This window comes from Rothia sp. CCM 9417, from assembly GCF_048513575.1.
GTDB lineage: Bacteria > Actinomycetota > Actinomycetes > Actinomycetales > Micrococcaceae > Rothia.
Genome location: NZ_JBLXXT010000002.1, coordinates 1 through 409,210 on the forward strand (window position 1 = coordinate 1; position 409,210 = coordinate 409,210).

At 55.6% G+C, this 409,210-nt stretch carries 361 protein-coding genes, 13 tRNA genes, 1 other RNA gene, 2 pseudogenes and 2 riboswitches; of the genes and pseudogenes, 241 read left to right on the forward strand and 136 right to left on the reverse strand.

The window, feature by feature from the left end; all coding sequences use genetic code 11:
• The 3 genes from ACN082_RS03425 to ACN082_RS03435 all read right to left on the reverse strand — a co-directional run.
• A partial coding sequence (locus ACN082_RS03425) for an alpha/beta hydrolase (protein ID WP_419099455.1) occupies nucleotides 1-1,580 on the reverse strand: 1,580 nt, incomplete at its 3' end.
• Nucleotides 1,581-1,587: 7 nt separating this feature from the next.
• Nucleotides 1,588-1,941, reverse strand: a complete 354-nt coding sequence (locus tag ACN082_RS03430) for a hypothetical protein (protein ID WP_419099456.1) — start codon at nucleotides 1,939-1,941, stop codon at nucleotides 1,588-1,590.
• A gap of 407 nt (nucleotides 1,942-2,348) precedes the next feature.
• Entirely contained in the window at nucleotides 2,349-2,504 is a 156-nt protein-coding gene (locus ACN082_RS03435) for a hypothetical protein (protein WP_419099457.1), read from the reverse strand.
• 291 nt (nucleotides 2,505-2,795) lie between these two features.
• Between ACN082_RS03435 and metG the strand changes: the two genes are divergently transcribed.
• Nucleotides 2,796-4,337, forward strand: a complete 1,542-nt coding sequence (metG, locus tag ACN082_RS03440) for a methionine--tRNA ligase (protein WP_419099798.1) — start codon at nucleotides 2,796-2,798, stop codon at nucleotides 4,335-4,337.
• A 90-nt stretch (nucleotides 4,338-4,427) separates the two neighbouring features.
• Here the strand turns inward: metG and ACN082_RS03445 are convergent, their stop codons facing one another.
• Entirely contained in the window at nucleotides 4,428-5,498 is a 1,071-nt protein-coding gene (locus tag ACN082_RS03445) for a hypothetical protein (RefSeq protein WP_419099458.1), read from the reverse strand.
• A gap of 115 nt (nucleotides 5,499-5,613) precedes the next feature.
• On the opposite strand from ACN082_RS03445, the gene ACN082_RS03450 reads away from it, so the two are divergent.
• A complete protein-coding gene (locus tag ACN082_RS03450; RefSeq protein ID WP_419099459.1) occupies nucleotides 5,614-6,558 on the forward strand; it encodes a hypothetical protein in 945 nt (314 codons plus the stop codon).
• A 146-nt stretch (nucleotides 6,559-6,704) separates the two neighbouring features.
• Here ACN082_RS03450 and ACN082_RS03455 read toward each other — a convergent pair whose 3' ends face one another.
• The 4 genes from ACN082_RS03455 to ACN082_RS03470 all read right to left on the reverse strand — a co-directional run bounded on the left by ACN082_RS03455 (nucleotide 6,705) and on the right by ACN082_RS03470 (nucleotide 12,253).
• A complete protein-coding gene (locus ACN082_RS03455; protein WP_419099460.1) occupies nucleotides 6,705-9,284 on the reverse strand; it encodes an FtsX-like permease family protein in 2,580 nt (859 codons plus the stop codon).
• A gap of 1 nt (nucleotide 9,285) precedes the next feature.
• Entirely contained in the window at nucleotides 9,286-10,038 is a 753-nt protein-coding gene (locus tag ACN082_RS03460) for an ABC transporter ATP-binding protein (RefSeq protein WP_419099461.1), read from the reverse strand.
• Between the two features lie 118 nt (nucleotides 10,039-10,156).
• Entirely contained in the window at nucleotides 10,157-10,918 is a 762-nt protein-coding gene (locus ACN082_RS03465) for a response regulator (RefSeq protein ID WP_419099462.1), read from the reverse strand.
• An 81-nt stretch (nucleotides 10,919-10,999) separates the two neighbouring features.
• Nucleotides 11,000-12,253, reverse strand: a complete 1,254-nt coding sequence (locus tag ACN082_RS03470; protein ID WP_419099463.1) for a sensor histidine kinase — start codon at nucleotides 12,251-12,253, stop codon at nucleotides 11,000-11,002.
• Nucleotides 12,254-12,376: 123 nt separating this feature from the next.
• On the opposite strand from ACN082_RS03470, the gene thrC reads away from it, so the two are divergent.
• The 5 genes from thrC to ACN082_RS03495 all read left to right on the forward strand — a co-directional run bounded on the left by thrC (nucleotide 12,377) and on the right by ACN082_RS03495 (nucleotide 17,497).
• Nucleotides 12,377-13,804, forward strand: coding sequence for a threonine synthase (gene thrC, locus ACN082_RS03475; RefSeq protein ID WP_419099464.1), 1,428 nt, complete (start codon nucleotides 12,377-12,379; stop codon nucleotides 13,802-13,804).
• Between the two features lie 332 nt (nucleotides 13,805-14,136).
• Entirely contained in the window at nucleotides 14,137-14,397 is a 261-nt protein-coding gene (locus tag ACN082_RS03480) for a type II toxin-antitoxin system RelB/DinJ family antitoxin (RefSeq protein WP_419099465.1), read from the forward strand.
• A gap of 179 nt (nucleotides 14,398-14,576) precedes the next feature.
• A complete protein-coding gene (locus ACN082_RS03485; protein ID WP_419099466.1) occupies nucleotides 14,577-15,020 on the forward strand; it encodes a hypothetical protein in 444 nt (147 codons plus the stop codon).
• A 54-nt stretch (nucleotides 15,021-15,074) separates the two neighbouring features.
• A complete protein-coding gene (locus tag ACN082_RS03490) occupies nucleotides 15,075-16,136 on the forward strand; it encodes a 3-isopropylmalate dehydrogenase (protein ID WP_419099467.1) in 1,062 nt (353 codons plus the stop codon).
• Nucleotides 16,137-16,399: 263 nt separating this feature from the next.
• Nucleotides 16,400-17,497: a branched-chain amino acid aminotransferase gene (locus ACN082_RS03495; RefSeq protein WP_419099468.1), complete on the forward strand. Its 1,098-nt coding sequence runs from the start codon at nucleotides 16,400-16,402 to the stop codon at nucleotides 17,495-17,497.
• 125 nt (nucleotides 17,498-17,622) lie between these two features.
• Here the strand turns inward: ACN082_RS03495 and ACN082_RS03500 are convergent, their stop codons facing one another.
• Nucleotides 17,623-19,290, reverse strand: a complete 1,668-nt coding sequence (locus ACN082_RS03500; RefSeq protein ID WP_419099469.1) for an ATP-binding cassette domain-containing protein — start codon at nucleotides 19,288-19,290, stop codon at nucleotides 17,623-17,625.
• Nucleotides 19,291-19,570: 280 nt separating this feature from the next.
• On the opposite strand from ACN082_RS03500, the gene ACN082_RS03505 reads away from it, so the two are divergent.
• The 8 genes from ACN082_RS03505 to ACN082_RS03540 all read left to right on the forward strand — a co-directional run bounded on the left by ACN082_RS03505 (nucleotide 19,571) and on the right by ACN082_RS03540 (nucleotide 27,991).
• Nucleotides 19,571-20,986, forward strand: a complete 1,416-nt coding sequence (locus ACN082_RS03505; protein ID WP_419099470.1) for a pentapeptide repeat-containing protein — start codon at nucleotides 19,571-19,573, stop codon at nucleotides 20,984-20,986.
• A 288-nt stretch (nucleotides 20,987-21,274) separates the two neighbouring features.
• Nucleotides 21,275-22,051, forward strand: coding sequence for a fumarylacetoacetate hydrolase family protein (locus ACN082_RS03510; RefSeq protein ID WP_419099471.1), 777 nt, complete (start codon nucleotides 21,275-21,277; stop codon nucleotides 22,049-22,051).
• A 44-nt stretch (nucleotides 22,052-22,095) separates the two neighbouring features.
• Nucleotides 22,096-23,613 carry a glutamate--tRNA ligase gene (gene gltX, locus ACN082_RS03515; protein ID WP_419099472.1) on the forward strand — a complete coding sequence of 506 codons (1,518 nt, stop codon included), beginning with the start codon at nucleotides 22,096-22,098 and terminating at the stop codon, nucleotides 23,611-23,613.
• Nucleotides 23,614-23,890: 277 nt separating this feature from the next.
• Nucleotides 23,891-23,962, forward strand: a tRNA-Gln gene (locus tag ACN082_RS03520).
• Nucleotides 23,963-23,987: 25 nt separating this feature from the next.
• A tRNA-Glu gene (locus ACN082_RS03525) sits at nucleotides 23,988-24,060 on the forward strand.
• A gap of 180 nt (nucleotides 24,061-24,240) precedes the next feature.
• Nucleotides 24,241-24,313: transfer RNA gene (locus ACN082_RS03530), tRNA-Glu, on the forward strand.
• A 146-nt stretch (nucleotides 24,314-24,459) separates the two neighbouring features.
• Nucleotides 24,460-26,259 (forward strand): GTPase, encoded by a 1,800-nt coding sequence (locus ACN082_RS03535; RefSeq protein ID WP_419099473.1) that lies wholly within the window; start codon nucleotides 24,460-24,462, stop codon nucleotides 26,257-26,259.
• A 4-nt stretch (nucleotides 26,260-26,263) separates the two neighbouring features.
• Nucleotides 26,264-27,991, forward strand: coding sequence for a dynamin family protein (locus ACN082_RS03540; RefSeq protein ID WP_419099474.1), 1,728 nt, complete (start codon nucleotides 26,264-26,266; stop codon nucleotides 27,989-27,991).
• A gap of 74 nt (nucleotides 27,992-28,065) precedes the next feature.
• Here the strand turns inward: ACN082_RS03540 and ACN082_RS03545 are convergent, their stop codons facing one another.
• On the reverse strand, nucleotides 28,066-28,782 hold the full coding sequence (locus tag ACN082_RS03545; RefSeq protein WP_419099475.1) for an IclR family transcriptional regulator: 717 nt from the start codon (nucleotides 28,780-28,782) through the stop codon (nucleotides 28,066-28,068).
• Nucleotides 28,783-28,993: 211 nt separating this feature from the next.
• Here ACN082_RS03545 and leuC point away from each other — a divergent pair, with 211 nt between their 5' ends.
• The 6 genes from leuC to ACN082_RS03575 all read left to right on the forward strand — a co-directional run bounded on the left by leuC (nucleotide 28,994) and on the right by ACN082_RS03575 (nucleotide 35,767).
• Complete coding sequence (leuC, locus tag ACN082_RS03550; RefSeq protein ID WP_419099476.1) at nucleotides 28,994-30,415, forward strand: 3-isopropylmalate dehydratase large subunit; 1,422 nt, start codon at nucleotides 28,994-28,996, stop codon at nucleotides 30,413-30,415.
• A 57-nt stretch (nucleotides 30,416-30,472) separates the two neighbouring features.
• Nucleotides 30,473-31,060, forward strand: a complete 588-nt coding sequence (gene leuD / locus ACN082_RS03555; RefSeq protein ID WP_419099477.1) for a 3-isopropylmalate dehydratase small subunit — start codon at nucleotides 30,473-30,475, stop codon at nucleotides 31,058-31,060.
• 317 nt (nucleotides 31,061-31,377) lie between these two features.
• Complete coding sequence (murA, locus tag ACN082_RS03560) at nucleotides 31,378-32,700, forward strand: UDP-N-acetylglucosamine 1-carboxyvinyltransferase (RefSeq protein WP_419099478.1); 1,323 nt, start codon at nucleotides 31,378-31,380, stop codon at nucleotides 32,698-32,700.
• Nucleotides 32,701-32,702: 2 nt separating this feature from the next.
• Complete coding sequence (locus ACN082_RS03565) at nucleotides 32,703-33,476, forward strand: lysophospholipid acyltransferase family protein (RefSeq protein ID WP_419099479.1); 774 nt, start codon at nucleotides 32,703-32,705, stop codon at nucleotides 33,474-33,476.
• A 32-nt stretch (nucleotides 33,477-33,508) separates the two neighbouring features.
• A complete protein-coding gene (locus ACN082_RS03570) occupies nucleotides 33,509-34,597 on the forward strand; it encodes an NAD(P)H-dependent glycerol-3-phosphate dehydrogenase (protein ID WP_419099480.1) in 1,089 nt (362 codons plus the stop codon).
• Nucleotides 34,598-34,639: 42 nt separating this feature from the next.
• Nucleotides 34,640-35,767: a D-alanine--D-alanine ligase family protein gene (locus ACN082_RS03575; RefSeq protein WP_419099481.1), complete on the forward strand. Its 1,128-nt coding sequence runs from the start codon at nucleotides 34,640-34,642 to the stop codon at nucleotides 35,765-35,767.
• 100 nt (nucleotides 35,768-35,867) lie between these two features.
• On the opposite strand, the gene ACN082_RS03580 is transcribed toward ACN082_RS03575, so the two are convergent.
• Nucleotides 35,868-36,395 (reverse strand): DUF3515 domain-containing protein, encoded by a 528-nt coding sequence (locus tag ACN082_RS03580; protein WP_419099482.1) that lies wholly within the window; start codon nucleotides 36,393-36,395, stop codon nucleotides 35,868-35,870.
• Nucleotides 36,396-36,554: 159 nt separating this feature from the next.
• Between ACN082_RS03580 and ACN082_RS03585 the strand changes: the two genes are divergently transcribed.
• The 7 genes from ACN082_RS03585 to ACN082_RS03615 all read left to right on the forward strand — a co-directional run bounded on the left by ACN082_RS03585 (nucleotide 36,555) and on the right by ACN082_RS03615 (nucleotide 44,594).
• On the forward strand, nucleotides 36,555-37,658 hold the full coding sequence (locus tag ACN082_RS03585; protein ID WP_419099483.1) for a hypothetical protein: 1,104 nt from the start codon (nucleotides 36,555-36,557) through the stop codon (nucleotides 37,656-37,658).
• A gap of 8 nt (nucleotides 37,659-37,666) precedes the next feature.
• The gene (gene thiL / locus ACN082_RS03590) at nucleotides 37,667-38,707 is read left to right on the forward strand and encodes a thiamine-phosphate kinase (RefSeq protein ID WP_419099484.1); all 1,041 of its coding nucleotides are present in this window, start codon (nucleotides 37,667-37,669) and stop codon (nucleotides 38,705-38,707) included.
• On the forward strand, nucleotides 38,688-39,674 hold the full coding sequence (locus tag ACN082_RS03595; protein ID WP_419099485.1) for a DAK2 domain-containing protein: 987 nt from the start codon (nucleotides 38,688-38,690) through the stop codon (nucleotides 39,672-39,674). The genes thiL and ACN082_RS03595 overlap by 20 nt, the downstream gene beginning before the upstream one ends.
• Entirely contained in the window at nucleotides 39,667-42,402 is a 2,736-nt protein-coding gene (locus ACN082_RS03600) for an ATP-dependent DNA helicase RecG (protein ID WP_419099486.1), read from the forward strand. Before ACN082_RS03595 ends, ACN082_RS03600 begins: the two co-directional genes overlap by 8 nt.
• A gap of 138 nt (nucleotides 42,403-42,540) precedes the next feature.
• Complete coding sequence (locus ACN082_RS03605) at nucleotides 42,541-43,227, forward strand: hypothetical protein (RefSeq protein ID WP_419099487.1); 687 nt, start codon at nucleotides 42,541-42,543, stop codon at nucleotides 43,225-43,227.
• 113 nt (nucleotides 43,228-43,340) lie between these two features.
• Entirely contained in the window at nucleotides 43,341-43,934 is a 594-nt protein-coding gene (rsmD, locus tag ACN082_RS03610) for a 16S rRNA (guanine(966)-N(2))-methyltransferase RsmD (protein ID WP_419099488.1), read from the forward strand.
• Nucleotides 43,935-43,982: 48 nt separating this feature from the next.
• A complete protein-coding gene (locus ACN082_RS03615) occupies nucleotides 43,983-44,594 on the forward strand; it encodes an LURP-one-related/scramblase family protein (RefSeq protein WP_419099489.1) in 612 nt (203 codons plus the stop codon).
• Here ACN082_RS03615 and ACN082_RS03620 read toward each other — a convergent pair whose 3' ends face one another.
• Nucleotides 44,595-45,800 carry an aminotransferase class I/II-fold pyridoxal phosphate-dependent enzyme gene (locus tag ACN082_RS03620; RefSeq protein ID WP_419099490.1) on the reverse strand — a complete coding sequence of 402 codons (1,206 nt, stop codon included), beginning with the start codon at nucleotides 45,798-45,800 and terminating at the stop codon, nucleotides 44,595-44,597.
• 154 nt (nucleotides 45,801-45,954) lie between these two features.
• Here ACN082_RS03620 and coaD point away from each other — a divergent pair, with 154 nt between their 5' ends.
• The 5 genes from coaD to mutM all read left to right on the forward strand — a co-directional run bounded on the left by coaD (nucleotide 45,955) and on the right by mutM (nucleotide 49,542).
• Nucleotides 45,955-46,434, forward strand: coding sequence for a pantetheine-phosphate adenylyltransferase (gene coaD / locus ACN082_RS03625; protein ID WP_419099491.1), 480 nt, complete (start codon nucleotides 45,955-45,957; stop codon nucleotides 46,432-46,434).
• 187 nt (nucleotides 46,435-46,621) lie between these two features.
• Nucleotides 46,622-47,104, forward strand: coding sequence for a YceD family protein (locus ACN082_RS03630; protein ID WP_419099492.1), 483 nt, complete (start codon nucleotides 46,622-46,624; stop codon nucleotides 47,102-47,104).
• Nucleotides 47,105-47,136: 32 nt separating this feature from the next.
• Nucleotides 47,137-47,340, forward strand: coding sequence for a 50S ribosomal protein L32 (rpmF, locus tag ACN082_RS03635; RefSeq protein ID WP_135011069.1), 204 nt, complete (start codon nucleotides 47,137-47,139; stop codon nucleotides 47,338-47,340).
• A gap of 12 nt (nucleotides 47,341-47,352) precedes the next feature.
• Entirely contained in the window at nucleotides 47,353-48,045 is a 693-nt protein-coding gene (gene rnc / locus ACN082_RS03640; RefSeq protein WP_419099493.1) for a ribonuclease III, read from the forward strand.
• A 468-nt stretch (nucleotides 48,046-48,513) separates the two neighbouring features.
• Nucleotides 48,514-49,542 carry a bifunctional DNA-formamidopyrimidine glycosylase/DNA-(apurinic or apyrimidinic site) lyase gene (mutM, locus tag ACN082_RS03645; RefSeq protein WP_419099494.1) on the forward strand — a complete coding sequence of 343 codons (1,029 nt, stop codon included), beginning with the start codon at nucleotides 48,514-48,516 and terminating at the stop codon, nucleotides 49,540-49,542.
• A 119-nt stretch (nucleotides 49,543-49,661) separates the two neighbouring features.
• On the opposite strand, the gene ACN082_RS03650 is transcribed toward mutM, so the two are convergent.
• From ACN082_RS03650 to ACN082_RS03660, 3 genes are all read right to left on the reverse strand, one after another.
• Nucleotides 49,662-50,723 carry an NAD-dependent epimerase/dehydratase family protein gene (locus ACN082_RS03650; protein WP_419099495.1) on the reverse strand — a complete coding sequence of 354 codons (1,062 nt, stop codon included), beginning with the start codon at nucleotides 50,721-50,723 and terminating at the stop codon, nucleotides 49,662-49,664.
• A complete protein-coding gene (locus ACN082_RS03655) occupies nucleotides 50,717-53,434 on the reverse strand; it encodes an alpha/beta fold hydrolase (protein ID WP_419099496.1) in 2,718 nt (905 codons plus the stop codon). Before ACN082_RS03655 ends, ACN082_RS03650 begins: the two co-directional genes overlap by 7 nt.
• Nucleotides 53,435-53,539: 105 nt before the next feature.
• Nucleotides 53,540-54,571, reverse strand: coding sequence for a 3-oxoacyl-ACP synthase III (locus ACN082_RS03660; protein WP_419099497.1), 1,032 nt, complete (start codon nucleotides 54,569-54,571; stop codon nucleotides 53,540-53,542).
• A 203-nt stretch (nucleotides 54,572-54,774) separates the two neighbouring features.
• Here ACN082_RS03660 and smc point away from each other — a divergent pair, with 203 nt between their 5' ends.
• On the forward strand, nucleotides 54,775-58,272 hold the full coding sequence (smc, locus tag ACN082_RS03665; RefSeq protein ID WP_419099498.1) for a chromosome segregation protein SMC: 3,498 nt from the start codon (nucleotides 54,775-54,777) through the stop codon (nucleotides 58,270-58,272).
• 66 nt (nucleotides 58,273-58,338) lie between these two features.
• On the opposite strand, the gene ACN082_RS03670 is transcribed toward smc, so the two are convergent.
• Complete coding sequence (locus ACN082_RS03670; RefSeq protein ID WP_419099499.1) at nucleotides 58,339-59,703, reverse strand: MFS transporter; 1,365 nt, start codon at nucleotides 59,701-59,703, stop codon at nucleotides 58,339-58,341.
• 114 nt (nucleotides 59,704-59,817) lie between these two features.
• Between ACN082_RS03670 and ftsY the strand changes: the two genes are divergently transcribed.
• From ftsY to ACN082_RS03685, 3 genes are all read left to right on the forward strand, one after another.
• Nucleotides 59,818-60,939: a signal recognition particle-docking protein FtsY gene (ftsY, locus tag ACN082_RS03675; RefSeq protein ID WP_419099500.1), complete on the forward strand. Its 1,122-nt coding sequence runs from the start codon at nucleotides 59,818-59,820 to the stop codon at nucleotides 60,937-60,939.
• A gap of 217 nt (nucleotides 60,940-61,156) precedes the next feature.
• Nucleotides 61,157-62,539: an aldehyde dehydrogenase family protein gene (locus ACN082_RS03680; protein ID WP_419099501.1), complete on the forward strand. Its 1,383-nt coding sequence runs from the start codon at nucleotides 61,157-61,159 to the stop codon at nucleotides 62,537-62,539.
• Between the two features lie 82 nt (nucleotides 62,540-62,621).
• Nucleotides 62,622-63,449 (forward strand): exodeoxyribonuclease III, encoded by an 828-nt coding sequence (locus tag ACN082_RS03685; protein ID WP_419099502.1) that lies wholly within the window; start codon nucleotides 62,622-62,624, stop codon nucleotides 63,447-63,449.
• 80 nt (nucleotides 63,450-63,529) lie between these two features.
• Here ACN082_RS03685 and ACN082_RS03690 read toward each other — a convergent pair whose 3' ends face one another.
• Nucleotides 63,530-63,937 carry a hypothetical protein gene (locus ACN082_RS03690; RefSeq protein WP_419099503.1) on the reverse strand — a complete coding sequence of 136 codons (408 nt, stop codon included), beginning with the start codon at nucleotides 63,935-63,937 and terminating at the stop codon, nucleotides 63,530-63,532.
• A 264-nt stretch (nucleotides 63,938-64,201) separates the two neighbouring features.
• Between ACN082_RS03690 and ffh the strand changes: the two genes are divergently transcribed.
• From ffh to ACN082_RS03805, 23 genes are all read left to right on the forward strand, one after another.
• The gene (gene ffh, locus ACN082_RS03695) at nucleotides 64,202-65,770 is read left to right on the forward strand and encodes a signal recognition particle protein (protein WP_419099504.1); all 1,569 of its coding nucleotides are present in this window, start codon (nucleotides 64,202-64,204) and stop codon (nucleotides 65,768-65,770) included.
• A gap of 226 nt (nucleotides 65,771-65,996) precedes the next feature.
• On the forward strand, nucleotides 65,997-66,485 hold the full coding sequence (locus ACN082_RS03700; RefSeq protein WP_419099505.1) for an NUDIX domain-containing protein: 489 nt from the start codon (nucleotides 65,997-65,999) through the stop codon (nucleotides 66,483-66,485).
• 60 nt (nucleotides 66,486-66,545) lie between these two features.
• Complete coding sequence (locus tag ACN082_RS03705; protein ID WP_419099506.1) at nucleotides 66,546-68,519, forward strand: hypothetical protein; 1,974 nt, start codon at nucleotides 66,546-66,548, stop codon at nucleotides 68,517-68,519.
• A gap of 145 nt (nucleotides 68,520-68,664) precedes the next feature.
• Complete coding sequence (locus ACN082_RS03710) at nucleotides 68,665-69,993, forward strand: sensor histidine kinase (RefSeq protein WP_419099507.1); 1,329 nt, start codon at nucleotides 68,665-68,667, stop codon at nucleotides 69,991-69,993.
• A 2-nt stretch (nucleotides 69,994-69,995) separates the two neighbouring features.
• Entirely contained in the window at nucleotides 69,996-70,682 is a 687-nt protein-coding gene (locus ACN082_RS03715) for a response regulator (protein WP_419099508.1), read from the forward strand.
• A 145-nt stretch (nucleotides 70,683-70,827) separates the two neighbouring features.
• The gene (locus ACN082_RS03720) at nucleotides 70,828-71,733 is read left to right on the forward strand and encodes an ABC transporter ATP-binding protein (protein WP_419099799.1); all 906 of its coding nucleotides are present in this window, start codon (nucleotides 70,828-70,830) and stop codon (nucleotides 71,731-71,733) included.
• Nucleotides 71,730-72,899 carry an ABC transporter permease gene (locus tag ACN082_RS03725; RefSeq protein WP_419099509.1) on the forward strand — a complete coding sequence of 390 codons (1,170 nt, stop codon included), beginning with the start codon at nucleotides 71,730-71,732 and terminating at the stop codon, nucleotides 72,897-72,899. Before ACN082_RS03720 ends, ACN082_RS03725 begins: the two co-directional genes overlap by 4 nt.
• Before the next feature lie 374 nt (nucleotides 72,900-73,273).
• Nucleotides 73,274-73,702, forward strand: coding sequence for a 30S ribosomal protein S16 (gene rpsP / locus ACN082_RS03730; protein WP_419099510.1), 429 nt, complete (start codon nucleotides 73,274-73,276; stop codon nucleotides 73,700-73,702).
• 2 nt (nucleotides 73,703-73,704) lie between these two features.
• Entirely contained in the window at nucleotides 73,705-73,947 is a 243-nt protein-coding gene (locus ACN082_RS03735; RefSeq protein WP_419099511.1) for an RNA-binding protein, read from the forward strand.
• 71 nt (nucleotides 73,948-74,018) lie between these two features.
• Nucleotides 74,019-75,650 carry an McrB family protein gene (locus tag ACN082_RS03740; protein ID WP_419099512.1) on the forward strand — a complete coding sequence of 544 codons (1,632 nt, stop codon included), beginning with the start codon at nucleotides 74,019-74,021 and terminating at the stop codon, nucleotides 75,648-75,650.
• Between the two features lie 79 nt (nucleotides 75,651-75,729).
• Nucleotides 75,730-77,274, forward strand: a complete 1,545-nt coding sequence (locus ACN082_RS03745) for a 5-methylcytosine restriction system specificity protein McrC (RefSeq protein ID WP_419099513.1) — start codon at nucleotides 75,730-75,732, stop codon at nucleotides 77,272-77,274.
• A gap of 149 nt (nucleotides 77,275-77,423) precedes the next feature.
• Nucleotides 77,424-78,032, forward strand: a complete 609-nt coding sequence (gene rimM, locus ACN082_RS03750; RefSeq protein WP_419099514.1) for a ribosome maturation factor RimM — start codon at nucleotides 77,424-77,426, stop codon at nucleotides 78,030-78,032.
• A 3-nt stretch (nucleotides 78,033-78,035) separates the two neighbouring features.
• Nucleotides 78,036-78,830 carry a tRNA (guanosine(37)-N1)-methyltransferase TrmD gene (gene trmD / locus ACN082_RS03755; protein ID WP_419099515.1) on the forward strand — a complete coding sequence of 265 codons (795 nt, stop codon included), beginning with the start codon at nucleotides 78,036-78,038 and terminating at the stop codon, nucleotides 78,828-78,830.
• A gap of 300 nt (nucleotides 78,831-79,130) precedes the next feature.
• A complete protein-coding gene (rplS, locus tag ACN082_RS03760; RefSeq protein ID WP_419099516.1) occupies nucleotides 79,131-79,478 on the forward strand; it encodes a 50S ribosomal protein L19 in 348 nt (115 codons plus the stop codon).
• A gap of 24 nt (nucleotides 79,479-79,502) precedes the next feature.
• Nucleotides 79,503-80,168: a signal peptidase I gene (gene lepB, locus ACN082_RS03765; RefSeq protein ID WP_419099517.1), complete on the forward strand. Its 666-nt coding sequence runs from the start codon at nucleotides 79,503-79,505 to the stop codon at nucleotides 80,166-80,168.
• Between the two features lie 113 nt (nucleotides 80,169-80,281).
• The gene (gene lepB / locus ACN082_RS03770; RefSeq protein ID WP_419099518.1) at nucleotides 80,282-81,013 is read left to right on the forward strand and encodes a signal peptidase I; all 732 of its coding nucleotides are present in this window, start codon (nucleotides 80,282-80,284) and stop codon (nucleotides 81,011-81,013) included.
• 4 nt (nucleotides 81,014-81,017) lie between these two features.
• Nucleotides 81,018-81,800, forward strand: a complete 783-nt coding sequence (locus ACN082_RS03775; RefSeq protein ID WP_419099519.1) for a ribonuclease HII — start codon at nucleotides 81,018-81,020, stop codon at nucleotides 81,798-81,800.
• A complete protein-coding gene (locus ACN082_RS03780; RefSeq protein WP_419099520.1) occupies nucleotides 81,797-82,135 on the forward strand; it encodes a DUF2469 family protein in 339 nt (112 codons plus the stop codon). Before ACN082_RS03775 ends, ACN082_RS03780 begins: the two co-directional genes overlap by 4 nt.
• 282 nt (nucleotides 82,136-82,417) lie before the next feature.
• Nucleotides 82,418-82,822, forward strand: coding sequence for a YraN family protein (locus ACN082_RS03785; protein ID WP_419099521.1), 405 nt, complete (start codon nucleotides 82,418-82,420; stop codon nucleotides 82,820-82,822).
• Nucleotides 82,823-82,824: 2 nt separating this feature from the next.
• On the forward strand, nucleotides 82,825-84,372 hold the full coding sequence (locus ACN082_RS03790) for a YifB family Mg chelatase-like AAA ATPase (RefSeq protein ID WP_419099522.1): 1,548 nt from the start codon (nucleotides 82,825-82,827) through the stop codon (nucleotides 84,370-84,372).
• A complete protein-coding gene (dprA, locus tag ACN082_RS03795) occupies nucleotides 84,369-85,628 on the forward strand; it encodes a DNA-processing protein DprA (RefSeq protein WP_419099523.1) in 1,260 nt (419 codons plus the stop codon). The genes ACN082_RS03790 and dprA overlap by 4 nt, the downstream gene beginning before the upstream one ends.
• A gap of 42 nt (nucleotides 85,629-85,670) precedes the next feature.
• Nucleotides 85,671-86,684, forward strand: coding sequence for a tyrosine recombinase XerC (locus tag ACN082_RS03800; protein WP_419099524.1), 1,014 nt, complete (start codon nucleotides 85,671-85,673; stop codon nucleotides 86,682-86,684).
• Nucleotides 86,685-86,768: 84 nt separating this feature from the next.
• The gene (locus ACN082_RS03805) at nucleotides 86,769-87,305 is read left to right on the forward strand and encodes a DUF3145 family protein (protein WP_419099525.1); all 537 of its coding nucleotides are present in this window, start codon (nucleotides 86,769-86,771) and stop codon (nucleotides 87,303-87,305) included.
• A 123-nt stretch (nucleotides 87,306-87,428) separates the two neighbouring features.
• Here ACN082_RS03805 and fabF read toward each other — a convergent pair whose 3' ends face one another.
• The 5 genes from fabF to aceE form a co-directional block, all read right to left on the reverse strand.
• Complete coding sequence (gene fabF / locus ACN082_RS03810) at nucleotides 87,429-88,700, reverse strand: beta-ketoacyl-ACP synthase II (RefSeq protein ID WP_419099526.1); 1,272 nt, start codon at nucleotides 88,698-88,700, stop codon at nucleotides 87,429-87,431.
• Nucleotides 88,701-88,790: 90 nt separating this feature from the next.
• On the reverse strand, nucleotides 88,791-89,030 hold the full coding sequence (locus ACN082_RS03815) for an acyl carrier protein (RefSeq protein ID WP_419099527.1): 240 nt from the start codon (nucleotides 89,028-89,030) through the stop codon (nucleotides 88,791-88,793).
• A 238-nt stretch (nucleotides 89,031-89,268) separates the two neighbouring features.
• Entirely contained in the window at nucleotides 89,269-90,294 is a 1,026-nt protein-coding gene (locus ACN082_RS03820; protein WP_419099528.1) for a beta-ketoacyl-ACP synthase III, read from the reverse strand.
• Nucleotides 90,295-90,314: 20 nt separating this feature from the next.
• The gene (locus ACN082_RS03825; RefSeq protein WP_419099529.1) at nucleotides 90,315-91,226 is read right to left on the reverse strand and encodes an ACP S-malonyltransferase; all 912 of its coding nucleotides are present in this window, start codon (nucleotides 91,224-91,226) and stop codon (nucleotides 90,315-90,317) included.
• A 235-nt stretch (nucleotides 91,227-91,461) separates the two neighbouring features.
• Complete coding sequence (gene aceE, locus ACN082_RS03830) at nucleotides 91,462-94,203, reverse strand: pyruvate dehydrogenase (acetyl-transferring), homodimeric type (RefSeq protein WP_419099530.1); 2,742 nt, start codon at nucleotides 94,201-94,203, stop codon at nucleotides 91,462-91,464.
• Nucleotides 94,204-94,571: 368 nt separating this feature from the next.
• Between aceE and ACN082_RS03835 the strand changes: the two genes are divergently transcribed.
• The 4 genes from ACN082_RS03835 to gndA all read left to right on the forward strand — a co-directional run bounded on the left by ACN082_RS03835 (nucleotide 94,572) and on the right by gndA (nucleotide 97,193).
• Entirely contained in the window at nucleotides 94,572-94,988 is a 417-nt protein-coding gene (locus ACN082_RS03835) for a DUF3052 domain-containing protein (protein ID WP_419099531.1), read from the forward strand.
• A gap of 237 nt (nucleotides 94,989-95,225) precedes the next feature.
• Nucleotides 95,226-95,301: transfer RNA gene (locus ACN082_RS03840), tRNA-Val, on the forward strand.
• A 117-nt stretch (nucleotides 95,302-95,418) separates the two neighbouring features.
• Complete coding sequence (locus ACN082_RS03845; protein ID WP_419099532.1) at nucleotides 95,419-95,604, forward strand: hypothetical protein; 186 nt, start codon at nucleotides 95,419-95,421, stop codon at nucleotides 95,602-95,604.
• A 110-nt stretch (nucleotides 95,605-95,714) separates the two neighbouring features.
• Nucleotides 95,715-97,193, forward strand: coding sequence for an NADP-dependent phosphogluconate dehydrogenase (gndA, locus tag ACN082_RS03850; RefSeq protein ID WP_419099533.1), 1,479 nt, complete (start codon nucleotides 95,715-95,717; stop codon nucleotides 97,191-97,193).
• Nucleotides 97,194-97,352: 159 nt separating this feature from the next.
• Here the strand turns inward: gndA and epsC are convergent, their stop codons facing one another.
• The 3 genes from epsC to msrA form a co-directional block, all read right to left on the reverse strand.
• A complete protein-coding gene (gene epsC, locus ACN082_RS03855) occupies nucleotides 97,353-97,937 on the reverse strand; it encodes a serine O-acetyltransferase EpsC (RefSeq protein ID WP_419099534.1) in 585 nt (194 codons plus the stop codon).
• 201 nt (nucleotides 97,938-98,138) lie between these two features.
• On the reverse strand, nucleotides 98,139-99,074 hold the full coding sequence (gene cysK / locus ACN082_RS03860) for a cysteine synthase A (protein WP_419099535.1): 936 nt from the start codon (nucleotides 99,072-99,074) through the stop codon (nucleotides 98,139-98,141).
• Nucleotides 99,075-99,139: 65 nt separating this feature from the next.
• The gene (msrA, locus tag ACN082_RS03865; RefSeq protein WP_419099536.1) at nucleotides 99,140-99,664 is read right to left on the reverse strand and encodes a peptide-methionine (S)-S-oxide reductase MsrA; all 525 of its coding nucleotides are present in this window, start codon (nucleotides 99,662-99,664) and stop codon (nucleotides 99,140-99,142) included.
• 67 nt (nucleotides 99,665-99,731) lie between these two features.
• Between msrA and ACN082_RS03870 the strand changes: the two genes are divergently transcribed.
• Entirely contained in the window at nucleotides 99,732-100,631 is a 900-nt protein-coding gene (locus ACN082_RS03870) for a Nif3-like dinuclear metal center hexameric protein (protein WP_419099537.1), read from the forward strand.
• 102 nt (nucleotides 100,632-100,733) lie between these two features.
• On the opposite strand, the gene ACN082_RS03875 is transcribed toward ACN082_RS03870, so the two are convergent.
• Nucleotides 100,734-101,510 carry a YaaA family protein gene (locus tag ACN082_RS03875; protein ID WP_419099538.1) on the reverse strand — a complete coding sequence of 259 codons (777 nt, stop codon included), beginning with the start codon at nucleotides 101,508-101,510 and terminating at the stop codon, nucleotides 100,734-100,736.
• Between the two features lie 23 nt (nucleotides 101,511-101,533).
• Here ACN082_RS03875 and rnpB point away from each other — a divergent pair.
• An RNA gene (gene rnpB, locus ACN082_RS03880) (RNase P RNA component class A) lies at nucleotides 101,534-101,882 on the forward strand.
• 205 nt (nucleotides 101,883-102,087) lie between these two features.
• Here rnpB and def read toward each other — a convergent pair.
• The 3 genes from def to orn form a co-directional block, all read right to left on the reverse strand.
• Nucleotides 102,088-102,660 (reverse strand): peptide deformylase, encoded by a 573-nt coding sequence (gene def, locus ACN082_RS03885; protein WP_419099539.1) that lies wholly within the window; start codon nucleotides 102,658-102,660, stop codon nucleotides 102,088-102,090.
• A gap of 74 nt (nucleotides 102,661-102,734) precedes the next feature.
• Nucleotides 102,735-102,807: transfer RNA gene (locus ACN082_RS03890), tRNA-His, on the reverse strand.
• A gap of 170 nt (nucleotides 102,808-102,977) precedes the next feature.
• Nucleotides 102,978-103,604, reverse strand: a complete 627-nt coding sequence (orn, locus tag ACN082_RS03895) for an oligoribonuclease (RefSeq protein ID WP_419099540.1) — start codon at nucleotides 103,602-103,604, stop codon at nucleotides 102,978-102,980.
• Between the two features lie 133 nt (nucleotides 103,605-103,737).
• On the opposite strand from orn, the gene mptB reads away from it, so the two are divergent.
• Entirely contained in the window at nucleotides 103,738-105,312 is a 1,575-nt protein-coding gene (gene mptB / locus ACN082_RS03900; protein ID WP_419099541.1) for a polyprenol phosphomannose-dependent alpha 1,6 mannosyltransferase MptB, read from the forward strand.
• A gap of 89 nt (nucleotides 105,313-105,401) precedes the next feature.
• Here the strand turns inward: mptB and ACN082_RS03905 are convergent.
• Nucleotides 105,402-105,474, reverse strand: a tRNA-Arg gene (locus tag ACN082_RS03905).
• 489 nt (nucleotides 105,475-105,963) lie between these two features.
• On the opposite strand from ACN082_RS03905, the gene ACN082_RS03910 reads away from it, so the two are divergent.
• The gene (locus tag ACN082_RS03910; RefSeq protein WP_419099542.1) at nucleotides 105,964-106,446 is read left to right on the forward strand and encodes a single-stranded DNA-binding protein; all 483 of its coding nucleotides are present in this window, start codon (nucleotides 105,964-105,966) and stop codon (nucleotides 106,444-106,446) included.
• Between the two features lie 146 nt (nucleotides 106,447-106,592).
• Nucleotides 106,593-108,272, forward strand: coding sequence for an energy-dependent translational throttle protein EttA (ettA, locus tag ACN082_RS03915; RefSeq protein WP_419099543.1), 1,680 nt, complete (start codon nucleotides 106,593-106,595; stop codon nucleotides 108,270-108,272).
• Nucleotides 108,273-108,404: 132 nt separating this feature from the next.
• Here ettA and ACN082_RS03920 read toward each other — a convergent pair whose 3' ends face one another.
• The gene (locus ACN082_RS03920; protein WP_419099544.1) at nucleotides 108,405-109,304 is read right to left on the reverse strand and encodes an acyl-CoA thioesterase; all 900 of its coding nucleotides are present in this window, start codon (nucleotides 109,302-109,304) and stop codon (nucleotides 108,405-108,407) included.
• Between the two features lie 79 nt (nucleotides 109,305-109,383).
• Between ACN082_RS03920 and ACN082_RS03925 the strand changes: the two genes are divergently transcribed.
• A complete protein-coding gene (locus ACN082_RS03925; RefSeq protein WP_419099545.1) occupies nucleotides 109,384-110,073 on the forward strand; it encodes a hypothetical protein in 690 nt (229 codons plus the stop codon).
• A gap of 26 nt (nucleotides 110,074-110,099) precedes the next feature.
• On the opposite strand, the gene ACN082_RS03930 is transcribed toward ACN082_RS03925, so the two are convergent.
• The gene (locus tag ACN082_RS03930; RefSeq protein ID WP_419099546.1) at nucleotides 110,100-110,564 is read right to left on the reverse strand and encodes a globin; all 465 of its coding nucleotides are present in this window, start codon (nucleotides 110,562-110,564) and stop codon (nucleotides 110,100-110,102) included.
• Nucleotides 110,565-110,686: 122 nt separating this feature from the next.
• Complete coding sequence (gene pepN, locus ACN082_RS03935; protein ID WP_419099547.1) at nucleotides 110,687-113,227, reverse strand: aminopeptidase N; 2,541 nt, start codon at nucleotides 113,225-113,227, stop codon at nucleotides 110,687-110,689.
• 214 nt (nucleotides 113,228-113,441) lie between these two features.
• Here pepN (ACN082_RS03935) and ACN082_RS03940 point away from each other — a divergent pair, with 214 nt between their 5' ends.
• The 3 genes from ACN082_RS03940 to ACN082_RS03950 all read left to right on the forward strand — a co-directional run bounded on the left by ACN082_RS03940 (nucleotide 113,442) and on the right by ACN082_RS03950 (nucleotide 115,834).
• Nucleotides 113,442-113,933: a ribose-5-phosphate isomerase gene (locus ACN082_RS03940; protein ID WP_419099548.1), complete on the forward strand. Its 492-nt coding sequence runs from the start codon at nucleotides 113,442-113,444 to the stop codon at nucleotides 113,931-113,933.
• 39 nt (nucleotides 113,934-113,972) lie between these two features.
• Nucleotides 113,973-114,851 (forward strand): Fpg/Nei family DNA glycosylase, encoded by an 879-nt coding sequence (locus ACN082_RS03945; RefSeq protein WP_419099549.1) that lies wholly within the window; start codon nucleotides 113,973-113,975, stop codon nucleotides 114,849-114,851.
• Between the two features lie 257 nt (nucleotides 114,852-115,108).
• The gene (locus ACN082_RS03950) at nucleotides 115,109-115,834 is read left to right on the forward strand and encodes an HAD family hydrolase (RefSeq protein ID WP_419099550.1); all 726 of its coding nucleotides are present in this window, start codon (nucleotides 115,109-115,111) and stop codon (nucleotides 115,832-115,834) included.
• A 76-nt stretch (nucleotides 115,835-115,910) separates the two neighbouring features.
• Here ACN082_RS03950 and ACN082_RS03955 read toward each other — a convergent pair.
• Together ACN082_RS03955 and ACN082_RS03960 are read right to left on the reverse strand one after the other, a co-directional pair.
• Nucleotides 115,911-115,984: transfer RNA gene (locus ACN082_RS03955), tRNA-Gly, on the reverse strand.
• 5 nt (nucleotides 115,985-115,989) lie between these two features.
• Nucleotides 115,990-116,060: transfer RNA gene (locus tag ACN082_RS03960), tRNA-Gly, on the reverse strand.
• 167 nt (nucleotides 116,061-116,227) lie between these two features.
• Between ACN082_RS03960 and ACN082_RS03965 the strand changes: the two genes are divergently transcribed.
• The 6 genes from ACN082_RS03965 to ACN082_RS03990 all read left to right on the forward strand — a co-directional run bounded on the left by ACN082_RS03965 (nucleotide 116,228) and on the right by ACN082_RS03990 (nucleotide 121,533).
• Nucleotides 116,228-116,302 (forward strand) — tRNA-Pro (locus tag ACN082_RS03965).
• Between the two features lie 116 nt (nucleotides 116,303-116,418).
• Nucleotides 116,419-117,717: a trigger factor gene (tig, locus tag ACN082_RS03970; protein ID WP_419099551.1), complete on the forward strand. Its 1,299-nt coding sequence runs from the start codon at nucleotides 116,419-116,421 to the stop codon at nucleotides 117,715-117,717.
• A 246-nt stretch (nucleotides 117,718-117,963) separates the two neighbouring features.
• Nucleotides 117,964-118,587: an ATP-dependent Clp protease proteolytic subunit gene (locus ACN082_RS03975; RefSeq protein ID WP_419099552.1), complete on the forward strand. Its 624-nt coding sequence runs from the start codon at nucleotides 117,964-117,966 to the stop codon at nucleotides 118,585-118,587.
• 33 nt (nucleotides 118,588-118,620) lie between these two features.
• Nucleotides 118,621-119,298: an ATP-dependent Clp protease proteolytic subunit gene (locus ACN082_RS03980; protein WP_419099553.1), complete on the forward strand. Its 678-nt coding sequence runs from the start codon at nucleotides 118,621-118,623 to the stop codon at nucleotides 119,296-119,298.
• 218 nt (nucleotides 119,299-119,516) lie between these two features.
• On the forward strand, nucleotides 119,517-120,803 hold the full coding sequence (gene clpX, locus ACN082_RS03985) for an ATP-dependent Clp protease ATP-binding subunit ClpX (protein WP_419099554.1): 1,287 nt from the start codon (nucleotides 119,517-119,519) through the stop codon (nucleotides 120,801-120,803).
• Nucleotides 120,804-120,900: 97 nt separating this feature from the next.
• Nucleotides 120,901-121,533, forward strand: a complete 633-nt coding sequence (locus ACN082_RS03990) for a DsbA family oxidoreductase (RefSeq protein WP_419099555.1) — start codon at nucleotides 120,901-120,903, stop codon at nucleotides 121,531-121,533.
• A 64-nt stretch (nucleotides 121,534-121,597) separates the two neighbouring features.
• Here ACN082_RS03990 and ACN082_RS03995 read toward each other — a convergent pair whose 3' ends face one another.
• Complete coding sequence (locus ACN082_RS03995; RefSeq protein WP_419099556.1) at nucleotides 121,598-123,004, reverse strand: LssY C-terminal domain-containing protein; 1,407 nt, start codon at nucleotides 123,002-123,004, stop codon at nucleotides 121,598-121,600.
• A 108-nt stretch (nucleotides 123,005-123,112) separates the two neighbouring features.
• The gene (gene valS, locus ACN082_RS04000; protein WP_419099557.1) at nucleotides 123,113-125,761 is read right to left on the reverse strand and encodes a valine--tRNA ligase; all 2,649 of its coding nucleotides are present in this window, start codon (nucleotides 125,759-125,761) and stop codon (nucleotides 123,113-123,115) included.
• Between the two features lie 131 nt (nucleotides 125,762-125,892).
• Here valS and ACN082_RS04005 point away from each other — a divergent pair, with 131 nt between their 5' ends.
• From ACN082_RS04005 to ACN082_RS04065, 13 genes and pseudogenes are all read left to right on the forward strand, one after another.
• Nucleotides 125,893-126,798, forward strand: coding sequence for a hypothetical protein (locus ACN082_RS04005; RefSeq protein ID WP_419099558.1), 906 nt, complete (start codon nucleotides 125,893-125,895; stop codon nucleotides 126,796-126,798).
• An 89-nt stretch (nucleotides 126,799-126,887) separates the two neighbouring features.
• The gene (locus ACN082_RS04010) at nucleotides 126,888-127,679 is read left to right on the forward strand and encodes an SDR family oxidoreductase (protein WP_419099559.1); all 792 of its coding nucleotides are present in this window, start codon (nucleotides 126,888-126,890) and stop codon (nucleotides 127,677-127,679) included.
• 102 nt (nucleotides 127,680-127,781) lie between these two features.
• Nucleotides 127,782-128,162 carry an RHS repeat domain-containing protein gene (locus ACN082_RS04015; RefSeq protein ID WP_419099560.1) on the forward strand — a complete coding sequence of 127 codons (381 nt, stop codon included), beginning with the start codon at nucleotides 127,782-127,784 and terminating at the stop codon, nucleotides 128,160-128,162.
• A 181-nt stretch (nucleotides 128,163-128,343) separates the two neighbouring features.
• A pseudogene (locus ACN082_RS04020) lies at nucleotides 128,344-129,129 on the forward strand (hypothetical protein); the annotation flags it as partial.
• Between the two features lie 224 nt (nucleotides 129,130-129,353).
• A complete protein-coding gene (locus ACN082_RS04025) occupies nucleotides 129,354-129,683 on the forward strand; it encodes a hypothetical protein (RefSeq protein ID WP_419099561.1) in 330 nt (109 codons plus the stop codon).
• 5 nt (nucleotides 129,684-129,688) lie between these two features.
• On the forward strand, nucleotides 129,689-130,081 hold the full coding sequence (locus ACN082_RS04030; protein WP_419099562.1) for a hypothetical protein: 393 nt from the start codon (nucleotides 129,689-129,691) through the stop codon (nucleotides 130,079-130,081).
• A gap of 711 nt (nucleotides 130,082-130,792) precedes the next feature.
• The gene (locus ACN082_RS04035) at nucleotides 130,793-131,173 is read left to right on the forward strand and encodes a hypothetical protein (protein WP_419099563.1); all 381 of its coding nucleotides are present in this window, start codon (nucleotides 130,793-130,795) and stop codon (nucleotides 131,171-131,173) included.
• A 16-nt stretch (nucleotides 131,174-131,189) separates the two neighbouring features.
• A complete protein-coding gene (locus ACN082_RS04040; RefSeq protein WP_419099564.1) occupies nucleotides 131,190-131,651 on the forward strand; it encodes a hypothetical protein in 462 nt (153 codons plus the stop codon).
• Nucleotides 131,652-132,355: 704 nt separating this feature from the next.
• Nucleotides 132,356-132,439: pseudogene (locus ACN082_RS04045) on the forward strand (hypothetical protein); the annotation flags it as partial.
• A 114-nt stretch (nucleotides 132,440-132,553) separates the two neighbouring features.
• On the forward strand, nucleotides 132,554-133,360 hold the full coding sequence (locus ACN082_RS04050) for a ribonuclease domain-containing protein (protein ID WP_419099800.1): 807 nt from the start codon (nucleotides 132,554-132,556) through the stop codon (nucleotides 133,358-133,360).
• Nucleotides 133,350-133,811, forward strand: a complete 462-nt coding sequence (locus tag ACN082_RS04055; protein WP_419099565.1) for a barstar family protein — start codon at nucleotides 133,350-133,352, stop codon at nucleotides 133,809-133,811. The genes ACN082_RS04050 and ACN082_RS04055 overlap by 11 nt, the downstream gene beginning before the upstream one ends.
• 16 nt (nucleotides 133,812-133,827) lie before the next feature.
• Nucleotides 133,828-134,022 (forward strand): hypothetical protein, encoded by a 195-nt coding sequence (locus tag ACN082_RS04060; RefSeq protein WP_419099566.1) that lies wholly within the window; start codon nucleotides 133,828-133,830, stop codon nucleotides 134,020-134,022.
• A 14-nt stretch (nucleotides 134,023-134,036) separates the two neighbouring features.
• Complete coding sequence (locus ACN082_RS04065; RefSeq protein WP_419099567.1) at nucleotides 134,037-134,669, forward strand: hypothetical protein; 633 nt, start codon at nucleotides 134,037-134,039, stop codon at nucleotides 134,667-134,669.
• A gap of 197 nt (nucleotides 134,670-134,866) precedes the next feature.
• Here the strand turns inward: ACN082_RS04065 and pdxY are convergent, their stop codons facing one another.
• The 3 genes from pdxY to ACN082_RS04080 form a co-directional block, all read right to left on the reverse strand.
• Nucleotides 134,867-135,718 carry a pyridoxal kinase PdxY gene (gene pdxY / locus ACN082_RS04070; RefSeq protein ID WP_419099568.1) on the reverse strand — a complete coding sequence of 284 codons (852 nt, stop codon included), beginning with the start codon at nucleotides 135,716-135,718 and terminating at the stop codon, nucleotides 134,867-134,869.
• A 431-nt stretch (nucleotides 135,719-136,149) separates the two neighbouring features.
• Nucleotides 136,150-136,590, reverse strand: a complete 441-nt coding sequence (locus tag ACN082_RS04075; RefSeq protein WP_419099801.1) for a DUF805 domain-containing protein — start codon at nucleotides 136,588-136,590, stop codon at nucleotides 136,150-136,152.
• A gap of 244 nt (nucleotides 136,591-136,834) precedes the next feature.
• Nucleotides 136,835-137,776 carry a restriction endonuclease gene (locus ACN082_RS04080; protein WP_419099569.1) on the reverse strand — a complete coding sequence of 314 codons (942 nt, stop codon included), beginning with the start codon at nucleotides 137,774-137,776 and terminating at the stop codon, nucleotides 136,835-136,837.
• Between the two features lie 617 nt (nucleotides 137,777-138,393).
• Between ACN082_RS04080 and ileS the strand changes: the two genes are divergently transcribed.
• The 4 genes from ileS to ndk all read left to right on the forward strand — a co-directional run bounded on the left by ileS (nucleotide 138,394) and on the right by ndk (nucleotide 144,169).
• The gene (gene ileS, locus ACN082_RS04085) at nucleotides 138,394-141,708 is read left to right on the forward strand and encodes an isoleucine--tRNA ligase (protein WP_419099570.1); all 3,315 of its coding nucleotides are present in this window, start codon (nucleotides 138,394-138,396) and stop codon (nucleotides 141,706-141,708) included.
• Nucleotides 141,709-143,133 (forward strand): bifunctional folylpolyglutamate synthase/dihydrofolate synthase, encoded by a 1,425-nt coding sequence (locus tag ACN082_RS04090; protein ID WP_419099571.1) that lies wholly within the window; start codon nucleotides 141,709-141,711, stop codon nucleotides 143,131-143,133.
• 14 nt (nucleotides 143,134-143,147) lie between these two features.
• Nucleotides 143,148-143,588 (forward strand): DUF4233 domain-containing protein, encoded by a 441-nt coding sequence (locus ACN082_RS04095; protein WP_419099572.1) that lies wholly within the window; start codon nucleotides 143,148-143,150, stop codon nucleotides 143,586-143,588.
• 164 nt (nucleotides 143,589-143,752) lie between these two features.
• The gene (ndk, locus tag ACN082_RS04100) at nucleotides 143,753-144,169 is read left to right on the forward strand and encodes a nucleoside-diphosphate kinase (RefSeq protein ID WP_419099573.1); all 417 of its coding nucleotides are present in this window, start codon (nucleotides 143,753-143,755) and stop codon (nucleotides 144,167-144,169) included.
• A gap of 80 nt (nucleotides 144,170-144,249) precedes the next feature.
• On the opposite strand, the gene ACN082_RS04105 is transcribed toward ndk, so the two are convergent.
• Nucleotides 144,250-144,876, reverse strand: a complete 627-nt coding sequence (locus ACN082_RS04105; protein WP_419099574.1) for a vitamin K epoxide reductase family protein — start codon at nucleotides 144,874-144,876, stop codon at nucleotides 144,250-144,252.
• A gap of 553 nt (nucleotides 144,877-145,429) precedes the next feature.
• Here ACN082_RS04105 and ACN082_RS04110 point away from each other — a divergent pair.
• The 13 genes from ACN082_RS04110 to ACN082_RS04170 all read left to right on the forward strand — a co-directional run bounded on the left by ACN082_RS04110 (nucleotide 145,430) and on the right by ACN082_RS04170 (nucleotide 157,919).
• A complete protein-coding gene (locus ACN082_RS04110) occupies nucleotides 145,430-148,708 on the forward strand; it encodes an Rne/Rng family ribonuclease (protein WP_419099575.1) in 3,279 nt (1,092 codons plus the stop codon).
• 364 nt (nucleotides 148,709-149,072) lie between these two features.
• Complete coding sequence (rplU, locus tag ACN082_RS04115; RefSeq protein WP_419099576.1) at nucleotides 149,073-149,384, forward strand: 50S ribosomal protein L21; 312 nt, start codon at nucleotides 149,073-149,075, stop codon at nucleotides 149,382-149,384.
• A 56-nt stretch (nucleotides 149,385-149,440) separates the two neighbouring features.
• Nucleotides 149,441-149,698 (forward strand): 50S ribosomal protein L27, encoded by a 258-nt coding sequence (gene rpmA / locus ACN082_RS04120; protein WP_135013898.1) that lies wholly within the window; start codon nucleotides 149,441-149,443, stop codon nucleotides 149,696-149,698.
• 161 nt (nucleotides 149,699-149,859) lie between these two features.
• On the forward strand, nucleotides 149,860-151,434 hold the full coding sequence (gene obgE / locus ACN082_RS04125) for a GTPase ObgE (RefSeq protein ID WP_419099577.1): 1,575 nt from the start codon (nucleotides 149,860-149,862) through the stop codon (nucleotides 151,432-151,434).
• 126 nt (nucleotides 151,435-151,560) lie between these two features.
• Complete coding sequence (proB, locus tag ACN082_RS04130; RefSeq protein ID WP_419099578.1) at nucleotides 151,561-152,754, forward strand: glutamate 5-kinase; 1,194 nt, start codon at nucleotides 151,561-151,563, stop codon at nucleotides 152,752-152,754.
• Between the two features lie 78 nt (nucleotides 152,755-152,832).
• Complete coding sequence (locus ACN082_RS04135) at nucleotides 152,833-154,116, forward strand: glutamate-5-semialdehyde dehydrogenase (RefSeq protein WP_419099579.1); 1,284 nt, start codon at nucleotides 152,833-152,835, stop codon at nucleotides 154,114-154,116.
• A gap of 131 nt (nucleotides 154,117-154,247) precedes the next feature.
• Nucleotides 154,248-154,496, forward strand: coding sequence for a hypothetical protein (locus ACN082_RS04140; RefSeq protein WP_419099580.1), 249 nt, complete (start codon nucleotides 154,248-154,250; stop codon nucleotides 154,494-154,496).
• A gap of 98 nt (nucleotides 154,497-154,594) precedes the next feature.
• The gene (gene nadD, locus ACN082_RS04145) at nucleotides 154,595-155,290 is read left to right on the forward strand and encodes a nicotinate-nucleotide adenylyltransferase (protein WP_419099581.1); all 696 of its coding nucleotides are present in this window, start codon (nucleotides 154,595-154,597) and stop codon (nucleotides 155,288-155,290) included.
• Nucleotides 155,291-155,378: 88 nt separating this feature from the next.
• Nucleotides 155,379-156,485 carry a hypothetical protein gene (locus ACN082_RS04150; protein WP_419099582.1) on the forward strand — a complete coding sequence of 369 codons (1,107 nt, stop codon included), beginning with the start codon at nucleotides 155,379-155,381 and terminating at the stop codon, nucleotides 156,483-156,485.
• A 61-nt stretch (nucleotides 156,486-156,546) separates the two neighbouring features.
• Entirely contained in the window at nucleotides 156,547-156,999 is a 453-nt protein-coding gene (rsfS, locus tag ACN082_RS04155; RefSeq protein WP_419099583.1) for a ribosome silencing factor, read from the forward strand.
• A 201-nt stretch (nucleotides 157,000-157,200) separates the two neighbouring features.
• Nucleotides 157,201-157,273, forward strand: a tRNA-Ala gene (locus ACN082_RS04160).
• A gap of 1 nt (nucleotide 157,274) precedes the next feature.
• Nucleotides 157,275-157,350 (forward strand) — tRNA-Ala (locus ACN082_RS04165).
• Nucleotides 157,351-157,628: 278 nt separating this feature from the next.
• Nucleotides 157,629-157,919: a tetratricopeptide repeat protein gene (locus tag ACN082_RS04170; protein ID WP_419099584.1), complete on the forward strand. Its 291-nt coding sequence runs from the start codon at nucleotides 157,629-157,631 to the stop codon at nucleotides 157,917-157,919.
• A gap of 76 nt (nucleotides 157,920-157,995) precedes the next feature.
• Here the strand turns inward: ACN082_RS04170 and ACN082_RS04175 are convergent, their stop codons facing one another.
• Together ACN082_RS04175 and ACN082_RS04180 are read right to left on the reverse strand one after the other, a co-directional pair.
• Complete coding sequence (locus ACN082_RS04175) at nucleotides 157,996-158,808, reverse strand: TatD family hydrolase (protein ID WP_419099585.1); 813 nt, start codon at nucleotides 158,806-158,808, stop codon at nucleotides 157,996-157,998.
• A 25-nt stretch (nucleotides 158,809-158,833) separates the two neighbouring features.
• The gene (locus ACN082_RS04180) at nucleotides 158,834-159,598 is read right to left on the reverse strand and encodes a ThiF family adenylyltransferase (RefSeq protein WP_419099586.1); all 765 of its coding nucleotides are present in this window, start codon (nucleotides 159,596-159,598) and stop codon (nucleotides 158,834-158,836) included.
• Between the two features lie 175 nt (nucleotides 159,599-159,773).
• Here ACN082_RS04180 and ACN082_RS04185 point away from each other — a divergent pair, with 175 nt between their 5' ends.
• Nucleotides 159,774-160,322 carry a GNAT family N-acetyltransferase gene (locus ACN082_RS04185; RefSeq protein WP_419099587.1) on the forward strand — a complete coding sequence of 183 codons (549 nt, stop codon included), beginning with the start codon at nucleotides 159,774-159,776 and terminating at the stop codon, nucleotides 160,320-160,322.
• 5 nt (nucleotides 160,323-160,327) lie between these two features.
• Here the strand turns inward: ACN082_RS04185 and ACN082_RS04190 are convergent, their stop codons facing one another.
• Complete coding sequence (locus ACN082_RS04190; protein ID WP_419099588.1) at nucleotides 160,328-161,173, reverse strand: aminoglycoside phosphotransferase family protein; 846 nt, start codon at nucleotides 161,171-161,173, stop codon at nucleotides 160,328-160,330.
• 163 nt (nucleotides 161,174-161,336) lie between these two features.
• Between ACN082_RS04190 and ACN082_RS04195 the strand changes: the two genes are divergently transcribed.
• Nucleotides 161,337-161,759 (forward strand): ASCH domain-containing protein, encoded by a 423-nt coding sequence (locus tag ACN082_RS04195; protein WP_419099589.1) that lies wholly within the window; start codon nucleotides 161,337-161,339, stop codon nucleotides 161,757-161,759.
• 21 nt (nucleotides 161,760-161,780) lie between these two features.
• Here the strand turns inward: ACN082_RS04195 and ACN082_RS04200 are convergent, their stop codons facing one another.
• On the reverse strand, nucleotides 161,781-162,071 hold the full coding sequence (locus ACN082_RS04200) for a LysE family transporter (RefSeq protein WP_419099590.1): 291 nt from the start codon (nucleotides 162,069-162,071) through the stop codon (nucleotides 161,781-161,783).
• A gap of 114 nt (nucleotides 162,072-162,185) precedes the next feature.
• Here ACN082_RS04200 and ACN082_RS04205 point away from each other — a divergent pair, with 114 nt between their 5' ends.
• Complete coding sequence (locus ACN082_RS04205; protein WP_419099591.1) at nucleotides 162,186-163,406, forward strand: MFS transporter; 1,221 nt, start codon at nucleotides 162,186-162,188, stop codon at nucleotides 163,404-163,406.
• A 28-nt stretch (nucleotides 163,407-163,434) separates the two neighbouring features.
• Here the strand turns inward: ACN082_RS04205 and ACN082_RS04210 are convergent, their stop codons facing one another.
• Nucleotides 163,435-164,430, reverse strand: a complete 996-nt coding sequence (locus tag ACN082_RS04210; RefSeq protein WP_419099592.1) for an SRPBCC family protein — start codon at nucleotides 164,428-164,430, stop codon at nucleotides 163,435-163,437.
• A complete protein-coding gene (locus tag ACN082_RS04215) occupies nucleotides 164,427-164,672 on the reverse strand; it encodes a hypothetical protein (protein ID WP_419099593.1) in 246 nt (81 codons plus the stop codon). Before ACN082_RS04215 ends, ACN082_RS04210 begins: the two co-directional genes overlap by 4 nt.
• Before the next feature lie 105 nt (nucleotides 164,673-164,777).
• Between ACN082_RS04215 and ACN082_RS04220 the strand changes: the two genes are divergently transcribed.
• The 11 genes from ACN082_RS04220 to ACN082_RS04270 all read left to right on the forward strand — a co-directional run bounded on the left by ACN082_RS04220 (nucleotide 164,778) and on the right by ACN082_RS04270 (nucleotide 175,355).
• Nucleotides 164,778-165,965 (forward strand): class I SAM-dependent methyltransferase, encoded by a 1,188-nt coding sequence (locus ACN082_RS04220; RefSeq protein ID WP_419099594.1) that lies wholly within the window; start codon nucleotides 164,778-164,780, stop codon nucleotides 165,963-165,965.
• A 13-nt stretch (nucleotides 165,966-165,978) separates the two neighbouring features.
• Nucleotides 165,979-166,434 carry a 23S rRNA (pseudouridine(1915)-N(3))-methyltransferase RlmH gene (locus ACN082_RS04225; protein ID WP_419099595.1) on the forward strand — a complete coding sequence of 152 codons (456 nt, stop codon included), beginning with the start codon at nucleotides 165,979-165,981 and terminating at the stop codon, nucleotides 166,432-166,434.
• Nucleotides 166,435-166,560: 126 nt separating this feature from the next.
• Nucleotides 166,561-167,001: a hypothetical protein gene (locus tag ACN082_RS04230; RefSeq protein WP_419099596.1), complete on the forward strand. Its 441-nt coding sequence runs from the start codon at nucleotides 166,561-166,563 to the stop codon at nucleotides 166,999-167,001.
• 111 nt (nucleotides 167,002-167,112) lie between these two features.
• Nucleotides 167,113-168,198: an App1 family protein gene (locus ACN082_RS04235; protein ID WP_419099597.1), complete on the forward strand. Its 1,086-nt coding sequence runs from the start codon at nucleotides 167,113-167,115 to the stop codon at nucleotides 168,196-168,198.
• A 497-nt stretch (nucleotides 168,199-168,695) separates the two neighbouring features.
• Nucleotides 168,696-168,929, forward strand: a complete 234-nt coding sequence (gene nrdH, locus ACN082_RS04240; protein WP_419099598.1) for a glutaredoxin-like protein NrdH — start codon at nucleotides 168,696-168,698, stop codon at nucleotides 168,927-168,929.
• Between the two features lie 114 nt (nucleotides 168,930-169,043).
• On the forward strand, nucleotides 169,044-169,505 hold the full coding sequence (gene nrdI / locus ACN082_RS04245; protein ID WP_419099599.1) for a class Ib ribonucleoside-diphosphate reductase assembly flavoprotein NrdI: 462 nt from the start codon (nucleotides 169,044-169,046) through the stop codon (nucleotides 169,503-169,505).
• Entirely contained in the window at nucleotides 169,469-171,649 is a 2,181-nt protein-coding gene (nrdE, locus tag ACN082_RS04250) for a class 1b ribonucleoside-diphosphate reductase subunit alpha (protein WP_419099600.1), read from the forward strand. The genes nrdI and nrdE overlap by 37 nt, the downstream gene beginning before the upstream one ends.
• A gap of 181 nt (nucleotides 171,650-171,830) precedes the next feature.
• The gene (nrdF, locus tag ACN082_RS04255) at nucleotides 171,831-172,805 is read left to right on the forward strand and encodes a class 1b ribonucleoside-diphosphate reductase subunit beta (RefSeq protein WP_419099601.1); all 975 of its coding nucleotides are present in this window, start codon (nucleotides 171,831-171,833) and stop codon (nucleotides 172,803-172,805) included.
• 134 nt (nucleotides 172,806-172,939) lie between these two features.
• Nucleotides 172,940-173,764 carry a GNAT family N-acetyltransferase gene (locus ACN082_RS04260; protein ID WP_419099602.1) on the forward strand — a complete coding sequence of 275 codons (825 nt, stop codon included), beginning with the start codon at nucleotides 172,940-172,942 and terminating at the stop codon, nucleotides 173,762-173,764.
• Between the two features lie 38 nt (nucleotides 173,765-173,802).
• Entirely contained in the window at nucleotides 173,803-174,471 is a 669-nt protein-coding gene (locus tag ACN082_RS04265; protein WP_419099603.1) for a lipoate--protein ligase family protein, read from the forward strand.
• Complete coding sequence (locus ACN082_RS04270; protein WP_419099604.1) at nucleotides 174,450-175,355, forward strand: SOS response-associated peptidase; 906 nt, start codon at nucleotides 174,450-174,452, stop codon at nucleotides 175,353-175,355. Before ACN082_RS04265 ends, ACN082_RS04270 begins: the two co-directional genes overlap by 22 nt.
• Before the next feature lie 18 nt (nucleotides 175,356-175,373).
• Here ACN082_RS04270 and ACN082_RS04275 read toward each other — a convergent pair whose 3' ends face one another.
• Nucleotides 175,374-175,880 (reverse strand): GNAT family N-acetyltransferase, encoded by a 507-nt coding sequence (locus ACN082_RS04275; protein WP_419099605.1) that lies wholly within the window; start codon nucleotides 175,878-175,880, stop codon nucleotides 175,374-175,376.
• A 196-nt stretch (nucleotides 175,881-176,076) separates the two neighbouring features.
• On the opposite strand from ACN082_RS04275, the gene ACN082_RS04280 reads away from it, so the two are divergent.
• Complete coding sequence (locus ACN082_RS04280) at nucleotides 176,077-176,214, forward strand: hypothetical protein (RefSeq protein WP_419099606.1); 138 nt, start codon at nucleotides 176,077-176,079, stop codon at nucleotides 176,212-176,214.
• A gap of 12 nt (nucleotides 176,215-176,226) precedes the next feature.
• On the forward strand, nucleotides 176,227-176,364 hold the full coding sequence (locus ACN082_RS04285) for a hypothetical protein (protein WP_419099607.1): 138 nt from the start codon (nucleotides 176,227-176,229) through the stop codon (nucleotides 176,362-176,364).
• A gap of 20 nt (nucleotides 176,365-176,384) precedes the next feature.
• Here the strand turns inward: ACN082_RS04285 and ACN082_RS04290 are convergent, their stop codons facing one another.
• Nucleotides 176,385-176,690, reverse strand: a complete 306-nt coding sequence (locus ACN082_RS04290; RefSeq protein ID WP_419099608.1) for an ArsR/SmtB family transcription factor — start codon at nucleotides 176,688-176,690, stop codon at nucleotides 176,385-176,387.
• Nucleotides 176,691-176,857: 167 nt separating this feature from the next.
• Here ACN082_RS04290 and ACN082_RS04295 point away from each other — a divergent pair, with 167 nt between their 5' ends.
• The 9 genes from ACN082_RS04295 (at nucleotide 176,858) to ACN082_RS04335 (ending at nucleotide 187,308) form a co-directional block, all read left to right on the forward strand.
• Complete coding sequence (locus tag ACN082_RS04295) at nucleotides 176,858-177,727, forward strand: DNA-methyltransferase (protein WP_419099802.1); 870 nt, start codon at nucleotides 176,858-176,860, stop codon at nucleotides 177,725-177,727.
• 51 nt (nucleotides 177,728-177,778) lie between these two features.
• Entirely contained in the window at nucleotides 177,779-178,453 is a 675-nt protein-coding gene (locus ACN082_RS04300; RefSeq protein ID WP_419099609.1) for a TenA family protein, read from the forward strand.
• Between the two features lie 90 nt (nucleotides 178,454-178,543).
• The gene (locus tag ACN082_RS04305; protein ID WP_419099610.1) at nucleotides 178,544-178,945 is read left to right on the forward strand and encodes a GntR family transcriptional regulator; all 402 of its coding nucleotides are present in this window, start codon (nucleotides 178,544-178,546) and stop codon (nucleotides 178,943-178,945) included.
• On the forward strand, nucleotides 178,938-180,158 hold the full coding sequence (locus tag ACN082_RS04310; RefSeq protein ID WP_419099611.1) for a DUF1648 domain-containing protein: 1,221 nt from the start codon (nucleotides 178,938-178,940) through the stop codon (nucleotides 180,156-180,158). The genes ACN082_RS04305 and ACN082_RS04310 overlap by 8 nt, the downstream gene beginning before the upstream one ends.
• 89 nt (nucleotides 180,159-180,247) lie before the next feature.
• Nucleotides 180,248-182,260 carry a threonine--tRNA ligase gene (gene thrS, locus ACN082_RS04315; protein WP_419099612.1) on the forward strand — a complete coding sequence of 671 codons (2,013 nt, stop codon included), beginning with the start codon at nucleotides 180,248-180,250 and terminating at the stop codon, nucleotides 182,258-182,260.
• Between the two features lie 134 nt (nucleotides 182,261-182,394).
• The gene (locus tag ACN082_RS04320; RefSeq protein WP_419099613.1) at nucleotides 182,395-184,194 is read left to right on the forward strand and encodes an RNA-directed DNA polymerase; all 1,800 of its coding nucleotides are present in this window, start codon (nucleotides 182,395-182,397) and stop codon (nucleotides 184,192-184,194) included.
• Between the two features lie 691 nt (nucleotides 184,195-184,885).
• Complete coding sequence (locus ACN082_RS04325; protein ID WP_419099614.1) at nucleotides 184,886-185,290, forward strand: hypothetical protein; 405 nt, start codon at nucleotides 184,886-184,888, stop codon at nucleotides 185,288-185,290.
• A gap of 379 nt (nucleotides 185,291-185,669) precedes the next feature.
• Nucleotides 185,670-186,359 carry a DUF6318 family protein gene (locus tag ACN082_RS04330; protein ID WP_419099615.1) on the forward strand — a complete coding sequence of 230 codons (690 nt, stop codon included), beginning with the start codon at nucleotides 185,670-185,672 and terminating at the stop codon, nucleotides 186,357-186,359.
• A gap of 211 nt (nucleotides 186,360-186,570) precedes the next feature.
• Complete coding sequence (locus tag ACN082_RS04335; RefSeq protein ID WP_419099616.1) at nucleotides 186,571-187,308, forward strand: hypothetical protein; 738 nt, start codon at nucleotides 186,571-186,573, stop codon at nucleotides 187,306-187,308.
• A 99-nt stretch (nucleotides 187,309-187,407) separates the two neighbouring features.
• Here the strand turns inward: ACN082_RS04335 and ACN082_RS04340 are convergent, their stop codons facing one another.
• On the reverse strand, nucleotides 187,408-188,385 hold the full coding sequence (locus ACN082_RS04340) for an intradiol ring-cleavage dioxygenase (protein WP_419099617.1): 978 nt from the start codon (nucleotides 188,383-188,385) through the stop codon (nucleotides 187,408-187,410).
• 333 nt (nucleotides 188,386-188,718) lie between these two features.
• On the opposite strand from ACN082_RS04340, the gene ACN082_RS04345 reads away from it, so the two are divergent.
• The 3 genes from ACN082_RS04345 (at nucleotide 188,719) to ACN082_RS04355 (ending at nucleotide 191,861) form a co-directional block, all read left to right on the forward strand.
• Nucleotides 188,719-189,996, forward strand: coding sequence for a carboxylesterase family protein (locus ACN082_RS04345; RefSeq protein ID WP_419099618.1), 1,278 nt, complete (start codon nucleotides 188,719-188,721; stop codon nucleotides 189,994-189,996).
• A gap of 134 nt (nucleotides 189,997-190,130) precedes the next feature.
• A complete protein-coding gene (locus tag ACN082_RS04350; protein ID WP_419099619.1) occupies nucleotides 190,131-191,222 on the forward strand; it encodes an NADH:flavin oxidoreductase/NADH oxidase in 1,092 nt (363 codons plus the stop codon).
• Nucleotides 191,223-191,303: 81 nt separating this feature from the next.
• Nucleotides 191,304-191,861 carry an HIT family protein gene (locus ACN082_RS04355; protein ID WP_419099620.1) on the forward strand — a complete coding sequence of 186 codons (558 nt, stop codon included), beginning with the start codon at nucleotides 191,304-191,306 and terminating at the stop codon, nucleotides 191,859-191,861.
• Between the two features lie 37 nt (nucleotides 191,862-191,898).
• Here ACN082_RS04355 and ACN082_RS04360 read toward each other — a convergent pair whose 3' ends face one another.
• On the reverse strand, nucleotides 191,899-192,888 hold the full coding sequence (locus ACN082_RS04360) for a hypothetical protein (RefSeq protein WP_419099621.1): 990 nt from the start codon (nucleotides 192,886-192,888) through the stop codon (nucleotides 191,899-191,901).
• A 47-nt stretch (nucleotides 192,889-192,935) separates the two neighbouring features.
• Complete coding sequence (gene thiE / locus ACN082_RS04365) at nucleotides 192,936-193,634, reverse strand: thiamine phosphate synthase (RefSeq protein ID WP_419099622.1); 699 nt, start codon at nucleotides 193,632-193,634, stop codon at nucleotides 192,936-192,938.
• Nucleotides 193,635-193,692: 58 nt separating this feature from the next.
• Nucleotides 193,693-193,807, forward strand: a riboswitch (TPP riboswitch).
• Between thiE and thiO the strand changes: the two genes are divergently transcribed.
• From thiO to ACN082_RS04435, 14 genes are all read left to right on the forward strand, one after another.
• The gene (thiO, locus tag ACN082_RS04370) at nucleotides 193,800-195,044 is read left to right on the forward strand and encodes a glycine oxidase ThiO (RefSeq protein ID WP_419099623.1); all 1,245 of its coding nucleotides are present in this window, start codon (nucleotides 193,800-193,802) and stop codon (nucleotides 195,042-195,044) included. Its footprint overlaps the riboswitch before it by 8 nt.
• Before the next feature lie 51 nt (nucleotides 195,045-195,095).
• Nucleotides 195,096-195,317: a sulfur carrier protein ThiS gene (gene thiS, locus ACN082_RS04375; RefSeq protein ID WP_419099624.1), complete on the forward strand. Its 222-nt coding sequence runs from the start codon at nucleotides 195,096-195,098 to the stop codon at nucleotides 195,315-195,317.
• Nucleotides 195,318-195,321: 4 nt separating this feature from the next.
• Entirely contained in the window at nucleotides 195,322-196,137 is an 816-nt protein-coding gene (locus ACN082_RS04380) for a thiazole synthase (RefSeq protein WP_419099625.1), read from the forward strand.
• A 9-nt stretch (nucleotides 196,138-196,146) separates the two neighbouring features.
• A complete protein-coding gene (locus ACN082_RS04385) occupies nucleotides 196,147-197,328 on the forward strand; it encodes a ThiF family adenylyltransferase (RefSeq protein WP_419099626.1) in 1,182 nt (393 codons plus the stop codon).
• A 60-nt stretch (nucleotides 197,329-197,388) separates the two neighbouring features.
• A complete protein-coding gene (locus ACN082_RS04390; protein ID WP_419099803.1) occupies nucleotides 197,389-198,690 on the forward strand; it encodes a MurT ligase domain-containing protein in 1,302 nt (433 codons plus the stop codon).
• Nucleotides 198,687-199,457, forward strand: a complete 771-nt coding sequence (locus ACN082_RS04395; protein ID WP_419099627.1) for a type 1 glutamine amidotransferase — start codon at nucleotides 198,687-198,689, stop codon at nucleotides 199,455-199,457. Before ACN082_RS04390 ends, ACN082_RS04395 begins: the two co-directional genes overlap by 4 nt.
• Nucleotides 199,458-199,592: 135 nt before the next feature.
• Nucleotides 199,593-200,351, forward strand: coding sequence for a YebC/PmpR family DNA-binding transcriptional regulator (locus tag ACN082_RS04400; protein WP_419099628.1), 759 nt, complete (start codon nucleotides 199,593-199,595; stop codon nucleotides 200,349-200,351).
• 78 nt (nucleotides 200,352-200,429) lie between these two features.
• Complete coding sequence (gene ruvC, locus ACN082_RS04405; protein ID WP_419099629.1) at nucleotides 200,430-201,062, forward strand: crossover junction endodeoxyribonuclease RuvC; 633 nt, start codon at nucleotides 200,430-200,432, stop codon at nucleotides 201,060-201,062.
• A 42-nt stretch (nucleotides 201,063-201,104) separates the two neighbouring features.
• On the forward strand, nucleotides 201,105-201,722 hold the full coding sequence (gene ruvA / locus ACN082_RS04410; RefSeq protein WP_419099630.1) for a Holliday junction branch migration protein RuvA: 618 nt from the start codon (nucleotides 201,105-201,107) through the stop codon (nucleotides 201,720-201,722).
• A 45-nt stretch (nucleotides 201,723-201,767) separates the two neighbouring features.
• Nucleotides 201,768-202,805, forward strand: coding sequence for a Holliday junction branch migration DNA helicase RuvB (gene ruvB / locus ACN082_RS04415; protein WP_419099631.1), 1,038 nt, complete (start codon nucleotides 201,768-201,770; stop codon nucleotides 202,803-202,805).
• Between the two features lie 107 nt (nucleotides 202,806-202,912).
• Nucleotides 202,913-203,263, forward strand: a complete 351-nt coding sequence (locus ACN082_RS04420) for a preprotein translocase subunit YajC (protein ID WP_419099632.1) — start codon at nucleotides 202,913-202,915, stop codon at nucleotides 203,261-203,263.
• A gap of 89 nt (nucleotides 203,264-203,352) precedes the next feature.
• A complete protein-coding gene (gene secD / locus ACN082_RS04425) occupies nucleotides 203,353-205,074 on the forward strand; it encodes a protein translocase subunit SecD (protein ID WP_419099633.1) in 1,722 nt (573 codons plus the stop codon).
• Nucleotides 205,067-206,134: a protein translocase subunit SecF gene (gene secF / locus ACN082_RS04430; protein WP_419099634.1), complete on the forward strand. Its 1,068-nt coding sequence runs from the start codon at nucleotides 205,067-205,069 to the stop codon at nucleotides 206,132-206,134. Before secD ends, secF begins: the two co-directional genes overlap by 8 nt.
• A gap of 196 nt (nucleotides 206,135-206,330) precedes the next feature.
• Nucleotides 206,331-208,718, forward strand: coding sequence for a RelA/SpoT family protein (locus ACN082_RS04435; RefSeq protein ID WP_419099635.1), 2,388 nt, complete (start codon nucleotides 206,331-206,333; stop codon nucleotides 208,716-208,718).
• A gap of 25 nt (nucleotides 208,719-208,743) precedes the next feature.
• On the opposite strand, the gene ACN082_RS04440 is transcribed toward ACN082_RS04435, so the two are convergent.
• Together ACN082_RS04440 and ACN082_RS04445 are read right to left on the reverse strand one after the other, a co-directional pair.
• Nucleotides 208,744-209,550, reverse strand: coding sequence for a type IV toxin-antitoxin system AbiEi family antitoxin (locus ACN082_RS04440; RefSeq protein ID WP_419099636.1), 807 nt, complete (start codon nucleotides 209,548-209,550; stop codon nucleotides 208,744-208,746).
• A gap of 153 nt (nucleotides 209,551-209,703) precedes the next feature.
• Nucleotides 209,704-210,993 (reverse strand): DUF349 domain-containing protein, encoded by a 1,290-nt coding sequence (locus tag ACN082_RS04445; RefSeq protein WP_419099637.1) that lies wholly within the window; start codon nucleotides 210,991-210,993, stop codon nucleotides 209,704-209,706.
• 339 nt (nucleotides 210,994-211,332) lie between these two features.
• Between ACN082_RS04445 and hisS the strand changes: the two genes are divergently transcribed.
• From hisS to ACN082_RS04590, 29 genes are all read left to right on the forward strand, one after another.
• Nucleotides 211,333-212,691, forward strand: coding sequence for a histidine--tRNA ligase (gene hisS, locus ACN082_RS04450; RefSeq protein WP_419099638.1), 1,359 nt, complete (start codon nucleotides 211,333-211,335; stop codon nucleotides 212,689-212,691).
• 145 nt (nucleotides 212,692-212,836) lie between these two features.
• A complete protein-coding gene (gene aspS, locus ACN082_RS04455; protein WP_419099639.1) occupies nucleotides 212,837-214,609 on the forward strand; it encodes an aspartate--tRNA ligase in 1,773 nt (590 codons plus the stop codon).
• 631 nt (nucleotides 214,610-215,240) lie between these two features.
• A complete protein-coding gene (gene dtd / locus ACN082_RS04460) occupies nucleotides 215,241-215,675 on the forward strand; it encodes a D-aminoacyl-tRNA deacylase (protein WP_419099640.1) in 435 nt (144 codons plus the stop codon).
• Between the two features lie 9 nt (nucleotides 215,676-215,684).
• Entirely contained in the window at nucleotides 215,685-217,103 is a 1,419-nt protein-coding gene (locus ACN082_RS04465) for a replication-associated recombination protein A (RefSeq protein ID WP_419099641.1), read from the forward strand.
• 327 nt (nucleotides 217,104-217,430) lie between these two features.
• The gene (gene rpsD, locus ACN082_RS04470; protein ID WP_419099642.1) at nucleotides 217,431-218,063 is read left to right on the forward strand and encodes a 30S ribosomal protein S4; all 633 of its coding nucleotides are present in this window, start codon (nucleotides 217,431-217,433) and stop codon (nucleotides 218,061-218,063) included.
• Between the two features lie 246 nt (nucleotides 218,064-218,309).
• On the forward strand, nucleotides 218,310-218,717 hold the full coding sequence (locus tag ACN082_RS04475; RefSeq protein ID WP_419099643.1) for a DUF948 domain-containing protein: 408 nt from the start codon (nucleotides 218,310-218,312) through the stop codon (nucleotides 218,715-218,717).
• Nucleotides 218,714-219,163, forward strand: coding sequence for a peptide chain release factor 4 (locus ACN082_RS04480; protein ID WP_419099644.1), 450 nt, complete (start codon nucleotides 218,714-218,716; stop codon nucleotides 219,161-219,163). The genes ACN082_RS04475 and ACN082_RS04480 overlap by 4 nt, the downstream gene beginning before the upstream one ends.
• A 36-nt stretch (nucleotides 219,164-219,199) precedes the next feature.
• A complete protein-coding gene (gene alaS, locus ACN082_RS04485) occupies nucleotides 219,200-221,887 on the forward strand; it encodes an alanine--tRNA ligase (RefSeq protein WP_419099645.1) in 2,688 nt (895 codons plus the stop codon).
• Nucleotides 221,888-221,915: 28 nt separating this feature from the next.
• A complete protein-coding gene (ruvX, locus tag ACN082_RS04490) occupies nucleotides 221,916-222,434 on the forward strand; it encodes a Holliday junction resolvase RuvX (RefSeq protein ID WP_419099804.1) in 519 nt (172 codons plus the stop codon).
• Nucleotides 222,427-223,626, forward strand: a complete 1,200-nt coding sequence (gene mltG, locus ACN082_RS04495; protein ID WP_419099646.1) for an endolytic transglycosylase MltG — start codon at nucleotides 222,427-222,429, stop codon at nucleotides 223,624-223,626. The genes ruvX and mltG overlap by 8 nt, the downstream gene beginning before the upstream one ends.
• Nucleotides 223,627-224,553, forward strand: a complete 927-nt coding sequence (locus tag ACN082_RS04500) for a shikimate dehydrogenase (protein WP_419099647.1) — start codon at nucleotides 223,627-223,629, stop codon at nucleotides 224,551-224,553.
• Between the two features lie 94 nt (nucleotides 224,554-224,647).
• Entirely contained in the window at nucleotides 224,648-225,862 is a 1,215-nt protein-coding gene (aroC, locus tag ACN082_RS04505; RefSeq protein ID WP_419099648.1) for a chorismate synthase, read from the forward strand.
• On the forward strand, nucleotides 225,850-226,485 hold the full coding sequence (locus ACN082_RS04510) for a shikimate kinase (RefSeq protein WP_419099649.1): 636 nt from the start codon (nucleotides 225,850-225,852) through the stop codon (nucleotides 226,483-226,485). The genes aroC and ACN082_RS04510 overlap by 13 nt, the downstream gene beginning before the upstream one ends.
• Nucleotides 226,482-227,576, forward strand: a complete 1,095-nt coding sequence (gene aroB, locus ACN082_RS04515) for a 3-dehydroquinate synthase (RefSeq protein ID WP_419099650.1) — start codon at nucleotides 226,482-226,484, stop codon at nucleotides 227,574-227,576. The genes ACN082_RS04510 and aroB overlap by 4 nt, the downstream gene beginning before the upstream one ends.
• A gap of 131 nt (nucleotides 227,577-227,707) precedes the next feature.
• Nucleotides 227,708-228,271, forward strand: a complete 564-nt coding sequence (gene efp / locus ACN082_RS04520) for an elongation factor P (protein WP_419099651.1) — start codon at nucleotides 227,708-227,710, stop codon at nucleotides 228,269-228,271.
• Between the two features lie 5 nt (nucleotides 228,272-228,276).
• The gene (gene nusB, locus ACN082_RS04525; protein WP_419099652.1) at nucleotides 228,277-228,687 is read left to right on the forward strand and encodes a transcription antitermination factor NusB; all 411 of its coding nucleotides are present in this window, start codon (nucleotides 228,277-228,279) and stop codon (nucleotides 228,685-228,687) included.
• A 197-nt stretch (nucleotides 228,688-228,884) separates the two neighbouring features.
• Nucleotides 228,885-229,490 carry a bifunctional pyr operon transcriptional regulator/uracil phosphoribosyltransferase PyrR gene (gene pyrR / locus ACN082_RS04530; RefSeq protein ID WP_419099653.1) on the forward strand — a complete coding sequence of 202 codons (606 nt, stop codon included), beginning with the start codon at nucleotides 228,885-228,887 and terminating at the stop codon, nucleotides 229,488-229,490.
• Nucleotides 229,487-230,470 (forward strand): aspartate carbamoyltransferase catalytic subunit, encoded by a 984-nt coding sequence (locus ACN082_RS04535; protein ID WP_419099654.1) that lies wholly within the window; start codon nucleotides 229,487-229,489, stop codon nucleotides 230,468-230,470. Before pyrR ends, ACN082_RS04535 begins: the two co-directional genes overlap by 4 nt.
• Nucleotides 230,471-230,493: 23 nt before the next feature.
• Nucleotides 230,494-231,804 carry a dihydroorotase gene (locus tag ACN082_RS04540; RefSeq protein WP_419099655.1) on the forward strand — a complete coding sequence of 437 codons (1,311 nt, stop codon included), beginning with the start codon at nucleotides 230,494-230,496 and terminating at the stop codon, nucleotides 231,802-231,804.
• A 31-nt stretch (nucleotides 231,805-231,835) separates the two neighbouring features.
• The gene (locus tag ACN082_RS04545; RefSeq protein WP_419099656.1) at nucleotides 231,836-232,378 is read left to right on the forward strand and encodes a hypothetical protein; all 543 of its coding nucleotides are present in this window, start codon (nucleotides 231,836-231,838) and stop codon (nucleotides 232,376-232,378) included.
• 33 nt (nucleotides 232,379-232,411) lie between these two features.
• On the forward strand, nucleotides 232,412-233,581 hold the full coding sequence (gene carA, locus ACN082_RS04550) for a glutamine-hydrolyzing carbamoyl-phosphate synthase small subunit (RefSeq protein ID WP_419099657.1): 1,170 nt from the start codon (nucleotides 232,412-232,414) through the stop codon (nucleotides 233,579-233,581).
• 11 nt (nucleotides 233,582-233,592) lie between these two features.
• On the forward strand, nucleotides 233,593-236,898 hold the full coding sequence (carB, locus tag ACN082_RS04555) for a carbamoyl-phosphate synthase large subunit (RefSeq protein ID WP_419099658.1): 3,306 nt from the start codon (nucleotides 233,593-233,595) through the stop codon (nucleotides 236,896-236,898).
• A complete protein-coding gene (pyrF, locus tag ACN082_RS04560; RefSeq protein WP_419099659.1) occupies nucleotides 236,895-237,755 on the forward strand; it encodes an orotidine-5'-phosphate decarboxylase in 861 nt (286 codons plus the stop codon). Before carB ends, pyrF begins: the two co-directional genes overlap by 4 nt.
• A gap of 231 nt (nucleotides 237,756-237,986) precedes the next feature.
• Nucleotides 237,987-238,301 carry an integration host factor, actinobacterial type gene (gene mihF, locus ACN082_RS04565; RefSeq protein ID WP_419099660.1) on the forward strand — a complete coding sequence of 105 codons (315 nt, stop codon included), beginning with the start codon at nucleotides 237,987-237,989 and terminating at the stop codon, nucleotides 238,299-238,301.
• Nucleotides 238,302-238,311: 10 nt separating this feature from the next.
• Nucleotides 238,312-238,884 carry a guanylate kinase gene (gmk, locus tag ACN082_RS04570; protein ID WP_419099661.1) on the forward strand — a complete coding sequence of 191 codons (573 nt, stop codon included), beginning with the start codon at nucleotides 238,312-238,314 and terminating at the stop codon, nucleotides 238,882-238,884.
• Nucleotides 238,885-239,036: 152 nt separating this feature from the next.
• Entirely contained in the window at nucleotides 239,037-239,423 is a 387-nt protein-coding gene (gene rpoZ, locus ACN082_RS04575) for a DNA-directed RNA polymerase subunit omega (RefSeq protein WP_419099662.1), read from the forward strand.
• A 13-nt stretch (nucleotides 239,424-239,436) separates the two neighbouring features.
• Nucleotides 239,437-240,687, forward strand: a complete 1,251-nt coding sequence (gene coaBC, locus ACN082_RS04580) for a bifunctional phosphopantothenoylcysteine decarboxylase/phosphopantothenate--cysteine ligase CoaBC (RefSeq protein WP_419099663.1) — start codon at nucleotides 239,437-239,439, stop codon at nucleotides 240,685-240,687.
• Nucleotides 240,688-240,731: 44 nt separating this feature from the next.
• Complete coding sequence (gene metK, locus ACN082_RS04585) at nucleotides 240,732-241,937, forward strand: methionine adenosyltransferase (protein ID WP_419099664.1); 1,206 nt, start codon at nucleotides 240,732-240,734, stop codon at nucleotides 241,935-241,937.
• 12 nt (nucleotides 241,938-241,949) lie between these two features.
• Nucleotides 241,950-244,073: a primosomal protein N' gene (locus tag ACN082_RS04590; protein ID WP_419099665.1), complete on the forward strand. Its 2,124-nt coding sequence runs from the start codon at nucleotides 241,950-241,952 to the stop codon at nucleotides 244,071-244,073.
• On the opposite strand, the gene ACN082_RS04595 is transcribed toward ACN082_RS04590, so the two are convergent.
• Both ACN082_RS04595 and ACN082_RS04600 read right to left on the reverse strand, forming a co-directional pair.
• Entirely contained in the window at nucleotides 244,070-245,194 is a 1,125-nt protein-coding gene (locus ACN082_RS04595; protein ID WP_419099666.1) for a glycosyltransferase family 4 protein, read from the reverse strand. The two genes, ACN082_RS04590 and ACN082_RS04595, sit on opposite strands and share 4 nt — an antisense overlap.
• Complete coding sequence (locus ACN082_RS04600; protein ID WP_419099667.1) at nucleotides 245,191-246,108, reverse strand: alpha/beta fold hydrolase; 918 nt, start codon at nucleotides 246,106-246,108, stop codon at nucleotides 245,191-245,193. The genes ACN082_RS04595 and ACN082_RS04600 overlap by 4 nt, the downstream gene beginning before the upstream one ends.
• A 237-nt stretch (nucleotides 246,109-246,345) precedes the next feature.
• Here ACN082_RS04600 and leuS point away from each other — a divergent pair, with 237 nt between their 5' ends.
• From leuS to holA, 6 genes are all read left to right on the forward strand, one after another.
• Nucleotides 246,346-248,784, forward strand: a complete 2,439-nt coding sequence (gene leuS, locus ACN082_RS04605) for a leucine--tRNA ligase (RefSeq protein WP_419099805.1) — start codon at nucleotides 246,346-246,348, stop codon at nucleotides 248,782-248,784.
• Between the two features lie 100 nt (nucleotides 248,785-248,884).
• Nucleotides 248,885-249,793, forward strand: a complete 909-nt coding sequence (locus ACN082_RS04610) for a DegV family protein (protein WP_419099668.1) — start codon at nucleotides 248,885-248,887, stop codon at nucleotides 249,791-249,793.
• A gap of 165 nt (nucleotides 249,794-249,958) precedes the next feature.
• Entirely contained in the window at nucleotides 249,959-250,885 is a 927-nt protein-coding gene (locus tag ACN082_RS04615) for a helix-hairpin-helix domain-containing protein (protein ID WP_419099669.1), read from the forward strand.
• A gap of 311 nt (nucleotides 250,886-251,196) precedes the next feature.
• Nucleotides 251,197-252,465: a ComEC/Rec2 family competence protein gene (locus ACN082_RS04620; RefSeq protein WP_419099670.1), complete on the forward strand. Its 1,269-nt coding sequence runs from the start codon at nucleotides 251,197-251,199 to the stop codon at nucleotides 252,463-252,465.
• Nucleotides 252,462-253,439, forward strand: coding sequence for a ComEC/Rec2 family competence protein (locus ACN082_RS04625; protein WP_419099671.1), 978 nt, complete (start codon nucleotides 252,462-252,464; stop codon nucleotides 253,437-253,439). The genes ACN082_RS04620 and ACN082_RS04625 overlap by 4 nt, the downstream gene beginning before the upstream one ends.
• Before the next feature lie 51 nt (nucleotides 253,440-253,490).
• Nucleotides 253,491-254,498, forward strand: coding sequence for a DNA polymerase III subunit delta (holA, locus tag ACN082_RS04630; protein ID WP_419099672.1), 1,008 nt, complete (start codon nucleotides 253,491-253,493; stop codon nucleotides 254,496-254,498).
• 114 nt (nucleotides 254,499-254,612) lie between these two features.
• Here holA and rpsT read toward each other — a convergent pair whose 3' ends face one another.
• Nucleotides 254,613-254,876, reverse strand: a complete 264-nt coding sequence (gene rpsT, locus ACN082_RS04635; RefSeq protein ID WP_419099673.1) for a 30S ribosomal protein S20 — start codon at nucleotides 254,874-254,876, stop codon at nucleotides 254,613-254,615.
• A gap of 201 nt (nucleotides 254,877-255,077) precedes the next feature.
• A complete protein-coding gene (locus ACN082_RS04640; RefSeq protein WP_419099674.1) occupies nucleotides 255,078-255,773 on the reverse strand; it encodes a type II toxin-antitoxin system PemK/MazF family toxin in 696 nt (231 codons plus the stop codon).
• A 145-nt stretch (nucleotides 255,774-255,918) separates the two neighbouring features.
• Between ACN082_RS04640 and lepA the strand changes: the two genes are divergently transcribed.
• Both lepA and hemW read left to right on the forward strand, forming a co-directional pair.
• On the forward strand, nucleotides 255,919-257,775 hold the full coding sequence (gene lepA / locus ACN082_RS04645; RefSeq protein ID WP_419099675.1) for a translation elongation factor 4: 1,857 nt from the start codon (nucleotides 255,919-255,921) through the stop codon (nucleotides 257,773-257,775).
• Nucleotides 257,775-259,022, forward strand: a complete 1,248-nt coding sequence (gene hemW, locus ACN082_RS04650; RefSeq protein ID WP_419099676.1) for a radical SAM family heme chaperone HemW — start codon at nucleotides 257,775-257,777, stop codon at nucleotides 259,020-259,022. Before lepA ends, hemW begins: the two co-directional genes overlap by 1 nt.
• A 60-nt stretch (nucleotides 259,023-259,082) precedes the next feature.
• Here the strand turns inward: hemW and ACN082_RS04655 are convergent, their stop codons facing one another.
• Both ACN082_RS04655 and ACN082_RS04660 read right to left on the reverse strand, forming a co-directional pair.
• On the reverse strand, nucleotides 259,083-259,499 hold the full coding sequence (locus ACN082_RS04655) for a DUF4870 domain-containing protein (protein ID WP_419099677.1): 417 nt from the start codon (nucleotides 259,497-259,499) through the stop codon (nucleotides 259,083-259,085).
• A 159-nt stretch (nucleotides 259,500-259,658) separates the two neighbouring features.
• The gene (locus ACN082_RS04660; RefSeq protein WP_419099678.1) at nucleotides 259,659-260,510 is read right to left on the reverse strand and encodes a DUF3097 family protein; all 852 of its coding nucleotides are present in this window, start codon (nucleotides 260,508-260,510) and stop codon (nucleotides 259,659-259,661) included.
• Between the two features lie 149 nt (nucleotides 260,511-260,659).
• On the opposite strand from ACN082_RS04660, the gene hrcA reads away from it, so the two are divergent.
• From hrcA to ACN082_RS04720, 12 genes are all read left to right on the forward strand, one after another.
• Nucleotides 260,660-261,652, forward strand: coding sequence for a heat-inducible transcriptional repressor HrcA (gene hrcA, locus ACN082_RS04665; RefSeq protein ID WP_419099679.1), 993 nt, complete (start codon nucleotides 260,660-260,662; stop codon nucleotides 261,650-261,652).
• 57 nt (nucleotides 261,653-261,709) lie between these two features.
• On the forward strand, nucleotides 261,710-262,825 hold the full coding sequence (gene dnaJ, locus ACN082_RS04670) for a molecular chaperone DnaJ (protein ID WP_419099680.1): 1,116 nt from the start codon (nucleotides 261,710-261,712) through the stop codon (nucleotides 262,823-262,825).
• Nucleotides 262,826-262,834: 9 nt separating this feature from the next.
• Complete coding sequence (locus tag ACN082_RS04675) at nucleotides 262,835-263,596, forward strand: 16S rRNA (uracil(1498)-N(3))-methyltransferase (protein ID WP_419099681.1); 762 nt, start codon at nucleotides 262,835-262,837, stop codon at nucleotides 263,594-263,596.
• A gap of 185 nt (nucleotides 263,597-263,781) precedes the next feature.
• Nucleotides 263,782-264,891 carry a PhoH family protein gene (locus ACN082_RS04680; protein ID WP_419099682.1) on the forward strand — a complete coding sequence of 370 codons (1,110 nt, stop codon included), beginning with the start codon at nucleotides 263,782-263,784 and terminating at the stop codon, nucleotides 264,889-264,891.
• Nucleotides 264,888-265,394 (forward strand): rRNA maturation RNase YbeY, encoded by a 507-nt coding sequence (ybeY, locus tag ACN082_RS04685; RefSeq protein ID WP_419099683.1) that lies wholly within the window; start codon nucleotides 264,888-264,890, stop codon nucleotides 265,392-265,394. The genes ACN082_RS04680 and ybeY overlap by 4 nt, the downstream gene beginning before the upstream one ends.
• A gap of 3 nt (nucleotides 265,395-265,397) precedes the next feature.
• On the forward strand, nucleotides 265,398-266,690 hold the full coding sequence (locus ACN082_RS04690; RefSeq protein WP_419099684.1) for a hemolysin family protein: 1,293 nt from the start codon (nucleotides 265,398-265,400) through the stop codon (nucleotides 266,688-266,690).
• Nucleotides 266,691-266,868: 178 nt separating this feature from the next.
• A complete protein-coding gene (locus ACN082_RS04695) occupies nucleotides 266,869-267,951 on the forward strand; it encodes a GTPase Era (protein ID WP_419099685.1) in 1,083 nt (360 codons plus the stop codon).
• A 159-nt stretch (nucleotides 267,952-268,110) separates the two neighbouring features.
• Nucleotides 268,111-269,523, forward strand: a complete 1,413-nt coding sequence (locus ACN082_RS04700) for an LCP family protein (RefSeq protein WP_419099686.1) — start codon at nucleotides 268,111-268,113, stop codon at nucleotides 269,521-269,523.
• A gap of 290 nt (nucleotides 269,524-269,813) precedes the next feature.
• On the forward strand, nucleotides 269,814-271,553 hold the full coding sequence (gene leuA / locus ACN082_RS04705; protein WP_419099687.1) for a 2-isopropylmalate synthase: 1,740 nt from the start codon (nucleotides 269,814-269,816) through the stop codon (nucleotides 271,551-271,553).
• A gap of 124 nt (nucleotides 271,554-271,677) precedes the next feature.
• Nucleotides 271,678-272,445 (forward strand): DNA repair protein RecO, encoded by a 768-nt coding sequence (gene recO / locus ACN082_RS04710; RefSeq protein ID WP_419099688.1) that lies wholly within the window; start codon nucleotides 271,678-271,680, stop codon nucleotides 272,443-272,445.
• A 4-nt stretch (nucleotides 272,446-272,449) separates the two neighbouring features.
• Nucleotides 272,450-273,229, forward strand: a complete 780-nt coding sequence (locus tag ACN082_RS04715; RefSeq protein ID WP_419099689.1) for an isoprenyl transferase — start codon at nucleotides 272,450-272,452, stop codon at nucleotides 273,227-273,229.
• A gap of 51 nt (nucleotides 273,230-273,280) precedes the next feature.
• Nucleotides 273,281-274,366, forward strand: coding sequence for a quinone-dependent dihydroorotate dehydrogenase (locus tag ACN082_RS04720; protein ID WP_419099690.1), 1,086 nt, complete (start codon nucleotides 273,281-273,283; stop codon nucleotides 274,364-274,366).
• Nucleotides 274,367-274,436: 70 nt separating this feature from the next.
• Here ACN082_RS04720 and ACN082_RS04725 read toward each other — a convergent pair whose 3' ends face one another.
• Complete coding sequence (locus tag ACN082_RS04725; protein WP_419099691.1) at nucleotides 274,437-275,048, reverse strand: DUF3043 domain-containing protein; 612 nt, start codon at nucleotides 275,046-275,048, stop codon at nucleotides 274,437-274,439.
• Between the two features lie 56 nt (nucleotides 275,049-275,104).
• Between ACN082_RS04725 and ACN082_RS04730 the strand changes: the two genes are divergently transcribed.
• The 5 genes from ACN082_RS04730 to ACN082_RS04750 all read left to right on the forward strand — a co-directional run bounded on the left by ACN082_RS04730 (nucleotide 275,105) and on the right by ACN082_RS04750 (nucleotide 280,151).
• Nucleotides 275,105-276,499, forward strand: coding sequence for a M20/M25/M40 family metallo-hydrolase (locus ACN082_RS04730; protein ID WP_419099692.1), 1,395 nt, complete (start codon nucleotides 275,105-275,107; stop codon nucleotides 276,497-276,499).
• Nucleotides 276,500-276,585: 86 nt separating this feature from the next.
• Entirely contained in the window at nucleotides 276,586-276,942 is a 357-nt protein-coding gene (locus tag ACN082_RS04735) for a HesB/IscA family protein (RefSeq protein ID WP_419099693.1), read from the forward strand.
• A 217-nt stretch (nucleotides 276,943-277,159) separates the two neighbouring features.
• Nucleotides 277,160-278,029, forward strand: a complete 870-nt coding sequence (gene coxB, locus ACN082_RS04740) for a cytochrome c oxidase subunit II (RefSeq protein WP_419099694.1) — start codon at nucleotides 277,160-277,162, stop codon at nucleotides 278,027-278,029.
• 10 nt (nucleotides 278,030-278,039) lie between these two features.
• Nucleotides 278,040-279,740: a cytochrome c oxidase subunit I gene (ctaD, locus tag ACN082_RS04745; protein ID WP_419099695.1), complete on the forward strand. Its 1,701-nt coding sequence runs from the start codon at nucleotides 278,040-278,042 to the stop codon at nucleotides 279,738-279,740.
• Between the two features lie 9 nt (nucleotides 279,741-279,749).
• Nucleotides 279,750-280,151 (forward strand): cytochrome c oxidase subunit 4, encoded by a 402-nt coding sequence (locus ACN082_RS04750; RefSeq protein WP_419099696.1) that lies wholly within the window; start codon nucleotides 279,750-279,752, stop codon nucleotides 280,149-280,151.
• 856 nt (nucleotides 280,152-281,007) lie between these two features.
• On the opposite strand, the gene ACN082_RS04755 is transcribed toward ACN082_RS04750, so the two are convergent.
• Genes ACN082_RS04755 through ACN082_RS04770 form a run of 4 tightly spaced genes read right to left on the reverse strand, consistent with a single transcriptional unit; the run spans nucleotide 281,008 to nucleotide 285,296 of the window.
• On the reverse strand, nucleotides 281,008-282,672 hold the full coding sequence (locus tag ACN082_RS04755) for a cytochrome b (RefSeq protein ID WP_419099697.1): 1,665 nt from the start codon (nucleotides 282,670-282,672) through the stop codon (nucleotides 281,008-281,010).
• Nucleotides 282,672-283,760, reverse strand: coding sequence for a Rieske 2Fe-2S domain-containing protein (locus ACN082_RS04760; protein WP_419099698.1), 1,089 nt, complete (start codon nucleotides 283,758-283,760; stop codon nucleotides 282,672-282,674). Before ACN082_RS04760 ends, ACN082_RS04755 begins: the two co-directional genes overlap by 1 nt.
• Nucleotides 283,761-283,809: 49 nt before the next feature.
• Entirely contained in the window at nucleotides 283,810-284,604 is a 795-nt protein-coding gene (locus ACN082_RS04765) for a c-type cytochrome (protein WP_419099699.1), read from the reverse strand.
• Between the two features lie 53 nt (nucleotides 284,605-284,657).
• Nucleotides 284,658-285,296 carry a cytochrome c oxidase subunit 3 gene (locus ACN082_RS04770; RefSeq protein ID WP_419099700.1) on the reverse strand — a complete coding sequence of 213 codons (639 nt, stop codon included), beginning with the start codon at nucleotides 285,294-285,296 and terminating at the stop codon, nucleotides 284,658-284,660.
• 243 nt (nucleotides 285,297-285,539) lie between these two features.
• Here ACN082_RS04770 and trpD point away from each other — a divergent pair, with 243 nt between their 5' ends.
• Nucleotides 285,540-286,580: an anthranilate phosphoribosyltransferase gene (gene trpD / locus ACN082_RS04775; protein ID WP_419099701.1), complete on the forward strand. Its 1,041-nt coding sequence runs from the start codon at nucleotides 285,540-285,542 to the stop codon at nucleotides 286,578-286,580.
• 54 nt (nucleotides 286,581-286,634) lie between these two features.
• Here the strand turns inward: trpD and ACN082_RS04780 are convergent, their stop codons facing one another.
• Complete coding sequence (locus tag ACN082_RS04780) at nucleotides 286,635-287,018, reverse strand: DUF3054 domain-containing protein (RefSeq protein ID WP_419099702.1); 384 nt, start codon at nucleotides 287,016-287,018, stop codon at nucleotides 286,635-286,637.
• 242 nt (nucleotides 287,019-287,260) lie between these two features.
• Between ACN082_RS04780 and ACN082_RS04785 the strand changes: the two genes are divergently transcribed.
• The 3 genes from ACN082_RS04785 (at nucleotide 287,261) to ACN082_RS04795 (ending at nucleotide 289,329) form a co-directional block, all read left to right on the forward strand.
• Nucleotides 287,261-287,704 (forward strand): NfeD family protein, encoded by a 444-nt coding sequence (locus tag ACN082_RS04785; protein ID WP_419099703.1) that lies wholly within the window; start codon nucleotides 287,261-287,263, stop codon nucleotides 287,702-287,704.
• Nucleotides 287,705-287,758: 54 nt separating this feature from the next.
• Nucleotides 287,759-288,889 carry an SPFH domain-containing protein gene (locus tag ACN082_RS04790; protein WP_419099704.1) on the forward strand — a complete coding sequence of 377 codons (1,131 nt, stop codon included), beginning with the start codon at nucleotides 287,759-287,761 and terminating at the stop codon, nucleotides 288,887-288,889.
• A 101-nt stretch (nucleotides 288,890-288,990) separates the two neighbouring features.
• A complete protein-coding gene (locus ACN082_RS04795) occupies nucleotides 288,991-289,329 on the forward strand; it encodes an RNA polymerase-binding protein RbpA (protein WP_419099705.1) in 339 nt (112 codons plus the stop codon).
• 86 nt (nucleotides 289,330-289,415) lie between these two features.
• Here the strand turns inward: ACN082_RS04795 and ACN082_RS04800 are convergent, their stop codons facing one another.
• From ACN082_RS04800 to ACN082_RS04870, 15 genes are all read right to left on the reverse strand, one after another.
• Nucleotides 289,416-290,150: a polyprenol monophosphomannose synthase gene (locus tag ACN082_RS04800; RefSeq protein WP_419099706.1), complete on the reverse strand. Its 735-nt coding sequence runs from the start codon at nucleotides 290,148-290,150 to the stop codon at nucleotides 289,416-289,418.
• Nucleotides 290,151-290,263: 113 nt separating this feature from the next.
• Nucleotides 290,264-291,307: a hypothetical protein gene (locus tag ACN082_RS04805; protein ID WP_419099707.1), complete on the reverse strand. Its 1,044-nt coding sequence runs from the start codon at nucleotides 291,305-291,307 to the stop codon at nucleotides 290,264-290,266.
• 27 nt (nucleotides 291,308-291,334) lie between these two features.
• A complete protein-coding gene (locus tag ACN082_RS04810) occupies nucleotides 291,335-294,148 on the reverse strand; it encodes a DEAD/DEAH box helicase (RefSeq protein WP_419099708.1) in 2,814 nt (937 codons plus the stop codon).
• A gap of 111 nt (nucleotides 294,149-294,259) precedes the next feature.
• Complete coding sequence (gene tatC / locus ACN082_RS04815) at nucleotides 294,260-295,117, reverse strand: twin-arginine translocase subunit TatC (protein ID WP_419099709.1); 858 nt, start codon at nucleotides 295,115-295,117, stop codon at nucleotides 294,260-294,262.
• Nucleotides 295,118-295,224: 107 nt separating this feature from the next.
• On the reverse strand, nucleotides 295,225-295,485 hold the full coding sequence (gene tatA / locus ACN082_RS04820; RefSeq protein ID WP_419099710.1) for a Sec-independent protein translocase subunit TatA: 261 nt from the start codon (nucleotides 295,483-295,485) through the stop codon (nucleotides 295,225-295,227).
• Between the two features lie 5 nt (nucleotides 295,486-295,490).
• A complete protein-coding gene (locus ACN082_RS04825; protein WP_419099711.1) occupies nucleotides 295,491-295,742 on the reverse strand; it encodes a hypothetical protein in 252 nt (83 codons plus the stop codon).
• 189 nt (nucleotides 295,743-295,931) lie between these two features.
• Entirely contained in the window at nucleotides 295,932-297,878 is a 1,947-nt protein-coding gene (locus tag ACN082_RS04830; RefSeq protein ID WP_419099712.1) for a helix-turn-helix transcriptional regulator, read from the reverse strand.
• An 86-nt stretch (nucleotides 297,879-297,964) separates the two neighbouring features.
• A complete protein-coding gene (locus tag ACN082_RS04835; protein WP_419099713.1) occupies nucleotides 297,965-298,366 on the reverse strand; it encodes an FKBP-type peptidyl-prolyl cis-trans isomerase in 402 nt (133 codons plus the stop codon).
• A gap of 23 nt (nucleotides 298,367-298,389) precedes the next feature.
• Entirely contained in the window at nucleotides 298,390-299,421 is a 1,032-nt protein-coding gene (locus ACN082_RS04840) for an FKBP-type peptidyl-prolyl cis-trans isomerase (RefSeq protein ID WP_419099714.1), read from the reverse strand.
• 101 nt (nucleotides 299,422-299,522) lie between these two features.
• Complete coding sequence (pafA, locus tag ACN082_RS04845) at nucleotides 299,523-300,956, reverse strand: Pup--protein ligase (protein WP_419099715.1); 1,434 nt, start codon at nucleotides 300,954-300,956, stop codon at nucleotides 299,523-299,525.
• Nucleotides 300,957-301,003: 47 nt separating this feature from the next.
• Nucleotides 301,004-301,207 (reverse strand): ubiquitin-like protein Pup, encoded by a 204-nt coding sequence (locus ACN082_RS04850; RefSeq protein WP_419099716.1) that lies wholly within the window; start codon nucleotides 301,205-301,207, stop codon nucleotides 301,004-301,006.
• Nucleotides 301,208-301,231: 24 nt separating this feature from the next.
• Nucleotides 301,232-302,812 (reverse strand): depupylase/deamidase Dop, encoded by a 1,581-nt coding sequence (dop, locus tag ACN082_RS04855; protein WP_419099806.1) that lies wholly within the window; start codon nucleotides 302,810-302,812, stop codon nucleotides 301,232-301,234.
• Nucleotides 302,813-302,842: 30 nt separating this feature from the next.
• The gene (arc, locus tag ACN082_RS04860; protein WP_419099717.1) at nucleotides 302,843-304,522 is read right to left on the reverse strand and encodes a proteasome ATPase; all 1,680 of its coding nucleotides are present in this window, start codon (nucleotides 304,520-304,522) and stop codon (nucleotides 302,843-302,845) included.
• A 79-nt stretch (nucleotides 304,523-304,601) separates the two neighbouring features.
• Entirely contained in the window at nucleotides 304,602-305,615 is a 1,014-nt protein-coding gene (locus tag ACN082_RS04865; protein ID WP_419099718.1) for a tRNA (adenine-N1)-methyltransferase, read from the reverse strand.
• A 75-nt stretch (nucleotides 305,616-305,690) separates the two neighbouring features.
• Nucleotides 305,691-306,824 carry a site-2 protease family protein gene (locus ACN082_RS04870; RefSeq protein ID WP_419099719.1) on the reverse strand — a complete coding sequence of 378 codons (1,134 nt, stop codon included), beginning with the start codon at nucleotides 306,822-306,824 and terminating at the stop codon, nucleotides 305,691-305,693.
• 101 nt (nucleotides 306,825-306,925) lie between these two features.
• On the opposite strand from ACN082_RS04870, the gene ACN082_RS04875 reads away from it, so the two are divergent.
• A complete protein-coding gene (locus ACN082_RS04875) occupies nucleotides 306,926-307,831 on the forward strand; it encodes a PAC2 family protein (protein WP_419099720.1) in 906 nt (301 codons plus the stop codon).
• 111 nt (nucleotides 307,832-307,942) lie between these two features.
• Here the strand turns inward: ACN082_RS04875 and mshC are convergent, their stop codons facing one another.
• The 4 genes from mshC to ACN082_RS04895 all read right to left on the reverse strand — a co-directional run bounded on the left by mshC (nucleotide 307,943) and on the right by ACN082_RS04895 (nucleotide 311,738).
• Entirely contained in the window at nucleotides 307,943-309,241 is a 1,299-nt protein-coding gene (gene mshC / locus ACN082_RS04880; RefSeq protein WP_419099721.1) for a cysteine--1-D-myo-inosityl 2-amino-2-deoxy-alpha-D-glucopyranoside ligase, read from the reverse strand.
• A gap of 135 nt (nucleotides 309,242-309,376) precedes the next feature.
• Nucleotides 309,377-310,207 carry an undecaprenyl-diphosphate phosphatase gene (locus ACN082_RS04885; RefSeq protein WP_419099722.1) on the reverse strand — a complete coding sequence of 277 codons (831 nt, stop codon included), beginning with the start codon at nucleotides 310,205-310,207 and terminating at the stop codon, nucleotides 309,377-309,379.
• 96 nt (nucleotides 310,208-310,303) lie between these two features.
• Nucleotides 310,304-310,579: a hypothetical protein gene (locus ACN082_RS04890; protein ID WP_419099723.1), complete on the reverse strand. Its 276-nt coding sequence runs from the start codon at nucleotides 310,577-310,579 to the stop codon at nucleotides 310,304-310,306.
• 196 nt (nucleotides 310,580-310,775) lie between these two features.
• Nucleotides 310,776-311,738 (reverse strand): L-lactate dehydrogenase, encoded by a 963-nt coding sequence (locus ACN082_RS04895; protein WP_419099724.1) that lies wholly within the window; start codon nucleotides 311,736-311,738, stop codon nucleotides 310,776-310,778.
• Nucleotides 311,739-312,084: 346 nt separating this feature from the next.
• On the opposite strand from ACN082_RS04895, the gene ACN082_RS04900 reads away from it, so the two are divergent.
• Nucleotides 312,085-314,115: a DHA2 family efflux MFS transporter permease subunit gene (locus ACN082_RS04900; RefSeq protein WP_419099807.1), complete on the forward strand. Its 2,031-nt coding sequence runs from the start codon at nucleotides 312,085-312,087 to the stop codon at nucleotides 314,113-314,115.
• A gap of 114 nt (nucleotides 314,116-314,229) precedes the next feature.
• Here the strand turns inward: ACN082_RS04900 and ACN082_RS04905 are convergent, their stop codons facing one another.
• The 9 genes from ACN082_RS04905 to ACN082_RS04945 all read right to left on the reverse strand — a co-directional run bounded on the left by ACN082_RS04905 (nucleotide 314,230) and on the right by ACN082_RS04945 (nucleotide 321,785).
• Nucleotides 314,230-315,750 (reverse strand): protein adenylyltransferase SelO family protein, encoded by a 1,521-nt coding sequence (locus ACN082_RS04905; protein WP_419099725.1) that lies wholly within the window; start codon nucleotides 315,748-315,750, stop codon nucleotides 314,230-314,232.
• A 115-nt stretch (nucleotides 315,751-315,865) separates the two neighbouring features.
• A tRNA-Leu gene (locus ACN082_RS04910) sits at nucleotides 315,866-315,951 on the reverse strand.
• A 131-nt stretch (nucleotides 315,952-316,082) separates the two neighbouring features.
• A complete protein-coding gene (locus tag ACN082_RS04915) occupies nucleotides 316,083-316,763 on the reverse strand; it encodes a hypothetical protein (protein WP_419099726.1) in 681 nt (226 codons plus the stop codon).
• 5 nt (nucleotides 316,764-316,768) lie between these two features.
• The gene (locus ACN082_RS04920) at nucleotides 316,769-317,218 is read right to left on the reverse strand and encodes a hypothetical protein (protein ID WP_419099727.1); all 450 of its coding nucleotides are present in this window, start codon (nucleotides 317,216-317,218) and stop codon (nucleotides 316,769-316,771) included.
• 69 nt (nucleotides 317,219-317,287) lie between these two features.
• Complete coding sequence (locus tag ACN082_RS04925) at nucleotides 317,288-318,343, reverse strand: hypothetical protein (RefSeq protein ID WP_419099728.1); 1,056 nt, start codon at nucleotides 318,341-318,343, stop codon at nucleotides 317,288-317,290.
• Nucleotides 318,344-318,395: 52 nt separating this feature from the next.
• On the reverse strand, nucleotides 318,396-319,931 hold the full coding sequence (locus ACN082_RS04930; protein WP_419099729.1) for a hypothetical protein: 1,536 nt from the start codon (nucleotides 319,929-319,931) through the stop codon (nucleotides 318,396-318,398).
• On the reverse strand, nucleotides 319,928-320,185 hold the full coding sequence (locus ACN082_RS04935; RefSeq protein WP_419099730.1) for a hypothetical protein: 258 nt from the start codon (nucleotides 320,183-320,185) through the stop codon (nucleotides 319,928-319,930). Before ACN082_RS04935 ends, ACN082_RS04930 begins: the two co-directional genes overlap by 4 nt.
• A 152-nt stretch (nucleotides 320,186-320,337) precedes the next feature.
• Complete coding sequence (locus tag ACN082_RS04940; RefSeq protein ID WP_419099731.1) at nucleotides 320,338-321,441, reverse strand: hypothetical protein; 1,104 nt, start codon at nucleotides 321,439-321,441, stop codon at nucleotides 320,338-320,340.
• A gap of 258 nt (nucleotides 321,442-321,699) precedes the next feature.
• Nucleotides 321,700-321,785: transfer RNA gene (locus ACN082_RS04945), tRNA-Leu, on the reverse strand.
• Nucleotides 321,786-321,966: 181 nt separating this feature from the next.
• On the opposite strand from ACN082_RS04945, the gene pepN (ACN082_RS04950) reads away from it, so the two are divergent.
• Complete coding sequence (gene pepN, locus ACN082_RS04950) at nucleotides 321,967-324,612, forward strand: aminopeptidase N (RefSeq protein ID WP_419099732.1); 2,646 nt, start codon at nucleotides 321,967-321,969, stop codon at nucleotides 324,610-324,612.
• Nucleotides 324,613-324,763: 151 nt separating this feature from the next.
• Nucleotides 324,764-325,942, forward strand: coding sequence for a hypothetical protein (locus ACN082_RS04955; protein ID WP_419099733.1), 1,179 nt, complete (start codon nucleotides 324,764-324,766; stop codon nucleotides 325,940-325,942).
• 81 nt (nucleotides 325,943-326,023) lie between these two features.
• On the opposite strand, the gene ACN082_RS04960 is transcribed toward ACN082_RS04955, so the two are convergent.
• The 4 genes from ACN082_RS04960 to ACN082_RS04975 form a co-directional block, all read right to left on the reverse strand.
• The gene (locus ACN082_RS04960; protein WP_419099734.1) at nucleotides 326,024-327,184 is read right to left on the reverse strand and encodes an LCP family protein; all 1,161 of its coding nucleotides are present in this window, start codon (nucleotides 327,182-327,184) and stop codon (nucleotides 326,024-326,026) included.
• A 160-nt stretch (nucleotides 327,185-327,344) separates the two neighbouring features.
• On the reverse strand, nucleotides 327,345-327,602 hold the full coding sequence (locus tag ACN082_RS04965) for a type B 50S ribosomal protein L31 (protein WP_083091002.1): 258 nt from the start codon (nucleotides 327,600-327,602) through the stop codon (nucleotides 327,345-327,347).
• Between the two features lie 155 nt (nucleotides 327,603-327,757).
• Nucleotides 327,758-328,642 carry a TrmH family RNA methyltransferase gene (locus tag ACN082_RS04970; protein ID WP_419099735.1) on the reverse strand — a complete coding sequence of 295 codons (885 nt, stop codon included), beginning with the start codon at nucleotides 328,640-328,642 and terminating at the stop codon, nucleotides 327,758-327,760.
• Nucleotides 328,643-328,645: 3 nt separating this feature from the next.
• On the reverse strand, nucleotides 328,646-329,431 hold the full coding sequence (locus ACN082_RS04975; RefSeq protein ID WP_419099736.1) for an ABC transporter ATP-binding protein: 786 nt from the start codon (nucleotides 329,429-329,431) through the stop codon (nucleotides 328,646-328,648).
• A gap of 133 nt (nucleotides 329,432-329,564) precedes the next feature.
• Here ACN082_RS04975 and serB point away from each other — a divergent pair, with 133 nt between their 5' ends.
• Together serB and ACN082_RS04985 are read left to right on the forward strand one after the other, a co-directional pair.
• Entirely contained in the window at nucleotides 329,565-330,503 is a 939-nt protein-coding gene (gene serB / locus ACN082_RS04980; RefSeq protein ID WP_419099737.1) for a phosphoserine phosphatase SerB, read from the forward strand.
• Between the two features lie 4 nt (nucleotides 330,504-330,507).
• Complete coding sequence (locus ACN082_RS04985) at nucleotides 330,508-331,230, forward strand: lysostaphin resistance A-like protein (RefSeq protein ID WP_419099738.1); 723 nt, start codon at nucleotides 330,508-330,510, stop codon at nucleotides 331,228-331,230.
• Nucleotides 331,231-331,321: 91 nt separating this feature from the next.
• On the opposite strand, the gene ACN082_RS04990 is transcribed toward ACN082_RS04985, so the two are convergent.
• Together ACN082_RS04990 and fabG are read right to left on the reverse strand one after the other, a co-directional pair.
• Nucleotides 331,322-332,062: an SDR family oxidoreductase gene (locus tag ACN082_RS04990; protein WP_419099739.1), complete on the reverse strand. Its 741-nt coding sequence runs from the start codon at nucleotides 332,060-332,062 to the stop codon at nucleotides 331,322-331,324.
• 287 nt (nucleotides 332,063-332,349) lie between these two features.
• Nucleotides 332,350-333,057 carry a 3-oxoacyl-[acyl-carrier-protein] reductase gene (fabG, locus tag ACN082_RS04995; protein WP_419099740.1) on the reverse strand — a complete coding sequence of 236 codons (708 nt, stop codon included), beginning with the start codon at nucleotides 333,055-333,057 and terminating at the stop codon, nucleotides 332,350-332,352.
• Between the two features lie 169 nt (nucleotides 333,058-333,226).
• On the opposite strand from fabG, the gene ACN082_RS05000 reads away from it, so the two are divergent.
• The 3 genes from ACN082_RS05000 to ACN082_RS05010 all read left to right on the forward strand — a co-directional run bounded on the left by ACN082_RS05000 (nucleotide 333,227) and on the right by ACN082_RS05010 (nucleotide 335,001).
• Nucleotides 333,227-333,715 carry a DUF3099 domain-containing protein gene (locus tag ACN082_RS05000; RefSeq protein WP_419099741.1) on the forward strand — a complete coding sequence of 163 codons (489 nt, stop codon included), beginning with the start codon at nucleotides 333,227-333,229 and terminating at the stop codon, nucleotides 333,713-333,715.
• A 2-nt stretch (nucleotides 333,716-333,717) separates the two neighbouring features.
• Nucleotides 333,718-333,966: an acetone carboxylase gene (locus tag ACN082_RS05005; RefSeq protein WP_419099742.1), complete on the forward strand. Its 249-nt coding sequence runs from the start codon at nucleotides 333,718-333,720 to the stop codon at nucleotides 333,964-333,966.
• A 72-nt stretch (nucleotides 333,967-334,038) separates the two neighbouring features.
• Nucleotides 334,039-335,001, forward strand: a complete 963-nt coding sequence (locus ACN082_RS05010) for an SURF1 family protein (protein ID WP_419099743.1) — start codon at nucleotides 334,039-334,041, stop codon at nucleotides 334,999-335,001.
• A gap of 48 nt (nucleotides 335,002-335,049) precedes the next feature.
• Here the strand turns inward: ACN082_RS05010 and ACN082_RS05015 are convergent, their stop codons facing one another.
• Nucleotides 335,050-335,640 (reverse strand): xanthine phosphoribosyltransferase, encoded by a 591-nt coding sequence (locus ACN082_RS05015; RefSeq protein ID WP_419099744.1) that lies wholly within the window; start codon nucleotides 335,638-335,640, stop codon nucleotides 335,050-335,052.
• Nucleotides 335,637-336,983, reverse strand: coding sequence for a uracil-xanthine permease family protein (locus tag ACN082_RS05020; RefSeq protein ID WP_419099745.1), 1,347 nt, complete (start codon nucleotides 336,981-336,983; stop codon nucleotides 335,637-335,639). Before ACN082_RS05020 ends, ACN082_RS05015 begins: the two co-directional genes overlap by 4 nt.
• Before the next feature lie 276 nt (nucleotides 336,984-337,259).
• Between ACN082_RS05020 and ACN082_RS05025 the strand changes: the two genes are divergently transcribed.
• Entirely contained in the window at nucleotides 337,260-337,991 is a 732-nt protein-coding gene (locus ACN082_RS05025) for a metal-dependent hydrolase (protein WP_419099746.1), read from the forward strand.
• Nucleotides 337,992-338,570: 579 nt separating this feature from the next.
• Here ACN082_RS05025 and abc-f read toward each other — a convergent pair.
• Nucleotides 338,571-340,121, reverse strand: coding sequence for a ribosomal protection-like ABC-F family protein (gene abc-f, locus ACN082_RS05030; RefSeq protein WP_419099808.1), 1,551 nt, complete (start codon nucleotides 340,119-340,121; stop codon nucleotides 338,571-338,573).
• A 336-nt stretch (nucleotides 340,122-340,457) separates the two neighbouring features.
• On the opposite strand from abc-f, the gene ACN082_RS05035 reads away from it, so the two are divergent.
• The 6 genes from ACN082_RS05035 (at nucleotide 340,458) to ACN082_RS05060 (ending at nucleotide 347,368) form a co-directional block, all read left to right on the forward strand.
• Nucleotides 340,458-341,051, forward strand: coding sequence for a biotin transporter BioY (locus ACN082_RS05035; RefSeq protein WP_419099747.1), 594 nt, complete (start codon nucleotides 340,458-340,460; stop codon nucleotides 341,049-341,051).
• 72 nt (nucleotides 341,052-341,123) lie between these two features.
• Complete coding sequence (locus ACN082_RS05040; protein WP_419099748.1) at nucleotides 341,124-341,888, forward strand: energy-coupling factor ABC transporter ATP-binding protein; 765 nt, start codon at nucleotides 341,124-341,126, stop codon at nucleotides 341,886-341,888.
• Nucleotides 341,885-342,502, forward strand: coding sequence for a CbiQ family ECF transporter T component (locus ACN082_RS05045; RefSeq protein WP_419099749.1), 618 nt, complete (start codon nucleotides 341,885-341,887; stop codon nucleotides 342,500-342,502). The genes ACN082_RS05040 and ACN082_RS05045 overlap by 4 nt, the downstream gene beginning before the upstream one ends.
• Before the next feature lie 107 nt (nucleotides 342,503-342,609).
• Complete coding sequence (locus tag ACN082_RS05050) at nucleotides 342,610-343,545, forward strand: neutral zinc metallopeptidase (protein WP_419099750.1); 936 nt, start codon at nucleotides 342,610-342,612, stop codon at nucleotides 343,543-343,545.
• A 137-nt stretch (nucleotides 343,546-343,682) separates the two neighbouring features.
• The gene (locus ACN082_RS05055; RefSeq protein WP_419099751.1) at nucleotides 343,683-345,437 is read left to right on the forward strand and encodes an ABC transporter ATP-binding protein; all 1,755 of its coding nucleotides are present in this window, start codon (nucleotides 343,683-343,685) and stop codon (nucleotides 345,435-345,437) included.
• The gene (locus ACN082_RS05060) at nucleotides 345,434-347,368 is read left to right on the forward strand and encodes an ABC transporter ATP-binding protein (protein ID WP_419099752.1); all 1,935 of its coding nucleotides are present in this window, start codon (nucleotides 345,434-345,436) and stop codon (nucleotides 347,366-347,368) included. Before ACN082_RS05055 ends, ACN082_RS05060 begins: the two co-directional genes overlap by 4 nt.
• Before the next feature lie 118 nt (nucleotides 347,369-347,486).
• On the opposite strand, the gene ACN082_RS05065 is transcribed toward ACN082_RS05060, so the two are convergent.
• The 3 genes from ACN082_RS05065 to ACN082_RS05075 all read right to left on the reverse strand — a co-directional run bounded on the left by ACN082_RS05065 (nucleotide 347,487) and on the right by ACN082_RS05075 (nucleotide 350,704).
• Complete coding sequence (locus ACN082_RS05065) at nucleotides 347,487-348,254, reverse strand: penicillin-binding transpeptidase domain-containing protein (protein ID WP_419099753.1); 768 nt, start codon at nucleotides 348,252-348,254, stop codon at nucleotides 347,487-347,489.
• A gap of 153 nt (nucleotides 348,255-348,407) precedes the next feature.
• Complete coding sequence (locus ACN082_RS05070) at nucleotides 348,408-349,610, reverse strand: GmrSD restriction endonuclease domain-containing protein (protein ID WP_419099754.1); 1,203 nt, start codon at nucleotides 349,608-349,610, stop codon at nucleotides 348,408-348,410.
• 137 nt (nucleotides 349,611-349,747) lie between these two features.
• On the reverse strand, nucleotides 349,748-350,704 hold the full coding sequence (locus ACN082_RS05075) for a ketopantoate reductase family protein (protein WP_419099755.1): 957 nt from the start codon (nucleotides 350,702-350,704) through the stop codon (nucleotides 349,748-349,750).
• 26 nt (nucleotides 350,705-350,730) lie between these two features.
• On the opposite strand from ACN082_RS05075, the gene ACN082_RS05080 reads away from it, so the two are divergent.
• A complete protein-coding gene (locus ACN082_RS05080; RefSeq protein WP_419099756.1) occupies nucleotides 350,731-351,255 on the forward strand; it encodes a DUF664 domain-containing protein in 525 nt (174 codons plus the stop codon).
• 153 nt (nucleotides 351,256-351,408) lie between these two features.
• Here the strand turns inward: ACN082_RS05080 and ACN082_RS05085 are convergent, their stop codons facing one another.
• Nucleotides 351,409-352,668, reverse strand: coding sequence for an FAD-dependent oxidoreductase (locus tag ACN082_RS05085; protein ID WP_419099757.1), 1,260 nt, complete (start codon nucleotides 352,666-352,668; stop codon nucleotides 351,409-351,411).
• A 352-nt stretch (nucleotides 352,669-353,020) separates the two neighbouring features.
• On the opposite strand from ACN082_RS05085, the gene ACN082_RS05090 reads away from it, so the two are divergent.
• Together ACN082_RS05090 and ACN082_RS05095 are read left to right on the forward strand one after the other, a co-directional pair.
• Nucleotides 353,021-353,950 (forward strand): carbon-nitrogen hydrolase family protein, encoded by a 930-nt coding sequence (locus tag ACN082_RS05090; RefSeq protein ID WP_419099758.1) that lies wholly within the window; start codon nucleotides 353,021-353,023, stop codon nucleotides 353,948-353,950.
• Entirely contained in the window at nucleotides 353,947-355,281 is a 1,335-nt protein-coding gene (locus tag ACN082_RS05095) for an APC family permease (protein ID WP_419099759.1), read from the forward strand. Before ACN082_RS05090 ends, ACN082_RS05095 begins: the two co-directional genes overlap by 4 nt.
• Nucleotides 355,282-355,393: 112 nt before the next feature.
• Here ACN082_RS05095 and ACN082_RS05100 read toward each other — a convergent pair whose 3' ends face one another.
• The 5 genes from ACN082_RS05100 to ACN082_RS05120 all read right to left on the reverse strand — a co-directional run bounded on the left by ACN082_RS05100 (nucleotide 355,394) and on the right by ACN082_RS05120 (nucleotide 360,119).
• Nucleotides 355,394-355,723 carry a metal-sulfur cluster assembly factor gene (locus ACN082_RS05100; protein WP_419099760.1) on the reverse strand — a complete coding sequence of 110 codons (330 nt, stop codon included), beginning with the start codon at nucleotides 355,721-355,723 and terminating at the stop codon, nucleotides 355,394-355,396.
• Between the two features lie 32 nt (nucleotides 355,724-355,755).
• Entirely contained in the window at nucleotides 355,756-356,514 is a 759-nt protein-coding gene (sufC, locus tag ACN082_RS05105) for a Fe-S cluster assembly ATPase SufC (RefSeq protein WP_419099761.1), read from the reverse strand.
• Between the two features lie 28 nt (nucleotides 356,515-356,542).
• Complete coding sequence (gene sufD / locus ACN082_RS05110) at nucleotides 356,543-357,790, reverse strand: Fe-S cluster assembly protein SufD (protein WP_419099762.1); 1,248 nt, start codon at nucleotides 357,788-357,790, stop codon at nucleotides 356,543-356,545.
• Between the two features lie 3 nt (nucleotides 357,791-357,793).
• A complete protein-coding gene (gene sufB, locus ACN082_RS05115; RefSeq protein ID WP_419099763.1) occupies nucleotides 357,794-359,251 on the reverse strand; it encodes a Fe-S cluster assembly protein SufB in 1,458 nt (485 codons plus the stop codon).
• Between the two features lie 100 nt (nucleotides 359,252-359,351).
• Nucleotides 359,352-360,119, reverse strand: a complete 768-nt coding sequence (locus tag ACN082_RS05120; protein WP_419099764.1) for a helix-turn-helix transcriptional regulator — start codon at nucleotides 360,117-360,119, stop codon at nucleotides 359,352-359,354.
• 320 nt (nucleotides 360,120-360,439) lie between these two features.
• Between ACN082_RS05120 and ACN082_RS05125 the strand changes: the two genes are divergently transcribed.
• From ACN082_RS05125 to ACN082_RS05135, 3 genes are read left to right on the forward strand one after another with little or no spacing between them, the layout of a single operon-like run.
• Nucleotides 360,440-361,402, forward strand: a complete 963-nt coding sequence (locus ACN082_RS05125; RefSeq protein ID WP_419099809.1) for an ABC transporter ATP-binding protein — start codon at nucleotides 360,440-360,442, stop codon at nucleotides 361,400-361,402.
• Nucleotides 361,399-362,184, forward strand: a complete 786-nt coding sequence (locus ACN082_RS05130) for an ABC transporter permease (protein WP_419099765.1) — start codon at nucleotides 361,399-361,401, stop codon at nucleotides 362,182-362,184. The genes ACN082_RS05125 and ACN082_RS05130 overlap by 4 nt, the downstream gene beginning before the upstream one ends.
• Before the next feature lie 30 nt (nucleotides 362,185-362,214).
• The gene (locus tag ACN082_RS05135; RefSeq protein ID WP_419099766.1) at nucleotides 362,215-363,297 is read left to right on the forward strand and encodes a COX15/CtaA family protein; all 1,083 of its coding nucleotides are present in this window, start codon (nucleotides 362,215-362,217) and stop codon (nucleotides 363,295-363,297) included.
• Nucleotides 363,298-363,373: 76 nt separating this feature from the next.
• On the opposite strand, the gene ACN082_RS05140 is transcribed toward ACN082_RS05135, so the two are convergent.
• The gene (locus ACN082_RS05140; RefSeq protein ID WP_419099810.1) at nucleotides 363,374-364,315 is read right to left on the reverse strand and encodes a heme o synthase; all 942 of its coding nucleotides are present in this window, start codon (nucleotides 364,313-364,315) and stop codon (nucleotides 363,374-363,376) included.
• Between the two features lie 485 nt (nucleotides 364,316-364,800).
• On the opposite strand from ACN082_RS05140, the gene tkt reads away from it, so the two are divergent.
• The 5 genes from tkt (at nucleotide 364,801) to pgl (ending at nucleotide 371,593) form a co-directional block, all read left to right on the forward strand.
• Nucleotides 364,801-366,912: a transketolase gene (gene tkt / locus ACN082_RS05145; RefSeq protein ID WP_419099767.1), complete on the forward strand. Its 2,112-nt coding sequence runs from the start codon at nucleotides 364,801-364,803 to the stop codon at nucleotides 366,910-366,912.
• A 130-nt stretch (nucleotides 366,913-367,042) separates the two neighbouring features.
• A complete protein-coding gene (tal, locus tag ACN082_RS05150) occupies nucleotides 367,043-368,149 on the forward strand; it encodes a transaldolase (RefSeq protein WP_419099768.1) in 1,107 nt (368 codons plus the stop codon).
• A 153-nt stretch (nucleotides 368,150-368,302) separates the two neighbouring features.
• A complete protein-coding gene (gene zwf, locus ACN082_RS05155; RefSeq protein WP_419099769.1) occupies nucleotides 368,303-369,844 on the forward strand; it encodes a glucose-6-phosphate dehydrogenase in 1,542 nt (513 codons plus the stop codon).
• Nucleotides 369,841-370,824, forward strand: coding sequence for a glucose-6-phosphate dehydrogenase assembly protein OpcA (locus tag ACN082_RS05160; protein ID WP_419099811.1), 984 nt, complete (start codon nucleotides 369,841-369,843; stop codon nucleotides 370,822-370,824). The genes zwf and ACN082_RS05160 overlap by 4 nt, the downstream gene beginning before the upstream one ends.
• Complete coding sequence (gene pgl, locus ACN082_RS05165; protein ID WP_419099770.1) at nucleotides 370,817-371,593, forward strand: 6-phosphogluconolactonase; 777 nt, start codon at nucleotides 370,817-370,819, stop codon at nucleotides 371,591-371,593. The genes ACN082_RS05160 and pgl overlap by 8 nt, the downstream gene beginning before the upstream one ends.
• 119 nt (nucleotides 371,594-371,712) lie before the next feature.
• Here pgl and secG read toward each other — a convergent pair whose 3' ends face one another.
• From secG to ACN082_RS05220, 11 genes are all read right to left on the reverse strand, one after another.
• The gene (gene secG, locus ACN082_RS05170; RefSeq protein ID WP_419099771.1) at nucleotides 371,713-371,970 is read right to left on the reverse strand and encodes a preprotein translocase subunit SecG; all 258 of its coding nucleotides are present in this window, start codon (nucleotides 371,968-371,970) and stop codon (nucleotides 371,713-371,715) included.
• A 173-nt stretch (nucleotides 371,971-372,143) separates the two neighbouring features.
• Nucleotides 372,144-372,920 (reverse strand): triose-phosphate isomerase, encoded by a 777-nt coding sequence (tpiA, locus tag ACN082_RS05175; RefSeq protein ID WP_419099772.1) that lies wholly within the window; start codon nucleotides 372,918-372,920, stop codon nucleotides 372,144-372,146.
• A 62-nt stretch (nucleotides 372,921-372,982) separates the two neighbouring features.
• On the reverse strand, nucleotides 372,983-374,206 hold the full coding sequence (locus tag ACN082_RS05180) for a phosphoglycerate kinase (RefSeq protein ID WP_419099773.1): 1,224 nt from the start codon (nucleotides 374,204-374,206) through the stop codon (nucleotides 372,983-372,985).
• A 159-nt stretch (nucleotides 374,207-374,365) separates the two neighbouring features.
• A complete protein-coding gene (gene gap / locus ACN082_RS05185; protein WP_419099774.1) occupies nucleotides 374,366-375,370 on the reverse strand; it encodes a type I glyceraldehyde-3-phosphate dehydrogenase in 1,005 nt (334 codons plus the stop codon).
• 455 nt (nucleotides 375,371-375,825) lie between these two features.
• Entirely contained in the window at nucleotides 375,826-376,806 is a 981-nt protein-coding gene (gene whiA / locus ACN082_RS05190) for a DNA-binding protein WhiA (protein WP_419099775.1), read from the reverse strand.
• A 62-nt stretch (nucleotides 376,807-376,868) separates the two neighbouring features.
• A complete protein-coding gene (locus ACN082_RS05195; RefSeq protein WP_419099776.1) occupies nucleotides 376,869-377,891 on the reverse strand; it encodes a gluconeogenesis factor YvcK family protein in 1,023 nt (340 codons plus the stop codon).
• The gene (rapZ, locus tag ACN082_RS05200; RefSeq protein WP_419099777.1) at nucleotides 377,891-378,781 is read right to left on the reverse strand and encodes an RNase adapter RapZ; all 891 of its coding nucleotides are present in this window, start codon (nucleotides 378,779-378,781) and stop codon (nucleotides 377,891-377,893) included. Before rapZ ends, ACN082_RS05195 begins: the two co-directional genes overlap by 1 nt.
• 120 nt (nucleotides 378,782-378,901) lie before the next feature.
• Nucleotides 378,902-380,863: an excinuclease ABC subunit UvrC gene (uvrC, locus tag ACN082_RS05205; protein ID WP_419099778.1), complete on the reverse strand. Its 1,962-nt coding sequence runs from the start codon at nucleotides 380,861-380,863 to the stop codon at nucleotides 378,902-378,904.
• A gap of 20 nt (nucleotides 380,864-380,883) precedes the next feature.
• Nucleotides 380,884-381,573 carry a lysophospholipid acyltransferase family protein gene (locus ACN082_RS05210; RefSeq protein ID WP_419099779.1) on the reverse strand — a complete coding sequence of 230 codons (690 nt, stop codon included), beginning with the start codon at nucleotides 381,571-381,573 and terminating at the stop codon, nucleotides 380,884-380,886.
• Between the two features lie 89 nt (nucleotides 381,574-381,662).
• The gene (gene uvrA, locus ACN082_RS05215; protein WP_419099780.1) at nucleotides 381,663-384,542 is read right to left on the reverse strand and encodes an excinuclease ABC subunit UvrA; all 2,880 of its coding nucleotides are present in this window, start codon (nucleotides 384,540-384,542) and stop codon (nucleotides 381,663-381,665) included.
• Between the two features lie 131 nt (nucleotides 384,543-384,673).
• Nucleotides 384,674-384,823 (reverse strand): hypothetical protein, encoded by a 150-nt coding sequence (locus ACN082_RS05220; protein WP_419099781.1) that lies wholly within the window; start codon nucleotides 384,821-384,823, stop codon nucleotides 384,674-384,676.
• Between the two features lie 42 nt (nucleotides 384,824-384,865).
• Here ACN082_RS05220 and ACN082_RS05225 point away from each other — a divergent pair, with 42 nt between their 5' ends.
• Both ACN082_RS05225 and ACN082_RS05230 read left to right on the forward strand, forming a co-directional pair.
• On the forward strand, nucleotides 384,866-385,558 hold the full coding sequence (locus ACN082_RS05225; RefSeq protein ID WP_419099782.1) for an MBL fold metallo-hydrolase: 693 nt from the start codon (nucleotides 384,866-384,868) through the stop codon (nucleotides 385,556-385,558).
• 91 nt (nucleotides 385,559-385,649) lie between these two features.
• Nucleotides 385,650-385,750: riboswitch (TPP riboswitch) on the forward strand.
• Complete coding sequence (locus ACN082_RS05230; RefSeq protein WP_419099783.1) at nucleotides 385,739-387,304, forward strand: bifunctional hydroxymethylpyrimidine kinase/phosphomethylpyrimidine kinase; 1,566 nt, start codon at nucleotides 385,739-385,741, stop codon at nucleotides 387,302-387,304. It overlaps the preceding riboswitch by 12 nt.
• An 87-nt stretch (nucleotides 387,305-387,391) precedes the next feature.
• Here the strand turns inward: ACN082_RS05230 and ACN082_RS05235 are convergent, their stop codons facing one another.
• From ACN082_RS05235 to ACN082_RS05245, 3 genes are all read right to left on the reverse strand, one after another.
• Complete coding sequence (locus ACN082_RS05235; RefSeq protein WP_419099784.1) at nucleotides 387,392-389,101, reverse strand: formate--tetrahydrofolate ligase; 1,710 nt, start codon at nucleotides 389,099-389,101, stop codon at nucleotides 387,392-387,394.
• 175 nt (nucleotides 389,102-389,276) lie between these two features.
• Nucleotides 389,277-391,037 (reverse strand): ABC transporter ATP-binding protein, encoded by a 1,761-nt coding sequence (locus ACN082_RS05240; RefSeq protein ID WP_419099785.1) that lies wholly within the window; start codon nucleotides 391,035-391,037, stop codon nucleotides 389,277-389,279.
• A complete protein-coding gene (locus ACN082_RS05245) occupies nucleotides 391,030-392,640 on the reverse strand; it encodes an ABC transporter transmembrane domain-containing protein (protein WP_419099786.1) in 1,611 nt (536 codons plus the stop codon). Before ACN082_RS05245 ends, ACN082_RS05240 begins: the two co-directional genes overlap by 8 nt.
• A gap of 374 nt (nucleotides 392,641-393,014) precedes the next feature.
• Here ACN082_RS05245 and ACN082_RS05250 point away from each other — a divergent pair, with 374 nt between their 5' ends.
• Nucleotides 393,015-395,618 carry a DEAD/DEAH box helicase gene (locus tag ACN082_RS05250; RefSeq protein ID WP_419099787.1) on the forward strand — a complete coding sequence of 868 codons (2,604 nt, stop codon included), beginning with the start codon at nucleotides 393,015-393,017 and terminating at the stop codon, nucleotides 395,616-395,618.
• 8 nt (nucleotides 395,619-395,626) lie between these two features.
• Here ACN082_RS05250 and ACN082_RS05255 read toward each other — a convergent pair whose 3' ends face one another.
• Together ACN082_RS05255 and ACN082_RS05260 are read right to left on the reverse strand one after the other, a co-directional pair.
• The gene (locus tag ACN082_RS05255; protein ID WP_419099788.1) at nucleotides 395,627-396,202 is read right to left on the reverse strand and encodes a hypothetical protein; all 576 of its coding nucleotides are present in this window, start codon (nucleotides 396,200-396,202) and stop codon (nucleotides 395,627-395,629) included.
• Nucleotides 396,199-396,780, reverse strand: coding sequence for a hypothetical protein (locus ACN082_RS05260; protein WP_419099789.1), 582 nt, complete (start codon nucleotides 396,778-396,780; stop codon nucleotides 396,199-396,201). The genes ACN082_RS05255 and ACN082_RS05260 overlap by 4 nt, the downstream gene beginning before the upstream one ends.
• Before the next feature lie 105 nt (nucleotides 396,781-396,885).
• Between ACN082_RS05260 and ACN082_RS05265 the strand changes: the two genes are divergently transcribed.
• The gene (locus ACN082_RS05265; protein ID WP_419099790.1) at nucleotides 396,886-398,280 is read left to right on the forward strand and encodes an alpha/beta fold hydrolase; all 1,395 of its coding nucleotides are present in this window, start codon (nucleotides 396,886-396,888) and stop codon (nucleotides 398,278-398,280) included.
• A 93-nt stretch (nucleotides 398,281-398,373) separates the two neighbouring features.
• On the opposite strand, the gene ACN082_RS05270 is transcribed toward ACN082_RS05265, so the two are convergent.
• The 6 genes from ACN082_RS05270 to coaE form a co-directional block, all read right to left on the reverse strand.
• On the reverse strand, nucleotides 398,374-398,823 hold the full coding sequence (locus tag ACN082_RS05270; protein WP_419099812.1) for an SdpI family protein: 450 nt from the start codon (nucleotides 398,821-398,823) through the stop codon (nucleotides 398,374-398,376).
• Nucleotides 398,824-398,949: 126 nt separating this feature from the next.
• Nucleotides 398,950-400,146, reverse strand: coding sequence for a TerC family protein (locus tag ACN082_RS05275; RefSeq protein WP_419099791.1), 1,197 nt, complete (start codon nucleotides 400,144-400,146; stop codon nucleotides 398,950-398,952).
• A gap of 188 nt (nucleotides 400,147-400,334) precedes the next feature.
• The gene (locus tag ACN082_RS05280) at nucleotides 400,335-401,516 is read right to left on the reverse strand and encodes an MFS transporter (RefSeq protein ID WP_419099792.1); all 1,182 of its coding nucleotides are present in this window, start codon (nucleotides 401,514-401,516) and stop codon (nucleotides 400,335-400,337) included.
• 57 nt (nucleotides 401,517-401,573) lie between these two features.
• On the reverse strand, nucleotides 401,574-403,712 hold the full coding sequence (uvrB, locus tag ACN082_RS05285; RefSeq protein WP_419099793.1) for an excinuclease ABC subunit UvrB: 2,139 nt from the start codon (nucleotides 403,710-403,712) through the stop codon (nucleotides 401,574-401,576).
• Nucleotides 403,713-403,925: 213 nt separating this feature from the next.
• A complete protein-coding gene (locus tag ACN082_RS05290) occupies nucleotides 403,926-405,689 on the reverse strand; it encodes a BCCT family transporter (RefSeq protein WP_419099794.1) in 1,764 nt (587 codons plus the stop codon).
• Between the two features lie 237 nt (nucleotides 405,690-405,926).
• Nucleotides 405,927-406,541 (reverse strand): dephospho-CoA kinase, encoded by a 615-nt coding sequence (coaE, locus tag ACN082_RS05295; RefSeq protein ID WP_419099795.1) that lies wholly within the window; start codon nucleotides 406,539-406,541, stop codon nucleotides 405,927-405,929.
• 84 nt (nucleotides 406,542-406,625) lie between these two features.
• Here coaE and ACN082_RS05300 point away from each other — a divergent pair, with 84 nt between their 5' ends.
• Nucleotides 406,626-407,315 carry an IMPACT family protein gene (locus ACN082_RS05300; RefSeq protein ID WP_419099796.1) on the forward strand — a complete coding sequence of 230 codons (690 nt, stop codon included), beginning with the start codon at nucleotides 406,626-406,628 and terminating at the stop codon, nucleotides 407,313-407,315.
• Between the two features lie 88 nt (nucleotides 407,316-407,403).
• Here the strand turns inward: ACN082_RS05300 and ACN082_RS05305 are convergent, their stop codons facing one another.
• Nucleotides 407,404-409,020: an inorganic phosphate transporter gene (locus ACN082_RS05305; protein ID WP_419099797.1), complete on the reverse strand. Its 1,617-nt coding sequence runs from the start codon at nucleotides 409,018-409,020 to the stop codon at nucleotides 407,404-407,406.
• Nucleotides 409,021-409,210: the final 190 nt, after the last annotated feature.

Consider the following 409,210-nt stretch of genomic DNA (forward strand, 5'->3'; position numbering starts at 1 on the left):
TTGATTCCACGAGCTCGAGCATATTCTCGAAGCTCCTCTTGGCTTACAGGCGTCTTTCGGTCATTAGCAGGTACATAGGTGTAATTATTTGGTCCGACAGATTTGACCTCAGTGAAGTCTGAAGGATCCACGTATTCAAGTAGCCTACCAATTTTGTCTCTGTGACCGGTGGTCCATAGGGCTGTCTGGTCAAGAGCTGATGTACCAGGTTTGAGATAGCCCTCTAGGCCGTCCTCATCATAAAGGGCATGGCCATCCGTATCTTGAAGATAGTTACCATCCTGGGTATAACCGCCATCTGAAGTAAGCTCAGTGGGTTTGGCTCCATCTTGGGTCAATATATCCGAGGGCTTTGTTTTATTCCAGAATTTGAGGTAACCCATAGGAGCTACAATGTCCTCTGAGGCATGTGTATAGGCAATATTATTGATGTCCACAGCTAAATGATCCGGGTGAGCCTGCACATCATCCACCTGCTTCTGATCAAGCCCCGCAGATCCTAGGAAGACGGCGCTATCAACTTGTGTTTTCATTTCAGTCATACCGGAAAAGGTTGTATCTGTTCCATAGGAATGAGCAACAGTATTGAGGCGGATATTGTCCTCTCCCCGTAAAGTATTCAGCGTATCCAGATCCTGAGCGTAGCGGTGCCCGCCCTCATGTGCTTTATCATTATCAAGAACGGAAAGGTCTTCTGCGGGCCCCTTGGGCGCTTCATAATTCATCCAGGCCACAGTTGCATGTTGAGGCGCAGAACCATTACCAGTGATTATATTCCCGTGGTGTATTATGGCTGATTCTTCAGCATTGTAGAGGGAACCGGCTGATCTAATGTGGTTGTTAACGTCACTGTCGCGCAGAGCACTATTATCAATGCCATGCGTAAGATAACTAATTGACTCCGCTTCGTCTAGATTACCAAGTACAAAAGCTGCTTTTACATCATCCCAATGATCATCATCTGATGGATCGGTTGATACTTCAAAGGTCGCAATCTGCACGTCAGGATAGTTATCTTTATTTTCCTCATACTGCCTCAGCATATTTGCGGCCGTACCTCGAATGTTATCTGGCAGATGTAGTGGTCCAAGATTAAAGGGAGAATCAGGTAGCTTGAGTCCATCAACTCTCTCAAGATTTCTGGCTTCTTCAGAATCCTGAGAAATAATCCTCACCAAATTTACATTGGTCTCTGACCTATAGATGTACTGAATACCCTGCATATTTCCAACAAGACCGGGAGCATATTGGATCAGAGCTTTCCGCTGCGCTTCGTTCAAAGTTCCTGGTGGTACCTGATCATCAGCGTTGATTGAACGCCAGTTCCCCTTATCATCAGTGAATTGGTTCTGGGTGTTCCACCACTTCTGAGTATCCTTGGCGCGTTGGACATTGTCTCCACCAATAGGATTCGTAGCAAACAGCGCGTATTTTGGATTGGCAGTGAAAAAAGTTTGAATCTGTTCCGGTGTCATCTGTGAGAGCAGATCCAGTAACCGTGGCATATTTTCTTCCGATGTTCTAGCATCTTCAAACGCACGTATCAGGGTCAACGAATCAAAGAGCTCAAAACTAGTCAAGACATCACTAGGGCACTAAAAGGATTACCTTGATGAGATGTGCACCACGGTTGTTATAGAGCGCGTCGACCGAATCGGCAATCGAATACTGCTCGATAATCTCAGAAGCCTTCGTAAAATATTCATCCCGGATATCATCAACAATTCTTTGCGTATTAGCTATAGTCGCATCAGCGTCAGCAATATCCCCGCGTAGACCACCATGCCCCGTCCACCCATGAATTGTCAGGGCAATAATCGGATTAGGGCTTTCATCTTTCGCAGCCTCTTCTTCCAGCCTCGCAATCTTATCCTGCGCATCATTTTTCGCTGTTTGAGCATCTTGAGCTAATTTCAATGCAGCATCAGCACGCTCCTGCATACTTCTTAATTGTCTCTCCCATTTAATGACGGCATGATATGCCATTTGGTAGGAATAGGCTATACGAGATACTAGGCCCGCACCGTCTGAAGCTACAGCCTCAAGCCTGCGGATTCGGTTACCCTCGCCATCGATACTCGTGTATTCCAAAAGAGACTCACGATAAGGATCGATAAGATAGTTGCGCTGTTCCCACCAAAAGTTTGAGATCGAAATCCAGGCATCGGGATCTCCGGGGCAGGGATCCCCGCCAGCAAGAGGAGACCAAGTCACTAGGACGTGTAGACATGGCCACCTACTTCCCTCCTGCATCAGCTGCTTTAAAAGACCTATAAGCTTCATGTGCTCCATCGCGGGCATTAGTAAATGCTTCCATTGCGCTAGCCAGAAGCTTTCCGTCCTGCCCTCTAAACTACACCGGCATGGTGTTCAGCTACCGGGTCCTGGCTTGCAGAGTGATGGCAGGCGGAACTAGCAAGAATTTCAAAGTTGGCTCGGGTTTTTTCAAAGATATCTATGACCGACTGGAGGTCTTCATATCTGAATTTAAGAGTATCGGTCATCCTTGTCAGCTCTTTCTTTCTGCATCTTCCCGTGTTTACCCTTCTAAAGGTGTCAGGTAAGTATTCTGGTTCATGATTCTACTTGAGTAGATGCATAGCTGAAACCTTTAGATGCAACGGCTAGGGGCATGTTATAGCTTGATCCATCAATCCCACTAGTCCTAGCCCTAGCGAGTTCCATTCATTGAGGTAGGCCAGCCCCTACACTGTTAGCCCCTGCGGGAGTAGTTCTTACCCTCATGCGGGATCAGCAGGTCGCCGGTTTGTTCCCCACCCTGTAAAATCATGACTATGACTGCTACCCCCTACTACATCACCACCGCAATTTCTTACCCCAACGGCGCCCCTCACATCGGCCATGCCTATGAGGTCATTGCCGCTGATGCCATGGCCCGTTTCAAGAAACTAGACGGTTTTGATGTGCGCTTCATGACCGGTACCGACGAACACGGCCAAAAGATGCAAACCACTGCACAGAAGCAGGGGAAGAGCCCCCAGGAACTAGCCGACGAAAACTCAGCCCGATTCCGCGCAATGGCCGAGCTCGTGGGAGCCGACTTTGACCGCTTTATCCGCACCACCGACCCCGACCACTACGCCGCATCTCAAGCCATCTGGAAGAAGATGGAAGAGAAGGGCGATATTTACCTGGATAAGTACGCAGGCTGGTACTCGGTCCGCGATGAGGCCTACTACACCGAAGAAGAAACCGAACTGCGTGACGGTGTGCGCTATGCGATTGCTACCGATACAGAGGTGGAATGGACCGAAGAAGAATCCTACTTCTTCCGCCTCTCAAAGTACGCCGACCGCCTGCTTGACCTGTATGAAACCGAGGGCTACGTCTACCCCGAAACCCGCCGTAACGAGCTGGCCTCTTTTATTAAGGGTGGCCTCAACGACCTCTCCATCTCCCGCACAACCTTTGACTGGGGCGTACCTGTACCCGGCAACGACAAGCACGTCATGTACGTGTGGGTCGATGCGCTGACCAACTACCTGACAGGTGTGGGCTACCCCGATACCGACAGCGAACTCTTCACCACATACTGGCCTGCTGATATGCACCTGATCGGAAAGGACATCACCCGTTTCCATGCTATCTACTGGCCTGCCTTCCTCTGGTCCGCTGGGCTGGAACTACCCCAGAAGGTCTTTGGCCACGGCTTCTTGCTGGTGGACGGCGAAAAGATGTCAAAGTCCATCGGCAATACCGTGGACCCCGCAGACCTGGTAGCAGGCTTTGGCCTGGATCAGCTCCGCTTCTTCCTGCTCCGCGATGTTTCTTTCGGTCAGGACGGTTCCTACTCAGCCGAGGCTATCAAGAACCGTATTAACTCCGACCTGGCCAATGACCTGGGCAACCTGGCCCAGCGCTCACTGTCTATGGTTGCTAAGAACTGTGAGGGCACTGTTCCCCAGCCCGGGCAGTTTACTGCGGAGGATACGGCTATGCTTGAGGCCGCAGGTGCTCTGCTGGAGCAGGTCCGGGCTGACTTCGATGCTCAGGCCTTCCACCGTGCCCTAGAACGTATCTGGCAGGTTGTCGGTCAAGCTAACCGCTACTTCACGGCCCAGGAACCCTGGAAGCTCCGCAAGACCGACCCGGAACGTATGAACACCGTTCTGTACGTGACCGCTGAGGTTCTACGCATTGTGGCAACCCTCACCCAGCCGGTCATGCCTACCTCTATGGGTAAGCTCCTAGACCTACTGGCTGTGGCACCGGAAAACCGTAGCTTTAGGGACCTTGACCGGGCCCTGGTCGCTGGTACTGTTCTGCCCGCGCCTGCGCCGATTTTCCCGCGTTATGAGGAACCCAAGGACGCCTAACCCGTAGCCACCGGTAAGAATAGCAAATAGAGCTCAGGCCCGCCCCCAAGATAAGGGGAGCGGGCCTGAAGCTATCCGAGGTAAGAATCTTTAGAACCAGCCCAGTTGGGTGACCCGGTAATAAATCTGTTGTGCGATAGCGACATAGCCCCAGCCATTGAGGTGGAAGCCGTCGGTGGCATAGAAGCTGGGGGGAATCTTCCCCTCCTTGTAGGCGGCGCGGTCCTTATCGGATGACCAGACCCCGGACCCTGCCAGCGCACCGTAGCGGAGCCAGCTTTCCTGGGTGGTTTCACGGAGAAAGGTCTCGGGGTTCATGAATCTATCCCCGAAGGTTTTAGCTGCCCAGGTGTTGTAGGTTTCGACCTGCTTAGCTTGATCTGATGTGTTTGAATCCTTTTGGGCGCGGAAGTGCCCCAGAACAATCGAGCGGGTGGGAGCCATATCAAAAGCCCGTTGGGTATCTTCCTGTATACGGGAGGTTTCAGCCAGATTGTTGCGACCGATTTGAAGCACATGGTAGCAAGCGCGGCTAATCATCTCCTGGTAGGAGTAAAGCCAGGCTGCAGCTGTATCGGAGGGCGCATAAATTTCTTCGCCGGGTACGGTTCGGGTGAAAATCAGGCTACCGTCTGTGGCACCAGCAGTCAGTACACCGGGCGCACCGCCGATATAACCCGGTACCTGTGTTGAAGTGCCCCACTTGACATCTGCCTCAGGTGCAAGTGTCACATTGACGCTACCCGATGCTGGAACCCTATTATCTGGCAAGGCCAGCTTGTAGCGGCTGTGGCCTACACCGCGACGGGCCGCAATCATTGAGGAAGTATCGCCGCTACGCCCAAAACCGAGAACCGGCACAGAGAGATAGCTTGAAAGAAGCTCAGGTAGGGTTGCTTTGACTCCGGCAGGAACACCTTGATCGGCGTAAGCTCCTTCTACGGATGAACTGCCCCAGATGGCTAAGGAAGGGCCAGAAACAGTGGGGTAAATGTATTCTGCGGGGAAGACAGTAGAGCTGGCATCGGCTGCCTGAGCCGCCTGCTGACCGGCCAAGCCCCCTGCAGCTGCTGTGGCCACAGTTGCAACGCCCGTGAGGGTTGCAAAACGGACGAGGTCGCGGCGGCTGGTGCGAACTCCTGGCTGTGTTTCAGGTGTCATGGTGGTGCGGTTGCTACTTTCTGTGACGAGTCCGTCGTGTCATCAAGGGAGGTTGTGGTGATGCCCGACTATTTATAGTAGTTAGAATGGATGATGATTAGCTAGGGAGGCTTGCGTGTCATTACTTACTGCCCACGGTGTGAAGGCCGGTACGAGCCTGGCCCTTTTGCTTGCTGTGGCCCTGACTGGGTGTAAGCCCCAGCCCCAAAATTTCCAGGAGCTTGAGCCTGAACAAGCAAACCCGGAGCACATTACTGCTCTTGAGAGTTTGATGTATCCCCCTGAGGGCGCAGAAAAGGCTCGCCGTGCTTTTGTTGAACGCTGCGTAGCTCAAGCCGGGGGTAAATACCTGGAGCCGGTTGCGGTGCATAGCCTGGACCACGCTGTCTATACCGGGCGCACTACTGATGAGTTGAAAGCTAACGGGTACGGGCCTTTGCCCGCCCAGAGCGACCGAGCAACTGCCAGCTTTGACCAGGCTGGTCTTGATGCCTACCTGGGCAAGGGCGATAGTACCTTGAGCGTGAGCTTCATGGATTATTCCAGTGGGGAACTGAAAGCTGACGGCTGTATGGCTCAGAGCTATGAGTACCTCTATGGGTCGGTTGAAAACGGTATTAAGGCCGCCCTCTTGGCTCCCCAGTTTGGCTCGGCTATCGCCGATAGCCTGCGCTCGGACGAGAAGTACGTTGAGTTGCAGAGGCAGTGGGCTAGCTGTATGTCCGATGCTGGCTTTGGCCAGGTAAAGAGTACCGACCTGGCCTCTTACCAGGCTAGCCTGGTAGGCCAGGCGGATGCTAAGAAGATGCTGGAGGCCGATATTTCCTGTCGTGAAAGACATTCTTTTGATTCCTCCGTTTCTGAGCTCAAAAATTCTTACTACGAGTCCGTTTACAAACGGCTCAAGCAGTTCAAGGATGAGCTTGAAGCTATCCACGCTACCTCCCAGGAGCGGGTGGAAGCGGATAAGGCCGACCCCAAGAACACCTCACCGGTCACCCTACCTACACCCTCTGAGAGTGCTAGCGCCTCAGCTGAGCCAACAGCCACAGCATCCTAGGGGCGCGGCCAGCCTTTCCCACCCTCCTGCTAGCCTCCTGGTGCTCATCGGTGCCGTGCCCAGCTCATACTGGCCCAAAGCTCGTAGAGGTGGGCACAGCACCGAATTTCTTGGCCCTATATGAACTAGTAGTGTGCCTACCAGCTTTAGGGGGTCTCTTGCAGGCTGACGACCGGTGAGAGACGCGAAGCCCGCAGGGCTGGTATCAGGCTAGTGAGCCAGGTCAGAGCGACCCCGCCGATCAGAATCAGGAGCAGGTCCCAGCCATGAACAGAGTAGTTCATGCTAAAACCATTGGTGGCATACACCTGCAAGAGCAAGATCGCACAAGCATAACCAGCCCCAATACCCAACAGTATGGACAGCAAAGCCACCAGGGTCGTCTCGAAGGAAATCATGGCCCTCAACTGTTTCTTGCTCATACCCGCAACCCTCAACAGGGCGTAGGGGCGGCGCCGCTGGTAGGCGCTCAGAATCTGGGTATTGGCTATACCAATCAGAGTAATAGCCAGGGTTGCCCCCAGTAGCCCCAGGGCAACGTAGAGGCCTATGTTTAGACCCAACTCAATATCTCTACCCATGGTCAGGCTCCCGTAGAGGCTACCCTGGGCAAGCCCCACCTGGCTCTCAAGGCCCTTCAAAGCCGCCAACTGCTGATCGCTACTGAGCGAGGGGTCAAAGCCAAGAATCAGGGCGGGTGAGTCGGGGGAAGGCGAGGTAGCCAGAAGCTCGGAACCGCTTATTCTTTGACCTGTTACCCGGGTCATGACAGGTCCAAATAAATCAGTATCCGTATAAACAACAGTCAGTTCCTGGCTCTTGTGGGTTCCAGCAACCCTAATTTTGCTACCCTCTACCAGACCGAGTGATTCAGCGCTTGAGGCATTGATGAGGAGCTGGTCATCGGCCAAGGGGTGCGGGAAATCATAGGGAGCTAAGCGATCTAGCTGAGAAGCATCGAGAGAATATACGCTCACTCTGTTGGCATCCTGGTAGAGCTTATTCTCCAAGGAGCCCTGGGGGATTGCCACAGTCGCCGCATCTACCCCGCCAAAAGCCTGAACTTCTTGCTCCAAGCGGGTGCTAGCCTCCCAGCTCTGAGCACTCACAAAGCCCGAAGCAGGGAAAGGGTAGGACCGCTCAATATCCTCAAGGACGGAAACCTTCAGGCTAGTGAAACCGGTCATGAGAGCAGCTAGAAAGGCTGCGCAGATAAAGAGCATCCGGCCGCTAGCTACGGTCTGGCCCTTAGCCTGCCGGATATTACTATGGGCCATACCGGCGGTAGTAAATGGCTGGCAGAACCTGCTCGTCACAGCGAGCAGGGGGGATAGGAAGAAAGGGAAAACCAGGACAAGGAGGGTTGCCAGGGCAACCGTGGCCAGCACATACCCTGGCTCTAAGGGAGAACTCTGAGCCCAGAAGATACCCACAGCTACCAGGGCTACAAGGAGGAGCACCAGCAGCCAGAACCAGACCTTCTTAAGGACGCTCCTTGTCCGGGGCTCAGGTACGCTCTGGATGGCTGTGATGGGCGAAATCTTGCGCATTGACCAGGCTGGTGCCAAAGCGCTAAGGACGGCAACAGTCCCACAGATAAAGAGGGAGATCAGGGCTGGGACGGGGGAGAAATCGATCATGTAGCCCCCGGTCATAAAAGTGGATATAAGGAACGCCAGGCCATAGGCGGTGACGATACCCGCTAGAGCAGAAAGCACACCCAGCATGAAGGCCTCCAGTAGGAGCATCCGCACCAGAGCAAAACGGGTGGCACCCAGAGTACGGAGCAGAGCCAGTTCGCGGGTACGCGAGGCCGCGTAGACCCGGTAGGTATTAGCTATCACAAAACTGGACATGAGGAGGGATAGCAGGCCGAAGCCCAGAACAACGGCGGTGACCTGTGAGATCCCCCCGGTGAAGTCATCTACATCCTTTTGGATTTGTTCCTCTACAGTAGAGACCGCCACCTCAAGCCCTGCTGATGTGAGCTGCTGCTTGAAATCATGGACTGAAACCCCCGGTGCTAACTTGACCATCATCATGCTGTAGCCGCTACTGGGGTCAGCTTCACGTGACTTGGTGTAGTCTGCGGTCAAGCTACCGCCGGTGAAGACCATATTATTCATAGGTCCCGTAGCAGCTTTTTGTGCGTAGATACCGCTGATTTTAAAGTCACTGGTTGGGGGTAATCCCTGAAAGTCAACGGGTAGGGTGTAGTCAGTCATCCGTACCGTCTGCCCAACCCTCAGGTCGGAGTTTTGAGCAAGGGAGGAGGGTATGAGGACCTGACTGCTGGTGCTGGGGAGATCACCCTCTTGAAGGGTGAGAGAGAGAACAGAATCATCGGCCGCTAAATCAGTGCGTTTGACCAAAAAACTTGGTTCTTGGGCCCCCGAGCCAGCTAAATACATGACATCATCAGCTGTTGCTACACCCCAACTGGATTTGACCAGGGAACTAGCCTGAACCTGCTGGGCAGCCTTCTGACTCAAGTAGGGGGGACTTTCTATAACAAACTGGCTGTGATCAGGGTCCTCCAAGACCAGATCCGAGTTCCCATAGAACTGGGCCGCTGACTCACGCAAGCTAGTCATGAGCGACAGGTTGCTGATAAGAACCGCTGAGAGGAAGAAAGCCGAGATAGCAATACCGATGGAGGTCAGCGCAAAGCGCAGCCTGTGCTTACCCAAGTTAGAGCGGGCAACGGTGCCCAATGTGGTTGCCATGCTATTCACCCAACCCAGAAAGCGCCGCAAGCACTGACTCGCGGGTGGGGGATTCAAGCACACCGGCCAATTTGCCGTCGCGCAGCAGTACTACCCGGTCAGCATAAGAGGCCGCTACCGGGTCGTGGGTGACCATGAGAATGGTCTGCCCCTGAGCGCGGGCAGCCTGCTGTAGCAGATCTAAAACCTCGGCACTAGAAACTGAGTCCAAAGACCCGGTTGGCTCATCGGCAAAAATGACGGCGGGGCGGGGTAGAAGCGCTCTGGCAATGGCTACTCGCTGCTGCTGGCCACCCGATAGCTCAGCCGGGGCATGCTTGAGCCGGTCCGTCAGGCCCAGAACCCGTACCAGCTCATCACGCCAAATATTATCAACCTTCATCTTGGCAAGACCCAGGGGCAGATCAATGTTCTGGCCTGCGGTCAGTGTGGGGACCAGATTGTAGGCCTGGAAGATAAAGCCGATATTCTTGGCCCGGAACTCTGCTAGCACGGAATCTTTGAGGCCCAGCAGTTCGACACCCCGTACCTGCAAAGAAGAATCAGTCCCGGGGTCTGGGGTATCGAGGGTGGCAAGGACGTGGAGCAGAGTGGACTTGCCAGAACCTGAGGGGCCCATAATGGCCGTGAACTTGCCGCGTTCAAAGTCGATGCTGACCTGATCGAGGGCGCGCACGGACGAAGTACCGCTTCCGTAAGTTTTGCTGAGGTTGCGTGCGCCTACCGCAACGGGAAATGTGTGGTGTGTATTCATAGTTCCAGTCTGGCAAGAGATCTACCTGGGTACATCAGGCCTGGGAGTGAAACCTGGGAAGGACCTCATACCCGGGTATGAGATACCTGTTCCCGGCCTGGAACGACCGACAAGTAGCCTAGGGCAGGAGGCCTGCCTCATAGGCCATAATGACGACCTGCACACGGTCGCGGGCGCCCAACTTGGCCAGAATATGGGAGACATGCGTCTTGACGGTTGCCTCCGACACAAAAAGCTCTGAGGTGATTTCAGCGTTGCTGAGGCCCCGGGCCATGAGCATGAAAATCTCGAACTCGCGGGCAGTCAAGCTGGCTATTTCCTGCTGGTGTTTACCGCTGGACCGAGCAGAGGAGCCAGCCTGCCGCTCCGCGGGTAAGCCAGCAAACCCCACGGCCTGGCCCGCGCCCTGACCGGATGGGGCATCCTGCGCTAGCTGGGGGATAATCATCTGCTCCAAGAGACGCTTCGTAGCACTTGGTGCAATGACGGCATCCCCCCGGTAGATAGTACGGATAGCCTCCAAGAGCTGCTCAGCAGGCGCGTCCTTAAGCAAGAAGCCACTGGCCCCGCGCTGGACCGCCGCGTAGACATAGTCATCAATATCAAAAGTTGTCAGCATAACGATACGAACGGAGGGGTAGCCCGCAATAATTGCCCCGGTCGCCTCGATACCATCCATGACCGGCATACGCACATCCATGAGCACCACATGGGGTACAGAACCCTGCCCCGCCAACTGCCGGGTAAGCTCCACAGCTTCCTGGCCATTCGATGCCTGACCTACCACCGTCAAATCAGGCTGGGAACCAACCAACATGGCAAGGCCAGAGCGCACCAACTGCTGATCATCAACCAGCATGACCCTAATCTTTCCGCTCATCGTCTCTTCTCAATCCTCTCGACCTCAACAACTTCTCTCTTAACAGCTGGCCTGCCCCGGCCAAAAAGACAGCCAGCGCTCTTAGGGAGCAAACGGAATCTGCGCAAAGACCCTAAACGAGCCGTCCGCCAGGCGCCCGTAATGCAAGCTACCCCTATACATATCAACTCGTTCCCGCATACCCAGCAAACCACGGCGGGCACCGGCCAAAGGCTCCGAAGCCTGAACCTGGGGCGCATTGACCACATCAATATCTAAGGAACGCTTACCCTCACGAACCGTCACCGTCACCAGCGGGGTCGTGGGGCTATGCTTACGCACATTGGTCAGAGCCTCCTGCACAATACGGTAGACCGTCAGCTCAGCCCCCTGCGGCAGCTTCTCCTCAACTCCCTCGCACTCCCACACCAGCCTGGCATTAAAACCCAGCTCCTGCATCTGATCCACCAGCTGCGGCACATTGTGCAAAGCCGGTAGAGGCTGAAAAGCGGCGCCCTCATCCGTCCGCAAAACTCCCAGCAGGGAACGCATCTGCTGTAAAGAAGAACGAGCCGTCTCAGAAATAGTCCCTAAGGCGGCAATCTCCACCGGCTCGACCTGCTCACCACCTCGGGCGGAAGACTCTAGCTCCGCCTGCTGACGGGCTTGAGCCACATACCGTGCCCCGTCCGCCTGCGTAATAATGACCGAAAGGGAATGAGCCACAATATCGTGCATCTCCCTGGCAATACGCGCACGCTCATCCAGGGCCGCCATAACCCGCTCCTGCTCCCGCTCATGCACCAACTGCCGGTTACGCTCAACCAGCGACCTCTGCCGGTTATCCCGCAAGCGCCTAGTATCACCCAGAAACCAGGCAATCGTGCACAAGGCGGCACAAAAGAAGAAAATAACCAGAGAAAGAACCAAAAGCTCAACGGTGCTCCAGCTATAGACAGAAGCAAGCTGAAAACCCGCACTAGCCCCAGCCACCACCGAAGCCACCAAAAAAAGAACAATAGTTACTATACGCACCCGGCGCTCGCCGTACCTGGCCCAATGATAGACCGCCAGCGGAGCCACCCACCACATATCAAGAGCCGGGAAGGGCAAAACAACAGTAACCAGCAAGCCCACAAGGACTAAAACAGTCACGGTCTTTGGCCTGCTATAGCGGAAATAGAGACTGCCGGTCACCACCGCCCAAAGGAGCATATAGAGCCACCAGAGATTACCGTTGAGGCCCGCAATACCGGTAAAACCGACCGTAAACAACTGGCACAAGGCAACAAAAATACCGTTCACCCAGCGCTTACGCCGAGCCAAAACAGCCGGTTCAAATAGAAAGCTCTCCACCCCACCAGTTTAGGTTGCGCCCGTACCCAGAACCCAGCACCCACCCTGCACCAGGCCCAAGTTCATACCCCAGTATGAAGCGCCTACCGGCCTACCCACACCAGAAAAGGTAACCTTATAGTCATGCAGTACATCTCCACTCGCGACACCACCCGCACCCCAGCCCACTTCACCGACATCCTCCTGGGAGGCCTAGCCCCCGACGGTGGCCTCTACCTCCCCGTCTCCTACCCCCAGATCAACGATGCCACCCTCACCCGCTGGCGGGCCGTCCTCGCTACCGAAGGCTACCAGGGGCTCGCCGCCCAAATCCTGGCCCTCTACATTGATGACATCCCCCTAGAAGACCTCAAGGCCATTACCGCCCGCGCCTACTCCTACCCCAAATTCGCCTCCCCAGAGATCGTGCCGGTCACCGAGCTGGAACCCGGTATCCTCATCGGACACCTTTCAGAAGGCCCCACTGCCGCCTTCAAAGACATGGCCATGCAACTACTGGGCGAACTCTTCGAATACGAACTAGCTCGCCGCGGCCAAGACCTGAACATTGTAGGCGCAACCTCTGGCGACACCGGCTCATCCGCCGAATACGCCATGCGCGGCCGCACCGGCATTAAGGTCTTCATGCTGACCCCCGCCGGGCGCATGACCCCCTTCCAACAAGCCCAAATGTTCGGCCTAGACGATGCCAACATCTTCAACATCGCCCTCGAGGGCGTATTCGACGACTGCCAGGATATCGTCAAAGCTATCTCCTCCGATGCCAGCTTCAAGGCCGAAAAACGCATCGGCGCCGTAAACTCCATCAACTGGGCCCGCCTCATGGCCCAGATCGTTTACTACGTTTCCTGCTGGATCCGCTCCACCGAAACCAACGACCAGAAGGTCTCCTTCTGCGTACCCACCGGCAACTTCGGTGACATCTGCGCCGGCCATATCGCCCGCCAGATGGGCCTGCCCATTGACCGCCTGATCGTGGCAACCAACGAGAACGACGTCCTCGATGAATTCTTCCGCACCGGTAACTACCGTGTCCGTTCCTCGGCTAATACCTTTGAGACCTCCAGCCCCTCTATGGATATATCGCGCGCTTCCAACTTCGAGCGCTTCATCTACGACCTGCTCGACCGCGACGCTGAGCGGGTGGGCGACCTCTTCGGCCGACAGGTCAAAGAGGGCGGTTTTACCCTGGCAGGGGACCCAGCCTTCACCGATGCCGCAGATAAGTTCGGCTTCGCATCGGGCCGCTCCACCCACGCTGACCGGGTGGCTACGATTCGTGATGCCCATGAGCGGCTGAACGTCCTGCTTGACCCTCACACAGCCGATGGTGTGAAGGTTGCCCGCGACTGGGCCGATAGGGTCGAAACTCCCATTATCTGCATGGAGACCGCGCTACCGGTCAAGTTCGCGGAAACCATCAAGGAAGCAACCGGCTCCGAGCCCGCTATCCCTGAGCGCTTCGCGGGCATCATGGAGGCCGACCGCCACCTAATTGACCTACCCAATGATGTAGAGGCTGTTAAAGCTCTGATTGAGCGCAACGTCTAAAACTATGGGCAAGGGGCTTGTGGGGAGATTGGGCAAAGCTGTGCCTGCCAACCTCCCTGAACGCCAGACCCGAGCCAGTTGGCAGTCACAGCTTTGCCCGCTTGCCCTGGTAGCCAGGCCTGAGCCAGTTGGCAGGCGCACGCTTGCCCTCTGCCCTGAAAGCTAAGGCCAGGCCAGCTAAGGCATCAAGTCTCAACGCAGTGGCGGGGAACCGAACGGTTCCCCGCCACTGTGTTTAATCCGGCGCGGATGTATTGAGTTCAGAGTGTCGACCGGATAGCATGCAGTTGTAGTGACATTGTAATGAATATGTATTAACTGCTGGAGGGCAAATGTCTACAACTACTATCTCGTTCCGTACAGACCGCGAAACCAAAGAAGAGGCTATGCGGCTCTTCAGTGAACTTGGCCTCGACATGAGTACAGCCCTGAATATGTTTCTTCGCCAGGCGCTCGTGGATAACGGAATACCGTTTACCCCGCGTCGCGAAAACCCTGCCAGCGCTCACGCACGCTACGAAGCAGAAAATGGGCTGGGGGAGAAGTTCTCGTCTGTTGATGAGCTGATGGCAGACCTGACCGATGCTTCGTAGTATCACCCGAACCCCTCAATTCAAGCGCGATGCTAAGGCCCTCTTCAAAAAGCATTACAAGGCCGAAAAGCTTGGTGCTCGTACTTACTGGCACCGGTAGCCATGACGATTTGTTCTAGTTAAAATAACCAGGATGTAAAGCCTGTCAGAAGAAAACAGGCCCTGTTAGGGTTTGCCGTATGGAGGCACTCACCGACGAGCAGAAAAACCTACTGGCCGCGCTCATCACTCAGGGTCTGACGCTGGATACCGAAAGCCACAAGCCCAGCGCACAGGAACGGCAAGGGCTAATCCGCAGGCTGAACACAGCACAGGCCAAACAGAGCTGCGATTGCTCCACCTGCATCACCCTTACCCTGCACTACCCGGCAGACTCAGAAGCCACCTTGCTAGCTAGCCGGCCTGAAACACCGGCACCCCGCACTGTCTTAACCGCAACCACCCAGGACGGCTCCGCCCTGCTTCTAGCCCACATAGCGGGGGAGCACGTCACTGAACTTGAAATAGCACCCACCGGTCAAAACCCCGTCTGCCTACCCCGCCCAGAAGAACTCGTCTTCTTAGCAACACTGGGTAATGGTGCAGAGGTTCCCACAGGGGCAGGCCAGCCGGCCAATATATGAAACCCAAAGCCAAAATATGGGCAAAGGGCACTGTGCAGGACTAGCCTTAAGAACATGACTGAAACTCCCTCCATCAACCTGGCAGTAATTCCCGGCGACGGGATCGGCCCCGAAGTAGTAGCCCAAGCCCAGCGCGTCCTGACCCACGCCGCCGAACTTGACCAGATTGCTGTCACCGCCACCGAGTACCCACTGGGTGCTGATCACTGGCTAGCAACCGGCGAAACCCTCTCAGAAGAGACCAAAGCAAAACTAGCAACCCACGACGCCATTCTCTTTGGTGCCGTTGGCGCAGACCCCCGCTCCACCCAAGTGCCCAGCGGCCTGATTGAGCGTGAAATCCTACTCAACCTACGCTTCTCCTTTGACCACTACATCAACCTGCGCCCCTCACGCCTCTACCCCGGTGCAGTCTCCCCGCTAGCTAACCCCGGCCAAATCGACTTTGTGGTTGTGCGTGAAGGCACCGAAGGCCCCTACGCAGGTAACGGCGGTGTCCTGCGCGCCGGAACCCCCGAAGAAATCGCCACTGAAGTATCGCTTAACACCGCTCACGGTATCGAGCGCCTAATCCGCTACGCTTTTGAGCTGGCTAATACCCGCGACAAGAAGAAGCTGACCCTGATCCACAAGACCAACGTCCTGGTCAACGCAGGGGCCCTCTATACCCGCATCTTCAACCAGGTAGCCACCCAATACCCGCAGGTCACCACCGACTACCTGCACATTGACGCGGCCACCATCTTCCTAACCACCGACCCGGCACGGTTCGATGTCATCGTCACCGACAACCTCTTTGGCGACATTCTGACCGACCAGGCAGGCGCTATTAGCGGCGGTATCGGTTACGCGGCCTGCGGAAACATTAATGCCGACCGCACCTTCCCCTCCATGTTCGAGCCGGTCCACGGCTCCGCCCCCGACATCGCAGGGCTCAACAAGGCTAACCCCACGGCAAGCATCCTGGCCGCCGCCATGCTCCTGCGTCACCTGGGCTACGAGGGCACCGCCGCCCGCATTGACCGCGCCGTAGAAGCAGACCTAGCTGCCAACCCCGGTGCAACCCGCGGTACTGACGAGATCGGTTCCGCAATTCTGGCCGCCCTGGATGCCTAAGCTTCTTGGTCCCTTCCGTCTCACCGGCGGTGACCCACGTTAGGTAGAGCACAGAAACCACAGAGCTGATGTATTCTCATAAGGAAAAGGAAGATAAGGGCACACACCAAGCCAAAAGCTTAGGAGCCCGCCCCTGGCCAAGCAAGGCTGTGCACTAGCACCCCTAAAACGCCAGACCCGAGCCTGCTGGCGCACAGCCTTGCTTACCCGGGCTTAACATTTTGACAAGCTACAGTCCCATACACTGTGATTGAAGGACGAACATGACCCTGGAATTTTCTATTACCCGCAACCCCAACCCTGCCAGCGCTGAGCGCAGGGCAGAAATACTTGCCGACCCCGGTTTCGGCAACCATTTTACCGACCACATGGTCCGTATCGACTGGAAAGGCAGCCACACCGACGGCGGTGAATGGTCCAAGGCCCAGGTGTTGCCTTACGGGCCTGTCAGCCTTGACCCGGCGGCCAGTGTCTTCCACTACGGGCAGGAAATTTTTGAGGGCATCAAGGCCTACCGCCAGGCTGACGGCTCCATCACCACCTTCCGCCCCCAGGAGAACGCCGCCCGGCTGAACAAGTCGGCAGACCGACTGGTTCTGCCCCATCTGCCCGAGGAACTGTTCCTGGAGGCAATCCGCCAGTTAGTTACCATCGACGCTGACTGGGTGCCCTCCGGTGAAGGGGAATCCCTCTACCTGCGCCCCTTCATGATCGCCACAGAGGCTTTTCTGGGGATCCGCCCTGCCCGCGAAGTTTCCTTCTATGTGATCGCCTCACCCGCCGGTAACTACTTTGGCACGCCCAAGCCCGTTGATATTTGGCTATCTACCACCTACGCCCGCGCCGGTGTGGGCGGTACCGGCGAAGCCAAGTGCGGCGGCAACTACGCCGCCTCACTTGCCGCCCAGTTGGAAGGCGAAGCCCAGGGCTGTAAGCAGGTCATTTTCAAGGACCCCAACCGCGATGATGCCATTGAGGAACTGGGTGGCATGAACGTCTTCTTTGTCTTCAAGGACGGGCGTATTGCCACTCCTGAGCTAACCGGCACTATTTTGCGCGGTGTTACCCGCAAATCCATCATCAAGCTGGCCCAGGACAGGGGATACACCCTTGAAGAGCGCAAAATTACTCTGTCTGAATGGCGCCAGGGCGTAGCCAGCGGTGAGATTACCGAGGTCTTTGCCTGCGGTACCGCCGCTGTGATTACTCCCGTGGGTAAGCTCAAGGCCGCTGATTTTGAGGTCCCCTCAGCCTCCGGTGCTGAGGGCGGGCCCGTGACCATGAGCCTGCGTCAAGAACTAGTCGGTATTCAGACCGGCAAGGTTGAGGACCGCTTGGGCTGGAACGTCACACTGGTCTAAGAATCACTGGGCCTTGAGCCTGTAGCTCAGCTCCGGTCGATGCTGTACCAGAAAGGCTCAGCTTAAGAACTGTGCCCGTCTTTCCTGCTAGTGCAGGGGAGGCGGGCATCTATCTTTAGGCGGTTTTAGGGCAAATCCAAGGTCCGGGTGAGGTCCAGCTGTTGGCAGAAATATTCGTCATGGCTGACCACCAGCAAGGCACCTCTGTAACTAGCTAAGGCAGATACCAGCCAGTCCACCGAAGCTATATCCAGGTTGTTGGTTGGCTCATCGAGAAGGAGAAATTGAGGGGCCGGGGTTGCAAGAAGCTGGCGGGCAAGAGCCACCCGGAAGCGTTCACCGCCGGAGAGACCCTCTAGCGGGAGTTCCACACGGTCTCGGCGGAAAAGCAGGCGGGCGAGGCTATCGCGTACTTCTTGGGTGGTGAGCTGGGGGTCAGCCTGCCACACATAGTCAAGCATGGTGGTATCCGCTGGTAAATCAATCACTTGGGGCAGGTAGCTGACCGCTTGTAGGCAATAGGTGACACTGTAAATGCTGGGGAGAGCGTTAGCTACCTGGTCTTTATACTCAGTAGATCCTGCCTGCGCTATAGCCCTGAGTAGGGTGGTCTTGCCAGAGCCGTTAGGCCCAGCCAGCCGTAGGCGTTCTGGCCCTTGCAGGGCAAGATAGCGTGGCTGGTCAGATGGCATACTGATGCCGGGGTTCACAAGTCCCAGCTCAAGAACCCGCTTCCCTGGTGGTAGGGAAGTGCCGGGCAAATCGAGATAGACGGATTCGTCCTTGCGTAGGGCGTCCGCAGTTTTCTGCTTGGTGGCCTGGGCTATTTGCAGGCGTTCCTGGTGAGTTTTGCGGAGCTTGGCAGCAGACACCTGCGCCGTTGAAGCGGCCAGGCCCATTTCCATGGCTGATGCCTTCTTGCGTGCCTTAAAGGTTTGAGCTCGCCGGTGAGAACGCGCCAGCTTTGTCTCAGCCTCAATACGGTCACGTTTCTCTTTACGTTCGACCTGCTGAGCCTGTCTATAGTGACGGCGGACGGCTTCTTGCTCTTGGGCAATGGCCTGCCGATAGACAGCATAGTTACCGGTAAAGGAGCGCATATTGCCTGCCCTCAGTTCGAGGATAGCCTGGACGCGCGATAGCAGTTCCCGGTCGTGAGTAACAATGAGGGCGGGGCAGGGAAGGCGCTCTAGGAGCTGGTAGAAGCGTTCCTTTGCTTGGCCGTCGAGGTTGTTAGTGGGTTCATCCAGTAAGAGGAAGCTGGGGGAGCCAGAGAGTGCCCCGGCTAGGGCGGCGGTGACTGCCTGCCCGCCGGACAGAGTACCTACCCTTCGCCGGAGGAAATGACGACAGTCGGCTGGTTCTACCGTGTTTGCTGGGGAGAAACCTGCGGCGGTGAGCTGGGCTAGGGCATGTTCGGCGGCGTCCCAGTGATCACCGATGGTGTCCAGGAGGGCGGGGGAGTAGTTGCCTGATTCTAGCTCGTCGAGGGCATCGAGGATAGTGCTGATACCGAAGAGGTCAGCCAGGGTTTGCTTTGCAGATAGCCCTAAATCTTGGGGTAGATAGGCGGTGCTGGAAGGGGTCCTGATGCTCCCGGAAGTGGGGGTCAGCTGCCCTGCAAGTATTTTGAGCAGGGTTGACTTGCCGCTACCGTTATCACCAATGAGGGCGGTGATGGGGGCTGTGACTGTACCTGTGATGTTGGTGAGGCAGGGTGTGCCGTCGGGCCAGGTGTGGGTGAGGTGGGTGAAGCTGATGGCTGTGGGTACGGAAGGGGGGTGTGCGGGCACGGTGGATAGTCCTCAGTTCTCAGGGGGGTGCTGAAAAACCGGTGCCGGGTGCGGGCAGAGTGGTTTCAGCCTGGGCTAGAGAGCTGCTGAAAAATCCACCGATAGGCCTTCTGTAGACAGTAATTCCGAAAGCCAGTTTATGGGCGGGCGCAGAAACCCGTCAAGAGAGTTTTTGTATGGTTGTAGGGAGGAGGCTTGGCATACTTAAGTTTAAGTGAATTGTGCGTGCGAGAAGGGCTATGAGCAGGTGGGTAAGCAACAGCAGGAGAGGAGCGGGCAAGTGGGCAACTCGGTAGAGAGCTGGCTTAAAATGGGGTTCTGGGTAACTGGCACAATAATTTATGGGTGGTTATTTACTGGGTTATTGAATAAACGTGATTATCCCAATCTGACTTTTAGCAGTGCTTTGGGTCTGTTAGATTTGGGCCCGGCTCTGCTGGGAGGCTTAACGGTTATGGGCCTAGCCTGGTTATTCAGAAGAAAGAATACCGTAAACAGCGGTTCCAACAGGCTGTTCCGTATTGTGGTGGCGGTTCTTCCGGCTCTTTTTGTGGTCTCTGCGTTGGCTACTTTGGTGTTAACTCTTACTACCTATAACGGTGATTGGGTGGATGCCCGGCAGGGCCTTGCGACCGCTTTTGCGGCTTTGATTGCTGCGGTGGGTGTTGTGGTGTCTGTTGCTGTCAGTTACCAGACGGGTGAGGAAAACAGGCTTGCCCAGCAGGAGAACCTGAGGCGGCAGCTCGAACATCAGAGGGAGATTGAGGACGAACGCGCCCAACGGGAGCAGAATAAGCAGGACGCTGAAATTATCAAGTCGCTCAATGACCGCATGCATGAGATTCTGTCGCGTCGCTACAGCAAGGATGAGAACGAGCGGTCAGCAAGCTATTTTCAGCTAGCAACCCTCTACCAGGATTGGGAAACTCTGGCGGCTTCATCGGAAGTTGTGAAAAGGCAGAAAAATAGCCAGCAGAGAAATATCCTGAAAATTCTTTTTGGTGTTCCTCAAGAGAAGGATGGAGAGCTGGTTGATGGGCGAACTAAACTGGAGGAAACAACTCTCAATTCGATTATTCAGGATATTTTTCCAGTTTATCAAAAATCGGCAATACCCATTAATAATAAATTTGCTGAGAATTATTCCGAATCGAGAATTTTTGATTTAAGTTTTCTTGATTTGAGGAACCTAAATTTTTCGTACCGAGATTTAGGGAACTCAAATTTAAATTGTTCTCACTTGGAAGATTCGTACCTATGGGGTGCTTATTTGAAGGATGCGAATCTAGGAGGGGTATTCCTCAAGGACTCAACGCTGAATGAAGCGAATATGAATGGGTGCAATCTGAGGGGCGCTAATCTGGAAGGTGCAAAGTTTTGGCATACAAATTTAAAAGATGCAGAGTTATATTTTGCTCATTTGGAACGAGCCTATCTAGCAGGGGTTAATCTTGAAAAAGCTGATTTATTTAGTTCTTTTTTAAATGAAGCTCGGTTCATTTTCCGCGAAGAAGCTGAAGATATTAATAACCCCGAAACTAGGAAATTTATTGTAGAACGTGTCTCTTGTTGCGAGATGTTGCCAGCTCGCGAGGAACTCTTGAAAAGTGACCTCTCTGAAGGTCTTGTAGATGAAATTATTACGGAGCACAGGCGTCGCCGCGCGGCTCAGGGCAATGCGGCCTTGGAATCCTAATATCCGGGACTAACTCCCTGTTGTCTCCAAGAGAAAGGTCGGTCGCTGACGGCTTGCGATTCACCTTCTCGGTGCTAATCTCCCATCAGGCACAGCGGGTAGGCAAGCTCGATGGGGGCTGGCGTGAATCACCGAGTTAGCGCCAGCGAACCTGGCGAGAAGGGCCCTTGCCGTAGCTGTGTCTGCTGAGCGACTAGCAACCCTATAACCAAATACAGGTTGCCTAGTTGTTTACCTAACCGCCCCTGCCCTGCGCGCAGGGCAGGCGAGTCCGGTAGGCTAGTAGCCATGCGCATTGCTCGATTTACCGTAGACGATAACCTTCACTTTGGCCTGGTTGAGGGTGAGCCCGGCTCCGAAACCCTCACCGTGCTGACCGGCGACCCTTTCTACACCGGGGTCAACCCCACCGATAAGAAGTACGACCTGGTGGACGTCCGCCTGCTGGCCCCCATCATTCCCCGCTCCAAAGTCATTGGGGCCGCCCGCAACTGGCGCGACCACGCCAGCGAGCTGGGCAACCAAACCCCCACCAGCCCGCAGTTCTTCTTCAAACCCAACACCTCCGTGATCGGCCCCGGCGATCCTATCGCCCTGCCCGACTGGTCCTCCGACGTGTCCTACGAGGGCGAACTGGCCGTTGTCATCGGCCGTATCGCCAAGTCCGTGCCGCTAGAGCGCGTACCCGAGGTCATCTACGGCTACACCGTAGCCAACGACCTGACCGCCCGCGACGCCCAGAACACCGATGTACAGTGGGCCCGCGCCAAGGGCTTTGACGGCTCCTGCCCGATCGGGCCCTGGATCGAAACCGACCTGGACACCGACGACCTAGCCATTCAGACCTGGGTGGACGGCGACCTTAAACAGGACGGCACTACCGCCGGCATGGTTTTCTCCGTAGCCGAGCTCGTAGCCGCCGCCAGCGAATACTTCACCCTGCTACCCGGTGACGTCATCCTCACCGGCACCCCCGCAGGAGTAGGCCGCCTGAGCGCAGGCAACCAGGTGGAAATTGAGGTCGAAGGCATCGGCTCCCTGATCAACACCGTCCGCGCCGACTAAAAACTTTTCCTAGAACCCACAACGAAAGAGATGTGACCCCACCCATGACTGATTACGCCCTCAAGCTGTCAGACCCCAGCGAAACCCGCGTGCGTTTCTGCCCCTCACCCACCGGCACCCCCCACGTGGGCATGGTCCGCACTGCCCTCTTCAACTGGGCCTACGCCAAGCACACCGGCGGCAAGCTCATCTTCCGTATTGAAGACACCGACGCCGCTCGTGACTCCGAAGAGTCCTTCAACCAGGTTCTCGAATCCCTGCAGTGGCTGGGTATTCACTGGGACGAGGGTGTAGGTGTGGGCGGCCCCCACGAGCCCTACCGCCAGTCACAGCGCATGGACATCTACGCCCAGGTCATTGACAAGCTCAAGGCCGGCGGCTTCGTTTACGAAGATTTCTCCACCCCCGAAGAGGTTGAGGAGCGCCACCGCGCCAAGGGTGAAGACCCCAAGCTGGGCTACGACAACTTTGACCGCGACCTGACCGAAGAGCAGAAGGCCGCCTACCGTGCCGAGGGCCGCACCCCCGTTTTGCGCCTGCGCATGCCCGATGAAGACATCACCTTCAAGGACCTGGTGCGCGGCGAAATCACTTTCAAGGCCGGTTCCGTTCCCGACTTTGTTGTGGTGCGCGCTAACGGTCGCCCCCTCTACACCCTGGTCAACCCCGTTGACGATGCCCTCATGGGTATCACCCACGTTCTGCGTGGCGAAGACCTGCTGTCCTCCACCCCCCGCCAGATCGCCCTCTACCGGGCGCTGGTTGCCGTGGGTGTTACCAGCTTCATCCCTGAGTTCGGCCACCTGCCCTACGTCATGGGCCAGGGCAACAAGAAGCTCTCCAAGCGCGACCCCGAGTCCAGCCTCTACAACCTGCTCGATGCCGGCTTCATTAAGGAGGGCCTGCTTAACTACCTGTCCCTGCTGGGCTGGTCCCTGTCCCACGACGAGGACATCTTCAGCATGGACACCATGGTTGAGCACTTTGATGTCAAGGACGTGCTGGCTAACCCTGCCCGCTTTGACCTCAAAAAGGCAGAAGCTATCAACGGCACCCACATTCGTATGCTTGAGGCGGAGGACTTCCGCAACCGCCTGGTTCCCTTCCTGCACAGGGACGGCCTGGTCACCGCCAAGAGCTTTGAGGAGCTGACTGAGGGCGAGCAGGCTATCCTGACCGAAGCCGCCCCGCTGGTTCAGGAGCGTATGCAGTTGCTGGGGGAGACCGCCGGCCTGCTGGGCTTCCTCTTCACAAAGGACCAAGAGATTGAGGTCGCTGAGGACGCCGCCAAGCAGCTCAAAGAGTCAGCACCCGCTGTGCTCCAAGCCGCTCTCACAGCTCTTGAACCCCTGGAGACCTTCACTGCCCAGGCTATTGAGGAAGCCCTGCGTAGCGCCATCGTGGAGGGCCTAGAGATTAAGCCCCGCCTGGCTTTTGGCCCCGTGCGTACCGCTGTCAGCGGTGCCCGCATCTCACCGCCGCTCTTTGAGTCCATGGAGATTCTAGGGAAGGAGTCCTCGCTGACCCGCCTCAAGAAACTGCACCAAGAGCTTGCCGCCTAAGCCGGCGATACTCTAAACCAAGAACCTGCCTGACCCCAGCTCTGGGGAGGGGCAGGTTCTTTAGCTTTTTGGGGCACCCCCAAAAAAATTTTTTGAAGGGAATTTTTGGCCCCAAAAACCGCGAAAAACCGGGGAACTTTGGGATTCTGTGCACCCTGAAAGAAGGCCTTGTGATGTAGGTCTACCCTTTTCAAGTTGCACGCCCCTTGGGGGTCGTATAAAGTTATAACTCGTTGCGGCGATGACTTCCTCAAGGAAATCAGCTAAGCAATACCAATGGGATATGGTGTAATTGGCAACACTACGGTTTCTGGTACCGTCATTCTAGGTTCGAGTCCTGGTATCCCAGCGAACATCTTGTTTCAAGATGTCACGGCCCCATCGTATAGCGGCCTAGTACTCCGCCCTCTCACGGCGGCAACACCGGTTCAAATCCGGTTGGGGTCACAGGCTAAAGATTCCTCCACCTAAGGTTTAGGTGGGGGAATTTTTTTTGTTCCCGCTGTTGGCTGTGTGCTAAGGTCCCGCTGTGGCTGAAACTACAGTATCTCAAGTTGCGTACTAGCGGGGTGGCCTATATAGTTTTATCTGTTGCCACAAAGGTAGCAGCTCTTTTTTGAGAGCAAGGGCCCCATCGTATAGCGGCCTAGTACTCCGCCCTCTCACGGCGGCAACACCGGTTCAAATCCGGTTGGGGTCACAGGCTAAAGATTCCTCCACCTAAAGTTTAGGTGGGGGAATTTTTTTGTACCCTGTGCTGACCGGCAGGCACCAGCGGCAAGATAGGTGGCGACAGTTCCACTGATAGGGCAGCTCCGGCGCTAGGAACATGCCAGAATAGGGAGTGTGTACAACCAAACTATTCTTAATACTCTGGCCACCGTGCGAGAAGCCCGCAACACCCTCGCGGCAGCTTCTTTCCCGCTGAACACAGGCTCGGCTGAACAAGCTCAGCAAGAAGCCAAAACCGCAGTCACCCAGCTCGACGACTACATCTTGCCTAAGCTCTCCACCCTGGATGCGCCCCTGACCCTGGTCGTTGGTGGCTCCACCGGAGCCGGCAAATCAACCCTGGTGAACACGCTCATCGGTGAGCCTGTAACCCGTTCCGGGGCTATCCGCCCCACTACCCGCCAGCCCGTGCTGCTCTATAGGCCCGAGGACGTCGCCGCCTTTACCCCTGAGCGGATTCTTCCGCATCTGGTACGCCTTCCGGTTGAACCCGGCCAGGCCCTACCGGGGGCAAACCCCCACAGCGGCCAAGACGAGCTGGTGACCGTCCCGGTCGATTCCCTGCCCAAGGGCATTGCACTGATTGATGCCCCCGACTTTGACTCGGTGAGCGAGGAGAACCGCCGTCTTGCCCAGCAACTGCTACGAGCCGCTGACCTCTGGCTCTTTGTCACCACCGCTAACCGCTACGCAGATGCCCTGCCCTGGGAGATCCTGCGACAGGCGGCTACCCGAGATATCACCATTGCCGTGGTACTCAACCGTGTACCCGAGGGCAGCGAGGACGAGATCGAAGCAGATCTGAGCCGAATGCTGGCCGAAGCCGGTATCACCCCTGCCCTGATTCACTCTGTGACCGAGCAGGAACGTGATGAGCGCGGCCTGCTTCCCAGCGTGGCCCTGCTCCCCTTGATTTTCTGGTTACGTTCACTGGGCGCCGACACCGATGCCCGTGGTGATATCGCCCGCCGTACCCTGGAGGGGGCTGTGCGTTCTCTAGCCCGCCAGGCAAGCGATCTAGCTCAGGCCGCGCAAGACCAACAAGCCGCAGAAAACCGTCTGCGGGCCGACGCTACCAGCGCTTTCGCACGCGCCCTGACCAACCTGAACGAAAGCACACAGGACGGCCAGATGCTCCGAGGCGAAGTACTGGGGCGCTGGCAAGACTTTGTGGGTACCGGAGAATTCTTCCGCCAGGTAGAAACAACCGTGGGCAAGGTGCGCGACCGTATCGCAGGCTTTTTCAGGGGAACCCCGCCCACACAGGCTGTTGAGGTAGAACAGGCCCTTGAAGTCAGCCTGCACTCGGTCATTATGGAAGAGGCAGCTACTGCCGCCGAAACCGTCCAGCGCCGCTGGCTCGAAGACCGTGCAGGCCGTGCGCTGCTGGCTGGGGAGGACCTCGCCAAGCTGGACGCTAGCTTCTCCGAAGACGTAGCCGAAAGCATCCGTGCCTGGCAACAAGATGTCATGGACATCATCTCTGCCGAGGGTGCGGGCAAACGCCAAAAGGCCCGCTTCATGTCCCTGGGAGTGAACGTAACGGCCGTGATTTTGATGGTCGCGGTCTTCTCAATGACCGGTGGACTGACCGGCGTTGAAGTCGGTATTGCCGGTGGCTCCGGTGTGATTGGCCAAAAGCTCCTTGAAGCTATCTTTGGCGAAGACGCTGTGCGCCGCATGGCAACCGGTGCCCGCACCCGGCTCGAAGAGCGCATTGGCGAGCTGCTTGAAACCCAGCAGGCCCGCTTTATCGACCGCCTTGAATCTGTGAACGGGCAGGGGAGCGAGGACCAGGCCCGCCCCACTGCCAGCGACCTAGAAGCTGTTGCCACCACCTTGAACACCGCAAGCACCCAGCTAGCGGCCAGTGTTCAGCTACCTGCCGCTTCTGAAACAACCACCGAGAGCTAAAACCGTGACACCAACTTCTACCAGCAAGGCAGAGCCTGCCACCACAGCACTGGCCACCACCGTGGATGCCCTCACCACCGCCCTCGACTTAGGCCAAGGCCGCCTAGACCCCGAAATCCTGGCAAAGGGCCGCCTGGTCCTGGAGCGGGTTGCTACTCGCCGCGAACTCTCAGCAGAACACACCGTGATTGGTTTCTTCGGGGCTACCGGTTCCGGTAAATCAACCCTGTTTAATGCGGTGGTTGGCAAAGAGATCGCCAAGTCCGCCGCCCGCCGGCCCACCACATCGACCGCCCAGGCCGCCGTCTGGGGTAAAGAGGGCGTTGAACCCCTCCTGGACTGGCTGGGCGTAAGCAACCGAACCTACATGGACGAGGACCCAGCCCAAGCGGCAGAAGCCCTCAACCGGGCCGATGTGCCGGTCACCGTGGGCATGTGGAACAAAATCCGCACATCGGTGGGTGCCGGTAAAACAGAAGAAGCCACCGGTGGTCTAGTCCTGCTTGACCTGCCCGACTTCGACTCGGTGGAGGCCTCCAACCGGAAAATCGTGGAGAAAATGGCGCAGTGCGTGGACGTTCTGGTCTGGGTCATGGACCCCCAGAAATACGCTGACGCGGTGATTCACCAGGACTTCATCCAGCCCCTAGCCGCCCACGGCGCTGTAACCTTGGCTGTGCTCAACCAGGTAGATCGCCTGGATGAGGCTGAACTGCCTGCCGTGCTGGACTCCCTCAAACTGCTTCTGGCCAAGGACGGGCTAACCAGCACCCTGCTGGCTGACCCCCTGGGTGTTTCAGCCCGCACCGGCCATAACATTCCACGTCTGCGGGAGATCTTGGGGCAGGTCGCTGTCGCCAAAAATGCCGCTGTGGCCCGTATCGAGGCAGACCTGGCCGGGATTCGCTCAGAACTTGCTACCCAGGACGGGCAGAGGGAACCGGCAGGCATCACCGCCCCCGCTATGACCCAGCTTGAAGAGGGCTTCTACTGGGCCTCCGGCGCTGAAGGCTTGGTCAAAGCGGCCTCCGATTCATATAAGCTCCACGCCGCCGAGAAAACCGGCTGGATCGCCACCCGGTGGGTCCTCAAGATTAAACGGGACCCCCTCAAACGCCTGGGCCTGCACAAAGAACACGATGGGGCACCCATCAGCAAGTCCTCACTGCCTCCGCTCGGTGCGCCCCAGAAGGCGGCGCTGAGCACCAGCCTGCGCACCTTTGCGGGTCAGGCATCCGAGGGCCTGGCAGAACCCTGGAGCCACTCCATCCGGTCAGCCGCCCGAACTTACGAAGAACACCTACCCCGCGAAATTGAACGGGCGGCCGCCAGCGTCCACTACGAGGCAACCAAAAAACGCTGGTGGTGGCACCTGCTCAACATCTTGCAGTGGGTAGGGTTAGCAGCAGCTCTGCTTGGCCTGCTCTGGTTGACCGCGCTCGCCGCCGCAAGCTACTTCCAGCTTGTGCTACCAGACCCGCCCACGGTTGAGGGCTTCCCGCTACCTGTGCCCACCCTCCTGGTGGTTACGGGCCTCTTGGCCGGTATTCTGGTGGCTGCGCTGGGTCGAGCCATAGCTACTGTCGGCTATCGTATGTACGCCAAGGGTATTCGCCGTCAGCTTGAAGAAAATATGAGTGACGTAGCCTCACGCTGTGTCCTTGAACCCGTTCAAGAGGAACTGGATCGACTTGCCAACTACCGCAAGGCACTGGCCCAGGCCGGCAAGTAACTTTACGGTCTCACAGAAGAAGCCCCGGTACCCACAAGGGTACCGGGGCTCTTTCTTGGTCTGAGAGCAGAAGGCTAGCTCCGTAAGGCTTCTGATAGTGCAGCAGCCGCTTCACATACCACCTCAGCGTGCAGGCGGCCGGGTTGGCGGCTCAGGCGCTCAATCGGGCCGGAGATAGAGACGGCGGCAATCACCTTGCCGGAGGGGGAGCGAACCGGTGCGGAGACTGAGGCGGTACCGCGCTCGCGCTCACCCACGGACTGCGCCCAGCCCCTGCGGCGGACAGTTGCCAGCATGGTGGCAGAAAAACGAGCACTGTGCAGGCCCTCGACCAGGCGGGCGTGATCCTCCCAGGCAGTGAGTACCTGGGCGGCTGAACCTGCCTTCATAGAGAGCTGGGTGCCCACCGGAATGGTGTCGCGCAGGCCGATGGGCCGTTCAGCGGAGGCTACGCAGACCCGCCAATCACCCTGCCGACGGAAAATTTGTGAAGATTCACCCGTAGCATTACGCAGGTTGTTGAGGACGGGGCCAGCGGCGGCAATCAAACGATCTTCGCCAGCGGCACTTGAGAGTTCACTGAGACGGGGCCCTAACATAAACCGGCCCTGAACATCGCGGGCTACCAGCCTGTGGTGTGTGAGGGCAACAGCTAGACGGTGGGCGGTGGGGCGAGCCAGACCGGTAGCTTCAACAAGCTGGGAAAGGGTGGCGGGGCCAGCTTCAAGGCAGTCAAGAATGTGCGCGGCTTTATCAAGTACGCCGACGCCGGAGCTAGGCTTCTCTTGCATAGTGGGCAACTTTCGCAGATGGGCCGGTGCGTTGGCCCAGTGATTGTGTGTGATGCGATCTTTCGGGGGTGAAAGATAATGGGTAAATGGATTGTGTCTGAGTACTTTAATTTTGACTTCTCATATTCTGATATGCAAGTTCGTTTATTGGAAAGATGAGTGCGGTGCCGTCACACTTATTAACGCATCACAATAATTTTTGGAGGACTTGATGGCTGGTAGCACCGACCATACCCCGCGTACATTGGCTGAAAAAGTCTGGGAGGCGCACACCGTAGTGCCCGGTACAGACGGTAAGCCCGACTTGCTCTACATCGATCTGCACCTGGTTCACGAAGTAACCTCACCTCAGGCTTTCGAGGGGTTGCGTCTTGAGGGGCGTCCACTGCGTCGCCTGGACCTGACCATTGCAACCGAGGACCACAACACCCCCACTGAGAATATTTTCTCGACGATTGCAGATCTCACCTCACGCACCCAGATTGAGACACTGCGTAAGAACGCTAAAGAATTCGGTGTACGTATCCATTCACTCGGTGATCAAGAACAGGGTATCGTTCACGTGGTTGGCCCCCAGCTGGGCCTGACCATGCCCGGTATGACCGTTGTCTGCGGTGACTCACACACCTCAACCCACGGTGCTTTCGGTGCCTTGGCGTTTGGTATCGGTACCTCCGAGGTTGAGCACGTCATGGCAACCCAGACCCTGCCCCTGGCTCCTTTCAAGACCATGGCTATTAACGTAGAGGGTACCCTCAAGCCCGGTGTGACCGCTAAGGACATTATCCTGGCTGTTATTGCCGAAATCGGTACCGGTGGTGGCCAGGGCTACGTGCTGGAATACCGGGGCTCCGCCATCCGCTCCCTCTCTATGGAGGGGCGCATGACCATCTGCAACATGTCCATCGAGGCAGGTGCCCGCGCCGGTATGGTTGCACCCGATGAGACGACCTTTGAATACGTTAAAGGCCGCCCCCACGCACCTACCGGTGCCGACTGGGATGCCGCCCTTGAATACTGGAAGACCCTGCCCACCGACGAGGGTGCAACCTTTGATCATGAGGTTTTCATCAACGCAGATGAGCTAGAGCCTTTTGTCACCTGGGGCACCAACCCCGGCCAGGGTGTCCCCTTGTCCCAGGCTGTTCCCTTCCCCGAGGACTTTGCCGATGAGAACGAGCAGAAGGCCGCCGCTCGCGCCCTGGAATATATGGGCCTGACCGCTGGTACCCCCATGAAAGAGATCCCCGTTGATGTCGTCTTCCTGGGTTCCTGCACCAACTCCCGCATCGAGGACCTGCGTGCCGCCGCCGAAATCCTTAAGGGCAAGACCATGGCAGAGGGTGTTCGCATGATGGTTGTCCCCGGCTCCCACAGGGTTCGCACCCAGGCAGAAGCTGAGGGCCTGGACCAGATTTTCAAGGATTTTGGCGCAGACTGGCGCTTTGCCGGTTGTTCTATGTGCCTGGGCATGAACCCGGACCAGCTGGCATCGGGGGAGCGTTGCGCCTCAACCTCTAACCGTAACTTTGAAGGCCGCCAGGGCAAGGGTGGGCGCACCCACCTGGTCTCACCCCTGGTTGCTGCCGCTACCGCTATCCGCGGTACTCTCTCAGCTCCCGCTGACCTCTAGAGCGGAATAAGTCATCGAATTTGAGTACCCGGATAGCCGGGTAGAAACGGATTTTTCATGGAACCGATTAAAAAGCACACCGGAATTGGCGTGCCCCTGAGGGCCTCCAACGTCGATACCGACCAAATTATCCCCGCCGTCTACCTCAAGCGCGTCACCAAGACCGGCTTTGACGATGCCCTCTTTGCGGGCTGGCGCAAGGATGAGAACTTTGTCCTCAACCGGCAACCCTACAAGCAGGGTTCCGTGCTGGTTGCCGGCCCCGACTTCGGTACCGGATCATCACGAGAGCACGCCGTCTGGGCTTTGAAGGATTACGGCTTTCGCGTTGTTATCTCGGCTCGTTTTGCTGACATCTTCCGGGGTAACTCGGGCAAGCAGGGTTTGGTGGCTGCTCAGGTTGATCAGGACAACATTGAGCTGATCTGGAAGCAGCTTGAGACCGAGCCCGGTACTGAAGTGACGGTGGACCTGGAAGAGAAAACCGTCACCGTCGGTGCCTTGACCGTTCCTTTCCAGATTGACGACTACGTCCGCTGGCGCCTCATGGAAGGCCTCGATGACATCGGGCTAACCCTGCAACATGAAGAAGCTATTACAGCCTACGAGGCTAACCGCCCCGCCTGGTTACCGCGCACTCAGTAAAGCAAGGAATCAGTATAAGGCCACATCAGACCAGGGAGCCGGCAGAAAATAGGTAGGTGCCCTGGGCCCTTTAAAGGGGGGCGCTGGTACACCATTATGGTGGAGAACACTGCCCCCAGTAGGCCCTACTCTGAACTCTGAGGTAAAGTTGTTAGGCAAGGTTTTATTCACCAATTTTTGCTTGATGCGTGAAATAATGCTGTGAAGGTGTCGGTCGCCTAGGCGGGCACCACAGATTTATCCATGCAACGCTTCAGGTTAAAAGGGGCGAGCCGAGTAGACTACTCGGAAGACAGAAAATTTACGATTGGATATACATGGTCAGCGCACTGCGTATTGAAGGTGGCACCCCTCTCAAGGGCGAGGTTAACGTCCGTGGTGCCAAGAACCTGGTCCCCAAGGCTATGGTTGCCGCTCTCTTGGGTTCAACCCCTTCGGTGTTGCGCAACGTCCCCGAAATCAAGGATGTCAAGGTCGTCACCGACCTAGTAGAACTCCACGGCGTTTCTGTGGACTACGATGTGGAGGCAGGCGAGCTCCGCATGGACCCCACCAAGGTCTCTGTCGCCAACCATACCGACATCGAAGTTCACGCCGGTGACTCCCGTATTCCAATCCTGCTCTGCGGACCTCTGCTGCACACCATCGGTGAGGCTTTCATTCCTGACCTGGGTGGCTGTAAGATTGGCGACCGCCCCATCAACTACCACCTGCGTGTGCTTGAAAAGTTCGGCGCCAAGATTGAGAAACTGCCCACCGGTATCTCCATGAAGGCTCCCGCTGGCGGTCTACAGGGCGCTCAGATTCCCCTGGAATACCCCTCTGTGGGTGCTACCGAGCAGGTTCTTCTGGCAGCAACCCGCGCCAAGGGCAAGACCGAACTAACCGGCGCGGCTATTGAGCCAGAAATCATGGATCTGATTGCAATCCTTCAGAAGATGGGCGCAATCATCACTGTTGAGACCGACCGCCAGATCATCATCGAAGGTGTAGATGAGCTCACCGGCTTTAACCACGTAGCTATGCCTGACCGCAACGAATCAGCTTCCTGGGCCTCTGCAGCACTGGCAACAGGCGGCGATATATTCGTGCGCAACGCTAACCAGAAGGACCTGTCAACGTTCATCAACGTCTACCGCAAGCTTGGTGGTGGCCTGGACATTAGTGACGAAGGCATCCGCTTCTTCCACCAGGGCGAGGATCTGAACCCCTTATTCGTTGAAACCAACGTACACCCCGGCTTTATGACCGACTGGCAGCAGCCACTTGTTGTTGCCATGACCCAGGCTAAAGGCGTGAGCCTGGTCCACGAGACTGTCTACGAGAACCGCTTCGGTTTCACCGATGCCCTGGTCCGCATGGGCGCTACTATCCAGCTCCACAAGGACTGTTTAGGCCCCACCCCCTGCCGTTTTGGCCACCAGAACTTCCAGCACTCAGCTGTCATTACCGGCAAGACACCCCTGCGTGGTACAGATATTAACGTGCCCGACCTACGCGGTGGTTTCTCCCACGTGATCGCGGCGCTGACTGCTGAGGGTACATCTAACGTCACCGGTGTTACGGTTATTTCCCGTGGCTATGAGCACTTTGTAGATAAGCTCACCGCCCTGGGAGCTGACTTCGAGGTTACTGCCTAGTCATGAGTAAGCACAGCGCATGGCCGAAAGAGATTAAGCCAAGCAAGCGGGGGGATGCGGTCTACCGAGCCGCAGGGCACCTGCTCAGGCCTCTCTACAATCTGCCGATGCGGCCCGAGATGATTGGCATGGAAAAGCTTCCTGCCGACGGCGGGTTTATTGTGGTGGCAAACCATGTCACCGAGATTGACCCCATCACCGTTGCCTACCCGCTCTTCATGCGGGGGGTCCTGCCGCGCTTCTTGGCAAAAGACTCTCTCTTCCGCGTGCCGCTCCTTGGCTGGCTCATGCGTCAGTGCGCTCACATCCCCGTTACCCGAGGCTCAGCACAAGCAGCTAAGTCACTGGAGGTGGCTCAAGCTGTGCTGAGCTCCGGGGGAGCGGTGCTGATTTTCCCCGAAGGCACCTTGACCAAGGACCCTGAACTCTGGCCCATGACCGGTAAATCCGGTGCTGCCCGTCTGGCTTTAGCCGCAGGTGCACCCGTCTACCCGATTGCCCATTGGGGTGACCAGGACTTCTTGCCGCAGTACGGTAAGCCCCGCTTTGGCTTCCCCCGTAAAAAAGTCAGTATTGTTGTGGGGGACCCCATCGACTTGAGCGATCTGCTTGAAGGCCGTGAACCAGGTACCCACTATAGTCACAGCCAACTGACCGCTGTCACTAACCGCATGCTTGACCGGATTACTGACCTGCTTGAGGATATTAGAGGAGAAAAGGCCCCCGAAGGGCGCTGGAATTCAGTTTTGAACGTCCGTCAATCACCGGAGCAGTAGGCCCAGACACCCGACCGGAAAGGGACCCCACAATGAGCACCTCCGATATCCACCAAGTCGCTGTTTTAGGCGCGGGAAGCTGGGGCACAGCCTTTGCCAAGGTCCTTGCCGATGCCGCGCGGGCAACCGGTAGCAACCGGAAAATAAGTCTGTGGGGGCGTAACCCGCAAACCATGGACAAGATGTCTAAGACCCGAATTAACGAGGCTTACTTCCCCGGTACCCTTCTGCCGGAAAATCTCACGATGACCTCGGACCTTGCTCAGGCTCTTACCGGTGCCCAGATCGTGGTGTTAGCTATCCCTGCTCAGGTCCTGCGGTCTCAGCTTGAAACTGTAGCTCCGCTACTGGCACCCGATGCCCTGCTCGTCTCACTAGCTAAGGGCCTTGAAATGGGCACCGGCCTACGCATGAGCGAGGTCATTGTCGATTCTCTCCAAGGGCACCTGGTTGCAACCGGCGCTTCTCCCCAAGAAATCGAAAGCGTACCCCACCGCGTTACTGTGCTCTCAGGCCCTAACCTAGCCAAAGAAATTATTGTGGAGCAACCTACCACCAGCGTTGTTGCCGCAACAACCGAGGCAAGCGCACGCACCGTCGCTTCAGTTTGTGCGGCAGGCTACTTTAGGCCCTACACCAACACCGACATTGTGGGGGTTGAGATTGGTGGGCTGGTCAAGAACGTGATTGCCCTCTGCGTTGGTATGTGCGAAGGCAAACAGTACGGCGATAATTCCAAGGCCTCAGTGATGACCCGTGGGCTGGCCGAAACCACCCGTCTTGCCCTGGCTCTGGGAGGCAAACTGGAAACCATGAGCGGGCTTGCTGGCATGGGCGATCTGATTGCTACCTGCTCGTCCCCGCTTTCCCGAAATCACACTGCCGGTCGTCTGCTAGCTGAAGGAATCGCTCCCGATGAGCTTCACACCGTAATGACCCAGACCGCAGAGTCCATCAAATCTGCCCCCGTTGTGGCAGAACTCGCGCGAAAAGTAGGGGTAGAAATGCCCATTACAGAAGCTGTAGTAGCGGTCCTCAACCGTACAATATCAGTTGAAGAACTTGCCCCCGCGCTTCTAGGGCGCTCTCTTAAATCAGAAGACATCGAACCTACCAAGTAAGTGGGTTGAGAACAGAATCTCCCCGCCCCATCAAAGGACGCTATGACCACAACCAGCATTAAACCCACCGTTGCTCTACTTTGCGGTGGGCGTTCCTCCGAGCACTCAATTTCTTTGATTACCGCACGCGGCGTACTGGGGGCTATCGACCATGATAAATACACCGTGGTGACTATCGGTATCACCCGTGACGGCCGCTGGTACCTGACCGATGAAGAAACCCTGACCCGTTTAACCGAAGCGAGCGCGCTGGCTGATTTTCCCGCCGAGGGCAAACAGGTCTTCCTGCCTCTGGGTGGTGGCGATAACCGCCTGCGTCTGATTGATTCCATCGATGAAACCCGGGTGGAGCTTGGCCCCGCGATTGATGTTGTCTTTCCTCTCTTGCACGGCCCCTTTGGCGAAGATGGCACAGTTCAGGGTCTGCTCGAAATGGCGGACTTGCGATATGTTGGCTGTGGTGTCGCGTCATCAGCGGTAGGCATGGATAAGCATCTCATGAAGGTTGCCTTTGAGGCAGCAGGTCTTGAAGTTGGCCCCTACGAAGTTGTCACCCACCGCCAGTGGGTCCTTGACCAGGCGGGTGCTCGTGAGCGAATTAGCCAGCTGGGTTATCCTGTCTTTGTTAAGCCTGCCCGTGCCGGGTCATCCTTTGGCATCACTAAGGTTGATTCTGCTGACCAGCTTGATGCCGCAATTGCCGAGGCGCAGAAGCACGACCCAAAGCTTGTGATTGAGGCCGGGATTGTGGGCCGCGAGATTGAGTGCGCGGTGCTCGATGGTCACCACTCTGAGCTACCCCGCGCTTCCTACCCCGGTGAGATCGTGGTGGTTGACCGTGAACACGATTTCTATGACTTTGAGGCTAAGTACGTTTCGAAGACCTCTGCCGAGACTCGATGCCCGGCGGACTTACCCGCTGAAGTTTCGGAGCGTATGCGCAAGCTAGCTGTTGAGGCTTTCCTAGCTGTTGACGGTGAGGGCCTGTGCCGCGCTGATTTCTTCTACACTGAGGACGGCCGCCTGGTGATCAACGAGGTCAACACTATGCCCGGCTTTACCCCCATTTCCATGTATAAAACCATGTGGGAAAATACCGGAATTGCCTATAGCGACCTGATTGATCAACTGATTTCCTTGGCCATGGAACGCCCGCTGGGCCTGCGTTAGAGCTAGGCGAGCTGGACCCTTATCGGCTAATTATCAATGTTCCCGGTCTCTCATGGCAGAGACACCGGGGACATTCTAATATTCGGGCTGGAAGGGATATTTAGCCGACCCCACCCTGAACATCGGTGAGCGTATCCTCCACATTGGTGCACTGCTTCTTCTGGGGGAGTTGCTCCACCGCAGAGGCCAGCTCTGCCAATACGGTTGATGAGGAAACCCGGTCGGCTTCAAAAGTTACCTGGATTGCAGGTTCTCGGCCAAAGGTTTCTGCATACCATGTTCCCGTTGCGGTTTGCTCTGATGATTGGGCCTGTTCCTTATCGGTGGGTTTCACAATCCAATCAACACCATTGACCGACTGGCAGGGGTCTGAGACCGGGTCGGTGGGGAGCTCTACACCGCATTTAAGAACAATTGCCGTGGGTTCACCCCAGGCTGTTGTCGCCTGCGCTGTCGTTTCCCGTTGGTCTAAACCGCTTAGGGTTTTGGGCATGGCAACCATAGCTTTGGCGCAGGCAGGATTGGTGGCATCGGGCGCGGGCTGAAGATTAACCGCGTTCGGTCCGCAGGCGGTGATGCTGGCAGTTAGGACAAGGAGAGGAAGAATCTTTTGATGGTCTATGCTCACCTGCCCATTGTATAACTTTCGCTACTTGAGCCCCACCTGACGGCTTGAAACGGTGGCTGATTTGCCAGTGATTGGGTAGTGTGGTGGTTGATGAATTGAACACTATCGGACCAGTAGAGCCCGTGATCACCGGGGGCGGAACCCCCAAGGAGCCAAAGAATGAACACCAGCAAAAAGACAGTGCTTGTTGCATGTTCGGTGGCTTCGCTTGCTCTGTTGCCGGTACAGCTACACGATGAGGGTAGCCAGGCAATGGCACTTCCAGCAGAGATGCTGCCAATGCTAGCGACTTCTGCGCAAGTCCAAGAAGTACTTCCCACCAACCCGGAGCCCACCCCTAGTGCAGCGGTTGAACCGCCCCTTGAACCCCTTCCGTCCGATGCCCCGGTCCCGCGGGAAGATCCGGTTCCCACTCCGACAGAAGACCCCGTTTCACCCACGGAACCTGTACCCACCCCCACGGAACCTGCTCCTTCTGTGCAGCCGGTGCCTACTCCAACAGAGGAACCGGTGCCTCCGGAAGAGCCGGCTCCCACTCCAACAGAAGACCCCGTTTCACCCACAGAACCTGTACCCACCCCCACGGAACCTGCTCCTTCTGTGCAGCCGGTGCCTACTCCAACAGAGAACCCGGTGCCCCCTACGGATCCTGAACCAACCCCGGTTACTCCCTTACCACCGGTTGAGCCTGCACCCCTTCCAAGCTCAGAGCCTGTGCAACCGCAACCGGTTCCTGTTCCGGCTGAGCCGGTCAACCCTGCGCCCGTACAAAGCCAGGAACCTATGACCCCCTCCAACCGGCTGGCTACTACTCAGCAGGCCCCGATGCCCGTTCAAGACAGCACCGACAGGCTAGCACCAGCACCGAGCCTGCAAGTGCTCGGGGCTGAGCCTCCCGCCACAATGGATGCTGATACCAGCAAAGTGAACCGGTCGCCGGTTGGCAGTTCGGTACTCGGGTTGACGAGCGCCCCGCAGCAGAACTACAGCGGTACACCTGACTGGGTTGAAGGCTTCCTCAACGCGAGCGACCAGAACGATTTCGGTGATACCGCCAACAACTCTAACCAGGCCGCAGGTGTGATTGGGGCTGAAGCTCAGGGATACCAGTTTGAACCAACCGGCGGGTCGAACGTATTCCAGCGCGGTATATCGATTGTGACCGGTGCGCGCCCGCTTCTTATCTTCAGCGGTGTGGCGGTGGCCGGTCTTGCGCTGGTTGTCTTCAACTTTGTGTGGCGCAACCGAAGCCCAAAGGCATAACTTTTACCATGACTCTTGTTTCTTCTGTGAGTGAGGGACAGCTCTTGGCTACATTCCTCCCTACCATCCAGGAACATAACGCCAAGGCCCAGAGGCTGACCCCGGGTGCAAGAAGCCTGGTTCTGGGGCCGGGCGATGACTCCGCTGTACTTGACCTGAGCGGTGGACTGACCGTCATGAGTACCGATACTCAGACGCAGAACCAGGATTTTCGTCTCTCCTGGCCTAGCGGTAGAACCAGCGGGGGCTATGAGGTTGGCTGGAAGGCCGCAACGCAGAACCTTGCAGATATTGCGGCTATGGGAGCGCGTCCGGTTACCCTGCTTGTTTCGCTAACCCTTCCGCCCTCTACCCCTCTCGCCTGGGTCAAAGATTTCGCCCGAGGCCTGGTGGACTCTTGCACCGCACAGGGTGCAGAGACCTGCTCCATTTCAGGGGGAGATGTGGGCTCCGGTACCGAGATCTCAGTCACGGTTACAGCCCTTGGCCTGGTTCAAAAGCCTGTCACCCGCAGCGGTGCTCAAGCTGGGGACGCTATTGTTCTGGCCGGAGCGCTGGGTACCGCCGCGGCGGGGCTGGCCTTACTTGAAAACTCGGAGTTGCCCGAAACCCTTTCCCCCCAAATCGAGGCCTGTATCGAAGCCCAGCAACGCCCGGTCAGCCCGCTGGCCGCTGGTATCCAAGGCGCCGAAAATCTTACGTCTCTTATGGATGTATCGGATGGTCTTGTGCGTGATGGCGGGCGACTGGCTCAGGCATCGGCTTGCGCCTTTGACATCGACACAGCTTCTTTGGCTCCCTGGCTACTTGAGCTGAGGGAACCTGCTCTTCTCCTCGCGGGGGCTGAGGGCCAGAAAGCTTCTGACCTGGCTTTAGGCTGGGTTCTGACAGGCGGCGAAAACCATGCCCTGCTGGGTACCAGCCCACCTGAGCAGATACCAGCCGGGTTTACTAGAATTGGGACGGTGCGCCCAGGTACCGGTGTAACAGTTGATGGGCACCCCTATACAGCGAAAGGATGGGATCATTTTGAGGCAGGTTCCCGCTAACTGGTGGCTGAGCTGGTTGCTAGGCGGACGTACCCAGCTAGTCGAACACCGTGCACTTTTGAACCGCATCAATGTCTTTCCTGTAGCTGATGCCGATACGGGTTCTAACTTGAGCGCCACCCTGGGGCGGGCTGCTGATAGCGCTGGTATGGCCGATGATCCGACTCTCGCCCTGGCGGCTCGTGCGGCCTTGCGGGGTGCTCGCGGGAATTCGGGTACCCTGCTTGCGGTGTGGCTCTTAGGTCTGGCGAGGGAGCTGGGGCCGGTGGGCGAACTTGAAGCTGTTACCACCGGTATACCTGAGGAAAATTCAGCTCTAACCCCCGCGCTTCTAGCCAGTGCTTTTAAGCGTGCCGCTCGTGACGCTCGCTCGGCCCTGAGCCAGCCCGCTGAGGGAACCATGCTGACGGTTATGCAGGCCATTGGGCAGGTTCCCCCCGCTGATGACTGGCTCGGCTACACCTCACAGCTCTTGCAGGGCGCTGAGACTGCTGTGCGGGAAACTGCTCAGGCCTCTCACGCCCGCAACGGTTGGGTAGATTCCGGTGCCCTTGGTTTTTTGCTAGTTCTGGTAGCGCTGGCTACTGAGCTGAACGGCTCTGCACCTACTAAGACCTACGCAGATCTTTTGGAAGAGAGCCCAGCACCTTCTTGGCCTAATGCCCTCCCTCCCTTCTCACAGCGCTCCAAGAAATCTGACTCAACCGTAGAGGTCATGTGCGATATCTATTTGCCTGTACTCGAAGCCAGTCAGCTTCGTAGTGCCCTTGACGCTGTGGGTGATTCTGTGTCGATAGCCCAGGTAGAGGCCGGTAATGAAGCTCTTTGGGCTATTCATGTGCATACACCCACCGCAGCGGATGCCCTCACAGTGCTTGAAGCCGCTGGTGAACCACTCAACGTGCGCATCAGTAACCTGGCTCCTGGTGACAGCGAACCTGCATTAGCGGGGTGTTCGCATGACTGAACCCGGACAGGGGCTCTTTGACCTGCCCGAAAAAGTCCCAGCACCTCGCCGGACTTCCACAAAAAACGCAAGCCGCAAAAATGGCGCTCAGAAAACTGGCACCGGATCAGCAGGCACACAAAAAACCGCTCGGAAGACTAAGAACAGCGTCTCTACCCGCCGCCGCACAGTTAAAGAGCTAGACCCCAAAGTAGGGGAGGTTATCGAAACCTACGCCAGTGAAGACCGGTTAGAGAACGCCCCCCTCAAAAACTATCTGGGTGCGAGCACCGCTAAGGCACTTGCGAGGCACCTGGGTCTTGAAACGGTGGGCCAGGCGCTCGAATACTACCCGCGCAAATACCTGCCGCGCGGGGAACTCACCCCATTCTCATCGCTGGTTGAGGGGAGCGAAGCCACGATTGTTGCCCGGGTACTGAAAGTAACCACCCGGCAGATGGCCTCCCGCCGCGGTTCCATTACCGAAATTACTATCACCGATCAACTAACCGATCAGCCTCCAAGTCCCGCCATAGAATCCTTGCGACCCAACCCCAATGCCTACCGGGGGGCTGGTGCCCCGGCTGCCTATCAGCCCGGCTACAGTAACCCTCGGCTTCAAGGATCAGCCGGTGCTATGGCCGGTAGCCCAAGAAGCGACTATGGGGCCGGTCATGGTTTTAAGCTCGGTGCTGTCTTCAACAGCTATGCTGCTGGCTCCTACGCCATGGTGGGTAACAGCGACACCATGACCCTTAGTTTCTTCAATGCCTGGACGGCGGCCCGGGAAATTCACCAGGGAGACCAGGTCATGTTCTCGGGCAAGGTGGGTACCTACCGTGGTGAGCTGACGCTTACCAACCCCCACTACGCCGTGATAGCCGACCGTGCTTCGGGCATGGCTCCGGGGGCCAGCGCCGAAGCTATCGAGCGTGCCAAAGCACGGGCTAATGCCCCCATTCCGGTCTATAAGGCAACCCCCAAATACCCTACCGATAGGGTAGCCGCTGCGCTGGAAGCCCTCTTGGAGCGCCTATCTCTCAAAGAGCTGGAAGACCCGGTCCCTTTCACCGTGCGCAAAAGCCGTAAAATTCCCTCTCTGGCCTGGACCTACCGGGCCGTGCACACACCCGATACCGAGCAAACCTGGCGGGCGGCCCACCACTCCCTGCGCTACCGCGAAGCCTTTGTGCTACAAGCGGCCTTGGCACGTATCCGTGCGGCTCGTGCTGCCCACCACACCCTTGCCCGCCCCTTTGTTCCCGGTGGTCTAGCCGATGCGCTGACGGGCCTACTGCCTTACAAGCTCACCGAGGGGCAAGAAGCGGTAGGCGCTGAAATCAGGGACGACCTGGCTAGTTCCAGCCCCATGAACCGCCTGCTTCAGGGGGATGTGGGCTCAGGCAAGACAGTGGTAGCCTTGCGGGCTATGCTGCAGGTTGCTGACAATGGCGCCCAGGCCGCTATGTTAGCGCCTACAGAAGTGCTGGCCGAACAGCACTACCGGTCGGTTTGCCAGATTCTGGGTGATCTTCTCGATACCCGCCCATTCGATCCAGCCGCCGCTAAATCCGCGCATGAACCCCCGGCAGATAAAGGCACCGTCCGGGTGGTTCTGCTGACCGCCTCACTCAAAACAAAAGCCAAAAAAGAGGCCCTGCTAGCCATAACATCAGGTTCTGCCGACATCGTGATTGGCACCCATGCTCTGCTGGCCGATGCCGTGCAGTTCGCTGATCTGGGCCTGGTCGTGGTAGACGAACAGCACCGCTTCGGTGTCGAACAGCGTGATGCCCTGCGCGGCCCCGGCGGGGCGCTACCTCACCGCCTGGTCATGACCGCAACCCCCATACCTCGAACCGTGGCTATGACCGTCTTTGGCGACCTCGATACCTCGGTACTTGACCAGCTCCCCGCGGGTCGCCAAAAAATAAGTACACACGTCGTGCCCCTGGCCGAGCACCCTACCTGGGCCCAAAGAATCTGGTCTCGCGCCCGTGAAGAAATTGATGCCGGCCACCAAGTCTATGTAGTGGTGCCCAAAATTGGCGGGGGCGACAGCTCAGCAGAAACTGAAACCGGTGAAACCCTCTTTGGCTCTGCTACTGCCAGCACCGAGAGCGCTCGCGGTGGAGCGCTAGCATCGGTCGAGTCGGTCTTGGAAGACCTTGAGGGGGAACCCGCACTTGCCGGTGTTCGTATCGCCGGCCTGCACGGGCGTATGGATACCGCCGAGAAAAACCGGGTCATGACCGAGTTTTCTGATGGCCAGCTAGACTTGCTCGTTTCCACCACCGTTATCGAGGTGGGCGTGAACGTGCCTAACGCGACCCTCATGGTCATTATGGACGCTGACCGTTTTGGCATTTCGGGTCTGCATCAGCTGCGCGGTCGCATTGGCCGAGGCCAGCTCCCCGGAACCTGCCTGCTGGTGACAAAACAACCTGCGGACGGTGTCTCCCGGGAGCGCCTGGATGCGGTTGCCTCCACTACCGACGGGTTCGAGCTCTCACGGGTGGACCTTGAGCAGCGCCGAGAGGGCGATATTTTGGGGGCTGCTCAGTCGGGTAAGAAATCCACCCTAAAACTCTTGCGTGCTCTCACCGATGCCAAGCTGATTGAGCGGGCTAGGCAAGATGCCTTTGCCGTGATTGAGAGGGATCCGACTCTTGCCTTGCATCCCGACTTGGCTCGTACCATTGACCGAGCCTTGGATGCTGACCGTGAAGCCTTCCTGGGGCGTGGCTAGACTTTGGGAAGCGGAGTTCTTGGGCCATGAAAATTTGGGCAGAGCAGAACTTGTTCATATTTTGGGGTCACTGTAGACACTCACTTCACTGTGCTGTTTGTGCTGGAGGACTTCCCGAGATATGCCTATGATGGTTGTATGAAAACACTTAAAATCGTTACCGCCTGTGCTACCCTGGCCCTGGCTTTATCAGCCTGTGGCTCATCAACCGAAGCTGCCAAAACAGAAGAATCGGGCGCTTCGGCTACTGAGACCTCTACGAGCAATAGCTTTGCTGTTTCTTCAAGCTCGGCCTCTGCACGTGAGTCTGAGCAGGCTTCAGCCTCACCGACCGAGTCTGTTTCCAGCAGCTCGGCAAGCGCTTCAGCTTCTCATGACGTAACGTCTAGTTCAGCGCCGCTTCCAGCAGATATGACTATTTCTGCCGAGAAAGCAGGAGGTGCCCGCCCTGATGGAATCGCTCAGTTTGAAAAAGACGGTGCACAGCTTGAAGATAGCGGCTCATCGAAGGGTAGCCAGAAGTACATGTATCACGGCGATAATCCCAGGAACTACACCAACGTTCTCGTGTCCTACCTTCCCGGGTCTGACTACCAGACCCGCACATCTGGTCTGGATGAGAAACACGAAATGGGTAACGGTATGTGTGGCATGGAACATGAATCAGACAGCATGCGCTCTGAGAAATGCTACTTCCCTGTGGCAGATGGCGGCGTACTCATGTTAGCTGGTACGGTCGATAAGACCCGCACCGATGGCATTGAGGTGGATACACAACGTATTCACGATTTTGCGGCAGAATTTGTCAATCAGATAAAGAACTAGACTACTAGCAAGTAAACCATGGTGCCCCCGTTGAAGTCGGTGGTGCCATGGTTTTTGTCTAGCCTTGGTAGGTTGGTAAGTCGAAGCAGAATAATTATCAAGAGAGGACAGCAGTGAGCCGCATCATTTCTGGTTTGGCCGGAGGCCTGCGCCTGGCAAACGTGCCCGGCGATAAGACCCGCCCCACAACAGACCGGGTCAAAGAAGCGCTGTTCTCCCGCCTGGAGAGCTACAACATGCTGGCCGACGTTCGTGTACTCGACCTTTTCGCTGGCTCCGGCGCGCTGGGGTGCGAGGCGCTTTCGCGCGGTGCGGCCCATGTAGATTTTGTGGATCACTACCCCAAGGCAATAGCCGTTATCGAGAAGAACGCCCGGGCTCTTGCTCAGAGTGCGACCAGCACCGGCTTAAGAGCAAGCACCAGCAGAATCCACCGTATGCAGGCCAAAACCTACTTATCCAGCTATAGCGGTGCGCCCTGGGACCTGGTCTTCATTGACCCTCCATACTCTGTCACGAACGCCGAGCTGGAAGAGCTGCTAGAACTATTGTCAGACTACCTGGCGCAGGGCGCTGTTGTAGTGGTCGAGCGTACTACCCGCACTGGTGAACCTTCCTGGGGGACCGGCCTGGAACGGTTCGCTGAGAAGAAATACGGGGAGACTCAACTCTTCTATGCTGAACCTGTGCTTAGCACTTCCGCATAAAACCTCTCTTCATAACCTGCTACGGGGTGGCCTTGATAGGGTAAAGGTATGACCCAAGAGCACAAACAACCCCAGCAACCCCCACCCTATGAGCCGCCGCCGTCAACAGGAGTGCCCCGGCTTCTGACTGAAAACTCTTTGGTGATTCAGCAGACCCGAAGTTTCCTCAGCAACGATTTTGCTCTTGAAGACGAGCGTGGGATGGTTTTGGGTCGAGTGCACACCACCGGCTCGCTAGCTGTCAATTTTTTGAAAGGTAATCGCTCCTTCGACCTGGTCGATGACCGTGGTCAGCCTCTTCTGACCATCCGTGACCCCTTTGACCTGGGTCTGGATCGCTACGAGTTGTATAAGCCCGACGGTAGCTTCTTCGCTCACATACAGAAGCACTTTTCGTTCTTGACCAAACGGTTGAGCATTGAACTGCCCCAGCTCACCCTTAACCTTGAAGGCAACCTGCTTGAATACAGCTTCAATATTATGGCCGGTAGCACCGTTGCGGCTCAGGTTAGCAGGCAGTGGGGCGGTCTGACCTCAGCCATTCGAGGTAAGAGCCGCTACGGAGTGCATCTTGACCCGGTTGCTCCCGCTGAGGTCAGGCTTGCCATTATTGGTGCTCTGGTGGCTCTTGACCTGATTCGTGCCAAGGATAGTAAGTAGTTAGCCCGCACTGTATGCCAGGATACGGCTGGTCGCTGCTGCCAGTACTTCAGGTTTCTTGCAGAAAGCAAAACGAACGTAACCTTCAACCTGGGATCGGTAGCCCTCGGTGGTAAAGGCAGTGAGCGGAATAAGGGTGACTCCTGAGGCTTGGGGTAGTTCCTGGCAAAGCTCTTGAGCGGTTGTAAAGCCCTTTTGGGCCAGTACCTGAGCAACATCAGCCACAGCGAAGAAAGTACCCGCAGGCTCGATAATCTGCCAGGGGCTATCAGCTAGACCTTCAACTAGCACCCTGAGCTGGTGGGCGTAGCGTTCTTTAAGGCCCAGGTAGAAGTCATCACCTGAGGCAAGGCCTACGGCTGCCGCTTCCTGTAGGGGAGCGGCAGCACTGTGCGTGAAATAGCCTTTGACCATTCGTAGAGCGGACATCAGATGGGCAGGGCCGGTCATCCAGCCAATACGCCAGCCCGTGGCCGAATGCGTTTTAGAAATGGCCGAGACAGCGATAGTCCGTTCGGCGGCACCGGGCAGGGCCTGGATGGGGGAGTAGGGTGCTCCGTAGGTCAGATGCTCGTAGACCTCATCAGCTAGAATCACCGCATTGAATCGCTGGGCTAGCTCGACAATTTTTTCTTTGGCTTCCTGAGAGAAGACCATGCCTGTGGGGTTGTGAGGATCGTTGACCACAATGAGCGCAGTGCGGGCAGAGAAAGCCGCCTGGAGTGCTTCAAGATCGGGTTCAAAAGTGGGTGGCAGCAGGGGTACGGTACGGATGGTGGCTCCAGCCAGCGCTGCCGCCGCAGGGTAAAGGTCATAGTAGGGCTCAAAGAGGATGACTTCATCACCTGGCTGCACCAGAGCTGCTAGGGTTGCAGATAGACCTTCGGATGCTCCCGCACAGACCGTCACCTGAGTATCGGGGTCCAGCTCAAGGCCGTAAAAACGATGCTGGTGTTCTGCGATGGCTCCCCGAAGAGCAGGGTTACCTGCAATGGTGGCGTACTGGTTGGCACCGCGCGCTATTGCCTCAGCAGCGGCTTCTAACATGGCTTGAGGGCCGTCAGTATCGGGGAAACCCTGCCCTAGATTAATAGCGCCGTGGGCTTGGGCTAGGGCCGACATTTCCTCAAAGATAGTGGAGCGCTGGCTGCCGTCAGCTCCTAGCAGCCCGGTTGCCGCTCCTACACGCTCGTAGGGCTTGCTCATGCTGGCCTCCCGCTTGAAAGAGTCGGGAAAGCCTAGCTAAAAGCCCGACGGTTCCCAGTGGATTGTGTCCTCAACAGAATACAAGCTAAGCCAGGATACCCGGGGTACTGTGACATTGTATGTCATAGACCATGCCGTACTGTAGCCTTGACATATGCAAACTGTTGTCTGCCCGGGGTCTTTTGACCCTATCCATAATGGTCACGTCGAAATTATTACCCGAGCCGCCAAAATCTATGGCAACGTGTTGGTGGCTGTTTCCCACAACTCCTCCAAACAATACCGCTTCAGCCTTGAAGAGCGGGTGGCGATGGTGGAGGAAACCTTTGGGCTCTTCGCCGGTGTGTCTGCGGTTATCTTGCCCGAGGGTAAGCTCCTTGCTGAGTTTGTGCGAGAGCAGGGCTCTTCACTGATTGTCAAGGGGTTACGCAATACCGCGGACTTTGAATATGAGGCTCCTATGGCCTCTATGAATCGGCATATTGCTGGTGTCGAAACAGCCTTTATAGCGGGTGACCCCAAATACAACCACCTCTCTTCGACCATGATTAAAGAGGTTTCCGGGCTAGGTGGTGATGTTTCATCCTTCGTACCGCGTGCCACCCAGCGAGCCCTGCAAGAGTTGCCAGGCTAGGCTCATGCAGAAGCCCGCTTGGGGGCAACCAGGCAGAAGAGTGAGCTAGCCCTACTTGCTTCAAGGCTGAGCTAGCTCTAAACTGGGTACTTGGTTTAAAACATTTGATAGGGAGTTCGTCATTTCACGAAAAGATTCATCGCCCCTGATGATCTCTGTAAGGGATCTAGCTCATCGCCCGGGTGCCATGGAGACCCTTGAAGAAGTTCTGCCAGCGCCAAGCGACTTTGGCAACGCTCTCATTGAAGCGGAAGAAGGAAGCGACATTGACCTCAATGTTCGCCTGGAATCCGTTTCAGATGGTATCTTGGTTACTGGAACTGCATGCGTTACCGTTAGCGGTGAGTGCAGTCTCTGCCTAGACCCGGTTGACTTTGAAGTTACAGCCGATGTTCAAGAGCTTTTTGTTTTCGAGAAGGCACCAGAAGGTGGCCCCGAAGATGAAGTAGATGAGCAGTATGCCGTAGAGAACGATGAAATTGATCTCGAACCGGCACTGCGGGACGCAGTGATTCTTCAACTGCCGTTCCAGCCTGTTTGCAGTGACTCCTGCCAGGGCCTGTGTTCCGAATGTGGCACACGCCTTGAGGACGACCCTGAGCACCACCACGAGGTCATCGACCCCCGGTGGAACGCGCTTTCTGCGTTGCTCAATGCAGACGAAAAATAAACTTATAAAGCGACAAGAGAAAAGAGATAGCTGTGGCTGTTCCCAAGCGGAAAATGTCCCGTGCTAACACCCGCGCACGCCGTTCCCAGTGGAAGGCGTCCGTACCTCAGCTGGTCAAGACCGTTGAAAACGGTCGCGTTACCTACTCCCTGCCCCACCAGGCAAAGCTTGTAACTGACTCAGCCGGCAACGAACTCTTCTACGAGTACAAGGGCCGCAAGGTAGCTGACGCGTAAGTTAGCGTTTGTATGACTAACTCTGCATCACAAGAGTTTATGAAACGTCTCGGTATCACACTCGATACCGAGACGTTTCAGCTTGCTATGACGCACCGTTCTTATTCTTTTGAGAACGGTAACGTGCCCCATAACGAGCGCCTAGAATTTTTGGGCGACTCGGTTCTTTCACTGGCCGTTGCCTCTGAACTCTACAAGAGGTTCCCGGACCTGGCCGAGGGTGAACTCGTTAAACGCCACCATGTGGTCGTTTCAACCCGGACTCTGGCGATGCTGGCGCGCAACCTCAAACTGGGCCCCTGCATCCTACTAGGCAAGGGTGAGAAAAAGACCGGTGGAGCGGATAAGGACTCAATCCTTGCAGACACCATGGAAGCTGTTTTCGGTGCCGTCTACATGGCCTACGGCCCCGCAAAAGCTCACGAGCTGGTCTTAGCTCATACAGCGCACCTGCTGGATGATCGTAAAACCCTCAACATTGGTCGTGACTGGAAGACCGAAATCCAGGAGTACGCCGCGGCGAACTCGCTGGGGGAGCCGGTCTACCGCGTGGAGGGTACTGGCCCTGACCATGCCCGCCGTTACACAGCCCAGCTACTGCTGGCAGATAACCTCATGGGTACTGGGCGAGGGACCAGCAAGAAAGAAGCTGAACGAATGGCCGCCGAAGAAGCCTACTACAGGGTCTACGGCGACAGTAAGTAAAGTCCCCTATGCCAGAGGGCGGGGGAAGCAGAGATTACCTCTGCTTCCCCCGCCCTCTGACTTTAAGCGGAGCCTTACCCAACCCTGAGCTAAGCAGGCTGGCCACTCACAGCCTGGCAACCGACCACCGGCGCCCAGAAAGAGGCCGGTACCAATGGAGCCAGCCGCCCATTGCTATCATCTGGATTTGGCGGGGTTTGAGCCCCTGTTTAAGACCCTCTTGCTCATGGGCATAAGACTGTGTCGCGCCCCTAGCGGAGGGCAGTGGTTGATGAGACATAATAATCCTTGAGGTTAGCAGTTTGTGCTGGCTGGTATACCCACACCCAAGGTACAAGGCAGGGTAGTGCTCAGACTCGGCTGCTCTCTGCGCAATAGCCTAGACTCTATTCTGCAAGGCTCCTGTCTAAAGAGCGAGGTAAAGAGGGCATAATTTTAGGGGACGACACTAAAGAGAGGTCAAGTAGTATGCCTGAGTTACCCGAAGTTGAGGTTGTTCGACGGGGGCTTGCTGCCCACTGTGTAGGCGCAAGAGTGGGCGCTGTCACCGTAGCCGATAGCCGGTCCCTCCGTCGACACACCGAAGGCACTCCAGATTTTTGCGCCCGGATCACCGGCCTGCGAATAGCCGATATCGCCCGGCGTGGCAAATACCTGTGGGTCCTCTTCCACGCCCAGCCCCACATCCATGCCCAGCAAGCTGCCAGCCTGAACTCCGTGGCAGATCCCGCAGATACCAGGCTCCTTGAAGACTTCGCCCTAGTCATTCACCTGGGTATGAGCGGCCAAGTCCTGCTCAAAGAGGGGCCCATGCCCGCCGAAAAACACCAGAAAATCGTGCTGAAACTCGAAGATGCCACAGATGAAAGCGGGCAAACCAGCCCTCTCGATATGCGCTTCGTGGACCAGAGAATCTTCGGTGGCATGTTCCTCAGCCCCCTACAAGCGGTCACAGGCACACAGGGGCAACCACTCCCAGGAGCCTCCATGAGCGTCCTGGGCCTGCCTCTCATTCCTGAGGCTGTAGCCCACATCGCCCGTGACCCGCTCGACCCCCACTTTGATAGCGCAGACTTTCGCCGCCGTATGCTGGCCACATCAACCGGCATTAAGAAACTACTCCTTGACCAGTCAGCCATCTCCGGGGTGGGAAACATCTACGCCGACGAAGCCCTCTGGCGGGCAAAACTCCACTACGCCAAGCCAGCGCGGACAATCACACCGCAAGCCACCCGGGAACTCGTCAAAGCCTGCCAAGAGGTCATGAACGATGCCCTCACCCAAGGAGGCACCAGCTTCGACGCTCTCTATGTGAACGTCAACGGCGAATCAGGCTACTTTGACCGTTCCCTCAAGGCCTACGGTCAGGCAGGGCACCCCTGCTGCCGTTGCCTGGAAGCGGGTCGCACCTCGCTGATGGTACGTGAACCTTTTGGGGGTAGGAGCTCCTACCGGCGCCTGTATTGTCAACGGAAGCCCCGCGGGGTTCAGCGATAAGTGCCTGAAGGTGGCGGGCACCGATTACCTGCCCTCTGGTGTGCTCGCGCGCTCGCACCCGGGCACTCCATCCGCACTGTCAACGGAGGCCCCGCGGGGTTGAGGGATAAAGACCCGGTTTAGCTACTAAACCGGTCCCCATAAAAACGGCCCAAAGCCTGGTAACCCTGCTCCAGGCTCACCTCGGGCTCCCAGCCCAACAAGCTACGAGTAGTTCCCTGATCAAACCAGTGGGCAGTAGAAAGCTGTTCAGCCAAGAAAGAAGTCAGCGGCGGAATCTCACCGGGAGCAAAAACCTTCCAGAGCTTCTCCATGACCAAACCCGCCCCGTAAGCCACCGGGGCAGGCACCGAATAAGCAGGCGGTTTTACCCCGCACGCGGCACACATGCCTGCAATAACCTCCGCCACCGGGCGGGGCTGGCCGTTCGTAACCACCAGAGGAATACCCCGGATAGCCTCAAGACGCTGATAGCCGCGCACAAAAGCGTCAGCGGCGTTGTCGATATAGAGCGTGTCAATCATCGCCGAGCCACGATTGAGCAGGGGGAGACGGCCAGCGGCGGCACGCTCCAAAACACGCTCAACCAGCTGGGTATCACCCGGACCCCAGACCAGGTGCGGGCGCAGCACACCCACCCAGAAACGGTCCGAGTTATAGGAAAGGGCCAGTAGCTCAGACTCAGCCTTAGAGCGGGCATAGTTACCCCGGGCATGGTTGGGAGAGGCAGGAGGGTTGCCCTCACCTACAATCGACGAACCCGTATGAGCTGCAGAAGGCGATGAGGTATGCAGGAACTTACTGACCCCCAGAGTCTGAGCAGTTTCAAGGAGTGTGCGGCTACCCTCCACATTGACCAGGCGGTAGTCCTCCCATTGGCCCACCACAGAAACCTTGGCGGCCAGATGGACCACCCCATCCACGCCGGTCAAGGCCTGCTCAACAGCGCCGGGGTCAGTGAGCGAACCCCGCACCTGCCAAAAACGGCCCCGCAGGTGTTGGGGTAAAACCTCTTCAAGCTGGGCGTCCCCGCGCTGAAAGGCCCGGACTGAGTAGCCAGCTCGCAGGAGGGCAAAGACCACCTCGCGGCCCAGCAACCCAGAGGCACCGGTAACCAGAACGGTCTCACCGAGCTCCGGCAGACAGACCTTGGGATCTAAAGAACGCAGGGAGACTACCATGCGATAACACCCTTTCCTAGGCGAGCCCGCTTACCAGTGAGGACCTTCTCAGCCCACTGAGCAACCACAGGGCGGTCAATCTTTGAGTTGTGGCGAACATCGGTGGGGTGCTCATCCACAATGAGGACAGCCGATACCTCCACGCCTGTTTCAGCCAGGACACGCTCCCGTACCCGAGCAGCCAAATCAACTGGGGCAGGGCCCTGAACGGTCCTCTTACCCCGGAACCTGGGACCGACCTCAGCAACCAGCACAACCGTGCCAGTACCAGCGGGACCAATGGCTACAGCGGCAACGCGGCGCACCTCGGCATCACCCTCAGCAGCCTGTTCCAGAGCAACAGGGGTCAGTACACCCTGGGAGGTCACCAACACGTGGGCTAGGCGGCCCTCCACCCAGAGGCGGCCAGCCGCATCGAAGTGCCCCACATCGCCGGTACGGTGCCAGCCAGGGGTCGAAGTTGAAACCTGCTCGGTCACCCAGAGGGTGTCATAACGGTCTTTAACGTGAGGGGCCGCCAACAGAATCTCGCCGGTAATACCGGGCTCCTGCCTTGTCTCTGCACCGGCAGTACCATCGGCCAGTAAGGGGGCGATCTGAACGAAAGCGCCATCAACAGCCTTGCCCACGCAAACGCCGCCGCCTGCGCCGTGCATGCCGTCACGGGCGTCCTGCTCAGCCTCTTTAATCTCATCGAATGAAACATCGGTGGCGGGTAGGGCTTCAGTCATACCGTAAGGAGTGTGCAAAGAAGCCACAGGCAAAATGGTCTGAAGCTTGGTCAAGAGGGGAGTCGTTACTGGTGCCCCTGCTGAAAGCAGGGTAGTGACCTTAGCCAGAGCGGCCCGCTGGTTCTCATCAAGGGCATCAAAGGTATCAATGATGTTCATCAGAGCCGCAGGGGAGGCAAAAATGGTGGTGGCGTCGATAGCGGCTGTTGCCGAAGCCAGCGCCCGCGCTGTCAAGGTCTTGGGCCTGGTGACGTCCATAGCGGGAGTCACGCTGGTTGCGCCCAGAGCGGGGCCAAGCAAGGCGAAGGGGGCAAAGCCGGCAACCAGGCCGCTACCAGCCTTCAAACCATAGGTCGATGAAATGGTATCGCGCATACCGGCCAGCTGACGGTGGGTATAAACCACACCCTTAGCGGGGCCGGTGGAGCCGGAGGTGTAAAGAACTGCCGCGTCGCTATCGGGGTCGGGGAGCTCAACGTCAGCGGTTCCAGATTTTGTGAAATCCTCAACGGAACCCACAAGGCCCAGAGCCTTAGTGGCCGCCTTGGGCAAAGCCATGGCAGCAATACGCTGGCCGGGCCAGCCCAGAGAACGGGCGGCGGTGAGGGCAGCGGGAACACCCACCAGCCAGTCGGGGCGGGCACCCTTCAGAGCGCGGGTAAGCCCCTTTGCGCCTAACCCGGTATCGGCCACCACAATGACCGCTCCCAGCTTGAGGCAGGCATAGATGAGCGTAGTGAGTCTAATACCCGGAGGAACCAGCAGATTGACTCGATGCCCCCGGCGTACACCCAACTGGTACAGGCCATCAGCGACCCGATCAACCTCAGCTGCCAGCTCCGCCCAGGTCAGTTGAGCCGCAACCTGGGTGCCGTCACCCTTGGGGTTCATATCGACAACGGCCAGTGAATGATCCTTGGCCCGGGCGGTCAACTCCGCAATCATCGGGCGGTATTCGCCCAAAGCGGGGGCTTGCTCCTGGCGGGCTGCAAGGTGGCGCTCACGCTGGGTGATGCCGGTGACAAAGTGCTCAGTCAGCCAGTTAAGAATAGGGCTGGCAATGTCTTCGTCTTCTGCGACCAGGTGGCTGGCCTGTTCAAAACGGTGGATATCAGCATGAGGTAGCCGGGTGGCAAGATCGGCCATGTAGCGGCGCTGGAAGACCGGGTCCTTAGTACCCCAAAGCATGAGAGCTGGAAGGTCCAGTTCCCTTATACCTTCTGCGATTTCAATCATCTGCCGGTAGCTGCTTGCTGCCGGGGTAGCGGGAATATCAGCTACAAAATTACTGACACCTGCCCTAAGCTCACTGGTGGTATAAGGGAGTTTGTAGGCCTGTTTGACAGCCTCGCCCAGCGGCTTTTGCGCAAGACCCAGAGTGACATCAATAAAGGCGGAAGATTTTGCCGTAGCCCAGGAATGAAGAGCGGGGTTCAGAGCGGCTTGCAGAGCAAGCGGGATCTTTTCTGCCGAGTCGTGGAAGACAGCGGTGTTGGTGAGCATAATGCCCGAGAGAATATCGCGGTGCCGCAGTGCCCAGCCGAGTGATACCAGGCCACCCCAGTCATGGGCCAGGGTAAGAAGAGGGCGGTCGGTGCTATCGAGACCCAGTGCTGCTGTGAAGTCTCCCAGGTCAGCTACCCTATCGATGAGGGCGCGTTTGAGACCGGTACGTTCCGAGTAGCCCATATCGAGCTGATCAACAGCCACCACCCGCCAAGGGCGTTCAGCCTGGTTAGCTGCCGCTAAGACCGAACGCCACAGGTAGGACCAGGTGGGGTTACCATGGACAGCCAATACCGTACCGACAGGTTCCCGCCCCGCGGCAGCCAGCTGGGGGCTGTTATCCAGATAATGCCAGGTGCGGCTAGACCCGGTGCTCTCAACCGGCGCTGTGGAGGCTACCGTGATGGTCTGGGACCAGTCGCTGTCAACACCTGGCCACTGGGCGGGAGTCGGGGTGAGCTGTAGATTCTTCATGTATTTCTCTCGTCAGGCTAAAACGCGGGACGGTGCAATGCACCCTTTAGAAGGCAGTGCCCCGGCTCTTTCTGCTGGCAGAAAGAGCCGGGGCCCAAAGGTTTATTACCAGATAATTTCCATGAGGGCAGTATTCAGGCCGGAGCCAACGCCCATGCACAGAATACGGTCGCCGGGGGAGTAGTTGGTGCTGTCCTCGGCCAGGGTCATAGGTAGAGCCGCCGCCGCAACATTGCCCCAGACGGGGAAGGTTAGCGGAATCCGCTTGCGGTCAATGCCCACCGCCTCAATAATTGCGTTGGTATGAGCGTTAGAAATCTGATGCGTTACATAGGAGTGCATATCGGTCCAGTCCCAGCCGTTCTGGTGGGCTTCTTCCCAGGCCTCAGCGACCAGCTGTAGGCCGTGCTTGAGCAGACCGGCGGCATCGGTGCTCATACCCTGGTCAGCCTCGCCGCCGATGCAGAGGTTGCGGTGTTCGGTTCCGGAGCGGGAGACAGAGCCAACAATCTTGTGCCCCTTGGGGTGTAAGCCGGAACGACCGATGACTGCTGCGGCCGCACCCGACCCTAGGGTGAGCGTAGCGAACTGGGCAAGAACATCGTCGCGTGTGGAATCAGGGCGGTTGAGCTGACGAAGTGCAGTAGCATGCCAGGGTGAAGGATCCTCACCGTCCACAATAAGAGCATAATCAATAGCCCCGGCATCAATCATGGTTGCGGCAACGGTGATGCCATTGACAAAGCCTAGGCAGGCATTGGTGATATCAAAATTAAGGGCCTGGCGGGGCAAACCCAGACGGTCATGGATGCCCACGGCAACGGCAGGCTCAAAGTTATCACGGGTTACCGAGGTATTGATGATAAGACCAATCTGTTCCTTGGCGATACCAGCCTGGGCCATAGCCTGCTCGGCGGCGGCAACAGCGCCGTCCTCAAAGGTCATGCCCTTACCCCACGAACGACGTTCACTAATGCCGGCCAGGCGTTCAAGCAGGCCCTTGGGCATCTTGAGCCGCTTATAGGTGGCGGCAAGCTGCTCATCGAAGTAGGAACTGGTGACTACCTCGGGAGGCAGTACACGGGTGACAGACAGAATCGAAGCGTTCTGGTGGCGTATATCTGAATTAGCGGTCAATCTACTCTTCTAGCCTCGGAGTGGGGACAGGGGCGGGCGCTAATATTCATTGCAAAGCGCACCGTTACCATATTATGCCCCGCTCGCTTGCATGCGTCCCATTGGCGGGGCTGGTTCCTCTCACACCGAACAGTAGCCAGGAGCTGCTGTTGTAGAGTTGAAACCTGAGAATTTGTCCCAAGAGAACAACCGAATGGCCTCGAATGTACCTGAAATCTTTGACCGTCCGCGGCTTCAAATCCTTCGCTTCGGCCACCGTTTTTGAGTTTGAACCGGGCCTGAACGTGATTGTTGGGCCCAACGGGTCGGGCAAGTCAAACGTGGCGGACGCCCTGGCCTGGGTCATGGGTGCTCAAGGCGCTAAGCAGTTGCGCGGAGCTGCCATGAAGGACGTCATCTTTGCCGGTGGCGGCGAACGCGGGGCGCTGGGTCGGGCCAAGGTTGAGCTGGTTATTGATAATTCTGATGGTTCCTTACCGCTCCCTCACTCAGAGATTCGCATCACTCGCACCATGTTTTCCGCTGGCGGGTCAGAGTACGAAATCAACGGCCAGCCCGCTCGTCTGACCGATGTTCAGGAGCTTCTTGCCGATACCGGCGTGGGCAAAGACCCCTACACCCTGGTGGGGCAGGGGCAGGTCGATAAAATCCTGCACGGCACCGCCCAGGACCGACGGGAGCTGATTGAGCAGGCTGCTGGCCTGGTTAAGCACCGCCGTCGCCAGGCAAAGACCGCAGCTAAACTCGACGACCTTAAGGGTAATCTTGAGCGGCTGGAAGATTTGGCTGCTGAACTTTCTGACCAGCTCGAAGGAAGGCGCGAGCAGGCTGAAGCGGCTCGTATTGCCTCTGACGTTGCCGCTCGTGTGCGGGCACTGAAGGGTGATCTGTTGGCGCTGGATGGTGCCCATCTGAAAACGGAGATAGCGGAACACACTGAAGCAGCCGAACAGGCGGCTGTAGCCCGCGCTCGCTCCGAAGAAAAGAACTTGGTTTTCACCCAAGGCCTGGCTGACCTTACGGCACATGAAGCCGCCCTCAAAGCCAGCCTGGAAGAAAGCATGCAGGAAGTCGCTACCCTTAAGGCTCTTGCTGCCCGGGTCCAGACGATTGAGCGGGTTGCCTCAGAGCGTATAAAACAGGCGAATCAGCAGGACGATTATGCTGATGCCCTGGCGCACCTTGAAACTGCCCGGCTGGGTGCAGGCCAGGAGGAAGAAGCCGCCCGCCTGGCTAAGGAACGGGTGCTTCAGGCGGAAAAAGAGCTTAAAGGCTTGGAAGACATCTCGCGGCTTGCTGAAAAGGATCACCGTCAGCTCAATCAAGAGCTAGAGCAGGCTAGGAGTGAGGTTGCTGAACACCGGGAACTGCTTTCGCAGCTGACCACCGCACTTGCAGCGGCGCGGACCTCCTTTGAAAAAGCTCAGGCTGAAGCAGCTCGCCGCAAGGATGAATACCAAGAATTTGAGAGCATCCAGGCGCAGGTGAGCGCCTCTGTTGAAGCCGCCCGTGCCACGGTCCAAGCGCTTGTAGCAGAGTACGAGCAGGCTCTCCTCTACGAGAAACAATCCCGTTGCGGACGTCAAGCCGCGGCGGATGCCCAGGAGAAGAGCCGGGTCAAGCTGCAAGAGACCGAGCTGGCTCTGCGGTATGCTCAGGCTCGCTACCAGGCACTCGAAGCGGCCTGGTCACAGGATCACGAGTCATCCACCGAGCCAGCTGGGGAGCGTGAAAAAGCCCTGAGCGCAGGTGCGCAGGAGCTTGTATCTTTACTTGAGGTTAAGCCTCAGTGGCAGAAGGCTGTAGCAGCTGTCATTGGTCCCTATGCCCGTGTTCTTGCTGATGAGAAAGGGAGGAATCAGCCCCACCTGGTGTCGCAGGTATTCCGCCCCGAAGGCATGCAGAACCCTTCTGGCCAGAAGGAACTATCTATACCTGAACTTGAAGATAAGGGTTTTATGGCTTTGCGGCAGGCCCTATCTGCCCCCGCCGCGCTAACAGATGCCCTCAACATTCTCCTGGGCCGGGTTTATCTCTGTGAGAACCTTGTCCAGGCGCAGGAAGCAGTCAAAGACTTCCCGGACATCACCGTGGCGACAGCAGACGGCCTATTGGTCACATCTGTCTCTGTCCTTTACCCCCAAGAGGTCGAGACGAGCTTTGACGCTCACGCCCAGCTGATTGCGGCTCAGTCGCATATGAAAGATATCGAAAAGGAATGCGAAGAAGCTCGCCTCGCCCTTGCCCAAAATCAGCGGGGGCTGACTCTTGCCCAGGAGCAGGAGAAGCAGGCGGCCCGAAAGGTTGGAGCCCTGTCTGCGCGGGTCACCACAGCTCGAACTGACCTGGCTGGTCTGACCGGGGCCTGTACCAGTGCCCAGGCTGAAAAGCGCAGGCTCACCGATGCGGCACACCGAGCAGATGAAGCGCTTAAAGAGGCTGCAGCACAACTGGCTACGGCAACAGATGAGCTTGAGCGTGCCCGGAAGAACCCACCTCACCCCAACCTTGCTGATCTGCTGGAGAGGGCGCAAGAAGCCGCTAGCACCGTTCAGCAAGCTACTGAACGACTTGCTCAGGCCCGTACCGGTCTGGAGCGCGATCGGGAGAATGCACAGGCCGCCCATGCTCGCTCACTCCAAGCCCAAGAAGCTCTGAACGCCCTTGAAACGGCCGAACTGAATCGGCAAGGCCGCCATGCCCAGGAACAAGCTGCTCGTCACCAAGCTACCCGCCTAAACCTGGCGGCTCGGGCTCTTGCTTGTCAGCTAGCCGGGCTACTGAAAGAGGCAGGGAAAGGCCACGAAAGCACACGGTCCCAGGCCCTTACCCTGGCAGAAGGTCTCAGCGATACCCGGGAGAAACTAGCCAGCGGGCAGAAATCACTGGCTGCTGCGCTGACGCTCCAGGCAGAGGCCGCCGCCCAGCGGGCTCGCTGTGAGACGCGCTGGGAGGGGTTGGAGAACCGTGTCCGTGATGAGTTAGGGCTGAGCCTGGATGAGCTGATTGCAAGCCGTAGCGGGGTGGCCGCTGATCGTGCTGAGACTGAGAAAGCTCTGGCCCAGGCAGAAGCTGAGCTAGCCCGCCTGGGTGTTACCAACCCGCTAGCGCTGGAGGAATATCAGGCTCTGGAACAACGGTTTGGCTATCTGCGCCAGCAAATATCTGACATTAAAGCTAGTCGCACCGATGTGCGTGCGGTCATGAAGGAGGTCAACGACTACATTGTGACCTCTTTTGACTCAGCTTTGGCAGATGTCCAAGAACAATTTGGGCCTATCTTTGCCACGCTCTTTCCCGGTGGTCAGGGGGAGCTGGTGCTCAGTGACCCCGCTGACCGTCAGAACAGCGGCCTGGAGATTCAGCTCAAGCCAGCTGGTAAAAAAGTAACCAGGCTATCGCTTCTCTCTGGTGGCGAGCGGACCTTGGCCTCACTGGCCTTGTTGCTAGCGGTTTTCATGGCCCGCCCGGCTCCCTTCTATGTGCTTGATGAGGTAGAAGCGGCTCTCGATGATCGAAACCTGGGCCGTCTTCTTGAGGTGCTGGGGCAGCTGCGGGAACGGTCGCAGCTACTGATGATTACCCACCACCAGCGCACTATGGCGCAGGCCGATACACTCTACGGGGTATCGATGCGCAATGGCGTTTCGGCTGTTATTTCGCAGAGGCTTGCAGATTACAGCCAATCATCTGAGGTGTAGGCAGAGCAGGTTAAAGGGGGCGAGCGCCGGGCTGAAAATCTCAGCCCGGCGCTCGTGTCTGCAGTCTTAGCGGCCTGTGTAGCCTTTGTCGGCAAGATCTGCGGGGAACTTGGGTTTGATTCCCGGTATCCAGCCAATGGCGGCGATCAGCAGGAGTGCGCCGGCAACAGCAAAGGCGGGGAAGAAGCCCCAGGCATCGATGATGAAGCCAGCGAAGAGCGGACCTACAATCAGGCCGATGTCAGAGACCATCTGGAAGTAGGCCAGGGGTTGGCCACCTGAGCGTTTGTTGCCTACGATATCGGAGATTGCCGCTTGGAGGGAGGGACTCAGAAGGGCTGCAGCGATACCGAGCAGGATTGCGGAGGCAACGAAGGCCGACGGTGCGGTAATGGTTCCAAAGAGGATTGTGACGATGCCGGCCAAGAGGAGGCCTGAGAAGATCATGGGGCGGCGACCGATTCTATCACCGAGCTTGCCTGAGTAGATTTGCATGAGCGCGTTGCCGGTTGCGTAGGTGGCCAGGGTGAAACCGGCCAGGCGGGCACCTGCGGCGGCAGGGTCATAGCCTGCCTCTGAGCCGTGGAGGCTGGCCAGTAGGGCTACTGCCGCCAGCGGTACAACTGTTGATTGGAGTCCAAAGATGCTCCAGCCTACGGTGAGGTTGGTGAACAGGGCTGAGCGGTAGTTGCTGAACTTGAGGGCTTCTTTGAGGGTGAGTTCGGGCTTTGCTACGGGTATGCCCTGGGTGTTGAGGTGGGTTTGTGGTGCTTGGTCTTTAAGCTGGGTCATGACGATGAGTGAGGCGCACAGGAGCATGCCGGCGTAGACGAAGAAAGGGACTCGCATGCCCAGGGCGGAGGCTGCAGCTCCTAGGACTGGGCCTAGGATGTTGCCCAGCAGGAAGGATGTGGCGTAGTAGCCGGAGACTTTACCCCGGATGGAGGGTGGTGAGTTGCGCACCAGGATTCCCATGGCGGCTACGGTGAACATGACCGAGCCTGTGCCCCCGATGATACGAGAAGCGATGAGCATGGGGTAGTTGATAGATAGCCCTGCACCGATGGATCCTAGCCCTACAATGATCAGGCCGGTGGAGTAGATGCGTCGTTCCCCGAATGCTGTGATGAGTTTGCCGGAGACCGGGGCGAAGAGAAGGCGGGAGAGGGCGAAAGCTGAGACTACGAAGGTTGCTGCCATAGCTCCCACATCGAAGGAGCGTGCGAAGCCGGGGAGGACGGGTGCTACAAGTCCGTATCCTAGCGCGATGAGAAAGGAGGCAGCGATGAGTACTTTGATTTGGGTGGGTACTTTGGTGTTTTCTTGTGCTGGGTGAGGGGAGCCTTGGATGTGAACACTTCGACGGATTGATTCTGGAATGACCGGGATGGCTCCGGTGTCCATGGAGGGGGTGGGGATATGTTTGCTCATCTTGCTTTCGCCAGTCTTAGATTTTCTCAAAGTATTATAGCTCACACCTCTGAGCGCTATAATATGCAGAACTGCATTCTACCGGTGGGTGCGGGGGCTGTATAGCGGTGCAGAATGTGGCAAGCTAGAGGTGTGAATGATTCTTTAACTCTGATTGTCTATATTCTGCTGGGTCTTCTCATCCTGGGCGGTGTTCTAGCCGTCCTCCTGCGCGGTCCAAAGGCACCTAAAGGTGGCTATGGGACGACCCGCGACGCCGACGATATCCCGGTCACCGACTCCGGTGAACCGGTCACCTCGATTGAGAAGCCTGCTTCTGCTCAGGGCCGTCTGGTGCGTTTGCGCGCCCGCCTGTCCAAGTCCAATAACCTACTGGGTAAGGGTCTGCTGGCTCTGCTGTCCCGCGACAAGATTGACCAGGAGGTCTGGGACGAAGTTGAAGAAACCCTTCTCTTGGCTGATCTGGGTTCTGAGCCTTCTACCCGCCTGGTGGAGGCCCTCCAAGAGCGTGTGCGTGTTGAGGGTACCGAGAACCCCGCCCATGTTAAGCAGATGCTCCGTGAAGAGCTCCTGAAAATCGTGGGGGAGGACACCGACCGTTCCCTCAACCTTGAGGGTGTTGACGGTAACCCCGGCCTGGTGCTTGTGGTGGGTGTCAACGGTGTGGGTAAGACTACGACCGTTGGCAAGCTGGCTCGTGTGATGGTTGCTGAGGACAAGAACCTGCTTCTGGGCGCTGCCGATACCTTCCGCGCCGCCGCTGCTGACCAGCTTCAAACCTGGGGCGACAGGGTAGGTGTTGATACCGTGCGCTCAGAAAAAGACGGTGCTGACCCTGCCTCCGTTGCTTTTGAGGCTATCCGTCAGGGCAAAGCTCGTGGTGTAGATACGGTCATGATTGACACGGCTGGCCGCCTGCAGAATAAGGCCGGCCTGATGGATCAGCTGGGCAAGATTAAGCGTGTGGTCCAGAAAGAAGCTCCCGTGACCGAGGTGCTCCTGGTTATTGATGCTACAACCGGCCAGAACGGCATGATTCAGGCCAAAGTCTTCTCCGAGGTTGTGCAGATTACCGGTATCGTGCTGACCAAGCTGGACGGTTCCGCTAAGGGCGGCATTGTGGTGGCTATCCAGGAAGAACTGGGCGTGCCGGTCAAGCTGATTGGCCTGGGCGAAGGCCCGGATGACCTGGCTCCTTTTGAGCCCGGTGCTTTCGTGGACGCCCTGCTCGACTAAGCAGTATGAGCTTTGAACCCGCGTATTTTCCTTACAAGCAGCTGTGGGGGAGGGTACGCGGGTTTTCTCTGCCCGTTTATGTCTTGTGTGTGGCAGGGGGCGAGACAACACCAAAGCCAGCTGCGAGAGGACTACCCGCCTACCTGCTAGAGTGTGGAGCGCCAAGGCGAGATAGCAGAGATAACCGACAATAGCCGGCCCGATGAAAGAGAGAAACATGGCAGCAGATATCAGCATGATTGAACCGACAGTAAGGAGCTTGCGCGAGTACTTTGCAAGCGGAGCCACCAAGCCGCGCATTTGGCGGCAGGAACAGCTTGAGGCCCTCCGCGCTCTGGTAGCAGAGAACACCCGGGAGCTTCTAGATGCTCTATACGCTGACCTGCACAAGTCGGCTACTGAGGCTCAGATGACCGAAATTGGTATCACGCTGGATGCTATTGATCACAGCCTCAAGAACCTGGCGCGATGGACAGCGCCCGGCCGCCTGCCGCTGCCCCTGACCTTGGCCCCCGGCAAGGCAGCTACCGTGCGTGAACCTCTTGGTACGGTACTGATTATTGCTCCCTGGAACTACCCGGTTCAGCTCCTGCTAGTGCCCCTGGTGGGTGCCTTGGCCGCGGGGAATACCGTGGTGCTCAAACCCAGTGAAGTCACGCCAACCGTTTCTTCTCTGATTGCGCGGTTGGTTCCTAACTACCTGGACTCTCAGGCGGTAAGGGTCATTGAGGGTGGGGTAGAAGAAACCACCCAAGTTCTGGCCCAGCGCTATGATCACATTTTTTATACCGGCAACGGTCAGGTGGGGCGTGTGGTGGCACGAGCCGCAGCCGAGCATCTGACCCCCATCACCTTGGAACTGGGTGGTAAATCCCCAACCCTTGTAGAGCCAGGTATCGACCTGGCAACTGCCGCCCGGCGTATCGTCTGGGCCAAGTTCATCAACGCCGGTCAAACCTGTGTAGCTCCTGACTACCTGCTGGCTATCGACGGGGTTGAGAAAGACCTAGTCCCGGAGCTGCAGGCAGCTATTACCGAAATGTTCGGCCAAAACCCCCAGCAGTCACCGGACTACGGCCGCATGGTCAACGACCGCCATTTTCAGCGGGTCAGTGGATACCTGGATGACGGTGAGATTCTGCAGGGCGGTCGCATCGATGCCGCAGAGAAATACATTGAACCGACCTTGCTCAAACCAGCCTCGCTCAAAGCCCCGGTGATGACCCAGGAAATCTTTGGGCCGCTGCTGCCTATTGTGACCGTGGCTAGCCTGGACGAAGCCATCGACTTTATCAATGAACGCGACAAACCCCTGGCCCTCTACGGCTTTGTTCAGCCCCAGAACCAACAGCGGCTGGTAGCAGAGACCTCCAGCGGTGGCCTGGTCTTTGGCGCGGGTCTGGTTCACCTCTCACCGCACAACTGGCAGTTCGGCGGGGTAGGTGAGTCCGGCATGGGGGCCTATCATGGCGAAAAAAGCGTGGAAATTTTTAGCCACGAAAAAACTGTGTTCATAAAGCCTCTCACCCCGGATACCCTGCGCTTGATTTACCCGCCCTACACCGGCCTCAAAGGGAAACTTCTGGGCAGAGTCATTTAGCTGACGGAAAAGCAACACAGTGAGCCGATAGCCTATGGTGGCTGGTGGGGACCCTAGCAGGGTGGCCGTTAGACTGGTAGATATGAAACTAGTTTCCTGGAATGTTGATTCCCTTAATGCGGCTCTTACCAGCGCATCACCCCGTGCCCAGCTGTCCCGCCATGTTTTTGCCACTCTTTCAGAGCTGGCTCCGGACGTGCTGGCTATTCAAGAAACCAAGCTCCCGGTCAAGGGCCCCACCAAAAAACATTTGGAGGTGCTTGATGGCTACTTCCCGGGCTACAAGGTGGCCTGGGTGTCCTCCGATGAGCCTGCCCGCAAGGGCTACGCCGGGACCATGTTCCTCTACCGCCCCGAACTGGAACCGGTTGTCACCTACCCCCGCCTTGACGCGCCGACCACCATGGACTCCGAGGGGCGTATGATTACCCTCGAATTCGAAAACTGCTACATCACCCAGGTCTACACCCCCAACGCCTCCGAGGGGTTGCGTCGCCTGGAGGACCGTCAGGTCTGGGATCGTCTTTATGCTGACTACCTGGCAACCCTGGACGCCAGCAAGCCGGTCCTAGCGACAGGTGACTTCAATGTTGCCCACACCGAAATTGACCTGGCTAACCCTAAGTCCAACCGCCGCTCACCCGGCTTTACCGATGAGGAACGCGAGGGCTTCACCCACCTACTTTCACGTGGGTTTACCGATACCTTCCGCCACCTGCACGGCGACGTGACCGGTGCCTACACCTGGTGGGCCCAGCGCTCTAAAACATCCAAGATTAACAACACCGGTTGGCGTATTGACTACTGGCTGGTCAGTGACCGCGTGGCCGATAAGGTCACCACATCGGAGACGGTCGATTCAGGACCCCGCCAGGATCACACTCCGATTCTGTTGGAGATTGATCTTTAGGCTCCGCTTGGGGCAAAACCCTAACTCTAGAAAGGTGCCCGGGTATCGGCGGTGATGCCCGGGCACCGGGTGAGTTCTGGCTAAAGGTTCTTGGGGCGCTGAATCCTAGTGCCATCAGGCATGAGGATATCGCCCGTCCCGCTGACATCCACAAAAGCTAAGCCCAGTTGATGGGCAAGGCTGATACAGAGCGGCTCAGCTTCTTCTACCTTCGACCAGGCGAAGCCCATATAGATGTGGTCCGAGCCGATGCCGTAGTCGGTCATGTAGGTTTCATCTTCAAGGCTGTCGTCCCATTCACCGTTCATGTCGGGGAATTTCTCAATGATGGTGTTGTAGAAGGCGGTGATGGGTTCGCTGGAACCAGCGGTTGAGCTGTAGCTGCGCGGTTCTGCCCACTCTGTGGCCTTGTCGTACCACTGATGAAAGACAGCGTACGGTGTGGTGGGAACGGTTGCGGGGTCAATAACCATAACGTCGTAGCTCATGGCGGTCCTTACTCAAATGAAAACAGGGTGAGGCTGTGCGCCCCAGCACTAATCTACCGGTTACACCATTGCCCTGTTGGACTGGGATAAATATGTCGATCAGCATTCACCACGCGCGATACCCAGACTCCTGCCCGGCACAGCTACACAATATGCGTTATCCTAGATAGTTGATACGTTCGCGCACACCCGCGCCCACACCAAGGGGTAGGGTAGCGAATCCCAGAAGATTTCTACCGGCATACGAAAGCGGTTCTAAGGCTCGTGTTCAATTCACTCTCAGATCGTCTGACAGCAACCTTCAAAAACCTACGCGGTAAAGGCAAGCTCACCGAAGCGGACATCGACGCCACAGTACGCGAAATCCGCCGCGCCCTGTTGGATGCCGACGTCGCCGTGCCCGTGGTACGCGAGTTTACCGCCCACGTCAAAGAACGTGCTCTGGGCGCGGAGGTCTCTGAAGCTCTCAACCCCAGCCAGCAGATCGTCAAGATCGTTAACGAAGAGCTGGTCAATATCCTGGGCGGTCAGACCCGCCGCATTAACATGGCCAAGACCGGCCCGACTATCATCATGCTGGCTGGTTTGCAGGGTGCCGGCAAGACCACCCTGGCCGGTAAGCTCTCGCACTGGCTCAAGAAGCAGGGGCACACCCCCATGCTGGTTGCTTCTGACCTTCAGCGCCCCAACGCCGTCAACCAGCTCAAGGTAGTTGGTGAACGCGCTGGCGTTCCCGTCTACGCACCGCACCCCGGTGTCACCAGTGAATTTGACGCTCCCACCGGCGACCCCGTTCAGGTGGCCCGTGACGGTGTGGCTGAGGCCCGCGCCAAGCTCCACGACGTTGTCATTGTCGATACCGCAGGTCGTTTGGGCCTTGATGCCGAGCTGATGGCACAGGCCCGCAATATCCGCGATGCCATCGAGCCCCACGAAGTTCTCTTCGTCATTGACGCCATGATTGGTCAGGATGCCGTGAACACCGCCAACGCCTTCAACGAGGGCGTGGACTTTACCGGCGTTGTCCTCTCCAAGCTCGATGGCGATGCCCGCGGTGGTGCTGCCCTCTCCGTTGCTTCGGTGACCGGCAAGCCGATTATGTTCGCTTCAACCGGTGAGAACGTCAGCGACTTTGAGCAGTTCCACCCCGACCGTATGGCCAGCCGTATCTTGGACATGGGCGATGTGCTCACTCTGATTGAGCAGGCTGAGCAGACCTGGGACAAGGCCGAAGCTGACCGCATGGCCAAGAAGTTCGTGGACCAGGAAGACTTCACCTTTGAGGACTTCCTCGCTCAGATGCAGCAGATTCGCAAGATGGGCTCCATGAAGAAACTGCTGATGATGATGCCCGGTGCGGCTCAGATTCGCCAGCAGCTGGAGAACTTTGACGAGAAGGAAATTGACCGGGTTGAGGCAATCGTCAGGTCAATGACCCCGCACGAGCGTGTCGCTCCCAAGATTATTAACGGTTCGCGCCGTGCCCGTATCGCGAAGGGTGCCGGTGTGAGCGTGACCGAGGTGAACCTGCTCATGGAGCGTTTCGCCCAGGCTCAGAAGATGATGAAGAAGCTGGCCAGTGGCAATATGGCCGGTATGCCCGGTGGCATGCAGATGCCGGGTATGGCTGCCGCTGGTGGCGCTGCCCGCAAGGGTAAGGGTAAGGGCAAGAAGTCTAAGGCTCGTTCCGGTAATCCCGCCAAGCGCGCCGCCCAGGAACAGGCCGCCGCTCAGAAGCAGAGCGCGGCAGGCTCAGCCTTTGGCCAGCAGAAGCAGGACTTTGATATGTCCGAGATGAACCTGCCTAAGGGCTTCGAGAAGTTCCTTAAGTAGGGCGTGATTAGGTAACAGCCCGGGATTGGTGAGCGGGCGGGGCGGTCCTAGCGACTGGCCCGCCCGCTTCTTATCTTCTAGTGCTCCTATTCTGCTGAGAGAGTGCAAGGGGACACCCTGCTGTTGAGTGCCCTGTGACAGATGTACATTGGGTAGTGACACCTATTTGGGTGTAGGCCTGCACGCTGGGCACAGCACTGTATTTATGAACCGAGGGAAGACTGACATGCTTGATTCTTACCTGCCTGAAGATGAGCTCAAAGCCTTTATTGCTACATTGCCTACCCGACGTCTGGCCGCCGGTGCTCTGATTCGTGATACTCAGGGACGCATGCTGGCAGTTAAGCCCAACTACAAGGACGGCTGGACTGTGCCCGGTGGAACGGTTGAAGCTGGTGAAGCACCTCAGGAGGGCTGCTTCCGCGAGGTCGCTGAAGAAGTGGGCTTGGACTTAGAACCTGGCCGCCTTCTGGTGATCTTTCACGGCTTAGCGATGGGTATCTGGGGCGACTCAACCTACTACATTTACGATGCAGGGGTAGTGCCCGAGGGGGCCGAAATCACCCTGCAAGAAGAAGAACTGGTGGGCTATGAGTGGGTTGCGCCGGAGGACCTGGACCGCTATTTTGGTGCCCGCCACGCCCACCGCCTTCGCCAAGCCTACCGGGCTTTAGACACCGGTGCTGTCTACGAGTTTTCAAGCACCGCCCGCTAGAACCACCTACCGCCCTGACCCCTCTGATAAGGGGCGCTCATCTTTCAAGGAAAAGGCTTTATGACATTCCCCCTGGACGAACCCGAGCACAATCCCTTGCCCCCTGCTAATGGCGAACAGGTGGAAGCTGGCACCGTGTGGGTTCGTATGAGATTATCGGTTGTTGATGATCCCAAGAACTGGCCGGCAGCCCTTGCCCTTACCCCGGACCAGGCCGATAGCACCGAACGGGGTAGCAAGGAGAGTCGGGCTGTTTCGGAAGAAGAAATCAAGCGCCAGGTGCGTGAACAGCTAGCGAATATCATCGACTTGATCCAGTATCAGGCCACTGTGAACGTGCAGGCCGCAGGGGGGCATACTGAGCCTATGAGCGTTGAAGACCTGCGGATGGTGGACGAGCTGGTGGCAGACCCCCAGAAATTTGATGAGCTGATTCAGCGCATTGTGGACGAGGGCACTCAGAGCAATAGCTCCTCGCAGGTGCAGGCTGAGGCAGAAACCGAAGAGACTAGCCAAGCTCCCGAAACGGATTCAGCCCAAGAGGGCCGGGTTGTTCTCACAGAGAGTGAATCTGCCCCTTTTGAGACTGACTCCCACTGGGACTTTGCCCTTGACCTTCCAGCTTTCCTAGCCGCACGCTCCGAAGCCACCGTCTATGAGATGCAGGGTGGCCGCGCTCAGCTCTACATTCTGTGCGAGCAGAGCCAAGCTGGGGGAGCGCTGGGCACTGTACAGACCAACGAAGAGGGTGAACTGTTCGCGGGGGTTGCCCTGAAGACCTTTGTGGATCAACTAACCGCCAGCTTCCCCGCTGGGCGTGTTCAGTGGGTGCTCGATGGTAGCGATTTCCTACACACCGCCAATTTTTCTGAGGGGCTTGATCGGCTCGACCTTGACCCTGCTAGCCGGTGTGCCGCTTTGGTAGAGCTGCCCATGAGTGGCCTGCCCGGCTATATGCGCCCCGAGATTATAGCCGGTGAGGTTCAAGCGGCCCCTGCTGATAAGGGCTGGTCGCTGCTCCAGGCAGACAGCCTGACCCTAAGCCGTCTGATACAGACCATGAACGTACCGACTATCGTTGCCGAAAAAACATTCTTTGCCCATAACCTCAGCTTTGTTTTACCCTCTCAGAGTGCCCAGGGGCCTGCTGAAGGGTCCGTGACCGACTGGGTCAACCGCGCCCTGGGGGCACCTGATAATGCCCGCCTGGGGGCAGCTCTGACCTTTAGCTGGTCGGGCATAGCCAAACGCGGTGCCGTGAGCTTGCCCTTTGAAAGCCCCCTTGGAGACATGCTCTGGTCCCTGCCGGGGCGCCTACCCAACCCGCACCAGGACATCGTGACCGGCGATAACCTGGACCAGCTCATCTGGCTCTACGGCCTGGATGAGCAGGCGAGCAGACGGCTGACCAACTATGTCATGGATGGTGCCAGCGCCGAAGGTTTAGAATCTGCCCTGCACGCGCTGGAACTGCCTGATGAACTCCTTAAAGTTATCGATGGCTCCGTGCTCCTTGCCGACTTTGTAGGCTATCGGGAGTTTAGCCCGCAGATGAGCGGCCTGGACCGGCTCAAGGAGAGCGTCACTGCCTACCCCAACGGTACTGATAGGCTCAGCGCTGTGTCCCGTGAGCTGATTCAGAGGCCCTGGCTAGCGGCAGCAGATGGCTTTGCTCAATTGGGTGCCTCTGGCGCTCTTGCCGTGTGGGCTACCCGCCGTCTTCTCAAGGGCCAGCCTGCCCGCGGTGCCGCTGTCGCTGCAGCGGCGCTGGGAGCAAGCGGTGCCGCTGAGCTGGTCATTGCTCGTGCTTATAGCTGGCTTCACCAGGTCCACCCCCCTGCTGCGGAGCAGGGGCATGCGCCGCCTACCTCAATTCTTGATGAGCTACAAGCTCAGAAAGAAGAAGCTGAGCAGAAGAATCCTCATCCGCTTGACCTCAAGAGTCTGAAAACTTTGAGCCGCAGAGCCTTTACAGGCCTGGGGGCAAAAGCTAGGAGGGCTGGCCAGAAGTATCTTGGGCCTAGGTCCGAATAAAACCAGACCGGGGTTTGTGGCCTGGTGTCTAGTTCACTTCTTCTAAGGGCACCTAGAACTGGGTCATATATCCCCCGGATGGGGGAGTTTGAAGGGCTAGCAGGCTTGATAGGGTGGGCGGGTGAAAAGACTTTTCCTGCCTACCATGAGCACCTGGAACCGTATCGATCCTGACTGGGAGCGGCCCACCCCGCCAAGGGCTAGCCTGCGGCGCGATATCTGGGCCTGGGTCCTTATCTTAGGTATCAGCCTGCTCTATAACGCCAGCTTCCACAGTAGTGGCCTCTACGGGAGCGACCCGGATGACATCCGCGCCAGCTACCTGGTGGTTTCTGCCATGACCCTGCCCCTAATGACACGGCGGCGCTACCCTATAGCCACCCTGATAGTAGCAACCGCTATTTTCTTTGGTATCGGCAGTCTTTCTCAGATTGCGGTTTCTACGCTGAGTTCTCAGCTTTGCTACTTTACCGCGCTTTATAGTGCGGTAGCCTGGGCCAAAAATCGGGCTATGCTTTGGATTGTCTATACCTTAGTTTGTGTATCTGTCTTTCTCTGGATTGTCATGATTTGGGTAACGATGGGCTCCACCTTCAATCTCTTTGGGGTCGAGGACTATCGAGGAGGGCTCTTTAGCCTGCCCACTGCCGCCTATATTGTGACAGCTCTGAGCAATACCTGTTTCTTCGGTCTGGCCGGTGCCCTGGGCCGTACCGCCTGGCGGGAGGCCTATCAGCGTCATATTCTGGCCCAGCAGGCTGCCCAGCTTGAGGCTCAGGCCGTCCAGATAGCCCAGGACGCCGTTCATAAAGACCGCTTGCGTATCGCCCGGGAGCTTCACGACTCAGTGGGCCACCACGTTTCGTCCATGGGTATTCAGGCGGCAGCCGCCCGTCGTGCCCTGGAGAAAAAACCTGAGCTGGCGGCTCAACCCCTCCAGAACATCGAAAAGCTGGCCCGGTCATCGGTGGCTGAGATGAAGAACCTGATTCGGGTTTTGCGGGAGTCAGATGCTGAGCCCGGTACCACGGCTAAGGAACCTCAGATTGCTGATATCCATACCTTGGCCCAGACCATGCGGGAGAGCGGCATAGAAACCCAGATTCAGATTAATGCCGGTAGCGAGAAGAAATTAGAGGGCCTGCACCAGGGTACCCAGCTCTCCATTTACCGCATGGCTCAGGAGGCCCTGACCAATGTTCGTAAACATTCCTCGGCTCGGTCGGTGATTCTGGCCCTCCGCACCGGCGGCATAGGGGAGAATACCTGGGTAGAGCTTGAAGTCACCGACGACGGTACGTGCGCTGAAAGCGGCCAGGTCGGTGCAGCGCCCGGCTACGGCCTCCAAGGAATTAGGGAACGAGCTGCCGCTCTCGGCGGTAGCGCCCAGATTGGCCCTCGCACAGGAGCCGAGGGCTGGAGGGTGCTCGTTCGGTTCCCCGTCCGTTTTGAAGATTACCAGGAAGAAAAGTAACCATGACTATTCGAGTCCTTCTCGCCGATGACCAGGAACTGGTCCGGAGCGGCTTCTCCCTGATTCTCTCCATGGAAGACGATATGGAGGTCGTTGGCCAAGCCGGTAACGGGCAGGAGGCGATAGCCCTGACCGGGCAGACTCGGCCTGATGTCATTCTGATGGACGTGCAGATGCCGGTCATGGACGGTATTGAAGCCACAGCGCGTATCCGCCAAGAATACCCCGAAACCTCCGTCCTAATTTTGACCACTTTCGACCGGGAAGACTACCTCTTTGCGGCTCTCGAAGCTGGTGCAAGCGGTTTCCTGCTCAAAACATCCGATGCCGATGATCTGGTCGATGCTATCCGTAAGGTAGCCAGCGGCCTGGCCCTGCTCTCACCCGAGATGACCCTGCCACTCATCGCCCGGTTCGTGCAATTCACCTCCCGGGGGAAGGAAAACAAGCAGGGGAGCGGGCCTGAGCTGAGCCCTGAGGACGCTTTTGCTCTGAGCTCTCTGACCCCGCGCGAGAAAGAGACCCTCGAACTGCTGGCAGGGGGCATGACCAACGCCGAGATAGCCTCAACCCTCTTCCTGGGTGCCGCCACCGTCAAAACCTATGTCTCTAACATCTTGGCTAAGACCCACAGCAGGGACAGAGTCGGGGCGGTTATCTTTGCCCACCGCGTAGGGCTGGTCAGCTGATCCACCCCACACAACTCCCCCGAGAGGTTCCCCCTCCCGGGGGAGTTCTTTATGCTGGCCCAAACCTAGTGTGATAGATAGAAACAAAACCACATACTGGGGCAAGCACAGCAGCTAGCCCTACCTCCCCAGGAGAAAGACCGTGATGCAAGCTAACAGAATTGAGGTGCAAGGTCTGACCAAGACCTACGGCACCAAGACCGTTGTTGATCAGGTGAGCTTTACCGTAGAACCCGGGAGCATGACTGGATTCCTTGGCGCTAACGGTGCAGGTAAAACCACCACTATGCGTATGATCATGGGCCTGCTCGAACCCACCGCAGGTTCAATCCGCTACCGGGGTCGAGAGATTACCTCCGCCGACCGTGCCAGCTTTGGCTACATGCCCGAAGAACGCGGCCTCTACCCCAAGCAACCAATCCTGGCTCAGCTTATCTACCTGGGCCAGCTCCGCGGCATGAGCGCAAGCGCCGCCAAAAGCGTTGCCACCGAGCACCTGACCGAACTGGGGCTAGGGGAGCGACTCAACGACAAACTCGAAGCCCTCTCCCTGGGCAACCAGCAGCGCGTTCAGATTGTGGCCTCAATCCTGCACAACCCCAGCGCCCTGATCCTGGACGAACCCTTCTCCGGGCTAGACCCCAAAGCCGTCGATACCATGGTCGCCATGCTCCGCTCACTCATGAGGCAGGGCGTTCCCGTCCTCTTCTCCTCCCACCAGCTCGACCTGGTTGATAGGCTCTGCGACTCCGTCGTTATCCTGCACCAGGGCAGTATCCGCGCCGCAGGCAAAGCCCAAGACCTGCGCGAAGCAGGCGCGCCCCGCTTCATCTACAGGAGCGGTCAAGACGCCGCCTGGTTGCGTGAATTCCCCGGTATCAACGTCCTTGACGTCGCTGGAACCCAAGCCATCCTCGAAATCCAACCCGGCACCGATCTGCAGGCTACCCGTACTGCTCTGCTCCGCCAGGGCATCGAACACGACATGCACGAATTCTCCCGCCAGCTACCCACCCTTGGCGACATCTACCGGAAGGTCACCCAGCAATGAGCACCACAACTAATCAGCCCAAAAACGCCTGGCAGATTGTGGCCACACGGGAGGTCATGGTCAAGCTCAAGGACAAGAGCTTTGTCGCTAGCACCCTGATTTCTGTAATGGTCGTTCTTGGCGCTATCCTCATTCCCTACTTCCTCAACTCCGGTGGCAAAGAATACACCCTAGCCACCACCGACAGTCGAGCCAGCTCCTTCGTCACCGTAGCCGATGCCGCCAGTGACGAAGACACCAGCTTCACCGCAACCGAAGTAGCCGACTCCGACGCCGCCCGCGCCCTGGTCAAAGACGGCGACGCTGACGCCTACCTCGCAGCAACCGACAACGGCTGGGAAATCGTGTTCAACGCTGAACCCGATAACACGCTGATAAACGCCATGACAACGGCTATCACCTCAACCGTCACCGCCGAAAACGCCGCCGCCCAGGGCGTAGACCTTGCCACCCTCAGCGCCGGAACCCAGGTCACCACCAGCGCCCTCTCTGGCAGTGAAAACGTCATGCTCGCATTCATGGTTGCTTTCGCCTTCGCCATGCTCTTCTATATGAGTACAGTCTTCTTCGGCATCGCTATCGCCAACAGCGTTGTGGAAGAAAAACAAAACCGCATCGTTGAAATCATTGCCACCGCCGTCCCCCTTAGCCAGGTACTTGCGGGCAAGGTCGTCGGCAACCTCATCCTTGCTATCCTCCAGATTGCGATATACGCGGTAGTCGCTCTCATTGGCCTCCAAGTCACCGGTACCGCCGCAGAATTTGGCTGGATCCTGCCCTCCGCCGGCTGGTTCGCCGTCTTCTACATCGCAGGCTTTACCGCTATCGCCACCATCTGGGCTGCTGTAGGGGCTATGGCAGCCCGCACCGAAGACGTAGCTAACCTCTCAAACCCCGTCAACATGGTTCTGATCGCTGCCCTTTTCTCCGGTATCTACGCATCGGGTACCGTACTGAAAGCGGTATCCTTCGTACCCGTTCTATCCTCCATCGCCATGCCTCGCCGCCTGCTCACCGAAGACGTGGCCCTGTGGGAACCGCTGGTTTCACTCGGCCTGACCCTCCTGGCCGCAGCGTTGCTGACCCGCCTGGGGGGCCGCATCTACCGCTCCAACATCATGCGCGGTGGTACATCGGTCAGCTGGAAGCAGGCACTCAAAAAGTAAACCTGCTCCAAGCACAGCCTCAAACGGGTTTGCGGTACTGGCAGGTGTAGTGCTTCGCTGACCCAGTAATAGATAGTCACCGCACCACATTCACGCTATAGCCCCCCGGTCCGCCGGGGGCTATTTCTTTACCTGGAGCCTTCCGTCTGGCCTTGCTCTACCCCTTGGCGCGTTCATTGCGCACAACACACCGCTTTTAGGTGGCTAAAGCCTAGCTTAAGTGGGAACAAGCTGGCATACTTGACGGGTACTCGATTTTCCCCGGCCCCTCTCATCCGGGGGAGGTTGTGTCCGCAGAGGAGCTTGGTCAGGCCCGCCCCACGAGCCAGGACCAGTTCTTCGAACACTGATAGAAAACAGGAGAAACCACTACAGTGGCTGTTAAAATTCGTCTCAAGCGTTTCGGTAAAATCCGCGATCCCCGCTACCGTGTTGTAGTAGCTGACTCACGCACCAAGCGTGACGGTAAGGCTATCGAGGAAATCGGTATTTACCACCCGACCGAGAACCCCTCACGCATCGAAATCAACTCAGAGCGTGCCCAGTACTGGCTGTCAGTTGGCGCCCAGCCCACCGAGCAGGTAGCTGCTCTGCTGAAGCTAACCGGCGACCTGGCTGCTGCCAAGGGCGAAAAGGCTGAAAACCAGGTCAAGCCTGTTGACGCTAAGCCTGAGTTCGTTGTTCCCGAGAAGGGCTCGGTCATCCTGCCCGAGGCTATCACCCCCAAGGGTGAGGACAAGGCTGAGGAAGCTCCCGCTGAAGAGGCTACTGAAGAAGCTGCTTCTGAGGAAGTAGCAGAGTAATCATGTTGGCTGACGCTCTCGAACACCTGGTTCGGGGTATCGTCGATAACCCAGAGGACGTGAAGGTTCGGGCTAAGACCGGTCGGCGCGGTGAAACTCTGGAAGTCAGCGTCCACCCCGATGATCTGGGTCGCGTGATTGGCCGTTCTGGCCGAACCGCCAGGAGCATCCGCACCGTGGTCAACGCCATTAATGATGGTGACCGTCTTAGGGTAGATGTCATCGAGACCGATCGACGACGCTAACTGAATACAAATAAGTGTGATCCTGGGTATATAATATGCCCAGGATCATTTTTATTTGAGGAGATTTTTTCGTGAATTCGCCAGTCGATTGGATTTCATCCGATAGGTCTATCCAGACGTACTACTCAGACCCTAACCGGGCTGAAAAACAGTCATTGACCTTCAATCAGTTTCTTTCACTTAAATTAAAAGTTGGGGGGAACCTTCACCTGCTCTCAAGCACAGTCATAGATTTTGAGTATTCAGGTAATGATGAGCAAGTTCGTAAAACTATAGATGAATACAAAAAGAATTATAAATCTGGCAAAAAATCAACTATTGGTCAATCTTTAGTTGCCCTGGCATATTATGGTGGATATAAAGACTTTCTTAAGACCCAAGCTGGCGATTTACCTATAGCGGGAAATCTTAAAGTAAATGATCCTAGAGATTATCATGATTATATTGAAAATTTCATAAAATTTGTAAATAATTCAGAGTTTGGCGAGATACAAATGGTAGGCAGGAGTAGATACGATGAAGGAGTTACTTCAACTTCCAAAGTTTTCCGCCAAGATGCCCTAAATAGAGAGTTAAGCCGGGAGGTGGGGGGTGCTTTTGGCAACTCAGAAAAAAAGGATTCTAATGCGGTGGAAATAAAAATATCGTCTCTAAATACAATCCTTGAGGGCGTTGCGGGTTGCGGAAAGACATTCTATCAGAATTCACTTTTTGCCCCTAAAGGCGTCAACTATAGACTTGGGTTCAATTTTAATTGTAGCGAAACTGTCGTATTTCATCCGTCTACTTCTTATGAAGATTTTGTGTCTGGTTTACGCCCCCAGAAAAACGGTAGCTTTATTGGGAAATCCGGTGTCTTTATTGAACTCTGCAACCGAGCTGCGGCTGACCAAAAAAACAACTATCTGCTGTTTATTGATGAAATTAACCGCGCTAACACTGCCAAAGTTTTTGGCGACTTACTTATGGTTATTGAAGAATCTAAGCGAACACCTAAAGAACTACTAAGTAAATACGGTCGAGCTGTGCTTACTCGTCAGGAAGCAAAGGAACTGGAAGGCACTCATCATGAGGGCAAGGAAATAGAACATACTACTGTTCGCATACAGACTGCAGTCGATGATATCCACGGTATCACTGAAATGCCCGCAGAGCCCCTAGAATATCTAGCGGTACCTGACAACCTTTACATAGTGGGAACCATGAACTCTACTGACCGGTCTGTTGGAACCATTGACCTAGCCCTACGCCGACGTTTTACCTGGCAGACTATGGAGCCTCTCACAGCCGAAGAGCTTAGGAAGGAATCTAAGATCGAAAACCGAAGCGACCTAGAAGAACTGGAAGAAGTTCTCACATGGTTTGACTCAGCTAACGATGAGCTGATGACTAAAGTCGGCCCAGATGCTCGGCTGGGTCACTCCTACTTCTTCCAGCAAAATAAATCAGCTCAGCAAATCGCCCATGACCTTCTCAAACAACTGGCTGAAATCGCGTATATTTTCCACCTCGAAGATCTAATGGCGGAGGAGCCTTTCAATCAACCCATTTTGGGGTTGCATCTTAAGAATGTGGGAGAAGGGCTAGGCCAAAAGGTAATTGTGGAGCAGATTTCTGCGAATAGCCGGGAGGAAACAAGCGGTGAGTCTAAAATAGAGCTAACTGCCCCCGAAGAATCTCCTAAAAACTCGGCAGAAAGCTAGTCTGATGAATCCCCAGACTGAGGAGCTACCTCAGCCTGAAACTGCACGGTGGTTTCAGGTTAGTAGCAGAGGCAACGGCGTGGGACTCACCGTCTTGCGAGTTCCTATTCCACAAAGAGCTGAAGAATACAGAACTATAGTCTTCCATATTTTGCCTAAGCTCTGGCGTCCCAACGAGACGAAGACCTATACCCTGAACCTCCAAGATATTGAGGTCAACGAAGACTCTCACTTCGTATTGTATGAGCAAGATATCATCCATGTGCAAGCCCCCTGCCTTGTGACCCTATTGACCACCCTGGTCGAAGAATCTCCTACGGAGCTTGCGGAATCGAGTGAGTCTGAGCGCTCTGCCCTAGCTGATGACGATGAGTCAAGGCTTTCACCTCTCTGGTACATAACCTCAGCACCAAAACGTGGTACAGACGGACCACTCAAACCTGGAAGCAAGCAAGACATAAGCGCGCCAGAAGCTCTCTGGGCCATGCTTGATGCCTACCAAGTCAAAATCGAGCCGATTCCCACCTCAAAGGATTTCGGATCTGCTGGCACAGCTATGTTTGCTTCAAGCAAGTTTATGAAGCGGTTTGTTTACATGCGGTTCGTCGAAGAAGCTATGTTAGCCTTGCGCGACCGCCGACCCCAGTACGTGCTGCACACAGATGAGATTACAACCGTCAAAGGGAGAATGATCCCAGAGGGGCTTATCAGACGCCAGATAACGGGATCTCCAAAAATTGAGTGTGAATTTGATGAACTAACCACAGATAACCATATCTGGCAGGTTATTAGGACCGCCACAGAGCTTTGCGTTCCTGACTTAAAAACTCACCATGTTGCGGGTAAAAAGACCAGTTATGCCAAGGCTCTGCTCATTGCTGCCCAGCTCAGGGACGTTACCGTTGCTTCAAGACATGCCTTGCTATCCCAAGCTACCCATTACAAGGTTTCCCGTCAGGAATCTTTCGCAGTACGAAAAAGCTATGAGCTTGCCCGTGCGATACTGAAAGAAAAGTTCAACGCAACCGTTAATAGCCAAATTGCTCCTGGAGTCGTTGCAAATCTCAAATACTCTATGAACGGTCTCTGGGAACAGCTTGTTCTAGAGCAGTTTAACAACGTGGACAACACAAAGGCAAAAAGTCAGAAAGAGACCGATCCAGTACATATATTCTATGGCCGTGAAAGCAATACCTGGAGCAAGGCACTTGATGGCGGTAAACGCCCCGATGCGGTGGTTGACTACGAATCTGGCGGCGAAGTCTCTACTTTTTATGTGGATGCCAAGTACAAAAATAACGCCTTGGGCATCACAAAGGCCAGCATGGGGGACCAATACCAAATGGCGGCCTATGCGCTCCGTACTAAGCGGAATGTGTACTTGGCCTATCCTACCTGTGATACTGGGTTGATAAATCCTGAACCGAAGTACCAGTACATCCCGTATGCAGACAGCTTTACCGATGGGCAAGAACAGCCTAGTACTGAGCACTTCGTTCAAGTTGGTCAGTTCTATCTTCCTTTTCCCTCCCAAGAAGACGCGCAACAGAGGAACTTTGTTCTTAAAGCTGGTTCCCTGAATCCTCAGCTAGTACGGCAGCTAGCTAAAAATTCATCTGCCTAGTTCAGCGTGTCGCATAATTACTTCCCGCTCCGGGAAACCGGCGCGGGGCTTTTGCCTGCCCCGGTGCGTTTTGTGCCCGCACCATTGCGCTACCGGTAGAGTGTAAGAACAAGAACACCCCTCATCCCCAACCCCTCAAGGAGCCACCCATGCAGGTCCAGGTAGCCCGAATCGGCAAACCCCACGGCATTCGCGGCGAAGTCACCGTCCAGCTTTTCACCGATTCCCCCCAAGAACGCTTCGCCCCCGGCTCCGTCCTCGAGATCGAAAACCATAACCCTGCAACTCCTGCCGGTGCCCTGGCACCGGCAGGTAGCCTGACTGTCAAAAACTCCCGCTGGAACAAAAAAATCCTGGTCGTAGCCTTCCAAGAAATCACAAACCGCAACCAGGCCGAACTCCTACGCGACACCCGCCTCAGCTTCGACTCCACCACCGAAGCGGCAGAAGACGACAGCGAAGGCTACTACGAGCACCAACTCCTGGATCTGCCGGTCTACCTGGCCTCTGACATCAGCGAGGACGGCTACCTACCCCAAGAACCCATCGCCCTAGTCGTGGGCCTGCAGACCATGCCCACCCAGGACATCATGCTCCTTAAAAACACCGCGGACGGCTCTGAGGTCATGATTCCCTTCGTCGAGGAGCTTATTCCAGCTATTGATATTGAAGAGGGGTACGTCATAATCGACCCGCCCGCCGGCTTACTGGAACTCAACAGCAAGACCGAAGAGAGCGAAAACGAGCAGGACGCATAACCCATGCGCTTTGATGTCATTACTATCTTCCCCGAGTACCTTGCGCCCCTGGAACTTTCCCTGCTGGGCAAAGCCCAAGAGACCGGCAAAGTTGAGCTAAACCTCACCAACCTGCGCGACTACGCCACCGACCGGCACAAGACCGTGGACGACACCCCCTACGGCGGGGGAGCAGGCATGGTCATGAAACCCGAACCCTGGGGCCTGGCCCTGGACCAAGCCCTAGCTAACTCCCCGCTTGCTGGCGACTCCCAGCCGCTACTGATCGTTCCTTCCCCGGCCGGGCAGGTCCTCACCCAGCAACTGGCCTACCAGCTGGCCGAAGAAGAGCAACACATTGTCTTTGCGCCCGCCCGCTACGAGGGCATCGACGAGCGGGTACTCAACTGGGCCCAGCAAAGCTTTAGAGTCATGCCGGTATCCATTGGTGACTATGTTCTCTATGGGGGAGAGGTCGCGGTCATGGTCATGATTGAGGCTATTACCCGCCTGATACCCGGTGCTATGGGCAACCCCGAGTCCCTGGACGAAGAATCCCACACAGGCGGCTTGCTTGAATACCCGGTCTACACCAAACCGGCTACCTGGCGGGACCAGCAGGTTCCCTCTATTCTGCTATCTGGCAACCACGGGGCCATCGCCCGCTGGCGGCGCGATGAGCAGATTATCCGCACCTTTGAGCGACGCTACGACATGATAAAGGCCTACCCCCAAGAGGGCTGGGACAAGAAGGACCGTAAGCTCCTGCAAGAACTGCATGCCGCTAAGAAAGCCGCCGAGCAAGCGGCCCTTGCATAAGGAGCCCCAGAGCCAAGCAATTAAACTCACACAAGGTCAGCAATCTTTCCCGCCAGCATACTTGGCCAGAGCTAATTTCCTGTGAGATAATTATTTTTTGTGTTCATACTGGGCACGCCCCTGCCGCAGGGGGAAGAGCGACCGCTAACAGTATGAGCCACCCAAGCCCCCAGAGTGGGTGAGGGTGAAACAATCTACTCGTAGACAGCATCGGTCTGGCGCCCCGGCGTCCTCAGACACTGCCTACGATTTATCAGGAATATGTTTGACCTGCGGCAGAGATATTCACGGAGAAATTCAATGCAGACTCTTGACTTCATTGACAACAAGTCACTTCGCACCGACATCCCCGAGTTCGGCCCCGGCGACACCCTCAACGTACACGTCAACATCGTTGAAGGTAACCGCAGCCGTGTCCAGGTCTTCAAGGGCTTCGTTGTTGGTCGCCAGGGTGGCGGCATCCGCGAAACCTTCACCGTTCGTAAGGTTTCCTTCGGTGTTGGCGTAGAGCGTACCTTCCCCGTACACTCTCCCGTCATCGAAAAGATTGAGGTTGTTAGCCGCGGTGACGTCCGTCGCGCCAAGCTCTACTACATGCGTGACCGCCACGGTAAGGCTGCTCGTATCCGCGAGAAGCGCGAAGCCTAAACCGACTAGGTTTCACCTTTATCAATGGATAGCGGCCTCACCGCCGAATCCAGTGAGGCAAGGCGCCAACCCTTTTTACGGGGCTGGCGCCTTGTTGCTACTGCCTCGCTCCTTGCCTTGGCGGTGCTCCTGGTTATTCGGTCTTTCTTTTATGACGTGTACTACATTCCTTCTGCCTCCATGGAACCGACCTATGAGCCCGGGGACCGGCTGATTGTTTCCAAGCAGTCCGGCCATATCGAGCGCGGTAGCGTAGTCGTTTTTGAGGGCACCGGTTCTTTTTCCCCCTACCAATCCGGTAGTCCCTGGGTTCGGGATCCGCTGGGAACGGCTGGGCAGTGGCTAGGATTGGTGGGTTCAGATACGGTTTACATCAAGCGGGTGATTGGGGTGGGCGGTGACATCGTTGAATGTTGTGATTCAGAGGGCTACCTTTTGGTGAACGGCCAGCGGCTTGAGGAACCCTACCTACCCCAGGGGGAGAGTGCTAGTGATGTGTCCTTTAGCGTGCAGGTTCCAGAGGGCAGAATCTGGCTTATGGGAGATAACAGATCTAACTCAGCTGACTCACGGGCGCTTTTGGGGGCACCTGGAGGTGGCATGGTTAGGGTGGACAAGGTGATTGGGTCCCCCGTCTATACCGTCTGGCCTTTGAACAAAATAGGGCCAAGTAGCACCACACCTGACTAAGGTGACCAAGGGCCCCTACCCAAACCGGGCTGGGCCAAGGCCTCCACCGTCCTTGCAGAATCAGCAACTAAACTAAACCAGTAAAGACGTTTTCAGCAGAAGGGTGCATGCTCATGGAGCAGCAGAACTCAGCAAACATTGATGAGACTAGCGACAGCGAGACCGCAAAGGTGAAGAAACCTAAAGGCGGTAAACGCCGCCGCGAAAACAGCGCTCTCAAAGAGTACGCCCTGATTATTCTGTACGCGGTCCTCATCGCTTTCTTGCTCAAAACCTTTGTGGTACGAGGGTTCTTCATCCCCTCCAGCTCTATGGAGGACACTCTCCAGATCAACGACCGAGTCTTTGTGAATGTGGCCGGTGAACTGTTCGGTGAGGCTGAGCGCGGCGATATCGTGGTCTTCAAAGACGCCCAGGGGTGGATGCCTGCCTCTTCTAACTCAAACCCTGTGCGCGATGCCCTAGCCTTTGTGGGCGTGATGCCAGACAGCTCATCCAACTACCTTGTGAAACGCGTTATCGGTGTCGGTGGGGATCACGTTGTGGGTACCCCAGACGGGCGTATTTTTGTCAACGGTGTCAAGATTGACGAAACCTACCTCAAGCCCGGTGTCAAACCGACCGAGGTCGCCTTTGACGTCATTGTCCCCGAACGCTCCTACTTCGTCATGGGCGATAACCGTTCCAATTCGGCTGATTCCCGCTACCACATTGAGACCGGTACAGAGTTCATCAACGATGCTGAGGTGGTTGGTGAGGTATTCGTGGTAGCTTGGCCGCTGTCCAACTTTACTTTCATCAATGGTGCAGATGACGTCTTTTCGCAGGTCCCCGATAGCGAGTAGCCAGTTGGTAGGTACAACAAGGCCAGTTGCTGACCTTTCGGTAGAGTCCTCGCTGTTTGCGCGGGGCCTTACCCTGCTAGCCGGTATGGATGAGGTAGGCCGTGGACCGCTGGCTGGGCCGGTGACGGTGGGGGTAGCTGTCATTAAGGCCGGTGCCCAGCTGAAGGTTGAGGGACTGGTTGATTCCAAGGCGCTGAGCGAGAAAAAACGCTTGGCTATGCTCCCCGAGATTCAGCAGTGGGCTGTAACCGCTGTCGGTCATGCATCACCGGCGGAGATTGACGCCCTGGGCATTACCACAGCCTTGCGCTTAGCAGGTCAGCGAGCGCTTGCCCAGGTAGCTGCCGCTGGGGCTTACCCCGATGCTATCTTGTTGGATGGCAAACATAACTGGCTGGCAGACCCGCAGAATGACCTTTTTGCTGAGCTTGACCCAGTCCAGGCACTCTACACTGACCTTGTTGCAGAAGCTTGGAAAGCTGTTCCGGGTACCCAGAACGGTTGGTTCGGGCCGGTCCAGATGGAAGTTAAGGGAGACCTCCTGTGTGCCTCCATTGCTGCCGCCTCAGTGGTAGCCAAGGTCCAACGCGACGGGCTCATGGTAGAGCTTGACCGTACTTATCCGGGCTTTGGATGGGCCAAGAATAAGGGCTATGGTTCTACCACTCACCGGGCCAGGATTAAGGAGGCCGGCCCTACACCGGTCCACCGCCTGAGCTGGTCGCTCCCAGCAACAGCAGATCAGGTGAAAGCCGCATTGCTTGAACGAGAGAAGGAGGATCGATGAGCAGTAACGAAGATTTAGAGAGCTACGAATCAGGTGCCCAGCTTGCCCTCTACGAAGAGTACAAGAATGTCGCTGAGCTCTTTACCTACATAGTGGAAACCGACCGTCGTTTTTACCTGGCTAACCAGGTACAGGTAAGACCGCGAACCGCAGACGGAGCTATCTATTTTGAGGTTGAGCTTCAGGACGTGTGGGTCTGGGATGTCTTCCGTTCTTCCCGGTTTGTGAAGAATGTGAGGGTCTACTCTGTGCGTGATATCAACGTTGAGGAGCGGGCGGCTGCGGAGGAACTGGTTGTACCTCATTTGACTGATTTGGACCCCGATTTAGGGTAGTGCCTGTCTTGTTCTCATGGCCCCGGTGAGTGAGTTCCCACCGGGGCTTTGCCCTACCCGCGCTACCTACTGCTGGTGGGGTGATTGACTCTCGGGTGTGAGCACCCGAGAGGTCTGCGAGGAAATAGGCCGTCATTCTTTCACCTTTTGGTAGCTGGCTTACCTCTGTATTTGTGCATCTAGGGCGGTTTGAGTCATACACAGCGCTACTTGGGGCGAGGTAGTTGGGGTCTGCTAGTCCATGCTGAGGGTACCTGACCCTCACATGAGAAAGGCCTGGCTATGAGCTTGAGAACCCAGTCCAGTATCGCCAACCACACTAGGGTAGGGCGCTGGGGTGAAGACCTTGCGCTGCTTGTATTGGAACTTAATGGCTATAGCCTGGTGGAACGGAATTGGCGGCCACCGTCTGGCAACCTAGGGAGCTCACCGGTGGGGGAGATCGATTTGGTCATGGTTGATCCCGACATGGATCTGGTTTTTATTGAGGTTAAAACGCGGTCAGGGAGCGGATACGGCCACCCGCTAGAAGCCATTACCCGTGAGAAAGGGAACCGGCTCCGTCAGCTTGCTTATGCCTGGTGTTCGGAGCATACCGGTGATTACCGTTCCCTGCGTATTGATGCTGTTGCGGTGTGCGGCACAGCCGAGGACTTCACTTTTGAGCATGTTAAGGCGGTGCTGTAGCTGTGGCTTTTGCTCGGACGTTCTCAATAGCACTGGTCGGGGTAACAGGCCACCTGGTTGAGGTAGAGGCTGATGTGTCCGCTGCGCTTCCTGGCTTTGTACTGCTGGGTCTCCCCGATAATTCTTTGAATGAGGCTAAGGACAGGGTACGTTCTGCGGCTAAGAATTCCGGGCTTGCCCTGCCGCCGCAGAAGCTCACCGTCAATCTCACTCCGGCGACCCTGCCTAAGCGGGGATCTGCCTTTGACGTTGCCATGCTGGTAGCTGCCCTGCAAGCTGTAGGGGAGCTGAAGCCGTCTGGGCAGACTGTCTACCTGGGGGAGGTAGGTCTGGACGGGAGCCTGCGGGAGATACCCGGTATTTTGCCTGCGGTTAAGGCCGCTGTCGATGCGGGGTATCCCAAGGTTGTGGTTCCTGCCGGTAACCAGCAGGAGGCGGCGCTGGTTGCGGGGGCTGAGGTTTACGGCTACAGCTGCCTGGCCGATATCTTTGTGGAGCTGGGTGCTAAGAAGCCTGAAAGTCTCAAACGGCCTCAGCTGACCAGACCCGTGCGAGAGAATGAACAAGAAACCAAGGCTTTACCTCCTGACCTGGCAGATGTTGCTGGTCAAGCCGAAGGCCGGCTGGCACTAGAAATTGCTGCGGCGGGTGGGCACCATCTGCTCCTGAATGGGCCTCCTGGCTCAGGTAAAACCATGCTTGCTGAGCGGCTGACCGGTATTCTGCCGCCGCTGGGTCCCCAAGATGCTATGGAGGTAACGGCAATTCATTCGCTGTGCTCGGGTGGGGCGGCTCGGAGTTCGTTGATGACCCTTCCTCCCTTCGAAGCGCCCCACCACAGCGCCAGCGCTCCCGCAATTCTGGGTGGTGGTGCTGGCATTCCCCGCCCCGGCTGTGTCTCTAAGGCCCACCGCGGGGTCCTCTTCCTGGACGAGGCACCTGAGTTCAAGCGGACAGTTCTTGACTCGCTCCGCCAGCCGCTGGAGAGCGGGGAGATTGTCATCGACCGCGCTGCAGCTTCTGCTCGCTACCCGGCACGTTTTCAGCTGGTAATGGCGGCTAACCCCTGCCCCTGCGGTAACAACGTGGGGCGGGGGCTGGACTGCACCTGTACCAGCAGGGAACGGAGGGCATACTTCGGTAGGCTCTCTGGCCCCTTACTCGATCGTCTTGACGTGCGTATTACCGTCCCTAAGGTGACGGCCGCTGAACTGGCGGCCAGCGGCACTTATGAGAGTTCTGCAAGGGTTCGGGACAGAGTGACACAGGCACGGGCGGCTCAGGCTGAGCGGCTTGCTCCCTACGGGTTGAGCACCAATGCTGAGACGAACGGAAAGATTCTGCGCGGGCCGCTTAAGCTCTCTGCGGCTCTCACCGCGGAGCTATCCCGGTCCATTGACCGGGGGACGCTCACCGCTCGCGGTTATGATCGGGTACTCCGAACCGCCTGGACCCTGGCCGATCTTGACGGGAGCACTAGCCCCACCCAGGACCATCTGGACCTGGCCCTGTATTTTCGCAATCTTGGTATGGAAGGCGGCGCATCATGACTGAGCACCAGGACCTCGAAAATATCCGCCGCGCAAGAGCGGAAATCATGCGGATCAGCGACCCCGAAGATACAGCAACTGCCGCCCTGATCGCCCTCTGCGGGCCGCTCCTGACAGCCGATTTCTTGACCGGGCGCAGGGAGCTGACGGCCAGCTACCTGCAGGAAGAGCTGGCGCAAGCTGGCCGGGAGGACCCCCAGCTCTTTTCCTCGCTCCGTGGTCTTGTGCAAGCCCGTATGGAACGCTGGCAGGGCCGACGGGGTGGGATTAGGGTAGAGCAGGATATGACCTGGGCAAAGGCCTGCGGGGCCTGGCTCTGTGTGCCCGAAGACCCTGACTGGCCGGTGGCCCTCAATGACCTTGCCGAACGTATGCCCTTTGGGCTGTGGGGCAGAGGCGATAGAGCCTTGCTCAAGCATCTCAACCTTGCTACCAGCCAGGCCATCGTAGGCTCCAGGGATGTCAGCTCCTACGGTAACTCTGCAACCTCACACCTAACCGGTGACTCAGCCGCAGCGGGTAAGACCATCGTATCCGGGGGCGCATTTGGGGTTGACGCTCTAGCTCACCGGGTCGCCTTGAGCACCGGCGCGTCGGAACTTCCTACGGTTGCCCTCATGGCAGGTGGGCTGGACCGGCTCTACCCGCGTCAAAACGCCAGTCTGCTCGAAAACATCATCGACCGTGGACTGATTCTGGGGGAAGTCCCTCTGGGCCAGAACCCCACGCGTTACCGTTTTTTGCAAAGGAACCGGCTCATTGCGGCCCTTGCCTACTGCACCGTGGTCGTAGAAGCCCGCTGGCGCAGCGGAGCCCTCAACACCGCCCACCACGCTCTAGAGCTGGGCAGGCCGGTATACGCGGTACCCGGGCCTATCTTTTCCCCGAGCTCTGAGGGCTGCCACCGGCTGATCCGCGATGGGCTAGCCCAGCTCATCACCGATGCCACACACCTCGAAAGAGGTAGGTTGAATTTAGAAGCCCCTGAACAGGCAAGTCTGTTGAGCGAATCTGTCGATGCCCGGAAGGCGCTAATAGACAGCCTAACGGAGATCCAAGGCAGGGTCTGGGACGTGCTCCCGGTCAGTAGCTACCGCCCTGTGGACGCTATCGGTGCTGAAAGCGGAATCCCAGCCCGGTCTGTCATGCTAGCGCTGACCCAGATGGAACGGTTAGGGCTAGCTCAGAGTCAGGGAAATGGCTGGCGCAAAAAGTTTGAGCAAGGGCACAAGCACTTAGGGGCTAAAATGGGGTGAACCTATGGTCGTCATATCCAGGTAAGAAAAGAGGGGGAGTAGATGGGCCCAAGTTACGAGAGCCATCAGCTGCCCACCACCCTCAAAATCGGTGCAGCCGCTATCGACGAAGATCGAGAATACGTCAGGGCCCTTGAAGCCTATGAGCGCTACCTGACCTATGAATTGCACCGGTCACCCGAAACCATGAGGGCCTACCTGGCAGATCTCCGGGATTTTTTTGATTATGCCAGGAGGCACGGAACAACCCACCTCTCACATATCACCCTGGAATTGCTCCGTGGCTGGCTGGCAACCCACCACCAGAAGCAGGCGGCCAGATCGTCGATGGCACGCAGAACCTCAAGTATTCGCAGTTTCTTTCTCTGGGCAGAAGAGGAAGAACTGATAGCAACCAACCCGGCGCTTAAGCTCTCCACCCCCAAGAAAACCAGCTACCTTCCCACGGTGCTCTCAGCTCACCATATGGAAAGCCTGACCCAGACCCTGCACCGTGCGCTGGGGCTAGACCCGCTCAACCCCCGGCTCCTGCGCCTGAACGCGGCCGTGGAAGTCCTCTACGCAACAGGTATCCGCATCTCAGAGCTCACCGGGCTCGATCTAACCAGCATCGACCGGCAGGGCAGAACCCTGAGGGTCATCGGCAAAGGCAACAAAGAACGGGTAGTGCCGTTCGGTCCTCAGGCTATGAAAGCTCTCTCCCTCTGGGTTGCCCAGGGTAGGCCCCAGTGGCTACCGCAAGCTAGCACGGAGTACCCCCACACTCAACCAGAGCCTCAGTACGCGCTCTTCATAGGCCCCAAGGGCAAACGAGCAAATGCCCGGCAAATCAGAGCCGACCTAACCCGCTTGCTAGAAACCCTCGATAATACTGATGCCAGTGGTGCCCACATCTTCCGCCATACCGCCGCTACCCACATGGTCGACGGGGGCGCAGACATCAGAGCAGTCCAAGAGTTCCTTGGACACAGCTCCCTGGCAACCACCCAGGTCTATACCCACGTGTCCGTAGACCGGTTAGCGCAGGTCTATTCGCGTGCCCACCCCAGAGCCTAATAAGAGAACCCCACCATTCTTGCCTGCACCTTTTGCACCCTCGCTTTCTGATAGCCATCAGCCACGATATAGGATAGAAAAAGCATGTTTTCAGCAACAGAGACTCAAGGATTTTTTGAACGCCCCGCCCTCACCGGCGGGTTCGTGCTGTTACATGCCGTCCCCGCCGCCCTGACCAGCCATATCCGGTGGAGCATCGAAAACACCCTCAAAGCCTCCCTCAAGCTGAGCTGGGAAGCCCAACCTGCCCGCCCCGGTTACCAGCGCACCGAACTTACCTGGACCGGCCCAGCAGGCACAGCCGCCCAGCTGGCTTCAGCCCTCCGCCAACTTTCAGATACCCACTTTGAGATCACCGAACGGCCCACCGCCACCAGTAGCGCCTTACGCATCATGCATACGCCCTCACTGGGCCTCTGTACACAGCCCGTTGACGCGCAGGGCAACTTTACCGTGACTGAAGACAGAATCCGCTACGCCTTTGAGCAAGCCGCCGGTGACTATAAGGCCCTCTACGACCAGTTTGCGCTCGCACTGGGCCAAGCCTGGGACGACGAGCTTGAGCCACTTCGTTATAGCAAGAAGACCATCAATATCGCTCATATTAGGAGCGAAGGCTAAAAACCATCTGACTTTTCTCACACACAGATGTCAGTATGCAGGTAAGAGCGTTTTGAAGATGCACAGGGGCGGTCTTCCCCTAGTTGAGAAGACCGCCCCTGGTTATTGAACCCTAGGGTTTAGTTAGTTTTCAACGCTGCGGAAAGCGGCTACGGCGTTGTGGCCGCCAAAGCCGAAGGAGTTGGAAAGAGCAACGATCTCGCCTGCAGGTAGGTTACGTGCTTCGGTAACGATATCGAGCTCAACCTGGGGATCCTTGTTCTGCAGATTGATGGTGCAGGGGGCTTTGCGGTGATGAAGAGCAAGGACGGTCAGCACTGCCTCAAGGGCGCCAGCACCACCGAGCAGGTGCCCGGTCATGGATTTGGTGGCAGAAACAGCGACCTGATCGGTGTGATCGCCAAGGACTTCGCGTAGAGCCAGGGACTCGGGAATATCGCCCACGGGGGTGGAGGTCGCGTGTGCGTTGACGTGAACAACCTGTTCGGGGCTGATGCCGCCGTCGGTTAGCGCTTCCTGGAGAGCACGGCTAGCACCGAGAGCTGCGGGGTCGGGCGCGGTGATGTGGTAGGCATCGGCTGACACACCGGTACCGGCAAGTTCAGCGTAGATACGGGCACCGCGAGCCAGCGCGTGCTCTTCAGATTCCAGGATCAGGGCGGCGCCGCCTTCACCCATGACAAAGCCGTCACGGTCGGTATCGTAGGGGCGTGAAGCGCCCTGGGGGTCGTCGTTGCGAGTAGACAGGGCCTGCATCTTGGCAAAGGCGCCAATGGTCATGGGGTGGATAGCGGCTTCTGAACCACCAGCGATCACAACATCAGCCTTACCCGAACGAATCAGCATGAGGCCGATTTCAAGTGCTTCGGTCGATGAGGCACAAGCAGATACCACGGTCTGTGCTGAGCCGCGAGCCTTGAGGTTCATAGAAACTGCGGCGGCGTTAGAGTTGGGCATCAGCATGGGCACGGTCATGGGGAGCATACGGCGGGGCCCCTTTTCGCGCAGGGTGTCCCAGGCATCAAGGAGGGTCCATACGCCGCCGATACCGGTGCCGAAGGCAACCGCGGTCCGCAGCGGGTCGCACTCCTCAGCTGCTTCAGCGTCGGGGCCACTGAAGCCTGCATCCTGCCAGGCTTCACGGGCCGCGACCAGAGCGAGCTGGCCTGAGGGGTCAAGGCGCTTGGCTTCGACCTTGGTCAGACGGCCCGAATCAACAGCGGAAACTGCGACTCGACCAGCAATAGAAACGGGGAGCTCGTACTTTTCAACCCAGTCTTCTTCAATGGTGCTGATACCAGAAACACCGGCAAGGGCCTTCTCCCAGGTCGTTGGGACGTCCCCACCAATGGGGGTAGTAGCACCGAGACCGGTCACCACAACTTTACGAGTCATGTTTGAATCCTTTGAAGACGAACTAAGGGTGAAAATAATAAAAAGGAGGTTGGGCGCGGCATAAAACCGGGCCCAACCTAACGACGCTTTTTAGGCGTTGGCAATGAAGTTGACGGCATCGCCTACGGTCTTGAGGTTCTTAACCTCTTCGTCGGGGATGGTGACGCTGAACTTCTCTTCAGCGTTGACAACGATGGTCATCATTGAGATGGAGTCGATATCCAGGTCATCGGTGAAGGACTTATCCATCTGGACGTCCTCTACCTCAACGCCGGTTTCTTCGTTGACGATCTCTGCAAGACCTGCAAGGATTTCGTTCTGATCTGCCATGATGGCTCCTTTTGAGAGATGACGGCCCTATAGGCCGCTTTTGACTTTACGCACCAAGCCTTAGGGCAAGGGTGGTGGCTGGCCACGGGAGTCCCGCTTAAGCCTCAACAATGAGTGTAGCTTCTAGCCCGCGCAAAGAGACGGTGTGACGCCACTAAAATTTTGAAATAAATCTAACATTTTTCAAAATATTGCGGCAGCCTGAGCGCCGTTTTTGGCGGTACCCTGCCGATAGGAGCTAGGGAAGGACGACGACCTGGGCTGCGAAGGCTAGGCCCGCGCCGAAACCGATTTGTAGGGCAAAGGTGCCGGACAGTTGGGGGTTCTCTTGCAGAAGCTGGTGGGCGGCAAGGGGAACCGACGCGGCGGAAGTGTTCCCGGCGCATTCAATATCGCGGGCAACCTCAACAGTCTCAGGTAGTTTGAGGGTCTTGACCATCTGATCGATGATGCGCATGTTGGCTTGGTGGGTGATGAGCGCACCCAAATCACCTGCGGTAATACCTGCGGCCTCCAGTGCCTTTTGAGCAACCTTGGCCATTTCCCAGACGGCCCAGCGGAAGACAGCCTGGCCGTCCTGACGCAGGGTGGGCCAAATCTTTTCGCCCTCCTGCACGGGGTTGGCTATAAAATCGCGGTTGCGGATATCGAGCATGGAGTGGGTCATACCCACTGCACCCCAACGCTCACCGTCGCTACCCCAGATAGTGGGGCCGATACCGGGAGTATCCGATGCTCCTACCACTGCGGCACCAGCACCATCACCGAGCAGGAAGGAGATGGATCGTTCGGTGTTATCGATGAAGTCTGAGAGCTTCTCAACACCGATGACCAGTACTTTATTCGCTAGGCCAGAGCGTACTAGCGCATCAGCCTGGGCAATACCGTAGCAGAAGCCTGCGCAGGCGGCTGAGATGTCGTAGGCCGGCGCTTTTGACCCAACAGCATCGGCCACGATAGTAGCCAAGGAAGGAGTGGCGTAGGGGTGGGAGATGGTGGAGATGATGACAGCATCCAGCTCTTCCCCGGCAAGGCCTGAGGTTTCTAGCGCGTCCTGAGCGGCACCAATAGCTAGGTCGGCAACCGAAATCTTTTCTGAGGCACGGTGGCGGGTCTTGATGCCGGTGCGCTGAACAATCCATTCATCGGATGAGTTGATCGGCCCGGCTATATCGTCGTTGGTGACCAGGAGGTCGGGGCGGGCGGCACCGTACCCCAGAATACGGGAGTATCGGTTGGTCTCAACCTGCTGGAGAGTAGGCATGGGAGATCCTTTCGGGTGGGCTATGCGCTGAGCGCTTCTGTAAGTTCTTCAAGGTCGGCGGGGGTGTTTACCGCAGTGCTGGGGGTTCCGCGCATGGCTCGTTTAGCCAGGCCTATCAAGGTACCAGCGGGAGAGACTTCAACGATGCGGCTTACCTGGTGGTTACCGAGAGTCTGCATGCAGAGGTCCCAGCGGACGGGTCGGGTGACCTGGGCGACCAAAGAGTCCAGGGTCTCCTGGCCACCTGCAAGAGCCTGACCGTCATAGTTAGAAAGAAGCTCAAACTGGGGCTGGGCGGGGCTGAGAGTCGCGGCAAAATCAGCCAGGGGTTCCTGGGCAGATGCCATGTAAGAAGTATGGAAAGCGCCGGCCACCCTGAGGGGAATCACCCGGGCCTTGGCCGGGGGGTTCTGAGCAAAGGTCGCAATGTTATCAAGGGAGCCAGCGGCAACAATCTGGCCGCCGCCGTTAGAGTTTGCTGCTGTCAGCCCAGCTGCTTCAATAGCTGCCCGGACGTCCGCTTCGGCGCCGCCTAGAACAGCGGCCATGCCGGTGGGAGTAGCAGCTGACGCGGCGGCCATACCGGTAGCTCGAACCTTGATAAAGCGCATGGCTTCTTCGTCGGTGAGTACACCGGCTAGGGTACAGGCCGAAATCTCACCCACGGAGTGCCCGGCCAGAATGAGGTCCTGACCCTTCAGCGCTGTGAGAGCCAGCCTACCGGTCACAAGGCCAGCGGCAACGATAAGGGGCTGGGCAATGGCGGTGTCTTTGATAGTTTCTTCGTCAGCTTCGGTGCCGTAGTGCACCAGATCTAGGTCTGCTGCCGCTGAGAGCTGCTCTAAGTGGTCGCGAACTCCCTCCAGCTCTAGCCACTGGGATAGGAAGCCGGGTTTTTGAGAGCCCTGACCGGGGCACACCAGTGCAATCACGCGATTTACCGCCTCAGTTCTTGAAGGAGACCGGATCTTTGAAGATTACCGGTACATAATTTCAAATAACTATCCTACTCCCCAAAGCTTGGTCAGGCCCCATCTCGACCTGCATCTTCTCAAAAGCCAATAAAGTTCACACAGCCACTTACACCCTATGCAGATAAAAGGCAAGCCCCCGAGTTCCCTCGGGGGCTTGCCTGGGCCTAGGCAGTCAGAGCTATTGCCCTACTGCTTAGGCATCACCACCTGCGGTACCTGAGGTACCGGCGTTGATGTTGTTCAGATCGTACTGGGCGAATGCCTTGGCGGGCGCATCGGCGGGTACTTCGCCTCGCTTTGCCAGCATCTGCAGGGTACGGACGACAATGGACTCGGCGTCAATCTTGAAGAAGCGACGTGCGCCTGCGCGGGTGTCGGAGAAGCCGAAGCCGTCAGTACCCAGGGTTGCGAATTCGTTGGGAACGAACTGGCGGATACCGTCCATGAGGTCGGTCTGGTAGTCAGACACGGCCACGATGGGGCCGGTTGCACCCTCAAGCTGCTTGGCAACAAAGGGAGTGCGTGGGCTGGCGGTGGGATCCTGAAGGATTTCACGCTCAGCTTCCAGGCCGTCGCGGCGCAGGTTGGTCCAGGAGGTAACTGACCAGACATCGGCGGAAACGCCCCAGTCATCGGCCAGAATCTGCTGTGCCTTCTCTGCCCAGGGAACGGCTACACCCGAAGCGAGAATCTGGGCACGGGGCCCGTCGTTCTTTGCCTCATGTAGACGGTAGATACCGCCAAGCAGGCCGTCAACATCGAGGTTCTCAGGTTCAGCGGGGTGCTGAATGGGCTCGTTGTAGACGGTGATGTAGTACATGACGTTGTGGTCTTCGTCCCCAGTGCCGTACATGTGCTCGATACCGCGCTTGACGATGTGGCCAATTTCGTAGCCGAAGGCGGGATCGTAGTGGATGACGGCGGGGTTGGTACCGGCCAGAATCGGCGAGTGGCCGTCAGCGTGCTGCAGACCTTCACCGGTCAGGGTGGTGCGGCCTGCGGTTGCACCCATAATGAAACCGCGGCTGAGCTGGTCACCGGCTGCCCAGAAGGCATCGCCGGTGCGCTGGAAGCCGAACATCGAGTAGAAGATGTAGACGGGAATCATGGGTTCGCCGTGGGTGTCGTAGGAGGTGCCGACAGCGGTGAAAGCGGCGGTGCCACCTGCTTCGTTGATACCTACGTGAATGATCTTACCCTCGGGTGATTCCTTGTAGGCCAGCATCAGTTCACGGTCAACAGCCAGGTAGTTTTGGCCGTTGGGGTTGTAAATCTTAGCGGTGGGGAAGTAGGAGTCCATGCCGAAGGTTCGTGCCTCATCGGGGATGATGGGGACGATGCGGTGGCCGAAGTCCTTCTCACGCATGAGGTCCTTGAGCAGGCGCACAAAGGTCATGGTGGTAGCGGCCATCTGCTTACCGGTGCCCTTGAAAGCACCCTTGTAGGCCTTCTCGGAGGGCAGGGTAATCTCGGGCTGGACATTCTTACGAGCGGGGATGAAGCCACCTAGTTCCTCACGGCGGGCCATGAGGTACTTGTACTCTTCGGAGTCCTTACCGGGGTGGTAGTAAGGCGGGTTGTAGAGGTCCTTCTCCAGCTCTTCGTCAGAGATGGGGATACGCAGATGATCACGGAACTGCTTGAGGTCCTCCATGGATAGCTTCTTCATCTGGTGGGTAGCATTGCGAGCTTCGAAGCTAGCACCCAGACCGTAGCCCTTAACGGACTGCGCCAGAATGACAGTTGGCTGGCCCTTGTGTTCCATGGCGGCCTTGAAGGCGGCGTAGACCTTCTGGTAGTCGTGGGCTCCGCGCTTCATGGCCCAGATCTCGTCGTCGGTCATATCCGCAACCAGTTCCTTGGTCTCGGGAGTCTGGCCGAAGAAGTGCTCACGAATGAAGCCACCGGACTCTGCCTTGTAGGTCTGGTAGTCACCGTCCAGGGTTTCGTTCATGATGCGAACAAGCTCACCGGACTTGTCCTTTTCGAGGAGGGCATCCCACTCACGGCCCCAGAGAACCTTGATGACGTTCCAGCCGGCACCGCGGAAGAAAGCTTCGAGTTCCTGAACGATCTTGCCGTTACCGCGAACGGGGCCGTCCAGTCGCTGCAGGTTGCAGTTAACGACGAAAGTCAGATTGTCCAGCTTGTCATTAGCGGCAAGCTGGAGAGCGCCACGCGACTCGGGCTCATCCATTTCGCCATCACCCAAGAAAGCCCAGACATGCTGCTGGGAGGTGTCCTTGATACCGCGGTTATTCAGGTACTTATTGAACTGTGCCTGGTGGATTGCATTGAGGGGGCCAAGACCCATGGATACGGTGGGGAACTGCCAGAAGTCGGGCAGGTTCCGGGGGTGCGGGTAGGAGGGTAGGTGGGTGCCCTGCTTGGTCTTTTCCTGGCGGAAACCATCGAGTTGCTCTTCGGTGATACGGCCTTCGAGGAAGGCACGAGCGTAGTTACCGGGTGAGGAGTGGCCCTGGAAGAAGATCTGGTCGCCGCCACCGGGGTGGTTACGTCCGCGGAAGAAGTGGTTGAAGCCTACCTCGTAGAGGGTTGCAACACCGGCATACGAGGAGATATGCCCGCCCACGCCGATGGTAGCTTTCTGGGCACGCTGAACCATGACGGCTGCGTTCCAGCGGAGGAATGCGCGGTAGCGACGTTCGATCTGCTCGTCACCGGGGTATTCAGGCTCCTGGTCTACAGGAATGGTGTTGACGTAGTCAGTGGTGGTCACCATGGGGACGGTGATTGACTTCTGGCCTGCCCGCTGCATGAGTGAGCGAACAATGAACTGCGCACGCTCGGTGCCGTGCGCTTCTACAAGGTCATCAAACGATTCGAGCCATTCGCTGGTCTCTTCGGGGTCGATGTCAGTGAAGCTATTGGTCAGTGCACTGAGAACGTGATCGTTCGTATCTGAGGGTCCCACTAGCCAACCTCTCTTTGTTGTAGGGGTCTGTGTCACCGCGGGGCAACTGTGCTGCCGATGGTGAACCTTTTGTCTTGTCTCATGTGCCAAGAGTTTTAGTCGCAGAGACAACTTCTCTTCTATGTTGTCACAAATTATCCCCTTTTAGGTCACGGTGACGTTGGTTTACCGGTGTGAAATAGCCGTCACTTAAGGTGGCTTGGGTTCAGCGCAAAATTTACCGGCAGTTTTTGGTCGTGTTCTGTTGATTTGATGGGCTGAAAAGTGTTCAGTAGGTACTGATAGCAGGGTTGTATAGCTTTGAGGGCCGTTCCACGATGCGGGCCTGGGAGCTAAGGACCCTAACGGTTTGATTTTGGAGGACGCACGTGAGTGCCACTGGTGCTGCACAAAAACTGACACTAGAAATGTTGGGCCTGCCCGAAGACGGCTTGGTTCAAGAGTTCGGTTATGACGACGACGTTGACTTTGATCTTCGAGACTCTCTTGAAGATTTGTTGGGTTCTGAGTTGCTGGATGAGGACGACCAGGAAATTGTCGACGGTGTTCTTCTGTGGTGGCGCTCTGATGATGGCGACCTGGTTGACGGGCTGATGGATGTGCTTGCCTCTATTGATGATGGGGGTGTGATTTGGTTGCTGACACCTAAATCCGGTCGTCAAGGTTATGTTTCTCCGGCAGATGTGTTGCATGCGGCTCCCTTGGCAGGGCTTAAAGTGACCACCACTGAGTCCTTGGCTCAGGAATGGACTGCTACCCGTCTGATTTCCCACCAGGGCAAGTAAAGTGTGAGTATCGAAGGGCCTCTAGTAAGGGGCCCTTCGGCTTTTTTGGGAGCGCTTGGAAAATTTTTTGAAATTTTTTTACCCTGAATATATCCCCATGTCAGGGCAATATAATGCGGGGTTTTTGGGTAAAAATGACCTAAAAATGGTCGGGTGAACCCCTTTTCGATTTGCACAGCCCTTTAGGACTGCGTAGAGTATTACCTGTCGCCGCGAGAGATAAGGCGGAAGACATATGGGTCTTTAGCTCAGCTGGTAGAGCGCCACGTTTACACCGTGGATGTCATCGGTTCGATCCCGGTAGGACCCACCAAGAAGCCCCGCACCCTGTGCGGGGTTTTTCTTTTATTAAGATTTATCAGGGGCTAAAAGCTCACTAACCTGATGAGCCGCCCTGACACCTCGTGTCCCTAGGTGACGGAAGAAAGCCATGAATCGTAACTTTAAACCCAGAAACTTTACAGCAGTCTTTCTGTCAGCCACCTGGTTGGCAATTTCCCTCTTCTTCATAGGGCAAGGCACTCTCGTAACCCTCTGGTCAATCTTCGCTGTAGTTGCCCTAGTAATTGGCGCTGCTGCCGTCTGGGTCCTCTTTAAGGACACCTATAACAGCTAGCTGATTAGAGGCTGGGGGAGTGCGCCCGTTCCCTCCCAATATGTGAAAGTTTTATTTGTCTCAGTCGGCCTGTAAATACAAAAGACAGTAACCGGCGTAGTCTTTAAGACATGACTAAAAATAAGACTGCACAGAAGGCGCAGATTGGCGTAACCGGCCTGGCTGTTATGGGCGCTAACCTGGCCCGAAACCTAGCCCGCAACGGCTACACCGTTGCCCTCCACAACCGCTCTGTTGAAAAAACCGATGCCCTCCTTGAAGCCCACGGTTCAGAAGGTGACTTTATCCGCACCGAGACGCTCCAGGAACTGGTTGACTCCCTGGAGTCGCCCCGCCAGATTCTGATCATGGTCAAGGCCGGCGGTCCCGTTGATTCCGTCATTGACCAGCTGGTACCCCTTCTCGATGAAGGCGACGTCATTATCGACGGCGGTAACTCCCACTTCCCCGACACCATCCGCCGCGAACGCGCACTGGCTGAAAAGGGACTGCACTTTGTCGGTATCGGCGTCTCAGGTGGCGAAGAGGGCGCCCTGAAGGGTCCCTCCATCATGCCCGGCGGCTCCGCCAAGGCCTACGAATCCCTCGGCCCCCTGCTCGAAAAGATTTCCGCCAAGGCACCCAACGGCGACCCCTGTTGCGCATGGATTTCCACCGACGGCGCCGGTCACTTCGTCAAAATGGTTCACAACGGCATCGAATACGCAGACATGCAGGTTATCGGCGAAGCCTACGACCTGCTCCGCACCGTTGCCGGAGTAGAGCCCGCCGAGCAGGCCGAAATCTTTAAGCGTTGGAACACCACGGACCTGAACTCCTACCTCATCGAAATCACCGCTGAGGTTCTGGCCCAGGTCGACGCCAAGACCGGCAAGCCTCTCGTTGATGTCATCACAGACCAAGCAGGCCAGAAAGGTACCGGTCTTTGGACTGTTCAGGCCGCACTCGACCTCGGCTCACCCGTCTCAGGCATCGCTGAGTCAGTCTTCGCCCGTGCGCTGTCTTCATCAAATCCCGCCGCTCGCACCCAGGCACAGGCAGAATTGCCCGCAGGCCTGATTGCGGCCACCGCGGTAGCCGCTGGCGATGAGGAATTTATCGAGGACGTCCGTAAGGCACTCTTCGCCTCCAAGCTCGTCTCCTACGCCCAGGGCCTCGACATGCTGACCAAGGCAAGTAAGGAATACGGCTGGGATCTCAAGCTCGATGTTATCGCCGGTCTCTGGCGCGCAGGCTGCATCATCCGCGCTGAACTGCTCGGTGTCATTATGGACGCCTATAAGGACCAAACCCCTGCCAACATGCTGCTGGCTCCCGGCTTCAAGAAGCTGCTGGAAGACCTGGTTCCCTCATGGCGCCGCGTTGTGGCCAAGGCTACTGCAGAGGGAGTTCCCGTCCCCGTGTTTGCATCCTCATTGAGCTACTACGACGGCCTACGCCGCAAGCGCCTGCCCGCTGCCCTGATTCAGGGTCAGCGTGACTTCTTCGGGGCCCACACCTACGGTCGCGTTGATGCTGAGGGCATGTGGCACACCGAGTGGAGTGGTGACCGTAGCGAGATTAACGCCGAGGACTCCCACACCCACTAGGGTTTGCGCTTGGCAGGTTTCATGCGCTTCTGTGCCGGCCAAGATCCCAAAAGGCCAGCCACGCATCAGCTGGCCAGGCAGGTCAGTGGGTGAGCTTGACCGGTACTAAATATCAAGAAGCCCTACTCCTTTACCGGGGTAGGGCTTCTTTCTTAGTATTTAGATCCACATGGTGGGGTCTACATACTCCACCGCATCAACCAGGGGCTTCTTAGCGTCGGGGGTTCGGGGTCGTGAGCGCGCCGGAATGCCGGTAATAATCGAATCAGCCGGGTGGTCATGCACAACCACCGAGTTACCGCCGATTGCTGAGTCAGGGCCAATCAGTACCGGCCCTAGAACCTTAGCACCGGCGCCCACCGTCACTCGGTCACCAATGGTGGGGTGGCGTTTACCCTTCTCCAAGGAACGGCCGCCCAGGGTCACACCGTGGTATAGCATGACATCGTCACCGATTTCCGTAGTCTCACCAATCACCACGCCCATACCGTGATCTATAAAGAACCTACGGCCAATAGTTGCGCCCGGGTGAATCTCAACCCCGGTCAAAAACCGTGCCAACTGGCTAAGCGTACGCGCCAAACTCTTGGTCGATTCACCTTGCCATAGCTTATGGGCAAGTCGGTGAGCCCAAATAGCGTGCATCCCCGAATAGTTAATGAGGATTTCCAGGTGGCCGCGGGCTGCGGGGTCATGGGTACGCACTGTCTCAAGATCTTCTCTCAGTCTTGACCAGAAACTCATAGGCCTTCCCTTCCTGTGACTCGCATGCCACTTTCATGTTGAACTCTTTAACGCTCAGGTAGCCCAGCATATTCCGGTAGGCCCCAAAAAATAACTGGGATCGACTCTCTGCTACCTGGAGGGCCCGGCGTAATGCACAAAAAAGAGGTGCCCCCTAACCGTAGCAAAGGGGCACCTGGTAGCCGTGCAAAAAGTCTCGTCTTAGCCGCGAATATCCTCGTAGAGCAGAGTTGAAATGTAGCGTTCACCAAAGTCAGGAACAACAGCTACAATCAGCTTGCCAGAATTTTCGCTCTTCTTCGCCTCTTCAAGAGCAGCCCAAACAGCCGCACCGGAGGAGATACCACCTAGGATACCTTCCTTGGTGCCCAGCTCCCGTGCAGTGCTGACAGCATCTTCGATAGTCGCATCAGCAACTGCATCGTAGATCTCACGGTCGAGGGTATCGGGAACAAAGTTAGCGCCCAAGCCCTGAATCTTATGGGGGCCAGCCTTACCCCCAGTCAGTAGCGGAGAATCCTTAGGCTCAACAGCAACAACCTTGACCTTAGGGTTCTGCTCCTTGAGGAACTTGCCAGCACCTGAGACGGTGCCGCCGGTACCCACACCGGCAACAAAGATATCAACCTTACCCTCGGTAGCTTCCCAGATCTCGGGGCCGGTGGTCTTATAGTGAATCTCCGGGTTAGCCTCGTTGGAGAACTGCGAGGCAAGAATAGCATTCTCTGTGGAAGCCACAATCTCCTTTGCCTTCTCCACCGCACCGCGCATACCCTCTGAGCCGGGGGTCAGGACAATTTTGGCACCGTAGGCACGCAACATGACACGACGCTCGTTGCTCATGGTCTCGGGCATGGTCAGAATCACCTTGTAACCGCGTGCGGCACCGACCATAGCCAGAGCGATACCGGTGTTACCCGATGTACCTTCGACAATGGTGCCACCGGGCTTGAGTACACCCGCCTTTTCGGCGGCATCAATAATAGCTACGCCGATACGATCCTTGACCGAGTTAGCGGGGTTATAGAATTCCAGCTTGACGGCCACATTCCCAGGCAGGTCAGCATCGAGACGGTTCAGACGCACAATCGGGGTGCGGCCTACGACCTCGGTGATGTTCTTGTAAAGCTGAGTCATGAGGCAAGCCTTTCAAATAAGTCAATGAATTCGCTCCCTAGTCTACGAGAGCACAGGCAAGAGCTTTACCCTTTAAGAAACCTAGCGTAACTTTTCCTTGCCGCAGCAAGTTTTGGGTTAATCACTGCCATGCAGTAGCCCTGGTAAGGGTTGAGCGCATAGTAATTCTGGTGGTAGTCCTCAGCCTCGTAGAAAGTTTCTAGCGGCTGGACAAGGGTCACGATGGGGGAGTCCCACAGGTTCTGGGCTCGACGAACAGCATCTTGAAAAAGGTTCTTCTCCTCTTCAGAGGCATAGAAGAGAGCGGAACGGTACTGGCTGCCTGCATCGGCCCCCTGACGGTCCCAACTGGTGGGATCGTGCGAGGCAAAGAAAATATCGAGAACGGTTTCCTCCGGGATTACCGTCTCATCAAACTCTACCTTGACCACCTCCACATGTCCGGTTAGCCCTGAGCAGACCTCCCGGTAGGTGGGATCAGGGGATGTGCCCCCGGTGTACCCGCAGATACTGGCGGTAATTCCCTTAAACTGGCGAAAAACGGCGTCAATGCACCAGAAGCACCCGCCGCCTACAACAAAACTTTTCATACTCTCCTCAACTGCTCACAATGCCCCTTTATTCCCGTGAGCTGAGCACCGTGGAAGAATAAGGGCTATGACTGAACTATTAACCCCGACCTTAGCTCATATTGTCGAAGCCTTTCACCAGATGTTCCCCCCTCAGCTTGCCGAGGGCTGGGACGCTGCAGGACTGGTCTTAGGCAGAGCTGATCGCCCCGTCGACCGTATAGGTTTTGCTGTTGATGCAACCGTAGCCACGGCACAGGAAGCCGCGCGGGAACAGGCAGGCCTGCTCATCACCCACCACCCACTCTTGCTGAAAGGAGCCTCTTTCCTCCCCGCTACAGACTACAAGGGCGAAATCGTTCATACTCTCATCGAAGCTGGCTGCGGTCTCTTGGGCGCTCATACCAACGTCGATTCAGCCCCTCACGGCACCAACGAAGCATTTATGGACTGCCTGGGGATTACTGACCGGCAGATACTAGCCGATGAAAAAAACGCATTGATCTCGGGAACCGAAAGAAGGGTAGGTATCGGTCGAGTCGGTAACCTACCCGAGCCCCTGACCCTGGCCCAACTGGCAGAAAAAATTGCAGTATTCCTCCCTGCCACAGCAGGTGGACTCCGTATCGCAGGGCACCCCGAAACCAGCGTGCAGAAGGTAGCTCTGTGCACCGGGGCCGGTGATTCGCTCTTTGCCCAGGCCCGTGACAGCGGGGCCGATGTCTACATCACCGCTGACCTGCGCCACCATCCCGCTTCAGAAGCCCGCGAACAGGCACTACTGAACGGCGGTAAACCCGCACTCATTGACTGCTCCCATTACGCCAGTGAATGGCTCTGGATGGAAGAAACCGCTCGGCTTCTGAGTGATGCCCTAGCCCAGCGCGGCTTCGCTATCAGCACCTACGTCTCAACCCTGAACACCGACCCCTGGGACTTCACCGTCAGCACCGGGCACACACCGGGTTCTGCCTCCACCGCCGGCTAGAACGCCCAGCAGCTAGAAAACATCCAAGGCCCCCAACTACAACCTGCTCACAGCCCCACCCAAGAGGGGCTGTGAGCCTGCCTTACCCTAGGGGTAGAAAGGCTAGTCCCTGACCAGCAAGGTGAGCGTCCCCGCCTTCTTTGAGGTAGGAGCAACAAGCTCCACCTCAAAGGCGCCGCTGAGAGCTTGAACAAGTTCTTCAGCTTGCTCAAGACCGGTAAGCCCCTGTTCCACCACATAGCGGCCCAGTAACCCCCGGTAATGCTTGGCCATGTGCGAAACCACCTTACGGGCCCCATCAGCCTGCACCCGCTCCACCCGCACCAGCAGGTGGCGCGACGGATGCGGCGACCATACCTTAGCGTAGGCCGCTGATCGCCCATCAAGAATAAGCTGATCGCCCGCAAATTCATCAAGAGCATCAGCCAGCTCACCCTTCCAGAACTTAGCGGTATCACCCATCTCACCCAACTTGGTCCCCATCGACAGCCGGTAAGCAGGAATAGCATCAACCAGGCGCACCGCACCCCACGCCGCTGAAATCACTAGCACCGATTCATCAGCCCGAGCCCGCCCCGCAGCAGATAGCGAACCGTACCCAAAAGCCTCAAACAGGACCCCGCTATAGACCTGAGCGGCAGCCATCGCAGGCTCAGACCACAAACGGGTATTGCGCTCCACTTCACCTCCTAGGGAAGCCCCAACCTTCAATATCTCCGGCGCCTCCTCCAAGGCACTGACACGAACCAGCTCATCAACAACAGCCTCACGAGCACCCGTCAAACACGGAAACGATAAATCACCCAGGCACACCGGCTCACCCACAGCAGCTGCAGACTTACCCTCAGACGATGGAAACAAAATCAACATACCCACCATTGTAGTAAAGTAGGAACCCGGAACGGGACGCCCAGGCAATCGCGAGGCAACACCTCGAGGAAAGTCCGGGCTCCACAGCACAGGGTGGTCGATAACATCGACTCAAGGCAACTTGCAGGACAGTGCCACAGAAAACAAACCGCCCCCACGGGGTAAGGGTGAAAAGGCGAGGTAAAAGCTCACCAGTACCGCAGGTGACTACGGTAGCTAGGTAAACCCCACCCGGAGCAAGGTCAAACAGAGCGCGCCAGTAACTAGTGCGGTGAAGCGCTCGGGTAGGCTGCTTGAGCCCGCCGGCAACGACGGGCCTAGATGGATGATTGCCACCCCAGAAATGGGGGACAGAACCCGGCTTATCGGGCGTCCCGTTCTCTCTTACTTACCTATCTACCTACTGGGCGGTGTAGCTAGACCCAACACCCTTGAAGGTCAGCCCCGAGCCAGTTGGTGCTCAGGGCACAGCTCCGTTTGCCGGGCAGAACCCGGGGTGCTAGGCCCGTCGCTACAGACCACACGACCCCTTAAGGCATAAGGACGCCGGTGCCCAGCACCAGCGTCCTACACTCAAACTGCCAAATTAGTGGCCGAAAGGGTCAGGGTCCACACCGGGAACCCACGAGTTACCCTCAACGGTCCAGCCCTCAGCCTTAACAACCTTCTTGTACTTCTTGCTGTACTTAGCGTTCAAACGATTTACATACAGTTTGCCATCCAAATGATCCGTCTCATGCTGCATCACGCGAGCAAACCATCCGGTCGCCTCAAACTTTAGGGGATTACCGTGGCCATCAAAACCAGAAACAGTTACCCACTCAGCACGCTTCAATGGGAAAGAATAACCGGGGAAAGATAGGCAACCCTCAACCTCTTCATCGGGGTCAGGGTCAGTGGTAGCAATCTTGCCCAGAGTTAGAACCGGGTTCACCACCACACCAAGGGGAGGCACACCATCCTCATTCTCAAACTTATAGGTAAAAAGCCGCAGACCCACACCCACCTGCGGGGCAGCAAGGCCCACACCGTTCGATAATTCCTGAGTCTCATACATATCATCAATGAGCTGACGCAAGTCATCATCAAACACGGTCACCGGAGCTGCCGGGCGGTGCAGAACAGGGTTACCGTGAACAACAATAGGTAAAACAGCCATCGGAACAACCTCTCGGAAAACTGGGTAAAGGAAAAGGGCCACTACGGACAAACCGTAGCGACCCTCTCACTCGGGGTGATCGACGGGGGTTGAACCCGCGACCTCCTGGACCACAACCAGGCGCTCTGCCAACTGAGCTACGACCACCATGTGTTCAAGCCAAACCGATTCAACAGCTTGTCTTGGCAACGGATACTAGCTTACATGCGTCCAGGGGAACCTGCAAATTTTCCTACCCCAAATTGAGGTGATGGTTCTCACTGTAGGGTTGTAAAATGACTGTCTCAGCCAAGAAAGCTCAGCCCACCGTACAAGAGCTAGGCCGGGTTGATCTCCTGGCGGCTTTCAGCCACAGACTCAGCTACCCGCTGGCAGGTCGTACTATCCGGTCCGGGAGCGGTTACAAAAACCGTACCGCGGTAGTAACGGAGCTCATCGATAGAGTCCTGAATATCGCCCAAAGCACGATGATTCCCTGTTTTAGCAGGAGCGTTATAGGTTGCCTTCTCAAACCAGCGGCGAGAAAGTTCCTTGATGGTAGATACATCAATCACACGGTAGTGCAGGTAGTCCACCAGGGCCGGCATATCGCGTACCAGGAAGGTCTTATCGGTACCCACCGAATTACCGCCTAAAACAGCCTTACCCGGTTCGGGCACCCAGGCCTTGACGTAGTCCAGAACCAGCTGTTCGGCCTCCGCCATGGTCATACCTCCATCAAGCTCATCGAGCAGACCCGACACGGTGTGCATATTCCGCACAAAATCGTCCATCTGCTCAAGGGCCCGGGGCTCAGGCTTAATGACAACATCAACACCGTCGCCCAAAATATTCAGGTCCCCGTCAGTCACCAAGGCTGCAACCTCAATCAGGGCATCATTCTCTAAGGAAAGGCCCGTCATCTCACAATCAATCCATACGATTCGTTCATTTGAAATAGACACACCTCCAATCTACCCCAAACCGTGTGCAGGCTGGCCCGAACTCGGGAAATATGGCCCACCAGCAGAAGCTGTACTCGCTCAAGGCGTGAGCCGGGTAAAATCAGGTGTAATCTTCAGCCCGCCTAGGATGACCATGAGCCCCAGAACAGCGCAAATCGACCCCGGTAACCGCCCTGTGCACCGCTATAACCCCAAGACAGCTAACTATGTGTCAGGTAGCCCACTACGTACCCTAATCGTTGGAACCATTGGTTCGCTCCTGGTCATGTTCGCCTCCTTTGGTGTGGGCTGGCTTGCCGATGCTTCACTTTTCCGACGCGTCGACTGGATTATTCCCCTGCGTTACACCGCTCCCGGTCTGGTAACCTGCATCGCCATGCTGGTGGTAGGTTCCATGATGCTGTGTCGAGAATGGCTCCGCATGGTTCAGAAGCTCATGGTCTGGGATTCGAGGGCAAAAAAATGGGCTACGGGTGCAGCGGTATGCTGGATCATTCCTCAACTTTTTGCTTTCCCGCTCTATAGCCGGGACGTTTTTTCTTACTTTGCCCAGGGGCGGGTGATGGCGTCAGGCCTCAACCCCTATGAGTATGGAGTCTCCTCGGTTAACAACTTCTTCCAATACGGGGCCGACCAGATGTGGTCTGAATCAGCACCGCCCTACGGACCCATATTCCTGGTGATTGAGAAATGGGTAGCCCAATGGTCGGGTAATTCAGTCGATACCGCCCTTTATCTCTTTAGGCTCCTTGCACTCATCGGCGTAGCCATGATTGCCTACTACGTTCCCAAGCTCGCTCAACTCCACGGTATCAACGGTATTCGCGCCAACTGGCTGGTGGTAGCAAACCCGCTCTTCATCGCAGCTTTTATTACCTCGTCACATAATGATGCGCTGATGACCGGACTGATCCTGGCCGGCGTTTACTACGCTGCTTCTAGACGCGATACCTTGGGTTGCCTTCTTGGCGTGACCCTGGTGACTGCTGCCGTTGCCGTCAAACCGATTGCCCTGGTAGCCCTACCCTTTATCGGGCTTTTCTGGGCAGGGCGTGGGGCAAGCTGGCCACGCCGCATCGTTTTCTGGGCACTCACCCTGGCAATTTCAATGGCCCAACTCGGTCTCATGGGCTGGGTAACAGGCCTTAACTTTGGCTGGGTTTCAGCCCTTTCCACTACCGGTGGGCAGTACATCTGGTTCACTCCCATCGGGTTCCTGGGACTACAAATTAACCAGATTATTGTGTCGATTACAGGTGATAATGCCCTGGCAAACGGTATTCGGGACACATTCTTCAACCTGGGCAAGCTCACTGGCGTGTTACTGGCAGTCCTGACTATGGTGTGCGGTAAAGACGAGAACCTGATTCGCAGGGCAGGCTTAGCCCTGGGCCTAGTTGTGGCTTTCTCACCGATGCTGCAATCCTGGTACCTGCTGTGGTTTATCCCACTCTTTGTTGTCTCTGGTGTACGAACTGACTGGCAACTTGACTTCTACTTCTTGACCACCATGTTCTTCGTTATCTATGCGGTTTCAGACCAGTTGGCTGTCTCGCCCTATCTGGATAATTTCGACCAAAACATGGGCCGTCTTATTGCCGTGGTCTTGAGTTTGGCTTACGCTTTCTGGCTGGTCTTCTTTGACCCAGCCACCCGTCGAGTCCTGCGAAGAGCCCAGCGCTCTTCCCTCTACGAGGTCAGTATCTAAGGAATAGGGGAGAGGCCCAAAAACTCGAACCGGAGAGTCCGCCCAAAGAAATAGCCCCTCACCAAGAGGTGAGGGGCTATTGTGCATAGCGCCCCAGGAGGGAGTCGAACCCCCGACCAAGAGATTAGAAGGCTCCTGCTCTATCCACTGAGCTACTGAGGCTAGCGCACTCAATATTAGCTCCTGGGCCAGAAAAAGTCACTTTGATGCGGTTCATCAGCACGTCTGATGTACCCAGCTACCTCTGCTAGGGAGCAAGTAATTACCGACCCAAGGCCTTTAAACCCTAGGGAGCTGAGATAGCTGGCAATCTCTTCTGGCGCCCATGAGGGATAGTTACCCATAACTATTCTGCTCCACACCAAACCTCAGGCTTCACAGGTATTCTTCCTTCCAGGTCTGCTGACTCACTCTATGCCTTACCCTGCCCAGCTCCTGCTGAGCTTGCCACCAGCCTAAAGAGAGAGCAACCCAAGAGGTAGAGGTGTGAACATCTCATATTCCTAAACTGTCTTATCTTCATCGAGTGCAGCTTTACTTACCTCTCATAGCCTGAATTTTCGTATCCACAGGCTTTATGCACTATTGCCTCCAGCAGGCCCTACCTGGCAGGTTGGGGCTACCAGAACAGAGCCGACTCAAGGAGGAATCATGAGCGATACCGTCACCGTTCGAGGCTTTATTGCCACAGCACCAACCCAGAAATTCCTGCCAGGTGGGCAGATACCCGTCACCAACTTCCGCATCGCTTCCACACCCCGCTGGTTCGATACCACATCGGGGAGCTGGAAAGAAGGCAATACCAACTGGTACACAGTCAATGCCTTTAGGGCGCTCGCCCATAACTCTGCCCGCAGCCTTCATGTGGGCCAGCCCGTCCTGGTCACCGGCCGCCTGCAGGTCAAACAGTTCGAAAGGGCAGATGGCTCGGCAGGTACCAGCATTGAGATTGATGCTAGCTCTATAGGGCATGACCTCAACTTTGGGCTGGCAAACTTTACCCGGGTAACCGACCGCAAGCCAGAGATAGACGATACCGACCGTAAGTTCAATGAGCAGGTGCAGGCCGACGACCAGACGGGCCTCACTGAGGCTAGAGCAAACGACGAGGCCAGTGTCAGCCTCACCAGCTAGAACACGCCGGCACTGAGGGCTCGAGAGCGGTAGCCCTCTCGGTCATGCTCTGAACAAGAGGGGAGGTACAAGACTCTCACCAAGTTTCTCAGGCGGTCGCCCGCTTGGGGCCAACCAACTTGACATAAACCGGTAGGCTTAAAGGCATGGCAGAATTTATCTACACCATGACCAAAGCCCGCAAAACTGTGGGCGATAAAGTCATCCTCAACGACGTTTCAATGTCGTTCTTCCCCGGTGCAAAAATCGGTATGGTCGGCCCCAACGGTGCCGGTAAGTCAACCATCCTGAAAATTATGGCGGGTCTTGACACCCCCTCCAACGGTGAAGCACGACTCTCCGATGGCTACACCGTGGGTATCCTTATGCAGGAGCCCCCGCTCAATGAAGAAAAAACCGTCCTGGGTAACGTCCAGGAAGGCGTGGGCGAAATCTACGAGAAGATTGTTCGTTACAACGAAATCTCAGAAGAAATGGCTAACCCCGATGCCGATTTCGACTCCCTCATGGAAGAAATGGGCAAACTCCAGGAAGCCATTGACGCCGCCAACGCCTGGGACATTGACTCCCAGCTTGAGCAGGCAATGGACGCTCTACGTTGCCCTCCCGGAGATTCGCCCGTAACCCACCTCTCCGGTGGTGAACGCCGCCGTGTAGCTCTCTGTAAGCTCCTGCTTCAGAAGCCCGACCTGCTCCTGCTCGATGAGCCCACCAACCACCTAGATGCCGAATCGGTGCTCTGGCTCGAACAGCACCTGCAGTCCTACGAGGGCGCTGTTATTGCCATTACCCACGACCGATACTTCCTCGATCATGTGGCTGAATGGATTGCCGAAGTAGACCGCGGCAACCTCTACCCCTACGAGGGTAACTACTCCACCTACCTGGACAAGAAGCGTGCTCGCCTTGAAGTTCAGGGTAAGAAGGACGCCAAGCTTGCTAAGCGCCTTGAAGATGAGCTGGATTGGGTTCGATCCAACGCTAAGGGCCGCCAGGCTAAGTCAAAGGCCCGTCTGGCTCGCTACGAGGAGATGGCAGCTGAGGCGGAGAAGACCCGTAAGCTTGACTTTGAGGAAATTCAGATTCCCCCGGGACCGCGCCTGGGCAACGTGGTTATTGAGGCCGAGAACCTGCAAAAGGGTTTTGACGGCCGTTCACTGATCAAGGGCCTCTCCTTCTCGCTACCCCGCAACGGTATCGTTGGCGTTATCGGCCCTAACGGTGTGGGTAAGTCAACCCTGTTCAAGACTATTGTCGGTCTCGAAGCCCTGGACGGTGGCACCCTCAAGGTGGGCGAGACCGTCAAGATTTCCTACGTTGACCAGAACCGTTCAAACATTGACCCCGAAAAGTCGCTGTGGGAGGTTGTCTCTGACGGCTTGGATTACATTCAGGTTGGCCAGGTTGAAATGCCTTCGCGCGCCTACGTTTCAGCCTTCGGCTTCAAGGGCCCTGACCAGCAGAAGAAGGCCGGTGTGCTTTCCGGTGGTGAGCGCAACCGTCTGAACCTGGCTCTGACCCTCAAGCAGGGGGGCAACCTCTTACTGCTCGATGAGCCTACCAACGACCTGGACGTTGAGACCCTGACCTCGCTGGAAAACGCTCTGCTAGAGTTTCCCGGCTGCGCCGTTGTGGTCTCCCACGACCGTTGGTTCCTAGATAGGGTTGCTACCCATATTTTGGCCTGGGAAGGCACCGATGAGCAGCCCGATAACTGGTACTGGTTTGAAGGCAACTTCGAGTCCTACGAGAAGAACAAGGTGGAGCGCCTGGGCCCCGATGCCGCTAAGCCTCACCGCCTTGTCCACCGTAAGCTGACCCGCTAAGGCTTACAATGACCGGCTCAACCTGTAAGTTCTTATCCCTGACGGTAGTTTGGCGCAGGTAGCTCCGGTCATGGCTGTAAAGAATCCCCCGCACCCCATGGGGTGCGGGGGATTCTTGCGTTTAGAGGGCTCTTAGGTCGTGCGGTATTCGGGTAGCCGAATGAGCGCTTCTTGGGCTACCGTTGCAATGTGCTTGCCATCACGGGTAAAAATTTTACCCAGCGATAATCCACGTGCGCCCTGAGAGCTGGGGCAGTCCTGAACCAGTAGAAGCCACTCATCCGCAGGAGCCTGCCGATGGAACCAGATGGTGTGATCTAAGGAAGCTACTTTCATGCCCGGTTCTAGCCATGATTTCTGGTGGCGGCGCAGAACCGGCTCAATCTGTGTGTAGTCAGAGGCATAAGCCATAGCCGCCTGATGAATGAGCGGGTCATCCGGTAGCCTCTCCTTAGTCTTGAACCAGACCATGTTCTGAGCCGATCCGCTCGTGTCCGGGTCAAGGTAGAGCGCTGGGCTGATATGGCGGATATCGAAGGGTCTGCCGTGCGCCACCTTGTGGGCGATGGGTAGGTTGATATGCCCCAATAGGTCGGCTGCTGTGGGGAGCGACTCGGGATCTGGCAGGTCGGTGGGTATCTCCGATGAGTGCTCCGGCCCCTTGGCTACTGTCTGGAAAGAGGCAATACAGGAGAAGATAGGTGCGCCGCCTTGGTAGGCCTGAACACGCCTGCTGGCGAAAGAGCGTGTGTCGTTAAGGTTTTCTACCCCGTAGGCGAGGCTGGCGTTGACATCACCAGGGCGCAGAAAATAGCCGTGGAGTGAGTGTACCTGTTTACCCTCTACGGTCCGTGCCGCAGCAACCAGGGCTTGGGCGAGAACCTGCCCGCCGAAGATGCGGGGTGACTCTTTAGTCAGGGTCCTTGCCTGAAAGACCTGCTCATGTGCAGAGGCACTAGCTACAGGTAGGTCAAGCATAGCAAGTAGCTTGCCTGTGGGGGTGAGCGTCTCTTGGTGTGTATCTAGACTCATGGTTCTACCTTCTCATAAGTGGGCTAATGTTATGAGGGATAAGATGAAGTGATTAATTCTGTATTGAAAGAGGCACCCCATGTCTAGCCAAGAATCTGCGCATACAAGACCGTATGTGCACCTGCCCGATGAATCCACAGCCCGCGACCTCACAACCTATCTGGTGCGGGCTAAGTCTCTGGACCCGAAGGCGGCCGTACGGTTGCAGGCTCGCGGGGATATTCTGGGGGTAACTGTGTGCGCCCTGGAACCTGAGCATCTTTTAGATACGACCCCTACGGTTCTTGGCCTGCGCGCTATCAAACTGGCTGAACCGGCTGATCTGGATATAACGGTTGAGGCTGCTGCCCTGCTAGACCGCCTGGCTCGTATTGAGCAGGAGGGCTTGCAACTGGCGCTTCCACCGGTTGCCGTGACTGCGGGCTGGGCTGGCCGGACACCACCAATCACCGGGTGGGAAAAATCTGGCTTCTACCTATCCGATGATGCACGTCAGACCGCTAAGGCCGGTATTGAGACAGTGGACGGAGCCTTGCCAGCTCACCCCGGCCATGCGGTGGTTTCAACAGTGCGTTCACGCATCTGGTCCTCACCCGTCCAAACACCAAATACTCAGGTGCCTCTGCCAGCAGGTGCTGCTTTCGCCCTTGAGGTGCTGGGCTTTTTGCATCCGCGAGCTACCGAGCCAATGCCGGTGTGGGTGAATGGGGATTGGGTCCGTATTTCTGCTCGTGCAGGGCATGTTTTGGTGCGGTCAAGCAAGCCGTAAAGGGGGCGAGAGAATGCTTCCAGGCGCTACTGAGCCCTGTTCTGCATAGCGTGAGCGGCACGCTCAAAGTAGCCCCACATCTCGGCATCATAGAGCGGGGCAAGCTCCAGAGTGTCCATGGCCTCCCGCATATACCGCAACCAGGTGTCCCGTTCATTAGGGCCAATATAGAAGGGGTTGTGTCGCATACGCAGACGGGGGTGGCCGCGTTCTTCCTGGTAGGTTTTGGGCCCTCCCCAGTACTGTTCCAGGAACATTCTGAGCCGTCTTTCGGCGGGGCCTAAATCAGCCTCGGGGTACATGGCTTTAAATTCCTCATCAGCTGCAACCCGCTCATAGAACTCCCGGCAGAGTTTTTCAAAAACTGGGTGCCCACCAACCTGGGAATAGAAAGAGCGGGGGTCAATATCGTCACCTTCTGGTTGGGGATTTTGACCTGCGCCGTCGGCTAGAGAGATGGGTTTGAAAGCGGGGTTGGGTAACTGATTCATGCCCTCTAGTTTACTCCCGTGCACTGGCTACGGTCTGACCACCGGCAGGGACGGGAGGTATAGAAGAGGCGGGGCCTTCACTCTCACTGAGCGAAAACCCCGCCTTTCTTGGCGCTGTAGCTTTAGGCCATATCGGCGGCCTGAACCTTGAGCGCGCGTGCTAGAGCGTCGCGGCCTTCGGCAACCTGGCGTTTGAGGGCTGCGGCGTCCTCAGGCAGTGTTTCCAGGTAGTCTTCGGCACGGTCAAGCACCTGCTGGGTGTAGACACGGGGGAAGAGCCCGGTAATAATCTGGGTGGAAACCTCGTGGGAGCGTTCACGCCAGACCTTCTCCACAGACTCAAAGTAGCGTTCGGTGTACTGGGCCGTGACCTGCGGGTTACCGCGGTAGAAGCCAAGAATAGCCGCGCGCTGGACGTTGTTGGAAAGTTCACCGGTTTCAACGACTGCTCGCCAGGTTTCTGCTTTTGCTTCTGCGGTGGGGATAGCGGCTCGTGCTGTGGCCGCTGATTGCTGGCCGGTAGCGGTGTTGTCGTCTGCCAGAGCAGCATCGATATCTGTCTTGCGTCTGCGGCCACCGGCTGACAGTGAAATGAGCAGGGCCCACCGTAGGTCAGTATCAATCTCAAGACCCTCAAGCTGGGTGTTCCCACTCATCAGGGCTTCGAGAGTGTCAAGCTGGCTGTCGGTGTGGGCAAGACGTGCAAAGGCCCCGACCAGCTGGAACTGCTTATCTGAACCGGCCTCAGCCTGCTGAGCAAGTTCCCACAGCCGGTCTGCAGCCTGCTGGCGTACAGACTCCGCGTGAGCGGGGTTGAGGTAAGCCCGCAGGGTAGTTTCCAGGTTGGTGAGCTGGGTACGGACAGCGGTGGAGTTAGTTTCTGCCCCGATGTTGTTGAGTACCAATTCGACGAACTGACGGGCAGGCATTTGGCCGTCGCGGGCGGTGTCCCAGAGGGAGCCCCAGACAACCCCGCGAGCAACTGAAGAATCAATAGCGCCCAGGTGGGTTACGGCGGTGGCGCGGGAACGCTCATCCAGGCGGATCTTGGCGTAGGCCAGGTCTTCATCATTGACCAGAATGAGATCGGGGCGGGCCAGCCCGACGGCCTCGGGTACCTCGGTCAGCTCGCCGTCAACGTCAATTTCTAGGCGGTGGGTGCGGGTGAGCGCACCATCTTTCATGCTGTAGAAGCCAAGGATGAGGCGGTGGGGGCGCAGGGTTTCGTAGCCCTCTGCAAAAGTCTGGCGCAGAGCCAGGCGGGCCAGAGTTCCGTCCTCTGCTTCTTCAACTTCGGTGCTGAGAGTATTGACCCCGGCAGTTTCTAACCAGAGCTTGCTCCAGGCCCGCAGGTCGCGCCCGGAGATTGCTTCAAGCTCGGTAAGTAGGTCATCGAGCACAGTGTTGCCGTAGGCGTGCTTCTCAAAGTAGACCTTGAGGGCGGCCATAAAGTTCTCCTGGCCCACCCAGGCAACAAGCTGGCGGAGCACAGAGGCGCCCTTAGCGTAGGTGATACCGTCAAAGTTCACCTGAACATCTTGCAGGTCGCGGATAGGTGCCACAATGGGGTGGGTCGAGGAGAGCTGGTCCTGGTTGTAAGCCCAGGTCTTTTCCGACGCGGAGAAAGTTGCCCAGGCTTCGGGGGCGAAACTGGTGTTTTCGGCCAAAGCCAAGGTAGACATGAACTCAGCGAAGGACTCATTGAGCCACAGGTCGTTCCACCACTTCATGGTAACCAGGTCACCAAACCACATGTGGGCCAGTTCGTGCAGGACGGTAATGGCCCGGCGCTCAATAATTGCCTCGGTGACCTTGGAACGGAAGATGTAGCTTTCAAGGAAGGTCACCGCCCCGGCATTCTCCATGGCACCGGCGTTGAACTCGGGCACAAAGAGCTGGTCATATTTTTCAAAGGGGTAGGGAGTCTTGAACTGTTCTTCAAAAAACTCAAAGCCCTGGCGGGTGATGTGGAAGATCTCGTCAGCGTCCAGGTATTCCATGAGTGATTTACGGGCGTAGCAACCCAGCTTAATCTCTCGGCCTTGGCTGTTGGTCAGTGATGAGGAAACACCCGCGTAGGGACCAGCAATAATGGCGGTGATGTAGGAGGAAATGCGGGGAGTGGGCTTGAAGTTCCACACCTTAATGTCTGCCTGCTCGTCAACAGATGTCTCGGGCTGGTTAGAGACAACAACCCAGTGGGCGGGCGCCTTGACCCTGAACTCGAACTCAGCTTTGAGGTCGGGCTGTTCAAAAACGGGGTAAACCCTGCGAGAATCCGGAACCTCAAACTGCGAGTAGAGGTAGACCTCACCATCTACCGGGTCAACAAAGCGGTGCAGGCCTTCACCAGTGTTGGTGTAGAGCATATCGGCCTCAATCACCAGTTCGTTCTTCTGGGCTAGTGAGGGCAAAGTAATCCGAAGGCCATCAGCGCAATCTACCGGCAGGTTTTCCCCGTTGAGAACAATACTGTGGACAGTATCGGTAATCGCGTCAATAAAGGTCTCTTGCCCGGGTACAGCGTCAAAACGGACAACAGTGCGTGAACCAAACACTCGCTCGCCCCGGGTGAGGTCAAGATCAATGGTGTAGGAATCTACACGCTGAATAAGAGATGCTCTCTGCTCAGCTTCGGCGCGGGTCAAATTCATTCCAGGCATGGGGTTCCTTATCGTGGTGGAAAGGGAAGAGCCGGATAGCTCCAGTACTAGAAGGGCGGTCTTTGCCCTGCCAACAGCCACGGGTAACCTGCTGCTGCAGGTTGGTCGTCACGCAGCACATACGCCTATAATTCTATGTGGTAGCCCGTGATTCACCTAACTATATAGTGTGGTTTACAGCTTCCCCCTGCCGCCAACGACCTAAGGAGACACCGTGCGCGTCCACATTGCTACTGACCATGCAGGCCTTGACCTGAGCCACTACCTCATCCAGGAACTCACCGCAGCTGGCTACGAGATGGTCGACCACGGCCCAGCAGAGTACGACGCCCTCGATGACTACCCCAGCTTCTGCATCAATGCTGCGCTTGCCGTTCGTGCTGACCGTGAGGCAGGGCTAGATTCCCTGGGGATTGTTCTGGGCGGCTCCGGTAACGGCGAGCAGATGGCAGCCAATAAGGTAGCGGGCATCAGGGCAGCGCTCGCCTGGAACCACGAAACCGCCGCCCTTGCGCGTGAACACAATAATGCCCAGGTTGTAGCTGTAGGTGGCCGTCAGCACAGCAAGGAAGAGGCCCTGGACATCATCAAGGTTTTCCTGAGCACCGAATGGACCAAGGAAGAACGTCACGCCCGCCGCATCGGTCAAATGGCAGAATACGAAACCACCGGGGCAATCAGCGGCAAACACATCGATACTTACTAGGATCACCCACCCCCGCGACCAAAACCCCAGAAGGAACCCATGCCAGAAGGCCACTCCATCCACCGGCTTGCACGCCAGCTCACCGACGTTTTTGCCAACCAGCAACTTGCCGTCAGTAGCCCCCAGGGACGTTTCACCGATGGAGCGGCGCTTCTGCATGGGCACCGGCTGATCCGGTCGTTTGCCCACGGTAAACACCTCTTTGCAGAGTTCTCCAACGACCTTTACCTGAACGTACACCTGGGTATCTACGGTGCATTTACCTTTGGCGGTGACGAGCGGTTCACGGGTGCCTCGTCGATTGGGGCACCGCGCAAGATTGGTGAGCAGGAGGATCACTCCCAAGAGCTCAGCGCCAAGCCGCCGGCACCGCGGCCAACCACTCGCGCTCGCCTGGTCTCTGAGCATGGGTGGGCCGACCTGGTCGGACCCACCATTTGCCGGGTTTTAACGGCTGACGAAGTGGCCCGCGTGCGTTCTCAGCTGGGGCCGGACCCTCTGAACCCGGATGCTGACCCGCAGGCCTTTTATGCTCGAGCGAGGAAGACCTCCCGACCTATCGGGGTTGCCCTGATGGACCAGAAAGTTATCTCTGGTATCGGCAACATTTTTAGGGCTGAATCTCTGTTCAGGTGCGGTATCGATCCTTTCCGCCCCGCAAAAGAATGTAGTAGCTCTGAACTTGAGGCTCTCTGGGGCGATAACAAGCACCTGCTTGAAATTGGTGTCAGGGTGGGCCGGATTATTACAACTGAGCCGGCTGACCGCCCTGGTGTTTCTGAATATGAGGCCTGGCCTGAGCACGCAAATTACGTCTATCACCACCAGGGGCAGGCCTGTTTACGGTGCGGGAGCACGATTGCATTGCAAGAAGTTGCTGGGCGAAAACTGTATTGGTGCCCCGGCTGTCAGCGTTGAGAAGATCCTCTAAACTCTTTGAGTTACAGGGTTTTGTGCTCTGTAGGCTCTGTCAGCTCATAATCTCGATAGGCGACCCTAATGTCCCTGGATTTATCGATTAGGTTGAAGAATCCTAAAGTCGGCATGTGGGCTGTTGAACGCGTAGGGTTGCTTCGCGGTTCTTTTGAGCTGGCTAAAAGAGCTCTTTTAGAGGGCGCTCAAGCAGGGATAGGCTTATGCTGTAGGAAAGTGCAGTAGAGGCTGGGGAGGGTAGCGTGAGCCTTAAGAGTTCTTTGTTGAGGCGAGCTCGACTACTGCTGGTTGATATTGAGGGCACCCTGCTTGATAGTGAAACCGCTACATCTCTAGGGTTTTACCGGGCCCTTCAGAGGTATGGTTTTCGGGGTGATTTTGCTGAGTCGCAAGCTTTGTACCGCGTCTGGTCAGATATTCAGCGGGAAGATTTTCAGCTGTATTTGGCAGGGGAGCAGGCCTTTGATCAGCACTACTACCAGCGGATAGCCAGCATGCTTAACCTCATGACGGGCACTGCCCATTCCCAAGAACGGGCAGAGGGCTTCTTGGGCTGTTTTGAGGCCCACCGTCGGCAGGCCTGGGTTGCTTTTGACGATGTTGAGGGCTTCATGCGTGGCCTCGACCTTTATAGTTCTCATCTTCAAGTAGTTGCCGTAACTAACGGGTCGCAGGCGGTTGAACAGGCCAAGCTGGATACTTTAGGCCTTTCAGATCTGCCGCTGCTAACATCACAACTCCTGGGTACCAGCAAGCCAAAAGAAGATTTTTTCCGTCTCATCTGCGCCGCTCTTGAAACCGACCCGGCTTTTGCTGTGCATGTGGGCAATAATTTTTTGGCAGATGTGCAAGCCCCGGTAGGAGCCGGCCTTGGAGCGGTTTGGGTTAACAGGAGCAGGCGTCACCAGCAGATTCCGCCCGGTATTGAGCGGGTTAGGGCGCTGACTGAACTTATCGATCACTACTAGAAACTTGAGACCGTAGAACACCCTCTGCAAATGGACGGCACAAAAAAGCGACCACCTGCCGGTGGTCGCTTTTCTTTGGAGCGGCTGACGGGAATCGAACCCGCGTATCAGGCTTGGGAAGCGTGCGCTCTACCATTGAGCTACAGCCGCAGGAGAGGGGATGACGGGAATCGAACCCGCGTAATCAGTTTGGAAGACTGAGGCTTTACCATTAAGCTACATCCCCGTGTGGGGTGGCGTCCTCGTGGACGATTTCTAGTAAACCCGGTTTGTGGTGGGCTTGTCAAATCGGCTAGGCTAGAAAAGTCGGCAACACGCCCTAGGCGTAATGCGGTCGCCAGTTAGATTTTACGATGGGTTCCCGCTAGACTAGGTGTTGCCTTCCGTGCAATACGGGGTGTGGCGTAGCTTGGCTAGCGCGCCTGCTTTGGGAGCAGGAGATCGCAGGTTCGAATCCTGTCACCCCGACGTGAAATAGATCGGCCCGCCGGAAACGGCGGGTTTTTCTATAGAACGATTAGTTTGCCGCACTCATATTTAGTTCCGGGTTGCGGTTCCCTCAAGATATCAGGAGATCAACGGACGTGAAGACTGCCGTCGAGAAGATCAACCCGACCCTCGCAAAAATCGAGGTCGAGGTTCCCTTCGCTGAGTTCAAGACCTACCTTGACCGCACCTACAAGTCACTGGCTAACCAGATTTCAGTTCCTGGTTTCCGCAAGGGCAAGACCCCTAAGGCTCTGATTGATCAGCGTGCTGGCTTCGACTTTGTTGTTGAGAACGCTCTGAATGAAGCGCTGAACAGCTACTACTCCCAGGCTCTGGCTGAGAACGAGCTCACACCCCTGGCTCAGCCCGAACTGGACATCATTGCAAAGCCCGAAGAGGGCAACCGTGAAGCGGACCTCAAGCTCCTTATAGAGGTTACCGTTCGCCCCGAAATTGAACTGCCTGACTACTCAGGCATCAAGGTTGAGGTTGCAAGCGTAGAAGTTACTGAAGAAGACGAGCAGAAGGCACTCGATGCCCTGCGTGGCCGTTTCGGTACCCTCAAGGCTGTTGAGCGCCCCGCCGCTGACCAGGACTTCCTGACCATTAACATCGCCGCTGAAATCGATGGCCAAGAAGTTGACGCTGCCAACGACCTGTCCTACCAGGTAGGCTCCGGCACCATGCTGGAGGGCTTGGACGAAGCTGTTCTTGGCCTGTCTGCTGGTGAAGATGCAACCTTCGTGACCAAGCTTGCCGGTGGCGAGCACGCTGGTGAAGAGGCAACCGTCAAGGTTTCTGTCACCGCTGTTAAGGAACGCGAACTGCCCGAGGCAGACGACGACTTCGCTCAGCTGGCCTCCGAATTCGATACCATTGCAGAGCTCAAGGAAGACCTGAAGAAGCAGGCCGCTGACTCCAAGGTTGCCGAGCAGGGCGCAGAAGCGCGTGATAAGGTTCTTGACTCGCTGGTTGAACTGGTAGAAGTTCCCGTTCCCGAGAAGGTTATTGAAGACCAGCTGGAGCAGCATTTCAAGACCCCCAGCCAGGAAGCTGACCACGACACCGAAGAGCACCGCGCTGAGGTTCGTGAGAACACCGAACGTGCCTTCAAGAACGAAATCATTCTCGACGCAATCGCCGAGAAGGAAGAAGTTTCTGTTGAGCAGTCCGAGCTGATCGACTACATCATCACCATGAGCCAGCAGTACGGTATGGACCCCAACCAGTTCGCTCAGATGCTTGACGGCTCAGGCCAGTCCGGCATGATCGTTGGCGAAGTTCGCCGCTCCAAGGCTCTGGCCGCTGTTCTGGCTAAGGCTGAGGTTGTTGACGCAGACGGTAAGGCTGTTGACCTCTCATCATTCCTTAACGACAATGATGGCCAGCAGTAAGTACTAGCCTGCACCGACCTTGGTGCTTTAGTACAAGGCCCCGCCCAGCTAAGGCTAGGTGGGGCCTTTTTTCTGTCTCCTTCCCTGGGCTGGGCAGTCTAAGAGACCGTTTGCCCTAACATGCCATCAGCGAACTGAGGCTCTTTTGTGCTCACGCCAGTGCCCAAAAGCGATAACCTGAATGTCAAGCAATTCTTTGGTGCCCGCAGTCTGCGGCCGCCGCCACCGACACAAGGAGCGGAATCAATGTCCTTCACCCTTCCTGAAGCACACCAGGCCCCCGCCATGGAAACACCCATGGGGAGCCAGGACGACTATATCTATAACCGTCTACTCAAAGAGCGCATTATCTGGCTGGGGTCAGAAGTACGCGATTCCAACGCCAACCGTATCTGCTCCCAGCTCCTTTTGCTCTCGGCTGAGGACCCCGAGGCCGATATCTACCTCTACATCAACTCACCGGGTGGTTCTGTAACCGCAGGTATGGCTATCTACGACACCATGCAGCTTATACCCAACGACGTTGTCACCGTTGTGACCGGCATGGCCGCCTCAATGGGGCAGTTCCTGCTCACAGCAGGTGCACCCGGCAAGCGCTACGCCACCCCTAATGCCCGTATCCTTATGCACCAGCCCTCCGGCGGTATCGGTGGTACCGCATCAGATATTCGCACCCAGGCCCAGCTCATTTTGGATATGAAGAGGCGACTGAGCGAAATCACCGCAGAGCGCACCGGCCAGACCGTAGAAACCATCCTGCGCGATAACGACCGTGATAACTGGTTCACCGCAGAAGAAGGCCTGGCTTACGGCTTCTTCGACAAGATTCTGGACAAAATTGGCCCGGCCACCAGCGCCACCGACAAGTAAACCGGCCACGCAAGACTTTCTAGGAGAAACCGAATGATTCACCTCCCCTCATCTACCGCCCCGGCCGGTATGCCCACCGACCGCTACGTGCTCCCCAACTTTGAAGAGCGTACCCCCTACGGCTACAAGCGCCAGGACCCCTACGCCAAGCTCTTTGAAGACCGCATCATTTTCTTGGGCGTTCAGGTCGATGATGCCTCAGCCGATGACATCATGGCCCAGCTCCTGGTTCTTGAGTCCCAGGATCCTGACCGTGACATCACTCTTTACATCAACTCACCCGGTGGCTCCTTCACCGCGATGACTGCAATCTACGACACCATGCAGTACATCCGCCCCGAGATTCAGACTGTCTGCCTGGGTCAGGCCGCATCAGCCGCCGCTGTCTTGCTGGCAGCCGGTACCCCCGGTAAGCGTCTTGCCCTGCCCAACGCCCGCGTACTGATTCACCAGCCTGCGCTGTCGGGTCAGCAGGGCGGCCAGGCATCAGACATTGAGATTCACGCCAACGAAGTAATGCGCATGCGTGAGTGGACTGCCCAGACTCTTGCTCTGCACGCCGGTAAGACCTTTGAAGAGGTCGATAAGTCGATTGAACGTGACAACATTCTGACCGCTAAAGCGGCACTGGAGTACGGCATCGTCGACCAGGTGCTTGAGTCACGCAAGGCCAATAAGCCGGCATTCAACACTGCTGAGAAGCACGACTAGATAGATACCCCAAACCGTTGGGTATTGGCGCCGCCTTTGGTTCTGCTCCACGAGAGTAGAGAGCCGATGGCGGCGTTTTATATGGATTATCGAGTCGGGGTGATATCTGTGAGAACACAGATGTCATTTTTTCGTCATCTTTCCTTAAACGTCACACAATTGGGCTGGCTAATTTTTCAGGGTAGATTATGTAGTGGAACCCAAAGAAAGGTAGGGGTATGGCTCGTCTAGGCGATAGCACCACTCTTCCCAAATGTTCATTTTGTGGCAAGAATCAGCGGCAGGTTCGTAAGCTGATTGCTGGCCCCAATATCTACATCTGCGATGAATGTATTGAGCTGTGCAACGAGATTCTTGAAGAGGAACTGACCGAGGTCAAGGGTCTAGGGTCTGCTGAAGAACTCCCCAACCCCCGTGAGATCTTTGACCACCTCCAGGAGTACGTCATTGGGCAGGAGGCCGCTAAGCGTGCCCTGTCTGTAGCGGTCTACAACCACTACAAGCGTATTCGGGCGCAAGAAAGCTCAGCTTTTGAGGCTAAGGAGCTTTTGGCTACTGACGGTGAAGACGTTGAGATTGCTAAGTCCAATATTCTGCTGGTTGGCCCGACAGGTTCCGGCAAGACTTACCTGGCCCAGACCCTGGCCAAAAAACTCAATGTGCCTTTTGCGGTTGCCGATGCGACCTCACTCACCGAGGCTGGTTATGTGGGCGAAGACGTTGAGAACATTCTGCTCAAGCTAATTCAGGCCGCCGATGGGGACATTCAAAAAGCCCAGCGCGGCATCATTTACATTGATGAAATCGATAAAATTTCCCGTAAGGCAGATAACCCTTCCATCACTCGAGACGTTTCGGGTGAGGGGGTGCAACAGGCACTCCTTAAAATCCTTGAGGGTACGGATGCATCGGTGCCTCCACAGGGCGGTCGTAAGCACCCTCAGCAGGAATTCCTCAAGATTAACACTTCCAATATCCTCTTTATCGTGGCCGGTGCTTTTGCCGGTATCGAAGAGATAGTAGGTGGGCGGGTAGGCCGCAAGGGTATTGGCTTTGGTGCCTCGATTGAGCAGGCCGCCAAGGAGAGCGATATCCTCACTAAGCTCATGCCCGAAGACCTACTGAAATTTGGTCTGATCCCTGAGTTCATTGGCCGCCTGCCAGTGCTTGCTACGTTGGGTAAGCTGACCGAGAGCGACCTCAAACGGATTCTGACCGAACCCAAGAACGCTCTGGTCAAGCAGTACAAACGTATGTTCGCCCTTGACGGTGTTGAACTGATTTTTGAGGACGGCGCCATTGCCGCCATTGCCCGCCAGGCTGTTGAACGCGACACCGGTGCTCGCGGTTTACGTTCCATCATGGAGTCTATTCTGCAACCGGTCATGTTCGATGTACCCAGCCGTAGTGACGTATCGGCGGTCATTATCGATGCCGATGTTGTCACCGGCGATAAAGACCCGATTCTCGTCATTGATAATTCGGTGGAAAAGAAGAGCGCTTAAGAAAAGCCCCGCTCCGGGAATAGTATCCCGGAACGGGGTGTTTTGCTGGTGACAGTATTTCGGTGCAAAAGCACAGCTTTCTCTGAAAGGAGCCCCTGTGGCTGAGAACAAAGTTGATTTTTGGTTTGACCCCACCTGCCCCTGGTGCTGGATGACCTCCCGTTGGATTAAAGAGGTCCAGGGCCTGCGCGATGTTGAGGTCACCTGGCATCCCTTCTCTCTGTCTGTTCTCAATGAGGGGCGTGACCTGCCTGCTGACTACCAGGCACACATGGAAACGGCCTGGGGCCCGGCCCGTGTGGTTACTGCCGTCGCTCAGAAGTACTCGCAGGCCGAGGTTGATGCGCTCTACACGGCCCTGGGGGAGGAGATCCACCACCAGCAGAACAAGGGCGGTGAACTCTACGCTGACGCCATTACTAAGGCTCTGGAAACTGTTGGCCTGCCCTCTGAACTTGCGCAGGCTGCTTTCACTGAAGAATACGATGAGTTTATGCGCGACTCAACCCGTGCGGGCCTCGAAGCCGCCGGTGGCGATGACATCGGTGTGCCGCTGATCAGCATTAACGGCGTGACCTTCTTTGGTCCGGTCATGAGCCCTGCCCCCACCGGTGAAGAAGCCGCTAAGGTCTTTGATGGGGCTGTAGCACTAGCCTCTTACCCCGGTTTCTTTGAAATTAAGCGACCCAGAACAGTGGGTCCCATCTTCGCAGCTAGAGCAGAGAACTAGAGTGAAGCCCCCGGAGGGTCCCTTGAAGGGAACCTGCTCCGGGGGCTTTGCTTATGCCTGCTAGCTACTTTTGTGCGCGAGCCTGGTTTTTGGCGGTGGCATTGTAGGTGTAGTTAACCGCTCCATCAGAAGTAAACTCCAGCATGGCAAAAACATGGCTTGCCATAATAATAAAGACGGCATAGAGGTTTCCGCCTTCGGCTGATCCAGCCGAGACCGAGAGCGCTGTACCTACGAATGAGAGACTCAGAAGTGCCAGGATTATTTTTCGTGATCGCTGGCTGCCACGAATTACTTGGATACAGAGGAAGACCTGAGTCACAGTAATGAGGATCAGCAACCCGCTAAGAGTCCACTGGGTTATAGTCATAGCATTAGAGATATGGGCTAGTTCATCCCCAGTTAGGCTATTCTCCAAACTCAAAAAATCGCCCCGAGAGATTTGCCAGAGGTTAATACCTAACTGGAACATCGCCAGAATGCCCACAAAGAGTGCAGCTACCCAGACACTGGGCGGTGCTTCTTGGACCAGTTCCCAGGCGGGCCGGTGGCCTCTGAGCTTTTCTGGGCTAAGGTCTGAGTTTTCTGCTGGTGAGGGCTGAAGCTGAGCAAGTTCCAAGATGGGGAGGTTACCGTCGGTGAGGATATCATCCCCACCACCGTTACGGGAGTGGTAGCCGGTAGAGAAATCCTTGATGACCTCAACCTGAGTCTGGGGGTTGCAGTAGGCGACAGTTTCTACTACATAATCTCGTTCCTTATCAGTGTCTGCATCAATCTTATGGGTGACTTGGAGTGTGAAAAGGGAAAGTCCGACGGCCCTGTCGAAGGTTGCGCCAGCTAGCCAATCAACTGAGGCACCGCCGGGCAGCTTCCACCCCTGAGGGGCCTTCCAGAAACGTACATGGTGTCGTTTTTGGGGCGACCCATCAACCTCTTGCTGGTAGGCGAAATCCTCTTTGCGGTTAAAGAGATAGAGAGGGGAAACCGGTGCAGTGGGGTAGGGAGTTCTCGTGAGAGTATTGCGAATAATACGCCAGGAGGATGCTAACGTGACAGGCTCTGCCTGATGCCAGCCTGCCTGGGTCATGGCGCGGTGGATATCTGCTTCTTCCCCTCTGATACCTATGTTAATAGGGTCTCCCAAAAGGCCGTCACCGGTCCGAGCACGACCGATAAAGTAGCTGGGCACATAAATATCGGTCATGATTCGGTGAAAACGCGGCAAGGTGAAATAAGCACAGATACCCCAGAAGACAATGATCAGGGGGATAGCCCACCAGGAATGGGTGCTGGCTTCTATGAGGGCTACAATGGCCAGCCAAATTGAGGCCAGACCAGCTCCAATGAAATAGAGCTTGTCCAGGGCACCCGAGAAAACCCGCCTATCTGCTTGAAATTGCAGGTAGCTTTTGATCTTTTCGGGCGAGGTATTGCCCCGGTATCGCGGGTAATTGGGATCAGAGTTCATAAGTCTATCAGTCCAGTCTAGTGTCAGGGTAGTAAAGGAGAGGCCTAGCCCGGGTGAATGAGCTAGGCCTCTCTCAGGGGGTAAGCCGTTTAGGGCAGGTAAGGAAGGCTAGGAAGCCCTCTCTTCTTCTGCCCTGAGCTTGACCTGGCTGATCTCTAGTTCGGCTTGAGCGTCTTGAACCTGCAGAGTGAGCTGGTGAGCATTTCCGGCTGCCTTCAGGTCTGCTAGGCCAGCCTTGAGGCGCTGGATAGACTGCTGAGAACCGGTAATTACTGCTGACTCAACTTCAGTACGCTGTTTGACCTGGGCCTGGCTCTTAGCCTTGCGTATCCCTCCCAGAGCGGCCGCCACGGTGGGCAGAATCTCTGCGTCAGCGGTTTTGGCAAGTTTCGCGTAACCGGCAGTGGTAGGCCAGGGTGCACGGTGCACCGAGCCTGCCCTCCACCAGGACCAAATCTCATCGGTCACGAAGGGTAGGAAGGGCGCAAACATACGGAGCAGAGCGTCCAAGGTGGTGGCAAGAGCCGACAGAACTGATGCCTGTTCAGCGTCTCCTGCCTTGCCGTAAGCGCGGTCCTTAATGAGCTCAACGAAGTCATCGGTGAAGTGCCAGAAGAAAGTCTCGGAAATCTGGAGGGCACGAGCGTACTCGTAATTCTCAAAGGCCGCAGTAGATTCCTCAACCAGGCTAGCTAGACGAGCCAGCAGGGAGCGATCCAGGTCGTTGGTGAGCAGGTTAGCTTGTGCTTGGGTGGTGATAACTGACTGAGCAGTTGCCCCCAGACCCAGCACGAACTTTGAAGCGTTCAGGAGTTTGATAGCCAGGCGGCGACCAATCTTCATCTGGGCTTCATCGTAGGCGGTGTCGGCACCCAGCTTGGCGCTGGCCGCCCAGTAACGGACCGCATCCGAACCGTACTTTTCCAGCACCTCATGGGGAACAACCACGTTGCCCTTGGACTTGGACATCTTCTTGCGGTCCGGGTCCAGAATCCAGCCTGACAGTGCGGTATCGGTCCAGGGAACAGAGTTCTCTAGTGAGTTTGAGCGAACCACGGTGGAGAAGAGCCAGGTACGGATAATGTCGTGGCCTTGGGGGCGCAAATCCATAGGGAAGGTGACCTCGTGCAGCTCCCGATCCACTGCCCAGCCGGTGGCAATCTGCGGGGTCAGTGACGAGGTAGCCCAGGTATCTAGAACATCGGGGTCAGCGATAAAGCCACCGGGTAGGCCACGCTGATCCTCGGTGTAACCGGGTGCAGGCTCTGAGGCGGGGTCTACCGGCAGCATCTCAGCGCTAGGAACAATCGGCTCATCGTAGTTGGGCTCACCATCGGCGTCCAGGGCGTACCAGATGGGGAAGGGCACACCGAAGAAGCGCTGGCGTGAAATGAGCCAGTCACCGTTGAGGCCCTCTACCCAGTTCTCGTAGCGGGAGCGCATAAAGGTGGGGTGCCAGGTAATCTGGCGGCCACGCTCAATAAGAGCTTCGCGGCGCTCGGCATCGCGGCCACCGTTGCGGATATACCACTGGCGTGAGGCCACGATTTCAAGGGGCTTGTCGCCCTTTTCGTAGAACTTGACCGGGTGGGTAATGGGCTTGGGGTCGCCGTCCATTTCGCCGGCTTCAATCAGCATCTCGACCACGGTCTTTTGCGCGGTAAAGACGGTTGCACCGGCCATACGGGCGTAGCGTTCACGGCCCTCGGGGCTGGTAATCCAGTCGGGGGTTTCTGAAGCGAAGCGGCCGTCGCGGCCAATGAGTGCGCGGGTATCAAGCTGGAGCTCACGCCACCAGGTGACGTCGGTGGTGTCGCCAAAGGTACAAATCATGGCGATACCGGCCCCCTTGTCGGGCTGAGCCAGAGGGTGCGCCTTAATCTCGACCTCAACGCCGAAGAGCGGGGAGGTGACCTTGGTCCCAAAGAGAGGCTGGTAGCGCTGGTCATCGGGATGGGCAACCAGAGCTACACAGGAAGGCAGCAGCTCGGGGCGGGTGGTCTCAATCCATACCTTCTCGCCGTTTTCGCGGTGGAAGGAGATGCGGTGGTAGGCACCGGGGCGTTCCTTATCTTCCAGCTCGGCCTGGGCAACCGCGGTGCGGAAGGTGACATCCCACATGGTGGGGGCCTCTGCCATGTAGGCATCGCCGCTGGCTAGATCGTTCAGGAAGGCAAGCTGGGAGACCTTGCGGGAGTGGGCATCGATGGTGCGGTAGGTGTGTGACCAGTCCACCGAAAGACCCAGAGTGGTGAAGAGTTCTTCAAAGACCTTTTCGTCTTCAACAGCAAGAATCTCGCAGAGTTCAATGAAGTTCTGGCGTGAGATACGCGGCCAGTCACGCTGGTTCTTGGCAGGCTTCTCGGGCGCGGTGAAGTTGGGGTCGTAGGGGATAGCGGGGTCGCACAGAACCCCGTAGTAGTTCTGAACACGGCGCTCAGTGGGCAGGCCGTTATCGTCCCAGCCCAGGGGGTAAAAGACGTTCTTGCCCTTCATGCGCTGGTAGCGGGCGATGACGTCGGTCTGGGTGTAGGAGAACATGTGCCCCACATGCAGGGAGCCAGAGGCTGTGGGAGGCGGGGTGTCAATGGAATAGACCTGCTCGCGGGTGGTGTCCCGGTTAAAAGCGTAGGTCTTGCGCTCGGCCCAGTTCTGTGTGAACTTCTTTTCGAGGCCTTCGAGGCCGGGCTTTGCGGGAACGGTAATGTCTACTGTGGGTTCTGCGGGCGTGTCTGTGCCCTGGTTGATGTCAGCCATGCTTTTCATTCTCTCAGCTTATGTGTTGAGATGCCAATAGCTCCTTGATCTGCTGTAGTGATAGTATTCATGCTGATAACTCATAGTTTATTTTATTTGAAAATTAAAAAATTTTAGCAGGTGTTTAAGATATGAGCTTAGTTGCTACGCCCCCTGAGAAGACGCTCGAGCACTGGACGAGCTCTTATTTGCGATATAGATATAAATCAAAGGTATCTTTGTGGTGGCCTAGCTTTGGTCAAGATATTGAGCTTGCAAGCCCCCGGAATCTACCAGGAAAATCTCTAAATCTAGAGATTAAAACTTCGTATATGGATTCTAGATTTTTTAAAATAAAAATTCGCTACTCTCAACTCATTAGTTATATTTCGTGGAATAGTCCAAGTTTTGAACCGTACTATGTTTTTCCTCTCCCGATCTGGCCGGGAAGAATTGAAGATTATGCAAGGGTGAATTTGAAAAATAAATCTGAATTTTCATATTCACGAAGTGGTTCTATGTGGTATCCCAATTGGGCTTGGGTAATTCACTCGAGATCTTTATATAATTATTTACAAAAGAACCAATCGCTGATTTCGCAGAAAGATGATGAGAAAACATTAGTTAAGGGGACCTGGAACTCAACTAAAAATAAGTATGATTTGCAGTGGTTGCCCTCTAGGGGGCCCAGAAATCGTCCAACTTTTCAACCGCCTAGTTCTTTGGTGAACCTAAGAGATTTTCTGGATAAGTTTGAACAGTGTGGCGGAGTGGGGTTTCCTCAGGCTGTACACCTTCCTCGTTTCAGCTTGCTTGAGGGGGTAAGTATTGAGGGTGTAAAAGAACAAATGATTAAATATGGAATTATTCTTCAAAACAATGACGGATATCCATATGCCAATAATGAAAATGTGGATTATATTGAAGATTGTGATACCTTTATTATTGGTGAAAAAAATAAGTTCTTTCCATGTCCTACTGAAGGGGTTTCTCTTGAGGTGCCCCCAGGGTCAAACCTTCAGAGGTTATTCGTGGATGCGAGAGCGTTTGTGAGTTGATGATATATCTATCCATTAATAGGAAGATTTCCTATAAGTGTGAATTTCATTAAAATTATTTATATAAAATCCTACCAAGATAATGTGACATGATGACTTCACGAAATCCTTTTAGCCCCGATGCTCAAGCAGGAAAAGTGGCGGTGGTGACCGGTGCCTCCTCGGGGATTGGGCGGGCAACAGCCCAGATCATGGCCGCTACCGGCTGGACTGTCTACGCCGTAGCCCGCCGCGCTGAACGGCTCCAAGAACTTGCCCGGCAGTGCGGTGTGCGCCCGGTGGTCCTAGATATTACTGACCGTGACGCGGTGGTTGAGCAAGCCGCACGGATTCTGGAAGAAACCGGGGGACAGCTCGATGCGCTGGTTAATATCTCCGGTGGCGCTCTGGGTGTGGATGCCGTAGCTGATGCTGACCCCGACGGCTGGTTATCCATGTTCAACCTCAATGTTGTGGGAACACTGAACATGGTCAAGGCCTTCCTACCCGCCTTGCGCGCTAACGGACAGGGCACCGTACTCAATCTGACCTCCACAGCGGCTGAAGCTGGTTACGAAGGTGGAGCAGGCTACAACGCCGCCAAGTTCGGGGAACGCGCGCTGACCGAAACCCTGCGTCTTGAAGAAGCAGAGAACAACGTGCGCGTGATTGAGATCCGCCCAGGAATGGTTCGCACCGAAGAATTCTCCCTCAACCGCCTGGGCTCGGGCGAAGCTGCCGCCAAGGTCTACGCCGGAGTAGAGAAACCGCTCCTAGCCGAAGACGTAGCCCAGACCGTCACCTTTGCGGTGAACATTCCCCACCACATCAACCTGGACCATATCACTCTGCGCCCGGTCGCCCAGGCCGCCCAGTATAAGGTCATTCGGACTGGGGCGTGAAACCTCCATGAATGTCAATGGGCGTTTGGTTTCTTCGGTTGAGCGTGACTTTACTCAACCTAAGCTGTGCGTTCATGAGTATTAGGGCGACAACCCGAAACTGTGCAGGAGTTACAGTATGACGAGTGTGGGCGTCTGGTTGGAACTGTGGGTGCTGATGGTACTGAGCAGGTTTTAGCCTACGATGCGGCTTCTCAACTTGTGAGCGTGACTGGCTCTGATGGTCTGGTTCGTGAGTTTGTGTATGACGGTTTGGGACGGCGTGTTCGGGAGACTGACCCCGACGGTTCGGTGCGTGAGTTTGCCTATGGGCCTGCTGGCTATCTGGAAGGCATCCGGGTTGGTACCGGCGCTGGGGAGTCGATAGCACATTCGATAGAGGTCGATGCTCTGGGTGAGATTGCTCAGATTGACGGTATTAATTTGTTCTGGGATTCTACCGCCTCGGTTCCCACGCTGGTCAGTGTTGCTGGTGAGTCTTAGGGGCTTGCACCTGCGACCGGTTGGCGTTTGACCCGTTCGACGGATGAGGTGGATCCTTTCGCTGTTCCCGGTGCTGGCCCCGATGCCTCTGGTGAGGGTGGGTTGCTTGCTGGTTTTGGTCTCAGCGCTGATGGTGTGCCTGTTGTTGCCGGTGTGGGGTTGATGGGGGGGGGCTCGTGGTTATGATCTGCTGACCGCTTCATTCTTGAGCGTTGACCCTTTGGCTCCTGTGGCTGGTGCTGCGTGGGGTTTTAATCCGTATTCTTTAGCGGGTAATAACCCGGTGAATCAGGTGGACCCGTGGGGTTTGCGGCCTGTTACTGACGCTGATTTTCAGGCCTATGCGCAAGCACAATCCCGTGGCCTGTTGGGGGCCGTTAAAGATTGGGCCAACGAACATGCTGATGCTATTGCTGCAGGCGCTGTTTTAAGCCTCGCCGCCCTTGTCGCCAGCGGGCCTATAGGTCTCATAGCACTTGGTGTTGCTGGCGGCGCTGCACTGAGCGGTGGTATTTCTATCCTCAACAATAAAAACCCAGATGGCACAGTTGACTGGAAAAAAGTAGGAATAGACACCCTGGTAGGTGGAGCCACTGGAGCTATAGGCGGAGCTGGTACCGCTGCCACAAAGTTAACGATGGCAGTTACAAAATCCGCTACCCGTTTCAAGGGCTCAGTGGCCGTGAACGCTGGTATTCACTTTACGAGTGGCTCAGTTGGTGGTGGTCTTATTTACTCCGTTAATTCAGCGGTGAAAGGTGAGAAATGGAAGTTGAGGGAGTTTATTGGCAACAGCGTAGGCGGAGGCTTCGGTGCAGCTGTGGGCGGGTTCTTTGGCCCAGGCTCAGGAACGCTAGCTAAAGCATCTCCTTACCTCAGGCAAAAAATTACTGAACTTGGAATGAACTTTTGCGGGTGGTGTTGGAGCCTAAGGTCTTACCGCCGGAATTTCAGGCGAAGAAACTAATATAAGAAAACTATTGGTTGCTGGAGGTACTTCTGCAGGTTTCTCACAAGTACCTGTTGCGAAAGCAACGAGAGCAAATACACTGAATCAGGCAAGCTGGACGTCTCCAAGTACACTTCGTGGCATGTTTAAAGGTACCCAGTCTTCTAGGATGTGGAGAGGCGCTTTACTGGGAGATTCAATTTCTGGAGATAATGATATATTGTTTGGAGACATATTAAAAGGTGAGTAAGAAATCTAAAAATTTATATTCGCTGTTTGCGGCACCTGTTTCACTGTTTGTGCTGTATTTATTTTTTATTGGTTTACAACATTTTTTTATATTGTTTATTGCGACTATAGCATTCGGTGTATTAGGTTATTTGATATTTCGCTTTTTGCCAAGAAGTATTGCTTACTGGCTATCTTTTGCTTTGTGGATATTCGTGTTTGCCTATGGTGTAGCGGGAGATGAAATATGGCATAAATCTATGGTTATGATTATCCCAGGTTTTTTTCCAGGTGTTCACATTGGTGCTAATCAACGAGAAAAAATTAAAATTATTGAGAGATAAAGTGTGTGACGATGGTTTTTGAAGATTCCTCGGGTCGGATGATTTCTGTAGAGCGAAAAGTGTATGAGAAGAAAGTCCTGTGGAAAAGGAATAAGACTTTTCATCGTGTCCGGTTGACGGTTGGCAAAGAATGGGCTGAATTTGAAACTTCCGAATTAACCAAGAATTTTTTTGAAGGGCAAGCGATTGCTGAGTCCTTTGATTCATCAAATGGGCCAGTTTTTATTGCGAATGTAGATTGGGCTCCCGAGTCTTCTTTGTTTGAAAAACAAGTAATGGGTGTTCCTAAGCGCTGGTGGGTAGTTTGTTTTATGAATCTTAGTGTTGAGCCTGTTCAGGCAGCTTTTTCTCCGGAAGATTTTGATAGCTTTTTGAAGCAGATTTCTGTTGAGCAGTAAGTAATATATAATAATTGCAACAGTGGTCGAGTAATAAATTGTAAAAGGTATCGGAAAATCGATTAATAGACTTGTATAATCTAAATCTCCATAAAATATTTTGGGCTACCACGGATTAACCTGATCTCGCCTGAATAACTGGAATGGGGCCACAGAGGATCAAGCCTTTATTCCTTTGCGGGCACTAACCCGGTGAATCAGGTGGAGCCTGAAGTGGTTTGGATGGTTTTATTGGCTTTTTGACCTACCGGCTATTGGTGTGCCTGTTGGTGGGGGTGTGAAGCTGTTGTTGCAGCGGGGGTTGTAGGGGCGGCTCTTACTTTTATAGGAGTGGATTGAACGCTCTAGTAGGCGGAGCTTCAGCTCTTTTGGGTGGAGGTGCTGCATTGGGTGTTGGCAAAATACTTGCAGGACGTGCTGCAAGTACGGCAGCTAGTCTAAGTGATGAATCAGCTATGTTATTCCAGAAGGCTACTAATTTTTATAAGACAGGACGACCTCGAAGCGACTTTAAGAGTTTGGTGTTGCAACGTGAAAGTGTAAGACGCTCTGAACAGGCAGCCATTTCTCAGGCTAATAATTGTGCAAGGTTGAGTACATTCCGTCAGATGCTTCCAGGGTAAGTCGTGGAAGGCGCTACAACCGGTGGCTTCAATAGCTTAGGTGGTTACTTTATCGATTCTAAGGGGGGCGAAAAGTACGACCTAAGTTGTGGATGGAGCACTGAGGACTTGGGCTTCTGGCACCATCTTTGGTGGCGTTACTCCCTCCTTGGGCAATTCTGCTAGAAAACTTGGAGAAAACAGCCTGAAAGCTGCTAATCCGATCGTAGATAAACTTTTTGCTTTAAATCCATTACCTTCTCTAGCTATAAATAATTCAAGTGTGCACAAGGTTGCAGGGTATACTTCAGACAGAATCATTGATTTCTCGACAGGTGCAGGAAACTATCTTATCGGATATGGAGGTGAATTCTCAGGTAAGGATATGGTTATTAAAGGTTTAGAGAATATGGCTGGGGGTGCATCTACCCACGCGGGGCAAGTTGGAGCCAACACTTCTATAGGGAGTGGTGGCGAAGGCTCACACTAATTATCAGAAAGTTACTATGAAAAAATATTCAACTAAAATATCTCAGTCTAATCATCCTGGAAGTAACCTTGAGGGAAAAGTTGGATTTAAAAACTATTTAGGATGTCTAGGGTTATTGGTATTTTTTAGTGTTTGTTTAACTCTAATGGTTGGTATTCCTTGGTATTTTATCGCGGGCAATATTGAATCCATGCAAGAAGAGAAGCGCTGTACTATTGAAGATGCTTATATTGATGGTTCAGGTGGGGGACTGAGAAGCGCCTCGACGTCATCGACGATTATGATTCGTACTGAAGAGTGTGGGGTTATTGGGTTCAAAGGTGATTTAGGAACAGGCTCTACTGAAGGGGCTGTGGATCTTTTAGACCTGCATCAGGGGGAAACCGTGATATTTTGGCTACACCCATATCAGCTGCCTCGTTGGACTGGTGCTGTGCTTGATGCTCAACGTATCGAGTTGCCTTCGGAAACGGGCTGAGCACTAGAGCGCGTGATGTTTAGGCAGCACAAACTGAGCGGCATGTATTTCCTGCTTGCGATGATGCCACGTTGTTTGTTGGTGTTTTCCTGTAGTTGCAAAAGGATGTGTTTGGGTCCACTGGTGTGACTTCGTTGAATCCCGTCAAGTAAACCCCCAAGTGCGCTGAGGGAAGCCCATGCTTATCGGACTGCTCCGGAGGGCTTTACATGGGATGAACTCAACAAACTCTCATCGAAAACCTGGACTATTGAAGGGGCGAAAGCGGTAGGACATTGGGAACTCAACTAAAAAAACACATCACAGAATGTGTCGAAAAAATACATGCCCTGCTTAATTCTATGCAGTGCGAACCTTATAGTTCTTCTTTTGAAGGCATAGTGCATTCCCTTCATTCAGTCCCAAACGAAGAAATCGTAATCAGAAATATCCTCAAAATGTACCGAGGGGCTGGTAGTTTCTCAGATCTTGTTTTGTCTACCGCGGGCAACTTCTATCCACAAGAAAATGTGATGTTAGACCGTCTGAGAACGCGTTTATATGATCTTTGTGTGGAGTATGTAGAAGAACAGAGTAGGAGTGTGTAGTTTCTGCTACTTTTTGGTGTTTAGCAGGCGGGGCTGGTTCCCAGGATTTTTTTTGGGGTGGCTGGGGCTGGACCCGATACCTCTGATGGTGTGCCTCTTGTCGCCGGTGTGGAGTTGATGGGTGCCCGTGGCTACGACCCGGGTACGGCTTCATTCTTGAGCGTTGATCCTTTGGCTCCTGTGGCTGGTGCCGCCTGGGGTTCTAACCCGTATTCCTTTGCGGGTAATAATCCGGTGAATCAGGTGGACCCGTGGGGTTTGCGGCCTATTACTGACGCTGAACTAGCGGACTACCAGAAGGCTCATCAGGGTTACTTGGCTGATGCTGGTGATTTTTTTGCGGATAACTGGGAGTATTTAGCGGCTGCCGGTATGGTGATTGCCGGTGGTGTTTTGATGGCTACCGGTGTTGGTGGCCCTGTTGGTTTGATGCTGGTTCAGGGCGGTATTTCTGTGGGGGTGCAGAAGGCTATTACCGGTTCGGTTGATCCTGTGCAACTTGCTATGGATATGGTGCCGGGGGGCCCTGTGATTCAGGCTGTATGTGGGGCTGGTTCTGCGGCTTATTCGTATATGAAGCAGCCGGGACCTCATAATGTGTCTGGTTTGTTGGGTGATGTGACTGTTGCTGCTGTGGCGGCTGTTTTGCCGGGGCCTTCGTCTGCGGGCAAGAAACTCGTGGGTGGAGGCATTGAGACGCTTGAGAGGGGCGCTGTTAAGAGTGCTTCTAAGGATGCGAGTGGAATAGCGGGAGGTGGTGCTTCTAGTGCGAATCCTAGGATAGGCGAATTATCTCCTGTTCCTGAGCCGCAGTTTGTTCAGCCTATCGGCCCTGTGGAAGCGAAAGCCCACCAGGTGCTAGATACTATAGACCAAAAAGGCGTGGCACCAAGTGGTTTCAAGGGCGGAAAAATATGGGAAAATAATGGGAAGGGCGCTGTGTTACCATCCGGAAAAAACGAACCAATTAGCTATCGTGAATGGGACGTTGACCCCAAGGTTAAGGGCATCCCCAGAACAGCTGATCGCTTAGTCACTGGCTCAGACGGTTCTGCATACTACACAACAAATCATTACAAATCATTTATTATGATGCGACAAGGAACAAGCAATGGTGGATAATATTCAGGGATACTTCCGACAGACACCAAAATTCCAGGTCTGCAATGTAAATAATTTGCAGGCAAAAGAAATACTTGAATATTCTTTGCAAGAAGGTTACCTCACTGCAGTAATAGATGGGAAAAGGGTAAAAACAGAGCAAGATTTATGTCAAGAAATCGGTTCCCAGATGCATTTTCCCGCGTACTATGGTGAGAATTGGTCAGCGATGGGGGAGTGTTTGGCTGATATGGATTGGGATGATTCACCTGAATGGACTCTGGGGGAAATCAAAGGCGGGGTCATCATTATCAAGAATTTTTCTGACTTATTATCCCAATCTACTATTGTAGGTCCTGATGATTTTATTAAACTGCTAGAGAATTCGCATCGGTATCTTTTTAGTCCTGTCGATAATATCTCAGGTATTCCCCGCGAGAGAATGATAAAAGTTTTCGTTGAGGTGCCTTAGTAAGAAACCAGCGGTTTTGAATAATCCTAATATGGGCGGTGTTTTGGGGTGGGCTAGTTATGTGTGGGCTCTTGAGGTGGTTGGTTTGAGGGAGGATGCTTTGGGGTGGTTGGGTGAGTTTGAGGTGCGTCATGCTGCTAAGGAGTTGAAGTACCAGGATTCTGATTTTGTTGATTTTGTGGTGGGGTTTCGGGAGCGTTGTGGTGTTTAGGTAGGGTGGTTTGTATGGCAAGAGATCGTGATGTGCAAAAGCTGTGGCATGCTGAGCTAGCCCAGTTGGGTTTTAAGAAGGTGGGCAGGGATGCCCAGTACTTTTTTGATGAGGAATGGTCAGGTTTTGTTGGGTTGACTACGAGTTCTAATTATGGGACTGGTTCCTCTGTTGATGTGACTATTGGTGTTGTGTGGCATCCTTTTACGGAGTTGGCTCGTGAAGTGGCGCCCTTTTTGGTGGAGCATAAGGGGGAGCCGGTTTTTGGTGAGGCTTTGTTTGAGATTGATCCTTTGCGGAGTGAGCGTTTGGGGCCTGAGTGGAAGATTCAGGAGGGTCCTTATGGGCCGATTGATTTGTCGGCTCCTGTGACGTGTTTGGTGGAGCAGGGTGTGCCTAAATCGCGGAAGATGTGTTCGGTGGAGTACGCCTTGGATGTTTTGAGGTGGCGGGGGTTTAATCCTAATATTGGGGGTGCTTTGTGGTGGGCTAGTTATGTGTTGGCTCTTGAGGTGGTTGGTTTGAGGGAGGATGCTTTGGGGTGGTTGGGTGAGTTTGAGGTGCGGCATGCTGCTAAGAAGTTGAAGTATCAGGATCCTGATTTTGTTGATTTTGTGGTGGCTTTTCGGGAGCGTTGTGGTGCTTAGGATGAGCGGTTCTGGTGAACCCGGCCGCTTTTGATGTCCGTAGAAACACGAACTGCCTAGCCAACCCAAGCCCCTCAACTCCCTCAACCCTGAAGAGCCAACTACCAAAGCCTTGAGAACCCCACATCAAGTCTGCCCCTGAAGTACGCTAAAGCCCCGCGACCACCGGGGGAGCGGGGCCTTGACGCAAGTAGAAATTAGCGGATCCGCACGGCCTCAAAGGAAACCTGGGGAGCCACATAGGACTGCTGCGATTCAATGAGCTGTAGCTCGCGCTGGCCAGATTCTAGGGTGTTCTTCAGAAGCTCATAGACGCTGGCTGTTGTCAGTTCCAGGGCCTCCTTCAAAGACTTACCCGATGTAAAGTGAGAAGCAAAAAGTGCTTGGGTCACGTCTCCTGAACCGTTAGCCTTCAGCGGTAGCCGGTCCGTGGTAATTAGCCAGGCCTCATCGCCGGATACAGCTAGCATCTGAATGCTGTTGCCGGGAGTTTCAGGGGTCGAAACGCTCGTGACCAGCACCGTCTTCGGGCCAATTTTCTGGGCCTTCTTGACCGACTCGAGCACCTCATCGAGGGTCTGCGGGTTGGTGCGGGTGACAAAGCCCAGCTCAAACTGGTTGGGGGTAATAATATCGGCGTGCTGGATGACCCGGTCACGGATCAGCTCCTGCACCTCAGGTGAAACAAAGCAACCGCTGGTGGCGTTACCCAGAACAGGGTCGCAGGAGTAGAGTACCTTGGGGTTCTTAGCGCGGGCTTTAGCCACTGCGTCCAAGATGGCATCGCCAATGGATGAGCCACCCTGGTAACCAGAAATAACCAGAGCGGTGTCATCGAGGCCGCCGCGTTCTTCAATACCGGTAACAACCTCACGCACATCGTCGCCGGACATCAAGGGGCCGCGCCACTCACCGTAGCCGGTGTGATTAGAGAAGAGGACGGTGTTGACTGGCATAACCTCGTGGCCTAGGCGCTGGAGGGGGAAAACTGCTGCTGAATTGCCGACATGCCCGTAGGCTACGGCTGACTGAATAGACAAAATACGCATAAAGGTATTGTGTCACAGACCCATGATTCCCTGTGACCCTATGACCTTTCACTACACCACGCGGCAATAGAAAAAAAAGGGGGCGGTACATGCTTGTGACCAAATCTTAAAAGGACTGATCTACATCAAGGGTAGGTAGGGCTGGGTCCAGAGAAGTGGATGGTCGGGCTGGCGTGAATGGGCTTGCCAGCGGTAGCTAACCTAGGCGGGAGGGGCAACAAGGAGCATGAGTCCCGGCCACCAGCTACCGTATATGTAAGGTGGACCCGCAGGTTCGGAACTACCTGGTCCACCTCCAGTACCGCGACCAGAGCTTCGCAAGCTGGGCGTCCCAGACTGAGCAAGGATTGCTCCAGTAGACTGCTTGATCAACAAAAATGCCGCTGACCCGGGTAAGGAGCCAGCGGCATGATTGCTAAACCATGTAAGTTCTACGGGCGGGTTGCATCTTCTGGTTTGTCGAAGCGGACACCTTCAGGGTTAGAGGGCAGAATAGCCATAATTAGGGGAACAAGTACACCGGGGCCTGCGAAGCTTAGTAAGTAAAAAGCACCGTGAAAATTGGCGTCTTGCAGGCGGCGCCACCAGAGGCCCAGCATGGTGACAAACTGTACAATTCCAAATGCACCGATAATAAGTGCGAAAATCAACGTCCTACCAGCCAACGCCGGGCCGAGCTCATTAGACGCCTGCCTGTATTCATTGTATGCATCCAGGCTTGTGGACGCCGCTTCTTGTAGCTGCTGAAGATGGTTGATAGTAGGAACAATTGCCAATATAGCTATTATGGAAAGCACCAAGCTGATAATAAACCATACGAGCATGACCCACCTGAATTCTGAGCGTGAAGCGCGTCCGCTAAAGCGGAATATGTACTTGCGCCAATTTTTAAGGGCCTGTCCAAAGCTGACGTGTGGGCGGGGTGCCGGGTGCGTGGGGGTAGCTGACTGAGTCTCTGTAAGACCTCAAGATAGATAGAGTAAACAAAATGTGCAAATACTATTATGGCAGGCGTTGACGCTACTTACCCTGATATCCCATGCACCAAATATCTCAGGAACTAATCGGTGGAAGCTCTCAAAGGGCGCAATGGGGGGCGCAGAATCGGTTGGATCACTACATATCGGCATCATCGAAGAACTCTTCGTCCAGCTCAACAACTTCGTACATCTGCTTTATTTGGATACCTACTTTGTACTTGACCATGAGGGACGTAAGACGTTCACCATCGATCAGGGCAATACTATGAGAAGGCGAATCAGCAGTTCGCCGGGCGGACTCGGTGAAATTACTGGTTGTGATAAAAACTCCAGAACTTACCCCTTTGATAGCTAAGGCGCCGATAAACTCACGTATGGTTGCGCTACCGATACTGTTGTTTTCTGCATATCTTTTGGCCTGCACATAAATCTTTTCGAGTCCCAGCGCATCTTGGTCGATTACTCCATCTACACCACCGTCTCCGCTACCTCCGATCTGCTGGCCTCGCTTCTCCGCACCTCCGTAGCCCATAGCAAATAATAGCTTGATAACAGCTTTCTCGAAAAAAGACGGGTCTGAGGCGCGAAGGCGCACCAGTAACTCGTCTTTCGCTTGTGAAGTGAGAAGAGCGATACCCTTTTCGATTGATTCAGCCGGGGGCTCCAAATCAATTTCTAGATTATGAGAATCAACAGAGCTTATTTCCCCACTCGTTTTTCTCTGAGGCCAGAATTGCCTAAATATTTTGTTCGCTTCTGCATAGGTAAGGTTGGTGTTTCTATTACCTTCCAGCCAATTTTTACCGGCTTCAGTGATGGTATAGAAGCCTTTCGAGGGGCGGACTGCCCATCCTGCTTTAGTGATGTGGCTGAGCGTCCAGCCAATACGGTGAGCAGAAACTTTCATACCGCTGGGCAACTTTGCTGAGCGTGCATCAGGGGAGGCTAGGTATCGGTCTTCGATAAGTCTTACGATCTCTTTCGTGCTGACCACATCGTGCTCTTCAAGTACCTCCAAGGCTGGACGAACAAAGAACGGCCAAGGGGGAACAGTAGCTGTAGATTTATCGTTTGTCATGGTGGTCATTCTAGTTGGGAGAGTGCTTCGAAGAGCAGAATTCCCAAAACCCAAAATTGTAATTTAGGTTGGTCTGCTCACCTTGTTTTACCTGCACTGGCCGCTATCTTGGGGGCACCGTGGGGCGCTACCCCTATATCTTGTACTCACATCTCTGTAATTTGAGGCCTCAATGAATAAACAGGTAAAAAATGGGTCAAAAACAGGTTAGACAGAGGCAGAATCAGCGCATAAACTAAGTATCAGTTGCAAAGACCCGGCCATCACCGGCGAGCAATCCGGAAGAACAGGTTATACCTGCACACCCCCGTAAATTCGTTGCGACGAGGGGAGTGCGCGGAATAGATATAACCCCAGTAGACCCGGACGGGTAAGCCCGAAACAGCTGTCATGAAGCGACTGATAACCGGTTCGGCACCTGCGCCAGCGGCTGGCTCATCTCACGACGAGCTAGCCGCTGGCGCAGGCCCATGCAAGCCCCGTAAGGCAATGGCTGGGAGTCGGGCCGGTTCTTTCAGTAAGCAAGGTGGTACCGCGCCAAACCCGGCACCTAGTTCGGGCCTAGCGTCCTTGCAGAACCCAAACTCAACCCATGTCGAGAACTAAAGGTCGCAACCATGACTCAAAAGCCTGTCTACCCTAAGGCAAGCGCAAGCGGTGCCAGCTTCGTAGCCGCTTCCCCCTCCTTCCCAGCACTCGAAGAAGCCGTGCTGAGCTACTGGAAGCAGGACGGTACTTTCCAAGCCTCCATTGACAACAGGGAGGCAGGCGCTAACGGGGCCAACGAGTTTGTATTCAATGATGGTCCTCCCTTCGCTAACGGCCTGCCCCACTACGGCCACCTGCTCACCGGCTACGTTAAAGACCTGGTAGCCCGCTACCAGACCCAGCGCGGACACAAAGTCGAACGCCGCTTTGGCTGGGACACTCACGGCCTGCCCGCTGAGCTTGAAGCCATGAAGCAGCTGGGTATGACCGATAAGCAACAGATTATCGAGATGGGCATTGATAACTTCAACGATGCCGCCCGCGCCTCAGTGCTCAAGTACACCACAGAGTGGGAAGAATACGTCACCCGTCAGGCCCGCTGGGTCGACTTTGAGAACGACTACAAGACCCTGAACGTTGAGTACATGGAGTCGGTCATCTGGGCCTTCAAACAGTTGCACGACAAGGGACTAACCTACGAGGGTTTCCGCGTTCTGCCCTACTGCTGGAAAGACGAAACCCCGCTTTCAAACCACGAGCTGCGCATGGACGATGACGTCTACAAGGACCGCCAGGACCCCTCGGTCACCGTTGCTTTCCGCATTACCAGCGACACCTCCCTAGCCGCCGATCAGGCTGTTGCCGCTGAACTGGTGGGGGTTGAGGCTCTTGCCTGGACCACCACCCCCTGGACCCTGCCCACCAACCAGGCGCTTGCCGTTGGCCCCCAGGTGCGCTACGTCCTTGTAGCCGGTGCCGGTGAGCTGGCTGGCCGCCGCTTCCTGCTGGCTGAGGACCTACTAGGGGAGTACGCCAAGGATCTGGGCTACGCCGCTGAAGAAAACCCGGTGGAGGCAGCCCGTGCCGCTGTCCTGGCAACCTACACCGGTAGCCAGCTTGAAGGCCTGCGCTACGCACCCCTGTGGGACTATTTCACCGATGCCGAGAAGTTTGGCACCGCGACCTCCTGGCAGATTCTGCTGGCTGATTACGTGACCACCACCGATGGTACCGGTCTGGTACACCAGGCACCTGCCTACGGTGAAGAGGACCAGAAGGTCTGCGAGGCTTACGGTATTCCCGTGATCCTCTCTATGGACGAGGGCGCTAAGTTCCTTGACCTGTTCGCCGACCCCAGCCTGGCTGAGGGTGCGCCCCTGGCAGATATTGCTGGTGTGCAGATTTTTGATGCCAACCGCACCATCATCAACGTACTCAAGGCCGACGGCACCCTGATTCGTGAGAAGTCCTACGTGCACTCCTACCCGCACTGCTGGCGCTGCCGCACCCCGCTGGTCTACCGCGCCATCACCTCCTGGTATGTGCGCGTCACCGACTTCAAAGACCGCATGAGCCAACTGAATGAGAATATCAACTGGATCCCCGAGAACGTCAAGCACGGTCAGTTCGGTAAGTGGGTAGAGAACGCCCGCGACTGGTCAATTTCACGTAACCGCTTCTGGGGCTCACCAATCCCTGTGTGGGTTTCCGATGACCCCAACTACCCCCGAACCGACGTTTACGGTTCACTGGCAGAGCTAGAGGCAGACTTCGGTCGCCTGCCCCTGAACAAGGACGGCCAGGTTGACCTGCATCGCCCCTACATTGACGAGCTGACCCGCCCAAACCCCGATGATCCCACCGGTAAGTCCACCATGCGCCGTGTAGAGGACGTACTGGATGTTTGGTTCGACTCCGGCTCCATGCCTTTCGCCCAGTTCCACTACCCCTTTGAAAACAAGGAGTGGTTCGAGGCTCACTACCCGGCTGACTTCATTGTGGAGTATATCGGCCAGACCCGCGGCTGGTTCTACACCATGCACATTCTGGCAACCGCGCTCTTTGATCGTACTGCCTTCGAGAACGTCATTGCTCACGGTATCGTGCTGGGCTCAGATGGGCAGAAGATGTCTAAGTCCCTGCGCAACTACCCCGATGTGTCCGAGGTGCTGGACCGCGACGGCTCTGACGCTATGCGCTGGTTCTTGATGTCTTCCCCCATTCTGCGCGGTGGCAACCTGATTGTGACCGAACAGGGTATCCGTGAGGGGGTCCGCCAGGTCATGCTACCCCTGTGGAACGTCTACCACTTCTTTGCTCTCTACACCAACGCAGCTCACCAGGGCACTGGCTACGAGGCAAAACTGGTCTCCGAGGCCGAGCACGTCATGGACCGCTTTATCCTGGGCAAGACCCGCCAGCTGGTCGCCCAGGTCACCGAGGCAATGGACGCCTACGATGTGTCTGCCGCCTGCGATGCTCTGCGTTCCTACACCGATGCTCTGACTAACTGGTATGTGCGCCGTTCCCGCGAGCGTTTCTTCAACGAAGATACCGCAGCCTTTGATGTGCTTTACACCGCCCTGGTCACTATGGTCAAGGTTGCCGCCCCCTTGCTTCCGCTGACCAGCGAGGAAATCTACCGTGGCCTGACCGGCGAGCGCTCGGTTCACCTGACCGATTTGCCCACCCCTGGGGACTTCAAGAACGAAGAGGACCTGCTTGCTCTCATGGAGACTACCCGGGCAGTTGCTTCTGCCGGTTCGGCTTTGCGTAAGGCTAAGAAGTTGCGCGTACGCCAGCCCCTGGCTCACCTGACTGTTGCTGTTGCTGGCGGTAAGGAACTCGCCGGAACCTTCGAGAGCATCATCGCTGATGAGCTAAATATCAAAACCGTTGAACTGCTGGATGCCGCAGAGGTGGCCCCTGCTGACTTCGGTATCTCTCAGCAACTTAAGGTCAATGCGCGTGCCGCTGGGCCCCGCCTGGGCAAGCAGGTTCAGGTCGCTATCAAGGCTTCCAAGAGCGGTGACTGGAAGGTCGCCGAGGACGGTACTGTGGTCGTTGGCTTCCAGGCTGTTGAGGGTGGTATGGCTCTTGAGGCCGGTGAATATGAGCTTGAAACCGTGGTCGCTGAGGCCGATGGGGCCGCCGAAGGCGCGGTTTCTGTTCTGCCCGGTGGAGGATTCCTAGTTCTTGATACCGCCCTGACAGATGAGCTCCTTGCAGAGGGCACTGCCCGCGATGCAATCCGCGCAATCCAGTCCGAGCGTAAAGAAGCCGGCCTGAACGTCGCTGACCGTATCAAGCTCACCGTCTTGGCACCTGCTGCTGACCTTGAAGCGATTCGCGCCCACGAGCAGCTGGTTGCAGGTGAGACTCTGGCAGTGAGCATCTCCTACGCTGAGGGAACTGAGTTCTCAGCCACCGTAGAGAAGGCCTAAATGACGGACCAGTCCCTGAATATAGATCCTGTCTTCACCGAGGTCCAGGCTCAGGGCGTCCTTGCGGATGACGCCCCCGGCCTGGCAACGGTCTACGCGGAGCTTCTTGGCCGTGCGCCCGAGAACAAGATGGAACCCCGTCTTGATGCAGTGCGTCGGGCTGTGGATATCCTGGGGGAGCCTCATCGCTCTGCCCCGGTGATTCATGTGACCGGAACGAACGGGAAGACCTCTACCGCCCGTATGATTGAGCGTCTGCTCATGGCCCACGATATCCGTACCGGCCGGTATACCAGCCCTCACCTGGCACGGGTCACCGAGCGCATCAGTATTGACGGTGCGCCGGTGGCAGATAGCACTTTTGTGCGTATCTGGGGAGAAATCAAGCCCTACCTGGATATTGTGGATGCTGAGCTTGAAGCCGCAGGTCAGCCCCGTATCACCTACTTTGAGGCCTTGACCATTCTGGCTTTCGCTATCTTTGCCGATGAGCCGGTTGACGTCATGGTTCTTGAAGTGGGTATCGGGGGCACCTGGGATGCCACCAATGTCGCCGATGCTACGGTTTCAGTGGTGACCCCCATCGGCCTTGACCACACCGACATACTGGGGGAGACCCTGGCCGAAATTGCCGCTGAAAAGGCCGGCATCATCAAACCTGATGGTTTCCTGGTTTCTGCCGTTCAGGACCCGCAGGCGGCACAGGTCTTACTTGAAGCAGCCCAGGCCCAGAACGCCGACTACCGTTTCGAGGGTGTTGAATTTGGGACGACCCAACGAACCGCAGGTGTGGGGGGCCAGCTCATCACTATTGAGGGCCTAGCTACCCGTTACGATGACATTGCCCTGCCACTCTTTGGTGCCCATCAGGCTCAGAACGCCTCGGTGGCCCTGGCAGCGGTGGAAGCATTCTTAGGTGGTGGGCAGAAAGAACTGAACCTTGAGCTGGTTAAACTGGCTTTTGGTGAGGTTCGTTCACCCGGTCGCCTGGAACTTGCCCGTACTGAGCCGCCCGTGGTGCTTGATGCGGCCCATAATCCTCACGGTTTGCTTGCATCGGCTACCGCTTTTAAGGAGTCCTTCAGCTTCCAGGAACTGCATCTGGTGGTAGGTATTCTGGGTGAGAAGGATGCTGCTGGTATGTTCGAGATCTTGCTCAGCGAGTACGTCGATCGTCAGGACTTCCGCACTGTTCTGCACCTGACTGCCTCTGATTCGCCGCGTGCAATTGCCCCGGAGGCTCTTGTGGAGCTGGCCCTTGAAGCAGGCTTTGATGAGGATAAGGTCGAGACCCACGAAAATGTGGCCGATGCTCTTGCTGCTGCTGTCACTGTTGCGGCTGATGTTCCCAACCTGAACTCTGCTGTGCTGGTCACCGGTTCTATCACCGTAGTGGGCCAAGCCAGCACCCTGCTAGGTCTGTAAGGAAAGGAATACCGATGGCTCGTATGACACGCGCTCAGCGGGAGTGGAAGCCCGGGCAAGCCCCCAAACGGCGGTCTATCAAGGTTTTGTTTACCTCCATGGTGCTTTCTTTGGAAGCTCTGGTTGCTTTCTTTGCGACCCTGGCTATTTTTGGCCACCATTTCAATGACCCTACCTGGATCAAAGTCCTGATCTGGGTGCTGGGTCTTTTCCTGGCAGGTGCCCTGGTACTTACTCCGGCTCTGCTCCGAAAACCCTGGGGCTACCATCTGGGGTACCTGCTACAGGTCCTGCTGATTGCGGTTGGCTTTGCTCTGCCTTCCATGTTCTTGGTGGGTGCCGCTTTTGCGGTGGCCTATTGGTTTGGAGTGACTCGCGGTAGCCGCCTTGACGCGGAAAACGAGATTCGTGCCCGCGAACAGGAAGAATGGGAGAAGGCTCAGCGAAATAGATAAAGACTGAAACCTCTTCTAGCTACAACCTTTTCAAGCGGCCCGGTGCCCTCGCCCGCCCTGTGCGGTTCGGGGGCACTGCGCTTATGTCTGGTAACTCTAAGATTGATCCTCCTACTCTGGTAGGGTGAGAATAAACTTTTCCCTGACTACTAAAGGAGATCTTCATGTCTGAGCGCACCCTAATTTTGGTTAAGCCCGATGGCGTAGAACGCAACCTGACCGGTGAAATTTTGGCCCGTTTTGAGCGTAAGGGCTACCGCCTGGCTGAGCTAAAGATGCTGGTCCCCTCCCAGGAGCTTTTGGCCCAGCACTATGCAGAGCACGAGGGCAAACCCTTCTACGATCCGCTGGTTTCTTACATGGGTTCCGGGTCTGTTGTTGCTCTGGTACTTGAGGGCGAGGGCGTTATTGAGGGTGCCCGCAGCCTGATGGGTTCCTCTAACCCCACCACTGCGGCTCCCGGCACTATCCGCGGTGACTTCGCCCGTGACTGGGGTCAGAGCGTCCAGAAGAACCTGGTTCACGGGTCCGATTCAGCTGAATCGGCAGCCCGAGAAATCGCCCTCTGGTTCGCCTCCTAAGGGTTTGAGGCAGGTGCCAAAAAGCTGTGGCCTCCACCGGTTGAGTGGAGGCCACAGCTTTTCTGATGGTGAGGCTGGGTTTAGAACATTCCCACGATCACGTCAAAGAAGCGGATAAAGACGATACCGAACACTAGAATTAGAATCAGTGTGATGGAGAACCAGGTCCAGGTGGGGGCGGCCAGACGGATTGATTCGGGAGCCGGGATGAGACCGGCCTGGAGGTTACGGGCTGTCACCCTAACAAAAATCATGGTCTGCATAACCCACACAATCATGCAGAACAGGCACAGGGCATTGATGTCAAAAGTAGTGTTGTACCAGAGCCAAAGAACGAAAGCCATAGCGAGCGTGTGCCCTACCTGCATACCGATCCAGTACCAGCGCTTGAAGCGGGCTCCAGCTATGAGAGCGGTGGAGATAGCGAGAACAATTCCGTAACCCACCAGACCGATGAAGGGGTTGGGGAAGCCGAATACTTCAGCCTGCCAGGTACGCATAACCGTTCCGCAGTTGAGGAGGGCGTTCAGGTCGCAGACAGATTTGTGGGCCCCGTCCATATAAATTTGCAGGCGCTCATAAACTAGCATCGAGGAAGAAGCTAAAGCGATGAGGCCAGGGAGTAGAGTGAACCAGCCCAGACGGCGGTCTGCTCTGGCATGTTCTTCTTCCGGTAGGGTATCAAGCCTGCTAACGGGTGTAGACACAGCGAATCCTTAGGTTTTATCTAGCGCTTACCTCTCCATAGTACGCGCAGGTTTCCCGGAGCAAGGGGGTAAGTGCCACCGTCGGGGTTTCTTTACGAAAGTTCACAGCTGCTGTATGGCTGTGGCCTTGATGGTCCTTGGAGCGGGCTGGTTTTGTGCTCGGTCTGCCGTGAAAGGCTCACCTACTTTAATGGGGCTAAATGTCCCTGTCTGTGAGAGAATGAGTGTGGTAGTGTGCCGTCCGCATACGGTCTCACTACCCAGTAGGCACCCTGATAGGAGACCGCTACGCCGCTAGCTTTGCGCTGTCGGAGCGGTTATTCCCTGCAAAGAGTGGCCCCGGATGGGCCGCCTCGGAGGTCGCCGCTGGCCCGGTTTTCACTCGGTACGGAGCATAGAAGCCTTGACCGACCGAGGATAAGCCTAGGTGCTCTAGCGAACCGGGTAGACAGGATTTCGGTGGACACCGCGTTAGTAAGCGGTGGGATCATCGACGAACTATAAGTCCGCTCATGCGGTGGCGGCACATGTACTTAAAGGAGAGTGGACGCTGATGAGCAGCGAACAGAACGAGGCCCCAGAAAACCTCGAACCCCAGTCTGTGGAGGAACCTCAGACTGCGGTTAAAGATCAGCCTGAGACTCAGGAGGCTCCGGCCGCTGAGAATAAGCCCGTCAAAAAGCGGACTCGCACCCGTCGCCCTGTCACGAAGGCTCAACCCCAAGAAGTCGCGCCGCAGGGTGAATCCGATTCGGAGCCCGAAAGTCTTACAGTAACCAGCGAAGTCGACGAGTCTGCCGAACCCGCTGAGCAGTCATCTACCGACAGTGGCTCGGAAGCCACCGAAGGACCCTCAGGGCAGACGGAGGAAGAGGTAGAAGAAGCTGTTGTCTTCGAGGAAGAGGACCAAGCTGGCGGGCTAGACCCGACCATGACCGCCGAGGAACAGGCCGCAGAAACTGCCCGCCAGAAGACCCTGCGTGAACAGAAAGAAGAAGAACTGGCCCGTATTGCAGCTGCTGCCAGCGCTAATAGCCTGCTCTTCTACTCACCCGACCTTGATTCCATCAAGGAACAGCTCCGCGCTGAGGAAGAGGCCCGCCGTGCGGCAGAAGAGGCTGAGCGACGCGAGCGCCGTCTGGCTGATCTTGACCCTGAGGTTACTTCCCGCCGTCGTCGTCGTCGCCGCCGCGGCGACGCTGACCTTGAGTTTGAGGGTGGCACTGAGGGTGATCCCGAGGACACCGTTGTTAAGGTGCGCGCACCCCGCCTGCCTGATTCTCACAGTAGCAACCGGGTCACCGGTGTTCGCGGTTCTACCCGCCTTGAGGCTAAGCGCCAGCGCCGCCGCGAAACCCGCGCAACCGGCCGTCGTCGCCAGATCATCACCGAGGCTGAGTTCCTGGCCCGCCGCGAGTCGGTGGACCGCCAGATGCTGGTGCGTCAGAAGGACGATCGTATCCAGATCGGTGTTCTTGAAGACGGTATTCTGGCCGAGCATTTTGTCTCTAAGACCCAGCAGGATTCCCTGATTGGCAACGTCTATCTGGGCAAGGTCCAGAACGTTCTGCCCTCTATGGAAGCTGCTTTCGTTGACATTGGCCGTGGCCGTAACGCTGTGCTGTACGCGGGGGAGGTCAACTGGGATGTCAGTGGCCTGGATGGTGCCCCCCGCAAAATTGAGAACGCTCTCAAAGCTGGGGATTCGGTGCTGGTGCAGGTAACCAAGGACCCCGTGGGGCATAAGGGTGCCCGTTTGACCAGCCAGGTTTCGCTACCTGGTCGCTACCTGGTGTATGTACCCGGTGGCTCTATGACCGGTATTTCTCGTAAGCTACCCGATGTTGAACGTCAGCGCCTGAAGAGGATTCTTAAGGACAAGCTCCCCGAAGATGCGGGCGTTATTGTGCGTACTGCCGCTGAGGGCGCTAGCGAAGAAGAGCTGAGCAACGATATCAACCGTCTGCGTGTTCAGTGGGAGGAAATCAAGGGAAAGAGCGAGTCCCGCAAGGTACTTGCCCCTGAGCTTCTCTACCAGGAACCCGATCTGACTATCAAGACGGTCCGCGATGTCTTCAATGAGGACTTTACGTCCATGATGGTCCAGGGGCAGGAAGCCTGGGACTCGATTGAGGCCTATGTTACCTATGTTGCCCCCGACCTGCTCGATCGCCTCAAGCAGTGGGAAGAGGACGATGACCTCTTTGACCACTACCGTATTGAGGAACAGCTCCAGAAAGCACTTGACCGTAAGGTCTACCTGCCCTCCGGTGGTTCGCTGGTGATTGACCGCACCGAAGCTATGACCGTAGTCGATGTGAACACGGGCAAGTTCACCGGTAGCGGTGGCAACCTGGAAGAAACCGTTACTAAGAACAACCTGGAAGCGGCCGAAGAAATCGTCCGTCAGCTCCGTCTGCGCGATATTGGTGGCATCATCGTGGTTGACTTCATTGATATGGTCCTTGAGTCTAACCGCGAGCTGGTACTGCGCCGTCTGGTGGAGTGCCTGGGCCGTGACCGCACCAAGCACCAGGTCGCTGAAGTGACTTCCCTGGGTCTGGTTCAGATGACTCGTAAGCGTATGGGAACCGGCCTGCTTGAGGTTTTTTCGGAGCCCTGCGAGGCCTGTGCAGGCCGTGGTCTGCTGGTGCATGACCAGCCGCTGAAGGGCCGTAGCGGCGGCGCGTCGGACTTCATTCACCGTTCTGAGCGCGATGACCGCAAGCGTTACCGCAACCAGAAGAATCAGGTTCGCCGTGCTGACATCGCCGAAATTGATGAGAGCGATGAGCAGAAGGCTGAGGCCCGTAAGGCGGCTCTTGCCAATCTGGTAGCCGCTACCAGCGGCCAGCACGAGGATGAAGAGGGAGAAGCCGAATCTAAGTCAGCTCGTAAGCGTAAGCGCCGCAAGCGTAACCGCCGTGCCGAAGCTGGTGCAGAATTTGATGCTAGCCAGCAGGGTGCAGAGCAGGTCCTTACTATCGGTGATGATGTCATTGAGCTTCCCACCGGTGGTGAGCTTGAGTCTCTTGAAGAGGGCATGGGGGAGCAGGGCTCCTTCACGCTTGAAACTCTGGCCGCTGTGTTCGACTCTGAGGCCCCGGATCAAGAGGACAACCGCCCCGTAGGCCGTGCCCGCAACCAGGGTAAGCGCCGTGGCAGTAAACAGCGTCAGGAGATTTCTGCCGATGCTCTGTCTGCGAACTCTGATGCCAGTTTGGAAGTTGACCCCGAGGCTGACTCTCGCTTTACGCAGAGCTCAACCAGGCTCGATGCTATCCGTGCCGCTGAGGCTAGGGCCCGCGCCTCCCAGCGTGCTGGCCGTGAGTACCAACCTCGCGACGGCGAAGAGTCTAAGGACTCTCCCCAGCGCGGTGGCGACCGTACGGGGCGTAGCTCCAACCGCCGTAACTGGAATGAGCGGGATAGCTCACCTGAAGGTGGTCGGGGCCGTGGCCGGCGTCCACGCAGGGCTACCAGCTCGGACGTCAAGTATGTCGCTCCCCTTGAGGTTCCTGCTGAACCCGGTGTCACCGGTGTGGCAACCCCAGGTAAGAAAGCTGCTGAGCCTGTTGCTGAGGTAGCGCAGGTCGAAGCTATCGCTGAGCCGGTAGCTGAGTCTCCGCGTAAGAAGCGCCGCCCCCGCCGTGCTGTCAGCTCAGGTGCCGGATCTTCGGCTGTCAAGACTGAGCAAGTTGCAGCTGCCCAGGGTACTTCGGTTGTTGCCAGCCTTGAGCAGGTTCAGAAGCCGGTAACCGCGGCTGAGAACGGCCCCGTTATGTTGGGTGTTGGTGTCTCTGCCGCTGACATCAAGCGTCAGGGCCGCTAAGCCCTAGCCGGTTGGCCCCCCGCCCCTTCGCCGGGACGGGGGCCTGTTTGCGTTTTGAGCTACCGCGAGATTGAGGGTGAGTGCTTGCCCACACCCCTGCTCTCTGCTTGCCCAACGCAAGGTTAAGGCGTAAACTTGTGAGCTGGTGCTGTTCTCACAAGCAAGCGTTAGCGTGAGTTCAGCTAGGGCATGAACATCCTCTAGGGTATTTCAAGGCCAAGCCAACAGAGGATAATTCATCACTGAAAATACCCGGTGCAAACTGTGGTAACCGGGTAAGGCACCTTGCTGTTGAGCCGGTGAAGCTTTCAGAGATGGTTATCTTGCAATTATTAAAATGACGTCAAGAGAAGTGAGTTCCCAAGTGGCATACGCAATTGTTCGCGCTGGCGGCCGCCAGGAAAAGGTCTCAGTAGGAGATCTCGTTACCCTTGACCGCGTCGCTGGTGAGCCTGGAAGCACTATTGAGCTTCCTGTACTGCTGCTAGTTGATGGGGACAAGGTCACCGCTGATGCAAAGACCCTGGCTTCTGCCAAGGTAACTGCTGAAAAGATCGAAGACCTCCGCGGTCCCAAGATCGTTATTCAGAAGTACAAGAACAAGACCGGTTACAAGAAGCGTCAGGGCTTCCGCGCCGAACTGACCACCGTTAAGATCACTGCGATCAAGGCGTAAGTTCGCACTAGACTGGTTTTAAAACAACCCATTCTTTTTACCTAAGGTAGGCATCAATGGCACATAAGAAGGGCGCAAGCTCCACCCGCAACGGCCGTGACTCAAACCCCCAGTACCTCGGTGTTAAGCGCTACGGCGGCGAGACCGTCAATGCCGGCGAGATTCTCGTTCGTCAGCGTGGCACACACTTCCACCCCGGCAACAATGTTGGCCGCGGTGGCGATGACACCCTGTTCGCTCTGGCAGCAGGCAAGGTCGAGTTCGGTACCCGCAAGGGCCGCAAGGTAGTCAACATCCTTGCAGCCGCTGAGTAAGGTTTTATAGCTTTTTCAGTGTAGAGGGCGATCACGCTAGACGTGGTCGCCCTTTCTCATGTTTTTGGGTAAGGTTCGCAATGACCAGACCTGCTCTTTTTTGAGCCTGTAGACTTATACCCACACTATTTTTTATTTTTAGCTTTAAGGAGCTTTATTTCGTGGCAGAATTTGTAGATCGCGTGGTCCTGCACGCAACAGGCGGGCACGGTGGGCACGGCTGTGTCTCGGTTCGCCGTGAAAAGTTTAAGCCTTTGGGCGGTCCTAACGGCGGTAACGGGGGCAAAGGCGGTGACGTTATCCTGCGTGTGGACGGTCAAACAACCACCCTCCTGGAGTATCACCACAGCCCTCACCAGCACGCCCCTAACGGCGATATTGGCCGTGGCGACATGTCGCACGGCTTCAATGGGCAAGACCTTATTCTGCCTGTTCCCCAGGGCACCGTGGTTAAAGATAAAGACGGTAACGTGCTTGCAGACCTGATTCGCATGGGCGATGAGTTCGTTGCGGCTGAAGGTGGCATGGGGGGGTTGGGTAACGCGGCTCTAGCCTCGACCAAGCGTAAGGCACCTGGCTTCGCTCTGCTGGGCATTCCCGGTTCACAGCGAGATATCGTCCTTGAACTCAAGTCAATTGCCGATATCGCTCTGGTGGGCTACCCCTCAGCCGGTAAGTCTTCGCTGATTGCCGCTATTTCTGCTGCCCGCCCCAAGATTGCCGACTACCCATTCACCACCCTGATTCCTAACCTGGGTGTTGTGCAGGCAGGCGATACCCGTTACACCGTAGCCGATGTACCCGGCCTCATCGAGGGAGCCTCAGAAGGAAAGGGCCTGGGCCATAGGTTCCTGCGTCACGTAGAGCGCTCAAGCGCACTGGTACATGTCATTGACTGCGCCACCTTGGAACCCAACCGCGACCCCATCTCTGACTTCGATGTGATTCGTGCTGAGCTGGAAAACTACGAGGTTGACCCCACCGCCGGTGTGACCGTCCCCCTCAACGATCGCCCCCAGATTATCGCTCTGAACAAGGTCGATGTCCCCGAAGCGCGTGAGCTTGCCGAGTTCGTGCGCCCCATGTTTGAAGAGCGCGGCTACAAAGTCTTTGAGATTTCTACCGCCTCTCATGAGGGCCTGCGCCAGCTCACTTTTGCCATGGCCAAGCTGGTGGAGGAAGACCGCGAGGCGCGCAAGAAGAGCAAAGAGACACCTGCTGAAGATGTCACCATCGTCAAGCCCAAGGGCTTCCGCTCGCGTAAGCGCCAGGAGTTCATTATCCGCAAGGAAGAACGTAACCTGGAGCCCCTGTTCCGCGTGATGGGCGAAAAGCCTGAACGCTGGATCAAACAGACTGACTTTAACAACGATGAGGCCGTGGGCTATCTGGCCGACCGTCTGAACCGTCTGGGCGTGGAGGACGAACTTTTCAAGGCCGGTGCCGTTGCGGGTGATGCCGTGGTCATCGGTGAAGAAGCCGATGCAGTGGTCTTTGACTGGGAACCCACTATGGTTGGTGGCGCAGAGCTACTCTCCTCACCGCGCGGTACCGATGCCCGCCTTGAAGAGCTGATTCGCCCGACTCGTGCCCAGCGTAAGGCTGAGTTCCACGAGCGTATGGATGCCAAGGCTGAGGCTCGAGCAGAGCTTGAAGCTGAGCGTAAAGCCGGTATTTGGACCGAATCTGTTGCCCAGAAGAATTCAAAGCGCTCTCAGGATTCCTCGGACCAGTAGGGCGCCGGGTATAAAGCTGCGATTAGGGTTTCATAATGTGCAATGAGTCGCCTGCCAGCGTGAGTTGGTGGGCGACTCTGCTGTATATTCAAAGAGCTAAAGACGATTCTTTAAGGGAGCTAAGCAATGGATTTGAAGGACGCCTTTCAAGCGAGTGCTGAGTCTCGGGGCAAACACCGGCGTAGCCCGATTCTCCATCGCTCGGATATGCCGCTGGCTCAGCGCATTGTGGTGAAAGTTGGTTCCTCATCCCTTACCTCTATTGAGAATTCGCTGGACGAGTTGGCTATTGCTACCATCTCCGATGTCCTCGCCAAGAAAAAGCGGCAGCACCCCAATATTGAGCTGGTTTTTGTGTCTTCAGGTGCTATTGCCGCCGGGTTGGCACCGCTGGGGCTGTCACGCCGTCCTAAGGATTTGGCGACCCAGCAGGCTGCGGCATCGGTGGGGCAGTCGCTGTTGATGAGCCGCTATACCGATATTTTCTCTCGCTACGGCGTGACTGTTTCACAGGTGCTCTTGACCGCTGAGGACCTCATGGCCCGTGACCGCTACCAGAATGCCCACCGCCAGTTGGAGCGCCTTTTGGATTTGGGAGTCATGCCCATTATTAACGAGAACGATGCGGTGGCGACCACTGAGATTAAGTTTGGCGACAATGACCGGATTGCGGCGCTGGTTGCCCATACGGTCAAAGCTGATGCTCTACTCTTGCTATCCGATGTTGATGCGCTCTACACACGTCACCCTGACCAGGGCGGTGAACGTGTCAGCCACGTAAAAAATGAGCAGGATTTGGCTGGGCTGAGTATTGGCTCGGTGGGTTCTGCCGGTGTTGGCTCAGGCGGTATGGTTACTAAGGTCAAGGCCGCCCAGGTGGCCGCCGCCTCAGGCATTCCTGCCCTGGTCACCAGCGCGGCTCTGGCCCGCCAAGCCTTTGCTGGTGAGGACGTGGGCACCTGGTTCTACGCTACCGGCGAGCGCCGGCCCGTCCAGACCCTGTGGTTGGAACATCTGGCCGACATTGAGGGAACCCTGGTCGTGGACAAGGGAGCCGCCGCAGCTCTGCTCCGCCGACGCTCGCTTCTGGCTGCTGGGCTGGTGCGTGTTTCCGGGAACTTTGAGGGCGGTAGCCCCGTAGCGATTGCCGATGAGTCAGGCACGGTTCTTGCCCACGCTTTGAGCTCCTACTCTTCTGATCAGACAGCGCAGATGGTGGGGCTACATACCGGGCAGATTCAGCAGGCTATGGGTGAAACATACGACGGTACAGTCGCCCACGCCGATAATATTGCCCTGGTTGCTAGTGCCGTGCGTTAGATAAAGTTTTCCTGGCTGATGCCCTGATCTGTCGCTAGCATGGGGTGTAGGTTTTGAACGAGTGAAGGAGTTAGGGTGATGGCAGAGCAACTGCTTGTTCCAGAAGACGTGATGTGTCAGGTAGCCGATATGGCTGAGGATGCACGCATTGCCTCGCGTAGGCTGGCGAAGGCTGATACCCGGTGGAAGAATAAAGCCCTGCTTGCGGTAGCGGATTCTTTGGAACTTCACGCCGAGATTATTACGGAGCAGAACGCTCTGGACCTTGCCCGGGAACGGGATAAGGGCATGAGCGAGGCCATGCTGGATAGGCTTGCCCTGAACCCCAAGCGTGTGAGTGAGCTGTCAGCTGCTCTGCGTGAGCTGGTTGCCCTTCCAGATCCCGTGGGCGAGCTGGTGCGGGGTTCAACCTTACCCAACGGTCTGCGTATGCAGCAGGTTCGGGTGCCCCTGGGCGTTATCGGTGCCATTTATGAGGCAAGGCCGAATGTCACGGTTGATATTGCTGGCCTGGCTATTAAATCCGGTAATGCGGTCATGCTTCGTGGCGGCTCAGCTGCTGCCAAAACCAATCAGGTCATTGTTCGAATTATCCGTGATGCTGTGCACGCTACCGGGCTACCGATTGACTCAGTGCAGTCTGTTGATGAGTTTGGTCGCGACGGCGCCAATGCGCTCATGCAGGCACGTGGCCTGATTGACGTCCTGATTCCGCGCGGCGGCCACCAGCTAATTCAGTCGGTGGTAAACAAGGCCCGTGTTCCCGTCATTGAGACCGGTGAAGGCAACTGCCATATCTTTGTCGATGTTTCAGCCGACCCTGCTCAGTCAGCTGAGATTTTGGTGAACGCTAAGACCCAGCGCCCCGGTACCTGCAACACGGTCGAGACCCTTCTGCTGGCTGAGGGCTCCGAAGCATCCTCTGCTGTCCTGGCCGCACTGGTCAAGGCAGGGGTAACCCTGCACCTTGATGAAGCGTCACGAGCTCACCTGCCTGCCGGTGCTCAGGCACTTGATGCAAGAGAAGAGGACTGGGCTACCGAGTACGGTTCTCTCGACCTAGCGGTTAAGACCGTCCCGGACCTGCCAGCCGCTATTGAACACATCCGCAAATACTCAACGGGCCACTCCGAGGCGATCCTGACAAATAGCGTGAGCAACGCAGAAAAGTTTATCCGTGATATCGATTCGGCTGCGGTTTATGTGAACGCTTCGACCCGCTTTACCGATGGTGGTCAGTTCGGTCTGGGCGCAGAAGTCGGCATTAGCACCCAGAAACTGCACGCTCGCGGTCCCATGGGCCTTGAACAACTGACCACAAGCAAGTGGATTGTGCGAGGTGACTGGCACGCCCGCGACTAAGTGAGTAAAAAACTTGTCGGCTATCGGGGAAAGACCAGCAGAAGCCGGCTCTAACCGGTAGCATGGTGTTAGCTCCATACTATGCCCGCGCTGAGGGGAGCATACGCCCCTAAGGTTTGAAAGGTACACACATGATCTCATCTGCTCTTGCAGCAGGCACCGCAGTCCTTGCCTCCGAAGAAGGTAGCCACCAGCTCCATGTTCTGGGTATGCCTACCTACATGTTTGCCATTTTTGGCTTTGTCTTCTTCGGCCTGCTCTTTTTCATTACTATTTCTTTCTCTGGCCGCGGCATCGTTCGCCCCGATCATGCAGCTGACCATCTCTCAGAGGATGAGGCCAAAGCTCTGCGTGATTACACCAGCAAGCACAAGCACTAATTAGCCTTTAGTAGATTCGGCGCGGTTGCCTGCAGTGACCTTTCGGGGCGCGGGGCCCGCGCCGAATCTGTACCCCGAACCCGCTTCCCAGGAGTCCCGTGATTCGCCCTGCCCAAGATATCCGTAAAGCCTTGAGTATCCCTGAGCCTGACCCCTCAGCAACGAGGTTAGGTGTCATGGGCGGCACTTTTGACCCGATCCACCACGGGCACTTGGTGGCCGCCAGCGAGGTAGCTGCCGTGCTAGGCCTGGATGAAGTTGTTTTTGTGCCTACGGGCAACCCCTGGCAGAAGGCTAAGAAACGGGTATCTGACCCGGAGCACCGTTACCTGATGACGGTGATTGCCACAGCTTCTAACCCGCGCTTTAGCGTCAGCCGGGTCGATATCGACCGTGGGGGACCGACCTACACTATCGATACCTTGACTGACCTGCATAAAGATCGACCGAATGTTGAGCTTTTCTTCATCACCGGGGCCGATGCTATGAGCCAGATCGCTACCTGGAAAGACGCAGACAAAATGTGGGATTTGGCTACCTTCGTTGCGGTGACCAGGCCCGGTCATGAGCTCACCGTACCGCCCCAAGCGGAGGGTAGAGTCCGTGTTATTGAGATTCCGGCTATGGCGATTTCGTCAACCGATATTCGGGATCGGGTGCGGTACCGTCTGCCGGTGTGGTACCTGGTGCCCGACGGGGTGGTCCAGTACATCAACAAGTATGACCTCTACCAGCACACCGCCGATGAAGAGGGGGGCGGGCGATACAGCGATGGTTTGCCGGCCCACAAATAGGTAACGGCCCAGGTTGGCTGATGGGGACTTTAAGGCTGACTTGGTACTATTGAGTCAAGATTTAGGCACTTTCGTGAGGAATGAAACTGTGAGCAGCACACCCAAGAAGGCAGAGGGCACCAGTAAAAATGTCGCGCCCAGTTATCTCTCCGATACTTTCATCACAGATGATGGTATTGAGGTGCCACCTCCTACGCGGCCGATGGGTCCTCGTCGTCTTTCTCGCTACTATGATGAAGCTGCCAATTACCTGCGGGCCGTGGCGCGCGGGGATGATGAGCTACCCCCTCCTCCTATGTTCATGGGGAAGGTTGAGGGGCTGACCGTCAAAGCTGACCCGAGTGCTACCCTGGTGGGGCTTTCGCAGATGGGGAGTATTAGCACTGATGAGGGAGAGCTTGACATTGATTATGACCATAACCAGGTCACTCTTGTTGAGGACCCCCTGGGGCATATTGGCCAACAGATTCTTGGCGAACCCGATGATGGGCAAGCTCTAGGATCTGACCAGACTGACTTTGCGGCAGCACCGATTGAGATTGGTAGCGACAGCGATTTCATCAGTATTGAAGATCTTGCATCAGGGGGCGACGCCCACGAAACAGCCCATGAAAATTCTGAGGCTAACGATGAGCCTGCTGCCGGTGAAGAGGCCCAGGAAGAAGCCATCAGCCCTGAAGAAGCAGAAGTTAAAACGAATGAAACTGCCGACCAGGCCGATGATGCTGTAGCCCAAGCGGTCTCGGCTCCCCTTGCGACTCCTGCTCTAGAGCTACCTAGCCCCGTTCGTGCTATCGATGCCCAAGGCCTGGACTTGACTGAACTCGACACACCAGCCCAGCCTGCACCGAGTGAGCGTGCCCTAGCCAGCGAGACGGCTCGTGCTGTAGAATCTGATAGTTCTGAAGAAAACACTCAGGTTCCTGAGGGCAAGCTTCTTGCTGAATCGGAGAGCGATACCTCAGATGAACCGTGCCAGGCAGATTTGGTTGACGGACCTGATGCTTCTGTCATCACAGGTCAGCAACAGGGTGGTACCGGTGCTCTTGACCTATCAGCAGATGCTGAGGCGACTGATGCTGTTGAATCGGCATCTTCGGAGAAGCCCGGCAAGGGCGGCACCCTTGTCGCTATGGGGGGCATCTTCCTGTTTCTGGTTGCCTTGGTTCTTGTCTGGGTCGTTTTTTACAATTAGATTTTAGATGAATAAAACCCCTCAAAAAGTTTGGGGGAGTGAAGTGCTCGGAAAGGGCGAAATGACTGCTGCTGCAGAGTCTATTGAAGCATTGAAGGTAGCCGCACGCGCGGCTGATCAGATGCAGGGTACTAACCTGCTGGCGGTCGATGCTTCGGATATCATGGGTTTGATTGACGGTTTCTTGGTGGTCTCGGCCCACAACGAACGACTGGTCAACGCGATTGTTGATGAGGTGGAGGACAAGCTCCGCGAAGAACTGGGCCTCAAGCCCTTGCGCCGGGAAGGCCGCGCCGAGGGCCGCTGGGTCCTGCTGGACTTTGGCGATATTGTGGTTCATGTTCAGCATGAAGAAGACCGCGCCTTCTATGCTTTGGACCGCCTGTGGGGCGAAGCGCCCCGTATCGACCTTGGCCTGGAAAGTGAAGCTGGTAGGGTTGATACCCAAGGGGCTGAAGCTGATTTCAATATCATCACCCCTGAGGCTGATCTGATGAACCAGCGCGAGGACTAATTTTTTTGCTCTAGCTAGCCAGGAACGTAGCTTACTTTTTGAGGTGCCCTGCCCCGAGTGGGCGGGGCACCTTTTTCTGTAACTCCCAATAGACGCAGGGTGTGGCACAGTTCATAAATGTTGCCGGTCGGTGAATTTGCCTTAGCGCTTGGGTGTGCCATAAGATGGAGAGGTCGCCAAGAGCGGCACACAACTTTATAAGGGGCTATGGCGCAGTTGGTAGCGCGTCTGCATGGCATGCAGAAGGTCAGGGGTTCGAATCCCCTTAGCTCCACGGGGGTATGGCGCAGTTGGTAGCGCGTCTGCATGGCATGCAGAAGGTCAGGGGTTCGAATCCCCTTACCTCCACCAGAAGCACTCAGTAGATAAAAATCCGCTGAGTGCTTTTTCGTGCAATAAGCTAGATTATATCTATTCAGGGGGGACAAGTACTGGGCAGGTCTTGGCAAATCAATCGATACACTCTGCTACCTGAAATCACTGATCTTGCTCTCTTCCGCGCAGAGTTTTCCCATGACCCGTTTCTAGAGGAATTGGTTCTTCTCTGGAGTGGAGATACAAATCAAGCAGTTGAATGCCTGCGTTCTAAGGTGCTTCAAGACCCAGAGAATAGAAGAGCCAGGGCACTTTTGGCTGATGGTTTGCGAGATCTAGGGCAGATAGAGGAAGCAAAAAAGATTTACTGGGAGCTTGTATATGGGGCGAGTTCTAAACTGGCCGAAGCAACTTACCGACAGCACCTGGGAAAAGTTTACTTTGTAGCGGGGAATTTCCAGTCGGCATTAGAACAGTTTGAACATGCTCTTCAGATTCGTCTCGATTATAAAGCTGATGAAGATTTGGTGAGCTCGGCCCGCTTAGCGGTTGAGCGGACAGGTTCTTTGGTATCAGAGGAGACAGCTTCGCAGAATTCGGCGTAGGAGAGGCTCACTGGTATAAAGTCTCAGAAAGTTCTGACTTGGTTCAGTTCTTTCAGATTATGTTCAGATTTTAGTTTCAGAGGGGGTAGAGCCGAGCCTGGGTAGCCAGTAGCGTGAGCAGGAAGTCCTCGTCCCGCAGGGCTGATATGTCATCCACCATCTGCTGCAGATACCCAGCAACCTGGCGGGCGAAGAGACCTGCATCCAGTTCAGCTGTCGGGCTTTTGGGCAGGTCGGTTTCCAGTAGCAACCGCTCAGCAGGCACCTGGCGCACATAGGCCCGCCCGCGCTTGGTCTCTAACATTTGCGGGTGCACCGAGATATAACCGCCCAGCTTGATTAGCCGGGTTAGCTCGTCGCTGCTGCCCCCAAAACGGTGCATGACCGGGACGACAGAGCAATCAGGTGAGGTTAACTGATCAAGAAGGTCAAGCACCGGGCTGACCGCCCGAACGGCATGCAGAGAAAGCATATAGGTTTGATCTGCCGGCCATCCTGTAGCGGCTTGCTTGACTGAGAGCAAGATACGCCCCAACACCTGCAGTTGGAGGTCAGCACTGGCTGTTTCTAAGCGCCGGGGGAGGAAGTCCAAGCCAATTTCACCGATAAACCTGGTGCTCATGACCTCTTCCTCAAAAATAGCGAGCTCCCGTTCGGCCTGCTCCGGTGAGGTAATCCACCAGGGGTGAAAGCCCAAAGAAAGCAGGGGAGCCAGCCCTCCCTGCCCAACACTGGGGGAGTAAGCTGCTAGCTCTTTATAGGCTGACGGTAGCAGGGTTTGGGCAACAACCTGTGCACCCTGAGCGATCAGGGAATCCACAAAAGGTTCGCGCAGCTTAGGGGCCAGAAAATCAAGGTGAAAATGAGAATCCAGAAGCAGACTAGGCATGCTGGTTCCCTCCTCTTCGACAGAGTTACTCACCGGGCTGAGGAGCAAGGTAGGGCGGTGCCTGAATCTCTTCCATGCCAGCTAGCTGGCGGATGACCCTACCTGCCAGCATCTGACCCATAATAGGCGGCATATAGCTCATGGACCCCAGGGTCTCTCCCTTGGTGTTTCCACCGGTCTTTTCCACGGCAAAGGGTAGCTCTGTGGAGAAAAGAACCTCTAGACCGTAGATACCACGTTTCTTGCACTCCGAGCGAATGACCCTGGACATAGAGCAGTTATAGGTCTTACGGATATTGGCGAACTCCAGCATGGTCGGGTCAAGCCGGTTGGCTGCACCCATAGAGGCCAGCAGGTTAAGGTTGTTCTCTGCCGCCCAGCGGTAGACGGCCAGTTTCTGGGAGATAGTGTCGATGCAGTCAATGACGTAATCAGGGCGCGGGAACTGCCCAAGGGTCTCAGCAATATTCTGCGGTGTCAGGAAAATCTGCTCGGCAATCACTTTGCAGTCGGGTTGAATCTCCTTAATCATGCCCTCCATGACCAGAGCTTTGACCTTGCCCAGGGTAGAGGTAAACGCCAGAGCTTGACGGTTGATGTTGCTCTCTTCAACCACATCTCGATCGAGCACAATCAGGTTACCTACCCCGCCTCGTGCTAGGGCTTCGGCGCAGGCAGAGCCTACCCCACCCAATCCAAGAACCATGACGGTCGCATCCTGCAGTTTTTGTAGACCCTCATCTCTAAGGACCAGTCTTAGCCGGGCAAAGCGTTCACTCTCAATTCCCACGGTGGGGCCCCTCTCATCTCGCACCAGGTTATTATCGCATACTTGAACCTTATTGCTCAGCGTGAGATCTACCAGCCCGTTGGGTGCATCTGGTCATCTACAGGTTCATCTGTTAGGTTGACTTTTAGGCTCCTTATCTTTCAGATTACAAATAATTCTTTATTCGGAGTATCTTATGAACCTCGACCACATAACGTTAACTCGCATTGATCCAATCGCTGAGAGAGAAGACCTTATTGACTTTATAACGGGTAACCACTGGCCTTTTCATGTGACTCCACAGATGTCGCGTGAGCAGATTGAAAAAGCCATTGAATCCGGAGCCTACCGGAGTGATGAACGTGATTCTTACTGGGTTGATCATGCTGACCTTGGTCGAATTGGCCTTATTCGCTTTGAGGATTTGGAAGATGACACCCCGGTCTTTGATCTACGTCTAGCTAGCCGGTATCGCGGCAGGGGCCTGGGAGTTCAAGTTCTTAAGGTAGCGACGGCTTGGGTATTTGAGCACATGCCAGCTACACGCCGCTTCGAGGGGCAGACTAGGGACGATAACCTGCCCATGCGCCGTACCTTTGTCAAAGCCGGCTGGGTTAAGGAAGCATACTACAGACAGGGTTGGCCGGTCACCGGCGCTGAGCCCCGCGATTCGGTAGCCTACGCTATCTTGCGCAGTGACTGGGAAAGCGGAACAAGCACTCCGGTGCCGTGGGGCCAGGACTAACCGGCTCAATAGTTTTTAAGTAGACGCTCCTCAGCTCTGGCAATGAGTGCATCAACTTGCTCTTTGGGGTGCTTATGTAGAATAGAAAAGGCTATCACCTGCAAAGGGTGCGAGAGCCTAAAAAGCATGGCACGCTCGGCCTCCTCACGGGTACGCGCAAGCAACCGGATGAACTGGTCCCCATGCCATGCAGCCAGGCAGGCGATATCTATTGCTGGGTCATCCACAGTTGCGAGGTCCCAGTCTAAGATCCCGCTGACCTTGCCACCTTCAAACAACATATTGGTTCCGGCTAGGTCAACATGTGAAAACACGAGTTGAGATGTGTCTAAAGTTGCTTGGAGGGCACTGAGGTCGTTAATAATAGCCAATGCTCGCTCTTGGGCTGCGTAGCTCAGAAGCGGTATCACCTGCTCTAACATCTCATTCCGCCACCTTTTACCGCCGCAGAAGGCTCGGGGCTCTGCAAGATAAGGTCGGATATGGCTGGTGGAGGTAGCTCTAATTTCTTGAAGAACCCCGTATAAAACTGCTGTATTACCTCTCCCGGCGGCGTGAGGCTCTCCCCATAATCGTAGGGTTGGTACAGCTGTAACCCTCTCTTCTTGTAAGGGCTCTCCGGCGGAGCGGGGGAGGCCGAAAGAATACTCGGGTAGGGCATCAACTAGCTTCTGGGTCCGCAGAATTGATTTTGCCACTTCGGTGTTGCGGGCAATACGTATCGCCAGATCTTCAGTCAAGGCCACGACCGAACTTGTCCCCAGATGTACGACCTGATCCAGAGTTTGCTCTGGGGCAACTGCGCCGATGACCTCGTGGATTAGTTCTTGGTCTATAGTTACCGCGTCCATTGTTATCCCTCCGCTATCTGGCTAGAGTTTAGCGCATTGGTGCAGAAGAAGTCGCTACCTGGACGAGTTGGGCTCGAGACAAGACGCTTGACAACTGGCGCGAAGCTAGCGTTACCTAGATATGGTTATCAGGAGAGAAAGTTGAGATGGGGCAAGGGCTGATATGGGCGCACTACCTGTCGGGGAATATGGAACTCCCGGGCCGCTGCGGGACCGGCTTGTCGCCGCAATTCTTAGCGGGCAGAAGACCGCGACCTCATCCCTATACGAGGAATACCGGCGCTTTGGGGAAGACCTGCCCCAGGTGGGCCAGCGCGAAATTGTTCTTGATTCACACCAGCATCCGGTCTGTCTAACCGAAACCGTAGCCGTGGAGGTACTGCCGGTGAGCGACATGAAACTTGACTTTGCTCTGGCAGAAGGTGAAGGGTTTACCTCGGTTGACGATTGGTGGGCGGCTCACCGTACTTTCTGGGGATCAGAAGACTACCGCACCCACTTGGGGCAACCGGAGATTGAGCTTGATGAAAATACCCTGGTGGTCTGCCAATGGTTTCGAATGCTCCCGCTACCGTCTAGCAGGTAATGGGCAAGAAGAGCTTGGTCCTTAGTGGATAGCAAAAATCATCAGGAGGGACACCAGCACGAAGAGGGAACCAAAAATAAGGTTAAGAATCTTCTGCCCGCGCGGTGAATGGCTCAGCCGGGTCAGCGGCTGAGCCACCACAGCAAAACCGCCCCACATCACCGCAAAATCGATAGCCACCATGGTCACGGCCAGAATCAGATACTGGGGAAGTTGCGGCTGATCGGGTCTAATGAACTGCGGCATAAAGGCAAGCATAAAAACAATAGCCTTAGGGTTAGACATATTCACCCAAAAGCCCCGACCAACCAAAGCCAGAGGGCGAAAGTCATAGCACTATCCTAAATCGGAGGCAAGACCCAAGCCGAAAGAACAAACAACAAATGGACACCCCCATCCCTGTAAACCCCTCATACAATGGTTGCTATGACTGCCCCCGCTTCGCAACGCCGCACCCTCCTAGCCCTAGCCCTCACTCAGGTCTTTGGAACCATCGGGCTAGGAGTCGCCCCTACCATCGGTATTCTGCTTGCCAGCAAGATGACCCACAGCCAGGCGCTCGCAGGAGTGGCGAGGACGGCTTCCACTTTTGGTGCGGCCCTGTTCGGTATTCCGCTGGCCAACCTGGCAGCACGAACATCACGCCGGTGTGCTCTCTCGGTGGGCTGGCTGGTCGCAAGTCTGGGGGCTGCTCTTCTGGCATTCTCTGCAGGGGGCGCCTACCTTACCCCGGTTATCCTGGGTATGCTCATGATTGGTGCGGGGAGCGCAGCTAGCTACCAGGCACGGTTTGCAGCGACCGACCAGGCCTCAGAGTCTCAGCGTACCTCAGCCCTGAGCTTTATCGTGTGGGTGGGAACCATCGGTTCTGTGCTCGGGCCTAACATCGGTACGCCAGCCCGCCTGCTCTCTGAGCGGTGGGGTACCAACCTCTACGGCACAGCCTTCGGGCTAGCTGCCCTTGCTCTCTGCTTAGCTACAGCGATGGCCTACCTGTTCCTGCCTGCCCCCTCCCTTACATCGAATGTGACTGACCCGCCGGGAGTCAGCCCCCACCGGCCTTCTTTTGGTGCCCGGTGTGCAGCGGTTTACCGGCATATTGTTGGTAACGCTCAGGCACGGTGCGCTGTTCTTGCTCTGCTGGGTGCCCATACTGTGATGGTGAGCGTGATGACCATGACGCCGGTTCACATGAACCACCAGGGCGCCAGCATTGAAGTCATTGGCCTGACGATCAGCTTGCACGTTCTGGGCATGTTCGGCCTGTCCCCGCTCATGGGAATTGCCGCTGATAGGTTTGGGCAACGACCGGTTATTATGGCGGGGCTGATGACACTTGTACTTTCACTCGCACTAGCCATAGTTGCACCCGAGAACCAGCCTGTGATGGTACTTTCCCTGACCCTGCTGGGCTTGGGCTGGTCGGCGGTGTTTGTCGCCGGATCGGCGCTCTTTGCGGCCTCGCTCCCGCAGAAACAGAGAGTTGAAGCCTCAGGCGGCCTAGATGCGCTCATGAACCTGGGGGCAGCTATGGCAGCACTGGCATCAGGCCTTGTACTGGCGGCTGCGTCCTTCCCTGTCCTTGCCGGGCTAGCTGGTCTGCTCCTTGCCCCCGGGGCGATAGGGCTGTGGGCTAGCAGACGCTAATTCCTGGGGACGGTCTACCTAGCTGACCTTAAAGTTCCTTATCTAATGCTTGACGTAGGTTCCTCGTGATAGCGGTTGCCTGCCCCATCACAAAGTACCTCACGGCAGGTTTAGCAATAAGGCCAAGTGGCTTGCGCACCAGGCCTTGGAGGGTGCCTATCTTCTTGCTGTTGGGCCGAACCCATACGAGAGATAGCCGGCAGATGCACCCATTTGAGTCCTCGGTGAGCTGGACTGAAACCTGTTGAGTGTTCAGCTGCGGTTCATGGGGGAACTTGAGCTCATACTCAATGCGCTTACTTTCTGCGTCTTTTCCTATGAGAGTGACTTCTTGAACCTGCCGGCTTGGTTTGCCTGGAACCTTAGAAAATTTTCCGGTGGGAGCAGCTGAGCGACCAAGCCAGGGTCCGGTGGATCCTGGCTTTACCTCGAGAGACTCGATAGCAGGTAGCCAGTTGGGGAGGTTGCTGGGGTTACTGACGAATTCCCAGGCCTTTTGCGGGTTGGTCGGAAGGAATACCGTGTGACTTGCACCGATACGGTTCTGATGTGAAGTGTCAACAACCTGCCTGGATGTAGAGGAGGGTAGCTGTTCTAGGGCCGTTACAAGCGCTGAATGCTCTATCTTGGCTTCGCTCAGGATCTCTTGGATATACCCACTGGACTCTTGGGCCAGAGCAAGGGCTAGCTCACGGGATGTCTTTACCTGATTGAGAATTCTCCTTGCGCGGTCAGTCAGCTGGTAGCCAGCAAGCTCCGGGAGTGACACTGGGGCTGGTGCGCTGATACCGAGTTCTTTGAGTAGCTTGTTATCAACTGCTCTGGTCGCGCTAGCTAGGACTCTTGGGTGTGCTCTGTGACTGCGGAGGGTGACCCCTACTTGGCCAGCATCGAGTGCGAGAGCCATGAGCAGATCAGGCAGGTCGATGATATTTTTGCCGCGCTCTGTTGCAATATCCCGGGCTAGGGTAAGGGTTGCGATGTAATCAGTTAATGAAGGCGCCTGCTTGTTCTGTTCGGTCATGATTTCCTCCGTGGGAGAGGGATAGATGGGTCTATCCGTTTGGCGTATTTTTTGTGCACAGCCTGCCGGCTAACCCCTAGGCAATCTGCAATGGCCTGCCAGCTCATGCCGCTCTTGAGCGCGGCTTCGACTTGCTGATGTTCAAGAGAGTCGGCAAGAGCTTTCAGTGTTGCTACTGCACGCAGACCCCGTCTAGGGTCACTGGTGTTGGCTGCCTGATGGGTGGCTGCTTCTGGATCCATGATGTCAACCTTAGTTGCTAATGGTGGATAGTGTCAATATATGTTGACAATTGTCTAGATAGTTTTCCGTGCAGTCCCATGCTGACTCCGTGAGATAATAGGTTGGTGAATACCCTCCTGAGCAAGCAAATACTAGCCCTGGCTGACTCCCGTGGCACTGCCCTTGACCGACTCATTCTTGCTGACTCCAAAGACATGCGCCAGATTACTAAGGGGCCGGGGCAGGATATCTTGATTCTCGATGACCCCACCGGTGCTTTAACTTTGGAGTCACTAGCCCTAGTGCTTGCACGCGGAGGGCGGGTGCTCAGCCGTCAACGCTCCTATGACCTAGCGCTAGAGCTCTTCCACACGGCTCACACCCTAGGGGAGGAAGCGTCCGCCCGCCTCCTCATAGCCGGCCTCGATAACAAAGGAGAGATAGACCCAGGCACCTTTGGCCTCACCAACTTTTTGGTAGCCCACAGCTTTCAGGGCAACTTAGCTTTGGGGCACCTACCTAAGAGCCACTCTGCACTAGCGGACACCAGCTACGATTTTTCCACCTACCAACAGGCCAAGGGAGCCGGGGCAACTCTGCTAGTAGGCGGTAATACTAAACACATGGTTCACACCTTTAACGAGACACTGGGGCAGAGCTTCGCCAGCGTTCGTGGACTGCGCGGCAAAGGCAAACACCGGTGCCTCTTAGCAACCGAACCAAAACCCCAGGGGAGTCCACCTAAGCTGGCTGGTGCGCTCGCCGCTTTTGGTGGGGTGTTCTCCGGCGGTAAGCCCGATGCTGGTGGTCAGCTCTTAGCCCGTGCCTTCCTTAGCGACCTTGCAAGCTCCGATAATGAGCTTGTGAACAAACGACCATTAACTCTGCTCGATTTAGGGTGCGGTAATGGCTCTGTGAGTTTGGACATCTTGGGTAGCTTACCTGTGGGGTGCCGGGTATCAGCGCTCTATGCCACTGACTTGGACCTTGACGCTATTCGCTCGGCTAGAGTTAACCTCACTAAGAACCCTGCCGTACAGGTGAGCTGGGATGACGCTGCGAGTAGGTTACCTGATGCCAGCGTAGATGCTGTCCTGCTCAACCCGCCCTTCCATCTAGGAACAGCGGTGGACCTTACTTTGATTGGTCCTCTCCTGAGAGCCGCTTACCGTGTGCTGGCACCCGGTGGGCGCTTATATCTAGTGCATAATTCGCACGCTCGCTATCGCCAGCAGGTAGAAGAACTCTTCATCAATACCCGCCAGCTGGAACGTACACCCACCTTTACCGTCTTGAGTGCCAGCAAGAAATAGGCAGAAAGAAACTATGACCATCAAAATTATTGCCATCGGTAAGAAGCACGAGAAATGGGTTGCGGAGGGAATTGATCGCTACGAAACCCGCCTGCGCAAGCCCTGGGACCTGACCTGGCAGTATTTACCGCACTCATCTTTGGCAGAAGAAGCCGCTCGTGCCGAAGAATCCCGGCGCATCCTGGAAAAAATTGACCGTGATGATTACCTGATTCTGCTCGATGAGCGGGGCAAGATGCTCAGCTCCCCGGGGTTATCTCGGGTTCTTCAGGCACAGCTGGGTTTTAAACGGATCGTCCTGGTGATCGGTGGGGCCTACGGGGTAGATGAGACAGTGCGTTCCCGCGCCAATACTGTATGGAGCCTTTCGGAGCTGGTCTTTCCCCATCAGCTGGTCCGACTGATTATTACCGAGCAGATTTACCGGGCCGGTGAAATTGCGGCTGGGCGCCCCTATCACCACCAATAGGGTCGGGTCTCAGAGGTTATTGTTACTTAGCTTTCTAGGGAGCTTGAGACAGTTTTGAGCACAAACTGTCAGCTCCCGGCGCGTAGCATTACCTCAAGAGCCTGCCAACCGGCTATATTTTTATGTATGGCAAAGAAAAAAGTTACCGTAGTATCCGCGCTTGCGGCGACCGCCCTGCTCGCTGGCTGTGCGCAAACCACTGTTCCCGGCCTGGGCTTCGAAAAAACTGACGGCTGGGGTGGCCGTGACGACATCACCTTTGAGGTAACTGCCGAACATAACGGCGCCGAAGTACCCGCAACCGTCACTGTTTACCAGGACCAGATTAGTTTTGAGGGCAACAGCACAGAATTTGAAGGCGAAAACTTCTACAAGCTGACCTTCGACGACCTGGCAGACCTCTCAGGTTCCCAGCTCCGTATTTCAGTTTCAGCTCAGGATGCTGAGGCCGAGGTCTCCTGTGCTATTAAGGGTACCGGCTACTCTCTTAAAGAAGGCGAGCATGTTAACCACAACAACGCGGCTGAGGGCACCGGTAGCGCAACCTGCGTTCTCAATATTGCATAACCAATAACACTCTCTCATCACACACAGGTGGGCGCCGCAGACGGTGCCCACCTTACGCTTTAAGGCCGAGCCAAATATGCGTTGAGAGCAAGAATATGAAAAACTAGCCCTATGAGCACTCCCGGGGCGCACGAACTAAGAACCATCGTTGCAGAAGCAGCTGACGAAGCCGCCAACATCGTTTACCGTGTTGGCGATAACATTCACTCATTCCGAGCCAAACGTGCCCGCCAAACCGGGCTTGAACCCGTCCTCGTTCCCAGCGTTGGGTACGGTGGGCAAGGTTGGGTCCGGATACTCGGACGGGCACTCTACAAAACAAACCTGTTTGAGGAGTTCTTTGACTCTGTTGAAAAGGGCGACCCCTCCGTGGACCCTGTGCGGGGCTGGCGGTCCTTTACCTCGGTAGCGATTTCTCACGCCCCGATTAACGTCACCATTGACGGTCTAACCCACACAGTTTATACAGACCGAGGGGGAGTAATTGATGAGAAGCTCAAGCTGGACCTTGCACCCGGTCTGCACGACGTCACGATGTCCACAGAGGGGAGCCAGCCGGTAACCACCAGCGTCTACATCGTACCCGAAGACCAAACCCTGGGCATTATCTGCGACGTGGACGATACTGTCATGAACACGGCCCTTCCCCGGCCTTTCGTGGCAGCCTGGAACAGTTTTGTGCTCAACGAGCACGCCAGGAGTGCGACCCCCGGCATGGCGGTGATGATGGATCGCCTACACCGAGCTCACCCCAAGGCACCTTTCATGTATCTTTCCACCGGTGCCTGGAACGTTACCCCCACCCTCCGCCGCTTTCTGCACCGTAACGGCTACCCCAAAGGCACCTTCCTGCTCACCGACTGGGGACCCACCCCTGATCGCTGGTTCCGCTCCGGATCGCTCCATAAAGTAAACGCCCTCAAACGCCTTGCCGGTGAGTTCCCCAATATACGGTGGATTCTCATCGGTGATGATGGTCAGCGGGACCCCGAAATCTACAATGGGTTTGCTGTGCGCTACCCCCAGAACGTAGAAGCAATCCTGATTCGTAACCTCACCTTTGGCGAATCGGTCCTTTCCTCAGGCCGTGTCTGGGGCGATAATCGAGCCCGCGATATCATCAAAGGTGACCTCTGGCTGGAAGGCAATGACGGTACTGCCCTCTACGAGCAGTTGAAAGAACGCGGCCTAGTGTAGCCCTTGTCCCCCAAAACCTTAAAAAGCACCCTTGTCAAGCCTGGCAAGGGTGCTTTTTCGATGACACACCTTGGTAAAAAAATCTCTTAAATCTTGGTCAACAAGCCTTAAAGGCTCAAGGCTCAATTTAGGGTTAAGCGCCATTCCCTTGTAAATACGCGGTAGCTTTAGCCACCCGGTGCGAGCCCGGGAACAGAGCCTGCATCGTAACTCACATGATGGGGCAACTGAGCTACGGTAACCGATAAATATGTGGATAACCCCCTTAAAGCGCGGAAACCCGCGGAAGGCCCTGTGGATAGACGTCGACCAAAAATTTTTTCGTAACAGACCACACTATGTTGGGCTAGGTGCGTGCTTTGAACACTAGATGTAGTATTAAATCCCGGTTCGGGGGATAAGGGAGATTCCTCCCCAGAACACCCCCACACAGCTCGCAAGGGCTGTTCGCTTCAGTCACTTCCTGCGCAAGCGGGATACCAAGGAGAGACCCCACCATGACCGTAACGGTGTACACCAAGCCAGCATGCGTTCAGTGCAACATGACCTACCGCGCACTCGATAAGCTCGGAGTCGAATACAACACCGTTGATATCACCGAGGACCCCGCAGCGCTAGAACTTATCAAGGGCATGGGTTACCTGCAGGCACCCGTTGTGATCGCCGGCGAAAACCACTGGTCAGGTTTCCAGCCCGACCGCATTAACTCTCTAGCCGAACTCGCCGCTTAAAAATCTTCTGGGGCTCTAGAGGACTGTAGAGCCAGCAAGGGCCCCTTGAACTGCCGCCGTATAAGAGCAGGCAGGAACCCAGTAACTACAACCTCAGGCCAGGCGACTGCGCTCATGGAAAAACCCCAGTACACACCAGAACAGATCACGAGCCAACCCACTATCGTTTACTTCTCATCAGTTTCTGAAAACACACACAAGTTCATCCAGAAAACCGGGATAAACAGTGTCAGGCTCCCCCTGAAAACCAAGGACGAGCCACCCCTAGTAGACCACCCCTACGTCCTCTGTCTACCAAGCTACGGGCGTCCAGGAGGGGCCGGATCTATCCCACCTCAGGTGCTGAAGTTCCTCAACATCCCAGAAAACCGCCGTTTCCTACAAGGAGTCATTGGAGCCGGGAACACAAACTTTGGTGACCTTTACTGCGTAGCAGCAGATAAAGTCGCCGCTAAATGTCAGGTACCGGTGCTCTTCAAATTTGAATTGATGGGCACCCAAGAAGACGTAGACACCGTACGAAAAGGACTAGAAGAATTTTGGACTCAAAACTCCCTGTACCCGGTCTCAGCCTAGAACCAGGCCACGAGGACCCAAGCACCCCCGAAAAATACCAGGGCATGGGGTACCACGAGCTCAACGCCCTGCTAAATCTATACGATGAGAAGGGCCAGATTCAGTTCGAGGCTGACCGGCAGGCAGCCCGCCAGTACTTCTTGCAGCACGTCAACAACAACACTGTTTTCTTCCACGACCTAGAAGAAAAGATTGACTACCTCATCAAGCACCAGTACTACGAGCCAGAGATCTTCGAAAAGTACCCCTTCGAGTTCGTCAAAGAGCTTTCTAAACTGGCCTACTCCAAGAAGTTCCGCTTCCCCACCTTCCTGGGGGCCTTCAAGTTCTACACCTCCTACGCGCTCAAAACTTTTGACGGTCAGCGCTACCTGGAACGCTTCGAAGACCGCGTGGTCATGGTAGCCCTGCTGCTAGCAGAGGGCGATCAGGCTCTTGCCACCAAGATTGTTGAAGAGGTCATCGCAGGTCGTTTCCAGCCGGCGACCCCCACCTTCCTGAACGCCGGTAAGAAGCAGCGTGGCGAACTGGTTTCTTGCTTCTTGCTGCGCATCGAAGACAACATGGAGTCCATCGGACGCTCCATCAACTCGGCCCTGCAGCTCTCCAAGCGTGGCGGCGGTGTGGCTTTTGCGCTCACCAACCTGCGTGAAGCCGGCGCACCCATCAAGAAGATTGAGAACCAGTCCTCGGGTGTTATCCCCGTGATGAAGCTCCTGGAAGACTCCTTCTCCTACGCCAACCAGCTAGGTGCCCGTCAGGGTGCAGGTGCAGTCTACCTGCACGCCCACCACCCAGATATCTACTCCTTCCTGGACACCAAACGCGAAAACGCTGACGAAAAGATCCGTATTAAGACCCTGTCCCTGGGCGTAGTCATCCCCGATATCACCTTCGAACTGGCTAAGAAGAACGAGGACATGTACCTCTTCTCGCCCTACGATGTTGAGCGTATCTACGGCCTACCTTTCTCAGATATCAACGTCTCTGAGAAGTACTACGAAATGGTCGATGATGCTCGCATCAAGAAGACTAAAATCAAGGCCCGCGAATTCTTCCAGACCCTGGCAGAAATCCAGTTCGAGTCCGGCTACCCCTACGTCATGTTTGAGGACACCGTCAACAAGGCCAACCCCATCGACGGCAAAATCATTATGTCCAACCTCTGCTCCGAGATCCTGCAGGTTTCTGAGCCCTCGGTTTACAACCCCGACCTGGGTTACGCAACCGTTGGCAAGGACATCTCTTGCAACCTGGGTTCACTCAACATTGCCCTGGCAATGGACGGTGGTGATCTGGGTCAGACCGTGGGAACCGCAATTCGCGCGCTAACAGCAGTCTCAGACCAGTCTGATATTCGCTCCGTACCTTCCATCGAACGCGGTAACTCCATGAGCCACGCCGTTGGCCTGGGACAGATGAACCTGCACGGCTACTTGGCCCGCGAGCATATCTACTACGGTTCCGAAGAAGCACTTGATTTCACCAACATGTACTTCTACACCGTCACCTACCACGCAATCCGCGCCTCTATGGAAATCGCCCGTGAACGCAAGGAAACCTTTGCGGGGTTCGACAAGTCCAAGTACGCCAGCGGCGAGTACTTTGAGAAGTACATCAACGGAACCTGGGACTTTGAGACCGAACGAGCCCGTGAACTCTTTACAGGACACTCTGTACCCACCGCTGATGACTGGAAGCAGCTGGCTGCCAACGTCGCCGAGTACGGTATGTACAACCAGAACCTGCAGGCCGTTCCGCCCACCGGCTCAATCTCCTACATTAACGGGTCAACCTCATCGATTCACCCGATTGCCTCCAAGATTGAGATCCGCAAGGAAGGCAAACTGGGCCGTGTCTACTACCCCGCGCCCTACATGAACAACGAGAACCTGGACTACTACCAGGACTCCTACGAAATCGGGTACGAGAAGATCATCGACACCTACGCTGTTGCCACCCAGCACGTGGATCAGGGCCTGTCGTTGACCCTCTTCTTCAAGGACACCGCAACTACCCGCGACGTCAACAAGGCCCAGATTTATGCCTGGCGAAAGGGCATTAAGACCATCTACTACTCGCGTATCCGCCAGATGGCTCTTGAAGGGACCGAAGTCGAAGGCTGCGTGTCCTGCATGCTCTAAAGGCTTGAAGCTTGCTGGGCTGGACTATGAAGCCCAGCAAGCTTTTTCGAGCCCGGCCGGGGGAGCACCCCTAAACCCGCCTCAAGGTCACCATGCTTTTTACCCGGTAGGGTGACAGAATAGAAACAAAAGTGCCCTCACCGGCACACATACCACCCCCATGCGAGGAGAACCCATCACCATGAGTGAGAAGGTCGAACTGGTCCATCACGTTGAAGCAATCAACTGGAACCGTATCGAAGATGAAAAAGACCTAGAGGTCTGGGACCGCCTGACCGCCAACTTCTGGCTACCAGAAAAGGTGCCGCTCTCCAACGACGTCCAGTCCTGGAAGACCCTCACCGAGGAAGAAAAGCAGCTCACCATGCGCGTCTTCACCGGCCTGACCCTGCTGGACACCATCCAGGGAACCGTTGGCGCTGTCTCCTTGCTGCCAGATGCCGTAACTGCCCACGAAGAAGCCGTGTACACCAACATCGCTTTCATGGAGTCCGTACACGCCAAGAGCTACTCATCCATCTTCTCTACGCTCTGCTCCACCAAGGAAATCGATGAGGTCTTCCGCTGGTCCACCGAGAACGAGCACCTGCAGAAGAAGGCCCGCATCGTCATGGACTACTACCAGGGCAGCGATCCCCTTAAGAAGAAGGTAGCTTCAACCTTGCTGGAATCCTTCCTCTTCTACTCCGGCTTCTACCTGCCCATGTACTGGTCCTCTCGTGCCAAGCTCACCAACACCGCAGACCTGATCCGCCTGATTATCAGGGACGAAGCCGTGCACGGTTATTACATTGGCTACAAGTTCCAGCGCGCTCTTGAAAAGGAAACCCCCGAGCGCCAGGCAGAACTTAAGGAATACACCTTCGACCTGCTCTACGAACTCTACGAGAACGAAGTGGCCTACACCCACTCACTCTACGACGGGGTTGGCCTGAGCGAGGACGTTAAGAAGTTTCTGCATTACAATGCCAACAAGGCACTCATGAACCTAGGCTACGAGGCTATGTTCCCGGCAACCGTCACTAACGTGTCACCGGCAATCCTGGCAGCCCTGTCACCCAACGCTGATGAGAACCACGACTTCTTCTCTGGCTCCGGCTCATCCTACGTGATCGGCAAGGCCGTTAACACAGAGGACGAGGATTGGGACTTCTAAGCTAAGCCCCAACGTTTAACCTGAAGAAAGCTGCCTCTCCACCGCACACAAGCGGGGGAGAGGCATGACAGGTGCGTTCACCAGTAGCTGCCCGCGCCCCAGGAGACGAGCCAGATAGCCAGAGAAAGAGAGCTATGCCTGCCGCCATCACCAGCTATGTAGCTGTCGAAGAAATTTTGGCCGCCCAACTGTCGGTAGATTTGTGCCTACCTGAACAGGCCATTGCCATAGCTCGTCAGCACGGTTCCACCCAGCTTTCTGCGCCTCGACTACCGCTGGACCAAATGCACCCGGCCCGCCGCCGCTACCGTGACCACTGGGAGCTGAGGCTAATAAACTTTCGAGGGCTGACGGTGATTTGCGCCCAGCACCCGCGAGTCCGCGAGGCCGCCGATAACCTACTAGCAGGGGACAACGGCAACTGGGTGGGGGACTACTCCGAACTGCGCAAACTCAACGATTACCTGACCCCCTATGCGCTACAGCTAAGCGGTACTTCGCTCTTCTATACCCCCGGCAAAGATTTTTGGCAGGAACGGAACCTACAACGGTCTGCCCCCGCAGGCTTTGAGTACCGGTGGCTTGAGCCGGAAGAATTCGAGAAATTCCGGGGCGATAGCCGCTTCGAAAATGCCCTGGGTTTCAAGGAGCTCCGCCCGGATGTCCAGGTATTGGGGGCCCTTGCCGGGGGCGAAGTGGTTGCTCTTTCAGGGGCTAGCGAAGACTCCAACTGGTGCCGGCAAATTGGGATTGATGTGCTCCCCGAGTACCGGGGTAGGGGGCTGGCTTCTTATCTGGTGCGTGAACTTGCAGTTGCTATTCTGCTGGAAGGATTCGTTCCTTTCTACGGTACAAGCCCCTCACATATCCTGAGCCAGCAGGTAGCCCTGAAGGCCGGTCTGCGCCCGGCCTGGTGGGAGTTTGTCTCGACCAGTCTTAATGAAATTTCGGTGAGCTAATGGTAGAGATTCGGCGGCCTGGCCGAGAGGTGTCGAGGATGGCCAACAGGATTGAGCGTGCTTTAGAAACCGTCAGGGCTGTGGGCAGGGGGGAGGAAGAATCACATATCAGGCTTTACCGCCCTGCGGCTGCTCTTGCCTTTGGACGTAGGGATCAGCTCAATCCTGGCTTTGAAGAGGCAACGCAGCTAGCGCAAGCACACGGTTTTGAACCCCTTGTTCGGCGGGTGGGCGGACGAGCTGCCGCTTACCACCGGGGGTGCCTGGTCATTGACCATTTTCAGCACGACCCGGATGCTGTCAGTGGCAACCACCTGCGCTACCGGCAGTTTGGGGACTTACTCGCTCAGGCGCTCGAAACACTGGGGGTAGAGGCTGGCCTGGGAGAGATAGCGGGGGAGTACTGCCCCGGTGAGTATTCGGTCTGGGGTCAGCTGTCCAACGGTAAGAAGGTTAAACTGGTTGGAACAGCTCAGCGGGTTGTCGCTGGTGCCTGGTGGTTTTCAGCGGGGATAGTAGTGCAAGATTCAGCACCCCTGCGCGCGGTCACTCGCGATGTTTATCAGGCTTTAGAGCTACCGTTAGACCCTGCAACAGTCGGTGCAGTCCAGGACATTGAGCCTTTAGTGACCGTTGATGATGTCGAAGATGCCCTCCTTGAGGCCTACGAAAAGGGGGGTTTCTCATGTGTGGCCGCTACGCCCTAGAGCTTGCTATGGAACACCCCCAGTATGTGGCCGGTGTTGAGCTAGCTGAACCAGTCCTTAATTACAACGTTGCACCCACAGCCTCCGTGCCTATTCTGGTCGATAGGCTTGAGAACGGTAGCTTTGTGCGCGAACTGCACAGTGCCCGTTGGGGTTTGCTACCTGCCTGGGCTCAAGACCCGGCGCAGTCTTCCCGTGCCTTTAACGCCCGGAGCGAGACTATTTTTACTAAGCCCACCTTCCGTGATGCCGCTGTAGCCGGGCACTGTGCAATCCCTATGAGCGGCTACTACGAATGGAAGACCGAGACCACTGCCGGTGGTAAACAGGCCAAGACACCCTACTTTGTGCACCGTTCTGACCACAGACCCATTTATTGTGCGGGGCTGTATTCCTGGTGGCGGATTCCTGAAGACTTTGCCGGTCCCGGTCAAGTATTTGAGGGTCGAGCCAAGAGCTGGTTGCTGTCCTGCTCCATTATCACCATGGATTCACCAGGCAATGGTGAGTTTGACACCGGAATTGTGGCTGATGTGGGAGGGAGCCCCGCCTATGCCAGCCCCATGGAAGAGGAACTGGGGAGGCTACACAGCCGGCTACCGGTGCCTCTCTCTGTCGCCGATGATAAAGCTATCAGCCCCAGTGACAGTCTCACCCGCTGGTTGCAGGCAGGTCGGCCCGCTGGCGGGCAAGCACCCTCAACATCTGCCCTCAAAGCGCAGTATCGACAGGCCGCGGAAGCTGAGCTAGACTCAATTCGCCAAGAAGCCTTCGCCCAGCTCTCTGCCTGGACCCTGCACCCGGTCAGTAAGGACGTGGGTAACGTGCACAATAAGGCCAGCTACCTGATCGAGCCAGTTGAGGACCTACTGACCGGATTGTAAAGGCAGGCTGCGGGAGGCCTAGATAATATCCTCGGGCTCAGGGAACCAGCGGTTAAAGTCCAGGGTCAGGTAGAGAGCTAGCGCGGCAGCGTTATTATCGCTAATACATACCGATACCTGCTGGTAGCCGTCTGCAAACATCTGATCCAGGCTCCGGCGAATCAGCTGCTCAGCCAGGCCCTCACGGCGGCGTGAGGCCGCAGTGAACAGCTCGTAGATGGTCGGTATATTTTTGGGCTCGGTCACGATGCGGTTTTTGAGGCAGAGCGCAGCGGCGATGATCCTGCCGTGGTCATCTAGGATGACGGGGGAGGCTTCAGCATAGAAGTCCCCGTGCTCACCGCGCAGGATGCTCGATATTTCTTGCTCAGCTTCTGACTGGGAACCAAAGCGGTTCTCGTCATAGGAGGCAAAGTACAAACGAGCCAAATCCTGAGCATCCTGTGGCTGCGCCCATCGAGTGTTTACCGTTAGAGGCTTATGTGACTTAGAGGTCTGCGATACCAGGGTAATTGTTCCGCTCATCTTCTTCTCTCCTCCTCAGGGGATGTCAAGTTTTGTACTTGTGATTTATAGAATACCGTCTTGAGGGGGTATTGCCTACTTATCCTCAGTAAACCGGGAGCCGCAGGATAATTTTATCCTGCGGCTCCCGGGGGGCCGCCTGTGGCGTTCTCTGTAGGTGCTCTATGGTCCGTAGACTGCTTGCTTTTTAGGCTGCGTGCTGGCAGGTGGAGCAGCTGCAGTTATCGCAGAGGCAGTTGGCGCAACTGTCACTGCACTCTGCGCACTGGCAACTCTGGTGGTTGCAGGTGGGGCAGTCGCAGTTACTGCATTCGCAGGTGGCGCAGATGTCTGAGCAGTCCTGGCATTGGCAGGTGCTGCATTCATCGTAGTGGCCCTCGTGCTCACGGTGGGCGTGACCATCGTGCAGGTAATCTACATGGTCCAGGTGGATGATAGCCTGGTGGCCGCAGTCTGGGCCGTGGGTGTGGGCGTGGGCTTCTGATTCGCGGTGGCTAAGGGTGCTCATCTTTGTTCCTTTGTATGTTGTTGGACATCTTGAATGATGTGTTTGATATGTTGATCAGCTAGCTGGTAGAAGGTTTTGCGGCCCTCTTGCCAGCTAGTAATAACCTGGGCCTCTTTGAGGAGCTTGAGGTGGTGGCTGGCCAGGGGCTGGGAAACCCCTAGGCAGTTATGAATCTCACTGACCGTATGGGGTTGGTCCATAATGTGGTGGCACATAGCTAGCCGCAAGGGGTGAGCTAGAGCCGAGAAGAGCGCCACTGAGGGCTCGTAGGTCTCTAGTGGGTATTCTTCAGCGGTATCCATAAGAAATATTTTATATAAAGAAATTTTTATAAGTCAAGGGCTTTAAATCGCTCATCAGGAAGACTGGCTGGATCCCGGTGGCGGGGATACCCTAAGGGTAGGGAAGCTCGTGGGGTATCCTATAGCTTGTGTCAAAACGTTCTTTGTGGTCAGTAGATAGTTCCAGCATGGTGGTTCACGGCGATAATCTTGCCGTGCTCAAAAACCTGCCCGAAGAGAGTTTCCAACTTATCTACATCGACCCGCCCTTTAATACGGGTAAAACCCAGAAGCGGCAGAGCATCAAAACCGTGCGTGCTGAGAGCGGAACCCGGGTCGGCTATAAAGGCCAGACTTACGAGACTATTAAGGGCGATATCTACGGCTATTCAGACTCATTTGAGAACTACTGGGAGTTTCTAGAGCCCCGGCTCATGCAGGCCTGGCGACTACTCAAACCCAGCGGCACGCTCTACCTGCACCTGGACTACCGCGAGGTGCACTACGCCAAGGTGGTACTCGATGCGCTCTTTGGCCGTGAATGCTTTTTGAACGAGATTATCTGGGCTTATGACTACGGTGCTAAGTCAAAGAAAAAATGGCCCGCCAAGCACGACAACATTCTGGTCTACGTCAAAGACCCCCAAAATTACTACTTCAATTCATTGGCTGTTGATAGGGAGCCCTACATGGCGCCCGGGCTGGTTACCGCAGAGAAAGCCGCGATTGGCAAACTGCCCACAGACGTTTGGTGGCACACTATTGTCTCACCCAGCGGTAGAGAAAAAACTGGCTATGCCACCCAAAAACCCCTGGGTATCCTGCGCCGTATAGTGCAGGCATCGAGTGCCGAGGGCGACTGGGTGCTGGACTTCTTTGGTGGCTCCGGTACAACCGGGCACGCCTGTGCGGAGCTGGGCCGTAAATTCCTGATGATTGACCAGAACCCCGAGGCCATTAAGGTCATGCGCAAGCGCCTGAGAGCTGTGGACGGTCTGGACGTCACCTTTAAGAAATCACGAGCTAAAGCTTCACAAAATCTCCCAAAGGCTGTCTAAAAACAGCATAATTGTTGGTGCAACCATGTCTCCCAGAGAAAGTGCAGATTCATGGCTCAGAACCAACACACCTTTGGGGTAGGCCCCCGCCTTTCACAATTCCTCACCGAGACTCAGGAGCTGTGGCAGGCCTCTATCCAGCACAGGTTCATTGATGAACTCTTCAATGACACCTTGGACCCAAAAGTCTTTTGCCGCTACCTGATTCAGGATTACCAATTCTTCGAGGCTTTCATCTGCATGTTGGGCTCTTGCGTTGCCCGGGCTGACAGCATGAAAGCAAAGATCCGCTTCTCACAACAGCTAGGCTTTCTGGCTAGCGATGAAGACTCATACTTCCTGAAGGCCTTCGGGCAGTTCGGAGTGCCCGAAGCGGACTATTCGCAGCCTGAACTGGATGCAACAACCAGGCAGTTTCAAGAGCTGATGTACTCAGTGAGCCGGGAGGGTAGCTACGCGGAGCTCCTGGTCATGTTGGTTATCGCTGAAGGGCTCTACCTGGACTGGGGCTCTCTGCAGAGGGAGCTTCCAGAGAATGACCTGTACCGGGGGTGGATTGATCTGCACCGTGGCAATTCTTTCAAGGAGTGGGTGAACTTCTTGGCAGGGGAGCTGGAGCGCCAACTTCTTGATGGTGAGCAGGTTCAGGCCCTGCTGCCGCTGTGGAGAAAGGCTCTTCAGCTTGAATATGACTTCTTTGAACTGGGGTACAAGGCACTTTCCTAAGTTTCGCTTGCCCCGCAATTTCTGCGCGGAGGTCTTGTGCCCCACCCCCCCATCTGTATTATTAAAAATAATACAGATAGGGGGGAGACCATGAACATCACCATTAGGGATAATTCGCCGCTACCGGTCTACCAGCAGATACACGATGCGGTGGTCCAGGCAATTGCTACCGGCCAGCTGGCCTACGGCGACCAGCTTCTTTCCGTGCGAGCCGTGGCCCAGGAACTCAGCATTAACCCCGCCACGGTGCTCAAAGCCTACGACCTGCTTAAGGCAGAAGGCCTGATTGTTAGCCACAACCGAGGGAAAACAACCGTCGCCGCCGACCCGCACCATACGGCTACAGACCTGGACAGTAGTAGTTGGGAAGAAGCCCTCCTGCACCTGTTGGCCTTAGGGCGCGCCCAAGGCAGAGACACCGAAGCCATTCTTCTCACCGCGCGCCAGCAACTGACCTGGCTCGAATCCCAGCAGGAGGCTAGCCATGTCTAACGCATTAGCATTGCCCATACTTACCTTCATCACGGGGCTCTTTTTACTAGCCGTTCTGCTGACAACCCCGAATCTCGCAGCGGTCAACAAGCCCTACGGGGTGAACATCCCCCTGAGCTACGTCCACACACCGGAGCTCAAGCAGGCAAACCGGGTCTTTACTCTCTGGACGGTAGCCACATCTCTACCACTTATTCTGGGGGCAAGCCTTTTAGCGGTTCTTAGCCAGCTGAACGGGCTGGTGGCTCTCACCCTGCTCCCTTTTCTACAGCTGGCCGGAACGGCCTACGCTATTGCCAAAGCACGCACGGTGGTTGCAGACTTTAAGGAGCGGGGCAAGTGGTACGCCGGGGTAGAAACCGGAAAGACCTTTAACATCAAGGTCAGCCAAGGCTCACCCCTGAGCATGCCAACCGGCTGGTTTGTGGCCTCTCTGCTCCTGGTAGCCCTGTGGGCTCTCGCCCTTGCTCTGCGCTACCCCCAGCTGCCCGACCCTTACCCCGTTCACTTCAATGCGGTGGGTGAAGCCGACGGCTGGGCGGCTAAAACGGTGTGGGCTGTCTTTATGCCTCTTTCTAGCGCCCTCTTTACCCTCGGCACGGTATGGCTGTGCGGCTGGTTTGTGGCCCACCAGATAAACGGTCAGACCAAACCGGGTGAGGCCAAGCTGGCTGGTCTTTCTGCCAAGCCGCCCCAAAACCTTGACCTGTTGAGCGATGCTTTGGGCGTGAGTGCCGCAGACTACCAGGGACTCCGCACCAAGGTTGCGGCTCAGAAAACCCTGCATTCCCTGGGGCTACTTGCTTTTACGCTGACGCTCGGTATCGGACTACTGGACCTCTCCGCACTGATTACTCTGCCCGGTTGGTTCCAGGCAGCCAAGCTCTGGGTCTTCTTAGTGCTGGTGTTAGGCGCTGCTCTGCTGGTCAGCTTGGCCGGTGTCAAAGCTACCCGGTCGCTCGATAGGGCCGTCCTTGCGCTTGCCCAAGCCGGGGCAGTGGACCCCACCGAACTCGAACTACCCGATGAAAGCGACCACATCAAGTACGGGATTTTCTACTACAACCGGGATAACCCCAACATCATGGTGCCTAAACACATCGGTGTTGGCTACTCACCCAACTGGGCGCACCCGGCAAGCTGGGTCTTTGGCATCATCTTTCTGGTCATTGTGGTCTCCAGTATTCTGCTGCCCTTCCTGCTGGCAGGGTAGACTTGATACTGTTCTGCACCCTCGTACCGTGCAGATGTACACTTCAGCTCACCCGTTGTAGGGGTGGGCACTACCCTTTAGGAGACTCCTTGTCATCCCTTTCCATCACCCTAGCCGGCGCCGCTCACACCGTTGAAGCAGGCACCACCGCAGCCGACCTGTTCGCCGAGAACCCCGAGATTGTCGTTGCCCGTATCGACGGCACCCTGGTAGACCTCTCCACTGAACTGACCGACGGTTGCACCCTTGAACCTGTCAGTATCCATGAGGAAGACGGCCTGAACGTGCTCCGCCACTCAGCCGCACACGTCATGGCGCAGGCGGTGCAGGAATACCGCAAGGACGCCAAGCTGGGTATTGGCCCCTACATCACCGATGGCTTCTACTTTGACTTTGACGTTGAAGAACCCTTCACCCCCGAAGATCTGAAGAAGATCGAGAAGAACATGGTGAAGATTATTAAGAGCGGCCAGACCTTCCGCCGCCGCGTGGTCACCCAGGCTGAGGCCGAAGCGGAGATGGCAAACGAGCCCTACAAGCTGGAACTGCTGACCCTCTCCCAGGGCCCCGGCTCCGGCGCCGACGCCGCCGAGGGTGCCTCCGTTGAGGTAGGCGCTGGTCAAATCACCATCTACGACAACGTCAACAAGAAGGGTGAAACGGTCTGGAAGGACCTCTGCCGCGGCCCCCACCTGCCCAACACCAAGCTGATTGCTAACGGTTATGCGCTCATGCGTGCCGGTGGCGCCTACTGGCGCGGTTCCGAGAAGAACCCCATGCTCCAGCGTATCTACGGCACCGCCTGGCCCACCAAGGAAGAACTGGTGGCCTACAAGGACCGCATTGCTGAGGCTGAGCGCCGTGACCACCGTCGCCTGGGCGAAGAACTGGACCTCTTCTCCTTCCCCAAGACTATCGGCCCCGGCCTGCCCGTCTTCCACCCCAAGGGCGGCGTCATCCTGCGCGAGATGGAAAACTATGTCCGCACCCGCCACATTGAGGAGGGCTTCCAGTACGTCAAGACCCCGCACATCTCTAAGGAAGACCTCTTCTACACCTCCGGCCACCTACCCTACTACGCAGACGGCATGTTCCCCGCAATGGAGGACGAGGGCCAGGCCTACCGCCTTAAGGCCATGAACTGCCCCATGCACAACGAGATTTTCCGTTCGCGTGGCCGCTCCTACCGTGAGCTACCCCTGCGTCTCTTTGAATTTGGCACCGTCTACCGCGATGAGAAGTCCGGCGTGTTGCAGGGCCTGACCCGCGTGCGCATGATTACCCAGGACGACTCCCACTCCTATGTGACCAAGGAGCAGGCACCGGACGAGGTCCGCCACCTGCTCAAGTTCATGCTGTCCCTGCTGGAAGATTTCGGTATGACCGACTTCTACCTGGAATTGTCCACCCGCGACACTGAGGGCGATAAGAAGGACAAGTTCATTGGTACCGATGAGCAGTGGGAAGAAGCCACCGCTGTGCTGGAACAGGTTGCAGCAGAGACCGGCCTGGAACTGGTCGCTGACCCCGGTGGTGCCGCCTTCTACGGCCCCAAGATTTCTGTTCAGGCTAAGGACGCCATTGGCCGTACCTGGCAGATGTCTACCGTACAGTACGACTTCAACCAGCCCAAGCGTTTTGGGCTGGAATACCAGGCATCGGACGGTACTCGCCAGGAGCCGGTCATGATTCACTGTGCAAAGTTTGGTGCTTTTGAGCGTTTCTTGGGTGTACTCATTGAGCAGTATGCCGGTGCTTTCCCGGCCTGGTTGGCCCCGGTTCAGGTCATTGGTGTGCCGGTTGCTGAGGCTTTCAACGATTACATGGGCCAGGTTGCCGCTAAACTACAGGCCGCCGGTGTGCGCGTTGAGGTGGATTACGGTACTGACCGGTTCCCCAAGAAGATCCGCACCGCTTCCAAGCAGAAGGCTCCCTTCATTCTGATTGCCGGGGGAGAGGACGCCGAGAACGGCGCGGTCTCCTTCCGCTTCCGCGACGGCTCCCAAGAAAACGGCGTGCCCGTTGATGAGACTGTACGCAGGATTGTGGAGCACATTGAGCAGCGGGTGAATGAAGATCCCAAGGGTACAACTGAGGCGTAACACACCATACGTAATATAACTGAATATAGGAGCGTGGCCCATACCATTAGGTGTGGGCCACCGCTTATTGTACAAATGAGAGTATAGAAGTATAACTCTGCCCCTTTCGGTATAAAGATTATCAAAAATCTTCTATGAAGAACTATATAGGCAACATGATGGAAGAAATATACAAAAACTTTTTTAGTATCAGCAATCTCATTGAATACGGGTACTACGATGCACCTATTAGAGTGGTAAAGAATATTTATAATAACTCAATCCATTATGGGCTTCCTGATTCAATATACGAAGGAGTTTTTAGCCTTACTGAATTTGCTGAAGCCATAGATAGGTTAATTAGTATTTTCCCGACTGAAAAACTGGATACTGAACCGATAACATTCACGGTCCCCAAAAAACGGTTTAGTCGACGCGTGTATAAGTTTCCTAACCTATACTCATATTCCATGATTTGTAAATTTATCGTAGATAATCGGTCAGTATTTATCAATGCATTCAAAAATGACAAGAACTCTACTTCAAGATTTTTTAACATCGAAGGCTTTGAATTTGAGAAAACAAAGGAGATTGAGAAAGATCTATTAAAGTTTGGGAAAAATGTTATCGAAATTGATTTAGCTAATTTTTACCCAACTATATATACACACAGCATTGATTGGGCAGAGAGAGGAAAAAACCATGCGAAAGCATTTAGAAAAAATAATAATCCAGGACAAATTGCAATTGAGTTAGATAATCTTGTCCAAAATTGTCAATTTGGTGAAACACATGGTCTTCCCACAGGGACATTAATGGCTCGAATTGTAGCAGAATACTATATGTCATTTTTTGATTCGAGGCTAAGAACAGCAGGTTTTGATTCGTTTACCAGATATGTGGATGATTTTAAATTTTCCTATATCAGCGAGAGCGATCGAGAGGACTTTATGAGAGAGTTCATCAAAATATGTTCGGAGCTAGGATTACACCTAAATGAATCTAAAACCAAAATAGAAGAATATCCGTATACAAATGGTTTGAATAAGTCTTTTATCAAGAGTTGGGATCTGGAACTATCCTCAAAGAAGTGGGATTCAACTTTGAGGTCATCTATCCATAATATAATTGACCACTGCATTGTCGAGGAAAATAATGGCAATAAAGGATCTTTAAAATTCTTTTTTTCATCGCTGAGGTATAAGTTGAAGAATGAAAAAGAGCAATTTTCAAGAGTGAGGGATGTTTTTTTCAATTCTAGTACACGGTATGGCGTAACTCTTTTCGAACGACTCCTGGATGTTTCATTAACTACGCCGAGCCTGAGCAACAATTTTCTACGGCTTTCGGCTGACCTGAAAGAAATATCTGATGGATTCGATTTGGAGATTAACTCCTTGGTTCAAAATTATTTCACAAATAATATAAATTATAAAAAGCTTATCAATAAATATTGCAGTAATAATTTGCATCAGGAATTATACCAGCTGCTGATGTACAGTTACGAGTTTAATGTTGACCTAGATATAGATGAACATTTAGAACTAATATTTACTAATGAGTCTGACGACTTTTCGATGATCCTATCCATACTTATCTACTATAGAAGACTGGACGACAGTCGCGACTGGTTCCCCCTCTTCGAGGTTTTAGACGAGCTTCTGTCTAGTGCTCATTTAGAGTATGCTAAGATTTCCAAATATTCGCGTATGAGAGAAAAATTTTGGCTCCTAAGGTATTTCTTCTACACTTTTATTAAATCTGGTTACATAGACGAAAAGGAATTGAATAAATATTCAAGAAGTAAAGGCTATGTAAATTGTTCAGAAGGAGGATTTAAGACTGAGTTAAATTATAAATATATATTTCATCTTGATAAGCAGGATTCAGTTTCTAGATTCTACGAAATGATGCTTGAGGATGATGTTCACGTGGTGAACCTTTCAAATTTATAGACTGTATTTTATCTTGTCACCCTTTGGCTATTTATTGTTTTGGGTCAATTTTGTATTGTCTTTTTTGAAGTAGCTTATTCCTTATGATTGACCTGATGAAAACCCTAGCATGCTTGTGCTTGCCGAGGATAGATTTTTTTAATTATTCATTTATCCTTCTGTTGACTGTTTATCAAATGTGTCAAGTTATATTTATATCAAATGGAGGTGTGAAAAATCTTTTCATTTTCGGCCCCATCCTAATCAGTCGGTGTCCATGATATATTTAGTAGATTCTCTCAAAGGTGCTTACTCAATGCCGTGATTCTTTAAATTGATAGCTATGTCTGAAAGTGTCATTAATAGGTGTGGAGGTTTATTCAAAAGTCACAGCAGCATAAAACACCACACTCCGCACCACCACAAACACACACGTATACAGGCTCAGTTGCCAGCGGAAACCTTTATACAAGATACCCCAGGTCCTAACTTGGGCAATCATTCGTTCCACCACCGCTTGGCCTGAAGTAATGAATCTGTTCACCATCTTCACATCCGTAGGTGTCTCGAGGGCTTTGTTGCGCCTTGCTGGGGTGGCCAGTCCCAGCCCGATATAGCCCCCTTATCAGCCACGATCTATGAATCTAGCCACTGATCCAGCTCCTGATGCTTCAAAGCGTAAGCATCAGGTCTAGCCCCAGGTAGCGAGTCTGTGACGGCCAGTAGCTTTCTATCCAGGGTGCAGATGACCTGGTGGTTGAAACCAGCTTTCATATGTTTGTTGGAGAAATTTGTTGTACCTGATGAACGCCAGTTCCAGGTGGGTATCAGGGTGCCGTCGAGTATCAAAGATCCTGGGTGTTTGGCGCGCGGATCTAAGGGGTGGATTCAGCGGATGGGGGAAGAGCTTGTGGAGTGTTTTCTCAATGCTGTTGATGGCCGGTTAGATGGTGAGATGGGAGGCCCTGAAGGGTTCTGCGAGGAGTTCTTTGTTGAGGTTATGCAGGTGGTAGGTGAGCGTGGTTTTTTGGGCAAGGTTTCTTTCGGTGGTTTTAAGTATGTTTGTGATGATTTGTCCTCAATTTTGTCTTCCAGTCGGCCGTTGTCTGGTTGGTAGGTGTGGGTTGCGCTTCTGCTTTTGGGTAAGCCTCATGAAACCAGCATAAACCTATAGCAAGGAATGAGGGCTGATAATCTAGCTCGTTTAGCCACACGCTACCCCGACGCCCACCCTCCATGAGAGGTGGTTTCAGAATACCCTGTGGAGGCACCTTGCTATTTTTGGCCAAGAATTCGTAGCTAATGTAGCTTTTGTGCAAGCTCTTGCGTGAGCAACGAAAGGCCCAAAAAATTCCATGGGTATGCTCTCAAACAGTAACAAGCTGACACAAAAGAGAGTTTTACACAGCCTCGTGGCCCACTGCTTGCCTGGGGACACCGGCAGTGGTAGAAACTGAATAACAGTTCATTGCCCCACGTCACCCAGGAGAACCAGCATGGTAAGCCGCAAAACTCTCGCAACACCCATCACCCTAGTGGCTCTAGCAGCACTAACTTTTACTGGCTGTGGGGAGCAGAAAACTGGATCTATTCCTGAGCCGTCAACACCTTCCAGCAGTGCCGTATCTTCAACCAGCGTCACGGGGACCCCAGCAGAATCCGGTGACGTAGCCGAGCATTACTCAGGCGGGTCTAAGGCGCCAGAAGGTGAATATCGCCCAGCTGATAAGCAGGGGCCTGCACAAAATGTACCCAAGCCGGTTAAGCCGGAGGGCATGAACGTTGAGTCAGAGGATGGACTCTTTAAATTCGTCGGTTACTGGAACGACTGTGTGAATTATGGGATTCAGACCGGTGACTTTTCATATGCTGAGCCCCTTGTCTCTGATGAATATACCAGCGAACGAGAGTTTTATATTTGGTCCAATGAAATCTACAACCGAAAGGGGTGGATTGAAGGTGGCCGACGAGAAGCAATCGTTGGAGAGGGCCTGCTAGTTGCCCAAGGGGATGGAATTTACACCTGGGGTGGGAACCTAAATATCGAGGATATGAGAGTCCAGCTGGACGGCCCTGGCGATTTAGTGGACTGGTCTCACACTCGTGGCCAAGGAATTTATTTTATCGCGAAGTTTGAAAAAGGGTTCTGGACTCTTAAAGGGGTTGAAGTAGTAGAAGGGCAGTAAATTGACAAAAACTTTTAAGAGCCTGCGGGTTATAGTAACAATTCCGCTATTGAGCCTGGTCACATTGAATAACTCTTGCTTTGCCGTCGAAGGAAACATTGATAACTCGACAATCAAAGTATGGAGTAATCAGAAATTTAAAGATTTACCTCCAGGCTATCCCGATAGATTTGCTGACAATAAAAATACAATTCAACCAGTGCCTAGGCAAGTGGATGAAGATGTATACCGTTATTCCTCTAATTCACTGGGTGCCTCGAAGTCTTCTCCCGTACACGTCCCCTGTAGCAGTCCTGACGCTTCCCGCAATCTGGTGCTGGCCCCACCCGACGCTCCTGGCGTCCAGCAAGGCAAATTCGGCCAAACCTACCTCTGCCTACCCAAAACACCAGACGGACAAGCCGCAGACCCCATCGAATACACCCTACCCGACGGCCAGACCGTCACCGCCCCAGAACCAATCATCGTCACCACTGAGGACTTCCAAAACCTCGGCATCCTGCCCTCAGAAGCCCACCAAGAACGCGCACCGCACACCCTCAAAAACTACAACACCAACTTCTGGGCCAGCCCCCAAGAACAAACCTTTGACATCGAAATGGGCGGCGTACCCGTCCAAGTGCGTGCCATCCCTAGCTCCTACACCTTCACCTACGGCGACGGGCAAACCCTGAACACCACCAACCCCGGCTACCAGCTAGGCGAAGACGTCTGGGATCAAGAAACCCCCACCAGCCACAAATACGCAGAACCGGGCGACTTCAACTACAGCGTCACCACCTACTACCGGGGTGAATTCAGCGTAGCCGGCGGCCCCTGGCAAGTCATCGACGGAACAGGTGAAGCAACCAGCCAGCCCCAGCTCATTCGCGTATGGCGGGTGAAAGCTGGACTCGTTGCAGATGATTGCGCCACTAACCCTAGCAGCTGGGGTTGCCCAGGGCAATAGAAAACAGCCAGCACAACAAAGCGCGGTGCCGCCTCTTCTGGGAGCGGCCCCGCGCTGTAAAACTTACTACAGGCTACTTACAAGCCCGTATACCCCCACTTAGCCGTTAGCGCCGGGCATAGCAGGCGGGTTGCCAGCCGGGGGAGCACCCGCGCCACCGGGCATAGAACCAGCCGCAGGTGCGGTCGTGGTATCAATCGGCACAGGCAAGGCATCGGAGGTGTAACCGGCATCGGTTGAACCGGTCAAAGGTAGTAGCTGCATGTCCCAGCCGTCAGAGAAGACGTTGTCGGTTTCCAAAGTAATCTGGGCCAGGTTAGCGGCAGAACCTGAGTAGGCTTCCAGAGCGTAGACCTTATCGCAAATCTCCTGGGGCATAGCCATCTGAGAGGTCAGAATAGCCTTGGTGGAATCGACAATATCGTCAATGGAGGTGAAGACCTCAAAATGGATATGGGGCCAGCGGCCAGCGTAGCAACCGGGAACAATACTCTCAAAAGTCACTTTCCCCTCAGCATCGGTCACCTGCACACCGCGCAACCAAGTCTGGTCAGTGTAGCCATCAGAGTACATGGAGTAGTTACCCTGGGCATCACAATGCCACACATAAACAGCCGCATTAGCCATGGGCTTATTGCTGTTGGCCATATCAATGACCTGTAGGTTCAGGGTCAAAGGAACCCCGGCAACCTTCTCGGTTGAGCCAATGCTGGTGGTGATGTTAGAACGCTCAACGCCGGTTACTTTCAGCACGTCCTGGCCGTTGGAGCCGTCACCGGGGTAAGGGCCAGCGGTTTCGTCAGGCATCTCGGTGGCATAGGTCGCAGTCGCAGTGGCCGAAGCACTGGGGCTTGCGCTAGAAGTAGTTGCAGATGTTGAAGCACTCGAGGAAGCGGTGCTGTTCTCCGATGAACAAGCAGCCAGCACAAAAGCGGAGGCACCCAAGCCAGCTAGGCCCAGCGCCTTACGGCGGTCAAGAATTGTGCCAAGGTCAAAGGCTAGGCCCTGGTCTTCAATATCCTCTCCCGGCCGGTCCAAAGGGCGACCTTCAAAAGTGAGCTTTTGATGAGATTCCACATCATCTGCTTCACGTGCAGGAGGGAAAGGGACCGACCAGAATTTAGAGAAACAGGGCATGAGATCTCCTCCATAAGTTGTCAATGAATTAGGTATAGAAACCAGAACCAAAGTTATGTTCACCCCTAACACTAAATAGAAAATCTGAGCAGATACTTGCCCACAACAGGTGCCGGCCTGGGCATCAGAAGATAATTACTGGGTAAAAGCTAGGGAGAATCCTGTAAAGGTGGAGCACTGGCCCTGACCGGCGACCACTAGAATATGAATATGAGTAAGCAAGCGGAGCCAGGGCCGGCGCAAGATCTAGAACATGAAAATAAAAACCTGTGCATGCCCGGCCTCCTCCTCAGCCTGAGAAAACAGCAGGAAGTCGCCCACTACCAGGGAATTCCCTACGCCGAGGCAAAGAGATTTAGCTACCCCCAACTCACCCCCTTAGAAACCCTGACTCCCAACTTCAGGGCCAAGACCCCCGCCCCCGGCTGCCCTCAACCCACAGGGCCTGCCGGGCCGGACATCGGCCAGCCCACCAGCTTCTCAGAAGACTGCCTCAAACTCAGCGTCATGACCCCGGCTGAGGCCCACGGCGGAAAGTTGCCTGTGCTGGTCTTCTTCCACGGGGGTTCCTACCTGACCGGTGGGGGAGACGCCCCCGCCTATGACCCCCACAAGCTGGTTGCAGAGCAGAACCTGGTAGTCGTTACGGTCACCTATCGGCTAGGTCTGCTGGGGTTTTTGGGAGGGACCCCGGGCCGCCCCGCCAACCTTGGGCTACTGGATGCCCTGACGGCCCTGCGCTGGGTCAAAGGAAATATTGAGAGGTTTGGCGGTGACCCGGAATGTGTCACAGCCTGGGGACAATCCGCTGGCGGAGACCTAGTTGCCCGCCTCCTAGCTACCCCCGAGGTGGCGGAAGAGAACCTCATCCACAGGGCTATCATCCAGAGCGCCCCCTTGGATCTGGGCTACGGCAAGCAAAAGCTGACTGACTACCTACTGGCGGCCACCGAGCACCTAGACCCCCAAGCACCTGCCCAGGTCTGGGCGCATCAGGGCGGCCGCTACTTCTTCGCCAACCCCCTACGTTTTGGCTGGTCCGGCTTTCTACCCCTGGGGTGTCAATTTGGTGCTTACCCACTACCGGCAGAGGAAGAAGAACCCGTCCAACTGGCACAGCTAGCGGCTAGGGTACCGCTCTTGGTGGGCAACATGCCCAGGGAGGCGGCCGGGCTGACTCCTGAGTTCCCCACCGCGCTGGGGAACTTCCTCTTTGCCTGTGGCGAGCCTCTGACCCGTTGGCTCACCGAGCGGATCTACACGCGAGCCAGCCGGAACTTTGCAGCAAAATACAGGCGGGCCGGTGGGCAAGCATCTGTCTATTCGCTGGAAACTGGCTCGGGCTGGCACTACCGGCGCTCAACCCACAGCTCAGATCTTAGCCTGCTCTTTGACAATCCGGCCTGGGAAGGTTCAGCGCTCCGAGCAGGTGCGGGGCCATCAACCCGTACTCAACAGGGGCGGGCGCTGCGCGCTGTCTGGGCTAGCTTGGTACGAACCGGCTCAGTGCCCGAACAGTATACCGATGCGGCGCGAATCAGTCTTGCCTAGATTAGCTTTAGCCAGGTCTTAAAAGTCAATATTTCTCAGCTAAGGGGCGTTTGCGGTTTTGCTCATTCAAGAGGTTCACCCGGTTAGATAGAGTTGGCTCTGTACCTACCTAACTTTGTAAAGGATGAGGAGTTATGGTTTCCCCACTGTATGAACCTTTCACTCTTGGCTCTATGAGCACCCGCAACCGGCTCTGGGTGCCGCCCATGTGCCAGTACTCTGTGACCGAAGGCGACGGGCTTGCCACCGCCTACCATGTCGGCCACTATTCCGCGCTGGCACGCGGCGGTGCCGGGGCCGTCATTGTTGAAATGACCGATATTGAGCCCCAGGGGCGTATTAGCCCCAACTGCCTGGGCCTGTGGAGCGATCAGCACACCGAGGCCTTCAAACCGGTGGTGCAGGCTATCCAGGCAGCGGGCGCTAAGGCCGGTATCCAGATTGGCCATGCGGGGCGCAAAGCCTCAACAGCCGGTGAGATTGCGGCTCGTGGCGGTCACAAGGGGACGCTTAGCCCCCAAGAAGGAGGCTGGCAAACCCTAGCCCCTTCAGCTATTGCCTACCCGGGCTATGATCAACCCCAAGCGCTGAGCCTGGAGAAGATTGAGGAACTGGTTGAGGCCTTTGGGGCCGCCGCTGAGCGCGCCCTTGCCGCTGGCTTTGACTTTATTGAAATCCACGGCGCCCACGGCTACCTGCTGACCCAGTTCCTCTCGCCCCTGTCCAACGAGCGTACCGATGAGTACGGCGGTAGCCTGGAGAACCGTGCACGGTTTATCCGCAGGGTAGTCCGGCTTATGCGTTCACGCATCCCAGAGACTATGCCCCTGCTGGTGCGTCTGTCGGCCAGTGAGTTTGTGGAGGGCGGTATCACGCCGGAGGAAACCGTTCAGGTGGTGCAGTGGCTCAAAGAGGATGGCCTTGACATGGCCGATGTGTCTGCTGGCGGTAACTGTCCGGCTAAGATTAGGGTCTTTGCCGGCTACCAGACCCCGCTGGCACACCAGATTAGGCAGCAGGCCGAGATTCCTGTGGCGGCTGTTGGCATGATTAACTCACCCCGTCTGGCTGAATACATTGTGGGCTCTGGACAGGCCGATATTGTGCTGGTGGGCCGTGAGGCCCTGCGTCGCCCCTCCTTCGCACTGGAGTGGGCGCAGGAGCTTAAAGAAGACATTGACTACTACCCGGCCCAGTATCAGCGGGCCTGGAACACTCGGCGCTAACAAACCTTTGCGAGCCGGAGCTTCCTCTCTTGGGTGCTCCGGCTCCTGCACTTGCTCGAGATGGGCAGTAGACTAGAGAAGGTGACGACTACGCCCGATTACACCACCGATTCTTTTGAGCTACCCGGCGTACCCGACGCTTTCCAGCGCCTGTGGACGCCCCACCGCCGTGCCTACGTCAAAGGCGGTCAGAAGGACTACACCGAACAGACCTGCCCCTTTTGTGAAGCACCGGGCCGCAGTGATGATCAGTCACTGATCGTACACAGGGGTCAGCACGCTTTCGTCATTCTAAACCTCTACCCCTATAACCCCGGGCATCTGCTGGTCTGCCCCTACCGTCACATTCCTAACTACGATGACGCCACACCCCAGGAAACCGCTGAAATTGCGGCGCTGACCCAGCAGGCTATGGGCCTATTGCGGTCGGTCAGTAATGCCGCTGGCTTCAACATTGGTATGAACCAGGGTAAGGTCGGCGGGGCCGGTGTTGCCGATCATCTGCACCAGCATCTTGTTCCCCGCTGGAGCGGTGATACTAATTTTCTGCCGATTGTTGCCGGCACTAAAACTGTTACCCAAACCCTGGATGAGATTCGTACCTTGCTGGCCGATCACTGGGCTCAATCAAGGCACTAAATGCACTGTACTGTGCGCCAAAAATCGTGCTAAAAGTCTAGAAGAGGCGCGGTTCGCTACTTTCCTTGTGAATGAGCCCGCCCACTCTGGCACAGGCTTTGTTTGAGAGCGTGGCGGTATTGACTAAGAAGGTTTCTTCCGGGTTGCCGGTGTGGGCTGTTAGGAATTTGCCGGTACCGCCGGTGACGTAGAAGCCGTGCTCACCCTCGGTCAGTGAGGGGTAAGCATACAGCGGTTCGGGGTTTTCTGCCCGTAAAGAGGCATAAGCCCGCCCCATAGCCAGTGAAGGCACCCAAGGCTCAGCCAGTGGCTGGAACCCGCTGATAGTGTCAGCGGCATCTTCAAGTGCCCAGGTGGCGGCCTCGACTGCCATATAGTGGGCTGACTTAATCTCTGCGGGGGTCAGCGGGTTCACCCAGGAACGGTACTTGGTGGAGGCGTGTTTAAACTGGCTCAGGTTAGCATCCCGGGACACGAAATCTTCTAGCTGACGCACAATGATGCCGGTCTGCGCGCGGGCAATAATCGTGGCTGTAGCAACCGCTTGATCGTCCAGACGGCGCGGATTGGAGTGGAGCGAAGCGGTACCGACCTTTGAGGTGGCATCGGGAAAGGTCGCAATATAGAGAAAATGCTCTAGGTTAACGTAATCTAACGCTGCCGGGGTCATCTGCGCCCCTAAATGCACCCGATGGATGGGGGCAAACTCGTCGCGGGCCAGGCAAGTGGGGCACTGCTTACCTTTTGGCACCAGGGCGGAGCTGGGGCAGGGCAGGTGAGTAAAACCAGGCCCTTCGGTCTTGGCTTGGGCATAACCGGTGCAGTAGGTTCCCGCAGATTCTTCCCCGGGCTGTAGAACCCGAACCCCTAGGAAGGCTCCCGGAGTGATAGGTAGGGTATGAACCTGCCCCGCTGGCTTACCGGCTTGGAGAGGTTCAACTGTCAGAACCGGGGCGCGCTCCCGCCAGGTGATATCTCGCCACACAAAATCGTGCCCCATAAGAACATCATCGAGAAGACCGTACACCGAAAAGCCCCTTTTCCCTTGCCTGCTGGCTGAGTTACCAGGTTATCTTATGCCCCGAGTAGTGGAGGCAGGCCCTGGCGGAGCTGGTGAGCAGCCTTGGAAACATCGAAACTCTGGGTGAGGGCGCGAACCACGACGATCCGGCTGGCTCCTGCCTGTACCACCTGGGGCAGGCTTTCCTGGTTGATAGAGCCAATAGCAAACCAGGGTTTGCGCGGTTGCTGGGCGGCGATGTAGCTGATGTAGTCTAGGCCAGCGGCCGGACGGCCGGGCTTGGTGGGAGTTTCCCAGACCGGGCCGCAGGCGAAGTAGTCAACCTCGGGGTGACTCAAAGCTGCTAGACCCTGGGCCGGTGTGTGCGTTGATAGGCCCAAGAGCACATCGGGGCCTAGCAAACTACGGGCCTGATTGGGTGTCAGATCGGTCTGGCCCATATGGAAAATATCTGCCCCTACCAGTGCGGCAATATCGGCCCGGTCATTGACTGCAAAAAGCTTGCCCGCCCGGTGGGCAATCTCTTTTAGTAGCGCGAGTGCTTCAAGTTCTTCATTGACCGGCAGGGTCTTATCGCGCAGCTGGATAATATCCACGCCCCCGTCAAAAGCCTTGGTCAAAAATTCTGTGAGGTCCCCCTGCTCGGTTCGCGCATCAGTGCACAGATAGAGCTGAGCCGCGGCCAGTAATTCAAGGCCTTGAGCGCGCGTATATGACGGCTCTGTGACGTTAACAAAATTCTTTTGGGGCATTTTTACCTCCCGAGTCACGTATCTATTTTTTTCAGACACTGTTACTTCCTATACTAGGGGCAGAACATACGGGAGCGTGCGGCACCTGTGCCCAAAGCGCGCTGAGAGGGCGAAAGCCGACCGTCAACTTGATGCGGGTCATGCCGCCGGAAGGATCTGTTCACCATGTCCAGTACCCTGCTCAACTGCCAGAAGGAACCAAGGATAGGTTCTTCGGGGCAAGACCCTGAAGCGACACCACCCGAGCAGGCCGACATCGTCCTTATCGGTGGGGGAGTCATCGGGCTCAGTACAGCCTGGCATTTGCTCCAGGCCGGACGGCAACCCATTGTGTTAGACCCGCACCCGGGTAGCGGTGCCTCCTTTGCCGCCGCCGGAATGTTGGCCTCTATCTCAGAAGTGCAGTACCGCCAAGAGGCCCTGCTCCCGCTGATGCGTACCTCCGCCCAGCTCTACCCCGAATTTGTCGCAAGGTTAGAGGCCACTAGCGGCCAGAGCGTCGGGTGGAGGCCCACCGAAACCCTTGTGCTGGCCTTTGATCGGGCCGATGCCCAGCACCTGACTGAACTTGCCACCTACCAGCAAGAACTGGGGCTCACACCAGAGCCCATCGGAGCCCGAGCTGCTCGCCGCCATGAACCTGTCCTCAGCCCCTCGCTAGCCGGAGCCGTTTCCATAGCCCAAGACCACCAGATAGACCCACGCCGCCTGATGCGTGCCCTTGACCAAGAGCTTGCGGGAAGGGTTATTCGTGCAAGTGCGCAGGGCATCACCCTAGAAGACGGTACGGTTACCGGTGTGAGCTGGGTTGATGCCGATGGGAACCAAGGGAGCATGGCCAGCACCCAAGTGGTAGTTGCCAACGGGCTTGCCGCAACCCAACTGCACGGCCCGGACTCGCTAGAAAGTCTGCCGCTGAGGCCCGTCCACGGCGATATTCTGCGCCTAACGGTCCCGCCCCACCAACGGCCCTTCCTCACCCGGACCATCCGAGGGGTTGTCCGGGGCAACCCCGTCTACCTGGTTCCGCGCAAGGACAACACCCTGGTCCTAGGAGCCACCATGCGAGAAGACCAGCAAACCGGACTGAGCGCAGGCGGAATCTACCAGCTCCTGCGCGACGCCCACGAACTCGTGCCCGCCCTGACCGAACTCGAAATACACGAGGCCACAGCGCGCGCCCGACCGGGAACCCCCGATGACATCCCCCTCATCGGCCAGCTCACCCACCGGGGCCAGCCAATCACCGGCGCTCTGCTAGCCACCGGCTTCTTCCGCCACGGAATCCTCCTGGCCCCCTGGGCTGCCCAGCTCATCACCCGCCAGCTCACCGGCCAGACCACAGAACAAGACTTGGCAGACCTAGCTACCTGCAACCCCTACAGGTTCGCTCAACCCGATACTCTCTAACCCTGACACTCTGCTAAACCCGCCCCTGCCCTCAAACCGAAAGGCACACCCGTGAACATCCTGCTCAACGGCCAACCCACCACCCTCCCCGAAACAGCAACCGTGCTCACCGCCGTCGAACACCTCCACGGCAGCTCACTAGCCCAAGAAGACGCCCGCCGAGGAATCGCTATAGCCCGCAACCAAACCGTCATACCCCGAAGCACCTGGCAAGACACACCGCTAGCCGAGGGCGACACACTCGAAGTCATCACCGCAGTCCAAGGAGGCTAGTACCATGACCGGCATCAAGGACCAGCTCATTATCGACGGAGTAAGACTCAACTCCCGGCTCATCATGGGAACAGGCGGAATCACCTCCCTGACCAACCTAGAAGAAGCCCTCACCGCATCGGGCACCGAACTCACCACCGTAGCCCTACGCCGCTACACACCCACCACCAGCGAATCACTCTTCTCCATCATCCAACGCAAGGGCATCAAAATCCTGCCCAACACAGCCGGCTGCTACACCGCCAGAGACGCCACCCTCACCGCAGAACTCGGCAGAGAAGCACTCGAAACCCACTGGGTCAAACTCGAAGTCATAGCCGACGAAACCACCCTGCTCCCTGACACCCTCGAACTACTCGAGGCCACCGAACAGCTCGCCTCACGCGGCTTCACCGTCTTCGCCTACACCAACGATGACCCCATCGTGGCACGCCAACTCGAACGCGCCGGCGCAAGCGCCATCATGCCCCTAGGCGCACCCATCGGCACCGGCCTAGGAATCCTCAACCCCCACAACATCCAAATGATCGCAGAGCAGACCGAGCTACCCGTCATCCTCGATGCCGGAATCGGCACAGCCTCAGAAGCCGCGCTCGCCATGGAACTCGGATGCAGCGCCGTCCTGCTGGCCTCAGCAGTCACCCGCGCCCAAGACCCAGTCGCCATGGCACAGGCCATGCGCCACGCCGTCCAAGCCGGCTACCTGGCCCGGCAGGCCGGCCGCATCCCCAAACGACACCACGCCCAAGCCTCATCACCCATGCAAGGGCGCATCTTACAGGGCATCCCCACCGCCCAGGACCTCACCCACCAGAGCTAAAGGCAAAGCATGAGTCAAGAACTACCACCCCTAGCACCGCTGGTTGAACCCCTCCCGCACCTGAGCGAAATCCAAGCCCGCATCGGTGCACGGCACACCAGCCTGCCCGGCATCGGAGAAACCGGCCAAGGCCGCCTCGCCGCCGCCCGCGTCCTGATCATCGGAGCAGGAGGGCTCGGCTCACCGCTGGCCCTCTACCTCGCCGCCGCAGGAATAGGCCACCTGGACATCATCGACGGAGACACCATCGAAGAATCCAACCTCCAACGCCAAATCATCCACCGCTGGCAAAACGCCGGAAAAAACAAAGCCATATCCGCCGTCGAACAAGTCCAAGCCCTCAACCCCTCCATCAAGGCCACAGCCCACCCCTTCTACCTCACACCCCACAACATCGAAAACCTGCTCGCCTCCTACGACCTCATCATCGACGGCTCAGACAACTTCGCCACCCGCTACCTGGTAGCTGACACCTGCGAAATACTCGGCAAACCCCTCATCTGGGGCACCCTCTCCCAATACACAGCCCAAGCCACCGTCTTCTGGTCCGCACCCCGCTACCTCAACAGCCACCCAAGACAAGGCTGGAGCCTGCGCGACCTCTACCCCGACATGCCCCACCCCCAATCCGTCCCCACCTGCGCCGCAGGCGGAGTACTCGGATCCCTCTGCGGAACAGTCGGCTCCATCATGGCCACCGAAGCCATCAAACTCATCACCGGCCTACCCCAACCACTACTGGGCACACTTTGGCTCTTCGACGCACGAACAGCAACCACCAGAACCCTGACCATCACCCCCGACCCCAACCGCCAACCCACCCGAAACCTCAAGACGGCGCTCGCAGAGATTCAGCGCTATTCGAGTGAGCAGGATAGCCAGCAGGTACCCTCCATCAGCTACGAGGACCTGCGGCTGAACCGGGAGCGTTACCAGCTACTTGATGTTCGCAGTCCGGACGAACGCCGGGACGGCCACTACGAACACGATCAGCATCTGCCTCTTGACCAGCTTCTAGCAGAGCTGAGCAAGGGCAGCACACTGGGCGAACTTATGGAGAACCCCTCAGAGTTGCCGCTTGTGGTTTACTGTGCCGCCGGTAGCCGGTCAGCTCGTGCGGTCCAAGCTATTCTCGCTAGCACCCCGAACCAAAAGATCTACTCACTGACCGGGGGCTGGAAACCTTTCTAAAACCAGCAGGAAAGGCGGTGGGCGTGGGCCTGGCTGGCTAGTGTGGAGCAAACCAGTAAGATAGAGAGCATGTCACGACCTGTAGTACGCCTTGTTGGCCAAGGCATTCGTTATGCAACTAAGTTACGCGGGGGCGGTTCAGCTTTCCCCGGCCTGGTCATGGAAAAGCTCCACCCAAATTTTGTGGCCCAAGAACTCGCTAAACTTCCGCACGGCGTCGTTGTTGTCTCGGGCACCAACGGCAAAACCACCACCACCAAGATGGTGGTCCAACTGCTGGAGTCTCAGGGTCTAAAAGTTTTCACCAACCGGACCGGGTCTAACTTTGTGCGCGGTGTTGCTGCGGCCCTGCTAGGTGAGATGAGCCTGACCGGCAAGCTTGATGCCGACATCGCTGTTCTTGAACTTGATGAGGCTCACGCCGTTCACTTTGTGCGCATGGTCAAGCCCCGCTACTCGCTTTTGCTGAATGTTCTGCGCGACCAGCTTGACCGCTTTGGTGAAATCGATACCACCCGCCGCATGCTGGCCAGCGTTGCGGGCGCTACCACCGGCACTGTAGTTCTCAACCGCGAAGACCCGCGCATCCTCTCCCTAGCAGAGAACCTGCTTGAAGGCACCAAGACCAGCTACTTCGGTCTTTCCGATAAGCTTCGTGTGCTCTTCCCCTCAGATGATCAGATGCGTCTTGGCCCGGACGGTAAGGCTCAGGTGGTTAGCCGGCCTCAAAGGCCCGCAGCCGCGGTCACTCTCAAAGACTTTAAGGGTACCCAGGCAACCTTTGACCTTGACGGTCAGGAAGTGCAGGGCACCATCAACCTCTACGGTGTCTACAACATCTTTAACGCTGCCGCCGCTATAGCGCTGACCCGCGCAGTGATGGGGGAGAAGCTCAAGACCGATCAGCTACTGGCTGAGCTTGAACATATCACCCCTGCCTTTGGTCGCGGTGAAACCCTGACCGTTAAGGGCCAAACCCTCCAGCTTCTACTGGTCAAGAACCCCAGCGGCTTCCGCCTATCACTGGCATCGGCCGACGCCCGGGACTACTCAACCATGATCACCATTAACGATGCCTACGCCGATGGGCGCGATGTGTCCTGGCTCTGGGACGTCGACTTCCACTCATTGATAAATGGTGGGGTCAGCATGGTTTCAGGCGTGCGAGCCTACGATATGGCCCTGCGCCTTGAACATGATGAGGTTCCTGTAGAAGCTGTTAACGAAGACCTGGAGCAGGCACTGGCTACCTTCATTACTCGGTCCCAGGGCCGCCCCATGCGCATCTTCTGCACTTACACCGCCATGCTGGCGATCCGAAAAGAACTAGCCAAGATTACCGATGTGGAGGCCATTTCATGAGCCAGCTCCAGAACCAGCCCGGCCACGAAGCCTCTGCTGATCTAGCAGGTGAAAAACACCTGAAGATTGTTCAGCTCTACCCGCGTGACATGAACATCTACGGTGACTGGGGTAATACTCTGTCTCTGTCTCGGCGTGCCAAGGCCCACGGTTTCTCCGTTGAAGTTGTGGACTACAATCCCGGTGACCCGTTCCCTAAGGACGGCGACATCTTCCTAGGTGGTGGCGGGCAGGACTCAGGCCAGTCCCGTATCCAGGACGATTTGCTGGCCCGCGCTGAGACTCTGCGCCAGCTCGCGGCTGATGGCACCCCCATGCTGGTCATTTGTGGGCTCTATCAGCTTTTCGGTCAAGACTTTAAAACTGTCAGCGGTCAGAGGCTACAGGGTATCGGTGTCTTCGATGCTCACACCGTGGGCAGTGAGGAACGCCTGATCGGAAATATTGTCGAGGAATCAGCTGAGTTCGGAACCCTTGTTGGCTTTGAGAATCACTCGGGTCTGACCTACCTGAACGGTGATACCAAACCACTGGCTACCGTTACCAAGGGAGACGGCAACAACAAGTCCGATACAGGGGAGGGCGCTCGTGTCCATAACGTAGTGGGAACCTATCTGCACGGCTCCCTCCTGCCTAAGAACCCCGCTATCTCGGATTTCTTAATCAAGCAGGCCGCGCTCAAAAAATACGGTGAATTCGTACCGGTAGACATTGACGACAGCCTGATTGAGCAGGCTCGAGCCTCCGCGATTGCTCGCCCTCGTTAAGGGCTCGGGGGCTAAACCGGGACCCGAAGACAGGGCCCATGCTGAGGGTTCTGCGAAGCAGAGCCGAAATCGCTAGAATAGAACGCGTCAAAAGGTGCCCGCATAGCCGGGAACTTCAAAAGCACAAGGAGAATCATGTCAGGTCATTCCAAATGGGCCACAACCAAGCACAAGAAAGCCGCTATTGACGCCAAGCGCGCCAAGGCCTTTGCCAAGTACATCAAGGCAATTGAAGTTGCTGCGCGCATGGGTGGCCCCGACCCGGCCGGTAACCCCGCCCTTGATCTGGCTGTTTCAAAGGCTAAGAAGAACTCTGTTCCCAACGATAACGTCGAGCGCGCAATCAAGCGCGGTGCCGGCCTGACCGGTGAAGCCATTGACTACACCGAAATCATGTACGAGGCTCGCGGCCCCCAGGGCACCGCTCTCTACATTGAGTGTCTGACCGATAACCGCAACCGCGCCGCGGCAGAAGTTCGTACAGCTGTTACCCGCAACGGAGGCACCATGGCAGACTCCGGCTCTGTAGCCTTCCTCTTTGAGCGCAAGGGCGTTGTTGAGGTCGCCAAGACTGACGGCCTGACCGAGGACGACGTGCTGATGGCTGTTCTCGATGCCGGTGCTGAGGAAGTTATCGACGAGGGCGACGTTTTCACCGTTGTCTCCGAGGCAACTGACCTGCCTGCTATCCGTAAGGCTCTGGTTGATGCTGAGCTGGAATACAACAATGATGACCCCGTCTTCCGCCCCACCATGAATGTGGATCTGGACGCCGAGGGCGCCAAGAAGTTCCTTAAGCTGGCCGATGCCGTTGAAGAACTTGATGACGTTCAGAACGTCTACTCCAACGCCGATATCAACGAGGCTGTTATGGCCGAGCTGGAAGCTGAGTAAAACCTAGCGATGGTCAAGGGTGTACCAACCGGCAGGCTTGTACCTGCCAGCACCTCAACCCGGCGCCCGGAAACCGCTGTGCAGCGGGTTCCGGGCGCTGCCCGTATTTTAGGTGTGGATCCGGGCTTGACCCGGTGCGGTTTTGGCCTGATTGATATGACGGCCAACCGGCAGGCTCACTTTGTCAAGGTGGGGGTGTCCGGAACGGCCGCGGCCGAAAGTCTTGACCAGCGCATTCTTAAGATTTTTCGGGCAGCGGAAGAATGGCTCGATACCTACCAGCCCGACGCTCTGGCCATTGAACGTGTGTTTGCGCAGGAGCAAGTGAATACCGTTATCGGTACCGCTCATGCCTCTGGTGTGGTGATAGTGGCGGCTGCGGCGCGCGGGGTACCGGTGCATTTCCATACGCCCTCCGAGGTTAAGGCCGCTGTGACAGGTTCAGGCCGGGCCGACAAGGCCTCTGTGGGCAGAATGGTCACAAGAATTTTGGGCCTTGACACCATGCCCAAACCTGCCGATGCCGCCGATGCTCTAGCCCTCGCGATTTGTCACGGCTGGCGTGGGGGTAGCATTGGTTCGGGCATTAATATGGCCGCCAAAACCCAAACCCACCAGGGATCCCAGCCTGCTGCCTCCCGGCTTTCTGGGCAGCTAACGCCTGCCCAAAAGGCATGGTTAGAAGCTGAGTCGCGTGCTCGGCGCTCATAAACCCACCTTGTTTTAGTACATATATTCGAATAGACTGTTTCTATGATTAGCTCTCTCACCGGTACGGTAACCCACCTGGGCCTCGATACTGCCGTTATTGATGTCAATGGCTTTGGCATGCTTGTGCACTTAACCGCCCGAACTGCCTCCCATCTACGGCTGGGGGAGCAGGCTACCGTGCTTACCACCATGATTGTGCGCGAAGATTCTATGACTCTCTACGGTTTTGCTGAGGCCGCTGAGCGTGAGGTCTTTGACATGATGCTCTCGGTTTCGGGTATTGGCCCCCGTATTGCCTTGGCCGTGTTGGGTGTACACACTCCTGCCGAGGTTGAACGGGCTGTTGCTACCGGTGACGATAAGGCCTTTACCAGGGTGCCCGGTATCGGCCCCAAGGGGGCGCGACGTGTTGTGCTAGAGCTGGCAGGTAAGCTAATCCTCGCCGATGGTGCCAGCGATCAGCTACCCATCAACCAGGGCGTTAGCTGGAAACCCCAGGTACAAGATGCCCTGACCAGCCTGGGCTGGAATGAAAAGGATGCCGCAGCTGCTATCGAGTCCTTTATCGAACATAACCCTAAGGCCGAGACTATGGGCCTTGCCCAAGCCCTCCGCTCCGTGCTTGCTTCCCTGGGCAACCAGAGCACAACCGGCCGCTAGAATTTCTTGTTGCCTTCCCCTCGAATTTAAGAAGCCAGAAAAAGCATGAGTCAATTTCCCAACGCAGACGGGCCTGCCCCCGGAGGCCGCCTGGTCTCTATGGACGAAGAACCAGAAGAGAAGATGATTGAGGCCGCCCTGCGCCCCAAATCACTTGATGATTTTGTGGGTCAGCACCGGGTGCGTCAACAGCTTTCGCTCGTTCTGGAAGCCTCAAAATTGCGTGGCCGCTCAGCAGACCATGTCTTGCTCTCTGGCCCTCCCGGTTTGGGTAAGACAACACTGGCTATGATTATTGCAGCTGAGATGGATGCCCCGCTCAGAATTACCAGCGGCCCGGCTATACAACATTCGGGTGATCTGGCTGCTATTCTTTCGTCCCTGACTCCCGGTGAAGTTCTCTTCTTGGATGAAATTCACCGTATGAGTAGGCCCGCTGAGGAAATGCTCTATATGGCTATGGAAGATTTTAGGGTCGATATTGTGGTGGGAAAGGGCGCTGGCGCTACCTCTATCCCGCTTGAGTTGCCGCCCTTTACCCTGGTGGGGGCTACCACGCGCGCTGGTCTACTACCCGGTCCGCTCCGTGACCGTTTTGGGTTCACCGGTCACCTTGAGTTCTACTCTGTTGCTGAGCTGGAAAGCGTTATCCGACGGTCAGCAGGGCTCATGGAGCTCAATATTTCTTCCGAGGGCTTTGCCGAAATTGCTGGCCGTTCACGCGGTACACCCCGTATCGCTAACCGTCTCTTGCGTCGAGTGCGGGACTGGGCTCTGGTTCACGGCATCCAGCGCATCGACGCTGCCGCAGCAGCTACCGCCCTCAATATGTATGAGGTCGATGAGCGTGGCCTTGACCGGCTCGATCGGGCTGTTCTGACAGCGCTGATAACCAAATTCGGTGGTGGCCCGGTGGGGCTTTCCACCCTGGCAATTGCAGTAGGTGAAGAAACCGAAACCGTGGAAACCGTTGCTGAACCCTATCTTGTGCGAGAAGGCCTCATAGGTCGGACCCCCAGGGGGCGTGTGGCACTACCGCTTGCTTGGGAACACCTGGGCCTGGAGCCTCCTGAACTTCCCTAGTGACGAAAATAGGGAGTGCTGGCCCTGTCGTTGGGTCCTAACTCAGCTTTCTGGCATAGAATAGGAATTTAGTTTCTTGACCCTATCCCAAAGATAAGAGGACACCAGTGGAAAGCGGTTCACCCCTGTTTATGTTCCTGCTCCTTGGCCTGATGATGATTATTCTTATCGTGCTTCCGGCCCGCCGAGCTAAAAAGGCTCAGCAACAGCTTAAAGAGCGGCAGGAAACCATGGTTCCCGGCACTAAGGTAATGACCAATTTCGGTCTTTTTGGCACCCTTGATTCCCTGGATCGTGAGCAAAACGTTGCTTACCTGGAAATCGCTCCCGGCACCGTCGTTAAAGTTCACCTGATGACTGTAACGACCATTGAGGAGAGCAACAAGCCCACCGAGGAATCAGCAGCGCAAACCAAACCCACACTTGAGGGTCAGGTTGCCGATGACCCGGCCAACTAACTAATCACACTTCAAAGGTGCGCCATCTGTCCACGGTGGTGCGCCTTTTCACCTTCCAGTCACCATTTTGTAGAAAAGAAGAGGCATTCATGGCTAAGACAGCCACCGTAGCCAAGGCTAGGGGAGCACTTGCTTCCATGGCGCTTGTCTTGCTTATCGTTGCCGGTGGTATTTTCAGCACCACATCATCGGGCGGTAGCTGGTTACCTAAACTTGCACTTGATCTGTCCGGCGGCACCCAGCTTATTTTGGCACCCCAGGTTAATGACGCTGAGGGCGGTACCATTACGTCGGAACAGCTTGATCAGGCCGTTGAGATTATCCGCCAGCGTGTGGATGGTTCAGGTGTTGCTGAAGCCGAGATTACCACCCAGTCAGGGCAGAATGTTGTGGTATCCGTTCCCGGAACCCTGAGCTCGGAGACACGCAACCTGATACAGACATCAGCCCAGATGAGCTTCCGTGCGGTCATCAGCGCAGGACCAGCGGAAGCTGTTGCCGCTGATAAGGCTCTTGCAGAAGATGCCCTGCCCAAGCCCACGGCTGAACCTGCTGATGGCTCGGATACTAATTGGGTAACTTCTGAACTTTGGCGGCAGTATGAGGCTCTGGACTGCACCCTCCCGGCTCATGTTGATACTTCCGCTCAGGATCCCCGGGCGGCTATTGTTGCCTGTTCTACCGATGGGACAGAGAAATATATTCTGGGTCCCATCGAAATTAACGGTACCGATATTGAGACCGCTAGCTATTCGCCGGTCACAAACTCCACCGGAATCTCGACCGGTCAATGGGGGGTAAACATTGTCTTTGACCCCGCTGCTACCGAAACTTTTAAGAACGTCACCACCCGCCTGAATGCTATTCGCGGTGCCAACCCTTCTGATGCACGGGCACGGTTCGCAATTATGCTTGACGGGCAGGTTCTGTCCTCACCTGTAACCCAGGCCGTGATCTCTGATGGTAAGCCGCAGATTACCGGTAACTTCACTGAGGAAACTGCAAAGAACCTTGCTGAACAGCTTAAATATGGGGCGCTGCCCATCAGCTTCACCATTCAGTCGGAGCAGCAGATTTCGGCTACCCTGGGTGCTGAACAACTCAAGATGGGTCTGATCGCCGGCCTGATCGGCCTGCTCTTGGTTTTTGTCTATTCGCTTTTCCAGTACCGTCTGGTTGGCCTAGTCAATATCACCTCAATCTTGGTGGCGGGTTTACTGTCCTACGGTGTTATCGTTCTGCTGGGTTACGTGATGAATTACCGCCTCTCCTTGGCAGGTGTAGCCGGTCTGATCGTATCTATTGGCCTGATGGCTGACTCTTTCATCGTTTACTTTGAGCGTATCCGCGATGAGATTCGGACGGGTCGAACGATCCCAGCGGCCATTGATCATGGCTGGCACAGGGCGAAACGGACGATTATGGCTTCTAAGGCGGTCAACCTCCTTGCCGCTGTGGTTCTCTACTTCGCGTCAGTGGGTAACGTGCGAGGCTTTGCCTTTACCCTCGGTCTTACCGCCGTTTCGGACCTGATCATCACTTTCCTCTTTATCCACCCGGTGATGGTTCTGCTGGGGCGTAAGGACTACTTTGCTAGGGGCGGGCGTTTCTCGGGCATGGACCCTGTGGCTCTGGGCTCAACTCCGCTTTACCGTGGTGCCGGACGCGTCCGTACCGTCCAGGAAAACCAAGAACGTCTCAGCCTAGCTGAGCGCAAGCGACTCGAACGCTTGGCCGCTGAAAAGCAGGAACAGGAAAACACTTCGGAAGAAGCAGAGTCGCCCAAGAACGAGGAGGCCAATCGTGGCTAATGTACTGGCTCAGTTTGGCAATGATCTTCACTCAGGTCGCCGGTCGTTCGGCTTTGTAGCTCTGCGTAAGCGCTTACTGACCATAGCTCTTTTGATGACTGTAGCGGCCGCTCTCGTCCCGTTTATCCGTGGCGGTTTTAACCTGGGTATCGAGTTCCGGGGCGGTTCTGAATTTACTGTCTCCCAAACCCAGAACACCGATATTGCTGTAGGTGAGCAGGCTATCGCCCAGGCCGCCCCCGAAGCTAGTGATGTGCGCGTTACCAACATTGCCGATGGCACTATTCGCGCTCAGATGGGTGAGCTCACCGACGACGAAACTTTAGCAGTTGGCCAGGCTCTGCAAAAAGCCTACGGTGTAGGTAGTGACAAGGTGACCTCATCGTTTGTGGGCCCCACCTGGGGTGAGGGCGTTACCAGGCAGGCCCTTGTGGGTCTGGCATGGTTCATTGGATTGGTCATGGTAGGTATGGCTCTCTATTTCCGTACTTGGAAGATGTCCCTATCGGCTATTGCGGGTTTGCTCTTTACCATCATTACCTCTGTTGGCCTCTACGCTTTGATTGGGTTCGAGATCACTCCGAGTGCAATCATTGGCTTCTTGACCGTTTTGAGCTACTCGCTGTATGACACGGTAGTGGTTTTCGACAAGATTCGTGAGAATACCGCTAACCTTGATCAAGGCCAGGACACAACCTTTGGCGAGCAGCTCAACCTTGCTGTCAACCAAACTCTGGTTCGTTCTATCAATACCTCCATCGTGGGTATCCTGCCGGTGGGCTCGATTCTCTTTATCGGTGCGCTCCTTCTAGGCGCTGGTACCCTGAAGGATTTGTCCTTGGCACTCTTTATCGGCATTATCGTCGGTACCGCCGGAACGCTCTTTGTGGCAGCCCCAGCCTACGCCGCTCTGCGGTTGCGCGAGAAGTCAGTCAAGGAGCACGATGCCTTGGTTGCCAAGGTAGGCGCTGGTGAGATTACGCAGCAAGAGGAGAATGCCCAGGCTGCAGAAGAAGTAGACCCTGTACTGATCTCTGTTCAGCACATTAATCTCAAGTAGCTCAGGGGGCAGAGCAGTAAACTTGGCTAGGGGTCGGGTAGATGTATTTCTACCCGACCCCACTGTCTTAACAGATAAAATAGTTTGACCGACTACCTACCTGCGGAACATGAGCGTCCTTGGCCACATTAGGCCCAGCTTTTCAACTAAAATAGACCCACACACGCAGAATAAAGTTTTAAGGGGAGTGTTCCATATGAGCCGGTCTGAAGAAGGTAGCCAAAAGGTACCCGCAGGGCACGCTAAGAAACCTGTTCGCGGCTCCCATCGTGTGATGTCTGCCTCGGGTCGCGTTCCCACCCGTCTTGTCTTTGGGAGCGATAGAGTTCACGGCCCCGAGAATGCCCCGCGTTTCTCGCCGGTGCTTGCACCTGTAATTCGTACCGTTAAGAAAAATCACCCGGAGGAGGACCTTGAGGTACTCCAACGGGCTTTCCAGGTCGCTAACCATTACCATCGCGGGCAGAAACGTAAGAGCGGTGATCCCTATATCACTCACCCCGTTGCCGTCACCACCATTCTGGCTGAGATCGGTGCAACCGGGCCGGTACTCGTAGCAGGCTTGCTACACGATACTGTTGAGGACACCGAATATACGCACCAACAACTGACAGAGGACTTTGGCGAAGAGGTAGCCTACCTGGTTGACGGTGTCACGAAACTCGATAAGGTTTCCTACGGTGAGAACGCCCCGATTGAAACAATCCGCAAATTGGTGCTTTCCATGAGCAAGGATATTCGCGTTCTGCTCATCAAGCTGGCAGATCGGCTGCACAACGCCAGAACCTGGCGCTTTGTCTCTAGCGCATCAGCCGCCAAAAAAGCTGAAGAGACATTGCAAATCTACGCTCCCTTGGCCCACCGGCTCGGCCTGAACACCATCAAATGGGAGCTCGAAGACCTGTCTTTTGCGGCCATGAGCCCGGATATTTACAGCGAAATTGTTCGTATGGTGGGGGAGCGAACCCCCAAGCTCGAAAAATATCTGGTCCAAGCCCGTATCACTATCGAAGACCGGCTCAAGCAGGTTGGCATTGAGGCTACCGTCACAGGCCGCCCCAAGCACTACTACTCCATTCATCAGAAGATGAAGACCAAGGGCAAGAGCTTCGACGAGATTAACGATATCTTGGCCGTTCGCGTGATGGTTGAGTCTGTGGACGAGTGCTACACGGCGCTGGGGCACGTTATGTCGCTGTGGACAGCTGTGCCGGGCCGTTTCAAGGATTACATTAAGCAGCCCAAGCACAACCACTACCAGTCTTTGCATATGACGGTAAACGGTCCTGGTGATCTGCCTCTTGAAATCCAGATCCGTACCTTTAAGATGCACGAGGAGGCCGAGTACGGTGTAGCGGCCCACTGGCGTTATAAGGCCGCATCACGCGGTGAGAAGATTGACGCACAGTCCCACCCCAAGGAAGCCGGGAGCAACACCGCGGCTTTCAGCATCGGTATTCTTCAAAGCATCTCCGAGATCTCTAGCTCCAACCCGGAATCTGCACAGTTCTATGAACAGCTAGCCGAGACTCTGGAAACCGACGAGATTGTTGTTCTGACTCCGAAGGGCAAGCCAATTAGCTTACCCTCAGGTTCCACCCCCGTTGATTTTGCCTATGCCATCCACACTGAGGTGGGCGACCGTACCATTGGCGCTAAGGTCAACGGTAAGCTGGTACCCTTGCACACCCAGCTTGAGACGGCATCATCGGTGGAAATTATGACCACCAAGGACGAGAATCACCAGCCCAGTGAAGACTGGCTCAAGTTCGTCCGTACCAGCAAGGCCCGCACCAAAATCCGCCAGCACTACGCTAAGGGCCGCCGTCTGGAGGCGGTGAACCGGGGCCGGGAGCGCCTTATCCGCGCCATGCGTCAGCATGAGCTACCGCTGACGAAGATGATGACCCCGGAGCTGATGCTGCAGGTAGCCCAGGACCTACACAAGCATGACCTTGCAACCCTCTACCACTCAGTGGGCGAGGGAGAAGTCGAAACCCAGGCTGTTATTACCTCGCTGGTTGGCCTCTACTACGGTGAAGAGGAAACCCACCAGGCGGTTGAGCCGGGCAGCTTTGATACTTCACTGGTCACTGAACGTAGATCGGTTGGTGACGACAATGGTGTAGTGGTACCGGGTGCTGAGGGCATTTTGACCAAAATTGCCCGCTGTTGCACACCGGTTCCGCCCGATGAAATCATCGGTATCGTGACCCGACTCCACGGTATTTCTGTTCACCGGGTAGACTGCCCGAATGTCCTGAGCCAGCAGGATGATCCCCGACAAACGGCGGTTGAGTGGGCGGCTAATGGTAACTCGGTGTACCGCGTATCTATTCAGGTTGAGGGCATTGACCGTAAGGCTCTACTGTCTGACACTATCCGAGTTATCTCCGAGGCCGGGTGCAACATTGTAGACGCCAAGGTTCACACCAGTGACGACCGCTTTGTGGTTAACCGCTACACGGTGGAACTGGCTGATCGTTTTATGCTTGAGCATCTGCTTAACCAGATTCGTAATGTTCACGGCATTTTCAGGGCCTATCGTCTTACCGGCTCCCGCCCCGTTCAAGAGGGAAACTAGGGTTCCTGCACGGGGGCTACCTGCTCTAGGTTTGCCAGCTGGACTTGCCTGCTATTCGGGGGTAAGAGCGATTAGGCTCATCCTGCCTGCTTGTACCTCCCTTGAGGCACTGCTGGGCCAGGTGTTGGGCTCTTAGATAGCTACTGCGGCGCAGGTTTGGCTTGTCGGCCAAGGCCTTAAGGAAAAGCTGAGGGCTTACGGTGTTTTGCGGGTCCCGAAGAATAGCCCTTACCGCGCCCAGGTGCTCCACTTGGTCGTGGTAGCTGACCAGGTCTACCGCTGTGCGCAGTGGGCTAGTAACACGGATAGGCCCGATTGTTATGCAGTCATAGGGGATGACGGTGGTCTGGTGGGCAGCAAAACGGGCTCGGTAGGCCCGGGGCAGATTGCACCGGTTATCTCTGCTGTAGTCGATGTCTATGCGCCCTGACGGAAACTGGGGTGTGTACCCCAGCACCCAGGCCGCACTTAACCGTGAAAAACGGATTCGGTACAGGTAGTCTGCTGGTGCCACGGCGGCCAGGCTTTCAGCCCGGAGCGCCCGAGTGACCGGTTGGTCAGGGCTAACCCAGATGTCATGGTGCAGGTTGATGAGGCCTTGTTCTTGCCGATATTTCTGCCATTCCGGTGTACTTAGCCCGAGTCTTTCGGCAGTGATCAGGTAGCCGCTCTCGTCCACCGAGATCTTTGTGCTGGGTAGGCCAGGGCTAGAGCTCCGTGTGGGTAAAAACTCAGCACTGTGTGCTAAACAGTCAATCGCCGATTGGGGGCGGTTCTTACCCGGAGCCACTGGGAGGGGCAGTTCTTCAAGAATGTTGAGCCGATGTGTCATGGCACAGTTTTATCAGCTGGGAGCTGGCCCCAACAGGGGTCTACATAATTCTGTGGATAAAACAGGCAAAATCCACAGAAAAGTCCCCGTCTACAGGTGGGTAGACGGGGACCTCACGTCACATGATGCAGGGTAAAACAACCTATGCGCTTTTTAGGCACCGAACTCAGCAGATGAAGCCCTCAGAGTTTCTAGCCACTGCTTGCGAGCATCCAAAGCGGCCTGCGCCTTTTTAATATTCTGGGTGTTACCGGTTGCTTCAGCCTTGGCCAGGTCGGCTTCAAGGCCGGCAATGGTATCTTCGAGCTGGGTCAGCATGGAGTTGGCACGGGCCTGCTTCTCGGGGTCAGTCTTCTGCCACTTGGCGTTCTCAGCACGGTGAATTTCGTCCTGGATCTTACGCAGTTCCTGCTCAACACGGCGAACCGAGTTGCGGGGGACACGGCCAATCTGCTCCCAGCGGTCAAGAATTCCTTGGAGGGCTTTCTTGGCAGAAGGCAGGTCGGTGACAGGAAGAATGGTGCCTGCCTCTTCCAGCAATGCTTCCTTGGCCTGCAGGTTAGCTTCAAACTCCTTATCAAGCTCAGCGTTAACCGCTGTGCGTGCATCGAAGAAGATATCCTGAGCCGCACGGAAACGGGCCCAGAGAGCATCATCTTCCTTGCGGGTACCGCGGGGAGCTGCCTTCCACTGGTCCATGAGGTCACGGTACTTAGCAGCAGTAGCGGCCCAGTCGGTGGAGGTTGAAAGTGCCTCAGCTTGAGCGATGAGAGCTTCCTTAACCCGCTTGGCCTTGGCATTGACCTCATCGAGCTGGGAGAAGTGGGCGCGGCGGCGACGGTCAAAGGTGGTGCGGGCGGCGCGGAAACGCTTCCACAGCTCATCTTCAACGGCTTTTGCCAGGTGGTGTTCACGCTGGGTCTGCTTCCAGGCATCGAACAACTCGTTCATACGGGCGTGGGAGTTCTTCCAGTGAATCTTGGAATCGTCCTGGTCAGCGATAGCTTCGGCTTCTGACACGATAGCTTCACGGGCAGCTAGAGCGGCTTCGCGGGCTTCAGCGGCTTCTACTTTTTCGGCTTCTTCGCGCTCATTAATTCTGCCAACGAGAAGGACAAGGCGTTCCTGCAGGGCGGCGTAGTCACCTACCATGTTGCGGGCAGCAACCTGCTGGCCCAGGTGGGCAGCAGCCTTCTGCAAATCAGCGGCCTTAGCTTTGCGCTCAACGCGGTCTTCAAGCAGAGCAACCTGTGCTTCAAAGTTTTCAAATTTGCGAGCAAAGTAGGCGAGTGCCTCGTCGGCTGAAGCGCCGGGTACCTGGCCAACAGCAAATTCTTCGCCATCTACGATGACGAAAACGTGACCGTCTTCATCTACGCGGCCAAACTGGCGGGCCTTTTCAAGGTCAACAGGGAGGTTAGTGTCGTCGGATTGTGTAGTCACCGCTATAACTCTTTTCGCGTCAATAGTGTGGGCTCAGCGCCCGTCAGGTAATGAAAAGCGCACCAAAGCCGGGGCGAATCGATAGGGCCGGTTGTCGCGCAGGTAAACCTGCCAAAGACAATAATCTATCGGGCACAGCTGGTGCATAGACAAGCATAGCGTGTTTAAGCGGGTTTGTGGTGATGCCTGACCCATGACCTTGCTTCTGATCACCATTAGGCACGAGTTAGCGGTGATCTACTCTGTGATTAGCTGTCCGGCGGTAGCGGCAGTTAGTATGGAATGGATTGTGCTTTTATGAGCACCCAAAGAACTAATGTACCGATATGAGGGGAGCGCATGGCTCGCAAACAATCACTTTCTGGATTCCCGGAGCACCTACCCGAGGAACGTCTAGTAGAGAACTATGTTCTCGATACCCTACGCGAGACTTTTGAGCTTCACGGTTTTTCGTCGATTGAGACCCGCTCTGTAGAGACTATCGAACAGCTCCTGCGCAAGGGAGATATCGATAAGGAGGTCTATGCCGTTTCACGTCTCTCAGACGATGAGGACCAGACCCGCTCCGGCACAAAAGAAAAGCTTGCCCTACACTTCGACCTGACCGTTCCCTTTGCTCGCTACGTGGTGGAGAACGCTGGTTACCTTAACTTCCCCTTTATGCGCTACCAGATTCAGAAAGTCTGGCGTGGTGAGCGCCCCCAGGAGGGCCGCGCGCGTGAGTTCACTCAAGCCGACGTCGATGTTGTGGGCGATGGTGCTCTACCTTTCCGCTATGACGTTGAGCTGGCTCTCGTCATTGTTGATGCACTTTCTAAGCTCCCTATCCCAGAGTTCAAACTACGGGTCAACAACCGTAAGCTCTCCGAGGGGTTCTACCGTGGAATCGGCCTGACCGATACCGCTGGTGTTCTGCGCAATATCGACAAGCTCGAAAAGATTGGTGCCGAGGCTGTTGCCCAGCTCCTGAAAGACGAGTTGGGAGCTAGCCATGAGCAGGCCCAGGCCGCCCTCGCTCTGGCCTCTATCCGCGCCGAAGATACCGGTTTTGTGGAGCAGGTCCGTGCTCTGGGTGTAACCGATCCTCTCATGGAGGAAGGCCTTGCTGAGCTCACAGAGGTCATTGGCGAAGCGGCAAAGCGTGCCCCCGGTCGTGTTGTCGCTGACCTCTCTATTGCGCGCGGTTTGGACTACTACACCGGTACCGTCTACGAAACCGTGCTGGTGGGCCATGAACAGCTCGGATCCATCTGCTCCGGCGGGCGCTACGAGTCCTTAGCTTCAAACGGTAAGAAGACCTACCCCGGTGTGGGCCTGTCAATCGGTGTAACCCGCCTGGTTGCCCGCATTCTTTCACAGGGGTTCGCTGCCCCTAGCCGCAAGGTACCTTCGGCTGTGCTTATTGCCCTGACCAACGATCAGATGTGGTCAGATGCCCAGGACCTTGCAGATGCTCTCCGCGGACGCGGAATTGCCTGCGAGGTTTCAGCTACCGCCGCCAAATTCGGTAAGCAGATCAAATACGCTCAAAAGCGGGGAATCCCCTTTGTTTGGTTCACCTCACAGGGTGAGGACGGCCAGCTCAAGCACGAGGTCAAAGACATCCGCTCCGGTGAGCAGGTAACCGCTGATCCCGCTCTGTGGACTCCCTCCCAAGAGGATCTGCGGGTGCGCGTTCTGCCCTCAGGCCAAGAGTAAAACCCGGGTCTGCTGTCTCTGCCACCGGCTCCCCTTAACCAGGGGAGCACCCCTAAGTCACATCAAGCTACCGGTGCCCACCGCACCAAAAAACGGTAAAATCGGTTTCAAACTGGCCTTACCGTGCCCCATCGAAAGGAAATCAGTGCTACGCACTCACACCCTTGGCGAACTGACCGCTAAGAACATCGGAGAAACCGTTACCCTCACAGGTTGGGTGGCCCGCCGCCGCGACCACGGCGGGGTAGCTTTCGTTGACCTGCGCGACCGCGAGGGCCTTACCCAGGTGGTCTTCCACAACGAAGCTGACTTTGAACACCTGCGCAACGAATACGTCCTGCAGGTTATGGGAGAGGTTACCCGCCGCCCCGAGGGCAACGAGAACCCCAACCTGACCAGCGGTGAAATCGAGGTCATGGTCAAGGAAACCAAGGTTCTGAACACCTCAGCGCCTTTGCCTTTCCAGATTGATGAGCACGTTGAGGTCGGTGAAGAAGCCCGCCTCAAGTACCGCTACCTTGACCTGCGCCGCCCAGAGCCTGCCCGCCTGATGCGGCTGCGCTCTGAGGCTAACCGTGCCGCTCGCGAAGTTTTGCAGGAGCAGAAGTTCACCGAGGTCGAGACCCCCACCCTGACCCGTTCAACCCCCGAAGGTGCCCGCGATTTCCTGGTTCCTGCTCGCCTTGCACCCGGCTCCTGGTATGCCCTGCCCCAGTCACCCCAGCTCTTCAAACAGCTCCTACAGGTCGGTGGTATCGAGAAGTACTACCAGCTTGCTCGTTGCTACCGCGACGAAGACTTCCGTGCTGACCGCCAGCCCGAGTTCACTCAGCTGGATATCGAGGCATCCTTCGTTGACCAGGAAGACATCATCGACCTGGGTGAGCGCATCGTAGAAGCTGTCTGGAACCTAATTGACGTTAAGGTGCCCCGCCCCATCGAGCGCATCACCTACAAAGACGCTATGGAGAAGTACGGTTCAGATAAGCCCGACCTGCGTTTTGGCCTTGAACTGACCGAACTGACCGACTACTTCAAGGACACCACTTTCCGCGTCTTCAAGGCACCCTATGTTGGTGCTGTTGTCATGCCTGGTGGCGCCTCCCAGGCACGCCGCACCCTCGATGCCTGGCAGGAATGGGCTAAGCAGCGCGGCGCCAAGGGCCTGGCCTACGTCCTGATTCAGGAAGACGGCGAACTGACCGGCCCCGTTGCCAAGAACATCACCGAGGCTGAGCGTGCAGGCCTGGCCGAAGCTACCGGTGCCAAGCCCGGTGACTGTATCTTTTTTGCTGCTGGTGAAGCCAAGGCTTCCCGCGCCCTGCTGGGTGCCGCCCGTGTAGAAATCGGCCACCGTACCGGCCTGATTAAGGACGGCGACTGGTCTTTCGTCTGGGTTGTTGACGCACCCCTGTTTGAGTCAGCAGCGGATGCAACCGCTTCCGGTGACGTTGCCCTGGGCAACTCAGCATGGACCGCTGTGCACCACGCTTTTACCTCCCCTAAGCCTGAGTTCATCGATACCTTCGACGAGAACCCCGGTGATGCTCTGGCCTACGCCTACGACATCGTCTGCAACGGCAACGAAATTGGTGGCGGTTCAATCCGCATCCACCAGCGTGACGTGCAGGAACGTGTTTTCAAGGTCATGGGTATCTCGGAAGAAGAGGCCCAGGAGAAGTTTGGCTTCCTACTCGAGGCTTTCAGCTTTGGGGCACCCCCTATGGGCGGTATCGCTTTTGGCTGGGACCGTGTTCTCCAGTTGATTGGTGGCACCGACTCAATCCGCGACGTTATCGCCTTCCCCAAGACCGGTGGCGGCTACGACCCCCTGACTGCGGCTCCCGCTCCCATCACTGCCCAGCAGCGCAAGGAAGCCGGCGTTGACTTCAAGCCCAAGAAAGACGACGAGAAGTAGTCTTAGCCAAAAACTCACGAACGGCCCTTGTACCTGGATAGGTATAAGGGCCGGTTCTCTTTAAAGATTAGGTTTGGCCTGTATTTTGCTGGCTGTTAGGGTGAGGCCTATAAACCGTTCCATACTGCTTGCTGGCTGTGCTCTCCTTGTAGCACTCGTAGTCTGCTTTTTGCTCTTAAGCTTGCCGCCTGGAGGAGGTATCGGAGAGTCTTGGTCATTCTTGAAGCCTACGAAGAGGAACTAACCTCAGAGCACAGAGAACTAGATGCTGAGGACCGAGAACCAAGCTCGGCAGCATTAGAACCTTCAGAGCAGAACAACCCGCCAATAGTTGGCGAAAGATTGCCAACCATGGATAATAGGGACAAAGAGAGGGGAAGCTGATGACAACTATCCAGGCTCTTGTTGCACCTTAGCCCAACAGGAAGATATCAAGCGGCGGAAAGTCCATAATGACCGGGTGCTTAAAATTATTAAAGAAATCGAAGCTAACCTTAAAGAAACCAGTTCTTCACCCAAAAACGCTTTTGGGATAAATAGATTTTTTATTGGGAGCTGAGGGCAAGTAATTCTGGCCAGGTTAGCTAAAACAAGATAGGTGTGCGGGCCACTAAATCTACAAGGAGAAAACATGCGCGTAGTCCTCCAAAGGGTGAGCTCCGCATCAGTTACTGTCGAGGAGCAGACGGTAGGCGCTATCCGTCAGACTGGCCTGCTAGCCCTTGTAGGTATAACGCACAGTGACGGCCCGGGGCAGGTTCAAAAACTTGCAGAAAAAACGGCCAACCTGCGCCTGCTGGAGGGCCAACAATCGGTGCTCGATGTCGGCGCACCGGTACTCGCAGTCAGCCAATTTACTCTCTACGGCGATGCTAAGAAGGGCCGCCGCCCCTCCTGGTCGCAGGCCGCCCCACGCCCTGTGAGCCAGCCGCTATTTGATTCCTATGTCCAGGCGCTCCGCGATATGGGGCTGACCGTAGAAACCGGAACATTCGGTGCTCAGATGCAGGTCGAGCTGACCAATGACGGGCCGGTGACCCTTATTCTCGATAGCGACCACCTTTAAGACAGCACCATGGATCCATCACTCTTTTACCTTGACGATACGCAGGACAACGGCGATGACCGGTCGGTTAAACGCACCCGTGAACGTGCCCCGCTGGCTGTTCGTATGCGACCGCGAACTCTTGACGAGGTCGTGGGCCAGAAACACCTATTGAAGCCTGGCTCGCCTCTGCGGCTCCTTGCGGGTGAGCAGGGTGGCCCCGCTGGCCCGTCCTCTCTCATTCTGTGGGGACCACCCGGGACAGGCAAAACAACACTTGCTAACGTAATTGCTGGTAGCGCTGGTCGAAAGTTTGTTGAGCTTTCGGCTATTACAGCAGGGGTTAAAGACGTCCGTTCGGTCATGGAGCAGGCGCTCGAAGACCGTGATTTTCGGGGGCTGACCACGGTACTCTTCCTGGATGAGATTCACCGCTTTAGCAAGGCCCAGCAGGATGCGCTGCTACCCGGTGTAGAAAACCGCTGGGTAGTTCTGGTGGCGGCAACAACCGAAAACCCATCATTTTCGGTGATCGCACCGCTTCTTTCCCGCTCGATTCTGCTCACCCTCCAAGGGCTGACAGACCACGACATTGCCCAACTTCTCAGTCGCGCCCTGACTGATCCGCGCGGCTTTGCCGGGGCTGTTTCCCTCCAAGAAGAAGCCGCCGACCACCTGGTGAAGCTAGCCGCCGGTGATGCTCGCAGAGCGCTCACCGCACTTGAGGCCGCAGCAGCTGTTGCTTTTGGGCAAGCCCATGCTGAGGGGCAGAACTACTCGGTCAATCAACCCCTGCCTATTACCCTGGAGCATGCCCAAGAAGCCCTCAACCAGTCGCTGGTACGCTACGACAAAAACGGTGACCAGCACTATGACGTCACCAGTGCCTTTATCAAGTCCATCCGAGGCTCCGATGTTGATGCTGCCCTTCACTACCTTGCCCGCATGATTGATGCTGGGGAGGACCCGCGATTTATCGCCCGCCGCCTCATTGTCCACGCCAGCGAAGATATCGGCATGGCCGACCCCACCGCCTTAACCAGTGCCGTCAATGCTGCCCAGGCAGTCCAACTGGTGGGCTTGCCCGAAGCCCGTATTAACCTAGCGCAGGCAACAATCCATCTTGCCACAGCTCCCAAATCAAACGCAGTCTACCGGGCTATTGACGATGCCCTGGCCGATGTCCGTTCCGGCAAAGCCGGACTTGTCCCTCTGCACCTACGCGATGGCCATTACCAGGGAGCTGCCGCGCTGGGGCACGGTAAAGGCTATATCTACCCACACGACCAGAAAAATGCTGTAGCCCGCCAGCAATACTCACCGGATACACTCCTTGGGGCGGTCTACTACCGGCCAACTGTTTTCGGGAATGAACAAGCCATGGGCGACCGGCTCAAAAGGCTCAAAGCCTTACGGACACCGCTACCCCGTAACAGTGCCAGAGACTGAGTTGCCCGATAGAGATCTGCCGATAGCCATCGGTAAGCCCGGAAACTATCTGTGTCAAAGAGCACTGCTTCATCTGCCGCAGGGGGCTGACAAGCTGCCGTAGCCAGCGGTAGGCTAATACATTGGCTGGCAGACTATCCAAAACGCAGTAAGGTGCCGCTTTTACGGTAGCCACTGATCACCGGATAGCTCGTAGTGATTAGAGTGCGGCTGCTCTACACTCTCCACCGCCCAAACCGTGGGCGGGTACTTGGAGGCCAGACCACCAGAACAATGGTGGAGTGCCCCACGCAGGGTTCCGCCAACCGCTAATGAAAAGGAAAAGCTGTGGCAAACCACAACCGTACCCGCCGTACCGTGCGCCAGTCCCGTGCCCTCGGCATTGCACTGACCCCCAAGGCAGAAAAGTACCTCGAGCGTCGTCCTTACGGCCCCGGCCAGCACGGCCGTAGCCGCAAGAAGGCTGACTCAAACTACGCTGTCCAGCTTCGTGAGAAGCAGCGTCTTCGCGCACAGTACAACATCCGTGAAGCTCAGATGCGTCGCGCCTACCTCGAAGCCAAGCGCATCGAAGGTCAGACCGGTAAGAACATGGTCGAGATTCTCGAAACCCGCCTGGACGCTCTCGTCCTGCGCTCAGGTTTCGCTCGCACCATCGCTCAGGCACGTCAGCTCGTTGTCCACCGCCACATCATGGTAGATGGCATCCGCGTTGACCGCCCCTCCTTCCGCGTCAAGCCCGGCCAGCTCATCCACGTTCACCCCAAGAGCGAGAAGATGGCACCTTTCCAGGTTGCAGCCACCGGCGCACACCAGGACGTTCTGCCCGACACTCCTGCTTACCTGAACGTTGAGATTGAGAAGCTCCACGCAAAGCTTGAGCGCGCCCCCAAGCGTGAAGAAATTCCCGTCACCTGCGAAGAGCAGCTGGTTGTTGAATACTACTCACGCCTGGCCTAAACCGCCTAGCTTGAACCGGCCCGCTTACCTGGCGCTATCTGGCGCTGGTGAGGCGGGCCGGCCTCATTTAATAACTAGACCGGAGTAGACCCATAGGCTCTTGATCTATCTCTCTGACAAGGTGTGATGCTCCCGACCGGCGAAACAGGGTAACTAAAATAGGTCAAGTCTTACTCTGTAAAGTAAGATTGTTACCAAATCGTGTTCTTTGACGCCGGCCCCTAGCCGGCAGAAAGCAGGTAATCCGTGAGTGGAGCCGACATTGCAGGCCTTATTGCCGCAGGCGTATTCGCCATCCTGGTTGCCCTGCTTGCTGTTCCTATCATTAAGCTCGGTAAGGTGTTTGACGAACTAACACGCACCATTCGCTCACTGAACGATGAGACAACCCCGCTGATTGGGGAAGTAACCAAAACCGTTGCCAGTACCAATGCACAGATTGAAAAAGTCGATGGTATTACCAGCAATGTTTCCGATGCCTCAGCCAATGTCTCGGCACTGTCATCATTGGTCACCTCAACGGTCGGACAGCCCCTCATTAAGGTCGCTGCTTTCTCCCACGGCGTCCGTAAAGCATTCAAGGGCGATGAAAACGCTCCTCAGAGCCGCCACCGTGCACCAGATAGCCCATCAGCAGGTGAGGACCTCTCATGAGTTTCCTCAAGAACCTTGTTCTGATTGCCGGGGGAGTAGCTACTGGCTACTTTGCCTCACGGGCTACTACAACCTCCCCAACAGGGAGCGAAGTAGAACTTAAGCAGTCGGCTCACTTGCAAAAGGCTCTCTCCGAAGGTAGCACTATGGCCCAGTTCTTTGATTCCAAGTACGGCGCACCCTTTAAGCACACGGCGCTCAAGGCGCTCAACTTTGCGGCCTCAGTCAAAGCCGGTATGAACGAAAAAGAAGCCGAGCTCAAAGAACGCTTTGACCGCCAGGCTCAGGATCCCCGACCAGGCTCATTGGATAACTGGCACACCGGAGATCAGGACAGGAAGCGCGGCGAGATTATTGATTCAGAGGCACTCCCAGAGCTTGAAACCGAAGCTAGGCTCCGCCGCGATGCCGCTCTGGGCAAAGATTTTTTCGAGTCAACGAACTAAAAAGTTTTAACATACACAAGAAGGAAGATAGCCTCGATGCTCTCACAGGAAATCTCAAAGCGCTGGATCGACTTTTTCGAAAAGCGCGGGCATACCGTAGTACCGTCTGCGTCGCTGGTATCCCATGAACCCGGTGCCATGTTCACTATTGCTGGCATGGTGCCCTTTATCCCTTACTTTCTGGGCCGTGAAGCCGCTCCCTACTCACGCGCGGTAAGCGTCCAGAAATGCATCCGCACCCTGGATATCGACGAGGTCGGTAAGACCGCCCGCCACGGTACCTTCTTCCAGATGGCCGGCAACTTCTCCTTCGGCGACTACTTCAAAAAAGAAGTTATCCCCTGGGCCTACGAGCTGCTGACTTCGTCCCCTGAAGACGGGGGCTACGGCCTTGACCCTGAACGCCTGTGGGTTACTGTCTATGAGGGCGACGATGAAGCTTACGACATTTGGGTAAACGATGTTAAGTTCCCCGCTGAACGTATCCAGAAGATGGGTATGGCCGAGAACTACTGGTCAACCGGCCAGCCCGGCCCGGCAGGCCCCGACTCAGAGATTTTCTACGACCGTGGACCCGAGTACGGTAAAGATGGTGGGCCCGCGGCCGATGATGACCGCTACATCGAAATCTGGAACCTGGTCTTCATGCAGTACCAGCGTGGTGAAGGCACCGGCAAGGACAGCTTCGAGATTCTCGGTGACCTCCCCAAGAAGAACATTGACACCGGTTTGGGTGTTGAGCGTCTTGCAATGCTCCTGCAGGGTGCAGAAAACTTCTACGAGACTGACCAGGTTCGCCCTGTTCTCGATGCCGCTTCAAAGCTCTCAGGTAAGAAGTACCACGGTTCAGAGAACGCCCAGGATGAAGGCTACGACGATGACGTGCGTATGCGTGTTGTAGCAGACCATATTCGTTCTTCGCTCATGCTGATTGCAGACGGGGTTACCCCCTCCAACGAGGGTCGCGGCTACATCTTGCGTCGCCTGATGCGCCGCGCTATTCGCGCTATGCGTCTGCTGGGCGTTACTGAGCCCTGCCTACCCGTCCTCTTCCCCGCTTCACGCGATGCAATGGCCGGTGCTTACCCCTACGTCGCTGATGATTTCGAACGCATCTCACGTATTGCCTACGCCGAAGAGCGTGCCTTCTTGAAAACCATCGAAAGCGGTACTGAGCGTCTGGAAGGTGCCGTTAAGGCTGCTCAGGCTGCGGGGCAGAACCTTGTTTCCGGTGCCGAGGCTTTTGCCCTGCATGATACTTACGGTTTCCCCATTGACCTGACTCTGGAGATGGCAGCGGAAGCCGGCCTGACCGTTGATGAAAAAGAGTTCCGTGCCCTGATGGAAGAACAGCGTCACCGTGCACAGGCCGATGCTAAGGCTAAGAAGGGTGGCATGGCCGATCTTTCTGTTTTCCGTGAGCTCGCTGATGAACGCGGCTCGGTCTTCACCGGCTACGATCAGCTCCGCACCGAGACTACCTTGCGCGCTCTACTGGTAGATGGCGTGAGCGTTCCTGCCGCTTCTGCTGGCCAGAAGGTTGAAGTTGTCCTTGACGAGACCCCCTTCTACGCTGAGGCCGGTGGCCAGGCTGCCGATACCGGTGTCATTACCGGTAACGGGTTCGTCATTGATGTTTCGGACGTTCAACAGCCCGTTAAGGGTCTTTCTGTCCATCGTGCTGTGGTTCGTGAGGGCGAAGCGGTGAGCGGTTCAGCTGTTGTGGCTCAGGTCGATGTTCAGCGCCGCCAGGATGGCGAGAAAGCCCACTCCGGTACCCATATCATCCACGCTGCACTGCACCAGGTTCTGGGCAAAGAGGCAACCCAGCGGGGCTCTTTCAACAAGGAAGGCTACTTGCGCTTTGACTTCGCCTGGGGCGAGGGGCTTTCTGATGCCGCTAAGCAAGAAGTTGAAGAAGTCGCTAACATTGCGATTCGCGATAACTTTGAAACTGTGACCCGCCAGATGCCTCTCGATGAAGCTAAGAAGCTGGGTGCTATGAGCCTCTTCGGTGAGAAGTACGGCGAGACTGTTCGTGTTGTCGAGATGGGCGGGGACTTCTCCCGCGAGCTCTGCGGGGGTACTCACGTTGCTTCAACCGCCCAGATTGGTTCGCTGACCCTGCTGACTGAGCAGTCTGTAGGCTCGGGTAACCGCCGTGTTGAGGCGCTGGTTGGTCTTGACTCCTTCAATCACCTTGCAACCGAGCGTACCCTGGTTAACCAGCTCACAGGTCTGCTCAAGGTTCAGTCTTCGGCGGATCTGCCCGATAAGATTACCCAGACTCTGGCCAAGCTTAAGGAAGCTGAAAAGGAGCTCGCTAAGCTCCGCAAGGAAAAGCTCCAGGCCGAGGCAGGCCGCTTAACCGAATCCGCCGAGATGGTGGGGACTGTTCGTACTCTGCTCCACAATGCCGGTGAGCTCGATGCCGGTGCCGTTCGTGAGCTGGCTCTTGACCTACGATCACGTCTGGGCGAAGATGCCGCAACTGTTGTTGTTGCCGGTGTAAACAACGGCCGTCCGGTGATCCTTGTAGCTACCAACCAGGCTGCTCGCGATGCCGGTGTTAAGGCCGGTGCGCTAGTTCGTACCGCTACTTCCGTTCTGGGTGGTGGTGGCGGTGGCAAGGACGACCTTGCCCAGGGCGGTGGCCAGGACGCCACCAAGATTGATGAGGCATTCGCATCAATCCGTCAAGCTATTTCGCAGCTGGGGGCCTAAACCGGTGACATTCACAAGAGGCCGCCGCATGGGAGTCGATGTGGGTAATGCCCGCGTCGGCTTGGCCCTGTGCGACCCCGATGGCATACTCGCAACCCCGCTCAAAACCCTACGTCGCGATCTGAAGAAGAACTCAGACAGACGTGTGCTTCGTAAACTCATCGAGGTCAATGAAGTCACGGAGGTTTTTGTGGGACTACCTAAAACGATGAGCGGGGGAGAGAGCTCCTCCACAGTCATGGCTCGTGAGTACGCCGAGGCCCTTGTGAATGAGCTGGCCGCTGAGTTACAGCAAGTACCTGTGTGGTTGGTGGATGAACGGCTCACTACTGTAAGCGCACACCGTTCTCTTCATGAGGCTGGTGTCTCCAGCAAAGAATTCAAAACAATGGTCGATCAGGTGGCCGCAGTCAACATTTTGCAACATGCGGTCGATACCCTTAAGGTGGGTCAGCATTTACCTGGTTATCAGGTGGAGCTGACAGAACCCTCCACCTTATCTGCCCCAAGCACCTTCAACCATGAAACGGAGAACCCGAATGTCTGAAAACTCGAGTTCTAGCCGCCCTCCGCGTCGACGCACCCTGCGGACCCGGAACCAGCAAACTGATCTTGAGGGCCTGCTTGGTGGTGCCGTTGTTGCTGATCAAGAAGAATTCAGCAGCGATGAGCGTGAACGCGCGAAACGTCGAAGCCGTAATTTCGTGATTTCAGCCGGTCTTGTCTTTGCTGTTGCGCTTGTTCTGGTTATCTCGATTATCAGCCCGCAGATGGGATGGTTCCAGCGTAAAGATTTTGCTGGAAGCGGTAACGGTACTGAAGTGACCTTCACGATTCCCGAAGGTGCCTCGGTCATTGGCATCGCTAATTCCCTTGAAGAACAAGGAGTTATTGCTAACGCCGATCGTTTTCTTCAGGTCTACTCCGATAAGGCTTCCGACCAGTTCTTCCAGCCAGGGGACTACACCCTGCAAAAGGAAATGAGTAGTTCTGCCGCTCTCGATGAGTTGCTTCGCGTTGATGAAGCCAATACCAACTATGTTGCAATTGCGCGGACCTGGCGCATGGATGAAACACTCGATGCTCTTGCTAAAGGCACGGGTATCAGTCAGCAAGATTTTAAGAACCTGGCTGAAAAACCCACCAGCTTTGGTATCCCGTCTAAGTTCCCTACAATCGAAGGTTTCTTGTACCCGGGTGAATACCGTTTCCCCAAGGAAGCATCTGCTCAAGAAATCCTACAGATTATGGTTGACAACACCTTGAACCAGCTTAAAGAGGACGGGGTGAGCGGTGACGACCGGATCTTCCATGTCATCACGGTAGCTTCGATTCTGGAGTTTGAGGGCCGCGAAAAGGACTACTTGCCGATTGCAGGTGCAATTGAAAATCGACTGAACAACCCCGATGGCGAAACAAACGGTTACCTGCAGTCGGATGCTACGGTAGCCTACGGGCTGGGCATTAAGAGTTATCACATCTCCGATGCCCAGAAACAGGACTCCAGTAATAAGTACAACACCTTCTACTACCAGGGTTTGCCTCTCGGTCCTATTGGTTCACCGGGTGCTGCGGCCATCAAGGCGGCAGCTAACCCCGAGAAGAATGACTATTACTTCTGGGTCACAGTGGACCTGAGCACTGGTGAGACGCTGTTTGCTAAGACCTACAGCCAGCACCTTAAGAACGTAGAAGTCTATAACAAGTACTGTTCTGCTCACCCGGATGAGTGCCAGTAGATGAGTGACAGCTTGACCTCGTGCCCCAAGGCTTTTGTCTTGGGGCACCCCATTAGGCACAGTAAGTCGCCAGCGCTGCACCAGGCCGCCTACCGGGTTCTGGGGGAGCAGATCGTTTATGAGTGTCTCGATACAGTAGAGGACCAACTAGCCTCTGTATTCGAGTGTTTTGGCCCCCACAGCTCAACCTGCGGTTTTTCGGTCACTATGCCCCTTAAATCCGCTGTTATGGCCTACCTGGATGAACTGACCCCATTCGCTCGTGCGGTAGGGGTGGTCAACACTGTTTACTGGAGAGAGATAGCGGGCTTGTGGCGGTCTTTTGGTCACAACACCGATGTCTCTGGAATTGTGAATGCCCTGAGACAGGAAGGTTTGTTGGGTCTACCTGCCCGGGCCGCTGTTTTGGGCGGAGGCGGTACCGCAACCGCAGCATTGGCGGCCCTACGTTTTATGGGCTCTACCGGGGTAGATGTCTTTGTGCGGGACCCACGTCGCGCAGGGGGAGCCCAGCAGGCCGCGCAGCGGTTGGGTATGGACCTAACTTTTATCCCGCTTGCTGAGTTCTGGTCTAGGCTCGAGGAGTATGAGCTGACAATCAGTACGCTACCTGCGGGGGCAGCCGACAAGGTGGTCGAAACAGGGCCCCGCGCACAGCGAGCGGGCTACCTTCTTGACGTGTCCTATGACCCCTGGCCGTCCAAGCTAGCCTTGGCTTACCAAGAATCTGGCGGGAGGGTAACCAGCGGCCTTGAAATGCTCATGTACCAGGCAGTGGACCAGGTCAGGCTCTTCACGGGCCGGTCGCTTGAAGATTATCTACCTTACGAGCAGCAGGTCCTGGAAGCTATGCGAAAGGCTGTGGACCTACCGCTGACGGGGTACCTACCCCAGCGGGTCAGTGATCCGAGCGCACTGGGCATGTAGGTTAGCCCGAATGGTGGTGCAAGAGTTGCTATCACCGGGCTTTTTTGGAAATCTTAGACAGTAGACCCACAGGTAATGATAAAGAAGGTTAGAGATGTTGCGTTGGCTAACAGCCGGTGAATCACACGGCCAAGCATTGGTCGGAATTATCGAAGGTGTCCCTGCCGGTCTTGAGCTGACCAGCCAGATGGTGCGCGACGCTCTGGCCCGTCGCAGGCTCGGTTACGGTCGTGGCGCACGAATGAAGTTTGAGGAAGATGCTGTGCGTATCCTGGGCGGTGTTCGCCACGGCAAGACCCAGGGCGGACCCGTAGCGCTTGAGATAGCCAATACCGAGTGGCCTAAGTGGGTCGATGTCATGTCTTCTGACCCGGTAGACCCCGCACTGCTTGAAGGCCGTGCTCGCAACGCGGCTCTGACCCGCCCCCGCCCCGGCCACGCAGATTTTGCCGGTATGCAAAAGTATGGCTTCGATGAGGCTCGCCCGGTGCTTGAACGCGCTAGTGCCCGCGAGACCGCAACCCGCGTTGCCCTTGGCGTAGTTGCCTCTCAGATTTTGAAGGCTCTTGATGTTGAGCTAGTCAGTCACACTACAGCGATAGCTGGGGTAGAGGCCCCCGCAGATGCTGCTCGCCCCACCCCGCGCGATGTGCAGGCCTTGGACGCTGATCCGCTTCGCTGTTTCGATGCCGCAACCTCTGAGGCTATGGTGACATGTATTGATAAGGCCCACAAAGATGGTGAGACCCTGGGCGGGGTTGTTGAGGTACTGGCCTACGGCTTGCCCCCGGGACTGGGTTCTTACGTGCACTGGGACCGTCGTCTGGATGCACGTCTAGCCGCAGCTCTGATGGGGATTCAGGCTATCAAGGGTGTTGAAGTCGGTGACGGTTTTGAAACTGCCCGCAGGCCTGGCACTCAGGCGCACGATGAAATCCTTCCGGGTGATGCAGGAGTCCAGCGTGCTTCTAACAAGGCCGGGGGTATTGAAGGCGGCATGACCATTGGCGACCTCTTGCGCGTTCGTGCGGCTATGAAACCAATTGCAACCGTGCCCAAGGCTCTGGCGACTATTGATACCTCAACCGGCCAAGTAGCAAAGGCGCACCATCAGCGTTCTGACGTGTGTGCTGTTCCCGCCGCAGGCGTGGTTGCCGAAGCTATGGTAGCGCTGGTGCTTGCCGATGCCGCTCTCGAGAAGTTTGGGGGCGATAACATTGCCGAGACCAGGCGCAACCTGGATGCCTACCTGACGGCTATTCCTAAGTCGCTGGCTTGGGAATCTAAGGTAGCAGGGTGGAGCAAGTAACCATGCCCTCCCGGTCCCGTACCCACGCGATCGATATGACTGAGGTTCTGGCTCCTAACCAGGTACGAGAGGTTCAAGAAACCTATATCGAAAAGTCCCGCCCCGTTGTCTTGATTGGCCCCATGGCTGCTGGTAAGTCCTATATTGGCACCCACTTGTCTCGCTTTTACGGTTACGAGTTCCTTGATTCAGACCATCTGATTGTCGAGAAGTACGGAAAGATTTCACAGATTTTCGGAGACTACGGCGAAACTGAATTCCGTAAAATTGAAGCCGCTGTCATTGAAGAAGTCCTGTCTTCCCCTGCCCGACGAAACACCATTTTTTCTCTGGGCGGGGGAGCACCTATGACTGACGCCGTCGCTGAGATTCTAAAGAATCAGACTGTGGTGTATATCAAGGTCGATGCAGAAACTGTGGCACCGCGTATCCAAAACAGCAAGACCAGGCCCCTCTTGCAACCTAATCCTGTGGAAAAATGGTCGGAAATTTTCGAGTCGCGGAGGGAACGCTATGAGTCTCTAGCCAGTTATACGCTCGATGCCAGAGGCGGCAGAAGTATCACCGCTATGACCGCCGAGATACAGAACTTCATCATCACAACCCGAAAAGGTGGAGCATGACTACAAGAGAGACAACCGTCATTCCGGTAACAGGTTCACAGCCGAGCGAAAACTATCGGGTGCTGGTTGGCCATGATCTGCTCGGACAAATCCCCGAGATTCTAGGACAACGTACGCGGCGGATTTTGGTGATTCATCCCAGAGCACTCCGCTCGACCGGTGAGCTTGTCATGGATCAGATGCGTAGAGCCGGCTTTGAAGCTTTTTCGGCTGAAATTCCCGATGCTGAAGAGGGCAAACACATTCAGGTTGCGGCTTTCTGCTGGCAGGTATTGGGGCAGAACGACTTTACCCGCAGCGACGCGGTGATTGCGGTCGGTGGTGGGGCGGTCACGGACCTGGCTGGCTTTGTTGCTGCCACCTGGTTGCGTGGAGTACGCGTTATCCACATCCCAACAACTCTACTGGGCATGGTGGATGCTGCCGTCGGGGGGAAAACCGGCATTAACACTGCCGAGGGAAAAAATCTGGTGGGTGCTTTCCACCCGCCGGCAGCTGTGCTCTGCGAGCTGGGTGTCTTACGAACTTTGCCGGAGCATGAGCTATTGACCGGTATGGCGGAGGTCGTCAAGTGTGGTTTTATTGCCGACCCGGTTATTCTCGATCTGATTGAGCAGAACCCCTCCAAGGTCCGTGATTCTCAGTCCCATGTGGTACGTGAACTTATTGAGCGGTCAATTAGGGTCAAGGCCGAGATTGTCTCTGAAGACCTGAAAGAAAGTGGCCGCCGTGAGTTCCTCAACTACGGGCACACCCTGGGCCACGCTATTGAACATGCTGAACGCTACCAGTGGCGTCACGGTGCTGCGGTAGCAGTTGGCATGGTCTTTGCTGCTGAGCTGTCACTGGCTGCCGGCTACTTGGACGAGGCAACGGTGGAGCGTACACGCGCGATCTGTCAGTCTCTCAATCTGCCGATCACTTACCCGGCCGATCGCTGGACAAAGCTACTAGAAACTATGCGCCGAGATAAAAAGGCTCGCGGTAGTCTTCTGCGGTTTGTGGTGCTTGAAGGGCTGGCTAGGCCCCGTATCTACGAAGTTCCCGATGACTCAATTCTCTTCATGACCTACCAAGAGGTCGCGGCATAGCCGCTATAGCAAAAGCCCAGACGGTGTGAAACTCGCCAAGTAATCGCACAATCACCCGGGGGAAGCGGTAGACTGGTCTACGGTTTAACCCGCAACGCTTATTGAAAAATTATTTATTAGAGGAGAGTCTGTTGGCTACTACCGCAGATATCAAGAACGGTGTCGTTCTGAAAATTGATGGCAATCTCTGGTCCGTTATCGAGTTCCAGCACGTAAAGCCCGGCAAGGGTGGTGCCTTCGTCCGTACCAAGCTACGCAACGTCACCAGCGGCAAGGTAGTTGATAAGACTTTCAACGCAGGTGCCAAGGTTGAGACTGCAACCGTTGACCGTTCAGACTACCAGTACCTTTACCAGGACGGCACTGACTATGTCTTCATGGACCTCAAGACCTACGATCAGATCAATGTTTCTGAGATTACCGTGGGCGATGCCGCTAAGTTCATGCTGGAAAACCAGACAGCTACTATTGCCATGTACGAGGGTTCACCTCTGTACATTGAACTGCCCGCATCTGTAGTCCTCGAAATTACCTACACCGAGCCCGGCCTGCAGGGTGACCGTTCAACCGGTGGCACCAAGCCTGCAACCGTTGAAACCGGCGCTGAGATTCAGGTTCCTCTCTTCCTTGAGACCGGTACAAAGGTTAAGGTTGACACCCGTACTGGTGAATACCTGGGTCGCGTCAACGACTAAGTACCGTGAATTCAAGAACCAAAGCTAGACTTCGTGCCCTCGAAGTCCTGTTTGAAGCTGACCAGCGTGGCGATGACATCCTTGATGTTCTTACCCGTCGACGTATGCATACCTCAGCACAGATTTCCCTGTACTCCGAGCAGGTGGTTCGCGGTGTCCGTGACCACGCCGAAGAAATTCGGGAGTACATTGAAACCTATTCGCAGGACTGGACTATGGACCGCATGCCCAGTGTTGACCGTGTTGCCCTGCAACTTGGTGCCTGGGAGCTTCTCTACAATGATGAGATTCCCGATGCGGTAGCTATCTCAGAGGCCACCGGCCTGGTAAGGCTCCTCTCAACCGATGACTCACCCAAATTTGTCAACGGTTTGTTGGATCGTTTGCGCCAGGTTAAGCCGACCCTTCTGGCATAGTTCCTACTTTTTATCCCCACCCGCTCATTGAGCAGGTGGGGATTTTGCCTCCGGGCCTTGGGACTGTACAGCGATAAGGTGCGTCCCGTACGTAATATTTTTGTGGTCCTCATACCACCGGGTAACCTGACATGGTAAATTGAAGTGCGACAGCAACCTTTAAGTCCGTCCTGTGAGGCGGGGAAGGAGGCCGGCACATGATGGACACCACCGGTGTATCTTCAGACCCAGAACACCAGAGAGTGATTCTGGAGCAAGCCGACATAGAGCGTGCGCTCACGCGCATTGCACACGAAATTTTGGAAGCCAACAAGGGCAGTGAAAATCTGGTTCTGCTGGGTATTCCACGCCGAGGATATCCTCTTGCCGAAAGGATCGCCGCTAAGATAGCGCAGACTGATTCCGGCTTTAATCCAGCCCTTTCGCTCGGCCAACTCGATATCACCATGTACCGTGATGATCTCAGGTCTATGCCCGGGCGAACCCCACAGCCAACGCGTCTACCGGCTGCCGGGATTGACGGCAAGAATGTGGTATTGGTCGACGATGTCCTCTACTCAGGGCGGACCATTCGGTCCGCTCTCGATGCCCTCAAAGATTACGGTCGCCCAGCGGTAGTTCGGTTAGCCGTTCTCGTGGACCGGGGCCACAGGCAACTACCTATCCGGGCTGACCATGTGGGAAAGAACCTGCCCACCAGCTCCGGCGAATCCGTCAAAGTCCTCTTGGAGAGCATAGACGCTATCAGCGACCGGGTAGTGATTATTCAGAAGGCATCAACCAAACAGGGGGCTGGTGCATGAAACACCTACTGGATACCCAAGACCTGAGCCTGCTAGAAGCTCTCGATATTCTCGACACCGCCGATTACATGGGTGAAATCGGCCAGCGCGAGGTCAAAAAACTGCCCGTCCTTCAAGGCAGAACCGTTGTTAATCTTTTCTTCGAGGACTCCACCCGCACCCGCCTCTCATTTGAGGCAGCAGAGAAGCGGCTCTCTGCAGATATCATCAATTTTTCCGCCAAAGGGTCTTCTGTTTCCAAGGGCGAATCTCTTAAAGACACTGCTCAGACCTTAGCGGCTATCAAGGCTGATGCAGTTGTTATCCGGCACAGTGCCTCTGGGGCACCCCAGCGTTTAGCCCAAGCAGGTTGGATTGATGTGCCTGTTCTCAACGCCGGTGATGGAACCCACGCCCACCCTACTCAGGCTCTGCTCGATGCTATGACTCTCCGGCAGTTCAAGGCCCGTGTTGAGGGGCGCGAGACCCGAGGACTCACCCTTGAGGGCATGCGGATCGCCATTGTGGGAGATATCCTGCACTCCCGTGTAGCCCGCTCCAACCTCTGGCTACTTCACACCTTAGGTGCAACCGTTAAGTTTGTTGCACCACCGACCCTGCTACCGGTGGAAATCGAACATTGGCCAGCAGAAGTTTACTACGACCTTGACGATGCGATTGAGTCAGGCCTTGATGCCATCATGATGTTGCGCATCCAAAAAGAGCGTATGAACGACGCTTTCTTCCCCTCCAGCCAAGAATATTCCCGCCGCTGGGGGCTTACCCCTGAACGCTTTATCAGGCTTGATAGCGCTAGCCATGAAACCGCAATTCTGCACCCCGGCCCCATGAACCGAGGTCTAGAGATTTGTGCCCAAGCAGCTGATTCACCCCGCTCCTGGGTGCTTCGCCAAGTCACTAACGGCGTATCGGTCCGTATGGCCGTGCTCTATCTACTCATGACCGGTGGCTCATCCGCTGACTTCTACTCGGGTTCCTAACCCCGCAAGGAAAAGAGAACACTATGACCTCTCATCTTTATCTCATCAAGGGAGCATCACTGCTCGGTGAAAAGACCGCCGACATTCTCATTCGCGGCGGGAAGATTGCTGAAGTGGGGGAGAACCTTCAAGCCGCTGAAGCTCAAATCATTGAGGCTAAGGGGCTCATCGCTCTGCCCGGCCTGGTCGATTTACACACCCACCTTCGTGAACCCGGCCAAGAGGACGCAGAAACCGTAGAAACCGGCAGCCGTGCGGCAGCTCTGGGCGGTTACACCTCAGTCTTTGCAATGGCTAACTCTAAGCCTGTAGCCGATACCGCTGGTGTTGTCGAGCAGGTCTATGAGCTGGGCCGCGAATCGGGTTGGGTTCACGTTCAACCTATCGGTGCCGTCACCGTAGGCCTGGCAGGAGAGCGGCTCTCAGAAATTGGTGCTATGGCAGATTCACGAGCTCAGGTACGCGTCTTCTCGGATGATGGCATGTGCGTATGGGACCCGGCTTTGATGCGCCGCGCCCTGGAATACGTCAAGACATTCAACGGTGTCATTGCCCAGCACGCCCAGGAGCCGCGCCTGACCCAAGGCGCCCAGATGAACGAGGGCAAGGTATCAGCTGAGCTAGGCTTGGCTGGCTGGCCCGCGGTAGCTGAGGAATCTATCATTGCCCGCGATGTACTACTTGCAGATCACGTTGGTTCGCGTCTGCATATCTGCCATCTCTCCACCAAGGGCTCGGTAGAAATCATCCGCTGGGCCAAAGAACGGGGAATTAACGTCACCGCAGAGGCAACCCCCCACCACCTACTGCTAACCGATGAGCTGGTGAGAACCTACGACCCCGTCTATAAGGTCAACCCACCCTTACGGACCGAAGAGGACGTTCTGGCCCTGCGCCAGGCAGTTGCCGATGGGATTATTGACATCATCGGTACTGACCATGCCCCGCACCCGGCAGAAAGCAAGGACTGTGAGTGGGCATGTGCAGCTAACGGGATGACCGGGCTTGAACAGGCTCTCTCCATCGTGCAGAAAACCCTGGTCGACACCGGGTACATCAGGTGGGCTGATGTCGCCCGAATCATGAGCACCAAGCCTGCTGAAATTGGTCTAGCCAACCAGCAGGGACGCCCCCTAGAAGCCGGAGAACCAGCAAACCTAGTTCTGGTTGACCCCGCAGCGACCCGCCTGATTGACCCGCAGGCTCAGGCAACCAAGGGTAAAAACAACCCCTACCGCGGTCTCGAAGTCCCCGGCATGGTTGTTGCCACTTTCTACAGCGGCCACCCCACCGTGCTTGATGGCAAACTCAATTCCCCCGTTCCCGCTGCCTAATTTGGGCACCAACCACAGATTAGAGAAGACCGTGCAGGAAAAGCTCATCCCCACCCTCATTCTGGCCCTCCTCTGCCTCCTTATTTTCTGGGCAATGCGGGCAGGCTGGAAAAGTCGTCAAAAGCGGCAGGTACAGGTGGGGGAGTTGCCCCCCGTACCAGCCCACTATGACGATGCCGAATCCGTCCTGGCCGTCCCCGGTGTTTACATTGCCACCACGATCATGGGGGACTGGCTCGATAGAATCGCTACCCAAACCCTGGGAGTCAAGGCAGCAGGAACTTTCTTTGTCTTTGACAATGCACTGATTATTGCACGTGATGGTGCCGAAGATATCTGGATTCCCGCGACCGACATTATTGCCGTGAGAACAGAGTCAGGTATGAGCGGCAAGTTCGTTGAAAAGGACGGCCTGGTCATGGTGTCCTGGTCCTTGAACGGAAACGCAGTCGATACCGGCTTCCGCACTCAGTTTGCCATCGATAAGCAATCTTTGCTCTCCGCTATCCGGGCTATCGCGCCGCAGGCATCCACAACCCTGCCCGATTGGCCTGTCTCAACTCTTAGCCGCTAACTGCGGCCTAACCGACCAAGATCAAGAGGAAGTGTGAATTTGTCTCAGCAAGCCAGTACCCCCCAAACCGCCGTCCTTGTCCTTGAAGACGGCACCGTCTACCGTGGTGAAAGCTACGGAGCTATAGGTTCTACTCTGGGCGAGGCGGTTTTCTCTACCGGCATGACCGGCTACCAGGAAACCCTCACCGACCCCTCCTACGCAGGGCAGATTGTTATCCAGACCGCCCCCCACATCGGTAATACGGGTGTCAACAGGCAAGACGCTGAATCTCGACGTATCTGGGTTGCCGGCTACGCGGTTCGTGATGCGGCTCGTCGCCCTTCCAACTGGCGTTCCGAGCGTTCTCTGGATGAAGAACTGATTGAGCAGGGCATCGTGGGTATTCAGGGCATCGACACCCGCGCTCTGACCCGTCACCTGCGCAGCGCCGGTGCCATGCGGGCCGGTATCTTTACCGGTAGCCATGCAGAACAGCCTGTTTCTGAACTGCTTGAAAAGGTCAAAGAAGCCGCGCCCATGAAGGGGCAGAAGCTGGCAGATCGCGTCTCCGTTGAGGCCGCCTACACTGTTGAACCGGCTGACTGGGGCTGGGACGGCCCTGTGCGGGCCACTCTGCTTGCTCTTGACCTTGGGATTAAGGCCATGACTCCTCAGCGCTTCGCAGAGCGCGGTGTGCGTGTTCATGTCCTTCCTGCATCCGCAACACTTGAAGAAATCAAGGGCTTGAGACCTGACGGTGTCTTTTTCTCCAACGGCCCAGGTGATCCCTCAACAGCCGACCAGCAGGTTGAACTGCTCCAGGACATCCTGCGAACCGGCACTCCCTTCTTCGGAATCTGCTTCGGCAACCAGTTGCTGGGCCGTGCCCTGGGCTTTGGCACCTACAAGCTACCTTTTGGCCACCGTGGCATTAACCAGCCCGTGCTTGACCGCACCACGGGCAAGGTAGAGATTACTGCCCAGAACCACGGTTTCGCTGTTGATGCACCGCTTGATGGCCCTGTGACCGCCCCCAACTCAGAGTTTGGTCGTGTAGAGGTCTCTCATATCGGCCTCAACGATCAGGTCGTAGAAGGTCTGCGTTGCCTCGACATCCCGGCCTTCTCGGTTCAATACCACCCAGAAGCCGCGGCTGGCCCGCACGATTCGGCCTACCTTTTTGACCGTTTCATTGATCTCATGCTCGAAAAGAAGAACTAAGGAAAAGAACCATGCCCAAGCGTCACGATCTCACATCAATTCTGGTCATCGGTTCAGGCCCCATCGTTATCGGTCAGGCCGCCGAATTCGACTACTCAGGTACACAGGCCCTCCGCGTGCTCAAAGATGAAGGTGTACGCGTCATTTTGGTCAACTCCAACCCGGCCACCATCATGACCGACCCCGAGTTCGCCGATGCCACCTACATAGAACCGATTACCCCAGAAGTCATTGAAAAAATCATTGCCAAGGAAAAGCCCGACGCAATCCTGCCTACCCTGGGTGGCCAGACCGCCTTGAACGCGGCTATCTCTCTCGATGAACAGGGAATCCTGGATAAGTATGGTGTTGAGCTTATCGGTGCAAACATCGAGGCTATCAACCTGGGTGAAGACCGAGAAGCCTTCAAGGGTGTCGTCGAACGCGCTGGTGGCGAATCTGCCCGGTCAGTCATTGTTCACACCATGGAGGAAGCCCTTGAAGCGGCCAAAGAACTGGGCTACCCCATGGTGGTTCGCCCGTCTTTCACCATGGGTGGTCTTGGCTCCGGCATGGCCTACAATGAGGCCGACCTGCACCGCATTGCCGGTGCCGGTATCCAATACAGCCCCACCAGCGAAGTCCTGCTCGAAGAGTCAATCCTGGGCTGGAAAGAATACGAGCTGGAAATGATGCGGGACAAGAACGATAACGTGGTTGTCGTCTGTTCCATCGAAAACTTTGATCCGGTCGGTGTTCATACCGGTGACTCCATCACGGTTGCCCCGGCCCTCACTCTGACCGACCGTGAGTACCAGCGCCTGCGTGATATCGCTATCAAGGTGATTCGTGAGGTGGGCGTTGATACCGGTGGCTGCAACATCCAGTTCGCCATTGACCCGGCTACCGGCCGTATCATCGTCATTGAGATGAATCCCCGTGTGTCGCGCTCTTCAGCTCTGGCCTCCAAGGCAACCGGTTTCCCCATCGCAAAGATCGCAACCATGCTCTCGCTGGGCTACACCCTAGACGAAATTCCCAACGATATTACCCAGAAGACTCCGGCTAGCTTTGAACCTACCCTTGACTACGTTGTGGTTAAGGTTCCCCGATTTGCCTTTGAGAAGTTCCCTGCGGCTGACCCCACTCTGACTACCACCATGAAGAGTGTGGGAGAAGCTATGGCTCTGGGCCGTAACTTTACTGAAGCTCTGCAAAAGGCTATGCGCTCCATGGAGCAAAAGGGCTCGACCTTCCGTTTTGACCAGCCCCAGCTCAGTTCTGCTGAGCTGTCAGAGCTGATTGAAAGTAGCAAGGTGGCAACCACCGAGCGTATCTTCCAGGTCCAGCGAGCTCTGCTTGCAGGTGCCACCGTTGAACAGATCTACCAAGCAACGGCCATCGACCCCTGGTTCCTGGACCAGCTGGTTCTGCTGAACGAGGTGGCTGCTGAAATCGCCCAGTCCAAGACACTCAACGAGCGGACCCTGCGCCTTGCTAAGCGACATGGCTTCTCCGACGCGCAAATCGGTGAGATTCTGGGCATGAATGAGGCAGTGGTTCGGGGTATCCGCCATGCTCTCAACATCCGCCCGGTCTTCAAGACCGTAGATACCTGCGCCGCTGAGTTTGAGGCTTTCACCCCCTATCACTACTCTTCCTACGATCTTGAAGATGAGGTAGCGCACCACGAGAAGCCCTCCATCATGATTCTTGGTTCAGGGCCAAACCGCATCGGCCAGGGTATCGAGTTCGACTACTCCTGCGTGCATGCCTCCTTGGTCCTGCGTGAGGCCGGCTATGAGACCGTCATGGTTAACTGCAACCCCGAGACTGTCTCCACTGACTACGATGTCTCCACCCGCCTCTACTTTGAGCCCCTCACCCTAGAGGACGTCCTGGAGATTGTTGAGGCAGAGCGCCGAACTGGAGGCCTGATGGGTGTCTTTGTTCAGCTCGGTGGGCAGACCCCGCTCAAGCTGGCTCAGGAGCTTAAGGCTGCTGGTATTCCGATTCTGGGTACCTCGCCCGAGGCAATTGACCTAGCCGAAGACCGTGGTGAGTTCTCACGCGTCTTGGAAGAAGCCGGCCTGATTTCACCCAAGAACGGCATGGCTTTCACCTTTGAGAACGCCAAGAAGGTTGCTGACGAGATAGGTTACCCGGTCCTGGTTCGCCCATCCTACGTCTTGGGTGGCCGTGGCATGGAGATTGTCTACAGTGAAGAACAGCTGGCCCGTTACCTGGAAAATGCAACCGAGATTTCGCCCTCTCAGCCTGCCCTCATCGACAAGTTCCTCGAGGACGCTGTCGAGATTGACGTTGATGCTCTCTATGACGGAAGGGAGCTCTACTTAGGTGGGGTCATGGAGCATATTGAAGAAGCCGGTATTCACTCCGGTGACTCGGCCTGTGCCCTGCCGCCGATCACGCTCGGCCCCGATCTTGTTGAGCAGGTCAAAGAGGCAACCCTCAAAATCGCTCAGGGCGTTGGTGTACGGGGTCTGATTAACATTCAGTTCGCTGTCGCGTCTGAGATTCTTTACGTCATTGAAGCCAATCCCCGCGCTTCGCGCACTGTTCCTTTCGTCTCAAAGGCAACGGGTGTACAGCTCGCTAAGGCCGCAGCTCTGATTGGTGCAGGTAAGACCATTGCCGATTTGAAGGCCGAGGGCTACCTGCCCGCTAGCATGGACGGAGCTTCACTGCCCGCTGGTACCGCGATTGCTGTCAAGGAAGCGGTGCTCCCCTTCAGTCGCTTCCGCACCCCCGAAGGTATCGTTGTTGATTCCCTGCTGGGCCCGGAGATGCGCTCTACCGGTGAGGTTATGGGCCTGGACCGCTTCTTTGACACCGCTTTCGCTAAGGCTGAGAAGGCAGCCGGTTCCAGCCTACCGACTGAGGGTAAGGTCTTCGTATCGGTGGCTAACCGCGACAAGCGCAACTCGATTATTTACGTCAAGATGCTTCAGCAGCTTGGCTTTGAGATTGTTTCAACAGGCGGTACCGCAGAGGTGCTCCGACGAAACGGTGTTGAATCGCAAGTTGTTGCAAAGATCGCTGATACACCTGAGGGGGAGCGTTCCATCGTTGATTTGATTCGTGATGGCGAAATCAACCTGATTTTCAATACTCCCTCCGGTGGCCAGGCCCGTGGCGACGGCTACGAGATTCGTGCGGCTGCTACCTCGGTTGGTTGCCCGGTCATGACCACGGTTTCAGAATTCGGTGCTGCTGTTCAGGGTATCAACGCTCTGCGTGAGTATAGCTGGGGCGTCATGAGCCTACAGGAACACGGCGCTTCCATTGCTGCCGCGCTGACTCAGGAGCAGGCATGAGTGCCCGGGTAGGTTTCGGTGATCGCCTTGCAGCGGCTATGGAGTCGCGCGGGCCTCTGTGCGTAGGGATTGATCCCCACCCGGGTTTGCTTTCTGCCTGGGACCTGCCTGATACCCCAGAGTCCTTAGAGGCCTTTGCTTTGACAGTGCTTGAAGCTTGCGGGCCCGTTTCAGCAGCGCTCAAGCCTCAGGTTGCCCTATTTGAGCGCCACGGATCTGCTGGCTTGGCCGTACTTGAAAAACTGCACCGGGTGGCTGCTGATGCCGATGTGCTGATTATTGCTGATGCCAAACGCGGCGATATTGGCTCCACTATGGCCGCTTATTCCGATGCCTGGCTGGGGGAGCGTTCACCTCTGGCAACAGACTCTGTAACTCTGAGCCCCTACCTGGGCTTTGAATCGCTTCGGCCAGCTCTTGATCAGGCAGCGCAGACCTCGCGCGGCGTCTTTGTTCTTGCTTTGACATCTAACCCTGAGGGCAAGACTGTTCAGCATATCGGTGGGGAGCACTCTGTTGCTAAGGGAATTGTCGATGCCGCTTACCAGGAGAACGCTCAAGGCCACTGGTCTGTTATGGGGCCGTGCGGTTTGGTGGTCGGGGCAACAGTGGGTCCAACTCTTCAGGAGCTTGGTATAGACCTAGCCAGCTTCAACGGGCCAATCCTTGCTCCTGGGTATGGTGCACAGGGCGCAAGTGCGTTAGATCTTTATAAAGTGTTTACCGGGGTTAAACAACAAGTGCTTGTTAATTCGAGCCGCGGTGTACTTGTGTCGGGACCTGATGCTATATCTTTGAGAAACGCCGCCGAACGTTCGCGAGACGAATTGATCAAAGCGCTTCTCAAGGCAGAGTAATCATACAAATGGTGGGGAATTATTCAATTTCCCACCATTTTTTATATTGTTTCGTGTTACTCATGGGTAACATCTTCCATAATCGCCTCTGACATGCTAATTTGTAAATGTTGGTTCGCAGTAGGCGTGTATCACCCCCAAAAAAAATGAGCATCTGCTCAGATTCACCCTACCCAACGCCTTATGACCCCCCGTTGCCGGTAACGGCACCTCGCACAGAAGGATACGATTATGCCTCTACAACCCCTGACCGAAGAACAGCGCGCAGCCGCCCGCGAAAAGGCCAAGAAAGCTCGCGTTACCCGCGCAGAAATTAAGAATGCTGTCAAGACCAAGCAAATCACCATTGCAGAGGTCCTTAAGCGCGCTGAAACCGATGAAGCAGTCGCTAGACTTAAGGTGACCGATTTGCTCACCTCCCTGCCGGGCGTGGGTGAGGTTCGGACCGAAAACATTTTGAACGACCTGAATATCGCCGCCTCCCGTCGCTTGCGTGGCCTTGGCATCCACCAGCGTAAGGCGCTTATTAACCTTCTCGATCGATAGGGAACACCGCATGACAGAACAGACAGCCACACCTCAGCTCACCGTACTTGCTGGCCCTACCGCCGTCGGCAAAGGGACGGTTTCTGCTTACATCCGTGAGCATTACCCGGAGGTCTGGTTCTCTGTCTCTGCCACGACCCGTGATCCCCGCCCCGGCGAAGAAGACGGTGTCCACTACTACTTTGTCTCCGACGAAGAGTTCAGCTCCATGGTTGAAAACCGGCAGATGCTGGAGTGGGCTACCGTTCACAATAGCTACAAGTACGGCACGATTCGTTCTATGGTGCAGAAGCAGCTCGATGCGGGTAAGCATGTATTGCTAGAAATTGATTTGCAGGGGGCACGTCAGGTCCGCAATGCCATGCCCGAAGCTCAGCTCATCTTTCTTGCTCCCCCCAGTTGGGATGAGCTTGTTGCCCGCCTGATTGGTCGCGGAACGGAATCAGCGCAGGAGCAAGAGAGTCGCCTGGAAACAGCCAAAATTGAATTAGCAGCTGAACCCGAGTTTGACCACACTGTCATTAACGAGACAGTAGCCGAGGCGGCTGAAGAGATTATCAAGCTCATGGGTATTGGGCGTTAGGTTTTACGGCACGGGGCGGCAGACTAGGGGAACATCACCCTAAGACGCCGCCCTTTTGCGTGACAAAAAAACCGTTGACCGATAGTATAGGTAGAGTTTTATGCCGTCGTTATTTTCGATGGCCAGCAAGCATAGTCAAGATGGAGTCTTAAGTGGCAAACGCACACAACGATGAAGGTATCATCAATCCCAGCGCAGACGCTCTGATCCAAAAAGCTGAGTCGAAGTACGGTCTGGTGATTTTTGGTGCTCGCCGTGCACGCCAGATTAACGCCTACTACTCTCAGCTTCACGAGAACCTCTACGATCATGTTGGTCCTCTGGTTGATTCTGAGCCCAACGAAAAGTCACTTTCCGTGGCTATGCGTGAAATCAACGAAGGCCTGATTGAGTCACGACACATCAAGGACGGCCAGTTCGACGAAAACGGTACCCTGATTCACGAAGATGAGCCCAGCGCTTTCCTTCCCGGCAATGACTTCTACATCGACGAACCTTTTGTAGAGTACGTCGATGCAGATGGCACTCAGCAGGCCTAGCAGCTCATCACCGATGCGAGTCGTTATAGGCATTGGAGGGGGCATTGCTGCATATAAAGCAGCAATGCTCCTTCGTCTTTTTGGTAAAGCGGGCCATGAGGTTATCGCTATCCCCACCCAAGCCGCGCTCAAGTTCATTGGGCAGCCCACACTCGAGGCTCTCAGCGGTAACCCTGTCTCTGTAGACGTATTTGAGCGAGTGCCCGAGGTCAACCATGTGCGCCAGGCCGAGCAGGCCGATGCAGTGATTATTGCACCGGCTACAGCAGATTTGATGGCCCGCCTTGCAACGGGTCGGGCAAACGATTTGCTGTCGGCAACAGTTCTGACCACCCATGCCCCAGTTATTCTGGCACCCGCTATGCACACCCAGATGTGGGAGCACCCTGCCACCCAGGCCAATGTAGGCACGCTTCGGTCCTATGGCTACCGGCTTATTGAACCTGCTGTTGGCCGGCTCACCGGCCCAGATTCCGGGGTTGGCAGACTACCTGAGCCTGAAGAAATTTACGCTCAAGCCCTAGCTGTCCTTGGTTGGGGCCGGGAACAGGGCTCCTGCGCTGAGACTGTCTCGAAGCCACTTGCAGGGCAGAGGCTGCTGATTACTGCAGGTGGCACAAGGGAGGCCCTAGATCCTGTCAGGTTCTTGGGCAACCGCTCATCGGGTAAGCAAGGGGTTGCTCTTGCCCAAGTAGCAACCGGCTTAGGGGCAAGGGTTCATCTGATTGGAGCCAACCTAGAAGTCAGGCCACCGTCAGATCTAGATAAACTGACCCTTGTCACCAGCGCCGAGCAGATGCGCAGGGCTGTATTCGACGCCTTATCTGAGTCGGATATGGTAATCATGGCGGCAGCAGTTGCTGATTTCAGGCCTGCAGACTACACCGACTCCAAGATTAAAAAGACCGATGATCCGCTGGCCGATCCGGTTATTCGTCTAGTGCGTAATCCCGATATCCTGCGTGAAATCGTCCTGCACCGCCAGAACAATCCTGAGGGGGGACCAAGGACTATCGTGGGGTTTGCGGCCGAGACCGGCGATGACACGGCTACCCCGCTGGAGTACGGTCAAGCTAAGCTGACACGAAAAGGGTGCGACTATCTGGCCGTAAACACCGTCAGCCCTACGCTAGGTTTCGGAGCAGATAATAACACAGTTACGCTTTTGCCCAAAGATGGGGGAGAGCACTTGGTCGCCCAAGGCACTAAAGAAGACGTGGCTCGTGCGCTTCTGCTTCATATCGCGCAACAAACCCAACAGTAGTTAACTTTATAGCCCGCTTTCATTGAGAGAAGTACAGTAGAACCGTGACTGAAAATAACCATCTCCGTTTGTTTACCAGTGAGTCCGTCACTGAAGGACACCCCGACAAAATTTGCGACCAGATTTCAGACTCCATTCTGGATGCTTTGCTGACCGTTGACCCGCTCTCTAACGTCGCTGTAGAAACCTTGGTCACCACCGGCCAGGTTCACGTTGCAGGTGAAGTGACCACCAACGGTTACGTCGATATTCCCCAGATTGTCCGTCAGACCATTCTTAAAATTGGTTACAATTCCTCAACCCACGGGTTTGACGGTGAGTTCTGTGGCGTATCAGTTTCCATCGGCGAGCAGTCACCCGATATCAATTCGGGTGTCTACAACTCTCTTGAGGCCCGCCAGGGAACCGCAACCGATGACCTTGATCTACAGGGCGCAGGAGACCAGGGCATCATGTTCGGCTACGCGACCAAGGAGACCGATGTTCTCATGCCCGCTCCTATCTACCTGGCCCACCGTCTAGCCGAACGACTGACACAGGTACGCAAAGAGGGAACTCTGCCTAATCTACGCCCCGATGGTAAGACCCAGGTAACGCTCGGTTACGACGATAACTTCAAACCCGTCACTGTCGATACCGTGGTGGTTTCTACCCAGCACACGGCAGACTACGATTTGGCTCAGCTCGATGCCGATATTCGTGAGCACGTCATTGAACCCGTTCTGGCCTCTTTTGACTGTGATTCCTCAAACGCAAAGTTCATTATCAACCCGGCTGGCCGTTTCGTTCAGGGTGGCCCCGTGGGCGATGCCGGTCTAACCGGCCGCAAAATTATTGTCGATACCTATGGTGGTATGGCACGCCACGGAGGCGGTGCCTTCTCAGGCAAGGACCCGTCCAAGGTTGACCGCTCCGCTGCCTACGCTATGCGCTGGGTTGCCAAGAACATCGTGGCAGCCGGTCTTGCGGACCGCGCCGAGGTCCAGGTAGCCTACGCTATCGGCCAGGCCGCTCCAGTGGGTATCTACGTCGAAACTTTCGGTACCGAGAAAGTATCGGTAGCAACCATCGAACACGCTATCCGCGAGGTCTTTGACCTGCGCCCCCTAGCTATTATTCGTGACCTGGAACTGCGCCGGCCAATCTACGCAAGGACCGCAGCCAACGGCCACTTCGGCCGCGAAGAACGTGAGTTTACCTGGGAGCGGACCAACCGCGTCAGCGAGCTTAAGGCTGCAGCGGGCATCTAATATAATGTCCTCATGACTCAGGTGCCTTCTTACGAATCCCCGCAACTTGATTTGTTGCGGGGATTCGACCTTGCTTCGCCCCAGCAGGCTGATGCTGTACCAGCCGAAGCGCAGGCCGGGCATCTACCCGTAGCAAGGGTTCACATTGATAGTCCGCTACCGCACCTGGATAGGCTCTTCGATTACAGCATTCCTGTCTCGCTTGATGCCCAAGCACAGCCCGGTGTGCGGGTGCGCGTGAAATTCAACAACCGGACCGTCTCAGGCTGGATTCGTGAAAGGGCAGCAACAAGCAGTGTCGCGGGACGCTTGCTACCCCTCCAAGAAGTAATCTCACCGGTTTCCGTTGTTTCACCCCAGGTTTTTCAGCTTGCTGATGCGCTAGCTGATAGGTATGCGGGGCTGATTCCCGATATCCTGCGCCTTGCGATTCCACCGCGTGTTGCCAGCGTTGAAAAACCCTATCTACCGCGAAAGGGCGATAGCGGCCCCGGCCAGCACGGCCTGACCCACACCTATCGTGCTGAACCGCTGGAAATAGCACCGGTGGATTTGGAAGGCTTTGCTGACTATACCAACGGTCCCGAGTTCTGCGATGACCTTTTAGCAGGTGCAGAGGCGCGGGCAGTTATGGCCGTCCTACCCTCGCACCCCGAACGGAGCTGGGAGGACCTACTTGCCTCAGCTCTGGTGGCTACCGCCAGCACCGGCAGGGGAGCCTTAGCTCTCGTTCCTGACCGCAAAAGCCTGGACCGCCTTGCCCAGGCTCTGAATAAGCTGGTTCCGGCATCAGCATTCGTCCAGCTAACAGCACACGACCAGCCCACCATAAGGTACCGTAACTTTCTGTTGACCAGATGCGGGGCCGTGCGCATAGTGATTGGAACGCGCTCAGCGGCCTACGCCCCCGTTGCTAATTTAGGACTGGTAGCCTGCTGGGACGAAGGGGACTCTTCACTCATTGAACAGCGGTCGCCCTACTGCCACGCACGCGACGTCCTTTTGCTGAGGGCTAGCCAAGAAAACACGGCGGCTCTCTTCATGGGCTACGCAGTTTCCAGCGAGGCAGCGCGCTTGGTACGCACCCGCTGGGCCAGTTTTATCGGGGCCGAACGAGAACTGGTCCGCTCCTTTACACCCAGGGTTATGACAACGGGTGATGACTACGCACTAGCTAGGGACCCGCTGGCTGCTATAGCCCGCATCCCGCACCAGGCTTTCGCTGTAGCCAAAGACGCCCTCGAAACGGGGCCCGTTCTTATACAGGTAGCTCGGGCTGGCTACATTCCTGCGCTCAGCTGTCAGCGGTGTCGTATGCCAGCACGTTGCGCAGACTGCCGCGGACCTATGATTGTACCTGGCGGAGGTAGCGCCCCCCAGTGCGGTTGGTGCGGTCATCTGGCCCAGGGCTGGCATTGTATCGAATGCGGCTATGACCGCTGGCGTACCGGCGCAGCCGGTGCCTTACGCACCGCCGAAGAACTGGGCCGGGCTTTCCCTGGTGTACCGGTGATCACCTCCAGTGGCGAGAATATCCGCCCCGCTATCGGCCCCGAACCGGCCCTGGTCATTGCCACTCCTGGCGGGGAGCCGGTAGCCCAAGGTGGCTACTCTGCGGCGCTCTTGCTTGATGCTGATCGCATGCTCCAGTTTGATTCGCTGCGGGCACCGGAGACCGCTTTGCGTCGCTGGTTCAACGCCGCAGCGCTGGTGCGTTCTTTTGCGGTGGGTGGCCGCGTGGTCACGACAGCTAGCCCTTCACCCACGCTTGAAGCCCTTATCCGTTGGGATCCCATGGGCTTTGCCCTGTGGGAGATGGATGAGCGCAACGAGATTGGCCTACCACCGGCTGTTCGTACCGCTGCTATTACGGGCAGTGAAAAAGCTGTCCAGACCTTCTTGGACGCTACTGAACTACCTGACCAAGTGCGGGTGAGCGGGCCAGTAGCTTTAGCTGACCCTACAGGGTTTTACGACGGTGAACCCGAGGGAGATCTCTACCGCGCCATTATCTTCTTTACCTATGCGCAGGGGCCTAGTCTCACCCATCACCTCAGAGCAACAAAGGCATCCCTAGCTGCCCTGCATAAGAGCGAGCCAGTCCAGATTAGGTGTGACGGCCTAGATATCCTCTAGGCTTCCGCCTGCCCTTGGTAGAGCTTCATTGCTGTCTCAACTAGTGTGAGTGCGCTGGCCTGCCAGCTGTAGCGTTGAGAATCCTTTAATCCTGCTCTGACCGCCTGCTGGGCAACAGCCGGGGCGGACAGACCTCGTATTGCCTGCGCAAATTCCCAGGCGTTATGGGTGCTGGCAAAGTGGGCCTTCGGAGCTATCTCACGGAAGATAGGGATATCGCTGAGTACAACGGGGCAACCGGCGGCCTGTGCTTCAGCAACCGGCAGGCCGTAGCCCTCCTCCTTTGAAGCGGTGAGCAGGGCGTGGGCGCGCCCCAGCCAATTGCGGTATTCCTCATCGCTCACACCGTTGTGGAAGGTGACGTTGGCACCGGCCAGTGGCAGTAATTCAGCCTTCCGGTGGGGACTGATTTTAGAGAGCAGGTGCAGGCGATAGTCGGGCAGGAACTTCATGGCCCGCAGTAGGGTCTCCACATTCTTGTAGGGCATGAAGGAACCCATATAGATCAGGTCTTTGGTACGGGTCGAAAGCGCTGCAAGCGCCTGAGCTTCGGTCACAATACTCCCTGGCTGGGGGGCATTAGGGATCTCGACAAGACAGCGGTGTGTCAGGCTGTGTTGTCTTATGAGATCTGCCGTTGTCGCCGATACCGTTGCAACAGCATCTGCGCTGTTGAGCAGGTATTGCTGGGGAGCGTAGGTTGAATGGAAGACCCTCCAGCCCAGGCGTACGGGCAGGGGCAGGAAGGAGGGCGGAGTAGGGTAGCTGTAGTAGATCAGGTCGTGAAGGGTCAGAATTAGCTTGAATTTGCGTCCTAAACCGCCCAAACCAAGGGTCTGCATGGGAGAAAAAACTACGTCAGGGTTGTGACGATTCAGCTGGAGGGCCGCGAGAGGTTCAAGGGCAGATGTTGGTGAGCAGATTGTGATGTAAGGCAGAGGCGGAAGCATCTCAAGCTGGCGAAGGTCGTGGATAGCCATGACTAGCTGGAAGTCCCGTGGCAGGTGGCTATCTTGGCTCTCTATCAGCTCATGTAGAGCTGTCAGGAGTGATGCTGTGTAGCGGCTAATTCCATCGTGGAAGCCAATGCGGGTGTAGCGTGCATCAACGATTAGCTTCACAGTTCTAGCCCTTCACGGTTGAATTCTTTAATGAGAGCGGCTGCTCGTAAGGGTGTTTCGTAGTGAATAAGGTGGCCCACCTCGGGGATCAGATCAAAACGTCCCTGTTGCAGAGAAGCGGCCATCTGCTCTTGAAGTTCCAGTGTACCCAGGTCGTCTTTTTCGGCAACAATCATCTGAACGGGCAGGGGGACTGAGGGCGCAAAATCAGCGGCAGTGGCCGATATGGAGGCCCGGTAGGCTTGCAGGACGGCATCGCGGGAGGCAAATGAGCCGAAATAGGCGTCGTGCTGGCTGTTGATAAAGGCGCGAAGCTCTGGGTCCTGGGTCTTCATCATATACTCGCTACTGAGCCTGGTCACCAGCCGGGAACGGAGCAGAGCAAATCCCAGACCCGAGGGGAGACAGGCGCCCGCCCCATAGTAAAGCTCGGCCAGACGGGTCATAATCTTCTGCTCGCCTTCCAGGGCAGGCTGGCAGATGGGGTTGATGAGGGTGAGCCGGGTGAAAAGTTGGGGGCGGACTAGCGCCGTGTAGCTAGTGATAATAGACCCAAAAGAGTGGCCGACCAGGTGGACGGGGCTAGGGTTTGTCAGTTCAATGAAGTCAACCAGCCAGGCCGCATAGCTAGATATCGTGTGCTCAGCACCGGGGATTGCCTCGCTTCTGCCAAACCCAGGTAGGTCGGGGATATAGACACAGTAGTTCTCTAGGCCCTGGGCTATGAGCTCCAACCCGTGGTGGTCACCCCGAAAACCGTGAATTAGAACCAGGGGAGGGGCATCTTCCTTGCCGTAGACCCACCAGCGGCAGCGGGCACCGGCAATTACACCCTCGTGAAGGTGCCCGCGCATCTTGATGGTGGGTACCGGTTCAAAGACCGAGGGCTGCTGTTCTGAGGTATCCAACGGCATCATCAACTCCTTTACCAAAACACTGTACCCGTTTTCACCCAAGGTATGCTTTCTCACCCAGCAGACGGGCGGGGTAAACCTTGCCGAGGCGCGGTACACTAGGTAACAAATGATTGACAGCTTTGGCTTTGGTGTGCCCAAAAATGGTGCTCCAGAATCGAATGACAGACAGGAAACACCGTGACTGGCCAGGTAGAACCTACCGAACAGAACGAAACCACCTGGGACTTCCGTGCCATGGAAGCCAAGTGGCAGCCCTACTGGGAAGAGACTAAGGTCTTTGAACCCACCGATGATGAAAGTCTAGAAACTCGTTATGTAGCGGATATGTTCCCCTACCCCTCCGGCGACCTACACATGGGTCATGCCGAGGCCTTCGCTATTGGCGATGTGACTGCCCGTTTCTGGAAGCAGAAGGGCTACAATGTTTTGCACCCTATCGGTTGGGACTCCTTTGGTCTGCCCGCTGAAAACGCGGCTATCAAAAATAACACCCACCCTCAAGAGTGGACCTACAAGAACATTGAGACCCAGGCAGGTTCTTTCAAACGGTACGGCATTATGGCCGACTGGTCGCGCCGCCTGCACACCTCAGATCCCGAATACTACCGGTGGACCCAGTGGCTCTTCCAGCAGTTCTACAAGAGGGGCCTAGCCTACCGTAAGTTCTCGCAGGTCAACTGGTGCCCCAAAGACCAGACCGTACTCGCTAACGAGCAGGTTGTTAACGGGGAGTGCGAGCGCTGCCATACCCAGGTCACTAAGAAGTCTCTGAACCAGTGGTACTTCAAGATTACCGAGTACGCCCAAGAACTCCTGGACGATATGAAGGAGCTTGAAGGGCACTGGCCTGACCGTGTTCTGGCGATGCAACGGAACTGGATTGGCCGTTCTGAGGGTGCGCAGGTTACGTTCGCCCTTGAGGCAGCTGAGGGTAAGCCCGCTAGCAGTGTGGATGTCTTTACAACCCGCCCCGATACCCTATACGGTGCTACTTTCTTCATCGTGGCTGCCGATGCCGATCTGGCCCTCGAACTGGTCACCGATGATCAGCGCGCGGCTCTGGAGGCCTACCGCGAGAAGATCAAGGTTCTATCGGACATTGACCGCCAGGCCACTGACCGAGAGAAGACCGGTGTCTTCCTAGGCCGTTACGCAATCAACCCGCTCACCGGCGATAAGCTACCGCTGTGGGCTTCTGATTACGCCCTAGCTGACTACGGTACAGGTGCACTCATGGCCGTGCCCGCCCACGACCAGCGCGACCTGGACTTTGCCCGCAAGTTTGATATTCCCGTCATTACCGTTCTTGAGACTGGCGAGGAAGACCCTGCGGTTTCAGGTCTTGCAACCACCGGTGACGGTGTCCATATCAACTCTGGCCCCCTGGACGGCCTCAACAAGGCTGAGGCAATCTCCAAGGTAATTGAGATGCTGGAAGAGAAGGGCCTAGGTAGCGGCAAAGTCAATTTCCGCCTGCGTGACTGGTTGCTCTCCCGTCAGCGTTTCTGGGGTTGCCCGATTCCTGTAGTCCACTGTGAAGAGCACGGTGAGCAGCTGGTGCCCGAGGACCAGCTACCTGTTCTCCTGCCCGATAACCTCTCGGGCGAAGATCTGGCCCCTAAGGGCCAGTCACCTCTTGCTGCGGCCACCGAGTGGAATACCGCTCCCTGCCCCGTATGTGGCAAGGATGCCAAGCGTGACTCCGACACCATGGACACTTTTGTGGATTCCTCCTGGTACTTCCTGCGCTATGTTTCCCCCAACTTCGATGCTGGCATCTTTGATCCCGAGCAGATGAAGAAGTGGAACCAGGTTGACATGTATGTTGGCGGTGTTGAGCACGCTATCTTGCATCTGCTATACGCACGCTTCTTCACCAAGGTCATTCGTGACCTGGGCCTGATTGACCATTCAGAGCCTTTCAAGGCTCTGATGAATCAGGGCCAGGTTCTCAACCAGGGTAAGGCTATGTCCAAGTCCCTGGGCAACGGCGTTGACTTGGGTGAGCAGCTGGATAAGTTCGGTGTCGATGCTATCCGAACCGTCATGGTTTTTGCTTCCCCGCCCGAAGACGATGTGGACTGGGCCGATGTATCACCCGCAGGTATGCAGAAGTTCTTGGCACGCGCCTGGCGTGTAGCCAACGATGTCAGCAGCCAACCCGGTGTTGACGGCGCCACCGGCGATAAGAGCCTGCACCAGCTGGTTCACCGCACCATCTTTGAAGCCGGAAATCTGGTAGAAAACGGCAAGTTCAATGTTGCTGTTGCTAAAACCATGGAGCTGGTGAACGCCACCCGCAAGGTGATCGACTCTGGCGCTGGTGCGGCTGACCCCGCGGTCCGCGAGGCGGCTGAGGCTATTGCGATCCTGCTTTCACTCTATGCCCCCTACACCGCTGAGGACGCCTGGCACCTGCTGGGCCACGATACCCCGGTTCTGACCGCCGGTTGGCCTGCCGTTGACGAGAGCCAGCTGGTTGATGAGACAGTCACCGCTATCGTCCAGGTCAAGGGCAAGCTCAAGGACCGTCTGGAGGTTGCCAAGGACATTTCCGAGGCAGACCTTGAGAAGCTAGCTCTAGCGTCTGAAGCCGTTCAGCGTGCTCTGGCTGGGGCTGAAATCCGCAAGGTAATTGTTCGTGCCCCTAAGCTCGTGAATATCGTCATCTAATATTTCTTGGCTGTTTTCAGGCGGGGTGCCACCAATCTGGGTGGCATCCCGCCTGCTTTCTGTTAAGGGTGCTAGACAGCAGAAGGGGTAGAGTAGGAGGGTGCGTTCACTTGCTCTCGTTACCGATTCTTCTTCCGCTCTGCCTACAGAGCTGCTGGCAGCTCTGCTCAGTGCGGGCGGCTTTGCCATTGCGGATTTACCGGTTTCAATCGACAATCAGCCGGTTGATAGCCTGGACTCCATGACCGTTGATGAGGCTATTGCTATGGCCCATGTTCAGGGCCAGCAGGTTACCACTTCCGGGGTGGCTCCCGGGGCCCTGGCTGATATTTACGAGGACTTCGCCCAGCAAGGGTTTGAGGGCGTTGTTTCGGTACACCTGTCTGGTGAGCTTTCTGGCACCTGCGATGCAGCAGGCTTGGCCGCGTCCATGGTTGATATCCCGGTTGCGGTGGTGGACTCTCTCAACCTTGCAATGGGTCTGGGGGAGCCGGTTGCCCGCCTGCACCGGTTGTTGGCCGAGGAGGGCGACCTAGAAAGAGCAAGCCTTCTGGCTGAAGAGCTGTGTTCAAGCACCGAGCTCTTCTTCTTTATTCCAACCCTAGACGCTCTCAAACGGGGCGGTCGGGTCAGCCCAGCCCTTGCAATGGTTGGGCAGATGTTCCAAATTCGACCTGTGGCAACCGTTCTGGACGGCAAGCTAAGCTACCTTGAACGCCCACGCACCACGGCAAAGGCTATTGAACGTCTCGTAGCCCTCACTCATGATGCTTGTAGTAAACGCTCCGGTGAGTTGCCTTTAGACATCACTTTAGAAACCTCTGAAGCCAGATCACTGATACAGAGGGCTGGCAGGGTCGTTGCTATCCACTACAGCGGGAATGTGGAGCAGGCAAAAGAACTTAAAACTAGGCTCGGTCAAGTAGCTGAGCAAGCTCAGCTTAGCCCGCTACCGCCGGTTCTAGCCGCCCACGCAGGCCTGGGTGCTCTTGCAACCGTTGTGCTCTAGGCTTTGGTAGGTGGGCCGCCTGTGAGCATCGTGTTCTACAGCCGCGTCATGTATTCACCTTTTTCACTAACTGATGAGCTAAGTGCTGGAGAATAACAGTGCCCTGGCCTTCCACAGCTAGGGTTGAATACAGGTCGCTAGGACCGATCGGTCTAACCTGGCGGCATGAAAGAACAGCACTTTCAGAGCCCCGACCTTTCGCAGGAGGCCTGGCCAGAACCCTACGACTGCGAGGATGATAGGCCTGATCGACTCACAGATTATCTGATTACGACAAGAGGTCCTGCCCCCGGTGAGGATCCAGCTCAACCTTCAGAACAGGTCGGCAGCTCACGCCCACGCCACCGGCTACTGATTGAACAGGCCCTGCAGTCGCAGTCAGCTCATAGCTCTTTATCAGCCCCTCAAGCATCGGTGATTCGTTGGAAGGTACCTACCGGAGCGCTTATTATCCTTGCACTGGTTCTTTCCGGCTTTGCCCTGTGGCCGTTAGTAGGAGATTCAAGAGGTAGCCAAGAAGTCATTTCTCCCGTTTCTGCTCCGGAACAGGAACAGGCAGGTGCTCGGTCCAGGCAGGAGCCAAACAACACCTCAGATTCTAGTACGCCCACCAGTAGCAGTTCAGCCGCATCAGGTGGTGCTGTCCTAGTACATGTGACCGGTGCTGTGATCTCTCCCGGCCTCTACGAGCTTAAACCGGGGGGCCGCGTCAACGACGCACTTACTGCTGCCGGTGGGCCTAGGCCCGATGCAAATACCTCGGCTATCAATCTGGCAGAACCGGTCATGGATGGGAGGCAAATATATGTTCCGGCGGTGGGGGAGGAAACCGTCCTGCCACCCGCACAGGCTACCCAGGGAAAGGCAAGTAGCTCCGCCGGTAGTTCCTCTGCTACCGATCATTTGGTGAACATCAATACAGCAGAAGCTAGCGAGCTGCAGACTCTGCCCCAGGTTGGTCCTGTACTTGCTGAATCGATCATAGCCTGGCGTGAAGAGCACGGAGGTTTCCAGTCCGTTGACGAGTTAGACCAGGTATCAGGTATCGGGCCGGCTAAACTCGAAAAACTCAGGCCATTGGTGACCGTCTAATGGGATCTGCACAGTACCTTCGCAAGCGCTGGCACCAATCCCGGGCACTGAGCTGGCATCGGCTGGCGCAACCTCGTTTTACAGATATACGGCTCCTTCCTGCGGCACTTTCTCTCTGGTGTTTTACTGCCCTTACGCACCTATACCCTTTCAGAGTGGCTCTGATCTTCCTGCTCTTACTTGCTTTCCTGCTGTGCCTTTCCTATCGGCCCTTGACTCTCAGAATAAGCAGAATCAGCACCAGGATTCACGGGGGATTACAGGCCTGTCTAGCCTTTGCGCTCCTGCTTTGTTGTCTGCAAGCCGTCATTATGGTGGGCAAAGATTACCCAGCTAGGTTAGACCTACTCCAAGAGCTCAACGGTCAGGGCATACGGCTTGCCGGCCAGGTTGTGAACTCCGAACCGGCCACTCGGGGAGGCTACAGGACGACCGTTGCCACTCACCAGCTATCGAAGTATCCCAGCACCTACGAGGCAGCTATCAGCCTTCATATCTACACAGAGCAGCTGTTTGTTCCCGGAAGCTCAGTAACCGGTGTAGGTAGATTTCGTGTTCAGGGTAGCTACTACAGCGTCAAAGGGGCGCTACGGTACCAGGGCGGTGCCCCATCAGCTCCCGCTATTTTTCTTCTCAAAAACGAGCTACGGGCAAAGGCGACTAGAGAGATAGGTGCGGATGAGGCCGGGCTGGTCTTAGGGATGGCATACGGGGACGATACTCCGCTTTCAGAGCAGGCGGTCAATGCTTTAAGAGCCTCAGGGCTCACTCATCTCACAGCCGTATCCGGTTCCAATATCACCCTCATCTTCGTGCTGGCCTACCGGCTGGTTCAGCAACTGGGCCTACCCAGGTTACTTCTGATTTGTTCTGGTCTGGGCGCTGCCACCCTCTACGTCTCGGTTGTCGGCCCGGACGGTTCGGTATTAAGGGCTTGGACTATGGGCCTGCTCGGTGCGGTAGGTCTTGTTCTGGGGCACGGGGCCTACCGGCTTACCTTGCTCTCAAGCTGCCTTATCGGTTTGCTGTTTATATCACCCGAACTGGCAACCGACTACGGGTTCGTGCTATCCGTCACCGCCACAGCCTCGCTGATGCTGTTGGCACCTGCCATAACGCGTTTTCTCTGCTATATTTTTCCTTTACTCTGGGCTGAAGTCTTGGCTCTTCCTTTGGCGGCTTCTCTATGGTGTGCACCGGTTATTTTGCTCCTTTCAGAGTCTTTCTACCCCTATACCGTTCTTGCGAATATCCTGGTGGCCCCATTCGTTGCCCCTATTACCTTGGCCGGCCTAGCGGCCCTCCTAGCTTCAAGCCTGAATTATGCCGATCAGGTAGCTAGCTTCTTTCTCCAATGCGGTGGCCTGGGCGCCCAAACCGTCCATTGGGTAAGCCGCTGGTGCTATGACCTCCCCGGTAGTCGCATCCCTTTAGAGGTGAGCCCCCACAACCTACTGCTGACGCTCTTTGGCGTGGCGGCTGTCAGTGCCATAGTTTTGGTGACCGATGCCCGGATTAACACTCCGCAGGATTCAAGAGTTCCTGCCTTATTTGATGTTGGCGGGAGCGGTATAGCGTGAGCAGAACACCTTCTTTGAATAACCTCTTACCCGGTTCCTGGAGAAAAGACCCAGCACGAAAATGGGCCAATCTGGTGCTCTTCTGCCTCATTGTGGTTCTTCTGTTCGTACTTATCACTCCACGCTTTTCATCAAGAGATAAGGCCCCAGCTGACTGGCAGTGGATTACCTGCGACGTTGGCCAAGGCGATGCCCACCTCATCAGAATAGGCAATAGTTCTGCCATCCTCCTGGATACAGGGGATAACCCTCAAGCACTTAAAACCTGTCTGGACTGGGCTGGCATCGACGAACTAGAGGCAGTCGTGCTCACGCACGAGCACAGCGACCACTACGGTGCCTACTCTTGGGCTTTGGCCTCCCTACCCGTGAAGAATGTAGTGGTAAGCCCCTATTTTGCTTCAGAAAAACTCAACCAGCTAGAAGGTCACGTTTCCCGGCAGCTACAGCATCAACCGGCACTGCATTCCCTTGAGCAGGGGAGCTCTGTAGGCTTTCCCCTCAGTAATCACCGGGTACAAGCTACCGCAGAGGTTTTGTGGCCACCGTCCGAACCGCAAGCGATACCCGGTGAATCAGATAGCTCAAGCTGGACCAACAATACCTCGCTGGTGATGCGCTGGGATATCGCGCCCTTGAACTCGCAAGAGGAGCACCTCACGGTACTCACCACAGGCGACCTAGAGGCGGAAGCTGCCCATAGCATCATCACAAACTACGGCTCAGCCTTGCCCTCAGCAGTGCTTAAGGTCGCCCACCACGGGTCCAGGGGGAGCGGGACCGATCTCATCATCGCTGTCAAACCTCAGCTAGCTGTAGTTTCGGTGGGACAGGGCAACAGCTACGGCCACCCTCACCCCAGCATTATGGAATTTTTAGAGAAACAGGGCATAGCTACTAAGAGGACAGACCAACAGGGCCATATCGCAGTGAGCTCCCATGACGATGGTCTACACCTCATCACTTCTCGTTAACCTGCACGCCCAAAGATTTTCTGACAAGATGGAAGGGCACGAAGGAGGCCCATGGCACGCTCATCAAAATCACGACCGTCCACTGCAGACAAGGCTTGGAGGACAGTTCCTCTGGCGGCAGTAGCCCTACTGTACGGACCCGAGGAATATTTTGCCCAACGAGCGAAGGAGCGGCTCCGCAAGCTCTTTGCTGAAGAACACGGGGCCTATGAGCTATCGGTACTTTCAGCTAAAGACTACAAAGCTGGCCAGCTAGGGGTCCTAGCTAGCCCTTCTCTCTTTGACGAGCCCAAAATTATTGAGGTCGAACAGCTTGCACAGATGAACGACCTCTTCTTAACCGATATGTTGGCCTACTGCCAGACTCCGCAGGCTTCAACCCTGACTATCCTTCACCACAGCGGGGGAAACCGCGGAAAGAAACTCTTAGACACCATCCGTGCTAACAGGAATTACCCAGTAGTTGAGTGCAAATCTCTCAAGAACGAACGTGACCGTGTAGATTTTGTGATTTATGAGTTTAGGGAAGCTGGTCGGCGTATTGACCCCCTTGCCGCCTCCACCTTGGCAGCTGCTTCCAGCGATATAGCTGAGCTGGCATCGGCGGCTCGACAGCTGGCCTCCGATGAACCCGGTGAGATTACTCTGGAGACTATCAACAGATACTTCGGAGGCCGAACCGAGGTCACAGCCTTTAAGGTGGCCGATGCTGCTATTGCCGGTAACAGCAGGGAAGCCATCAAGCTTGTCCGCCAGGCTATAGACACCGGAAGTGACCCTATCCCACTGCTTGGTGCCTTGGCCGCCCGTATCCGTAATATCGCCAAGGTTCACGGGGTACCTGGGAGCGCTAACCAGCTCGCAAGTGAGCTCAAGATGATCCCCTGGCAGGTCGAGGCCGCGCAACGTGATGCACGCAGGTATTCTCCGGCTGACCTTGCGCAGATTCTAGCTCTTCTGGCTGATACCGATGCCCAGCTTAAGGGTGAGAACCTTGATTCGCTCTACCCGCTGGAAAAAGCTGTCCTTGCTATTGCGCAGACGGCACAGAGCCGGTAATAGGTCCTGGCAAAAATATCCCTGGCATGCACAAAGCCCCACATACCCTAAGGGTGTGTGGGGCTTTATGTCACTTCGCTCTTAGACGCCGGCTAGAGGGGCCGGAACCAGAACTTAGGAAAGCTTGTTTACCAGAACAGCAAGGCCTGACTTCTTGTTTGCAGCGTTCTTCTTGTGAAGAACACCCTTTGAAACAGCCTTGTCAAGCTTGCGGTTTGCGGTACGAAGAGCGTCAGTTGCTGCTTCAACATTCTGAGCTTCAACTGCCTCGGTGACCTTACGGATGGAGGTCTTGAGATCGGACTTGATTGCGTTGTTGCGCAGGCGAGCCTTCTCGTTGGTGAGGATACGCTTCTTCTGGGACTTAATATTAGCCACGATTAAAAACTTTCTGTTTTTGTCTAATTGGTCGGTGAGGGCTGTGCTGACCGGTCATCGACTGAGCGGCGTGGGGATGCCTATGGCAACCAGTCAGCAGTGCCCGATGACCATCGGACACACAAGCATTAACTTTATCAGTTTATTGGCTCTGTGTGGCGGAGATTAAGGCAACACTTATGCACCTGCCCTGAAGATAGTTCAGCGTTGGTTGTAGGCCTGAACAACCAGGTTGAAGGTTGCCCTATCCATAGTGGCGCCTTCACGACGAAGACCCCTGGGGTTGAGCTGGATGACCCGGTTGAGCTTGACCTCGGAGGGGCGGCCTTCCTTATCCCATGCGCCGCTACCGATATCGAGATAGTTGGGGTCGGTGGTTGCGGCGTTGGTGTGGTCCTTACTGGTCAGCATGAGACCTAGCAGGTAGTTGCCGCTCTTCCCGATAATCAGAAGCGGGCGGTCCTTTCCCTGGGTGTAGTCTTCTTCGAAGGGCACCCAGGCCCATACAACTTCACCGGGGTCAGCTTCACCATCGGGGTTAGGGGAGTAGTCGAAAGTTACAGTTCCGAAGTAATCGCCGGGGTAGCCGCCGGTTTCCCAGCTGCCAGTGTTTGAGCTGGTAGCAGGGGGTGGCGTTGTACCGGTTGCGTAAGGGTTTGAGGGGACTCCCGGCGACTGGCCTTGAGGGCTCTCTGCCGGTCTCTGCTGAGCTGGCTCAGTCCCAAAAGTGCCGTAGTCACCCTGGCGTTTGGTTTCTCGCGTGGTTTTTGAGCGGGTGGTCTTCGGGGCTGCGGTACCCTGCTGACGATCCTTCTGGTTCTGGTACTTGTTCCATTCGCGCATGAGCTTCTGACCGATGCTGAGCGCCTGGTTGATGGTTCTGAAATTGATCTTCATGGTCACTACAATAAACGCTTATGAGCGGCGCGCGAGCAGACACGCACGCGTGAAGTGTGAGAAACTGGTTAACTGATTTCTATCGTCAGAGACTTCCCTGTGAGCTTCTGCAAGCTACTGTGAGTCGTGAAAGGACCAAACCCACGTGTCACCCTTGGCGACCAACCCACCTAAGCCCGCGGCTACTGATCCCTCCATCATCCGCAATTTCTGCATTATCGCGCATATCGACCACGGTAAATCGACCCTGGCCGACCGCATGTTGCAGGCTACCGGGGTTGTTACCCCGCGTGAGATGAAGGCTCAGTATCTTGACCGCATGGATATCGAGCGTGAGCGCGGTATCACCATTAAGTCCCAGGCTGTTCGTATGCCTTGGGAAGTCAAGGGCGTTAACTACGCTCTGAACATGATTGACACACCCGGCCACGTGGACTTCACCTATGAGGTTTCACGCTCTCTGGCAGCATGTGAAGGCGCTTTGCTTCTGGTTGATGCGGCTCAGGGTATTGAGGCCCAGACCCTGGCTAATCTCTACCTAGCCATGGAAAACGATTTGGCTATTATCCCGGTCCTCAACAAGATTGATCTGCCAGCGGCACAGCCCGATAAATATGCAGAGGAGCTAGCTCATCTGATTGGAGTTGAGCCCGATGAGGTTTTGCGTGTTTCCGGTAAGACCGGTGAGGGTGTGCCCGAACTTCTAGACCGTATTGTGGAGCTCTTGCCTGCACCTAAGGGGGAGCAGGATGCTCCCGCCCGCGCCATGATTTTCGACTCCGTATACGACTCTTACCGCGGCGTTGTCACCTATGTTCGTGTAGTTGATGGTAAGCTCACCCCTCGTCAAAAAATCAAGATGATGTCCACGGGCGCGGAGCATGACCTGCTCGAAATTGGTGTGATTTCGCCCGAACCTAAACCCACCGACGGACTGGGCATGGGCGAAGTGGGCTACCTGATTACCGGTGTAAAAGACGTCCGTCTCTCCCGCGTGGGTGATACCGTGACAAGTTCGCATCTGCCTGCCAGTGAGGAGCTGGGAGGTTACCAGGACCCCAAGCCTATGGTGTTCTCTGGCTTGTTCCCCATTGACGGCTCCGACTACCCGGCCCTGCGCGATGCCCTGGAAAAGCTCCAGCTCAACGATGCTGCCCTGATCTGGGAGCCTGAGACTTCAGCGGCGCTAGGCTTTGGCTTCCGCTGCGGCTTCCTGGGTCTGCTCCACCTTGAGATTGTTCGTGAACGTCTTGAGCGGGAGTTCAACCTGGACCTTATCTCCACCGCTCCCAACGTTATCTACGATGTTGTGGGCGAAGATGGAGTTTCCCAGCGGGTGACCAACCCCAGTGAGTTCCCCGAAGGCAAGGTAGCCATCATCAAGGAACCCATGGTCGCCTGCACCATCATCGCTCCCAACGAGTTTGTGGGTGCCATTATGGAGTTGTGTCAGTCCCGTCGCGGTTCCATGGGGGGCATGGATTATCTCTCCCAGGACCGTGTGGAGCTCCGTTATCGTCTGCCACTGGCTGAGATTGTCTTTGACTTCTTTGACCAGCTCAAGAGCAAGACCCGTGGCTACGCTTCACTGGACTGGAAATTTGACGGCGAAGAAGAGGCCGACCTGGTCAAGGTTGACATCTTGCTCCAGGGTGAAAAGGTCGATGCTTTCTCTGCTATCACTCACCGTGATAAGGCATACTCCTACGGTGTCATGATGACCGGTAAACTGCGTGAGCTGATTCCTCGCCAGCAGTTCGAGGTACCTATCCAGGCTGCCATCGGGTCACGCATTATTGCCCGTGAGAATATCCGCGCTATGCGTAAGGATGTCCTTTCTAAGTGCTACGGTGGCGATATTTCGCGTAAGCGTAAGCTCCTTGAGAAGCAGAAGGAAGGCAAGAAACGTATGAAGATGGTGGGCCGCGTTGAGGTTCCCCAGGAAGCCTTCATTGCGGCGCTCTCATCGGGTGAAGAGTCTAAGGACAAGTCAAAGAAATAATGCCGGCTCAGCCTTTAGGCCAACCTGCACCCTTGGACGGCAGAATCCCATTTGATTCTGCCGCCAGTTTGCAGGAACGCGATTTTAGTTTGTATGTGCATGTTCCTTTCTGTTCTGTGCGCTGTGGTTACTGCGATTTCAACACCTACGCAACCGAAGATTTCGGTGACGGCGTTGGGTTAGGCAGTTATGCTGACGATGCTATTGCTGAGCTTGAGTTTGCTCAGCGGGTTCTGCGAGAGTCAGGAGCACCGGAGCGTAAGCTCTACTCTGTCTTCTTTGGGGGTGGGACTCCGACCAAATTGCCGGCTGCTGATTTAGTCCGGATTCTGGCGAAAGCCATAAATCTATTTGGCTTGGAGAAGGGGGCGGAGGTTACCACGGAGGCCAACCCCGACTCTGTGACCCGCGATGACCTGTTTACGCTCAGAGCCGGTGGCTTTACCAGGGTATCCTTTGGCATGCAGTCCGTGGTGCCTGATGTCCTTGCAGTGCTTGACCGCACGCACACACCGGCTAATGTTCCTAAGGTAGTGGCTTGGGCCCGCGAGGCCGGTTTACAGGTTTCCCTTGATCTGATCTACGGCGCTCCGGGGGAGAGTCTAGAGCAGTGGGAGCAGACCGTGCGAGCGGCAGTTTCTTATGGGCCTGACCATATCTCGGCCTACTCCCTGATTGTGGAGGAGGGGACTAAACTTGCCGCGCAAATTCGTAGGGGTGAGTTTGCTATGCCCGATGAAGATGCTATGGCCGATAAGTATCTTCTTGCTGAAGCAATCTTCGATGAAGAAGGCTACCACTGGTATGAGGTATCCAACTACGCTAAGTCGCCGGAGTTTAGGAGCCGCCACAACTACGCCTACTGGCGCAACCAGGACTGGTGGGGGGTTGGTCCCGGTGCTCATTCTCATGTGGATGGGACTCGCTGGTGGAACCTCAAGCACCCAGTTCCCTACACCACAAGGGTCAGGCAAGGTCTAAGCCCCGCAGCGGCCCGCGAGGTCTTAAGTCAAGAAACGCGACGGTTTGAAGACATCATGCTCATGCTTCGCGTCATCGACGGATTACCTGTGAGCCGGCTGGTGGAGGGCCGGCAGGGCACCGATATCGCTTCGTCCCTCGACTGGCTTGTAGGTCAAGGGCTGATTGATGAACAGGCCCTTGCTGACGGTCGGGTCAGACTCACTCTGCAGGGTCGGCTCTTAGGCGATGCCGTGACCAGGGAGCTACTGCCCGACCTGTACTAAAGAAAACTGGGCCTCATACCTGCATAAGGTAGGGGCCCAGAACTTTTAGATTAGCAGAGGCTACTTTTTACGGCTCAAAATCTTAGTGAAAAGGAAAGTGTTGAACTTGTACTGGTAGGGGTTACCGCGAGTTACCACAATGCCGGCAATAAGGGCTGAGAAAGCCAGGTAGGTCCAGGTCAGAGCTGCTACAAGTCCGAAGAACCAGCCGATAGCGGGGATGTTACTCAGAATAATTCCCAGAGCCAAAACGATGGTGGGAAGCAGGGTGAAGTCGAGCGCCTCACGTGATTCCTGCTCAGTGAAAGGACCGCGACCCCGGTAGAGGTAGTAGATAACAGCGGAGGGGATACAGCCGAGTACACCACCGAAGTGGGCAGCAGTCGCTATGTTGCGGTCAGCATTAACGGACAGGTGCGATGCCGTTGCTGAGGACCCCTTGTAGGTGGTGGTCGATGGAGAAGTTGCAGTCTTCAAGAAGGTTTCTCTTTGGTCTTGGGTGGATACGAGTGATGGCACGATGCCAAGTTCATGCCTCAGACAAGTCTAGTCAATAGCTTGTGTACAAGGTATAGGTATAAGTGACTTTTTGTCTTGTGAGCGCACGATATTTATCACATTATTTACCGAGAAAGTTTAGCTTTCAAGAGTCACAAAATCTATGAGTTGTTCTACTGGGCCAAGCAGAGCCGGCTCAAGGTCGGTATAGGTATTAACGCGCTTTAGGATTGAGTCCCATCCGGCTCGAATATCTTCGGGTCTGGCGTAAGGCCGGTTGAGTCGGCGGAGGATTCCCTGCTTCCATTCTTCGCTGCGGGGGATTACGGGCCATTTCTCGATTCCAAGAACGCCGGGTTTAACTGCCTGCCAAATATCGACAAAGGGGTGCCCCATAATCATTACGTTCCCGCGAGCGCCGGGGGTTTTCAGCGCGGCTTCGGCTATACGGCTTTCTTTAGACCCGGTAATCAGGTGGTCCACTAGAATCCCGAGTTTTCGGTGGGGCGCTGGTGCGAACTCCCTAATGGCACTGGCTACATCATCAAGACCGTGGAGGGGTTCGACCACAATCCCTTCGACACGCAGGTCGTGCCCCCACACTTTCTCAATCAGTTCAGCGTCATGGATACCTTCGACCCAAATTCGGCTGGCACGGGCAGTCCTAGCGGGGGCATTATCCAAGGCGACAGAACCGGATCGGGAAATCTGCTTGGTGGGCTTAGCCTGTTGCGGTTCAGGAGCAACAAGGTTGACCGGTCGACCTTCAAGGAGGAAGCCGGGGCCCAAGGGGAATTGCTTGACCCGCCCATGCCGATCCTCAAGACCTACCATACGGTTACTGCCAACAGAGCGGAGCGAAACAGCTGCACCCACAAAACCGCTCACCATATCTTCGAGAACCAGCCCCGGTTTGAGCACCACGCGGGGTAATTGGGAATGTTTGTGGGCGCTCAGATCAGCTGACCCCCACGAAGCGCGATAATCCATTGAACTCCTTGAAAACACGGCCAAGTGCCTTAGCCATCAGCGTACTGAATTCTGATTCTAGTGCAGTGGTATTAGAGTTAACGGGTAACTTAGCACTCTGGTATCCCCAGTGCTAAAAACCCTTAAAGCTCACATCATCAGGAGGTGAAATGGACCATCCGCGCAGGCTTCAGGTCTTGCAGGCTATCGTCGAGGAATACGTGCATACTCGGGAGCCGGTTGGTTCAAAGACCCTCATTGAGCGGCGGCAGTTGGGGGTTTCTAGCGCCACGGTGCGCAACGACATGGCCGCTCTGGAAGAACAGGGCCTGATATCGGCACCACATGCCAGTGCGGGCAGAGTGCCCACTGACCTGGGTTACCGGCTTTTCGTTGACCAGATATCGGCTTTGCGACCGCTCTCACCCGGGGAGAAGAGAGCAATTCATACCCTGCTCGATAGCGCCGATAGCGTGGATGACATGATGAAAAGTAGCGTCCAGCTCCTTTCTTCGCTTACTCACCAGGTCGCCATGGTGCAGTATCCGACCGGCCCGACGGTTGCGCTACGGCATGTTGAGCTGGTCTCTTTATCAACTTCCACAGTCCTAGTGGTACTGATTACCGATACCGGGCAGGTCACCCAACGAACGGTAGCATGCCCGCATACAGCCGATGAACTGGTCACTATCAAGCAACAGCTTATTGAGGCCTTTTCGGGTCAGCCTCTGTCCCAGGTAGCTCAGGCGCTGGCTCCTCACCCGCGCAGCAAGCTCATGCTCAGCCTCGTCCAGGCCGTTCAGCTACTGGCAGCTCAGGGTGTATCCTCTCAGGTGCTGATAGCGGGAACAGCCTACCTGGCAGAGTCAACCGTTGATTTTCGCGGTAGTATTGCACCTGTACTCGATGCCCTTGAAGAGCAGGTGGTGCTCCTTAAGCTTTTGGCAACTATGGAACACGATGAGCGCGGTTTTGCGGTCAGCATCGGCTCAGAAAACAGGGAGAAATCGCTGGCCGAGACCTCAGTTGTTGCTAGTAGCTACGGCCCTGGAGGAAACGCACACGTTGGTGTTGTAGGGCCAACACGTATGGACTACGCCCGAACCGTCTCAAAGGTGAATGCCGTAGCCCGCTACCTGTCAAAGATTTTGGGGCAGGAGTAAAACAGCTTCTTGCCTCCACATATTTAGTAGTACCCCATGACCCTGAAAGAGAGAACTGTGAGCAGTCACTACGAAACCCTCGGTGTATCGCGCGATGCCAGCCCCGAAGAAATCAAAAAGGCCTACCGCAAGAAAGCCCGCCAGCTGCACCCCGACATTAACCCTTCTGAGGAAGCCGCTGAGGAATTTAAGCGTGTTTCGCTGGCTCACGATGTGCTCTCTGACCCTGAAAAGCGCCGGATTTATGATCAAACCGGTAACGAGAACGGCACAGCCGGCGGCTTTAACGGGGCGGGCGGCTTTGGTGGTTTCCAGGATATCTTTGAGACCTTTTTCAACGCGACTCCGCGCGGGCCGCAGAGCCGGGTTCGTCAGGGGCAGGATGCTCTTATCAACGTCAAGATTGACCTTAAAGACGCTGTCTTTGGCACCAATAAGCCCATCACCGTTGATACCGCTGTGACCTGCGACCTGTGTAAGGGCGAGGGAACCGCTGAGGGTACCCACCCCGAAACCTGTGAAACCTGCCGTGGCCAGGGCTACATGCAGCGCCAGGTCCAGTCCATCTTGGGTACTGTCGTTCAGCCTGTTGAGTGCCCCAGCTGCCGTGGCTTTGGAACCGTTATCAAGCACCCCTGCGCCGAGTGCTATGGTGAGGGTCGTGTGCGTGAACGCAAGCCCCTGACCATCAAGATTCCTGCGGGCGTAACCGATGGCGCCCGTATTCGTCTAGCGGGGCAGGGTGAAGCAGGCACCGCCGGCGGACCTAATGGTGACCTCTACGTTGAGCTTCGCGTAGCGGGCGATCCCACTTTCTCACGCGAACGCGATGACCTCATTGCGGCGGTAGGGGTTCCGATGACCGCTGCCGCCTTGGGGACTACCATCACCTTGGAGACTTTCGACGGGCCGCAGGAGATACAGATTCCAGCCGGCACTCAGTCTGGCGATGTCATCACGCTCAAGGGCCTGGGTGTTAACCACCTGCGCGGTGGTGGCCGCGGTGATTTGCGTGTGCAGGTTGAGGTCCGTACCCCTACCCAACTCACCGATGAAGAAAAGAACCTGCTTAAGCAGTTCTCGGAGTTGCGCGGAGAAGATCTCAAGATGAGTGAAACAGTGACCCATAAGCAGGGTGGGTTCTTCTCCCGCCTCAAAGACCACCTCAAGTAGGAACTCGTTATGAGCAACGCCGTCTACTACATCTCGCCCGAAGATTTTGAGTCCTTGGTCCCAGGGGCCGCCTACAGTCTCCTAGGCGATGAGGGCCACCACGCCAAGACCGTCAAACGTGCGGAGTTAGGCGAGGGGATCGACCTGGTCAACGGCTTGGGCAACCGGGCCGTCACAAGGGTGGAGGGCACAGTAGACGGCGGTTTGCTGCTAACGGTTCAGTCGCTGGCCCTCGATGAGCTAGGTATTTCGATCTACCTGGTTCAGGCTCTGGCCAAGGGCGACCGAGATATCCAGGCTATTGAGATGGCCACCGAGCTGGGCGCTCACGGTATCGTACCGTGGAGTGCCGACCGCTCAATTGTTCGTTGGAAGATGGAGCGGGCAGCAAAAGCACATGCCAAGTGGCAGAACACGGTCAAAGCCGCAGCCAAGCAGTCTAGGCGGGCACTGCTCCCGCCTGTCTATCAGCTCCACAGCACGGCTGATCTGGCCGATTTGGCCCATGAATTGGGGGAGCGGGCGCTCTTTCTACTTCTGCATGAGCAGGCAAACTACCGACTTTCACAGGCTTTGGCAGAGCACCTTAGCCCTGCTGTTGAGGAGGTCTATTTTGTGGTGGGGCCGGAGGGTGGGATTAGCCCTCGGGAGCTTGAGATCTTGGAACAAGCCGGCGCACACACCGTATTGCTTGGCCCCGAGGTGCTCCGTAGCTCAACAGCCGGAGCTGCCGCTATTTCGTCACTGAATCTTGCCCTGGGTCGCTGGTAAAGAGTTCATTGCCAGCTTTCAAGAGATTTACCTTGAGTTGGCGAACTGTTCAATATCACGAACTCTTCAATATCACTCTGCGCAAAACCCGTTTTTTCTTCAAATAGTGCGGGTAAAGTAAACCCTGAGCACTACCCCCTGTTCGCTACTGCAATGAGGAGCTCTGAAGGCCCAGCTGGGCACTTATGACTACATCAGTACAATCTACGAGCCGGCCGCTTTCAGTAGCCCGGACTTTCTCTTTCAAATCCACCGCAGAAATGGTGGCAGTTCTTGGCCCCCACGACGGTAATATCGGGCTGGTTGAACAGACTTTCCCCGGCCTAAGGATTCGGCCTAAGGGCCTGGACGTTGTGGTTACCGGACCTTCAGAGACCGTGGCGACAACCGTCCGATTGCTTGCGGAACTCACTCTTTTGGTGGAGAACGATACGCAGGTCACCGCCGAGGTTGTCAAACGGATAATGTCCATGATGACTGCCAGCCTGAACCACCCGGCAACCGCTATGAGCCAAAATATTCTAAGTTCTCGCGGCAAAAATATTCGACCCAAAACCATTAACCAGAAGAGCTATGTTGATGCCATTGACGCCAACACCGTTGTGTTTGGTATCGGCCCTGCGGGTACAGGCAAAACCTATTTAGCCATGGCTAAGGCGGTGCAGGCCCTTCAATCCAAGGAAGTCAACCGTATTATTCTGACTCGACCGGCTGTTGAAGCAGGCGAGCGTTTGGGGTTCTTACCCGGGACCCTCAACGATAAGATTGACCCCTATCTGCGCCCTCTCTACGACGCGCTCCATGACATGATCGATCCTGAGTCTATTCCCAGGCTGATGGAAGCCGGCACCATTGAGGTGGCTCCTCTGGCCTATATGCGTGGACGCACCTTGAACGACGCATTTATTATTCTGGACGAGGCTCAGAACACCACGGTGGAGCAGATGAAGATGTTCCTGACCCGTCTGGGCTTTGGCTCAAAGATGGTGATTACCGGCGACGTCACCCAGATCGACCTTCCGGGCGGTCAGGCTTCGGGCCTCAAGCAGGTTCGGCAGATTCTAGAGGGTATTGATGATATCCACCTTGCAGTGCTTGAGGCAGAAGACGTCGTTCGTCATAGCCTCGTATCCGATATCGTCAATGCCTATGATAAGTGGGATCAGGCAAAGTCCTCTATGGAGCGCCGCCGCAATCGCAAGGTTAAACGTCAGACCATAGAAGCTGCAGCCGAAAAGCTATTGGCTAAATCCGGTATTGATATGTCAGAGCAAGAAGATGGTACAAACCAGTGAACCTAGAATTTGAAATTGAGGAGCTGGATAGCTCAGCAAATGATTTTGACCGGGAGTCTTTCGCAGCAGTAGATATTGCGACTATTGAAGGACTGGTGGCCCACGTTTTTTCGAGCATGAACTTGGCACCCGATACAGAGCTTTCGATTGCAGTAGTGGGGGAATCGGAGATGGAGCGCATCCACCTGGACTGGATGGATCTACCAGGCTCAACCGATGTCATGAGCTTCCCTATGGACGAGCTCACCCCGGGTACCCCTGAACAGCCTTCTTCTGGGGTTCTGGGCGATATCGTGCTCTGCCCGCCGGTAGCAGCTCGTCAGGGCGCTGACGCTGGCCACAGCACCCTCGATGAGCTGTGTCTACTCACCACCCACGGCATTCTGCACTGTCTGGGCTATGACCATGCTACTGCCGAGGAAGAAGCTGAAATGTTCGGGATTCAGCGTTCCTTGCTGGAAGATTTCTTAGGTCGCCCAGCTCCTGTTGAGACGAGGCATTAAACCGTGGTAGGTCTTATCCTTCTTCTTTTTGCTGTCTTGTTGCTAGTCTTGCTGGGCTATCTCTTTACCGCTGTTGAATCCTCTTACACCTACCTTCCTCGGTCCGAGGCCCAAGGTTTAGCTGAAGAATCGGGCAAGGAAAGTATTAGGGCAGTACTGGCAGACCCTGAGCCTTACTTCAGATCCTTGCGTATCTGGCGCGTGCTAGCTGAAGTCGCCTCGATTATTTGCTTCTACCTGCTAGCCCATGACCTTTTTGAACGCACCTGGGTCAGTGTAATAGCCACACTCCTGGTGATGACGGTTCTGGTCTTTGTCTTCTTTGGTGTAGCTCCGCGTCTGGTAGGGCGCACTAAGCACGTTCAGGTTTTCTCGGCTATGGCGGGGACTGTCTACGCGCTGGGCGTTCTAACCCGCCCCTTCTCATCAATTCTGACGAGGCTTTCTCGTAAGTTCAGCCCCAAGGATTCTGAGCGGGTTACGGGCATCTTTACCGAAGACGAAATCCTCGAGTTCGTTGATAGGGCTAGCTCTTCTGAGGCTATCGAGGACGATGAAGCCGAGATGGTTCAGTCCATTTTTGAGCTTGACGAAACCAGGATTCGCTCCATCATGGTACCCCGTGCCGACATGGTAACCGTTGATGTTGACCAGAGCATTGACCAGTCGCTCTCTCTCTTTTTACGATCGGGCTACTCACGTATTCCGGTACTTGGGGAATCTTTTGACGATGTACGAGGCATGCTCTATCTCAAGGACGTTGTTGCCGCGACACGGACTGGCACTCAGGGTTCCCAGCCAGCGAAAATAGCGGAGCTGATGCGCCCGGTGCGTTATGAACCAGAATCTAAACGGGTCATGGACCTACTGAAAGAAATGCAACGCGAATCAACCCACATTGCCGTCGTTGTCGATGAGTACGGTGGCACAGCTGGTCTTGTGACATTAGAAGACCTGATCGAAGAGCTTGTTGGAGATATTTCCGACGAGTACGACAACGACAAAGCAGAGGTTTCTGTTCAGGAAGACGGCACTTTCAAGATTAGCTCCCGTCTGAGCACCTGGGAGCTCGGGGAAATCTTTGGTATTGAGCTAGAAGACGACGACGTTGATACGGTAGGCGGCTTGCTCGCTAAGCATTTGGGTCGGGTGCCGATTATTGGTAGTGAGGTTCTTGTGGAGGGTATCCACATTCGAGCTATTGGTTCCCGCGGCCGCCGCAACAAGGTGGGCACCCTACAGGTCTGGGTAAGCCCAGATACTGATACTGAACCAGAAGACGAGCACAGCCATTAGTTCCGCACACGTCACTTTTATGATGGGGCCTACCCTCTAGGGTAGGCCCCAGGGTTTATGATGGAACTCTCTTTTATCAGCCGGTGGGGTGGACGGGAGGTAGTTTCGCAACTGGCGGGTGCTAGCTACCTGTAAAGTGATGGATAGATATTTTTTCACTACTTTTTGGAGCTATTGAGTGGATTTTGCAGCCTTTCCCGAGGATTACACCGCAGGCTTTGCCGTTTTGGTAGGCCGACCTAATGCCGGTAAATCGACACTGACTAATGCTTTAGTGGGCCAGAAAGTTGCGATTACCTCAAATCGCCCGCAAACTACTCGCCACACGATTCGCGGTATTGTTCACCGTGAGGATTTTCAACTGGTGCTGGTAGACACCCCCGGTTTGCACCGCCCTCGTACACTTTTGGGTGAACGGCTCAATGACCTGGTAGCTCAGACTCTCTCTGAGGTCGATGTAATCGGTTTCTGTATTCCTGCGGACGAGAAGATTGGCCCGGGCGACCGTTACATTGCTCAGCAGCTTGCGGCTTCGGGCAATAAACCGATTGTTGCGATTGTGACTAAGGCAGATAAGGTTTCTCACGAGCAACTGACCGAGCAGCTTCTTGCGGTGTCAGCCCTGGGCGATGAAATCATGAGTGCAGAGCGAGCCGCTCGACAGCAGCGCCGCCAACGCCAGGAAGCCAAGCAGAAGGGCGAAGAGCTCGCCTTCCGTAAGGGTAGTGGCCCTGCTGCCAAACGGAATAAAGGCCAGGTTCAGCAGGCTACTGTTATTGACGGTCAGGGGGGCTGGGCAGATATTATCCCCGTCTCTGCCCTTAAGGATTACCAGGTTGATGAAGTTGCCAGGCTTCTTTCTTCTTACCTTCCCAGTTCGCCTCCGCTCTACCCCACCGGGGAACTGACCGATGAACCTGAGGCAACACTGGTTGCCGAGCTGGTGCGTGAGGCCGCGCTCGAGGGTGTGCAGGACGAACTGCCGCACTCTGTTGCTGTCACTGTTGAAGAGATGGAGCTACGTGAGGGGCGTAGCGAAGATAATGCCCTGCTCGATATTCACGTTAACCTTTATGTTGAGCGTGATTCTCAGAAGGGCATCATTATTGGCAAGCGTGGAGCCCGGCTCAAAGAAATTGGGCAAAAAGCTCGACACAATATTGAGGCACTTCTAGGGACCAAGGTCTACCTATCGGTCCATGTCAAGGTGGCAAAAGACTGGCAGCGCGATCCCAGGGCACTCGGGAAGCTGGGTTTTTAGTACCAAAAGCCGCTTAAATCAAAAGAATCTTCCCAGCTTGATTGTTTATCCTGGTGCAGGCAAAGCAGCAGGACGAGCCCAGTATTGATGAATCGGAGTAACTGAATGGCGCCTCAGGGTACCCCCAACCAGCGAATTGTTGAGCCACTTGGCCGACATATGGCGAATCAGCCGATTAAATCCCGGCAGCTCCAGTGGATTGCCTTATCGTGCGTGGCCTTGCTGACTATGGTGGTTGCTTTCAGCGGGTTTGCGCTATTGCGTTTACGCAGCAACGTCCATACCGCTGAAATCAATATCGGTGAGCTCTCTAGCAACCTTGCGAGCGGTCCCCTTGATATTTTGATTATCGGTTCTGATACTCGTAGCGGCGCTAACGGAGCTTACGGTTCTGCCGAGGACCTTGAAGCCGGTGCTCGTTCCGATGTCATGATGCTGGTTCAGGTGAGCGAAGACCGCTCAGCGGTGAACGTGATTTCCTTGCCGCGTGACCTCATGGTTGATATCCCCAAGTGCACCGATGCAACCACGGGGGAAGTCTACCCCGCCACCTCTGATACCCAGATTAATGAGTCTCTCGAACGGGGCGGACCGGGGTGTACCGTTGCTACCATCAGCAACCTCACCGGTGTGGCCATTGATCACTTTATGCTGGTTGATTTCAATGCCGTTAAAGCGCTTTCAAGTGTTGTGGGTGGGGTTGAGGTATGCGTTTCCGAGCCGATTGACGATACTTACAGCGGCCTCAAACTTCCTGCCGGTACATCAAGTGTTGAGGGGGAGCAGGCTCTTGCTTTCCTTCGCTCTCGTCACGGCTTTGGTGACGGCAGCGATACAGCGCGTATTAAGGCCCAGCAGAGCTTCCTGGCATCTTTGCTACGGAAGGTACAGTCCGAGGGGACTCTCTCTAACCCCGCCATGCTTCTTAGAATTGCCGAGGCTATCACCCAGAACGTAACGGTCGACACTGAACTTACTAAGCTTGGTAATCTTGTGGGTATTGGCTCGATCTTTTCGTCGGTGGACTTAAGCAAGGTTGTTTTTGCCACGGTTCCTCATGAGCCCTACATCTACGATGAGAATAAGTTGCAGCTTTCGAGTGAGGCAGAGGCTTTCTTCACCAAGCTACAGAAAGACCAGTCGCTTGTTGAGCCTTCTGCCTCACCCAGTGCACCTGCGGAGGAGCCTTCCACCAGCACGGCTCAAGAGCTGAATTATGCTCTTGACGTTACGTTCACCAACGCCAGTGGGGTCACAGGGCGAGCCAATAAACTGGCTTCTATCACCAAGGATGCTGGTTTCTCGGCCGTCACAACTCAGGATGAGGCTACCATCTACCCTGCGTCTACGGTTTACTACCCCTACGGCTACGAAGCAGAAGCACAGCTGATTGCTGACCTCTATGGAATCACGGCGGTAACCCCTTCAAGCCTGCATACCGGTATTGAGGTAGTGCTCGGTTCTGATTTAGCCTCCGAAGATAAGCTTCAAACTACTCAGGCAAAAATTGCTGGGGGAGCCAGCGGCCAGACCGCCGATCAGGTCACCTGCCAGCAGGCATTTAGTTACTAGGTCTGGTAGTTTTCTTAAGCCCGGCTTGATTGCCCCACTACTGGCCTCAAGCCGGGCTTTTTAGACGGCTCTTTCCTGCTGTGGGCGCCTTGACCGGCCGCTAGCCCAGATAGTGAACATAGAGGTTGGATTTTCCCGGTTGGCGTTGACCAACGTGGTACCGTGGCACTATGCGTGAGATGACACGGCGACTGCTTATCTGCCGTAGCGAAGTGCCCCGGGTTTAGCTTCGCTACGGGTATTCGCTACCCGGTGCCAATTTTCTCACCTCATCTGTAAGGGTCATAGCTATGAAAAATTTCCAGAAACCATCGTCCATGCCGGTGCACAAGTACCTGCCTTTCGACCAGCAAATTCATGTTTCTCTTCCCGATCGCACATGGCCGGAAAAGAAGATAAGGAAGGCCCCCCGGTGGTGCGCGGTTGACCTGCGTGACGGCAACCAGGCCCTGATTGACCCCATGGATACTGAGCGTAAGCTGGCTATGTTCAAGCTGCTGGTCCGCATGGGCTACAAGGAGATTGAGGTAGGTTTCCCATCTGCCTCCGCAACCGACTTTAATTTTGTCCGTACCCTCATCGAGGACGGCCATATCCCCAATGACGTCACCATTCAGGTTCTGGTTCAGTGCCGTGAGCACCTGATTCAAAAGACTTTTGAGGCGATTGACGGTGCTCCCAAGGCTATCGTTCACTTCTACAACTCGACTTCAGTGCTCCAGCGTCGGGTAGTTTTTAACCAGGACCAGGACGGAATCCTGGACATTGCGCTCACGGGAGCCCGTTTGTGCAAGAAATATGAAGAGCAGCTTGTACACGATACCAAGGTGACCTATGAGTACTCACCGGAGTCTTTCACCGGCACTGAACTCGAGTTCGCTGTTCGGGTCTGCAACGCTGTGACCGACGAACTGGGCATCGGCCAAGGCCGCGAAGTTATTATCAATCTTCCTGCTACGGTTGAGATGGCAACTCCCAATATTTACGCTGACTCTGTTGAATGGGTCAGCCGCAACCTGACCAACCGTGAGCACGTCATTTTGTCATTGCACCCCCACAATGACCGTGGAACCGGTGTCGCAGCGGCTGAACTGGGTTACCTAGCTGGTGCGGATCGTATCGAGGGGTGCCTCTTTGGTAATGGCGAGCGCACCGGTAACGTCGATTTGATTACCCTGGGTCTGAACATGTACACCCAGGGCGTTAACCCGGAGATTGATTTTTCGGACATTGACGAGATTAGGCGGACCGTCGAGTACTGTAACCAGTTGCCGGTTCATGAGCGCTCTCCCTACGGCGGCGATTTGGTCTTCACTGCTTTCTCTGGCTCGCATCAGGATGCCATCAAAAAGGGATTTGAGCGAATGGAAAAGGATGCCGCTGAACAGGGCAAGAGCCTTGACGAGCTCGTGTGGGCGGTTCCTTATCTTCCCATTGATCCTAAAGACCTTGGGCGCTCCTACGAAGCTGTTATCCGTGTGAATTCTCAGTCAGGTAAGGGTGGTGTTGCTTATCTGCTCAAGAAGGACTTTGGCCTGGACCTCCCCAAGCGTGCCCAGCAGGAGTTCTCGGCGGTTGTCCAGGCTAAAACCGATGCCCAGGGCGGGGAAGTTGCTAGCAAGGCTCTGTGGGATATCTTCGCAGATGAGTACCTTCCTAATCAGAAGGCGGAATCTCGATGGGGTAAGTACCGCATCGAGTCTCTGTCCATTGATTCTGAGGAACACGGCGAGACCACCATGCGGGTTGGTCTAAACATTAACGGTCATACCTACAACCGTGTCGCTCAGGGTAGCGGTCCCATTGAAGCACTGCAGTCGATTCTGGCCAAGGAGGGCGTCGATGTCCGCGTCATGGATTACTCGGAGCATACCCTCGGCTCGGCCGCAAATGCGCAGGCTGCCTCGTATATCGAAGCGGCCGTGGGTAGCCGAGTTCTGTGGGGTATCGGTATTGATAATTCAACAACTCGGGCGTCGCTGAAGGCAATGGTTTCTGCTGTCAACCGTGCTTTGCGTGACTCTGAGTAAGGAGTAATTCTAAGTCGGGGTGGGCTGATTTTGCTCACCCCGGCTCTTATGTCAAGCCTCTTGTGATGCACATTCCCCAGCACCAATCAGGGCATATGGGGTGCGGTTATGCCACAATGGGAGTGTGAATTCAGCGCTATCAAGGAAAAAGACCATTCGTGATAGCGCTATCGTTTTACGTACCCAAGATTTGGGGGAGTACGACCGGATCATTATCTTAGCGACCAGGCATGACGGTCTAGTCCATGCCGTAGCAAAGGGGGTTCGGAAGAGTAGTTCGAAGATTGGGGCTCGTCTTGAGCCCTTCATGCTGGTGGAGATTTCTGCGGCAGCCGGTAAAAATTTGGCAACGATTTCTCAGGTCGTGACCCGACGGGCCTACCTTGGACCTATCGTTGCGGATTACACACGCTACACGGTGGCCGCTGTGGTCTGTGAGGTGGCCGAGCAGCTACTAGCCCACGAGCAAGATAGGCTTCAGGACCAGTTCGTTCTGCTGGCTGGTGCTTTATCTGCCCTGGCCGCGGGGGAGCTCCCAGCGTACCGGATTCTCGATTCCTACCTGCTGAGAGCGCTTCATCTTGCGGGGTGGAGTATGGCTTTAGCTAGGTGCGCATCATGCGGTCTCGAGGATGGCCTTACCTGCTATTCTCCTGAGGTTGGCTTGCTCTGCACTGGCTGCGCTCGGTCGGGTGATTTCAGCCGCATTTACCCGGTACCGCCACAGACTCCGCAGTATTTGCAGGTACTTGCTGGTGGGGACTGGCCTGCTGTTACCGGGCAGTTCCCATCAGTCTTAGCCCATAGAATGTCCGGGCTTATCATGGATTATGTGCAGTGGCAGTTGGATAAGCCGCTGAAGACCCTAGCAACCTTGGAAAAGGAACAATAGCCCTATGACTGTCATCAAGCCACCTGCCCACCCAAGTGGTGTTGTAGCTCCTGCTATCCCCAGTAAGTTTGTCCCTCAGCATGTTGCCGTGGTGATGGACGGGAACGGGCGGTGGGCTAACGAGCGCGGTCTGCCCAGGAACGAGGGGCACCGGGCGGGGGAGGCGGCACTTCTTGAGGTCGTAGCTGGCGCAATTGAGATGGGCATCCCTTACATTTCTGCTTACGCCTTTTCAACGGAAAACTGGCGTCGGTCACCCGACGAGGTTGCCTTTTTGATGCGTTTCTCATCCGAAGTGCTGGAACGCCAATTAGAAACGCTCAAGTCCTGGGGCGTCCGTATTCGGTGGGCCGGCCGCAGGCCTAAGCTCTGGAAGTCCGTCATCTCGCTCCTTGAAAAATGCGAGGAAGAGACCAAGAACAATACGCTGTGTACCCTGACCATGTGCGTCAATTATGGGGGGCGCGCCGAGATTGCCGATGCAGCAGCCCTCCTTGCCGAGGATCTTGCTAGCGGCAAGCTGAAGGCCAAACACATCAACGAAAAAATTTTCCAGCGCTACCTTGATGAACCCGATTTACCCGATGTAGACCTGTTCCTACGCACATCTGGCGAACAGCGAATTTCAAACTTCTTGCTCTGGCAAAGCGCCTACGCCGAAATGGTCTTCATGAACGTTCTCTGGCCCGATGTAAACCGTCTCACCTTATGGCAGGCTGTCCAGGAGTACGCCTCTCGCGATAGACGCTACGGTGGGGCGGTAGATAAGGTCAGCAAACCCTAGTTTTTGCTTACAAATTGGCAGTTGTGATGCCCTAGCTGAAAGGGGTCCCCGATGCGGATCTACCCAACCCTGTTCAAGCTCTTTTTTAAACCGATGGACCCTGAAAAGGCCCACCATCTAGGTATGTGGGGTGTGAAGACCCTGCGAGCGACGGGTGTGACGCGGTGGGGTGGCAGGTTCTTCTCGCCTGACCCCTCTTTGTCCACGGAGGTCATGGGTATCCGGTTCCCATCTCCTTTTGGAATTGCCGCTGGTTTTGACAAGGGGGGTACGGCTATCGTAGCTCTGGGTAACTTGGGCTTTGGGCATATCGAGATTGGCACCATCACAGGCCAGGCCCAACCTGGTAACCCTCAGCCACGATTATTCAGATTGCTTGAGGACCGTGCAATTGTTAACCGCATGGGCTTTAACAATAACGGTGCAGCAGACACTGGACCGAGGGTAGCTGCGGCTAGAGCTGACCTTGATGCCGAATACCGGGGTAAGGTACGTCCTGTTATTGGTATCAACATTGGTAAGACCAAGGTCGTTGAGTTGGACCAGGCCATTGAGGATTATCTGATCAGCACCCGTATTCTTGCGCCTCAGGCGGATTATCTTGCGGTTAATGTAAGTTCTCCCAACACTCCTGGGCTCAGGGATCTTCAGGCTATCGAAACCCTCGAGCCGCTTCTTGCCGCTGTGCGTGCTGAGGCCGATAGGGTAGTGCTAGGCCGACGAGTTCCTCTGGTCGTCAAGATTGCGCCTGACCTTGCCGATGAGGATATCAGAGACCTTGCCGCCATGGCTCTGCGCCTTGGCCTCGACGGCATTATCGCCACCAATACGACTATTGCTCGTGAGGGCTTGGAGCTGATAACCCCCATGGATAAGGTCATGGAACTCGGTGCTGGTGGCCTATCGGGGGAGCCACTCAAGCATCGTTCGCTTGAAGTTCTGAAGCTCTTGAAAGCAGAGGTAGGGGATAAGCTCGCGCTGATCTCTGTAGGCGGTGTAACAACTGCTCAGGATGTTACTGAACGGCTAGATGCTGGGGCCGACCTGGTTCAGGGTTATACAGCCTTCATCTATCAGGGGCCGCTCTGGGCTGCGCACATCAACCGAGAGCTCCTCAAACTGAGGAAAGCTTCCTAGTCTCCAGCAGATACGATAAAGGGCCGCTACCGAGTGGTTAGCGGCCCTTCTCATGCGCCTGTGAGCTCTATTAGCTGGGGTAGTTTCCTCGTTCTACCTGCGGTTTAGGCAGGCGGAACCTACGAATCATCATGGTGCGGTTGAAAGCGTAAAGACCAGAACGAGGTTCAAGAGTGGTGAATTTTTCGGTTAGCTTTTTCTTGAGCTTGCGCCACATGATGAAGTAATCGAGGATCCACAGCAGAAGCATTGCCCACATGAGTAGAGCGGTTAAATGCTGTGTAGCGGGAACTATCAATCCGATAATGAAAATCAACAGGATGACAATCAGCATAAAATCACCTACGTTGAAACGGGCATCAACGTAGTCACGAATGTAGCGACGCTGGGGGCCACGATCGTTAACCGGGAGGTAGCGTTCATCCCCGGTCTGAAGGGCCTGTTGCTGCTTAGCCCGGAATTCACGCTCTGCGGCGCGCTGAGCCTCTTTCGCGGCCTTCCGGTCAGCGGGAACGAGAGGGTTCTTACGCGCAGCTTCACGTTCCTTACGTGATGGGGTAGGGCGTCCCTTCGGTGGCGTGTATTTTGCGGGCTTGTTATCTTTGTCGCTTGCGGCGGGGGGAGCGGAGTCAATTGCTGCGGCATCCGCTGTTTCTACTGATTTCTTATTTCGTCCAAACACCCCTTAAGAATAGCAAGTTGTTCAAAGTTATAGTGGCTCGGCGTATTCTGGGATACATGACAACAACATGTTTTAATTTTTCGGCACGTGATGAACTAGCTCGCTTCATTGATGAGCGATTCGAGCAATATGTCCAGGAGCTGACAGAACTAGTAGCTATTCCTTCGGTGGCTTGGGAATCTTTTGATTTGGATGAAGTTGCTCGGAGCGCTCAGAAGGTTCAGGAGCTTGCGCTTGACGCTGGCTTTGACTCGGCAGAGGTTCTGACAGCTACCTACGGTAAGGGGCAGCAGGGCATGCCCGCAGTTCTAGCTTCGAAGTCTGCCGCCCCGGGCTACCCCACTTTTGTTCTCTACGCCCACCACGATGTCCAACCTGCCGGTGATCTCGAACTCTGGGAGACAGAACCTTTTAAGGCTCAGCAAAAGGGGGATAGACTTTTTGGGCGTGGGGCAGCCGATGACAAGGCTGGAGTTATCGCCCATCTGGCCGCTTTTAGAGCTGTGAAAGCAGTCTTGGGCGATGATTTTAGAGCCGGCGTCACCCTCTTTATTGAAGGTGAAGAAGAAGCGGGTTCACCCAGTTTCGATAGTTTCATTGCAACTTACCGTGAGAAGCTCTCAGGTGACTATATTGTCGTGGCAGACTCAGCCAACTGGCGGGCAGGAGTTCCTGCTCTCACGGTGGGTCTGCGAGGTGTTGCAAGCGGTGATATCTCGGTGAAGGTTAGTGACCATGCCGTTCACTCAGGGGTATTCGGTGGGCCCCTTCTCGACGCGAATACGGTTCTTATTCAGTTGCTTGCCACCCTCCATGACCCTCAAGGTTCGGTTGCAGTTGAAGGTTTAATCTCTTCCCCTGAACTTGAGGTTGAATATTCTGAAGAAGATTTTAGGGCGGATTCGGGTATCGTCAAGTCGATGAAACTTGCTGGTAAGGGCTCTATTACTTCACGCCTGTGGTCCCAGCCGGCTATTTCAGTCATCGGCATGGACATCACTCCTGTATCTGAAGCAGCCAATACTCTTGCGGCGACTGCTAAAGCAAGGATTAGCGTTCGTCTTGCGCCAGGCCAGGACCCAGCAGCTGCTCACTCTGCTTTGGCACGACACTGTGCAGAAAATAACCTGTTTGGGGCTGAGATTACATACAGTGCTGTAGATTCTGGACGCCCGTATAAGGGTGAAGTTGATGGTGACGGTGCTCAGCTCGCGCTGGCGTCCTTCGCCCAAGCCTGGGGGGTGGAACCTGTTAAAACCGGCTTAGGAGGGTCCATTCCTTTTATCGCGACACTCACTGAGGTTTTCCCCAGCGCCCAGATTCTCATCACAGGTATTGAAGACCCCGACACTCGGGCCCACAGCGCCAATGAGTCGCTCTTTTTGCCAGACTTCAAAAAAGCCATCCTGGCTGAAGCGCTGATGATTTCCTCCCAATGTCTTGACTGCTAACAGTTGACCTGTCTGCGAACAGGTCGCCCAAAATTTAATAAAGGCGTAAGATAAAGGCAAATTAGTCGAATGAAAGGATTCATGGAATGACTGAAACAGTTTCCACGGAACTTCCCACCCACGGTGTCAATCTCACGGAGGTTGCTGCTGACAAAGTCCGCAGCTTGCTCGAGCAGGAGGGGCGCACTGATTTAAGACTGCGCATCGCAGTTCAACCCGGCGGTTGCTCTGGTCTGATTTACCAGCTCTATTTTGACGAGCGAGTTCTTGATGGCGATGCTGTCCGTGACTTCGATGGGGTAGAGGTTATCGTGGACCGCATGAGCGTGCCTTATCTTGATGGTTCAACTATCGATTTTGAAGACACTATTCAGAAGCAGGGCTTCTCCATCGATAACCCTAACGCTCAGGGATCATGTGCTTGTGGAGATTCTTTCCACTAAGTCTTGCTTGTTTACCAGGAGGGGCACACCGTGGGTGCGCCCCTCTTTCTGCTTTTAATAGTGAAATACTTGTGAAATGACACGTTGCTTAGGTGACAGATTGTCACTTTTTACGCCCATTTGAGGGTAAGCTCGTAATGAAAGATTTAACACCTGGATTCTTGCTGTCCATACACAGCACCGGGTGGCACGCACATCGCTACAGGAAGGGCCGTCTGTGAGTTCGCAGCATCGAACCAGCAGCAAGGGGCTGAAGGGCAAGGCACTTGTCCTTGCCACAGCAGCTTCTGCGCTGCTCTTGACCGGTTGTTCAGAACAGGCAAAGGTGGGCTGGCTGCCCACCAGGCGTGGTGTTACCGATAACGCAAATACCATCATGGAGCTCTGGATTGGTGCCTGGATCGCTGCACTGGCAGTTGGTCTGGTCACCTGGGGTCTCATGATTTGGTGCCTTATCGCCTACCGTCGCCGCAAGTACGAAACCGGTTATCCTCGCCAGGTGAGCTATCACCTTCCCCTGGAAATTTTCTACACCGCAATCCCCATCATCTTGATTGTCAGCTTCTTCACCTTCTCCGATAAAGCGGAGCGTGAGATTACTGCTCCCAAGTCGGATGTTGCTGACGTAACTATTGAGGTTTACGGTAAGCAGTGGTCCTGGGACTTCAACTACATCGACGAAAATGTCTACTTTGCTGGTGTTCAGGCTCGCCTAGATAAGGAAGGCCAGGTAGGAGTTGAGGAAACACTCCCCACTCTCTACCTGCCCGTGGATTCAACCGTGGATATTCAGCTTAAGTCTCATGATGTCGTTCACTCATTCTGGGTACCCGCCTTCCTTGAGAAGCGCGACACCATCCCCGGTATGACTAACCACATGTACTTCACCACCGGTAGCGAGCCTGGCACCTACCAGGGTAAGTGCGCCGAACTCTGTGGGGAATACCACTCAGAGATGCTGTTCAACGTGAAGGTAGTCAGCCAGAAAGACTACGACGCTTACATCCAGTCACTGAGGGATTCCGGTCAAGAAGGCCGCCTCGGTGATGAGCAAAACCGTAACCCTAACATGAACACCAACCAGTAAGAGGTGACCCGTGACTACTCTTGAGTACTCAGCGGAGACAACCGGTAGTGTTGTTCCGCGGGTGGTTCCCAAGTCAAAGGGACGCATCATCGTCAATTGGCTGACTTCCACCGACCACAAAACAATCGGGTACATGTACCTGATTGCAGCATTTATTTTCTTCTGCTTAGCCGGTGTCATGGCTCTACTCATGCGCCTTGAGCTTTACTCACCCGGTATGCAGCTCTTGCAGACTAAGGAACAGTTCAACCAGCTGTTTACCATGCACGGCACGCTCATGCTGCTGATGTTTGGCACGCCTCTGTTCACTGGTTTCGCAAACGTACTGGTTCCGCTTCATATCGGTGCCCCTGACGTTGCTTTCCCTCGTTTGAACTCCCTGGCCTTCTGGTTCTTCCTGTTTGGATCTTTGGTAGCTATTGCAGGCTTCCTGACCCCTCAGGGCGCTGCTTCGTTCGGCTGGTTTGCTTATGCACCTCTGAACAGCACCACCTACAGCCCTAGCGTAGGTGGCGATCTCTGGATCTTTGGCCTGGCACTGCAGGGCTTCGGTACCATCATGGGTGGCGTCAACTTCTTGACAACCATTCTGTGCATGCGTGCGCCCGGTATGACCATGTGGCGTATGTCGGTGTTCACCTGGACCACACTGATTACCGCAATTCTCATCATCATGATCTTCCCGCCGCTTGCATCTGCTCTGTTTGCGCTCGGCATGGATCGTCGCCTCGGTGGCCACATCTTTGACCCTGAAAACGGTGGTGCCGTTCTCTGGCAGCACCTGTTCTGGTTCTTCGGTCACCCTGAGGTTTACGTTCTGGCACTGCCTTTCTTTGGCATTGTCTCTGAAATTATCCCGGTATTCTCTCGTAAGCCGATTTTTGGTTACAAGGGCCTGATTTTCGCAACCATTACCATCGCCGCTCTCTCTGTTACCGTGTGGGCTCACCACATGTACGTTACTGGCGCTGTCATGTTGCCCTTCTTCTCCTTCATGACCATGCTGATTGGTATCCCCACCGGTGTTAAATTCTTCAACTGGATTGGCACTATGTGGCAGGGGTCAATTACCTTCGAGACCCCTATGCTCTGGGTTGTTGGCTTCCTGATTACCTTCCTCTTCGGCGGTATCACCGGTATTATCCTGGCCACCCCTCCGCTGGACTTCCACCTGTCGGATTCTTACTTCGTGGTTGCTCACTTCCACTACGTAATTTTCGGTACCTTGGTGTTCGGCATGTTTGCTGCTCTCTACTTCTGGTGGCCTAAGTTTACTGGCAAGATGCTCAATGAACGTCTGGGAAAGATTCACTTCTGGTTGCTGTTCATTGGCTTCCACACCACCTTCCTTGTTCAGCACTGGCTGGGCGTTGATGGCATGCCTCGTCGTTACGCCGACTACATGCCTGAGGATGGTTTCACCTGGATGAACCAGCTTTCAACTTTTGGCTCAATGATTCTTGCTGTCTCCATGATCCCTTGGTTCTGGAATGTCTTTACAACTGCTCGCTCAGGCAGGCGTGTTGAGGTCGATGACCCTTGGGGCTTTGGAGGTTCCTTGGAGTGGGCAACTTCTTGCCCTCCTCCACGCCATAACTTTACGGCTCTACCCCGTATCCGTTCAGAACGCCCGGCGCTGGATCTTCATCATCCCGAGCTATCAACCAATCACGATATTGCTGCGGCTGCCCGCCAGGCTACCGAGCGATAGGAGACATGCGTGAAACTTCTAGGTAATATTTTTGGGCTGATCGGTGTCTTCCTCATTCCTGTCGGTATCGTCTATGGTGTGATGACTGACTTCACTGAGTGGGCTGGCTTCCCAGCCATCCTGGCTACTGCGGTCATGTGCTTGTTCCTGTGGTTCTTTCTCAAGTTCACAGATAAGCGGCATCCCGATATGCCCTATGAAAACCTTGAGGGTGAGATTGCAGATGGCGCTGGTGACTATGGTTTCTACTCACCGTGGTCATGGTGGCCTCTCTTCATCGGCGCTGCTTGCACCATTGTTGTAGTCGGTCTGGCAATTGACTGGTGGATTGTTCTCCTGGCCATTCCTTTTGCTGCTACCGCTGTTATTGGTTGGGTCTATGAGTACAACCGTGGCGATCACGCTCACTAAGGGCCAATAGGTCATAAAAGTAAGGCGGAGCCCATATCTGAAAAGATATGGGCTCCGCTTTTATGTGTTTGGTACTTTCCTGTCGGGGGGAGTAGTGATGGTAGCTGGCTTGAAAATCTAGCGGGAGAGCGCTGATGAGAAGGTTTGATTCCCTGCAAGTGGTGTATTGAAGCCATGTTAGATCTGTGCGAGGTTGCCGGTGCGCCTGGGGGCAAGTTCCCCCCTGTATTGTTTGGTTTTTCTTTTTACCTTCTGGGGGATACGGAGTCCTTAGCTCTTAGCTTCAATTGATTAGAGTTTTATGACTACCTTTCGCCAGATAGAGCTGGTTGTCTAGCCGTATGGGCCTATCTAGTAGGGGCGAATTGAAAACCTCGCTAAGGGGCTCCAACTCTAGTGCAATCCTATGCAGGAGGCTTTTGGCATGCTCACCAGGCTAAGCGACGCCCAGAACAGCCCAGAACAGCCCAGAACAGCCCAGAACAGCCCAGAACAGCCCAGAACAGCCCAGAACAGCCCAGAACAGCCCAGAACAGCCCAGAACAGCCCAGAACAGCCCAGAACAGCCCAGAAGGCATCTTCGCGCCCAAGGAGCTTGTGTGGCAGCAAGACACACCGTCTCTGAGACAAACTGTTTTTCAAACAGATCACTCATGATCCGAGCACTAAGGTTTGCGCCCATCTATTGAGCTTCCAGTATTGCTTCCAGGCATAGGGGAGTAGCCGGGGTTATACCCTCAATAAGCCCCTTGAGGCACACCAGCAGAGAAAGCTCGTCCGCTACAGATTAAACCGCTTTAAACAAATGTGGGGCACCCGCATAAGCGGATGCCCCACACCTAACTACAACCTATATTTACTTTTCGATTGATTCTGCAGAGCTAGCGGTCACAGCATGATCGCCGTGATGCTCATGGTGAGCAGCTTCTAGTTCTGTGGGGGTGACGGCAAGAACGCGGTCTTCGAACCAAATCTTTGAGATGCCTGAACGCAACTTCTCAATCGGGCTGATCTTACCCTTCTTATTGGGCTGAGCAGGAATTGGTGCAGGTGACTCAAAGGAAACCAGCTCGTAGCGGCGGTATTCATCAATAGGCTTGTGAACCTCAATGAACTCGCCGTGGGGCAGCTGAACAACCTTACCTGTTTCAACACCATGCAGAACCAGCTCACGGTCTTTACGCTGAAGCGACAGGCAAATGCGCTGAGTGAGCAGGAACCCAATAATGGGGCCCAGGACAAAGGAGGCACGCAACCAATAGGCCACATCGTTGAGTGAGACATGGAAATGGGTTGCAATGAGGTCCGAGCTTGCAGCAATCATGAGGGATGAGTAGGCAGTAATACCAGCTACACCACAAGCTGTTCTGAACGGGGCATTCCGGGGGCGATCAAGGATGTTGTGAACACGATCGTCTTTGGTAACCCAGCGTTCAATCCAGGGCCAGAAGACCATGGCCATCATGACGGAACCTGCCATCAAGGCAAAGGGGAGAAGAACATTGAGAACCCAGGTTCCACCAAGGAACTCAAACTCCCAGGGCCAGGGCCAGACCCCGGGCCACAGGCGAAGAGCGCCATCGCCGAAGCCGACATACCAGTCAGGCTGGGTTCCTGCCTGTACAGGTGAGGGATCGTAGGGGCCGTAGTTCCAGATAGCGTTGATGGTAAAGGTCGCGCCCAGGAAGGCAATGATACCGAAAACGATGAAGAAGAAACCGCCAGCCTTTGCTGCATAAACAGGACCGACAGGGAAGCCAACGACATTGTTTTCAGTCCGGCCAGGACCAGGGTACTGGGTGTGCTTATGAAGTACAACCATGAACATGTGAATGGCAACCAGCAAGAGGAGCATAGCTGGGATGATCATGATGTGTAGGCTGTAAAGTCGACCGATTACGGCATCGCCGGGGAACTCTCCACCGAAGAAGAAAAGAGAGATGTAAGTACCAACCAGAGGTATGGACTTGAAGATACCGTCGATGATCCTCAAACCATTGCCCGAAAGAACATCGTCAGGCAAGGAGTAGCCGGTAAAGCCTGCGAGAATGCCGATGATCAGCAGGACAGTTCCTATAACCCAGTTTAGTTCACGGGGGCGTCGGAAGGCGCCGGTGAAAAAGACACGTAGCATGTGTACTGACATAGCCATCATAAACATCAGAGCCGCCCAGTGGTGGATCTGACGCATGAGGAGTCCACCGCGGATATCAAAGGAGATATCCAGGGCAGAGGCGTAGGCTGCAGACATGTGCGTGCCCTTCATGGGCACATAGGAACCATCGTAGGTTACGGACACCATGGTGGGGTTGAAAAAGAAGGTCAGAAAGGTTCCCGAAATAATCAGGATTACTAGGCTGTAAAGGGCAACCTCACCGAACATAAATGACCAGTGATCTGGGAAGATCTTACGGCCGAACTCCTTGATGATGCCGGAGGCACCAACCCGCTGGTCGACATATTGAGCGATCTTTCCCGTTGAGGTTTTTGCCTTGTAGTCATTTTGCAATGAAGTAGACATTACGCTTCACCTGCCATTTCCTTGATTTGCTGTGCGCGTTCCCAGTAGCCGGGGCCTACGGGTTCATGGAAATCGCTTTGAGCGATTAGGTAGCCTTCTTCATCAACTGCGATGGGCAGCTGAGGTAGGGCGTGACCTGCCGGACCGAATACAACCTCGCACTCATTTGCCGCATCGAAGGTCGACTGGTGGCAGGGGCAGAGTAGATGATGGGTCCGCTGTTCATAGAGCGCGATAGGGCAGCCGACGTGCGTACAAACCTTTGAGTAGGCAATAATGCCATCGACGTTCCAGTCCTCGCGGCCCGGGGACACGTTGAGCTCGTCAGGATCTAGGCGCATCAGTAGCACTACTGCTTTTGCCTTCTCTTCAAGATATCCATTTTCATGAGAAAGGCTTGACAGGGTCTCAGGCAGTACGTGGTAGGCGGAGCCTAGAGTGACATCGGAAGCCTTGATAGGCGTACCCGAGGGGTCGCGCACAAGGCGAACACCCTTATCCCACAGTGTGTACTTCAGTACTGAAGGATCAGCCGGGCCCAAGTCCCGGAACAGGGTGACGAATGTCAGGGGAGCGAGGATTACAGAGCCGATGAGTGTGTTTCGAAGAAGCGGGCGTCGTTTGATGCCTGATTCCTCGATCACAGTTTCAACGATTTCCTGTGCCTCAGCTCGATCCTCCTCAGAGGTGACTGCATGACGCTCTTCGACCATTTCATGGTCGGGCATGAGCGAGCGTGCCCAGTGGACGATACCGATGCCGATACCGAACATGGCAAATGCGATGCCTAGACCCAGCAGGAGGTTCTGCAGGCGAAGCATGTTGTTTGCTTCGGGGTTCATGACATCGTAGAAGTTGCCGGTTACCTCAATCCCGAAGTAGCCGAACCAAAAGAGCAGTGAACCCAGCATTGAGATGACGAATAGTAGAACTACCTGTCGCTCAGCACCTTTAGCTTTTTTGGGATCGACGTCGGTGAGTCGCGGAGCATGCGGGGGAAGCCCCGGGTTGGGGAACTTCTCCTTACTTGCCTCTTGAGAGGTAACTACGGCAGCATTTTCGTGTGCGCCGTCACTATGGTTTCCCATGTGTTGCCTCAAATCTTCCTTGGTACGAAATTAATGTGTGTGCGTGAGCTTATGCAGCTCGTGAAGTTAGCCAGAGGGTAAAAGCAATAACAATGACCAGGCCAAGTGTCCAGATGAGCAGACCCTCGGATACCGGGCCGAGTGAGCCAAGCTTGAAACCGCCAACAGATGCGTTAACTTCCTGAGACTTCAGGTAAGTAATGACATCGCGCTTTTCTTCAGGGGTGATGTTTGCATCGTTAAATACAGGCATGTTTTGAGGGCCAGTTTCCATGGCCTCGTAGATATGCTGCTCGGATACGCCCATCAGGGTAGGTGCAAACTTACCGCGGGTTAGAGCACCACCAACGCCTGCAGCGTTGTGGCACATTGCGCAGTTAGCAAGGAACACCTTTGAACCGTTAGCTGCATCGCCCTGCGATACGTCCAGGTATTCAGCTTCGGGGATAGTGGGGCCAGCACCCAGCGAAGCTACGTAAGCAGCAAGCTGCTTGGTCTGCTTTTCATTAAACTGGCCAGGCTTCATTTGAGCCTGCACGCCCTGCATCTGCATAGGCATACGACCTGTGCCGACCTGGAAGTCAACGGCTGCAGCGCCAACACCAATCAGGCTGGGTCCGTCAACAGAACCCTCGGCGTTTGTGCCGTGGCAGGTAGCGCAGTTAGCCAAAAACAGCTTCTGCCCAGCATCAATATCATCACTGGTGTAAGTCGTGCTTGTTGCAGCCTGTGCTTCGTTGGTAGCCGTTGCAACAGAGTACAGGCCTCCAGAAAGAATCAGCGCGAGAGCAAGCAAGACGAGAGCTGCAAGCGGATGGCGTCGCTTTTGAGAAAGTGCCTTCACGTCGTTGTTCCTTAGTGTGTGTGCTATTTGGGATTATTTTTAGCGGTTACCGGTTACTTGAGGAAGTAGACAACAAGGAACAGAACGATCCAGACGACGTCTACAAAGTGCCAGTAGTAAGAAACAACGATTGCTGAAGTTGCTTCGTAATGACCAAAACGCTTTGCTACATAAGCACGGCCAATGATGAGCAAAAATGCGATAAGGCCGCCGGTAACGTGTAGCGCGTGGAAACCGGTGGTGATGTAGAAAGCTGAACCGTAGGCGCTTGAAGCGATGGTCATGCCTTCAGCTACGAGATTTGCGTATTCGAAGGCCTGAACAGAAACGAAGAAGGCGCCCATGATGAAGGTCAAGAGGAACCATTCAACCATGCCCCATTCGCGGATGTTGAAAAGTGATCCGGTACGACGGGGCTTGAGCTGTTCAGCTTTAAATACACCAAACTGGCAGGTAACAGAACTCAAGACCAACACGATGGTGTTGGCAAGAGCTAGCGGGACTTCAAGGTGCACGGAGTTCTCGGCCCAAATATCGGGTCGAGACGCACGCAGAGTGAAGTACATTGCGAACAGGCCGGCAAAAAACATGACCTCAGAAGCGAGCCAAACAACGGTGCCTACAGCTACCTGGTTGGGTCGATTAAGAGTGGCATGAGCCGACTTACTTGGAGTATGGGTTGCAGTTGTCACATAGACATTATGTCTGTAAAACAGCCCTTGAACCAACAGGAGAGGGGGTTTAGGGGTAGGTGTGTTGTAAATCTTGCGCTTACCCCTGCATTTCTGGGGCTTTCATCACGAGATATCAGACACATTGTCTGTAAAACTCGCGTAACCATGCCGCATCAGAGAGCCCCACAGCTTCTATTTACCTGTTCCTTAATCCATAGAGGGTAGAAGGCTTAGCTAGCTGATATACGTAGAATAAGGAGCATGACACCCAATATCACCTGGAAACAGATACTCACCAAGCTCATAGCCCATCAAGAGCTTGAACCGTTTGAAGTTGCTTGGGCCATGGATCAGATGATGGAGGGTGAAACTCCAGAAGGCATACTGGCTGCATTTCTTATTGGACTTCACGTTAAAGGCGAGACTTCTGCAGAGCTTAATGCTTTAGCGGAGGGAATGCTTGATAAGGCTCACCCCATTGAAGTCACCCACAAGGCAGTTGATATTGTAGGAACCGGTGGCGATCAACAAAATACCGTCAATATATCCACTATGGCCTCGTTAGTTGTGGCAGGTTCCGGTATTCCGGTTATCAAGCATGGCAACAGGGCATCGTCTTCAATGAGCGGAAGCGCGGATGTGCTCTCCGAGCTTGGTATAAATCTAGACCTTAAGATTAAGGATGTTGCAGGAGCCTTGGATTCGGCTGGTATTACATTCTTATTCGCACAGGTATTTCACCCATCAATGCGTTACCTAGCACCCGTTAGGCGGGCACTCGGGGTTCCATGCGCATTCAACTATCTAGGCCCCATGACCAATCCCGCAAAAGTGCGGTCTTCTGCTATTGGTGTTTCCAACCAGGCTATGGCCCAGAAGATGGCCCAGGTCTTTGCCAATCGCGGCAATCATGCGCTTATTTTTAGGGGCGGAGACGGCCTCGATGAAATTACTATTACAGGTAAGTCCTACGGTTTTGAAGCCGTCGATGGGGGAGTGAAGCCCCTAGAAATCGATCCCACTGAATTTGGTTTCAAGCTTGGCAGACTGGAAGATCTACGAGGTGGTGACGCAAAATATAACGCTCAGGTAGTACGTGAGACACTGGGCGGACACCCCGGGCCAATCCTGGATGCCGTTATTCTCAATGCAGCAGCGGGAATCGTTGCCTTCCATAAAGTAGACGATCAACCCTTCAGCCAGCGATTCGAAGCTGCACTAGAGCAAGCCAGGGAGTCTATTGGATCAGGCAAAGCCACTGATACTCTCGATCGCTGGATATCTTATAGCCAGGCCCAGTAGAGCAAGAGCAAGGCCCCGAGTTACACTCGGGGCCTTGCTGCTGTGTGCCTGAGTCTATTGCTTGCGGCGCAGAGCCAGCAAAATACAGCGCCACCCAACTAAAAATAGGAGAAGTGTAACCGCTGAAACGATGATAAAGGGTATTGCGGCGGTGTCTCCAAACGAGAGGCGCAATCCAAGGCCCAAGACCAAGGTGGTTACCCAGAGCATGAAGCCTTCTAAAATAAGGGGCAGTTGCCTGCGGGTTTTGACAGCCCAAACACCAACATGACCAGCAAGCACGGCCAGCACAAAAGGCAAGGCGGTTACCGGGAGTTTACTCAGGGTTTCCTGATGGCTGGTCAAACCAATCGCAACGAAAAGAAGAACCAAGACAAAATCAATTCCGAGCCGAGTTAGCTGAGAAAAATATTTACCTGAATTGACAGAACTTAACATGGTTACCACTGTAACCTATCAAGCTATCTCAAAGCTGAGGAAGTCGGTGTAGGGCAGGGTCTAGGTCACCCAGGGGAGCTTTTCAAGCTTTACTTTACATAATGTATATTATCGGCTCTATGAAAACATCAATTTGAACCCTAACTTCAGTCAATTTTCGGCGTCATATTAGGCACGACTGTTGGTATCCTTCCAGGTTTTGAGGAGAATAGAAGGACTATAGGTAACGCAGGAGAAAATACATGATCGAGTGGTTTGCTCAGCATCTATGGGCCTTCTGGCTCTTGGTTGCAATCCTTCTGGCTATCATTGAAATCCTCATGCTGGATTTCGTTTTTCTCATGATGGCTATTTCTGCACTTACTGCTGCAGGTCTTTCGCCTTTCCTTGATTCATTTGTAGGCCAAGTTGTCCTATTTGCCCTCGTGAGTATTGGCTTACTCCTTGGGCTTCGGCCTCCGCTGATTCGGAAGTTCCACCAGAGCTCACCAGATACGCCGATGAACACAGCAGGCTTGGTTGGCGCCCAGGCCCTAATAACCCAGACAGTCACTACCGACAGCGGGCTTGCAATGATTTATGGCGATATTTGGACCGCGCGCCCGGCTTCAGCAGAAAAGATTCTGCCTGAGGGCTCTAAAGCAACTGTTACAGAAATTCGGGGCGCCACAGCATATTTATCTTAAGACAGTTTCATTAAACACTAGCTAACAATTAAACCTTTACTGGAAGGTAAGAAATTGACTGCACCACTACTCACAACGGGCTTCATCCTGACGGCCCTCGTTGTCCTCGTACTCATTATTCTTCTTAAAGCTGTCCGCATTATTCCGCAGGCACGCGCTGGGATTGTTGAAAGGCTGGGCAAATATCACACGACCCTTACCCCCGGTTTCCATGTCACCGTCCCTTTTATCGATCGTGTCTTACCCCTGATCGACTTGCGTGAACAGGTTGTCTCTTTCCCCTCGCAGTCAGTCATTACCGAAGATAATCTGGTTGTAGGTATCGACACCGTGGTCTACTTCCAGGTAACCGACCCCAAGGCAGCAACCTACGAAATCACCAACTACATCCACGCTGTCGATGAGCTCACCAGCGCCACCCTCCGTAACGTCGTTGGCGGGCTCAATCTTGAACAAACACTGACTTCGCGAGACAAAATCAACGCTGAGCTCCGTGGAGTACTTGATAACACCACCGGACGCTGGGGCATCCGCGTCTCCCGTGTTGACATCAAAGAGATTCAGCCCCCTCACTCCATTCAGGACTCCATGGAAAAGCAGATGCGCGCTGAGCGTGATCGCCGCGCTGCAATTCTGACCGCTGAAGGTCAGAAGCAGTCTCAGATTCTGACTGCTGAAGGTGATTCCCGCGCTGCAATTCTACGAGCCGAAGGCGCCAAGCAGTCACAGATTCTGACCGCTGAGGGCGATGCCAAGGCAGCTATTCTGCGTGCTGACGGTGAAGCCCAGGCTATTCAGAAGGTCTTCCGTGCAATTCATGCTTCAAACCCCAGCCAGAAACTCCTGACTTACCAGTACCTCCAGACCCTGCCCAAGCTAGCCGAGGGCGATGCAAATAAGCTGTGGTTTATCCCCACTGAGCTGGGGGATGCACTCCGTGGAATCGGTAAGGCATTCAACCCTGATGCCGGGAACGATCAGGACACTGCGACAGCTGAAGAAGAGGGAGCTACTCCCCCATCTTCACCATTGATTGACACCCCGGTTATTAAGGTCACCCCGGAGGATCTTAACCCCAATCTGGATAAGCTCGATAGCGGCCTGGACGATGTTATCGATGAGATTTCACAGGATGGAGCAGAATCATCTCTTGGCGCAACCGATATACCTAACGCTTCACACTAAACGGAAGCTATAATGGATACTCGGTCTGTTGGTTTCTAGCCGGTCTATAGACCGGCTAGAAACCAACAAACAATTAAGATCACCGTTCTTGGAGGAAAAAAATGAGCGATCGCAGCCTGCGCGGTATGCGCCTGGGTTCACAATCCATGGAAACCGAATCAGGTGTGGAGCCCGCTCCTCGCCAGCGCGTTGAGTACCGCACTGAAAACGGTGAGCGTGTTTTCGTTACTTTCTCACAGGAAGCCGAGATTCCCGCGACCTGGACTGCTAAGTCAGGCAAAGAAGCGCACCTAGTTTCTGGCGACGGCAAGGTTGAAGAAAGTGCTGATAAGCCCATTAGGACTCACTGGGATATGCTCCTTGAGCGTCGCAGCGTAGAAGAGTTAGAAGAAACTCTACAACGGCGTCTTGACGTCTACAGAGAGCGTCACTCCCTATAAATAGATTTCTTCTCAAGATGAGGAAGGGCCCCACCGGGTAAGTTCGGTGGGGCCCTTCTCATCTTTATTCCGTGAAAAGCTCTTCCTTATTTCTTGATAAGTTTGCGGATACGCTCAGCCCTGGCAGTCAGACCCCAGCGGGTTACCTTAGTCATTGAGTCAAGGATGATGTTACCGTCCATCTTGGAGCTACCGATTTCTCGTTCCACGAAGGTGATAGGAACCTCAACAATTTTAAGCCCGGCTTGCTCGGAGCGCCAGGCCAGGTCAACCTGGAAAACATAACCTTTAGAGTCAATCCCCTCAAGGTTAAGACCTTTCAGAGCCCCGCTCTTATAGGCGCGATAACCTGCTGTGATGTCTTTGATTTTGGTACCCAGAATCAAACGGGTGTAGATGTTTGCACCCCGTGAGAGAATCTGCCGGTGCGCCGGCCAGTTCTTGGTCTTTCCGCCGGGAACGTAGCGGGACCCAATAGCTAAATCTGCGCCCTGCTCAATGGCTCGCAGAAGGAGAGGAAGCTGTTCAGGCTGGTGGGAGCAATCAGCGTCCATTTCGATTAGGACGTCATACCCTGCTTCAAGGCCCCAGGCAAAACCGGCTAGGTATGCCCCACCCAGCCCGTCCTTTACTGTGCGGTGCAGGACCTTGATCTGGTGATCTTTCTCGGCCATGGAGTCAGCTAGGTCACCGGTGCCATCGGGGCTACTATCATCGACGACGAGGACATCGCAGGCAGGTACAGCAGCGCGAAGGCGCTCCACCACCATGGGAAGGTTTTCCTTCTCATTGTAGGTTGGGATAATAGTCAAAACTCGCATGCGGTCTCCTTATGCTGGCCTGCGGAACAGGTCGGTTACTTGAACCAGTGTCTCATTGTATCCTTTATTGAGTTCCACCGGGTTACAAAATACCTCTCATCGATTTGTTACCCTTATCCAATTTTTTGTCCGGAGTTATATAGTGCTAGGAGTTCAGGGCGAGAGACATCATCAGCTAATACAGGTAGCAGGGGTGTTCGCGCGCGGGGATCTGTGCTCCAGGCAGAAATTCTTGAGTCCGGGGTCTGCACCATCAGTTCAGTAACTTTCCACAGCGCACAGTGTGCGGGTGCCCCCGGCACTAACTGCCCAAACCAAGGATTATTCTCTCCCTGCGCCCGATAGACCGCCCGAGTCATAGACTGAAAAGCCGCACGCGCAGACACAGCCATGTCATCTTGCTCAGGGTTAACAGCACGGTTCATTAATTCCCAGCCCAGGGCAAAAGGTGGTCTTAGCGGGTCAGAGCCCAGCACAGCCGATGCTCCAGCCGACAGAGCATGGCTATAGGAATTATGGGATTGGTCAAAGTCTGATGAGAACCCAAGGCTGACATTGAGGTCTTTTGCACGCTCAATCAGGGACATATCCAATGACTGGAGCCCACCCAGGCAGGGGCTAATCCTCATACGGGCCAGCGAATCCATGCCAGCGAGCTTATCCAGAAATTCTTCGGCAACCGAGTCATCTGCGGGTACGGCAACCAGGTTGAGTCGGTGAGACGTAGCAAATTCGAGGGCCTGAGCCGTAGCTTCAGCTGAATCCAGGCAGTAGATACCCTTGACTGCAGGGTCTGGGTGCTGCCCGGTGTTGAGCTTACTAGCTGGTAGGTAATACCTCACCCTTGTTGCTGGGCTCTGTTCAAACCTGCGTGTTGAATCAGTTAGCATCACATTTGCTGAAATGTACCCGGCTTGAGTCAAGGTATCGAGCAAGTCAGCAACCTGATCAGGTTCTGCGCTCAAGGCCGCAAGGGCAAAAGCCGGGGCCAGCAGGTTACCGCTCAAATCAGTGCACCGCATGGAGGGGTCCAAAATAGAGCGAGCACCAGCATCTTGCCCAACCCATTCCACATTCCCTTGGGCCACAACCATGGCAGTAGCAAAAGGATCTGCCGGGCTGTAGACCGAACCGTTCAGAAATACCTGTGTGCTCATTGTGAGCGTTCCTTTCTGTTCGATGTCCTAGAACTGGGTTGCAACGACGCCTCGCCGCAAAAGGTTAATTGCAGCCTCGCATTGGGTGCGAAGCTGTGGATCTGTACTCGATACGTGGGCAATCTGGTCAAGACTATCAATAACCTGTTTAGTCCACCTGACAAAGTCACCCGCAGCGAGGTCCGACTGTGACAGGGTTCGATCCAGGTTGCGGCCGCGTGCCCACTGATAAATTGGCCAGACCATACCGAAATCGGGTGATGAGGTCTGTGGTAGTTGATGAAGTTTTTCTGCATCGTTGAGAGTGCTCCAATGTTTCAGGACCTTCATGAGGGCCTCTTCAACTCCCGAGGATGGATAGCGAGACAGTAGCCCGAATTCTTCTCGTTTAGCTTCGTAGACTAAGGATGACACAACAGCGGCAGTTGCTGCTGGGTCTAGCCCCTGCAAGAAACCGTCTTCAAGGCACAGAGAGGTCAGAAGGTCTTTCTCACCGTAGATGCGACGCAGTGATGCGCCACGAGAGGTCAGTGTATGCTCACCAGTATTGAAATCGACATAACCAAAGTCGGCAAGAAGCAGCGTGATGCGCTCAAAGACCTGGGCAATTGTATTGGTACGTCTTTGAATTTGGCGGCGGAGCCCATCTGTCTCCCGCGATAGCTTGTACCATCGTTCGGCCCACCGGGCGTGGTTTTCTCGCTCTGAACAACCGTGGCAGGGGTGATTACGCAATGAGCTACGCAAGCTATCGATTGCCTGTGACTCTCCGGTATCGCGTTCACTAAAGTATTTTTTCTGTGAGCCTTTACGCGCGGGTAATTCATGGTAGAGAGCCTCGCGAACTCTTGAGGCCATATCACGGCGTTCCTTGGGGGTCTTGCCCGTAAACTTCTTGGATACCTTGATCTTGGAGATAGGTAGGATAGGGCCATCGAGATCACGCGGATCAAGGCGCCTTAGCTGAGCTTTGAGGGTCAGGATTGAAGGCCTGGGGTTCTCCAAAGATTCTGCCCGCGAGAGTACCACAGCTGGTCCTGCGTTCCGGCCCTCGGGAATCTCGATGATATCGCCAGGAAGCAAATCAAGAATCGAGGCGATGGCCTGTGACTGCTGCAGGCGTGAGCGGCCCTTGGCAGCTTTCTTTTCACGCTCAGAAAGCTCCCGCCTCAACGATGCGTATTCGGTAAAATCACCCAGGTGGCATGTCATGGCTTCCTCAAAACCTGCAAGAGCTTTCTCGTTCTTGCGCACCCGCTGGGCAATACCTACAACTGACTTATCTGCCTGGTATTGGGCAAACGAACTTTCAAGAATCTTCTTAGTACGTTCCGCACCAAACTGGGCAAGCAGGTTAGCACTCATATTGTAGGTCGGTTTGAAGGACGAATTGAGAGGATAGGTGCGCTTTGAGGCCAGGCCAGCTACCTGTTGAGGTTCCAGACCAGGACGCCACAGGACAACAGCGTGACCCTCAATATCGATCCCTCGACGGCCTGCCCTTCCTGTCAGCTGGGTGTACTCCCCCGGCGTAATATCGACATGGGTTTCACCATTAAATTTGGTGAGCTTCTCTAAGACCACAGAGCGGGCAGGCATATTGATCCCCAAAGCCAAAGTCTCAGTTGCGAACACCATGCGGATGAGCCCCTGAGAAAAGAGCGTTTCCACGACTTCCTTGAAGACAGGTAGCAGGCCAGCATGGTGTGCAGCCACCCCTCGGGTAAGTCCCTCTCGCCACTCGTAGAAGCCAAGAACAGCAAGATCCGATGTATCAAGAGATGACGTTGCCTCTGCGATGTATGCGCGAATTGTTTGAGCTTCAGAATCGGTCGTCAGCCTAACATCGGCGTCAATGCACTGAGATACGGCCGCATCGCAACCGGCCCTTGAAAAAATAAAACAGATACCGGGTAGCAGACCGTCACGGTCCAAAGCCCGAATCATCTGCGGGCGAGAAACTCTCTGAGGCCTTATATCCTCAGCGCTGTGTCGTGTTTTTTCCCACCCTTCTTCATATTTACCCCGCCGTCCCCTGCCCAAGCGGGAAAAAGACTTTTCTTGCCGCCCGCTCCTAGAACGCGGCCTATGGCTCAGCTTGACCAGCTCAGGATTAACAGCCGGAATTTCAGCAGAGTTGGCGGCATCCTCAACTGTAGTCTCTCCGATGAACAAGTCCAGGAGCTGTTTGCCCACCATCACATGCTGCCACAGCGGCACTGGGCGGTGTTCGGACACAACGATATCGGTGCTCCCGCGCACCATGTCGAGCCAGGCCCCAAACTCTTCTGCGTTAGAGATAGTTGCCGAGAGAGCGATGACAGAGATGTGTTCCGGTAGGTGGATAATAACTTCTTCCCAGACAGCGCCCCGCGAGCGGTCAGCTAGGTAGTGAACCTCGTCCATAACGACATACCCGAGATTCTGAAGGGTCGCCGACCCAGCATAGAGCATGTTACGGAGAACCTCGGTGGTCATCACAAGGATGTCCGCCTCAGAATTGATGGAGGTGTCACCTGTCAGCAGGCCCACAGCCTCATGACCATAAAGGTCAACAAGGTCATGGTACTTCTGATTACTCAGTGCCTTAATGGGGGTTGTGTAAAAAGCCTTTTTGCCCTGTTTCAAGGCTAAATAGATAGCAAATTCGCCAACAATAGTCTTGCCGGCACCTGTTGGGGCTGCAACCAGCACTCCCCTACCATTTTCAACCGAGGTGCAGGCCTCACGCTGAAAGCTATCGAGGGGGAATTCTAAGGTCTGTTCGAATCTGTGCAGGACCGTACGTGATTGAGCAGCGCGCTCCTGTGAGCGAAGATATTGTTCAGCATAGCTAGCCATACAGTCCATCTTAGAGGGGACCGGAGGCCACTCAGGGTTCCTATGGCTAGTTTCGGCCTAAGGCGGATAAGCAAAAACCCCGGTAAACAAACTACCGGGGTCTACTTAAAACTAGAGATTTTCTCGGCCAAGCCGCTCAAGTTCTTCAGCGCTAGTTGCTCGGCTAAGTTGATCGTGTGCCAGGCCCTCTGCAAGCTTGGCGTTCCTCCGATCCCTGCGCTTGTCATTGAGCATGGAAATGCCAATGGCCACAAAGAAGAAAAAGAGTAGGGGAAGCATTAGGTAGAGCATAGACATGATGTCGTTACCGGGAGCCGCAATAGCTGCCAGCAAGCCAACAACCACAACAACCCAACGCCAAGACTTGAGAATAGTTTTGCCCCGAATCAAGCCAATAAAGTTTAGACCAACCAAGACAACTGGAAGGACAAATGATAAACCGAAAACAAGCAGGAACTTAACCACAAAACCGACATAGACATCGGCTGTAAAAAAATTAGTAGCCCCATCTGGGCTGAACATGGTCAAGGTTTCAACCGCTGTAGGCAAAACCCACCAGGCCAGCGCCGTGCCTAGCAGAAACATCGGAATGGCTGTAAAGACAAAACTCAGGGTGTAGAGTTTTTCCTTGCGATAGAGGGCCGGTGTGATGAAAGCCCACAGCTGATAAATCCAGACGGGGCTGGCAATAACCAGACCAATGTACAGTGATACCCTCACTAGCTGATCAAAAGGTGAGGTAGCAGTCGCGTAGTTGAGCGCAGCTGTCCGACCGCTTTCAACATTGATTGCATAGACAGGAGCACTAATAGCTTCCATGAAAGGCTGATAGAGGAAAAAACCTGCCACAGCACAGATAATGGTCGCGATGCCCGCTTTAATGAGCCGGGAACGGAACTCACGGAAGTGCTCACTCAGGGCCATGGTTGCCTGAGGGTTGTTCTTCCGGTTATGTTTTTTCGCCATCATAGCCTTCTGCTATTTCAGTGGAACCCCACAAACCCGCACCCACTAATCCTGGGTACGGGCTGTGATATTTACTCAAAAACGCTCAAAAGAACCAAGGAGTCTCTAACTTAGAGGCCCTTGTTCTGATCAGTGTTGGTGGGGTTATTGATAACTTCGCCCGAAACTACGTCATCAGTAGTAGATCCGGCAACTGTGGTGTTATCTTTCTTAGAATCCTTCTTGAGACCATCGACCTCTGACTTGAAGATGCGCATGGACTGACCCAGGCTACGAGCCATGCCGGGGAGCTTGGGAGCACCGAAAAGCAGAATAATGATGATAGCGAGAATAAGGAGGTGGCCAGGATGAGAAGCGAGATTACCAAACACGTTCGTCACCTTTCTTGGAGACGTTTAAGGTCTCCCATGAGTTGGGGCTGACCGAGTTCGCTGCGGCGTTGAGTGCGACGCTGGGCGCGGTCGAGCGTTCGAGTATTTTTGCCCTGGACATAATCCGAATATGCCGCTCTGACAGGTGTGAAGAAAGCCGGCGAAGTAGTTTTATCCACCGAACCGACAACCCTTGCCTGCCCTAGCTGGCTATTGATATCGTTCTCCCATTCCTGGGCCGCATCAATAGCCTGCATTGCCTTCTTGAAGACACGGTACAAAAGCCAGGCTAGTACACCAAGGGAGCACACGACCAGTGCACTCCATAGGACTATCCAAAACCACCAAGGCATACCCCTCATTATATATGCCAATCACCAAGAGAGAGCAGGACATTTAGCTCTAGGCTTGCAGTGATTCTTTGTACACTCATCTATGGCACATACTCAGCTTTTACCCATACCCGTGGTTTCTATATGATTTACCAGTTCCTTTTGTATTTTCACTGGTGAGAGCACAAATACCGTTGGCCCAAGCTCAACCAGAAAATCAAAGAACCACGACATATAAACCACTGATAGGCGATAAAAAAGACCTTGGGATGTTTCAGCGACTTCCCGCGAATATCTATTGAGCAAGGCAACAGATTTCTCCCGGTGGCCACCTGAGATATCTGAGGGAAGAACAAGTTCAATCTCTTGCCCAGCACCCTTACTACCCACGAGCTCTCTGAGCCACTCGCGTGGAGAGCTGCTATCACTTTCAGGCTGGTGTTCGTAGACTTGCCCCAAAGCTAAACGACTTTCAAGAATCGAGCCAAGAGAGAAATTTCTATATTCCCTGGCAGTTCGGCACCAGGCCTTAACATATTTTGGCCCGTTATCGATAACCAGGCTCACCGGCTCAATCGTTCTGCTACTTGTGCCCTTACGCGAGCGATAAGTGATATTTAAAGGAACACGATGCTCCAGAGCATACGCCAGCTCAGCATCGATATCCGCCTGATAAACAGCAACACGATTCTGGAGGGACTTACTCCCCCTCTGATCATCATTGCCCAGCGCTGACCAGAGCTTAAACTTCAGGAGCGAATACACTTTGCTGGCTTCTGAACTCGCAATCAGCTCAAGCGCCAGGACTAGAACCAGAGATTCAGCTTCCGTGAGCCTTACACCTGAGGTAATCAACGGCCGCCCAGAAGCTGTAACAAACCCGTCGCTCCTGATCTCCACCTCCAGAGAATCATAGTTCAAACTGTAGGAGAGATTCTCAAGCTCTGTACGGATCTTTCGCTCCGGTATATCAAAGAAATCTGCGATCTCTGCAAGGTACATACCCTCTTTCTCAGACACCAGGTTCACCATCAGAAGTAATCTGACCAACTGCTCTGAAGCGCTTTCACGAGAACGCTGTGGCGCAATGGGCTTCCACTCTTTTGGGCTCAAGGGCGAAGTAAGCTGCGGAGTCTGCCGGTGCCAAGCCAACAGCTCTGAACGCAACTGCTCTTCTGCTCGAGCTACCTCAGCCTGGTACCCGGTATCTATTGTTGCCCCAACAGAGTAGCTAGCTATCTCACCCACCATGTGGGTCCTGCCTTGTGCAAGAGCGCTCCGCGCAGATTCAAGGACCCCAAACGACGGTGAGACAAGAACCTGCTGAACCTCTGAATCTGCGCCATCATCGCTGAGGGGCACCGTCAGGACATGTGGAGTTTCTGCCGAACTTAGCTGTTCCAGCACCTCTATCATGCTAAATCCTGCCGGTGGCAGCGGCCCTTCAAGAGCAAGAACCTTGACATCGCTCATACGATCAAGCCTAAAGAGGCGCCGCTCCCTACGATCAGCATCCCAACCTGTCACATACCAGTGCCCGAAACGCAAACCCAAGCCCCAGCAGAATAATTTTCGGCTCTCGGACGACGCCCCGTAGGAAAAACTAACGCCCTTGCCTTCTGCCAAGGACGTAAGGCACTCTGATAAACCAGGCCCCGCCGTAAAGCGTGCCACTTCCCCAGAATCCTCCTGGATACCATAGCCAGTTAAAGTCCCAAGTTTAAGCAAAGCTGAACGCACCTGACGTTCAAGGTCAGTTCCCTCCCAGGCACGAGCACAGCGATTCAAAACAGCACAATCAATCAAAGAGAAACTAACCGGCGCAGCAGGAACCCTCCGCTCAACACGGTAGATAAAACCCGACTCAACCGATGGATCACGCTCAGCGACCAAGCTGATACCCAAAGCACGTAAAACCTGTTTATCTCTCTCAAAAGTTCTTTCAAAAGCCGCGAGCGTTCCTAAACTACGATAGCCCGGTACACGCCACCTAATTTCTTCACGTTCAACACCCCGGGGCATAGCAGAAAGCACTTCTAAGAGCGCTAATGAACGTTCCACAGCTTTTGAAGTCACATATACAAAGATAGCCCCCGGACTGAGCTGTCCGGGGGCTAAACACAGATTTTTACTGAACCTGTTAGGCCTTACCGCTTGGTAACATCGACCAGATCAACAACAAAAATCAGTGACTCATTGGGGCCAATTGCAGCACCGGCACCGCGCTCGCCATAGGCCATATCGCTAGGAATCTCCAGACGACGGCGTCCACCAACCTTCATGCCAAGCAGGCCCTGGTCCCAACCGCGAATAACCATACCAACACCTACCTGAAAGCGGAGCGGTTCCCCTCGACCCCACGAGGCATCAAATTCTTCACCGGTGGAAAAGGCAACACCAACATAATGCGCAGAAACTGTGTCACCGGGTTCGACGATATCGCCGGCACCCTCAATTTCATCGATGATAACGAGCTCTTCGGGCACGCCACCTTCCGGAAAATCAATTTCCGGCTTAGTGCGATCAAGTTTGCGCTGACCAAAAGACATAAGATTATTACCCTTCTAAAGTATTATTCACTCGCTGAGGCTGAAGCTTCAGCAGATTCGGATTCAGTGCTTGTTGCTTCAGCGGACGCGGGAGCAGATTCAGCGGTAGCGGAGGGAGAAGCTTCTGCACGAGAAGGAGCGCTACCGACAATATCAACGACAAAGACCAGGGCACCTTCAGGGGCACCCGAGCTAGCGGCATCTTCACCGTATGCCAGCTCGCTCGGAATAATGAGAAGCACACGGGAGCCAACGGTCTTGCCAGCTAGGCCCTTCTTCCAGCCCTCAATAACCTGTGAAAGAGAGAGACCAGCGGGAGTCTTGCCGTAGTTTCCATCAAACTCAGCTCCATCAGACCAGGTCGCACCAACATAGTCAACATAAACAGTATCGGTTTCGGTAATAGCCGGGCCGTTACCGGTGATCAAGTCCTCGGTGTAGAGCTCGGTGGGTGCATCCCCGCGGTCCTCAGCAAGCTTGAGGGTGGCAGTACCGTCATCGGCGAGTGTGAAAGATTCAAGCGCAGTTGACTTCTTCTCCTTAGCCTGACCTTCAGCGCTCTTCAGTAGTTTGTCTGAAACCGTGTAGACCTCAAGGTTGGTTGCTGTACCGGGTGAGACAGTCGGTTTAGGCGAAGCGGTTGCGGTAGAAGTAGCGTCGATGTTAGTGGTGTATGAGAAAGATACACCCACTTTGGAGCCAACCAGAATCTCGTAGAGCTCGGGAGCCGCTGTTTTCAGACTCTCGCCGACAGGGATAATCATGGGATTGCTAGCGTAAGTACTATCAAGGGCACTCGTATCTGCACCGTTAAAAACAGTGGCATCAACGAGCAGGGTGTCGCCGTCTTTAATGGCTTCACCTTCACCATCAGAAATCTTGTAGGCCTCAGCATCAGAAGCCGCAAAGGGAGTAGCAAAAGAGACTGATGGTTGAGCTGTTGCACCGTTCATGGAGTAGTTGACATCTGAGAGCTTCGAGCTGTTGCCGCAGGCCGACAGCACCAAAGCGAGCGCGGCTGCACTTGAAAGGATGAGGGTTGACTTTTTCTTCACGGGGGTTCACTTTCTAGGGTCTGCCAAATATGACGGGATTCTTAACTGGGTTCATATTATCTGATAGACCTGATTGAGTTCTGAAAAATTGCTGATATCCACTAAATAAAAGGGGTCTGCCAGGTCTGTTTTTCTTTGTGCCCCAGAGAACTGAGCAGTTCATCTAGCTGGCTATTTTGAGTTTCAAACGGGTCTTTGCACATGATGGTGTGCTGGGGTCTGTTGTTGAGCTTCAGGTGAACCCAGTCAACGGTAAAGGGCTCCCCTGCGGCTCTGGCGGCGCTAATAAAGCGGCCACGAAGTGCAGCGCGTGTTGCTGGTGGGTTGACTGCCGCATGGGCTATGTCGGTTTGCTCGACCAAGTTCTTGATAAGGCCCTTACGGCTGAGCAACCCAAAGATGCCGCGCTCCGGGTCAATATCATGATAGGCAAGATCAAGCTGTTGAATCTTGGGGTCGTCATACCCGTGAGCGCCCCGCGCAATATAGGTGTCCAGGAGTTTTTTCTTGATGGCCCAGTCGATTTCAGTGTCGATGAGGGATGTGTCGCCTGTTTCAACCGCATCAAGGGCCCGCCCCCAGAGGTCGAGTACATAGGGGACATCGGGGTGGTGGGGGCCTTTTTGCTCAATGTATTGGGTGGCCGCTTGGTGGTAGTGGCGTTGTAGGGTCAGTGCGTTGGCCTGGGTGCCGTTGGACAGATCGAAGATGGCGGTGCCGGTGAGGTCGTGGGAGATGACGCGCAGGGCGGTTGCGGTGTCTTTGATGTCGTAGGTATTCAGGGGGTAGTAGTCTTCGAGCATGCGCAGGACAAGCTCGGTGGCTCCGAGTTTGAGCAGGGTTGTTGCCTGTGACATGTTGGAGTCGCCGTTGATGACGTGCATGCGGCGGTAGAGAGAGGCATCGGCGTGGGGTTCATCGCGGGTGTTGATGATAGGGCGGGCTCGGGTGGTGGCGGTTGATGAGCCTTCCCAGATGTAGTCGGCCCGTTGGGAGAAGGAGTAGCTGGGGTGCCCTGGGGTTCCCAGGGTGCGTCCGCCCCATTGGGGTGGGCCTTGGGGATGGGTTTTGCCAGCGCCTACGATGATTTGGCGTGTGATGAGGAAGGGTATGAGCGATCGCATGAGCCGGGAGAATTCTACTTTGCGTTCGAGCATGTAGTTTTCGTGGGAGCCAAAGGAGTTGCCGGCCGAATCTACGTTGTTCTTGAAGAGAAAGATTTGGCCCTTGTAGCCCTCTGCTTCGAGATGGTCTTGTGCTTGGTTGACCAGGTCATTGAGCAGGTACTCCCCCGCTTTGTCTTGGGTAAGGGCGTCGCGGATTGAGGCGGTTTCTGCGGTGGCGTATTCGGGGTGGGAGCCTACGTCGAGGTAGAGTCGTCCCCCGTTGGGAAGAAAGACATTCGATGAGCGCCAGGTGTCGACCACGGGTTTGAAGAGCTTTCGGGCTGCTTCTTCGGGTGAGAGGGGGCCGAGCCCACGGGGTATGTAGCGGATACCGAATTCTGTTTCGATTCCGAATATTCTGCGTTCCATCTGTGTCCTTGCCGCTGGTTGAGGGGTGTGGGTGGGGCCTAGGGCTCTTATTGGCCGCCCTTTTGGACGAATCCTTTGACGAAGTCTTCTGCGTTTTCCTCGAGGACACCGTCGATTTCGGCTAGGAGGTCATCGATTTCGGAGACAGCCTGGTGGTTGATGTCGGTTGTTGTGGTTGCCAGTTGGATTTCGTCGGTTCCCTGGCTGGTGGTCTGCTTCTGGTTCTGTGCTTGGCTTTGGATGCGTTCCATGGTGTTTTCCTTTGCTGGGGTTGGTTAGTGTTCGGTCTTGTTCAATAGAGCGAAGAGTTGGTCAGCGTGGGCAAGACCGAGGTGGGGTTCTACTGTTTCTGCGGTGAAGCCGGTGGGGTCGTCCATGTGCAGACGGTGCAGGTCAATTGAGAGCGGGTTGCGGGCTGAGAGGGTATCCCAGTTAGCTCCTAGGACTTCATCGGGCCAGGTGGTGATGAATTTGCCGCGAAGGTAGGCGCGAGTGTCACGAGGCGGTTCGTGGGCGGCGCGGGCAATCTCTTGTGGGGTGAAGAGGGTCTTCATGCGCCCCAGGGCTACCAGCTTGTGGTAGAGGCCTTTGGTGGTTCTGACATCGGAGTATTGCAGATCGATGGCTGCCAGTTTGGGGTCGGCCCAGGTATGTCCCTTGGCAATGTAGGAGCTCATGAGGGCGTATTTGGCAACCCAGTCCAGTCGGTCTGCCAGGGAGAGCAGATCATGTTCTAGTGCCTGGAGTGTGTCTGCCCAAAGATCCAGAATTTCTTGGGTTTCGGGATCGGGGTTGGCTTCGAGGTTTCGGGCGGCCTGGAGGTAGGCATCTTGAATCTCCAGGGCGGTCATTTCGCCGCCGCTAGCCAGTGCCAGGGGCTGTTTGAGGCTAAGATCATGGCTGACAGCGTGCATGGCTTGCACCGGGTCCGCCAGCTTAATGGCTGGGACCTGCTGAGCCTCTACCAGGTTGAGTACCAAGGACATGGTGCCAAACTTCAGCAGGTTTGAGTAGTGTGAGAGGTTAGCATCGCCGGTGATCACGTGGAGCCTGCGGTATTTACTGCTCTCGGCGTGCGGTTCGTCCCGAGTATTAACCAGAGGCCTGCGAACTGTGGTTTCTAAGCCAACGGTGCGTTCAAAGAAATCGGCGCGCTGTGAGATTTGGAAGCCGACTCTCTCCGCTGCTATTCCCAGCCCTACGCGTCCAGAACCCACCATAATCTGGCGGGTGGCGAAGAAGGGCAGTAGGGCCGCTGTCAGGTACTCAAAATCTACTGAGCGCGGGAGCAGGTAGTTCTCGTGAGACCCGTAGGACTGCCCCTTGCCGTCAGTGTTGTTCTTATAGAGGTTAACAGCAGGCATGGCGCTCTGCTCCCCCTGAACCATACGCTCAATGGTTGCTACGCTCTGGGCTGCTATATGGTCCCCGGCGGCATCCCACAGAACCGCATGGCGCGGGTTGGTGACTTCGGGAGATGAGTACTCGGGGTGGGCATGATCTACGTAGAGGCGAGCGCCGTTGGGCAGTATGGAGTTCATGGTGACCGCGTCCCAGTCGATGCGTTCGGCAAAGTGACCCGCTTCGCTGAGTGCTTCGGCGGCGATGTCTTCGCTGGTCAGGATTTGAGCTGTGTCGGTGAGTTGGCTGGGGTGGGCCTTTTCGCGCGTAACGGTGAAGCCTCGGGCATCGGTGAGCGGGGTTTCTGAGCTGTATTCCCAGGTGCTGTTGAGCTCGGCCGTGAGCTTCTCTTTAAGGAGGGTGTCATAGGTGTTGACGACAAAGGCCGAGAGAACGGTGGGGTTAGCATGGGGCTTAGCTGGGGCATGGACCCCGTATTCGGTTTCGGCTCCCATGATGCGGCGAACGGTCACGGTATCCTCCTCTTATTCAGCTTCGACCGAGCGTGCTGGTGCTACTCGGAGGACGCGTAAACGGATGTTCAGGGTGGAGAGGACGTCTTCAATTTCTGCGGCCTGGGGTACTTCGACCTGGTCTTCGAACTCTGCGCGGACCGCTTCAAGCAGGTGCTCAGTGGTGATGCCGTCTGCGCCGGTGGAAAGGTAGGACTTAATGGCCAGTTTTTTGGCCTGGTCTACGATGTTGCGGATAACGGCACCGGAGAGGAAGTCGCCGCGGAAAAGCCAGCGGCTGACCCCGTTCTCTAGGTCGATGAGGATGTAGCGGTTGGCCGGATCGGTGGAGAAGAGCTGGCTAACCACGGTTTTAATCATGGTGCTAACGGCGGCTTCTTTTGAGCCGGCCCGGTCGATTTCGCTCTGACTAATGGGGAGTTGAGCGGTGAGGTAGAGGCCAAAGATTTCGGCGGCTCCTGCCCGGTTGGGGCGGTTGACGCGGATTTTGACGTCCAGACGGCCAGGTCGTAGCACAGCCGGGTCGATCATGTCTTCACGGTTGGTTGCGCCGATGACAATGACGTTATCTAGGCGCTCAACGCCATCAATTTCGGAAAGCAACTGGGGAACGATCGTGGTTTCAACGTCCGAGGATCGTCCGGAGCCGCGAGTGCGGAAAAGGGATTCCATCTCGTCAAAGAAAACGACTACAGGGTGACCGGCGCGGGCCTTGTCGCGGGCGGCGGTGAAGATCTCGCGAATCTGGCGTTCGGTCTCCCCCACGTACTTATCGAGAAGCTCTGGGCCCTTGATGTTGAGGAAGTAACCGGTCTTGCGGATGCCGTCGTCTGCTTTCTCTGCTGCGCGGGCTGCCAGTGAGTTGGCTACGGCCTTGGCTATGAGCGTCTTGCCGTTACCCGGAGGGCCGTAGAGCAGGATTCCCTTGGGCGGGGTCAGCTCGTACTGGCGATAGATTTCGGGGTGTAGGAAGGGCAGCTCAACGGCATCACGAATGAGGTCAATCTGTGAACTGAGGCCACCGATCTGGTCATAGGTGATATCGGGGACTTCTTCAAGGACTAATTCTTGGGCATCGGTATGCGGAACCAGGGAGGTAATCATCTGGATCCGCGAATCGTAGGTGACGGTATCGCCCAGCCTCAGGTCAGCGGGGTTCAGTGCGCCCGAGATTCGGGCGACAGCCTTTGACTGGTTGGGCATATCAATGACCGCATGAGTGTCATCGAGGAGCTCTCGAACCACGACCAGCTCCCCGTAGCCTTCAAAGCCCAGGCAGAGGACAGCTTGACTGTGCTCATTGAGCAAGACCGTCATGCCGGGTTTAAGTGTAGAGAGGGGAAGAAGCGGAGAGCAGGTAATGCGCACCAGACGCCCACCTAAGAATACGTCCAGGTGCTCTTCTATCTCAGCGGGGGTCTTACCCTTAGCCAAGTCCTGGTAGGTCATGCTGGCACCGTGTACTGCTAGAACAATAGCCGAGTTCAGCGGCGGCGCTACCTCCTGAGAAAGCGCTAAGCGCAAGTGCTCAATCTCGTTTTTAGTTTTAGTGAGTGCGGTGACCAGCTTTTGGTTTCTCTCACCAGCAGCACGGAGCTGGCGGTCAAGGTTCCGGCGGTTATCGTTGGCTATATTGAGTTGCCTCAAAATACGTTCGTAGTCGGTTGCCGAAACATTCATCTGTTCACTCATCACTGATCATCTCTTCTGTTGCCCGTCCCCTGGTGCCCTCAGTTGATGCCCGCGGGCACCGGGGAGATTCACGGCTTTTCTACTCTGTTTCTTGAGCGTGCTGGCTAGCTGATGTTGCCTTTTCGGCCAGACTCAAGGCGTCACGGCCTGCCCGGCGGAGCTTACGGTCCGATACCTTGCGCTCACCCAGGGCAGCCGGGGTCCAGGCATTCATATCCTCTTCGGAAAAGTCGGTCTTAGAGGCGCGGCGCTTGGGTGCCAGACGCTCTGCACCGTCTGCCAGACGGCGGGCGGTAATCAGGAAGCCGGTGTGAGCTACCATGCGGTGATCGGGGCGTACAGCTAGGCCCTCAACATGCCAGCCGCGCACCATGGTCTCGTGTGACTCGGGTTCGGTGAACCGGCCATCAGCGCGCAGGGCTTCTGCCACGCGGGAGAGCTGGGTAACGGTTGCTACATAGCAGATAATAACGCCGCCGGGTGCCAGTGCCTGGGCAACAGCGTCCAGGCATTCCCAGGGTGCCAGCATATCCAGAACAGCCCGGTCAACGCTGCCGGGTTCTTCGACATCGCCCAGGGCCTCGGCCAGGTCGCCCAGGGTTAGGGTCCAGGCAGGGTGGGCACCGCCAAAGAAGGTCTCGATGTTACCGCGAGCGATATCAGCGAACTCTTCACGCCGCTCAAAGGAACGCAGGTGCCCCTGATCGCCCACAGCACGCAAGAGGGCAATTGAGAGTGCCCCAGAACCCACACCCGCTTCAATGACGCGAGCGCCGGGGAAGATATCGGCCATTGCAACGATTTGCCCTGCATCCTTGGGGTATACAACAGCTGCCCCGCGCGGCATGGAGAGAACAAAGTCCTTGTAGAGGGGGCGCAGGGCCTGGAACTTAAAGCCTTCGGAGTTCTCAATCACGGTACCCTCAGGGTGGCCAATCAGTTCACTGTGTTGGAAGAAGCCACGGTGGGAGTGGTACTGGCCCCCTTCGGTGAGGGTAATGGTGGTCATGCGTCCGCGTTCGTCGGTGAGTTGTACGCGCTCGCCAGGTCGGAAGGGACCGCGACGGTTAATGCTACCGGTGGGGGTGCTCATAAGGTCAGAAATCTCTTTCGTTAAAGTGTTTTTTCCATTGTCTCAGATAAAGCACCGGTGAGCACACCTGCCGTCTCAGGGTGAGGGCGGTGTGATGCTGCTGAGTGCTCCGGCTATGTCCTGGGCGGTTACGGTTCCTGCGGGGCCAGCGGTGCCGGTCACTAGCCAGATTCTGTCGAGGGCGTTCTCGGCGGGCGGTTCTGTGTAGCTGGCAAAGCCCTGGTACTCGTCTATGATATCGGTGGGCCCTGAGCTTAGGGTGAGATGCCGTCTTTGCAGGGGCTGGGCAATAGCGGCTAAGGGCTGGTAGGCCAGGCTCTGGTAGGAGGCTCTTAGGGTACTTGCTGGTACCACTGCGCGAAATTCGGGTTTTCCTTGGCCCTGGCTGATAAGAACGATGTCGCTCCGGCCGTCCCAGCCTTGTGCGGCAAGACCGATAAGTTCACTGTCAAATTCACAGCTAGCAGGTCCTATGAGTTGCTGAACGTGCAGAGGGTGGCCTGTATCGGAGTTCATTCCAAGTTTCTGAACAGCTGGTAGGAGCCCGGCCCCGATATATACGATAAGGAGCGCCCCAACGATTAAGGTGATGGGGCTCTGCCAAAAACCGGTCATCAGGAGAAAACCAATCAACAGCGCTAGGAGCAGAAAGCCGGTGTAGGTGACCAAGGCGTGAGCCGTTGAGCGACTCCGCACCACCAGGAAGATCAAAGCTTCAACCGCATACCCGCCGTCTAAAGGAAAGGTAGGTAAGAGGTTGAAAAGCCCTATGGCTAGGTTGACCTGCACAGCCAGGTGGAAGCCGTAAAACTCAGCGGTGCCAGTAAGTGCCCAGATGATCTGGCAGGCTAAAGCGACCACAAAATTCATTAGCGGCCCAGCTAAGGCCACCCACAGGGCAGTTGAAGCAGACATAGTGTGTAGGAGGGTCTGCCCGCCCCACATATTGAGCGTGATAGAAGAGACTCGGGCCTTGCGTGCTCTGCCGACCGTTGCGTGTGCAAGTTCATGTAAGAGGACACCCAGTGCAAGAGTGATAGCGACAACGGCCGCTGCCAAATACCCCTGAAAGGTGCTCAAGCTCTGCCAAGAGGCAAGCCGCATACCGTAGCCGGCAATAATGAGCCCCATCAGTGGGAACCATGACCTTTGCAGGTATATGGGCGCACCGGCGAAGCGGCCAATCATGAGCCCGGGTGTTTTCCTCATGCTTTCGCTCCTGCTTCCTAGGGTCACATCAAGACAGGGTTATCCTCAAGCTAGTGTATTACCCAACCAGCGCCCGGCACATATCGGGTAGAATACGGGGAGTGTTTACTCAGCCGCTACCTCACCATCTCTTGACCCACTACGCCCAGAAAGCCGGCAAGCAAGGCCAGGTGCCACCTACCCTCCTGCTGGTGGCCTTTGAGGGCTGGAACGATGCCGGTGAAGCCGCCAGTCAGGCAGTTCAGCTGGTGGCAAAACACTACCAGGCCAAGCCTTTTGCTGGTTTTGAAAGCGAGTCTTTCTACTCCTACTCAGAGAGCAGACCCCACCTGGTACCCGAAGCTCAGGGCCAAGCCACGGGGATTAGCTGGCCCCAAACGCGTTTTGTCGAAGCGTGGAGCACCAAGGGCACACGGATTCTAATCATCACCGGTCAAGAACCCTCCCTCTCCTGGAAGAACTACTGCCAGCACCTACTGGAATTTATGGACCGGGAAAAAGTTGATCTGGTCATCTTCTGCGGTGCCCTGCTCGATGAGGTTCCGCACACCCAACCAGCACCTGTAGGCATCACAAGTTTTAGCCCCACCATGCTGGTGCACCCGGGCGTTGCCCCCAGCACCTATACCGGGCCTACCGGCATCATAGGGGTTCTGGCGCATGCCGCTGGTGCACGCGACATTCCGGCGCTCTCTCTCTGGGCATCTCTGCCCCACTATCTGGCGCATCCGCCCCACCCCAAGGCAACCTTTTCCCTGCTCAGCATCATCGAAGCCATCACGGGCCTGCCCATGCCGCTTGAAAAACTAGCAGATGAAATTATGGCCTGGGAACGGGGTGCCAAAGAGCTACTTGAAGACGAACCTGAGCTCCTAGCCTATGTCCAGCAACTGGAATCAACTTACGAAAGAGCAGACAGCATCGGGGATATCAGCAAGGTCGATATCGCCGCTGAATTTGAGCAGTACCTCAAAGAGCAGGACAGTGAGGGCGGCTCTCCCTTCTAGTTACTCATGGCTAGGGCCCGCTCCAGGGGACTTCTGGTAAAAGAAACCGGTGGCGGCTCCCGCTCAGTAGCAGAACCGCCACCGGTCTAAGGGGTGCAGGGAACACTGGCCTTAGGCTCCCAGGAGCACACCCAACCGAGCAGACAAAAGATCGGCTACCAGCTGGCCACCCCTACCACCGTGTTCCACAACTGACAGTGCCCACTGGTCAATCGCAACCAAAGCGGCTGGAGCATTCAGATCATCGGCAAGCGCATCACGAACAGACGCTAAGAGAGCTAAGGCCGCTTCATCAGCCTCTCCTTCGGCGCTCGCAAGAGCTGAACGGTAGAGCTCCAAACGTCCCTTAGCCTTATCCAGCAGGTCATCGTGCCAGAACCAGTCGGTACGGTAGTGATTATCCATGATGGCAAGACGGATTGCAGCCGGCTCAACCCCAGCCTGGCGCAGCTTAGATACCAAAACAAGATTACCCAGGGACTTACTCATTTTTTCGCCGTCTAGGCCCACCATTCCAGTGTGCATGTAATGCCGGGCCATAGGCTGGCCGGTCAGGGCGTACGAATGGCTGGCACCCAAATCGTGATGCGGGAAGATGAGGTCAGACCCACCGCCCTGCACCGAGAAGGGCGCCCCCAGATGGCTACCCGAAATAACGCTACATTCAATGTGCCAGCCTGGGCGGCCAGCGCCCAGTCCCTCAGCAGGCCAGGACGGTTCACCAGCTCGCGCTACCCGCCACAGAAGCGGATCTAAGGCCTTGCGCTTACCGGGGCGGAGCGGGTCGCCACCACGCTGACTAAAAATAGTTAGCATCTCTTCGGGAGTGTAGTGGGCTATCTGGCCCAGTTTCCAGCCATGCTTACTCCCCTCACCCAGCTTCTGGGCCGCATCAAGGTCAAAGTAGATATCGCCCTCAGGCTGCTGGTTACCCTGCTCATCGGTAAAACCGGGCAGGCGATAGGCCAGGCCGCTTTCCAATAGCTCCAGCACCGCCTGAGCAACAGCAGGAATAGAGTCCACTACGCTCACATAGTTATCGGGCGCAATAACATTCAGGGCAACCATATCGGTGCGGAACAACTCGATCTGTTCCTCAGCGAGTTCCTGCCAGTCAACACCCGTTGCCGCGGCACGCTCTAAGAGAGGGTCATCTACATCGGTAACATTCTGCGCAAACTTTACCGGCACCCCGGCATCGCGCCAGGCCCGATTCAGCAAGTCAAAAGCTACATAGGTAGCCGCATGCCCCATGTGCGTAGCATCGTAGGGTGTGATACCGCAGACATAAAGCCCGGCCTGCTCTTGGCGCTCCAGGGTTGCACGCGCCCCCAGAGCCGTATCAAAAATGGTAGGAAGGGGTGCCTGCCCCGGCAGGGACGGGATAGGGGGTTGTTCCCAAGCTCGCATGAATACCTCACGTTTGGTGGACTTTCTTGGCTCAGCCCCAGCCTATTTGGCCAGGTGCCCGAGTCTAAAACTCTCTAGATAAAACAATACCCGCCCGGTTTATATTTCCGGGCGGGTTGTGCAGTCCAACTAAGTTTAGGCGACGAGGATGCCTGTCCCCAGAAGGATGTAAAGTACTATGCCCAGCGCAATGCGGTACCAGATAAAGATGCTGTAGCTCTTATGCGAAACGTACTTGAGGAACCAGCCGATGATCAGGTAACCCACCACAAAAGCAACCAGAGTCGCCACGACGGTTGAGCCCAGACCGTAGTAGCCGTTGAAGCCCTCAGAGAGGCTACCGGCGAGCTTGTACAAGCCCGATGCGAATACTGCTGGGACCGCCAATAAGAATGAGTAACGAGCGGCGGCTTCGCGGGTATAACCCATCAGCAAACCTGCCATGATAGTGCCACCTGAGCGGGATACGCCGGGGACTAAGGCCAGTGCCTGCGCGAAGCCGTAAATCACGCCGTGCTTGATATTCAGGTCGGTCAGATCGCGCTGTTCCTTACCAATTCGGTCAGCAATTGCCAGGAAAAGGGCAAAGACAATCAGCATGGTTGCTGTAATCCAAAGACTACGGAAGGTTGAATCGATGGCATCTTCAAGAAGCAGGCCAAGGATGCTGATCGGCAGCGAGCCAATAATAATGAACCAGCCCATACGAGCATCGGGGTCATTCTTATCAACTCGACCGATCAGAGAACCAAACCAATTTTTGATGATCCGAACAATGTCCTTCCAAAAGAACACCAGAACTGCTGTTTCGGTACCCAGCTGGGTAATAGCCGTAAAAGCGGCTCCAGGGTCCTCACCGTTGGGCAGGAACTGCCCAATGATGCGAATGTGCCCCGAAGACGAAATTGGCAAAAACTCTGTTAGACCCTGGACTAGACCCAGGATGACTGCTTGTATCCATTCCACAGCTAGAACTTTACGCGAGTCAAAACAAAAGCACAGCACCGCTCGCGGTGCTGTGCTTGGAATAACAGGCTACAAAATCTTCTCTAGCCCCTAAGGTTACTCGGCCTGATCAGCATCTTCTGCGTCGTCAGCCTCAAATTCGTAATCGAATTCATCGGTGTCATCGTCTTCATCCAGGAAAACTTCCAGAGGAGTGACCTCTTCATAAGCGTCAAAAAGAGCCTCTTCGTAACGCTCAAAGGCATTGGCAATGGCAACGTAGGCGTTGTCTACAGCCGCATCGTGTTCACCTCGGCTGTTAACGATTGCGTTGAGGTGCTCTTCAAGAGCGGATGTCAGATAAGCCAGTTCGGCACGAGGATTTGTACTCATACAGTAGACGTTACAGCCTTTCTCCCAAAGTGGGAAATACCCGTCAGGAAAATTTTGGCTAAACCACCTTTCCGCTTCCCCCAGAAGTCCACCCCGTCTTAGGGGGTATAGGTTGGGGCCCGGTTCTGTCTACCGGGCCCCTATCGGCGCTCCTGAGGCCTCTTCCCTTGCGAGAGTGGCGATGACTCGGCCTTGATTAGAAACCTAGAGTAGCCAATGATGCGTTGATTGCGTTGGCTGAAGCGCGCAGACGCTCAATCTCCTCATCGGTCATAGGGACATCGAGTACACGCTTGACACCATCGCGGGAAACGACTGAAGGCAGTGAGAGGGCAGCTTCGCCTTCGATGCCGTAGCGGCCACGGATCTGGGTAGCAACGTTCAGAACGGCGTCCTGGCCCTGCAGGATAGCCTCTGCGATGCGGGTTGCTGAGATGCCGATAGCATAGTTGGTGGAACCTTTGCCTTCAATGACCTTGTAGGCTGCGCGCATAGCCTCTTCAGCAAGTTCAGCTTTAACCTGGTCGGTAAAGACCTTTTCGCCGGCTTCGTTGGTCCATTCGTTGAGAGGAACCATACCAATGTTGGCAGCTGACCATACGGGGAACTCGGAGTCGCCGTGCTCGCCCACGATGTTTGCGTGGACGGAGCGGATGGAAACGCCAGCCTTCTGGGCAATGAGCCAGCGCAGGCGGGAAGAGTCAAGAACGGTACCCGATGCGAAGCAACGCTCGCTGGGCAGGCCGGTAATCTTCTGGGCGACAACGGCCAGAACGTCACAGGGGTTGGTGACGATCATGAGGATTGCGTTGGGTGCTACTGCCATAACCTGGGGCAGCATTGCCTTGAAGATGTTGACGTTTGCTTCTGCCAGTTCCAGGCGGGGCTGGCCGGGCTTCTGGCGAGCGCCTGCGGTGACGATAATCAGGTCAGCATCGCGCAGGATTTCAATATCGCCGCTACCTGCAACCTCAGCTTCGTGGGCGAACATGGTGCCGTGAGCAATATCCAGGCCTTCAGCAACAGCACGGTCGGCGGCAATATCGTAGATCACGATTTCATCGGCTGCGCCGCGGAGGGTTGCTGCGTATGCGGTTGCTGAGCCAACGCCGCCTGCGCCGATAACGCCGAGCTTGGTGTGCTTCTTTTCCAGGGCCATGGTATTAGGTTCCTTTCACAGAATCCGTGGTGGATGTTTTCTGGTGGCAGTTCAATTATGCCACGATTCGATGTGTTTTAGTGTGGTTTTACCTGTAGTTTGTGTGGGGTTTACTCGACCCAGCCCCCTAAAAAACCAACAAAAACAAATATGTGCATCCTGACCTTTTGTTGAAGCTCACATGCTCTAGTGAGCTAGGGAATGTGCGGGAAAGAACATGAACTTTTAGAAGTTTTTGCAGAACTGCAAACTAGAATAAATCTGAGCAAATATCCCATGCACCGAAAGACCAACAGTGACATCACCAGATAAGAAAGTGCCGCCCAGCACGGGTGAAAAACCTATCATGACCCACCGGCAAATCATGCTGGTTATTCTCGGGCTCATGGCGGGCATGTTCCTCTCATCGCTCGATCAGACCATCGTCTCAACAGCGATTCGCACCATCGGCGATGACCTACACGGGCTAGAACAGCAGGCCTGGGTAACCACCGCCTACATGATTACCTCCACCATCACCACCCCTATCTACGGCAAGCTCTCCGATGTCTTCGGCCGCCGCCCCCTCTACCTCTTGGGCATCCTGGTCTTCATTCTGGGCTCCTTACTCTCTAGCTTCTCGACCAGCATGATGATGCTTGCCCTCTTCCGTGCCTTCCAGGGTATTGGTGCGGGCGCGCTGATGTCCCTACCCATGGCGATTATGGGCGACATGCTAGCTCCCCGCGAACGGGCAAAGTATCAGGGCTACTTTTTGGCGGTCTTCGGTATCTCATCGGTGCTCGGGCCCCTCATCGGTGGGATGTTCGCCGGTGCCCCCGAAATTTTCTGGGTTACTGGCTGGCGCTGGGTCTTCCTCATCAACGTACCTGTCGGCCTTGTTGCTCTAGCCATGGTCTGGAAGTTCCTGCATCTGCCCGCTATCGCTGATAAGAGCAAAGCTCCCCGCGTTGACTGGTGGGGCGCAACCAGCGTCATTGTTGCCCTACTGCCCCTGCTCCTGGTGGCTGAGCAGGGCCGTGAGTGGGGCTGGACCTCAGCCTCTGCAATTACCTGCTACCTTATTTCTGCTGTGGGTCTAGTAGCCTTCCTTAGCATTGAAGCTAAGATGGGCCAGGATGCCATTATCCCGCTAGCGCTCTTTAAGTCCGGTGCTTTCTCGATGTCTGCGATTCTGGGCTTCCTTGTAGGCTTTGGCATGTTCGGTGCCATGATGACCATCCCCCTCTACCTACAGATTGTTGTGGGCCTCACTCCCACTGAGTCCGGTTTTGCAACCCTGCCTATGATGGGTGGCATCATGATAGCCTCCATTGTTTCTGGCCGTATGGTTGCCCGTACCGGGAAATACCGCATCTTCCCGATTCTGGGTACAGCGCTCATGACCCTTGCCTACTTCTATCTGACCTTTATGACGGTTGACCGCCCGCTCTGGTTCCTGATGATCGGTATGTTCATCATGGGTCTTGGCTTGGGCCAGCTCATGCAGTCACTCACCCTCGCCGCCCAGAACGCTGTGGCACCGACCTACATGGGGGTTGCCTCTTCTGGGTCCACCTTCTTCCGCCAGATTGGTGGCACAATGGGCACCGCCGTTCTGCTCTCTGTTCTCTTCTCTGCAATGCCCGCCAACATTGTTAAAGCTATGGGTAACGACGATGACCTGCGCGCAGGGCTCGATGCCGCGCTGACACCGGCAGTTGCTCAGGCACCTGAAAATCAGGGCGTCATGGATCAGATCTGGAACAAGATTCTTACTCCTGCGCAAGCGGGTATCGCCACGCAACTCCAGCAGGCAGCCGAGAGCGCCAAATCAACCGCAGATACTCAGGTCAAGGAGCAGGTCACCCAGGCTGTTCAGAAGCAGGTAGAGGCTGACCTTCTTGCGGCAGACCAGGCTCAGACAGTCATCGATGCCCAGATTGAGCAGGCTAGCCCGCAGGCAGAGACTGCCGCACTGGAACAGGTTGCCAGCCAACTCCATGCCACCGCCGATAAGGGAACTCTAACCGTTAACTGGTCCGACCAGGCCCAGCGCACCTACTGGGTAGATCAGCTAGTGCCGCAGATAGCTCAGAAAATCGAAGAAAACTCCGGGGAAACTCAGGGCGCTGAAGTGTCAACCTCCGATACCTCGTATCTGAACGGCGCAGATGCCCGCCTGACCCGCCCCTTCATGGAGGGTTTCACCGCCTCAGCGGTCTCGGTCTACTGGGTGGGCTTCTTCGTTACGGTATTGGCTTTTATTCTTGCTCTCTTCTTTAGGGTGCCCCCGCTACGCACTAGCTCCGGTCTACAGGAAAGCGCGCGCGTGAAGCAGGCTGATAAGCAGTTAGCCACTGCCCAAGAAACTGAGCAGAGTAAAGAATCTGTCTAGCGCGCTTGTGGTGTGGGTATATTCCCGCCGCAACCGCTAGTCCCAGCAAGGGGCTGATGACCTGTGTAGGGTCATCGGCCCTTTCTCTTACCCTCAGTACCCGGTGTAGGGGTTCTAGGTGCCGCAGAAGCTGACAAAGAAACGTGACTGGGCGGGTGCTGTCTGTAAAAATTTGGCCCCCTCTTGAGGGGTGAAAGGCCTGCTGATGATGTCAATGAGGCCCAGTACCGGCTCTAGGTTTCCTCGCTCCACCTGACGCAGGGCAGTCTCCAGGGCAAGGTTGCGAGGAATGTAGAGGGGATTTGCCCGCTTCATCAACTGCTCCGCGCGCTCAGGGGTGGTCTGCGTCAGCTCTTGCAGGTGCTGTTGTTCTGCCAGCCAGGCGGCCTGTTCCTGCCCTTTGAGCAGGCAGCTGCCTCCGGTGAGAGAACTGAAAAAGCCGGTGAAATCGAGGGACTGTTCTTCGAGTAAGTTCAGCGTCCGGTCGATGAAGGCAGCCCCCTGTGCCCGGTGTTCTACGGGTGTTGATGAGAGGTCACAGCCGATTTTCTGCGCAAACAAACTAACCTGCCGGTCGCGGATAGTCTCTTCAAACTCGGCCAGGACCTCTGTTGCCAGGTGAATAGCCCGGTTGGGGTTCTCACCGTCGATGAGGTCAAGCAGGGTTTCAGCAAAGCGCGCAAGGTTCCACTGGGTGACAGCGGGTTGCTGGTCGTAGGCATAGCGCCCGTTCTGGTCAATTGAGCTGTACACGGCACCGCGTCTAAAGGTGTCGATGAGGGCGCAGGGCCCGAAGTCTATGGCCTGACCGGAGATAGTCACGTTATCGGTGTTCAGTACCCCGTGCACGAAGCCCAGTGCCTGCCATTGAGCCACCAGCTCGGCCTGTCTCTGTGCTACCGCGCGCAGGAGGGCCAGGGCCTCTTGACCGCTGGTTGCTGGGAGTTCTACCTCCGGGTAGTGGCGGTGTAGGGCGTAGCTGACTAGCTCCCGGCGGGTGTCCGTATCTGCCCGGTACTGGGCGTACTGGAAGGTCCCCACCCGTATGTGGCTGTTAGCCACACGCACCCCGATGCCGGCAGGCTCAGGTTGGGGCGAACGCCGTCTGATGCGTTGCCCGGTTTCGATAATGGCCAGGACCCTGCTGGTCGGCACGTTCATTGCGTGCAGGAATTCCCCGATGACCGCTTCGCGCCAGATTGCTGACAGCGGTGCCTTGCCGTCTGAGCCGGGGCGCGAAAAGGGCGTCCTGCCGCTGCCTTTAAGGTGTAGGTCTAGGCGGTGAGCTCTGGCCCCAGGAGTATCACCAGCTTTTGGGCTGGGGGTTAGTTCCCCGGTCAGGTGGGCCCGGCCGTCCCCTAAGACGGGTGAGAGCTGGCCGAACTGGTAGCCGGAGTAGGCAAGGGCGTAGGTGCTTTTGCTTGCCCCGCCGGTGAGCCAGGTGAGTCCTTGGGCGCTGGCGAGGCGCTCGCTGTCTAGTCCGAGTTCGCGGGCCAGGCTGTGGTTGACCCAGGCTACTTTTGATCCTGCGGGTATCTCTGGCTGCGCGGGGTGGGCCAGGGATGGGAAGGCCTGGGCGTAGGTGTGTTCGAGCTTGGGTAGATGGGATGACGGGGTGGGGCTGCTGGCTGTCATGTTCCCAGTCTATCGGCCCTCTACGGTTGGGGTCGGTGCCGGGTTCGGCCTTGGTCTGGGTGGTTGGGTGGGCATAGAAAAATCCCCGGCTCTTAAAGAACCGAGGATTGCTCTGTGCGCGAGGGGGGACTTGAACCCCCACCCTCTAATACGAGGACTAGCACCTCAAGCTAGCGCGTCTGCCTATTCCGCCACCCGCGCAAGGTGTCTTTGCTGAGCCTTTCGGCTGAGCTGGCAACGAGTAATAACTATACGCAGAAGAACCGAGGTCTGCAAGTTTTCAGCCCCGAAAAGCGGGTGACGTGCCACACTCTAGAAATGTATTCGTGCACCTAAACTGCCCCAAGGCCCTGTACACACAAACCCCACACATAGTGAATCAACATATTCAATGACAAAGAATCCTCAGCTTGCAACACCAATCTATTCCGCGCCCCCTCAGCCTCAGCGACCCCCTTGAGCCGCCATAATGCACCGTGGCGATAGAAAATATTCACGTCCCCAGGCAGGGCACTACTGCTAACTCTCCACCCTCGGGAGTCAATAGAAAACACCGAAGCAGCCAAATCTTCTGCATCAGCACTCACAAGAGCATCATCAGGCACAGCAACCACCGGCATGTCCACCCACGCCAACACATGTTGCAAGGCATTCTCAGCAGTAGTACGCGAGAGAATGCACTCACCACTAGCAACACCCTGAGCATTAATAATTCGCGCCCACACGACACATTCTGCTCTGCCAAAGAACACATGAATCGCATTCTCTTCAAGAGCATGAACCTGTCTAACTACCAGCTGTTGGACAGGATCACTGACAATACCGACAAGGCGCTGCCCAGCTACAGTTAGTCCACCCTCGGGAGCCATAATCCCAGCGTCCTTTAAAGACTCCATGACGCTTGCCGCCAGAGGAGCTTGAGGCTCTCTACCAGAACCGCTCGGCCTCAAATAGCTTATTGTCTGAGCAGGAAGTTTCAATGTCTGTTCAAAATCAGTATTAGCTAACAACATAGTTCTTATTTCTCATAGAACGAGTACTGGTAAAGACGCGCTGCAGGCGAAAAAGATTCGATCAGGTGGTGACTCAGGGCAAGCCCAGTGTCAAGTAAAGCAAGAGGCGCTGTCACCGTGATCACGGTGGCTACCCCTTGGTTGATGGTGTATAACTGAAAACTAGCAACCACAGAATCTTTACCACTCATAGTGTGTACGGCCAACACCACTGTTTCAGACTCAGTCGCGTAAGTGCGTTGCCCCAAAAATACTACAGTGTGCGGCGCATAGGCTTGCTCAAGAGCCTCGATTTGACATGAAACGTACGTTTCTAGTTCTTGTAGCTGATCCGGTGGGCTTTCCACCGTCACCACAATGTTCAGGCCCTTGAGGTGTTCTTCGGTGGCGTGCGCAATCATTACCGCATATTCATGCGGGGCAAAATCGACCTCCCAGTTCCCGGGCAGATTCATGCTCACCCCGCTAGTGGGTTCTATATATAGATTCATCCTATTTTTTGCTCCTACTCGACATCAGAAACCTCATCTAGTCCCCACCGACGAAAAATACTCCCCCTGCCCCCGCACCGACACCACAGAACCCTCCACCACAGACCCCTCACCCACAAAACTCCTACGAACCACCTGCGACGACGACAAAGGCAACAACCTCCTCCGATCCAAAGCCCTCACCAAACCACCAGAACGCACCTTCACCCGAGTCCACCACCCCACCTCAGAAACAAACACAAAACACTCACCACCCACCGGCTCACCAATCACCACCTCCAAAGCACCAGAATCCAACACCCGCAACCGCACATCACCAGAACACACATTCGCAAAAGACGCCACCCACGAATGCCTACGCACATAATCCTCCCCCGGCACCTGCACCGCAGTCAGACGATGATAATCCACAAAAAGCTCCACCACCCGCGAACGCGTCTGCTCCAAATTCGGCTCCTGCGGAAAATACATCGACTTACGATAAACCAAATCCTCCTGACCCAAATACTGGGCAGGAACCTCACCAGTAAAGGTAAAAGGACCCCTTATCGTCCCCCGCAACACAAAACGATGAGTCGGATTCGAAGGAATCTGCTGCTGATACAACCTGAAACTAGTATGCGTATTCGTAAAAGCAGCAATCTCTGTAACATAAGGCTGATTCGTAGTACGCAGGTTAGTAATGGGCTCCTCAGCAGGGGCCGTCTTGGTCGGGATACGGTAGCTACGAGCAGCATGAATATGATGCTTATCTTTCTGCCGGTACCAGGCATAAAGAGTGTGCTGGGTTTCTCGCCACCAGCGGGGACGGTAGCCGATGAAAGGAGCCGGAGAAAAGAGGATGATGAGCCAGTTCAGAAGCATCCAAGCAACAGCAACTATCCCTAAACCAGTAAAAACCAATGAATAAGATAGTTGCCCCCCAAAGTAGTCCGCAATTCCGCTCAAGAATAAACCTAGAAAGAAAATTCCCATGGGTCCTAGGATAAATAGGTAGTAGTCCATCCAGTAGGGGTCCTGACTGAGAGCGTAGGCGCGGTTTTTACCTGTGCTCAATAGAATCCAGCCACCAAGTGATATAGCTGTCATTACTAGGCACATCCATAGTGCAGGAGTCATCTCAAAAGCTGTCACAGTTCATTTATCCTTTTACGGCATTAAAAATTTGACCGAATTTATCTGCTGCATAATCATCAAATCCAACTTTCTTAGCGGCTTCCTCACCGGTCCAACCGCCAACAACACCACCGATGATACCGCCAACAACACCACCAACGGCCGTGCCCAACCCAGGCACCACAGAGCCCAATGTAGCACCCAAAGCCGCACCACTAGCAGCACCAGCCACCATACCAGTACCAGTCGTAGCGAGGCTCGCGCCCACAGCACGAGCACGCTTTTCGCCTTCAGACGACGACTGATGCTTATCATCCTTATAGTACTCAGAGTAGTTCGTAGCACCGCTAATAAGATTGCCTACTAGAGGAATCCTTTTACTGACCTTAGCCACCATAGGCATATGCTTAGCAAAAGCCCCCACCTTGCCACCAACATTCTCAGACAGATACTTAGCATTAGCGGCAATAACATTCTTTGAGTCGCCCATCTTCTTAAAATCTTTATTCAGGGCACTAATAGGTAATGAATACTTAGAAAATACTCCTCTCACAGATTCAGCCATGCCCGCAGCAAGCTCATTCGTGTTTCCCATCAAGCGACGAGTCCCTCTATCAAGATTCTTTGCGTTCGCCTCCAGACATTTCTTGAAAAAGCCTTCTAAATCTTTTCCCTTAAGTTTGCTCCCAACAAATCCCGAAGCAATTTTTACCTTTTCCTTAATGGGGTTTGGGAAGTAAATATTATCAGCAAAACCAAACATCTTAGACAGCGCCGTGGACTTACCAGCACCAGAGCCAGCCCCCAGACCTAAGCGAAACGATGACAGAGCTTTTTCGACTCCACCAATACCAGCAAAGAGCAAATCATTATAGAAGAAAGAAGCTTTAACAGTTCCATCACCTTGGAAAGGCAACACCGAATCAGCAAAGTTCAGAATTCCAGCTTTATCAGGATGAGCACTCTGAAGCCCACCAATCCAGCTTGCAATCTGACGCCCCAAAGGACTCTGGGAATTAGTAGTAGCACTAATCGAAATGAACTCAGGGCTATGGTAAGCACCTTTAAAAGAATTCACCTGAAAATCATAACTAATTTTAAGATTACTAAAAACACTTCGAGCCATAGCAAGATCCAACTGGGCATTCGAAACTGCTTCTTGCAAAGATTTTTGTTTACCTTCAGTTGCCGAATCTTTATTTTCTTTCCGAGAAAGTCCCTCAAGTTGTTTCTGAGAAGAACTAATAGATTCTTGGGCAGCCCCAGCCTGTTTAGCTAAATCTGACGCTAACTTTTGCAAACTTTCCAGCTCTGCTGCCCAAGCCGAACACAGTCGCTCTAGTTCATCACACCCTTGTTGAGCTTTAGTAAAAGCTGACTCAGTCTCACCCATAGCCGCATCGAAATTCTTAGCGGAGTTACCCAGAGCTTCGCTGGAAGGCTTTTGGACACCGCTTAGAGCATCAGCTGCATCCCGCCAATAATTAGCAAGATTCTTGAAGTCCTGTGGACTACCTTTAAACTGCTCTCCGCCAAGAGCGCTCCAGTTCTCTCCGCTCACTTATTTGCCCCAATCTGATCCGCAGTCTTCATATTTTTTTGAACAAGCTCAATAGCATCCTTGAGCGAGTTCAACTCAGTATGAGTGGTGGTCATTTTAGAAGACCAAATGCCATGTTCACCTTCAACAGTGCCACTGGCTCCCCCGTAGTCACCGCTCGGGGGGTTACCTATGCGTTCAAGGATACGCATAGCATCACCGGTAGTTTTCTTCCACGCGTCAAAGTCTTCTGAAGATATTTTCAGAGAAGTCATCAGCACATTTCCATTCTGCTATGGAGGCAATCTACAGTGCATACTAGCATCGAAGAATCTATCAAGAGTCAAAATTACTCAGCTACTCCATAAAGGCACGTCTTCCTCGTGCCACCCATAGAAAAGACTCAGACCCCACGACGCCCACAACCTCATCTAGTCCCCACCGACGAAAAATACTCCCCCTGCCCCCGCACCGACACCACAGAACCCTCCACCACAGACCCCTCACCCACAAAACTCCTACGAACCACCTGCGACGACGACAAAGGCAACAACCTCCTCCGATCCAAAGCCCTCACCAAACCACCAGAACGCACCTTCACCCGAGTCCACCACCCCACCTCAGAAACAAACACAAAACACTCACCACCCACCGGCTCACCAATCACCACCTCCAAAGCACCAGAATCCAACACCCGCAACCGCACATCACCAGAACACACATTCGCAAAAGACGCCACCCACGAATGCCTACGCACATAATCCTCCCCCGGCACCTGCACCGCAGTCAGACGATGATAATCCACAAAAAGCTCCACCACCCGCGAACGCGTCTGCTCCAAATTCGGCTCCTGCGGAAAATACATCGACTTACGATAAACCAAATCCTCCTGACCCAAATACTGGGCAGGAACCTCACCAGTAAAGGTAAAAGGACCCCTTATCGTCCCCCGCAACACAAAACGATGAGTCGGATTCGAAGGAATCTGCTGCTGATACAACCTGAAACTAGTATGCGTATTCGTAAAAGCAGCAATCTCTGTAACATAAGGCTGATTCGTAGTACGCAGGTTAGTAATGGGCTCCTCAGCAGGGGCCGTCTTGGTCGGGATACGGTAGCTACGAGCAGCATGAATATGATGCTTATCTTTCTGCCGGTACCAGGCATAAAGAGTGTGCTGGGTTTCTCGCCACCAGCGGGGACGGTAGCCGATGAAAGGAGCCGGAGAAAAGAAAGTTCCCGCCCAGGTAAGGGTTAACCACGCCATAGAGCCGATTCCTAGCAAACCAATTGCCAAAGCCATCACATTTTTATTCCCCCAGTGCTCTATCATGAGGGAGGAAATTAATGTCCCAAGAAAAAATAGCCCAGAACCCCCTAAAATAAAAAGGTAGAGGTCCATCCAGAAAGGGTCTTGTGTGAGGGCGTAGGAGCGGTTTTTACCTGCTCCCAGTAAAGCCCACCCTCCAAGGCCGATAACGGTTAAAACTATCCACAAGAGATAGGCAGGAGTTACGTCAAAAAGATTCATCTGATATGTTCACCCTTTTAGTCCGTTATAGATATTCCCGAATAAATTGGCCATTCCATCATCAAATCCAACTTTCTTAGCGGCTTCCTCACCGGCCCAACCGCCAACAACACCACCAACGGCTGTGCCCAACCCAGGCACCACAGAACACACCATACCCACCCCCAGAGCATCTCCTCTTCACAGCCGCACAAAAAACCCGGGCTCAAGAGAAAACTCTCGAACCCGGGCTCATAGTCTTAGAACAAAGACTCTTTGTGCGCGAGGGGGGACTTGAACCCCCACCCTCTAATACGAGGACTAGCACCTCAAGCTAGCGCGTCTGCCTATTCCGCCACCCGCGCAAGGTGACTTCCCGGCCCGCTTGGGCCAGAAAAGCAACAAAAAATAAGATACACCGTTCGGTAGGCGCACCGCAAATCGGCTCCCCCAAAAACAATGACACCGCACGGCTACCGCTTCACTCTAGCGACAGCCCGCGCGGGGTGTTAGACCTCCGGTAGCCCGCGACCTACCATAGGTGATGTGAATAACGAAAACTTAAGCCAGCAAGAGGCCGCCGAGCGCGCCGCCCTCATCACCGTTGATACCTACGATGTCCACATCGACCTGACCCACGCAGCGGCAGGTTTTGAGACTTTCCCAGTCGCTACCACCGTCCGTTTCACCGCTGCTGCCGGCCAATCAACCTTCATCGACTACATTCACCAGGCGGTAGATTCCGTCAAGCTCAACGGTGACACCCTCCCCCTGGACGACGTAGTCCAAGGTTCCCGCATTACACTACCCAACCTTGAAAAAGAGAACATCCTCACCATCAAGGGCCGCTCCTACTACAGCCGCTCGGGTGAAGGCCTCCACCGCTACACCGACCCAGCCGATAACCGCACCTACCTCTACACCCAGTACGAACCGGCAGACTGCCGCAGAGTCTTCCCCTGCTTTGAACAGCCCGACCTCAAAGCAGTCTTCAACTTCCGTGTAACAGCACCCAAAACCTGGGTTGTCTCCTCCAACGCAGAACTAGATAGGGAACTAGAAGACCCCTCAGACTCAACCATCAGCAAACGAGTGTTCAAGCCGACTGCCAGGATTTCCACCTACATCACCGCAATCCTTGCCGGCGAGTATTTTGTCGCCCGTGATACCTACTCCCCCAAGTCCTCGGTCAACTCCGGCAAGATCCCTCTGGTCGCCTACTGCCGCCAGTCCCTGGCAGAACACTTTGACCACGACAACATCTTCGCGGTCACCAAGCAGGGCCTTGACTTCTTCCAAGAGCTCTTCGATTACCCCTACCCCTACCCCAAGTACGAGCAGGCCTTTGTGCCCGAATACAACCTGGGTGCCATGGAAAACCCCGGGCTGGTGACCTTTACCGAAAACTACATTTTTGTCTCCGGTGCCGACCAGTCCCAGCTAGAGAGCAGGGCCAACGTCATCTGCCACGAGATGAGCCACATGTGGTTTGGTGACCTGGTCACCATGAAGTGGTGGAAGGACCTCTGGCTCAAAGAATCATTCGCTGACTTTATGGGCCACCTGGGCGCGGCAGAAGCCAACGGCTACAAAGAATCATGGGTCACCTTCGCCAATTCACGCAAGGCCTGGGCCTACCGGCAGGACCAGCTACCCACCACCCACCCCATCGTGGCAGAGATACCCCACCTCGAAGCGGCCCGCCAAAACTTTGACGGTATCACCTACGCCAAGGGCGCATCGGCTCTCAAACAGCTCGTAGCCTACGTCGGCTTTGATGAGTTTATTGCCGCCGCCCGTCTCTACTTCAAGCGTCATGCGTGGGGTAACACCACCCTGGACGACTTCCTGGCGGCACTCGATGAGGTCTCCGACCGCGATGTACGGTCCTGGGCCGATGCCTGGCTGCTGACCAGCGGGCTATCCGAGCTTTCCTGCCGTCTGGTCCGCGATGAACAGGGCAACCCAGCTACGCTTACAGTTCAGCAGGTTCTACCGCCCCAGGTGCCCGCATCTATCGGTCGCCCCCACAGGCTCCAGCTTGCAACACTGGCTCTCGCCCATGGGCGGCTTACCCAGACTGCCAGCATCCCCCTTGAGATGCCCGCAGGAACAGAAGAAGCACAGGTAAAACTTTCAGCCGACGAGCTTGCCCAGGTAGCCGATGCCGCCGTGCTGCTTCTCAACGCGGAAGACCTCACCTACGCCAAGGTCGCTCTGACCGAGCAGACCGGACTGTCCACTGCTCTTAGACACGTTTCTACCCTTGAGGACCCACTTAGCCGTGGCCTGCTCTGGGGCAGCTTCTGGAACATGACCAGAGACAGCAAGCTCGAGGCCAGCCGCTTCGTCACCGCTGTCTGCCAGGCTCTCCCCCTGGAAAAGTCTGCGACGCTCCTCTCCAATATTGTGGCTCAGGCTCAATCAGCTATCTCCCTTTACACACCGCAGGATCAGCGGAGCCTACTATGGGATGCCCTCTTCCGGGCCCTGCTCTCAGCCCTCGAAACAGCGACCCCCGGGAGCGATGAACAGCTCATCATGGTTCGTACCGCTCTCAGTCTTGCAAGCCACACGAGGCTGGGCTCCGACTTTGCACGCGATGTTGCCCGGGGTGCCTACGGCCCGGTAGATGGACATATCCCCCAGGCCCCCGGTGTGCGCTACAACCAGACTCTGGGCTGGAAGGCACTAAACGCGCTTGCTGTGAACCAGCAGGTGACGGAGCAGGAGCTGGACCAGGCCCGTAGCTACTGCCCCTCAGCCACCGCCGAACGTGGTTACGCTTTTGCCCTGGCAGCGTTGCCCACTGCAGAAGCCAAGGCAAAGGCTTGGCAAGCTGTCACCGGCAACCCCGATCTTTCTAACGACCTTCTCTCTGCTACAGCCGCAGGTTTCCAGCAGGGCCCAGAAAGCCTGCGCACAGAATACCGTTCCCCTTATTTTGAGCTTCTGGCTCAGACCTGGAGTGAACGTTCTGGCGGAATGGCAACCCGGATTATTCGTGGGCTTTACCCCGCGGTAGAACTTGCTGAGGGAAGGCTAGATAACCACCCGGTTATCACCGCCACCAAGGACTGGCTATCTCAGAACCAAGACGCGCCAACAGCACTGGTGCGCCTCATCCGAGAACTACTCGATGATGCCCAACGCATTTTAGCGGCCCAGGAATTCAACACAGCGAGCAGCTAAAAAGTCTTACGAGAGTTGCCTCACTCCATCCGTGTTCAAGGCTGAGAATATCGAAAGAAAGCCGGTTTTGGTGGGCTAGATTGCGAACCAAAACCGGCGCTTTCGTGAGAAGCTATAGAGAGTAAGTTTTGCAGGGAAATAGGAGCTGGCAGTGACGGAATATACGCTGGGCGATCGTGGCACCGTACATATCATCACCGATGACTATTACGACGCCGAAATTCTTCATATTTTTGAAGAATTATTGATTGACCGGGAGCAGGTTTGGAACGGCGATGTTCGCCTGGTCCCTGAGCCGGATAACCCCTACCAGCCTTACGCTATCGCGGTCTACGTCGACGATCTCAAAGTAGGTCGCATGAGCCCAGAAGACTCCGAAGCCTACTGGAACCCCATCTGCCGCGTTGTTGCCTCAGGCTACGATGCCACTGCGCGGCTTCAGCTCACCGCTGTTCTGCGTGGAGTCACCGGCGACACCTATATCGAAAGTGCCGGTCTGCTTTCGCTGAGTGCACCGGGCTCGCTCTTCCCCCTCAACCAGGCGCCCACCCAGGCAGCGCTCCTGCCCCAGGGAGCCTCCATGAAGGTTCTCGACGAAAAAGACTACTCCGAGTACCTCCATGAGATCCTCCCTCCCTCCGGCGAGGGCCGCGTCATTCTCTCCCTTGAGAACAACCAGATCAAACTTGCCGATGGCCGTACCGTTGACTCAGTTGATGTGCTCCATGACCGTAAGGTTGTTGGTCGGCTCTCAACACAGATTTCGGAGCAGCTAGCACCCGTTATCCGCCATGCCTATGAACACAACAAGCTCACCAGCGCCTGGGGAACTATTCGCGGTAACGCTTTTGAACTCTCGCTCACCGTTCAGGCTGTGCGCCCCTCCGAGATTACTCAGGAGTGGTTCAATGAGCTACCCAACTTCCTGCCCGAGCTTCTTCCCGAGGCTGACGAGTACGATGTACCCGATGCTTTCGTGCCCTCCGAGGGCGAAGCCAACCGTGAAAGTGCACCCAAGAAAAAGCGCTCCCTGATTCCCGGTCGTTCAGCCTCAGTTGCCGACACGGCCAACCACGAATCGGTTATCTGGAAGGATCAGGACGAATCCGACTACCCGGCACCCCCATTGGGCCTCCAGAGGATTTCAGTGCTCATGGGAATCCTGGGCGGCCTGATTCTGACTGCCGGCCTGGTCATGATTTTCTTCAAGCCCATGCTTGGTATCCTGGGCCTTGTTCTGGGGGCCTCTATCGCCTTCCTTGCGCTCTTCTACGGTCGCGACAATAGCTACGACGAAGAAGAAGTCTCCGAGGACCCGCTCGAACACTAAGCTTTTTTGTTGAGACAAAAATATTGAGGGCCCCAGTAAGGGGCCCTCAATATTTTTTAATCAGTTGCCGCGCCCTACTGTTTAGTCAGCACCGTAGGTAGCGATGTAGTTTGGCATAGTATCGGTCTGTAGTGCGTGGGATAGAGCGCTGGTAGCTGCCGCATCAAGCACAACAATTGACTGCCCGTCCCATGACCAGCCGGTGCCAGCGTTGGGAAGAGTCAATGAGACAAGCTGGGTGTTGCCGTTGGACAGAACCGGCTGAGCAATTCCAACAATAGCTGCGGGTGAAAGCCCCGAGTCAACCTTCATGTAGGGCGAAACGGACTCGATAACCGGAAGTAGCTTGGCAGCAGAGCTCAAAGCGCCCTCAGAACGCAGCTGATTGTAGACACCGCGCAGGAAGGCGCGCTGGTTACGAACACGCTGGTAGTCACCGTCGCTGAAGTTGTAACGTTCCCTGACATAAACAAGGGCTTGTCCGCCAGTCATGGTCTGGGGTCCAGCAGCGAAGGAGTAGCCTGGAGCGCTAGCCTTAAAAGCCAGGGGAACATCAACGGTGACGCCACCTAAAGTGTCGACAAGCGCCTTGAAACCCTCGAAATCAATCTCTGCTACGTGGTCCATCTGCATGCCCAGGAGCTGTTCGATGGTTGCTACCTGTAGGTCAACGCCACCGTAGTTCAGGCCAGCATTCACCTTGTGGGAACCATAGCCGGGGATGTTAACCCAGGTATCGCGCATGATTGAGATCAGGTAGGCGGCTGAGCCGTCTTCGGGGATGTGGAGCACCATGATGCTGTCTGCACGGGCACCGGTCACGTACTGAGCTTCCGCTCCGCTTCTCTGATCGGAGCCCAGTAGGAGGATGTCGGTGGAGTTGGTGTTGGCGGGACGGCTGGTAACAGCACCGCCCTCCACCTTATCGAGAATGCCATCGCCATCGGAGTCGCCCTCAGAGATATTCTCTTTCAGGCTAGCCCCTGACTCATTAGTAATTTCTTCTGGGGCTTTGGTTGCTTTATCAACCATCTCTTGAAGCTGGTCGTTGTGCACGGTGTTCACCGAGCCATCTTCATTGGGCATAGCGTTCTCAATAGTTTCGGCTTTATTCCAAGCCTTGTTAATCATGAGTAAATACCCACCGGCAGCCAAGGCCGGAACCAGAATAAGGCACAGCAGAATAATCCACAGTGCTTTTTTTCGTTTTTTCTGAGGTTGACCCTCAACCGCCTTGGACACGGTACCTCCCTATAGTTATTTCACAGTGAGCGCCTTTGGGGGTTGGCGCAAAGCGAATCGACCCTAATTCTACGCAGTGAACCTACAAAAACACCCCGCAAGGAGTGAAAAATCGCCGTTGCGGGGTGTGATGTTAAGCGAGAAAGCCTGTGGCCTGCGCTTAGGCCTTCTTGCCGAAGTTTGCGAAGCGAGCGTTGAAGCGCTCAACACGGCCAGCGGCGTCCATGATGCGCTGCTTACCGGTGTAGAAGGGGTGTGAAGCCGATGAGATTTCAACTTCTACGAGGGGGTACTCGTTGCCGTCTTCCCACTTTTCGGTCTTCTGAGAAGTCATGGTGGACTTGGTCAGGAAGGTCTCGCCAGAAGCGAGGTCGCGGAACAGAACGTAGTTGTATTCAGGGTGGATGCCAGCCTGCATGATATATACCTTCTTCGTGCCCTGGATTTTGCCAGTGCATATCTTGTAGCTACCGGGGCGGGTGCCTACCGGTGGTTGCGGTTTACAACCGAGGCACCACTCTACCACTCTTTGGGCAAACTAGAGCCCCAGGAGGGCCGGTTGTTCATCACTCTTTAGGAGTTCAGGTGAGACTGGGGCCGGGTTTCCCAGAAAGCCACCGCACTAGCTGCGGCGACATTGAGTGAATCAACGCCGTGGCTCATGGGAATAATGACGGTGTGCTGGGTCTTAGCCAGCGTTGAGGCGGCAAGGCCGTGCCCTTCTGATCCCAGAATCAGGGCAAGTTTCTCTGGCCGTTTTTCCGCCAGTTGGGTAAGGGTCAGGGAGTCTTCTTTGAGAGCCAGCGCTGCTGTCACGAACCCGGCCTTGTGTAAGGTTTCTAGCGCATGGGGCCAGGACTCAAGTCGAGCCCAGGGAACCTGGAACACAGTTCCCATAGAGACCCTGATAGACCGCCGGTAAAGAGGATCAGCGCAGCGGGGCGTTACCAGCACAAGGTCGACGTTGAGGGCGGCGGCAGAGCGGAAAATAGCCCCCACATTGGTGTGATCAACGATGTCTTCAAGAACAGCGACCCGCTGGACGTTCTCAAGCAGGTCTGCCAAGGCGGTCGGTTTGGGGCGTGCCATAGCTGCCAGGGCACCCCGGTGTAGAGCGAAGCCAGTCACCGCTTCCAGTTCAGCTTCTGTTCCAAGATAAGCAGGTACCTCGGGGTGGGCGCTGAGAACATCATAGAGGTCATCAGCCCACTTCTCACTCAGTATGAGCGAAAGAGGGCGGTGCCCAGCGGCTAGGGCACGGCGAATTACCTTAGACGATTCAGCAATATAGATACCCCACTCAGGTTCTTTCTGGGAGCGCAGCTTCACGTCGGTGAGCGAGGTGTAGTAGCGTGTCTCAGCTTCAGGGGCCTCAGCCAGCGCGCGAGCGTTGGGCAGAGCCCAGACTCGCTCGGCGCGCTCAGTAATCTGCTCCGGGCTCAGTTGCTTGGGTTTCATGCTTTAGCGAGCAAAGGCTGAGTAGCGACCACCGGGGTGAACTGTGAGGTCAAGATCCATTCCGTAGGTAGCTGAGACGTTCTCCTGCGTCAGAGTGCTCTCGATAGACCCAGCGGCAACAACTTGGCCGTCGCGCAGCAGGAGGGCGTGCGTGAAGCCCGCAGGGATTTCTTCAAGATGGTGAGTTACCAGAATAGTTGCGGGGGCATAAGGGTCCTGAGCGAGATGGGTCAGACGCTTAACGAGGTCCTCCCGCCCAGCAATATCCATGCCCGCACCGGGTTCATCGAGAATCAGCATTTCGGGGTCGGTCATCAGCGCACGAGCAATCAGAACGCGCTTCTTCTCACCCTCAGAAAGTGACCCGAAAGTTCGGTCAGCCAGGTGAGCTACTCCCCAGTCCTCAAGCAGAGCAAGCCCCTGATTATCGTCAAAGGAATCGTACTCTTCATTCCAACGGCCTGATACACCGTAAGCTGCAGTAATAACGACGTTTAGGGCTGTTTCGTTGCCGGGAATCTGAGCAGCTACCGGAGCAGATGAAAGCCCAATCCGTGGGCGCAGTTCAAAGACATCAACCGCACCAAGAATTTCGTCCAAAATATCTACCTCACCATGCGTGGGGTGCAGACGCGCTGCTGCAATGGAGAGCAAGGTAGTTTTGCCAGCGCCGTTAGGGCCGAGGACGACCCAGCGCTCGCCCTCATCTACCTGCCAGGTGATTTTGTCAATAAGGTTTTTGCCGTTTCGAGTAACGGTGACGTGCTTGAGATCCAGAACTGATGCCATAGCACCCAACTTTAGTACCTTTTGGGTTGACCTGCCTAGTTTGTTGCAAGGGGAGCCAAAGGGTTATATCCGTATCGCGTGTCAGAGCACTAGCTGGCAACATGGCTTAGCTGACACTTTTAGAATGGGAGCCATGAGTGTTTCTATGCGCCTTGTAGCCTTTGCCCCCGCCACTAGTAGCACGCCACCTTTTGATCAGGGTTGGTTCTTACAGGTTCTCGGTGAGGTTGAAGGCCTACAGCTGACCAACGGCAAGTCTGACTATGTGCGGGAATGCGCGGTTGCCGGTGAGCTCTCCGGGCCTGCGTATTGGGTCTACACCGCCGATGCGGAATATTCTGCCGGTGAGATTGACGGGCTCAGGCAAGAGGTCGCAGCTTTAGATACGCTCTGCGAGCGGGGGTATTACGTGAGCCTTGTTCCATGTTCCCTGACCGGTTCCGAGAAGAAACTCCTCGTTATGGACGTTGATTCGACTCTCATTGGCCAGGAGGTTATTGACGAGTTGGCGGTAGCGGCGGGCCGTGGTGCTGAGGTTGCTGCGGTGACCGAGCGGGCTATGCGCGGTGAGCTTGATTTTGAGCAATCCCTGCGCGAGCGTGTCTGCGCGCTTGCCGGTCTTAGCGAGGATGTTATTGCGCAAGTTGCTGGGAGTGTGAGGTTCTCCCCGGGGGCTCATGAGCTAGTTAGCCTGTTTTTGGAGGCAGGGCATGCCGTGTGTGTTGTTTCTGGTGGGTTTATGCAGGTGTTGGCTCCCCTGGCTGGTGAGCTCAGCCTTACCAGGTACCGGGCAAATAGGCTGGAGGTTGACGATGGGGCACTAACGGGGAAGGTTACCGGGCAGGTTGTTACCGCTGAGGTCAAGCGTGAGTCCTTGCTGGAATGGGCTCAGGAGTTTGGTGTTGATCTCTCGCAGGTGCTTGCGGTGGGTGATGGAGCCAACGATATTTTGATGCTAGGTCAGGCTGAGTTGGGTGTTGCCTACTGCGCGAAAGAAGCCCTGCGCAAGGTTGCCGATGCACAGGTCCCCTTCCCCCGCCTGGATGCTGTGCGCCATTTCGTGGGATTCTAACACTGTGAAAAGAATCAATGTCTTTGAAAGCCCTCAAGTGGTTGGGGGTAGACACTTAGGGCTTGCGGTTGCAGGTGTTATCGCTATTGTTGCGTGTGTTTTTGGGGCGGTTGTCCTTCTGTGTTTGTTCCTGCAGTGGGGGCTCCAGCTCCTGGTTCAGGCCCTTATGTTTGCGATGCTCCTTGTCGGGTGTTTTTCTTTATGCTGGTTGTTTTGGCTGAAAAAGAAATACTGTTTAAGGGCGGATGTTCTGGGCCTGAGCAAGCCTTCTTTGCGGATTCTTCATGTCTTCTGGCAGGGCCCGGTCATCTTTATAGCCGCCCTTACTTGCCAGTTATTTATTGTCTATGCGTTCGTAGATAGAGAAACGACTCCTCCAGGAAAGTCGTTAGAGACTTTGCTTTCTAGCATGCCTTCTCCCTTATCCATAGCATGCGCAGTTCTATCGATGGTTTTCTTGGGACCATTGTGGGAGGAGTTGCTTTTACGCGGATACCTTTGGGGTTGGCTACGTACTCGTTTTTCTGCAGTTCTTGCGGTTATCTTCAGTGGTGTTGTCTTCGCATTTATACACGGCCTTGGTCTGCTCATTCCTTACTATTTTGTCCTGGGTGCGGGGTTAGCCTGGCTGAGAGCTTTTCACCGCAGTATCTGGGCACCACTTATCTGTCATATCATTCTCAATGGTATGGTTGTGTTCCTAACCTTGCTAGCCTTTTCGGGGTAGAAAATCCTTATTTGGGTTACTTAGGTCCGTAGCAAAATAGGGTGTTCGCATACTGTATGCGAACACCCTTTGGGTTTGAGAGGGCTAACGTTTATTTGATGAAGCCGCCTGCTCCGCCGACCAGCTCGATATGGCCGGTTTCAACGTCGGCGGTAACCATCTTTGAGATTTCTTGAGCGAACTCGTTGACGGTGTAGAGCTTGCCGGCTTCTTCGCGGCGGGCTTCGATAGCGCCGGGGTGCAGGCGGTTGAGCAGGGCCGCCGTAACGGTGCCTTCAATCATGTCGGCAGAGACAACGACCAGCGATAGACCGCGCTCAGTCAGGGCAGGAACCTCAGCCAGCAGAGCGTCTTCACCGGCCCGCTTGGACTCTGCTACCGGCTGGTACTCGGGCATGGTTTCTACCTCACGAATGAAGTGCGCCTGGTGGCTGGTTACGAAGACGATGCGGCCGCCTTGGGTCATTTTTTCGGTGGCTAGTCGTGCCAGACGGAGCTGTGAGTCGCGGTTGAGGGTCATGGCATAGTCCTCGGGCATACCGGATTCCATACCGCCGGAGGCGTTGAGAATCAGGTAGTCCAAGGAACCGTAGGCTTCAAGGGCGGCGTCGATGAGGGCCTGAGCGTCTTCGGCCTTGGTGACGTCGCCCTGAACGGCGATGGCGGAGCCACCGGCCTCTTCAATGGTTGCCACTACTTTCTGGGCTCGGGGTGCCTTGGAGCGGTAGTTGACGACGATGTTTGCGCCCTGGGCGGCAAGAATTTGGGCGGTATCTGCGCCTACGCCGCGTGAGGAGCCGGTAATGATGATGGTTTTGTTCTGAAGTGACATGTAATTTTCTTTCTTCAATAGCTTTGGTCTGGCTGCTGCCTTGGCTTAGGGCCGGTATGCCGGAAGCCCACGGGCTGGGTCTGGCGTGAATCGCGTGAGGGCGTTAGCGAACCGGTGAGGAGGTGAGTGGGCTGAGGCCTATCAGCTTTAATCAGCCAGCAAACGGAATGTGATTCCCGTTAACACCCTAATGCCCCATGCCTAAACCACCGTCAACGGGATGGAGTGCAGCGGGTGCGAGCAAGCGAGCACACAGGAGCAAACGGAATGTGATTCCCGTTAACACCCTAATGCCCCATGCCTAAACCGCCGTCAACGGGAATCACGGCCCCGCTGATGTAGCTTGCGGCATCTGATGCCAGGAAGAGAGCCACGTCAGCAATTTCCTGTGGTGTGGCGAAGCGGCGGGCGGGGATTGAGTCGGTGTACTGCTTCTTGATCTCGTCGGAGAGTGCATCGGTCATGTCGGTTTGGATGAAGCCGGGTGCAATCACGTTGGCAGTGATGTTGCGGGAGCCTAGTTCGCGGGTGATGGATCGGGCCATGCCGACCAGGCCGGCTTTTGAGGCTGAGTAGTTGACCTGTCCGGGGTTGCCGTAGAGGCCTACGACCGAGGAGATGAAGATGATGCGGCCGCGCTTGTTTTTGAGCAGGCCCTTGGTGGCGCGCTGGGCGACGCGGAAGGCACCGGTGAGGTTGGTGTCGATGACTGAGGTGAAGTCCTCTTCGCTCATGCGCATGAGTAGGGTATCTTTGGTGATGCCTGCGTTAGCGATAAGGACTCCGATGGGACCGAATTCGGCTTCTACGGCGCTGAATGCGGCGTCGATGGAGGCGGCGTCGGTGACATCGGCTTTGACGGCGAAGAACTCGGTGGGGGCTTGACCGGAGCGGTAGGTGACAGCTACCTGGTAGCCGGCCTGTTTGAAGGCTTGGGCCATGGCGTAGCCGATGCCTCGGTTGCCACCGGTGATGAGTACGGTTTGGTTGCTCATGGGTTTCCCTTGGGGTGGGGGTTGTTTTTCTGCCCCTATTTTACGCGTTTGGCGTGGGCAGGGGCAGGTTTACCGGGTAAACGCGTGTTATTTAGTCTGCCGGGTTCTGTTAGTTTGACTGGGGTTACACTAGTGGAAGTAGCTTTAACTGCGCCCGGGAGGTGAAAATATGGCTGCTAAATATTGGACTGCGGAGGACTTGAAAGCGGCCGGTTACGCTTCTGGTGATTCTGAGGTATTTGAGATTACTGGTGCGGCAGAACGCCAGTCGACAGGTGTGAGTGCACGCGCTAAAAGCTATGCCTTCAAGATGTTTTTACGCATTATCTTTATCATTGCGGCTGTGATGGTTGAGGGTGTCTGGCAGTGGATTTTCTTAGCTGGGGCAGCAATTATCCCTTGGCTAGCGGTTGTGGTGGCCAATGGCGAGCATCAGCAGGGTGGGTCAAGTTTTACAGCCTACCTACCGGCGGAGCAGCAGGCCGCTATTGCAGCGGCGCAGGAGGAGCGGATCAGCCGGCAGGACCAGGCGGAGCATGATTGGCAACCGGGGGAAGAAGCTGTATCTACCGATGGACCTATTGTTATTGACGGTGAGCTGGTCGAGGACGAGCACAATGACGGGGGTTCTTCCTCCGGCAGGCAGGGAGGGCTGTAAGCATGGATATACTCGGTAATTTGACTTCGGCACAGCACAGTGGATCATCGGCTCTTCCTCAGCCGGATTTCATTAAGTGTTCACGTAAGGGGTGCCAGGCGGCGGCTACCTCTGAGATTCTGTGGAATAACCCCAAAGTCCATACACCCGATCGGCGCAAGACTTGGGCGGCCTGTACCGAGCACACGGCCTATCTGCAAGATTTTTTGGTGGCACGCGGTTTTTGGAAGCAGACCCGCCCGCTCTCCTAGGGTGTGTTGCCAGCTGAGTCCGTACAATAGGCTCTTGGTTCTCTCTTTAGCGCATATTCAGCAAGGTACGTGATGAAAAAATACGGGTTTCTTTTCTCTGGTAAATGGATTGGTATTTTTGCACTCACTGTGGTTGCTTCGCTAATTTGCCTCTACCTGGCCCAGTGGCAGATGAGCCGCAAAGAGGCTCTGGATTTCAGTAACGAGCGAATATCTCTCAACTATGATGCTGACCCGATACTCCTTGCAGACTCCCCCGAGCTTTTCTCTTCCCCGCACCCTGATCTGCGGTGGCAACAGGTTGAGATGGCTGGCACCTATCTCGCCGATCAACAGCTACTGGTTCGCAATAGGCCCTATAACGGGCTGAACGGCTACGAGGTTCTGGTCCCCTTCCGCACAAATACCGGTCAGATGATCGTTATCAACCGGGGATGGGTCGAAGCGGCTTTTGGTGATGCGGCGGCAACCGCTACCCCTATTCCCCAGCCTCCCAGCGGTGAGATTACCCTAACCGCACGAATTGTTGAGGGCGAAATTGATACGGGGGCCTCGCCCGTCAAGGGGCAGATAACCTCCATCGATTTACCAGAAATCGCTGAGCTCACAGGCTTAGACCTTGCTACCGCCAACTATGGTGTCATGGCCAGCGAAAGCCCGGCTCCCGCAAGCGCACCGGTTCAGAGGGATAAGCCGGAGCAGGATTACGGCCCTAACCTGTCCTACTCTGTGCAGTGGTACTGCTTCGCTCTTATGTTCTATGTTGCTTTCTTCTGGTCTGCCCGCCAAAAGGTGCGCAATGATGAGCTTGACGCCCAGCTTGCCGCTGAACTCGATGCTTACTACAGCCAGTTCTATGACGCTGAGGGCAACTATATTGGCGAGGTAGACGAAGAAATTATTCGCCGCCGTATGGAGTTTGTGGACGATATGCCTGCACATATGAAGTCCATTGTGCGGCCAAAGCCTCCCAAGAAGCGCTCACGCCCCACTGATGAGGAAGAAGAGGACGCACTGGTCGATAAGCTCCTCTAGTTACAGTTCGGGCCCCGCACCGTGTGATGGTGTGGGGCCCGAGTGTTACTAGGAGCTTGACTCTAGTTCGTGGCTGAAGACGACACCGTCTTCGGTGAAGTGGTCAATCATGGCCAGAGAATAAACATCGTAGCCACGGTCGCGGAAATCTTTACCGCCACCCTGGAATACCTTTTCAATCGCAATACCGATACCTGCTACGGTAGCACCGCCCTGCTCACACAGGTGGGTCAGACCGTGGAGGGCCTGTCCGTTGGCCAGGAAGTCATCGATGATCAGGATTCTGTCTTCGGGGGTGACAAAGCGCTTGTCCACCCGGATGTCGTATTCGATCTTCTTGGTGTAGGAGAAGACCTTGGAATTGTAGGTGTCGGTAGACAGTGTCTTTGAAGAAATCTTTTTGGCAAAAACCATGGGAACGCCCAGGTGTAGGGCGGCCGTCATAGCCATTGAAATGCCAGATACTTCAAGGGTAAGAACCCGTGTAATCCCCGCGTCCTTGAAGTGCTCAGCGAAGTCGCGTCCCATTTCCACCATGAGCTGGGGGTCCACCTGGTGGTTGATGAACTGGTCAACTTTGAGGATATTTCCGGGCAGGATTCTTCCGTCCCTGCGGATGCGTTCTTCCAGGAGTTTCATGCGCTCACCTTTTTCTTACGGTCGAATAGAACCACGTTTAGAAGCAGAGCAACCAGCGTACCTGTTGAGATACCCGAGGAGAAAATCATCTGGAGGGCGCCGGGGAGGTTTGCCAGCATACCGGGGCGTACGGTCACGCCAATACCTAGGGCAAAGGCCACCGAAACGATGAGTAGCTCACGGTCCCCCAATTCAATGGAGGCTAGGGTCTTAATCCCCTGAGCCGCAACCAGACCGAACATGATAACACCAGCACCACCAAGGACGGGTTGAGGCATCACAGAAATTAGGGCTGAGAGCTTGGGGAAGACACCCAGCACAGCCAGAATCAGGCCGGCAATAATCATGACACGGCGGGAGGCCACCTTGGTCAGAGCAATCAGGCCGACGTTCTGGGAGAAAGAAGTGTTCGGTCCTGCGCCGAAAATACCGGCCATAGCTGAGCCAACGCCGTCCGCTAGAACACCGTTCGATACGCGTTTGCTCTCCAAGGTGTGGCCGGAAGCCTGACCGATAGCCATCATGATACCCACGGTACCGATGGTGGACACAATGTAGGCGGGGACAAAGGCCAGGGTAGAGGCCCAGTCAAAGTGGAAGCCGTAAGCAAAGATGTTCGGCAGCGCGAACCAGGGGGCATCCCCCACAACGGAGAGATCGACCAGACCCAGAGGGATACAGACTAGGTAGCCTGCAACCATGCCAATAAAGACGGCAGCTGCGCGGAGGATGCCTCGACCAAAATGAGCAATCGCCAGGGTGAGGGTCATAACGCCGAAGGCGATAGTGAGGTTCTGGAGCGAGCCGTAATCCTCGGAGCCCACACCACCTGCCGCCCAGTCCATGCTGACAGGGAGCAGAGTGATACCGATCAGGGCAACCACGGTACCGGTTATCAGTGGCGGGAAGAACCGCATCAGTGGCTTGATGAAGCGGCTGAGGATAACCTCAACCAGCGAAGCAGAAAGGGTCGCCGCCACAATACCGGCCATGCCGAACTGGCTACCCACCGCTATGGTGGGGTTAACGAAGGTGAAGTCGGTGCCCATCATGCCGGGGACGCGAGCACCCACGGGGCCGATGCCCTTGGACTGGATAAAAGTGGCGATACCTGCCACAAAAATCGAGGCAGAAACCATCAATGAGGTTTGTGCAAGGGAGAAATTCAAGGCTGTGCAGACAACGAGGGGTACGGCGATGATACCGGCAAAAGCGGCCAGAATATGTTGCAGGGCCAGTAAAATCGAGACGCCCAGGGGCGGGACGTCGTCTAGCTGGTAGAGCATGTCGGTTGAAGTTTCAGCAGGGGCCGTGTGGGCCGACCCTTGGGTATGTTGGTTCAACGGAGGACTTTCGATGTGAAGTTAACAGAAAAATCGCCTTGAGCTACCAGGCGGTGGAGGACAGGGTTAATCCTACCGGTCGAACTCCTCTACCGGGCAAACTGACAAGGTTTATGTCAGGTCTTTTCGGCTTGTCCTCTCTGCCTGCTTAGGCGAGAAACTCTAGTGCATAACCGCCCAAGGAGGATCTTGGCCGCCCCTCCGATCCTATTAGAACATACTTTCGAATATGTGCTAGGGTGGTGTTTTGCTTTTCATGAGGAGGTTCAGCCCGCCATGATGGGGTATTCACACTCAATCAGCGCAGCAGCAGCCTGGCTTGCTCTGAATGAATCCGGGATTATCAGAATTGATGATCCCGCCACGCTCGCAGTTACCACTTTGGCTGCCGCTGGTGCAGGCATGCTACCCGATATCGATCACCACAACGGGTCAATTGCACATTCCATACCCCCTGTCAGCCGGTGGGTTGTACGGCTGGTTGCCAAAATCTCAGGCGGCCATCGCAAAGGCACCCATTCTCTGATAGGCCTGGCTTTCTTTTGGGTGCTAGCTCTTAGCGCCAACCGCTTAACCTACGCAGGGGTACCACTCCTTGCTTTGGCGCTGGCTGGCTTTGCGGGTGGGCTTGCTCTGCGCACCTTTAGAGCGCCTGGGGGTTGGGCTGGTGCGCTGGTGGTCATGGCGGGTACTATCTACACCAATTCTTTTGCTGCGATGCCCTGGGCAATCTTGGCCGGGGCCACAGCCCATATTGTGGGTGATGCACTTACCACCCGCGGAGTAAACCCCTTCTGGCCTGCAACACTTAGGCCTCTGGTTCCCAGCCCTCTGTGGCGCAGGAGCGGGTATATGGCGCTACCTGTGCTAGGGGATGCTGGCAGTAACCGTGAGAATATTTTCTCAGGACTGTTGGCCTCTTATGTCGGGCTTTATGCGCTGACGATCCTGGGCATCACCCATTTGCCCCCTGGCGAGCTCATCAGCCAATTCATCTCTGATAGGTAGGTACCGGGCGTGCCCTCAGATGCTAGCCCATGACAGAGGCAAAGAAAGGGGGCCGGAGTAAGAACTCCGGCCCCCTTCACGCAAATTACCTATGAGCCTAGAAGCACACATGGAATGTACTGAAGCAAAACAAAAGACGACGTGCGGTGATTGACCTAGTCTTCAGTCCAAAAAACGTCTACCTCGGTGCCCTCTTCGGCGATTTCAGGGTAACGTACGTCGTGTGATTCGAGCATAGAATCTTCCTTTCAAGGTTCTTAGCTAACGCCTGCGTTAGCCGGTGGTTCCACCACATCGGCGGGGTGGTTTTTCTTGATAAGCACTCGGGGTTATTAGCCTCGAGGGCTGGTATTTACTCTACGCTCATTACTCTGGGGCTTACTAGGCAAGAGATGACGTTACCGTTTCGTGATATTTGGTTTTTTGGCCCCAAACCCAACAATCACACATTATTGATCCCATGCCACGTGACCTGCATAACGACTAAGACTCGTAAGAAAGAGACACACAGGCATATTGGTAGGGACCATTTATGGTTCCCCGCGTAAGGCCACAGAACCTACCCGGTGATTGCACCCCTTATGCCAGTGAGATCAGATCCTGGTATTCCTTGCTCCACAGATCCTCTACCGCATCAGGTAGCAGCAGTACACGTTCTGGGTCCAGCGCCTCAACCGCACCCTCATCGTGAGAAACCATGACAATTGCCCCCTGGTAATTCTTCAAGGCGTTCAGGATTTCCTCACGCGATGCGGGGTCAAGGTTGTTGGTAGGCTCATCGAGCAAAAGCACATTAGCTGACGATGCAACCAAGGTCGCCAAAGACAGGCGGGTTTTCTCCCCACCCGAGAGCACACCGGCGGGCTTATCGACGTCGTCGCCCGAGAAGAGGAAAGACCCCAGAATGGTGCGGACCTTAGTATCGTCCAAATCAGGGGCCGCAGACTTCATATTCTCAAAAACAGTGCGCTCACCGTCCAGGATTTCGTGTTCCTGAGCAAAATAGCCGACCTTAGCGCCGTGACCATAAATGACTTCACCGGTGTCAGGCTGGGTGGCCTGAGCCAGCATACGCAAAAGCGTTGTCTTACCGGCACCGTTAAAGCCCAGCACCACCACACGGGAACCACGGTCAATCGCCAGATCCACGTCGGTGAAAATCTCAAGCGAACCATAGCTCTTGGAAAGGCCCTCGGCGGAAAGCGGGGTCTTGCCGCAGGGAGCAGGGTCCGGGAAGCGGATAGCGGCAACCTTATCGACACGACGCTCATCTTCCAGGCCGCGCATGAGCTTTTCGGCACGCTTAATCATCTGCTGGGCCGCAACCGCCTTGGTTGCCTTAGCGCGCATTTTGTTAGCCTGCTCCATGAGAGCGCCAGCCTTCTTCTGTGCATTGGCGCGCTCGCGCTTACGGCGGGCCTCATCTTGTTCCCGCTGCAGCAGATAGTTCTTCCAGCCCATATTGTAGATATCAATGACACAGCGGTTAGCATCCAGGTAAAAAACCTTGTTGACGACAAGCTCCATGAGCTCAACATCGTGGCTAATGACCAGGATCCCGCCCTGGTAGTTCTTGAGGAAGTCACGCAACCAGACCACAGAATCGGCGTCCAGGTGGTTGGTGGGCTCATCGAGCAACATGGTGTCGGCGTTAGCGAAGAGAATACGGGCTAGCTCAACGCGGCGGCGTTGACCGCCGGAGAGGGTGGAAAGCGGCTGGTTAAGCACACGCTCTGGCAGGTCAAGGTTAGCAGTGATGGTTGCAGCCTCAGACTCGGCAGCATACCCGCCGCCGGCAATAAATTCTGCCTCAAGCCGGTCGTAGCGGCGCATGCCTTTGGCATGCTCAGCGGGGTCTTCGCTGGCCATCATCTCCTGGGCCTGACGCATCTTACGGGCAACACCGTCCAGCCCGCGAGCGGAGAAGATACGGTCCTTAGCGAGCTGGGTCATATCATCGACCTTGGGGTCCTGAGGCAGATAGCCGATAGTCCCACCCCTGCTAACGGTACCGTCAGCAGGCAGAGTCAGCCCGGCCAGCACCTTGGTCATAGTGGTTTTACCCGCACCGTTACGGCCAACCAGCCCAACCTTGTCACCCTTATCAATACGGAAGTTAACATCCTCCATGAGCAGGCGGGCACCTGCTCGCAGTTCAAGGTTAGAAACAGATAGCACGGGGTAAAACTCCCTAGGGTATGACAGTGAAAAGAGAGGCACAGGAAAGGCAACGATAGCTCCCTGAATGCCAGCTAACCATTCTACAGCCAGAAGACTCGATACTTGGAGGATCTAACTCACGCGCGGAATAAGAGATTTTTTGGGTTTAAGATACCCGCAGGATCCACTAACTCGGCTTCTTCCTGGTATCCGCTCTGCATTCCGCATTTCTCGATGAGGTTTTCCTATATGAGATAGTGCAGTCTCCATTTTTAAAGGGTGTTCAGCCTCCCCTATAGTGAGGACATGATGACTTCACCCCATACCACCGCCGCTCAACCGGGCCGCAACCTCGCTCTCATAGCTATCTTTGCCGCCTTTATTGCCGCCTGCTCGCTTCTACCCGCTATTCCGGTCGGACCGGTTGCCGTGCCCATTACCCTACAAACCCTGGCGGTCTACACCGTTGCCCTCATCTTGGGTGCTAGGCGTGCCGGTCTTTCGGTAGCTCTCTACCTGCTAGCGGGCCTGCTGGGCCTGCCCGTATTTGCCGGTGGTAGCGGTGGCTTCGGTGTGCTAGCTTCCCCCTCCTTCGGTTATCTTCTCGGTTTTGTTCCCGGCGCTTTTATAGCAGGCTTTCTGGCCTACCGCTTCTTGGGGCCTAGCCGCTCAAAAGCGGTTACTGCTCTGGGCCTAGCAGTCTCCGCGTTAGCGGGCTTCGCAGTTATTCAAGTCTTCGGTGTAGCAGGCATGATGGTCAATGCCCACCTGGACCTGGGCACCGCCCTTGCAGCTGCCATGATTTACGTTCCCGGCGACCTCATAAAATGCGCTGTAGCCGTAGCCATTGCCCTCTCGGTGCACCGTGCCTTCCCCGCGCTAGCAGGCTCAGGCCGCTAAGGCTTGGGTACAATATACACCGTGATTTTCTCCCGATCTTCCCGAAGGAGCTCCCCCAGAGAGTCAGGCCCAGTGGTATTTTCTGAGCCGAACGTTCTGAGCACCCGGCAAGCAACCGTCACCGCCCCCACAGGCACGGGCCAACGCACCCTCCTGCACGATGTCACAGTCACCCTGACTGCTAACAGGACCGCCGTCCTGGGGCTCAACGGTTCGGGCAAATCAACTTTTCTGAGGCTCTTCAACGGGCTTGCTCCCCTCAGTAGCGGGAAAGTAACCGTTCACGGGCTGAGCGTCTACGAAAATCTCAACCACGTTCGTTCGCACGTGGGTATGCTTTTCTCTGACCCGGGGGCCCAGTTGGTGATGCCCACCGGCGTTGAAGATGTTGAGCTGTCCTTTCAGCACATTAAAGACCGCAAGGAGCGGCGGGAGAAAGCACTGACACAACTGGCCCACCAGGGAGTTGAACAGCGGGCTTTTGACCCGATCTACAACCTCTCCGGTGGGGAGAAACAGCTCACCGCACTTTCGGCGGTTCTGGCAGTAGAGCCAAGCGTGCTCCTGCTCGATGAACCAACCACCCTGCTAGACCTCAGGAACAGGCTAAAGCTCATTGAGCTACTAGACACCCTGCCTCAGCAACTCCTGATTTCTACCCACGACCTTGAATTAGCGGCCACCTGCACCGAAGCACTGGTAATCCACGAAGGCAGGCTACTAGCCCAGGGACCTACGGCCAGCATCCTATCTGACTACCGGCGCTGGTGCGCCGAGGGCTTTCCTGCTGTAGATTCAGAGCCCACTGCAGAAAGCCCTGAAGAGAACCACCCGTGAACGCCGCCCACCACCTCTTTGGAACCTACCAGCCCTTAGAAACACCGATCCACAGAACACCGCTGAGCGTCAAGGCTCTTTCTCTGCTCACACTCACCGCCCTACTCACGCTCACCAGCCAGTGGAGCATCGCGGCGGCTGTGCTTGTGATCGTCATAGCTCTAGGCACCCTCGCCCAGATACCAGTTATGACCTGGGTGCAGGCACTAGGATCACTCGCCTGGCTTCTGGGCTTCCTCCTGCTCTACTACTGGTACACCGGCACCCTGGCCCGAGGGGCAGACACCCTGCTAGGTCTACTCAGCCTGCTCTTTGCCGCCAAGGTTCTGCTCTGGTCGACTCCCCTACCGGTAATCATTGACGGCTTCATCTGGCTCTGCTCACCCCTCCGTCACCTTGGTATCTCCCCACAAGGCATCGGCCTTGCCCTGGCACTGATGATTCGCTCCATTCCAACGATCATCGATACCTGGTCCCTCCTTCAAGAATCAGTCACCGCTCGCGGCCTCAAAGTCTCACGCTTTCGTCTCTTCATTCCACTGGTCATCTCCACCGTCTCCTACGCCCAGGACACAGGTTACGCGCTCGCCGCCCGCGGGCTAGATTCTCGCTAATTGTTCTGTCTGCCGGTATAACACTTACCGGGGTGTAAGCAGGACAAGGCAAACCGCCGGGGTGCAGAAATGGTCTTCAGGGGAAGTTCACAGCTTATGCTGTATCCATGATGGCTTTTAAAGAAAACTCCCGGCTGAACACCGACCGGGTACGTAGCTCAGGTAGTTCCGGCAGCTCAGGCGGTGGCTCCGGACTCAAAATCGGTGGTGGCTTAGGCGGTATCGTGCTGGTACTTGCTGTTGGAATAATTTTTGGCCAGGACGGCATTAACGTGCTCAACCAGGTCACCGGCGGTGGTGGCTTCAACTACCAGCAGGTTGAAGGTGATTCAGGAGAAAAGTTTGCCCATTGCAAGACCGGTGAAGATGCCAATACCTACACCGACTGCAACATGGTGGCAACCGCCAACTCGCTAGACTACTTCTGGCAGACAGCTCTGCCCGACCAAGCAGGTATAGCCTACACTGCACCAAAACTTGACCTCTTCAAACAAGAGACCGTCAGTACCGGTTGCGGTTCTGCCAGCCAGGCAGTAGGCCCCTTCTACTGCCCCGCCGACCAGGTTGCCTACGTCCAAACTGGCTTCTTTGACACCATGAAAACCCAGCTGGGGGCAACCGGCGGCCAGAGTGCCGAACAGTATGTACTGGCCCACGAATACGGCCACCATATTCAGAACCTACTCGGTAACCTCAAATACTCCCAGTATGACCCCCAGGGGGCAGACTCCGGGGCGGTGCGCGTTGAGCTGCAGGCTGACTGCTTCGCAGGTGTCTGGGCCAGGGGCGCCCAAGAGGACACCAGCTCACCCGTTCAGATCAAACCCTTTAGCTCCGATGACTTAGAGAGAATCATCAACGCAACCGAGGTTATCGGAGATGATCACATACAGATGACAAGCCAGGGCCACACCGATTCATCCACCTACACCCACGGCACCAGTGCCCAGCGTACAGCCTGGTTCATGACCGGTTACAAGACAGCTGACATGAACCGTTGCAACACCTTCCAAGCCTCTGATCTCAACAACCCTAAGGCCTAGTCAAGAAAATTCGCTACGCTGAACGATGAGAAGCAAGAGCTGACCTAGCCAAAAGTCAGGCAGTAGTTCATAATTGGAAAGCACCGGTGCCGTCCGCAGCGGTGCTTTTCTTTTTTAAGATACCACCCAGGCAAAACATGAAAATTTATCATTTTATCCACCGAAGAGAATGGGCACTAGCCCTCCTTGCTCTCTTGACTATCCTGAGCCAGGTCTACCTAGACCTGCGCATACCCCAGTACATGGAGCAGATTACCCGCACCATTTCTCAGCCAACTAGATCCCTGTCCGACATTGCACCGGATGGTGCCCTGATGCTGGCCGCAGCATTAGCCAGCATGGTCTGTGCCATTCTTACAGGTTTTTGTACCGCGATTATTGGTACTACCCTGGCTCGACGCCTCAGAGCCGCTGTCTACGATAAAACCTTTGAGCTATCCAGCGCCGAGGTCAACACCTTGGGTACAGATTCACTCATTACCCGAACTACCAACGATGTCACTCAGGTACAAATCTTCATGGTTATGGGCCTGCAGGTCAGCATCAAAGCACCCATTATGGCCTTTTGGGCAAGCTCAAAAATTGCCAGCCAGTCCTGGACATGGACGGTTCCCACCGGCATCGCAGTTTTATTGACCATTCTGGTGCTAGCTACCGCTATGTCCTTGGCCATTCCCCGTATGATTCGCATGCAGAAGATCACTGACCAGCTCAACCGGGTAACTCGTGAGCATCTGACCGGCCTGCGCGTGATTCGTGCCTACATCACCGGCGACTTTCACCGTAACCGCTTTGAGAGCGTCAACACAGACCTACGGGATAACACCCTCTTTATCTCCAGCACCATGGCCTTCATTATGCCCCTGCTGACAGCTATCATGACCGCGCTCTCGCTCTCTATCTACGTGCTGGGTGCCTCCCTCATTAACTCCACCGGTGAGCTGACTCAACGTATGGGAACTTTCGGGCAGATGATTGCCTTTTCCACCTATGCCCTGCTGGTGGTTACTAGTTTCATGATGATGACCATGGTCTTTGTCTTGGGCCCCAGGGCACTGGTATCCTGGCGACGTATCCGCCAGGTTCTCCATACCCAAGCAGGTATCCAAGATGGCGGAGCCAGCACCGGCACCGCACCCGCTGGCAGCTTGGAGTTCCGGGACGTGAGCTTCCGCTACCCCGGTGCAGACGGCGATGCCCTGCACTCTGTCAGCTTCACAGCTGATCCCGGCCAAACCGTGGCCATTATTGGTTCTACCGGCTCCGGAAAATCCACTCTGGTCAACCTAATCCCCCGCTTTGCCGACGTGCGTTCCGGCACCGTACTGGTGGACGGGGTTGATGTGCGTAACTGGAACCAGAAAGACCTGCGTGACCGGGTGGCTTTTGTGGCCCAGAAAAATACCCTGTTTTCTGGCACTATTGCCTCCAACATTGCCTTTGGCCAGGGGCTAAAACCTGTCACTGCCGAGGACCTGGTGGCCGCCGCTGACCGCGCAGCCACCACCGGTTTTGTCTCTACCAAGGAGGGAGGCTTTGCGGCCCCCGTGGCCCAAAACGGCAAGAACTTCTCGGGCGGGCAGAAACAGCGTATCTCTCTAGCGCGGGCTTTCGCGCGCGGCGGGCACATCATGATCTTTGATGATTCTTTTTCTGCCCTGGATTACAAGACCGAGCGAGATATCCGCACCCGGCTCAAGGAGGCCTCTGGCGGGGCAACCCTGCTGATTGTGGCCCAGCGTATCGGTACGGTCCGCGATGCTGACCGCATCATCGTGCTCGATAAGGGCAGGGTCGTGGGAAGCGGAACCCACCAAGAACTGTTGGCAACCAATGAGGTCTACCAGGATATTGCCCTCTCCCAGCTGACCGAAGAGGAGCTTGCCCAATGAGCACCAACCCCGAACATAGCCAAACAACCGGTGACCTTGATCTGCTTGAATCTGCGCAGCAGGGGCTAGCACAGGCTGCCCAGCTACGCGATCAACAGCTCAAAAGTGAAAAGCCCAGTGGCCGTGGCGGTCACCCCGGCCCCGGAGGCCCGCCCCGCCACCGGGTCCAGGGTCAGAGCACCGCGCCTTTCAAAGAAACCATGGGCAAGCTGCTGGGTTATCTGCGCCCGGTACTCCCCCGCATGGTGGTTGCCCTGGTAGCCGCGGTGCTAGGCGTTATTCTCAATATCATTTCTCCCCAGTTCCTTTCCGCTATTACCGATGAGATTCAAAAGGGTTTTACCGGCTACGTCAATATGGACCAGGTCTGGAAGCTGGCCTGGATTTCTGTGGCCTTCCTGGTGACATCGCTGGTGCTCAGCCTGGTTGAGGGTTTGGTCATGGCCCGCTCGACCGTGTGGGTTTCCCGCACCATGCGCTCTGACCTTGACCGCAAGATTGATCGGCTCCCCCTGGCCTACCTGGATAAGGGCTCCACCGGTGACACCCTCTCGCGCGTGACCAACGACGTCGATACCCTCCAACAGACCCTCAACAACTCCCTGGCCACTACCGTCACCGGTGTCGTTACTCTGGCTGGTTCAGCGGTCATGATGTTCTACACCGACTGGCGTATGGCCCTGGCCGCTATTGCAGCTTCCCTGATCGGTGTGTTTGCCAGCGGTTTTGTGCTCTCACGCAGCCAGAAATACTTTGTGGCCCAGCAGCGGCTCTTGGGTAAGCTCAACGGTCATATTGAGGAAACCCTCTCAGGACACTCGCTCATTCGGGCCTATAACGGTGAGGGTGCCGCCCGTGCCGAGTTCGCCCGCCGCAACGAGGACCTCTACCAGGTGGCCTGGAAGTCCATGTTCTTCTCGGGGCTAATGTTCCCGCTCATGGGCTTTATCGGTAACCTGGGCTATGTGGTGGTCTGCGTGGTGGGTGCCGCGCTGGTGTTGCAGGGGCAGATTACCTTTGGTGTGATTGTTGCCTTTATTGTCTATGTTCGGCTCTTCACCAACCCCCTGGGGCAACTGGCCCAGTCAGCTACCGCTCTGCAGTCTGCGGCAGCCGCCGGTGCTCGCGTCTTTGAGTTCCTTGAAGCAGAGGAACTAGAGGACGAAAGCAGTAAGGCAACCGAGCTGGATCAGCCGGTAGGCGGTAACGTGGACTTTGACCAGGTTCGCTTTAGCTACGAACCCGGCAAGGAGATCATTCACGGCTTTACCGCATCGGTCACAGCCGGGCAGAAGGTTGCAATTGTTGGCCCAACCGGTGCCGGCAAAACCACCCTAGTCAATCTGCTCATGCGCTTCTACGAGCTGGACTCCGGGCAGATCCGCATTGACGGTGTACCCACCGACCAGCTCACCCGCGAGCAAGTTGATTCGCTCTTCGCCATGGTTCTACAAGATACCTGGCTTTTTGAGGGAACCCTGCGGGAGAACGTGGTCTACGGCCTGGAGCAGGTCAGTCAGGACAAGCTGGATGAGGTCATTGCAGCTGTGGGGCTGGATGAGCTAGTAGCCCAGCTGCCCGCCGGCTACGACACCGTGTTGACCGACCAGACCCAGCTTTCAGCCGGCCAGAAACAGCTAGTCACCATCGCCAGGGCCATGATTGCCGATAAGCCGCTACTGATTCTGGACGAAGCAACCAGTTCCGTTGATACCCGCACCGAACTGCTCATTGCCCGCGCCCTGGGCCAGCTGGCTGAGGGCAAGACTTCCTTTGTGATTGCCCACCGCCTCTCCACCATCCGGGACGCCGACCTTATCTTCGCTATGCGCGACGGCGACATCGTGGAGTCCGGATCCCACCAGGAGCTTCTGGCGGCAGGTGGCTTCTACGCTGAGCTCTACAACTCCCAGTTCAGCCAAGGGGACTAGGGACCGGGCGGGGGTTTGAGGGCAGGGTTGGCATCGTTGGAGCCTGCTCTCAGGCTGCCCGCCCGGTTGGGGCGCAGGCACAAGAACAAAAAGGTTCTTCGCATATTTTTAAAATAAATTAAAGCATTTTCAAGAACTCGTACACAATCGGCTGGCCCGTCACCGCGCCCAGGTCGCCGTCCTCCAAGACTACTGCTACCGCTATGTCCTTGTGGACCGCTACCACCCATGAGTGGGTCTTGGGCGGGTTGTCGTTGCCGAACTCGGCGGTGCCGGTCTTGCCCATAGCATCATCGGGGGTAAGGTTCTTGAGGTCTTGCAGGTAGCCCTCCGTAGCCACGGCCCGCATGAGGGTGCTCAGTTCCTTGCTCTCAGCCGTCGTCACAGCCTGCGAACCGGTAGGCTTAGCTTCCGCCAGGCTCTGGCCCTTAACCAGTACCGGCTTAACAATCTCACCCTTGGCAGCAGAAGCCGTCATCACAGCCATGGTCAGCGGGGAAACCGTCACTTGGCCCTGCCCAATCATAGAAGCGGCGTGAGTGACCGCATCATCGGTATCGGGCACCGCACCCATGTAGGTGGCAACACCCAGATCTAGCTCCATGCCAAGGCCCAGCCCCTGCGCCGCATTTTGCAGGTCCGCCTGGGACACCTTATCGCGCTCATTGATAAAAGCCGTATTGCAGGAATGGGCCATGGCTACCGTCAAAGGCTGCTTGCCCAGGGCGGAGGGGTCATAGCCGGTGGCATTCTTAAAGACGCACCCTTCCACCTGGGCTGTCTCGCTACAGTTCACGGTGGACTGGGCGGTCATACCCTTGCGGAGCAGAGCCAGTTGACCGAGCAGGATACGAGGGAAGTAGTTAGGGCTCTTACACCTAAACACAGAAAAAGGTGCCGCGAGTCAGGGGGAAATCAGTCATACAGCGATTATATGACCTACGCCTCAATTTATCGCTTCATAACAGCAAAAGTCCCGCACCTTAACAAGGTGCGGGGCACTAGCTAGCGACTTTACAGAGACGCGTATGTTTAACCGTTACTTCTCGCAGGCCACGCCGTCACCATCACGGTCAAGGTGCGAACCGTAGCCGGGTTGTCCTGCATAGATGGGGGCGGCACCGGCTGCTTTGGCTGCACTACAGTTCTTGTAGTAGACCGCAGCAGGAGCAGGTTCAGCCGGTGGCTGGTAGAGAGGCGCGGGCTGGGCAGGCACTGGCTCTTCCACTACAGGTTCAGGCTGGGCCTCCTCAACTACAGGTGCGGGCTCTTCTTTGACGACTGGGGCTTCTTCCCGAACCGGAGCAGATTCTTCTTTCTTGGCGGGGGACTCAGTTGAAGGTGTCGGTGAAGGCTTAGGAGTAGCTTTAGCACCGCATTTCTCGAGCACCTGAATCATCGCGTCTTTTTCAGCCTGCTTTACCCACAAGCCGTACTTAGCTTTAACATCGATTTGCTTACTGATGTAGGTGCAACGGTAGTCCTTGTTGGCTGGCAACCAAGAGGCGGCATCGGAGTCACCCTTCTGCTCATTTGCGGGACCGTCTACGGCAAGGAGGTTAGCGGGATCATTTGCAAACTTTTCGCGCTTGACGGAGTCCCAATCTTTAGCACCGGTTTGCCAGGAATCAGAAAGGGAAACAACGTGGTCAATTTGAACAGCATTTGAACTGTCTTTACCCTGAGTAAAGCTAATTGTTTTCCCGGTATAGGGATCCTTGAGAACTCCGCTCAAAACCTTACAGCCGTTAGTGCCTGGCTTAACTTTAATCTCGGTTAAATCGCGGCGAAGAATGTCGTTGCGGGTATCGCAACCGTTGCGGTCAGTGTCAGCCCAAGACTGACCAAAGAGGGCACGGTCATACCCGGTTTTCTCAGCGCGGCCTTTGACCTCTAGGGTGTTGAGCAAGTCAAGCGCGGCCTGGGCCGTTGGCCCCACCTTTGTATCCGAAGCAGGGATAGCTTGAACGTCTAGTTCCTTTTCAAGGGCCACAGCCTCTTCGCTGGGGCTCGGTGAGGCAGTTGCAGACGGTGTCACCGATGCGCTCACGCTGGCAGTGCTTGCAACCGCGGATGTATCTGTATTTTTGCTAGGGGAAACAATAGCGCCAATCAGCGCCACAACGATGAGGAAAACAAAACCAATACCGCCACACCCTAGACAACCAAGGCAGGAGAGGCCAGTCTTTTTGCCAGCAGATGCCTGAGCCCAGGAATTTTTAGCCTGATACATTTTTGACATGGGGGGGTACCTCTCGTTGATATATGTGTGTGTGCGAAAGCAACCAGGGGGAAGTTTTCTCCAATACTTTAATATACTGAACGAGATTAAAAGTAATTATTCTTTTTTATTACATTACTGAATAGTAACCATTAGGGCTAAACCTGAACTTTATGCTTATGAGCTCGTGCAATCTCTTCGCGCGCCCTCAGTACCCGGTGGAGGAAGTTCTGCACGGGTGCATCTACTCCGCTCGCTTCTGCGCGCCGGACGATCTCCCCCACCTGGTCATCCAGTTCGGAGGGTCGCCCCTCGGCCAAGTCGCGTTGCATGGACGATGTAGTGCCGGGAGCAAAAACATCGGTGTAAATCGCAAAAATATCCTGCACGTCCTGTTCGGTGAAGGTAAGGCCGTGTGCACGAGCAACTCTCGCGGTTTCCTGGATAGCTTCGAGCACGAGGTTGCGGGTTGAGTCGTGGGAGCGAGTTTGGCCCACCGTCAGCTGCGATACGGCGCCGACACCGCCGTAGGAGGCAATGAGTGCCAGCTTCTTCCAGAGGGCACGGTGAATATCGCTGGTCGGAGTGATTTCAACCGGTGTCCTCTCAAACATGTCCTGTACACGGCTCAGGCCATCGGAGCTATTTCCGGCCTGGAACTCCCCCACCGTCAGTTGCGCCTCTCGACCCAGTAGGTGAACGGTCTGCGGGCTTTTGCGCTCCACAATGACCACGCAGGTTGAAGCAAGCGTGAGGTTTTTCGGTAGAGTGCGGGCGCAGTGTTCCGGAGCGGTGATACCGTTTTGAACCGTCAACAGCAGGGCCGAGCTGGGAATTTTACCGTTAAGCTCCTCAAGGGCTCCTGGCACCTGCCAGGCCTTAGTAGCAATCAGCACCGCATCAACATCAAACTGCTCAGTCACATCGGTGAATACGCTGGCAATACTGACCGACTCCTGACTACCGTCTGCCCGCTGGACGGTAATCTCTGGCTGGCTCCCCGTAGCAAGAAGCCAGTAGCTTCGTGCTTTCAGGTGGATATCGTGACCGGCTTGCGCCAGGGTTGCGGCGAAATAGAGCCCCATGGCTCCTGCACCGTAAATCATGATATTCATATTTACCTATAGTATTCTAAATCACCATGAAAACCCCTTTGCGTGAACCATCATTAACCGGCAATGAAAAAGAGCTTGTCCTGGGCTACCTCAGCTTTCAGCAACAAGTTTTTATACGTAAGATACACAATGAGCACGGGGACCTACTGTCTGATGAAGTGCTTTCCAAGGCTCTTCCACCCAGCACTATGACCCTCAAAGGTATGATCGCCCACCTATGGTTTGTAGAAGACTACTGGCGTCAAGAAGTTCTCCTAGGCCAAAACCTACCCCAGCCCTGGCAATCAATGGACTGGGACACTGACCCAGACGCAGACTGGCACATTAGACTCCCAACCCCTCAGTGTGTCACACACCTACAAGACTCTATGCAGGCAACCCACCGGCTCCTAGAAGCCAGCAACTGGGACCAACTAAGCACAGGTAAACTCAAGGACGGCACCCGCTTCTCCTACCGCTGGGTTGCCCTGCATCTGGTGGAAGAATGGGGCAGGCACCTGGGCCACGCTGATTTGCTCCGAGAAAACATTGACGGGACGGTGGGTGATTGAGAAACCAGCATTCTTGGGTTTCTCGCACCCCCCCCATCAAGCAAGCTCTGCCCCTGGCGAGAGCTACCTGTCAGCATGGAGGCACCCCAAAAGTGCACCCCCACTTCCTTCTTGGGTTCTTCAAGCCTTTTGGGAGCTGCCTAGAGTGCTCAGCTAGGCTAGTAGTGCATTAAAAAGCTCAGAAGTTGAGGGGTGGGTGTAGATACCCTCTCCTAGAGCTTCAGCAGGAATCTTCTGGGTCATGGCCAGGGCTACCGTGTTAATCAGTTCTTGGGAGTCAATGCACCAGAGGGTAGCGCCAAGAATCTGATTGGTCCTCCGGTCTAGTACAAACTGGGCGATACCCTCGGGCTGGCCCATGATTTTGGGGCGGGGAACAATCGCCAGGTCAGCGATTGCAGATTCACGCACCTCAATCTCATAGTCTCGGGCCGCTTCCTGGGCGGTAAGTCCTACGGTAGAGAGCGGTGGGTTAATGAAGGTAGTGGCCGGTAGCAGGCGGCCGGTGCGGGTACGGGAGCCATCGCCCCATCGGTGAGACAGCACGATGCGGTGATCATCATAGGAGGCGTATGTGAACTGGGGTGCACCTGTGACGTCTCCGACCGCGTAAATTCCTTCTACGCTGGTGCGACAGTGCTGGTCGACCTTGATCCCCTTTTCGGTGTAGTCGACACCGGCTGCCTCAAGGTTCAGCCCGGCAACTGCGGGACGGCGTCCTGTGGCTACCAGAATAACCTCATCGCCCAGCTGTTCATTGGCCTGCTCTGCCGAAATACGCCGGTCAACAATGGCGATACCCTGAGCTTCTAGGTGCTCACGCACCGCCTGGGCAATGTTCCTGTCCAGGGCGGGTAGAAAGTCACCTTCGCCCTTATAGATAGTCACCCTGCTACCGAAGCCAGAGAACATGGTGGCAAACTCAAGACCAATCGGTCCACCGCCAATAACAGCCAGGGTAGCCGGTGTATGCTCAAGCTGCTGGATGCTGGTGGAGTCGTGCAGTCGTCCACCCACCTCAATTCCAGAAGAAGCACCGGTGTTAATGATGATAGTGGATGCCCTGACCTGTACCTGCTCCCCCACCTGCACGGTTGAAGAATCAACGAACCGGGCCGGTCCATCGAGCAGGAGCACGCCCTTGCCCTCCACCATTTTCTGGTTAGCGGCCCTAAGACGGGCGATGAAGCTGTTACGGTCATCTCGTGCCGGCTTAAACTCCCTGCGCTTGTGAGACTGGTTCAACAGGAACTTGGTCGGTACGCAACCAATATTGATGCAGGTACCGCCGTACATTGCGGGGTCTTCTTCCACCAGCGCTACCTTGTCCCCAGCAGCAGCTCGTTTCATGGCGATCGTTTTGCCGGCCTTGCCAAAGCCAAGTACCAGCACATCAACGGTTAACTCTTCCATCCTGCTCCTTACCTCATAGATTTTCTGTGGATTTTCCCTGCCCATCTTACTCCTCTTAACCTCCGCTCCGGTCACCCGGCTGAGGCTCCTAGAAGCCAGCGACTGGAGCCAACTAAGCACAGGTAGGCTCAAGGACGGAGCCCGCTTCTTCTGCCCCCTGGATTGCTCTGCATCTGGTGGAAGAATGGGGCAGGTGCCTGGGCCAGGCTGATTTGCTCCGAGAAAAAATATTGATAGAGCATGGATGATTGGTTCACCTTTGGCAGTGTACAGTATGGTCAAATACAGTGCTTGAAAACACACTTCTAGCCGTCTAGCTATTGCTAGAGCCAGATCAGAAATAAGGTGCAACATGTCAAAAACAGAGTGGAATCTGGGACTTGCCCAACGCAAACCCCTGCCAGGCCTCAACAATCTTGAAGCCCTACGAGAGGACATTCAGGAAACCCTCAACAAGCACCCCCAGCTTGACTTGTTGGTCTACCCCGAAATGCACCTCCAAGATGTCTTTGCCTACCCACCAGATGAACACCGACAACACATGCTGAACTGGGCCACTCCCCTTGACGGGGATCTGGTCAGGGCGCTGGGGCAACTGGCTCATGAGTTCAAGATCTGGTTGATTCCCGGCAGTATCAACGAAAGCCACCAAGGAAAGCTCTACAACACTGAGCTCCTCATAGCACCCAGCGGTCACCTACAGGCGGCCTACCGTAAGATGTTCCCCTGGAGACCCCACGAACCCCATGACTACGGCAGGGAGTTTATTACCAGCACAATTATGCACCCCAGCCAAGTGTCAGACTCGGCAGCAGCTGGACAAGATCAATCCAGCCTGACTCTAGGGCTCTCAAATTGCTACGACACCTGGTTCCCTGAGCACAGCAGACATCTAAGCTGGCTAGGGGCCCAGGCTATTATCAACATAGTCAAAACAACCAGTGATGACCGTCAACAAGAACTCATCCTTGCACAAGCCAACGCTATCAGTAACCAGATCTACTTCTTCAGCGTCAATTGCGCTGAGCCGCTAGGGCGAGGCGGTAGTATCGCCGTAGATCCAGAAGGAAAGATTCTAGCCCAGGCAGCAGGTGGCGAGGAAACACTCCTTGTCCAATACTCGCAGGAGGTTTTAGACAGGGTAAGGCAAGAAGGCACCTGCGGAACCAACCGTATCTGGCATCAGTTCACCGCCCAAGACCCACCTATCCCACTACCCATGTACAGCGGACAAATTAACCCTGCAACCTGGACACCTTCCGTACAAGGAGCGCACTCATGACAGAAAATAGCCAAGCACGGCTACCTCAAACCCTCAAATTACCCTCCCTAGTAATTTTTGGTTTGGCCTACCTTACCCCGCTCATCGTCCTCGGAATCTTTGGAGTTATCGCCTCCACTACCCAAGGGGCTAGCTCAGGGGCATACCTTATTGCTCTGCTAGCAATGCTCTTTACTGCCAACAGTTACAGTAGGTTAGCCGGTATCTACCCAGAAGCGGGCTCTGCCTACACCTACGTCCGTAAGATCTTAGGCAACCGCATAGGGTTTTTGGTCGGTTGGCTCACTCTCCTCGATTATCTTTTCCTGCCCATGGTGATCTGGCTAATTGGCGGGGCCTACCTCAACGCCCAATTCCCAGATATCCCAACCGCCCTGTGGATCATCCTATTCGTCATCATTACCACAGCTCTGAATATCATTGGGATTAAAGTAGCCGATAAGGTCAATCTAATTCTCATGGCCTTCCAGATCCTGGTGCTGGTCATATTCGTAGTGCTCACCTGCTTGACCCTGGCAGGGGCATCGCAGAACCTCTTAAGCCTGGCGCCTTTTACGGGTGGATCTAATTCAAACTTTGCGCTCATCACCGCAGGCGCCGCCATTGCAGCATATTCTTTCTTAGGCTTCGACGCGGTAACGACCCTAGCCGAAGAAACACATGAGGCTGAAAAAACCGTACCCAGAGCTATCTTCTTTGTTGCTCTAATTGGCGGTGCAATCTTTATCGTCGTTTCATACTTTGGCCAGCTGGTGCACCCCGGCGGTATCTTCGAAAATGTAGATTCTGCTGGGTTTGAAATTGCCAAGACCGTAGGAGGCAACCTCTTTGCCTCTATCTTCGTTGCGGCGCTCATTATTGCTCAGTTTACTTCAGGTATCGCAGCCCAGGCAGCAGGTAGTCGCCTGCTCTTCGCTATGGGGCGAGATAAAATGCTACCCTCCAAAATCTTTGGTTTTTTGAGCCGCCGCACACAGACCCCCGTCTACAGCATCATCACCATCGGCCTTGTCGGCGCTCTAGCCGTTTTCCTTGACCTTACTACCTCTACCTCTTTCATTAATTTCGGTGCCTTTGTCTCCTTCACCATGGTCAATATCTCCCTCATCCTTTTGTGGGCGCAGTCAAAGAAAAATGCAGGCCACCAAGGCAGGTTAGTCCGAGACCTGGTGGCACCCACCATCGGCGCCCTGGTTATCGTCTACCTGTTGCTACAGCTAGACGGCGCCGCTATCAGGCTGGGTCTTATCTGGTTGGGCTTAGGGCTCTTGCTCCTAGCCGTTAAGACTCGTTTCTTCACCCACAACCCACCGGAATTTTTAGCTGAATAGCCCACTAACCCCAGATACATGGAGCTACTTAGAGGAAAAGTCCCTTACCCCGCGCGCTCAGCGGGGTAAGGGACTTTTGGCTCAGAAAAGAAGCACAGCTGCTGGCAACAATTTAGATGTTGAAGCCCAGGGCTCTCATCTGGTCACGGCCGTCTTCGGTAATGCGCTCTGGGCCCCACGGGGGCATCCAGACCCAGTTAACATGCCACTCATCAATCATGGTTTCCAGGTTCTGAGCAACCTGTTCCTCGATGACGTCCTGTAGGGGGCAAGCTGCGGTGGTTAGGGTCATATCCAGCACCAGGGCGCCTTCATCATTCCAGCGCATACCGTACAGCAAGCCCAAATCTACGATATTGATCCCTAGCTCGGGGTCAATCACGTTCATGAGGGCTTCCTCAATCTCTTCTTGGCTGGGGGCACCAGCGGGAGCCTCAGACATTGCAGTCACCTTTCGTAAGCGGTTTGGTGGGCTTACTTAGCGGCTAGGTAGCGCTCGTAGCCTTCTTCTTCCAGGCGGTCTGCCAGTTCGGAGCCGCCCTGGTCTACCATCTTGCCATCTACGAAAACGTGCACGAACTGCGGCTTGATGTAGCGCAAGATTCGGGTGTAGTGGGTAATGAGCATGACGCCCATATCGTTCTCGGCGTGAGCGCGGTTAACACCCTCAGAGACGACCTTGAGTGCATCAACATCCAGGCCGGAGTCGGTTTCGTCCAGGATGCCGAACTTGGGCTTGAGTAGTTCCAGCTGCAGAATCTCGTGGCGCTTCTTTTCGCCACCTGAGAAGCCTTCGTTGACGTTACGGCTAATGAAGTCCGGATCAATGGAGAGGTTCTCCATAGCTGCCTTAACATCTTTGGTCCAGGTGCGCAGGGCAGGTGCTTCACCGTCAACAGCGGTCTTAGCTGAGCGTAGGAAGTTGCTCATAGTGACACCGGGGATTTCAACGGGGTACTGCATAGCCAGGAAGAGGCCAGCGCGTGCACGCTCATCGACCGACATTTCAGTGACGTCTTCGCCATCAAGCAGGATCTGACCGGAATCGATCTGGTATTTGGGGTGACCGGCGATAGTGGAAGCCAGGGTTGACTTGCCTGAGCCGTTGGGCCCCATAATGGCGTGGATTTCGCCAGAGTTGATGGTCAGGTTGACGCCCTTCAGGATGGGCTTGGTGTTGTCGTCATCGAGGATGACTGAAACGTGTAGGTCCTTGATTTCAAGGGTTGCCATGAGTTGTTTCTCCTAGAGAGGTAAAGCTTTAGTTATTGGATAGCGCGAGTTCGGCTTCGAGTGCCGCGAAGAGCTGTTCTTCGAGTTCGTCAATGCGGATCTGCTGGATAATCTCGTTGAGGAAGCCACGAACAACCAGGCGGCGGGCTTGGTCTTCGGGGATACCTCGAGCCTGCAGGTACCAGAGGTGATCTTCATCGAGCTGGCCGGTGGTGGAAGCATGGCCGGCGCCCTCAATGAGGCCGGTTTCGATTTCCAGGTTGGGCACAGAGTCGGCGCGGGGGCCGTCTTCCAGAATCAGGTTTCGGTTGAGCTCGTAGGTGTCGGTGCCTTCGGCGTCCTTACCGATCAGAACGTCACCCACCCATACAGAGCGCGCGCCCTTGCCCTGCAGTGCACCCTTGTAGGTGACGCGGGACTTGCAGTTGGGCACGGTGTGCGCAACGAACAGGCGGTTTTCCATATGCTGGTTGGCATCGACAAAGTAGAGGCCGTACATCTCAGTTTCAGCGCCGGGGGCGGTGAACTTGGTGGAGGGGGTAACTCGGACCAGGTCGCCGCCCAGGCTGATGTTGATGTGCTTAAACTTGGCGTCGCGCCCCAGTGAAGCGTACTGGGCTGAGGCGTGGATTGCGTCCTTCTCCCACTGCTGGAGGGTGATGACGGTCAGGGAGGACGAGTCGCCCACCTTGAACTCCACGTTCTGTGAGAGCACAGCGCTACCGGTGTGGCGCAGAACCACAAGGGCCTTGGAGAAAGGCTTAGTTTCGATAAAAAGGTGCTGAGCGGACGGGTCCTTGTGGGTTCCCTCGATATTGACCTCGATGCGCTCGGTCAGCTCGGCTTCTGCGGGGACGGTAATAGCGGTTGCCTGGGCGAAAGCGCTCCAAGCGTTTGCCGCTACACGGTCCTCGGGGATGCCGGCGGACCCGATACGGGCATCGGTGCGCTCGACGGTTTCTACCTGGACTTCGGCGGGAGCGGTGACCTGCGTAGCGGGTGCCTCACCGGTCAGCTGCTCGGTGTGCAAGCCACCCAGCCGCTTAAGGGGGGTAAAACGCCAGTCTTCTTCACGGCCTGTTAGGGCGGGGAAGTCCTCTACCTTAAAGGAGGTCTTGCGCTCGGCGCGCGAAGCGTCGATTTCTACCTTGTCGGTGTTGTGCTGAGAGACGCGGATGGTGTCATCGGTGGCCAGCTCTGATGCCAGCTTTTCACCTTCCTGGTCCATACCGGGAATGAGGGGGTTGTTGTGCCCCTGGTTTGCTTCGTTAGCCATAATTTAGCCTACGGATCCTTCCATCTGGAGTTCGATCAGGCGGTTGAGTTCTAGGGCGTATTCCATGGGGAGCTCGCGGGCGATGGGCTCTACGAAGCCGCGAACAATCATAGCCATGGCTTCGTCCTCGGGCAGGCCACGCTGCTGGAGGTAGAAGAGCTGCTCTTCAGAAACACGGGAGACGGTCGCTTCGTGGCCCATGGTGACGTCGTCTTCGCGGATATCTACGTAAGGGTAGGTATCTGAGCGGGAGATGGTGTCCACCAGCAGGGCGTCACAGACCACGGAGCTCTTAGCTCGTGAGGCACCTTCACGGACCTGAACCAGGCCTCGGTAGGCCGCACGGCCGCCGTTACGAGCTACCGACTTGGAGACGATAGTTGATGAGGTGTTGGGGGCGATGTGCACCATCTTGGAACCGGTGTCCTGGTGCTGGCCTTCACCGGCGAATGCGATGGATAGGGTCTCGCCTTTAGCCTGTTCACCGACCATGTATACGGCGGGGTACTTCTGGGTGACCTTTGAGCCGATATTGCCGTCAATCCATTCCATGGTTGCGCCCTCGTGAGCGATAGCGCGCTTGGTCACAAGGTTGTAGACGTTGTTGGACCAGTTCTGAATGGTGGTGTAACGAACGCGAGCGTTCTTCTTGACAACAATTTCAACCACAGCGGAGTGCAGTGAGTCGGTCTTGTAGATGGGGGCGGTGCAACCCTCAATGTAGTGAACGTAGGAGCCTTCATCGGCAATGATGAGGGTACGCTCGAACTGGCCCATGTTCTCGGTGTTAATACGGAAGTAGGCCTGCAGAGGGATTTCTACGTGGACTCCCGGGGGAACATAGACGAAGGAGCCACCGGACCATACAGCTGTGTTCAGCGCTGCGAACTTGTTATCGCCGGCGGGGATAACGGAGCCGAAGTATTCCTCGAAGAATTCGGGGTGCTCTTTGAGGGCGGTATCGGTATCCAAGAAGATAACGCCCTGGGCTTCAAGGTCTTCACGGATCTGGTGGTAGACAACCTCAGACTCGTACTGAGCGGCAACACCAGCGACGAGGCGGTTACGTTCTGCCTCGGGGATACCCAACTTTTCGTAGGTGTTACGGATGTCTTCGGGCAGTTCTTCCCAGGTTTCTGCCTGTCGTTCGGTGGAGCGAACGAAGTACTTGATGTTGTCGAAGTCGATATCCGACAGATCAGCGCCCCAGCTGGGCATGGGTTTGCGGTCGAAGAACTTGAGAGCCTTTAGGCGGAGGTCAAGCATCCACTGGGGTTCGCTCTTCTTGCCTGAAATGTCGCGCACGACATCTTCGTCCAGACCACGCTTTGCAGCCTGGCCCGCTTCATCTGAGTCGGCCCAGCCGTACTCGTAGGTACCGATACCTTCGAGTTCGGGGTTTGCCTCCAGAATCTCTGAAATGACGGTGTTGTTGGCCTTGCGCTCAACCTGTTCAGTCATTACGGCCTTTCTTGGTGGGTTGGTTTTCGCTGGGTGGCCAGCGAAATCTTCTTCTCTCCGGGCTTGACCTCTTGTGGCGGGTAAGGCCCGGTGGGAAAGTCTATTGGTTTCTATCAGCGGTGGTAGCTCTTGCGTCTTGCTCGGTGAGCTGAGTGGCCGCTGCCCGCCCCAACGGAATGTGGGTGGTGCAGACGTGGGCGCCATTGGCCATGGTTGAAAGCCTGCGCACGTCAACTCCTAGGAGGTCGGAAATAATCTCTGTTTCCTGGTCGCAGAAAACGCTGAAGTCTTCGGCGAGGTCCCTGACCGGGCAGTGCCCCTGGCAGAGCTGAATGGATGCAAGCAGGTGGTCGGGGAGCTTGGTGCGAGAGCCTGGGCGTGCCGGGCTCATCTCTTGGGCAGTGGCCACAAAGCCGTCTCGAGTCATGGCTTCAGCCAGGGCTTCAGCTCGGGCTGATACATCGTCTCCCGCTGCTTCAACAACCGGGCGGTAGCGTTCTGCCATCTCGTGGGCCCGCGCGCTGGCGAATTGACGGAGCGCGCTCTCCCCTACGGCATCTTTGAGCATGGTGAGGGCATCGCGGGCAATGTCCAAGTAGTCGTTGCCCAGTTCGCTGTGGCCGCGGGGTGCTATGACATAGCGCCGGGCGGGACGACCAGCGCCTGCACCGTGTTGCCGGTGGCTGGCAACCTCAATGAGGTTATCTTTTTCAAGGACGTCAAGGTGACGGCGTACAGCTGCCGGGGTAAGGCTGAGTAGCTCACCCAGTTTGGCCGCAGAAACAGGGCCGTGAGTGAGAACTCCTTGCAGAACGCGATCGCGGGTGCGTTCCTCTGTTTCTGCAGGGCGCGTTGTCTTTACGGACACAGTGCTGCCTTTCTCTGCGGAATACACCAATAAAGTATGTCGTAATTGGCCGACATTAAGCTAGTAAGGTCACCCTATTTAACGGGGTACAGTTGGTCACATTTATTATGAGTTTCTCATATTAACCTCTTATTTGCCCGCTAAAGTAGGAGTCATCGACCGCGGGCGGTCAAAGTTAGCTGAGAAAGTTGTTTCAAACGCCCAGCTAGACCTCAACATCTTCTGGAAGCCACTAGAATGGACGGGTGATTACACACTCCCATAGCCCCGGCACCGCCTGCCCTCAAGAAAACCCAGCTCACCAAAGCTCACCTGCTCTCATGATTGACGGGCTGGTTAAGGACTTCTCCCCTTCAAAGGCGTACGCACGCCAGCACCCAGATGCCCTCACTGACACTGGTCTTAAGCGCGCGGTCAATGGCCTTTCCCTAGAAATTCATAGGGGGCAGGTAACCGTCCTATTAGGTGCCAATGGTGCTGGCAAAACGACTACCCTTGCATGCGCCCAGGGCCTGCTCAATCCTGATGCTGGAACTATCTCCTTGCTGGGCCAGAACCCCTGGGGAGCTTCCCCCGACTTGCGTGCTAGGGTTGGCATCATGCTTCAGGACGGCGGCCTACCTCCGGCTGTTAGGCCTATCCCCCTTCTTAAGCATGTCGCCCGCATGTACTCCGACCCGTTGAACGTCGATGAGATAGCCAGGCGATTGGGAATTGACGCTTTCAACGGAACCACTATTCGCAGATTATCCGGCGGCCAGAAACAAAGGGTTGCCCTGGCAGCAGCACTTATTGGACGTCCAGAGGTTCTTTTTCTCGATGAGCCAACCGCTGGCCTCGATCCGCAATCACGGGCCGTTGTCTTCGACATTATTCGTGAACAGCGCCAGGCCGGTGTCGCGGTTATCTTGACCACCCATCTGCTCGATGATGCCCAGCGAATTGCCGACTATGTGTACATGATTGAACGCGGTTCAGTAGTTCTCTCTGGGACTATGGACCGGGTGCTTATGGCTGGTAGCCAGGCAGAAAAGACCCTGACCTTCACTGCTCTGCCCGGCCTGACCAGCAGCCTTATCTTTACCCCCGCTCAGGCTCAGCAGATCACCCTACTTGAAGAATCGTCTGGCTTCTACCGGCTAGTCGGGGACATCACCCCCCAGCATCTGGCGGAGCTGACGGCTTACTGGGCTCAACACAAGATCATGCCCGGTGAATTTGAACTGGCTAACCGCTCCCTCGAAGACGTATTCCTTGAACTAGCAGGCAGAGAAATCCGATGAGCACTACAGCACCCAAAACCCAACAGGCCACAGCCGCTTCCTCCCCTGCGCGCATTCTTGCTCAGGGCCGTTTTGAAACCCTGGCTATGCTCAAAAACGGTGAACAGCTCATGCTCAATGTCGCTTTCCCAGTCATGGCGATTTTGGCCCTCAACTTCACTGGCTTCCTAGACCCCTGGGCACAGCGGTACGGGGTAGCCCGTATCGACGTTGCTATCCCCGGTGTGCTTGCCCTGTGTGTTCTCTCCACGGCGCTCTCAGGTCAGGGCATCGCCACAGGCTTCGACCGCCGCTACGGTGTTCTCCGATTTATTTCCACCACTCCGCTGGGGCGCGGCGGGCTAGTAGCCGGCAAGGTACTGGCCGTACTTTCGGTCCTCCTCATTCAGTATCTGCTGGTAGGTGCGCTCGGGCAGCTTCTTGGATGGACGGCAACTATCCCCGGTCTACTGCTCTCAGCCCCAACACTCCTACTGGGCGCGGCCTGCTTCACCTCCCTAGGACTCCTTATAGCTGGCACTGTCAGGGCTGAAGCCACCCTAGCAATTGTCAATATGGCCTGGGTCATCCTGGCAGGTGCAGGCGGTATCCTTATTCCCACCGACCGTTACCCGGCATGGCTCTCGCAGCTGATCGACCTCCTGCCCTCAGCGGCACTCGGTAATGCTCTTCGCGGGGATTTTGTGGGCCACCAGTTCCTCCTGGTACCTCACATTATTTTGATTCTGAGCACCGTGCTCTTTGGCGCTCTGGCCGTCCGTTTCTTCAAATGGTCTGCCTAAGACCACCCTCCACCAGTGAAAGAAAAGTTCATGACTAGCAGGAACTCATCTACCCCCTCACCTGAGAGAGCTCAGCGGCTACCAGTAGCTAGCAAGGTCATACCCAGCAGCTATACCTCCTGGATTAAAAAAACAGCCTGGGCTTTAGCTATCGCCAATATCTTCTTGATCATCTCCGGTGGCGTTGTTCGTCTCACGGGCTCAGGGCTGGGCTGTGACACCTGGCCTAAGTGCACCTCCGATGGATCCTGGACAACCACCCCCGAAATGGGCATCCACGGCTTGGTGGAGTTCGGTAACCGCCTCCTGACTTTTGTGCTGGTTATTATCACAATTGTCGCTTTTATCGCTATCCTGGGCATCGTTTTCCCTCAGCGGGTCAGCACCGGTTTCTTCGTCAAAAAGCTCATCTTTGGTGCCCGGGCCCACGAGTCCCGCTATGCGGACCTCTTCAATCTCACTTTGCTTCTGCTCTGGGGCATCCCCGTCCAAGCGGTTGTCGGTGGTATTTCTGTCTGGCAGAAACTCAACCCCTGGATGGTCACGGCCCATTACATCCTGTCGGCAATCATGATTGCACTTACGGCTATCTATCTCAATCGTATTTACCGGTACTTTGGTGGTACTGCTCAGGCTGAGGGGTTGGCGGCAGAGGCACCTCGTGAAGGCTCAGGCCTTATGCGGGTCCTCGGCTGGCTAGGCTTCGCTCTGGTTGCCGCACTCATCTTTATGGGTACCGTGACCACAGGTACCGGACCTCACGCTGGTGATGCTGAAACCCACCGTCATGCTTTTGACCCTGTGCTGGTAACCCGACTCCACGGAACCCTAGTCTGGACCTACTGCGCCACGGTCTTGGCTTTCTTCGTATTGGTCCGTAAATACGCTCTAGCCCCGATCTTCACCAAGTCCCTTTTCTGGGTTCTGCTTGTTTTGGGCTACCAGGCAGTTGTGGGCTACACCCAGTACTTCAACGGCCTACCTGCCTGGCTGGTTGAGTTCCACCTGATTGGGTCAGGTATCTTCTCTCTAGCCGCTGCGTCGCTTATTGAGCGTCAGCTGGTTCTATCCAGTGCAGCCTCCCGCAAGCGTGCACTGGAGCGTATCAGCTAGGCCACGACTGAATGCAAAAAATGGGGGCCCAGCCTGCAGCGAGCAGGCCGGGCCCCAATTTTATTCTGTCTTGCGCTTATATTGACAGAACAGCTGAACCCACAAAAGGATCAATAGCCAGAGCAATGAAAAGTACAGTCAAGTAGGTAATGGAACCGTGGAAGACCACCATGGCAGTTCGGCTCGTAGCCTGTTCTTTGAGGGCCAGAGCGTGAAGCTTGTGGCAGTGGTAGAGAAACCAGGCACCAATCAGCAAGGCGGCAATCGTATACACCCAGCCTGCTCCCCCCAAGGGAATCAGCAGCAGGGAACAAATCACCATAGCCCATCCATAGAGAACGACTTGGACAGAGACACTCTTAGCAGAGTCTGTGGCTCCTAGCATGGGAATACCGGCGGCACGGTAGTCCTCGGCATATTTCATGGAGAGAGGCCAGTAGTGCGGGGGTGTCCAGAGGAAAATCACCATGAAGAGCACAAGAGCGGCCCAGGAAATGGTGTTTTCGACAGCGGCCCAGGCGATGAATACCGGCATGCACCCGGCAAGGCCGCCCCAAACGATATTTTGTTTGGTGCGTTTCTTGAGCCAGAGCGAGTAGAAGACGACATAGAGGAAAATTGCGACTAGGCCCAGAGCTGCGGCTAGCGGGTTCACCAAGAAGTAGAGGTAAATAATCGAAATAACCGATAGCACCCAAGCGAATACCAGGGCTTGGCGGTCAGTGAGCTCACCGGTGACCAAGGGGCGCTTCTCGGTACGCTTCATCAGTCGGTCGGCATCGCGGTCGATGTAGCAGTTAAAGGCACACGAGGCACCGGCAGCCAGGGATCCACCGATCATGGTGTTGAGAACGAGCCAGAGATTGGGGAAGCCCCCCGCAGCAAAGATCATGGTGGGTGCTGTTGTCACCAAAAGGAGTTCGATAATCTGAGGCTTAGTCAGATGAATGTACGCCTTCACCTTGCGCATCAGGGAAATCTGGCCGGGTACAACCGACTCAGGTGCTGTAGAACGCACCTTATCGCGGTCAATCACGGTGTTGATGCCATGGCCCTTCACGTATACTGACTTCCCTTACAGGTCGAGTGTCGTGCTCTTATAACTACCTACCGGTAGTGGTATTCACTATGTGAAATTCCCGGTGATTTCGTGGCGCATGCCCACTCAATCTTTTTATGGCCAGCTGTTACACCAAGTTACCCAGTTTTTAGTGTTTTGGGTCACTTATGAGGGGTGTAAAAATCGTTTGCAAGCAGGCCAAAAGAGCTTTTGTTCAAATTACATCGTATAACGACAGGGCAGGCTGTGCCTAATGTTGCCCGGGTGCCCTTTAGCACCTCCGTCCGCCCTCAGGCGAACCCGGCCAGTAGGTGCAGGTGTGAACTATCCTTAGAGAAGATACTTTTTGCCCATTTACCCCGCACGGAAGACCAGTGCTGGCAGGGCAGATTGACAAATAATTGTCACTATATCTGGGCAACCAGAGCGAGAGAGGATGGCCTATGCCTAATCTGAACCAGAAACTTGAATGGACTGAAAAAGATCAGCGAGCTGTTGACACCGCCCGCGTACTTGCAGCGGATGCAGTTGAGAAGGTCGGTTCAGGCCACCCCGGTACCGCAATGAGCCTGGCCCCCGTTGCATACCTGCTCTTTCAGAAAGTAATGCGCCACGACCCTACCGATGATCGCTGGGCAGGCCGAGACCGTTTTATCCTCTCTCCTGGACACACCTCGCTGACTCTCTACAACCAGCTCTTCTTAGGCGGGTTTGGTCTGGAACTCGACGACATCAAGGCTTTGCGTACCGCTGGAGCCCTCACCCCCGGCCACCCCGAGTTCGGGCACACCAAGGGTGTAGAAATTACGACCGGCCCACTGGGCCAGGGCCTGGCCTCGGCAGTAGGTTTTGCCTATGCGCAGCGCCGCATGCGCGGTCTATTTGATCCCGAAGCAGCTCCCGGCACCTCGCCTTTTGACCACACCATCTTCACCATTGCTTCTGAAGGCGATGTTCAGGAAGGCGTTACCGCCGAAGCCAGCGCGCTTGCCGGTCACCAGCAGCTCGGCAACCTGGTTGTCATCTACGACCGCAACCACATCTCAATTGAAGATGACACGGATGTTGCCTTCACCGAAGACGTAGCAGCCCGTTACGAGGCCTACGGCTGGGATGTCACCACAATCGATTGGACCGCAGGCGGAGAGTACCAGGAAGACGTTGAGGCGCTCTACGATGCTATCGTGGCGGCCACGAAGGTTACCGATAAGCCCTCCTTTATTGAACTGCGCACCATCATTGGCTACCCGGCACCTCATAAGCAGAACACCGGCGGCATTCACGGCTCCAAACTGGGCGCCGACGAGGTAGCCGCCACCAAGAAGATTCTAGGTTTTGACCCTGAACAGCACTTTGCTGTTGAGCCTGAGGTTCTTGAGCACACTCGCGGGCTGCTTGCTCGCAGTGCCGCTGAGCGCGCCGAATGGGACAAGAACTTTGAGACCTGGAAGCAGGCTCATCCCCAAGAAGCCGCCCTCTACGAGCGTCTTATTGCCGGTGAACTTCCCAAGGACCTAGACCAGGCTCTACCTGTCTTTGAGGCTGGTACCGCTGTGGCTACCCGTGCCGCCAGCGGTAAGGTCATCAACGCCCTGGCCCCCCACCTGCCAGAGCTATGGGGTGGCTCCGCTGACCTGGCCGGTTCTAACAACACCACCATTGACACCGAGAAGAGCTTCAATCCTCAGGCCCGCTCCACCAAGGCTTGGACTGGCCACCCCTACGGTCGCGTCCTGCACTTCGGTATTCGTGAGCACGCAGCAGCGGCTATTACCAACGGTATCGCTCTGTCCTCACCAACCCGTCCCTTCTCCGGCACTTTCTTTGTCTTCACCGACTACCAGCGCCCTGCAGTTCGCTTGGCAGCACTCATGGGTGTACCCAACATCTTCGTATGGACCCACGACTCCATCGGGCTGGGTGAAGATGGCCCCACCCACCAGCCTGTAGAGCATCTGACAGCAATGCGCGCTATCCCCAACCTGGATGTCGTCCGCCCCGCAGACGGTAACGAAACCGCCGTTGCCTGGCGTAAGATTCTCGAGATCAAAGATCACCCGGCAGGCCTGGTGCTCTCACGCCAGAACCTGACCAACCTTGCTCGTGAAGACCTGCACCCCAAGGCTGAGGGTGAGAAGTTCGCTTCAGCCCAGGGCACCGCACGCGGTGGCTATGTGCTGGCTGATACCGAGGGAACCCCGGATGTCATTCTGATTGCTACCGGCTCCGAGGTTGAGCTTGCTCTGGCCGCGCGCACCCAGCTTGCAGAAGAAGGCATTGCGGCTCGTGTTGTCTCCATGCCTTGCCGCGAATGGTTTGCCGCTGAGAGTGCGGAGTACCGCGAGTCGGTTATCCCTGCCGCTGTCAAGGCACGAGTTACTGTCGAAGCCGGCTTGGCTATGTCTTGGCAGGACCTCTTGGGCCATGCTGGTCGCGCTGTCTCTCTGGAACACTACGGTGCATCTGCCTCAGCCGAAGAGCTCTTCGCTGATTTCGGTTTCACCGCCGAGAAAGTAGCTGCAGCAGCACGCGAGTCCATCCAGGCCGCCCAATAACCACAGGGTTCCGTGCGCGGTACCCGTACATAGAGCGGCGGCTGACCTGCTCTCTGCTCTCGACCTATATGAGCCCTAGCCGGAGCACATCAGCCCGGCTAGGGCAAGCAACTACAGAGGAAATATACCAATGACTACACCTACCCAGAAGCTTTCCGACGCCGGCGTCTCCATCTGGCTCGATGACCTTTCCCGTGAACGCCTGTCCAGCGGTAACCTGCAGACCCTGATTGATACCAAAAACGTTGTTGGCGTGACCACCAACCCCAGTATTTTTGCCGCAGCACTGAGCAACGGCGCGGCCTACGCTGAGCAGATGAAAAAACTCGCAGAGCAGGGCACAGAGGCAGAAGCCGCGGGCTTCGCCGCCATGATTGATGATGTACGCGATGCCTGCGACGTTTTTGCTCCCATTTACGAGGCAAGCCAGGGCTTTGACGGTCGTGTCTCCATTGAGGTCAGCCCCCTGCTGGCTCGCCAATCTGATGCAACTTTTGCTCAGGCAAAGCAGCTCTACACCGCTGTTGGCCGTGAAAACGTCATGATTAAGATTCCCGCCACCGAAGAGGGTCTTGCCCCCATTGCGCAGACCCTGGCCGAGGGTATCTCGGTCAACGTCACTCTGATCTTCTCGCTGGAGCGCTACCGCGCAGTCATCAACGCTTACATGCTGGGCCTAGAGAAAGCACTGGAGAACGGTAAGGATCTGTCAAAGATTCACTCCGTAGCTAGCTTCTTTGTCTCCCGTGTCGACACCGAAATTGATGCCCGTCTCGATGCCATTGCTACCGAGGAGGCCCTGGCCCTGCGTGGCAAGGCCGGTCTTGCTAACGCCCGTCTGGCTTTTGAGGTCTACGAGCAGGCATTCGAGTCAGAGCGCTGGGCACGCCTTGAAGCCGCTGGGGCTAACCGCCAGCGCCCGCTCTGGGCCTCAACAGGTGTCAAAAACCCCGCCTACCCCGACACCCTCTATGTCACCGAGATTGCCGCCCCCGGCACCGTGAACACCATGCCTGAGGCAACCCTCATGGCGACCTTTGACCATGCAGAGGTCACCGGTAATGCGATTGCAGGCACCTACGAAGAATCAAGCCAGGTACTCAACCAACTTGAAGCAGTAGGTATCTCCTACAAGGAGATAGTTGAGAAGCTGGAAACCGAAGGTCTAGATAAGTTCGAGATTTCTTGGAAGGAACTACTCGATACCGTTCAGGCAGCACTCAGCTCTGAGGCGTAAGGACCCCAGTAGATCGGGTTTTGACCTGGCCGGTACCCTTCTCGGTTCCCGGCCAGGTAAGCCCGGTAAACTAATGCATAGACAGGGTAGCGCGTATCCCCCTGGCCTTTAAGCCAGCTACAGCTACCGCCCATAGCAACCTGTGAAGGATTCATGGCAGTGGCCAACACTCACGAATCAAACCCTCTGCGCGATCCACGCGATCGCCGTCTGACCCGCGTCGCTGGCCCCAGTTCTCTGGTTTTCTTCGGCGTCACCGGTGACCTAGCACGCAAGAAACTGCTTCCAGCAGTGTATGACTTGGTCAACCGTGGCTTGTTACCGCCAAGCTTCGGTTTGGTGGGTTTTGGGCGTCGCGAATGGAGCCACGAGGATTTCCGTGATGAGGTTCGGAACCACGTCCAGGCTCATTCTCGTACGCCCTTCCGTGAGGATGTCTGGAACCAGTTTGCTGCCGGTATTCGTTTTGTGACCGGTACTTTTGACTCCGACGAGTCTTTTGAGAAGCTCAAGGCAACCCTTGCCGAGCTTGATAAAACCCGTGGTACTGGTGGTAACCATGCCTTCTACCTATCTATTCCGCCCAAGGATTTTGACCAGGTTCTCCAAAAATTGGCTGACCATGATTTAGCCAACCACAATCAGCATGAGGGCTGGCGAAGGGTCGTTATCGAGAAGCCCTTTGGCCACAATCTACAGAGCGCTCGTGAGCTCAACGCCATTGTCGAGCGCGTATTCCCAGCAGACTCTGTCTTCCGCATTGACCACTACCTAGGCAAGGAAACCGTTCAGAACATTCTGGCCATGCGCTTTGCTAACCAAATGTTTGAGCCCCTGTGGAACGCCAACAATGTGGATCATGTGCAGATCACAATGGCCGAGGATATCGGCATTGGAACCCGCGCTGGCTACTACGATGGTGTGGGTGCGGCCCGCGATGTAATCCAGAACCATCTGCTCCAGCTTCTGGCGCTGACCGCTATGGAAGAACCCGTCAGCTTTAACGCTGAGCACCTGCGGGCAGAGAAAGCTAAGGTTCTTGAGGCCGTTCAGGTGCCCCGGGATATCGAGCAGGCTTTTGCTATTGGCCAGTATGCGGCCGGCAACCAGGGTGGTGAAGAGGTCAACGGCTTCTTTGATGAGAATGATATCCCCGCGGATTCGCGTACCGAAACTTTTGCGGCCCTCAAACTCTTCATTAATACCCGCCGCTGGGCCGGTGTTCCTTTCTACCTGCGTGCGGGCAAGCGTCTGGGCCGCCGCGTCACCGAGATTGCGGTGGTCTTCAAAAAGTCCCCCAACCAGCTCTTTGGAGGTAGCTCCCACCTGGCAGGTCAGAACGCTATCGTGATTCGCGTCCAGCCTGATGAGGGTATGACCCTACGTTTCTCATCTAAGGTACCCGGCACCCAGATGGAGATTCGTGATGTGAACATGGACTTTGGGTATTCCCACTCCTTTACCGAAGAATCACCAGAGGCTTACGAGCGCCTGATTCTGGATGTACTACTCGGTGAGCCACCGCTCTTCCCCCGTCACGAGGAAGTTGAGCTGTCGTGGAAGATTCTTGACCCCTTTGAAGAGTACTGGGAAGAGCACCAGGTTAAGCCTGAACCTTACGCCCCCGGTTCTTGGGGACCGGCTTCTGCCCACAGCATGCTTGAACGTGACGGTCGCACTTGGAGACGCCCATAATGAGAAAACTTAATGACACCACCGTTGGCGAAATCGCCAAGGAACTTGCCCGTCTGCGCAACGAAGAAGGCGCTACCACATCCTCTCGTGTACTGACCCTGGTGATTCTGGCTGAAAAGGGGCATTCGAAGACCGCTGTTGAGGCGGCACTCAAGGCTTCCTATGAGCATCCCTCCCGCATTATTGTTCATATTGACTACGGTCAGGATGCCCCTGATCAGCTCAATGCAAGCATCTACGTTGGTGGCGATGCCGGTGCCTCAGAGCTGATCATTCTACGCGGTTACGGTAGTGCGGCTGTGGCTACTGAATCTCTCATTTCCGGACTTCTACTGCCTGACTCCCCCATTGTTGCCTGGTGGCCGCATTCGGTTCCGGAGAACCCAGCGGAGCACTCTATCGGCCGGATTGCTCAGCGTCGTATCACCGATTCGGCTCGTGCTTACGACCCGCTTGGCGTGCTTGAAAAACTGGCCGACAGTTACAAGGACGGAGATACCGACCTGGCCTGGATTCGTCTAACGCTGTGGCGCATCCAAATTGCTGCTGTACTTGATCAGCTCGGCCCCGCGCCCGTCAGCAAGGTGACCGTTTCAGGCTCATCCCTGTCGCCCTCGGTCGTTCTGCTGGGTGCATGGTTGGGCACCCGACTGGGTGCGACCGTTCATCTGCGCACCACCGATGTTCAGCGTGGCCTCTACCGGGTACAGCTTGAACGTGAAGATGGAAGGGTAACCATCCACCGCCCCGGCAGGAACATTGCCACAGTCTCTTCCCCCGGTACACCTGACCAGCAGATCTCTCTGCCGGTCAGGTCCCTGGCAGATTGCTTGGCTGAAGAACTGCGTCGCCTGGACCCCGATGAAGTTTACGGGGAGGTCTTGCAATCGGTTGTCGATGGTTGCAACATCGTGGTTGATATTAATGCGGAAGATACCGCAACCGAAGGCGCTGACTACACGGAGGTCTACGATGCCTAAACCCATTCTTGTTGCCCACACCGATAAGGCTCAGCTCCAGCTAGCTGGGGCAACCCGCATCATCAATGTTGCGGCGACCGCTGTGGCGGCTCAGGGCGTGGCCCATATTTCGCTCACAGGCGGTACTATGGGTATCGCTGTTCTCGCTGGTATCGCTGAGCACCCGCTAAGTTCTACCGTGGACTGGTCTAAGGTTCATTTCTGGTGGTCTGATGAGCGCTTTGTTGCCACCGGTCATGCTGACCGCAACGAGCAGCAGGCAGGCCATGCCCTGCTCACCTCTTTGGGCCTACCCACGGAGAACCTGCATATCATGGGGGCTTCTGACACCTTTGATTCGCCTGAGGCAGCGGCCCTTGCCTACACCGAAGAGTTGGCACGGTTTGCACCCGCTGGTGAGAGCTCCCCTCTCTTTAACCTCACCCTACTGGGTATGGGGCCTGATGGGCATATTGCTTCGCTCTTCCCCGACCGAACCGAGATCCTGGACGCTGAGGGAGTTGCTATCGCGGTTCATAACTCCCCTAAGCCGCCACCCACGCGTGTGAGCCTGACCCTGCCGGTCATTAACTACTCAGAGCGTATCTGGTTCCTTATTGCTGGTAGCGATAAGGCAGATGCAACGGCTCGGCTGAGGGCTGCTAGCCAGCTAGCAGAAAGCGAGCTCACCGCCAAGATTCTCACAGCGACTCCCGCCGCAGGTGCCCGAGGTCTGCTTGAAACACTGATTCTGGTAACAGAAGATGCTCTGGCATCAAACGCCAATTGAGCTTAATGAACAGCGGCCGCTGCTTTACCCCCTGGCCGCTGTTCTTTAGCTGTAATAGGCAGAGAGCATGAAAAAGCCCGATAGTTCTGTGAACTATCGGGCATTTTATATAAGTCTTTTTAGATAACCGCCACGGTCTCAAAACGGAGTACCAGGGCGTAGCCGATAATGGCAAATACCCAGAGGAGGATAACGGTTACCGTAAGTCGGATAAGGTTTTTAGAGGCCATACCCGAGGAGTTCAGGGAGGTTGTCATACCGCCACCGAACATATCTGAAAGGCCACCGCCCTTGCCGCGGTTGAGCAAAACCAGGAGCACGGTGAGGACGCTGGTTATAGCAATAACCACCATCAGGGCAATCTTTAGGGTTTCCACGCAGAACCTTTCACATGAACAGAGAAGGTGGCGTTCTCAAGCCACCCCAAAAACTATACGCTCTTTAGGCTGTAAAAGCACGGCTAACACCGCTGAGCTTCATGCTCTATGCCCCTAGCCCGGCAGACCGATTCATAGCTGAACCGGCTACCGGGCTACAGGAACCCTTAGGTTTAGGAGTTGAAGCGAGCAATGTTAGCGAACTCGGTAGCGTCCAGTGAGGCACCGCCTACCAGTACGCCGTCCACATCTGCTTCTGCCATGATTTCAGGTGCGCTAGCAGCCTTGACCGAGCCACCGTAGAGCACGCGCACCTTGTCTGCAATCTCAGCTGAGTAGAGCTTAGTTAGCTCAGCGCGGATAGCGGCACTCATTTCCTGAGCGTCAGCTGCGGTTGCAACCTTGCCGGTGCCAATTGCCCAGACAGGCTCGTAGGCAACGACCAGGGTTTCAGCCTGTTCTGCGGTCAGGCCTTCGATAGAGCCACGGAGCTGTTCCAGCGTAAATTCGACGTGCTCGCCGGCTTCGCGCTTGTCCAGGCCTTCGCCTACGCACAATACGGGAACCAGGTCGTTGCGGTATGCTGCCTGAATCTTAGCGGCACACACAGCATCGCTTTCACCGTGAATAGTACGACGCTCTGAGTGGCCCACCAGAACGTAGCTTGCACCCAACTTGTTCAGGAATACGCCGGAGATATCGCCGGTGTAGGCGCCGGAATCCTGGTCGGAGAGGTCCTGTGCACCGTAGACAATCTCTAGCTTGTCACCGTCAACTAGGGTCTGTACTGAACGGATATCAGTGAAGGGAGGGAAAACAGCAACTTCAGCCTGAGCATAGTTAAAGTTGGTGTCATCCAGGGTCCATGCCAGTTTCTGGAGCAGGGTCACGCCTTCGGTGTGGTCCATGTTCATCTTCCAGTTGCCAGCGATAAGAGGCTTACGAGTCATGTGGCTCGTCCTTTCGTCAAAAATTAGTGTGCTTAGGCGTCGAGTGCTTAGGCGCCGAGTGCTTAGGCGCCGAGTGCTTCGAGGCCGGGCAGGGTCTTACCTTCGATGTATTCGAGGGAAGCGCCACCACCGGTGGAGATGTGGCCAAACTGGTCGTCAGAGAAGCCCAGGTTACGCACAGCCGATGCGGAGTCGCCGCCACCGATGATGGAGAAAGCATCAGATTCAACCAGGGCCTCTGCAAGGGCCTTAGTACCGGCTGCGAAAGCTTCAATTTCGAAGACACCTACGGGGCCGTTCCAGAAGACTAGCTTGGCATCCTTGATCTTCTGCGCAAAGAGTTCACGGGTGGCGGGGCCAATGTCCAGGCCTTCTGCCTGGGCACCCAGCTTGCCACCTGTCAGATCTTCGATGGGGCGGATTTCAGAATTCGCATCGTTGGAGAAATCGTCTGCCCATACAATGTCGGAGGCGATAATGAGCTCGGTGCCCTTTTCGGGTGCTTCTTTCAGATAGCGCTTGCAGTTCTCAATCTGGTCCTCTTCAAGAAGTGACTGGCCTACTTCGTAGCCCAGTGCCTTGGCGAAGGTATAGCCCATGCCACCACCGATGAGCAGAGCATCAGCCTTACCGATCAGATTATCAATCACAGCGAGCTTGTCGGACACCTTAGCGCCGCCCATAACAACGACAAAGGGGCGATCAGGGTTCTTGATGACCTTCTGCAGAACGTCAACTTCGGTTTTGACCAGGTCGCCCAGGTAAGCCGGAAGTACCTTAGCAATGTCGTAGACAGAGGCATGCTTGCGATGAACTGCCCCGAATGCGTCGTTGACGTAGGCACCATTTTCACCGGTCAGAGCTGCAAGTTCAGCAGCAAACTCGGCGCGCTCAGCGTCGTCCTTGGAGGTTTCGCGTGCATCATAGCGGACGTTTTCGAGAACCAGCAGTTCGCCGTCCTTGAGAGCTTCAGCCTTGGCCTTGGCATCCTCACCGACCAGGTCAGTAGCAATTACAACGGGAAAGTCTGCGAGCTCAGCAAGACGCTCAGCGGCGGGCTTGATGGAGTACTGGGGGTCAACCTGACCCTTGGGGCGACCGAGGTGAGCGGTCACAATAACGCGGGCACCAGCATCGGTCAGCTTCTTCAGGACGGGCAAGGAAGCGCGGACGCGGCCGTCATCGGTGACCACACCGTCCTTGAGGGGAACATTCAGGTCTGAACGGACCAGGACGCGGCGACCAGCAAGGCCGCTTTCGATAAGCTCTGCAAGAGTTTTTGCCATGGGACTTCTCATCTCCATACGGTGAGGTTGATATAGGTAGGCTCCCCCGGTTGAGGAACCCAGATATGAGGACGGGTTAGCCAACTGCGCTTTATGCGTGCGCCAGTTCGCTAACCCTGTCTCTCATTGGTGTCTCATATAAGACGGTGGTCTATCAGCTTAGAGGGCTGCTACAACCTTGTTGGTGAACATGACCAGACGTGACACGTAGCCGTATTCGTTATCGTACCAGGCGATAACCTTGACCTGGTTGCCAATAACCTTGGTCAGGGGGGCATCGAATACGGTCGAAACGGGCTCGCCCTCGATGTCCTTGGAAACGATGGGCTCTTCGTTGTACTTGATGATGCCCTTGAGGTCGCCCTCAGCTGCTTCCTTGACGGCTGCGTTAACTTCTTCAACGGTTACTTCGCGTGAAGCGGTGAAGGTCAGGTCGGTGATGGAGCCGGTGGGGGTGGGAACGCGAACAGCGAAGCCGTCCAGCTTGCCCTTGAGTTCAGGAAGAACCAGGCCAACGGCTGCAGCGGCACCGGTGGAGGTGGGAACCATGTTCAGGGCTGCGGCGCGTGCACGGCGCAGGTCCTTGTGAGGAGCATCCTGCAGGCGCTGGTCAGCGGTGTATGCGTGGATGGTGGTCATGAGGCCCTTTTCGATACCGAACTTATCGTTCAGTACCTTGGCCATGGGAGCCAGGCAGTTGGTGGTGCAAGATGCGTTTGAAACGATGTTCATGGTGGCTGAATCGTACTGGTCGTCGTTGACGCCCATGACGAAGGTGCCGTCAATGTTTTTGCCGGGTGCAGAGAGGATAACCTTCTTTGCACCAGCTTCCAAGTGAGCCTTAGCCTTCTCGCCATCGGTAAAGAAACCGGTGGACTCAAGAACAACGTCTACGCCGAGGTCGCTCCAGGGAAGATCAGCAGGGTTACGCTCTGCCAGAACCTTGATTTCGGTGCCATTGACGACCAGGCCGTTTTCGGAGACAGCTACTTCACCGTCGAAACGACCCATGATTGAGTCGTACTTGAGAAGGTGAGCAAGGGTATTTATGTCGGTCAGATCGTTGATAGCAACGATCTCAAAGCCCTCGCCATGCTGCTGGGCAGCGCGGAAGAAGGTGCGGCCGATGCGGCCAAAGCCGTTAATTGCTACGCGTACAGTCACTGAAATCAAACTCCTAGATACAGTTAGTGACAAGGTGGACGAGACTCCCTCTGAAGGGCGTATCGTTGCCGAACTCGGGAACTTTAGTTCCTGTCAGCTCGGCAGCCGAGCTCTCGTCCGGTTCGTTTTCTATCATACCCTGTTTATGTGAGTTTTGGTGTGTTTCTGTCGTATTTAAAGGTGGATTTAAGTGTGTTTCACTCATTGTTCACTCAGTTTTCCCCACCGAATGTGGCTCCCGCCCCTTAAATTCATGATAAATGCCACCCAGTAAAGGGCAAACCAACAAAAACCCACATCGATTATCTGAAGACAAGCTGGGTTCTTGATTGGCCAAGGTTAGAAGTTACTATCTGCACGTTGAGCACATGACCAGCAGTGAACCGCTCAAGACGCAGAAGAGCCGTCCTCACCCGCAAGTAAGGACGGCTCACCACACTCAAAAAAGTAAGAAACTACTGGTGCTGACCGTGTGCCCCCACCCCGGCTTCAGTACCGGGGATACCGCGTTCAGCAGCTCGCTTATCGGCCATGGCAATGAGACGACGGATTCGACCTGCGATAGCGTCCTTAGTCATAGGTGGGTCAGCCAGACGACCCAGCTCATCCAGTGAGGCCTGCTTATGCGCTACACGTAACTCACCTGCATAGCGTAGATGGTCAGGAACTTTATCGCCCAAAATTTCAAGAGCACGTTCAACCCTGGCCCCGGCGGCAACAGCAGCCTGAGCTGAACGACGCAGGTTAGCGTCGTCAAAGTTAGCCAGACGGTTGGCAGTGGCACGCACTTCTTTACGGGCGCGACGCTCCCGCCAGTTATCCAGAGCATCAACAGCCCCCATACGCTCAAGGAGCAAGCTAATGGTCTCCCCATCACGCACTACAACGCGATCAACACCGCGCACTTCGCGGGCCTTAGCGATAACATCCAGACGACGAGCCGCCCCCACCAAGGCCAGCGCGGCCTCAGGACCGGGGCAGGTAAATTCAAGAGCTGACGAGCGGCCCGGCTCAGTCAACGAACCGTGCGCTAAGAAGGCCCCGCGCATCACAGCCTCGGCGTCAGCCAAGGAACCGTTTACAACAGCCGGAGGTAGGCCCCTAACCGGGCGACCTCGCCCGTCAAGCAGACCGGTCTGACGAGCCAGAGCTTCGCCGCCTTGATCAACGCGAACCACGTAGCGACCACCGCGGCGCAGGCCGCCACCAGAGATAGAGGTAATAGATGCTTCATGCCCATACATCTCTGCGATGTTGTATCTGAGCCGCTCAGCAGTAGACTCCAAATCGACCTCGGCCTCAACCACAATTTTGCCCTGAACCAGGTGCAAGCCGTTGGTAAAACGCAAGATAGTGGCTACCTCAGCTTTACGCACAGATGAGCGGTTCGCTTCAAACTGTGCCAGCTCTTCCTTGACCGATGCCGTTAGGGCCATGCTGGTCTTCCTCCAAAAGTTTAACTGCTCAAGTCAGTAGGGTGTGCCGGGAGATCCCGACCTCAGTATTTGAAAACCTGCTTATAGGCCGCAGCCAATTTGAGGGGGTCATGGACCCCCGGCTGATCGGTTTCCGCCACCTCGACCCAAAGGACCTCGGCACCGAGCTGGCTAGCAACATTTTCAAAGATTTCTCGCTCCCCAGTGGCGGCAGGGTCAGCGATAACTGTATTAACCCTAATTTCTGGAACGTAATCACGCAAAACGAGAAGGTGGTCGGCGGCACTCATACCCTGCGTTTCTTTACCGTCCAGCTCCAAATTCATCACCAGGCAAATCTTGGCACTGGTATTGAGAATCGCTTCACGTAAACCGGGCAGTAAGAGGTGAGGCAGAAGGGAGGTAAAGAATGAACCAGGACCCAGAACTACCCAGTCAGCCTCGTGAACCGCGCTGACTGCTTCGGGGCAGGGCTCAGCTTCCGCAGGAAGAAGACGAACTTTATCTACTCTACCGGCCTTAGCCAAAGTCGCCTGGCCCTGCACGGTATCGCGAAATTCCACGCCGTGCTCATTGGTGCTTACAATATCGCCCTCAATAACCAGAGGTGTCAGCGACATCGGCAGGACCCGCCCTCGTGCGTTGAGCAGGGCACCTGCCCAATCAAGACCGGCAACGCAGTCACCCAGCAGATCCCACAGAGCCACAATCAGCAGGTTACCCAAGGCATGGTTCTCCAGGGCAGTCGGCCGGGCATCGGTCCGTTGCGTGAAACGGTGCTGCATAACATCACGCCAGGTACGTCCCCAGTCAGTGTCATCGCACAGGGCAGACAGCGCCATACGCAGATCACCGGGAGGTAAAACATCAAGTTCATGGCGTAGCTTACCGGAGGAACCCCCATCATCGGCAACCGTGACCACTGCGGTCAGAGCACTGGTAATCAATTTAAGGGCAGACAAGGATCCATAGAGGCCGTGCCCCCCGCCCAGAGCTGTCACTCTGACCGGAAGAGGGTGCCCCTGATGAATAATTGGCAGGAGTCCCGTCTCGGGGAAACGGGGTGCGCGAAAAGTCTCAGGCATTATTCTCTACCCATGTCACGGTGATGAATCGAAATGTTTACATCGTCCATTTGGCGCAGTCGGCGGGCAACTTCTTCAGTTACAGCAACTGAGCGGTGCTTACCGCCGGTGCACCCAATAGCAAAGGTTGCATACAGTTTACCTTCCTTTCGGTAACCCGCAATGACCGGCTGAAGCGCTTGAATGTAATGCGAGATAAATTCTTCGGTACCCTCATGAGAAAAGACGTAATCTCGGACCCCAGCGTCCTGACCGGTCTGGGCTCGCAACTCAGGAACCCAGTGAGGATTCGGAATGAACCGCATGTCAGCCATGTAGTGGACATCGGAGGGGGTGCCGTATTTAAAGCCGAAACTCATCACGGTAATGTTCACAATGCGCTCCTTACCTGGAGCATAGGTTTCACGCACTTTCTTAGCCAGCTGGTGAACATTCATCCCCGTGGTGTCAATGATGTAATCCGCGCTCTCTTTGAGTTCAGCAAAAAGCTTGCGTTCTTCGGAAATCGCTTCTGCCACCAAACCGCCCTTCTGAAGGGGGTGCGGGCGCCGCTGAGCCTCATAGCGGGCGATAATATCCTTATCCGCTGCGTCCATGAAAAGCATGGAGAAATCAACGTCAAGGCCCCTTAGGTTATTGATAGCTTCAGGCAAATCTTGCAAAAGACGACGCGCACGAACATCAATCCCAACCGCCACTTTGGGCATGGTTGCAGGAGAGTCTTTAACAAGTTGAGCAAGGTTGCTGAACATCTGAGGTGGAATGTTATCCACCACGTACCATCCCTCATCTTCGAGGGTGTTGGCTGCGGTGCTGCGGCCTGCACCAGAAATACCGGTGATGACCAAGATTTGCGGTTTGACGCCAGATACAAGGGGGTCAGATGACATGTGAGGGGTCTCTCGCTTCTCCAAATTGAACCAATGTTAGTTATAGCCTAGCGCACATACACCCCATAAAAGCCCGCAAAATGCAGGCAATATGCCCAAGATATGTCCCCCAAAAAGTATTTATGGCCGGGTGTCCTCAGACAAGAAATGACGGTGGATTTTTTGGGCCATAGAGGGGCCAATTCCGGGGACTTTCTGCAGTTCTTCAATATCCGTAGCTGAGAGCTGTTTGAGAGAACCAAAATGCTTGATTAAGGCCTCCCGCTTAGCTGGCCCCAGCCCATCAATAGTGTCCAAGGCAGATTTGACCATTTCACGGCCGCGCTTGGTTCGGTGGAAAGTAATGGCAAACCGGTGGGCTTCATCGCGGATCCGCTGAATCAGGTAGAGCGCGTCGGAAGTTCTCGGCAAGATAAGGGGGAAATGATCGCCCGGTAGCCACAGCTCTTCCAAGCGTTTAGCAATACCCACCACAAAGATATCGGAAATTCCAAGGTCTTCTAGCGCGCGAGATGCAGCAGCAACCTGAGGTTGGCCACCGTCTACGACCACAAGGTTGGGCGGATATGCAAAAGCGGCAGGTTGCTTCTCACCTCTGTCTCTTATCTCACCGGACACCGGAGAACGAACACCGGCAGCCTCATCAGAGAGGTAACGGCGAAAACGGCGGTAAATGACATCATACATACTGGCCGTATCGTCCCGCGCAGCATCACCGGTGACCGAGAACTTGCGGTAGTCGCTTTTCTTGGGCAATCCGTCCTCAAAAACCACCATGGATGCCACCACGTTGGTGCCCTGGGTATGCGAAATGTCGTAGCACTCAATCCGCATGAGAGGTTCGGGGAGTTCCAGGGTCTCCTGGAGCTCAACCAGTGATGCTGACCGGGTAGTAATGTCCCCGGCTCGTCTGGTCTTATGGAGCGCTAAAGCCTGCCGGGCGTTCTCCCTCACCGTATCCATGAGCTCTACCCGGTCACCGCGCTGAGGAACACTGATAGAAACTTTGGCACCCCGAACACCGCTAAGCCACTCTTCGAGCCGCTCCTGATTCTCAGGAAGCACAGGAACATTAATCTGGCGGGGTATCTCGTTAAGGTTATGGTTAATCTCCTCTTCGGTGGTGCCTGCCGCCAGACTTGCTGCTGACTCACCGTAGACCTGCACGAGAAGCTGATCCATGAGCGCCTGCGGGCTTGAGTCTTCCACCTTTTCGACGATCCAGCCGCGTTGGCCTCGGATGCGGCCACTGCGTACATAGAAGACCTGAATGGCAGCTTCAAGATCATCTTCTACAAAGTTAAAGATATCGGCGTTGACCGAATCGGGCAGAACCACCGCATTAGGTTCAAAAGCCTTAGTGAGAGCTTGGATATCATCCCGTAGCAGAGCAGCCTTTTCAAAATCAAAGTCGGCTGCTGCCTGCTTCATCTGGGCTGTCAGCTCAGCTATATATTTTTCAGCACCACCGGCCATAAAGGAACAGAGCTGTTCAGCCAGGGCGGCGTGGTCTTCCCTGCTGATTTTTCCTACGCAGGGTGCAGAGCACTTGTCAATATAGCCCAGCAGACAGGGGCGATTTGATGCCTGAGCCCGGTTGAAAACTCCAGTGCTACAGGTCCGCACGGGGAATACACGCAAGAGGGCATCGAGAGTCTGACGGATAGCCCAGGCCTGTGAGTAGGGCCCGAAGTAGCGGACACCCTTCTTTTTCTCACCGCGCATCACCTGGGCCCGCGGGTAGCGGTCTTTGAGAGTGACTGCCAGGTAGGGATAGCTCTTATCATCGCGGAAGGCAATGTTGAACCGAGGCTTGAACTCTTTAATCCAGGTGTACTCAAGCTGGAGAGATTCAAGCTCGCTACCTACAACCGTCCATTCCACTGACGCGGCGGTATGAACCATGGCATAGGTTTTAGGGCTCAGCGAATCGACCTTAGCGAAGTATGAATTCAGTCGGTTACGCAGGTTTTTGGCTTTACCCACATAGATAATGCGGCCGTACTCGTCCCTGAACCTGTAGACACCGGGTTGGGTAGGGATTTCTCCCGGTGCCGGACGGTAAGAGGCAGGACTAGCCAAGAAAAACTTCTTTCTACTGGTTACAGACTGCCGGAATCTCGTTCGGCAGACGGTGAGACGTTGTACTCGTTTTTGCGGGCCTGACCAGAGAGCTGGGCGATAGCGTCCATGATGGTATCGGTCGTTTCACGGCGCTGGCGGCCACTCATCTTCTCCCCCAGCTTCTCAAAAATGAGTGGTTCACCCACACGAACCGTAAAACGGTGGGGGTAGACCATGTTAGAGCCAGGTTTCTGAATCTTATCGGTACCGATTAATCCCACAGGAACTACCCTTGCACCGGTCATGTGAGCCAGCCAGGCCACGCCAATTTTTCCCTTGTAGAGGTAGCCATCTCGCGATCGAGTGCCTTCAGGGTAAATCCCAAAGACCTTGCCCTCTTCGAGCCTTTCGAGCGCTGTCTCAAGAGCCTTCATCGATTCTTTTTTGTCGGTGCGGTTGACCGGGATGATATCGATAACCTGGAAAAGTGTTTTCATGGCTCTGCCCTTAAAGCCGGGCGAGTTAACGTACTCAGCTTTAGCTAAGAAAGCTACACGCCTGGGCATCAGGGCCGAGATAATCACTGAATCCAAGAAAGCAAGATGGTTGGATGCAAGGATGACCGGCCCTTGAGCAGGGAAGTTCTCCAGTCCAGTAACTCGGGCCCGAAAGACCGTACGCAGAATAGCCTCGATACTTTTCTGGGTTGCCTTGTACTTCAATGACATGGTGGCTCCTACAGCCTCATTTCCAGGGAAAATACGGCTTATTTGATTTTTCTGACCGGTTTTACCCTATTTAGCATACCCCCCGCGGTCTAGCTCAAAAGCATTTCTGCTAGGAAACGGCCCGTATGTGACTCAGGGATGGCAGCGACCTGCTCAGGTGTGCCTGTTGCCAGGACAGTACCGCCACCATCGCCGCCTTCGGGGCCCATATCAATAATCCAGTCAGCACTCTTAATGACATCCAGATTGTGCTCAATAGTGATAACCGTGTTGCCCTTATCGACCAGCCCCTGCACAACACCTAACAGCTTGCGGATATCCTCAAAGTGTAGGCCAGTTGTGGGTTCGTCCAAAACATAGATTGACCGACCATTAGAGCGCTTTTGGAGCTCGGTAGCTAGTTTGACGCGCTGGGCCTCACCACCGGAGAGGGTGGTAGCAGACTGCCCCAAACGTACATAACCCAGCCCCACATCGACCAGGGTGTTGAGGTAGCGAGAAATCTTACTGAAGGCCGAGAAGAAGTCGGCGGCTTCGGCAACCGGCATCTCTAAGACATCGGCAATAGTCTTACCCTTGTAATGAACCTCAAGAGTTTCACGGTTGTAGCGTTTACCCTTACAGACCTCGCAGGGTACGTAGACATCGGGCAGGAAGTTCATTTCAATTTTGAGAGTACCGTCACCGGAACAAGCTTCGCAGCGGCCTCCCTTGACGTTGAAGGAGAAACGGCCGGGCTGGTAGCCACGGATTTTTGCCTCGGTGGTTTCCGCGAAGAGCTTACGGATATGGTCAAAAACGCCGGTATAAGTTGCCGGGTTAGAACGTGGAGTACGACCAATGGGTGACTGATCCACATGGATGATTTTGTCCAGCTGGTCCACACCCTTGATGGTCTTGTGGCGACCGGGCACCTGCTTGGCACCGTTGAGCTGGTTTGCCAGAGCGGTGTAGAGGATGTCGTTGACCAGGGTAGATTTGCCCGAACCAGATACACCTGTAACGGCGGTCAGGACTCCCAGCGGGAACTCTACATCCACCTTCTTAAGGTTGTTCTCACGTGCTCCAATAACCTTAATAGTGCGTTTGGGGTCCACGGCACGGCGGGTTGTGGGAACCTCGATGGTGCGGCGGCCAGCCATGTAGTCACCGGTCACGGACTCTTTATTGTCAAGGAGCTCTGCGAACGTACCCGAGTGAACAATCTGACCACCGTGTTCACCGGCCCCCGGGCCAACGTCCACGATCCAGTCCGCTTCTTTCATAGTGTCTTCATCGTGTTCTACCACAATCAGAGTGTTGCCCATATCGCGGAGCTTTGTCAGGGTTTCAATCAGACGGCGGTTATCGCGCTGGTGCAGACCAATCGAGGGCTCATCAAGTACGTAGAGAACACCCACCAGACCAGAGCCAATCTGGGTTGCCAGGCGGATACGCTGAGCCTCACCGCCAGAAAGAGTGCCGGCTGAACGGGCCAGATTCAGGTAATCAAGCCCAACATCAAGCAGGAACTGGAGGCGCGCGTCGATTTCTTTAAGAACCAGCTCAGCGATCTGTGCTTCTCGGGCATTCAGCTTCAGGGATCGCATAAACTCTAGAGCCTCACGCATGGGCAACTGCGTGACCTCTGCGATGGACTTGCCCCCCACGGTGACCGCCAGGATGGTCGGGTTGAGACGGGCACCCTGGCAGGCGGTACAAGCCACATTGCGCATGTACTGCTCGTAGCGGTCCTTGGACCAGTCAGATTCAGTTTCTTCGTGCTTGCGCTTAATGTAACCGACGACTCCCTCAAACCCTGAGGTGTAGCGGCGCTCCCGCCCGAAGCGGTTCTTGTAGGCTACCGTTACCTGGTAATCCTTGCCCTTGAGGATCGCCTTCCTAGCCTTTGCTGGCAGATCCTTCCAGGGAGTAGCCAGATCAAAATTGAGCTCTTGGCCCAAGCCCGCAAGCAGGCGGAGCCAATACTCAGTGGTTGATTTGCCCTGCGACCAGGGTGCAATTGCTCCCTCAGCCAGTGAGAGCTCCGGGTTGGGGATAAGCAGGTCTTCATCGACTTGGAGCTTGGAGCCGATACCGTCACAGCCCTGACAGGCACCAAAGGGTGAGTTGAAAGAGAAAGCGCGGGGCTCCACCTCAGTCACAGAAAGAGCATGCCCGTTAGGACAGGCCAGGTTCTCACTAAAAGACCGGGTACGGCTTGCTGAGTCTTCATCCTCATCCACAAAATCGATCAGGACTTTCCCATCAGCCAAACCAAGCGCAGTTTCAATGGAATCCGTGAGACGCTGGTGGACGCTCTCCTTGATAGCTATGCGGTCTACAACCACCTCAATAGTGTGTTTGTACTGTTTTTCAAGCTGAGGAGGGTCTTGCAGTTGAATAGTTAGCCCATCCACTCGGGCACGAGCGTAACCGGCGTTGGATAGCTCTTTGAAAAGATCGACGAATTCACCCTTGCGCGCTGAGACAACAGGAGCCAAAACCTGTAGACGGGTCTTCTCGGGGTAGCCCATCAGTACATCCACAATCTGCTGGGGCGACTGCTTGGAGATTTCTTCACCGCAGTCAGGGCAGTGCGGGTGGCCCACGCGTGCCCACAGCAGACGCATGTAGTCGTAGATCTCAGTGATAGTACCCACCGTTGAGCGAGGGTTCTTAGAGGTAGATTTCTGGTCAATAGACACAGCTGGCGAAAGACCCTCAATAAAGTCAACATCCGGTTTATCCACCTGCCCCAGGAACATGCGGGCGTAAGAGGAGAGTGACTCGACGTAGCGACGCTGACCCTCAGCAAAGATGGTGTCAAAAGCCAGAGATGATTTACCTGAACCCGAGAGGCCGGTAAAAACCACCATGGCATCGCGGGGAATATCTAGGTCAACGTTTTTAAGGTTGTTTTCACGGGCACCCTGCACGCGGATGTGCGTGAGGTCGCTGGCCATGGGGCGAGAGGCTAAGCCTGCCATACGATTACCTATCTTCAGGAAAGTCTTTTCGAAGATATATTCTAAACTATGCAGTAAAGTTTTGGGCAGACCGCGCCCAGGGTGCTTGGATGTTAGGCTACCGGCTGAAAGTAGTTAGCTAGCGTGACGGTCTAAAGGTTCTTGTCTGGAATCAGCTCATCTGCACGGTCAAAGACCGCCGTGATACCGGGGTAGTTGAGGTGCCCGGAATGAGCCGCAAAAGAGCCTATGCCTGATGACCTTGGGATCAGCTCCACCTTGCGCAATATTTCAAGCTCCACAACCACTTCACGAGCGAGGGGGCGGGCCCTAGAATCACTAGTATGACAGAAACCGGAACTCTCCATGCCTCTACCCCACTGATAACCATCCGTAGCATAGCTGTCTCTGAGATGAGCAACAAGGTCTACCTGCTCACCCATAAGCAAAGCGGGGCCCAGATTCTCATTGATGCCGCAGATGATTTTCCCGCCATCCAAAAGTTCACTGAGGCCGCACTCGCCACTGACTCCCCCGCCCAAGTCGGTCAGCCCGGCTCCGGAGTCCTTGCACTAATTACCACACATTCCCACTGGGACCATATCCGGGCTTTGCCTGATGCAGTTGCCGGGTGGTCACCCGCCACCTACTGCGGTTCGGCCGATGCCGATGCTATTGCGGAACAGGAAGGTACACGTATTGAGCATCTGCTCAACGGCGGGGAAAACCTCAATCTAGCAGGTATTGAGCTTGAAGTCATCAGCCTGCGCGGGCATACTCCCGGGTCGATTGCTCTTGCCTATCGGGACCCCAGCGAAGAGCACCCCGTCCTCCTATTCACCGGTGACTCCCTCTTCCCCGGTGGGGTAGGCAAGACCCGGGCTCCGGAAGATTTCGCCCAGCTCTTGGCCGATGTTTCAGCGCGTATCTTCTCCCAATATGACGATGCCACGGTCGTTCTACCCGGCCACGGGGACACCACCACACTGGGTGCTGAGCGGCCTCATCTGCCCGAATGGAAAGAAAGAGGCTGGTAAGCGCAGGGCTAGCTGAAATCTTAAAACAACTGAACACCAGAGCCCTAAATTTTTATTGTGTTCGGCTTCACCAGCTGTTAGCATAAAACCGACATTTGGTTTGGGGTGCCGCTGGCAGCAGAAGCGGCTGAGATTAGACCCACAGAACCTGCTCTAGTTAGAACTAGCGAAGGGAAACCCATGCGCCGCCCTCTGCCTGCGCCTCTTGCTCATAGCACTTCCGCTCTCGAAACGTCAGTACCCAACGTGCTATCTATCGCGGGGACGGACCCCAGCGGAGGGGCCGGCGCGCAGGCTGACCTCAAATCAATTGCGGCAGCAGGCGGTTACGGCATGAACGCGGTCACGGCCCTTGTCGCCCAAAACACTCAGGGCGTCCGCGCTGTCGAGGTTCCGCCCGCTGACTTTCTGCGAGCGCAACTCGATGCCGTCAGCGAGGACGTTCGCATTGATGCAGTCAAAATTGGCATGCTAGGCTCTGCTGACATCATCGACACTGTAGCCGCATGGCTCGATAGCAACCCACAGCAGCTTGTTGTGCTTGACCCTGTCATGGTCGCAACCAGTGGGGACCGCCTGCTGGAAACCGAGGCGGAGGATGCCCTACGCCGATTCCTAAAGTACGCCACGGTTATCACCCCCAATATCCCAGAGCTAGCCATTCTGGCCGAAGACTCAGAGCCAGATACCTGGGACTCTGCCTGTGCTCTCGCCCAGGTAGTCGCCGAACGCTACCAGGTCGCAGTTATCGTTAAGAGTGGGCACCTACCGGGTGACCAAGCGGGCAACGCAGTGGTCACTACCCAAGGAACCACAGCCGTCTTCAGACAAAAGAAAATAGATACCTCCAATACCCACGGCACCGGGTGCAGCCTTTCTGCTGCGCTCGCTACACGACTGGCAACAGGAGCAAGCCTTGAAGCAGCCCTGGAATGGACTTCAACCTGGCTTCATGGAGCAATCTCAACCAGTCACCACCTCAGCGTGGGGCAAGGGTACGGACCGATCAACCACTTCTGGCGGCTCTGGGAACAATCACGGGTAGCGGATGCGACGCCGGTAAAACTCGGAGACTTCGAAGCGACCACTAGGCCGCCTCAGATATCAGCGGCGGGCCCGCAGACCAAACGGCTCTGGGAACTCACCGGCCAGATTTGGGACTCAATCTGTGAACTCCCCTTTATCCAGCAGCTTGCATCCGGCACGCTGGCCACTGCAGACTTCACCTTCTACCAGGACCAGGACGCACTCTATCTTTCGAGCTACTCCCGGGCACTTGCTACCCTAAGTGCTAAGGCTCCCTCATCTGCTGAACAGGTCTTCTGGGCGCGAGGGGCGGCGGAGTGCATTGAGGTCGAATCCAGTCTTCACGCTGACTGGCTGGGGCCAGACTATATCAGTGCAGGCCCCTCCCCTATCACCAGGGCCTATACAGACTTCTTGACCTCATCCGCTTCTCTCAACGATTACGCAATCGGGGTGGCGGCGGTTCTTCCCTGCTACTGGCTCTACGCAGAAATAGGTGAAATTCTTGCTCAGGTCAATACTCCCGGTCACCCCTACTCGGCCTGGTTGAGCATGTACGGTTCACCAGAGTTCCGCCAGGCAACTGAGCAGGCTATTGCCTATGCAGAGCAGGTCCTCTCGCAGGCCCCGGGCCAGACCCTGGAAGCGGCTCAGAAGGCCTACCAGCAGGCCGCCCTCCACGAGTTGCGTTTCTTCGCTCAGGCCCAACTACGCAACTAGCTAACTAACAAAGCGCCCACGCCACCCGGACTGCCTTCACAGCCTGTTCCTGGTGGTGCGGGCGCTATTTACCGGTGATTACAATCTTTAGAACAGGCCCACCATAGTGCCGTTCTCATCGAACCCAATGCGCTCAGCAGCGGGTGATTTAGCTAGCCCGGGCATGGTACGCATGGTACCGCAGAGAGCGTACACGTAGCCAGCGCCTGCCGCCAGGCGTACTTCGCGCACGGGCAAAGTCCAGCCGGTCGGGGCGCCTTTGAGCGAGGGATCCGATGAAATGGAGAGGTGGGTTTTGGCGATCACCACGGGTAGGTTGCCGTAGCCCAGTTCCTCGTAGCGTGCCAGCTGCTTTGCAGCTGCTGGTGCCAGCTCAATGCCATCCGCACCGTAGACCTGAGTAGCCACCTTCTCAATCTTGGTGGCCAGGGGATCGGAGTCCTCGTAGGTGTAGGTCAATTCGCTCATGTCGTCGCAGGCCTCGGCCACAGCATCGGCAAGCTCTCTTGCGCCCTTCCCGCCCTCGGCCACACCACGGTGAATGGCAACGCGGGCACCGGCCTCCTCAGCGATCCGGCGAATAGTCTCGTGTTCAGACTCAAAATCTGTGGGGAAAGCATTGATAGCAACTACCGGTTGCACACCAAAGCCGCGGACAATCTCAAGGTGCTTAAGCAGGTTAGCCGCCCCGGCTTCAACATCGGCTGTGTTCTCCTCAAGCAGGCCTTCAGGCAGTGGCTTACCAGGTGTAATAGTGTAACGGCCCGAGTGCGATTTGAGCGAACGAACGGTCACTACTAGGACGGCGGCGTCGGGTTTGAGCCCCGATACACGGCACTTGACGTTGAAGAACCGTTCAGCCCCCATATCGGCACCAAAACCGGCCTCAGTAATCACATAGTCTGCGTGTTCGAGCCCCACATAGTCTGCAAGAACCGATGAATTGCCGGTGGCGATGTTGCCAAAAGGACCGGCATGAATCAGGGCCGGGGTTTTTTCAAGGGTCTGGAGCAGGTTGGGGTGGATAGCATCGGCAAGGAGAACTGCCATAGCGCCATCTGCTTTGAGGTCTGCGGCGGTCACGGGGTTGCCCTCTACGTTGAGGCCAACGACAACTTTGGCTAGTCGTGCTTGGAGGTCTTCAAAGCTGGTGGCCAGTGACAGAATCACCATAATCTCCGAAGCGCTGGTGATGTCAAAGCCACTTTCGCGGGGCACGCCGTCCATGCGGTCGCCCAGGCCTATGACGACGTTGCGGAGGGCACGATCGTTCATGTCAATCACTCGCCGCCAGGTGATAGAGCGGGTATCCAGACGCAGTTCGTTGCCGTGGTGCAGATGGTTATCAATCATAGCGGCAAGCAGGTTGTGAGCCGCTGTGACGGCATGGAAGTCGCCGGTCAGGTGCAAGTTCAGTTTCTCCATAGGGACGATTTGGGAGTAGCCGCCCCCGGCTGCACCGCCCTTAATGCCGAAAGTTGGGCCCATGGAGGGCTGGCGTAGGGTCAGCATAGCCTTACGCCCGGTAGCGGCCATGCCCTGAGCAAGTGAGACTGAGGTAGCGGTCTTACCTTCCCCCAGCGGTGTCGGGGTTACCGCCGTGACAACGATATATTTAGCGCCTTTTGCCAGCGCTCTCTCGGCCTTGGTGTCAGCCGTGAGTTTTACTTTGGCAAGGTACTTTCCGTAGGGTTCTAAACGGTCAAGGTCAATGCCAGAGGCTGTTGCGATCTCAGTAATCGGTTGCAGGGTCGCTGCTTGAGCGATTTCAAGATCGGTGGGAAAAGGCTTACTCATAGGGGTGTCCTTGGTTTTTGTGGTTATTGCCACTCATATTTTAGTGCGGGGGTACCCTGTTATCCGGGGTTCAGGCTACCAGCACACCGAGTTTTTGCGGAATGTTGAGGCTTTCTTCTAAGGGGTGGAGTACCACTCTAGGTTTCCAAGCACCCAGTCAATGCGCCTCTAGCGGTTAGGTGCGGGCAAAAATATGGTCCGGGGTTCCCTCGGCAACAAGCCTGCCCTCTTCTAGGAGAACGGCACGGTCAGCCAGTGATGCAATACGCGAATCATGCGAAATGATAATCACCGAACGGCCTTTCATGACCGCTGCCAGTGACTGGCTGGCATCTGCCAATTCAAGCTGGGTCGTTGACTCGTCAAGAATCACCACATGCGGGTTAGCTGCTACGATACGGGCAAGGGCAAGCTGTTGCACCTGGTCTCTGGTCAGTTCGTAGGACCCATCTCCAAGCTGGGTATCTAAGCCATCCGGTAATCGGCTAACCCAGTTTGCCCCCACGGCAAGGAGCGCATCAAGCATCTGGTCCCTATTAGCCTGAGGTGCCGCTACAGCAAGGTTCTCAGCTAGGGTCCCCACAAAGACGTGGGCCTCCTGGGTGCAAATCAGCAGAGCCGGGCGGTGGTCAGCTAGAGGCTCCGTCGGGTAGAGACCGTTCCCGACTATCTGACCCATGACCTGCACCCTTCCGCTATGGGCTGTGAGCGATCCTGCTATCAGTCGAGCCAGCGTCGTTTTACCGGACCCTGAACGCCCCACCAGGGCCAGGCTCTCCCCCTGTGCAACCGTGAGGTCTATGCCCTCAATAACAGGGCTCTGGGGATCGTACCCGTAGGTCACTCCTTGGAGCTTTACAGCCGCAGGGGGCCATGCTTGGACGGAGACAGTCTTACTCTGTTGACCGCTGGCTTCTCCCCGGTATTGTTCAGATTCCCGGCGGGCCTGCTGGGTATCTGACAGGTCAATGACACCAAAAACCCTGCCCATAGTCACGGTCATCTCGCGCAGACGATCCAGCCAGAAGGTGAAGATATCCGAGTCTACCCGCATGGAAAAGAGCATGATAGAGGCTGTTGAGACATCGCCCCAGGTGGCCCAACCCCGCCAAACACAGTAGGAGCCCCAGACCATAGCTAGCAGCAGAGGAAGGTAGGCGTTGAAAGCATCGACCGCCCAGAAGGTTGAACGGAGTACCACCATACGGTCGGAGATCCTGAATACCTCCCAAATTTTTTCCTCCTGGACACCGGAACGGGCCTGTTGGACCCCCAATTCTTGGATCGTTGTCGCACCACGAACGTTCTCTGTGGCCACAACGGTAAGCTCACTCATTGCCTCAGTTTTCCGCCGGGTTGTTGCGGCTATCCGGGGTAAGAAAATTGCCAGGGCAAGGGCCATGAGCACGAACATGGGAACGGTAACCAGACCGATTACCGGGCTCACCGTAAAAATTGTCACCGAAGTAATTACCATATATACGGAAATATGGATAAACTCCGGCAGACCGGTTGCCAGCACCAGTCGGACGCTATCAAGGTCATCGGTCAGGCGAGCAAGCAGATCACCGGAGCCCGCGTCCTCAATGGTTTGAGCATCGAGCTGGAGGGAAGCCTCCACCAGGTCAATACCCAGGTCACGGTTCAGGCGGACCCCCAATTTTTGCCCCTGAAAAGTCCAGGCTCTCGTCAGAAGCGACCCCAAAAGTACAGCACCCAATATGGTCAGCAGTATCTCCCAGGGGTAGCCGGTGAGCTGGCCGGTGGTGACCGCATCAACGAGCCGGCCCACCATAATGGGAGTAGCGAGGGCAGTAACCGAACTGGCAACAAAAAGTAGCATCAGCAGAGCCAACTGCCACGGCGTCTTGAGGACAGAGCACCCAAGCAACCGCCAGGTTGTCTTGCCATCCGTAATGGGCAAAAGATTAGCCATCGAGCTCACCTGCTTTCAGCCGTCGTTCGACCTCCATGGTCGTACTCACGATGTAGATTCGTTCAATGTGGGCCAGAACCCCAGGTTGCCCAGCGCGCTCTTCTAACTGGTTGAGAATGAACTTCTGGCTGGGTTCATCCACCGAGTTGAGAGGCTCAGTCAGGACCAGGGTATCTGCTCTTTGTGCCAGTGCCCTGGCAAGGGCGAGACGCTGGCGTTGGCCGCCCGAAAGATTGGTACCTTCGGAGGACAGTGCGCTTTTCACATAGCTTTCTGGGTCTCGTCCGCCCAGCCGAATAGCAATTTCTTCGGAGTCAGTGATTTTGAGTAAATCAACCATCTCGTCACGAGTTAGGGTGCCACGCCCTAGTGTCAGATGCTCAGAGAGAGTCCCGGCAAAGATGATGGGGTTAGGTTCCGAGAGCAAGATCCGGTGGTTATCTCCCTGCGAATCATCGCGGAGTTTCTGCACCAGGGTTTCAGCATACTCTTGGGCAGATATGCCGGCGCAGCGAGGGTTGATATAGTGAACGGCCCCTGTGCCAGAAGGCACCAAAACACGAGCGGTGTGGGCGCCTTGTGGGGCAGGCGGGGAAGCTGCAGAAGAGGCATCTGCAATCTCTCGTTTCAGCCGCACAACACGTTTGTAGGCAACACGAGCATTCCGCCAGGACATGAGCAGCATCTCCACTGACCAGATAGGGCCGGTCAGGGTACCGACAAGCCCCACGATAGTAACTAGTTGCCCTGCGGGTATGTCAGTAAGCCAGGTACCCTCTGGTGCAGCCCCGCGCAGCGCTAAGACCACCGCTAGCCAGGTCACTGTACCCACGAGCAGGTTGCGGGTGGCATAGGACCAGGTTTGAACACTCTCCAGGCGAATCTGGGAGGAGTAGACATCCTGAGCGGCCTGCCCGTAATGCCCCATCATGCGCTTCTGTGCCCCCAGGCCCAAGATTGTGCGGATAGAAGAAGCGATATCGGATGCCCGGGATGTGCTTACGCTAACCGTTTCACGGAATGCATCTGAGTGCTTTTCGATGAGCTTTGATACCCAGGTCAAGGTAATCATGGTCACGATAAGGCCCGTAAGAGCTACTAGAGCTATCAGCGGGCTAATCGTCCACAGCTGCCAGGTACCCAGCGATGTGACACCAACCGCCGAAAAAGCCAGAATCATCGGTTGCCACATCTGAGAGAGCGCCCGGGCGTCCTTATTCAAAATAGCGATGAGAGCACCGGGGTCACGGTGAGGTGCCCGGTCTATGAGATGGCTGATGTAGAGCCTCCAGTCACGTTCAATACGTGCAACCACCCGGAAGGTGAGGCCCCAACCCAGAAACTCGACCAGGCACAGATAGGCGATAACACCCGCCAGAACCATGATGGCATGATAGGCCTGGGTGCTCAGCCCTGAGCTGTGCAGGTCGATGATACGCCCCACAAGAACGGGCATAAATACTGTTGCCAGTGAAGCAAAGAAATCTAAGACAAAGGGGAGAAAATAGAGTGTTCTCCAACGGAAGCCCGGAGGGGCAATGCGGAACTTCTCAGTATTTTGTGTATTTTTGTGCTCGGATTGTTCGGTCCGATTCTTAGCCACGAAATTCTCTTTTCAATCACAAGATGTGCAAGGGGTAAATCTACCGGGCATAAAAATACCTACCGGTGTGAACGCCTCCCGGTAGGTTGATCTTGGTTGATCAGCTAGCTGAGTGCGCTAGCGGTGAGAAACCCAGGGGGAAGCAGAAGACGCCTGAAAGCGATGTGTGTTCATTTGTATGCTCCCCCTTTCGTGAGTTCGATATGCGGATATTTCCTTTGAATATCGTAGCCCCACCTCAGCTTATTTGACAAGCATCACATTTATATATTTTTTGTCTAATTTTCATGTGCTACCACCACGAGATGAAACGGAATGGGAGCCGTGCATTTACGCGGCTTGCCTTAGGGGCCTGCACTAAACTGGTTAACATCATGAAGATTCTTCAGTACCTTTCCCCATCCCTGGCAGATTCCACCAAGCACTACTACCGTGGAGATTTTGCAACCAACCCCCTCACCGGTGACGAAGCCTATGAGGCCTTTACCGAATGGATCGCAGCCCGGGGTATGGAGCTTTACCCGGCACAGGACGAAGCTGTCCTGGAGCTAGCCGCGGGCAATAACGTCATTCTGGCAACCCCCACCGGCTCCGGTAAATCCACTGTTGCTGTGGCCGCTCACTTTATAGGTATGGCCGCTGGTCAGCGCTCCTACTACACCGCCCCTCTTAAGGCGCTGGTCTCTGAAAAGTTCTTTGACCTGTGCGAGATTTTTGGTGCCGAGAACGTGGGTATGGTCACCGGCGATTCCTCTATCAATGCCGATGCGCCCATCGTCTGCTGCACCGCCGAGATTCTGGCGAATATCGTTCTTCGTGAGGGTGCTGGAGCCGACGTCACCCAGGTCATTATGGACGAGTTCCATTTCTACTCTGACCCCCAACGCGGCTGGGCCTGGCAGGCTCCCCTGCTTGACCTGCCCCAGGCGCAATTCCTGCTCATGAGCGCTACCCTCGGGGACACCAGCCGGTTTGAGCGGGAACTAACCGAGCTCACCGGGCGCGGTACCGCCCTGGTCACCAGCCAAACCCGCCCCATTCCTCTCAACTACTCCTACTCCCGCCAACCGCTGGTCGAGAAAGTTGACGAGCTGGTTTCCACCCACCAGGCACCGGTCTACATCGTTCATTTCTCTCAGCTCCAGGCTATCGACACGGCGGCTTCTCTAATGTCCCTGTCGATTGCGACCAAGCAAGAGAAAGAGAAAATCAATGAGCTCACTGCGGGATTCCGTTATTCTGCGGGTTTCGGCAAGGTGCTCCAAAAGTATATTAAGAACGGTATCGGCATCCACCATGCGGGTATGCTCCCCAAGTACCGCCGCCTGGTGGAGCAGCTAGCGCAGGCTGGCCTGCTCAAGGTCATTTGCGGCACCGACACCCTGGGTGTGGGCATCAACGTCCCCATTCGCACCGTGCTGATTACTGCTCTCTCAAAGTTTGACGGTCAGCGCACCCGCCGGCTCAAGTCCCGCGAATTCCACCAGATTGCAGGACGAGCTGGACGAGCTGGCTTTGATACCGCCGGCTACGTGGTTGTTCAGGCCCCCGAGCACGACATTGAAAATGAACGGCTCGAAGCCAAGGCTCGCGAAAAATTTAGTGGCGACGAGAAGAAAATAGCCCAGTCCCTTAGGGGTAAAAAGAAGAAACCACCGCAGGGCTTTGTGGCCTGGAGCGAGAAAACCTTTGAGCAGATCATTGAGGCTGAGCCAGAGCAGCTAAGTTCGTCCTTCCAGATCACTCACTCCATGATGCTCAATATGCTTCAGCGTGAGGCTGACCCCTTTGAGACCGTCATGCTCTTTTTGACCGCCAACCATGAGCCCCCTATCAAGCAGAGATCCCTCAAACGCAAGGCGATTGGTATCTACCGTGAACTACTCAACGGCGGGGTCGTGGAGCGCCTGGCTGAACCCGATGAGTTTGGTCGCACCGTCCGGCTTACCGTCTCCCTGCAAGAGAACTTTGCTCTGAACCAGCCGCTCTCCCCCTTTGCTATGGCTTCCCTCAGCCTGCTCGATTCTGAGAGCGATTCCTACGCCCTCGATGCGGTCTCTATCATCGAAGCGACCCTTGAGCGCCCCCGCCAGGTTCTTGTGGGTCAGGAGAAGAAAGCCAAGAGCCAAGCCCTAGCCGAGATGAAGGCCGAGGGCATGGACTACAACGAACGTATGGCTGAGCTGGATAAGATTACCTACCCCCAGCCCCTAGCGGAACTCCTTGAAGCCGCTTTTGAAACGTACTCGTCCGGTGCTCCTTTTATGAAAGAGTTCCAACTAGAGCCCAAGAGCGTAGTCCGGGACATGTATGAGCGGGCCATGGGCTTTGGCGACTATATCCAGTACTACGGGCTGGAACGTTCCGAGGGTATTCTGTTGCGTTACCTCTCCGATGCTTATAAGGCACTGCGCCAGACCGTTCCCCTCTCCGCCCTGACCGATGAGCTCACCGACCTGATTGAGTGGCTAGGAGAGGTGATCCGCCAGACAGACTCCTCCCTGGTTGATGAGTGGGAGCGTATGGCCTCCGGTGACGAGGGCCTACCCGCCCAGGACTCTCTGGAGGAACTGGTGGCAGAAAGCGCACCCGCTCTTACCGCTAACCCGCGTGCCTTTAAGGTCATGGTGCGTAACGCCCTCTTCCGCAGGGTGGAGCTGTTTGCCGATGAGCGCGACAAGATTCTGGGCCAGTTAGACGGCGAGCGCTCTGGCTGGGACTCTGACCGTTGGGCCGACGCTATGGACGATTACTTTGAGGAGTACGAGGATATCTACACCGATGCCGATGCTCGCTCCCCCCGTCTGCTGACAATTGACGATGATACTGCTGAGCACCCCGGTTTCTGGTTGGTCAGGCAGACCTTCTCGGACCCGGAGGAGAACCATGACTTCGGTATTGTTGCCAGAGTTGATTTGGCGGCCTCCGATGCGGAAGGCGCTCCCGTGGTGCTGATTGAGAGCGTAGGGGCTTTCTAGCCCAGCACTTACCGCAGGTTCACGGCGATCAGGACGCAGCCTGCTGCCCAGAGCAGGGAGACGAAAGTCCCCACGATGAACTTTTCGGCGGTCAGGTGCCCGGCTTTGATATCCGGGTACCTGGCTAGTCCTTTGATTGCAACGATGACAGCTAGAGCGCTTGTTTGTGCGGTGATGAGGCAGAGCGCTACTGCGAGCCGTTCGAAGATGCCGATGAGGCGGCCTCCGCCTTCGGCTTCGATACGTTCGTCGGACTGGGTGATGTCTGCACGTAGGTTTAGGATCCCCAGGGTGCCGGTGATGTGCTGGCCCTTGGGCTTTTCTTCTGTTTGTTTCTGTTTAATCTTCCCCACGAAGTAGATTGCTGGAGCTGACCCGCCCAAACAGCTCACCAGCACTGCGAGCGTTGTGGTCAGCTCACGGACCGGGGCTTCAAGGGGCTGTGCCAGGGTAGACAGCACAAGGGCCCCGCCGAGTAGGGTCATGAGAGTCCAGGTTTTGGGGGCGCTGGCGTTCTGGGTTTTTAGCCACAGCAGTGACAGGGTAAAAAGCGCTACCAGCAGGATGCAAATTACCAGGTTCATACATTCTCCTCAGCGAGTAGGGTTTTGAGCTCCTGTACCATGCGGCGGGTTTCTTGCCATCGTCCCTGTCTGAGGGCACGGCTGACCGCTGACTGGTAGGTTTGCAGGTGCGTGGCAATTTCTATCTGGGTCATGCCCTGCTCGTAGAGTTCTCCGATGGCCTGCCAGGAGTCGTTCCGGTCTTCTTCAAGCCCCATGACAAGTTGCAGGCTGGCTTCAATCAGTTCGGAAAATCTACCTGTTCCTTCAAAGGCTATGTGTCCGGCTGAGCGTTTGGCGCGCTCCACTGCGGTTCGCGCCTTCCTGTAGGCTTGGCCGTTCCCTTCGCGGGCATTGGCCGGTAGCGGCTCATTGACGGCACCGACCCCAATCCCGATATGCCAGGTTCCCTGGCGGGCCAGCACTAGGGCGGTTTCGAGCAGACCGTTTGGGTCATCGAAGACCGCTTGGACTTCGTCGCCTGCGGTGCGTTGGAAGGGCCTTAGCGGTGAGGCAATATTGCTGTTTCCGGCTAGGTCACTGTGCAGTTGGGGTACCAGGTCTTGGCCGGTTGAAGAGTTACGCTGGTCTACGGTCATGACAAACATATATAACAATATACTGTTATATCTTGGAATATAACAGTATATTGTTATATATAACGAGAGCTTAAAAGTCTTTTCCGTCCCTACTAGGAGGTCACCGTGGCCCTCTCTGCCCTACCAACACCCAGCCATCGTGTTGGGGCTAGACATACCATCGGCTCACTCAAATTCATCGATCACTGGTTCACCGTCCCCGCGACCCACGGCCTAATCTTTGGCAAGAGTGAGTCAGCGGCGCTAGAGTCCCGTTTTGCCCAGCAGAGCATGACCGTTTTTGCCCGTGAAGTAGTTGATATCTCCGAGGCTTTGACTCTTCCTGCAGATGAGCGCCCCTACATGGTCTACCTCCAGGGTGGGCCTGGCGGCAAAAGCCCCCGTCCGGCAATAGAGGGCGGCTGGGTGCAGGAGCTAGCACAGACCCACCGACTGGTGCTCTTAGATCAGCGCGGAACCGGCAACTCCACCCCGCTCTCTGCCAAGGCACTCGCCCAACTTGGGTCAGCAGAAGTTCAGGCAGAATACTGTGAGCTCTTCCGGGCAGACTCTATTATTGCCGATGCCGAGGTCGTCCGTAGCTTCCTTCTAGCTGACCGCAAAGATCAGCGCTGGTCCACAATGGGCCAGAGCTTCGGCGGCTTTTTGACCCTCAGCTACCTATCCTTCGCCCCTGAATCCATCAAAGATGCCCGCATGACGGCCGGGCTTGCCCCCATCCGCTCTCACCTTGATGAGGTCTACCGCTCAACCCTGGACCGTATGCAGGAACGGAGCGAGGAATACTACAGCTGGTACCCCCAGGACCGCGAGCTGGCGGCCCGTATCGCGCAGCACCTTGCTACCCATCAGGAAGTCTTACCCACCGGTGAACGGCTGACACCCCATCGCCTGCAGATGCTGGGTCACCTTCTGGGCGGCAACGGGCGGGCACGCAACCTGCACTATATTCTGGAGTCTGCTTTTGCCGAGTCAAAAAACTGGCTGTCCGACCAATTCTTGACTGCGGTGAGCGCACAGGTTAGTTTCGCATCAGCTCCCCTTTATGGGCTTCTCCACGAGAGTATCTACGCAGACGGGGCGCCAGGATCCCCCTCCCCCGCACCGACTCGCTGGTCAGCAGCCCGTATGCACGCCGAGCGCCCAGAATTTGCAGAAGATGCAGAAAACCTGCTCTGGCTGGGCGAGCATATCTTCCCCTGGTACTTTGAGGAGGACCCCGCCCTTCGCCCACTCGCCGATGTCGCCCACCTGCTGGCTGAAAAGCAGGACTGGGGCAGGCTCTATGACCACGAACAGCTGGCTCAGAACCGGGTGCCTCTAGCGGCGGCGGCCTATGTGCCCGATGTCTTTGTCGATTACACCCACTCTATGAAGACCGCCGATTTTGTGGGGAACACCCGCGTGTGGACCTCGCAGACTCACCACCATGACGGTCTAGGAGTCGATGGCCCGGCCATCCTGGGTCATCTAAAGAACCTGCTAGCGGATATGCGCTAGATCTACGAAAGCAAAAGCCAGGTGCTCGCCCCTGATCAGGGTCAGCGCCTGGCTTTTTGCCTGAGCTATCGAATAATCATCTAGGTAAGTCAGCTATAGCTTTCGGCTCTGGCGCTCTAACCACTCTTGATGAGCAGTATGAGCCGCAGTCTTAACAGAAGTAGCTGAAAGTACAAGTAATACAGAACCCGTCAGGAGCAAGGCGCCTATACCGCAAGGAATAGCGAAAGGTGATTGCAGAAACCAACCCAAAACAAAGGTAAGGCCAGCGCCCACAGCCTGCACCAATGCCAGGATCCGCAAGGCGGGGACAGCAGCGCGGTGTCCAGCTTCCCAAGCGGCATCAGATTGCAGAGTCGATGCTGTACGAAACCCAATAACCCCATTGGGAGGCAGGCGGCCATGTGCTCCCATCTGAGCTGTCACCACAAATACTATGCTTGCCCCTACTAAAGAAATAACAAGCGGTAGATAGTCTATGAGCGACACAGTCGGACCCCCTCTTGTTGACTGAGCTGAGACTGCCTTTAATATATCTCTCATTCTAGGCGCATAGCAGCGGTGATAAAGCAAAACAAAACCGCCAGCATCTGCCCGTAAGGGCAAGATACTGGCGGCATCGGCCAAGAAGGTCAGCAAATCCCAGGGACCAGTCTCGAACCTCTTCCCTTAGGCAGTGTGCTCCGCATGGGCCGTGCGAGCACGATGCACCAGATCCTGGTACTCCGCCTCGGACTCAATCAGCTCATCCCGGTATTTCTGAGGAATTTTACGTGACTTAGCGGCCGCAGCATCTAACTTGCTCTGAAGCTCAGCACGCTGTGCGGCAGGAGCATGAGCAGGTAGGTTCAGGTATTCATCAGAGAGATTCTGAACCTTCTGGATGGTAGCAAGTGCCCTACCCTTAGGGGAATACAGTGAAGCAAGAACTGTCATGACTAGGACACTGATAATGACTGCCAAGGACAGCTCAATACCAACCTCTATCACCTGAACGGGTTGCCCATCGTTGAGGAAAAACAGAGTATTCTCGTGCAAAGCGTGGAGCAAGAGCTTGACCCCGATGAAGGCCAAGACAATAGACAGGCCCCAGGAGAGGTAAATCAGGCGGTCCAGCAGGCCGTCAATCAGGAAGTAAAGCTGACGCAAGCCCATCAGTGAGAAGGCTGTTGCGGTAAAGACAATGTAGGCCTCCTGGGTCAGGCCAAAGATTGCGGGAATTGAGTCCAGCGCAAAGAGAATATCGGTGCCGCCGATAGCTACCATAACGAGCAGCATGGGGGTCATGACCTTCTTGCCGTTTTCAAGGGTGAAGAGCTTATCGCCATCGTAGTAGTCAACGGTGTGTAAGACTCTCTTTGCCAGACGGATAACGATGTTATTGGCTTCGCCTTCTTCCTCTTTATCGGTAATTTCACCCTTGATCAAATTGCCCGCAGTGTAAATAAGTACCAGACCAAAGAGGTAGAAGATCCAGCTAAAGGTATTAATCAAAGCGACACCGGCAAGGATGAAAACAGTGCGAGCTATCAGAGCAAAGACAATGCCAAAGAGAAGCACCTTCTGCTGGTCGGCGCGCGGCACCTTAAAGCTGGCCATAATGATGAGGAAGACAAAAAGGTTATCAACGCTCAGGGCCTTCTCGGTGATGTAGCCGCCGTAGTATTCGGCGGCGAACCGGGTGCCGTCCCAGAAAAGGATGACCAGGCCAAAAGCTAGTGCCAAACCAATGTAGAGAGCCGACCAGATAGCGGCCTCTTTAATGGTGGGCTCGTGAGCCTTCCGCACATGGAAGAAAAAATCGTACGCTAAAAGCAGGAGGATAACCGCGATAGTTACCGCCCACTGTAAACCACTAATATGCATGAGAGCCTTTCTTGTGGTTGAGGGTTAACCAAAATCCACAAGTCTCTCCCAACCACCTTAGCTTATGTGGTTTCCTGCCCCGGTTGGGCGCCATCGATCAACGTGCTGACGAAACAGGAATTAGCGGGATACTCCCTTGCTCGAACCTTAACTATAACCTACGCGGGCACCGTTTGAACAGCGACTACTCAGGAACGGGCGTCTCGTAAGCCCATCCCAAGAGCACAGAGAGCTAGGATAAGTGCCGCTACCACCCAGGCAGTTGCAAAATTGGTGGACTGTTCAAGAGCCCCAATGGCAAGGGCCCCCAGTCCGGTACCAATATCAAAATGTGAGTTCCAAGCAACCGATGCTCGCTGGGTAGCATCGGCTCCCCCGGCATCGCTCAGGGCGCGCACCATAGTTACCGATTGCAGGAAGCCGTAGCCAAAGCCCATGATGGATGCGCCTAGGAGAAAGAAGAGCACAGAAAGAGAGCTCGCCCCATCCATCAGGGCAAGCAGAACCAGCCCCAGAGCGACGAATCCCAGTACCGGTGTCATCAGCAGGCGGGTCCCAAAGCGGTCGGTAAGTGAACCGCCGTAGAGACGGGTGGGGGTAGCTAGGAGGCAGAGCAGGAGCAAGCCGCCTGTAGCCAGTGTTGCGGTGGGCGCTATTTCAGTGGAAAAAGTCATGAAGGCACCGCCCACTGAGGTCACCAGGGTGAGCGTCAGTAGGGCGGGCCAGATACGTTTGATGATCGTAGTGGTCGAGGTCTTAGGGGTAGCAGATATTGTTGGCTTGCCCTCTTGGTCTTGTGCCAGATAGCGATCAACGGAGCGTCCCAGCTGAAAAGCAAAGGGTGCGGCGAGCGCAGCAATCGCGCCCACAGCAATGACGGGCCGGTGCCCAAAGACTTCGATAGCCCAGGGGGCAACCGGGGTGAAGAACATTTGTGAGCCAGCTGCGGCTAGTCCGTAGAGGCCCACCGCCCGGCCTCGGTATTCCAGGGGAACCAGGTAGGACATAGCCGAAGAACAGCAGACCGTGACAATGCCAAAGCCGACCCCTCGCAGGGCTGAGGTCAGCAGGATATTGGTCAGGGCAGGGCTGAGGAGCTGAATGAGGGAGGGTAGACCTAAGAGGATTGTGCCAAGGGGCAGTACATGTGCCCAGGAAAAATGGCGGGTAAGGGTGGGCACCGAGAACTGCGTGGCCACGGTGACAGCCATGAGTACAGCGTTGGTTGCGCCTGCCCCGAAGGAGCCAGCACCGCCGGCTACAGCCCAGGCAGGTGAGGCCGGGAGCAGAACGGCAAGGCTGCTAATGCTCAGACCAAATGTGATGAGAATTTGAGGCATACCGGGCATGCGGGCAACACTCTGCTTCACGGTGGCTCCTAGAAAAGGTAAGGACACAAACCGCACAATTCTACCACCCTTCCGGGTTTAGGCGTGCCCCGCTGCCTGCATCTGCCGTAGTTCCTTCTTCAGGTCGGCTATCTCATCTCGTAGGCGGCCTGCCAGCTCGAATTTGAGTTCTTCAGCGGCCTGCATCATCTGTGCGTGCATGTCTTCAATCAGGCTCATCAGGTCCTCGGCGGGAGCGGCGGCAAGTCCGTCGGCACGTACCTTGGCTTCGGCCTTTTTCAGAAGTTCCTCGGCTTCCGGTGAGGTAGCCGCGTACTTGGTGCCCTTTTTGGATGCAGTCTTTGCATTACCCTTGCGCGAGGCAAGGAGCTCAGCGGTGTCCTCTGATTCGCGGGCCAGCTTGTCAGTGATATCGGCTATCTTCTTTCGCAGAGGCTGCGGATCAATGCCGTGTTCCTTGTTGTAGGCCTGCTGTATCTGGCGGCGGCGGTTGGTCTCGTCAATGGCCACCCGCATAGAGTCGGTGATTTTATCGGCGTACATGTGTACTTGTCCGCCCACGTTACGGGCGGCACGCCCGATGGTCTGAATCAGCGAGGTAGTGGAGCGCAAGAAACCTTGCTTATCGGCATCGAGGATAGCGACCAGTGAGACTTCGGGCAGGTCCAAGCCCTCACGGAGCAGGTTGATACCCACCAGAACATCAAAAACGCCCTGGCGCAGTTCGCTCAATAGTTCCACACGGCGTAGGGTATCCACATCGGAGTGCAGGTACTGGACCTTGACCCCGTGTTCAAGCAGATAGTCGGTCAAATCCTCTGCCATACGCTTGGTCAGGGTGGTCACCAGTATGCGCTCATCCCCCTGGACCCGCACACGGATTTCTTCAAGCAAGTCATCAATCTGCCCCTGGGTGGGCTTAACGACAATTTCAGGGTCAACCAGACCCGTGGGGCGAATAATCTGCTCCACGACCCCATCGGCCTGAGCCAGTTCGTACCTACCGGGGGTTGCTGAAAGGTAGACGGTCTGGCCGATACGGTCCAGGAACTCCTCCCATTTCAGGGGGCGGTTATCCATGGCTGAGGGCAGGCGGAAACCGTGCTCCACCAGGGTTCGTTTACGGCTCATATCGCCCTCAAACATGGCACCAATCTGAGGGATCGTGACGTGGGATTCATCCACAATCAGCAGGAAGTCATCGGGAAAATAGTCCAGTAGGCAGTGAGGCGCAGTTCCCCGGGCGCGACCGTCGATATGGCTGGAATAGTTCTCGATGCCGTTGCAGAATCCCATCTGCTCCATCATTTCCAGGTCATACTGGGTGCGCATCCGCAAGCGCTGGGCTTCAACCAGCTTATTCTGAGACTCTAGTTCTTGGAGCCGTTCCCGCAGTTCATCCTCAATAGAGCTAATGGCCCTTGCCATGCGCTCAGCACCGGCAACATAGTGCGAGGCAGGGAAGACATACATTTCCTCTTCCTCACGGATGACCTCACCGGTAAGTGGGTGCAGGGTGTAGATAGCCTCAATTTCATCCCCGAAGAATTCCACGCGAATAGCGTTTTCCTCATACATGGGGATAATTTCTACGGTATCGCCGCGCACCCTGAAGGTTCCGCGGTGGAAGTCCATATCGTTGCGTGCGTACTGCATGCCCACAAAACGACGGAGTAGCTCGTCTCTGTCTAGTTCTTGGCCCCGCCGCAGAGTAACCATCTGGGCCACATACTCTTCGGGGGTACCCAGCCCATAGATGCAGGAGACGGTTGCCACCACCACCACATCGCGGCGAGTCAGCAGGGAGTTGGTGGCAGAGTGACGCAGTCTCTCTACTTCCTCATTGATAGACGAGTCCTTCTCAATGAAGGTATCGGTCTGCGGCACATAGGCTTCGGGCTGGTAGTAGTCGTAATAGCTGACAAAATACTCCACCGCGTTATGAGGCAGTAGTTCACGCAGTTCGTTGGCCAACTGGGCGGCCAGGGTCTTGTTCTGGACCATGACCAGAGTAGGCCTCTGGACAGCTTCAATGAGCCAGGCGGAGGTTGCCGACTTACCGGTACCGGTCGCGCCCATCAGAACAATATCTTTTTCACCGTTCTGCACTCGTTCGGTGAGCTCAGCAATAGCTTTGGGCTGGTCGCCCGCTGGCTGATATTCGGAGACGACTTCAAAGGGGGCAACAATCCGGTTGATTTCCTGGGCAAGACTCATGCCCCTACCCTACCGAAAAACCAGGGCAAAAACTAGAACACCAGTACGAATATTCAGCCTCTAGAGCTTACAGGCAGAAGGTTACTGGTTCTCGCCCCACTACCCTCCCCAGGCAAAAACTGCTGGCTTACTCCCCATCTTCTAGGCAGTAAGCCAGCAGTATATCTTGCTGAACAGGAATAGCTCCATCCCCTCAGGCAGACCTGAGATACCCTAAACCTGCTTCTCTTGCTGGGCCTTCTCAGTGGCGTCCAAGGCTACAGTTTCAGCAGTCACTACAGGAATCTGTCCCGTCTTGGGCACCAGGCCCTCATATTCCGGCTCTGAGCCTAACTCATACTCGGGGCGGATGGTGACTTCACCAATGGACGAGAAGTCTTCCTGGGCTCGGCGGTGGTATTCCTCCACGGGGAGAACCTGTTTCCACTGGCGGGTCTTCATGGGTGGCAGTTCACCAGCGTCTTCTCGTAGGGCCCGCACCAGCATCCATATCTGCATAAACCCAATGAGCCAGACGGGGAAGCCGATGACCACAATGACGTTCTGCAAGGCAAGGAGCCCGTTATCGCCTGCTGCCACAAGAATTGAGGCTGACACAAGACCGATGGAGGCAGCCCAGAAGACCCCCTGCCGTTTGGGTGCCGGGTCTTCGTGCCCGTTAGCGATTGCATCCATGACCAGAGCGGCTGAGTCGATCGAGGTGATAAAGAAAATGGTAATCACCAGAAGAGCAACCACCGCAACCACTGGGAAGAGGGGAAAATGGCTCAAGAACTCAAAGAGCGCGGCGGGAATATCGCCCTGCTCAACAACGGTCTGCACCAGGGTGCCGTTCTCCTTGCGCTCAATGTTAAAGGCGCTTAGCCCGAAGACACCAACCCAAATCAGGGTGAAAGCGGTAGGGGCAGACAGTACACCCACCACGAACTGGCGGATAGTGCGCCCCTGGGAAATCTTAGCGATAAAGAGGCCGACAAAAGGTGCCCAGGTCACAGTCCATGCCCAGTAGAAGACCGTCCAGCTGCCGATCCAACCGGTATCGGCAAAGGCGTCGTTAAAGAGCATCATGACGGGGAGCTTCTGCAGGAAGTAGCCGGCAGATTCAACGGTTCCCAGGGTGACGAAACGGGTAGCTCCCGTCATGAGGATAAAAATCATCAGAGCAATAGCCAAGAGGATATTAATGTAGGACAGTCGCTTAACACCCTTATCCATACCCATGAGCACAGAGGTGATACCCGCGGCCGTAATGATGGCCACGATGCCTGCCTGGATAATACCGCCCAGGGGAAGTCCGTACATGATCCCCATGCCTGAATTAAGCTGGAGGGCACCCATACCTACAGAGACTGCGATACCAAAAACGGTAGAAATAATGGCTACCGAGTCGATGAGTTTACCGATGGGTCCGTGGATACGTTCGCCCAGCAGGGGCTGGAAGATCGAGGAAACGCGCGGGGGTAGCTTACGTTTATAGGTGAAGTAGCCAAAAGCCAAAGCAGGTACCGTCAGAATAATCCACACGCCCAGACCAATATGCCAGTTAGCAATCGCTAGAGCATCGAGTGCCGCGTGATCAGACTGTGGTGCTACGCCATCGTAGGGTGGCTTGGCGTAATGAGAAATGGGCTCAGCAGCACCCCAGAAGAGCAAGACAGCACCCACACCTGCGGCAAAGAGCATACCGAACCAGGCCAATCCTGAGTATGCGGGTTCAGCATCGTCGTCACCAATTTTGATACGCCCGAAACGGCTCATGGCCATATAGACCAAGAAAAAGAAGAAAATGGCAATACCCAGGGTGTAAACCCAGCCCAGGTATTTAATGATGAAGCCGGAAACCGCGCCGATACCGTCTGACATCGTGGTGGGAAAAGCCGCCATCAAGGCCGTGAAAAGCACGATAAAGAAGGCCGAGGAAAAGAAAATTGCAGGGCTGGTTCTCAGCCCTAAGAGGTTGTGTAGCTTAGTCAGCACGGTCAATCCCGGTGGAAAATGCGATTCCCTCTGCCCGGCTTTCTTGCATCCACCAGCCGCAGAGGTGCCACCCAATATCTAGGCAGCGCCTTTAATACTAAGTCAGCTTTATATTGTATTTCCACTGCATACCCAGGCCACTTGATTTTTAGACACAGGCCCGTTCTCGCCCGTCAATACTAGTCAGAACAGATCTTTCTCACAGTTGCACCCCATCGACTGACTGCATAAATAACTCTATGAGAACTCTCTCCCCGTGATTTTTCCATACACCCTGCCTACTTGTTCCTCCGTTTCTGCAAGCGAACCGGAGTTATCAATGACCCAGGTAGCAAGAGCGCGGCGTTCCTGGTCGGTAGCCTGCGCATTCATGCGTGCAAGGGCATCAGCCTCTGACATACCTCGGAGTTCAACCAGCCGTCTGAGCCGCTCCGCTGGGTCAGCCTCAACCACAATCACACCGTCAAAACGGTTAGCTTGCCCCGTCTCAACCAGCAGGGGAATATCTTCAACAATGACCCCGCTCTGCCCCAGCTTTTCTGCGGCCTTATCCCTCTGTCGCTGGGCCTGAACCCGAATCGCCGGATGAATAATGGAGTTTAGCTTCTCTCTCTTGCTCTCATCAGCAAAGACCAGTGAGGCCAGGGTAGCACGGTCAAGGCTACCGTTCTTAGCCAGCACACCCTGCCCAAATGCACGCACAACCTCAGCAAACACAGGCTGACCAGGTTGCATCAAGTCACGACCGATAGCATCGGCATCAATCAGGGTAGCACCCAGCTTGACCAAGATCTGAGCCACCGTTGATTTACCGGAACCGATTCCCCCGGTCAGACCGATATGAATAACCATTGTGTTCTCTTCCTCTTACCTATGTGCTGTGCCAGTTCCGTTTCCTAGCCTAACGGCTTTCCCGGGCCACTTTAGAATGGACACATGAGTGATAAAACCCGCGCCAACCGCTATACCGTACTTGCAAGCAAGGAGCCGGTCCGTCATCTCCTTGAGATCAAACGAAGCGAGTTTATCTGCTATCTACTCCGGGTTGAATCTGAGCCCCAGGCGCGCGCCTTCATCGAATCTAAACGCAAGCAGTACCACGATGCTCGGCATGTATGTTCCGCCTTTGTCATAGGGGCAGACCGTGACCTCCAGCGCTCTAGTGATGACGGTGAACCCGCTGGTACAGCCGGGGTGCCCATGATGCAGGCCTTGCTGGCCCGCAGGGCCCAAGGCCGAGAGGGGCAAACAGCTGACCTCTCAGATATTTGTGCTGTGGTAGTACGCTACTTTGGTGGTATCAAGTTGGGGGCAGGTGGGCTGGTCAGAGCTTACACAGAGGCTGTCGCCGCTGCCCTCGATACCGCCCGGCTCACCCCCCGAGAACGTCTCCGACTGGGTCTTATCAGCGTCCCCCATTCCGAGGCTGGACGATTAGAGAACGATTTACGAGCGCAGGGCTACGCTGTGCTGGGAACAGACTACAGCGCCTCCCATGCCGAAATTACGGTGGCTGTCTTTGACGATTCGCAGCTACAGGCAAGGACGGAGGATATGCTGGCCCAGATTTCAGCCGGTGCTTACCATATCGAGTGGGCAGGCACCGAGTGGGTTGATAGGCCCTAGAACAATCTATCTGCAGATCTGCCAGATAGGGCAAAGCCCCGGTAAGCCTGGCTTGGAGGGACTTACCGGGGCTTTGGGCATCCAGCTTTTAGAAGAGGGCAGAGATGATCAGAACGCCACCGGCGCCGATTGCGGCTGAGATAGGTAGGGTGATAATCCAGGCCAGGGCGATGGGGCGCATCAGTTTCCAGTTGGCGGAGTGGTTGACAATACCGACGCCGAGAACCGCACCAATCAGAATGTGGGTGGAGGAGACCGGCAGACCGAGAACCGACGCTGCCATGACCACACCTGCAGCCGCTAGCTCCGCAGCAAAGCCTGATGATGGGTGCATTTTGGTTAGACCGTGACCTACCGTAGCAATGACCTTGCGGCCCACAAACCAGAGCCCGGCAATCAGTGCAACTCCGAAGGTGATGAGGGCAGGGAAGGGAACGATAGCTTCCTTGGCGATAAGACCGGTTTTCAGTACGTCGAGGATAGCCACGAAAGGACCGATCGCGTTAGCGATGTCATTAGCGCCGTGGCTGAAGGCGAAGGCTGCAGCGGTAAATACCTGGAGCCAGGCGAAGATAGTAAAGGTTGCCCGGGAGAGTTCTTGATGCTGAAGACTGCGTGCGAAGATAGTGACACTGACCCAGGTAATGACAGCTACCATGACCATAATCAGGATGTTACCCATGGACGAGATGCCCAGGTTGAGTTTATTGAGCCCCTTGAAAAGTAGCATGGCTGTGATAAGAACAGATCCGGCTGCTGCCAGCACTGGGACGTAAACTTCAAGGGCCCGGTGGGAGTCCTTACTCTTTGCTTTCTTATCAAGTTTATGGACCTGGCGGTAGTATTCGCTTTCTGGTGCATCGGGGTCCAGCTTCTTGAGCTTAAACTTTTTCTTGCGAAGCATGGCGTTGGAGTAGGCATCCTGCTGCAGGTCTGTAATGCGTTGGAAGCCAACGTGCGGGGTGTGGGTGGCTCGCTCTTCTTCCATGCGCTTTTTCAGTTCGAGCATGGCGGCATCAATTTTTTCGTTATAGCCCAGGATGTACTTCTTGATAAAGCCGAAGAGAAGCCAGGCGAAGAGACCACCGAGAACGGGCGAGATGACCCAGGAGAGAGCGATTTGGCCGATCTTGCTCCACTGAACCATGTCCAGGCCCCCGGCGCCGGTGGTGAAGCCCGTGGTCAGGGCAGCACCAACGATGCCACCGATGATGGAGTGAGTGGTGGATACCGGCCAGCCCATGCGGGTTGCGACAAGTAGCCAAATGGCAGCACCGAGGAGGGCTGACATCATGATGTAGACGAACTGCATGGGTGCCAGGTCTATGGCCCCTAGATCTACGATGCCGCTGCGGACTGTGCCGGTGACTGACCCGCCTGCGATAACGGCACCGGAAACCTCGAAGACAGCTGCGATGAGCAGGGCCTGTTTGATGGTGAGAGTCCCGGCACCAACGCTGGTGCCGAAGGAGTTAGCGACGTCGTTGCCACCGATGTTGAAGGCCATGAAGAGGCCTAGGAGAACTGCTACACCTAGGATGATGGCCTGGCTGGGCTGGTCGACGTAGCTAACTGACCAGAAGGTAAACAGGGTGAATGCCACAGCCATGAGCCCGCCGAATCCCAGGTGCCACCATTTGTCGGTGGTGTCTCGTTGTAAGGCAGGAGTTGCAAGATCTGAACCCGAATTCGCGCTGGAATCCACAGGGCCCCCTTCATAGAGTTTTGGTTTGGCTTGCGGGCGCAATTGGAGCCCTGTTAATAGTCTGTGCACAAGGTTAACAAATGGTTAACTGACGCTAGCCTTTGCATGAACTATCGGGGTGATAGTGCATGCAAAGGGCCCTCCCCATACTTGGTGGGGAGGGCCCTTGGTAGCTTGACGGGCTGTTTAC

What these genes read in the sequence shown, in the direction of transcription:
- ileS (WP_419099570.1), top strand. Translation starts at nt 138,394, where the DNA reads ATGACTCAAAAGCCTGTCTACCCTAAGGCAAGCGCAAGCGGTGCCAGC.
- ACN082_RS04920 (WP_419099727.1), bottom strand. Translation starts at nt 317,218, where the DNA reads ATGAATCTGCCCGGGAACTGGGAGGTCGATTTTGCCCCGCATGAATAT.
- leuS (WP_419099805.1), top strand. Translation starts at nt 246,346, where the DNA reads ATGGAAGCCAAGTGGCAGCCCTACTGGGAAGAGACTAAGGTCTTTGAA.
- ACN082_RS04700 (WP_419099686.1), top strand. Translation starts at nt 268,111, where the DNA reads ATGGCGAATCAGCCGATTAAATCCCGGCAGCTCCAGTGGATTGCCTTA.
- ACN082_RS04270 (WP_419099604.1), top strand. Translation starts at nt 174,450, where the DNA reads ATGTGTGGCCGCTACGCCCTAGAGCTTGCTATGGAACACCCCCAGTAT.
- zwf (WP_419099769.1), top strand. Translation starts at nt 368,303, where the DNA reads ATGGCAGTGGCCAACACTCACGAATCAAACCCTCTGCGCGATCCACGC.
- ACN082_RS05270 (WP_419099812.1), bottom strand. Translation starts at nt 398,823, where the DNA reads ATGAGAGATATATTAAAGGCAGTCTCAGCTCAGTCAACAAGAGGGGGT.
- ACN082_RS04465 (WP_419099641.1), top strand. Translation starts at nt 215,685, where the DNA reads ATGGATCCATCACTCTTTTACCTTGACGATACGCAGGACAACGGCGAT.
- ACN082_RS04395 (WP_419099627.1), top strand. Translation starts at nt 198,687, where the DNA reads ATGAGCCAGCTCCAGAACCAGCCCGGCCACGAAGCCTCTGCTGATCTA.
- clpX (WP_419099554.1), top strand. Translation starts at nt 119,517, where the DNA reads ATGGCTCGTCTAGGCGATAGCACCACTCTTCCCAAATGTTCATTTTGT.
- ACN082_RS03690 (WP_419099503.1), bottom strand. Translation starts at nt 63,937, where the DNA reads ATGAGCTACGACGTTATGGTTATTGACCCCGCAACCGTTCCCACCACA.
- ACN082_RS04990 (WP_419099739.1), bottom strand. Translation starts at nt 332,062, where the DNA reads ATGTCACTTCAGAACAAAACCATCATCATTACCGGCTCCTCACGCGGC.
- ACN082_RS03800 (WP_419099524.1), top strand. Translation starts at nt 85,671, where the DNA reads ATGGGCCCAAGTTACGAGAGCCATCAGCTGCCCACCACCCTCAAAATC.
- ACN082_RS05090 (WP_419099758.1), top strand. Translation starts at nt 353,021, where the DNA reads ATGTCAAAAACAGAGTGGAATCTGGGACTTGCCCAACGCAAACCCCTG.
- ACN082_RS04310 (WP_419099611.1), top strand. Translation starts at nt 178,938, where the DNA reads ATGTCTAACGCATTAGCATTGCCCATACTTACCTTCATCACGGGGCTC.
- ACN082_RS04890 (WP_419099723.1), bottom strand. Translation starts at nt 310,579, where the DNA reads ATGAGTACAAATCCTCGTGCCGAACTGGCTTATCTGACATCCGCTCTT.
- ACN082_RS04735 (WP_419099693.1), top strand. Translation starts at nt 276,586, where the DNA reads ATGACTGAAACAGTTTCCACGGAACTTCCCACCCACGGTGTCAATCTC.
- coaD (WP_419099491.1), top strand. Translation starts at nt 45,955, where the DNA reads ATGCAAACTGTTGTCTGCCCGGGGTCTTTTGACCCTATCCATAATGGT.
- ACN082_RS03725 (WP_419099509.1), top strand. Translation starts at nt 71,730, where the DNA reads ATGAGCACCACAACTAATCAGCCCAAAAACGCCTGGCAGATTGTGGCC.
- hisS (WP_419099638.1), top strand. Translation starts at nt 211,333, where the DNA reads ATGGCTCGCAAACAATCACTTTCTGGATTCCCGGAGCACCTACCCGAG.
- metG (WP_419099798.1), top strand. Translation starts at nt 2,796, where the DNA reads ATGACTGCTACCCCCTACTACATCACCACCGCAATTTCTTACCCCAAC.
- ACN082_RS04865 (WP_419099718.1), bottom strand. Translation starts at nt 305,615, where the DNA reads ATGAGCACCCCCACCGGTAGCATTAACCGTCGCGGTCCCTTCCGACCT.
- pyrR (WP_419099653.1), top strand. Translation starts at nt 228,885, where the DNA reads ATGATGGACACCACCGGTGTATCTTCAGACCCAGAACACCAGAGAGTG.
- ACN082_RS05195 (WP_419099776.1), bottom strand. Translation starts at nt 377,891, where the DNA reads ATGCCTGAGACTTTTCGCGCACCCCGTTTCCCCGAGACGGGACTCCTG.
- ACN082_RS03655 (WP_419099496.1), bottom strand. Translation starts at nt 53,434, where the DNA reads ATGAAGAATCTACAGCTCACCCCGACTCCCGCCCAGTGGCCAGGTGTT.
- ACN082_RS04330 (WP_419099615.1), top strand. Translation starts at nt 185,670, where the DNA reads ATGGTAAGCCGCAAAACTCTCGCAACACCCATCACCCTAGTGGCTCTA.
- arc (WP_419099717.1), bottom strand. Translation starts at nt 304,522, where the DNA reads ATGAGTGAACAGATGAATGTTTCGGCAACCGACTACGAACGTATTTTG.
- ACN082_RS03620 (WP_419099490.1), bottom strand. Translation starts at nt 45,800, where the DNA reads ATGAGCAAGCCCTACGAGCGTGTAGGAGCGGCAACCGGGCTGCTAGGA.
- ACN082_RS04850 (WP_419099716.1), bottom strand. Translation starts at nt 301,207, where the DNA reads ATGGAACGCATCCAAAGCCAAGCACAGAACCAGAAGCAGACCACCAGC.
- tatC (WP_419099709.1), bottom strand. Translation starts at nt 295,117, where the DNA reads ATGATGGCGAAAAAACATAACCGGAAGAACAACCCTCAGGCAACCATG.
- ACN082_RS04500 (WP_419099647.1), top strand. Translation starts at nt 223,627, where the DNA reads ATGAGTGACAGCTTGACCTCGTGCCCCAAGGCTTTTGTCTTGGGGCAC.
- ACN082_RS04265 (WP_419099603.1), top strand. Translation starts at nt 173,803, where the DNA reads ATGGCCAACAGGATTGAGCGTGCTTTAGAAACCGTCAGGGCTGTGGGC.
- uvrA (WP_419099780.1), bottom strand. Translation starts at nt 384,542, where the DNA reads ATGGCAGGCTTAGCCTCTCGCCCCATGGCCAGCGACCTCACGCACATC.
- mutM (WP_419099494.1), top strand. Translation starts at nt 48,514, where the DNA reads ATGCCTGAGTTACCCGAAGTTGAGGTTGTTCGACGGGGGCTTGCTGCC.
- ACN082_RS04350 (WP_419099619.1), top strand. Translation starts at nt 190,131, where the DNA reads ATGGTTTCCCCACTGTATGAACCTTTCACTCTTGGCTCTATGAGCACC.
- ACN082_RS03680 (WP_419099501.1), top strand. Translation starts at nt 61,157, where the DNA reads ATGGCAGCAGATATCAGCATGATTGAACCGACAGTAAGGAGCTTGCGC.
- ACN082_RS04620 (WP_419099670.1), top strand. Translation starts at nt 251,197, where the DNA reads ATGGTGGGCAAAGATTACCCAGCTAGGTTAGACCTACTCCAAGAGCTC.
- ftsY (WP_419099500.1), top strand. Translation starts at nt 59,818, where the DNA reads ATGTGGCAAGCTAGAGGTGTGAATGATTCTTTAACTCTGATTGTCTAT.
- ACN082_RS04380 (WP_419099625.1), top strand. Translation starts at nt 195,322, where the DNA reads ATGACCGGCATCAAGGACCAGCTCATTATCGACGGAGTAAGACTCAAC.
- ACN082_RS04720 (WP_419099690.1), top strand. Translation starts at nt 273,281, where the DNA reads ATGCGGATCTACCCAACCCTGTTCAAGCTCTTTTTTAAACCGATGGAC.
- ACN082_RS04235 (WP_419099597.1), top strand. Translation starts at nt 167,113, where the DNA reads ATGAGCACTCCCGGGGCGCACGAACTAAGAACCATCGTTGCAGAAGCA.
- ACN082_RS03930 (WP_419099546.1), bottom strand. Translation starts at nt 110,564, where the DNA reads ATGAATCAGTTACCCAACCCCGCTTTCAAACCCATCTCTCTAGCCGAC.
- ACN082_RS04230 (WP_419099596.1), top strand. Translation starts at nt 166,561, where the DNA reads ATGGCAAAGAAAAAAGTTACCGTAGTATCCGCGCTTGCGGCGACCGCC.
- rsfS (WP_419099583.1), top strand. Translation starts at nt 156,547, where the DNA reads ATGACTGCTGCTGCAGAGTCTATTGAAGCATTGAAGGTAGCCGCACGC.
- gmk (WP_419099661.1), top strand. Translation starts at nt 238,312, where the DNA reads ATGACAGAACAGACAGCCACACCTCAGCTCACCGTACTTGCTGGCCCT.
- rpmA (WP_135013898.1), top strand. Translation starts at nt 149,441, where the DNA reads ATGGCACATAAGAAGGGCGCAAGCTCCACCCGCAACGGCCGTGACTCA.
- ACN082_RS05135 (WP_419099766.1), top strand. Translation starts at nt 362,215, where the DNA reads ATGACTAGCAGGAACTCATCTACCCCCTCACCTGAGAGAGCTCAGCGG.
- thiO (WP_419099623.1), top strand. Translation starts at nt 193,800, where the DNA reads ATGTCCAGTACCCTGCTCAACTGCCAGAAGGAACCAAGGATAGGTTCT.
- pdxY (WP_419099568.1), bottom strand. Translation starts at nt 135,718, where the DNA reads ATGCGTATTTTGTCTATTCAGTCAGCCGTAGCCTACGGGCATGTCGGC.
- ACN082_RS03780 (WP_419099520.1), top strand. Translation starts at nt 81,797, where the DNA reads ATGAGCAGTAACGAAGATTTAGAGAGCTACGAATCAGGTGCCCAGCTT.
- ACN082_RS05010 (WP_419099743.1), top strand. Translation starts at nt 334,039, where the DNA reads ATGAAAAAATACGGGTTTCTTTTCTCTGGTAAATGGATTGGTATTTTT.
- holA (WP_419099672.1), top strand. Translation starts at nt 253,491, where the DNA reads ATGGCACGCTCATCAAAATCACGACCGTCCACTGCAGACAAGGCTTGG.
- ACN082_RS04600 (WP_419099667.1), bottom strand. Translation starts at nt 246,108, where the DNA reads ATGCCGTTGGATACCTCAGAACAGCAGCCCTCGGTCTTTGAACCGGTA.
- ACN082_RS03685 (WP_419099502.1), top strand. Translation starts at nt 62,622, where the DNA reads ATGAAACTAGTTTCCTGGAATGTTGATTCCCTTAATGCGGCTCTTACC.
- ACN082_RS03565 (WP_419099479.1), top strand. Translation starts at nt 32,703, where the DNA reads ATGAGTAAGCACAGCGCATGGCCGAAAGAGATTAAGCCAAGCAAGCGG.
- nrdI (WP_419099599.1), top strand. Translation starts at nt 169,044, where the DNA reads ATGGAAAAACCCCAGTACACACCAGAACAGATCACGAGCCAACCCACT.
- ACN082_RS05000 (WP_419099741.1), top strand. Translation starts at nt 333,227, where the DNA reads ATGGCTGCTAAATATTGGACTGCGGAGGACTTGAAAGCGGCCGGTTAC.
- ACN082_RS05125 (WP_419099809.1), top strand. Translation starts at nt 360,440, where the DNA reads ATGATTGACGGGCTGGTTAAGGACTTCTCCCCTTCAAAGGCGTACGCA.
- ACN082_RS03430 (WP_419099456.1), bottom strand. Translation starts at nt 1,941, where the DNA reads ATGCAGGAGCGTGCTGATGCTGCATTGAAATTAGCTCAAGATGCTCAA.
- serB (WP_419099737.1), top strand. Translation starts at nt 329,565, where the DNA reads ATGAGTGTTTCTATGCGCCTTGTAGCCTTTGCCCCCGCCACTAGTAGC.
- ACN082_RS03715 (WP_419099508.1), top strand. Translation starts at nt 69,996, where the DNA reads ATGACTATTCGAGTCCTTCTCGCCGATGACCAGGAACTGGTCCGGAGC.
- mshC (WP_419099721.1), bottom strand. Translation starts at nt 309,241, where the DNA reads ATGCGAGCTTGGGAACAACCCCCTATCCCGTCCCTGCCGGGGCAGGCA.
- ACN082_RS05050 (WP_419099750.1), top strand. Translation starts at nt 342,610, where the DNA reads ATGATGGCTTTTAAAGAAAACTCCCGGCTGAACACCGACCGGGTACGT.
- ACN082_RS04055 (WP_419099565.1), top strand. Translation starts at nt 133,350, where the DNA reads ATGGTGGATAATATTCAGGGATACTTCCGACAGACACCAAAATTCCAG.
- ACN082_RS03875 (WP_419099538.1), bottom strand. Translation starts at nt 101,510, where the DNA reads ATGGTGGGTATGTTGATTTTGTTTCCATCGTCTGAGGGTAAGTCTGCA.
- ACN082_RS04400 (WP_419099628.1), top strand. Translation starts at nt 199,593, where the DNA reads ATGTCAGGTCATTCCAAATGGGCCACAACCAAGCACAAGAAAGCCGCT.
- abc-f (WP_419099808.1), bottom strand. Translation starts at nt 340,121, where the DNA reads ATGGAGGATGTTAACTTCCGTATTGATAAGGGTGACAAGGTTGGGCTG.
- ACN082_RS04210 (WP_419099592.1), bottom strand. Translation starts at nt 164,430, where the DNA reads ATGACCGAACAGAACAAGCAGGCGCCTTCATTAACTGATTACATCGCA.
- sufD (WP_419099762.1), bottom strand. Translation starts at nt 357,790, where the DNA reads ATGGCTAACGAAGCAAACCAGGGGCACAACAACCCCCTCATTCCCGGT.
- ruvB (WP_419099631.1), top strand. Translation starts at nt 201,768, where the DNA reads ATGAGTCAATTTCCCAACGCAGACGGGCCTGCCCCCGGAGGCCGCCTG.
- ACN082_RS05225 (WP_419099782.1), top strand. Translation starts at nt 384,866, where the DNA reads ATGACAGAAACCGGAACTCTCCATGCCTCTACCCCACTGATAACCATC.
- aroC (WP_419099648.1), top strand. Translation starts at nt 224,648, where the DNA reads ATGTTGCGTTGGCTAACAGCCGGTGAATCACACGGCCAAGCATTGGTC.
- ACN082_RS05235 (WP_419099784.1), bottom strand. Translation starts at nt 389,101, where the DNA reads ATGAGTAAGCCTTTTCCCACCGATCTTGAAATCGCTCAAGCAGCGACC.
- thiL (WP_419099484.1), top strand. Translation starts at nt 37,667, where the DNA reads ATGACTCTTGTTTCTTCTGTGAGTGAGGGACAGCTCTTGGCTACATTC.
- rimM (WP_419099514.1), top strand. Translation starts at nt 77,424, where the DNA reads ATGCAGGTCCAGGTAGCCCGAATCGGCAAACCCCACGGCATTCGCGGC.
- ACN082_RS04275 (WP_419099605.1), bottom strand. Translation starts at nt 175,880, where the DNA reads ATGAGCGGAACAATTACCCTGGTATCGCAGACCTCTAAGTCACATAAG.
- nrdH (WP_419099598.1), top strand. Translation starts at nt 168,696, where the DNA reads ATGACCGTAACGGTGTACACCAAGCCAGCATGCGTTCAGTGCAACATG.
- ACN082_RS03510 (WP_419099471.1), top strand. Translation starts at nt 21,275, where the DNA reads ATGCGCATTGCTCGATTTACCGTAGACGATAACCTTCACTTTGGCCTG.
- thiE (WP_419099622.1), bottom strand. Translation starts at nt 193,634, where the DNA reads ATGCCCCAAAAGAATTTTGTTAACGTCACAGAGCCGTCATATACGCGC.
- msrA (WP_419099536.1), bottom strand. Translation starts at nt 99,664, where the DNA reads ATGAAAAGTTTTGTTGTAGGCGGCGGGTGCTTCTGGTGCATTGACGCC.
- ACN082_RS03845 (WP_419099532.1), top strand. Translation starts at nt 95,419, where the DNA reads ATGAATCGTAACTTTAAACCCAGAAACTTTACAGCAGTCTTTCTGTCA.
- ACN082_RS04540 (WP_419099655.1), top strand. Translation starts at nt 230,494, where the DNA reads ATGACCTCTCATCTTTATCTCATCAAGGGAGCATCACTGCTCGGTGAA.
- ACN082_RS03605 (WP_419099487.1), top strand. Translation starts at nt 42,541, where the DNA reads ATGAAAACACTTAAAATCGTTACCGCCTGTGCTACCCTGGCCCTGGCT.
- ACN082_RS03460 (WP_419099461.1), bottom strand. Translation starts at nt 10,038, where the DNA reads ATGAATACACACCACACATTTCCCGTTGCGGTAGGCGCACGCAACCTC.
- ACN082_RS03455 (WP_419099460.1), bottom strand. Translation starts at nt 9,284, where the DNA reads ATGGCAACCACATTGGGCACCGTTGCCCGCTCTAACTTGGGTAAGCAC.
- ACN082_RS04135 (WP_419099579.1), top strand. Translation starts at nt 152,833, where the DNA reads ATGGCAGAGCAACTGCTTGTTCCAGAAGACGTGATGTGTCAGGTAGCC.
- ACN082_RS03615 (WP_419099489.1), top strand. Translation starts at nt 43,983, where the DNA reads ATGACCCAAGAGCACAAACAACCCCAGCAACCCCCACCCTATGAGCCG.
- rplS (WP_419099516.1), top strand. Translation starts at nt 79,131, where the DNA reads ATGCAGACTCTTGACTTCATTGACAACAAGTCACTTCGCACCGACATC.
- trmD (WP_419099515.1), top strand. Translation starts at nt 78,036, where the DNA reads ATGCGCTTTGATGTCATTACTATCTTCCCCGAGTACCTTGCGCCCCTG.
- gltX (WP_419099472.1), top strand. Translation starts at nt 22,096, where the DNA reads ATGACTGATTACGCCCTCAAGCTGTCAGACCCCAGCGAAACCCGCGTG.
- aroB (WP_419099650.1), top strand. Translation starts at nt 226,482, where the DNA reads ATGACTACAAGAGAGACAACCGTCATTCCGGTAACAGGTTCACAGCCG.
- ACN082_RS04780 (WP_419099702.1), bottom strand. Translation starts at nt 287,018, where the DNA reads ATGTTAAGTTCTGTCAATTCAGGTAAATATTTTTCTCAGCTAACTCGG.
- ACN082_RS04730 (WP_419099692.1), top strand. Translation starts at nt 275,105, where the DNA reads ATGACAACAACATGTTTTAATTTTTCGGCACGTGATGAACTAGCTCGC.
- ACN082_RS04800 (WP_419099706.1), bottom strand. Translation starts at nt 290,150, where the DNA reads ATGCGAGTTTTGACTATTATCCCAACCTACAATGAGAAGGAAAACCTT.
- ACN082_RS03650 (WP_419099495.1), bottom strand. Translation starts at nt 50,723, where the DNA reads ATGGTAGTCTCCCTGCGTTCTTTAGATCCCAAGGTCTGTCTGCCGGAG.
- ACN082_RS03465 (WP_419099462.1), bottom strand. Translation starts at nt 10,918, where the DNA reads ATGAGCGGAAAGATTAGGGTCATGCTGGTTGATGATCAGCAGTTGGTG.
- ACN082_RS05075 (WP_419099755.1), bottom strand. Translation starts at nt 350,704, where the DNA reads ATGAATATCATGATTTACGGTGCAGGAGCCATGGGGCTCTATTTCGCC.
- ACN082_RS04225 (WP_419099595.1), top strand. Translation starts at nt 165,979, where the DNA reads ATGACCATCAAAATTATTGCCATCGGTAAGAAGCACGAGAAATGGGTT.
- ACN082_RS05255 (WP_419099788.1), bottom strand. Translation starts at nt 396,202, where the DNA reads ATGAACCTGGTAATTTGCATCCTGCTGGTAGCGCTTTTTACCCTGTCA.
- ACN082_RS04090 (WP_419099571.1), top strand. Translation starts at nt 141,709, where the DNA reads ATGACGGACCAGTCCCTGAATATAGATCCTGTCTTCACCGAGGTCCAG.
- ACN082_RS05130 (WP_419099765.1), top strand. Translation starts at nt 361,399, where the DNA reads ATGAGCACTACAGCACCCAAAACCCAACAGGCCACAGCCGCTTCCTCC.
- ACN082_RS03630 (WP_419099492.1), top strand. Translation starts at nt 46,622, where the DNA reads ATGGAGACCCTTGAAGAAGTTCTGCCAGCGCCAAGCGACTTTGGCAAC.
- ACN082_RS05055 (WP_419099751.1), top strand. Translation starts at nt 343,683, where the DNA reads ATGAAAATTTATCATTTTATCCACCGAAGAGAATGGGCACTAGCCCTC.
- ACN082_RS03435 (WP_419099457.1), bottom strand. Translation starts at nt 2,504, where the DNA reads ATGACCGATACTCTTAAATTCAGATATGAAGACCTCCAGTCGGTCATA.
- ACN082_RS05035 (WP_419099747.1), top strand. Translation starts at nt 340,458, where the DNA reads ATGATGACTTCACCCCATACCACCGCCGCTCAACCGGGCCGCAACCTC.
- secD (WP_419099633.1), top strand. Translation starts at nt 203,353, where the DNA reads ATGGCTAAGACAGCCACCGTAGCCAAGGCTAGGGGAGCACTTGCTTCC.
- ACN082_RS05070 (WP_419099754.1), bottom strand. Translation starts at nt 349,610, where the DNA reads ATGTCAAAAATGTATCAGGCTAAAAATTCCTGGGCTCAGGCATCTGCT.
- mihF (WP_419099660.1), top strand. Translation starts at nt 237,987, where the DNA reads ATGCCTCTACAACCCCTGACCGAAGAACAGCGCGCAGCCGCCCGCGAA.
- ACN082_RS04940 (WP_419099731.1), bottom strand. Translation starts at nt 321,441, where the DNA reads ATGAATCTTTTTGACGTAACTCCTGCCTATCTCTTGTGGATAGTTTTA.
- ACN082_RS03910 (WP_419099542.1), top strand. Translation starts at nt 105,964, where the DNA reads ATGAGCGATACCGTCACCGTTCGAGGCTTTATTGCCACAGCACCAACC.
- ACN082_RS04535 (WP_419099654.1), top strand. Translation starts at nt 229,487, where the DNA reads ATGAAACACCTACTGGATACCCAAGACCTGAGCCTGCTAGAAGCTCTC.
- ACN082_RS04590 (WP_419099665.1), top strand. Translation starts at nt 241,950, where the DNA reads ATGACTCAGGTGCCTTCTTACGAATCCCCGCAACTTGATTTGTTGCGG.
- ACN082_RS04900 (WP_419099807.1), top strand. Translation starts at nt 312,085, where the DNA reads ATGACCCACCGGCAAATCATGCTGGTTATTCTCGGGCTCATGGCGGGC.
- ACN082_RS04905 (WP_419099725.1), bottom strand. Translation starts at nt 315,750, where the DNA reads ATGACAGCCAGCAGCCCCACCCCGTCATCCCATCTACCCAAGCTCGAA.
- hemW (WP_419099676.1), top strand. Translation starts at nt 257,775, where the DNA reads ATGCCGGCTCAGCCTTTAGGCCAACCTGCACCCTTGGACGGCAGAATC.
- ACN082_RS03870 (WP_419099537.1), top strand. Translation starts at nt 99,732, where the DNA reads ATGACTGAACTATTAACCCCGACCTTAGCTCATATTGTCGAAGCCTTT.
- lepB (WP_419099518.1), top strand. Translation starts at nt 80,282, where the DNA reads ATGGAGCAGCAGAACTCAGCAAACATTGATGAGACTAGCGACAGCGAG.
- ACN082_RS03975 (WP_419099552.1), top strand. Translation starts at nt 117,964, where the DNA reads ATGTCCTTCACCCTTCCTGAAGCACACCAGGCCCCCGCCATGGAAACA.
- pepN (WP_419099547.1), bottom strand. Translation starts at nt 113,227, where the DNA reads ATGCCTGGAATGAATTTGACCCGCGCCGAAGCTGAGCAGAGAGCATCT.
- ACN082_RS04140 (WP_419099580.1), top strand. Translation starts at nt 154,248, where the DNA reads ATGATCTCATCTGCTCTTGCAGCAGGCACCGCAGTCCTTGCCTCCGAA.
- ACN082_RS04005 (WP_419099558.1), top strand. Translation starts at nt 125,893, where the DNA reads ATGAGCTTAGTTGCTACGCCCCCTGAGAAGACGCTCGAGCACTGGACG.
- ACN082_RS04975 (WP_419099736.1), bottom strand. Translation starts at nt 329,431, where the DNA reads ATGGCATCAGTTCTGGATCTCAAGCACGTCACCGTTACTCGAAACGGC.
- tkt (WP_419099767.1), top strand. Translation starts at nt 364,801, where the DNA reads ATGCCTAATCTGAACCAGAAACTTGAATGGACTGAAAAAGATCAGCGA.
- ACN082_RS03570 (WP_419099480.1), top strand. Translation starts at nt 33,509, where the DNA reads ATGAGCACCTCCGATATCCACCAAGTCGCTGTTTTAGGCGCGGGAAGC.
- ACN082_RS03735 (WP_419099511.1), top strand. Translation starts at nt 73,705, where the DNA reads ATGTTGGCTGACGCTCTCGAACACCTGGTTCGGGGTATCGTCGATAAC.
- ACN082_RS04040 (WP_419099564.1), top strand. Translation starts at nt 131,190, where the DNA reads ATGAAAAAATATTCAACTAAAATATCTCAGTCTAATCATCCTGGAAGT.
- hrcA (WP_419099679.1), top strand. Translation starts at nt 260,660, where the DNA reads ATGGACCATCCGCGCAGGCTTCAGGTCTTGCAGGCTATCGTCGAGGAA.
- ACN082_RS05300 (WP_419099796.1), top strand. Translation starts at nt 406,626, where the DNA reads ATGAGTGATAAAACCCGCGCCAACCGCTATACCGTACTTGCAAGCAAG.
- ACN082_RS04080 (WP_419099569.1), bottom strand. Translation starts at nt 137,776, where the DNA reads ATGACAAACGATAAATCTACAGCTACTGTTCCCCCTTGGCCGTTCTTT.
- ACN082_RS04675 (WP_419099681.1), top strand. Translation starts at nt 262,835, where the DNA reads ATGAGCAACGCCGTCTACTACATCTCGCCCGAAGATTTTGAGTCCTTG.
- dprA (WP_419099523.1), top strand. Translation starts at nt 84,369, where the DNA reads ATGACTGAGCACCAGGACCTCGAAAATATCCGCCGCGCAAGAGCGGAA.
- uvrB (WP_419099793.1), bottom strand. Translation starts at nt 403,712, where the DNA reads ATGAGTCTTGCCCAGGAAATCAACCGGATTGTTGCCCCCTTTGAAGTC.
- ACN082_RS05240 (WP_419099785.1), bottom strand. Translation starts at nt 391,037, where the DNA reads ATGGCTAATCTTTTGCCCATTACGGATGGCAAGACAACCTGGCGGTTG.
- smc (WP_419099498.1), top strand. Translation starts at nt 54,775, where the DNA reads ATGTACCTGAAATCTTTGACCGTCCGCGGCTTCAAATCCTTCGCTTCG.
- thrC (WP_419099464.1), top strand. Translation starts at nt 12,377, where the DNA reads ATGCAGTACATCTCCACTCGCGACACCACCCGCACCCCAGCCCACTTC.
- ACN082_RS04435 (WP_419099635.1), top strand. Translation starts at nt 206,331, where the DNA reads ATGAGCCGGTCTGAAGAAGGTAGCCAAAAGGTACCCGCAGGGCACGCT.
- dtd (WP_419099640.1), top strand. Translation starts at nt 215,241, where the DNA reads ATGCGCGTAGTCCTCCAAAGGGTGAGCTCCGCATCAGTTACTGTCGAG.
- ACN082_RS04615 (WP_419099669.1), top strand. Translation starts at nt 249,959, where the DNA reads ATGAAAGAACAGCACTTTCAGAGCCCCGACCTTTCGCAGGAGGCCTGG.
- ACN082_RS03480 (WP_419099465.1), top strand. Translation starts at nt 14,137, where the DNA reads ATGTCTACAACTACTATCTCGTTCCGTACAGACCGCGAAACCAAAGAA.
- ACN082_RS05230 (WP_419099783.1), top strand. Translation starts at nt 385,739, where the DNA reads ATGCGCCGCCCTCTGCCTGCGCCTCTTGCTCATAGCACTTCCGCTCTC.
- mltG (WP_419099646.1), top strand. Translation starts at nt 222,427, where the DNA reads ATGTCTGAAAACTCGAGTTCTAGCCGCCCTCCGCGTCGACGCACCCTG.
- ACN082_RS04175 (WP_419099585.1), bottom strand. Translation starts at nt 158,808, where the DNA reads ATGCCTAGTCTGCTTCTGGATTCTCATTTTCACCTTGATTTTCTGGCC.
- ACN082_RS05005 (WP_419099742.1), top strand. Translation starts at nt 333,718, where the DNA reads ATGGATATACTCGGTAATTTGACTTCGGCACAGCACAGTGGATCATCG.
- ACN082_RS04195 (WP_419099589.1), top strand. Translation starts at nt 161,337, where the DNA reads ATGGGCGCACTACCTGTCGGGGAATATGGAACTCCCGGGCCGCTGCGG.
- ACN082_RS04215 (WP_419099593.1), bottom strand. Translation starts at nt 164,672, where the DNA reads ATGGATCCAGAAGCAGCCACCCATCAGGCAGCCAACACCAGTGACCCT.
- pyrF (WP_419099659.1), top strand. Translation starts at nt 236,895, where the DNA reads ATGAGTGCCCGGGTAGGTTTCGGTGATCGCCTTGCAGCGGCTATGGAG.
- ACN082_RS03820 (WP_419099528.1), bottom strand. Translation starts at nt 90,294, where the DNA reads ATGCCTACTCTCCAGCAGGTTGAGACCAACCGATACTCCCGTATTCTG.
- proB (WP_419099578.1), top strand. Translation starts at nt 151,561, where the DNA reads ATGGATTTGAAGGACGCCTTTCAAGCGAGTGCTGAGTCTCGGGGCAAA.
- ACN082_RS03920 (WP_419099544.1), bottom strand. Translation starts at nt 109,304, where the DNA reads ATGAGTCTAGATACACACCAAGAGACGCTCACCCCCACAGGCAAGCTA.
- ACN082_RS04935 (WP_419099730.1), bottom strand. Translation starts at nt 320,185, where the DNA reads ATGACTTCTCTGAAAATATCTTCAGAAGACTTTGACGCGTGGAAGAAA.
- ACN082_RS05060 (WP_419099752.1), top strand. Translation starts at nt 345,434, where the DNA reads ATGAGCACCAACCCCGAACATAGCCAAACAACCGGTGACCTTGATCTG.
- trpD (WP_419099701.1), top strand. Translation starts at nt 285,540, where the DNA reads ATGACACCCAATATCACCTGGAAACAGATACTCACCAAGCTCATAGCC.
- ACN082_RS04870 (WP_419099719.1), bottom strand. Translation starts at nt 306,824, where the DNA reads ATGAGGAAAACACCCGGGCTCATGATTGGCCGCTTCGCCGGTGCGCCC.
- ACN082_RS03980 (WP_419099553.1), top strand. Translation starts at nt 118,621, where the DNA reads ATGATTCACCTCCCCTCATCTACCGCCCCGGCCGGTATGCCCACCGAC.
- mptB (WP_419099541.1), top strand. Translation starts at nt 103,738, where the DNA reads ATGAGCCCCAGAACAGCGCAAATCGACCCCGGTAACCGCCCTGTGCAC.
- ACN082_RS05180 (WP_419099773.1), bottom strand. Translation starts at nt 374,206, where the DNA reads ATGGCAAAAACTCTTGCAGAGCTTATCGAAAGCGGCCTTGCTGGTCGC.
- ruvA (WP_419099630.1), top strand. Translation starts at nt 201,105, where the DNA reads ATGATTAGCTCTCTCACCGGTACGGTAACCCACCTGGGCCTCGATACT.
- ACN082_RS03720 (WP_419099799.1), top strand. Translation starts at nt 70,828, where the DNA reads ATGCAAGCTAACAGAATTGAGGTGCAAGGTCTGACCAAGACCTACGGC.
- ACN082_RS04755 (WP_419099697.1), bottom strand. Translation starts at nt 282,672, where the DNA reads ATGTCTACTTCATTGCAAAATGACTACAAGGCAAAAACCTCAACGGGA.
- def (WP_419099539.1), bottom strand. Translation starts at nt 102,660, where the DNA reads ATGGCTGTTTTACCTATTGTTGTTCACGGTAACCCTGTTCTGCACCGC.
- ACN082_RS04205 (WP_419099591.1), top strand. Translation starts at nt 162,186, where the DNA reads ATGACTGCCCCCGCTTCGCAACGCCGCACCCTCCTAGCCCTAGCCCTC.
- leuD (WP_419099477.1), top strand. Translation starts at nt 30,473, where the DNA reads ATGGAACCGATTAAAAAGCACACCGGAATTGGCGTGCCCCTGAGGGCC.
- ACN082_RS05100 (WP_419099760.1), bottom strand. Translation starts at nt 355,723, where the DNA reads ATGTCTGAGGCTCCCGCTGGTGCCCCCAGCCAAGAAGAGATTGAGGAA.
- ACN082_RS03945 (WP_419099549.1), top strand. Translation starts at nt 113,973, where the DNA reads ATGCCAGAAGGCCACTCCATCCACCGGCTTGCACGCCAGCTCACCGAC.
- ACN082_RS04805 (WP_419099707.1), bottom strand. Translation starts at nt 291,307, where the DNA reads ATGAGCACACAGGTATTTCTGAACGGTTCGGTCTACAGCCCGGCAGAT.
- carB (WP_419099658.1), top strand. Translation starts at nt 233,593, where the DNA reads ATGCCCAAGCGTCACGATCTCACATCAATTCTGGTCATCGGTTCAGGC.
- ACN082_RS05275 (WP_419099791.1), bottom strand. Translation starts at nt 400,146, where the DNA reads ATGCATATTAGTGGTTTACAGTGGGCGGTAACTATCGCGGTTATCCTC.
- ACN082_RS04825 (WP_419099711.1), bottom strand. Translation starts at nt 295,742, where the DNA reads ATGCAGGCTATTGATGCGGCCCAGGAATGGGAGAACGATATCAATAGC.
- cysK (WP_419099535.1), bottom strand. Translation starts at nt 99,074, where the DNA reads ATGACTCAGCTTTACAAGAACATCACCGAGGTCGTAGGCCGCACCCCG.
- ACN082_RS04640 (WP_419099674.1), bottom strand. Translation starts at nt 255,773, where the DNA reads ATGAAGATCAATTTCAGAACCATCAACCAGGCGCTCAGCATCGGTCAG.
- ACN082_RS03445 (WP_419099458.1), bottom strand. Translation starts at nt 5,498, where the DNA reads ATGACACCTGAAACACAGCCAGGAGTTCGCACCAGCCGCCGCGACCTC.
- coaBC (WP_419099663.1), top strand. Translation starts at nt 239,437, where the DNA reads ATGCGAGTCGTTATAGGCATTGGAGGGGGCATTGCTGCATATAAAGCA.
- ettA (WP_419099543.1), top strand. Translation starts at nt 106,593, where the DNA reads ATGGCAGAATTTATCTACACCATGACCAAAGCCCGCAAAACTGTGGGC.
- ACN082_RS05085 (WP_419099757.1), bottom strand. Translation starts at nt 352,668, where the DNA reads ATGGAAGAGTTAACCGTTGATGTGCTGGTACTTGGCTTTGGCAAGGCC.
- ACN082_RS04345 (WP_419099618.1), top strand. Translation starts at nt 188,719, where the DNA reads ATGCCCGGCCTCCTCCTCAGCCTGAGAAAACAGCAGGAAGTCGCCCAC.
- epsC (WP_419099534.1), bottom strand. Translation starts at nt 97,937, where the DNA reads ATGAGTTTCTGGTCAAGACTGAGAGAAGATCTTGAGACAGTGCGTACC.
- fabG (WP_419099740.1), bottom strand. Translation starts at nt 333,057, where the DNA reads ATGAGCAACCAAACCGTACTCATCACCGGTGGCAACCGAGGCATCGGC.
- ACN082_RS03700 (WP_419099505.1), top strand. Translation starts at nt 65,997, where the DNA reads ATGCTTGATTCTTACCTGCCTGAAGATGAGCTCAAAGCCTTTATTGCT.
- ACN082_RS04785 (WP_419099703.1), top strand. Translation starts at nt 287,261, where the DNA reads ATGATCGAGTGGTTTGCTCAGCATCTATGGGCCTTCTGGCTCTTGGTT.
- ACN082_RS03670 (WP_419099499.1), bottom strand. Translation starts at nt 59,703, where the DNA reads ATGAGCAAACATATCCCCACCCCCTCCATGGACACCGGAGCCATCCCG.
- ACN082_RS04320 (WP_419099613.1), top strand. Translation starts at nt 182,395, where the DNA reads ATGAAGAACTATATAGGCAACATGATGGAAGAAATATACAAAAACTTT.
- leuA (WP_419099687.1), top strand. Translation starts at nt 269,814, where the DNA reads ATGAAAAATTTCCAGAAACCATCGTCCATGCCGGTGCACAAGTACCTG.
- ACN082_RS04290 (WP_419099608.1), bottom strand. Translation starts at nt 176,690, where the DNA reads ATGGATACCGCTGAAGAATACCCACTAGAGACCTACGAGCCCTCAGTG.
- ACN082_RS03545 (WP_419099475.1), bottom strand. Translation starts at nt 28,782, where the DNA reads ATGCAAGAGAAGCCTAGCTCCGGCGTCGGCGTACTTGATAAAGCCGCG.
- ACN082_RS04915 (WP_419099726.1), bottom strand. Translation starts at nt 316,763, where the DNA reads ATGTTGTTAGCTAATACTGATTTTGAACAGACATTGAAACTTCCTGCT.
- fabF (WP_419099526.1), bottom strand. Translation starts at nt 88,700, where the DNA reads ATGACTCGTAAAGTTGTGGTGACCGGTCTCGGTGCTACTACCCCCATT.
- murA (WP_419099478.1), top strand. Translation starts at nt 31,378, where the DNA reads ATGGTCAGCGCACTGCGTATTGAAGGTGGCACCCCTCTCAAGGGCGAG.
- ACN082_RS04440 (WP_419099636.1), bottom strand. Translation starts at nt 209,550, where the DNA reads ATGACACATCGGCTCAACATTCTTGAAGAACTGCCCCTCCCAGTGGCT.
- ndk (WP_419099573.1), top strand. Translation starts at nt 143,753, where the DNA reads ATGTCTGAGCGCACCCTAATTTTGGTTAAGCCCGATGGCGTAGAACGC.
- ACN082_RS04095 (WP_419099572.1), top strand. Translation starts at nt 143,148, where the DNA reads ATGGCTCGTATGACACGCGCTCAGCGGGAGTGGAAGCCCGGGCAAGCC.
- ACN082_RS04110 (WP_419099575.1), top strand. Translation starts at nt 145,430, where the DNA reads ATGAGCAGCGAACAGAACGAGGCCCCAGAAAACCTCGAACCCCAGTCT.
- ACN082_RS03805 (WP_419099525.1), top strand. Translation starts at nt 86,769, where the DNA reads ATGTTTTCAGCAACAGAGACTCAAGGATTTTTTGAACGCCCCGCCCTC.
- ruvX (WP_419099804.1), top strand. Translation starts at nt 221,916, where the DNA reads ATGGGAGTCGATGTGGGTAATGCCCGCGTCGGCTTGGCCCTGTGCGAC.
- ACN082_RS03575 (WP_419099481.1), top strand. Translation starts at nt 34,640, where the DNA reads ATGACCACAACCAGCATTAAACCCACCGTTGCTCTACTTTGCGGTGGG.
- rapZ (WP_419099777.1), bottom strand. Translation starts at nt 378,781, where the DNA reads ATGTCATCTGACCCCCTTGTATCTGGCGTCAAACCGCAAATCTTGGTC.
- sufB (WP_419099763.1), bottom strand. Translation starts at nt 359,251, where the DNA reads ATGACTGAACAGGTTGAGCGCAAGGCCAACAACACCGTCATTTCAGAG.
- ACN082_RS04925 (WP_419099728.1), bottom strand. Translation starts at nt 318,343, where the DNA reads ATGACAGCTATATCACTTGGTGGCTGGATTCTATTGAGCACAGGTAAA.
- ACN082_RS04895 (WP_419099724.1), bottom strand. Translation starts at nt 311,738, where the DNA reads ATGGCCCTGGAAAAGAAGCACACCAAGCTCGGCGTTATCGGCGCAGGC.
- ACN082_RS03710 (WP_419099507.1), top strand. Translation starts at nt 68,665, where the DNA reads ATGAGCACCTGGAACCGTATCGATCCTGACTGGGAGCGGCCCACCCCG.
- ACN082_RS04835 (WP_419099713.1), bottom strand. Translation starts at nt 298,366, where the DNA reads ATGTCTTTTGGTCAGCGCAAACTTGATCGCACTAAGCCGGAAATTGAT.
- pafA (WP_419099715.1), bottom strand. Translation starts at nt 300,956, where the DNA reads ATGGAACGCAGAATATTCGGAATCGAAACAGAATTCGGTATCCGCTAC.
- ACN082_RS04185 (WP_419099587.1), top strand. Translation starts at nt 159,774, where the DNA reads ATGAACCTCGACCACATAACGTTAACTCGCATTGATCCAATCGCTGAG.
- ACN082_RS03815 (WP_419099527.1), bottom strand. Translation starts at nt 89,030, where the DNA reads ATGGCAGATCAGAACGAAATCCTTGCAGGTCTTGCAGAGATCGTCAAC.
- ACN082_RS04300 (WP_419099609.1), top strand. Translation starts at nt 177,779, where the DNA reads ATGGCTCAGAACCAACACACCTTTGGGGTAGGCCCCCGCCTTTCACAA.
- ACN082_RS05260 (WP_419099789.1), bottom strand. Translation starts at nt 396,780, where the DNA reads ATGACCGTAGACCAGCGTAACTCTTCAACCGGCCAAGACCTGGTACCC.
- ACN082_RS04480 (WP_419099644.1), top strand. Translation starts at nt 218,714, where the DNA reads ATGAGTTTCCTCAAGAACCTTGTTCTGATTGCCGGGGGAGTAGCTACT.
- ACN082_RS04010 (WP_419099559.1), top strand. Translation starts at nt 126,888, where the DNA reads ATGATGACTTCACGAAATCCTTTTAGCCCCGATGCTCAAGCAGGAAAA.
- ACN082_RS05095 (WP_419099759.1), top strand. Translation starts at nt 353,947, where the DNA reads ATGACAGAAAATAGCCAAGCACGGCTACCTCAAACCCTCAAATTACCC.
- dop (WP_419099806.1), bottom strand. Translation starts at nt 302,812, where the DNA reads ATGGGAGCCGAAACCGAATACGGGGTCCATGCCCCAGCTAAGCCCCAT.
- leuC (WP_419099476.1), top strand. Translation starts at nt 28,994, where the DNA reads ATGGCTGGTAGCACCGACCATACCCCGCGTACATTGGCTGAAAAAGTC.
- rnc (WP_419099493.1), top strand. Translation starts at nt 47,353, where the DNA reads ATGACTAACTCTGCATCACAAGAGTTTATGAAACGTCTCGGTATCACA.
- ACN082_RS03495 (WP_419099468.1), top strand. Translation starts at nt 16,400, where the DNA reads ATGACCCTGGAATTTTCTATTACCCGCAACCCCAACCCTGCCAGCGCT.
- ACN082_RS03585 (WP_419099483.1), top strand. Translation starts at nt 36,555, where the DNA reads ATGAACACCAGCAAAAAGACAGTGCTTGTTGCATGTTCGGTGGCTTCG.
- ACN082_RS05210 (WP_419099779.1), bottom strand. Translation starts at nt 381,573, where the DNA reads ATGTCATTGAAGTACAAGGCAACCCAGAAAAGTATCGAGGCTATTCTG.
- ACN082_RS04660 (WP_419099678.1), bottom strand. Translation starts at nt 260,510, where the DNA reads ATGGATTATCGCGCTTCGTGGGGGTCAGCTGATCTGAGCGCCCACAAA.
- alaS (WP_419099645.1), top strand. Translation starts at nt 219,200, where the DNA reads ATGCTCTCACAGGAAATCTCAAAGCGCTGGATCGACTTTTTCGAAAAG.
- ACN082_RS04385 (WP_419099626.1), top strand. Translation starts at nt 196,147, where the DNA reads ATGAGTCAAGAACTACCACCCCTAGCACCGCTGGTTGAACCCCTCCCG.
- lepB (WP_419099517.1), top strand. Translation starts at nt 79,503, where the DNA reads ATGGATAGCGGCCTCACCGCCGAATCCAGTGAGGCAAGGCGCCAACCC.
- pgl (WP_419099770.1), top strand. Translation starts at nt 370,817, where the DNA reads ATGCCTAAACCCATTCTTGTTGCCCACACCGATAAGGCTCAGCTCCAG.
- ACN082_RS04305 (WP_419099610.1), top strand. Translation starts at nt 178,544, where the DNA reads ATGAACATCACCATTAGGGATAATTCGCCGCTACCGGTCTACCAGCAG.
- ACN082_RS04065 (WP_419099567.1), top strand. Translation starts at nt 134,037, where the DNA reads ATGGCAAGAGATCGTGATGTGCAAAAGCTGTGGCATGCTGAGCTAGCC.
- ACN082_RS04680 (WP_419099682.1), top strand. Translation starts at nt 263,782, where the DNA reads ATGACTACATCAGTACAATCTACGAGCCGGCCGCTTTCAGTAGCCCGG.
- tal (WP_419099768.1), top strand. Translation starts at nt 367,043, where the DNA reads ATGACTACACCTACCCAGAAGCTTTCCGACGCCGGCGTCTCCATCTGG.
- ACN082_RS04810 (WP_419099708.1), bottom strand. Translation starts at nt 294,148, where the DNA reads ATGGCTAGCTATGCTGAACAATATCTTCGCTCACAGGAGCGCGCTGCT.
- gndA (WP_419099533.1), top strand. Translation starts at nt 95,715, where the DNA reads ATGACTAAAAATAAGACTGCACAGAAGGCGCAGATTGGCGTAACCGGC.
- nrdF (WP_419099601.1), top strand. Translation starts at nt 171,831, where the DNA reads ATGAGTGAGAAGGTCGAACTGGTCCATCACGTTGAAGCAATCAACTGG.
- ACN082_RS03995 (WP_419099556.1), bottom strand. Translation starts at nt 123,004, where the DNA reads ATGAACTCTGATCCCAATTACCCGCGATACCGGGGCAATACCTCGCCC.
- whiA (WP_419099775.1), bottom strand. Translation starts at nt 376,806, where the DNA reads ATGGCCCTAACGGCATCGGTCAAGGAAGAGCTGGCACAGTTTGAAGCG.
- ACN082_RS04190 (WP_419099588.1), bottom strand. Translation starts at nt 161,173, where the DNA reads ATGGACGCGGTAACTATAGACCAAGAACTAATCCACGAGGTCATCGGC.
- ACN082_RS03785 (WP_419099521.1), top strand. Translation starts at nt 82,418, where the DNA reads ATGAGCTTGAGAACCCAGTCCAGTATCGCCAACCACACTAGGGTAGGG.
- sufC (WP_419099761.1), bottom strand. Translation starts at nt 356,514, where the DNA reads ATGGCAACCCTTGAAATCAAGGACCTACACGTTTCAGTCATCCTCGAT.
- ACN082_RS04295 (WP_419099802.1), top strand. Translation starts at nt 176,858, where the DNA reads ATGGTGGTTCACGGCGATAATCTTGCCGTGCTCAAAAACCTGCCCGAA.
- ACN082_RS03490 (WP_419099467.1), top strand. Translation starts at nt 15,075, where the DNA reads ATGACTGAAACTCCCTCCATCAACCTGGCAGTAATTCCCGGCGACGGG.
- ACN082_RS04760 (WP_419099698.1), bottom strand. Translation starts at nt 283,760, where the DNA reads ATGGGAAACCATAGTGACGGCGCACACGAAAATGCTGCCGTAGTTACC.
- ACN082_RS05080 (WP_419099756.1), top strand. Translation starts at nt 350,731, where the DNA reads ATGAAAACCCCTTTGCGTGAACCATCATTAACCGGCAATGAAAAAGAG.
- ACN082_RS03485 (WP_419099466.1), top strand. Translation starts at nt 14,577, where the DNA reads ATGGAGGCACTCACCGACGAGCAGAAAAACCTACTGGCCGCGCTCATC.
- ACN082_RS03925 (WP_419099545.1), top strand. Translation starts at nt 109,384, where the DNA reads ATGTCTAGCCAAGAATCTGCGCATACAAGACCGTATGTGCACCTGCCC.
- ACN082_RS04260 (WP_419099602.1), top strand. Translation starts at nt 172,940, where the DNA reads ATGCCTGCCGCCATCACCAGCTATGTAGCTGTCGAAGAAATTTTGGCC.
- ACN082_RS04965 (WP_083091002.1), bottom strand. Translation starts at nt 327,602, where the DNA reads ATGCAGGCTGGCATCCACCCTGAATACAACTACGTTCTGTTCCGCGAC.
- ACN082_RS05250 (WP_419099787.1), top strand. Translation starts at nt 393,015, where the DNA reads ATGAAGATTCTTCAGTACCTTTCCCCATCCCTGGCAGATTCCACCAAG.
- valS (WP_419099557.1), bottom strand. Translation starts at nt 125,761, where the DNA reads ATGGCTGACATCAACCAGGGCACAGACACGCCCGCAGAACCCACAGTA.
- tpiA (WP_419099772.1), bottom strand. Translation starts at nt 372,920, where the DNA reads ATGACTCGTAAGCCTCTTATCGCTGGCAACTGGAAGATGAACATGGAC.
- ACN082_RS03600 (WP_419099486.1), top strand. Translation starts at nt 39,667, where the DNA reads ATGACTGAACCCGGACAGGGGCTCTTTGACCTGCCCGAAAAAGTCCCA.
- coaE (WP_419099795.1), bottom strand. Translation starts at nt 406,541, where the DNA reads ATGGTTATTCATATCGGTCTGACCGGGGGAATCGGTTCCGGTAAATCA.
- ACN082_RS05025 (WP_419099746.1), top strand. Translation starts at nt 337,260, where the DNA reads ATGATGGGGTATTCACACTCAATCAGCGCAGCAGCAGCCTGGCTTGCT.
- ACN082_RS04795 (WP_419099705.1), top strand. Translation starts at nt 288,991, where the DNA reads ATGAGCGATCGCAGCCTGCGCGGTATGCGCCTGGGTTCACAATCCATG.
- ACN082_RS04715 (WP_419099689.1), top strand. Translation starts at nt 272,450, where the DNA reads ATGACTGTCATCAAGCCACCTGCCCACCCAAGTGGTGTTGTAGCTCCT.
- ACN082_RS03705 (WP_419099506.1), top strand. Translation starts at nt 66,546, where the DNA reads ATGACATTCCCCCTGGACGAACCCGAGCACAATCCCTTGCCCCCTGCT.
- ACN082_RS05015 (WP_419099744.1), bottom strand. Translation starts at nt 335,640, where the DNA reads ATGAAACTCCTGGAAGAACGCATCCGCAGGGACGGAAGAATCCTGCCC.
- ACN082_RS04970 (WP_419099735.1), bottom strand. Translation starts at nt 328,642, where the DNA reads ATGAAACCCAAGCAACTGAGCCCGGAGCAGATTACTGAGCGCGCCGAG.